Origin of the sequence: Devosia sp. Root635 (genome assembly GCF_001427605.1) — a bacterium.
Classification (GTDB): domain Bacteria; phylum Pseudomonadota; class Alphaproteobacteria; order Rhizobiales; family Devosiaceae; genus Devosia.
The window spans coordinates 1-360,262 of sequence record NZ_LMGZ01000019.1 but is presented as its reverse complement, the minus strand read 5'-3'; the positions used below and the strand labels follow the sequence as shown (position 1 = coordinate 360,262).

Here is a 360,262-nt window from a genome sequence, read left to right as displayed (position 1 = left end):
CTCACAACCTGGGACCCAACGGTCTCCCGCCCGCGTCAATCATGACACAATCAAACAACACAGGGACCCATCCCGAGATCGCGCCACAGCCGCAAGGTGGATCGTTCGACCATCATGCAGGCCCCACCACCTCAGGATGGATCCCGGCTCAAGGCCGGGATGACATGGTGGCTGGGGAGGCGGCAGTAAATCTATCCATCTTATCCCCCACCCCAAACCGCGCGTATCATCCTCCCCATCTTCCGGGATACGGGCGGCGCTGCAGCGACGGGCGTCCGGAGGCCAGCCGGGGGAGTGGGGGTCGCGCTCCGCTCCGGGTCGAGCGGACGAGGCGTTTGGGCGGGGTGCTACGGCTAACCGCCAGGGTCTGCGATCGCGCCGTCCGAGCAAGTCCCGGCATCCCGAGACGGCTTCCGTCTCATTACTAAATTTACCAGAGGCGAAGGCCGTCTCGGGATCCGCTCGTCTATCGATAACCGGAGGCTGCAGAGCCGTCCGGCCCTCCCCGTTGCAAAAACTTCGCGCAAAAATGTCGAAGTCCGGCCACCCCGCTCGTCGCCCTGTCAGATGGCGGCCGGGAGGGTCGCCGGACACATGGGAGAATACCAATGCGTAAAGTGACAGCAGGCCTGTTCTACTCAGTCGATGGTGTGGCCGAAGCTCCGGACCAGTTCCAGTTCGACAGCTTCGACGACGAATTGGGGGCGCTGCTCGGTGGCGTGATGACCGAGGTGGATACCGTCGTCCTCGGCCGCCGGGGCTATCAGGAATGGGCGGACTTCTGGCCCAATGCCGGCCAGGACATGGATTTCGCCGGCTTCATCAATGCCGTGCCCAAATTCGTTGCCTCGAATACGCTCAAGCAGGCCGATCTCACCTGGAACAATTCCACCCTGATCGACGGCGATCTCGAAGGTTTCGTGCTTGACCTCAAGCAGCGGCAGGGCGGCACTATCGCAGCCATGGGCGGCATGTCGGTGGTGCGTCAATTGCTGCTGGCGGGCCTGATGGATGAGCTGACCCTCATCGTGCATCCGGTCATCGCCGGCAAGGGCCGGCGCCTGTTCGAAGACGGCACGCCCACCACGCGGCTGACGCTGGTCAGCAGCCGGATCACCGGCAAGGGTAATGCCGTGTTGACCTATGCGAAGCGGGCGGACTGATCGGTTCAGGCCCTTCCCGCTCGAGCAAGGGCCGGCGCTTCATCCTCTGGCGGGCTCAGGCCCGCGACGCGCCATCCTGGGCTTCCAGCACGGCGATGATGCGCTTGATCAGGGTGAAGAACTGGCTGCGCTCGTCGGGCGTGAGCTGTTCCAGCACCAGCGCATTGATGGTGGTGGCCGCGTCGGCCACGGCGGGAATCTTGCCGAGCGCCAGCGGGGTCAGGGCGACCAGTGTGCTGCGGCCGTCCTCCGGATTGGGACGGCGGATGACCAGCCCGTCGCGTTCCATGCGGGTCAGCGTCGCGGTCATGGTGGCCTGCTCCACTGCGGCGCGCTCGGCCAGCGCCTTCTGCGTCAGGGCGGAGCCATCTTCCAGAGCCAGCAGCACCGGCATATGGGCGGGGCTGAGACCGACAGGCGACAGGTGCCGTTCCAGCTCGCGCACCAGCAGGCGCCCGGCGAGGTTGGTGAGATAGCCAACGGAGCTGCTGCGATTCAAGGTCATTTACGTAGCTTGCTAAGCAAATACATAGTATGCTATCTATATCGCCATAGTTGTTGCGCCGCAAGGAGCCTGTCGTGTCCCTCACCAGCAGTCCAACCCGTTATGGCGCCGTCGCCATCGCCATCCACTGGCTGACCGCCGTTGCCATTCTCGGCATGCTGGCCAGCGGCCTCACCGCTGCCAATACGGCTGACCAGGCGATCAAGCTAACCCTGTTGCGCGGTCACGCCATCATGGGCGTGGTGATCGGTGTGCTGACGCTGCTGCGCATCGTCTGGTTTCTGGCCTTCGACCGGCGCCCGGCCGATGCCGCCGGTCTGTCGCGCGGCCAGTCGCTGGCCTCCCATATCGTGCATTACGGGCTCTATGCTGTCATTCTGGTCATGGTGGCGAGCGGCGTGGCCACGCTCATCCTCAGCGGCGGCGGCGCGCAACTGGCCGGTGCGGCGCCGCTGCCCTTGCCCGATTTCACCCTGACGCCGCCCTTCACCGTGCATGGCCTGCTGGCGCGAGGGCTGCTGGTGCTGCTTGCCGGCCATATCGGGGCGGCGCTGTGGCATCAGTTCGTCAGGCGTGATCGCCTGCTGGCGCGGATGGGGCTGGGCTCATAGCGGCGAGGCGGGCAAAGGCGCGATCGGCGGGCGGATTGGCCAAGGCCGCGGCAATGGCGCCGACGCAGTCTTGCGGGCTCATCGCGCCGGTATCGACTGTCAGGTCATAGAGGCCGGGCAGATGCACCGCCTCCTGCCAGCGCCGCACCGGTTCAGGTATGCCGGGGCCAGCCACGTAGAAGCCCTGCGGATCGGCATTGCGCCGGCGCATGATCTCCTCGATGGGGCAATGGACGCCCACGAAGAGCACGTCGAGACCGGCCATGCGCCGGGCACAGGCGGGCAGGATGCCGAGCGGGCGGGAATAGGAATCGTGATGGCCAAGGTCGGCCACCACGTCAAAATCCTGCCTTGCATGAGCGGCGATGGCGTCGTAGAGCGCCAGGTAGAGCCGCACCACATGGGGCTCCAACTCCGGCATTTCCCCACCGGGCCGCAAACCTATCCCCGGCTTCAGCGCCTCGGGTAAACTCGCATATTGGGCATCGACACCCAGATTGATCCAGGGACCGGGCAGATCTTGCTGCATGGCCCTGGCAATGGAGGATTTACCCGAGCGCGGCGCGCCGTTGAGGATGACGATATGGCCGGTCATGGGATGCGGATAGCCGTCATGTTCTGTCCGTTCTGGTGCAGCGTCAGGGCTGGTGCGGCGCCATCGATCGGATCGGCAAAGGTGATCTGGGCGTCGACGACCCGGAAGAAGAAGCGTTTCTCGCTTTCGGGGAAAATCTCGAAACGCTGCTGCCCGGTCAACTGGGCAAAGAGCTGCCCGGCCTCGGCGGTGATGGCGATGATGACGCCTGGCGCCAGCAGGTATTGGCCGGCATAGTCGGGCAGGATAGCCGGATCGATTTCGGCGACTTCCCGCGGCTTTGGCTGAGGCCGCAACGGCAAGGTGGAATCCAGCAGGTGCAGGCCGATATCCTCGATGCCGGCTTCGGTCACCATGCTGGACAGCACGACGACGCCGTTGCCGGTCTTGCGGTCATAGCCGGCAAAGCTGCGATAGCCGCCGGTTATGCCGTTGTGCCAGGCAATGTCGCGGCCGCCTTCGGTCAGGTTGAACCAGCCCAACCCGATGACCTCGCCGGCGCCGCCGGTGGGTCGTGTGCGGTCCAGCATGATGGAGAAGGCCGGGTCGAGCGGGCTGTCCACCGCGCCGCTGGCGGCGGCGATGAATTTGGCGAGGTCGGCCGTATTGCTGACCAGCGCGCCGACCGGGGCAAAGGCTTCCATGTCCCAGTTGGCCACCGGTTCGCCCGCCGCGTCGTGGCCGGTCGCCATGCCGGCAATAGCGCCAGGCGCCGTAGCAAGGCTTGTCTCGCTCATGCCGAGAGGGTCGAGAATCTGTTCCTGCAGCAGTTCGGCATAGGGCCTGCCGCTGACATGCTCGATGGCCTGGGCCAGAAGAGCGATGCCGACATTGGAATATTCGAATGTTTCGCCGATAGCGCGCGGCAGCTCATATGCGGCAATCCAGGCCATCAGCGCGTCGGCCCCATAGCCCGAATAGGGGTTGGCCGCGCCTTTGGCGATCAACTCTTCGGGCAGGCCGGAAAAGCCGGAAGTGTGGGTGGCGAGGTCGAAGGCGGTGATGGGTTTGCCGTCGCGTTCCGGCAGGATCGTGCCTTCGGGCAGGTAATCGGTCAGCGGTGCGTCGAGATCGATCTGCCCATCGACCACCAGCTGCGCCAGCAGCAGGTTGGTCATGACTTTGGTGATCGAGCCGGCCTCGAACAAGGTATGCTCGTCGACCGGCGTCGGATCGTCCCTGGACAGCGTGCCATGCGACACGAAGCGCGGCACGCCATCCTCGATCACTGCCACCGATATGGCCACATTGGCCTGGTCGCGGTCGATGCGGTCGGCCAGGATTTGCGCGATCTCGGCATCATCGGGCATGGCTGCGGCCTGGACCGGAAGCGGCAGGGCGATCAGGGCTGCGGTAGCCAGCGTAGCAAGGGCGCGTTGCATCGGAGCCTCCGGATTGTGCATGAACCGCATACCGGCATGCACAATCCATGCGGCAGGGATGAGGCCGGCCTACTTGGCCGCCTGGGCCATGGCGATGGAATCGAGGATCACCTTCTTGGCATCCTCATAGCCGCCGACATGGCTGATCTTGGCCCATTTGCCGGGCTCGAGATCCTTGTAGTGGGTGAAGAAGTGCTTCACGCGCTCGACCTGGATAGCCTGCATGTCGGCGATATCCTTGATCTCGTCATACATGCGGGTCAGCTTCGGCACCGGAAGGGCAAGGATCTTCTCGTCCTGGCCGCCATCGTCTTCCATGAACAGCACGCCGATCGGGCGGCAGCGGACCACCGCGCCGGGCACCAGCGGCCGCGAATTCATCATGATGACGTCGAGCGGATCGCCATCGCCGCACAAAGTGTGGGGCACGAAGCCGTAATTGCCCGGATAACGCATCGGTGTATAGAGGAAGCGGTCGACGAACAGCGCGCCACTGGCCTTGTCGATTTCGTACTTGATCGGCTCGCCGCCCATGGGCACTTCGATGATGACATTGAGGTCGTCGGGCGGGTTCTTGCCGGTGGGGATGGCGTCGATATTCATGGTTCAGGTCTCATTCATCGGGGGGAGGCGACAAAGTCGCGGACTTGTGCCCAACCGAGGCCGCAAAGGCAAGCCAGTTTGGCGCAACCCTGCCTGCCCCATCCTGCCCAGCGAGGAATGTGATGAAACAGATCCTGGCCGCCATGCTTGCAATTGCTGCTCTCGCCACGCCGGCGCAGGCTGCGTTCAACAGCGCCTATACCGATCTCGACCTGGACGAATGCCTGGTGCTCGATGCCGATGATTTCGGCGCCAGCTGGGCCTGTCCCGGCTACAAGGGCTATCCGCTGATGGTCAGCGAGGGCGACCTGCGCTTTTCGCTGGCCTATGGCTTCAATATCGATCCGTCCGATCGCTGGCAGACCCTGCCGCCGTTCAACCGGCTGGGCGAAAAGCTCGAATGGCGGCTCAGCAACGATCTGGGCCGCTGGATGCCGATCGCGACGATCGTGCGCTACCACACCGCCGATCCCGAAACCGGGGTGGACAAGGGACAGGTGCTGGTGGTGACGCAACTGGTCGAGGGCAATAGCTGTCACATCGCCTATATCGACGCCGTGGCCAATAAGAATGCCAACGAACTGGCGCGCGAGGCAGCCGATAAATCGGGAGATTTCGACTGCGCCAATGACGAGGTCGAGGTCATCGGTAAGTTCGAGGCCTATTAGGCCTTCTCGGCGCGGCCGACCTGGTTGCGCAATATGGTGCGGTCGCGGCTGGAGACGCCGATCAGCTCGGCAATGCGCCAGACCATGTTGTCTTCCAGCTCGTGGTTCTGCTTGTCGGCAAACACCACCATCCACATCATGCGGACGATCTCGATGCGATCCTCCATCTCGAGCTGGGTCAGGCCCGAGGTGAATTTATAAAAGTCCACCGCCTCGGCATCGCGCATGGCTGCCTCGCGGACCAGTTTATCCACGGCGGCTTCGTCCATGTCATAATGGTCCTGCAAAGCGCCCTTGATGGCGTTGCGCTCCTCGTCCTTCATCTGTCCGTCCACGGCAGCCAGATGCACGAGCAGAACGGCCACGGCCAGTTTGGGGTCGTGGTTGGACAGCATGGTTTCGGGCTTGTTGAACAGGCGGGTAATGGCCTCGAACATGGCGGCAAGCCTCCTTCGGGGAGCGGCAGGAGTGGTGAAAGGTGTGCACGCCGGGAGGCAGGCAGGCGGCAGAATTAGCAGCCCGGCTCTTTCGCGGGAATGGGTGAGGAGCCGGGTCACGCGCTCTTGACCGGGCTTGATGCGCAAGGGCCACACACGTTTACGCGAAAAGGACTCGACTCCGCGCAGATTCGGAGTCTAAATGTTCCTGTTTTGTTCACTTAAGGATTGGTGCGATGCCCGCACCCGACCAGCAACAGCGCCTTGCCGCGCTGCGGGAAACCATTGCCGATATCGAGCGCAAGCCAGCTTTGGCCGAAGCGCAGGTGACGGCGGAACAGCAGGATGGCGCCTTTCCGGCATTGGCCGGCGGGATGCTGCAGGAAATGTTCACCGATGAGCGCCGCAATGCCGGGGCTTTGCTCGGCTTTGCGCTGGCGCAGGCCAAGGGCCTGCTCACCCTGCAGCGGCGGGCCGTCATCTACCTGCAACTGGGTGATGAGGCGCAGAAGCTGGGCCTGCCCTACGGGCCGGGGCTACTGAGCTTCGGCTTTGATCCCGATGCTCTGGTGCTGGTGCGGGCCGCCAATATGGCCGAACTGCTCTGGGCAGCCGAGGAGGCCATTGCCTGTCGGGCGGTAGCCGCCGTGGTGGCCGATATCGGCAGTCATTCCAAGCTGCTCGATTTTACCGCCAGCCGCCGTCTCAGCCTGCGTTCGGCGGCGACAGGCGGTTCGATCTTCCTGTTGCGCTATGGGCAGGGACGCGCGGCGAGCGCGGCGCATCTACGCTGGCGCCTGTCGCCCGCGCAGAGCACCCGCCGGCGGCATGACGCCAGAGCCCCCGGTCCGCTGCGCTGGCGCGTGGAACTCGAAAAGGGGGGCCTCATCAAGAACGCGATCAAGAACCAGACCGAATTTCTGCTGGGGTGGACGGAAGATGGATTCGCAACATTTGCTGCTCAGCGCCGCCATGCAGACCGGCGCAGCGGGAGCACGCCGCTTCCTCGTGCTGTTCCTGCCGCATTGGCCGACGGACTACCTCAAACGGCGTGATGGCGGGCTCAAGGCGCCGCTGGTGCTCTATGAAGTCATCAAGGGTGGGCTGCGGCTGGCCGCCGTCGATGCCGAGGCGGCGGGACGCGGCCTCAGCGTCGGGCAGAATCTCGCCGATGCACGGGCCATGGTGCCCGAACTGACCGTGCGCGAAATGGATCGCCCGCTGCTCGAGGCGGCTTTCGCCGATTTCGCGGACTGGCACTCCAATGCCAGCCCGCTGGTGGCTGCGATGAACGATGTCAGCGGCTTTGGCGACCTGGTGCTCGACATTACCGGGGTGGCGCATCTGTTCGGTGGCGAACGGCCGATGCTGCGCCTGTTGCTGACCCGGCTGCGCGACCTCGGCTATACGGTGGCCGGCGCGATCGCCCCCACGATCGGGGCGGCCTGGGGCGTCAGCCACTTCGCCCGCAGCCAGGTGGTCGAAATGGCCGAGCTCGAAACCGTGCTCGATGCGCTGCCGGTCCATGCGCTGCGGCTGGCGCCGGCCCAGATTGCCGGCCTCTCCCAGATGGGGCTCAAGACCATCGGCCAGCTTCGCCCGCGTGAAAGAAAGCCATTGCAGGCGCGGTTCGGGGCGTCGCTGCTGGCCCGGCTCGACCAGGCCTATGGCATGATCGAGGAGCGGATGACGCCGCGCCTGCCGCCGGCCGAGCTATATGCCGAGCGACGCTTCGCCGATCCGATCGGGCTGATGGATGACGTGCTGATGACCTGCCACGACCTGGCCATCCAGCTGGCGATCCGGCTCGAAGCCGAGGGGCAGGGCGGGCAGGCTTTCCACCTCTTCCTCTATCGCGTCGATCACAAGGTGATGGCCCTGTCGGTCAATTCGGCGCGGCTGACGCGCGACCCCGAGCATATCACCAAGCTCTTCGCCAACCGCTCGGAGCGGCTGGAGGGTGACTATGATGCCGGTTTCGGCATCGACATGATCCGGCTGGCGGCCAGCTCGGTTTCCGAACTCGACGCGGTGCAGCTCGGCGCCTTCTCGCATCAGGGCGTGGCCGAGGATCTCGACCAGCTTAACGACCGGATGAGCAGCCGGCTCGGCACGATGGCGGTGCTGAAAACGCAATTGGTGGCCAGCCATATTCCGGAACGGGCGGCGCGGCTGGTGCCGGCGCTGGTGGCCAACAATGCGGATCGCGCAGGCTGGCCCATTCCGGTCCGGCCGCTGCGCCTGCTGCCGGTGCCGGAACTGGTGGCAATCAATGCCGAAGTGCCCGAGGGGCTGCCGGCTTCGATGATCTGGCGACGCGAGAGCTACAAGATCGAAAAAGCTTCCGGCCCCGAGCGGCTGGGGGCGGAGTGGTGGCGCAGCGGCCAGCGGCTGCAGTTGGTGCCGCCCGAAGAAAAGCCGGAAAAGGGCGAGAAACCGCCCCATATCCCCAATCTGGCGCTATTCGATCCCGCTGCCGGAACTCGGGACTATTACGTGGTCGAGGACGAAAGCGGCCGCCGCTTCTGGATTTTCCGGCAGGGTTTCTACACGGCTGAAAATCCGCCGCCCTGGTATCTGCACGGCTTTTTCCCATGAGCCAGCTCGTTACCCTCGAGCAGAAGCCAAATCCCCGCTCCCGGCCGGACCGGCCAGCCGTCGATTATGCCGAACTGGTCTCGACCACCAATTTCTCCTTCCTGCGCGGTGGCTCCTCACCCGAGGACATGGTGGCCATGGCGATGCAGATAGGGCTCAGCGCCTTTGGCGTCACCGATCGCAACAGCTTTGCCGGCGTGGTGCGCGGCTATGTGGTGGCGCGCGACAACAAGGAGCAGTTTCCCAGTTTCCGCTATCTCGTCGGCGTCCGCCTCTGCTTTGCCGACGGTACGCCCGACATCATCGCCTATCCGACCGACCGGGTAGCCTATGGGCGGCTGTGCAAATTGCTGACGGTGGGGAACCAGCGCGGCGAAAAGGGCAAGCCGTTGCTGCATTTTCCCGACCTTTTCGGTTCGGGAAGCCTGGCCGAGGAGCAGGGGCCGCCGGAAAACTATGCGCAGGGCCAGCTCTTCATCCTCATGCCCAACGAGAGCGACTGGGGCTTGACGGCAAAGACGCTCGATACCCTGTCCCGGCAGGCGCCCGGCCGGGTCTGGCTGGCCGGCACGCCGCGTTTCGACGGCGAGGACCGGGCCCGCCTCAACCGGATAGACGCGCTGGCCAGGGTCCACCGCGCCCGCATGATCGCCAGCAATGACGTGCTCTATCACGCGCCCGACCGGCGCATGGTGCAGGATGTGGTGACCTGCATTCGCGAGCACCTGACGCTGGAAAGCGCCGGCTGGCGCCTCGCCGCCAATGCCGAGCGGCATCTCAAGCCCGCCGCCGAAATGGCCCGGCTGTTCCGCGAACATCCCGATGCCATCGCCCAAACGCAGGCGTTCATCGCCCGCCTCGATTTTTCGCTCGACCAGCTCAAATACAATTATCCCGAGGAAACCATCGGCAATGGCGAAACCGCCCAGCAGACGCTGGAGCGGCTGACCTGGGAAGGGGCGGCGAAACGGTATCCCGGAGGTCTATCCGATAAGCTCAAATGCAGCTTGTGGTCGGAACTCTGCCTCATCGCCTACAAGGGCTATGCCGCCTATTTCCTGACGGTGCATGACATCGTCATGTTTGCGCGCAATGAGCGCAAGATCATGTGTCAGGGACGCGGCTCTGCGGCCAATTCCACGGTCTGCTTCTGCCTCGAGATTACCGAGGTCGATCCCGAAAACGCCAATCTGGTGTTCGGCCGGTTCATCTCCACCGAACGCGACGAACCCCCCGATATCGACGTCGATTTCGAGCATGAGCGGCGCGAGGAGGTGATGCAGTATGTCTACAAGAAATACGGCGGCAAGCGCACCGGGCTGACCGCAAATGTCATTTCCTATCGCTCCAAGAGCGCCATCCGCGAGACTGCCAAAGTGTTTGGTGTCTCCGATGACACCATCAATGCCTTCAACCAGCTCCATTGGGGTTGGGGGTCCAGGATCGACCTGGCGGGCGTGACGGCCATCGGTCTCGATCCGGATGATCCCACATTGGCCCAGATGTTCGAAGTGGTCAAAGTCCTGCACGGCTTTCCACGGCATCTCAGCCAGCATGTGGGTGGCTTCGTCATCACCCGCGATTCTCTGGAAAGCCTGGTACCTATCGGTAGATCGGCGATGGATAGCCGCAATATCATCGAGTGGAACAAGGACGATATCGACGCGCTTGGCATCCTCAAGGTCGATGTGCTGGCGCTGGGCATGTTGAGCTGCCTGCGGCGCGGCTTTGAACTCATGCAGTTGCATTACGGAAAAAAGCCGGAACTGACCGAATTGCTGGCCGAAGAAAAGGGCAAGGGGCAATTTGCCAGGGAGCGGGTCTACGCCATGACGCACCGGGCCGATACGATTGGGGTCTTTCAGATCGAAAGCCGGGCGCAGATGTCGATGCTGCCGCGGCTCAAGCCGAAAGAATTCTACGATCTGGTCATCGAGGTCGCCATCGTCCGTCCGGGTCCGATCCAGGGCGGCATGGTGCATCCCTATCTGAAGCGCCGCGATGGCAGCGAGCCGTGGGCGGCCAGGCCGGGGGATCGGCTCGATGCCGTGCTGGAACGCACCAAGGGCATTCCGCTCTTCCAGGAACAGGCCATGCAGATGGCCATCGAAGGCGCGGGATTCTCGGCTGGCGAGGCCGACCAGCTCCGCCGTGCCATGGCCGCGTGGCGGCGAACCGGCAAGATCGAGATATTCGAAAAGCGCTTCATCGACGGTATGACCGCCGCTGGCAAGTATCCGCTCGAATTCGCCCAGCGCTGCTTTGCCCAGATCAAGGGCTTTGCCGAATATGGCTTCCCTGAAAGTCATGCGGCATCTTTCGCCCTGCTGGTTTATGCCTCCTGCTGGCTCAAATGCCACTACCCCGATGTGTTCGCCTGTGCGCTGCTCAACAGCCAGCCCATGGGCTTCTATGCGCCCAGCCAGATCATCCGCGACGCGGTCGAGCATGGCGTCGAAATGCGGTCGGTGGATGTGAACCTGTCCGATCTTGAATGCGTATTGGAGGGCAATAGCCGGCCGGCCCGCGATCATCTCTGGCCCCAGCATGCCGAGATGGCCGGCGACATTCATTCAGACAAGGCAATCCGGCTGGGGTTTTCCCAGGCCATCGGCATGCCGGAAGCCGACATCAACATCATCGTCGCACGGCGCGGCCGTGGCTATGATTCGGTGCGTGACCTGTGGCTGCGCACCGGCGTCTCCATTGCTTCGCTTGAAAAGCTTGCCCGTGCCGATGCCTTTGCCTCGCTGGGCCTCTCCCGGCGCGATGCGCTGTGGGCGGTCAAGGGGCTGATCGGCACGCATGGAGCCGATACGCTGCCGCTGTTCGAGGTTTCGGGGCGGGTCGAGACCGCGGCCGACAGCGAGGCCCGGCTGCCCAAAATGTTGCCGGGCGAGGAGGTCATCCACGATTATTCGACCTTGTCCTTCTCGCTCAAGGGCCATCCGCTCCAGTTCATTCGACCAGTTCTGGAAGCGCGCCGGGTGACGCGATCGGACCAGCTCGATACCGTCAAGCCAGGCAGTCGTGTCGAGGTGGCCGGGCTGGTGCTGGTGCGCCAGCGTCCCGGCACGGCGAGCGGGGTGATCTTCGCCACGCTGGAAGACGAGACCGGCATCGCCAATGTGGTGATCTGGCCCAAAGTGTTCGAGGCCAATCGCAGGACGCTGCTGGGGAGCCGTATGCTGGCGGTGCGCGGCCAGTTGCAGCGCGAGGGGCGGGTGATCCACATCATCGCCGAGCAGTTGACCGATATGACCAGCCATCTGCTCGATCTGGCGCATGGCGCCGATATCGGTGAGCGGGTGCTGGCACGGGGCGACGAGGGGCGCACGGGCTCGCCGCCGGGCCGTGATCGGCAGACAATACCGGAAGCGGAGCGGGCCCGCCGCCAGGCCTATGCCGCCCTGCCGGGTGGCCGCAATTTTCACTGAGGCTGCTAGATCAGCAGCTTGTCTATGGCCTGGGCCAAGGCGATGTCCTTGCTGCTGAGGCCGCCGGCATCGTGGGTGGAGAGGCGGATGGTGACGCTGTCGTAGCTGTTGGACCAGTCGGGGTGGTGACCGGCCTTTTCGGCCGCCAGCGCCACGCGGGTCATGAAGCCGAAGGCCTCGGAAAAGTCCTTGAACCTGAAGACCCGCTCGATGGCGTTCGCCGCCTCGTCATAGATCCAGCCGCCGAGGCCGCGCAGGCCTTCTTCCCGTTCCTTGTCGCTCAGCTTTTCAACCATGATCCACCTGTCCAATCCTGCCGCATCCTAGAAGGCCAAAACGACGCTTCCGTGGCGGTGTTAACGCGCTGGCAAGCAGTTTGGCCGCAGCCTGATCGTCCAAAGGTCCCGATCGGCGTGACAAGGCCTCCAACGGCCGGCAGCCGGACAGTGCCCTTCAGATCCGCGAGCGGGAGGACGTGCGCTGGTTTGGACCAAACGACTTGGCGCCCTTGCTCTGGGTTCCATGCTGGCTGTTTCCACCGTCGGCGCCGCGGAGCTTGTCGTCTATCATAACTGGGCATCACCGGCTGAGCTGGCCGCACTCAACGTGCTGCGCGATGCGCTGGAGGAGCGGGGCCATAGCTGGGTGCCGCTGGCCATTCCGCATGATGCCAATGGCGATATCGACGTGCTGCAACTGATCAGTGCCGGAGCGACGCCCAATATCTTCCTGCAACTGCAGCCCGATATCTACCGCGCCCTCGACGACGAGGGCAAAGTGCTGCATCTGGACGAACAGTTCGCCGCCAGCGGTGTGCTCGCGCAACTGCCGCCAGTGGTGCGCAACGCCATCACCATCGACGGCGCCATCGTCAAGATTCCGGCAACCATCCATGCCGACGCCATGATTTATTACAACCGCGCCGTGGCCGAGGCCGCGGGTATCGACCCGGAAGCCTGGACCTCGCTTGAGGATATGTGGGCCGATTTCGACGCGGTGCGCGCTGCCGGTTTCGAGCCCATCGCCCTGGGCGCGCAGCCCTGGCAGGTCGGCTATCTGCTGCACGCGCTGGTGGCCAGCCTTGGTGGCCCCGGTGTCTATGAAGGGCTTTACGGCGCGGTTGCCGATCCGGCCGTGCTCTACGATGCCAGCCTGCTCGAAGTCTTTGCCTGGTTGCGGCGCTTTCAGCAGCAGGCTGACGCCGAAGCTGTGCAGCGCGACTGGAACATGGCCACCAATATGGTGATCAAGGGCCAAGCGCTGCTGCAATTGCAGGGCGACTGGATGAAGGGTGAGTGGCGCGCCGCGGGCAAGAGCGAGACGAGCGACTTCGGCTGCCTCTTCGTGCCGGGTGCAGTCCATGTGCCGGTCACGGTCGATAGCTGGGGCCTGCTGGGGGGTGTCCCGCCCGAAATCGAAGCGGCCGAGCGCAGCTTTGCCGATGCGGTGCTCGATGCCGATGTGCAGGCCCGCTTTGCGGCGGCCAAGGGGTCCACCCCCGTCAGGCTGGATGCGCGCATGGCCATCGATTCCTGTTCGAAAAAAGTGCTGGAGGCACTCAATCGGGCCGATTTTGCCCTGCCTACCCCGCATTCGACCGCATTGCCGGCCTGGGTCGCGGCGGTATGGGCGGTCGCCAACGCCTATTGGAATGATCCGGCCATGACCCCCGCCGATGGCGTCGCAGCGCTCAAGGCGGCGCAAACGGCTTTCTAGCGCAGCCAAGCCGTCCAAAGTCGTTAAGCGGAAATTCACCCTGCCATCGGGAAATTCCGGAACCTTGGGGGGTGTCAAGCCCGTTTCAAGGCGTTCTTAAGGGCTTTTGGGGTTTCTATGTCTGCTAACCAGGGGAACCATGTGTTTACCTCAGCGCGAAAGACGATGCCGGCGCTCGACTATGTATCGATCATCCGCTCGGTCTATGGTGACCGGCGTGCGATGCTGGCTGGCTCGTTCGCCAGCGCCCTCACCGCGGCCCTGACGGCCTATCGTTCCCAATCCATACCGCTCTATTGCATCGCCGTGGCCTTCGTGGTCATCGGCCTGGTGCGCGACCTCAACACGCGGGCTTTCTGGCGCGCGGCCATCGACAGCGATGATGCCAGGGCGGCCGAACTCTGGGAAAACCGCGCGGTGATCAGTGGCAGCGGCCTGGCTCTGGTCTATGGCTTCTGGTGCCTGTTCGCCATGCTGCTGGTTACCGATCCGTTTGCCGAATTGGCCAGCGTATCCCTCTCGATCGCGGTGATGGTGGGCATCTGCGCCCGCAATTTCGGGCTCGACCGGCTGGTGGCGCTACAGATGCTGGGCGTCATCGTGCCGATGGCGGTTGGCTTTTTTCTCCATGGCGATGTCTTTCATCCCGTGCTGGCGGCGCTGCTCATCGTCATGCTGGCCAGCTTCCGCAAGCTGGCGGGCGATATCCGTTCCATCCTGCTGAGCGCGGTGCATGGGCGGGTCGAGGCGTCGCGCCTCGCCGCCGAACTCGACATGGCGATGACCACGCTTGAGCATGGCCTGTGCATGCTCGACGAGCGCGGTGTCATTTCGGTCGCCAATGAGCGCGCGATGCGCCTGTTCAGCGTCATGGGCCTGCCTGAGCTGCTTGGCCAGCCGGTAGCTTCGGTGCTCGGTGCGCTGGGCGACAGCGGCGTGCTGCCGCGCACGGCGGTCGATCGCCTGCTCGATGTCATCGGCAAGCATATGTCGGGCAAGGTGCTGCTCTGTCTGCCCGCCGGGCGCTACTACGAGGTCTCGGTGAGTTCGCGCAACGAAACCACGGTGCTGCTGTTCGAAGACATCAGCGAGCGCATCGCTTCGGAGGAACGCATCAATTTCATGGCGCGTCACGATACGCTGACGGCCCTGCCCAACCGCACCTATTTCGGCGAATTGGCCACCGAGGATATGGAGGCCCGTCGTTTTGCGGGGGCGCAGCCGCGCCTCGTGTCGCTGATGATCATCGACATCGACGACTTCAAGCATGTCAACGATACGTTCGGCCATATCGTGGGCGACGAGCTGTTGATGCAGGTGGCGAACCGCCTGCGCCAGGCGCTGCCGGCCGAAGCCGTGCTGGCGCGGCTGGGCGGCGATGAATTCGTCATCTATCGCGGCGCGGTGGGCGATGCGGTCCAGGCTCAGGCAGACGCGGCGGCCATCCTCACCGCTTTTGCCGCGCCGTTCCGGCTCGAAGGTCTGACGCTGTCGGTCGCGGTCAGCATCGGGCTGGCCACCAGCGCCATCACCGCCGAGGCGCTCGACGACCTGATGACCAAGGCCGATCTGGCGCTCTATTCGGCCAAGGGCGACGGCAAGGCGCGCAGCCAGTTGTTCCACGCCCAGATGGATATCGACTACCACTATCGCCAGCGGCTCAAGACCGACCTGCGCGAAGCGGTGCAGGAGGGCGCCCTGTCGCTCGCCTTCCAGCCGCTGCTCGACATCGCCACCCGCAGGGTGGTGACCTGTGAGGCGCTGGCGCGCTGGAACCACCCCGAATTGGGCCCGATCCCGCCGTCAACCTTCATCCCGCTTGCCGAGGAGATGGGCCTCATTTCCGATATCACCGCCTGGGTGATCGGTCGCGCCACGGCCCAGTGCAGCCAATGGCCGGGCGCGGTGGGCGTGGCCGTCAACATCTCGGCGCGCGACTTCCGCGGCATTGACCTGGGCAAGCTGGTGGAGGGCGGCCTGGCCAATTCCGGCCTCGATCCGGCGCGGCTGGAAATCGAGGTGACCGAGACCGCCGTCATCGAGGAGCGCGAAATCGCCCATCGCGTGCTGAGCGACCTGGCCGCCAAGGGCATTGCCATCGCGCTCGACGACTTTGGCACCGGCTATTCATCGCTGAGCTATCTCAATGCGCTGCCCTTCACCAAGCTCAAGATCGACCGGTCCTTCGTGGCCGATATCGCCACCAATCCGCGTTCGCTGCGGCTGCTGGCCAATGTGGCCCGGTTGGGGCGCGATCTCGACCTCACCGTGATTGCCGAGGGTGTCGAGACCGAGGAACAGCTCGACACCATGCTGGCGCATACCGAAATTCAGCAGGTGCAGGGCTACTTCTTCAGCCGACCGCTGCCTGAGCGCGATATCGGCGAGCTGATCGGTCGTCTCAACGCCGCCCAGGGTGCGCCGAAGGCAAAGCTTCGGCATGGTTAATCCCGGTTAACGTTTTGTAAACGAAGATTAATTCGGCTCCATCCGGTCCGCTGGCCGGGTGGGGCGTCATTTTTCCCAATGCCGGTATGCCTAACAAAAGCTTAATATCCCCCGTGACTAGGGGACTTTTGGTAATGAGTGCGGCATCCCAGGCAAGTGCAACCTCCCGTTTTGCGCTGACTCTCATCGATCTGCTCGACCGCGTCCAATATCGGCGCGTGTCGGTCGACGAACAGTTCGATCCGGTCTATCGCTTGCGTTACGAGGCCTACCGGCGGGAAGATTTCATCCCGGTCAATTCCCAGCAGATCACCCGCGACGCCTATGACGACGCCGACAATTGCCACTGCTTCGGCGTCTATATCGACGACAAGCTGGTGAGCTCGATCCGATTGCATATCGCCACCCAGGCCAATCCGACGTCGCCGAGCCGCAAAATCTGGCCTGACGTGCTCGGCGATATCATCGACCAGGGTGGCAGCTATGTCGATCCGAGCCGCTTTACCGCCGATCACGATGCCTCGCTGGCTTTCCCGGCGCTGCCCTACCTCACGCTGCGCATGGCGGTGATGGCCTGCGAGTATTTTTCCACCACCCATTGCATCTCTTCGGTCCGCCCGGAACATGGCCCCTTCTATCGGCGGGTGTTCGGCCTTGAGCAGATGGCGGGCGTCGGCTACTGGGGCGAGCTCACCTTCCCGGTCTGCCTGTTCGGCGCGCGGGTTCCGGTCATCTATGACCGCATCATGGACCGCTTCCCCTTCTTCATGTCGACGCCAGAGGAACGCGACGTGCTGTTCGGCGGCACGGCCGGTCCTGTCCCCGCCATTGCGCCCACGGCACGGCAGGCTCACAGACTACGCCTGGTGGGGGACAAGGCGGACGCCTAGTCCAAGTCTATGTCAGGTCGCCGTGCAAAAGCTGGCGGTAGCGCCGCTGGCTGCCGCGGACATGGACCCGCATCGCTTCGCGTGCCGCCGCCTCGTCGCCGGCCGAGATCGCATAGGCGATGGCCCGGTGTTCCTCGATGATCATGTCCAGGTAGCCCTGGCGCATGATTTCCGGAATGGCGCTGGCGCCCATCAGGTCGAGCAGTTCGACAAAGCGCCGATTGTTGGTGGCGGCGGCAATGGCGCGGTGAAACTCGAAGTCGGTCCGGATGGAGGAGCCGCCATCGGCGATCTGGCTCACCAATGCCTTGTGGGCCGCTACGATAGCCTCTTCCTGGGCCGGTGATCGCCGCAGCGCCGCCAGGCCCGCGGCCTCGACCTCGACAGCCGCGCGCAGTTCCAGCGTTTCCAGGATCGAGGATACCCGCGCCACATCGAGCGCGCCGAAGGGGGAGGCGGGAGCCAGGCGGGAGGTGACAAAGACGCCGGCGCCCTGATGGGGCTCCACCAGCCCATCGGCCTGCAGGCCGGCAATGGCTTCGCGAACCACGGTGCGGCTGACCTGATAGCGTTCCGCCAGTTCGGCCTGCGATGGCAATTTGTCGCCAACTGCATATTGCCCGGCCAGGATCGCACCGCGCAATTCGCCGATGATGCGCTTGACAAGGCCGCCACGGGCGCGCCGCACGGTTAGCGTTGCTGTCGTCAAGAAAATCGCTCCCAGCGCCGGATTTCACACACTTGTACCGTGCAAAGCACCTGTCTGAAAAGGGAAAATCCAAACATATATGATAACTGTTGACGAGTTGGCGCCAAGTCACCTAGCTTCCGGCCGGCGAACGGCTTGCCCTGCAGCCCTGCATTGGAGGATCAGTTGAAGATTTCACTTGTCGAGAATGTTTCCATTCCCACCAACCCACCATTGGCTGGGCTGGCAACCGGTCCGGCGACGCAGGATGGCGTGACCGAGGTCAAGCTGTCGCTGGTGATGCTGCCCTTGGCCGAGCCGATCAGCGACGCCAAGGTGCTGACGGGGCGGCAGAAGCCGCTGACCGAGGTCGCCATGCTGTTTGCCGAGATTTCGAGCCGCGAAGGGCATCAGGGAGTCGGCTTCAGCTATTCCAAGCGTGCTGGCGGGCGAGGCATGTTCGCCCATGCCAGGGAAGTGGCCGACGCGCTGCTCGGCGAGGACCCCAACGATATTGCACGGCTCTGGGACAAGCTGATCTGGGCTGGTGCGTCGGTGGGCCGGAGTGGCCTCGCCACCCAGGCCATTGCCGCCATGGACAATGCGCTGTGGGACATGAAGGCCAAGCGCGCCGGCCTGCCGCTGGCCAAGCTGCTGGGCGCGCGCCGCGATGCCGTGCGCACCTACAATACGTCGGGCGGCTTCCTGTCGACGCCGCTCGAAAAGCTGCTCGAAAACTGCACGGCTTCGGTCCAGAACGGCATCGGCGGCATCAAGATCAAGGTGGGCCAGCCCGACCCGATGATCGATCTGAAGCGGCTCGAAGCCGTGCGCAACCATCTGGGGCCCGACGTGCCGCTGATGGTGGATGCCAACCAGCAATGGGACCGGCCGACGGCGCAGCGTGTCGGCCGCGTGCTGGAGCAGCTCAACCTGGTCTGGATCGAGGAGCCGCTGGACGCCTATGACGTGGAGGGCCACGCCATGCTGGCCGCGCAACTCGATACGCCGATCGCTTCGGGCGAGATGCTGACCAGCGTTGCCGAGCACCGGGCGCTGATCGAGCACAATGCGGTCGATTTCATCCAGCCCGATGCCGGTCGCGTGGGTGGCATTACGCAGTTCCTCAAGATCGCTGCGGCGGCCGAGCAGAAATATCTCAAGATGGCCCCGCATTTCGCCATGGAAATCCATATCCATCTGGCCGCCGCCTATGCCCATGAGGCCTGGGTGGAGCATTTCGACTGGCTGGACCCGCTGTTCAACGAACGGCTCGAAACATCAGGCGGCAACATGGTGGTGCCGAACCGTCCGGGGCTCGGCTTCACCATCAGCGAGCAGGCCCGCGCCTGGACTGTCGAGTCCGCTATCATCAGAAAGTAGCATCCCGATCCGCGGCACCGTCCGCCACGACAGGCGGTGTGCCGACACAGGACCCAGGACGGAAAAGCCCCGTAAAAAGCGGGGTTTTTCTTTGCCTTCACCAGGTCTCGGCATCACGGTTCGGCGTGACCAGGCCCAGGGCTCCGTACCGCCTTGCGTCTAAAATTGTAATATATTAGTGTTGCAGTGGGTCGAGAGCGCGGAAGCGACATTGCACAGACGACGGCCCGTCAATCGGGCGTCGTATGGATGCCTTGTGGAGGAAAATCGATGAAGCTATCCAACCTTGCTTGGGCAATGATGGTGTCTGCCGCGATCGTGGTGCCGGCGGCGGCCCAGGACAATCAATCGGTGAACGTCGTGCTGACCGAAGTGCTCGATGTGATCGAGCCGTGCATGGCCGCCCGTTCCGACGTGGGCCGCGTGGTCCTGCAGAATATCAATGAGACCCTGACCGAATACGCGCCCGCCGAGTCGGCGCTGAAGCCGCGCCTGGCAACCGAATGGAGCCAGATCGACGAGGACACCTGGGAATTCAAGCTGCGTGAAGGCGTCAAGTTCCATGACGGCTCGACGCTCGATCCGGCCGACATCACCTTCTCGATCGCCCGCAACAAGAATGCGGCGCTCGGTTGCGAAACCGGCGGCAAGTATTTCGGCGGCATGGAATTCACCACCGAAGCCATCGACGACACGACCATCCAGATCACCAGCGATCCGGCCTCGCCCATCCTGCCGCTGCTGCTGTCGGTCATGCCGATCCAGCCGGAAAGCGACCCTGCCGACACGTTCACCACCAACCCCATCGGCACCGGGCCCTATAAGCTCGTAAGCTGGGATGTGGGGCAGAGCCTGGTGGTCGAGCGCAACCCCGACTATTGGGGCGAACAGCCTGTCGTTACCGGCGCCACCTATGTCTTCCGCACCGATGCGGCCGTCGCTGCGGCCATGGTGCAGGCCGGCGAAGCCGACATCGCGCCCAATATCGCGGTGCAGGACGCCACCAATCCGGATACCGATTTCAGCTATCCGAATTCGGAAATGTCGGCCCTGCGCATCGATTCGATGCTGCCGCCGTTCAACGATCGCCGCGTTCGCGAGGCGCTGAACCTGGCCATCGATCGCGATGCGATGATCGGCACCATCTTCGCCGCCGGCGTGCAGAAGGCCACCCAGCAGGTGCCCCCCAGCACCATCGGGTTCAACCACGACCTGCAACCCTGGCCCTACGATCCGGACCGCGCCCGTGAACTGCTCGCCGAAGCCAAGGCCGATGGCGTGCCGGTCGACGCCGAAGTCGAGATGATCGGTCGCATCAATATCTATCCCAACGCGACCGAAGTGATGGAAGGCATCCAGTCCATGCTGCTCGATGTCGGCTTCAACGCCACGCTGCAGATGTATGATGTTGGTGAATGGAACCGCTACTTCGTCAAGCCCTTCCCCGAGCCGCGCACACCCAACCTGGTTCAGGTCCAGCACGACAATGCCAAGGGCGACCCGGTGTTCACCGCTTTCGTGAAGCACCATACCGATGGCAGCCACTCGGCCATGTCGGTGCCTGAAGTCGATGACCTCATCACCCGTGCCACCGCTGCCAGCGGCGACGAGCGCAAGGCGCTCTGGGAAGAGATGTTCGCCAAGGTGAACGACGAATACATCGCCGACGTGCCGCTGTTCTACATGGTCGGCTTCTCCCGCGTGGGCCCACGCCTCGACTTCACGCCCACCATCGCCACCAACAGCGAACTGCAGTTGGCCCAGATCGGCTTCAAGTAAATCAGACCTCCCTGCCCGGGGACGGCTATGCCGCCCCCGGGATATTCCTGACCAAACTGGAGCACCTCATGGGTCGCTTTGTCCTCAAGCGGAGCCTGTTCAGCCTGGTCTCCCTGTTCGGGCTGCTGGTGCTCGTTTTCTTCCTCTCGCGGCTGACGGGCGATCCCGCGGCGCTCTACCTGCCGGTCGATGCCCCGCAAAGCGTGCGCGATGCCTTCCGTGAGGCGCGCGGGCTCAATGAGCCGCTGCTCTCCCAGTTCGGCGATTACCTGGTCAACCTGGCACAATTCGATTTCGGCGATTCCCTGCGCCGTCAGCGACCCGCCTTCGACGTGGTGATGGAAGCCTTTCCCTGGACGCTGGGCCTGGCCGGGCTGACCATGGCGCTGGTGCTGTCGGGCGCGGTGGTGCTGGGTGCCCTGGCCGCCATCAAGGTGGGCGGCGTGTTCGATCGCATTTCATCGGTTATTTCGCTGGCTGCGGCCAGTGCGCCCGATTTCTGGCTGGCGCTGATGGCCATCTTCATTTTCGCCGTGGGACTGGGCTGGGTGCCGACTTCGGGCACCGGCACGCCCTGGCATTGGATATTGCCGGTGGCGGTTCTGTTCGTGCGGCCATTCGGGTTGGTGCTGCAGGTAGTGCGCAGTTCGATGATCACCGCGCTGTCCTCGGCCTATGTCAAGACGGCCCGCGCCAAGGGCGTCAAGCAGCGCGCCATCACCTTCGTCCATGCCCTGCGCAACGCCATGCTGCCTGTCATTACCGTGGCCGGCGACCAGGCGGCGGGCCTGCTCAACGGGGCGGTTGTGGTGGAATCGGTCTTCGGCTTTCCCGGCGTGGGCAAACTCATGATCGACTCCATCCTGCAGCGCGACTTTACCGTCGTGCTCGCGGCCATCATGGTCACCTCGCTTGCCATCTTCACCATGAACCTGCTGATCGACCTGGCCTATGCGCTGCTCGATCCGCGCATCCGGTACTGAGCCATGACCATGACCCAAACTGGCATCAATGGCGCTCCGACCAAATCGCCCCCGAAACTGCCGACCTGGCTCGGCCTGCTGCTGGCCGACAAGTTCGCCACCGCTGCAGTCATTTTTCTCAGCCTTGTCGTCGTCGCCGCGCTGATCGGGCCGGCGCTGCTGGATGGCGTGGCCAGCAAGGTCGCCTTCCGCGGCCGCAACCTGGCGCCGTTCCAGCTCGATCATGGCTGGCTGATGATCCTGGGTTCCGACAGCCTGGGCCGGCCGATCTTCGCCCGCATCATCGTCGCGGCGCAGAATACGATGATGATCGCCGCCTTCACCGTGGTCGCCGCTTCCTGCATCGGTGCCGCCCTCGGCCTGGTCGCGGGCTATTCGCGCAAGTTCCTGTCCGACGCCATCCTGCGGCTGGCCGATGTCATCATGAGCTTTCCCTCGCTGCTGCTGGCGGTGATTGTGCTCTATATGCTCGAACCCGCCGTCACCAACCTGGTGATCGTGCTCGCCATCACCCGCATTCCGGTCTATCTGCGCACCACGCGGGCCGAGGTGCTGGAAATCCGCGAGCGCATGTTCGTGCAGGCCGCCAAGGTCATGGGCGCCTCGTCCTGGCGCATCGCCTTCGTCCATATCCTGCCCATGGTGCTGCCGACGCTGCTGACCATCGCCACGCTCGATTTCGCCTTCGTCATGCTGGCCGAAAGCTCGCTGAGCTTCCTCGGCATCGGCATCCAGCCGCCCGAGGTCACCTGGGGCCTGATGGTTGCCCAGGGCCGCCCCTACATGAACCAGGCCTGGTGGCTGAGCTTCTGGCCGGGCCTGTTCATCGTGCTGACAGCGATGTCGCTGAACCTGGTTTCCAACTGGCTCCGCATCGTGCTCGACCCCACCCAGCGCTGGCGCCTCGAAAAGCGCAGGGAGACCAACCATGGCTGAGCATATCCTCGAGGTCAGGGATCTCTCGGTCGAGTTCCACACCGCCGGCAAGGTGGTCGAGGCCGTCCGCAATGTCAGCTTCCACCTCGATCGCGGCGAGACGCTCGCCATCCTGGGCGAGAGCGGTTCGGGCAAGTCTGTTTCGGCCTCCGCCGTCATGGACCTGATCGACTGTCCGCCCGGCCGGATCACCTCCGGCGCTATCACCTATCGCGGCGAAGACCTGCTCCACATGCCTGCCGGCAAAAGGCGCGAAGTCAACGGCCGCAAGATCGCGATGATCTTCCAGGATCCGCTGGCCCATCTCAATCCGGTCTATCCGGTGGGCTGGCAGATTGCCGAAGCCATGCGGGTCCACGGCATGCCGGCGGGCGACGCCCACCGCCGCACCATCGAATTGATGGGACGTGTCGGCATCCGCGACCCAGAGCAGCGGGCCAGGGCCTATCCGCACCAGTTTTCCGGCGGCCAGCGGCAGCGGCTGATGATCGCCATGGCGCTGGGCTATGACCCGGACGTGCTGATCGCCGACGAGCCGACCACGGCGCTCGACGTCACCGTGCAGTTGCAGATCCTGCGCCTGCTGCAGGAGCTGCGCGACGAAACCGGCATGGGCCTGCTGCTCATCACCCACGACCTGGGCGTGGTGGCGGAAATGGCCGACCGGGCCATCGTGATGAATGCCGGCGAGGTGGTGGAGACAGGCGCGGTGCGTGACGTGCTCAAGCATCCCAACCACCCCTATACGCAAAAGCTCATCGCCGCCGTGCCGGGCCAGGGCAGCATTCGTCATAGTGCGGTGGGCGTGGCCGAACCAATCCTGTCGGTCCGCAACCTCAACAAGCATTTCGGCACCTATCACGCGCTGCGCGATGTCAGCTTCGACCTGCGGGCCGGCGAGACGGTTGCCATTGTCGGGGAATCGGGTTCGGGCAAGTCCACCACCGCCCGCGCCATCGTGCGGCTCGATGATGCCGATTCGGGCAGCGTGCAGTATGGCGGGCGCGATCTCTGCGCGCTCAGCGACAAGGAGATGTTCCGGCTGCGCCGCGACATCCAGATGGTGTTCCAGGATCCCACCCAGTCGCTCAACCCGCGCATGAGCGTGTTCCAGATCATCTCGGAAGCCTGGCGCATCCATGCCGATATCCTGCCGCGCAACCAGTGGCGCGCGCGGGTGCTCGAACTGCTCGATCTGGTCGGGCTGGCGGCCGAGCATGCCGACCGCTATCCGCACCAGTTTTCGGGCGGGCAGCGACAGCGCATCGCCATTGCCCGTGCTTTGGCCATGCAGCCCCGTATCATCATCTGCGACGAGGCCGTGTCGGCGCTGGACGTGTCGGTGCAGTCCCAGGTCATAAGGCTGCTCGACAACCTGCGCGACCAGCTCGGTGTCGCCTTCATCTTCATCGCCCATGACCTGCCGGTGGTCCGCGATTTCGCCGACCGGGTGGTGGTGATGAAGGAAGGCGCCATCGTCGAGGAAGGCGATGTCGTGCAAATCTTCGAGGCGCCGGCCCACGCCTATACGCAGGCGCTGCTGGCGGCCAGCCTTGAGCCGGACCCGGACCAGCGCGGCAAGCATCAGAGGGAGTCCGCGTAGTGGACCAGCGTATCGACATACTCGTCGTCCAGCCCATCCTGCCGGCCCAGATGCAAAAGCTGGAGGCGGCCTACCGGCTGCATCACTATCATTCGTCCACCGACAAGGTGGCAATGATCCGGGATATCGGCAGCCAGGTCAGGGGTGTCGTCACCACCGGCGGCAAGGGCTTTCCGGCCGGGCTTTTGGGTCAGTTGCCGGCGCTCGAAATCGTCGCCTCGTCCGGTGTCGGCACCGACAGCATTGCCGTCGAGGCCTGCCAGGCTCGCAATGTCGCAGTGACCAATACGCCCGACGTGCTCAATGACGATGTCGCCGATCTGGGCATCGGGCTGGTCATCGCTGCCCTGCGCCAGATGCCGCAGGGTCACGATTATGTCCGCTCCGGCGACTGGGCGCGGCAGGGCATGATGAATTTCACCGCCACGCTGACCGGCAAGGTGCTGGGCATTGTCGGCCTCGGCCGCATCGGCCGGGAGGTGGCGGATCGCGCCAGGGCGCTCAAGATGCGCGTGGCCTATACCGGAAGGCGGCCGCAGGCGGTGGACTATGACTATTACGACAGCGCCGAGGCCCTGGCCCGCGCCTGCGACGTGCTGGTGCTGACCTGCCCCGGCGGCGAAGAGACGCGCGGATTGATCGGCGCCAAGGAGCTGGCGGCGCTCGGTCCCAACGGTTGGCTGGTCAACATATCGCGCGGCAGCGTGGTCGACGAGAAGGCGCTGATCGCCGCGCTGAGCAGCGGCGGCATCCGCGGCGCCGGGCTCGATGTCTATGCCGACGAACCCAATGTCGACCCGGCCTTGGCCCGGTTGCCCAATGTGGTGTTCTACCCGCATCATTCGAGCGGCAGCATCGAGACCCGAAGTCGGATGAGCCAGCTTGTCGTCGATAACCTGGCGGCCCATTTTTCCGGCCGTCCCCTCCTCACACCCTTGCCGAGCCCGCCATGACCTCACCCCATCCCAAGACCAAGAAGCCGGAAGATCTGCGTTCGGCGCGGTGGTTCGCGCCCGATGACCTGCGCAGCTTCGGCCATCGCTCGCGCATCATGCAGATGGGCTACGCCCCCACCGACTGGGTGGGCAAGCCGATCATCGCGATCATGAACACCTGGTCCGACCTCAATCCCTGCCACGCCCATTTCAAGCAGCGCGTCGAGGACGTGAAGCGCGGCGTGCTGCAGGCGGGTGGTTTCCCGGTCGAGATGCCGGCGGTGACGCTGTCGGAGAGCTTCATGAAGCCGACGACCATGCTCTACCGCAACCTGCTGGCCATGGAGGCGGAAGAGCAGTTGCGTTCCCATCCGGTGGATGGCGTGGTGCTGATGGGTGGTTGCGACAAGACTACGCCAGCGCTGATCATGGGTGGGCTGTCGGCCGGGCTGCCGATGATCTATCTGCCGGCCGGGCCGATGCTGCGCGGCAATTATGCCGGCCAGCAACTGGGCTCGGGCTCGGATGGCTGGAAATACTGGGATGAGCGCCGTGCCGGCAATATCACCGACCAGCAATGGCTGGGCGTCGAGGCCGGCATCGCCCGCTCGCATGGCCATTGCATGACCATGGGCACGGCTTCGACCATGACGGCGATCGCCGACGCCATGGGCCTGACGCTCCCCGGTGCCTCCTCGATCCCGGCGCCCGATGCCAACCATATCCGCATGGCCGCCGAATGCGGCCGGCGCATCGTCGACATGGTCTGGGAGGAGATGACGCCCGACAGGATTGTTACCGCTGCTTCGGTGCGCAATGCCGGCGTGGTGGCGATGGCGACCGGCTGCTCCACCAACGCGGTGGTGCATCTGCTGGCCATGGCGCGCCGCGCCCAAGTCGATTTCACCCTCGATGACCTCGACGCATTGGGCCGCACCACGCCGCTGATCGCCAATGTGCGGCCCTCGGGCAAGGGTTACCTGATGGAGGACTTCTACTATGCAGGAGGCCTGTTGGGCCTGATGCGCAATCTGGGCGACAAGCTGGACCTCAGCGCGCTCACCGTTTCGGGGCTGACGCTGGGCGAAGTGGTGGCCGATGCGCCGGTCTACAATGACGACGTCATCCGCACGCTCGACAACCCGGTCTACAAGGAAGGCTCGCTTGCCGTGCTGCGCGGCAACCTGGCGCCGGATGGAGCGGTGATCAAGCCGGCCGCCTGCGATCCACGCTTCCATGTGCATCAGGGGCCGGCGCTGGTGTTCGACAGCTATCCGGAGATGAAGAAGGCCATCGACGATCCCGATCTCGATGTCACGCCCGATCATGTGCTGGTGCTGCGCAATGCCGGCCCGCTGGGCGGGCCCGGCATGCCCGAATGGGGCATGATGCCGCTGCCGCTCAAGCTGGTGAAACAGGGCCATCGCGACATGCTGCGCATTTCCGATGCCCGCATGAGCGGCACCAGCTATGGCGCCTGCGTGCTGCATGTGTCGCCTGAAAGCCATATCGGGGGCCCGCTGGCTTTGCTGCGCACCGGCGACATCGTCGCCATCGACCTCCCCAACCGGCGCCTCGACATGCTGGTCGATGAGGCCGAGCTGGCGGCGCGCCGCGCCGCCTGGGTCAAGCCGCCCGAACGCTTCGAGCGCGGCTATGGCTGGATGTTCGCCAAGCATGTCAGCCAGGCCGACAAGGGGTGCGATTTCGACTACCTCGCCCCCAGCTTCGGCCGCACGGCCGGCGAACCCGACATTTTCTAACGGCGGAGATCAATGTGAGCCACCAGATGAAGCCCGAAACACGGGACAAGCTGTCTCGCGTCAGCGTTGCCACGCTGTGCACGGCGCTGTTCAAGCGCGGGCTGCGCAACCAGACCATTCAGGATGTCCACCCGGTGGCCCGCAAGGGCCGCAACATGGTGGGGCCGGCCTTCACCCTGCGCTATATCCCGGCGCGGGAAGACCTCAACGGCATCGAGGTGTTCAAAAACCCCGCTCATCCGCAGCGGGCCGGCGTGGAAGCCTGTCCGCCGGGCGCCGTCATGATCATGGACAGCCGCAAGGATCCGCGCGCCGCTTCGGCGGGGGGGATCCTGGTGACCCGCCTCATGGTGCGCGGCGCAGCCGGCGTGGTGACCGATGGCGGCTTTCGCGACAGCCCCGAAATCGCCACGCTCGATATCCCGGCCTATCACAACCGGCCGTCCTCCCCTACCAACCTGACACTGCACCAGGCGCTCGAATTCGACATTCCGATCGGCTGCGGTGACGTGGCGGTATGGCCCGGCGACGTGGTGGTCGGCGATGACGAGGCCGTCATCATCATCCCCAACGGCATTGCCGACGAGATCGCCGACGAGGCGGTCGAGATGACCGTCTTCGAGGACTTCGTCACCGAAGAGGTCCGCAACGGCAAGACCATTATCGGGCTCTATCCGCCCACCAATCCCGAAACGCACACCAACTTCGCCGCCTGGCGCATCAAGACCGGAAGGTAATTCTCATGACTCCGCAAGACATCAAGACCCGCATCGGTTCGGGCCTCCTCTCCTTCCCGGTGACGCCGTTCGACGCCGACAATCGCTTCAATGCCTCGGCCTATGCCGCCCATATCGAATGGCTGTCGACCTATCCGGCGGCGGGCCTCTTCGCCGCCGGCGGTACGGGCGAGCTGTTCTCGCTGCGCCCCGAGGAGGTGGTCGATGCCGTCCGGACGGCCAAGTCGGTATCGGGCGATACACCGATCCTGTCCGGCTGTGGCTACGGCACGGTCATGGCGGTCGATATGGCCAAGGCCGTCGAGGCGGCTGGTGCCGACGGGTTGCTGCTGCTGCCGCATTATCTCACCGAAGCGCCGATGGCCGGCATCTACGAGCATGCCAAACAGGTGTGCCAGGCGGTCAAGATCGGTGTCATCTTCTATAACCGGGGCAATTCGCGGCTCGACGCTGACCATCTCGAAAAGCTGGCCGAGGAATGCCCCAATCTCGTCGGCTTCAAGGATGGTACCGGCGATGTGCTGGCGGTGCGCCAGATCGTGTCGCGCCTGGGCGACCGGCTGGCCTATATCGGCGGCATGCCGACGCATGAGCTGTTCGCCGAGGCGTTCAACGCGGTGGGTGTCAGCACCTATTCCTCGGCAGTGTTCAATTTCATTCCGGAAACCGCGCTGAAATTCTACACCGCCCTGCGCGGCAACGATCGCCCCACCATGGAGAAGATACTCACCGAGTTTTTCTATCCGTTCATGGCCTTGCGCGAACGCCGGGCCGGCTATGCAGTGGCCGCCATCAAGGCCGGCGTGCGCCAGCGCGGCTTCGCCGCCGGCAAGGTGCGCTCGCCGCTGGTCGATCTCACCGACGAGGAAGAGGCTATCCTCGCCAACCTGATCAAGCCCTACAGCTAAGGCAGGAAGTAATGGGGGTAGGCGGTTCGCAGATCGTCCACGGCGCGCAATGTCTCGCTCAGATGGATACGGACCGCCGCCCGGGCGCGGGGGGCGTCGCCCGCCTTGAGGGCGTCGAGCAGTTCGCCATGTTCGGCGAGAATTCTCTCCGCCTTGCCGGGATAGATGTTGATGGAACGCAAGCGGTCGACATTGCCGCTGCGGGCCACTACCTGCTCCCACAGCTCGCCATGGCCGACGGCCTCGCACAAAGCGGCGTGGAAACTCTGGTCCGGCGGGCGGATGGCGCGCGGATCGTTGGTGCCGCGCCAGATGCGCCACATCTCGGCCAGGATGGCCTCGGCCTCGCTCAGGTCGTAGGCCGTCGGCTTCCGCGCGATGGTCTCGGCCACTTCGGCCTCGACCGCGACGCGCAGAAACTGCGCCTGCGCCGCCTGGCGGGCATCGATCAGCGAGATCATCGTGCCCGATTGCGGGAAGACATCGACGAGCCCCTGCTGCTCCAGACGCAACAAAGCTTCGCGGATCGGCGTCTGGCTCACGCCGAACCGGGCGGCCAACGCACTGCGCGAGACGTCGCTTCCGGGCTCCAGATGCAACGCAATGATCTCGTTGCGCAGCGCGTCGAAGATCTGGTTGACCACCGGCAGGCGCCGGTCAAGGCGGGCAGGGGATGCGGGCGGGCTTTGAATCATGCGGCTCCTATCTCGAAAAACTAATATATTTGAAGTGAGGGGATAAGATAGTGGATAGTGCAAAGGCCGAGGAAATTCACAGAAACCTCATCCAGGCGCTGGCGGGCATTTCCGGCATCCTGGTCACGCCCTATGACGAGAGCGATACCATCGCCCCTACGCGACTGGCGCCCATTGTCGATCGCGCGATCGATGCCGGCGTCCATGTGCTGGTCAGCAACGGCAATACCAGCGAATTCTTTGCGCTGACGCTGGAGGAAGCGCTGGCCATGCTCGAGGCTACGGTGGGGCTCGTTGCGGGCCGGGTGCCGCTGCTGGCCGGCGTCGGACGCGGTATACGCGATGCGGCGACCCTGGCGCGCAAGGCATCCGATTGCGGCGCGGCCGGGCTCATGCTGCACCAGCCGGCCGATCCTTTCGTGTCGCCGCGCGGCCTTGTTGACTATGTCCGGCAGATCGAGCAGGCGGCGCGCGGTCTGCCGATCATGCTCTATCTGCGCAACGATCTGATCGGCACGGCCACTATCGCCGATCTGTGCAGCCTGCCCAGCGTCGTCGGAGTCAAATGGGCCACGCCCAATCCCATGCGCCTGGCCGAAGCCATAGCGGCATGTCCGCCCGAGATCATCTGGGTGGGGGGTCTCGCCGAGACCTGGGCGCCGGTGCTCTATGCGGCGGGTGCGCGCGGCTTCACCTCGGGGCTCATCAATGTCTGGCCCAGCCACTCGGTCGAAATCCACCGGGCGCTGGAGGCAGGCGATAGCAGGCGCGCCAGGACGCTCATCGCGCAGATGCGCGCTTTCGAGGACATCAGGGCCGAAGAGATGGGTGGTACCAATGTCACCGGCGTCAAATCTGCTTTGCAGATGCAGGGCCATGATTGCGGCCCGGCGCGTCCGCCATCCGCCTGGCCGCTGACCGCCATGCAGCAGGATCGTCTGCGTAATTTCATGACCCAGAACAAGCTGATCGGAGCCTGACCATGGCGCGCATTGATATCGAAAGCCTGCGCCAGGCACTGGCCGCCCTGCTGACTGCCGGCGGCATGGATGAAGCCAAGGCCCCTGTTGTCGCCGAGGTGTTGGTCGAGGCCGACATGATCGGCCATAGCACCCACGGCACGGGTCTGGTGGCCGGCTATCTCGATGCGCTGCGCAGCGGCGAGCTCAGGGGGCAGGGCGATCTGGAAGTCATCGCCGACCGCGGCGCTTGCATCACCTGGGATGGCAGGAAGCTGCCGGGGCCCTGGCTGGTCCGTCGCGCGCTCGACCTCGCCTGCCAGCGGGTGGCCCAATATGGAGTGGTGACGGTCGCCATCCGCAACAGCCATCACACCGGGGCGCTGGCCGCCTATATGAGGCGGGTCACCGACCAGGGCTATGTCGTGCAGTTGAACTGCTCTACCGTGTCGGCGGCCCGCATGGCGCCGTTTGGTGGCACGCAGCCGGTGTTGACGCCCAACCCGCAGGCCTACGGCTTTCCCACCGATGGCGATCCGATCCTCATCGATATCAGCGCCTCCATTACCACCACCACCATGACCAGGCAGCTGGCGGCCGCCGGCCAGCGCTACCCCGAGGCCTGGGGGCTCACCGCCGACGGCCAGCCCACCGACGATCCCGAAGATGTCGTGTCGCGCGGCGGCACGCTCATGCCGATCGGTGGGGCGCGCAAGGGCTACAAGGGCTTCGGCATGGCGCTTGCCGTCGATGTGCTGAGCCAGGGTCTGGCCGGCAGTGGCCGTACGCAAACGCATGAGCCGATGACGCTGTCGGTTTTCCTGCAGGTGCTCGATCCGGCGGCGTTCAGCGGCACCGATGCCTTCGTGGCCGAGGCGAGCCACACCGCCAGGCTCTGCCGCGACAATCGCCCGTCGCCGGGCATCGGCAAGGTTCGCGTGCCCGGCGACGGCGCTGCCGCGTCGCGCCGCCGGGCGCTGGCCGAGGGCGTCGAGATCGACGATGCCGTGCTCGGCACGCTGGCGAGCCGGGCCAGGGCGCTCAACGTGAACTGGCCGGCCTGATTGCGCCTCAACCCCATCCTTGCCGGCTGCCTGTTGATGGCGGTCGCTGCCGTGGTCGGCGTCATGGACGTGATCGCGGTGCGGCTGATCGACGATCGCGTGCATCCGTTCGAGATCGTGTTCTTCCGCAATCTCTTCAGCATGGCGGCGCTGATGCTGCTGATGCCGCGGCCGCAATGGCATCTGCGTGGTGGTGGCCTATGGCCGCTGCATATCGCCCGGGCGGTGCTCAAGCTCTTCGCACTAGGCGCTTCGTTCATCGCCATCGGCCAGTTGCCCCTGGCCACCGTCACCTCGATCGGCTTCACCACGCCGGTCTTTGCCGTTATCGGCGCCGTGCTCATTCTGGGCGAGCGGGTGCGCTGGCCGCAGATGGTGGCGCTGCTGATCGGCTTCGGCGGCGTGCTGGTGGTGGTGCGGCCCGATGTGGCGGCACCGGACTGGAACCTGCTCTATGCTTTCGCCTCGGCGCTGGCGCTGGCCGCCGTCATGCTGCTGCTCAAGGCATCGGCCGATCGCGAGGACGGGCGCCGGGTCACCTGGCTCAATCTGGTGCTCAGCGTACCGCTGGCCGGGCTGATGTGCGCGCCATTCTGGTCCAATCCCGCCCCGCTCGACCTCGCCATCATGGCCATTCAGGGCGTGGGCGGTTTGCTGGCGCAGCTCTCGGTATCGGCGGCCATGCGCATGGGCCGGGCATCGGCATTGATTATCGTCGATTTCATCCGATTGCCATTGGCCATAGGCGCCGGCGTGCTGCTGTTCGGGGAAACGCTCGACGGGCCGATCATCGCCGGCGCCGCGCTGATCCTGGTATCGCTGCTGCTCAACGGCTTCGTCGCCTCACGCCACCGGGATGTGGTGACGCCGCCTGGTTGATATCGGTATCGGAAGGAATGGTGCCGCTTAGGTGACTCGAACACCTGACCCCATCATTACGAATGATGTGCTCTACCAACTGAGCTAAAGCGGCAACGGCTGGCCTTTTACGTTGGGTTGGCGGCCGGTGCAAGAGGCAAGGGGGCTTCCACCGGCAATTGCGGCGGCGGGGGGTCGGCGAGCGGGCGGCCGGTGATGGTCATCGGCACTTTCCATTCAAAGGCGTCGAGCTTGCCGGTGACGGGGGACATCGGTTCCCATTCGTCGCTGACCAGCCCGTCGGCGGTCCAGGCCGGGTCGCGTGGCGCGCGGACGGCGCGGGCCAGCCATTCGCGCGCTTTGCCCTGGTCGCCGCTCTGGCCTTCCTCGATTTCGGCCATCAGGCTTGCCACGCCCTGGGTGGCGTCGGGGCCGATGAAGGGTGCCAGCGCCGATCGCGCCAGTGGCCAGTCATAGGCATCGATGGCGGATCGCGCCAGCGCCATGCCGGCAGCGCGATGGGGCGGCGGGGTCTCGATGATCTCGCCCAGTCGCCTGAGCCGCTCTACCGCCGAGGCGCCGGGCTGGGCATGGGCATAGAGAGCGGCCACGTCGGGATGGCCGGTGGCGCGCCAGATGCGGCGCAGCAGGCTCATGGCCTTGCGCGTGTCACCCCTGTTGATGTGGATGCGGGCGGCGATGAGGGCCGCGGGGACGAAGTCGGGCAGCAGCTTGAGCGCGGTCAGGGCGTGGTCGAGCCCGGCCAAAGGCGCGCTGGTCTCGGCCTCGCGGGCGCGGGCGGTTTCGATCACCGCCTGGCGGCGGCGCTTGCGGGCGCGGTCCTCGCGGCTGCTTGCCTGCTCGACATTGACCATGGCCACGGCATCGGCCCATTGGCCGCGCCGCGTCAGGTCATCGAACACGGCATCGGCGGCCCAGCCGCTTTGCGGCGCCAGCGCCAGAGCCTTGCGGGCAAAGGTCAGCGCCGCCTCGGGCCTATGCTGGGCGCGGGCCTGGTCGTAGAGCCCGGTCAGCGCGGCCACTGCCGTCTTTTCGCTGGCGATGAGGGCGCGGTAATGCTCGCGCGCCGCCGGCATGTCGCCCAAAGCCAGGTCGGCGCGAGCTTCGAGCAGGCGCGCGGCGGCATTGGTGGGCAGGCGCGCCTGGGCTTCGCGGGCCAGCATGCGGGCACGGGCGGGATCGCCGGCCTGCAGGGCCACGATCGCGTCGGACAGGGCTTCCACGCCCTGCTCGCGGCGGCGTTCGCGACTGCGGCGCGCCATATTGCGCGGTGCTGAAAGAATGCGGCGCAGGATGGCCCAGAGGCCGATGACCACGATGGCCACGAGGATGAAGATGAAAATGGCGGCGCCCAGCCGGGGCTGCATGCGATAGCCCGCGGCTTCCAGCGTCAGGGTGCCGGGCAGCGAGATCAGCCAGGCGGCGAGGGCCGTGATGGCGAGGCTGCCAACGATCCAGGAGGCGAGGCGGATCATTGGCTGACCTCGCCGGCCAGGGCGCTGACTCGCAGTGTTTCGAGAAAGCGCGTGGCCTCGGCCTGGCTGGCGATCAGCGCCGGCACGTCTTCGCCGGCCGCCAGCATCGGCGCGGGCAGGCCCGCCAGCAGGGTTTCGGCGGTGACGAAGTCGCGGCGGGCGATGGCGCCTTCAAGGCGCGACATCACCGCCTCTGGCGTATCGCCCTCGATCTCGCCGGTCGGCCGCAGGGCAATGGCCGAGCGGAACCAGTCGAGTGCACCATCCTGCCATTGCGCCTCGGGATCGGCCGGGCGACCCGCCAGCATGGCCGGCAACACCGCAGCGAAGCGGCTGGCGATGACGTCGGGGCGGGCGAGGCCGCTTTCGGCATTGTTGGCGATGGCGGTGGGCACCGTGGCGTCTGGCAAGGCGGCGCGCAGGGCGCCCAGTTCGGTGGCATAGGGCCTGCCGCTGGCAAAGGCCGCCTCGAAGCCCGAGAGAATCAGCGGCAATTGCAGCACCGCGCCGATATCGCCGGGTTGCTCGGCCAGCGTGGCCGCGGTCTGGGTCATGGTGGTGTCGAGGGTGCGCAATCCGGCTTCGGCGGTGCCGAGCCGGGCGGCCACTTCATCGAGCCTTGCGCCCAGGGCGGCGAGGTCGGTGCGCAAGGCGTCGACGGCACCACTGTCTGCAGCGGCGGCCGGCGTGGCGGCCAGCGTATCGAGGCGGGCGGTGAGCGCGGCGATATCGCCCTCGATCCCGGTGAGATCGACCGGCTCGGCGCCGGCGATGGCTGGCGCTGCGGGCTCCGCCGATTCGAGGGCGCCGATGCGCTGGTTGAGCGTCGCCAGTTCGCTTTGAGTCGTCTCTGTCACCGTCTCCAGTTCGGGAATGGCGGTGGAGAATTGAGCCAGGCGCGGGTCGGCCGCCGGGGCAGGCGCGGGCGTCGATGGCCAAAGGCCGAACCAGGCGAGGGCATAGGCCGCGGCGAGGCCGAGCACGCCGCCAAGGACCGCGGCACCGAAGGCAAAGCCGCCGGCTTGCCGTGGGCTTGCCGCCGGTTTGCCTGCGGGTTGCTCGCTTTTTGCCTGTGTTTGTCTCGCTTCCGGCTTGTCGGCACCGGTTTCGCGCGCCTTGAGGTCGAGCACCGGCGGTTTGACCGGGCCGGTCTTGCTTTCGGTCGGCTTGCTGTCCGCCATGGCAGTATCCTCTTCTTGGCGGCCGATCATGGCCCAGTTTGCTCGCGGGCAAAAGCCAGCGCGAGCGACATCATGGCGTCTTCGTCCGGCCGGTCGGCCAGGCTGATGCGGCTGAAGCGGGCTTCCAGCAGCGGTTCGGCCACGGCTTCGGACAGGCAGAGCATGGCCAGCCCGCTGCGGCGGCTGCGCGGCATGGCGGCGGCCAACCGCGCGAAGATTTCGGCCGAGCGGCGCGAATAGGCCAGCACCGCGCCGATTTCTCCACCCAGCTCGGCCAGAACCGTATCGGGCAGAGCGCTGGCCGCCACCATTTCGTAGACCTTCGATGTCGCGACCATGACGCCGAGCGGGGCCAGCGCCCTGGCGAGGTCGGCGCTCTGGTGCTTGCCGGCGGGATAGAAGATCGGCCCGCGCATGCGGGCGATGGTCATGGCATTGACCAGGTCCTGGAAGGCCCCGGCGGCACTGCTGACCCGGACAAAGCCGGCCTCGTTGGCCTCGCGCGCCGTATGGTCGCCCACGGCGAAGACCGGCAGATGGCGGTATTGCTCGAGCATATTGCGGTCGGCCAGCGCGCGGATGGCGTTGGCGCTGGTCAGCACCATGGCCGTGAAGCCGTCGGGCGGCGGCAGGCTGCCGTCGAGCGTCTGGCGCACCATCAGCGGCGCGGCGATAGCCTCTATGCCGAGCGCGCCAAGCCGGGCCAGCGTTGCCTGCGCGTCGGGCTCGGGGCGGGTCACCAGCATCTTCATGACGAGGCGGCCCATTGCGCCAGCCATTCGGTGCCGGCTTGCGCGATCAGGTCGTCGCCAACCTGCTTTCCGAGCGCCTCGGGGTCGCTGCCAGTCGCGGCGCTGTTGAATGCCGTTTTGCCGTCGAGGCTGAGGATTTGCCCCCTGAGCACAAGCGTCGCGCCATCGAGCCGGCTCAGCGCCCCTACCGGCGTCCGGCAGGAGCCATCGAGTACCGCCAGCATGGCGCGTTCGGCGACGATGGCCTTGTGCGTCGAGGCATGGTCGAGCGCCGCAACGATCCGGGCCATGCGCGTGTCGCCGCTGCGCACGGCAAGGCCGATGGCGCCCTGCGCGGGGGCGGGCATGAAGATTTCCGGGTCGAGCAAGGCGGTGGCGCGGTGGCCTTCGCCCAGCCGGTTGAGCCCGGCCATGGCCAGCATGGTGCCATCGGCCACGCCATCGAGCAGCTTCTGCAGCCGCGTGCCAACATTGCCGCGGAAGGGCACGATGGTCAGGTCGGGACGGACGCGCAAAACCTGCGCAGCGCGGCGGATGGAGGAGGTGCCGAACCTGCCGCGCTCGGGCAGGTAGTCGATGCCGCGCGCCTTGACCGAGAGGAAAGCGTCGCGCACATCCTCGCGTTCGAGGAAGGCGGCGAGCTCGATGCCATCGGGCAGGCGCGTCGCCACGTCCTTGGACGAATGCACGCCGATATCGACGCGCCCGCTCAGCATGGCCTCGTCGATTTCCTTGGTGAACAGGCCCTTGCCGCCGATTTCGGTCAGGCTGGCATTGCTCGCCTGCGAACGATCACCGCCGGTGGAGATCACCTCGATGGCGATGTCATCCTCGCCGACGCCATGCGCTTCGCTCAGCAGGCGCCGCACCAGGCGCGCCTGCGTCAGCGCCAGCGGGCTGCCGCGTGTTCCGATCCGGGCGAAGGGGGTGGGCGATTGCAATGTCTTTGCGTCCTATAGTAGGCAGGGGGCGACCCCCAGAGGGAGTAACCAGTTCGTCGTGACCGGGCAAGCGCCAGCCATCATCCTCGGCATAGAGACCAGCTGCGACGAAACCGCGGCAGCTTTGGTCGTGCGCGACGAATCCGGCAGCGCCACGATTCGTTCCAATGTGGTGCGCAGCCAGCTCGATGAACATGCGGCATTCGGCGGCGTGGTGCCCGAACTCGCGGCGCGCGCCCATGTCACCTATCTCGACCATATCATCGCCCAGGCCTGCCGCGAGGCCGGTGTCAAACTGGATGAAGTTGATGCCATCGCCGCCACGGCGGGGCCGGGACTGATCGGGGGCGTATTGGTCGGCCTCACCACCGCCAAGGCGCTGGCGGCGGCGCTTGGCAAGCCGCTGATCGCGGTCAATCACCTCGAGGCCCATGCGCTGACGGCGCGGCTGACCGATGGCGTACAATTCCCCTATCTGATGCTGCTGGTGAGTGGCGGGCACAGCCAGTTCGTGCTGGTGCGCGGCGTTGGCGACTATGAGCGCTGGGGCACGACGATCGACGATGCGCTGGGCGAAGCCTTCGACAAGGTGGCCAAGCTGCTGAGCCTCGGCCATCCCGGCGGGCCGGCGGTCGAAGCCATCGCCAAATCCGGCGATCCCAAGCGCTTCAAGTTTCCGCGACCGCTGCTGCGCGAGGCGCGGCTCGATTTTTCCTTTTCCGGCCTCAAGACGGCGGTGCGGCTGCAGGCCGAGGCGCTGGCGCCACTGAGTAACCAGGACGTGGCCGATATCGCCGCCAGTTTTCAGGCTGCGGTGGCCGAAATTGTATCCGTGCGGGCCGGGCAGGCTTTGGCACGGTTCAGGGCCGAATTGCCCGAGGCCAGCACGCAACTGGTCGTGGCGGGCGGCGTCGCTGCCAACCAGGCCATCGGTTCGGCCCTGCGCGCGGTCTGTGCTGAAGCCGGTGCAACACTCATCGTGCCGCCGATCGCGCTCTGCACTGATAATGGCGCCATGGTGGCCTGGGCCGGGGCCGAGCGTTTTGCGCTGGGCGCGCATGACGGGCTGGAATTCGTCGCAAGGCCACGCTGGCCGCTCGATCTCGACGACATGAAGGTTGTGCCCGATGCGGCTTGAAACGGTATCGGTCATCGGCGGCGGGGCCTGGGGCACGGCGCTGGCGCAGGCGGCGGCCATGGCGGGGCGCAAGGTGTCGCTGGTGGCGCGCGACGCGCACCAGGTCGACGAGATCAATGCCAGCCAAACCAATGCCCGTTACCTGGGGGCGCAGAAGCTTCATCCGGCCATCAGCGCCACGACGGCAGCGGGCGCTGCCGATATCGTCATTCTCGCCGTCCCCGCCCAAGCGAGCCGGGCGGCGCTGGGGGCGCTCGATCCGGCTCTGCTCGCCGGCAAGCCGGTGGTGCTGTCGGCCAAGGGGCTCGAAACCGGGACGCTGCAGCGGCAGAGCGAAATCCTCAACGACATGGCGCCCGACGCCATTCCCTTTGTGTTGTCGGGCCCCAGCTTTGCCGCAGACGTTGCGGCCGGAAGGCCGACGGCGGTGACGCTGGCGGGCGACGATGCCAACGCGACCTCGGCGCTGGCCGCGGCTCTCGCCGGTCCCAGCTTTCGCCCTTACGCCGCCGATGACCGCATCGGGGTGGAAATCGCCGGGGCGCTGAAGAATGTCTATGCTTTGGCCTGTGGCGCCGTCGAAGGCGCGGGGCTGGGCGCCTCGGCCCGCTCGGCGCTGATCGCCCGCGCCTATGCGGAAATGGCGCGCATGGTTTCGGCCATGGGCGGCTCGGCCGCCACGCTCACCGGCCTTGCCGGGCTGGGCGACCTGACGCTGACCTGTACCTCGGTGCAGTCGCGCAATTACCAGTTCGGCATGGCGCTGGGTCGCGGCCGGTCGGTCGAAGCGATCTTGGCCGATGGCGCCAGGCTGGCCGAAGGCGTTGCCACCACGCCGGTTGCCGATGCGCTGGCCAGAAGCCTCGGGGTCGAGGCGCCGCTGATCGAGGCCGTGCATGCGGTGCTCAGCGGCAGAGCCGATATTGCCACAGTCGTTGCGGGGCTGATGTCCCGTCCGCTCAAACGGGAGGAATGATGCCATGCCGCTATTCGTGATGATCGCCAAGGACGCGCCGGGGACCGGCGACAAGCGCACCGCGACGCGCCCGGTGCATATGGATCACCTCAGCGCCATGGGCGACAGGCTGGTCTTTGCCGGCGCCCTGATGGGAGCGGATGGCAATCCCGAGGGGTCGCTGCTGGTGCTGGAAGCCGATAGTCTCGATGCCGCCAGGACGACCCTGCTGGCCGATCCCTTCGTCTCCGAAGGCATTTTCGGCGATGTCGACATCAAGCCCTGGCGTGTCTCCTTCAATCATAGCGGACGGGAGTTCTAGCCATGGCCTACTGGCTGATGAAATCGGAGCCCGATGTCTTTTCCTTCGACGACATGATGGCCAAGACCAAGCGCGGCGAACCCGAGCAATGGCATGGCGTGCGCAACTACACGGCGCGCAACAACATGATGGAAATGCAGCTGGGGGACCTGGCCTTCTTCTATCATTCCAATATCGGCAAGGAGATCGTGGGCATCATCAAGGTGATCGCCCTGGCCCATCCGGACTCGACCGCCGAGCCCAATGACAAGGGCAAGGTGGTCTGGCAATGCGTCGATGTCGAAGCGGTAAAGCCCTTGCCGAAGCCGGTGACCCTGGCCACGGTCAAGGCGACGCCGGAGCTGGCCAATCTCGAACTGGTGCGGTTGTCGCGGCTCTCAGTGTCGCGGGTCGGCGAGGATGAGTGGAAGCTGATCTGCAAGATGGGTGGGCTTTAGAGGCTGGCTATTGCATGTCTCGGCTCTTGCGCCTCCCTCCCCCTTGAGGGGAGGGATTGAGGGTGGGGGTCCCGCGGTGGCCACGAAGCTACCCCCTCCCAGCTTTGCTAAGGCCCTATGGGCCTAGCGACGCTACCCTCCCCTCAAGGGGGAGGGAGGGCAGGAGCCGATAGAGGTTATATCACCATAACCCTAGGCTGCCGGCGCTCTCGGCGCTATTCTTCCCCCGCGCAACAGCGCTTCGGGGGAGATCAATCATGTCGCATTTCGCCGTCAATTGGCTGGCCGTCATTCTGGCGACCGTGGTGAGCTGGGGTTTTGGGGCCGGTTGGTACATGGTGCTGGCCCGGCAGTGGACTGCCGCCATCGGCAAGAGGCCCGAGGACATCGACAAGGCCGATTACACGCCCTACCTGTGGTCGGTGGTCTGCCTGCTGGTCATGGCCTATTTCATCGCCCTGTTGACGCCGCTGCTGATGGGTTCGCTCAGCGTCACCAACGGGCTGATCGTCGGCGCCCATATGTGGCTGGGCTTTGTCGTCACCTCCATGGTGCTCAACCACCGCTATCACGGCGCACGCTGGTCGCTCACGCTGATCGACAGCGGCTACCTGCTGGCCGTGCTTCTGATCGACGGCGCGATTGTCGGGGTGTTCGGCTGAGCCTCTTACCTCTCCCCCAGGGGGAGAGGTAAGAATCTCAGCTCTCCACCACGATGGGCGGCACGTGCTTGGGCTCGGCCGGCGGCGCATATTTGTTCAGCAACCCGACCTGGGTGATCGAGAAGATCACGGTCAGCGGCATCACGCCCCAGACCTTGAAGGCGACCCAGATATCGGTCGAGAAATTGCGCCACAGCACTTCGTTGATAATGGCCAGCACCACGAAGAACAGGCCCCAGTTCAGCGTCAGCTTGCTCCAGCCTTCGGGGCGCAGCTTGTAGACGTCGCCGAAAACATATTTCAGCAGCGACTGCCCGAACAGCAGGCCGCCCAGCAACACCACCGCAAACAGCGAATTGGTGATGGTCGGCTTGATCTTGATGAAGGTGTCGTCCTGCAGCCACAGCGTCAGGCCGCCAAAGACCAGCACGACGACGCCAGTCACCAGCGGCATGATGGCGATCTTTTTCAGGATCAGCCAGGTCAGCACCAGCGAGATTACCATGGCGCCCATGAACCAGGCGGTGGCCACGAAAATGTCGGCGCGCGCATTGGCGATGAAGAACACGACGAGCGGGCCCAGTTCGAGCGCCATCTTGGTGAGCTGGGGGCGCAGCTCGTCCCAGTTGATTTCCGGCTCGGCTTTCTCAGTCATGGGCAAGGCTTTCGGTTCGACGCAATGCAATGTGAGGGCAAGCGCCGGGTGATGCAAGGGCGGGATAGTCCTCAAGCGTGGTGAGATTGGGGCTATTCCGTCCCGGCAATGGCCCGCGCGAAGTCGCTGGCCGTAAACGGTTCGAGATCGCCGACGCTTTCGCCGACGCCGATGAAATGCACCGGCAGGCCGAATTTTCTGGCGATGGCGACGAGAATGCCGCCGCGGGCGGTGCCGTCGAGCTTGGTCATCACCAGACCAGTCACGCCTGCGCGTTTCTCGAAGATTTCCACTTGCCTGAGCGCGTTTTGCCCGGTGGTTGCATCCAGCGTCAGCAGCGTCGCATGCGGTGCCGATGGATCGACCTTCCGGATGACGCGGATGATCTTTTCGAGCTCGTTCATCAGCTCGTCGCGGTTTTGCAAACGGCCCGCCGTGTCGATGATGAGCACGTCGCGGCCCTCGGCCCTGGCCTGGGTCACGGCATCGAAGGCGAGGCCCGAAGCGTCGGCGCCGGCGGGGCGGGTGATGACCGGCGCATTGGTGCGCTGGCCCCAGACCTGCAACTGCTCGATCGCGGCGGCGCGGAACGTATCGCCGGCCGCCAGCATGACCGACCTGCCCTCGGCGGCCAGTTTCTGCGCCAGCTTGCCGATGGTGGTGGTCTTGCCCGAGCCGTTGACCCCGATCATCAGGATGACGAAGGGTTTTTGCGCGGTGTCGATCACCAGCGGTTGCGCCACCGGGCCGAGCACTTTTTCGACTTCGGCGGCCAGTACGGCGCGGACGTCTTCGCCCGACACATCGCGGTCGAAGCGGTCGCGGCGCAAGGTCTCGGTGATGGCCATGGCGGTCTCGATGCCGAGATCGGCCTGGATCAACACGTCCTCCAGCTCGTCCAGCGTCGCCGCGTCGAGCTTGCGCTTGGTGAAGACCGAGGTGATCGAGCCGCTGAGCTGGTCCGACGAGCGCTTGAGGCCGGTGGCCAGCCGGGCAAACCAACCCTGGCGCGGCGCTTCGACGGGCAGGTCCGCTACCGCGGGGGTGAGCGGGGTTTCGTCCGCGATGTCCTCGACATAGTCGGGCGTGGTTTCGGGCGGGCCGGGCAGGGGAGCGGGTTCGGGCTCCGGCACCATATCGGGAGGCCGGGCGGGCGTTGGCGCGACCGGCTCGGGCGCCGGCGGTTCCGGCAGCGCCTCGGGCGGCGCAGGAGGCTGCACCGGCGGCTCGCCGCCGAAGAGGCGCTTGAAGAATCCCGGCTTCTTGTCGGTCATTTTTTGCCTTTGGTCCGTATTCAGGCGGCTTCGCGTAGCGCTTCGCCGATCAGCCCATCAGCAGCAGTGCCCGTAACCCGAACGGTCAGCAGCTCGCCCGGTTGCGACCCCGGCACGGCGACGGGCACGAATTGTTCGGTGCGGCCCAGCCCGTTGCGCTCGATCAGCACATTTTCGATAGCGCCGATGCGGCTGGCGCAGAGTTTTTGGAACTGCCTGTCGCCCTCGGCCCGCAGCAGTGTCGCGCGATCCCGCGCCACTTTTCTGCTCACCTGCGGCATGCGGGCAGCGGGCGTGCCTTCGCGCGGCGAATAGGGGAAGACGTGCAGATAGGTCAGGTCCGCCTCGGTGACGATAGCGAGGGTGTTGGCGAACATGGCGTCGGTTTCGGTGGGGAAGCCGGCGATGATATCGGCGCCAAACACCATGTCGGGACGCAGGGCGCGGAGCTTGCTCACGATGGCCAGCGCGTCGTCGCGGCTGTGGCGGCGCTTCATGCGCTTGAGGATCATGTCGTCGCCCGATTGCAGGCTGAGATGCAGATGCGGCATCAGCCGGCGGTCACTTGCCACAGCGTCATAGAGCGCTTCGTCGGCTTCGATGGAATCGATCGAGGAAATGCGCAGGCGCGGCAGGTCTGGCACATAGCGCAAAATGGATTGCGTCAGCTTGCCCAAAGTGGGGTTGCCGGGCAGGTCGGGGCCATAGGAGGTGATGTCCACGCCGGTGAGAACCACTTCGCGGTAGCCATTGGCGACGAGCTTTTTGACCTGCTCGACCACCATGCCCATCGGCACCGAGCGCGAGGGGCCGCGGCCAAAGGGGATGATGCAGAAGGTGCAGCGGTGGTCGCAGCCATTCTGCACCTGCACGAAGGCGCGGGCGCGGCCGTCCATGCCCTCGATCAGGTGGCCGGCGGTTTCCCGCACGCTCATGATGTCGTTGACCTGCACCTTGTCGTTGAGCGGGGTGCCGAACACCATCGGGGTGTAGCTGGCGGCCTTCAGCTTGTCGGCATTGCCGATAACGAGATCGACTTCCGCCATGTCGCCGAAGCTGCGCGCCTCGGTCTGGGCGGCGCAGCCGGTGACGATGATGCGGGCTGCCGGATTATCGCGACGCGCCTTGCGCACCGCCTGCTTGGCCTGCTTCACCGCCTCTGATGTCACGGCGCAGGTATTGATGATGATGGCATTGTCGAGCCCGGCCTTTTCGGCCTCGCTCTTCATCACCTCGGCTTCATAGGCGTTGAGCCGGCAGCCGAATGTCAGGGTTTCGACGGCCATCAGGCCGCAACCTCGTTGCGCGCCCAGATGCCGCTGGCCGGGTCGAGCGTGCCGGTCCATTCCAGCTCGGCCGGGCCAGTCAGCACCACATGGTCGTCATCGCGCCATTCGACGAACAGATCGCCACCGGGCAGGGTGACGGTCGCAGCGCGGGCGGTGCGGCGGGTGCGGGCGCCGTTGACCACGGCGGCGCAGGCGGCAGTGCCGCAGGCCTCAGTAATGCCGGCACCGCGTTCCCAGGTGCGAAGGATGATCCTGTCCGGCGCCATCACCTGTGCGATGGAAATATTGGCCCGTTCGGGGAAGATGGGGTGGTTTTCCAGCAGCGGCCCGAAACGGTCGAGCGCGTAGCTCCACACATCCTGGTTGACCCAGAAAGTGGCCTGCGGATTGCCCATCGAGGCGACCGAGGGCGAATGCAGAACCGGCGCGTCGATCGGCCCGATCTGCAGCTCGATCTTGCGGGTATCGGCAAATTCCTCGCTGAGGGGGATGTCGTACCAGGCGAATTTCGGCGTGCCCATGTCGACGGTGATCATGCCGTCGTCGCGGGTCTCGCCGAAGAGGATGCCCGCGACGGTCTCGAAGGTGAAACGCTGCCGGCCCTGCTCGGCGGTGAGAGTCTGCACCACGCAGCGCATGCCATTGCCGCAGGCCTGGGCGATGGAGCCATCCGAATTGATGATCTCGATATAGTTGGCGGTGCCGGGCGTGCGCGGATCATGGATGGCCATGATCTGGTCGAACTTGGTGCCGGCGGCGGCATTGATGGCGATAGCCGCGGCGGACGTGACGCGATCGGCACGGCCGCGCATGTCGACCACGATGATCTGGTTGCCCAGTCCGTTCATCTTGAGAAACGGCACGCCGCTCAATTGGTTGCCTCGCCCGACTGCATCCATACACTTTTCGCGCTCTATATGGCGGATGTGAGAGAAAATTGCCAGTCCGTGCCCAAACACCCCCACCGGCGCTGCGCGCCGACCTTTCCCCTCAGGGGAGAGGTGAGCCTGCTCCACTCCATAGGCGATCGCCCGCGACAAGGAGAAGGGAACTTCACCCGGCAGGAGACGGCGCAAAATCTAAAAATATTCATATTTTGTAAGGGTTTCGCACTTCATGGCGCCTTAACCAGCACAGCAGTCTGGGCGCGCCAAAGCTGAGCTTGTCGGTTACCTTCCAGACAGATGAACGAGGATCGACCCATTCCGTCCCTGCTTTGGAGCCCGGCCCCATGAACATGACCATGCAGTCCGACCAGATCATCACTGACTGGCAGCCGCATTTTCCGTCCCTGTGGGGCCATCACTCGCTGGCGCTGAGCCATCGGCTGGCTGCCTCGCCGCTGTTCAGCGACGACGCGCTGGCGCGGCTGATCGACAAGTCGCCGCGCGAGGCCTACCACGTCAATTATTCGCAGAAGACGCCGGGCAATCCGCCCAAGCGCCGCGAGGGCGAAATCAAGGGCCTGACCGGCCACGAAGTGCTCGACGTGGTCAGGACCGGCAATATCTGGGTCAATCTCACCGCGCCGGCCAGTGTCGATCCGGCCTATGGCGAACTGCTCGACAGCCTCTATGCCGAATTCGAGGAGCGTGTTCCCGGGTTCAGGAGCTACAAGCGGAACCTGACCATCCTCATTTCCTCGCCGAATGTTTCGGTGAAGTACCATTCGGACGTGCCCGGCCAGAGCCTGTGGCAGGTGCGCGGCACCAAGAAGGTGTTCGTCTATCCGGCCAGCAAGCCGTTCATTTCGCAGACGGCGCTGGAAAAGCTCATTCTCGGCCAGCTCCGCGAAACCGACATGCCTTATGAGAGCTGGTATGACGACTATGCCGAAGTGCATATGCTCGAAGCCGGCAAGATGCTGCACTGGCCGCTCAACGGACCGCATCGCGTGGTCAACGAGAACATGATGAATGTCTCTTTCACCACCGAGCACTGGACCGACGAGCTGCGCAAGCATTACGCGGTCAACTATGCCAACGGCTTCCTGCGCTCCAGGCTGGGCATGGGAAAGCTGAGCCAGCAGGTGACGGGCCTGTCCTACCTCGCCAAGCTGGCGACTGCCGCGGCCGTCAAATTCACCCCGCTCAATCCGCAGAAGAGAAAAGTCTATACGGTCGATTTCCAGGTCGATCCGACCGCCCCCGAAGGGGTGCGCGACATCGAGGGTTATTCCTTCAGCAAATGAGTTCGCTCGGCGTCCTTCCCAGAACCGATGAACGGCGGCGCCTTGTCGCCGCCGATCGCGTTGGCGCCGATGTCTGTGCGTTGCGCGCCGCGGTGGTACGGACGCGCGAGGCCTTCGACGCCATGGCGTATCAATGGGAAGGGCTCGAAGCCCAGGTCGATGGCGCCCTGCTGTTCCAGGGCAGCGGCTGGGCCAGGGCCATCTTCGATTTCGAGGCCGCCCGCGGCAATGCCGCCTTCGACCCGGTTGTGGTGACGCTGAGCGATGGCCAGCGCCTGGTGGCGGTGCTGCCGCTCGAGCGCATCCGTACCAGGGCCCGTACCGTGCTGGCGCCGCTCGGCCATGCCTTCAGCCAATATTCCGATGTGCTGGTTGCCGCCGGGCTCGAGCCGCGCGATGCCGTGGCGCGCCTGTTGCGTGCCGCCATCAAGGCGGCGCCCTGCGATGCGGTCAGCTTCCTCAAGGTGCGCGGCGACAGCCTGCTGGCCCGCGGTATGCCGGCCAATCACCTGGTCACGGGGGCCGAGCAGGGTGCGCCCTATGTGGCGCTCAGCGCCTTCGCGGACTATGCGGCCTATTTCCAGACCATCAAGCCCAAGACGCGCAAGAACATGCGCAATGCCCGCAACCGGCTGGAGCGCGACGGCGCGGTGACCCACCATGTCGCCGAACGGGCCGAGGACACGCTCGGCGTTATCGAGCGGACGCTGTCGGGCCGGGCCGGGCGCCTGCGCGACCAGGGCCTCAGCTCCCGCGCCTTCCGCGATGCCGCCTTTGTTACCTTCTGCACGGCGCTGGCGCAGCGGCCGGACCTGCCCGTTATGGCCATGTCGCTGCGCCACAATGACGAGCCGGTCGCCGAGCAGTGGGGCTTCGTCCACAAGCAGCGCTATTACGCCTTCGTCGCCAGCCGCGACTTCTCCAATTCCGATGAAAGCCCCGGCAAGCTGCACTTAGGCGAAGTCATCCATGCCTGCGCCGAGCGCGGGCTCGATGGTGCCGACCTGATGGTGCCGGTGATGCCCTATAAGCTCACCTGGGCCACCGAGGTCGTCGAGGTGAAGGATTATGCCCTGCCGGTCACGCCGCGCGGCGTGCTGGTGCTCAATCTCTGGGACAGGACGCTGCGGCCCTTCATTAAGAAAACCGTGCTCGGCATGCCGGCCGGCCTGCGGGCGCTGGCCGTCAGGCTGGCGGGCCGCAGCCTCTAGCGGCACGAAAACAGGGTTAATCCTTCCTTACCCATTCCGTACTAGGCTTCCCCGATGCCGCTCTGGAGGGGACGCATGACGGCCAGTACTCAAGGACTTGCGATGCAGCATGCCGATGGCATGCGCCAGACCGATATCGGCGACCGCGCCGGGCGGCTGGGTGTCGAGATCGCCGATGTCGCCGGGCTGATTTCGGATCTGTCGGCGATCAGCCAGCAACAGGGATTGCAGGCCGAGGCGGCTCGCACTGCGGCCGGCGAGATGAATGCCGCGGCGGGCCAGCTCGGCCGCTCGATGACGACGACGCGCACGGCGGCGGCCGAAGTGCGCGCCATTCTCACGCAAAGCACGGCGGCGGTATCGGGTGCGGTGACGCGCACCGCCGATACGATGGCGACCCTGTCGGACGGGGCCATGAGCATCAAGACTACGCTAGACGGCGTATCGGGCACCATCCGCAATGTCGAGGCGGCCAGTGCCGCCATCGCCCAGATCGCGCGGGAAACCAAGCTGCTGGCGCTCAATGCCTCGGTCGAGGCGGCAAGGGCCGGCGAGGCGGGCCGGGGCTTCGCCATCATCGCCAACGCGGTCAAGGGACTGGCCGACCAGATTCACGGCTTTTCGAGCCAGACCAGCAGCAATCTCGAGCAGTTGACCCAGGCCTTGGGCGCGCTGGGCGCGCAGGCCGGCGGCAATGCCGAAGCGGCGCAGCAGGCCATGGCCGATTCCGGCGCCGCGGCCGAGGCGAGCGCAACGCTGGCTGACCTGGTTGGCTCGGTCGACCGGCTGGTCACCGATATCGACGCCATGGCGCAGCCGGTGGAACAGTCCGTGACGGGCTTCGAGACCGTGCAGGGGGAGCTCTCGGCTTTGGCCGATGGCGTGGCTGCGGGTCGCGGTCACCTGGCCCAGGCCGAAAAGCGCACGCAATCGATCCTGTCGATCTCCGAAGAGTTCATGCTGTTCCTGGTGCAGAGCGGCTTTGAAACCGCCGATGCGGCCTTTATCGACCTGGCGCGGTCCAAGGCCGACGAGATTTCCGAGCTGTTCTCTACCGCGGTGGCGCAGGGGCAGATCAGCATGGCGGACCTGTTCGACGAGGCCTATCGCGAGGTCCCCGGCAGCAATCCCAAGCAGGTGCTGACCCGGTTCAACGCCTTTGCCGATCGCGTGCTGCCCCAAGTGCAGGAGCCGGTGCTGGGCTTCGACAAGCGCATCGCCTTTTGCGCCGCGGTGGATCGCAATGGCTATCTGCCGACCCACAACACGATCTATTCCCAGAAGCAGGGCAGCGATCCGGTGTGGAACGCCGCCAATTGCCGCAACCGGCGCATCTTCAACGACCGGACCGGACTGTCGGCCGGGCGTTCGACCCGCCCCTTCCTGCTGCAGACCTATCGGCGCGACATGGGCGGCGGGCAATTTGCGCTGATGAAGGATTGCTCGGCACCGATCACGGTCAATGGCCGACATTGGGGCGGGTTGCGGGTGGCGTTCAAGGTTTGAGCCGCCGCTTCCTTGACTCTGCGGCCCCTTTCCCCTAAACGCTGGCCCATTCATCAGGCTTCGTTCCTGACCAGCCGACCGGGACCCCTAAGGGTATAAACCGATCCCGGAGGCCACCATCCGCCAGCGCGTTGCGCCCGCGGGTGGGTTTGGCGTTTGGACTGATGGATCCTATGTCTCGCGGGACGACCCCGCAGAGAAGGACCAAAATATGTTCGAGAGCCTTTCAGACCGGCTTGGCAAAATCTTCGATGGGCTTCGTGGCCGGGGCGCGCTGAATGCGGCCGATGTCGATGCCGCCATGCGCGAAATCCGCCGGGCGCTGATCGAGGCCGACGTGTCGCTCGAAGTGGTCCGGGCCTTTGTCGAGCAGGTCAAGGAGCGCGCCGTCGGCGCCGAAGTCACCCGCTCGGTGACGCCGGGCCAGCAGGTGGTCAAGATCGTCCATGACGAGCTGGTTGCCGTACTGGGCTCCGATGCCGTTACCATCGATCTCAATGCCAAGGCGCCGGTGACGCTGCTGATGGTGGGCCTGCAAGGTTCGGGCAAGACCACCACCACCGCCAAGATCGCCAAGCGGCTGACCGAGCGGAACAAGAAGAAGGTTCTGCTCGCCTCGCTCGATACCCGCCGTCCGGCCGCCATGGAGCAGCTTCGGGTGCTGGGCGAGCAGGTCGGCGTCGATACATTGCCCATCGTCACATCGGAAACCCCGGTGCAGATCGCCCGCCGTGCCGAGCGCGAGGGACGTCTGGGCGGCTATGACGTGCTCATTCTCGATACGGCCGGACGCACCCATATCGACGAAGAGCTGATGGCCGAAACGGCCGAGATCAAGGCCATCGCCAGCCCGCATGAAATCCTGCTGGTGGTCGATGCGCTGACCGGCCAGGACGCCATCAACGTCGCGCGCAGCTTCGACAGCCGGCTCGATGTCACCGGCATCGTGCTGACGCGTGTCGATGGCGATGGCCGTGGCGGCGCGGCGCTTTCCATGCGCGCGGCCACCGGCAAGCCGATCAAGCTGATCGGCGTCGGCGAAAAGATGGATGCGCTGGAGGATTTTCATCCCTCGCGTATCGCCGACCGCATCCTGGGCATGGGCGACATTGTCTCGCTGGTCGAAAAAGCCGCCGAGCACGTCTCTGCCGAAGACGCGCAGAAGATGGCCAAGAAGCTCAAGAAGGGCTCCTTCGACCTCGAGGATTTGCGTGGCCAGCTTATCCAGATGAAGAAGATGGGCGGCATGGGCGGGCTCATGGGTATGCTGCCCGGCGCCGGCCAGCTCAAGAAGGCCATGGCCAATTCCAAAGTCGACGAGAAGGTGTTCGATCGCCAGATCGCCATCATCAATTCGATGACGAAGAAAGAGCGCGCCAATCCCGACCTGCTCAATGCCAGCCGCCGCAAGCGCGTCGCCGCCGGCGCCGGTGTCGAGGTTTCCGAGATCAACAAGCTGGCCAAGCAGCACCGCCAGATGGCCGACATGATGAAGAAGGTCGGCAAGGGTGGCATGGGTGCGCTGGGCGGCATGTTCGGCGGCAAGATGGGCAATATGCTCGGCGGCATGCCCGACATGTCCAAGATGGACCCGGCCCAGCTTGAGCAGATGGCCCGCCAGGCCGGCATCGATCCCAACCAGCTCAAGGGCCTGCCTTCGGTGCAGACCCCCCAGCTCGCCGAAAAGCTGCCCAACGATGTCGGCGCCCTGTTCAAGTCCTCCGGCACCGGGCTTCCCGGTCTCGGTGGCGCTCCCCGTTTCCCCGGCCTTCCTGGCCTGGGCAAGAAGAAATAGTCGTTTCAATCTAAACTCAAGGATCCCAAAATGGCCCTCAAGCTCCGTCTTTCCCGTGGTGGCACCAAGAAGCGCCCATTCTACCACATCGTTGTCGCCGATGCCCGCTCGCCCCGCGATGGTCGTTTCATCGAAACCCTGGGTTCCTTCAACCCGCTGCTCGCCAAGGATGCTGAAAACCGCGTCGTTCTGAACGCCGAGCGGGCCAAGCACTGGCTTGACGTTGGCGCACAGCCGACCGACCGCGTGCTGCGTTTCCTCGACGCAGCCGGCGTTGCCAAGCGCGATGTCCGCAACAACCCCAACAAGGCCAAGCCGGGCGAAAAGGCCGTGGCCCGCGCCGATGAGCGCGCTGCCAAGGCCGCCGCCGTGGAAGAAGCCAAGAACGCACCCAAGGAAGCTCCGGCCGAGGAAGCTCCGGCCGAGGAAGCTGCTGCGGAAACCACCGCCGAATAAGTCCGGCGCCGAAAATACGAAAGCCCCGGTGCGCGAGCGCCGGGGCTTTTTTGTTTTTGGGTGCGATGTCGTCACAGCCACTGCGCGGTACCGCCCCCTGACGGGGGAGGCTAGGAGGGGTGTCGAGAGCCACGATGGATATTGGGGCCAACCGCCCCCACCCTTGATCCCTCCCCGCAAGGGGGAAGGTGTCGACTGAGGGGTTTTAGGCCTTCAGCTTACCCAGAATCGCCGCGCCCATTTCTTCCGTGCCCACCGTCTTGCGGTTGTCCTGGGCGATGTCGCCGGTGCGCAGGCCATCGCTGAGGACGGCCGAGATGGCGTTTTCGATCCTGGTTGCCAGCTCGATCATGCCGAAGCTGTAGCGCAGGGCCATGGCGACCGAGGCGATCATGGCGATGGGGTTGGCGATGCCCTTGCCGGCGATGTCGGGGGCCGAGCCGTGCACCGGTTCGTAGAAGGCCTTGCGCTTACCGGTGGCCGGATCGGGAGCGCCCAGCGAGGCCGAGGGCAACATGCCCAGCGAGCCGGTCAGCATGGCGGCAACGTCCGAAAGAATGTCGCCGAACAGGTTGTCGGTGACCATGACGTCGAACTGCTTGGGATTGCGCACCAGTTGCATGGCCGCGTTATCGGCCAGGATGTGGTGCAGTTCCACATCGGCATAGTCCTTGCCGACGCCCTTGACCACTTCGTCCCACAACACGCCCGACTTCATGACATTCTTCTTGTCGGCCGAATGCACCTTGTTGTTGCGGGTACGGGCCAGGTCGAAGGCGACACGGGCGATGCGGTCGATTTCATAGGTTTCGTAGACCTGGGTATCGACGGCACGCTTCTGGCCATTTTCCAGATCGGCAATGGTCTTGGGTTCGCCGAAATAGACGCCGCCGGTCAGCTCGCGCACGATCAGGATATCGAGGCCTTCCACCAGTTCGCGCTTGAGCGAGGAGGCGTCGGCCAAAGCCGGGTAGCAGATGGCGGGGCGCAGGTTGGCGAACACGGCCATCTCCTTGCGCAGGCGCAGCAGGGCGGCTTCCGGGCGGTGCTCATAGGGCACATCGTCCCATTTCGGCCCGCCCACGGCGCCGAAGATCACCGCATCGGCAGCCTTGGCCTTTTCGGTGTCCTCGTCGGTGATGGCGACCTGGTATTTGTCATAGGCCGAACCGCCGGCCAGGCCGGAATCGGTCGAGAAATCGGTGAGCTGTTCGGCATTGGTCCAGGCGATCAGCTTTTCCACCTCGAGCATGATCTCGGTGCCGATGCCGTCGCCGGGCAGCAGGAATAGGGAATGGGTGGCCATGGAAGTCCTCGCCGTACTGGTGGTTACGCCTTTGCCGCGCACATAGCGGGATTCCTGCCCGGCGCGCAAGGGCAGGGCTGTCGCAAATGGAAGACTATTGGACCACTCTGTCCCAGTCGACACCCTCCCCCTTGCGGGGAGGGATCAAGGGTGGGGGGTGTTTAGCCCGGATATCGGGGCTCTCAACACCCCCTCCCAACCTCCCCCGTCAAGGGGGAGGTGCCGCCCGGTGGTGTGGGGAGGTAGTACGATTCTAACCCGCAAAGAAGGGCTGGGTGCCATGCGCCTCGATGGCGGTGGCCAGACGCCCCAGCGCGTGGATATAGGCGGCCGAGCGGACCGAGACGCCGCGGTCCTGGGCGATGGCCCAGACGGCGCGGCCTTCGCGTTCCATCATCTTCTTGAGGCGGGCGTGGATTTCCTCGAGGTCCCAGTAGAAGCCCTGCCGGTTCTGCACCCATTCGAAATAGGACACGGTGACGCCGCCGGCATTGGCCAGGATATCGGGCAGCACGATGATGCCCTTGTCGGTGAGGATCTTGTCGGCTTCCGCGGTCACCGGGCCATTGGCCAGTTCCAACACCACCTTGGCCTTGATCGAAGCGGCATTGTCCGCCGTGATCATCTCTTCCAAAGCCGCCGGCACCAGCAATTCGGCATCGACCGCGATGAGGTCGTCGGACGGAATGACCGTAGCGCCCAGTTCGGCAGCCATGTCGGCCACGCGCCGGCCGGCAGTCTTGCCAGCGATCAGTTGGGCCACATCCAGCCCATCGGGCTTGTGGATGGCGCCGGTGGAGTCGGAGACAGCGACAATTTTATTGCCATCCTCATCGGCCAGCTGGGCGAAATACTGGCCGGCATTGCCGAAGCCCTGGATGGCGACGGTGCGCGAACCGGAGAGGCCCAGTTCCTGCGCCAGGTGGCGCACCAGATAGAAGCCGCCGCGCGCGGTGGCGTCGGTGCGGCCCAGCGAGCCGCCCAGGGCGATGGGCTTGCCGGTGATGACGGCGGGGGAAACCGAGCCGGTGATCTGGTTATATTCGTCGGCCATCCAGCCCATGATCATGGCGTTGGTATAGACATCGGGCGCCGGAATATCGCGGTCGGGGCCGACCGTGGTGGCAAAGGCCTGCATATAGGCGCGCGACAGGCGCTCCAGCTCGGTCTTGGACAGAGTATGCGGATCGACCCGCACGGCGCCCTTGCCGCCGCCATAGGGCAGGTTCATCACGGCGCATTTGAAGGTCATCCAGAAGGCGAGCGTCTCGACTTCCTCGATGGAGCTATCGGGATGGAAGCGGATGCCGCCCTTGGTGGGGCCGCGCGTGTCGTCATAGCGGCAGCGCCAGGCCAGGAACGATTTGCGCGAGCCGTCATCCATGCGGATCAGCAGCCGCGTCTTGGTGGTCTCGCGCGGATATTTGAGCTTCTCGATGACATCCTGGTCGATCTGGAGGTGGCTGGCGGCCTCTTCGAGGCGGATCAAGGCGCGGTCAAGCAGGGTGTCGTCGGTCATGGTTGGCCTTTATGTCCAGAAATTGTGCATAGCGCATAATTATGCGGCACAGATTTGCCATGACGGCGGGCTTAGGTCAATAAAGCTGACGCAAATTGCATAGATTTGATGCCAAACGCCTATTGACGGTGCATTTTTCCCTCAGCAATGTCAGAATATGACGAACCGATGAGCCCAGACGTGTTCCCCTCGCAGCCGCTGCCCGAAATCCTGGTCAATTCCGACGATTATAATCGTGTCATGTTGCTCGCCGAGCGGGTCAGCATGACCATGCCCTATGTCTCGGCCTATCTGGAGCGCGAGCTGAACCGGGCGGAGGTCTGCCAGCCCTGGGATCCGGCTGGGGTTTCCATGGGCCAGCGCGTCATGTTCCGGCTGGACGAGGAGCCGCTGACGCGGATCGGGCGTTTGATCTATCCCAACCGTGCCTTCGGCGAGAAAGGCAGTGTGCCGATCCTGGGCCCGGTCGGCGCGGCACTGATCGGCATGCGCCGCAATTCATCCATCGAATGGCTCGATGACGGCCGTACCCGCACGCTGACCGTGCTCGATTACGGCTGGTAGCCGAGGGCCTGCACGAAGCCGTTATGATCGAACAGCACCCAGAAGGTGATGGCGTTGGTCAGCACATGGGCCAAGGCGGCCCAGAATACGGAGCCGGTGCGCCAGGCGATCCAGCTCCAGGTAAGGCCCAGGGCCGCCGCGCCGCCGACGAGATAGAGCCAGCCGCCGTCAAAGACGATGCCGTGACTTAGCGTCAACGGCACGTGCCAGGCGGTGAACAGCACGAGGCTCAGGGCAAAGCCCAATCGGGGCCGCCCGGCAAAGCGGGTCAGGAAACCGCCGCGCCAGGCGATTTCCTCCAGTGGTCCATTGATCAGCGCCACCACCCCAGCCAGCATGGCGGCATGGGTGGTCAGCAGCGCGGTGTTGGGCACGAAAGCCACCAGAGCGACAAGGCCCACCTGCAGCAGGAGCAGGCCCGGCACGAACCAGTCACGCCAGGCCAATTTTTCGGAATAAAGGCGCGGACCGCGCCGCCCGCGCACATGAAAGAAAATCACCGGCAGGCAGAATCCCAGCCAATAGACGACCAGCGCCAGCAGAAATCCCCGCGGCCCGCCCAGCGCCTGGGTCAGCGCCGGCACGATGAAGGCCAGCACCGCGATCAGCGCCAGCGCATGCAGGACGAGGGCGATCTGGGCTCGGGTCATGGGGGCGGGTCGTTCCGGTGAACCCGCATAGAGTCAGAAGATGGGGGATTGGGCAATGCTGCTTGGGTTGGGTGCCCGGGCACCCACGATCTCTCCACATCCACAATCGCCTCCCGCGGACTTGATCCGCGGGAGGCGACTGTGGGTGGGTCAAATAGGGGGCTTCGCTACCAACTCAATTCGCCTGGCTGCGGTCCACCAGTTCAAAGTCGTCCGCCGCCAGATCGACTTTCAGTGCCAGTTGCTGGCGGTCGAGTTCGGCCAGCCAGGCGGTCCATGAGCAGGGGCTCATGCCGTCATCCTGGCTTTCGATCTGCCGTTTCAGGCGCCGCTGAAAGCTCAACTTGAGCTGGGCGCGTTCCTCGCCGAAGCTGTTGCGCACCCGCGCGATCGCCGGAATGCCGTGCCGGTCGGTCACCCAGTTCTGGATGTCGCGATGGCGCGTGAGCGTGTGAATCTGGGTCATGTGGCCTCCCCTCCAAAATATGGTTGCTAACCTCACAAAACGAGCCCGGTCCTCCACCGGTTCCCCGTTTTCGGGATCAATTGTCGTCCAGTTCGGTGACAAGGTTGAGACGCGTCATCTCCTCGGGGCTGAAGTAATAGAGCCGGTCCGGCGGGGTTTGCAGCGCATGCAGCCAGAGCGCTGGGTCGACCCCTGTTTTCGTCAGGTGGCTGATGATCTCGGCCGTGGTCGATTGCGCGTCGCTCATGGCCGTGCCGGCCACGCGCAGGGCGTTCTGCGGATCGCCCGAAAGCGCGGCGGCATAGATCTGGTGGACGCCGATGGCGGATTCAGCGCCGGCGATGCGCCTGGCGCCGGAGGCGAAGATGATGGGGCAGGACGAGGCGCAAAGCGAGCCGGCAGCGACCTTGGTGGCAAGGCCCTTTTCATGGATCAGACTGCCTATGGCGAGTGCATCCACGACCGATCCTCCGGGCGAATCGAGAACCACAGTCTGGGCGTATTCGCCGCGCGCCGCAATCTCGGCGGCAAAGCGGGTGGCCGAACCGAGGTCGATCGAGCCGGTGAGGCGCAGTTCTCCACCGGGCGCCAGGGCGATTTCCAGCGGCTGTTCAAGCACTTCGGGGCTGGTGGTTACATTCGGCGCATTGGCGTCATCGGGCCCCGCCGGATCGTAAGGCGGCAGGATGGGCCGCATGGGCATGGCCAAAGCCGCGCCCTCATTGGCGGTCAGTTCGCGAAAATCGACATAGAGCACCGAGGCCGTGCCGGCCAGCAGGGCGAAAAACGCCACCCGCAGGATGGCGCCATCCTCGACGCTCGCAATGGCGCCGACCGTCCGCTGGTAGAGTGAACCGCTTTCACTGGCCACACGGGCATTGGCCTCGGTCTTCATGCCGGGCGGGTCGTATCGGTGCGCTTGTGCTGCGCCGCATCGATGGGGGTTACCTTGCCATCCTCGACCGGCGCTTCGGCCACTTCCTCCGCCGGTTCGGGCACCATGGGATCGGGCTCGGCGCGGGGCCGACCGGTCGCCACATCGATGCCGGCCGCTTCCATCTGGCGGAACAGCGCCATGGCGCGCAGCATCTCGGCGGCGGTGATGTTCTCGGCTTCTTCCAGCGAGGCCGAGTCGCGCCGCATGGCGTCATGCACGATCATCAGCACCAGCACAAGTACCACCGGCAGCAGGTCGATGGAGATGGCGCCGGCCCAGCTCGGAATGAAGTCTTGCCAGTAGCGCAAGACGGCCTCGGCGCTGGACAGCGGCACGAAGCGGCGCTGCTCGACGGCCGGGGTGACGAGAATTTCGTCGGCCGCCGCGGTCAGGGCCGCCGATTGCGCGGCGACCGAGGCGCGCACGGTCTCCATCACCTGGTCCTGGCGGCTGGCGAGATCGCCGGAGCGGCCATCGGCCACCGGGGCGATGAAACCTGCCGAAAGATCGGCCGAAGCGCGCTTCACCGAAGCGGCGACATCGGTCTGCTGCAGGGCGGCAATAACGGCGGAAAGCTGTACCGCCTCGGCCTGGAAGCTGTCGGCGCGGGGCTCGATGGCGCCGGGGGTCGAAACCAGTTCGCGCATCGTGGCCAGCCGGGCCGAACCCTGTTCGAACAGCAGGGCCACCTCGTCACGACTGCCGGTAATGGTGGCGGCAAGCTGGCTCATCTGCGTGCTCATCTGGGTGAGCAACTGCACCACGCTGCCCGATCCGGTGGTGCCGGTCAGCGCGCCGCTTTCGCGCTCGTCGGCCGCCAGCCCGGCAAAGCGCTCGGCGGCGCGCTCCACGTCGGGCAGCAGGCTCTGGCTGGCCAGCGCATTGGCATGGGCCTGGTCCAGGTCCTCGGCATAGCCCTGCAATGTCACCGCCATATGCTGTTCCAGCGCGGCCGAACCGGCCAAAGCCGCCGCATTCAGCCAGCTCGACATGGCAATGATCATGGCGCAACCGACCGCCATGGTGAGGAAGAGCGCGATGCGCTGCACGCCTGACGTCACCAGCGGCACAAAGCGCAGCATGAAGCTCCAGAAGGCATAGATGGCCACCGATACGGCGGCCGAATAGATCACCGCCGCGAAGAAGACGAAGCTGGCCGAGCCATCGAGCAGGCCGCGCACGCCGAGATAGGTATAGACGCCGGAAGCCAAAGCCAGCACGGCCAAGGCAAAGCGGGTCATCGTCTCGACGCCCCGGACGGTCTCGTTGAGGCGATAGGCGTTGGGTTTGAGCTGCATGTGTTCCGGGCCCCGATGTTACCAGGAGGTTAACACAGCGATGGCGGCAAGATGTAGGCGGATAGAGCGCGGGGTTAATGACGGTAGCGTGAGGTTGCTGCCACGCCCTCGTGGTTCGAGGCTCGTGAAGAAACTCGCACCTCACCATGAGGGCTACTTCTAGCGCGGTATCCCAGTAGCCCTCATGGTGAGGCGGGAGCGCAGCGACCCTCGAACCACGAGGGCGTGCCTTTACCCGTTCAGCTTCCGCAGCAGCTTTTCCACCCGCTTGCGCTTGCTGTCCCGCCCAATCTTGCTCAGCCTGTCCTTCAGCACGGCGAGAAACCCCGGCCTCTGCTCCGGCGTCAGCACTGTCGCCGTCTGCTCGGCATAGGTGGGAAACTGGTTGGGCGCGGCATGTTTCAGTCGCTCCACCAGGATCGGCACGGCCTTGTCGCCATAACCGGCTCGCGCCAGCTTCACCAGGATCGAATTGCAATGGTCCTTGGCGATGACCGAGCCGCGGTCGGCCGCCTCGATAATGGCCGGCAATTCGGCAACCAAAGTCGCGGCGCGCTGCTCGGCCACCGCGTCGAGCGCGGTCATGGCGCCCCAGACCTTGCGGTTGTTCGAGCTTTTCAGCGCCTCGATAAAGACGGGGCATTGTCCGCCCACCAGGGCCGGATTGCGGGCGCCGACCTCGTAGAGCACCTTGAGCGCATCATTGGCCTGCCGCGCCGGCCCCGAATGCACGGCAGCGGCAAGTTCGGCCACCGCCGCCATGTCTTCACGGGCGACGATATCCTCGGCCAGGTCCACATTGGGCTGTTCATCGCGCCGGTCCAGCGCGCCGGAGAGTCGGTCGAGTACGGTCATGGCTTGGCCTCGCTTATGAGACCTCATGGTGAGCGTCCTGAGCGTGTCGAAGGGCGAACCACGAGGTCGGGCTCCTCATATTGCCACGACCTCGTCCTTCGACAAGCTCAGGATGAGGTCTGCTGAAGCGCGGTTTGGCGAGCCTAGGCCTCCACCGCCACATCCAGCGCCAGCGTCACCATCTCCTTGAGCGAGGTCTGCCGCTCATTGGCGTCGATTTCCTCATGGGTGATCAGGCAGTCGGTCATGGTGCAGATGGTCAGCGCCTTGACCCCGAAACGCGCGGCCAGCGTATAGAGCGCCGCCGCCTCCATTTCGACGCCGATCACCCCATGGTCGGGGAGCTTGTCGTAACCGGCAAAGCCGTCGGCATGATAGAAGATGTCGCTGCTCAGCATATTGCCGGCATGGTAGCGCATCCCCGCCGCCTCGGCCTTTTCCGCCGCCGCGCGCAGCAGGCCGAAATCGGCGATGGGGGCGAAATTATACGGCCCGAAGCGGTCGCGCACGATGGCGCTGTCGGTCGAAGCGGCCTGCGCCAGGATCAGGTCGCGTACCTTGACCCTGGCATTGAGCCCACCACAAGTGCCGACGCGGATCAGCGTTTTGAGCCCGTAGCTATTGATCAGCTCATGCACATAGATGGACAGCGAGGGCTGGCCCATGCCCGTGGCCTGCACGGAAACCCGCTTGCCCTTCCACGTCCCGGTATAGCCCAGGCAATTGCGCACCGAATTGACCAGCTTGGCATCATCCAGGAAGGTCTCGGCAATCCACTTGGCGCGCAGGGGGTCGCCCGGCAGCAGCACGGCTTCGGCATAGTCACCTTGCTTGGCGTGGTTATGGGGGGTCATGGCGGCTCCTCGTTTTTGTCCACTTGGTCAAAGCAATGCCATTGCGCGCCACGCACTGCAACCATCCGTGGCCTGCCGTCTTGACCTCGACATGTCGGAGGTCCATTTACGCTGCCGCATCTGGAGAACGCCAATGGTCGCGAAGATTTTCATCGATGGCGAAGCCGGAACCACGGGTCTGCAGATCCGCGAGCGCCTGGCCGGCCGGCGCGACCTCGAAGTGCTCTCCATCGCTGCCGACAAGCGCAAGGATCAGGACGAGCGCAAGCGCCTGCTCAACGCGGCCGATATCGCCATCCTCTGCCTGCCCGACGACGCGGCCAGGGAGAGCGTCGGCCTGATCGAGAACGGCACCACCCGCGTCATCGATGCTTCCACGGCCTTCCGCGTCGATCCGGATTGGGCTTACGGCTTTGCCGAAATGGACAAGGGCCAGAGCGGGAAAATCGCCAATGCGCGCTTCGTCGCCAATCCAGGCTGCTGGCCGCAGGGGCTGATCGCCACGGTGCGGCCGCTGGTCGAGGCCGGCCTGCTGCCGGCCGATTTAGCCATCACCTATAACGGCATTTCCGGCTATAGCGGCGGTGGCAAGCAGATGATCGCCGAGTACGAGGCCGCCGGTGACGGCGCCAGCCACTTCATGCCCTATGGCCTCACCTTCCAGCACAAGCATGTGCCCGAAATGACGCGCTATACTGGCCTCTCCGGCGCCCCGCTTTTCGTGCCGACCGTGGGCGACTTCGCCCAAGGCATGACGACCTTCGTACCGCTGCAACTGGGCCAGCTGGCACGGGTGCCGACGGGCCGTGAGCTGCATGCCGCGATCGCCGAGCATTTCTCTGCCATCGCGGACAGCTTCGTGGTGGTGGCGCCCTACGAGGAGATCGCCAAGACTCCGGCGCTCGATCCGCAGGCGCATAACGGCACCAACACCATGTCGCTGCATGTCTTCGCCAACGACTCCCGCGCTCAGGCGGTGCTGGTGGCGGTCTACGACAATCTGGGCAAGGGCGCCTCTGGCGCGGCCGTGCAGAACCTCAACCTGATGCTGGGCGTCAGTGCAAAAGAGAGCCTGGCGGCCTGATCTTCCTTCGAGCGCAGGATCCCCCTCGCCCCTTGTGGGAGGGGGCGGTTTTCCGCGTTCAGCGGAAAACCGGGTGAGGGGTCTGCGTCCGCCCATGCTTCTCATCATCTAGATGGCTCGGTGCCCCCTCATCCGCCCTTCGGGCACCTTCTCCCACAAGGGGAGAAGGGGACTTAGGGGTTGTGGCACTCTCAAATCCCGCCCTACCGTACCCAAGAGTACGCTTCTGACTTGACCGGAACCTCAGTTTGCGCAAAGACCTTCGTCAAAGCGAGGTTTCCTCATGGACAAGTTCACCAGTCTGACCGGTGTCGCGGCGCCCCTGCCGATCATCAATATCGACACCGACATGATCATCCCCAAGCAGTATCTCAAGACCATCAAGCGGACCGGCCTCGGCACCGCGCTGTTCAGCGAGATGCGCTATAACGAGGATGGCACCGAAAATCCCGATTTCGTGCTGAACAAGCCGGGCTACCGCAAGGCCACCATTATCGTGGCGGGCGACAATTTCGGCTGCGGTTCGTCGCGCGAGCATGCCCCCTGGGCGCTGCTCGATTTCGGCGTGCGCTGCGTCATCTCCACCAGCTTTGCCGACATTTTCTACAATAACTGCTTCAAGAACGGGATTCTGCCGGTCGTTGTGACACCTGAACAGCTGAAACTGCTGCTCGATGATGCCGAACGCGGCTCCAATGCCACGCTGACCGTCGATCTCGAGGCCCAGACCATCAAGGGTCCGGATGGCGGTACGCTGCATTTCGATATCGATCCGAGCCGCAAGCAGATCCTGCTCGAAGGCCTCGACGATATTGCCGGCACGCTCAAGTCCGATCCGTCGATCACCACGTTCGAAAACAAGATGGCGGCCGACCGCCCCTGGCTCTAGAGGCAATAATGGTGCAGCGCGTTTCCACCGGCTCGCCCTTCGAGGCGACCTTCGGCTATTCCCGTGCCGTGCGGCACGAGGACACGGTCTATGTCTCGGGCACGACGGGCTATGACTATGCCAGCATGACCATGCCCGATGATGTCGGGGCACAGGCGGCCAATGCGCTGGCCACGATCGACAAGGCGCTCAGGGAAGCCGGCTCCTCCATCCAGGACACGGTGCGCGTGGTTTATTATATCGGCGATCGCGACGATGTGGATGCCGTGGTCAAGGCCGTGGGTCCGGTCTTTGGGGATATTCGCCCGGCCGCCAGTATGCTGATCGTTCAGATGATCGAAGCCGGCATGAAGATCGAGATCGAGGTGACCGCCCGTATCGGCGCTGCCGCCAGCTAAGCCTGGGGCGAGCGCGAGCCGCGGCGGCGTTCGCTGCGAGGGGGCGCGAGGCGTGGCGGCAATTCTTCCGGTCCGGCGATGCAGACGCGGTCGCGGCCGCTCTTTTTGGCCTCGTAGAGCGCTGCATCGGTGCGGCGCAACAGGTCGGACAGGCTGTCCCCGGCGCGAAGCTGGGCCACGCCGAAGCTGGCGCTGACGCGCCGATCCGGGCCCAGATTGGCGATGGAGAGGCTGGAAAACCCCACGCGCGCACCCTCGGCATAGAGCCGGGCTGTCGCCATGTTGGCACCCGGAATGAAGACCGCGAATTCCTCGCCGCCCAGGCGGCCGACCACGGCGCGTTCGTCGGCCGTGGCCTCCAGCACCTCGGCGAAGGCCCGGATCACCAGGTCGCCGGCTTCGTGGCCATGGCTGTCATTGATCGCCTTGAAGTGGTCGAGGTCGGCCACCACCATGGCGCCGGGTACGCCGGCCCGCAATGTCGTTGCCAGCAGCCGGTCGGCCCGATCTTCGAAGCCGCGCCGGTTGAGCAAACCGCTCAGCGTATCGGTTTCCGAGCGCGCGGTGATTTCCGCCATGGCGTCGCGCACGATGATCAGCAGCATCAGCAGGCCATTGGCGATCAGCAGCATGGCGCCCAGGCTCTGCGAGATGGCGGCATAGGTCGAGCCGATATAGGCCTGCGGCGTGGCGCCCGATCCCAGCATCGCCGCCAGTACCGGCTTGGAGACGAATTGCAGCCCGCCAACGGCGAACAGCACCAGCAGCGCCATGTCGAGCGCCTGGCGATGGCGATAGCGCACGATCACGGCCACGCCGACCAGTTGCACCAGGAAATAGGGCAATTGGTAGAGCAGGCCGCGCAGCAGCGAAGCGCGCGGCATGTCGATGATGGCGACATTGACCGCCAGCGACACGGCGACGATGAGCCCGAGCGTGCGCCAGGGCGGCGCCAGCCGGTAATGCCGCGACAGGCCGACCACGCAGAGGCTGATGGCGAACAGGAAGGTGGCAAAGATGGCCAGCCCCACCGGCCGCGGATCGAGCTGTCCGGGCAGCATGAATTCGAGCACCGGATTGACCATGCCCAGCCCATAGGCCAGCGCCAGCCAGCGGGCGCCGACGGCCGATCTGGCATAGGCCGCCACCACGCCGAAGGCCGTGGCGAAGATGCCGGCGATGAAGAGATTGATTGCCAGAACGAAGGCAGCGGCGCTCATGGCATAACCCGGAAACGTCAGTTGCGCGCATGGTAGCGGCGGGTGCGAAACGAGAGGTTAACGGGGAATGAAATTTGATGGGCGGCGTGGTTCACATCGCTCGCCATATATGCGGTGTCACCCCGGCCTTGAGCCGGGGCGGCCCATCCCGAGATCCCGCGAGGGGATGACATCGGGTATGCGGAACAGAAAAACTATCACCTCGCCGCCACCCCGAGGGCCTCGGCAATCAACTGGTATGATCGCCGGCGCAGTTCATAGCTATGTACCGTCGTCGTGATCATCACCTCGTCGGCGGCGCAGCTTTCGGCCTTTTCGGCGATGGCGTCGCGCACCGTTGCGGGCGAGCCGACGATCCACAGGCTCGATTGATGGTCGATGATCCCCTGTTGCTGGGGCGTCAGCACCCGCGCATGGGCTTCCTCCGGGCTCATCAGCTTGCGCTGCTCGCCGGTGGTGAACAAAGCCCAGCTCACTGCCTGCGAGCGGCTGAGATATTGTGCCTCCTCATCAGTGGGTGCGCAGATCACCGAGACGCAGAGCATGGTTTTCGGTACGGGGAAGGCTTCGGTCGCCTTGAAGCCATGGCGATAGGCCTCGAAGGCCGGGGCAGGGGGCGTGTGGCTGAAATGGGCGGCAAAGGCATAGCCGATGCCCAATTGCCCGGCCGCCTGGGCGCTGGCGCCGGACGAGCCGAGCAGCCACATCGGCGGCAGCCTGATACCACCGGGCGATACCGGCACGCGCGAAAACGGATGGTCGGGCGGAAAGCCATCCTCGTCAAAGGCCATGAGTTCAGCCAGATAGGCGGAAAATTCCTCGCCGCCGCCGCTGCGCAAGGCGCGCATGGCATAGCCGTCGCCACCGGGTGCGCGGCCGATGCCGAGGTCGATGCGGCCGGGATGGAGGCCTTCGAGGGTGCGATAAGCCTCCGCGATGCGCAAAGGCGCATGATTGAGCAGCATGACGCCGCCCGAGCCGACACGGATATTTTCCGTATGCGCCGCGGCGCTGCCGATGAGGATTTCCGGCACCGAGGAGGCGATGGAGGGCATGCCGTGATGCTCGGCATACCAGAGGCGGGTATAGCCCAGCCGGTCGGCTTCCTGCGCCAGCAGGATGGTTTCGGCCATGGCCTGGGCCGTGCTGGTGCCCTCGGCAATGGGGGCGAGATCCTGCAGTGACAGGGCGAAGGGAGCGACCATGGCAATATTCCTTTCCGGCAATCACCGCCTTCTATCGGCAAAATGCGATGAAAGCGAGATGCCAGATCGCCCCTGTTAGGGTCTGGTTCATTACAATTTTAGTCAAATCTTGCCGACCGTCCATCGAGCAAGCTCAATCGAAGATTGACGGCAAGGAGCCTCCCCATGCGCCATCTCATTCATCGCCTGAGCCTTGTCGTCGCGCTGCTGCTGCTGGCGGCCCCGGCCGCCCAGGCGCAGTTCAACCTGCTTCCCGAAATCCGGGGTGGCGTCGGCATGCGTGGCGTCGATGGCGGCGGCAATCTGTTCGACCCCAATCGCATCGGCGATGCCAATGTCGAACTGCTGTTTGCCGTGCCCGATCTCAATGCCTGGTCGGTCATCGGCGAGCTCCGGCCGCATCTGGGCGCAACGATGAGCTTTCGCGGCCAGGATTCCTACGGCTATGCCGGGTTGAGCTGGACCTTCCAGGCGCCGGTGCTGCCGCTTTTCGTGGAAGCCAGCGCCGGCGGGGTGGTGCGCAGCGCCATGTTCAGCGCACCGCAGAACGATCCGGCGCGCAATTTCGGTTGCGGCGTCGGCCTGCGCGTGGCCGGCAGCGTCGGCGTCAACCTGCCGCTGGGCGCCTCCCTGATCGGCACGGTGGAGCACCTGCCTGATTTCGGCACCTGCGGGGTGACGCGGGCGAACACGAATGTCGGGGTAAGACTGGGGTTTCGGTTTTAGCTCTTCACCTCTCCCTTTGGGGGAGAGGTCGACTTGCGAAGCAAGGCGGGTGAGGGGGCCTTTTCTTGATACTGTGCTCGGGAAAGGCCCCCTCACCCGGCCTTCGGCCGACCTCTCCCCCAAGGGAGAGGTAAGGCTAGGCCACCTGCCCGGCCGCCCAGCCTGACGCCCAGGCCCACTGGAAATTGTAGCCGCCCAGCCAGCCGGTCACGTCCACCACTTCGCCCACGAAGTAGAGGCCAGGCGCGTTCCGCGCCGCCATGGTTTTCGCGTCGAGATCACGCGTATCGACCCCGCCAAGGGTCACTTCGGCGGTGCGATAGCCTTCCGAGCCCACGGGCTTCAGCGTCCAGCCCTTCAGCATGGCTTCAACGGCGGCCAGCTTCTTGTCGGAGAAATCGCCGATCATGCCGGGCAGGTCCAGCTCCTCGCCCAGCAGTTGCGCCAGCTTCTTTGGCAACATGTTGCCCAACACGGTCTGTACCTGCAGTTTGGGGCTGGCCCGGCGCGCGGCGCGCAACGCTTCCCCGGCCTGCTGATGCGGCAGCAGGTCCACGGAGATGGCGTCGCCCTCGCGCCAATAGGACGAGATTTGCAGGATGGCCGGGCCGCTGAGGCCGCGATGGGTGAACAGCAGGGCCTCCTCGAATTCGGTCTTGCCATGGCTGACGATGGCGTCGGTGGCGATGCCCGAAAGGTCCTTGAGCTTTTCCAGCGCCCCGGTCTCGAAGGTCAGCGGCACCAGGGCCGGGCGGGTCTCGGTCAGTCGCAGGCCGAACTGGGTGGCGAGCTGATAGCCCAGGCCGGTCGCGCCCATCTTGGGAATGGATTTGCCACCGGTGGCGACGACGAGGCTTTCGCAGGTGATGGACGAGGTGGTGAGCTGCACGGCAAAGTCGCTCTCGTCCCGGCTCACGCTCTCGACGCCGGTTTCCAGCACCAGCGTCACCCCGGCCTTGCGCATTTCGCCCAACAGCATGGTGTTGATCTGCGTCGCCGGCCCGTCGCAGAACAATTGTCCCAGCGTCTTTTCGTGAAAGGCGATGCCATGCTGGCGCACCAGGGCGATGAACATTTCCGGCGTGTAGCGGGAAAGCGCGGAGAGCGCGAAGCGCGGGTTGTCGCTCAGGAACCGGTCACGGCCCTTGTCCGTGGTCGCATTGATATTGGTGAAATTGCAGCGTCCGCCGCCCGAAATGCGGACTTTCTCGCCGGCATACTTGGCATGATCGACCACCAGCACCTGCCGGCCGCGCTTGCCGGCCTCGATGGCGGCCATCATGCCGGCGGCACCGGCGCCAAGGATCACGACATCATAATGGGGCATGGCTCAATCCTTGGAGTGGCGAAATGGTGCCACGCCCTCGTGGTTCGAGGGTCGCAAGTGCTCCCGCCTCACCATGAGGGCTGCTGCACCGAGGTGTAAGTAGCCCTCATGGTGAGGTGCGCGTTCTTCACGCGCCTCGAACCACGAGGGCGTGGTGCCCGCTCTTAGTCGAAGTGCCACACCGTGCCAATGGTGACCTTGGAGGTCGTGGGGCCGGAAATACCGGTCAGGCCCGGCGCACCGTCCATGCGGCCCAGCAGCAGCGCTTCGCCGCGCAAGGCGGTCTTGCCCCAGAGGGCATATTCCACACCCCCACCAAAGGCATAGGCGCCTGCGGCCTCGACCAGGCCCACGCCGCCCGCCGCATAGGCCAATACACCCGGCACCGGCACCACGCCGATGCGGGCCAGCGCCAGCGCGTCGATGCCGGCATCGCCCGACGTGTCGTAATTGGCGCCGAGCTGCACTTCGATACCGGCGCGGATCATGTCGCCCAGCGCATGGTTGTAGCCGGCCAGCCCCCCCATCTCGAAGCGGCTCAGATGCCAGCCATGGCCATAGTCGTCGAAGAAGTTGAACTGCGGATCGGCGAGACTGCCGATATTGATGCCGGCATAGAGCCCGGAAAAGTCGGTCACCGCGCCCGTGTTGAAGCTGGTCGCTGCCGGCCCGCCATCGAGCTGCCAGATGGCGCCTGACGTAATGCGCATGGCCGAAATGGCGGGGACGTCGTTGCCATTGGGCACCGGGCCAAGCTGGCCGATACCGGCCGCTTCGAGCCGCAGGCCCATATTGGGGGTCACCATCACCTCGGCGCCGATTCCGGCTTCGAAGGCCCAGCTTTCACCCATGCGGCCGGCGCCAGCAAGGACATAGATCAGGCTGTTGTCGCCGGCGGCAAAGCCCAGCCGGGCCAGCGCCATCAGCCGCAGATAGGCCGAGTTCGAAAAATCGGTGGCGACCGTGCCCTGCAACTCGGCGCCGACGATGACACCGGGGGCAATCGGCTGGTTCCAGCCGACCACGGCCCCCAGTTCCGGCCGGATTTCGGCGCCCACCGTGTTGAAATTGTTCTTGCGGGCCGAGATCGGGCCGATCAGCGCGCCGGCATAGAGGCCTTCGAAGGCGCTGGGAGCGGTGAATTCGCTGCCGAGATCGGGGCTGAAATAGAGCGCGTTGCTCTGCGCCGCGGCGCTCCCCGCCAGCGCCAACGCCCCCGCCACCGCCCCGGCAAACACTACAGCCCGCATCGTCCGTCCCCCGCTCGCGCCATTGCGGCGCGAAAGACCTTCATATCGCAATAATTCAGTCGCTTAACAGCGTCTTAATACAGGACTTGTTGCAATGGCGCATCACTCGTGCGGCCCCGCGGCAATTTCATTGACTCTTTCCTATTTGGGCGTATGAGAAGTCCTGCTTTCAACCAAAGCAGTCAATCGATGCGCAGCTTTTTCGACATTGCGGAACTCGCAACCGCCCGGCCCACCGCCGGGGGCGTCGCTGCCCTCATGACCAAAACCACCAAAACCGCCTGACGTCTTTCCCCGGGTCACCTCCCGACGGGGAGAGGCTCAAAGCACTGACCGCGATGGCTAGTCATCGCGCGGGGGCGGAAATGGCAAGGGACTGGAGTTCCAAATGGGTTATCGCGTCGCTGTCGTCGGTGCCACAGGCAATGTGGGCCGGGAAGTTCTCAATATTCTGGCCGAGCGCAAGTTCCCGGCCGACGAGGTGATCGCGCTGGCCTCGTCCAAGTCGATCGGGCGCGAGATTTCCTATGGCGACAAGATCCTCAAGGCCAAGAATCTAGAAGACTTCGACTTCAAGGGCGTCGATTTCGCCATCATGTCGGCAGGTGGCTCCATCTCCAGGGACTGGGCGCCGCGCATCGCCGCTTCGGGCTGCATCGTCATCGACAATTCGAGCTACTGGCGCTATCATTCCGATGTGCCGCTGGTGGTGCCGGAAGTGAACGGGCAAGTGCTCGACCGGTGGCTGGCCGATCCCAAGCGCGGCAATATCATCGCCAATCCCAATTGCTCCACCGCCCAGCTCGTGGTGGCGCTCAAGCCGCTGCACGACGCGGCCAGGATCAAGCGCATCGTCGTCTCGACCTACCAGTCGGTATCGGGTGCCGGCAAGGAAGGCGTCGACGAGCTGTGGAACCAGACCAAGGGCATCTTCGTCAACGATACGGCGACGCCCGGCAAGTTCCCCAAGCAGATCGCCTTCAACGTCATCCCGCATATCGATGTGTTCATGGAAGACGGCTACACCAAGGAAGAGTGGAAAGTGCTGGCCGAAACCAAGAAGATTCTCGATCCCAAGATCAAGGTCACCTGCACCGCTGTCCGCGTGCCGGTCTTCGTCGGCCATTCGGAAGCGGTCAACATGGAGTTCGAGAATCCCATCTCGGCCGATGAGGCGCGCGACCTGCTGCGCGACGCGCCGGGGATTTCGGTGCTCGACAAGCGCGAACCCGGCGGCTACGCGACGCCGGTCGAGACGGTGGGCGAATACGATACCTTCGTCTCCCGCATCCGCGAGGACAATACGGTCGAAAACGGCCTCGTCATGTGGGTGGTTTCGGACAACCTGCGCAAGGGGGCCGCGCTCAACACCATCCAGATCGCCGAAGAACTCATCGCCCGCGGGCTGAAGGCGCGCCTGGCGGCCTAACGCCTCTTTACCTCTCCCCTGGGGGAGAGGTCGACCCGAAGGGTCGGGTGAGGGGGCCTTTATTTGGTTCAGTGCGTGAGGAAGGCCCCCTCACCCGTCGGCTGCGCCACCGACCTCTCCCCCAAGGGAGAGGTGTGGGGAAGTCGGTCTCCACCACGGATTAGAAATGCCCTTCCGCCACGTCCTGCTTGCCCTGCTTGTCGTCATCATCTGGGGCTTCAACTTCGTCATCATCAAGCTGAGCGTCGAGGCCTTGCCGCCCATTCTGGCGGCCGGGCTGCGTTTCGTCGCGGCCGCCCTGCCGGCGGTGTTCTTCATCCGGCCGCCGAAAACCCGGTGGTATTACGTGGTCGGGTTCGGGCTGGCCTTTGGCTTCGCGCTCTATGGCTTTCTCAATCTCTCGATTTCCTGGGGCATGTCGGCAGGGCTCAGCTCGCTGGTCCTGCAGGTCCAGGCGTTCTTCACCATGGCGCTGGCCTTCGTGCTGCTGGGCGAACGCCCCAGCCGCTTCCAGGTCATCGGCGCGCTGATCGCCTTTGCAGGTATCGGCGTCATCGCCGTGGAACGCCTGGCTGCCACGGCCATCCTGCCGCTGGGCATGACGCTGCTGGCGGCGCTGAGCTGGGGGCTGGCCAATGTGCTGACCAAGAAAGCCGGCCGTGTCAACGCGCTGGCCTTTACCGTCTGGGGGGCGCTGGCCGCGCCCGTGCCATTGATCGGGCTGTCGCTATTGGTGGAAGGCCCGCAGACGGTGCTCGATGCGCTGGCCGGCTTCGGCTGGGCGGATGCGGGGCTCATCGCCTTCCTCGCCTATCCGGCAACGCTGCTGGGCGGCGCCATCTGGAGTTGGCTCTTGGGGCGCCATCCGGCCACTGTGGTCGCGCCCTTCACGCTGCTGGTGCCGATCACCGGGCTGCTGTCGGGCTATCTCGTGCTGGGCGAAACCATCACGCCGATGGAGATCGGCGGCGCGGTGCTGGTCATTGCCGGCCTGCTGGTCACGGTTTTGCGCGGACGGCCAGCCGAGCCGGCCGTCCGGCTCGACTGAAAAGCGCGGTCTATTCCGCCGGCGCTTCCGGCGCTTCGGGCGTTGCCGGCAGCGTTGACGGCTGCAGGCTGTTGAGCTCATCGGGGGTCAGGCCCCCGCTGGCATCGGCATCGGCGCCATCGAACTCGTCCTGCGTCAGGTCGGTCCAGATCAATTGCAGTTCGGCAAAGCTCAGTTCGCCATTGGCGTCGGTATCGACATCGACAAAGCTGGTCGGGGTCTGCGCGAAGGCAGCGCCCGCCGACAGGCCGAGGACGGCCAGGCTCAGGGCAATCTTGTGCATGAAAATAACTCCGATAGCGGCCGCGGCTGCGGCCTCAAAACAAAGAAGCCACCCCAGGAGGCGTGGGGTGGCTTCATGGACGCCCGGGAGGACGTTAGCGGCTTAGCTGGCCGGGACAGCCGGGGCGGCCGAAGCGGCAACCAGGGCGTCATATTCTTCGGCGGACAGATCGCCATTGGCGTCGGTATCGGCAGCCGTGAAGGCCTCTTCGGTCAGGTCGGGCCAGGCAACCTGGGCCTCGGCCAGGGACACGCCGCCGCTGGCATCCGCATCAACGGTCGCGAAATCGGTGGCAGCCTGGGCGAACGCGGCGGTGGAAAGGCCGAGAACGACGAGGGACGACAGGATGATCTTCTTCATGGGAGTTGAGCTCCAATGTTGGGGAGAAAAACGGTGATCGGTTAGCCGGTCTCCGACGAGCCACTCTCCTGCGGCCCGTGGGACAGACAATGATTTCCCAATGTGTCTGGTCCGGGCCGGAAAATCGGCGGTGGTCGGGATTTACTGCGGCAAAATCCGGGCAGTAACGCAGGTACGAAAGACAGTTGTTGTCAACAAGTCTATCAATGAAAACTGCTGCTTTAACAAAATAGTACTGCGAAACGCATTTGCCTAAGCCTGCGACATTTTGGTATGCGCCAAGCTAAGGCAAAGAAATGGCGCCGTGATTTTCTATCACGGCGCCGTGAAGGCGGCCATCCTGAGGGTCACGGCGGCGTGATACAAAGTCGAACGCCGCCCTGTGTCAGATATTGGGGCGGACGAAATCACCGCTGTCGGCGTCCATCACCCAAAGTTCGCCCGTGGAAATGTCGAACCAGGCGCCATGCAGGGCGAGCTTGCCTTCCGCTTCCAGCGCCTTGACGTAGGGAAAGGTGCGCAGGTTGCGGATGGAGTTGCGAATCGAGATGCGCTCGAGGGCCGTCTGGCGCTCGCTTTGCGTCATCAGGCTGTTCTTGCCGAGCTGGCCGGGCAGTTCGCCCAGCATGGCCATCCACTTGCCGATAAAGTCGCCGGCATCGAGCGGTGCCGCGTCGGGTGCCAGCGCCGCCTTGATGCCACCGCAGCGGCCATGGCCCATGATGACGATATTGGCGATGTTCAGCGCCTTGACCGCAAATTCGATGCCGGCCGAGGTGCCGTGCTGGCCGGCATCGGGCTGGTAGGTCGGCACCAGGTTGGCCACGTTGCGCAGCACGAACATTTCACCGGGTCCGGCGTCGAAGATCATTTCGGGCGCGGCGCGGCTGTCGCAGCAGGCGATGATCATGGTGGACGGGTTCTGGCCCTCGGAGGCCAGGTCGCGAATCCGGTCCTTCTCTCGGGAATAGCGGCCCGCCATGAAACTGGCATGACCCTTGAGCAGGTAGTCGGGAAAGCTGTGCATGGCTTTTCGATTAGCGCTAAGATCGGTCGAGATCAACTGCGGCGATCTATCGAGCCGCGCATCGGGGCCACGTATGCTCATCTACCGCTTCCTCACCGGCGAGGACGACGCCGCTTTCTGCCACAAGGTCACCAAGGCCCTCAGCGAAGGCTGGCAGCTCCACGGCTCACCCAGCTATGCCTATGACGCGTTCAGCAAGAAAATGAAGGCCGGCCAGGCGGTGACCCGCATCGCCAGGGACCAGCCCTATGACCCCGACAAGAAGCTGGTGGATTTCTGAGACTTTCTGCGAACGGCGTTATCCAACCGGGCAGGGGTGGGATCGTCCAGACCTGGTAGGGTTGCAGTCGACTCCCTCCCCCTTGCGGGGAGGGATCAAGGGTGGGGGGATGTCTGGCCCCGATATCCGGGCTCCCAACACCCAATCCAGGCAAGGGCCTAAACCGCTTCCCCCGCCGCCAGCCTGAGGGCCAGCGCCTGCAGCATCAGTATTGTCTTGCCGTCGACGATGCTGCCCGCCTTCACCATGGCCAGCGCGTCATCGAGCCCCAGTTCCAGCACTTCGATATCCTCGCCTTCCTCGGCCAGCCCGCCGCCGCTCGCGGCCTGTTGGCCGGGCGTATAGCGGCCGAGGAAGCAAGCGCATTTCTCGGTCAGCGAACCGGGGCTCATATAGGCGTTGAACAGGAAGGTCATGGTTTCGGGCGCGTAGCCGGTTTCCTCCATGGCCTCGCGGCGGGCGGCAATTTCGGGCTTCTCGCCATCGAGCAGGCCGGCCGGCGCCTCGATCAGCCACGCCGGATCGCCATTGACATGGGCCGGCAGGCGGAACTGGCGCGTCAGGATCAGGGTGCGGGCGGCCGGCGCGAACAGCAATATGGCGGCGGCGCTGCCATGGTCGTAGATTTCTCGCTGCACCGTCTGCCGCGTGCCGTCGCGGCGGACATGGTCGACCTCGTAGCGGTCCAGCCGTCCCCAGCCGCGGGCCAGCGGGGTGACGCTCAGAATGGTGGCGGGTTCGGACATGCGGGCTCCTTGGTCGGCGGTCTTCTGCCCTAAACCGGGCCTTTCGGCCAGCCCGCAATCCTGAACCGCGCGCAGTCCTGCCCCTATTTCAGCGGCAGATACAGTTCCACGACAACTTCATGGGCCTGCACCTCCGGGATGAGGGACAGCCAGCGTTTGCTGTACATCGGGAAGTCGCGGGCCTCCTCGCCGCTGGCTGGAAGCCAGTCGCGATAGAGGTAGAGCGCGGCGGGCTCGAGATTGTTGGTATTGCCGGGATAGCGCAGTACCGCGCAGCGGCCGCCGGGGATCACGCCCGCTTTCATCTGCCCGTCATTCGCCGCGATTGGCTGGTCGGTCCCGGCACATAGGTCCATGCTGTAGTCAGCCGGGATGGCGGGCTCCCGTTCGGAATGGAAGACCATGAAGGTCGGGCGGCCTGTTTCCGGCGTCAGGCCGGCCGCCTTGCCCCAGGCCCGGAAGCGCTGGATGGTGTCTGGGAGCGTCGTCCGGTCGCCGCGATGCTCCATGATGGCCACCGGCGTCGGGGCCACATCGCGGATCGTCACGTCGTCGTGGTCAAAGATTATCTGCATGAGGGTGTTCCTTGCTTTGTCGAGTGGCCCGAAGGCCATAAGCCACGACCCCCAATCGGGGGATTTCCGGAACGATGACGGCGATTGCCCCAGCCGTTGCCGAAAGGCGCGAGCAAAGGCATCGGGTGCGTCGTAACCGGCATCCATCGCAATATCGGTGACGCTTGGCGCGTCCTTGCCGGCCAGCCCGTGCGAAGCCCGCTTCATGCGGGCAAGCTGGATATAGCGGTGGGCGGACAACCCGAAGGTTGCCGTGAACTGCCGGTGGAAATGAAACTTCGAGAAGGCGGCAACCCGGCTCACCGTCTCCAGGTCCAGATCGTCGTCAAGATGGCTGTCGATATGGTCCAGCACCCGCTGCATCCGGGCATGATAGTTTTGTGGTGCAGTTTTCATCGTCGTTCCCTGGTGGCGGCACCATCTAGGCGTACCGGGCCATGACGTGCTCGACCGATCTTGCGGTTCGGCTGGATCGCCGAAACGCCTGCCGGCAAGCGCCCTTCGTCGCTTCCCGCACATCGAGTGCGCTGTACGAACAAAGTGCGACATGCGCCAAAAGTTGCAGTGCACCGCTTTGATTTTGTAACCTTTGGGCGCTAGAAGTCTCGAACCATTCCAAACTGCAAGCGGTAAAAGCCGCATGCTAGCGAGGCTCCATGACGGTTCGCTCCCGCCCCCTTTCCCCGCATCTGCAAATCTACCGCTGGACCATTACGATGACGATGTCGATCGTCCATCGTGCCACCGGCATCGCCAATTATGCCGGCATGGCGCTGCTGGCGATCTGGCTGGCCGCGGCCGCCTGGGGGCAGGAGCCGCTCAACCTGGTCAACGATATCTACGGCTCCTGGTTCGGCCAATTGGTGCTGTTCGCGTTCACCTGGTCGCTGATCCACCACATGCTGGGCGGCATCCGCCACTTCATCTGGGATTTCATCATCGGCATGGAGCCGGGGCAGCGTGAGACGCTGGCCTGGGCCAACCTTGTCCTCTCCATCGTCCTGACCCTCTTGGTCTGGACCGTTTTCGTCTGGATGGCATGATGCGCGAAACCGTCATCACCCGCGACATGGTCGCCGATCCCAAGACCAAATATGGCAATGCGCGGGCTTCGACCCGCCATTTCATCACCCAGCGGCTGACCGGGGCGATCAACATCGCCTTCCTGATCTTCCTGCTGTTCGTCGTGGTGCGGCTGGCCGGCCAGGACCGGCCGGACATGGTCGCCGTGCTCGGCAATGGCTGGATCGGCCTGCCGCTGGCGGCTTTGCTGGTGGTGGTGGCCGTGCATATGCGCAATGGCATGCGCGATGTGCTGGAAGACTATTTTGCCGGCAGCCTCTATCGCCTGCTGATGCTGCTCAACACGCTGTTCTGCATTCTCGTCGCGGTGGCCGGGGTCGCTGCGCTTCTCAAGCTCGTCTTCTGGGGTTAAGCCAATGGCGCAATACGAACTCATCGACCACGAATTCGATGTGGTGGTGGTTGGCGCCGGCGGCGCGGGCCTGCGCGCCACTCTGGGCATGGCCGAGCAGGGCTTCAACACCGCCTGCATCACCAAGGTTTTCCCCACCCGCAGCCATACCGTGGCGGCACAGGGCGGCATCGCCGCCTCGCTGCAGAATATGGGCCCGGACAGCTGGCAATGGCACATGTACGACACCGTCAAGGGGTCGGATTGGCTGGGCGACAACGACGCCATGGAATATCTGGCGCGCGAGGCCCCGGCGGCGATCTATGAGCTCGAGCATTACGGCGTGCCGTTCAGCCGCACCAATGAGGGCAAGATTTACCAGCGCCCCTTTGGCGGGCACATGACCGAATTCGGCGAAGGCCCGCCGGTGCAGCGCACCTGCGCCGCCGCCGACCGCACCGGCCACGCCATTCTCCACACCCTCTACGGCCAGAGCCTGCGCAACGATGCGCAGTTCTTCATCGAATATTTCGCGCTCGACCTGATCATGGGCGAGGACGGCTCCTGTCAGGGCGTCATCGCCTGGAAGCTCGATGACGGCACCCTGCACCGCTTCCGCGCCAAGCTCGTGGTGCTGGGCACCGGCGGCTATGGCCGCACCTATTTCTCCGCCACCTCGGCCCATACCTGCACCGGCGACGGCAATGGCATGGTGGCGCGTGCCGGGCTGCCGCTGCAGGACATGGAGTTCGTGCAGTTCCACCCCACGGGCATCTATGGTGCCGGCGTTCTCATCACCGAGGGCGCACGCGGCGAGGGCGGCTATCTCACCAATTCGGAAGGCGAGCGCTTCATGGAGCGCTATGCCCCCAATGCCAAGGATTTGGCATCGCGCGACGTCGTCAGCCGCTGCATGACGCTGGAAATCCGCGAGGGCAGGGGTGTCGGTCCCAAGAAGGACCACATCTATCTCCACCTCGATCACCTCGATCCCAAGGTGCTGCATGAGCGCCTGCCCGGCATCACCGAGAGCGCCAAGATTTTCGCCGGCGTCGACCTGACCCGCGAGCCCATCCCGGTGCTGCCGACAGTGCACTACAATATGGGCGGCATCCCGGCCAATTATCACGGTGAGGTGCTGAACCCGACCGAGGCCGATCCCGACCGCGTTGTTCCGGGGCTGATGGCCGTGGGCGAAGCGGCCTGCGCCTCGGTGCACGGCGCCAACCGGCTGGGCTCCAATTCCCTCACCGATCTCGTGGTCTTCGGCCGCGCTGCCGCCATCCGCGCCGGCAAGGTGATCGACAAGTCGGCGCCGATCCCCGCCATCAACGCCAGCCAGGACGCCAAAATCCTCGCCCGCTTCGATCGGCTGCGCAATGCCGCCGGCTCCCAGCCCACCGCCAGGCTGCGCGACGAGATGCAGCGCACCATGCAGGCCGATGCCGCCGTGTTCCGCACCGACGCTTCGCTCAAGAGCGGCGTTGCGGGCATGAGTGAAATCTATTCGCGCCTCAAGGACGTATCGGTCACCGACCGCAGCCTGATCTGGAACACCGATCTGGTCGAAACGCTGGAGCTGGAAAACCTCATGGCCAATGCCATGGTCACCGTGGTCTCGGCCGAAGCCCGGCACGAATCGCGCGGCGCCCATGCGCACGAGGACTTCCCCAGCCGCGACGACGAGAACTGGCGCAAGCATACTCTCTCCTGGATCGATACCGATACCGGCGCTGTCCGCCTCGGTTATCGCCCGGTGCATGTCGATCCGCTGACCACGCAAAGCGAAGGTGGCATCGACCTCAAGAAGATCGCGCCGAAGGCGAGGGTCTACTGATGCGCGTCCTTCTCACCCTGGCCGCTCTGCTGCTTGCCACCCCGGCTTTCGCCGCGCCGACCGCAGCGCAGAAGGACGAATTCTATGCGGTCTGCATGGGCATAGCGCAGAACCAGACACTCTGTTCGTGCAAGGCCGATGCGGCGATGACGCTGATCGACGAGCGCTTCATGGGCGTGGTCATCGCCTCGATGAAGGGCACGGCCTCGCCCGCAGCGGGCGATTACGACGCCTACAATACCTACGTCGCCAAGAGTAACCAGGTCTGCAAGCCGGACTATTGATCGGAATTGCGCGCGCCACACACTGGATGTCACCCCGGCCGTGAGCCGGGGCCCATCCTGAGATCTCGAGATGGATCCCGGCTCAAGGCCGGGATGACACCGAGATCGGACTGAAATTCGGTGCCGAGCGGCACTTAGGAAAGGACCAAAAATGGTCGAACTGATGCTCCCCAAGGCCGATCGCCCCACCAAGGGCAAGACCTGGCCCAAGCCCGCCAATGCTACCAGGCTGCGCGAGTATCACATCTATCGCTACGACCCCGACAGTGATGCCAATCCGCGCATCGATACCTATTTCGTCGATCTCGACGATTGCGGCCCGATGATCCTCGATGGCCTGCTGTGGATCAAGAACAAGGTCGACGCCACCCTCACCCTGCGCCGTTCCTGCCGCGAGGGCATCTGCGGTTCGTGCTCGATGAACATCAACGGGCTCAATACGCTGGCCTGCACCAAGGGCATGGATGACTCGACCGGCCCGATCAAGATCTACCCGCTGCCGCATATGCCCGTGGTCAAGGACCTGGTGCCCGACCTCACCACCTTCTATGCCCAGCATCGCGCCATCGAGCCCTGGCTCAAGACCACCTCGCCCACCCCGGACAAGGAATGGACGCAGTCCGTTCCCCAGCGCGCCAAGCTCGACGGGCTCTATGAATGTATCCTCTGCGCCTGCTGCTCCACCTCTTGCCCCAGCTATTGGTGGAATGGCGAGAAATATCTCGGCCCGGCGGCTTTGCTGCAGGCCTATCGCTGGCTGATCGATTCGCGCGACGAGACGACCCAGGAGCGGCTCGACGATCTCGAAGACCCGTTCAAGCTCTATCGCTGCCACACCATCATGAACTGCGCCAAGGTCTGCCCCAAGGGCCTGAACCCGGCCAAGGCCATCGCCGAAATCAAGAAGATGATGGTGGAGCGCAAGGCGGCCTAAACTGGAAATTGCCTCGTTCTGCCGATAGAGTGGGAACTCCATCAGGAGTCTGTCGCTGTGCCGTCACGCTTGCGAAAGGGGGCGTCACAGCTTCCGCCGACCACCAATCCCGTCCAGGCGCTGGAAGCGGGCATCACGCTCAACAAGGCGCAGAAACTGTGGGATGACGGGAAAATCCCCGAGGCTCTCCACGCCTGCAACGACATTCTCAAAACCGACCCAAATCACGCCGGCGCCCTCTACATGATGGGCATGCTGGCGCTGGAGCTCGGGGCGCTCGACATGGCGATCGGCAGCCTGGAGCGGGCGGCGGCCAGCGCGCCGGGCACCACCCGCATCCTGGTTGGCCTGGGACAGGCGCTGGCCAAATCGGGACAGCCGGTCAAGGCGGCTGCCATCTATGCCAAGGCCATGCAGCTCAGCCCCAATTCGGGTGCCGTCTATCGTGGCCTGGGCCTGGTGCAGCTCGATCTCGATCAGCGCCCCAATGCCGTCAAGAGCTTCCGCAAGGCCCTCAGGCTCAATGCCGATGACCAGTTTGCCGCCTATATGCTGGCGGCGCTGGCCGGTGATGCGCCGGTTGCGCCGGAAGGCTATGTGCCGGCCTTGTTCGATTCCTATGCCGAGCAATTCGACCGCCATCTCACCGGCAAGCTGGCCTATCGCGTTCCACAGGAGATTGCCGACATGGTCGGCGCCCACACCGGGGGAGACGGCATTGGCAGCGCCGTCGACCTGGGTTGCGGCACCGGGCTGGTCGGTGTGGCGCTGGGGTCGCGCGTTGCAGCGATCGACGGGATCGACCTGTCGCCCAAAATGCTGGCCAAGGCCGCGGAGCGCGGGATTTACCGAACTCTCAGAGCCGGGGACGCAGCCGATATCCTCAACACCGATGCCGGCTTTTCCGGCCCCTATGATCTGGCAACGGCGGCCGATGTGTTCATCTATATCGGCCGGCTGGAAGCGTCGTTTGCCGCGGTAAAGGCCCGCCTTGCCCCCGGTGGGCTTTTCGCCTTTTCGGTCGAATCCACCGATCACGGCGAGGTGGACATTCGCAGCTCGGGCCGGTTCGTGCATTCGCATGGCTATATTGCCGGGCTCGCCGAGACGTTCGCCTTTACCCTGGTCGAGGAGAAGGCACTGGTTATCCGGCAGGAAATCGATGTGCCAGTACCGGGCGTCCTCTACCTGCTGCGCAGTTCGTGAAGATCACGAAGCCGTAGGCGCCCACGTAACAAAAAGCGGCGGAGCTTTCACCCCGCCGCTCAAAATCCAGTCTCGTTGCCGGACTACATTCCGGCTTCGCTGATCAGGATGATGGTTCCGGCTTCATACTGAGCCTTGCAGTCGGCGCTGTCGTGATATTCGTCGCTTTCGAGCAGCACCGAAGCAGCGCCCGGGCCTTCGAAGCGCGGGTCGTCGCAGCGGTCGTCATCGGCATAGTCCGACGTATTGTCGCCGAAGTCGACATGGCTGCTGTCATAGGGGGCGCCGGCGGCATATTCGGGCGAATAGACCTTGCGGATGGTCACCCGGCCCTCGGCTTCCAGCGTCCGGCAGTCGGTGGCGTCGCCATAGAGGTCGTCGGTCAGCAGCTTCTTGTCAGTGCCTTCGCCCATGAAGCGCAGGTCGTCGCATTCGCCGTCATTGGCCCACTTGCTCCAGTCGCTGCCATAGTCGAATGCGGCAACCGGGGTGGCGGGGTTTTCGCCATTATAGGTGGCGGTGCCGGCATCGACGGCGGCGCGACAGTCGGTGGCGTCATGGCCGAGATCGGCATCGAGCAGTTCCCCGGCAACGCCGGTGCCCGAAAAGCGCGGATCGTCGCATTCCCCGTCCTTGGACCACTGGCTGGTATCGTCGCCATAGTCGATATCGGCTGCGGCGGCCGTATCTCCGACAAAACTCACCGTGCCGGCATCATAGGCGGCCTGGCAATCGGCGGCGTCCTTGAGGATATCGGCGTCGACCAGCTCGGCGGCCGAGCCGGTGCCCTGGAAGCGGGGATCGTCGCATTCGCCATCATTGGCCCATTCACTGGAATTGTCGCCGAAGTCGATGGCGGATGTCGAGGCCATGGCGGTGCCGGCATCCTTGAGCGTCACGGTGCCGGCGGCATAGGCGGCGCGGCAGTCGGTGGCATCCTTGCGCAGGTCGGCATCGACGGTTTCGGCGGCCGAGCCGGTGCCTTCGAAGCGCGGATCGTCGCATTCGCCGTCATTGGACCATTCGCTGCTGTCGTCGCCAAAGTCGATGGCGTCGATCGGGGAGGCGATGGTCACATCGGCCGGCGTGGTGCCGCCCTTGAGGGTTACTGTTCCGGCCGCGAAGGCGGCGCGGCAATCATTGGCATCCTTGAGGATATCGGCATCGACCAGTTCGGCGGCTGAGCCCGTGCCCTCGAAGCGCGGATCGTCGCATTCGCCATCATTGGACCACTGGCTGGAATTGTCGCCGAAGTCGATGTCGCTGGCAGCGGACATAGCGTCCGTGGAGGCCGAGCCGCCGACCAGGGCCACCGTGCCGGCGGCGAAGGCGGCACGGCAGTCGGTGGCATCCTTGAGGATGTCGGCATCGACCAGTTCGGCGGCCGAGCCGGTGCCCTCGAAGCGCGGATCGTCGCATTCCCCGTCATTGGACCACTGGCTCGAGTCATCGCCGAAGTCGATATCGCCGGTGACTGCCGTGGAAACAGGCGGTGGGTTCTTCTTGTTGTCGAGCTTCTGCGCCATGGCCGGAGCGGCCAATCCGGCGGCCAGCACCACGGCCAGCGCCGCCCCTCCCAGAACCTTTTGCAATGCGTTCATCGGTTGTCCCTTCCCAGATGTATGCCGCAAGTCGTGGCTGGACATTACAGCGGCTTTGCGGCGGCCAAAAGCCACCACCGAAAGATTCAGCCGGCAGCATGTCGGGCCCGCCGCTCGGCGCGGGCAAACAGCAGCGATCCTAGCAGAACCAGGGCCGTGCCCACGCCATGAAACAGGGTAAAGGGTTCTGAAAGCACGATCACGGCGATGACAATTGTCACCACCGGACCGAAGGCGGCGGTGGAGGAGGTGGCGCGCGCCCCGATGCGGGCCATGCCGGCATTCATCAGGAAGCTGGGCAGCACGGTGCCGAGCACGCCCAGCGCCAGCCCATAGGCCCAGAGCTCCGGGGTCAGCGCCAGATAGCTGGCCGGCCCGGCGATGACGAGGTTCTGGGCGATGGCGCAGACGGCGGCGGTCGACATGCCGATACAGGTGAACAGCGCCGAGCCCAGCACCAGCATCTGTCTTTTGGCCAGGTGCTGGTAGAGCGCGAAGGTGATGGCCGAGCCCAGCACCAGCAGCGTGCCGATGACGATGCCATCAGGGTCGACGGCGAGGTTCCAGCCGAAGATCACCAGCAGGCCCGAATAGCTCACCAGCATGGGGGGCACCACGCCCCAGACCATGCGGTCGCCGAAGACCCACACCCCGAACAGCACGACGAAGAAGGGATAGGTGAACAGCACCAGCCGCTCATATTGGGCGGTAACGTGATTGAGCCCGAGGAAATCGAGGTAGCTCGACAGGTAGTAGCCCAATATGCCGATGGCCATGCTTGACAGCACCAGCCTGGGGGTCAGCGCGCCGACAAACTTGTCTCCGCGCCGCAGGATAGTGAGCAGGATGACCAGGTAGACCGGCAGGGCCACCAGCATGCGCAGGCTGAGCAGCATTTCGGTCGAAACGCCTTCGCCATAGGCGAGCTTGATGAAGATGCCCTTGGTGGAAAACAGGATTGCCCCGCATACGGCAAGGCCGTAGCCGATGGGGTCGTTATGCGATTGGGCAGCTTGTTGCGTGGTCGAGGTCATGGATGGGTCCTGGGAGGAGCCGCCATGCCAGTCACCGGAGCGCCAGAATGGCGGGCCGGTGAGACGAAGGGCTGGACGTCAGCGCTCGTTCCGGTCCCTGATGGGGCCGGTAAGAAGGATCGCGGAAATGAGGATCGCGGTGGCGTGCATGACGGATGTGATAAAACCGGCCCGCCCCACCGACAAGCCCGGAATCCCCCAAATCCGTTCGGATGCTTGGGTTCTTTCCCTTCTCCTCTTGTGGGAGAAGGTGCCCGAAGGGCGGATGAGGGGTGTCGAGCCATCCGCGAGCACTGAAGCATGGACCCGGTTCCGCCCGCTGAACGCGGACGTAACCACCCTCTCCCTCAGGGGGAGAGGGCCAGACCCCTCACCCCCGCGGATGCGCCTTCCGGTAACTCTCCAGCAGCCGGTCGGTATCCACTGCCGTATAGATCTGCGTGGTCGAGAGGCTGGCATGGCCCAGCAGCTCCTGGATGGCGCGCAGGTCGCCGCCCCGGCCCAAGAGATGGGTGGCAAAGGAATGGCGCAGGGCGTGCGGCGTCGCCGATGGCGGCAGGCCGAGCGCGCTACGCAATTGCACCATGCGCTGCTGGATCAGCCGTGGCGACAGCACCCCGCCCTTGACGCCGCGGAACAGCGGCTCCTCTGGCCACGAATTGAATGGGCAGAGTTCGAGATAGAGCTCGATCGCCTTGCGCACCGCCTCGATCAGCGGCACCAGCCGCACCTTGCCGCCTTTGCCGGTAACCCGCAAAACCTGGCTTTCGAGGTCGCCCGAGGTCAGTGCCAGGGCCTCGGAAATGCGCAGGCCGGCGCCATAACAGAGCGAGAGCACGGCCATGTCGCGCGCCGCCACCCATGGGCGCCCGTCCATGCTCTCCGTCTCGGCAATGGTCTGCCGCGCCTCGATCACGGTCAGTGCCTTGGGCAGGCTTTTGGGCATTTTGGGCGTGCGGATCACGTTGAGCGCCTCAGTGACCACCACGCCTTCGCGTTCGAGGAAGCGGAAGAAGCTCCTGAGCGCCGACAGCACCCGCGCCAGCGAGCGGGAGCCCAGGCTTTCGTTGCGGCGCTGCGCCATGAAGGCGCGGATATCGGCGCCGCGCAATTCCCTGAGCGTTGCCAGTGTCACCGGTCCGCCGGCATGGCCGGCGAGAAAGCTCAGAAACTGGTCGATATCGCGGGTATAGGCTTCGAGCGTATTGGACGCCAGCCGGCGCACCGAGCCGAGCTCGCGTTGCCAGGCGGCAAGCTGGGCGCGGACGAAGTCGTCGGTGGCAAAGGCGGAATCGACCATAGGCGCAGTCTCGGCCGGTGCGGTAAACCCGAGCTTAACCTACAGCAGGTCTCCCGAAAGTAGGCACCGGAGCCAATCTGAGAGGTCGCGACGCGCCTTAGCGGCCATGCGGGCCGAAATCGGGCCGCTGGCTGGGCGGCAGACCCAGGTCGTCGTAAAGTCGGTGCGGCAGGTTCTGGGGTAGGCGCTGTCGGTGCAGGGCCTGCTGCAACAGGGCAAAGAGGCTGGCCCTTTCGGCTATGGCGACGAGGTTTTCGTTGAGGGGCAGGCGATCGATCATCTGCGTCATGACACTCTCCTCTGCTTGGAAAGAGATGATGCGCCCGGCCCCTGACAGAGCTTGTCAGCATCCGCCTGTGGCCCAAATGCACCAGCGGGCGTGGCCAATGCTCCGGCGGCCTACACGCTGGCGTGAGCGGTCTTTCGCGCGCGAAACGGGCGCGTTATGGCCGGGTCATGATCCGCCTGTTTTCCATTGCCACCCTGCTCCTGGCCCTGGTCGCCCTTGGCGCGCCCAACCTGTCCAGGGGCGTGGGAATTGGCGTGGGCACACTCGTCGCGGTGGCCGGCGGGGTCGATATGGTGACGGATGCGCCGGCCATGGCCAGGCCCGGTCACTGCAAGTCCCTGGGCGGCAAGCGGGTATTGCCCTGTCATCCTGACCTGGGCGTGATGGCCGCACAGATTTCCGCCATCGCGCCCGCGAGCCGTTCGTCGTCCTGGTTCGACGCAGTGCCGGCGCTGCCATCCGTGGCGCCCGAGGCCGAGCTGCCGCCGCCCCGGTTGACCTGAGCCGCCGCACGCTTTGCCCATTCCCCTTTCGCGGCCTTCCGGTCGCATAATCGAGTATGCAACATGACCAGTCTTTCCCTTGGCCGCCGCCAGTTCATGGCCGGCGCCGCCAGCCTTTCGGCCCTTGCCCTGGCGGGCTGTGCCACCACGACCCCCCGCGCCACCGTGCCCGCCGCCCCGGTCCGCCACGCGGTTCCTGCCGATGTGCAACTGATGTATGGCCCGGTCCATGACGAGCCCTTCCCGCTGCGCGCAGCCGACATGTCGCTGGTCGATCCGATCTACTGGCGCCAGCAGGTCATCGATCCCACCGGCGAGCAGCCCGGCACCGTCGTCGTCGATACGGCCAGCCGCTTCCTCTACCATGTGGGCAGCGATGGCATGGCGACGCGCTATGGCGTGGGCATCGGCCGTGACGGCTTTGCCTGGTCGGGCCGCGCCCACATCGCCTATAAGCGCGCCTGGCCGACCTGGACGCCGCCCTCCGAGATGATCGACCGCCAGCCCGAACTGGAACCCTATCGCCACGGCATGGCGCCGGGTATCGACAATCCCCTGGGCGCGCGCACGCTCTATATCCACCAGGGCAATGTCGATACGATCTACCGCATTCACGGCAATCCCGATGAGCGCTCCATCGGGCAGGCGGTGTCGAGCGGCTGCGTGCGCCTGTTGCAGCAGGATGTCATCCACCTGCATGATGCGGTGCGGACCGGTTCACCCTTGCTTGTGATCTGACAGCCGGGGCTGGCAGAATCACTTGCGCTCCCTATGTTCGGATGCGAACAGAACGGGCACAAATGCAAGAGCGTCCAGATATCGTCGCCGTCATGGTGGGGGTCGCGGTAGAGACCCCCTATAGCTATCGCGTTCCGCCGGGCATGGTGGTGATGCGCGGCTCGGTCGTGGCCGTGCCGCTGGGTCCACGGCTGACGCTGGGCGTGGTCTGGGGCCAGCCCAGGGACATGGTGGCGCATAATAGGCTGCGCGATATCGCGCAGGTCTACGACATTCCCCCGCTCAGCGAGGAATTGCTCAAGCTGGTGGATTGGGTTTCGCGCTATACGCTCGCCACCCCCGGCATGGTGCTGCGCGCCGTCCTGCGCTCCACCGAGGCGCTCGATACGCCGCGCCCGGTCGTCGCCTATCGCCGTACCGGCCACGAGCCGGAAAAGCTCACGCCGGCGCGGCTGCGCGTGCTCGATACGCTGCTGGACGACATGGCCTGGCCCAAGGCGGCGCTGATCGGCGCCACCGGCGTTTCGCCCTCTGTCATCGACGGGCTGGAGCGGGCCGGGGCGGTGCAACGGCTCGAAATGCCGCCGCCTCCCGTGGTGCTGCCGCCCGATCCCGATGCCGCCATCGCCACCCTGTCGCCGGCCCAGCAACAGGCGCTGGACGAGATTCTCGCGCTCGATCCGCAGCAATTCGGCGTCGCCCTGCTCGATGGTGTTACCGGGGGTGGCAAGACCGAGGTGTTCTTCGAGGCGGTGGCCGATACGCTGCGCGCCGGACGGCAGGCGCTGATCCTCTTGCCCGAAATCGCACTCACCAACACCTTCATCGCCCGGTTCACCCGGCGCTTCGGCACCAGGCCGGCCGAATGGCATTCCGACATGACGCCGGCGCAGCGGGCCAAAGTCTGGCGTGGCGTGCTCGACGGCTCCGTGCGGGCGGTGGTCGGGGCGCGTTCGGCGCTGTTCCTGCCGTTTCGCGAATTGGGCATGCTGGTGCTCGATGAGGAGCATGACGGGGCCTACAAGCAATCCGACGGGGTCAATTACCACGCCCGCGACATGGCGGTGGTGCGCGCCCATCTCAGCAATGCCCGCGTCATCCTCTCCTCGGCCACGCCGTCGGTCGAAACCCGCAACAATGCCAATGCCGGCCGCTATGCCCACGTGCTGCTGACCTCGCGCTTCGCCGAGGCGGCCATGCCCAATATCACCGCCATCGACATGCGGGTGGATGGCCCGGAAAAGGGTCAGTGGATCGCCCCGCAACTGGCGCGCGAAGTGTTCGCGGCGCTCGACCGGGGCGAGCAGGCTTTGCTGTTCCTCAACCGGCGCGGCTATGCCCCGCTGACGCTGTGCAAATCCTGCGGCCATCAATATCAATGCCCGGATTGTTCGGCCTGGATGGTCGAGCACCGCTTTCGCGGCGTGCTGATGTGCCACCATTGCGGCCATGAAGTGCGCACGCCCAAGGTGTGCGGCCAGTGCGGCGATACCGAAAGCCTCATTGCCGTCGGCCCCGGCATCGAGCGGGTGGCAGAAGAGGCCGCGGCGCGCTTCCCCGATGCGCGGCGGGTCATTCTCTCCTCCGACATGGGCAGCAATGCCCAGTTGCGCGAGCGCTTTAGCGAGATCGAGCGGGGCGAGTTCGATCTCATCATCGGCACCCAGCTCGTCTCCAAGGGCCACCATTTCGAAAAGCTCTCGGTGGTGGGCGTGCTCGATGCCGATCTGGGGCTGGCGCATGGCGATCCGCGCGCCGCCGAAAAGACCTTCCAGATCCTGACGCAGGTGGCTGGCCGCGCCGGCCGGGCTTCAAAGACCGGCAAGGCGTTCCTGCAAACCTATCACCCCGACCATCCGGTGATGCGGGCCATGGTCACCGGCGACCGCGAGGCTTTCTACGCGCATGAGCTGATGGCGCGGGAGGCCGGTGGCCTGCCGCCCTTCGGCCGGCTGGCAGCGCTCATCGTTTCCGCCAATGAGCATGAGGTGGCGATGGGCTATGCCAAAAAGCTGCTTTCGGCGGCGCCGATGGCCGATGGCGTGCGCCTCTTCGGTCCCGCCGACGCCCCGGTCGCCATGGTCCGCGGCCGCCATCGCGTACGCCTGCTGGCTCAATCCGGCAAGGATTTCGACCTCAGCGGCTATGTGCGATTCTGGCTCGGATCGGCGGAAAAAGTGAGCGGAAACCTGCGCGTACAGGTCGATATCGATCCGATGAGCTTCATGTAGGGCGCATCGCAAAGGGGCGCCGGCAAGGTATTCTTTACCTTTGGAGCCCAAAGTGAGGCCAGCCACGGAGTGATGACCGAGGCTAGCGGCGGGCGGTGTGCTTACCCAGCCATCCCAACCGCCCGCTGCGCCCCTTATCCGGTCAGAAGACCGGGAGCGATCAGAAGATCACCCAGACATAATGCGAGCACATGTCTTAAGCCTTCGTAACCACGGAGGCCGACGGCACATATCGGCACGCCCACCGGTTCCCCAGGGTGCTGGGGCGGCAGGCGGCTCGAAGCCTGCGACACTTTCGCCGCATTTGAATCGGTCCCCCATGTCTTGCAAGCCGCTCGGGCCTTGTGCTAGAGCGAGCGCGACTTTGAAGGGGTCTCCGGACGGCCCCTTTTCCAGACAAGAACAAGCGTCGGCAACCGCCCGGGTTTCCTTAGAGAAAACAGGGCGGAGAAGCGGGCAGGCAACCTAGAGGGTGTAGCGGCATTGGCAGCGCAGAATTCAGTGCTTACCCAGATCGCCCGGCCATATGCGTCGGCACTGTTCGACCTCGCCGAGAGCGAGAACCAGTTGGCATCGGTCGAGACGGCGCTCTCGGACGTGTCGCGCCTGATCGGGGAAAGCGCCGACTTCGCGCGCTTCCTGCGCTCGCCGGTGATTGCCGGCGACGACAAGGCCAAGGCGCTCGATGCGCTGCTGGCCAAGGGCAAGACCAATGCGCTGGTCGCCAATTTCCTCAAGCTCATCGCCCGTAACGGGCGTCTGTTCGCGCTCGACGCCATCATTGCGGGCTTCCGCGAGCTGGCCGCCAAGGCGCGTGGGGAAGTCACCGCCGACGTGACCTCGGCCGCGCCGCTCAGCGCCGACCAGGTCAAGTCGCTGGCCACCACGCTCAAGGGCAAGATCGGCAAGACCGTGACGCTCAACCAGTTTGTCGACCCGTCGCTGATCGGCGGCCTTCAGGTGAAGGTCGGATCGCAGATGATCGACTCTTCCCTCAAGACGAAATTGACCGCGATGAAGATCGCCATGAAAGAGGTCGGATAAATGGACATCAAAGCCGCGGAAATCTCTGCGATCCTCAAGGACCAGATCAAGAATTTCGGCCAGGAAGCCCAGGTTTCCGAAGTCGGCCAGGTGCTTTCCGTCGGTGACGGTATTGCCCGCGTCTACGGCCTCGACAATGTGCAGGCCGGTGAGCTCGTCGAATTCCCAGGCGGCGTCAAGGGCATGGCCCTCAATCTCGAAACCGACAATGTCGGCGTCGTGATCTTCGGCAATGACCGCGCCATCAAGGAAGGCGATGTCGTCAAGCGCACCGGCTCCATCGTGGACACCCCCGTCGGCAAGGGCCTGCTGGGCCGCGTGGTCGATGGCCTGGGCAACCCGATCGACGGCAAGGGCCCGATCGAGCATACCGAACGCCGCCGCGTCGACGTCAAGGCGCCGGGCATCCTGCCGCGCAAGTCGGTGCATGAGCCGATGTCGACCGGCCTCAAGTCGATCGACGCGCTGATCCCGATCGGCCGTGGCCAGCGCGAGCTGATCATCGGTGACCGCCAGACCGGCAAGTCGGCGATCATTCTCGACACCTTCCTCAACCAGAAGCCGGCCCACGACGCCAATGCGTCGGAAACCGACAAGCTCTACTGCATCTACGTCGCCATCGGCCAGAAGCGCTCGACCGTGGCCCAGTTCGTGCGCCAGCTCGAAGAAGCCGGCGCGCTGCAGTATTCCGTCGTGATCGCCGCCACCGCGTCCGATCCGGCGCCGCTGCAATACATCGCGCCCTTTACCGGCTGCGCCATCGGCGAGTTCTTCCGCGACAATGGCATGCATGCCGTGATCGCCTATGACGATCTGACCAAGCAGGCCGTTGCCTACCGTCAGATGAGCCTGCTGCTGCGTCGCCCGCCGGGGCGCGAAGCCTATCCGGGCGACGTGTTCTACCTGCATTCCCGCCTGCTCGAGCGCGCCGCCAAGCTCAACGAAGACCATGGTCTTGGTTCGCTCACCGCTCTGCCGGTCATCGAGACCCAGGCCAACGACGTGTCGGCCTATATTCCGACCAACGTGATTTCGATCACCGACGGCCAGATCTTCCTCGAAACCAACCTGTTCTTCCAGGGTATCCGCCCGGCCGTGAACGTCGGTCTGTCGGTGTCGCGCGTGGGCTCCTCGGCCCAGGTCAAGGCGATGAAGCAGGTTGCCGGCTCGCTCAAGGGTGAGCTCAGCCAGTACCGTGAAATGGCCGCTTTCGCCCAGTTCGGCTCGGACCTCGACGCCGCCACCCAGCGCCTGCTGAACCGTGGTGCCCGTCTCACCGAGTTGCTGAAGCAGCCCCAGTTCTCCCCGCTCAAGACGGAAGAACAGGTTGCGGTGATCTTTGCCGGCGCCAACGGCTATCTCGACTCGCTGCCGGTCAACAAGGTTGCCGATTTCGAGAAGACGGTGCTGAGCGCCATGCGCGGCAAGCATGCCGACCTGCTCAACACCATCGCCACCGAAAAGGCTTTGTCCGACGACTCGCGGGCCAAGCTCAAGGCTGCCCTCGACGACATCAAGAAGACCTACGCGGCTTAAGGCCATCATGGAGGCGACAGGCCCATGGCTTCGCTAAAGGACCTCAAGAACCGGATCGACTCGGTCAAATCGACCCAGAAGATCACCAAGGCCATGCAGATGGTCGCGGCGGCCAAGCTCCGTCGCGCCCAGGAAGCGGCCGAAGCGGCGCGCCCCTATGCCGAACGCATGGGCAAGGTGCTGACCGCGCTCGGCGCGGTCTATGACGGTCAGGAAAATGCCCCCGTGCTGCTTGGCGGCACGGGCAAGGACCAGGTGCATCTGCTGGTGGTCGCCACCGGCGAGCGCGGCCTGGCCGGCGGCTTCAACTCCTCGATCGCCCGCCTGGCGCGCGAACATGCCGCCAAGCTCCTGAGCCAGGGCAAGACGGTCAAGATTCTCACCGTGGGCCGCAAGGGCCACGACATCCTGCGCCGCCAGTATCCGAGCAATATCGTCGACACCTTCAATTTCCGCGAGATCAAGCAGGTCGGCTTCGTCCAAGCCCAGCAGGTCGCGGACAAGGTGCTGGCCATGTTCCAGGCCGGCGAATTCGACGTGGCGACGCTCTATTTCGCCAAGTTCGGCAGCGTGATCAGCCAGGTGCCGACTGCCCAGCAGCTGATTCCGGCCAAGCTGGACAAGGCAGAGGGCGAAGGCGCGGCGGATGTTGCGGCGGTGCCCTACGAATACGAGCCGAGCGAAGAAGCCATCGTCGAAGACCTGCTGCCGCGCAATATCTCGGTGCAGATCCTCAAGGCGCTGCTGGAAAACTCCGCCTCCTTCTACGGCGCGCAGATGTCCGCCATGGATAATGCGACCCGCAATGCCGGCGAAATGATCGGCCAGCTGCAGCTGAGCTACAACCGCCAGCGCCAGGCCCAGATCACCAAAGAACTCATCGAAATCATTTCGGGCGCGGAAGCGCTCTAAGCGAAGGACAAACAAATGGCAGAGAAAAAGGCCGGTCGCGTATCGCAGGTCATCGGTGCTGTCGTGGACGTCACGTTCGACGGCCACCTGCCCGCGATCCTGAACGCTCTCGAAACCACCAATAATGGCCAGCGCCTGGTGCTGGAAGTGGCGCAGCATCTCGGCGAAAACGCCGTGCGCACCATCGCCATGGACACCACGGAGGGCCTCGTGCGCGGCGCCGAAGTGATCGATCTGGGCGGCGCCATCTCGGTGCCGGTCGGCGAAGCCACTTTGGGCCGCATCATGAACGTCATCGGCGAGCCGATCGACGAGGCCGGCCCGATCTCGGGCGAAGCCAAGCGCGAAATCCACCAGGATGCGCCGGCCTTTGCCGAGCAGAACCCGGAAAGCCAGGTTCTGGTCACCGGCATCAAGGTGGTGGACCTGATCGCCCCCTATGCACGCGGTGGCAAGATCGGCCTGATGGGCGGCGCCGGCGTGGGCAAGACCGTGCTGATCCAGGAACTGATCAACAACGTCGCCAAGGCGCATGGTGGTTATTCGGTGTTTGCCGGCGTGGGTGAACGCACCCGCGAAGGCAACGACCTCTATCACGAAATGATCGAATCGGGCGTGAACAAGGACCCGCACGAGAATGGTGGTTCGGCCGCCGGCTCCAAGTGCGCCCTGGTGTTTGGCCAGATGAACGAGCCCCCCGGTGCCCGTGCCCGCGTTGCTCTCACCGGCCTCACCGTCGCCGAGAACTTCCGCGACCAGGGCCAGGACGTGCTGTTCTTCGTGGATAACATCTTCCGCTTCACCCAGGCTGGCGCCGAAATGTCGGCTCTGCTGGGCCGCATCCCCTCCGCCGTGGGTTACCAGCCGACGCTGGCGACCGACATGGGCGCGATGCAGGAACGCATCACCACGACCAACAAGGGTTCCATTACCTCGGTGCAGGCCGTGTACGTGCCGGCCGACGACTTGACCGACCCGGCGCCGGCGACTTCGTTCGCCCACTTCGACGCCGTGACCGTGCTGAACCGCGCCATCTCGGAAAAGGGCATCTACCCGGCCGTGGACCCGCTGGCCTCCAACTCGCGCATTCTCGATCCGCTGACCGTTGGTCAGGAGCATTACGAGGTCGCCCGCCGCGTGCAGGAAGTGCTGCAGAAGTACAAGGCGCTGCAGGACATCATCGCCATCCTGGGCATGGACGAACTGTCAGAAGAAGACAAGCTGACCGTGGCCCGCGCCCGCAAGGTCGAGCGCTTCATGAGCCAGCCCTTCGACGTGGCTGAAGTGTTCACCGGTTCGCCGGGCGTGTTCGTGCAGCTCGAAGACACGATCAAGGGCTTCAAGGGCCTGGTGGCCGGCGAATACGATCACCTGCCGGAAGCCGCCTTCTACATGGTCGGCACCATCGAAGACGCCGTCAAGAAGGCCCAGAAGCTGGCCGCCCAGGCTGCCTAACGCAATGGCCCGGGCTACGGCCCGGGTGCTATCTCGTAGTGGAGCCTGGATAAAAGTTCCGGGCTCCAGTGCCAAAGGACCAAAAACATGGCTGAAGGCCTCAAGATCGAGATCGTGTCGCCCGAGCGGCTGGTGCTGTCGGAAGTCGTGACCTCGGTCACCGTTCCGGGCAGCGAGGGCTATTTCACCGTGATGGACGACCACGCGCCGTTCATGACGACGCTGCGTCCCGGCTTCATCACGGTCAACCAGAACGGGCAGGACGCGATCTTCTTCGTCCAGGGCGGCTTTGCCGATGTCTCGCCGGATGGCCTGACCATCCTGGCCGAGCGGTCGGTGCCGGTTGCCGAATTCGACCACGCCGACCTCGCTGCGCAGATCAAGGCGGCCGAAGCCGAACTGGCCGCCGCCGCGACGCCGGAAGAAAAATCCTATGCACAGGACGTGGTCAGCGCGCTGCTGAACCTGGCCATCGAAGCCGGCCAACTGCATGGCAGCCACATCCACTAGACGCACTTATCCGCGCCAATTGCATCAGGCCGGTGGCTGTCAAAGCCGCCGGTTTTTTCACGTATTCAGCGCGTCGATGCTAACAGTCTGCTAGCGCTAAGAGGTGGGGTGCGGTCGCTTTTCGCTCAGGTCAGGGCGGCGTTGACCATGGCCCTGGCATGCAGCTCGGTCGTGTCATAGACCGGCAGCGGGCTCACTGAATCGTCGATCAGCATGGTGATTTCCGTGCAGCCCAGAATCACCGCCTCAGCCCCGCGCGCCGCCAGTCTTTCAATGGCATTGACGTAGATGCGCCGCGATTCCTCGCGCACGATGCCGCGGCACAATTCCTCGTAAATGATGCCGTTGAGATTGGTCCGGTCGACTTCGGGGATCAGCGCAATCAGTCCGCGCTGGGCCAGCCGGTCGCGGTAAAAGCCCATTTCCATGGTGAATCGTGTTCCCAGCAATCCCACGGTCTCGAACTTATCCCCGAGCAGCGCATCGCTGGTAGGATCTGCGATATGCACGAAGGGAACCGTGATGGCGCCGGTGATGTGGTCGGCCACGATATGCATGGTATTGGTGGCCAGCCCGATGACCTCGGCGCCAGCCGCTTCGAGGCCGCGGGCAATGTCCGCCAACTGGCGTCCGGCGCCGTCCCAGTCGCCCGCTGCCTGCATGTCGGCAATGGGGGCGAAATCCACCGAATGGACGATCAGCGGCGCCGAATGGAGGCCCCCCAGCCGCGCCGCCATGTCCTGGTTGATGACCCGATAGTAATGCGCCGTCGATTCCCAGCTCATGCCGCCGATAAGGCCGATGGTTTTCATGGGACCTATCCGAGGTGGAAACGCTGCGGGATATCGGCGAAGGCTTCCACCACCTTCTCATAGGCCTGTTTCTTGAACGGCACGATCAGGGCGGGCATGCGGCTCAGCTTTTCCCAGCGCCACGCATCGAATTCGGCCGGATGCTTGCCGCCGCCCGGCGCCAGGACGTCGATATCGTCATCGCGACCGGTAAAGGCGAAGGCGAACCAGCGCTGGCGCTGGCCGCGATATTTGCCGCGCAGGGCGATGCCCAGTTCTGCATCGGGCAGGTCGTAGTAAATCCATTCCGGTGCCTCGGCCAGCAGGCTGACCGCGCTGATGCTGGTTTCCTCGTAAAGTTCGCGTAGCGCAGCCTTCAGCGGGTCCTCGCCCTTGTCGATGCCACCCTGCGGCATCTGCCAGGGCGCGCCGTATTCGGAATTGTTTTCGGGATCGCCCTCTGCCTTGCGCCGGCCGATGAAGACATCGCCTTCCTGGTTGAACACGGCAATGCCCACGCAATCGCGATAGGGCAGGGAATCTCGATCAGGACGGGCGGGCATGGCGGCTCTCTATTTCATCAGGGCGCTGGCCGGAACCAGCACGATGCCCTTGCTCTCGAGCTCCCGCGACCATTCCGCGATCGCCGAGACCGATATGGGCAGAGCGCTGACAATACCGATTGCGTGGCCGTTCTCCAGCGCCTTGGCCTCAAGGCTGGCAAGCGCTGCGAGAATGGATTGGCGTGACGGATTGGCGTCGATCACCAGGTCGGCGCGCGAGAAGGGCACCTTGTTGCCCGCGGCAAGCTGGCTGGCCAGAGAGCGGTTGGACGAACCGTCATCGACATAGCCGAGCCCGCGGGCGCCCAGTTCTTCCATGATGGGGGAGAAATCGGCGGCCGAGGCGGTGAAGCGGGCGCCCATATTGTTGATGACGCCGGCATAGCCGCCGAATCGGGCCATCAGCCAGAACAGCTTTTCGAGGTTCGCCCGCAGTGGTTCACCGGTCAGCAGGGTCTGCGGACCTGGATCGTTCTGCGGGAAATCGAATGGTTCGAGCGGAATTTCGAGCAGCACTTCATGGCCGGCCGAGCGGGCCGCGGCGACGGTGGTGGTCAGCGTCTTGCCATAGGGCGCAAAGGCCAGCGTGGTGGCGTCGGGGAGCTGGTCTATGGCGTCGAGCGAGCCCTGCTCGTTGATCCCCAGGCCGGTGACGATGATGGCGACCATGGCCATGCCGCTGGTCGTGCTGGGGTCCACCGGACGCGCATAGGTGGCGAATGGCGTCTGCCCGGTTGCCGAAATGCGCGGAATGGGGCCGGTGCCGGTTTCCTCGCTGAGATCGGGCAGGGCGCCGAAAATATCGGGCAGACCGGCGATGGAACCGGCGCCGGATGTCCCTGTGGGCACGCTGGTTATGGAGCTGCCGGCCGGGAATTGCTGGGGATCGGCGGTGATGGTGACCGGGCCGGTGCTGACCTGGTTGGCTACTTCATTGCTGTTGCGCGTCGAGGCGATGGCCACTTCCTGGCTTGGCCTGCCTCCGTTGGGGTCGTCGGTCAGCACCAGGCGCAGCACGAAGGCAACGCCGATCAGCGCCAGGATCGCGAACAGGGTTCGCGCCACCGGCAGATGCGGACGTTGGGACCCGGACTTGCGCTTGCGTCCGGTCAATGGCGTCGTCAGGTCATTGGCCATCGTTCATGAGTTCCGCAAGGACAGCGGGGGCGAGGCAGCGAATCAGCGGCCCCGCCCCCACGGTTTCATAGCACAGCAGCCCGGCTGCCGTTATTCGGCCACCGCCGGAAAGGCCGGATCGGTCTCGGCGCCATCGATCAGGCGGATGGCATATTGGAGCTGGGTGTCGTCGGCCTTTTCGGCCGGCACATAGACCGACGAGCCGACGCTGGTTTCTTCCTGGCCCTCGATGGTGATGTGGCCGGCCAGGCCCGCTTCGCCGATGATCTCGTCGCGACCCTGGAATTCGGCGGGCACGACCTGCTTGATCTCGATATCGGGGGTGATGCCAAGTGCCTGGATCGACCGGTTATTGGGCGTGTAGTAGCGGGCGGTGGTCAGCCGCATGGCGCCATCGGGGCCCAGCGAGATGATCGACTGCACGCTGCCCTTGCCGAACGAGCGCGTGCCGACAAGGGTGGCGCGCTTGTGGTCCTGCAGGGCTCCGGCGACGATTTCGGAGGCCGAGGCCGAGCCGCCATTGATCAGCACCACCAGCGGCACGTCGGCGATCATGGCGTCGAGCGGATCGGGCTGGGCGTCGTAACGGGCGCTTTCCTCGGGGATGCGGCCGCGGGTCAGCACCACGGCGCCCTGCTTGAGGAAGGCATCGGCGACATAGACCGACTGGTCGACGAGACCGCCCGGATTGTTGCGCAGGTCGAGGATGATGCCCTTGGGCGCCACGCCGTCACGTTGCTCATAGATATCCTTGAGCGCCTTTTCGATACCCACGAATGCCTGTTCTGAGAAGCGGGACAGGCGCAGCACGGCGACGTCGCCCTGGCCTTCCTCGGTTCCGCCTTCCATGCTCCAGCGCACGGCACGCATGGCGATGATGGCACGAGTCAATTCGAAATCGAGCGGCTTGTCGACGCCTTCGCGGAAGACGGTGACCTTGATCGAAGTGCCGATCTGTCCGCGCATCTTGGCCACGGCTTCATCCAGCGTCAGGCCCTGCACCTGGATGCCGTCGAGCTCGATGATGAGGTCATTGGCCAGGATGCCGGCCTTGGCGGCGGGGGTGTCGTCGATGGGCGACACCACCTTGATGACGCCTTCTTCCATGGTGACTTCGATGCCCAGGCCTCCGAACTCACCCGAAGTGTCCTCGCGCATGTCGTCATAATCGGCCGGCGGCAGGTAGCCGGAATGGGGGTCGAGCGAGGTCAGCATGCCCTGGATGGCGGCGCGGATCAGTTCCTGCTCGTCCGGCGGATCGACATATTCGGCGCGAATGCGGTCGAAGATTTCGCCGAACAGATTGAGGTCGGCATAAATCTCCAGCGGATCGCGCGGCGCCGCGGCATTTTCCTCGGCCGTCGGCTCGGGTTGTTCGCCGCTGGGGGCCGGCGCGGGCTCGGCCGGTGGCGCCTGCGCCTCGGCGGGAGCGGGAGCCGGTGCCGGCTCCTCCTGGGCGATCAAGAGGCCGGCGGGCAGCGACAGCGCCAGGACGATGGCAGCAACGCGAAGGGGTGTCAGGCGCATGAGGGTTCTATCCACTCTGTGTCGGGTTTGCCCACCATCCGGTCGGATCGACGGGCTCGTTGTTTTGTCGGAGTTCAATATAGAGGGTCGGCTGGGCCGCGCCAGCACTGGTGGTTACCGAGCGCCCAATTGTCCGTGATCCCATGGTGCCCAGCGGCATGCCCATTTGCACGAACTGGCCGATGTCGACGGTGATGGTTTCGAGCCCTGCGAGCAGGGCGGTGTAGTTCTGCCCGGTATTGAGAATGACGATCTGGCCATAATTGAGGTAGGGGCCTTTATAAAGCACCCAACCATCGGCAGGAGCCACCACCTGCGCCTCGGCACGGGTCACCACGGAGATGCCGTGGCTGATGCCACCGAAGCCATCGCCGGCGCCATAGTCGACCACGTTGACGCCATTGGCCGGCATGGTCAGGTAACCGCGGGCGGCGGCGAAGGGGATGGCCGGTTCGATACGGGCCGAATTGGCCAGGGCCACGCGGATTTGCTCTGAAGTCAGCACCGGCGCATCCGGATCGGACGCGGTGGATGCCGGGCCGGTGGCCGAGACGGCATTGGCGCGTGCCGACAGGCTCCCGATCAGCTCTTGCAGCGTCGTGGCGCGGGCGGCCAGCGCCACTGCTTCGGCTTCCTCGGCGGCCAGTTCCTCGCCACGCATCTCGATGCCCTGCTTGCGCGCGGCGATCAGCGTGGCGATGCGCAGCCGCTCTTCCTCCAGCACCGAATGGTTGGCCTTGAGCGTCGCTTCTTCGGCCAGCGCCTGCGCCTTGATGTCGGTCAGCGCCTTGAGGTCCGATGTCACGGCGTCGGCGCGTGCGCGCAGCTGCGGCACGATGGCGGCGATGAGAATGGCGCTGCGGGCCGAGCCCAGCGCATCGTCGGGGTCGACGATGAGGGCCGGTGGCGGATTGAGGGTGATGCGCTCCAGTGCCGCCAGCACATTGGCGATTTCGGCATTGGAGCCATCGAGCCGGCCGCGCACTTCGAGCTCGTTGACGATGAGGTTGGACAGCCGGTCCTCGACATCGGCCACCTCGATCTCGGCCAGCTTGACCCGCTGGGCGGCCGCGATCAGCGCCGCATTCTGCCGCGTGCGATCGCCCTCCATCTCGGCAATCTCGGCCTTGAGCGCGTCGATCCGCTCCTGGCTGAGCGTCAGCGAGGCCTCCACTGCATCAAGATCAGCGGGGGTGGGGGCGGGGGCTTCGGCCGCTGGCGAGCTGGCCGCATCGGGCGTCGGCAGGGCGCCGCGAAGCGGAATATCGGCGGGAACCTCGGTCTCCGGCTGGACGGGCGCGGCCTCGGGAGCTGCCGGCTCAGACTGGTCCTGTCCCAGTACAGGCAGGCCGACGGCGCCCGCCAGCAGCAGGCCAGCCAGCACATTTCCCCATCGCTTGCCCAGCCGGAATGCCATCCCGTCTCCAACCGCCGCGCGTCAGCGCCCGAATCATCAACCGCACCATAGCAAACACCCGGAAAACCGGAGGTTAACGTTGCTTAACCATGTGGTGGCAACGCGATTCAATCGGCCCGATGGTAGGGGTGCCCGCTGAGGATCGTGGTTGTTCGATAAAGCTGTTCGGCCAGCATGATGCGCACCAGCTGGTGCGGCCAGACCATGGGCGAGAAGCTCAGCACCAGATCGGCGGACCTGACGAAATCGGGGTCGATACCGTCGGCGCCGCCGATGACGAAGCTGACGGCCGGCCGGCCGTCGTCGCGCCAGCGCAGCATCTGGCTGGCAAAGGCTTCCGAGCCGATGGACTTGCCGCGCTCGTCCAGCGCCACGACGATACCTTCGGGCAAGGCGGCGCGCAAAGCCTTGGCTTCATCGACCTTGCGGCTGGCCGAGGAGGAGGCGCGCGATTCATTGAGCTCGATGACGTCGAAACCGGTCAAGGCCAGCGGCTTGCCGCCGCCGGCTGCACGATCGAGATAGCGGGCGACCAGTTCCCGCTCCGGCCCGGCCTTCATCCGGCCGACAGCCGCGATCGTAATGCGCATCGATGTAGGCTAGTGGGCGTCGGCGGCGAAGTCCGCCTGCCACATCTTCTCGATATTGTAGAATTCGCGCACTTCGGGGCGGAAGATGTGGACGATGACGTCGCCGGCATCGACCAGGACCCAATCGCAATGGGGCAGGCCTTCGATGCGCGGCTTGCCGTAGCCGGCATCGCGCAGGGCGGTGACCATCTGGTCGGCCACGGCGCCGACATGGCGCTGCGAACGGCCGGAGGCGACGACCATGTGGTCGGCCAGCGACGACTTGCCGGTAATGTCCACGGCCACGACTTCCTCGGCCTTGGCATCGTCAAGGCAGTCGAGGATCACATCGATCATGGGACGTTCCGGGGCCGCAACGGGCGCTTCGGGCTTGGTGACGGTGTTCTCGGGCAGCGCAGCCATCAGCAATGGCCTTCCGCCCATGCCAGTGCATGGGTCATGCGTGGGGTCAGCATCCTTGGTTGTTGATCGGAATGTTGCAGGCGTTTGGCAAACGGCAAGCAGTCAGTTCCTGTTCCGGTGACTAAAAATCACGCATCTCAATATGCGCTTTACGTGACAGTTTCGCAAGATTGGGGCTTCACTTTGGCTTAATCTGTTGCCGCCTTGCCCGTATGGCGGACGAGGAGAGCGGCGATTGCCTGCCATGCAGGTAGACCCAGGCCGGTGGCGGCAGCGAGGCGAGGCGAGGGGCGTCATCCTCGTCGATGCGCCAGCGCGCCAGATAGCTGGCAGCCATCGAGACCGGTGCCCGGCGGCTCGAGCCGGGCCGGACATAGACAGCCATGGGCAACATGGCCGCGATATTGCACCAGCGTTCCCAGCGATTGAAGTCCACAAGGTTATCGGCACCCATGATCCAGACGAAGCGCCGGTCGGGCATGGACTGGGTGAGAAACCGGATCGTCTGCCAGGAATAGGTGAAGCCATGCGCCGCCTCGAAGCCGGTGACGCGGACCTTGGGATGATCGAGCAGTTGCCGCGCGGCCAGCACACGCTCGGCCAGTGGCGCCAGGTCATTGTGGTTCTTGAGCGGGTTGCCCGGCGTCACCAGCACCCAGAGCGCGTCCAGCTCCAACCGGCGCAGGGTTTCCTCGATGACGAGGCGGTGCCCCTCGTGGATGGGATTGAAGCTGCCGCCGAACAGGCCGATGCGCATGAAGCTGCCGGATGGGGGCAGTTCGGTAATTCCGGGAATGCGGATGGGATGGCGCAGGGTCAAGAGGGGTCAGGGTCTCGTCTGGCCATTGCCGCGGATGCGGTATTTGAAGCTGGTGAGCTGCTCGACGCCGACCGGCCCGCGCGCATGCATCTTGCCGGTGGCGATGCCGATCTCGCCGCCAAAGCCGAATTCGCCGCCATCGGCGAACTGGGTCGAGGCATTGTGCAGCAGGATCGCCGAGTCGACTTCGTTGAAGAATTTTTCGACCGCGGCGAGGTCTTCGCTGATGATCGCTTCGGTGTGGTGGCTCGAATAGTGCTCGATATGAGCGATGGCGGCCGCAACATCGTCCACCACCTTCACCGAGATGATGGCGTCCTCATATTCGGTGCGCCAGTCTTCCTCGGTGGCTGGCTTGGCCGCAGGAATCAGGGCCATGACCTGGGCATCGCCGCGGATTTCGCAGCCCTTGGCGATGAGCGCTTCGATGATGGGCCCGAGATGGGTCGCGACCACATCCTTGTGGACCAGCAGCGTTTCGGCGGCGCCACAGATGCCGGTGCGGCGCATCTTGGCGTTGAGGGTGACGCTGACCGCCTTTTCGAGATCGGCCGACTTGTCGATATAGACATGCACCAGCCCTTCGAGATGGGCGAAAACCGGCACGCGGGCCTCGTCCTGCACGCGGGCCACCAGCGTCTTGCCGCCGCGCGGCACGATGACGTCGATATTGCCGTCCAGACCCTTGAGCATTTCGCCCACGGCGGCGCGGTCGGTGGTGGGCACAAGCTGCAGGCATTCCACCGGCAGGCCGGCGGCATGCAGGCCATCGAGCATGCAGTCGACGATGGCGTGGCTCGAATGGAAACTGTCGCTGCCGCCGCGCAGGATCACGGCATTGCCCGACTTGATGCAGAGTGCGCCGGCATCGGCCGTCACGTTGGGGCGGCTTTCGAAGATCACGCCGATGACACCGAGTGGCGTGCGGACGCGCTCGATATGCAGGCCATTGGGCCGGTCCCATTCGGCGATGGTGGCGCCGATGGGGTCGGGCAGGTCGGCGATGGTCTTCACCGCCTCGACGATGCCGTCGATACGGGCATCGGTCAGCAGCAGGCGATCGAGAAAGGCCTTCGAAATGCCCTTGGCCTGGGCGGCTTCCATGTCTTTGGCGTTGGCAGCGAGAATGGCCTTGCGATGCGCGTTGATGGCGCCGGCGGCAACGGCCAGCGCCCGTTGCTTCTGCTCGGGCGAGGCGATGGCCAGCGCCCTGGCGCCGATACGGGCGTTGCGGCCGATTTCGGCCATGACTTCGGTGACGGGCCTTTCGGCTTCAGCCAAGCTCATTGCTGTCCTCCTTGGCGCCCACTAGCACCAGGTTATCGCGATGCACCATGGCCCCGCGATTGCCTGAGCCGAGCAGTTCGATCACCGCATCGCTGCGCTTGCCGATGACCAGTCGTGCATCATCGCTGTCGAATCCGGCCAGGCCACGGGCGATTTCCATGCCATCGGGATTGAGTACGGCCACGGTATCGCCGCGTTCGAAGGCGCCGGTGACTTTCGTGACCCCGATCGGCAGCAGCGACTTGCCGGTCAGCAGCGCCCGCGCCGCGCCGGCATCGACCGTCAGCGTGCCTGATACGGCCAGCGTGCCCATGATCCAGCGCTTGCGCGCCTGTGCCCGGCTCTGGGCGGCGTGGAACAGGGTGTGGCGCGCGCCTTCGGTCAGCGCCTTGAGCGGATGGTTCTCGGTGCCCTTTGCAATGATCATGGCGGTGCCGGCCTGCGTCGCGATCTTGCCGGCCTCGACCTTGGTGGTCATGCCGCCGCGCGACAGGTGGCTCGCCGCGCCGCCCGCCATGGCCTCGATAGAAGGCGTGATGACCTTTATTTCAGGCAGGTGTTCGGCATCGGGGTCTTTGGCGGGAGGCGCCGTATAGAGCCCATCCACGTCGGAGAGCAGCACCAGGCAGTCGGCCTCGATCATGGTGGCGACACGGGCCGAGAGGCGGTCATTGTCGCCATAGCGGATTTCGGCGGTGGCGACGCTGTCATTCTCGTTGATGATCGGAATGGCGCCCAGCCCAAGCAAGGTGGCGATGGTGGTGCGCGCATTGAGATAGTAGCGGCGCTCTTCGGTAATGTTGGGCGTGATGAGGATTTGCCCGGTGACGATGCCGTGCCGGCCTAGTGCCTCGGCCCAGGCCTGGCTCAGGGCAATCTGCCCGGCGCTGGCGGCGGCCTGGCTCTGCTCCAGCGTCAGCGCCACGGCCGATAGACCCAGCAGGCCCCGGCCCAGCGCGATGGCGCCGGATGAGACGATGACCACGTCGCGCTTCTCGGCCTTGAGCGCGGCGATATCGGCGGCGAGGTCGGCCAGCCAGGCGGCGCGCAATCCGCCCGCCTTGTCGACGAGCAGCGCAGAGCCGATCTTGATGGTCAGGCGCTTATAGGGCGCGAGGGCGTTCATGGGGCGGAAAACTCGGTCTGGTCACCTCTCCCTTTGGGGGAGGGGTCGACTTGCGAAGCAAGGCGGGTGAGGGGGCCTTTTCTTGATGCGATGCGGGGGGAAGGCCCCCTCACCCGGCGCTGCGCGCCGACCTCTCCCCCAAAGGGAGAGGTGAAGAGCGCGTATCCCATCGTCACGGCGCCCAATTCGGCTCGACCTTCCGCCGCGCGGCTTCCAGCTTGGCGGCCTTTTCCGCGTCCAGTGTCTCGATCACGCCATAGAGCACCTGGTCGACGCCTTTGCCGGTGACGCCGGAAACCAGCAGCACATCGGCCTTGCTGGCTTTCTTCAGCACTTTGAGCTTTTCCTTGAGCGCGTCCGGATCGATGGCGTCGATCTTGTTCAGCACCACGAGTTCGGGCTTTTCCGCCAGTCGCTCGTCATAGGCGGCCAGTTCGGACCGGATGGTCTGGTAGGCCAGCTTCACATCGTCCTGCGTGCCATCGATCAGGTGGATCAGCACGCCGCAGCGCTCGACATGGCCAAGGAACCGGTCGCCGATGCCGGCGCCTTCGCTGGCGCCCTCGATGAGGCCGGGAATATCGGCCAGCACGAAATCGCGCTCACCAATGGAGACCACGCCCAGATTGGGGTGGAGCGTGGTGAAGGGATAGTCGGCGATCTTGGGCTTGGCGGCCGAGACGGCGGCGAGAAAGGTCGACTTGCCGGCATTGGGCAGGCCGACAAGGCCGGCATCGGCAATGAGCTTGAGCCGCAGCCAGACCCATTTTTCCGTACCCACCTGGCCCGGATTGGCGTGGCGCGGCGCCTGGTTGGAGCTGGTCTTGAAATGGGCATTGCCGAAGCCGCCATTGCCGCCCGATAGCAGCACGAGGCGCTGGCCCACTTCGGTCATGTCGGCGATCAGGGTCTCGTTGTCGTCCTCGAAAACCTGGGTGCCGACCGGCACGCGCAAAACCACGTCGGCGCCATCGGCCCCGGTGCGCTGCTTGCCCATGCCGTGGGTGCCGGTCTTGGCCTTGAAATGCTGCTGGTAGCGATAGTCGATCAGCGTATTGAGCCCGTCGACGCATTCGAGCACCACGTCGCCGCCGCGCCCGCCATTGCCGCCATTGGGGCCGCCGAATTCGACGAATTTCTCGCGCAGGAAGGAGACGGCGCCGCCGCCGCCATCGCCCGAACGGATATAGACCTTGGCCTGGTCGAGGAATTTCATTTGCTTCTGGCCTTCCAGACGCTGCGCGTCATGATTGTGTCGATATGCTCTACCTCGGCCTCGCGCGCAAGGCAGAGCAGGGTTGAGCGCCCAGTCTGGGTAAATCCGAGCTTGGTCTGAATGGCCAGCGAAGCCGCATTGAAATGGAATACGCCGGAATGGATCGCCGGCGCCGTCGAGACCGAGAACAGCCAGTCGAGGCTGGCCGTCACCGCCTCGGTCATGATCTGCCGGCCCCAATATGGCCGCCCGAGCCAGTAGCCGATGACGGGGCCGAGCGGCCCGCGATGAAAGCCCACCTGGCCGACAAGACCCTCGCCCGGCAGGTCGATGGCGAAATTGATTTCCTCGGGCGGCAGGCCCGGTCGCCTCGTGCGCAGCCACGCCCGGGCATCGCTCAGGCGATAGGGAAAAGGCACCCGCGCCAGGTTGCCGGCCACTTCGAAATCGTTGAGGTAGCGGGCGATGGCTTCGGCGTCGCCGACCTGCGGCTGGCGCAGGATGAAGCGGGGGGTGCGCAGCGTTACGTTCATGCGGCACCTCGCTCCTGCCAGTCCTGCCGGCTCAAGCGTGTCATCACATGGTCCACATTGTGCTGCAGCGTCTGGCTGAAGCGCATCTCGCGGCCGGTGGGCCGGAAGCCGAGCTTGCGCTGCACGGCCAGCGAGGCGGCATTGTCGTGATGGGCGCTCGAGGTCACGGCTCCCGCATCGCTGCCGGCAAAGTGCCAGTCGAGCAGCGCCGTGGCCGCTTCGGTCACATAACCGCGGTTCCAGTGCGGCCGGGCGATCCAGAAGCCCAGTTCGTCGAGCAGCGATACGCAGCCGATGACGCCCTTTCCCGGCAGGTCGATGACCAGGATCGAGCGCGCCGGGGTCGCCGGTCGCGCCTGGCGCAACCAGTCGACGGCCATGGCGAGCGTATAGGGATAGGGCAGGGGCGTCAGGAACCGGGCCACCTCATATTCGCCGATGCCGAGCGCATAGCGGGGGGCATCGTCGAGCGTCGGCTCCCGCAGGATCAGCCTTTGAGTCTCCAGGGGCGTCATCTGTCGAAGTCCAGCCGCATCTGCATCACCCGCCGCCCGGCCAGCGTGCCGGCCTCGTCCACTGTTTCGCCGATCTCGACGAAACCGGCCTTGGCCAGCACATTGCGCGAGCCGGTATTGCTCAGCAAGGCGCGCGAGCGCAAAGCCGGGCAACCGGCGGCCTGTGCCGCGCCGACCACTGCGCGCGCCGCCTCGGTGGCATAACCCTGACCCCAATGAGGTTCGCCCAGCCAATAGCCGAGTTCGGGCAGTTGACCGGGCAGCAGATGCAGGCCGATCGTGCCGAGATAGCGCCCGTCGCGCAGGATCGACCAGGCAAACTCCGTCTCGCCGCGCGCGATGGTTTCGACAAAGAACACGCCATCGCTTTCCGCATAAGGATGGGGCAAGCGCGCCAGCACCTGGTAGATGACCTTGTTATTGGCCAATACCGCCATTTCCGGCACATGCGCCAGGGCAGGGGTGGTCAGCACCAGGCGGTCGGTGGTGATCGTTGCGGGGAGGCGATCCTTGATGCTGTCCATGTCGAGCTCTGCGTGAGAATGCGAAAAGGGGAACCGGCGGACCGGTTCCCCTTGATCAATCTCGCATTGTCAGAACACGCGAGCCGGGGAACTGGTCACCGGCTGGGTTCGATCGACCTGCCGGGTTATTCGGCGGCCTCTGCCGGGATGACGGAAACGAAAACCTGCGAATTCGCACGGGTTCGGAACGCGACCTTGCCGTCGACGAGTGCATAGATGGTGTGGTCCTTGCCCAGGCCGACGCCGGTGCCGGGGTGCCACTTGGTGCCGCGCTGGCGGATGATGATGTTGCCGCCGATGACCGCTTCGCCACCGAACTTCTTCACGCCGAGACGACGGCCAGCGGTATCACGACCGTTGCGGGATGAACCGCCTGCTTTTTTGTGTGCCATGGTTCCGGCTCCTTACTTCGTCTTGTCTTCGGCCTTGTCGGCCACGGCTTCCTGGTCGACCTTGGCCCGCGGGGGCTTGCCAGCCACCAGATCCTTGGCCTGGGCAACCCATTCGTCACGCTCGGCGCGGCCACGCAGGTCGAGATCTTCGTCGAACTTGGCGATATCGGCCTTCTTCCAGGCAGCGATCTGGGTGAGGCTGGTGACGCCGGCGGCGTTCAGCTTCTTTTCCAGCGCCGGACCAACGCCGCCGATGAGCTTGATGTCATCGGTGAAGTCGGCGGCCGGCTTGGCGGCCTTCTTGGGCGCAGCGGCCTTGGCTTCGGTCGCGGCTTCAGCCTTGGGCTCGGCCTTTGCCTTGGGGGCAGCGGTCTTGGTTTCAGCCTTGGCCTTGGCGGGCTTTGCCTCGGTCACGGCATCGGTCTTGGTCGCGACGCCAGCGGCCTTGATGGTCGGCTTGGCGCCGCCGGTCAGGATTTCGGTGATGCGCACAGTCGACAGCAACTGGCGGTGGCCATTGCGGCGACGATAATTGTGGCGACGGTTCTTCTTGAGAATGATGACCGTCTTCTGCTTGCGGGTCTCGAGCAGTTCGGCAGCGACGAGCGCGCCTTCGACGAGCGGCGCACCGATGGTGTCGCCAACCATCAGCACCTGGTCGAAGGTGACGATGGTGCCGGCTTCGGCATCGAGCTTTTCAATCTTGAGAACGTCGTTGGCGGCAACCTTGTACTGCTTGCCACCGGTCTTGATCACGGCGAAAGTCATAGCTTAACCGGGAGCGTCAAACGCCCGGTCCCATTGTGTCGCGCTCTGTGGCGCCGCAGGTGGAAAGCCCCGATCCCTGCGGTCTTCGAACAGTCGGCCGGCGATCAAACCGGCGGGCAGCCTCGAACAGCGTTTTCAAACAAAGAAAAGCGCGCCAGCAGGGCCAGCGCACATTCCGGGGCGCTTATCGAGGCAAATGCCCCAAGAGTCAAGCGTTCGACGTCGTATCAGCCGCCGTTCGAATACCAATCGCGCAGCCGCACTTCGGTATGGTCGCCCACCGCATCCAGCGGGGCCAGGTCGCTGTCGCCATAGTGATAGGGATAGACCACGGCCGGTTTGAAGGTGTTGATTGCTTCAGCCGCCTGCTCGGGCGTCATCGTATAGGGCAGGTTCATCGGCAGGAAGGCGACGGTGATGTCCGTCAGCGCCAGCATGTCGTCGGTCGGCTCGGTGTCGCCGGCCACATAGACCTGCTTGCCGCCCAGCGTCAGCACATAGCCATTGCCCACGCCCACCGGATGATATTGCATGCGGTCCTCGGTGATATTGTGGGCGGCAATGGCGCGGACGGCGATGCCGTCGAGGCTGGCTTCCTCGCCATTGGCGATGGCAGTGGCATTGGCCTTGAGGGCTTCGGGCAGCTTGTCGAACACTTCCTGGCTGGTGAGGATGGGGGCCGAGCCGGCAATGGCTTCCAGTGTCGGCACGTCGAAATGGTCGCCATGGCCGTGGGTGACGAGAATGGCCGTCGGTGGTGGCAGGCCCTCATAGAGCGCGGCGCCGCCGACCGGATCGGCATAGATCACCGCGCCGCCAAAGCCGAGCACCAGGCTGGCATGGTCGACCGGGTGGACGATGATGTCGCCATCGGCGGTGGCAATGGCGTCGCCATCCAGGGCTGCCTGCTCCTGTGCCCAGACCGGCATGAATGAGGCGGTCCCCAGAGACAGCAGTGGCAGGCTTGCCATGCCGGCAATCACGTCGCGACGCTTTGTCATCGAATTTCTCCTGTGCTCGGCTTTGCGTTCCTCAATATCGCACGAAATCGTGACGATCCGTGGGCAAGCCGGGCCGGCCGGCGTCGGTGCAGCCCCGTCATGTCGATGCTCCGCCCGGCATATCGGCATCCTGCTGCGCGCCGTCGACAAGAAGCGTGGTATGCGACCAAAGCGGAATGAAAGCCCACAAGGGGTGTTGCGGGTCTTTTATTGCTATGTCATAAGCCGCCCGTATCGACCAGCCGGCATCCGCCAGGGTGTCCGTTTCGATCTCGCGGAGAGATGGCAGAGTGGTTGAATGCACCGCACTCGAAATGCGGCATAGGGGCAACTCTATCGGGGGTTCGAATCCCTCTCTCTCCGCCATTCACTCGCTGCTTTTCTCCGAAAATTCAGATGCTTAGAGTAGGGCATCTGCCGCCTGACCTGGTGCAAGACAGGGTGCTGGCTCGTTTGACGGGAGTGCTCAGCCGCCTCGTCGTCGCTGACCTTTCGTCCGTCAATGACAGTGGGAGGAGGACCTCGATCCCGTCCTCGCCAATCGAGATGGACCCTTTGACGCTGAAGATACCCACCTCGCCACTTTAGCCATGCCGGTGCCTGCCCCGGGCGCCATATGTGAAAGCAAGGTATCAGAGGGCAGGAAGGCCTGCGTCGAATACTGGATTCAGAGGCTTTTGCCTATGCCGGTTTGCTATAACTGAAAGAGATTCAAAGGGAATTGTAATAGCTGCCTTGCTGCCGGAATGTTGGAGCACAGAACGGCGGGTGAGCCGCTCACATCGGTCGAGGAGCATTTTATGACCACAAGCAAAACCTGGAATGTGGCACTTGCCGGCGAGTGCATGGTCTGCCGGCCGTTTATGGTGCACCAGGATGACAGCCCGGAATTCGCGGGCGTGATCGAGCTGCTGCGCGATACGGACGTGACCTACGGTCACCTGGAGATGAACTTCGCCGACTACGAAGAATTGCGCTGGCCGGCTCGCGGGCAGGGCATCGGCAGCTTCATGATGGCCGACCCCAAGATTGCCGCGGACCTCAAGGCGGCCGGGATGGACCTCATGTCCACGGCGCATAATCACAGCTTCGATTTTGGTCCCGAGGGGCTGCTGGCCACCAAGAAGCATTGCCGCGACGCCGGTATCGCCACGGCAGGCACCGGCCTCGATCTCGAACTGGCGAGCGAGCCGGCCTATGTCGAAAAGCCCAAGGGCCGGGTGGCGCTGGTGTCGGCGAGTTCCGGTAATCAGCATTTCATGTGGGCAGGCTTGCCCAAAGGCGGATTGCGCGGCCGGCCCGGGGTGAACCCGGTTCGCATCGAGTATGAATTCGTCGTCGATGAGCCCACGGCCAGCCAACTCAAGCAACTGGGCGAAAACCTCCGCGTCTCCAAGCCGACCAAGAGCGACAAGCCAGGCGCTTTCGGTATTCTGCTGCCCGGCACCCAGCAATGGGGGGAGGTCAATACATTTGTGGTTGGCGATGCGTTCGAGATCAACAGCCGCTGCAACAAGCGCGATCTGGACCGCAACAAGCGTTCCATCAACGAAGCGCGCACCATGGCCGACCTCGTCATCGTTGCGCATCACTTCAGCGTCTCCGATGGTCCGCGCGGCGACACGCCGCCCAAATTCGTGCAGGAATTCGCCCGCGCGGCGATCGATGCCGGGGCCGATATCTATGTCGGTCATGGCTGGCACAAGACGCTTGGCATCGAGATCTACAAGGGCAAGCCCATCATCTATGGCATCGGCAACTTCTTCGCCCAGTCGGAATTCATCCAGCGCGTGCCCTATGACAGCTACGATGCCTGGGGTCACGATGTCGACCGCCTGCCGACGCTGACGCCGGCCGACCATCCCCTGCATCCGGGCCTGGATACGCCATCGGACACTTGGTGGAGTTCCGCCCTCATCAAGCTCGAGATGGAAGATCATCAACTCAAGCGGCTGCATCTGCATCCCGTGGAGATGGGTCGTGAGACCACCAAGGAAGCCAGGGTCACCCGCCAGACCGGCACCGGCGACCATGCGTTCACCGAAGGGCGTCCGATGCTGTCGCAAGGGGAGGACGCCGTCCGCATCCTCGGCCGCTTCCAGAAGCTGTCGGCGCTTTACGGCACTACAGTCGAAATCAATGACGGTGTCGGGACGATCGATTTGTCTTCGGCCCCGCAGATCGCAAAGTCGGCCTAACGGCAAAACACCCGGACTGGAATTCGGGCACCGGAAGACCGGCGCGCGACCCACTCGAGGTGAGGAGAAGGCATGATGATCGCCGCCCCCGCGTCAGTTGCGGAAATCCAAGATGCCCATTCCCAGGCGTCGGGAGCGGCGACGCCGTTGCTGCGAGTCCAGGATCTTACCATTGCGTTCCCGGCGGCTGTGGGGCGCGAGGCGGAAGTCGTCAGTTCGATTTCCTATGAGATCGGCGCCGGGGAGGCCCTTGGGGTGGTGGGCGAGAGCGGCTGCGGCAAGACCATGACCTCGCTGGCCCTCATGGGGCTGCTGCCGCCGGCTGCCCAGGTCGACGGCGCCATCTGGTTCGACGGGCGGGACCTGACCAAGCTCTCCGCCAGGGCGTGGCGCAGTCATCGCGGCCGTGACGCGGCCATGGTGTTCCAGGAGCCAATGACGGCGATGAATCCGGTCATGCGCGTTGGCGACCAGATCGCGGAGGTGCTGGTCCGGCACGAGGGCATGAGCAAGAGGGATGGCTTTTCCAGAGCTGTCCAGTTGCTGGCCAGCGTCCACATCCCGTCGCCGGAGCGCCGCGCCCAGGACTATCCGCACCAATTGTCGGGCGGCATGCGCCAGCGCGCCATGATCGCCATGGCGCTGGCCTGCCGGCCAAAGCTGCTGGTCGCAGACGAGCCGACCACCGCGCTGGATGTGACGGTACAGGCGCAAATCCTGGACCTGATGCTCGAATTGCAGGAGCAGCACGGCACCGCCATCCAGTTCATCAGCCACAACCTGGCGGTGGTGTCCGAAATCGCCCACCGCATCATGGTGATGTATTCCGGTCGCATCGTCGAATATGCCAGCGTTGGCGACCTTTTCGCCAATCCGCTCCATCCCTATACGCAGGGTCTCATCAAGACGCTGCCCGAAATGGGCCAGCCGGGCTCCGACCTTTACACCATTCCCGGCACGATAGGCGGCAAACGTCCGCCCGGCTGCCGCTTTTCAAATCGCTGTCCGCTTGCGGACGCGGGATGCCGCCAGGCGGAGCCCGCGCTTCGCGAAGTCGCTCCACGCCACTATGTGGCCTGCCACAAGGTGAATTGATGGCTGCGCTGCTCGACGTTCAGGATCTCAACCTCAGGTTTCCCATCGGCGGCGGCCTGTTCAGGAAGCCGCTGACGCTCCACGCCCTGACCGATGTTTCGTTTACGGTTGAAGAGGGGGAGACCCTGGCCATTGTCGGGGAGAGCGGCAGCGGCAAGACCACGCTCGGCTATGCCATTTCGGGATTGCTGACCCCGAGCTCGGGGCATATCCGCTTCGGCGAGGCCCTGTCGGGGGCGGTTGAAGATCGCCCGGTCCAACTGGTGTTCCAGGACCCGTTTTCGGCGCTCGATCCACGCATGATGGTGGGCGACATCGTGGCCGAACCGCTGCGTCTGGCTGGCGTGCCCAACAAGGAGCGCCAGGAGCGCGCCGAGACTGTACTCGGCCAGGTCGGGCTCAACGCGGAAAGTGCGCAGCGCTATCCACACGAGTTTTCCGGCGGGCAACGGCAGCGCATTGCTATCGCCCGCGCCCTGATTGCCGATCCCAAGCTGATCGTGGCGGACGAGCCGCTGTCGGCGCTCGACGTCTCGATCCAGAGCCAGGTGCTCAATCTTCTCAACAAGATCAAGCGCGAACGGTCGATCAGCTACCTGTTCATCAGCCACGATCTCGGCGTGGTGCATCATCTCGCCGACCGCGTCATCGTGCTCTATCTCGGCCGCATCATGGAGATCGCATCGCGTGAACACCTGTTTGCGACGCCCAGCCATCCCTATACCCAGGCCCTGATGCGGTCGGTGCCGCGGATCGGCCGGGGACGCCGGCAGCCTGGACAGTCGCTCAAGGGCGAAATTCCGACGCCACTGGCGCCGCCGCCCGGCTGCGTATTCCACACACGCTGCCCGAAGGCCCAGGATGTTTGCCGCGAGGCGGTGCCGGTGCTCGAGCCGGCTCCGGGACGTCCGGGCCAGATGTCAGCCTGTCATTTCAAGGATTGAGCCATGCTGCGATACACACTCACGCGGATAGGCCAGGCAGTGCTCGTGCTGCTGGTCATGACCGTGCTGCTGTTCCTGCTGATCAACCTCATGCCGGGCGACCCCGTAGACAATATGCTGGAGGGCAATCCCTCGCTGACGGCTGCGTCCGCAGCGCAGATTCGCGAACTCTACGGTGCCGGCGTGCCGCTTCCCGTCCGCTACTGGAACTGGATCACGGCAGCAGTCCAGGGTGATTTCGGCTATTCCAGCATCTATTTCCGCCCGGTGGCCGAGGTACTCGGGCCGGCGCTGGGGCAGACGCTCAAGCTCATGGTGGCCACGCTCGTCCTGTCGGTGCCCCTGGCCTTGCTGCTGGGCTCGCTGGCTTCGCTCCGGCCGGGCGGCCTTATGGACAACCTCATCAGCTTTTTTGCCTTCGCCAGCATTTCGCTGCCGAACTTCTGGCTGTCGCTGATCCTGATCATCGTGTTCGCCGTGCAGCTGGGCTGGCTGCCCGCCAGCGGCACGCCGCTCGAAACAAATCCGCCGATCTGGCTCGAGGTTCGCCACCTGGTGCTGCCGGTGCTGGTGCTGACGATGTTTTTCGTCGGGCCGCTGGTGCGCTACGTGCGCGCCTCGATGATCGAGACGCTCAGTTCCGACTTCGTCCGCACGGCGCGGTCCAAGGGACTTTCCGAGCCGCAGATCATCATCAGGCATGCTTTGCGCAACGCCCTCATTCCCATGGTGACCGTTCTGGCCCTGGGCTTCGGCGGACTGTTCTCCGGCTCGCTCGTCGTCGAGACGATCTTCGGCGTTCTCGGCATGGGGAAAATGATCTTCGACGCCATCCGCTACGTCGATTTCAACCTGGCGCTGATCGGCCTGCTGCTGGCGACCCTTGTCACCCTCATCTCCAACCTTCTCGCCGACCTCGCCTATGCGTGGCTCGACCCCAGGATTTCGTTGAAATGAGCATGAACCAGGCCGAAATCGCCGGATTGCCATCGGCCCCGCGCCAGACCATCTGGCAGTTGCGCCGCCGCCGCTTCCTCAAGAACAAGCCGGCCGTCATTGCGCTTGGCTTCCTGGTGGTGCTCGCTGTCCTTTGCGGCGTGGCTTATCCGCTGGGCCAGTTTCTGGGCGTCGATCCGGCGACGACCAATTTGCTCTACCGGTTCCAGCCGCCATCGACCGAACACTGGCTGGGAACGGACGAACTGGGCCGCGACGTGCTGCTGCGTCTCATGTATGGCGGCCAGGTCTCGCTGGCGGTGGGCATCCTGGGGACGCTGCTGACGGCCATCATCGGCATCACGGTCGGCCTCTGGGCTGGTTTCGTGGGCGGGCGGATCGATGCTTTCCTGATGCGCGCCACCGACTGTGTCATTGCCCTGCCCATGACGCCCGTCCTGATCGTGCTGGGCGCCGTCGATCTGGGCAAGCTGGGGCTCGCGCCCGCCATGGCCAATTCGCCGCTGGTGATTTTCCTGCGCATCGTCATCATCATCGCGCTGGTCGACTGGACCACCATCGCCCGCCTCACCCGCGCGGAAACCATCGCCGTGCGGCAGAAGGAATATGTCAAGGCCGCACAGGTCAGCGGCGCGCGGCGCTTCTACAACATGATGGTGCATGTGCTGCCCAACATCACGACGCCGATCACCGTCGCCATGACCCTGTCGGTCGGCCGCATCATCCTGTTCGAGTCGACGCTGAGCTTTCTGGGCTTCGGCATCGTCCCACCCACCCCAACCTGGGGCAACATGCTCACCAATGCGCAGCAGCTCATCATCTCCGCCCCGGCGCTGGCGGTGTATCCGGGCCTGCTGATTTTCCTGACCGTCATGAGCGTCAATTTCGTGGGCGACGGCATCCGTATCGCCTTCGATCCGCGCTCGAAATCCTAGCCGAAGCCGACAACGATATCTCAAGGGAGGAAACCGAGATGATGAAGACCAAGACCCTGATGGCAGCCCTGCTGGCATCGTCTTTGCTGACGACCCCGGCCGTCATGGCACAGGCCGACGACGAACAGCTTGTCGTCGGTGCGCTGCAGTTCCTGACCAATTTCCATCCGCTGATCCAGGTCAACAATACCAAGCGCAATCTCATCACCCTGTCGTTGCGGCCGATCACGGCCTTCGACAGCAGCGGCGAAGTCGTTTGTGTTCTCTGCGAGGAGGTGCCGACCATCGAAAACGGCCTGGCCGAAATCGTGGACAATGGCGACGGCACCGAGGGGATGCGTGTTAGCCTGACCATCATGGAGGGTGCCTCCTGGGGCGACGGTACGCCGGTGACCTCGGACGACATCGTGTTCACCCACCAGGTGGCGACCGACGAAAATATCGGCTTCTCCAACTACAATCCGTGGACCCGCGCTTCGGAAATCGAAGTGGTCGATGACCGCACAGTCATCATCCACCTGCCGGAAGTGCTGCAGAACTTCAACGCCTGGGACCAGATACTGCCGGCCCATCTCGAACGGCCGATCTATGAGGCAAACGGCGATCTCGAGAGCTATGTTCGCCAGACCCTCTACAACCGCGAGCCGACCAATCCCGGCCTGTGGAATGGCTCCTACATCCTGACCGACTACCAGATCGGCACACGCATTACGTTCGAGCCCAACCCGTATTGGCCGGGCATGGTGCCCGACATCGAGCGGATCATCATGAGCTATCGCGACAATAATTCCGCGCTCATGCAGAACGTGCTTTCGGGCGAAATCCAGCTGGTCCCGGTCAGCCCGGGCGGTATCAGCTTCTCGCAGATGCTCGACCTGCGGAACCAGGCGCCCGATCGCTACAACTACGTCGTGGAGGACGGCAACAACCTGGAGCGCATCGCGCTCAACCTGGACAACCCGATCCTGGCCGACCTCAATGTTCGCAAGGCCCTGCTGCATGGCATCGACCGCCAGGCCATTACCGGCGCGCTGTTCGGTGGGCTGCAACCCGTCGCCAACGGACTGCACAGCCAGGCTAGCCCGTTCTACACAACCGGTATCGCGACCTATGCCTATGATCCGGAAGCGGCCAAGACGCTGCTGGCGGAAGCGGGATGGACTCCTGGCCCCGACGGCATCTGTGTCAATGACAACGGCGATCGCCTGTCGTTCGAATTCGTGACCACGGCCGGCAATGCGACGCGCGAGCAGATTGCGCTCGTGATCCAGAGCCAGCTACGGGAAATCTGCGTCGAGACCAACAACGTGTTTGCCGGCCTGCAGGAATACAATGGCGACTATGCCCGCCGACGCCAGTTTACCGGCATGATCATGTCGTCGATCGAGTTCTCGCTAGGCTCTTCACCGAACATCGCGCTTGGCACATCCGCCATTCCCTCGGAAGAAAACTCCTGGGTCGGCAACAACTTCTCCGGCTATTCCAGCGAGGCGATGGATGCCGCCATCAATACGCTTGAGGGTTCGCTCGAGCGTGCCGATCGCATCGCCGGCTGGGCCGAGGTCCAGCGCATCTTCGCCGAAGACCTGCCGATGCTGCCGCTCTACTTCTACACGTCGGCCTGGGTGGCGCCGGTCAACCTGCAACTCGAAGCCAGCTCGTTCGACCCGGAAATGACCTGGGCCGAAGAGTGGGTGCTCAACTAACGCCGGCCTGGGTGGCGGTTCGCGCCGCCACCCACTTCCCCTTGAAAGATTTCCATGCGTATCGCTGTGCTCGACGACTATCTGCGTGTTTCGCAGCAGGTCGCGGACTGGTCGTCCATTGCCGCAAGGGCCGAAATCGTCGTCTTCGACGAGCCCCTTGGCACGCAGGAGCGCGCCGCGGCCGCATTGGCCGATTTCGATATCCTCTGCACCTTGCGCGAGCGCATGCCCATTTCAAGGATGCTGATCGGGCAACTGCCCCGGCTCAAGTACATTCTCGTCACCGGCAAGCGCTTCGACCAGATCGACGCCGAAGCGGCGGCCGAGCGTGGCATTGCCGTTTCCAATACCAGGGTCGATGGCCGTGGCGGCGGCGCGGTGGCCGAACTGGTCTGGGGCCTGATGCTGTCCCTGGCCCGCAACATTCCCCGCGAAGACCGCCTGATGCGACATGGCGAGTGGCAGCACGCCATGGGCACCACGCTCAAGGGCAAACGCCTCGGCATCCTTGGCCTGGGCGGCCTCGGCCAGCAGATCGCCAGGGGCGGTGCGTTTTTCGGCATGGACGTGGTCGCGTGGAGCCAGAACCTGACGCCGGAAAAGGCCGAGGCGGGCGGCGCGCGCTACGTGTCCAGAGAAGCGCTGTTCGCCGAGAGCGATTTCATCACCATTCACGTGGCCTGGAGTGAACGAACGACGGGGCTGGTGGGTGCGCCGGAACTGGCATTGATGAAGCCCTCGGCCTTCCTGATCAACACCGCGCGCGGACCGATCATCGACGAACAGGCACTCGTTGCGACTCTGCGGGCCAGGAGCATCGCCGGCGCGGCGCTCGATGTGTATTGGCAGGAGCCCCTGGCCGCCGACCACCCTTTGCGGAGCCTCGACAATGTGGTTCTGACCCCGCATCTGGGCTACTTCACCCGCGACATGCTGCAGGTCTATTACGGCGATGCGGTTCTTGCCATCGAGGCCTTCCTCGACGGCAAGCCGATCGACGTGGTGAACGGCGTGAAACGCCGATGAACACTCCCGGCGCCGGGCCTCGCGGCCCGCTCGGTCGTCTGCTCCAGACCCGGCAGATTCGCGTTCTGACCCAGGCCAATTTCGGACTTTACACCCTGGGCAACGGCATTTCGCTGACCGGCTCGTGGATGCAGCGCGTCGCCCTGCTTTGGCTGGTCTGGCAAATGACCGGCTCCGGCTTCTGGCTGGGCATCTTCGCCACGGCGGATATGCTGCCCATTCTCTTCGTTGGCCCCTTTGCCGGCGTCGCCGCCGACCGCTGGGACCGGCTCAAGCAGACGCGGTTCAGCCAGTATGTGCTGGCCACGATCGCCGCCCTCTACGGCGTCCTGCTGATCGCGGGGCAATTGCATCTGGGCATCCTGCTGGCCCTCACCGTCGCCAATGGCTGTTTCATCGCCATCAACCAGCCGGCGCGCATGGCCCTGGTGCAAAACCTGGTGCAGCGGGCCGATGTCGGGACGGCGGTTGCGCTGAGTTCGGTCAACGTCAACCTCGCCCGCATCACCGGCCCCGCCATTGCCGGCATCATGATGGTGCATATGCCGGTCGCCTGGGTGTTCCTCGTCAATGCCGCCCTGACACTGATCTTTGCGACGCTGTTGCAGATGTTGCGGGTCGCGCTGGAGCCGGCCCGACCGCGGACGGGCTCGGTCTGGAGCCAGATATGGGAGGGTGTGGTCTTTGCCTTCCGAGATGTCGGGATCAGCCGGCTGCTGTGGCTGCTGTTCCTGGGTGGTGCAGGCGTGCGGGCCATCCAGGACATGTTCCCGGCTATCGCCGAGCGCAATTTTGGCGCGGGGAGCAGCGGTCTCGCCTTTCTGACCTCGGGCATGGCTGTCGGTGCGGTCATCGCCGGCATCACTTTCGGTGTGTCGGCGAGCCTTGCGCCCATGGCGCGCCGCGTGGCGCTGTCATGGGGTCTCGGAGCGCTGGCACTCGCCGTGCTGTCGGTGAGTACCAGTCCGTGGCTGGACGTCGCCCTGGTAGCGGTGGTGGGCTATGCGGTGACCAGCGGCGTCATCGGCACGCAAACCTTTGTCCAGCTACGAGCGCCGGACCTGATGCGGGGCCGGGTACTCAGCGTCCATGGCCTTATCTCGCGTGGCAGCCCCGCACTGGGTGCCCTCGCAACTGGCTGGGCTTTCGACCGTGTCGGCCCGATGCCGCCAATCCTGGCCACGGCCGGTCTCGTCATCATGTCGGTCATCGCGGTCATGATCAGTCTGCGCGGTATTCCACATATCGATACGCCGCAGGATTAAGAACCGGCATTGGGCTCGCGCAGCAGCGTCCGGCAGATATCGCGGAATATGTCGAAGGCTTCATCCTGCAGCCGGCTGATAGGGCGGCGCGCGGGCAGGATGATCTGGCTTTTCATCACCACTTCAGGCTCGACGATGCGGCGAAACACCAAGTCGGCCGCAGCCGGTATGCTGCGCTGGAAGCGCATCGTATGGATCGTGGCCCCCATGCCTTCCTGCGCCATGTGGAAGCTGGTTTCATGTGAGTCGCTTTCCAGCACCACCTCCATCTGCTCGCCCACCTGCGCCAGAACCGTATCGACCATGACACGGATCTTGTTGGGGCGGCTCTGGATGATCATGGGTATATGCGCCAGATCCCGCATGGGGATGGGGTCGGTGCTGCCCAGCATTTCCATGGTGCCCATCAAACCCAGGCTGTCCACCGAGATAGGGTGGATTTCCAGCATCGGGGTGGCAGGCGCATCGAGAACCAGGGCCATGTCCAGCGTTCCGCCAAGCAGCCATTCCTGCAATTGGGAGGACCGCCCGTGAGCTAGGGTGATCTTGGCGTCCGGCATGTGTTCGCGCAACTTGCGGACCAGCGGCGTGGCGATAATCACCGACAGTGTTGCCGGCATGCCGATGGTGACGCGCCCGAGCTTGCCGGTGCGGGAATTTTCCATGTCCTCATAGGCGCGGTCCATCAGCCGGAGCATGCCCCGCGCATGTTCGAGCAGCCGGTTTCCGGCGTCGGTGGGCTCGACGCCCCGCCCGTTTCGGATGAGCAATGCTTCCTTATGTTCCAGTTCGAGATTGCGGATTTGCCGGCTGAGCGCCGGTTGGGCGATCTTCAGGAAGGCCGCGGCCTTGCTGAAGCTGCCGAGCTCGGCGACGCGGACGAAGTACTTGAGCTGACGGATATCCATGGCGCTGCGGTTCCTATAGCAAAACGATATGGCTGTTATCGCTTGTGCTACTATTGTTATAGCAGAACGATGGCTGCTAACAAAGTGCAGAACCGGCAAGGGAGGTTGAAAATGGAAAATGCTGCCGACAACCAGCCCTATCGCATCTGGGAATGCGTCTTGTGCGGGTTCCAGTACAATGAGGCGGACGGCGACCCCGACAGCGGCATAGCGCCCGGCACACGCTGGGAAGATATTCCGGACGATTGGTCCTGCCCGGAATGCAATGCCGCCAAGAGCGAATTCGACATGCGGGTCGTCGGATAAGCCATGGCTGACCGGATCGTCATCGCAGGTGCCTCTCATGCCGGTGTGGCCGCCGCCGACGCGTTGCGGCGGCAGGGCTTTGCCGGTGATCTCGTCCTGCTATCGGCCGAGACGCACGCGCCCTATCAGCGTCCATTGATGTCCAAGGCGGCCGACTACCTGCAACTGGCGAGCGAGCGGAAAAACCTCAAGGCCGATGTCTTCTACAGCGACAACACTGTCGATCTTCGGCTGGGCGCCGAAGTCGCCGACATCGCCCGCGGCAACAAGGAAGTGCGCCTGGCTGACGGCGAAACCCTTGCCTATGACCATCTCGTGCTGGCTATCGGTGGCCAGCCTCGGAACCTGCCGCCGGCACTGGTGAGCGGCGTGCCTCCGCTATACCTGCGATCGATGGACGATGCCCATCTGCTGCACCGGCAGTTGGGCATGGCGCGGTCGGTCGCGGTCGTCGGCGGCGGGCTGATCGGTCTTGAAGTCGCCGCCCTCGCCCGCGGAATGGGTCGCGCCGTCGCCGTATTCGAAGCCGCGCCCAACCTGCTTGGCCGGGTCGTTCCGCCGGACCTGTCCCGATTCCTGCTCGATAAGCATCGCGCCGCCGGCATCGAAATCAGCATGTCGGCCCATCTCACCAGGATAGCCGGCGACGAGACCGGCTATACGGTCGAGGTTGAGGGCCGTGACGCAAACCGCTTCGACATGGTTCTCGCTGCCATCGGCACCTTGCCAAGAACCGCCATGGCCCGGGCGGCCGGGCTGGATTGCGGCAATGGGATTGCGGTCACCGGTAGCGGCCGGACCAGCGACCCGGCCGTATGGGCCATCGGCGATTGCGCCGACTGGGGCGCCCTCGCAGGCATCGGGCAACGCTTCGAGGGCGTACAGCCGGCCACGGAACAGGCTCGCCTGGTGGCGAGGGCGATCTTGGGACAGGGGGCGGGTGACCTGCCCATTCCCCGCTACTGGTCCCATCAAGGTCCCGTACGGCTGCAAACCGCCGGCCAGCTCGGCCCCGAGATGATTCTCGTCGGTCAAGCCGCCGAAGACGGCGGGCTATGCGTGCTTGGTCAGGTGGATGGCGTGGCACGAGGCTGTTTTGCCGTTGATGCCCCCAACGCCTATCGGGCGGCGCTCAAGGTGCTTGAAGCGGTCCGTCTGGCCGAAGTCGCAGCACGGCTGCATAGGAATATGTGAGGAGGACAACATGGTGCAGGTCAGTAACTACGCGGAAAAGGCCGGGTCGCGTTTTCGCCGCGGCCAATCCTGGAAGATCAACTTGTTCGGCGCCAATTCCAACGTATCCAGCCCCGAATTGCAGGCATTCCGCCTGGATTTCAATGCCAACCAGACGCTGGATGCTCATTTCCATATCGTCGACCAGTTCCAGGTGTTCGTCGAAGGTGATGGGACCATCGGGCGCGACTCGGTCGGCCCGATCGTCGTACATTACGCCGATCACCACACCGGCTATGGCCCGCTCGTCGCCAGCCCCTACGGGATGACCTATTTCACGCTGCGCTCAAAGACCGATGCCGGGCTCAACTTCCTCCGCGAACCGCATGTCCGCGAAAAGCTGCAGCCCACCAAGCGTCGGCACAGGATGTCCCGGAAGATCATCCTGTCCAACGAGCCGGTTCTGGCCGACCGAACCGAAGTCGTCATCGAGGATGCGCTCGACGCGCAGGACGATGACGAGGGCATCGCCGTCAAGATGGTGCGGATGGGCCCGAACATGCAGGCTCCGGCTCCCGACACCGGCGAGTCAGGCGGGGAGTACCTGCTCGTTCTCAATGGCTCCATTATCCATGACGGCCACGCGCTGGACAAATACAGCCTGCTCTTCGTGCGCGCCGACGAGGCGCCGCCGGTGTTGACCGCCGGCCCCGGTGGCGCCGAAGTGCTGGTGACGCGCTACCCGGCGGAAAGTGAATGGATGAAGTCCATCTAGATCGGAAGGTATGACCGGCTCACCAGCCGGTCACCTCGCGTATCTCGTGGCGCCAAAGATCCCATGCCCGCATGCCGGCGGTGCGATTGGGACCATCGGCGAACGCGGCTTCCCCGACCGAAAGCCCGACAACCGGCGCACCGCCGGCCAGAGTCACGGCCTGCGTCTTGATGCGGGCATTGACCTCGGCATAGACGGCCCGGAACACGGCGATCTGCAGGGTCGGCCCGCAGGCGACGGAGCCATGCCCGCGCATGAGGCACACATCGTGGCTGCCAAGCCTGCCGGCCAGGGCGTCCCCCTTGGCACAATCGCAGATCAGCATGTCGGTTGCCCCGAACCCCTCTGCGATATCGAAGCAAGGTGCGCCGCCGCCCAGGAAGGCGGCGTTGTGGAACATGGCGTCGAACGGCACGTCGACCAGGCCGAACGGGATCATCGACGGCGAATGGCTATGCACCACACCGGCAATATCCGGGCGCGCGGCATAGATGCTGGAATGAATATAGCGCTCGAGGAAACCCTTGGGCGCATCGGTCTCGATCGCCTCCCCGTCCAGGCCATATTCGACGATGTCGTCAGGCGTCACCATGGCGGGCGCCAGGGATCGCGACAACAGGAAGCGATCCGGACGATCGGGATGGCGCATGGACACGTGCCCGAAACCATCGACTACGCCACGGGCCGCAAGAATACGGCTTGCGGCAGCGAGGTCGGCAAGGACGGGCCTCAACTGAACGGCGTTGGTGATCATGCGTCGATCATCGGAAGGGGGCCGCTCCTGGGGAAGCACAGGGCGCCGTCCTCGTCGGCGACGATATAGTCGCCACTGTCGATCCGCACGTCGCCGATGCGAACCGGCAAGCCGACCTGGCCCTCATTGTTCCGCACCGATTTTCGCGGCGTGGTGGCCAAGGCCAGTATGCCGAAATCCATTTTCCTGAGGGCGGCGCTGTCGCGCACCGCGCCCATGACAATGATGCCGGCCCAGCCGTTGCGTTGCGCGGCGCCCGCGACGAGGTCTCCGACCAGGGCGTGGCGTGTCGATGCGCCGGCATCGACGACCATGACGCGGCCCTCGCCGGGGCCTTCCGCCAGCGCCTTTACCTTGGAATTGTCCTCGAAGCATTTGACCGTCTCCACGCGGCCGTGGAAGCGAGGGCGCCCGCCAAAATGGCGAAGCGCCGGCGGCAATGTGCCAACATCTTCGAGATGGTCGTCATAGAGCTCGCATGTCGATTTCAAATGGTCCTCCCATCGTTCGCTTCAGCCTAAAGCCGAGCTCGAGAGGGCGCCAATGCCTATGTGGGCTATCACTTATATCAATATGCGCTAGCAGGCTGGAATACGGCCCGACGCCTGCCGCGCATGTGCCTCAATAGCTAAATCTTATAACATTCCCGCCGCTTCGAATTTCCGTTGCGACACGCCGGCGGGTTACGCAGGACCGTGAGGCGGCAACGCGACAGATGACGACCTGGACGAGGATTTCAACATTGGGCGAACCCTGCCACGACATCCTGCCCATGTCTGCGTGGTGCGCCGCGAGGAAGCCGAGGCGGTGGCCGAAAAGGCCGAAGCCCGCATGGCCGCCGAGGAAGGCAAGCGCCAGCGGCTGGCTGCCGGGGAACTGGGCCTCGACATCTACCAGATGCGCGAGAAACTGGCGGCGAAGGGGCTGAAATATGTGTAGCATCAGCCGGCCTTCAGCTTTCGTCAACGAATCCGGAAAGCCCCGATGCAGTCCCCTCCCCGGAGGGGAGGGCTAGGGAGGGGGTGTCGTGGCTTCCGCGAACTCGGCACTTGTGGAACCTCCGACACCCCCACCCTCAATCCCTCCCCTCAAGGGGGAGGGAGGCAGATCGGGGCTCCCGATCGTCGAGGATGGCCTGAATGTCGACCGACGCCAGCGCGGTGGTCGCGCGGCTGGGGAACGAAGGCGACCTCGTCGGTGCCGGCATCCTGCGCACGGCAAGGAAGCTGATGGACGGCTGGGTCTTCTAGAAACAGATCTACGCCTCAGTCGGCACAATCGAGAGAGCGCTCGGACAAAAGTGAGAGAAGCCATTTCCGCCCGGACCGTTGCCTTCATTGTGGCCGGCGTAATCTTCATGCAACTGCTCGACGGAGCCATCATCACCACCTCCTTGCCCGTTATGGCGCAGGAGCTAGGGGTGCCGACGCTTTCCATGAGCATCGGCGTGACGTCCTATCTCCTGTCCGCCGCAATCTTCATGCCGATGTCGTCCTGGCTTGCCGACAGGTTCGGGCCTGTCCGTGTCTTTCTCGGCGCCATCGCCATCTTCACCGTCGCCTCATTGGCCTGCGGTCTGGCGCAGGACCTGCCTCAGTTCGTTATGGCTCGGATTGTGCAGGGGATTGGTGGCGCCTTCATGGTTCCGGTCGGCCGGGCGATTGTTCTCGACAGGGCATCCAAGGACGAGGTCATCCACGTCCTGGCCGCCATGATCTGGCCCGCCCTGGCTGCACCGGTCCTGGGGCCGGTGCTTGGGGGCGCGATCACCACCTATTTCTCCTGGCGCTACAATTTCCTGCTCAACCTGCCACTGGGACTGGTCGGTTTCTCGTTGGTCTTGCTGCTGGTCCCGGACCACGGAAGGGGCCAGCCTCGGCCCTTCGACTGGCAGGGGTTCCTGCTCTCCGCAGCAGGCCTCGGAACACTGCTCGTTGGCCTCGAACTCTTCGTCCAGGGAAGTGCACATCCATGGCTGCCGCTTGGCATGGCAGTCCTCGGCGTGGTCGGCAGCGTTGCCGCCATACGTCACCTGATGTCGACACCGACGCCGCTCCTCAGCCTCGAACCCTTCCGCATCCCCACCTTTTCCCGCTCGACGATCTCGGGCGGTTCGTACATGCGCATGGCTGTCGATGCCATGCCATTCCTCCTGCCCTTGTTGCTGCAGGTCGGCCTTGGCTACGATCCGCTGCAGGCTGGCTCCCTGATGCTCGCTTACTTTATCGGCAACATGGCGATGAAGTCCGTGACGACGCCGATCCTGCGTCGTTTTGGCTTTCGGGGGGTTCTGATCCTCAACGGTGCCATCTCTGCTCTTCTCATCGCCGCCTGCGCCGCGCTGGTGCCGTTTGTCCCCATCTGGGCGATTGTGGCGCTCCTGGCGTTTTCCGGGCTCAGCCGCTCGATGGAGTTTACCGCGTTGAGCAGCGTCGCCTTTGCCGATATCGACGGCGCTCGCCGTGGCGTGGCCAGTACGCTGATCAGCATAGTGCAGCAGATGACCATGGTGCTGGCCGTGGCTGTCGCCACGCTGGCCCTCAAGCTCTCGCAATGGTTCCGCGGCGGCGACGCCATGACATTGTTCGACCTTCAGGTGGCCGTCGGTCTGATGGCCCTCTTCGCCTGCGCATCGACGATCCTGCTGTTCCGGCTGCCGCGCGATGCCGGCGACGAAATCGCCGGCAGGTCCGTACCCGCCGGTTCCAAGGTGCGTAGTTAGCGCGACGCTTTCAACGCGGCTTCAGGTCGTTCCGGGTTGGCCAATCCCATGGCCGGCGGCGGCCTTGCTGGAGACGCCCGTTTCGCCCCTGGGCAGCCGTGTGCCCCCGGTAGCCCCGGTTCATTCTCGGCCATCTGCCGCCGGCGGCCGTGACCTATAGTCATCCTGCACCGGTGTTTTATCGTTTGACCCGTCACGTCCTTTCTCCCTCCATCCGCGAGAACGGCGGCACAGTTTGGTGCCGTCTCAATAAGCGTAGGGAATGGAGGCGCAGATGGATTTCGAACTGTCCGACGACAACAAGATGATCAGGGATGTCGTTCAGCGCTTTGTGAAGAACGAATTGCTCCCGCTGGAGCCGATGATCCTGCGCCGCGAAGCAGCGATTGCCGGAACGGCGCAGCCGTTGGTGCCACCCGAGGTGGAAGCGGACCTGCAGGAAAAGGCCAAGGCGCTGGGCCTTTGGGGCATCGACCTGCCCGAAGAATTCGGCGGCCAGGATCTGGGCGCACTTACCAAGCTGACAGTGATCGAGCAGTTACGCTATTCGGTGGTGCCCCTGACCCTGGCGCCGGACAGTCCGAACCTGCATTTCCTCAAGTCCTGCTGCAAGGGCGAGCAGATCGAGCGCTATCTGATCCCCTATGGCAAGGGCGAGAAAAAGTCATGCCTGGCCCTCACCGAACCGGGCGCCGGCTCCGATATCGGGGGCATGAGCACAAGGGCCGAGCGGCGCAACGGCAAGTGGATACTCAATGGCGAAAAGATCTTCATCAGCCACCTGATGAGCGCCGATTTCATGATCGTCATTGCCGTGACCGACCCTGACAAGCGCCAGCGCGGCGGCATGACGGCATTTCTGGTCGACAAGAACACGCCCGGCGTAACGATCCCGTCGTCCTATCCGACCATTGCCGGGGAATACCTGACCTTCGGCATTCATTTCGACAATGTTGAACTGGGCGATGAGCAGGTGCTCGGTGAGGTCGGCGACGCCTTCATTCCGCTACAGAACCGGCTCGGTATCCGCCGCATGGAAATCGCCGCAAAGGCGCTGGGCGCCGCGCGGCGGTGCCTCGATATCATGCTCGAGCATGCCAACAACCGCTCGACCTTCGGCCAGAAACTGGCCGAACGGCAGGCCGTGCAATGGTGGATCGCCGACAGTCACCAGGAAATGGAGATGTGCCGCCTGCTGGCCTACAGGTTGGCTTGGCGCATCGATAGCGGCGAAAAGGATGTGCGCCGCGAGGCCTCCATGGTCAAGCTCCAGGCAAGCGAGATGATCGGACGGGTGGCCGATCGCGCCGTGCAGCTGCTGGGTGGCATGGGGCTGAGCAAGGAATCGCCGATCGAATATATCTATCGGGCCTATCGCGTGCAGCGCATTGTCGAGGGCGCCAGCGAAATTCATCGCTGGACCATTGCGCGCGACCTGCTGCGCAACGGGCAGCCGGTGCTCTGACCGGGCAAGGCGGGCAGCGACAGGCATGACTAAATGTCATCCGACTCCCGCCAAATCATCCTTTTCCAGCATTTTTGGGCAGTGCTAGCCTTTTTGCCGATGCGCAAAGGGCGCATCGACGTGAGAAGGTCGGCAACGGAGCGTTCGCGGTCGCGGGCAGCGATTAGCAACTCCGCTGCGACCGGACGTCAGCTTTGACAGAGAGCGCGACAAGCGCCGCGATAGGATTTCGCTCGATTTCTCAAAGGAGGAGCATTTGAGCTGGGTTTCAAAAATAGGCGACAAACGGTCGTTTGTCGGGGGCGCTGTCCTGCTGATCTATAGTGTCAGTCTCGTTATATACACTTTGGGAAATTACCAGCTCGGCACGCTGTCTTACATGGGACCGGGAATGTTCCCGGTATTGATTGGCGGCGTTCTCTCGCTGCTCAGCATCTTCGTCATTTTCAACGCCATCGGCAGCGAAGGCACCGAATTTCACGTCGATTGGCGGCCCCTGTTATCCGTGCTCGGCTCGGTTGCGGCTTTTGCCCTGCTCATCGAGCCCTTCGGCCTCATTCCCTCCATCATCGTGATGACCGCCATATCGAGCTTTGCCGCGGAGCGCCTGGGGTTGCGGGCGACTGTGCTGCTTGCCGTGGCGATTGCCGTCCTGACCGTCGGCATCTTCCATTATGGCCTCAAACTCCGCTTTGAAATTATTGCGTGGCCCTTCTGATGACTGATCTTTTCGGCAATGTGCTCCTTGGTCTCAGCACGGCGCTTACCCTGACCAATCTCACATTCTGCCTTGTTGGCGTGTTCCTGGGCACGCTGCTGGGCATGATCCCCGGCATCGGAACGCTGGTGGCCGTGTCGCTGCTGTTTCCCATGACCTATCATATGGATGCGACTTCGGCCCTCGTGATGCTGGCCGGCATCTACTATGGCACGGCCTATGGCGGCTCCATCGCCTCCATCCTGCTCAACCTTCCGGGCACGCCCGCCAATGCGGTGGCCTGCCTGGATGGCTATCCCATGTCGAACAATGGCAGGGCAGGCGTCGCGCTGTTCATGTCGGCCGCCGGCTCTTTCGTGGGGGGAAGTTTCGGCATTCTGCTCATGATGCTGTTCTCGCCGGTCATTGCCGAAAACGCGCTGCGGTTCGGCGCCGCCGAATTCTTCTCGCTCATGCTCATGGGTTTCGTGGTGGCCTCCACCATGTCGGAGGGGTCGACCGTCAAGGGCCTGGCCTCGGTCATGCTGGGCGTCTCCTTCGGCCTGGTCGGTACCGACCTCAATAGCGGCATCTGGCGCTTCGGCTTTGGCGTGCTCGACCTCATGGATGGCATCAGCCTCGTTGCCCTGGCCATGGGCCTGTTCGGGGTCACCGAAATCGTGTTTGCCGCCTCCGCCAAGGACTCCGGCAAGACCGTGCAGGACGTTTCGCTGCGTTCGATGATTCCGACACGCGACGACATCCGGCGCTCCTGGGGACCGATGGCGCGCGGCTCGGGCATCGGCGCCTTTTTCGGCACGCTGCCCGGCACTGGCGGGCTGATAGCATCCTTCGTGGCCTATGCGGTGGAAAAGCGGGTTGCCAAGGAGCCGGAACGTTTCGGCAAGGGCGCCATCGAAGGCGTCGTGGCTCCCGAAACGGCCAACAATGCCGCCGATCAGGCTGCGTTCATCCCTACCATGACCCTCGGCATTCCCGGCAGCGCCACCATGGCGATCATGCTGGGCGTGCTGATGATCAACGGTATCACGCCCGGACCATTGCTCATCAAGGAACAGCCCGAGCTGTTCTGGGGCCTGGTCATGAGCTTCTGGGTGGGCAATATCATGCTGCTCTTGCTCAACATCCCGCTGATCAGCCTGTGGGTTCGTATCCTCAAGATCCCCAGCAAGCTGCTCTATCCTGCGGTTCTGGTCTTCGTCTGCATCGGCGTGTTCAGCGTCAACTACAGTCCCACCGACATCTGGCTCGTGCTGGTCTTCGCGGTCCTGGGCTATGTGTTGCGCATGCTCGATTTCCCGGTGGCACCGCTGATCCTGGGATTCGTGCTCGGCCCGATGCTGGAAGAGAATTTCCGGCGCGCCCTGCTGCTGTCCAACGGCAATCCGATGACTTTCTTCGACCGGCCGATCAGCGGCACAATCATGGTGATCTCGGCGGCTCTCCTGGTCTGGTCGATCTGGTCGACGGCGCGCCGTCGCCGGTCACGGGAACAGGCCACGGCCTGACGGGAATGGGCGGTCCCTCGGGGGTCGCCCATTTGCCCTCCTCTCTTCTTCAACAGCGGAGCCTGACCATGCCCTATCTCGTCGCCCGGGACCTGCCGGCGGAGCCGGCCGGCATACGCTTTCGTGCCCTGGTGGAGCACGCAGGCATCCTGCCGCTGCCCGGAGCGCATAACGGCATGGCGGCATTGCAGGCCAAGGCGGCGGGTTTTGCGGCGCTCTACCTCTCCGGCGCGGCGATGACCGCGCAGATGGGACTGCCCGATCTGGGGATCATCACGGTCGACGAGGTGAGCTTTTTCATCCGGCAGCTGGAAAGAGCCAGCGGCTTGCCGGTGCTGGTCGACGGCGATACGGGCTATGGCGAGGCGCTTAACGTCATGCATATGGTGCGCGTCTTCGAAGCCGCGGGCGCCGGCGCCGTACATATCGAAGATCAATTGTTGCCCAAGAAATGCGGGCATCTCAACGACAAGAAACTCGCCGATGCCCGGGACATGGCGGCAAAGGTTGCGGCAGCGGCCCGGGCCCGGCGGCATCTCTACCTCATTGCCCGAACTGACGCCGCGGCAAGCGAAGGCATGGACGGGGCCGTCGCCCGTGCGCGGCTCTATCTGGAAGCGGGCGCCGACGCGATCTTCCCGGAGGCCCTGACCAGCGCGGAAATGTTCCGGGAATTTGCCCGCCGGTTGCCCAATGTCCCGTTGCTGGCCAACATGACCGAATTCGGCCGCACGCCGTTCTTCACGGCCGCCGAATTCGAGGCAATGGGCTACCGCATGGTGATCTGGCCGGTCTCGTCGCTGCGTGTCGCCAACAAGGCGCAGCAGGCGCTCTACGATACCATCGCGCAGCTCGGCAGCACCCAGCCGATGCTGCAGGCCATGCAAACCCGCCAGGAGCTCTACGATCTTATCGGGCTCAATGCCTATGAAGCGCTCGATGCTTCGATCGTCGCCTCACTCGTCCCCGGCCCGCAGCACTGAAATGACCCCAGTTGGTGTGATGAGGCGGCGCCGCCGCAGCGTGTTGTTCGTCCCTGGCGCAAACCTCCGCGCCATCGAGAAGGCGAGAGGGCTGCCGGCCGACGTGGTTATCCTGGATATCGAGGATTCCGTGGCCGACGGGCAAAAGGCCCAGGCGCGGCGCAATGCGGTCGAGGCCATAAGCAGCGGCGCCTTTGCGGCCGGCGAGGTGCTGCTGCGCATCAATCCCGTGGGCAGCCTGGATTTCGCTGCCGATATGGAAGCGGCAAGGGGTGCCGCGGGCATCGTTCTGCCCAAGGTGGAAAGCGTCGAGCATCTGGCTGCCGCTGCCCCGGCGGGCCTGCCGCTCTGGGCCATGCTCGAGACGCCGCGTGCGGTGCTCCAGGCCGGTTCGATTGCCGCCGCCGCCGGGCACCTGCCGCTGGCGGCACTCATCGTCGGCCCCAACGACCTGATCCGCACCACTGGCATCTCGCCGGGACAGGATCGTCAATACCTGCTGCCCTGGCTGATGCAGGTTGTTCTGGCCGGCAAGGCATTCGGCCTGACCGTGCTGGACGGCGTCTACAACGCCTTCCGGGACGAGGCCGGCTTCGTCCGCGAATGCGCGCAGGCGGCGCAGATGGGCTTTGACGGCAAGACCTTGATCCATCCGTCACAGGTGCAACCGGCCAATGACGCCTTCCGCCCCGGCGCCAGCGATATTGCCTGGGCCAAGGCGGTGGTCGCCGCCTTTGCGGCGCCCGATGCAGCGCAATCCAATGTCCTGTCGATCGATGGCGCCATGGTGGAACGGCTGCATCTGCCGATGGCCGAGGCGATTTTGCGGGAGGCGGGGCAGGCTATGTCACTCCCCGATGATCTGGCGTGAAAACGGACGCGCTCGAGCCTGGGCACAAAGTCAGTCGCTATGCGTTCCTCGCCGTCATGCTGGGCATTTCCACCGCGGTTTTCGACGGCATCGGCATCACCGTGGCCCTGCCCACCATCGGGCGGGAATTTGCGCTGTCGGACGCGACCACGACCTGGGTGGTCAACGCCTACCAACTCACCGTGATCGCCGCCATGCTGCCTTTGGCAGCACTCGGGGATGTGGTGAGGCAGAAACGGCTCTACCTGACCGGACTGGCCCTGCTGGCCAGCATGGCGCTGCTCAGTGCCCTGGCGCCATCCTTCGGCTGGGTGATCGCGGCGCGTGCCGTGCAGGGGCTGGGAGCGGCCTGCGTCACTTGCGTCAACTTGTCCCTGATCCGGCATATCGTAGCGCCGGACAGACTGGGGCGCGCTTTCGGCTTCAATGCGACCGTGGTGGCGCTGGCGGCCACATTGGGGCCAAGCCTCGCCGGAGCGATCATTTCCATCGCTTCCTGGCAGGCCGTGTTCGGCTTGACCGTCATTGTCGGCCTTTGCGCTTTCCTCGTGGGACTTTTCGCCCTGCCCAATATCGAGCGGGGCGCCGACCGCTTTGATAGCATCAGCGCCGTTTTCAGCGCCGCCGCTTTCGGCGGCGTACTGCTGGGGCTGAGCGGGCTGGGCCATTCGTGGCCCTATACCCTGGTACTGGCCTTGCTGGTGGCCGGGCTCGTTGCGGGCATTTTGCTGGTCAAGCGGCAGCGCGGGCGGACCTCGCCCCTGCTGCCGCTCGACCTGCTGGGCAATCCCGTTTTCGCGCTTTCGGTAGGGGCCGGGGTCTGCGTCTTCTGTGCCCAGATGCTGACCTTCGTTTCGCTGCCCTTCTATCTGCAGCAGGTGCTGGATTTTTCGGTGCTCGAAGCGGGAATGCTCTTTGCCGCCTGGCCTTTGGCCATCGTCTGCATGGCGCCTCTCGCCGGCATGCTTGCCGACCGCTTCCCGCCAGGACGCCTGGGTCTGGCGGGCATGCTGCTGCTGGCCTTCGGCCTGGCCGCGATGGCCGTATTGCCGCCCCATCCCCACATGGCCGACGTCGTCTGGCGCATGATGTTCTGCGGGGCGGGGTTCGGGCTTTTTCAATCTCCGAACAATCGCCTGCTGATCGGCTCGGCGCCCCGCTCCCGCAGCGCCGCGGCCAGCGGCATGCAGGGCACGGCCAGATTGCTGGGGCAATCCATCGGCACGGCGCTGGCCACCATGGTCCTGGCCTCGGGCATCGGCCCGGCCGTGGCTCTGATGATCGGGGTCGGCGTCTCGCTCACTGGCGCCACGCTGAGCATCATGCGGCGCGGCAATATCAACGTCACCTAAAAGCTAGAACTATCAGATGGTTAAGATGAATGATGGAGGGGATATTGGGCACGCAAACCATTTATGAAGCCGATGTGATCGTGGTGGGATTCGGTGCCGCCGGGGGCTGCTCCGCCATCGAGGCGCACGATGCCGGCGCCGAGGTGCTGATCATCGAAAAGCAGCCGCAGGACGCCCACTATTCCAATTCACGCATGAGCGGCGGCGGCTATCACAGCCCGCGCCCCGACGGCGACCGCAAAGCGCTCAAGGCTTACGCCAGGGCCATGTTCAGCGGCGAAAACATCGGCAATCACCTGGACGGAGAGATCCATGATTTTGCCGATGACCATGCCCAGCTCTGGGCGGACCTTGCGCCGGACAATGACGCCTTCATGCGCCGGCTGGACCCGCAATTCAATTCGGTGGAAGTCGGCGCGGCCGCCTTCAGGCATTTTCCCGGTGCCGCCGAATCCGGATATTCGGTGATGCGGAGCACCTATTCGGGAAACAATGACGGTTGGGTCGGCCCTGGCTGGGGCGACAAGAATACGCCGGCTCTGTCCCATACGCGGTCCGAACAGGAGAATGGCGAGGCATTCCATGCCTGCATGGTCACTGGCCTGGCGACCCGCAATATCCCGGTCCATTATGGCATTCGTGCGCGCTCGCTGATCCTCGATGAGGCCGGCGCAGTCGTCGGGGTGAAGGCGGAACGCGACGGAAACACGGTGATTTACCGTGCTCGCCGCGGCGTGGTGCTGACCTGCGGTGGCTATGAATATAATCGCCGCATGCGGCAGGCCTTTCTCGACGGGCCGGGTGCAGAAGCCTGGGCCTTTTACGGCACCTCGGCCAATACCGGCGACGGCATCGAAATGGCGCTGCGCGCCGGGGCGGGCCTCACCAAGGCCAGCAGCGTCGCCGCCCGTGTCATTGCCGCCGTGCCGGAGCGGCGCAATGGGCTCAAGGTCGGCCTCAATACCACGGGCATCGGCAAGCCGAACGAAATCGTCGTCGACAATTACGGCAGCCGCTATGCCGCGGAGCGGCGCATCACCAAGGATCCGAGCCGCTATTTCTTCTACAAGGAAGCCCTGCAGTTCGACACGGTCAACCTGACCTATCCGCGCATTCCCTCATGGATGATCTTCGATGCGACGCTGATGGAGGCAGGGCCGGTCGTCAATCTCGTGGTCGCCTCCTACAATGCCGTCGAATGGGGAAGCGACAATCGGCTGGCACTCGAAAAGGGCTGGATATTGCAGGCCGAAACCATCGAAGACCTGGCCGCCCGCATCCGGGAGCATCCGGACAATCACGGCCGGATGGAGACCGAGCGCCTCGCCACGACGGTCACCGCCTATAACAGCTATTGCGCTGCCGGCGCCGATCCCGATTTCCAGCGCCAGTCCGACACGTTGGGGCCGGTCGCCAAGGCGCCATTCTATGCCATCCCGCTCTATATGGGTGGCCCCAACACCAAGGGCGGCCTGCGGGCCAATGCCAGGCGGCAGGTGCTCGATTGGCAGGACGAGCCAATTGCACGGCTCTATACCGCCGGCGAAATCGCCTCGGTTTTCCAGTTCGTCTATCAGGGGGGTGGCAACCTGGCCGAATGCATCACCTTCGGCCGGGTCGCCGGCCGCAACGCCGCCGCCGAATCCGCGCTTTAGTCAGCCGTGGCGGGCGATCGACCCGATCGCCCGCCACGGCCTAGATCACGTCTTCTTCGGCCAGCTTGCGGATATCGGCCTCGTCGAACCCCAGCAGGTCGCGCAGGACATAGACATTGTCCTCGCCATACATGGGCGCCCCGCGCTCGGTAACGCCGCCGATATGGGCGGTGCTTCGGCTGAATTTCATCGGCAGTTCCGCCACCGGCCAGCGGCCTATCCTGGTGCCGGTGACCTCGGTCAGCCAGTCCAGCGCCGCCAGTTGCGGATCGCGCTCGATCTTGTCCTGCGCCGTCTGGCAGACGCCGGCCGGCACGCCCGCCGCCTGCAGCCGGTGCATGAGGGCAAAGGCGTCCTCGCCGCTGGTCCAGGCCGTGACTTCGGTCTCCAGCGCATCCTGGTTGGCCAGTCGCGCATCGAGCGTGGCAAAACGGGGATCGGCCAGCCATTGCGGCCGCCCGGCTACATTGGCCAACGCCATCCATTCGGTCTCGGTAAAACAGGCGATGGCCAGCCAGCGGTCAGTGCCCGCACAGCGGAAAGCGCCGTGCGGTGCCGCCGGTTTGTGAAGCGAACGATTGCCGGTGCGCCTGGTAACGCGCCCATTGACCGACCAGTCCAGAATGGCCGTGCCATTGAGGAAGATGCCGCTTTCGCATTGCGAGGAATCGATCCATTGGCCCTCCCCGGTGCGCTCTCGATGATAGAGCGCGCCCAATGTTGCCAAGGCGAAGCCATAGGCGCCCATCCAGTCGAGGAAAGAATAGCCCCAGCCGGTGGGCATGGCTGGCTCGGGCATGCCCGACATTTCCGAAACGCCCGCAAAGGCAGCCGCTACCGGGCCCACCGTGCGCATGCGCCCATAGCTGCCGCGCGTGCCCATGCCGGATTGCTGCACATAGATGATATCCGGCTTGATCTGGCGCATCACGTCATAGCCCAGGCCAAGCCGCTCGAGAACGCCGGGGGAAAAGCCCTCCGCCACCACGTCGGACATGGCCACCAGCCGCTTGGCGATATCCAGTCCCCTGGGATGCTTGATATTGAGCGAAAAGCCACGCTTGCCGGAATTCTTGTTGTTGAACTGCCCGCCCATGCTGGGGTCGGTCTCGCCTGGCAACGGACCGGTAGCGACGGCGCGGGCGGCGCGGCCACCCACCGGCGCCATGGCTGCAAAGCGCGTGTCCGGATTGCCCTTCCACTCCACCTTGAGGCATTCCGCGCCCAGCCCGGCCATGAACCGCGTGCCGCCTGCCGAAGCCAGGAACCAGGAGAAATCCAGGATACGGATATTCTGCAGCGCAAAGGGCTTGCCATTTGCAGCCAGGCGCAGCGGCTCCGTCTTGCGCAACGCGGGCTCCACGCGCGCCGGAACGATCGGCGCGCCGAGGACGGCGGTCGTATCCTCGCCCAGCAGCGGCGCCCGGCGGCCGACCTGCCAGGCAGTGGCATTGCTCAGCCATTTGCTGGTGACATAGCGGAAGCTGCGGCCCAGTTCGGGATGGTCCACCTCCGCCAGGGTCTGGCGCTCCAGCCAGTGCGGGTCGTCGGCGGCCTCATGTGGCTTACGCAAGGGAGACCAGAGCAGGCCCACATCCTGCGCCTCCCGCCAGGGCATGTCCTCGGCGGTGAAGCTGCGCGTGAAATCGCGTATGATGGCGTCCAGCGCCACGGCGCGTTCATCGGTCTCGCCGGTGCCGGGAATGTCGCGCCCGCCCACCACTGGCCGCGCATTCGACGGCGGCCGGGGCAGGGCCTCGCGCACGCCTTCGGTGAAGCCATGACGGGCGAAGAAGTCGACGATTTCATCCTGGTTCTGCCGCGCGGCGATCCAGGTCAGGAACCACCGGCCGTCACTGGTCTGGCTGATCGTGGGCACCGGATCGATCTTTTCGCGCGCATGGCGCCCGGTCTGGCGATAGAGCGGCACCCGCCGCATGACCCAATACATCAGATCCAGCTCGGTATTCTTGGCCACCGCGTCGTGGATAGCGCAGGACACATCCTGGCCCTTGCCGTCGCGCCGGCGCGCCAGCAATGCCGCCACGATGGCAATCGCCAGTTGTTCGCCGGCAATGTGATAGGCCTGCCAGGCCTGCGGCGCGATCGGCGCCAGCTCGTAGCGGCCATCGGGGTCGGGGTCGTAGCCGCAATTCATCATCACCCCGCCAAGCGCCAGATGCACCAGGTCAGAGCCGGCATAGTCCTTCCACGGCCCGGCATCGCCAAAGGGCGTCATGCGCGACAGGACGAGGCCCGGAAACCGGGCCAGCAGCTCGGCGCGTGTCATGCCCAGCGCGCCGGCAATGCCGCCTCTGGTGGAATCGAGCAGCACGTCGGCGCCTTCGAGCAGCAGGAGCAGCCGGTTCCGGTCCGCCCCGGCAGCCAGGTCGAGGATGACGGACTTCTTGCCGCGATTGTAGTTCCAGAAATGCAGGGACCGGTCGGGATGGGCCTCATCGTCAAAAAACGGGCCGATGCGCCGTGTGGCGCTGCCACCAGGCGGTTCGATCTTGATCACGTCCGCGCCAAGGCCAGCGAGCAGCAGGCCGCAATATTCGGCACTTTCGTCGGCGATCTCGATGACACGGACGCCGTCCAGCATGCCCTTGCTGGCCGCCGCGGCGCTTTTCGCGCCTGTTGCTTCTGCCGCCGCCACCGCCTTGTTCATCGTCGTCCTCACGCTTGTAGAAATTCTTGGGATAGGAAGGGCCCATAGGGTTGCCACCTGTGCGAGCGCCACTCATGTCCGGGGGCAGGCAGGCTGCTACAGCTTTCGCGTCAGCTCCGGCAGAGCCTCGAAAATATCGGCAACGAGGGCAAAGTCGGCCAGCCGCATGATCGGTGCCTGTGCGTCAGTGTTGATGGCAACGATGACGCGGCTGTCCTTCATCCCCGCCAGATGCTGGATGGCGCCGGAAATGCCACAGGCGATATAGAGGTCCGGCGCCACGATCCTGCCGGTCTGGCCGACCTGAACGTCGTTGCCGACGAAGCTGGCATCCACCGCCGCGCGGGATGCGCCGACCGCGGCCTCCAGTCTGTCGGCCAGGGGCAGGATCAACTCGGCAAAGCTCTCCTTGCTGCGCAAGGCCCGGCCACCGGACACCACGACGCGCGCCGTGGCCAGGTCAGGACGGTCGCTGCGGGATGCTTCGAGCGAAACGAAGCTCGAAAGCGCCGGGCCCTCGATCGGGGCAATGGGTTCGATAGGCGCTGCCGCGCCGCGCCCGGCATCGGCAAAGGCCGATGCCCGCACCGTCAGCACCTTGCATGAATCCTGCGCCTCGACGGTCAGGATGGCATTGCCGGCATAGATGCGCCGGTCGAACCTGTCCGGCCCCCGCACCGCCACGATTTCGGAAACCTGCATCACGTCCAGCATCGCGGCAACGCGCGGCATGATCGCCTTGGCTGCGGAACTGGCCGGAGCCATCAGCACGTCATAGCCGGGCGCCAGGCTGACCAGCAGGTCGGCAATCCGCTCGGCCGGCCCATGCTCGTAGCGTGGATCGTCGGCGCAGAACACGCGGTTCACCCCCGCAATTTCGGCCGCCGCCGCGGCGATTGCCCCGCAATCGTGGCCGGCAACCAGAATGTCGATGGTGCCTCCGATTTCCCGCGCCGCCGTCACCACGCGCGACACCGTGCCCGCAAGCATGCCGTCATGATGATCGGCCAGAACAAGAATGGTCATTGTACGGCCCTCCCGGACGGTATCAGATCGGCTTCCCGCAGCCGGGCGATCAGGTCATCGACCGACTCCACCACCAGCCCCGCCTGCCGCTCGGGCGGTTCACGGATTTCCATGCGCCTGAGACGGGGCGAGGTGTCGATGCCAAAAGCATCGAGCGGGCGCGTTTCGAGCGGCTTCTTCTTGGCCTTCATGATGTTGGGAAGGGATGGGTAGCGCGGCTCGTTGAGGCGCAGATCGGCGGTGATGACGGCGGGCAGGGGGACATCGCGCGTCTCCAGCCCAGCATCGGTTTCGCAGGTCACGCGGGCGGTGTTTTGGGAAAGCGCGATGTTGGAGGCGCAATTGGCCTGTCCCCAGCCCAGCAATCCGGCCAGCATCGGGCCGGTCTGGTTGTTGTCCTCGTCGATGGAGAGCTTGCCCATGAGGACGAGGTGTGCCCCTTCTTCGGCGACGATCGCGGCAAGTATCCTGGCAATCGCCAGCGGTTCGATCGCCGCGCCGGTTTCCACCAGCACGGCCCGGTCTGCGCCCAGCGCCAATGCCGTCCGCAAGGTCTCCTGCGCGGCCTGCGGCCCGATGCTGACCGCCAGCACCTCGTCGGCAAGGCCTTGTTCACGCAGGCGCACGGCCTCTTCGAGAGCGATCTCGTCAAACGGGTTCATTGCCATCTTGGCATTGGCAATGTCAGGGCCGCCGCCATCCGAACGAAGGCGGATACGGACACTGGCTTCGACCACCCTTTTGACGGGCACGATGATCTTGAGACTCATGGTTCAGCTCCGTTTGTGGCTGCCGGCCACCCGAGCGCCCGCGCCAGAAGGGGGCCAACGGCCTCCGTCCGCTGTGCCGACAACAGGGTTTCAGCCAGGCATGCGCCATCGATGCCGGCGCCGGAAAAGGCGCAGCAGTCGATGATCTTGGCGGTGAGCGCAGCATCGGTCAGCGGCATTTGCGCGCTGCCGCGCAGACTGGTCACGCGCTTCTCCAACCGCCTTCCGTCCTTGAGGCGGAGGTCCAGATTGACCCAGCGCGGAAACAGCGTGCCTTCCGCCTCGACCTTGCTGACATGGGGGAAGAAGGCCTGGATTTCCGGCCGCATCACCATGTCGTCCGTGAAGCTGGACAGCGCGATCTGCCCATCCGCCAGCGCGGCAGCCATGCCATATTGCATGCTGAACTTGGCGGTGAGCCCGGTGACCGGACGGTCGTGGATCAACGGGGTGAAGCCGCCATTGCTGCCAGAAACGACAATGTCGGCGACCTGATCGAGGACCAATCCGTGCTCGACGCGCAGGTCCAATATGCCGTCAAGGGCCCGGTGGGCGCCGCCGCACATGGGGTATTGCTTGATATCGACGCCGCCGGCCTCGATTTCGAGCGGAAAATCCCCCAGGCGGGACAATTGCTCCGACAGGTCGGCGCCCTCGGCATAGAGCTTGGCATAGCCGGCGCGCCCGTCGAGCGCCGTGGCAGCCGCAGTGAAGCCGCGTTGAGCCAGAAGGACGGAGCGAACAGCGGCGGCGGCGCAATGGCCGGGCTGGAAGGATTTGGCCATGGTGCCGAAATTCTCGTGCAACCCGCTGGCCTGGGCTACGGCCAGGCCGACGGCGTGGACGGTCTGTTCCTCATCGAGGCCAAGAAGTGTGCTGCAGCCCGCGGTGGCGGCAATCACGCCGATGGATGAGGTGGCATGCCAGCCTCGTTTGTAGTGGTCGATGGCAAAGGCGCGACCGAGCTTGCAGGCAACTTCGAGACCCACGCTGTAAGCGGCCGCCAGCACTTCGAAACTGACATTGCGCGCCTCGGCAAGGGCCAGGATCGGCGGTAGCAGCGCTACGCTGGGATGGCCGCGCATGGTCACGACCACATCGTCATAATCCAGCACATGGCCGGCAATGGCATTGACGAAGGCCGCCAGTTCCACCGGCATTGCCTGGCCGGTTGTCCACAGGGTGCCGTTCAGCGGGCCGCTATGGCCGAAGGCATAGTCCCGCGCGAGGATCGTGGCGGGCTCGTTCATGCCGCCAACGGCCACCCCGATCGTATCGAGACAGACCCGGCGAACGGTATCCAGGGCCTGGTCGCTGAGCGATTGCGGCCGGAAGCCGGTGCTGAAGCACGCGATTTGCTGGCTGGCCGTGGGCGCGGTCATGGTTCGGAGGTGCCGTCGAGCAGAAAGGTGCGGCCCTCGGCCAGCCGCCGTGCGGTGCGCAGGATGAGAGCTTTGTCGACCTTGGGGTTGTCGGCGCTGCCTGAAATGCTGCTTTCCACCGCGATAGTGCCCGATGGGTGGCCGATGCGGAGCTTCGGCCGGTCATGGGCCGACGATGCGAGCACAGTATGCAGCACGCTACCTTTCAGCCTGGCGGCGACGCCCGTGCAGGCGGTCACCGTGGCGGCATAGGCTCGGCTCACCGAGCCGGCAGCAAATTGCCGGCAGACGATATCCATGCTGTCGGCGGGCACCGGCCGGCCGGTGCTGAAGCTGGTATACTCGGCCGGCGGGCTGACAATCACGCAGAATGGCGTAGCGGCGGCGGGGCGGCTGTCGAAATATTCCCCAAAGCCGAGACGATGGGCGACAGCCCGGCGGATGGCATTGATCCGTCCGATCAACGCGGCATTGCCATCCACCTCATCGGGAGCCTCCGCCCCGCGCATACCGAGCGTCTCGGCCGTGACGAAGATCACCAGATTGGCGCAATCCACCACGGAAACGGGTATTTCGCCCAGTTCGGGCACGGAAAGCAGGGATTGCGGGGCGCCCAGCGGCAGCAGTTGCCCGGTTATGGCGCCCGCGGCATCGCCGAAATTGAGCGCGATCGGCGCGCCTGTTCCGGGCACACCATCGATCGCCAGGTCTCCGGCGACCAGCGGCTTGCTATTGGCGACCGGCACGTCCGCGGTGATGATCTTGTCGGTATTGACGTTATGGATGCGAACCCGTGTCGTGCCTTCGCGCGGCGCCACCAGCCCTTCTTCGATGGCATAGACGGCTGCCGCCGCAGTGAGATTGCCGCAATTGACGTTGAATTCCACCTGCGGAACCGTGATGCCGACCTGCCCGAACAGATAGGACACGTCGCTGTCGGCGCGCGTGGGCGGGCCCATGATGGCAGCCTTGCTCGTCAGCTTGTCGGCACCGCCCAGCCCGTCGATCTGCCGCCGGTCGGGGCTGCCCATGACCGCGAGCAGCAGTTTCGCCAAATCCTCGCGATCGTCAGGCACGTCACTGGCGCGCAGGAAGACCCCCTTGCTGGTGCCGCCGCGCATCAGAACGAAATCGAGCTGTCTCATCATCTATCTCTCGGGACTGAGAACCGGGCGATGCTGCACACCGCCCGGCAGGGAGGGCCTAGATCAGCGGTTCCTGGCCGATAACCTCGAGCATCTGCCGATAGAAGGTGGTTTCGCCTTCCAGCTCGGTGATGATCTCTTCGGGGGTCAGCGGCTCGGGGGGAACATAGCCACCGTCCGCCAGGAACGTCTGGAAGCGTTCGCTCGCCACTGCCTGCTGTGAGGCAGCCACCAGCTTGTCGGTAATGTCCTGCGGCAAATCCTTCGGCGCGATGATGTAGTACTTCACGCCAATATCGATGTCGTAGCCATATTCCGAAGCCATCGGCACGCCGGGGAAGAATTCATAGGGCGTATCGCTGAAGGACACGATGGGCCGCACGTCGCCCGACGCCACCTGGCCGCGGATCGACGGGCCGAAGGCGAAATTGGCATCGACGTGCCCCCCCATGAGCTGGGTAATGGCTTCGCCGCCGCCCGAGGTGGGAATGGCCACGATATCGAGGCCTGCCATCTCGTTGAGCGTTTCGACCGTCAGCCCGGATGGGGTCAACTGGCCGGAGGTGGTCGCATGGACGTTGCCGGCATTGGCACGGGCATAGTCGACGAAATCTTCCAGCGTCTGAAAATCGGATTTTCCCTGCACCGCCAGGATGCCCGGCATTTCAGCCAGCTTGACGATGGCCGTGTAGTCGTCGTTGCCGTCCCAGGGCAGGTCCGGAATGGTCAGCGGGCTCATCGCTACGGTACCGTTGGAGATGACACCCAGCGTATAGCCGTCGGCGTCGGCGCGAATGGCCATGCCGGTGCCGATCGATCCCGACCCGCCGGGGCGATAGTCGATGATCAGGTTGGCACCGAGAATTTCGCTCAACTCGCGTATATAGGCCTGGGTCAGCGGTTCCGTGCCGCCGCCGGCGGCATAGGGCATGATGACGGTGATATCGCGTGAGGGCCAGTCATCCTGGGCCATGGCACTCACCGTGCCAAATGAAAGCGCCGTTGTCATAAGGAGCCCGGCAAGGCTCATTTTGCCTGTCTTGCCTATCGTCATCGAAATTCCTCCTCCTGGTCTCGATGCGTCGGTTGGCCTGCCTTGTGGCCTCGGCCAACTGGCGAGCACTATCAAAAGGGGAAAGAAGGGCGACAAGCGATGATGCGGAGGGCCCCGCATGACCTCCAGTCATGGCAAGACTGGTCGACGTGGCAAATGGCTGTCCATCACCGCATGAGTTTTAGTCATGCCACGACCCAGGTAAGTTTTATTGACATTCCGGTCCCTACACGTGCCTTCTTTGTCGCGGTAAAACGGTAAACCTGGATTTATTTATCTAATAAATTCAGATGGTTAACGTGGGCCATTGCTCGCCGTGAGGAGAGGAGTTCGACATCGTTATGCAAGCGGCCAATTCCCTCCAGCTTGCCGAGCGTCTGGATCGCTCCAGTTCCCGACTGCTCAGCAGGCTGGACGCCGGAACCATGACCTGGCGGGCCTGGGGCGGGGGCCCGCCACTCGTCCTGCTGCATGGTGGCCACGGCTCCTGGACTCACTGGCTGCGCAATATCGAAGCGCTCGCCCGCACCCACAGGGTCATCGTGCCCGACATGCCCGGCTATGGCGATTCCGCGGATTTGGCCGAACCGCACACAATCGCCGGCATAGCGGCGGCCCTTAGCTGCGGGCTCGACGAAATCCTGCCTGGACAACGGCTGCAGATGGCCGGCTTTTCCTTCGGTAGCACCGTGGGCAGCCTGGTGGCGGGGCTGCAGGCGCATCGTCTCGACCGCCTTGTGCTGGTCGGTGCCGGCGCCGCACTGGGTGGCGTTCCGACGCCTCGTCCGCTCCTGCGCAAGTGGCGCGGTCTGCCCGAGCCTGCCGACAGGGATGCGGCGCATCGGCACAATCTGATCGCCTTCATGCTGGCCGATGCCGGCCACGTTGGCGATGACACGGTTGCCATCCAGGCGCGCAATGCCGAACGAACACGGCTCCGCAGTCGGCAAATCACCGCCAGGGGCGCCGCTGCCGCTGCGCTGGCCGAAATCAATGTGCCTCTCGGCGCCATCTGGGGGCGCGGCGACGTGAACTGGCCGGGCGTGCTGGAGGAGCGCATGGACATCCTGCGGGCGCGCGACCCCGATTGCCGTTTCGCTGTCATCGAGCATGCGGCCCACTGGGTTCAGTATGAGGCGGCCGAGGAATTCAACGAGACACTGGCGCATATGCTGGCGCCAACCTGGTCCCAACCCGACGGGCGGCAGCATGCCGCGGCGCCGCTCTCGTAACACCGGCTTGGCGCAAGCGTCGGCCGCTCATTTCATGGAAGCGTGATCATGCATGATTTTGACCCCAACCTGATTGTCCCCAAGTCAGGCCATTTCATCGACGGCAAGGTCGTTGGCGCGGGCGCCGACCGCATGCAGGTCATTCGGCCCTCCGACAGCGAGCCCTATGCCGATATCCCCCTGGGCAGCGCCGAGGATGTCGATCGCGCGGTCACCAGCGCCCACCGCGCCTACCGCACGGCCGCATGGGCGCGGATCGCGCCGCGCGATCGCGCCAAGGTCATGTACCGATGGGCCGATCTCATCGAAGCGAACAAGGAGGAACTCGCCCGGCTGGAAGCGGTCGGTTCGACGCGGCCAATTTCCGAAGCCATCGGCTGGGACGTTCCGTTTACGGCCGAAGCTATCCGCTTCTTCGCCGAATTCGCCGACAAGCTGGGCGGTGATGTGGTAGCGACCCGCCCCGACCATCTCGGCCTCATCATCGCCGAGCCCTATGGCGTCATCGCCGCGATTGCGCCGTGGAACGTGCCGCTGGTGACGGTGTCCTGGAAGGTTGGCCCCGCCCTTGCGGCCGGCAATGCCGTCGTGCTCAAGCCCTCGGAAATGACGCCATTTTCGGTCATGCGCATGGCCGAGCTTGCCATCGAAGCCGGCATGCCGCCCGGCATCTTCAATATCGTGCAGGGCAATGGCCCGGTGACCGGCGATGCCCTATGCCGGCACCCGCTGGTCGGCAAGATCACCTTCACCGGCTCTGGCCGCTCGGGCGCCGCCGTGATGACGGCGTCGGCAGAAAGCGGCACCAAGCCGGTGACACTGGAATTGGGCGGCAAGAGCCCGCAACTGGTCTTCGGCGATGCCGCCAATCTCGACAAGGTCGCGCAGTCCATCGCCCGCTCCATGCTGGGCAATGCCGGGCAAATCTGCGTCACCGGCACACGCCTGATCGTCCAGCGCAATATCGAAGCCGAACTGATCGATCGCGTCGGCACGATCGCCAAGGCCATCCGCCCCGGTGCAACCTGGAAGGGCGATACGACCTTCTCGCCCATCATCTCGGCGCGGCAGCTCGACCAGATCGACGCCAAGGTGCGTTCGGCGCTCGATGCCGGCGCCGAGGCGGCCATAGGCGGCCATCGCATCGAGCATATTCAGGACGGCAATTTCTACGAGCCGACCATTCTGGTGAATGTGAAATCGGACATGCCAGCGGTGCGTGAGGAAATCTTCGGACCGGTGGTCACCGTCCAGCACTTCGATGACGAGGAGGAGGGCATCGCCATGGCCGATGACTCCATCTACGGCCTGGCCGCCGGCATCTACACGGCCGATCTCGGCCGCGCCATGCGCGCCATGCGGGCGCTGGAAACGGGCACGGTCTGGATCAACCGCTACGGGCGCACCAAGGACTTCATCCTGCCGACCGGCGGCTACAAGCAGTCCGGCTTCGGCAAGGATCTGGGCCGCCAGGCCGTCGAAGCCAATATGCGCCTGAAAACCGTGCTGATGGAATTCGCAGAATGAGCGGGCCGGCACAACATCCGGTGATCGGTTTCGTCGGCATCGGCAATATGGGCTTTCCCATGGCCCGGCGCCTGCTCGAAGCCGGCTATCCGATCATCGCCTATGATCCCAACACTGAAGCGCTGCAAAAGCTCGCCGGGCACGGCGCGGAGATCGCCTCGTCCCCGCTTGATGTCGCCAACAGGGCCGAGACAGTGCTGCTGTCGCTGCCCACGCCGCAGATCGTGCTCGCCGTAGCCCTGGGCGAATCCGGTCTTGTACAGGGCAACACGCTCCGGCGCGTGGTGGACCTCTCCACTGTGGGGCCGGAATCCGAGGCCAATCTGGCTGAAAAACTCGCCGCAGCGGGCATCGCGACCATCGACTGCCCAGTCAGCGGCGGGGTCGCCGGGGCGAACAAGGGCACCTTGGCGCTGATGGTTGCCGGCAAGAGGCAGGATTTCGACCTTCTGCTGCCGCTGCTGCAGGTCATCGGCCGTCCCGTCTATATCGGTTCCAAGCCGGGCGAGGCGCAGATGATGAAAGTCATCAACAATCTCGTCTCGCTGACCGCCCTGGCAATTTCCTCGGAGGCGCTGGTCCTGGGGCGGCGGGCGGGTCTCGACCCCGATGTGATGATCGAAGTCTTCAACATGGGCAGCGCCCGCAACAGTGCCACCGTGGACAAGCTGCCCAACTTCGTCCTGTCGCGCAGTTTCGATTTCGGCTTTGCCCTGGGGCTTTCGGCCAAGGATACCAAGCTGTGCCTCGATGCGGCCCAATCGCTCGGCGTGCCGATGATGATCGGCAGCGCGGTCAACCAGCTACTGACCCTGGCCAAGGCCAGGAATGGCGCCGAAGCCGATATGACCACGATCATCAAGCCGCTGGAAGAATGGGCCGATGTCGAAGTGGCTGGCGCGAGATCGAAGCAGTGACGGTCAGCGCCGCCCTGACCGACTTCGTCGCCGCCTCGCGCTGGGAGGATATCCCCGCGCCTGTGCGGCACGAGGCGAAGCGCGCTCTGCTCAGCTATTTCGGTACGGCGCTGGGCGGCAGCCGCGACATCGCCATACAGCATCTGCAGCAGGTGCTGTCGCGGTTCTCGGGGCCGGCGGAAGCGGGCGTCATCGGCCATCAGCTTCGCCTCGACATGCTCAATGCCGCCTTCCTCAATGCGGCGGCCAGCAACGTCTTCGATTTCGACGATACGCATGATCCCACGATCATCCATCCCACGGCGCCGATAGCCCCGGTGCTGTTCGCGCTGGCGGAACAGAGGCCGGTTTCCGGCCGCGATCTGCTGCACGCTTTCATCCTCGGCGTCGAAATCGAATGCCGGATCGGCAATGCCATCTCGCCGGAACACTATGCGCGCGGCTGGCATATCACCTCCACCTGCGGCGTTTTCGGCGCCGCCATGGCGGCAGGGAAACTGCTCGACCTCGATGCGCGGCATCTGGTCTGGGCCCTCGGCAGCGCCTCGTCACAGGCTTCGGGCCTCGTGGAAACGCTTGGTACCATGGCCAAGAGCGTGGGGGTGGGGGGTGCGGCCCGTGGCGGGCTTTTCGCGGCCCTGCTGGCGGAACAGGGACTGGCCGGGCCGGACGAACCGATCGCCGGCATGCGCGGCTTTGCCCGTGTGTCCGCCTCTTCTCCCGACTTCAGCCGCATCATGCAGGGACTGGGTGAAAGCTGGGAAATCCTGGCCAATATGGTCAAGCCCTATCCCTGCGGTGTCGTATTGAACGCGGTGATCGATGCCGCCATGGCATTGCGCGATCGCCTGGGGGCCTCGGTGCCGGACCTGGCCTATATCGAAGTCGTGGCCCATCCGCTGCTGCGGCAGCGCACCGATCGACCGGTCCCCCTTTCCGGCCGCGAAGCTCAGGTCAGCGCCCATCACGCCGTGGCTGTCACCTTGCTGCATGGCCTGCCGGGACTCGACCAGTTCAGCGATGCCTGGGTGGACCGCGAAGATGTCATCGCCCTGCGCGGCAGGGTCCATCTTGCGGACGATGCGGCCCTGCCGGTCGGAACGGCGCGCCTCTTCGCCCGGACGAATGACGGTCGCGTATTCCGGGTCGAGATTGCCGAGGCGCGCGGCAGCCGTTCGCGTCCGCTATCCGATGCCGAGATCGAAGAGAAGCTGCGCCAGCTCTGCCAGCATGGTTGCCCCGGTCTCGACCCTTCGCCCCTGATCGACGCCGTCTGGTCGCTCGATGACGCAGCCGATGCGGGAGCGTTGATGCGTCTCGCACGGCCCCGATAATTTTCCTGCCATGCCACGAGAGGACAACAGCATGAGTCTCCGCCCCGAATTCTCCACCGAACAGTTTCAGAAGGGTCTCAAGGTCCGCCGGGAGGTGCTTGGTGGCGCCTACGTTGACCGATCGGTGGCGGCGGCCGATGATATGACGGCTCCCTTGCAGAAGCTGGTGACGGAATGGTGCTGGGGCGAGGTCTGGAGCCGTCCGGGTCTGGACCGCCGGTCGCGCAGCCTGCTCAATCTGGGCATGCTGCTGGCACTCAATCGGCCGCACGAATTGCGGCTGCATATTCGCGGCGCCCTCAACAATGGGCTGACCCGCGAGGAAGTGAAGGAAGTGATCCTGCAGGCCGCCATCTATTGCGGCGCGCCGGCAGCGCTCGACGGCATGCGGATTGCGGTCGAGACTTTCAAGGAAATCGACGCGGCGTGATCCGCCGCGAGGCGTAGAAACGAGATGCCCGCATGACCAATCTGCCCCCGCTTGCCTCTATTCGCGCTTTCGAAGTGGCGGCGCGCCACCTGAGCTTCACCAAGGCGGCCGACGAATTGTGCGTGACCCAGTCGGCGGTCAGCCGCCATATCCGCCATCTCGAGGATCGGTTGGGGCGGCAATTGTTCATCCGGGGCCACCGCACCTTACTGCTGACCCCGGCGGGCGAGAAATATGCCGGAGAGCTGGCGGGCGTGTTCCGCCAGCTCGGCTGGGCGACCGATCGGGCCGCCCGTTCGTCCAACGAACAGCAGTTGCTGATCCACGCCTACACCACCTTCGCCATGTACTGGCTGGTGCCGCGCCTCAAGCGCTTCCGGGAGGCGCACCCCGATATCGAGATACAATTGACCGCCGCTACCAGCGAGGCCAATGCCGAGCAGCAGCAGGCGCATGCCATTTTGCGGGTCGGGCCGGGACAGTTCGAGAATGCCCAGCCGATCTTTCCGGTCTGCATGGTGCCGATCTGCACGCCCGAATTGCGCGATACCTACCTCTCCGATCCGAACGACCTGTCGCAGTTGTCGCGGGTGACGTTGCTGCATTCGCTGGCGGTAAAGGGCAATTGGCCATCCTGGCTGCGCCGAACCGGAGCCTATAGCGTGGAGCCGGATCGCGGCTTCTGGTTCGAGGCTTCGGCCATGGCCTATACGGCGGCCGAGCGAGGGTTGGGTGTAGCCCTTGCGCAATACTATTTCATCGACGACGAACTCAGGCGCAAGGCGTTGGTTGTCCCGTTCCCCTATGGCTGGCAGAGCGAGCGCGTCTATTGCCTCACCTGGCCGCACCGCTATTCACGACTCGAGCCTTTGGTCCGCTTCCGCGAATGGCTTGCCAGCGAGGTCGAGGCGCAGCGCCAGGGCCTTGACGATTCCTTCCTGATCCGCGTCTAGCGCGCAGCCGCGCGGAGACCGGCTTTCTTCGCCACGCCGCAGGCAAATCGGCCCGGCTTCGCACCCCAGTTCAACGCATCTCCCGCCGGCCCTCCAGGGCCGGTATTGCCCTCGCCGCCCAAAATAACCGGCTGAAGATAAAAGCTATTTTTGATCGCATGAGTTTTTGTTGGGGCACGGGCTCCATTTCATTTCTTTACCCCAAAAGACCCGCCTGCAACATTCCCGATGCGTCTTCGGCCTCTGCCATGTGGGCGCGAAATCAAACAAATTGGGGATGAGGACACACTATTTCCATGAGTTCCTGGAACATGCGAGACAAGGTCTGCGTGGTCGGTGTCGGCAATACGCGATATGGCAATTTTCCCGAAACCGACTCCTATGGTCTCGGGGCACAGGCCCTGGTTGCGGCAGTTGAAGATGCGGGGCTGTCCTTCAAGGATATCGACGGCCTGATCGTCAATCGTATTCCCTCGTATGAACGCTTCGCCCAGATGGTGGGCATCAATCCCCAATTCTGCCTGCCCACGGATATGGCGGGCCGCTTTGCCTCGGTCTCCCTGACCATCGCCGCCCAGGCGGTCGCGTCGGGCGCCGCCGAAACCGTGGCCCTGGTCTACGGCAATAACGGCCGTTCCAAGCGCATGCTTTACGGTGGCGCGGAAGGCGGCCAGTGGAACCCCTGGGGCATGACGTCGCCTGGCGCCACCCACGCCATGATGTGGCGCATGCACATGGACCGTTTCGGCACCACAACCGACGATCTTGGTCGCGTGGCCAGCACGTTCCGCCAGCATGCCAGCATGAATGCCGACGCGGTGATGCGCACGCCCTTCACGCTGGAAGACTATCGCCAGGCCCGGCCGATCTGTGAGCCGCTGCGCCTGCTCGACTATTGCCTCATCAACGATGGCGGTGTGGCCTGGATCGTCACCACGCCGGAACGCGCCAAGGACCTGCGCAAGCCCCCGGTCTATGTCTCCGGCTATGCTCAGCGGGACGTTTTCGACCAGGCAACCCCGCGCGACGACTTCTGGTATCCCGCTTTGCAGGAGGTGGCGGGCGAAGTTTACGACCGCGCCGGCATCGGCCGCGACGAGATCGACGGGTTGATGATCTACGACAATTTCACGCCCACCGTGCTGTTCACGCTCGAAGGTCTCGGCTTCTGCCCGCAGGGCGAAAGCGGCAATTTCATCAAGGACGGCATTCTCGAACTGGGCAAGGGCCGGCTGCCGGCCAATACCAATGGCGGGCATCTGTCGGAAAGCTACATGCAGGGCTGGGCCCTCATCGCCGAAGCCGTGCGCCAGGCGCGTGGGGAATGCGGCGATCGCCAGATCGAGGGCGCGCGGGCCATCCAGTATGCCTGCGCCGCCAATATCGCCTCTTCGATTATCTTCAGGAGGGACTGATGGCCGATATGCCGCAGCCAGCCATCGATCCCTGGAACAAGCCGTTCTGGGACGCATGCGAACAGGAAAAGCTGGTCGTCCAGCGCTGTGGGGAAACCGGCAAGGCATGGTTCCCGCCATCGCCGGTCAGCCCCTATGCACCGGCCGCCGAATGGGACTGGATGGAATGCTCGGGCGAGGGCGAAGTGCTCTCCTGGGTGGTCTTCCATCAGAAATATTTCGCCGGCTTCGCCGAGCGCCTTCCCTATAACTGTGCTCTCATCAAGCTTGATGAGGGCCCGCTCCTCGTCAGCAATATCGATGGGTCGAACGACGCCATCAGCATTGGCCAGAAGGTGCGGGTGCTGTTCGAGCGGCGCGGCGACGTCAATGTGCCGATCTTCACGGCGGCAGGCCGGTCATGAGCGAGCAGGTCTTTCAGGCATCCGAGGAAATTCGGCTCGAAGGCCGGGGCGACTACGCCCTCCTCGTCATCGATCGTGAGGCCAAGCGCAACGCCATGAATGCCAGCGCACGCGCCGGCATGCTGGCGGCCATGGGACATGCCCGCGGGAAATATCGCGCCATCGTGCTGACCGGGCGGGGCACGTCCTTCTGCGCCGGCGTCGATATCAAGGAAAACGTGGTGCTGGCCGATAGCGGCACCCGCACGCGCAGCCAGGAATGGGCGGCCGTCAACGTGGCCATTCGCGAGCATCCCGCCATCTTCATTGCCGCCGTCAACGGCACGGCCCTGGGCGGGGGCCTGACGCTGATCAATGTCTGCGATCTCGCCATAGCCGCCGACACTGCCGAACTGGGCATGCCGGAAATCACCTTTGCCACCTATCCGAGCCTGGCCGGGGTTTCCACCCAGCTCTCGCTGGTCCGCAAGCGCGCCGCCTGGATGGTGCTCAGCGGCGAACGGGTCGGTGCGCAGACGGCCATGGAATGGGGGCTGATCAATGAATGCGTTCCCGCCGCGCAATTGCTGGAACGGGCCGAAGCGATCGCCCGGCGCATTGCCGGTTTCGATCCTTATGCGCTGGCGGCCTGCAAGAAGGCGCTCGATACCGTGCCTGCCGTCGTCACGGACTGGACCCAGGCCTTCGCCTTCGGCGACTCCATGAATGCCGTCATTCGCAGCCGTACCGCAGTGCCGGCCGACCCGCTCGGGCAGTCGCGGGCCAGGCGATGACGCAGATAAGGATATAGTCCGTGACGACCCCCTCGGGCGATGGCCCGCTTTCCGGATTGCGGATCATCGAGCAGGTGGGCGCCGGGTCCACCGATATGGGACGGGTGGCGGTGGCCTTTGCCGGCCTGCTGGCGCAGCGCTTTGGCGCCACGGTGCTTCGGCTCGCCAATGGCGCCCCGGATCCTACCGAGCATTGGCCGCCCTTGCTGGCCGATGGCAGCAGCGCTCTTCACCGCTTCCTGACTGCCGGCAAGGGCTTCGGCACTGTGCAGCCGGGCGACTATCTCGTCACCGACGATCCGGCCACCGCCGCGGCCTGGCGCGATGATCGCAAGGTTTTGATCCTGCCCACCCTGGACGATTCCAGGCCGCAGTCGGACCTTACCGTCATGGCCGCCAGCGGCCTGCTGGATATCGTCGGTGAAGTCGGGCGCGCACCACTGGCCCTGCCCGGCTACCAGATGGGTTATGTCGCCGGCATGGTCGCCTTCAACGCCCTGCTGGCCAGCCACCTCTCTTCCATCCTGGGCGGCACACCGCTTGCCGGCGAAGTTGCCGTGCTCGAAGCAGCGCGCTGGCTCAACTGGAAGAATCTGCTTTCCGAAGTCAGCGGCCAACGCGCCGCCGGCGTCGGCCGCGCCGAGGAGTGGCAGATCACCCGCTGCAGGGATGGTTATATCGCCCCGGTCTTCCGGGATCGCGACATGCCCAACCTGGCCAGGCTCATGCGCGTGCCGGCTTTGCTGGAAGAGCGCTTTGCCACTGCCGCCGGGCGGCGGCGCAATCTGGCCGACATGTACCGGCTGATCGAAGCGGCTTTGGCCGAAAGAACGGCCGCGGACATTCTGGTGGAAGCCGCCGAGCTCAAGCTGCCCTTTGCCCAGGTGCAGTCGCCCGCGCAGGTCGCTGCCGATCCGCAGATGCGGCATCGCCGGTTCATCATCGAAGGTCCCCAGGGCCCCATGCCGCGCCTGCCGCTGCTCTGGAACGGGCAGAGTGTCGAGTCCCGGCAATCGGGGAGGGACGCATGACCCTGAAGGCACTGAAAGGTATCCGCGTACTGGATCTCGGCATCGTCACGGCCGGCGCCGCAACCTCGGGCGTGCTGGCCGATCTGGGCGCCGAAGTCATCAAGATCGAGGGCCCGACCTATATCGATCCCTTCCGCGATTGGCAGGGCATGGGAGAGGGGGACTGGTGGGAACAGAGCCCGCCCTATCGCGCCACCAACCGCAACAAGAAAAGCACCTGCCTCGATTTGAAGTCATCCCGCGGGCGGGAACTGTTTCTGCAATTGGTCGCGATGAGCGATGTCGTGGTCGAGAATTTCCGCGTCGGTGTGCTGGACAAGCTCGGCATCGGTTTTGAAACCCTGCGCCAGGCCAATCCGCATATCGTGCTGGCATCGCTCTCCAGTCAGGGCGCAACCGGGCCGAGCGCCGGCAACGTCTCGTTCGGATCTACGCTGGAAGCCTCCAGCGGGTTGGCGCATCTGATGCACTATCCCGGCGGCAAGCCGCAGATCACCGGCCGGGCGCTGAACTATCCCGACCAGATCGTGTCGATGTTCGCCGCCGGCGCCGTGATGGCGGCTTTGGTCGAGCGACAACGCACGGGGCAGGGCGTTCATATCGATCTGGCGCAGCGCGAGTTGTCGTCTTTCTTCGTGGGCGAGGCTTTCATCGCCGCCCTCGAAGGCACGCTGCCAGAGGACTATCCGGATGGCCCGCCTGCGGCGTTGCAAGCCCTGCTGCGTGGCCAGGACGGCCAGTGGGTGGCCGTAACGATTTCCGCCGCCGCAAGCGAGGGCGCGCGCCAGGTTATCGGCGCCGTCACCAGCGAAGCCCTCGGACAGTTCCTGGCAGCCCGCCCGGCAGCGGAGGGCGCTCGCGCCCTGCGCCAGGCTGGGGTCGCCGCCGAGGTCGTGGTCGCTGCCAGGGATTATGCCGACCCTTACAGCCCCGCGCCGGGCAATGCGCTGGCGCTGGACGATGCCGGCCACCAGGTCAAGGGCCAGCCCATCCGCCTCGACGGGTGCGATGCCGGCAAGGCCGCGGCCGTCGCTCCGCTGGGACGCGACAACCGATATGTCGCCTCGACCCTGCTGGGCCTGAGCGACATGCAATACGAAGCGCTGCTGGCCGAGGGCATCTTTGCCACGAGACCGCGGACGGCGGCAGCGCAATAGCGGCAAGGCAACGCCATTGCCGGCAAGCAGGGGAGGCGGACCATGCCGCAAGCCATTCGATGCGTGCTGATGCGCGGCGGCACCAGCAAGGCGGTGTTTCTGCGTGAAAACGACATCCCGGCCGATCCGGGCGGGCGGCTGCGCACCATCCTGTCCATCTTCGGCTCGCCCGACCGGCGGCAGATCGACGGGCTGGGCGGGGCAGATCCGCTAACCAGCAAGCTGGCCATTATCGGGCCGCCACGGGAAGATGACTTGCGTGCCGCCGGTACGCACCTGACCTACACATTCGGCCAGGTGGAGATCGATCATCCGCAGGTCGACTGGCTGAGCCTCTGCGGCAACATCTCCTCCGCCGTGGGCGCCTTCGCCATCGAGGAGGGCATGGTCGCCGCCGACGAGCCGCTGACCATTGTGCGTGTCTTCAACACCAACCTCAACCGCGTCCTCACCATCGAGGTGCCGGTGCTTGAGGGGCGTCCCGCCGAACACGGCGATTATGAAGTTGCCGGCGTTCCCGGTACCGGTGCCCGCATCCTCGTCGATTTTGCCGATACGGCGGGCGGCGCCACCGGCGCCCTGCTGCCCACCGGCAATGTCGTGGACAGGCTGGACGTGCCGGGCGTCGGCGCGGTCGACGTATCGCTGGTGGATATCGGCAATGCCCATGTCTTCATTCGCGCCGCCGATATGGGCCTGACCGGCACGGAAAGTGCTGCCGAGATCGATGCGCAGACCGAGCTGCGCCAGCGGCTTGAGCTGATCCGCGGCGCGGCTGCGGCCCGCATGAGGATGATTGCCGACGCGTCACGCTCGCGCCAGGACAGCCCGGCAACTCCTATCCTCGGCCTGGTCGCCCCGCCGGCCGACTATCTCAACCACCTGACCGGGGAGACCGTCCCTGCCGATGCCATCGATCTGTTGGCCCGGCTGCAATTCATGCAGCAGACCCACAAGACCTATGCCGGCACCAGCACGGTCTGCACCGGCGTCGCGGCACGCATTCCCGGCACCCTGGTTCATGCAGCGGCTCGCCAACGCGGCGGTGCCGAAATCCGCATCGGCCATCCCGGAGGGGTGATCGAGACCGAAACCCTGGTCGAAGCCGGGCCGGACGGCCCGGTCGTGCGGCGCGCCACATTGGGTCGCACCGCAAGGCGTATTCTCGAAGGCCGGGTCTTCATCCCAGATCCGGCAGCGGCGGGAGCGTGACATGACCGACAAGCAACCACCCGTCTACGAAATCTACGCCATCCGCTACGCCACCCGCGAGGCCCGGCGCTCCAGCCACTTCATCGGCGGCGATCCGCATGACGGACCCATGCCCATGGATTACTATATGTGGGTCATCAAGGGCGATGGTCGCGCCATCGTGGTGGATGCCGGCTTCACCGAAGACGTCGCCCGCAAGCGTGAGCGAACCTTCCTGCGCTGTCCCGTCGACACGCTGGCGCTGCTGGATGTCGATCCGGACCAGGTTGCCGACGTCATTCTGACCCATCTCCATTACGACCATGTCGGAAATTTCCACCGCTTCCCCGCCGCCCAGTTCCACCTGCAGGAAGCCGAGATGCATTACGCCACCGGGCGTTACATGCGCTACCCGCGTCTCTCGCATGCCTTCGAGGTCGAGGATGTCTGCGGCATGGTGCGGCTCAACTACGAGAGCCGCGTCCGCTTCTATGGCGGCTCGGCCGAGCTGGCGCCGGGTATTCACCTGCACGCGGCGGGCGGTCATTCGGCGGGCCTGCAATTCGTGACCGTCAACACCCGGCGCGGCGTGGTGGTGCTGGCATCGGATGTGTCCCATTTCTATGAGAACATGGCGAGTTACCGGCCCTTCACGACGGCCTTCCATATCGGGGAGATGCTGGAGGGTTTCGACAAGCTCCAGGCCGCCGCGCCTTCGCCCGATCACATCATTCCCGGCCATGACCCCCTGGTCATGCAGCGCTATCCCGCGCCCAACCCGGCCTGCGAAGGCATCATCGTGCGCCTCGACGCCGATCCGCACTAATCCGACCCGGTCCCGGCGCGGCCGGGCCCGTTCCCGCAACTGGACCTATGCAATGACAAAGACCGCTTCCGAACAGCTTGCCCATCATTTCGTCAATCTCGCCGATGACGCCGTTCCCGCCAAGGTCCGCAAGGATGCGGCTACGCTGGTGCGTGACTATCTGGGCGTTGCCCTGGGCGGCAGCCGTACCGGCAGCGGCCGCATCGCCCGCCAGTTTGCCGTCGAAACCGGCGGCAAGGCCGAAGCCAGCCTGATCGGGGGCGGCTCGGCCAAAGTGCCGGCGGTCCATGCCGCCTTCGCCAATGCCATCGCTTCCCATTCCATCGAGCTGGACGATGTGGATGTGCTGGCGCTGTTCCATTTCAGCCCGCCCGTGGTCTCGGCGGCACTGGCCGTGGCCGAGCGTGTCGGCGCCAGCGGCAGCGAGTTCATCACCGCCGTAGTGGCCGGTTGCGACATGATGGCCCGCGCCAGCAATGCCACCAATTTCTCGCTGCGCAATCGTGGCTATCACACCACGCCAACTTGTGGTGTCTTCGGGGCCACCATAGCCGCTGCGCGCCTTCTGCGCCTTAATGAGGAGCAGGTCGTGTCCGCCCTCGGCATGGCTGGCGCCCAGGCGTCGGGGCTCATGGAAATGTATGGCCCCTCCATGCAGAAGCGCTTCAATCCCGGCCCGGCCGCACGAAACGGCGTAACGTCCGCACTCATGGCCCAACTGGGCTTCACTGGCACGGCCTCCATTTTCGAAGGCGAGCGTGGCTTCTGTCGCGCCTTTTCCGACGAAAGCGATATCGGCGCACTGACCCGCGACCTGGGCTCGGACTTCCCGATCTATATAGAATACAAGCCGTATTCCTGCGCCCGGCCCATTCACAACGCCATCGATTGCGCGCTGAATGTGCGGGCGGAAATGGATGAGCCCGCCGAAGCGATCGCCAGCATGAAGATGTGGCGCCACCCCGCCTGGGCCCACTACCATCTCAACACCGCTCCCAAGACCTACCATGAGGCACAGGTGAGCTTGCCCTACTCGGTCGCCGTGGCACTGATCGACGGCGCAGCCCTGTTCCCGCAATACCAGAATGAGCGATTGGCCGATCCGCAGATCGTTCGTCTTTCCAATATGCTCGAGGTGCTGCCGGACGATGGCCTGCCGCGCGGCGTGTCCTGCCTGCTGGAACTCACCACCGCTTCGGGCAAGGTCTATCGTTCGCAGGTCGATCACCCGCGCGGTTCGATCGAAAATCCTATGTCGGAAGCCGACCTCAATCAGAAGGTGCATCTGCTGGCCGAGCCGTCCATCGGCGCCCAGGGTGTCGCCGGCCTGATCGCCGATCTGGGGCAGATCGATTCTGGCCTGCCGGTGAGCATGATCGCGGCGCGCTTCACGGTTGCTTGATGCCGTTCGCATGAGCAATTGTCATACAAGGCCCTTCGGAACATCGTTTGTTCGATCTGCCAACCTTTCCGATAATGGTCGCATCACAAGGCTGACGGCCATCCAGCAGGAGAATGGCGAGCCGGCTGGCCGTGCGAAAATGCCACGAAATAGGCATTTCGGGCGGCCGGGGATATAAACAGGAGGAGTTGCTTTATGGGTTGGTCCAGAATTCGAGCGGCCGGTCTCGCCGTCACCATGGCCGCATTGGGCGCCACTACCGCTTTGGCCCAGGATTGGCCATCGCGCGACATTACGTTCATCATTCCCTATTCTCCGGGCGGCGGCACCGACATGCTGGCCCAGGAGTTTACCCGTAAGCTGAGTGAAGTCATCGGCGCGACTGTGATCATCGACTATCGCCCCGGTGGTTCGGGCTCGGTGGGCACGGGTATTGCCGTGCGTGCGCCGGCAGATGGCTACACGGTGGCCATGGTGTCCAATGGCAATTTGACCATGAGCCCGCTGACTATTCCCGGCCTCCCCTGGGACGGCATCGATGACTACAAGGTTCTGGGCAAGATCGGCGATCAGCCCGTGGTTCTGGCGGCGCGCAGCGATGCCGAATGGTCGACGCTGGAAGACTATATCGCCTTTGCCAAATCCCGCCCCGGCAATGTGCATGCGGCAACCTCCGGCCAGCTGACCCCGTCGGGTCTGGGGGTCGAAATGCTCAATGCCCAGGCCGGTCTCGATGTCGTCGCCATCCCCATGTCGGGCGGCGCGGAATCCCTGACCCAGCTGCTGGGCGGCCATGTGGATGCGCTGTTCAGCTATGGACCGGCCATCAAGGGGCAGGTCGATGCCGGTGAGCTCAAGCCGGTCGCGGTATTCAGCACCACGCCCTATCCTTTCTTTGCGGATACCGGCCTGGCGCAGGATGCCGGCTACAACATGGACCTGGGCACCAAGTTCTATCTGATCGCGCCCAAGGATCTGCCGGAGGATATTGCCGAAAAGCTGCGTGCCGCCACGCTCGAAGTCACCGCGCAGGACGACTTCCAGGCCTTCCTCACCAATAACGGCTACGTGAAGCCGGCCGAACTCGATGCTGCCGGCATGGTCGAGGAACTGCATACCGAAGAGCAGCTCAACCGCGATGCGCTGACCCTTATCGGCCAGGAACCGGTGCTCTAGCGCCCGCATACGTTACCCGGCCGGGCGTCCCCACGCCCGGCCTCTTTTTTGCCCGGAAACAGGGAGGCAGTGATGGGCGCTGGCACAAAGAAACTCACCGGAAGGGTCGATCCAGGCCGGATCGCCATGCTGGACGTGCCGCGCCCGCCCGAAGGCGTGGTGGAGCGCTTCATGCGCCTGTCCGACCCGTCCTCCACCGTTTCGGACGTGATGGACGAACTGGGCCTGCCGAGTGGCGCCATAGGCGCTTCGGTCCTGCGCCCCACCATTGCCGGCCAGGTCGTGGTCGGCCCGGCCCTGACCGTGCGCAACGCCATCCAGGGCATAGACGCCTTGGCCGGAGCCCAGAAACACGTCAACCGCATGGGCGAATTCGAGGCGCATAACCTGGCCATGCCGGGCGACGTCCTGGTCTGCGAGGGCGTTGCCGATGTCTCCAATATGGGCGGCATCTCCTCGCGGCTGGCGCAGCGCCAGGGCGAGGCCGGCGCCATCATCATGGGCGGCGTGCGCGACGTCGCCTATTCGCGCTCGATCGGCTTTCCCATCTGGGCCAGCGACTATACGCCGGTCACCGGCAAGTGGCGCATCGAGACCATGGAGATCAACGGTCCGGTGACGATGGGCAATGCCCGGGTGATGCCCGGCGATCTCGTGGTGGCCGACGACACCGGCATATGCTTCATCCCGCGCGCCGCGATCATGCAGGTGCTGGAAGCAGCCGAAAAGCAGGCCGCCTTCGAAGAGGAACGCTCCGCGCAGATCGAAGCCGGCCTTCCGCTTCACGAGCTCGGCCCGCGGCCCCACTGAGCTTCGTCAGGTTCTCAGCCACACTTCGACGGCAAGCCGGGTTTTCTCTGGTGGCCTTATCGTCTTGTGCCGTTGATTGCAGGCACCCTGCTGTTCGATGGTGGGTGGACGGCGCCAGGTGTGGGCGGCATGTTCCGATCTGCGCATCAAGGGCGGAGACGACATCAAGTCGCTGGCCCAGTACGTGCGAACCAAGGCACGCCATCATTTAGATGAAGCGCATCGAGGTTGCTGAGCATCTCTCGAAGACTGGCAATGTCCGTTGCGAGCAGCGCTTTCGAATCCTCTCTATCGAGCATGGAAATCAACATTCTCAAATAGGCCGCCTCGCTGGGGTGCATTGCATCCACGAACTCCCGCTCATCGCCGCCAAATGAGGAAAGGTCCGTGAAATCGAAGTATGTCATGTCCAGGCCATCGATCCACTGCCGGAACGCGGGGCTTCGGAAGGCGGCCCATCCTCCATGATTGGGCGACGCTCCGAGTATCGCTGCAACGTCGGGATGGAAGGGCATTGTGACGCCGATGACCTTCGTGCCCTTGTCCGCCATCATGCTCACCAGCTCCTCGAACTGACGCATTCTGCTGGCATCCAACCCTGAGCTGAACAAGAAGGGGGCCCTGCCAAATTGAATTCGCTGTTCGATATCCCCCACGCTCGCCCCGACCGACCGGTTCGCCGGAAGTTCCAGCGCATAGGTGAAAGACCCGTCTGGCCTAAAGCCGATCCCCGACGTCCCCGCGGCCAAACCTATTGCCGGCAGACCGTCTGTTGGGTCAGTTTGAAGGCGCAGCAGCCTCATGGGCGCCGATATCATCGGCCGAACCATGAGCGATGCGCCAAACAGGAAGCTGTCGGCGTCCAGCAACTCCATATCGTTCCTGGCTATGCGGTCATACACCGCCTCCCAATTCGGATCGAACTGGTAGAAGTCGACCGGCACAATAAGTACCTTGGGAGCATACGGCTCCAAGGCCCTCAAAAACGCAATCTCGTCGGCAATACTATAGGTGCCCTGAGATGCATTGTAGAACGAAGCCCCAAACATCTCTGCCCGCCACTGGTTGGAGCGGGATTGACCCACCACCAACACATCTGGCTGCCGAAGGCGGGTTGCTTCCAGCTTGAAGGCAAAGTTGTGATCACTGAGCGAGGGCAGGTACAGTATCGGTGTTTGGCTGGCATGCTGGAGTCGCGCGGCAAGCCAGGCCGGCAAGGTTTCACCACTCAAATAGCCAAGCCCTTGAAGTGAAACGAGCACAATCAGAATTGGAGCAAGGAACAGCGCCAAGCGGCGCACCAATGCCTTGTGGCCGCCGCTGGCGAAGTCTTCGCTAGAATCTGAAGTATATGAACTGCTGTCCATAGTTTCCAATCTCTCCAAGATGCCGGACGTAAACGACGATCATGAGGATAGTGGCCAGGTAGTAGCCGGCCCACCGCACATAGCGAGGGACGGCATCCAGCGGTTTCGTATGTTCGGCCAGAAGGTCGCCGACAACGACAATGCCGACCAACAGTATCGGGATGACAATGGGAAGGGACCGCGTGCCCCATGCGCCAGCTATTCGTCCGTATATGGCGAGCGCCTCCTCGATGGAGGTGGCCCTGAACAGCACCAAGGTAGCGCAGACGAAAACGAAGGTCATTATTGTGCGAAAGCTGACCAAAAGTGGAACCGGCAGCGAGAGCCTTCCAACCAGACGGTTGCGCGCAGGCAGCGTCAGGCTTGACAGCACGGAGGCGAGGCCATGCAATATTCCGAAGGCGAGGAATTGCCAGCCGGTCCCGTGCCATATGCCGACAGCCGCAAAGGTGGCCACCATTGCGATGGAGAATCCAACCATCCCCATTTTGCGCAACCTGAACTGTAGCGGCACAAAGACGTAGTCGCGAAACCAGGATGACATGCTGATATGCCAGCGGCGCCAAAAATCCGGCACGGTCTGGGCGAGATAGGGCTGATTGAAGTTGGCTACGATCCTGATCCCGACCAAGGCAGCGCTGCCCAATGCAATCAGGGAGTAGCCGGCAAAGTCGGCATAGACTTGGAAGGCAAAGTAAAAGGTGCCCAGGGCAAGATCTGCCCCCGACTTTTCCAATGGCGAAGAAAAGACGGCGTTGACGTATGGGGCAAGACTGTCGGCCACTACCAACTTGAGAAATGCGCCCACCAGAATAGCACGCAGGCCGTCTCTTAGCTGCTCCGGCGAAGGTCGGCCCAAGCGTCCGAGCTGGGAAAGGAACCGCTCCTTTCGTTCGATCGGACCTGCGGACACGGTGGGGAAGAACGTAAGGAATGCCGAGACGCGCAGTGCATTGGTTTCTGCGCGAGTCGTGCCGACATACACGTCGATCAGATAGCCGCAGGCCGCAAATGAGAAAAAGGAAATACCGACAGGAAAGGACAGAAGCCCGAGGGCGTGGCTGGCGTTTGGGAGGACGGAAGGGCCGAACTTGTAAAGGACCAGGGGAAGCAGCACCAGCAACAACCCCAGACAGAACAAACCGGTCCGGGCACGGCCATGCTTAACGCGATCCAGTAGAATACCAAAGCCAAAGGCCAGAGCGACGACCCATGCCAGCGGCAATATGGTGCCATTGAAGCCCAGGTAAAAGGCAATCGACCCCGCTACCAGAACAGCAAGTCTCGCCTGGTGAGGAACAAAAACGAGGGCGGCGACCATGGTCGCCAGAAAAAACAGGTAGTTGGGGTCGCTCAACGCCAAGTAAGCTTACTCCAGCTTGGCCAAAAGCATGGCGGCTAGCGGATCGGGCTGTAGACGGCCCACCGGTGGCCGCGACATCAGCTCTACGACAAGGCCGCCGCGCGTCATTACAAAGGCAAGCTGGCGATCAAAGACAGCGCCATAGCAGGGCTGGACGACAATCAAGCCACCCCGATCCTCCAAGGCGGACAGGTCGGCCGCCAAATCGTCGCTGAACAGACACACGTGGTCGAGACCGCCTCCCTTTGCCAGGCGGGTGCGAACCGGACTGTCGTCTTCCAGCGGCGCAATCAACTCGATGTGCACGGCCCCGGATAATGTCAGAAGGGCGCAACTGACTTTCTGGATTGGATCGGGTGCCGGCGGCACCAGTAGCTCCGCACCCATGGCTGTCCAAATCTTGAGGGCTCGATCCATATTCGCGACGACATAGCCGATATGGAACAGTCGCTTGGGATCGAAACCTTCCGGGAGCGGCGCGATCATTGCATGAAGCCCGTCGCCGGCAGAGTCACGGCGAGATGCTCAGGCGAGGGCAGACTTTCGGTGTTGCGAATGAAAAGCCCGTCCTCGTCCGCCGGAACGAAGCCATGCTGAGGATAGAGGTCGGACACCATGGCGTTCTTTTTTGTGGGACGATACTCCCCGACGATAGCGTCGCATCCGCGGGCACGGGCCAGGGCCACCGCCTGGGCAAGCATGGCGGTCTCGACGCCCCTTCCCAGCACGCGACAGGACATCAGCAGGCTGTCGACCCGTGCCACCTTGCCCTCGGCCTTCAAGATGCAAATGCCGACCAGACCATAGTCACCGAACTTGTCGCCGACCGTAACGCTGAAAAGGTCGGTCTGGCGATCCGATCGCATAGCCCGTATGTCGTCTGCCGAATAACGCCTGGTCGTCAGGTTGAACTGGTTGGATTTATTGATGAGTTGGACGAACCGCGCCAAGTCTTCATCGCGGTACGGATTAAAATCCACCCGGAGCTCGACAGTACGCAAAAACTCTTCGGCGGTAAGGGTCTTGCCCTGGTCGCGACGCTGCCGGTCAGACCGCATCATCTCCGTTCGGGTTCTGTCTTCCGACGTGATGGTCAGCTTGTCGAACAGAAAGCCATTGTCCACCAGAAGATCGGGAAGCTGCTCGACGTCATTGGGGACTTGTAGGCACGCAACCTCGGGGAAGCGCACACGTACCTCCTCGATCTCGAAGCTGCTGTCGTCGACGAAGACCAGTGAATCTATGCCGATGTTGAGTTCCGCGGCAATATTTTCGATAGCGCGTGACTTGGCTTCCCAGTTCACTTGAAAAACCGATATGTCATCACGCCGCAGAACCATGGCCGGGTGCGAGTCGAACATTTCCAATACGTCCTGCGGGTTATTCTTGCTGCTGATGGCCAGCAACGTTCCGGCCATACGCAATGCCTTGAGCTGGCTCTGGAACTCCACATAGGCACGACCAGGAAAATCGGGTCCGAGTTCGACGCCACCGATGCCATCTTCACCGATGATCCCGCCCCATAGGGTGTTGTCGCAGTCGATCACGATGCACTTCCGGGCGGGCTTCATACGCGCGTCAATGATGCGGGCAAGTGCTCGAGACATGTGCAGTTGCATTGTTCCCGTAAAAGGCTGGCGGTAGAGATATTCTCCCTGGGGGCTAAGTGCCGAAGCCTCGCCCAACGCACCAATGATCTGCTCGAGATCCAGCAGGTAAACCGACGCATGATTCCCGGCGAAGGCGAGGAGGTCAGAGGAGACCCGGTGCCAAAGGCCCAGCCAGTCGTTGCCCCGCGGGAACTCGGTCACCCTTCCGGCCGGCTGCCGCGGTCTGGGCGGCAGGGAAATGACGATCTCGCTCTCAACAGTTTGGCGAAGCCGGCTCATCGCGGCGCTGATCGTGTCGTAGGCCTCGGATGCCTTGTCAGCCGAATCGGCCAAATCCTCCAGCCGGAACAGCAGGACGAAAATCTGGGGAATATGCCCGTCAAAGCTGCCTTCCGGCGCTAAACATGTTTGGGCAAGCTGGTTATAGCCGGCCAGGCGCAGGTCAGGGCCGGTATACCCGGCAGCCAGCAACAAGCCGCCAAGCAAGGGAATGGCGGTTTCAGCAGTGAAGCTTGCGGCCATGCCGATGCTAATGTCTGGATCGCCCCTGCCCGCGGAGGTTAGGTGCCTACGCCAGAGCTGTTGTAACTGGCGAGTGTCGGGCGGCGCGTTCATATCGAATTAAATATCCGCGCCCTTTGCCTGAAGCACTTCGCGAGCAATTCCGATGGTTCGCATGCGCATGACGTCGCGTGCGGACAGCGAGACGGAAAATACCGTCTCTATGGCCGCAACCAGCCGCATCGCCGCCAAGCTATCCCAGGAGTCGACCGTGTCGGGCGAACTGGCGTCGTTAAGCGTGGCCGGGTCGACGTCGAGTTCGTCGGCGAACAGCAAAACCAGTTTGTCGTGCATGAGCGGCAGGGCCTTTGGGATCGTTTATTGATGGTAACTCGCTGTTGCCGTATACGACGCAGGAACCAATGGAGCAATGCCACAGCCCGCTATGCAGATAGACCCATCTCTATTTCCCCACCTCTCTCGGCTCGTCTCACAGCAATTGGCAGTCTATCCCGAGCACGCAAAGCTGTTCGATCGCCGGTTTGGCGGCGAATCGCCGGAGGCATTGGCTCACCTGGAGTGGCTGGCCCGCAAGGTTGCCAAGCTAACGGCGGGCGCAGAGCAGACCTTCCTGCAGGATTATCGGTGGCTCTGCGACAGGCAGGTAGAGGAAGAACTCTACTTCCGGCGGACTGGCCGATACCGGCTGGACACCTTTTCCCAAGCCTATGAGCAGGTTTACTCCGACGCGGCGTACATGACGCGCTATATGAACGGACTGCTAATGACGCAATTGTGGTGGTCTAACCATACGAGCGTCATGGCCTTCTTTCGCAATGGGTACTTGCCGAGCCTCGGAGCCGATTATTCACATCTTGAAATCGGTCCTGGCCATGGGTTGTTTCTCGCTCTGGCCGCTGAAGACCAACGCTGCAGAACAGCTACGGGTTGGGACATTTCCGCGGCATCCATCGAGAGGACGCGCCACGCGTTGGAGTCCCTGGACCCAGGCCGCATGCCCGACCTTGTGCTACAGGACCTCTTCGCTTCGCCCACAGCGCAGTTTGATAGCCTGGTATTCAGCGAAGTTCTGGAACACATGGAAAATCCCCGCGCGGCACTTGATGCTATCCGCCCACTGCTATCTCCGGGCGGTCGGCTTTTCCTCAACATGCCCATCAACAGTCCCGCTCCCGATCATCTGTTCAATGTGGAAACACCAAGCGAACTGAGGTCTTTTTTGGAAGATGCTGGCTTCAGCGTGCTAGAAGAACACCTTGCTCCCGCCACCAACCAGAAACTTGATCAGTCAGTCCGCAAGAAATTGACAATTTCGTGCGCGTATATCCTTGAGCGCAGTTGACATAGGGAGATCGCACCGAACTCGGATCGCTGCTCGGCGCCAACGGCTGGTCGCTGGCGCTTTGCCGCAGAAATGGCAGCGGCTTTGCGGGTTTGGAAACGCGGCCAAACGTGACTCTAGTCCTGTAGTTCGATCCAGGCCGGTGCATGATCGCTGGCACCCTCCTCGCCGCGTATGTCGCGGTCCACGCCCGCAGCGGTCAGCCGACGCGCCAGCGTCTTGCTCAGCAGCAGGTGGTCCAGCCGCAGGCCCGCATCACGCGGCCAGCGGTTCCGCATATAGTCCCAGAACGTATAGATCGTTTCGTCGGGATGGGTCTTGCGGATAGCGTCGGTCCAGCCCTGCGCCAGCAGTGCGGCGAATAAGGCCCTGCTTTCGGGCTGCACCAGAGCATTGTCGCGATAGGACTTGGTTTCGTAAATATCGCGCGGCTCGGGCACGATATTGTAATCCCCCACCAAAGCCACCGGGAGCCCGGTGTCCCACAGGCCCTGCGCATGGGCCAGAAACCGCTGCATCCACTCCAGCTTGTAGGCAAATTTCGGCCCCGGCTGCGGATTGCCATTGGGCGCATAGAGGCAGGCGACCAGCACGCCGTTCACCGCCGCCTCGATATAGCGCGCCTGGCTGTCATCAGGATTGCCGGGCAGCTCGGCCTGCGTCAGCACCGGCTCGGTTCCGCGCGCCAATATGGCCACGCCGTTCCAGCTCGATTCCCCGCGCCACACCGCGCCATAGCCGGCATCGGCCAAAGCGGTGGCGGGGAACTGCCGGTCGCTGGCCTTGAGCTCCTGCAGGCACACGACGTCAGGCGCCGCGTCGGCCAGCCACGCCATCAGGTTGGGCAGGCGCCTGTTGATGCCATTGATATTGTAGGTGGCAATCTTCACGTCGCGATGCGCTTGGCCCAGGCGTCGATACTCGTCGCTATCGTCTTGAGATGATCGGCAGTCGAAAAGCCGGATAGTGTCTTGCGCGGCTTGAGATCATGGTCGCCGTCTTCGAGAAACTGCACCGTGATATCAGGCGACAACGCATAGCCGGCAATCTCCTCCGGCGAGCCGAATTCGTCCCGCGTACCGTGGAAGATCATGGTCGGCGTCTTGAGCTCGGCCAGATGCGCGGTGCGTAGCGTCTCCGGCTTGCCCGGTGGATGGAATGGATAGCCCAGGCACACCAGCCCGGCGATGCGCCCCGCCTCGAACAGGCTATCGGCCACCATGCTGGCCACCCGACCACCCATGGATTTGCCGCCGATGATGAGCGGCCCATTGGTCGGCCCCAGATCGTCCACCGCGGCGACGAATTCGGGCATCACCTTGTCGGCCCGCGGCGGTGGCTTTTTCCCCGCCTCGGTGCGGCGGCTTGCCATATAGCCGAACTCGAACCGCGCCACGCGAAAGCCCTCGGCCGCCAGCGCCTTGGCCGTCGCATTCATCGAGGCGGAGTCCATCGGCGCCCCGGCGCCATGGGCGAGGAGGATGGTGACGCGGGCATCTTCGGGGCCGTCGAAGAGGAAGCTGGTGGGCATGGCGTGGGGTCCCGTGGTTTGGGCGCACTGTAACTGGTGAAGACGCTCCGTGCCACGCCCTCGTGGTTCGAGGGTCGCTACGCTCCCGCCTCACCATGAGGGCTGCTGATACGCCGGACCAAGAGTAGCCCTCATGGTGAGGTGCGAGCCCTTCGCGAGCCTCGAACCACGAGGGCGTGGCGCTACCCCGCCTTGTTCAGCGTCCGATTGGCCAGCCCAATCCCGGCCCGGGCCCGTCTTGCCCAGTCCGAGTCACTGTCCAGCTCCAGATAGCGCAGCCACCATTGCCGCGCCGCTGCCAGGTCATGCGCGTCATATTCCAGCGCCGCCAGATTATACACCGCGTCGGCATAATCGGGGTCCAGCGCCACCGCCTTGGCCAGGTGCTCGCGCGCCGCCGCCACGCGGCCCATGTCACGCAGCACGCCGCCATGGTTGAACCAGGCCTCGACGAAATCGGGGTCGCGCTTGATGGCGGTGATATAGGCCGTCGCGGCTTCGTCCAGCCGCTCCAGTTTGCGCAGGCAATTGCCGAAGTTGAAGGCGGCCACTGCATCGGTAGAGTCGATCGATGAGCAATGCTGGTAGAGCGTCGCCGCCTCGGCGAAGAGTTCGGCCGCCTCCGCCGTTTCGGCCAGGCCGAAATAGTCTTCGGCATCCTCATCCAATTCGGGCAGGGACAGCAGGCGTTGCCCGTTCAGTTCGGCCAGCGAATGGGCGTCCCTGGCCACGATGCGCGCCGGGCCATCGGCCTGCAGCGTCAGCGCGGTCAGCGAGCCCACCGGGCCGATCTGGTGCACCGAGCGCGCAATGGCGCTCCAGCTCGCGCCCGATGCGACCAGTCCGGCATATTTCTTCGCCAGGATGACGTCGCGGAACGAGAAGGGCTCCACATGGTGCTCGAAGGCGTCGAACAGCGCCAGCAGGTCCAGCACGTCGCCATCGAGCCGCGACTGGTCGAGCATGGCCTGGCGGGTGATATTGGCCGATGGCACTGGGGGCAGACTGCGCAGCAGGCGCAGGAAGCCGTTTTCGCTCAGCAAAGGGACGTTGTTTGCCCGCGCCTTGCCGGCGGCTTGCTCGATATATTCCTGCGATTTTCTTGCCAGCAGCGTGCGGCCCAGCACGGCGGCGGTGGTGCCGCGGGTAATATTGCGGTGCAGGCGTCCGCCGAGGCTCTGGACGCGGCGCGTAGCGAGGCGCAGCGGGAAGGCCTGCAGGGCGCCGATCACCCCATAGCTCTCCCCGCTTGCTCTCATTCAGGTCAGGCCTTCTTTTTTGCGGCCGCCTTTGGTGCTGCGGCCTTGGATGCTTCCAATGCGGCCTTGAGCGATGCCTTGGCGGCGGATTCCTTGGGCGCGGCAGCAGGTGCCTTGGCCTTGCTTTTCGCGGCCGGCTTGGCTTCCCCCAGGCTCGCCTTCAGCGCGTCCATCAGGTTGATAACATTGCCGCGTTCGGGCGCCGCTGCAATGATTGGTTTGTGGCCCTTGAGCTTTTCCTTGATCATCGACATCAGGGCGACCTCATAGCGATCCTCATAGGCCTTGGGGTCGAAATGGGTGACCTTCTGGTCGATCAGCTTCTGCGCCAGGTCGAGCATTTCCGCATCGGGCTTGCCCTGCGGGATAGTATCGAAATATTCGGCCGTGCCGCGCACTTCGTTGGGGTTGCGCAAAGTGGTGACGAACATGCCCTTGTCGCGCGCGCCGATGGTCACCACGCGCTCGCGGCTCGACAGCACCAGCCGGGCAATGGCCACCTTGCCGCTCTTGCGCAGGGCCTCGCGCAAAACGACGAAGGTTTCCTCGGCCATGGCCCCGTCGGGGGCGAGGTAATAGGGGGCGTCCTGGTAGATCTCGTCCACTTCGTTCTCATCGACAAAGGCTTCGATATTGAGCGTGTGGTTGGATTCGATGCGGACGGCTTCGAGGTCTTCGTCCTCGATGATGATATATTGCTTGGCTTCGTATTCGTAGCCGCGCACCAGGTCTGATCGTTCGACCAGACCCAGTTCGGGGTCGACCGGCTTCATGTTGATGCGGTTATGCGTATCCTTGTGGAGCTGGTTGAAGCTGATGCGCTCCGACGTCGATGTCGCCGGGAACATCTTCACCGCGCAGCTCACCAGGCTCAGTCTGATATGGCCCTTCCAACTGGCTCTGGGTGCCATTTTCGTCTCCTACGCGCGAACACTACGCAAACAACACGTAAATCATGACGTTAGATCCCGTGCGGACTCGTTAATGTCGGCCCAGGGGTCGCCAGCCGTGGTTAACAAACCCGGAAGCGTAGAATAATTCAGGTCTTCGGGAGAGTCGATGGATTCCAGGTCCCGCCAGTCTATCGGCGTAGAGGCCGGCAGATGCGGGCGGGCGCGCAGCGAATAGGCCGCTACCGCCGTCGCGCTGCGCGCATTGCGGTGATAGTCGATGAAGATGCGGTTCTTGCGGTTCTGCTCGCCCATTGTGGTGGTAAACGTGTCGGGCCCGGTCTTGGCCAGCACCACCGCAATGGCGGCGCAGGCGGCATGGGCCTGTTTCCAGGTCAGCTTTTTCGTGGTCGGCACCACGATATGCACGCCCTTGCCGCCCGAGGTCTTGACGAAGGGCCTGAGCCCCATGGCCTCCAGCCCCCCGCGCAGATGCACGGCGGCATTGACCACGTCGCGCCATTGCACGCCCTCGCCGGGGTCGAGGTCGAAGATCACCCGGTCGGGCTTGTCGATATGGCTGGCATGGGTGCCCCAGGCGTGGAACTCGATGACGCCGAACTGGGCCAAAGCCAGATAGCCCCTGGCATCCTCCACCGAGATATAGGTCTGTTTCTCGCCTTCCGAATTCTGCGTCTCGAAGCTCTTGAGACCATCAGGCATGCCGGTAAAGGGATGGCGCTGGAAGAAGCAGTCATGCGGCTTGCCGGTCGGGCAGCGGAACAGCGAGACTGGCCGGTTGAACAGGTGCGGCAGCATATAGTCGCCTACACCGGCATAATAGACCGCGATATCGAGCTTGGTCGGCCCGGTCTTGCCGAACAGCCGCCGTGTCGGATTGGTCACCCATATGCCGGCGAGGTCCGCGTCGGAGATGATGCGCTTGACCGGCGCGCTCACCGGCGTCGTCAGCTCGGCCTGACGCAACCCCCTGAACACGGCGTGGCGCAGCATGCCGTCATTGGTCTGGTTGGCATATTGAATGCGGGCGGTCAGAATGGGCCGCACCGGGATGATCTCTTTTGGCGCGCGCTCCAGCTTCTCATCGATCCGCAGCGGCGCCAGCCGCGCCACCAGCGACTTCATCGTGGCGGCGTCGAAGCCGGTGCCCACCTTGCCGCGATAGACCAGTTCTCCCTCGACCCATTCACCCACAGCCAGCGCGCCGATGCCGCCATTGGCGGCGCTGTCGCTGTAGCCCGCAATGACATAGTCGCCGGTTTTGAGCGCCTTGATCTTGAGCCAGCTCGATGATCGCCCGGCCGTATGCTTGCTGTCCGCGCGCTTGGAAACCACGCCTTCCAGCCCCAGTTCGGAAGCATGGTCGAGCAGCACCTGTCCGTCGCCCTCGACATGGTCGGAATATTGGATGGCCGAGCGCGGTGTCACATGGCCGGAGAGCAGTTGCGCCAGCAGGCCCTTGCGCTTGACCAAGGGCACATTGCGCAGATCCCAGCCGTCGAGATGCAGCAGGTCGAAGGCATAAAACACCAGCTTGTTGCCCGCCCCTTCCGACAACGCATCCTGCAACATGGAGAAGCGGCTGATCCCCTGCTTGTCCAGCACCACGATCTCGCCATCGACGATGGCCTCGCGGCAATTGAGCTCGCCGAAGGCCTTGGGCAAGTCGCCATAGCGTTTGGTCCAGTCCAGCCCGCCGCGGGTGATCAGCCGGGCCTTGCCGGCTTGGAGGAAGGCCAGCGTGCGATAGCCGTCGAACTTGATCTCATGCAGATATTTCCCCTTGGGGTCCGGCACTTTCTCGGCCGACGAGGCCAGTTGCAGCGCCATCGTAGCGGGCAGGGGCGCCTTCACGGCGCCGGTCAGCTTGCCCGGCTGCGGCTTGCCGGCCTTTTTGATCGGAGCAGGGGGGGGCGCCACCAGTTCCTCGATCCGCCGTCCGGTCTTGACGCTTTCGGGGCGGGTTTCGAGAATATCCTCCTCGGTACTCATTGATGTGTCCCGTTCCTTGAACAGGATCCAGCCTTCCTTACCCTTGTCCTCCGGCTTGCCTTTGAGCCGCGCCAGCATCCAGCCGCCGCGCAGCTTTTCGCCGACCAGGCGGAACTTGAAGGCGCCCTTCTGCAAATCTTCATGCGGGTCGCCCATCGGCGCCCAGGTGCCGGTATCCCAGACGATCATCGGTCCGCCGCCATATTCGCCCTCGGGGATGACGCCCTCGAAGTCGATATAGTCGATCGGGTGGTCCTCGGTGGCGGCGGCGAAGCGCTTGTCGGCCGGGTTGAGCGAAGGTCCCTTGGGCACGGCCCAGCTTTTCAGCACGCCATCGAGTTCGAGCCGCAGGTCATAATGGTCCGCCGTGGCATGGTGCTTGTGGATGACGAAGCGGTTGCCGGCGCTGCCCACGGAGCCGGCAGGCTCGCTGGTGCGCTGGAAGTCACGCTTGTCACGGTAGGTCTGGAGCTTGTCGGTGGGCATGGCGGGACTTTAGCAGGGCGGGGTGAAGGCTTGCTTAGGGCGGTTCATCCTTTCGATGGCGTCGTAGGCTCTTGCGCCTCCCTCCCCCTTGAGGGGAGGGATCGAGGGAGGGGGTCCATCAGTGAACCCGAAACCACCCCCTCCCAACCCTCCCCTCAAGGGGGAGGGGGCGATAACCACCGGTTCCGTGAAAATGAAACGATGGGGCAGGAGAATGGTGGCTCACACCGGCTTCACGCTCTGCCCGATCGCCCAGGTCACCCCGAACGGGTCTTCCAGCTGGCCATAGATATCGCCCCAGAACTCCGTCTTGAGCGGCGACGTCACCTTGCAGCCGGCAGCCACGGCGCGGTCCCACCATTTCTGGGCGTCGTCGACATGGATATGCATGTTGAAGCCCTGCGGCTTGACCGGCGGGAAGCCGTAGTCGGGGAAGAAGTCGCAGACGAAGAGCACGCTGCCATTGATCTCGATGGTGCTGTGGATCAGCTTGTCGCTGTTCTCGGCCGTCATGGCCTCGTGCTCGATGGCGGCAAAGGCGGTCTTGTAGAAGTCGAGTGCCTTTCGGGCGCCGTCGACATTGAGATAGGGCGTAACGCCGGTGGTGGGGCGGGGTGCGGTCATGTCTGTTCTCCTCGGTTGGGCCTATGCAAGCATGGCGCGCGGTCAGGCGCCAGTTCAGTCATCTATCAATTGATCGCGCTGGCCGGCGGCAAAGCTGGCTGCGCCGCCAACCGGTCGAGATGGAGGCGAATATGCGCCGCCTCGGCCGGCGAGCCGGCCAGCGCTATGGCGCGGTTGAAGGCTTCGCGCGCCCCCGATGTATTGCCCAGTTGCAGCAGCAGCCCGCCGCGCACCCCGTGATAGTGGAAATAGGAGTCGAGCCTGTCGCCCAAAGGCGCGATCAGCGCCAGGGCCGCTTCCGGCCCATATGCCTTGCTGACAGCCACGGCGCGGTTGAGCGTCACCACGGGTGAAGGCTGGATGACTTCGAGCGTCTGGTAGAGCCGGTCGATGGCGCCCCAATCGGTGTCCTCGGCGCGCTTGGCCCGCGCATGCTGGGCGGCAATGGCGGCCTGCACCTGGTAGGTGCCCGGCTCCTGATGGCGCAGGGCCTTTTCCACCAGCGCCCGCCCCTCGGCCAGCATGGGTCCGTCCCACAGGGTCCGGTCCTGGTCCTCCAGCAGCACGATCTGGCCCTCGGCATCGGTGCGGGCGCGGTGCCGCGCATGCTGCAGCAGCATCAGCGCCACCAGCCCCATGACTTCCGGCTCGCTGGGAAACAGGTGCTGCAACAGCCGGCCGAGCCTTATCGCCTCGTCGCAGAGCAGGGCCGCATCGGGGTCGGAATGGCCGCGCGAATAGCCCTCGTTGAAGACGAGGTAGATCATCATGGCCACCACGCCCAGCCGCTCCAACCTTCCTTCTTCATCAGGCGGATCGAAAGGCACATTATTGGCGGCGATGCGCGCCTTGGCGCGGGTAATGCGCTGCTCCATCGCCACTTCGCTGACCAGGAACGCCCTGGCGATCTGCCGTAGCGGCAGGCCGGCCACCACGCGCAGAGCCAGCGCGATCTGCTGGTTGGCGGGCAGGTCGGGGTGGCAGCACACGAAAAGCAGGCGCAGGATGTCGTCGCGGTAATGCGCGCCATCCAGCCGCTCGGCGATATCCACTTCGGCATCGTCGAGGTCCGACAGGTGCTCTTCGGACGGCAGGGCGACGTTCCTGCGCGTCTTGCGCACCGCATCGATGCCGCTATTGCGCCCGACGAAGATCAGCCAGGCCACGGTGTCGCGCGGCGGCCCCTTGACGGGCCAGGTTCTGACGGCGCGGAGGCTCGCTTCCTGGAAAGCCTCCTCGGCGGCATCAAGATTGCGGAAATAGCGCAGCAGGGCGCTCAACGCCTGGGGTCGGGCCGCTATCAGGGCCGCTGCTATCCAGGCGTTGTCGACCATTATCCAAGCTCGCTGGGGTGAAAGATGCCGACAGGACGGATTTCATAGCCGCCGCCGCTGGGATTGGCCTTGATCAGCTCCTTGGCAAAGGCGATGGCCTCGTCCAGCGAGTCGCAATCGGCGAGATAGAAGCCGAGGAACTGTTCCTTGGTTTCGGCGAAGGGCCCGTCGATGATCAGGGGTTCGCCCGAGGTCTTGCGCAGGGTGGTTGCCGAAGTAGTCGGCAGCAGCCGCGCCACCGGGCCCATCTTGCCCTTGGCCTTCATGCCGTCCTCGACCTGGCCGAGGCGCGCCATGCAGGCGTCATCCTCCTCCTTGGACCAGGTGGCGACGGCGTTTTCATCATTGTAGCAGAGGACAGCATACAGCATTTAGACATCCCTCGTCGTGAACATGACGAGCGACTATGCCCAATTCAGACAGCGGGTGAAGCGATTTTTACGCCACGGGTGGCGGCGTATTCCGCGCTATCGTCACCGTGGCGCCCAGCGAGGCCACGATGATGGCGACGATGCCGCCCAACTGCCAGGGGCTCAGCGTTTCGCCGAGAATGAGGAAACCCGACAGCGCGCCGAGGGCCGGCTGGCCACTCATCAGAATCCCGAACAGGCGCGATGGCATATGGGGCAGGGCCACCATGTCCAGCGCATAGGGAATGGCGCTCGACAGCAGGGCCACGCCCAGCCCGATGGGCAGGATGGCCGGATCGAGCAGGGCCGTGCCTGATGTCGCGACGCCGAAGGGCAGCGCGATGACGGCCGCGACGGACACACCGAGCGCCGTGATATGCGGGCCGCCGCCGGTGCCGGCGCGCTGGCCGAAAATGATATAGCCGGCCCAGCAGGCGCCGGCCGCCAGGGCCAGCAGCACGCCCATTATGCCGATCGCGCCGGTCGACTGGCCCAGCGGCAGCAGCATGGCGAGCCCGGCCAGGGCCAGGGCGATCCAGGCGAAATCGAGCGGCTTGCGCGCGCCGGCCAGGGCCACCGCCAGCGGGCCGGTGAATTCGAGCGCCACGGCGACGCCGAGCGGAATGGTTGCCAGCGCCGCATAGAAGAACAGGTTCATTGCGCCCATGACGGCGCCATAGGCCAGAACGGCGCGCCATTGCCTGCTGTCGAGCTTCTGCCGCCACGGCCGGAACACGGCGACCAGCACGACGGCCGCCAGCACCAGCCGCAATGTCGTCGCGCCCGCTGCACCCACCAGCGGAAACAGCCCCTTGGCAAAGCTCGCGCCGGTCTGGGTGAACACCATGCCCAGCGTGACGAGCAGGACGGAAAAGACGACGGATTGCGGCCGCACGGGGAGGGCTTTCGGAAGGATGGCGGCGGTTTAGCAGGGATCGAACCATCGTGCCACGCCCTCGTGGTTCGAGGCTCGTGAAGAACTCGCACCTCACCATGAGGGCTACAAGGACATTGAGCTAAAAGTAGCCCTCATGGTGAGGCGGGAGTGAAGCGACCCTCGAACCACGAGGGCGTGGCACAGAGTGCGATTGACCCGACTCCGTTTGCCCTTTAGCCCTATCGCGGCAGAACAAACGAGGAATGTCGATGGAATACCGTTATCTGGGGCGTTCAGGCCTCAAGGTCTCCACGCTGACCATGGGCACCATGACCTTTGGCGGTTCCGAAAAGGTCGGCCATACCGAACAGGGTGACGCGACACGGCAGATCGACATGTGCCTCGATGCCGGCATCAACCTGATCGACACGGCCAATGTCTACAATGCCGGCGTCTCCGAGGAGATGGTCGGGGTGGCTTTGGCCGAGAATGGCCGCCGGCAGAAAACGCTGGTCGCGACAAAAGTCCGCTTCAAGATGGGCGACGGACCCAACGATATCGGCCTTTCCCGCCACCACATCGTCGCCCAGGCCGAAGCCAGCCTGCGCCGACTGCAGACCGATGTCATTGATCTCTACCAGGTGCATGAATGGGACGGGCAGACGCCCATCGAGGAGACGATGGAGGCGCTCGATACGCTCGTGAAAAGGGGCTTGGTCCGCTATATCGGCTGTTCCAATTATGCCGGCTGGCAAATCAGCAAGGCCCTCGCTGCTGCCGGGGCGCGACAGGGCGAACGCTTCATCTCCCAGCAAATCCACTACACGCTGCATTCGCGCGAAGCCGAATATGAGCTGATCCCGGTCGGTCAGGACCAGGGGCTGGGCGTGCTCATCTGGTCGCCGCTGGCGGGCGGGCTGCTCTCGGGCAAGTATCGGCGCGATGGCGGACCGAAATCGGGCCGGCATGTGGGCGGCTTCCGCGAACCGCCGGTCTATGACTGGGAGAAATTCTACGACATCATCGACGTGCTGGTTGGTGTGGCCGAGGAACGCGGCGTCTCGGGCGCGCAGGTGGCGCTGGCCTGGCTGCTGGGGCGGCCGGGGGTGACCTCGGTCATTATCGGCGGGCGCAGCGATGCGCAGTTCCAGGACAATCTGGGCGCGGCCGACTTCAAGCTGAGTGACGACGAACGCGCCCGGCTCGATGCGGCCAGCAGGCCGCCTTTGCTCTATCCCTATTGGCACCAGTCCTTCACCGCACAGGACCGGCTGGGCAAGATCGACCTCGACCTGATCGGGCCCTATGCCGAGGAGTTCAAGCGTGGCTGATTTTCTGTTCGAACCTTACGCGCCCACGACCATCCCGATCGCCCGTGGCGGGCTGTTCGCCGTGCGCCGGGTCTATTGCGTGGGCCGCAACTATGCCGAGCATGTGGTGGAAATGGGCAATGACACGCGCGATCCGCCATTCTTCTTCGGCAAGCCGGCCGATGCCATCGTCGTCGGTGGCGCCGATATCCCCTATCCGAGCCAGACCAGTGATTTCCACCACGAGATCGAACTGGTCGTCGCCATCGGCAAGGACGGGTCCGATATCGCCTCGGCCGATGCGCTCAACCATGTCTATGGCTATGCCGTTGGCCTCGACATGACGCGGCGGGATGTGCAGACGCAGGCCAAGAAAGCCGGGCGCCCCTGGGACATGGCCAAGGGCTTCGATCATTCTGCCCCCATCGGCACGATCGAACCGGTGAGCGCGATCGGCCACCCCGACAAGGGCACGATCACGCTCTCGGTCAACGGCGTCGAACGCCAGCGCGGCGATCTCGCCGACCAGATCTGGAACGTCGCCGACACCATCGCCTATCTGAGCCGCTTCGTTGCCCTCAAGGCCGGCGATATCATCATGACCGGCACCCCGGCCGGCGTTGGTGCCGTGGTGCGCGGCGATGTGCTGGAAGGCGCCATTGCCGGTGTCGGCATGGTCCGGACGCGGATCGCCTGATGCCGGTCTGGTCGCCCCAGCAGGATGGCGCGCTCAAGGCGGTGTCCGCCTGGCTCAAGGACAAGAACGGGCCCCAGGTGTTCCGCCTGTTCGGCTGGGCCGGCACCGGCAAGTCGACCCTGGCCGTGCATCTGGCGCAGGATGTCCGCAGCGTCAAATATGCCGCCTTTACTGGCAAGGCGGCTCTGGTCATGCGCAAGCGCGGCTGCAAGGGCGCGCAGACCATCCATAGCCTGATCTATACCCTGGTCAGCGAAAAGGAGGGCGAGCCGCGCTTCGTGCTCGACGATGAAAGCCCGGCCGCCGATGCCGATCTCATCGTTATCGATGAAGTGTCGATGGTCGATGAGCAACTGGGCCGCGACCTGCTCAGCTTTGGGGTCAAGGTGCTGGTGCTGGGCGATCCGTTCCAGCTGCCGCCGGTGCAGGGCGCCGGTTTCTTCACCGCCGACGAGCCCGACATCATGCTCACCGAAATCCACCGCCAGGCGGCGGACAATCCGATCATCCACCTCTCCATGCAAGTGCGCGAAGGCGGCTTTCTCGAGCGCGGCTCCTATGGCGAATCCATCGTGGTGGGCCGCGACAATGTCGATCGCAACGCGGTACTCGAAGCCGACCAGGTGCTGGTGGGCCGCAACAAGACCCGCCTGCAATACAATGATCGCCTGCGCGAATTACGCGGCCTGCCCTTCCACGAGCCGGTGGAAGGCGACCGCATGGTCTGCCTGCGCAACAATCCGCGCAAGAAGCTGCTCAACGGCCAGATCTGGATCGTCACCGAAGTCACCAAGCGGACCAATGGCAAATATTCGCTGCTGCTGGGGGCCGACGAGGGCAAGGGCGAGGCGCGGGTGCTGACGCACAAGGCCTTCTTTTCGGGCGAGGAAGATACGATGAGCTGGCCCGAGCGCCGCCAGTTCGACGAATTCACCTTCGGCTACTGCCTCACTGTCCATAAGGCGCAGGGCAGCCAGTGGGACAATGTCTATCTGTTCGACGAGAGCTTCGTGTTCCGCGAGGAACGGGCGCGCTGGCTCTATACCGGCATTACCCGCGCCGCCGAAAAGATCACCGTGGTTTCCTGAAGCGGGCGAGGGCCCTCTCCCCACATTGGCAGACCCGCCCCTCCACCGTGCATTGCCCGGCTGGTCCGGGCAATGCACGGCTCCACACGCGCCGAAGATGGATCATCCGGACAAGCCGGGTGATGCCGGAGGAGCGGATAGACTGGGAGGCGTGTGACGGGTTCGTGTTTTCCCTGCAGGAGATGCGCCGCAAGGGCGGGTTCCGTCATAACAAAGACAAACTCGCGTTTCTGCATCGGGTGCTGTGAAGTTTTCTCGCCAAGTAAGCCAAATTGCTGATGTTTCCAGCATTGGTGGTGCTTGCGCAATGCGCCTCTATACCCCATCTTGGTCGTAGAGATTTCCATCAGCCCGGATCATTCCCCACAACGGAGGCATCATGCACCACGACACCCCCCTGATCTCAACGATCGTCGCGGGTCTGGTGCTGGCCTTCATTTTCGGCATGATCGCCAATCGCTTCAAGATGCCTCCCCTGGTGGGCTATCTGGCTGCCGGCGTGCTGGTGGGGCCCTACACACCGGGCTTCGTGGCCGATCAGGCGCTGGGCGCCGAATTGGCCGAGCTGGGCGTGATCCTTCTCATGTTCGGGGTGGGCCTGCATTTCTCGCTCAAGGATTTGATGAGCGTGCGGGCGCTGGCCATTCCCGGCGCCGTCGGCCAGATCGCGCTGGCGACCTTGCTGGGTTTCGGGCTGGGCATGCTGCTCGGCTGGGATGTCGGAGGGTCCCTGCTTTTCGGCCTGGCGCTGTCCTGCGCCTCGACCGTGGTGCTGCTCAAGGCCATGCAGGATCGCCGCCTGCTCGAAACCGACCGTGGCCGGATTGCCGTGGGCTGGCTGATCGTGGAGGATTTGGTCTGCGTGCTGGCGCTGGTGCTGATCCCGGCCTTCGCGGCTTTGGGCGGCAGCGAAAACGCCCCGCACGATCCCTTCGTTTCGTTTGTCGAGCGCCTGGCGGGCGGGGGTATCGGCATCTGGGGGGTCATCGGGCTCACCGTCATCAAGATTGCCGCCTTTGTCGGCTTCATGATGATCGTGGGCCGCCGCTTCATTCCCTGGGCGCTGCATGGCACCGCTCATACCGGCAGCCGCGAACTGTTCCGCCTGGCGGTGCTGGCCATCGCGCTGGGCGTGGCGCTCGGTTCGGCCGTGCTGTTCGGCGTGTCGCTGGCGCTGGGCGCGTTCTTTGCCGGCATGATCCTCTCCGAAAGCGAACTCAGCCATCGCGCCGCGCAGGAAACCCTGCCGCTGCGCGACGCCTTTGCCGTGCTGTTCTTCGTTTCGGTCGGCATGCTGTTCGACCCCTCGACCATCATCACCAATCCGGTGCCGCTACTGGCAACGGTCTTCATCATCGTCATCGGCAAGTCGCTGGCCGCGTTTGGCATCGTGCTGCTGTTCAAGCGGCCTGTGGGGACGGCGCTGACCATTTCCGCGTCGCTGGCGCAGATCGGCGAATTTTCCTTCATCATCGCCAGCATGGGCGTGTCGCTGGCCATCATGCCCAAGGAAGCGCAGGATTTGGTGCTGGCCGGCGCGGTGATATCCATCATCCTCAATCCGGTTATATTCTGGCTGGTAGACCTGGCCAAGCCGCGCTTCGAGGCGAAGGTCGCCCAGCGCAAGGCGACGCATGATGGCGCGCGTGTCGAGCCCACCGAGCTGTCCGAGGCCGCAACGGGACCCGCGACGACCGACGCGCCGAGCGCGGCGGCGATCGATACCGGGGCGCTCGGCGCTGATGATGACGACGATACGGACGAGCCGTCGCACCAGTCCGGCCATACCGTGCTGGTCGGCTTTGGCCAGGTCGGGCGTATCGTGGCCGACGGCATCAAGGCCGATGGCGGCGGGCTGGTGGTGATCGAGGATTCGGACCATGACGTCGCCGCCGCGCGGGCCGAGGGTTTTGAAGTCATCTTCGGCAATGCCGCCAGCCAGGATACGCTCAAGCTGGCCAACCTGCCGCAGGCCCGCAACCTGCTGATCGCCATTTCCAATGGCTTCGAGGCGGGGTCGGTCTGCGAATCCGGCCGCAAGCTCAATCCGGGCATTTCCATCATCGCCCGCGCCTATTCGGAGGAGGAAGAAGCCTTCCTGCGCAATCTGGGCGCCACTGCGGTCATTCGCGGCGAGCGCGAAATCGGCAAGGGCATCCTGACCTTCCTGCGCGGCGATGGCGGTAACCTGGCATCGGCGGCCATGCCGGTGCCCGACGAGCCCAGGCTGCCGGTGGTGGAGAACCTGTTGGCAAAGGTTGCGGCTGCCGATGTCGCGACGCCGGACGCGGTTATTGAGCTGCCGCCGCCGGCCACCGAAGCAGCAGAATCCGATCCAGTGGTCATCGATGCCGTCGAAGCCGCGTCCATCCCAGCCGAGCCGGCAGCGGCAGGGCCGGAATCGGTCGATGCGACTCCGGCCATTGGTGAAGCACCGGCAGCCATTGACGAGGTGGTGGTTCCCGCCGCCGAGCCGGAAGTGGCAGCGGAGCCGGCTGCCGAAACCACGGCGGAGATCGATGCCGAGACCGCTGCAGAGGCCGCCGCCGAGACCAGCGAAGGCGGTATCGCGCCGCCCGAGCCGGACGCGGAAAGCAAGGATGAGCCCACCGTGCCGCCGGTGGTTCCCGAGCCCAAAAGCTAGCCTCTTGTCAAAGGCTTGAGCGCGGGCGCATAGAGTTCAGCGGGGCTGTGTTCCTGCCCCGATCGCGTTCGGCGCGCCAGATGGGTGCACCGGGAAGTCAGTAGGGCCGATGATTTCGCAAAAAGCCAAATATGCCTTGCGCGCGCTGGTGTCCCTCGCCCGGACCGGGCGCGGGGAAACCATGATGATCGGCGAGATTTCCAAGGAACAGGCGATCCCCAAGAAATTCCTCGAGCAGATCCTGCTCGAGCTCAAGCGGGCCGGGTTCGTCGCCAGCCGCCGCGGTCGCTCGGGCGGCTATGAATTGCTCAAGGATCCCGAGCAGATCATGTTCGGCGAGGTGCTGCGCCTCATCGATGGTCCCATCGCGCCGCTGCCCTGCCTGTCCAAGATCGCCTACAAGAAATGCGCCGATTGCCGCGACGAGGCCTCCTGCGAAATCCGCCACGTCTTCGAGCGGGTAACGCTGGCCACCCGCGAAGTGCTCGACCGCACGACGCTGGCGGATTCGCTCCGGCTGGAAGATTTGCCGGTTTAGCGATTGTGCCACGCCCTCGTGGTTCGAGGGTCGCTGCGCTCCCGCTTCACCATGAGGGCTACTGGACACCGCGTTCAAAGCGGCCCTCATGGTGAGGTGCGAGTTCTTCACGAGCCTCGAACCACGAGGGCGTGCCACAGCCCTACCCGAACACCACCGTCTTCTTCCCGTTCAGCATCACCCGGCTCTCCAGGTGCAGCTTGACCGCCCGAGCCAGCACCCGGCTCTCGATATCCCGTCCGGCGGCCACCAGGTCATCGGGGCTCATGGCATGGGTGACGCGGGCGGTTTCCTGCTCGATGATCGGGCCTTCGTCGAGGTCGGGCGTCACGTAATGGGCGGTGGCGCCGATGATCTTGACGCCGCGCTCGTGGGCCTGGTGATAGGGCTTGGCGCCCTTGAAGCTGGGCAGGAACGAGTGGTGGATATTGATCACCTGCCCGAAGAGGCGGGTCGAGAGGTTGTCGCTCAAAACCTGCATGTAGCGCGCCAGCACCACGAGGTCGGCGCCCGTCTGCTTGACCAAAGCCAGCACCTGTTCCTCCTGGCTCGCCTTGGTGTCCCTGGTCACCGGCAGCAGGTGGAAGGGGATGCCGGCATCCTCGGCGATCTTTTGCGTATCCGGGTGGTTGGAAATGATCGCTGCCACCTCGGCGTCGAGCCAGCCGACGCGGATCTGGTAGAGCAGGTGCAGCAGCGTGTGGTCGAACTTGGAGACCATGATGACCACGCGTTTCTTGCGCGCATCATCGGCCAGGCTTGTCTTCATCGAAAAGCGCTCGATGGGCGATTTCAGCGCCCGCTCGATGGCGTCGCGCCCCACGCCATCCGGCGCGGTAAAGGCCAGCCGCATGAAGAAGCGGTCGGTCTCGCGGTCCCAGAACTGGTTGGATTCGGCGATATTGGCGCCCAAAGCGGCCAGTTCGGTGGTGATGGCGGCGACGATGCCGGGGCGGTCGGCGCAGGAAAGGGTGAGAACGAAACTGGCCGCGGACATCGCAGGACTCCAACAAATCTGGCCAGCGGTATCAATGGCTTGAGGCGCTCCGTCAAGGGCGCAGCAAAAAGGGCCGCCCCGCGGGACGACCCTTCCTGAGTGTATCGGCCTCGAGTGCCGAGGAAGGAGGTGCTAGCCGAGATCACTCCCGATCAGCACTCTATATCCCAGACCTTCTTCGAGTACCAAAATCTCAAAAGACACTGGATCACCTCCTTCACGTTGGTTGAACATGAGGGGAGCATGACCCCGTTTGCCGCGCCTGTCCAGCCCGGTCAGCCTCGCGCCCTTTTCGGGCGGGCGCGCAGTTGCAAAATCGTCGCAGCCAGCACGCCCAGCGCCACAATGGCAATAATGATCGTCGCCAGCGCATTGACGTCGGGCGAAACGCCCAGCTTGACCTTGGAAAAGATCACCATGGGCAGGGTCGACGAGCCCGGTCCCGAGACGAAGCTGGCAATGACCAGGTCATCCAGCGACAGGGTAAAGCCGAGCAGCCAGCCCGAAACCAGCGCCGGGGCGATGATGGGCAGGGTGATGTCGAAGAAGGTGCGGAGGGGGGAGGCGCCCAGGTCCATGGCGGCTTCTTCAAGGCTCCGGTCGAAATCGCTGAGGCGCGACTGCACCACGACGCAGACATAGGCGGTGCAGAAGGTGGCGTGGGCGATGACGATGGTCAGCATGCCGCGGCCCTGCGGCCAGCCCAGGGTGGATTCCATGGCCACGAACAGCAGCAGCAGCGCCAGCCCGGTAATGACATCGGGCATGACCAGCGGCGCCGAGACCATGCCGGAAAACAGCGTCCGGCCCTTGAAGCGGCGGAAGCGCACCAAAGCCACGGCGGCCAGCGTGCCCAGCACCAGCGCAATGGAGGCGCTGATGGCGGCGATCTGCAGGCTTAGCCAGGCGGCGCCCAGCAATTGCGGATCGCTGAACAGCTCGCCATACCATTTGGTGGAGAAGCCCGACCAGACGGTGACCAGCTTGCTTTCGTTGAACGAGAAGATGACCAGCGAGACGATGGGCGCGTAAAGAAACGCGAAGCCCAGGGACGCGGCGATGGGAAGGAACCAGCCCCGGCGCATGCTACTTCTCCACCACGGCGCTCTGGGCGCGTTGCAGCAGCATGATGGGCACGACCACCACGACCAGCATGGCCATGGCGACGGCGGCGGCGCGCGGCCAGTTGGTATTGGTGAAGAACTCGTCCCACAGCACCCGGCCGATCATCAGCGTACCCGGCCCGCCCAGCAGCGAGGGGATGACGAATTCGCCGATGGCCGGAATGAAGACCAGCATGGAGCCGGCGACGATGCCCGGCATGGATAGCGGCAGGGTGACCGAGAGGAAGGTGCGCGCCGGGCGGGCACCAAGATCGGCGGAGGCCTCGAACAGGGCCGTGTCGAGCTTCACCAGCGTCGTATAGAGCGGCAGGATCATGAAGGGCAGGTAGGTGTAGACGATGCCGACATAGACGGCAAAATCGGTCTGCATCATCACCAGCGGCTCGATGCCGAACAGGCCAAGGAACTGGTTGATCACGCCATTGCCGCGCATGAAGCCGGTCAGCGCATAGACGCGCAGCAGGAACGAGGTGAAGAAGGGCAATACCACCAGCATCAGCAGGATATTGCGCCAGCGGTCGGGCGCGCGGGCGATGGCATAGGCCATGGGATAGCCGATCAGGAGCGTGATGACGGTGGCAATGGCGGCGATGCGGATCGAGCTCAGATAGGCCGCGACATAGAGATTGTCGGTGAAGAGGCGGATGTAGTTGGACAGGTGCAGCGTCAGTTGCACCGTGCCCTCCTCGGTCGACAGCAGGGCCGAATAGGGCGGGCGGCCGAACTGCTTGGTGGCCAGCGATATGCCGAACACCACCGCCAGCGGCACGAGGAAGAAGACCAGCAGCCAGAGCACCGGCGCGATCAGCACCAGCATGCGCCCGGTAATGCCGACCCGGGCAAGGCGGCGCTCGACGGCGTTCCAGGGGCGCAGCCGCCGGGGCGGGGGGATTGTGGGTTCGTGGGCGGTGGTCATGGGTACAGGCTCCCGGCCAAGGGGACGCTATTTGCCCGCGAGCACCGCGCGGCACCTCCCCCTTGACGGGGGAGGTTGGGAGGGGGTGTCGGGAGCCCCGATATGCGGGCTCTCACCCCCCACCCTTGATCCCTCCCCGCAAGGGGGAGGGTGTCGACTGATTGGTCGGTGGGCACAAAATGCGTCGTCATACCGTCAGCACCGAACCGGAGGTGTCGCCCCAGGTGACATAGACCTGTTCGTCCCAGGTGATGGCGTCGGGATTGCCGCGCACCGTATTGGTCTGGGTCACGCGCAGGCGCATGCCGCTGTCGAGCAGCACCTGGTAGACGCTCATGTCGCCGAGATAGCCGATATCCTCGACCATGCCGCGGGTCACGTTGGCGCCGTGGATGCCGGCTGGCTTGTCGCGGCTCAGATGCAGCTTTTCGGGGCGGATGGCCCACCACAGGATCTGGTCGGGGGCGCAATCGACGCCGTGGCCCACATGGATGTCGCAACCCAGTTCGTCCGAGCGGATGCGGACATGGTCGGGCTCGTCCTCGGTCACGACACCCTCGACCATATTGGCGGAGCCGATGAAATTGGCCACGAATTTGGAATTGGGGAATTCGTAGATGTCGGTGGGCTCGCCGATCATGGCGATTTCGCCCTGGTTCATCACCCCGATGCGGGTGGCCAGCGACATCGCCTCTTCCTGGTCATGCGTCACCACGATGAAGGTGACGCCCAGCGTTTCCTGGATCTTGACCAGTTCGAACTGGGTTTCCTCGCGCAGCTTCTTGTCGAGCGCGCCGAGCGGCTCGTCGAGCAGCAGCAGCTTGGGGCGCTTGGCGAGGGCACGGGCCAGGGCCACGCGCTGCCGCTGGCCGCCCGAGAGCTGATGCGGCTTGCGCGCGCCATAGTCCTGCAGCTTCACCAGCGCCAGCAATTCGGCGACGCGGGCTGATATCTCGGCCTTGGGCAGGCCATCGCGCTTGAGGCCATAGGCGATATTCTGCTCCACATTCATATGCGGGAATAGCGCATAGGACTGGAACATCATGTTGACCGGCCGATTGTAGGGAGCGACCTGGGTCATGTCCTGGCCGTCGATTTCGATCGTGCCGCTGGTCGGTGTTTCAAAGCCCGCCAGCATGCGCAAAAGCGTCGACTTGCCCGAACCGGAGCCGCCGAGCAGGCAGAACAGTTCGGACTTGTAGATATCGAGTGACACGTCATGCACCGCCGAGACATCACCGAACTTCTTGGTGACGTTCCTGATCCGCACGAACGGCTTTGCCTTGGGGTCGCGCCAGGGCCGCGTGTCGATAGCAAGCTGGGGTTTTTTGGCCATTACACGGTCCTGGGCGCAGTCATACAGGGCTGCTGGTAAGCTGGGGGCGGCCGGTGCCGCCCCCGGATGAACGTCCTACTGGCCGGTCTTGATGCGGGTCCAGGTGCGAGTCAGCACTTCCTCGAAGTCGGGGCTGTGGGCGCCCATGACGAAGGCCTTGGCGATGGTTTCGGCCGGGGCATAGATGCCCGGATTGGACTTGACCTCTTCATCGACGAACTCGGTCGCGGCCAGGTTGGGGTTGGCATAGAACACGTAATTGGTGATCGCGGCCACGACCTCGGGCTCGAGGATATAGTTGATGAAGGTGTGGGCGTTTTCCGGATGCGGCGCATCGGCCGGAATGGCCAGGAAGTCGAACAGGGTCGCCGCGCCTTCCTTGGGAATGACATACTGCACTTCGACGCCATTGCCGGCCGACGCCGCGGCATCGGCGGCTATGAAGATGTCGCCTGAATAGCCCAGGGCCACGCAGATTTCGCCATTGCCCAGGTCGTCGATATACTGCGACGAGTGGAAGTAGCGGATGTAGGGCTTGACCGAATTGAGCAGTTCCTCGGCCTTGGCCAGGTCTTCCTCGTTCTCCGAATTGGCGTCGAGCCCGAGATAGTTGAGCGCGATGCCGGTGACTTCGGAGGGGCTGTCGAGCAGGCTGATGCCGCAGGAGGCGAGCTTTTCGGCATATTCGGGCTTGAAGATCAGGTCCCAGCTATCGGTGGGGGCGTCGGCGCCCAGCGCCTCGGCGACCTTGGCGACATTGTAGCCATAGCCGATGGTGTTGATCATATAGGGCACGGCATGGGCATTGTCGGGGTCCTGGCCGGCGGCCGTGGCCATCACGGCCGGGTCGAGATTGCCTAGATTGGTCAGCTTGGATTTGTCCAGCGGCAGGATCAGGCCGGCCTGGATCTGGCGTTCGAGGAAATTGCCCGAGGGGACCACGATGTCGTAGCCGGAATTGCCGGCCAGGAGCTTGGCATCGACGATCTCGTTATTGTCGTAGACGTCGTAGTTGACCTTGATGCCGGTCTTCGCCTCGAAATTGGCGATGGTGTCTTCGGCGATATAGTCGGACCAGTTGTAGATATTGAGCACGGCTTCTTCCTGGGCCAGTGCCGGGCTGGCGACCATGACGGCGCCGAGGGCAAGTACGAGCGACTTGTTCATCTTGGATTGAGCTCCTGTTCGAAAGTTTTGGTCTTTTTGGCGTTACGGCGCCGGGGCGCGGCATAATCGGGCGCCGGAGGCGCAGACGGGTCAGTCCCGGGCGCTCATCTTCGAGGGCCCGGATCGGTCGGTCCGGTCTGGCATGCTGGTGCGGAAAAAGAGCGCTCGGAAGCGCTGGGCAAATCGGCTGGACTGGGCCCGGAGCCGGGCGCGTATCGATCCACGCCTATGGCGCGATCAACGGTAATCGTCTGCAGCGAAGTGCCCTTTCCACGCTGGAGTTTTACGAGGGCAACCTAGAGCCAAATCGCTGGGGCGACAAGCATGTGGCGCCAAGATTCCGCAGGGGTTGACGCCGTCGCGCAACAAGGCGCAAAACCCGCGGCAACAGGGCCGAAGCGGCCGCAACCGACAAATGTGAGCGAGTGAGACGATGAGCGCCAAGGCCTACCTTTCCATTAGCCCCGAGGTGAAGAAAGCGCTCGCCGCCGGCCGGCCGGTGGTGGCGCTGGAATCGACCATCATCACCCATGGCATGCCCTATCCGCAGAACCTCACCATGGCCAACAATGTCGAGGCGGTGATCCGCAAGCATGGCGCGGTGCCCGCCACCATCGCCATAATGGATGGCCGTTTCTGCGTCGGCGTTTCGGGCGAAGACCTCGAGCGCCTGGCGCTGGAAGGCGGCAAGGCGGCCAAGGCCAGCCGCCGCGATGTGTCGGCCCTGCTGGTCAAGGGCGAGATTGCCGGCACCACGGTCGCCACCACGATGCAGATCGCGGCTTTGGCCGGCATCCATGTCTTTGCCACCGGCGGCATTGGCGGCGTGCATCGCGGCGCCGAGGAAACCTTCGACATTTCCGCCGATCTTGAAGAGCTGGGTCGTACCCCCGTTGCCGTCATCTGCGCGGGCGCCAAGTCGATCCTCGATATCGGCAAGACATTGGAAGTGCTCGAAACCAATGGCGTTCCGGTGCTCGGCTATGGCACCGACGAATTTCCCGCCTTCTGGGCGCGCAAGAGCGGCCATAAGGTCGATCACCGCTTCGATGACGTGGCCGATATCGCCAAGGTCGTCGCCATGCAGGTCGATCTGGGCCTGGGCGGCGTGCTCGTCGCCAATCCCATCCCCGAGGCCGATGCGCTCGATCCCGCGGCCATCGAGGCGCGCATTGCCGAAGCCATTGCCGGCGCCGAGCAGGAAGGGGTTTCCCGCAAGGATCTCACGCCGTTCCTGCTCAAGCGCATCTTCGAATTGACCGACGGCAAGTCACTGGTCTCCAATATCGCCCTGGTCGAAAACAATGCCATGGTCGCCGCGCAGATCGCTGTGGCCATGGCCGCCCGCATCCCGCCCAAGCCGGCCGTGCGTCGCGCATGAGCCGCAAGGTTCTCGTCGTCGGCGACGTGATGACCGATGTCATCGTGGTGCCCGAAGGCCCCCTCGTCAAAGGCAGCGACCGCCGCGCCACGGTGCGCAGCCGCCCCGGCGGCTCGGGCGCCAACCAGGCGGTGTGGCTGGGCGCCATGGGCGCCGACGTGGTGTTCGCCGCCCGCGTCGGGGCCGAGGACAAACCCATGTACGAGAATTATTTCCGCGGGCTGGGCGTGGTGCCGGTGCTGGCAGGCGACCGCGAGCAGCCTTCGGGCGTGCTGGTCACCATTGTCGATCCCGATGGCGAGCGCAGCTTCCTCACCGATCGCGGCGCCAATCTCAATCTGTCGTCCGCCGACCTCAGCGAGAGCCTGCTCGACGATATCGGCATGGTCATGGTCTCGGGCTACAGCTTCTTCGCGCCCGGCCCCCGCGCCGCCGTGCAGGGCCTCTTTGCCGCCGCGAAAGCGCGCGGCATTGCCGTCGCGGTCGATCCGGCCTCGGTCGGTTTCCTGCTCGAAGTCGGCGCCAGCCAGTTCCTCGACTGGACGGCGGGCGCCAATGCCATTTTCGCCAATGAAAGCGAGGCCGAAGCGCTGACCGGCGTCACCGGCTGCGACGCGCAGGTGCGGGCTTTGGGCGCCCATTACGACACGGTCCTCATCAAGCGCGGCAGGCTCGGCGCCGTGCTGGGCGGCCGCAACGGCATCCGTCTCGACCTTCCGGCCCCGGCCGTGACGGTGGTCGATTCCACCGGCGCCGGCGACGCCTTCGCCGCCGGCTTCATCGCCGCAAGGCTGGCGGGAGCGGCCGAACCGGAGGCGCTCACCAAGGCCATCGAAGCGGGCGCCAAGGCGGTGCAGTCCATTGGCGGGCAGCCAGGCTGAGTGCCACGCCCTCCTGGTTCGAGGGTCGCAAGTGCTCCCGCCTCACCATGAGGGCTACTGGGATACCGAGCCAGGAGTAGCCCTCATGGTGAGGTGCGCGTTCTTCACGCGCCTCGAACCACGAGGGCGTGCCCCCGCCCCAATTCCCCCGCATCCGCAAGCAACCTTGCCCGCAGCCACCCCGGCGTGGCATGACCTATCCAGCGGAGACCGGACATGAAGACCTTCATCGCCACCCTGACCGCCACCCTGCTCCTCGCCAGCCCGGCTTTTGCCGATGGCAAGATTTATGTGCAACTGCCCGATCTCAGCAGCATTACCGGCGCCGAGGCCGAAGCCTTCCTCAGCGAGGTGGTGCTGGCCAATGTCGTCTCGTCCAATTGCCCGGACTTTGCCATCACCGACGAGGAATGGTCGCTGCTGACCGACAGCGCCGATATCCTGGCGCGCGAACAATTGGGCCTCAGCGTCGACGACTATGACAGCCAGTTCTATGGGCCGGCCTTCGACGCCATAGATCGTCCCGAAACCTGCGCCGAGGCCGGTCCGGGCGTGCAGCCGACCCTCGACCGGCTGGTCGAACTGGGCGGCTCGCGCGCGGCTTTGCCCGACCAGGATGCGGCCTATGCGGCCGAACAGGCCCGCCACGCATCGTGGGATGCAGCACCCGACCAACCGAGAAAGACCAAGATCAAATGAGCGTCATCGCCCTCATCCTCATTGCCCTGGTGGCCCTGCTCCATATCTACATCCTCATCCTCGAAATGTTCCTGTGGACCGGCCCGCGCGGGCAGAAGGCCTTCGGCCTGACGCCTGAATTTGCGGCCGAGACCAAATCGCTGGCCGCCAATCAGGGGCTCTATAACGGGTTCCTGGCTGCCGGCCTGATCTGGAGCCTTGTGCATCCACAGCCGGAATTCGCCTGGCAGATCGCCATGTTTTTCCTCGCCTGCGTCGCGGTAGCCGGCATCTACGGCGCCGCCACCGCCAGCCGGAAAATATTGTTCATTCAGACCGTCCCGGCGGTGGTGACCATGCTGGCGGTGATGTATTTGTAGGGGCGGAATTCTCAGTCGTCTCCCTCCCCCTTTGCGGGGAGGGATCAAGGGTGGGGGATGGCTGGCCCCGATATCCGGGCTAAACGACACCCCCTCCCAACCTCCCTCGTCAAGGGGGAGGAGCCGCTCCGTGGTTGGGCTGCGATCGAGACCTACCCCGCCAGGCTCGCCAGCACCCGCACCCAGCTCCGGATACCCCGGTGATAGCTGTCGAGATCATATTTCTCATTCGGCGAGTGGATCTGGTCGTCCACATGGGCAAAGCCGATCAGCAGCGTATCGAGCCCCAGGATGCGCTTGAAATCGCCCGCCACCGGAATGGACCCGCCCGAGCCGGTCACCACGGCCGGCTTGCCCCATTCGCCTGATAGCCCCGCCAGCGCCCGGCGCAGATGCACGCCATCCGAAGGCACGGTGATGGCCGGCGAGCCGCCATGCGCGTGGAAGCTCACCGAGCAATCGGCCGGAATGCGGTCCTCGACATGCTTGCGGAACGCGGCGCGGATTTTCTCCGGCTGCATGCCCGAAACCAGGCGGAACGATATCTTGGCGCTGGCCTTGGCCGGGATCACCGTCTTGAAGCCGTCGCCGGTATAGCCGCCGATCATGCCGTTGATTTCGCAGGTCGGCCGCGCCCACAGCATTTCGAGCACGCTTCGGTCCTGTTCGCCTGCCGGCAACGATAGCCCGGCCTCGCCGAGAAAGGCCTTTTCGTCGAAGCCCAGTCCCTGCCACTGCGCCTTGAGCTCGGGGCTGATCTCGGCCACGTCGTCGTAGAAGCCGGGCAGGGTCACCGAGCCGTCGGGCGCGCGTAAGGATGCGATGATCTCGGCCAGCACCTGGTTGGGGTTGCGCGCCGCATTGCCGAACATGCCGGAATGGAGGTCCTTGTCGGCGCAGGTGATTTCCACCTCCTCGGCCACCAGCCCGCGCAGCATGGTGGTGATGGACGGCGTCTGGCGGTCCCACATGTCGGTGTCGCAGACCAGGGCGATATCGGCCGCGCCGAGCTCGGCCCGGTTGGCTTCCATGAAGGGCGGCAGGTTCTTGCCGCCGCTTTCCTCCTCGCCCTCCAGCATCAGCGAGACGCGCAGAGGCAGCGATCCGGTCACCTCCGTCCAGGCACGGCAGGCCTCGATGAAGGTCAGCATCTGCCCCTTGTCGTCCGAAGCCCCGCGCGCCACGATGATCTGGCGGCCCTGCGCGTCGGTCTTGAGCTGGGGTTCGAACGGATCGGTATGCCACAGCTCCAGCGGATCGACCGGCTGCACGTCATAATGGGCATAGAACAGCACATGCGGACCGACCTGTTCGGGCCCATGCGCCACCACCACCGGATGGCCCGGCGTCGGCCGGGCTTCGGCGGCAAAGCCCAGCCCGTTGAGCTCATTGGCGATCCAGTCGGCGGCGCGCCGGCATTCGGCGGCATAGGCGGGGTCGGTGGAGATGGATTTGATGCGCAGCAAGGCGTAGAGCCGTTCGAGGCTCCGGTCGAGCCCGGCATCCACGCTGGCGAGGACGGCGTCGATCTGGTTGGCGGTCATGCGGTTGATTCCCTTTTTGCCGCTACACTCGCCCGCCATGGCGCGCCCTGTCCAGCGCCGGTTGCCGTCGGGCTTCGGGTCGGATAGTTCATATAGTAACACTAATGGCGAGGGGAGAAGGCATGGCGATGCGCGACACGCCGGAAAGGACGACGAGCGAACTGATCGCCTCGATTGCCGGCCGCGTGCCATTGCGGAACCTGCATTCGCAGGTGCTGTGGCAGCTCGGCGTCGCCATTGTCGGGGGCGATTATCCCGAAGGCTCCATCCTGCCGTCCGACAGCGAATTGCTGGCGCGGTTTGCCGTGTCGCGCACCGTCTTGCGCGAGGCGCTCAAGACCCTGGCGGCCAAGGGCATGATCGAGGCCCGCGCCCGCATCGGCACCCGCGTCCTGCCGCGCCAGCGCTGGAACCTGTTCGATTCCGACGTGCTGTCCTGGCATTTCGAAACCGGGCCGGATGTCGAGCTGCTGCGCAGCCTCGCCGAAATCCGCATCGGGGTCGAAGTGGAATCGGCGGCCCTGGCCGCGTCCCGCCGCAGCGACGAACAGGCCGAGGCCCTGCTCGCCATTGCCAACCGCATGGGCGAAGCCAGGACGCCCGAGGAATTCGCCCGCACCGACCTAGCCTTCCACCGTACCGTGGCCGAAGCCTCGGGCAATCCCTTCATGGCCTCGGTCAGCGCCCTGGTCGAACTGGCGCTCACGGCGGCCTTCACCATCAGCTCGCCGGTTGAGGATGCCGCGCTCACTGCCGCCGCGGTCAAGTCGCACACCCGCATTGCCCGCGCCATCCAGGCGGGCGACGCCGACGAAGCGCGCCTCGCCATGAAAGCCGTTATCACCGAAGGCTTCGGCCGCGCCGCCGCGCGAATGGCTGAAAACCAGCCAAAACGCTGAACGGCTTTATGTCGAGGAAAGTATCGGAATGGTGGAGCTGAGCGGGATCGAACCGCTGACCTCGTCATTGCGAACGACGCGCTCTCCCAACTGAGCTACAGCCCCGTTCCGACGGATGCTGATATGAACAATAATCGGGGCGAGGGCAAGGGGGGTAAAGGCGCCTTGTTGGCGCTTTCTTAAACCAGCCCATGCGCCACCAGCGTCTCCGCTGTGGCCATGATGGCGTCCGGCGCTGGCGTGAGTTCACGGCCCAGTAGTGCCGCCGCGTCGCTCGAATCGAGCTGCTTGGGCAGGCCCAGTTCGGCCAGATTGCCCCGCACGTCGCGATCGAACAGGCCATAGAGCCGCACGGCCCAGTTGGGCATCTGGCGGCGTGGTACGCGCCGGTCGGGGTAGCGCGCCGCCAGCAGGTCGGCCACCTCCTTGAACAACAGCGTCCGCTCGCCCATGGGGAAACGTTGGCCGCCAGCCTCGGGCGTCGTCATCGCCGCCACATGGGCGGCGGCCACGTCGCGCACGTCGATAATGGTGATGGGAATGCGCGGCAAGGCCGGCACCGAACCATTGAGCAGGCGCTGGATCAGGATGGCCGACGTGCCCGGATCCTCGTCGAGCAGCGGCCCGAAAATGCCGCTGGGATTGATCACCGCCAGGGCCTCGCGCCGGCTGGCCGCGTCCATGATCTCCCATGCGCGGCGTTCCGCCAGGGTCTTGGATTCCTGGTAGAAGTTGACGCCGCGGCCATCGAGGTCGGTCCAGTCATCGGCGGTGAAGGCCGTCCGGCTCCGGTCATGGCCATAGGCGATGGCCGCCATGGACGAGGTCAGAACGATCCGCTCGGCGCCCGCCGCGTTGGCGGCGCCGAGCGCTCGCGTGGTGCCTTCCACGGCCGGGCCGATCAGGTCCATCTTGTCTTGCGGGATTTCGAGCACGAAGGGCGAGGCGGTGTGCTGCACATAGCGGCACCCTTGGGCGGCTTCGCGCCAGCCGGCATCGTCCATCAGGTCGAGCGCCACGAATTCGAGCCTCGATATATCCGCGCCGGCCCTGGCCAGCGTGTCACGCACCTTGTCGGCGCGCTTGAGGTTGCGCAGGCTGCCCCGGACGGTGTAGCCAGCATTGAGCAATTGGAGGGCGACATGGCCGCCGAGAAAGCCGGATATGCCGGTGAGCAGGACGCGGTCGGACATAAAATTCTCCCTTACGAATTGAACGATAGGTATGATAATCGTTCAATATGTTCAAGAGTGGAGTCGTGAATTTGAGTCCGGCGGCCAATGACAAGGGAGCGGAGAAGCGACGGCGCATCCTCGATGCGGCGCGCCTGCTGATGCTGCGCGAGGGCCTGCGCGGCACGACGATGGAGGCGATTGCCCGCGAGGCGGGCATGGCCAAGCCCACGCTCTATGCCCAGTTTGCCGACAAGGAAGCCGTGTTCACCGGCATCCTCGACGCGCTCAGCGACGCCCTGGTCGCCGGTTTCGACGCCGGCATGGCGGGTCCGGGCAGCGTGGCCCAGCGCATCGGCGCGGCCATGGCCGGCAAATATGGCGCCATCGCCCACGTCATCGAAGGCTCTCCTTTCGCCGAGGAGCTCTACGCCACCCATAGCCGTGTCTCGAGCCGCTTCCGCGCCCTCGATGCCCGCATGAACGAGGAAATCGTCGCCGCCCTCAAGGCGGCCGGCGTGGCCGAGCCCAGTGAGCTCAACCGCCTGATCCAGGCCGCCAGCTACGGCGTCGCCCGCAAGATGATCGACGAGGCGTCGGTGCGCGCGGCGATCCCGGTGCTGTGCGAGCGGTTGATCGGGCCGGAACTGGCATAAGCCGGCAGTCCGCCCAGATCTGCGGTGGCACTATTCCATCGGCTCCTGCCCACCCTCCCCCTTGAGGGGAGGGTAGCGCCGCTCGGCCCGAAGGGCCGTAGCAGAGCTGGGGAGGGGGTGCCTCAGTGGTTCACTGACAGACCCCCACCCTCATTCCCTCCCCTCAAGGAGGAGGGAGGCGATGAACACTGCCATCGCGACCTGCACCCCCGAGGGCAGAGACGGTGGGCGTTGGTGCCTCAGGCTAAACCGCCACCCAGCCTCCAGTCTTCTCGCTCTCGAACACCGCATCGATCACCCGCATCGAGGCAATCGCATCCTCGATTCCCCAGGGCAGTTGCTTCTCGCCCAGCACCGCCAGCGCAAACGCCTCGGCCTGCTCGGTATATTGATCCACCGCCGGCAGGATTTCCCGCCGCGCCAGCGAGCCGTCGAAGGGGGCGCCGGTATCCACCGTGATGGCGGTGCGCTCATTGGCCGGGGCATTGAAGGGGATGATGACTTCGAGCTTGGCCTTGCTGCCCAGCACCAGCACGCGCTGATGCGGCGCGGTCTGGGTCGAGCAGGTGAAATTGAGCTGCCGTCCATTGCCGAAATCGGCGATGACGCTGGCCAGCTTGTCGGTGCCGAAGGTTTCGTCGCGCTCCACCAGCGAGACGACGCGCTTGGGCTCGGCTTCAAACAGGAAGCGGGCGGCGGTGATGGGGTAGCAGCCGATATCCATGATGCCGCCGCCGCCGATATCGGCCTGGTTGCGCACATTATTGGGGTCGGCGTTGAAATAGGTGAAGGCCGCATTGATGGCGCGCACCTCGCCCAGTTCGCCCGAGCGGATGATTTCACGGGCTCTGGCCCATTGCGGGTGGAACCGCACCATGAAGGCTTCGAGCACGATGGCTTCGGGCGGGCACTGGCGCAGGGCTTCGGCGTCCTTGGCATTGAGCGCGATGGGCTTTTCGCACAGCACATGCTTGCCCGCTTTGGCCGCCGCCACCGTCATCGGCACATGCAGGTGGTTGGGCAGGGGATTGTAGATGGCGTCGATATCGGGATCGGCAAACAGCGCCTCATAGGAGCCATAGGCCTTGGCAATGCCCAGCTTGTCAGCGGCCTTGCGGGCCTTGCCCAGGTCGCGCGAGGCAATGGCCACCACTTCGGAATGTTCCGAAGCCATGATACCCGGCGTCACCTTCTGCATGCCGATATTGGCGGTGGACAAAATCCCCCAGCGGACTTTCTTGCTGCTCATGACGCACTCCTGTTTGGTGCGCAGAGCTTTAGCGGCAGGCCGGGGGATTGGCTAGTATGGAAGAGCGGAACTGGCAATGTCGCGCCGCAAGCACCGTGCCCCCTTCTCCCCTCGTGGGAGAAGGTGCCCGAAGGGCGGATGAGGGGGCGCCGGACTACCTACAAGCCCTGAAGCATAGGATGACGCAGTACCCCTCACCCGCAATTTCCTCTGAACGAGGAAATTGCCCCTCTCCCACAAGGGGCGAGGGGTGGCTCCACTCCAAGGCGTCAACAGAGAACCAATAAGCGCTCAATGATCCTCATGCGCATCGGCCACGCCCAGCCGCCAATAGCCGGCGGCCTTGATATACTGGGGGTCGAAGCCGCGCTCGTCTTGCAGATGCGCCCGTACCGCCTGGGACATGCCGACTTCGCCGGCAATATAGGCATAGGCCGCGCCCTCCGGAAAACTCAGCCCCTTGATGGCATCGAGCACCAGGCTCGTCCTGCCGGCGGCGGCGCCATTGCGGTGGACATAGTGCAGGCTCACATCCGCTGCCGATGTAAAGCGCTGTTCCTCGGCGGCATCGGCCACTTCGATCACGGCGATGATCTTGCTGCCGGCAGGCAGTTCCTCGATGCGTCGGCCGAGCGCGGGCAGGGCGGTTTCGTCGCCAGCCAGCAGGTACCAGTCATAGGCTGATGGCACGACGATCGAGCCGCGCGGCCCGCCGATCACCAGCTTGCTGCCGACCTGGGCTTCGGCCGCCCAGCTCGAGGCGGGGCCATCGCCATGCAGCACGAAATCGAGGTCGATCCAGCCGTTGTCCACGTCCCAGGCGCGCGGGGTATAGTCGCGCATGTCCGGGCGCTCGCCCTCGGCGAATTCGGCGCCGCGCGGACCGATGGGCACCAGCTTGGGCTCGACGCCTTTGGGGAAGAAGAATGCCTTGATGTGGTCGGCATGGCCGGGCGAGGCGAAGCCCTCCATGTCGCCGCTGAAGCGGACGCGGCGCATTTTCGGTGTGATGTCGGTTATATCAGTGGCTTCGAGCAGGCGCATGCGCGTGTCGTGGCGGATGCGTTGCGGCGCGCGCGGATCGATGGAATCGGTCATGGGAAAATTCCTGAATTATTTAGTCAGGAATTAATCCGGCGGACCGCGAAAATCAACCGGTCGAATGCGTCGATGCTAACAGTGTGCTAACCAATTCGGCCCTGATGCTAATGGGCGAGGCCCAGCATGCGATCCTGCGCCTGGCGCAGCGCGAAGAGGCGGGTCGAGGTGTCCGGCTGGCTGTTGGCCCGGGTCAGCAGTTCGCCCTTTTTCACCGGCGCTGTCACCTTGCCGCCCTCCAGCAGGCCCACCGGCACCGCCCCGGCGGCACGGCTGTCGGTGATGGTCATGGTGTAGCTGCGATAGCAGGTTTCTCCAATGGCATCAAAGGTTTCGCCGGTCGCAAGATCGCGCTTTGCCACGGCACAAACCTCGGCTACCGGCTGGGGCAGCGGCACCATGTCGGGCTTGCCATGCAGCATGATCCGGGCACAGGTCAGCGGCACTTCGAGGCTGGTCAGGTGATAGGGCCGGAAGAAACTGTAATAGGGGCCATGCCCGATATGAAGATCATCCATCCGCTCGATGATGCGGGGATGCTCAGCCTTGACGATCACGAAGACGCCAGGCGCCACGCCCTTGCCGATGGTGAAATCGACAACGCCAGAGCGGTTGAGAATCCCGCCATCCGCCTTTGGAATCAACACCTTGGCCATGTCGTCGCGGTCGGCTTTCGGCCCGTGCATGCCCGGCACATCGGGCACCAGCCCGGTGGCATTGGCAATGGCGCACATCTCCACCATGGTCTTGGAGCCATCGACGAATTCCACCAGCATCCTGGGGTTCATGTTGCGGCGGGTCGCCTCTTCCCGATAGTCGTCGGGCACCGCATCGTGACGCAGGGGATTGTTCTTGCCTTTGCCGGCGGCGACGATGGGCAGGCCCAAAGCTGTAACGAATTCAATCAGTTCCATGCAGGAGCTGGGCTCATCCCCGGCGCCCACGGAATAGACCACGCCCAGTCTGTCGGCCTGCGCCTTGAGGTAGGGCCCGATGGTGACGTCGGCCTCGACATTCATCATCACCAGATGCTTGCCATGTTCCATGGCGAGCAGGTCATAGTCGGCGGCGACGCCGGGCTTGCCGGTGGCGTCGATGACGACGTCGATATTGTCAGTGGTGACAAGGGTTTCGGCCGAGGTGATGGCGATCTTGCCGGCCTCAATGGCGGCCAATGCTTGGGCCGGGCTGTCGGCGACCTTGCCCATCGAATCCTCGCCATAGGCGATGGTCATGGCGTCGAGCGCGGTATGGGGGCGGCGGGTGGCGATGGCCGCCATCTCGATGCCGGCCATCAGGCTCATCTGGGTCACGAGATCGGTGCCCATCTCGCCCGAGCCGATGACCCCGACGCGGATCGGCTTGCCGGTTTCGGCGCGGGCGGCAAGGTCGCGGGCGAGGCCGGTCAGGGCGATTGAGCTGGTCATGGCAGGTCCAATTCGAATAGGCGTGCTTGGGTTACCCCCCTCCCGTCGCCCGCCGCAAGGGAAAAGCGCGGTTGTGCCAGAACGGGTCGGAGGCGGTGGCGCCAGTGCCATGGATGCAAGGCGGAAACGCGGCAATCCCGATCGGCATCAAGGTTAGCACTTCTTAAACCGTTCCCATGGAAACTGCCGCTTGGAGAAAACTCCGGGGGCATCAATCGCCATGGTCAGCAAGACCAAGAAATCCGTCGCCTTGCCAGCGGTCATCGACCTTGACTCGCTCGACGGCATCCGTGACGGCCTGATCGACGCGATCGAGGAGGGACCGGTCACCGTGACGGCCGGTGCGGTCGAGCGCGTGTCGACCAATGCGCTGTTCATGCTGATCAGCGCGGCCGAAACCGCCCGGAGAAATCATTTTGACTTTGCCATTGAGCAGCCGAGCGCGGCCCTTGTGACCGCCATCGAGCGCCTGGGTCTCAGCACCCAGTTTTCGGGGATGATGAGAGGATGACGACTTTGCGGGTTCTCACGGTGGACGATTCGAGGACGATCCTCGCCATGCTGCACCATACCCTCTCCAATGCCGGGTTCGAGGTGCTGCAGGCCGAAGACGGCAAGCAGGGGCTCGACGTGCTCAAGACCGAGACGGTCGATGTTGTCATCACCGATATCAACATGCCCGTCATGGACGGTATCGAATTCATCAAGAATGTGCGGGCAACGGGCAATCACCAGAGCCTGCCCATCCTGATCCTCACCACCGAAACCAGCCAGGACAAGCGCGACCAGGGCAAGGCGGCCGGCGGTACGGGTTGGATCGTCAAGCCGTTCGATCCGGAAAAACTCATCTCGGTCATCCACCGGGTCGTGCACTAAGCCCCCAGAACCCAGAAGGGTTGGACGTGTTCGCATGAGCGATCTCGACGATTTCAAAGCCACATATTTCGACGAATGTTCGGAGCTTCTGACCGAGCTCGAGGAGCAGTTCGCGGCGATCGAGGCCGGTGAGCGCGATGCGGACCGGCTCAATGCCGTGTTCCGCGCCATCCACTCGATCAAGGGCGGCGCCGGCGCCTTCGGCTTCTCGGCGCTGGTGGGCTTTGCCCATGCCTATGAGACGCTGCTCGACTATGTGCGCGATGGCCGTATCGAGATGAGCGACGACGTGGTGACGCTGTGCATCCGCGCCAACGACATCGTGGCCGACCACGTCAAGGCCGCCCAAACCGGCGAGGCCCTGCCGGCCGATTACGGCATGGACGAAAAAGAGCGCTTCGACGCCCTGGCGCGCGGCGATGCCGCTGCCGGCGACGATGAAGGCGGCGATCCGCTCGACGAATTCGACATCGAATTTACCCCGGTCATGGTCAATCTTGACGCGCCCGAGGCTCCGGCTGCAATGGCTGCAGGCGAGGCACCGGTCGACGATGCCTTCGATTCCGCCCCGATGCAGATCGAGCCGGGTCATTGGGAAGTGCGCTTCACACCGCACCGGGCACTCTATGCCCGCGCCAACGATCCGCTGCTGCTGTTCCGCGAACTGGCGGCTTTGGGCGAGATGCATGTCCGCGCGGTGCTGGAAGAGATTCCGCCGCTGAGCGATTTCGAGCCCTTCGCGGTCTATTGCTCGTGGGAGATCACCATGATCTCCTCCTCGCTCACTGAAGCGATGATCCGCGAGGTCTTTGAATTCGTCGAAGGCGATTGCGATATCGCCGTGGCCCAGCTCGGTAGCGCCGCTGTAGGGTTCGATATCCCGCCAGCGCCCGAACCGGTTGTGGCGCCGCCCAAGGCTGCCGCCAAGCCGACCATGAGCGATGAGCCCGATCCGGCCGACTTGCTGGCCCTGGCCGATGACGAGGTGGCCAGCCTGCTCGATTTTTCCGGCGATAAGGATGTGGCGCCCGAACCGCAGTTCGCGCCCGAGCCGGAACCGGCGCCGGTCAGTGTGCAGGACAGTTTCGAAGAGCCGCCGAGTCTGAGCTTTGCCGAACTGGCCGAGACCATTCAGCCAAGCCCGATTGCCAAGCCGCCCGCGCCGGTCGCCGTTGCAGCGGCTCCAGTGCGCGTTGCGCCGCCGGCCGCCCCGAGCGAGGGCGAAGAGAGTGGTGGCAATCGCAGCGTCGGCGTACAGTCGATCCGCGTCGATCTCGACAAGGTGGACCGCGTGGTCAACATGGTGGGCGAGCTGGTCATCACCCAGTCCATGCTCACCCAGCAGATGGATGAGACGTTGCGGGCGCGCTATACCGAACTGGTGCGCGGCCTCGAAGTGCTGGCGCAGACGACGCGCGGGCTGCAGGATTCGGTGATGGCGATCCGCGCCCAGCCGGTGAAGTCGGTGTTCTCCAGAATGCCGCGCCTGGTACGCGAGCTGGCGACCAAGACCGGCAAGAAGATCAAGCTCGAAACCATTGGCGAGAACACCGAAATCGACAAGACTGTCATCGAGCAGTTGAGCGATCCGCTGACCCACATGATCCGCAACTCGGCCGACCACGGTATCGAGACGCCGGACAAGCGGCTGGGCCGCGGCAAGAACGAGACCGGCACGATCCGCCTTTCGGCCGAACAGGCGGGCGGCAATATCCTCATCATCGTCGAGGATGATGGTGGCGGCATCAATCGCGAGCGCGTGCTGCAGGTGGCGCGCGACAAGGGTGTCGTGGCGCCCGACATCAATCCGACGGACGAGCAGATCGACCAGCTCATCTTCGCGCCCGGCTTTTCGACGGCCAGCGAAGTCAGCGATATTTCCGGCCGCGGCGTCGGCATGGACGTGGTGCTGAGCAACATCAAGAAGATCGGCGGCTCGGTGCATGTCCGCTCCTGGACCGGCAAGGGCACGCGCATGACCCTGCGCCTGCCGTTGACGCTGGCGGTGCTCGATGTGATGCTGGTCAAGGTCGGCGAGAGCCCCTATGTGGTGCCGCTCTCCTCGATCGTCGAAACCATTCAATGTTCGCGCGCCAGCTTCGAGCGGGTGCCGTCAGGCGGCCAGGTGCTGCAGGTGCGGGGTGAATATGTGCAGGTCATCGACCTGGCGCAGCGCTTCGAGATGGTCACCGAGACGGACCCGGAAAACCGGTTCGTGGTGCTGTGCGAGGCCGAAGGCTCGGCCAAGGTGGCGCTCATCGTCGACGACATCATCGGCCAGCAGCAGGTGGTGATCAAATCGCTGGAAGAGAATTTCGAACGCGTGGACGGCATTGCCGGTGGCACGATCCTCGGCGACGGCAATGTCGCGCTGATCGTGGACGTGCAGGGGCTGAAGACCACGATCGTTCACAAGAATGCGGCGTAAAACCCGCCGGACTTAAACGCGGCTTTAAGCGGCCGCTGGTAAAAGCGTAGCCGTCCAGAACAGGCGGCAGAAAGGCAACGAAATGGAAGCGCTCGGTTTGCGTGACGACATCGGCGACAAATCGGCCGTTGCCGCCCAGAATTCCCTGCAGTTGATCGCCTTCTCGATCGGTGAACAGACCTATGGCGTGGAAATCACCACAGTCCGCGAAATCCGCGCCTGGAACGGCGCGACGCCACTGCCCAATACGCGCGAATTCGTACGTGGCGTGATCAACCTGCGCGGCACGATCGTCCCGATCTTCGACCTGCGGGCCCGCTTCGGCGACGGCCAGACCTCGCCCACCAAGAACCATGTCGTGGTGGTGATGAGCGTCGGCGACAAGTGGGTCGGCATCCTGGTCGATGCGGTCAGCGACATTCTCACGGTCAGCCGCGACGACATCCACAATGTGCCGGAAGGCAATTCGATCGATACCGAACTGCTCAACGGCATCGTGACCCATGAGAGCCGCATGGTCGGCTTGATCGACCTGCATGCGGTGGTGAGCGGCGCCAAGATGGACGGTTAGGCCGCTAGTTGTCGTCAATGAATCGAGGGGCGCCGCTGGCGCCCTTTTTCATTTTCGGCCTGCGGCGACCGATGGCAGCGCGATAGCGCCATGCAAAAAGGGCGCCCCATGGCGCCCGTCCATTCCTGCCAATATTGCGGATCTAGAACAGGTCGACGTCGCCGTGGCTCTGGTGGGCGGCGATGCCTGAGAGGGCGGGGACGCGCAGTTCGTCGAGCGTCAGGCTCGACCAAATCTCGTCATAGACGCTGTCGGGCGCGTTGGAGGGCAGCAAGGCGAACTGGCGGACGGCGAGCGCCATGTTGTGGCAGCGCTGCTCGATGCGATCCTGGCCCTGCAGGGCCGTGACGATCATCTGGACGGCCTCGTTGATGGTGGCGTCCTTGCTCAGGTTCTTGTCGGCAAGAAGGTCTAGCGCTTCCGTGATGCCTTCTAGCATCGACGCCGTCTGGCGCGCCGTCTCATCGAGTTCTCTCGCGAGTTTCTGCAGTGACATAAAGATTGAATCCTAGCCCCGTTCAGACCACCCTATCGCAGTATTTCTAAAGCTCTTCTTGCCGAATTTGGCGGTGTGGTATTCCTCCGTCGGCGTGGTTAGCAATTGGCTAACGAGTTTTCCGCTACGATCCGAACCATTGGCGCGTTGGGGTTGCAAGACGACAAATGGTATTGCCGAACTCTCTACCACCCGAATTCGATCGTGGGGTGGTTACGACCGTGCACCAGGGCGATTGCCATGTCTCCGATGCGGCCGACCTCACCTATTCCACCGTGCTGGGCTCCTGTATCTCGGCCTGCGTTCGCGACCGGGTGGCCAATGTGGGCGGCATGAACCACTTCCTGCTCGCCGAGCAATCGGGCTCTGCCAAGGACCGCTACGGCGCCTCCGCCCGCTATGGGGCGTTCGCCATGGAACAGCTCATCAACAAGGTTCTCACCAAGGGCACCGGCAAAAAGGCCAATCTCGAAATCAAGGTGTTCGGCGGCGGCAAGATCAATTCGGCGCTGGACGATGTCGGCCGCAAGAATATCGACTTCGTGCGGCAATTCCTGCTCGATGAAGGCTATGTCGCCATCAGCGAAGATCTGGGTGGTACCTATGCCCGTCGTGTGCTGTTCAAGCCGCATTCCGGGCGTGCCTTCGTCAAGCGTCTCGACAGCGATGTGGGTGACAATGTGGCGCGCGAAGAAGCCGCGATCGCCAAGCGCCGCATCGTGCTGCCGGCGCCGGTCGACGATATCGAACTCTTCTAGATTCGCTTTGAGGCTTGAGCCGGGGCCGCCTGCCGTTGGCGGCTCCCTGCGCTCCGGTTCTCGCTCACCACCATTTTAGGCAGGTCCATGCTCGGGCCTCTTCGCAAATCGCACTGGGCGTGCCGAAACAGGACAAATCTTCAGATTGTCGCAATCAGGCTTATCAAAGTCTTACGCGCCGACAGGTCTTTATAGATTTGATTAACCATTGCCGACGTAGAGTCCGGCCATGTTGGACTCCCTGTTGATTTGCGGATCAGGCGCGCCATGCCCAATCTGCGCCTAGCGCTGATCATCGCTGCATTGTGGCTGGGCACCATGGCGTTGTCCGGGGTCCTCACCGCCACGCTTGGCACCAGCCCGGCCGGGCAAGGGAGCGTGGCCGGGCTGGTGCTCGCGGCGCTGGCCGCAACGCTGTTCATCGCCACCAGTCTCGATCGGCGGGACCGCAACAACCTGGCCTCGATAGCGTTGGCGGCCGGGCTCGGCGACCGGCCGGACGAGGCGCTGACTATCGCCGATATCGTCGCGCGGCTGGGAAGGCGCCTGGAACGGGCTCATCACTGCAAGAGCGCCATCACTGCCATGCAGCAACCCGCTCTGGTCGTTGACGATGACGGCGTGATCCTGGCCGCCAGCGCCGGCGCGACCGCATTGGTCAAGGGCGCCAGGGAGGGGGCGACGCTCGACGCCCTGTTCGGGCCGGGCTATCTCGATACCGGCGGCGGGGCGCCCGAGGAAACCATGATTACCGCCGGTGGGCGGCGGTTCACCGTCAGGCGCCGACCAATCGCCTCGGGCCGCTACCTGCTCGAACTGGTGCCGGCCGGCCTCTATATCGAGGACGACGATCTCGATGCTTTTGCCGGGGCGTTGGCAAGCGGGCAGACCGGGTTCCGCTTCGAAGCCAGGGCCGCAGCGGTCCACCCGGCGCTGGCTGCACTCAATGACGGCCTCGCGGCCCTCGATGCGGGGTTGCTGAGGCTCGAGGATGTGGCGGCCGGCGGCAGCGAATTGCCCGATGCGCTCGAAGGGCCGCTGGGCGCGCTGGCGACGCGGCTGCATGACTTCATCGCGGCCATGGTCGAACAGCTCGACGAGGAACGTGGGCTGCGGGCAGGGCTCGAGGAGCGGCTGGCGGCGGTCGGCCGGCTGCTCGACGGGTTCGAGCAGCGGGTGGCCCGCTATGGCTCCTTGACCCAGGAAAGCCGCGACGATGCCGGCGCCACCAGCCGGGCACTGGCCGATGGCGGCGGTCGGCTGCGGCAGGCGCTCGCCATCGGACGCGAGGCGCAGGCGTTGCTGGGTGAAGCCGACCTGGCGGTGCGGCGCAACCAGGCGCTGGTGGGCGAGATCGACCGGATGACCCAGGAAATCGACCAGATGGTACAGGCCATCGAGGATGTCTCGTTCCGCACCAACCTGCTGGCGCTCAATGCCGCGGTCGAAGCGGCGCGCGCGGGCGAGAAGGGGGCGGGCTTTGCCGTGGTCGCCGACGAAGTGCGCCAACTGGCGCAACTGACCAGCCGCTCGGCCCGCGATATTCGCGGCGTGGTCAAGCGCGGCCGGGCGCAATCGGAGACCGGCGTCAACGAGGCGCAGGGCCTGCAAAAAATGATTGCGGGCCTCGATGCGCATTTACGCAATCTAAGCAATGAAACCGATACGATCGTCACGACACTGGACGAGGGTGACGCGGCGCTGAAGCGCCTCACCGGGCGGATGGCGTCGTTCGGCGAGATGGCGGAGCCCGGTTTGGCACCTCCTGCGCGACGGGCGCGCGCCTAAAACCCCGCATTCGCGGACCGGTAGGCAATTGGGGTATGCCGCATGGAACAGGGAGAAATCTCCCTCAGCGACCGCGAGTTTTCGCGGATCAAGAACCGGGTCTATCAGGTCGCCGGTATTTCGTTGAGCGATGCCAAGAGAACACTGGTGATTTCGCGGCTCAGCAAGATCGTGCGGGCCCTCGGCCTGCCGGGCTTCGACGCCTACGTGGATTATCTCGAGCGCGGCGGTTCGGCCCAGGACGGGCAGGACTTTGTCAATGCGCTGACCACCAACCTCACCCGGTTCTATCGCGAAGACCACCACTTTGAACACCTGCGCTCCCATGTCGGCGCGCTGGTTGCCGAAAAACCACGTGGCAGCCGCCTGCGCATCTGGTCGGCCGGCTGCTCCACGGGGCAGGAGCCCTATACTGTTGGCATGGACCTGCTGGCGGCGTTTCCCGAACTCAGGCGCTGGGACTTCAAGATTCTGGCGACCGACATCGACACCGCGGTCATCGCCAAGGCGGCGCGTGGTGTCTATCCCGAGAATGAACTGAATGGGCTCAGCGCCGAGCGTGCCAGGCAGTTGGAAAAGGTCGGCGACGGCACGATCCGCATTCCGGCGGCGGTGCGCGAGCTCGTTTCGTTCAAGCCGCTCAATCTCATTGGGCCGACCTGGCCGATGAAAGGCCCCTTCGACGCCATCTTCTGCCGCAATGTGGCGATCTATTTCGACAAGCCCACCCAGGGGGAAGTGTTCGGCCGCCTCGGCAAGCTGCTGGCGCCGGAGGCCTTCCTCTATATCGGCCATTCGGAAAATCTGGGCTCGGGCGGCGACGGATTCCGCCTGGTCGGCAAGACCATCTACCAATCCAAGCAGAAACTGAACAAACGAGAAGCGGCATGAGCATCAAGGTCCTGGTCGTCGACGATTCGGCGCTGATCCGCGAAGTGCTGACGCGCATGCTGACGCGCGATGGCGATATCAATGTCGTGGCCACGGCCACCGATCCGATCGACGCGCGCGAGAAGATCAAGCAGCTCAACCCCGATGTGGTGACGCTCGATATCGAAATGCCCAACATGAACGGGCTGCAATTTCTCGACAAGCTGATGCGCTTGCGGCCGACGCCGGTGGTGATGGTGTCGACGTTGACCAAGAAGGGGGCCAGCGAGACGCTGCTGGCGCTGGAACTGGGTGCGGTCGATTTCGTGGCCAAGCCGAGCGCCGAGGCGGAAGGCGGCATCGAGGCCTTCGGCGCCAACCTGCGCGACAAGATCCGCGCCGCGGCCAAATCCGATGTGCATGGCCGCTCGACCGGCCGGGCCGAAGCGCCCAAGGTCGCGGTCAAGACTGCCGCCGCGCCGGCCGGCGCCCTCATTGCCATTGGCGCTTCCACCGGCGGCGTCGAGGCCATTCGCGCGGTGCTGGCCAGCATGCCGGTGGATTGTCCGCCGATCGTGATCGCCCAGCATATGCCGCCGGGCTTTACCAGCCGCTTTGCGGCGCGACTCGACGAGGTCTGCGATCTCAAGGTGGTGGAGGCGGAAGACCGCATGCCGCTGCTGGCGGGCCATGCCTATGTAGCGCGGGGCGACTATCATCTGCGCGTGGAACGCAGCTCGGGCCAGCTCAAGGCGCGGCTCAGCCATGACGAGCTGGAGAGCGGGCATCGCCCCAGCGTCGACGTGCTGTTTGAATCGGTGGCCAAGACGGTCGGTCCCCTGGCGGTCGGGGCGATCCTCACCGGCATGGGTCGGGATGGCGCGCGCGGGCTCAAGATGATGCGCGATGCCGGCGCCTATACGGTGGGCCAAAGCCAGGCTTCGGCGCTGGTCTATGGCATGCCGCGGGTGGCGTTCGAGGAAGGCGCGGTAATGGAGCAGGCGCCGGTCGAAGCGATCGCCGCGCGACTCGCCAATGCCCTGGTGCGGCTGAAATCGGCAGCGTGACGGGCCTCCGTCGCAATGCCACGCGACAGGTTGAGAGATTTGTAACGCTTCTTGCCTAGGGTTTCAGCGAAGAACGGGGTCCGCGGGCCCCACTCGCCAGAAGGTGAAATACGACCATGCCTAAAGCCAGCGCAGTCAGCGTACTCATCGTCGACGACCAGCAGTCCATGCGCGGTATCTGTAAATACATCCTCACCCAGCTCGGCTTCAAGGATATCATCGAGGCCAAAAGCGGACGCGATGCGCTCGGCAAGCTGGAAAAGTCCAATGTCGACCTGATCATTTCCGACTGGAACATGGAAGATATCGACGGGCTGACCCTGCTCAAGGTCATCCGCAAGCACCCGCGCACCCAGGCGATGCCGTTCATCATGGCGACCGGGCGTTCGGACAAGGAGCAGGTCAAGGAAGCCATTTCCTTCGGCGTCAACAACTACATCATCAAGCCGTTCGATGCCTCGACCATGAAGAAGCGCATCGAGGCGGTGATCGGCGCGCTGAGCTGATCGGGCAGACGGCCGATCATTCCGGATTTTTGAACACCTCCCGACCCGGTCGGGAGGTGTTCTGCTTTGTGATGCGCATTTCGTGGCAGATGCGACGGAAAGCGGAGGCACCGTGAATGTCCGTAAGGAGCGGTTAATCCCCCGGATATATCGTTTGCAGAAATTCGATTCACGTCGGGGGCGATTGTCGCTGCCGGAGCCAGCAGGGCTCCCATCAAGGCAGGCGCGACGATCGGTGAGGAGCATCAGGACCAATGAAATTGTTTCCGCAGTTGAAGATTGCCCAGAAATTGCCGCTGGTGCTGGTCGGCTCGGCCCTGCTCGTGGGCGCGGGCGTGGGGCTTTCCAGCTATCTGATCGGTCTGGGGACCGTGCAGAACCAGCGCAACCAGTCGATGCAGGCATCGCTCAACACGGCAGTCTCGCTGGTCAGCGACTATTATTCGAGCGCCGAGGTCGACCTGCGGCTCTTCGTGCAGCGCTCCGATACCGTGACGGCCATGAAGAACCTGACGCGCGCGCTCGACGAGCTGCGCATGGGTCTCAAGGAGCGCGCCGCACCGCAATTGCAGGCGGCCTATGGCACCGAAAGCCCCAATCCCGAGGACCGTGCCGCGGTCGACAGCGTCGGTGCAAAGGGCGCGACCTATGACGCGCCGCACAAGCGCTACCATCCCGGTTTCCGCACACTGATGCAGGAACGCGATTATTCGGACGTGCTGCTGGTCAGCGCTGCCGGCGACGTGGTCTATTCGGTGGCCAAGAACACCGATTTCGCCGCCAATGTGGTCACCGATCCGGCCATGGCCGCCACGGGACTGGGCCAGGCCTTCGCGGCCGCCAAGGACCTGGCCGACGGCCAGGCGGCATTCGTCGACTACACGGCCTATGCGCCGACCGGCACGGCCGAGAGCTTCATGGCCATGCCGGTGTTTGAAAAGGAAGAAAGGACCGGCATCATGGTGCTGGCCATTTCAACCGAGGCGCTCAGCGCCCGCGTGTCGGCATTATCGGGCCTGGGTGAGACCGGCGAAGTGGTGGTGGTGGGCGCCGATGGGCTGCTGCGCACCGAGTCGCCGCGCACCGAGGCGCCCGACGTGCTGCAGACCACCCTGACCTCGGACGTGATAACGCGCGCCTTTGCCGGCGAGAATGGCGAAGGCGCCAGCACCGACTATCGCAACGCGCCCATGGTGGTGCGGGCCGGGCCGGTCAGCGTCGGCGCCGTCACCTGGGCCGTGGCGGCCGTGCAGCCGCAGGACGAGGTCTATGCGCCGGTCAACAATATGCGCAACATGATCCTGCTGGTGGGTGGGGCGCTGCTCGCCCTCGCCGCGCTGGTGGGCTATTTCTTCTCGCGCTCCATCAGCCGCCCGATCAGCCGGCTCACCAGCACCATGGACGCGCTGGCCGATGGCGACCTCGATGTCGAGGTGCGCGGCGCCGATGGCAAGGACGAGTTGGGGGCCATGGCGCGGGCGGTGGAAGTGTTCCGCGAGAACGGGCTCAAGGTGGCGCAGATGACCGAGGCGGAAGCCGCCCAGATCATCCGCAGCCAGGCCGAGCGCGCCGCCATGATGCAGGATTTGCAGCGGGCCTTCGGCGCGGTGGTCGATGCCGCCATTGCCGGCGATTTCACCAAGCGCGTCGATGCCGAATTCCCCGATGACGAACTCAATACACTGGCGCGCTCGGTCAATAACCTGGTGACGACGGTCGATCGCGGCGTGGGTGAAACCGGCTCGGTGCTGGCCTCGCTGGCCGATACCGACCTGACGCGCCGCATGGAAGGCGACTATCAGGGCGCCTTCGCCAAGCTCAAGGCCGATACCAATGCGGTGGCCGAAAAGCTCACCGACATTGTCGGCCAGCTCAAGGACACGTCGCGGACGCTGAAGACCGCGACGGGGGAAATCCTCAGCGGCGCCAACGATCTTTCCGAACGGACCACCAAGCAGGCAGCCACCATCGAGGAAACCTCGGCGGCCATGGAGCAGCTCGCTTCGACCGTGCTGCAGAATGCCGAGCGCGCCAAGGAAGCCAGCGGCGTCGCCTCGACGGTGACCCAGACCGCCGAGGAAGGCGGGCAGGTGATGCACCAGGCGACCGAGGCCATGGAACGCATCACCCAGTCTTCGGGCAAGATTTCCAACATTATCGGGCTGATCGACGATATCGCCTTCCAGACCAACCTGCTGGCGCTCAACGCCTCGGTCGAAGCGGCGCGGGCCGGCGACGCCGGCAAGGGCTTTGCCGTGGTGGCCGTGGAAGTGCGGCGGCTGGCGCAGTCGGCGGCCAATGCGTCGAGCGAGGTCAAGGTGCTGATCGAGCAGTCGGCCGGCGAGGTCAAGGGCGGCTCCAAGCTGGTGCTCGACGCTGCCAGCAAGCTCGAAGCCATGGTGGCCGCGGCGCGCTCCTCGAACGAATTGATGAGCGGCATCGCCAAGGACAGCCGCGAACAGGCCGGGGCCATCGAGGAGGTCAATACCGCCGTTCGCACCATGGATGAGATGACCCAGCACAATGCGGCGCTGGTCGAAGAGATCAATGCCGCCATCGAGCAGACCGAGGCGCAGGCGACCGAGCTCGACAGGATCGTCGATATCTTCGCCACCAACGACACGGCGCCGGCACAGCGCCAGACGGCTCCCGAGCCGGTGCGCGCCGCGCCCGCCAGGACCTTCGTCGATGGCGCGCGCGGCTTGCAGGACAAGCTCAAGACGGTGGCCAAATCCTATCTCAGTCACGGCAATGCCGCGGTCGACAAGGACTGGAACGAGTTCTGACCGGAGCGGGCCGGGAACAGAAAAAGGCGCCCCCGCGGGCGCCTTTTTTATTGGCGCGGCACCGCAACCGCCCATTAACACTCGCGCCGTATGGTCTTCCATACAAGTTCGGGCCGCGATGGGGGATGGCGGAATGGCGGGATTGTGGAGCAACGTCAAGCTGACGACGGCGATTTCCGGGCTGGTCCTGACCAGTATCGCGGTCACCATCGTCGCCTATTCGGTCAGCGGCTATGTCGATCTGCGCCGGCAGTCGGTCAACCAGAGCATTGCTCAGCAGCAGGCCAACCTGCAGGTGGCCGGGACGATCCTTGAAAAACGCCTGTCCGGCTCGGTGCTGACCTGGGCCGAGGACGGTCAGATCGCCGCCTTCCAGGCATTTTCACTGCCTTTCTTCCACGACAGCGCGGCGGTGGATTCGGTGACGCATATCACCCATGGCCATGCTGCGATCTTCGGCCTCGACCCGGCCACTGGCGAGTTCGTGGCGAAATCGACCAGCTTCGTGCTGCCCGACGAGAAAAGAGCCATCGGCTTTTCCATCGATCCGGCTTCGCCCGAGCATGTCGCGCTCAGTGCCGGACAGCCCTATTCGGGGGAAATCACGATGCAGGGCATTCGGTTCAACGGTGCCTTCCAGCCTTTCACCGATCTCAAGAACAACCCGCTTGGCGCCTTCTTTGTGGGCACCGACGCGCAGATCGCTGAGGCTGCGGCCAATGAGTCCCTGCCACGGACGGCGCTCATGGGGCTGGTGCTGCTGGCGGTGATGGGCGGGCTGGGGCTTTTCGTGTCGCGCCGCCTGACGCGGCCGATCCCCCATATTGCCGGCGCGATGCAGGCAATCGCCGAGGGCGACTACAGTATGGAAGTGCCCTATGTGGAGCGGGGCAACGAACTGGGCGCCATGGCCAGGGCGGTGGAAGTGTTCCGCGCCAATGGCCTGCGTGTCAGCGAGATGACCGAGGCGGAAGCGGCCCGCATCATTGCCGATCGCGACAATCGCCAAGTGATGATGAGCGAACTGCAGAATGCCTTCGGGCAGGTGGTCGATGCTGCCGTGGCGGGCGATTTCAGCGGGCAGGTGACGACGGAATTTCCCGATCGCGAACTCAACGGGCTGGCGGGCAGCGTCAATGCGCTGGTATCCAGTTTCAATCGCGGCGTGGTCGAGATCGGCTCGGTGCTGGGCGCGCTGGCCAATACCGACCTGACCCGGCGGATGGAGGGCGACTATGACGGCGCCTTCGCCACGCTCAAGTCGGACGTCAATGCCGTGGCCGACAAGCTGACCGAAGTGGTCGGCCAATTGCGCGAAACCTCGGGCACGCTCAAGACGGCGACGGGCGAAATCCTGTCCGGCGCCAACGATCTCAGTGAGCGCACCACGCGGCAGGCCGCGACCATCGAAGAGACGTCGGCGACGATGGAGCAGCTTGCTTCGACCGTGCTGCAGAATGCCGAGCGGGCGGGACAGGCCAGCACGGTCGCGGGCACCGTCAGCGATGCGGCCGAGGATGGCGGCAAGGTGATGGGGCAGGCCACCGAGGCGATGGAGCGCATTACCCAGTCCTCGGGCAAGATTTCCAACATTATCGGGCTGATCGACGACATCGCTTTCCAGACCAACCTGCTGGCGCTCAATGCCTCGGTCGAAGCGGCGCGGGCCGGTGATGCCGGCAAGGGCTTTGCCGTGGTGGCGGTGGAAGTGCGGCGCCTGGCGCAATCGGCGGCGAATGCCTCGGCCGACATCAAGGCGCTCATCGAACAGAGCGCCAATGAGGTGCGTCATGGTTCGGGCCTGGTCCACGATGCGGCGGTCCGCCTCGAGACCATGCTAGCGGCGGCGCGCTCGTCCAACGAGCTGATGAACGGCATTGCCCGCGACAGCCGCGAGCAGGCCTCGGCCATCGAGGAAGTGGGTGTCGCCGTGCGGCAGATGGACGAGATGACCCAGCACAATGCGGCTTTGGTGGAGGAGATCAACGCCGCCATCGAGCAGACAGAGGCCCAGGCCGTCGAGCTGGACCGCATCGTCGATGTGTTCAACCTGCAGCGGCGCGACATGCCGGCATCGCGACCGGGGCGCCCTGCGGCTCCGGCCGGCTATGGCAATGTGGCCCTCGCCAGCGGCTTCTAGCAGTTCCCCGAGCTGTCCCGGCCTCGCAAACGACAGTCATCGAGGCCGGGATGGCACGCGGAAAGGGACGCCATCCTCACGGTCGCGTTGGCAGTCGCGCCCCGATTGTCCGTTTTTTGGAGAAAATCGGCGTTCGAAACGACTAAATTGTTCCCGGAAACGATACCGGGCCGGTTTGAACAACTTTCGATTAACGGCTATCCCGTAATTTTCCCCATCAGTAAGTCCGCAAAGCACGCGCGATAGTCTCGCCGCGTCCGGACCGTCGGGGGAACAAATCTATGCGCAAGCTCTTTGCCGTCTTCGGCAATATCAAGATGACCACGGCGATCGCGGCGCTGGTCCTGATCGCCATTATCGGATCCATCGCCGCGGTGTCGGGTGCGATCTATATGAACCTGCATGCCCAGTCGATCACCGACAGCAAGCAGCAGCAGCAGACCAACCTGGCGGTTGCCGCGACGATCCTGGAACGGCGCATTTCTGGTTCGGTGCTGAACTGGACCGAAGAAGGCACGATGGATGCGTTCCAGAGCTGGGCCGTGCCGCCGTTCTACGATACTGAAATCATCGATTCGGTGACGCGCGTCACCAAGCAGGATGCCAGCATCTACGTGTACGACGCCGCGACGCAGATCCTGGCGGGCAAGACCACCAGCATCGCCGCTCCGGATGGGACGCGGATCGCGGACCTGGCGCTCGACGCCACCAGTCCCGCCTATGAAGCGGTGATGGCCGGCGAGCCCTTCATCGGCCGGTTGCCGATCAACGGCATCAGCTATTTCGCAGCTTTGCAGCCGATCGAGAAGATGAGCGGCGAAGTGATGGGCGCCATTTTCGTGGGGACGCCCATGGCCAATGTCGAGGCTTCGGCCAATGGCGTGCTGGGGCTGATCCTGATGGTGGGGGGCCTGGTGACCGTGGGGCTGGGCCTTGTCGGGCTGCTGCTGTCGCGCTTGATCACCAAGCCGATTCCCAAGCTGGCCGGCTCGATGGAAGCCATTGCCGAGGGCAATTACGAAACCGAAGTGCCCTATACTCAGCAGGGTAATGAAGTGGGCGCCATGGCCCGTGCCGTGGAAGTATTCCGCCAGAACGGGCTGCGCGTCAGCCAGATGACCGAGGCGGAAGCCGCGCGCATCATCGCCGACCAGGAAAACCGGCAGAAGATGATGAGCGAGCTGCAGTCGGCTTTCGGCGAAGTGGTCGATGCGGCGGTGGTCGGCGACTTCACGCGGCAGGTGGCGGTGGAATTCCCCGATCCCGAACTCAATGGGCTGGCGGCCGGCGTCAACAACCTGGTGTCGACCTTCAATCGCGGCGTGACCGAGATCGGCCATGTGCTGGGGGCGATGGCCAATACCGATCTCACCGAGCGAATGGAGGGCGACTATGAAGGCGCCTTCGCCACGCTCAAATCCGACATCAATGCAGTGGCCGACAAGCTGACCGAAGTGGTCGGCCAGTTGCGCCACACCTCGGGGTCGCTGAAGACCGCGACGGGGGAAATCCTCTCGGGCGCCAACGATCTTTCCGAACGCACCACCAAGCAGGCGGCGACCATCGAGGAAACCTCGGCGGCCATGGAGCAGCTGGCAACGACGGTGCTCAAGAATGCCGAGCGGGCCAAGGACGCCAGCGTCAACGCGGCGCAGGTGACCCGCACTGCCGAAGAGGGCGGGCAGGTGATGGACGCGGCGACGTCGGCCATGGAGCGCATCACGCAATCCTCGGCCAAGATTTCCAACATCATCGGCATGATCGACGACATCGCCTTCCAGACCAACCTGCTGGCCCTCAATGCGTCGGTGGAAGCGGCACGAGCCGGCGATGCCGGCAAGGGTTTTGCCGTGGTGGCGGTGGAAGTGCGGCGCCTGGCACAGTCAGCAGCGCAGGCCTCGAGCGAGGTCAAGGTGCTGATCGAGCAGTCGGCCGGGGAAGTCAATTCCGGCTCCAAGCTGGTGGGCGACGCGGCGGGCAAGCTCAAGGCAATGCTGGATGCGGCGCGCGGCAATAACGGGCTGCTGGAATCCATCGCCAATGACAGCCGCGAGCAGGCTTCGGCCATCGAGGAGGTCACCACCGCCGTCCGTACCATGGACGAGATGACCCAGCACAATGCGGCTTTGGTGGAAGAGACCAATGCGGCCATCGAGCAGACCGAGGCGCAGGCCACCGAACTCGACCGCATCGTCGATGTGTTCCGCATCGCCCAGCAGGAGACGGGCAAGGCGCGGGCCGAACGGGCAGCGCCTGCCGGCGGTGCGCGCGACCTGCAGCAGCGCCTGCATGCTGCCTCCGCCAACCTCACCACCCATGGCAATGCCGCGGTGGCGCCGGACTGGAACGAGTTCTAGTCTCCAGCCAGGCTACCGGAACAAACCAACCCCGCGGCACCCGGTGCCCGCGGGGTTTTTCATGCCGGATCGGGGCATTGCAACATCGGCGGGCGTCGGACCGGCGGATTTGGGATGATAAACACTCGATTAAGCCTGCGCTGATATTTTTCCCGGATCAAGGCGCGGGCAGGTCCCACTGAACTGCGCGGGGGCTACGGGGTAAACCGACATGTTGAAGCGCGCTGGGCACTTCCTGGGCAATATCAAGCTGACGACGATGATCGCCATTCTCGTGATCTCGGCGATCATCGTGTCGATCGCCGCTGTAACGACGGCGACCTATATCAATCTCAGTGCCTCGACACGCGCCACTGCGATGTCGCAACTGGATGGTGACCTGCGCACTGCCGCAACCGTCGTCGGCGGCAAGCTGCCGGGCGCCGAAGTCGCCTGGGCCGAGGATGGCAGCATCGCCTCGGTCAAGACCTGGGCCATGCCGCGGCTCTTCGTCAATCACGACCTGGTGGATTCGGTGGCTCGCCTCACCGGCGAAAGCGTGACGATCTATGGCGCTGAAGACGCCACCAAGCCGCTCACGGCGCTCAGCAGCACGCTGCTTACCCCCGAGGGTGAGCGCAGCGTGGGCCAGGTGCTCGACGCGACCGATCCAGCCTATGCGACCCTTCTCGAAGGCAAGCCCTATTTCGGCGAGGCCACGGTGCAGGGAACGGCCTATTACACCGCCTACCAGCCTATCCAGGATCAGGAGGGTGGCCTCATCGGCGTGCTCTATGCCGGTACGGACAAGGCCAGGCTCGAGGCGGGTATCCTGTCGACCCTGTGGGTGCTGTTGAGCGTGGGCGCAGTCAGCCTCGTCGTATTGGGCGTGTTGGGCTACATCATGTCCCGCCTGATGATGGCAGCGGTGCCCAAGCTGGCGCAGACCATGAAAGCGGTGGCGGAAGGCGACTACGAAACCGAGGTTCCCTTCATTACCCGCGGCAACGAGGTCGGCGAAATGGCTCGGGCGGTGGAAGTTTTCCGCGAGAACGGGCTCAAGGTCAGCCAGATGACCGAAGAGGAGCGCGCCGCGTCGCAGCGTCGCCGGATCGAGCGCACCGATATGATGGTGGCGCTGCAAGCCGCTTTCGGCGAGGTGGTGGATGCCGCTATTGCCGGCGATTTTTCCAAGCGCGTGCATGCGCAGTTCCCCGATGCCGAGCTCAACGCGCTGGCCGGCAGCGTCAACAACCTGGTCGAGACGGTGGATCGCGGCATCGGCGAAACCGGCAATGTGCTGGCGGCGCTGGCCGACACCAATCTCACCAAACGCATGGAAGGGGACTATCAGGGCTCGTTCGCCAAGCTTAAGGCCGACACCAATGCGGTGGGTGACAAGCTGACGGATGTGGTGAGGCAATTGCGGTCGACCTCGCGCGCGCTCAAGACGGCGACCGGGGAAATCCTTTCCGGCGCCAATGACCTTTCCGAACGGACCACCAAGCAGGCGGCGACCATCGAGGAAACCTCGGCGGCCATGGAACAGCTTGCCTCGACCGTCGCGGAAAATGCCCGCATGGCGGTAGATGCAGATGTGATGGCGCAGTCGGTCTCCCAGAGTGCCGCGCAGAGCGGAGTGACGATGACCGAGGCCAATGAGGCGATGGAGCGCATCACTTCGAGCTCGGCCAAGATTTCCAACATCATAGGGCTTATCGACGACATTGCCTTCCAGACCAACCTGCTGGCGCTCAACGCTTCCGTGGAAGCTGCGCGGGCCGGCGATGCCGGCAAGGGCTTTGCGGTGGTGGCGGTGGAAGTGCGGCGCCTGGCGCAGTCGGCCGCCAGCGCGTCCTCCGACGTCAAGGCGCTGATCGAGCAGAGCGCCAACGAGGTCAAGGGCGGCAGCAAGCTCGTCTCCAATGCCTCAGAGCAGTTGACCGAGATGCTGCAGGCGGTCAACGAGAATGCCAGCCTGATGCAGTCGATCGCCAAGGCGAGCCGCGAGCAGGCGGCGGCTATCGACGAAGTGTCGGTGGCGGTGCGCACGCTCGACGAGATGACCCAACACAATGCGGCTTTGGTGGAAGAAACCAATGCAGCCATCGAGCAGACCGAGGCCCAGGCCAGCGAGCTCGACCGGGTGGTGGATATCTTCACGATCGAGGAGACGGTCGAGACCGCGCCGAAACGCGCTGCGGCGCCGGCGCGCGGCATGGTCGACAAGGTACGCTCGGCCGCCCGCTCCTACCTGACGCAGGGCAATGCGGCCATCGCCAAGGACTGGTCGGAATTCTAGGGGCCTGCTCCGCTGGCAAAGGTTGGAAAAGGGCGCCGCGGGGCGCCCTTTTTGTCATGCGATCACACAAGCAAACGTACTTAACCCGGCCTTAAGCCCGATCTGGCAGGGTGATCCCGGACGCAGTTGTACTTTGAATCGGCATGTCGTTGCGGCAAGCAACGACTGGAGCAGCATGGCGTCGCTTTTCCGGCAATCAGAATCCGTCGCTCCCGCCTCCGCGGGCGGCGCCGAGCCATGCCGGAATACCATTTCAAAGACAGATGCGGTGAGTGAAGCGAGCCGTGAAAGGTCCGCGGGGCAGCCTCGTCAGGGGCATTAATTGGTAGGGAATACAGAATGAAATTCTCCAACCTGTCGATCCAGAAGAAGCTGGTGATCGGCGCAGGTGTATTGTTCGCGGCTTCGATGTGCGCCATCGTCTTCGGTGGCACGACGCTGATGTATGGCACCGCTGGCGGTGAAGCCGAGTCGCGGGCGCGCGCGCTGCTGGGGCAGTATAGCCAGCTCGCCTCAGGCCAGATGGGCGGCATCATCTCGCTGGCGCGCGGCGTCACCGCCTCGGTGGAAGGCATCATTTCCGACGGTCCGGTGGATCGCGACCTGCTGGGCCGGTTGATGACCGCAGCGACCGCCTCGCGGCCGGCGCTGGCCGGCATGACGCTGGCCTTCGAGCCCAATGGCCTTGACGGCAACGATGCCGGCTTCATCGGCCATCCCTATTCCGACGCTACCGGGCGCTTCGTGCCCTATTTCACCAACCAGGATGGCAAGGTGGTGGTGGAGCAGTTGGACATGTCGTCGGGCAGCGAGAACTGGTACGGCCTGCCGATGGCCGAGGATCGCTCGGTGCTGACCCCGCCCTTTGCCTATGCCATCAATGGCGCGGATGTGCTGATGACCACGATCAGCATTCCGGTCCGCAAGGCGGGCAAGCCGGTCGGTATCGTCACCGCCGATCTCAGCCTCAACACTATTGCAGGCGTGATCGGCCAGCTTCGGCCTTTCGAGGTGGGCAATGTGTCGCTGGTCAGTGCTGACGGCCAGTGGATCGCCAGCCCCGATCCCAAGCTGGTCGGCACCAAGGTTGCACCGGAAGTCGCCGGCGCCCTGCTGGATCCGGGCTTGCTGCAAAAGGGGCTCTACTATGTCGACGCCAACGGTGTGCAGCAGTTCGTCATCGCGACCCAGCTGACGTTCGACGGCGTGCCCGACCAGTGGACCATGCTGATGGATGTACCGGCGGCAACGATCTTTGCCGGTGTCGACCAGATGCGCAACCTGGCCCTGGGCGCCGCAGCGGCGCTGCTGGTGCTGGTGTTGGCGCTGGTGTGGTTCGGTGCCGGCATACTGGCCAGGCCGATCCGCAAGATGACCGGCATCATGGATGGGCTGGCCGAAGGCGACTACGATGTCTTTGTGCCCTATAGCGACAATCGCGATGAAATCGGCGCCATGGCGCGAGCCGTGGAAGTGTTCCGCCAGAACGGGCTCAAGGTCAGCCAGATGACCGAGGCGGAAGCGGCGCGCATCATCGCCGAGGAGCAGAGCCGCCGCGCCATGATGACGGACCTGCAGGGCGCCTTCGGCCAGGTGGTCGATGCCGCGATTGCCGGCGATTTCAGCAAGCGGGTCGAGACCGAATTCCCCGATCCGGAACTCAATGGCCTCGCCAGCAGCGTCAACAGCCTCGTCGCCACGGTGGATCGTGGACTCGACGAAACCGGCCGCGTGCTGACGGCGCTAGCCAATACCGACCTGACCATGCGCATGGACGGCAACTACCAGGGCGCCTTTGCCCGCCTCAAGGCCGATACCAATGCGGTCGGCGACAAGCTGACCGAGGTGGTGACGCAGTTGCGCTCGACCTCGCGGACGCTCAAGACCGCGACGGGGGAAATCCTCTCCGGTGCCAATGATCTCTCCGAGCGCACCACCAAGCAGGCGGCGACCATCGAGGAAACCTCGGCGGCCATGGAGCAGCTTGCCTCGACCGTGCTGCAGAATGCGCAGCGCGCCAAGGATGCCAGCATCAACGCGGCGGAAGTGACCCGCACCGCCGAAGAGGGCGGGCAGGTCATGCAGAAGGCCAATGAGGCGATGACGGCGATCGAGGCCAGTTCGGGCAAGATTTCCAACATCATCGGGCTGATCGACGACATCGCCTTCCAGACCAACCTGCTGGCGCTCAATGCGTCGGTGGAAGCGGCGCGGGCCGGCGATGCCGGCAAGGGCTTTGCCGTGGTGGCCGTCGAAGTGCGGCGGCTGGCCCAGTCGGCGGCCAGCGCCTCGGCCGACGTCAAGGTGCTGATCGAGCAGTCGGCCGGCGAAGTAGGGCTCGGTTCGCGCCTCGTTTCGGATGCCGCGGCGCGACTTTCGGCCATGCTGGATGCGGCGCGCGCCAGCAACCAGCTTATGGACGGGATTGCACGAGAAAGCCGCGAGCAAGCCTCCGCGATCGAGGAGGTCAATATCGCCGTCCGCACCATGGACGAGATGACCCAGCACAATGCGGCTTTGGTGGAAGAGACCAATGCCGCCATCGAGCAGACCGAGGCCCAGGCCAGCGCCCTCGACGAGATCGTGGCGGTGTTCAATACCGGCAGCGAGCGGGCCGCGCCGACACGGGCTACGGCCGCCCCGGCGCCGACTGCCCGCCCGACCAATGTCAGGAAAGCGGCGCAGGCCTATCTCAGCCAGGGCAATGCCGCCATCTCGGCCGACTGGAACGAGTTCTAGGCCGATCGCAAATGCGGGCTCCCGGTTTGGCCGGGAGCCCGCATGACGGCGTCATGACAGTGGCGGAAGGGCTTCCTTAACCATAGCGTTCCTATGGTTTAGCTGCGTCATGACCGCGGAAGAGGAGCTGCGGACATGCCTTGTCAAAGGCAGCAGTGCCACAACTCCGGAAGTTTCCTCAATGACGACCCAGCTCAAACTCGCCTTCAAGCTACCGGCCATGGTGGTGGCGATCGCGCTTGTCACTGGAGCCAGCCTGGCGCTGGCCGGCTATGTCGCCAGCAGTGCCATCGTCGAAAACCAGGCCGAGCAGCGGCTCACCGCGGCGGCAGCCAATGCCCGCTCGGCGCTTGATGCCTATCTCAGCGAAGTGGCCGAGGATTTGACGCTGTTTGCCGGCCGGTCGGAAATCGCGGCTGGTATCGACCTGTTCTCCGGCGCGATGCGCTCGCTGAAGGGGCAGGGCGACCCGACCGAGTTGTTGCAGGGCGCCTATATCACGCAGAATCCCAACCCCGCCGGCGAACGGCTCAAGCTCGATACGTCCGACAAGTTGCCGGTCTACGACCTGCATCACCGGAACCTGCATGCCGATTTCCGCGATCTGCTGGAAAAGCGCGGCTATTACGACATCTTCCTGTTCGATACCGATTTCAACAACGTCTACACCGTGTTCAAGGAAGCCGATTTCGCCACCAATTTCGCCGAAGGCGGCGGGCCGTGGGCCGATAGCGACCTGGGCAAGGTGGTGCGATCCGCCATGGCCGGGGAAGAGGGGCAGGTGTTCCTCTCCGATTTCGCCCCCTATGGCCCGAGCGCCGGGGCGCCGGCCAGCTTCATTGCCGCGCCGGTCTATGACCAGGGCTTCCTGATCGGCGTCATCGCCTTCCAGATGCCGACCGGCCGCATCGGCGACGTGCTGGAGCGTACGCAGGGGCTGGGCCAGAGCGGGGAGACCTATCTCGTCGGCCAGGACGGGCTGGTGCGCAACGATTCCCCCAAGACCGAGGGCAATGATGTGCTGGCGCTGTCGCTGCAGGGCGATGCCGTCAGCGCCGCATTGGCGGGCAGCGCCGCGATGGGCACGCTGGCCCATCACGACGGGGCGGCCTATGTGGCGGCCAGCGAGCCGCTGACCTTTGGCGGGGTCGACTGGGCCGTGGTGGCGCTGGAAAGCGAGGCAGACATTTCCGCGCCCTCGACCGGGCTGCGCAACGCCATGCTCATCATCGGGCTGGTGCTGCTGGCGCTGGCGGCGGTGGTGAGCATCCTCATCGCCCGCACCATCACGCGGCCGATTTCGCGCCTCACCGACGCCATGGCCGAGATTGCCGGCGACAAGCTGGATATGGCGGTGCCCGGCCTCGAGCGCGCCGACGAGCTGGGTTATATGGCAGAGGCGGTGGATGTGTTCCGCAGCAACGGCATCAAGATGCGCGACCTGCGGGCCGCCGAGCTCGACATGAGCGAAGAGCGGGCCAGTCGGGTCAGTGTCATCCAGGCTTTGCAGCAGGATATCGGCGCCGTGGTCGGCGCAGCCATCGATGGCGATTTCTCCCGCCGCGTCGGCACCGAGCTCAGCGATCCCGAGCTCCGGCAACTGGCGCTTGATGTCAACGATCTGGTGACGACGGTCGATCGCGGGCTGACCGAGACAGGCAGCGTGCTGGCATCGCTGGCCCGGGCCGACCTGACGCACCGCATGACCGGCGACTACAAGGGCGCCTTCGCCCAGCTCAAGCAGGATACCAATGGCGTGGCCGAGCGGCTCGGCGAAATCGTCAGCCAGCTGCGTGGCACATCGGGGGCACTCAAGACGGCCACCGGGGAAATCCTCTCCGGCGCCAACGATCTATCCGAGCGCACCACGCGGCAGGCGGCGACCATCGAGGAAACCAGTGCCGCCATCGAGCAGGTCAGCCGCACCGTGGTCGACAATGCGGCCCAGGCCGAAGCGGCGAGCCGCGAGGCCCGCGCGGTCTCCTCCGAGGCCGAAGCCAGCGGGGCGGTGATGGGCGAAGCGACCGGCGCCATGGACCGGATTACCCAGTCCTCGGCCAAGATTTCCAACATTATCGGGCTGATCGACGATATCGCCTTCCAGACCAATCTGCTGGCGCTCAATGCTTCTGTGGAAGCGGCGCGAGCCGGGGAAGCGGGCGCCGGCTTTGCCGTGGTGGCGGTGGAAGTGCGGCGGCTGGCGCAATCGGCGGCCAGCGCCTCGGCCGACGTCAAGGCGCTGATCGAGCAAAGCGCCGACGAGGTCAAGGGGGGCACGCGCCTGGTGGCCAGTGCGGCCGAGCACCTGGTGTCCGTGCAGGAGGCCATCCGCGCCAATGCCGCGATGCTGGACGGCATTGCAAAGGCGAGCCGCGAACAGGCCGCGTCGATCGACGAGGTCAACGTGGCGGTGCGCCAGCTCGACGAAATGACCCAGCACAATGCGGCGCTGGTGGAAGAAACCAATGCGGCCATCGAGCAGACCGAGGCGCAGGCCAATGAACTCGATCGCGTCATCGGTGTCTTTACGGTTGACGACACCTCCAGGGCGACGCCGAAGCACGAAAGCGGGCGGCGCAGCGTACTGCAGGGTGTCAAGGCCGCTGCGGGCGCCCATCTGGGGCGCGGGTAACGGACTGGAACGAATTCTGGTCGAAACCATGGAAGGGCGCCTCGCGAGGCGCCCTTTTTGTTTGCGGCGGGCAGCGTTGGCGTTCCCTTAACCTTTCGCGATCAGGGTCGATGGCGGACGCAGATCAATGTCGTTGCCACTGGTGAGGACCAGTGGCCACAGGTGAGTGGTCGGCCATGTACCAAACAGCAGGAAAACTGCGAACGTCAGCACTCCGGCCCCTCGGGGCTGACGGAATCCGGGCATGGTTTCGGGGCTTTTGCGTAGCCGGCTACGCAGAACCCGCAAGCAGCGTCAGAACCCCCAATTATCCACTTTTTCATAGCATTGCACGAGCGCCGCATTGCGGCAGGGGCAGGGGCTGGAGGGCCTTTCTCGATGGGCATATTCGCACGAAACAGCAGTGATGACGCGGCCAAGGTCGAAGCAATCATGCGCAGCCAGGCGGTGATCGAGTTCAACCTCGATGGCACCATTATCACCGCCAATGAAAACTTCCTTGCGGCGCTCGGCTACGAGCTTGGCGAAATCGTGGGCAAGCACCACCGGATCTTCGTCGATCCGGAGGAGGCGCAGGCGCCCGCCTACAAGCAGTTCTGGGCAGATCTTGTCGCCGGCAAGTTCCAGGCGGCAGCCTATCGGCGCATCGCCAAGGGCGGCCGCGAAATCTGGATCCAGGCGAGCTACAACCCGGTCTTCGACAAGGCGGGCAAGCCGATCAGGGTGATCAAGTTCGCCACCGATATCACGGCGCAGAAGAACCAGGCGGCCGACCACGAGGCGCAGATCGCCGCCATCGGCCGAGCACAGGCGGTGATCGAGTTCAACCTCGATGGCACGGTACGCGACGCCAATGAGAACTTTCTCGCCACGCTGGGCTATAGGCTCGATGAAATCGTGGGCAAGCATCACCGCATGTTCTGCGACCCGGCCCATGCCGCGGGGCCGGATTATGCCCGGTTCTGGGAGCGGCTGCGGGCGGGCGAATATATCGCTGCCGAGTTCCAACGCTTCGGCAAAGGCGGCAAGGAGGTCTGGATCCAGGCCTCGTACAATCCGATCCTCGATGCACAGGGCAGGCCGGTCAAGGTGGTCAAGTTCGCCACTGACATCACCGAGCGCAAGCGGGCCGAGGGCATCATCGCCGACCTGACGTCGAGCCTCGCCAAGATGGCCGAGGGCGACCTGACCGGGCGGATCGATAGCCAGTTCACCGGCCAGTATGAGCAATTGCGCCTGGCCTTCAACCAGTCGCTCGGCCGGCTGTTCGACATCGTCACCGGCCTGCAAAAGACGTCGCGCTCGCTCAAGACCGCGACCAGCGAGATTCTGTCGGGCGCCAACGATCTTTCCGAGCGTACCACCAAGCAGGCGGCAACCATCGAGGAGACCTCGGCCTCGGTCGAGCAGCTTTCGACCGCCGTGCAGGAGAATGCGACCCGCGCGGCCACGGCCAGCCAGAAAGCGCAGGCCGTGTCGACCAGCGCCACCGAAGGCGGCGTCGTGATGAACGAGGCCAATGCGGCCATGGCGGCGATCGAGACCAGCTCGGGCAAGATTTCCAACATTATCGGGCTGATCGACGATATCGCCTTCCAGACCAACCTGCTGGCGCTCAATGCCTCAGTGGAAGCGGCGCGGGCGGGCGATGCCGGCAAGGGCTTTGCCGTGGTGGCGGTGGAAGTGCGGCGGCTGGCGCAATCGGCAGCGCAGGCTTCGAGCGAGGTGAAAGTGCTGATCGAAGCCAGCGCCAGCGAGGTCAAGAACGGCTCGCGGCTGGTGGGACAGGCCGCCGAAAAGCTGCTGGCGATTCTCAGCGGGGCGCAGGAAAGCTCGACGCTGATCGATTCCATCGCCCAGGCCAATAGCGAGCAGGCGGGGGCGCTGGACGAGGTTTCGGTGGCGGTGCGGCAAATGGACGAGATGACCCAGCACAATGCGGCGCTGGTGGAAGAGACCAATGCCGCCATCGAGCAGACCGAGGCCCAGGCCAGTGAGCTCGATCGCATTGTCGATGTGTTCAAGATGGATGGGGCCGGGCGGTCAGCCACGCCTCCTGCCCAGCCAAAGCCGGCGCTGCGAACGGTGGGCAATGCTGCGCTCGCACCGGACTGGAACGAATTCTAGGGCATTTCCTGCTGACAGGGCCTGTCAGCACCTGACGGCAGGGTAGCCGGGCGTCAAACCCGGAGCCCTGCCATGCTTACTTCCGCCGTCGATCCTGTCTATTCTCTCACATTCGGCGACCTGATCGCACCGCTGCCGGCTCCCATCCAGGTCATGACAAGTGACTTGGTCGACCTTTTCACGCGGTATCCGGGCGTGACCGGACAGGTCCGCCTGGGCTGGCGATCGGTCAATTTCCGGCACGAACTGGCCGGCTATTTCGGCGCCGTGTTTCCAAATGAGGAGCGGGTGATCGTCTATTTCGAGTATGGCCGCCTGCTGTCCGACCCGGACGGTCTGCTCGATGGTGGGCTCGATCTAAAACGTGGCAGGTTCATGCGGCTTTCCCCCGAGGCGCCCATGCCCGAAGGAGCGATCATGCAGATGCTGGCCGAGGCCATTGCCCTGCGGGCCTGAAGCGGGCATGAAGGCCGGGCTGGCTTCGGGAGACTTGCATGGCGCGGATTGGCCTGGTGGCACATGACGATAAGAAGGACGATCTCTGCGTCTGGGCCGAGCATCATAAGCACAAGCTGAGCCAGCATGAATTGTGGGGCACGGGCACGACCGGTAGCCGCGTCATGGCGGCGACCGGCCTTGCGGTAACGCTGCTCAAGAGCGGTCCGCTGGGCGGGGACCAGCAGCTCGGCGCCATGATCGCCGAGGGCAAGCTGGATGTGTTGATTTTCTTCATCGATCCGATGACGGCACAGCCGCACGATGTCGACGTCAAGGCGCTGACCCGGCTGGCGACGCTGTACGATGTGCCCTGCGCCAACAACAAATCCACAGCGGACGCGGTGCTCGCCTACATTTGACCGCCCGGTCAAGGTTGACCCTTGCGTCACCTTATGAGCAGATGCCCCAAAATCGCCCGGATTGAACCGGGCTTCGTGGCATCGGGAAAACGGGACGGGCTTTAGTGTCCTCTGACTTGGTTATCGACGTTCGCAACGTCAGCAAACGCTTTGGTGGATTGACCGCCGTCAACAACTGCTCGCTGTCGGTGCGACGCGGCTCGGTCACCGGGCTGATCGGGCCGAACGGGGCGGGCAAGTCGACGCTTTTCAACATCGTCGCCGGCAATATCGTGCCCGATGAAGGGCAGGTGATTTTCGACGGCACCGACGTCACCGGCTTCAAGCCGCATCAACTGTTCCGCACCGGCATGCTGCGCACCTTCCAGATCGCGCATGAATTCTCCAACATGACGGCGCTGGAAAACCTGATGATGGTGCCGGGCGACCAGCCGGGCGAATATCTCGGCAATGCCTGGTTCCGCCCCGGCCTCAGCAAGTCGCGCGAGACCGAGGTGCGCAAGAAGGCGCTGGACGTCATCGACTTTCTCAAGCTCGGCCATGTGCGCAATGAGCTGGCGGGCAATCTCAGCGGCGGGCAGAAAAAGCTGCTCGAACTGGGCCGCACCATGATGGTGGATGCCAAGGTGGTGCTGCTCGACGAAGTGGCAGCCGGCGTCAACAAGACGCTGCTCAACGACCTGGCGGCCAATATCGAGCGGATGAACCGCGAGCTGGGCTACACTTTCTTCGTCATCGAACACGACATGGACCTGATCGGGCGGCTATGCGACCCGGTCATCGTCATGGCGCAGGGCGAGAAGATCGCCGAAGGCCCGATGGCCGAAATCCGCGCCAATCCACAAATCGTCGAAGCCTATTTCGGCACTCCGGTCGAGGTGGCGTGATGACGGATAATTCGACCACTCACCGGGCGTCACCCTCGGGCTTGATCCGAGGGCGTTACACTTGCCGCACTACCCCAAAGTGCAGAGCCCTCGGGTCAAGCCCGAGGGTGACGATCTGTGATGGGGGAGAAATCTGATGCCCCTCATCGAACTCAGGAACGTCGTCGGTGGCTACGGCGGCGCGCCCATTCTCAACGGCGTCAACATGGCCATCGAGCAGAGCGATATCGGCGTCATCGTCGGCCCGAACGGCGCTGGCAAATCGACGACGCTCAAGGCCATTTTCGGCCTGCTCAAGGTGACTGGTGGGACGATCGAATTCGCCGGCAAGGATGTCGCCAATTCGCTGCCCGATGCGCTGGTGCCGATGGGGCTCAGCTTCGTGCCGCAGGAAAAGAACGTCTTCACGTCGATGACGGTGGAGGAAAACCTCGAAATGGGTGCCTTTACCCGGCGCGACGATTTCAAGGGCACCATGGACTGGGTCTACCAGATGTTCCCGGTGCTGGCGGAAAAGCGCCGGCAGCCGGCGGGCGAACTCTCGGGTGGGCAGCGGCAGATGGTGGCCATGGGCCGGGCGCTGATGAGCAAGCCCAAGCTGCTGATGCTGGACGAGCCTTCGGCGGGCTTGTCGCCCCGCTATGTGATCGAGATTTTCGAGACCATCGTTCGCGTCAACAAGGAGGGTGTGGGCATTCTCATGGTCGAGCAGAATGCCCGCCAGGCGCTGGCCTTTGCCTCGCGCGGGTTCGTGCTCGCCAGCGGGCAGAACCGCTTCACCGGCACGGGGCCCGAGCTCATCGCCGATCCCGAAGTCGCCAAAAGTTTCCTCGGGGGCTGAGCCGTGACCGAACTCGTTTTCTTCATCAACCAGGTGGTCATAGCCGGCGCGGTGCTGGGCTGCATCTATGCGCTGGGCGCGGTCGGCATCACATTGATCTTCGGCATATTGCGCTTTGCCCATTTTGCCCATTCCGAGCTCATGACCTCCGGCGCTTTCTTCGCGTTCCTGCTGGCGGCCCTGTTTGCCAGTTGGGGCGTCGTGACGCCGATCCCGCTGGGTTTCGTGGTGCTGCCGATCGCCATGGTCATGTCAGCCATTTTCGCGCTGGGCATCGACAAGGGCTTTTATGCACCCCTGCGCAGGCGCGGCGCCAAGCCGGTCATCCTGCTCATCGCCTCGATCGGGGTGACGCTGATGGCGCAGGGGCTGATCCGGCTGTTCTTCGGCGCCGGCTCCTGGTCGTTCTTCGAGACCGAGAGCAAGGAAATCTTCCGCATCGACACCAGCTTCATCGGCTCGACGCGGCCCCTGGTCATTACCGAGCCGCAACTGCTGATGATCGTCGTAACCATCATTTCGGTGCTGGCGCTGCATTTCTTCCTGACGCGGTCGCGGCTGGGCAAGGCGATGCGCGCCATGGCCGACAATGCCGACCTGGCGCAGGTCTCGGGCATCAATACGGCGCTGGTGGTACGGGTGACGTGGATCGTTGCCGGGGCGCTGGCCTGCATGGCCGGCACCATGCTGGCGCTGGACGTGACGCTGAAGCCTGACCTGGCCTTCAACATCATCATCCCGATCTTTGCCGCGGCCATTGTCGGCGGCCTGGGCCAGGCCTATGGCGCCATTGCCGGGGGCCTGCTGATCGGCTTTGCGGAGTCGCTGGCGGTGTTCAACTGGACCATGGTGCTGCGACCGCTCAACGCCATCCTGCCGGACTGGATGCAGTTGCCGGCGACGCTGGCGCTGGTGCCGACCGAATACAAGCTCACCGTGGCCTTCGTCATTCTCGTGGTGGTGCTGCTGGTGCGACCGACGGGCATCTTCAAGGGAGCTTCGTCATGATGCGGCGTTCGCTCACGCTCTTTGCCGGGCTGTTCGTGCTGATCCTGGTGATCGGCTGGCTCATGGGGCTGCCCTTCACCTCGTCGCGGCTCGTCGAAGCCGCCGCCTATAGCCTGATCGCGCTGGGCCTCAATATCCAGTGGGGCTATGGCGGGCTGTTCAATTTCGGCATTATGGGCTTCCTGATGCTGGGTGGCTTTGCCGTCACCTTTATCTCCTATCCGGTCAATCCGACGTTCTGGGGCTCGGACGGGCCGTGGATGCTGGGGCGGGCGCTGATCGCCTTCGTGGCCGGGGCGCTGCTGGTCATCGGTGCGCGCAAGAGCGACCGGCTGGGTATTCGCGGCGGCTGGAAGAGCTTCGTCACGGTGCTGGCCTGGTTCGTGGCCTATTGCATCTATCGCAGCCAGCTCGATCCGGCGGCGGCCTATATCGAGGCCAATGCCGGCTTTGTCGGCGGGCTGGGCGCCCATCCGGTCTTGGGGTGGCTGTTCGGCGGCGTGCTGGCGGCGGTGATCGCCTTCATCGTCGGCAAGATCGCCCTTGGCCTGCGCACCGACTATCTCGCCATCGCCACGATCGGCATTTCAGAGATCATCCGGGCGCTCATCAAGAACATGGACTGGCTGACGCGCGGCACGCTGACCGTGTCGCCGATCCCGTGGCCGACGCCGCTGCCGCAGGACTATCAGGCCTCCGGATCGGACATGGTGTCCTCGCTGCTGCTGGCGCGGGGCGGTTTCCTGCTGCTGGCCGTTGCCGTGCTGGCCCTTGCCATCTGGCTGATCTCGCGCGCCTATGCCGGGCCGTGGGGCCGCATGATGCGGGCCATTCGCGACAACCACATCGCCTCGGCCTCGATGGGCAAGAACGTTACCGCACGGCAGCTCGAAATCTTCGTCTTCGGCTCGGTGCTGATGGGCATTGGCGGGGCGATGCTGGTGAGCTTCACGCAGATCTTCGATCCCAGCAGCTACCAGCCGATCAATCACACCTTCCTCATCTGGGTGATGATCATCGTGGGAGGCGCCGGCAATAATTGGGGCGCGGTGTTCGGCGCGGTGCTGATCTGGCTGGTCTGGGTGGTCAGCGAGCCGCTGGCCAAGTTCATTTTCGAGTTCGTCAGCACCTGGTCGACCAATATCGGCTGGGGCGCCATTCCCGAAATCGAGTCGCGCTCGGCGCAGATGCGTGTCTTCGTGCTGGGGCTGGTCATCACCATTGCCCTGCGGTTTGCGCCCAAGGGGCTGATTCCGGAAGTGGTGCGGCGGGACGCCTAACGTTCTTCACCTCTCCCTTGGGGGAGAGGTCGACGCGCAGCGTCGGGTGAGGGGGCCTTCCCCTCGCGCCGAGTCTAGAAAAGGCCCCCTCACTCGGCTCGCAAGGGCGATCCGACCTCTCCCCCAGGGGAGAGGTGAAGAACGTTAGCCCTTTCTGGCATCCAGCCAGAGCCAGCGGGTCGGCTGGTCGTCATAGCCCGAGCCATGGTTTTCGGTGATTGTCGTCTCGACCCAATCGGCCGCGGCGGCCATATGCGCCCGCAATGCGTCGGCATCGGGATAGTTGTAGTAGCGACCCAACGCGTCGCGGCCCTCGCCGCCGCCGGCCTTGAAGCTGGCGGTCAGATGCCCGCCGGGACGCAGCGCCCGGAAGATGCGGGCGAAGTCGTCGGTCAACTCGTGGCGCGGTGCGTGCAGCAGCGCGGCGCATGCCCAGACGCCATCGTAAGCCGCGATATCTTCCAGCTCGTTGAACGCCATGATCCGCACCGGAACGCCGAGCCGCCTTTCGGCCTCGGCGGCCAGTTCGGGCGAGGCATCGGATGGGCTGACGGCAAAGCCGACGGCGAGCATGGCGGCTGCGTCGCGGCCGTTGCCCGTTCCCAGTTCGAGCACGGTGCCGCGAGGCGGCAGGCGCGCCAGGAAGGCAGAGAGCTGCGGGGTCGGGCCTTTGGCATGCTGCACATAGGTCGCGGCATTGTCGGCGTAGAACTTGAGGGTTTCGCGATCGGGCATTGGCGCCTCCAACGAAAAGGCCCGGGATCGCTCCCGGGCCTTCAATCCGTCAGGTGGTCCGGTATTACTGGATCACGCCCTTTTCGACGAAGGCGCCGCCTTCGACGGCGAGTTCGACGATGATGCCGTCAACGTCGCCAGCTGCGTCGAAGTCGAGCGGGCCGCCGGCGCCTTCATAGTCGATGTCGGTGCCGGCCTTGATCAGCTCGACGGCCTTGGTCCATTCGCCGGGCAGGATCTTTTCGCCCGGAGCGGAAGCCACTTCGCGCAGGGCAGCCGAGAGGCCGTCACGCGAGGTCGAGCCGTTCTTCTCGATGGCCAGAGCCAGCAGGAAGGCAGCGTCGTAAGCCTGCGGCGCATAGGTGGCGTTGGCCACGAAGCCTTCGCCGCCGGTGAAGGCATTATAGATATCGACGGCTTCGCCGGTCGGAGCGCCGGCGCGGGTGGCGATCAGGCCTTCCACGGCAGCGGCGTCGATGCCCGAGAGCAGGTCGTCGCCGACCATGCCATCGCCGCCGACATAGAGGGTGAAGTTGCCTGATTCGACGGCCTGGCGCAGGATCGTGTTGCCCGAGGCATTGGCGTAGGCGAGGATCACGAGGTTCTGCGAAGCGACCAGGTTGCCCAGCTCGGCGCGGTAGTCGGCCTTGCCTTCTTCATGGGCGACGTTGGCAGCAACGGTGCCGCCGCCGGCGGTGTAGGCAGCGCTGAGAGCATCGGCGAAGCCTTTGCCGTAGTCGTTGTTGACATAGGTGATGGCAATGTCATTGACGCCCTTGGACAGCAGCAGCTCGGCCAGCTTGACGCCCTGGAGCGCGTCCGACGGCGTGGTGCGGTAAACGAGGTCGTTGTCCTTGAGGGTGGTCAAAGCCGGGGCCGAAGAGGCCGGCGAGACGAAGACTACATTGCCGCTGAGGCCGGAGCCGTTGAAGGCACCGATGGTTTCGCCGGTGCACAGGCCGCCAACGACGGCCACGGCATTGTCGGTGTTGATGATCTTGTCGGCAGCGGTGGCGCCGCCGGTGGCGTCGCAGGCGCTATCGGCCGAGATCATGGTCAGTTCGCCGCCCAGGATGCCGCCCTGCTCGTTGACCTGCTGCACGACCAGCTCGGCGCCGGCGAAGATCGGCGGGGTCAGGGATTCGATCGGGCCGGTGAAGCCGCCGATGAAGCCGATGGTGGCGCCGGTATCCTGGGCAATGGCGGGCGCGGCGACGGCGAGCGTCGAAGCGGCAACGGCCAGTGCCAGGGTGTTCTTGAGATTGCGCATGTACGTCCCTCTGCTTGGGCCGCTCCGCCGAGAGGCCCTGTGCCGGGCCAGTCTTCCGTACGGAACGACGCGATAAAGGGGGCGCAACCCGCGCCCCGCTGAAAGCAACTGTTGCACATTTGATAAGCGGGAGTCACCGGGTATTGATTGGCAAATCAGCTTGGTGCTGCTGTTGCTTAACGGGCGGGTTTTTGCATGAAGTGGGCGCCTGACAAGGGAGTGCAGCCATGAGGGCGAAGCTATTGCGCGGGGTGCTCCTGCTGTTGGCGCTGCTGGCGTCCGGACCAGCGCTTGCCCAGATCACCGTGCTCGACCAGGCCCAGGATGCGCCGCCGCCGCAGGAGGCTGCCGCGCCGCCACCACCCTGCGGCACCCAGCCCCTCAGTATCGCCCGGATGAGCTGGCCTTCCGCCGAACTGCTGGCGGAAATCCATGCCCGCATCCTCAGGCGCGAATTCGGCTGCGAAACGCGGGTCACGCCGGGGGATCTCGCGGCTACCGGCTCTTCGATGGGGTCGACCGGCCAGCCGGCGGTGGCGCCCGAAATGTGGGTCACCCGCATTGCCGATGTGTGGAATGCCGGCATCGAGGCGCAGATGCTGCGCCCGGCGGCGCCGACCTATGTCGAGGCGCAGCTCGAAGGCTGGTTCATGCCCGACTATGTGGCGCTGGGCCATCCCGAACTGGTCGGCGCGGCAGGCATAGCGGCCGCGGCGCCGAGCCTCAATGGCGGGACCAGGGTGCGGTTCATCTCGTGTCCGGCCGACTGGGCCTGCGCGCTGATCAACCGCAATCTGGTGCGGGCGCTGGGCCTGTCGGGCATGCTGGAGGTGGTGGAGCCGGCCAACCGGTTCGAAATGGATACGCTGATCGCCGAGGCGGTGAGCCGCAAGGAGCCGATCCTGTTCTACTACTGGCAGCCCAATGCGGTACTGGCGCAGTTCAACTTCGTGGCGCTGGACATGGGCCCCTATGACGAGGAGGCGGCCAAGTGCCTGGCGCGGCTGGCCTGCGCCACGCCCGTTGCCAGCGCCTTTCCTAGCGAAACGGTGGTGGTCGCGCTGGCGGAATGGGTATTCACCGACATTCCCGCCATCGCCGCCTACTTCCAGCGCAGCAGCCTGCCGCTCAGGGAAATGAATGCGCTGCTGGCCCAGCTCAACGAACCGGGGGCGACCGTCGAGGACGTTGCCGAGCGCTTCGTCGTCGAGCGCAAGGATATCTGGGGCACCTGGTTGTCCTCGATCGCGCCCTAGACGGTTGAAAACCCGGCGAATCCGCGGCTAAATCAAGGCGAAGAATATTTTTTTGCTTGCCGCTCGATTTCGCGACGTTATGTCACCTCTTGGGTGAGCAAGTTTTTATCGGAAAGCAGTTGTTTCCAAGTTCATACTAGTTCGTCCGGCAAATTTAGATTGTCAGAAAGAACAGTTTTGCAGCAAGTAATCGTCGATTTGACACATCTGTATTGCTGCATTTATGGTCCGTCATCACATAAAACCAGGAGACGACCTGATGATATTGAAGTCCGGTGGCATTGCCGCCGCGATGGCTGTTGCGCTTTTGTCCGCGATGAGCCTTCCCGCCCTTGCCCAGGAAACCGACGCCGCCGCCTGCGGCACCGATCGAACCATCGATATTGCCGAGATGACCTGGCCGTCGGCGGCCGCCTTGGCCCATATTCACGCCACCATTCTCGAGGCCGGCTTCGGCTGCGACGTCGAGATTGTCACTGGCGATACCGTTCCCACCTCCTCCTCCATGCTGACGCGCGGTACACCCGCAGTGGCGCCGGAGCTATGGACCAGCGCCATCGAGGAGCCCTGGGCCGAGGGCATCGCGGCAGGCGATGTGGTGCAGCTTTCCGATGCCATTACCGATGGTACCGTCGAGGGCTGGTTCATTCCCCGCTATACGCAGGAAGCAAACCCCGAGCTGACGACCGCCGAAGCGGCGATCGCGCGGCCCGACCTGTTCCCCGATCCGGAGGAGCCCGACCAGGGCCGGCTCTATTCCTGCCCGCCGGGCTGGGCCTGCGAGCTGTCCACGTCGGCGCTGTTCGAGGCCTTCGACATGGACGATACCTGGAACCTGTTCTCGCCCGGTTCGGGCGGTGCGCTGGACGCATCGATCGCCCGCGCCTTCACGCGGGAAGAGCCGATCCTGTTCTATTATTGGGGGCCGACGGCGATCCTGGGCAAGTATGATGCGGTGCAGCTCGACCTGGGCGAGGCCAAGCCGGCCGTCTATGCCTGCAATACCGATCCAGATTGCGACGAGCCGGCTGGTGTGACCGCCTATCCGTCCTCGCCGGCCATCGTGGGCGCTGCCGCCTGGATCCAGGAAGAAGCTCCCGCCGTGGCCGAGTATTTCTCCAAGGTTGGGCTGACCAATGCCGAGATCAGCGAATTGCTGGTCTATGGCGACGAGAACCAGGCCGACGCTGCCGATACGGCGGTGAACTTCCTCAAGACCAAAGAAGACCTGTGGACGAGCTGGGTTTCGCCCGAGGTGGCCGAAAAGGTCAAAGCAAGCCTTAGCTGATCGTTGCCTCACAGCGAAAAGCCGATACGGCCGGGTTTCGACCCGGCCGTTTTCCGCGTGATGCCCGAATGCGATTTGCCATCGCCTTGGGAACGCCTTCCGGCATCGCGCGCCAAACGTCCCGGAGAAGTATGACGTGTTTCCCGAACTGATCGACACCCGCCCGCTGCGCCGGGCCATCGACGACGGCCTCAACTGGGTCGTGCGCAACTGGAGCGATGAATTCGAAGCGGCGGCCTATCCGCTGCTGATGCTGCTCAAGGCCATCGAGGACCTGCTGATCGCCACCCCCTGGTGGCTGATCATGGCTGTGCTGGTGGGTATTGCCTGGCTCGCCACGCGCAACTGGAAGCTGCCTGTCATCGTGCTGGTGTCGCTGCTGTTCCTGGGGGTGATGGACCTGTGGGAAGACGCGATGACCACAATGGCCCTGATGATCGCCGCGACCATCACCGCCATCGTGGTGTCCATTCCGGTCGGCGTGTGGATGAGCCGTTCGCTCAATGTGCGCAATGTCGTCACGCCCGTCCTCGATCTGATGCAGACGCTGCCCAGCTTCGTCTATCTCATTCCCACGGTGATGATTTTCGGGCCAGGCAAGATTCCGGCGCTGATCGCCACCATCGTCTACGCAGCCCCGCCATTGGTGCGCCTCACCGATCTCGGCCTGCGCTCGGTCGATCCGGCGGTGATGGAGGCCAGCCGTGCCTTCGGCACCAATCCGCGGCAGCGGCTGTTCGGCGTGCAGATACCCCTGGCCTTGCCGACGATCCTGGCCGGCATCAACCAGACCACGATGATGGCGCTGGCCATGGTGGTCATCGCCTCGATGATCGGCGCGGGCGGGCTGGGCTACCAGGTGCTGCAGGGCATCGGCCGGCTCGAAGTCAGCCGCGGATTGTTCGCCGGTCTGGGCATCGTCGTGCTCGCCATCATTTTCGACCGCATCACGCAATCCTTCGGCAGGCAGTTGCAGGGGCGGATCGGCCTGGCGGAGGTGCGCTGACATGAACGCGATCGATATCGATACCGACTTCGCCATCGCCATGCGCGGCGTGACCAAGATTTTCGGCGATGACCCGAATACGGCGCTGGCGCTGCTGCAGGCGGGCCGGTCCAAATCCGACGTGCAGGCGGAGACCGGCCATGTCGTCGGGCTCGACAATGTTTCGCTGGATGTCGCCAAGGGACAGATATTCGTGGTCATGGGCCTGTCGGGCTCGGGCAAGTCGACGCTGATCCGCCATGTCAACCGGCTGATCGAGCCGACGGCGGGCGAAATCGTCGTCAACGGCGCCGACGTGCTCAAGATGAGTCTCGACCAGTTGCGGACCTATCGGCGGACGCAGGTGGCCATGGTGTTCCAGAAATTCGGCCTGCTGCCGCATCGCTCGGTCATCGACAATGTCGCCTATGGCCTTGAAGTGCGCGGCGTGGGCAAGGCCGAGCGCCTCAGGGAGGCGGCGAAGTGGATCGAGATCGTCGGCCTTTCCGGCTACGAGCAGTCGCGGCCGCGCCAGCTTTCGGGTGGGCAGCAGCAGCGCGTCGGGCTGGCCCGGGCGCTGGCGCTCGATACCGAGATCATCCTGATGGACGAGGCTTTCTCTGCGCTCGATCCGCTGATCCGTTCGGGCATGCAGGACCAGTTGATCGAGCTGCAGAAGTCGCTGGGCAAGACCATCCTGTTCATCACCCATGATTTCGATGAAGCGCTCAAGATCGGTCACCGCATCGCCGTGCTCAAGGATGGCGCGGTGCAGCAGGTCGGCAAGCCCGAGGACATCGTGCTGCGGCCGGCCAATGAGCATATTGAGGAGTTTGTGCGCGACGTGAACAAGGCGCGGGCGATCCATGTTCGCTCGATCATGGACAAGGGCGAGTTCGAAGCCTGCGCACAATCGGTCTCCCGCGACGCCCGCTGCGAGGATGTGCTGCCCCTGTTTGCCGAACACCAATGGGTGGGGGTGGTGGACGAGAGCGGGCGGCAGATCGGCCGGGTGACCGCCAAGCAGGTGATCAAGGCCCTGGCGCGGTATACGCCGGGGATGTGATGAAGCGGCGCGGCAGGGTTGCATTAACCACACCGCGCGCCTGCCGGTGCCGTGTCGCAAGAGTGTCATGCGGCGCCGGTAGTCTATAGCGCTATTTTCTATAAGTATATGTAATATAACGACTATTTTCGATCGTTTACGGGTTGTTCAGAGCTTCTCGCCGATAAATCGGGACCCTCACCGGACCAGCCCATCCCATGCGCCCCGATCCCAGCCTTGTTTCCATTCTCGCCGGTTATCGCAGGATCGCACTGGCGATCGGCCTGCTGGCGGTGGTCGTCGTTGTTGTCCGTGCGCTGGTATTCTTCGGCTTTGCCGATGCTGCCGTTGCCAGGATGCTGCCTGCCGGCGCGCTGGCGGCGGGTGCGGTTATCCTGGCCTATGGCCATCGCCGGCTGTCGCGGCAGTTGATCGATATCGGCCGCCAGGCGCGGGAAGCCCGGGCCATGGCCCAGCGAGACGCGTTGACCGGCGTGTTCACGCGCGCCTATTTCCTCGAGGCCATGGGTGACGTGGTGTTTCACGGCTCGGACCGCCCGGTCGGCTACCTGCAGCTCGACATGGACAATCTCAAGGTGCTCAACGACAGCGCCGGCCATGCGGCGGGCGATGCGGCATTGGTCCATCTCAGCCGCATCATCGAACAGGTCGCGCCGGGTGCCACGGTTGGCCGGCTGGGTGGCGACGAATTCGGCATCATGATTGGCGGGCATGACAACAAGGCGGCGTTGCGCCGGCTGGGCGAGGAACTGCTGCGCCAGTTGGAGCAACCGATCACCATTGCCGGCCGGCCGGCGCGGCTATCGGCCTCGATCGGCGCGGCGCTGTTCCCGCAGGATGCGGTCGATCCGGCGGATTTGATCTCCAAGGCCGATCTGGCGCTCTACAAGGGCAAGAAATCGGGCCGCCACGCCGTGGTGTGCTTCGATCACGACATGCTCGGCGACGAGCGGCACCGCCGTTTCGTCGAGCGCGAACTGCGCGCCGCGCTGCTGATGGATGAGCTGGAGCTGCACTACCAGCCGGTATTTGCAGCCGATATGTCCATTCGCTCGCATGAGGCGCTGGTGCGCTGGCGCCATCAGGTTCGCGGCATGATTTCGCCGGCGCAGTTCGTGCCGATTGCCGAGGAGAGCGACCTTATCGACAAGCTGGGCGACTGGGTGCTGCGCCGCGCCTGCGCCGACCTGCCGGCGCGCCAGGGCGTGCCCGTTGCCGTCAATGTTTCGCCGGCACAGTTGCGCCATGCCGATTTCGCCGAGCGCTTCGCGGCGGTGCTGCAAGCCACGGGGACCGATCCGCGCCTGCTGATCGTCGAGATAACCGAAACCGTGCCGCTCAATGCGCGCCAGGTCGAGCTGGCCAATCTGGCGGCTTTGCGCGCACTGGGCGTAAGGATCGCCATCGACGATTTCGGCGCCGGGCATGCGAGCCTGCAATATCTGCGCGGCTTTGCCTTCGACATCATCAAGATCGACCGCTCCTATGTGTCCAATCTGGGCGCCAGCCGCATCGACGGCATGATCGTTTCCGCCATTTGCGATATCGCCCGCTCGCTGCCGGTCGAGGTGGTGGCCGAGGGTATCGAGACCCAGGAGCAGCTCACCCGGCTGCGCCAGGCCGGATGTGGCGGCTTCCAGGGCTACCTGCTCGGCCGGCCCCAGGCGCTGCCCAGGCCCGCCGATGCCGCGGCCTGAGCGGCAGATGACAGGTTCATGACAGGTAGCCTTCCGTCGCAGTTGCGTCCGGCGCAACCGCGCGGATATAAGGGGCCGGGGAAGCCTCGATGTGGCAGCGGGAGTAGTGACTTGGATTTGAAGCGGATCAACGATCACGTCAGCGTTTCGGGACAGATTCAGCCCGAGGACGTCGCAGCGCTCAAAGCCGCCGGTTTCGTCGCCATCGTCAATAATCGCCCCGACGGCGAATCGCCCGACCAGCCGACCAGCGCCGAAATCGAAGCTGCCGCCAAGGCTGCGGGCCTCCACTACTATGCCATCCCACTCGGCCGTGAGGGGGTTTCCCCCGACATGGTCGAACAGACCAAATCCGTGCTCGAGGGGAGCGCGGGTCCGGTCTTCTGCTTCTGCCGTTCGGGGACGCGCTCCACCACGCTCTGGGCGCTGAGCCAGGCCGGCGAGATGGAGGCGGGCGAGATCATTCGGGAGGCGGCCGAGGCTGGCTACGACATGAGCCATCTCGCGGGCCACCTGAGCCGCAGCTAGACTTTCTATTCGACGGTTGGACGGGCAACCGTCACCAGCCGTCCACAATACCTGAGCCGGACCCGCCAGGGTCCCAAACCCCTCCTGCTCGGACGGACATTGATGCCCATCAAGAAAATCCTCGTCGCCAACCGCAGCGAAATCGCCATCCGCGTCTTCCGCGCCGCCAATGAGCTGGGGCTCAAGACAGTGGCCGCCTATGCCGAAGAAGACAAGCTGGCGCTGCACCGGTTCAAGGCCGATGAGGCCTATCTGATCGGCAAGGGTAAAGGCCCTGTGGAAGCCTATCTGCAGATCGACGAATATATCCGCATCGCCCGCATTTCGGGCGCCGACGCGATCCATCCGGGCTATGGCCTGCTCTCTGAGAGCCCGGAATTCGTTGACGCCTGCGAGGATGCCGGCATCATTTTCATTGGTCCGCGGGCCCAGACCATGCGCGACCTCGGCAACAAGGTCGCGGCGCGCAACATGGCGATCGCCTCCAAGGTGCCGGTGGTACCGGCCACCGAGGCGCTGCCCGACGATGCCGAGGCGATCAAGAAGCTGGCCGCCGAGATCGGTTATCCGCTGATGCTCAAGGCGAGCTGGGGCGGCGGCGGCCGGGGCATGCGCCGCATCATGGATGAGACGACGCTGCTGAGCGAAGTCAGCGAGGGCAAGCGCGAGGCCAAGGCGGCCTTCGGCAAGGACGAGATGTATCTCGAAAAGCTGATCGAGCGCGCCCGCCATGTCGAGGTGCAGCTGATTGGCGATGACCATGGCAACCTGGTGCATCTGTTCGAACGCGACTGCTCGGTGCAGCGGCGCAACCAGAAGGTGGTGGAGCGCGCGCCGGCGCCTTACCTCTCCGATGCCGTGCGCAAGGAATTGACCGACGCGGCGGTCCGCCTGGGCAAGGCCGCCAGCTATCGTGGCGCCGGCACGGTCGAATTCCTGATGGATGCCGATACCGACAAATTCTATTTCATCGAGGTCAATCCGCGCATTCAGGTGGAGCATACCGTCACCGAGGAGGTGACCGGCATCGACATCGTCAAGGCGCAGATTCACCTGCTGGACGGCGCGGTGATCGGGACGCCGGAATCGGGCGTGCCGCTGCAAAAGGATATCCATCTCAACGGCAATGCCATCCAGTGCCGGGTGACGACGGAAGACCCCGAGCAGAACTTCATTCCGGACTATGGCCGCATCACCGCCTATCGCGGCGCCACGGGCTTTGGCGTGCGGCTCGATGGCGGCACGGCCTATTCGGGCGCGGTCATCACGCGGTTCTACGATCCGCTGCTGGAAAAGGTCACCTGCTGGGCGCCGAGCGCCGAGGAGGCCATCGCCCGCATGCATCGCGCCTTGCGCGAGTTCCGCATCCGCGGCGTGTCGACCAACCTGGCCTTCCTCGAAAACATCATCACCCATCCCGATTTCGTCGAGAACCGCTATACGACGCGCTTCATCGACACGACGCCGGAGCTGTTCAACTTCAAGCCGCGCAAGGACCGCGCGACCAAGCTCTTGAGCTATATCGCCGACGTGACGGTCAACGGGCATCCCGAGGTGCGCGATCGGCCGAAGCCGCCGGCGGAAGCGGCGGCGCCGGTGGTGCCGGAATTCCCGCCGCTGGCCACTATCGAGGGCAGCCGGCAGGTGCTGGACCGCGACGGGCCGGCGGCCCTGGCGCAGTGGATGAAGGCGCAGAAGCGGGTGCTGTTCACCGATACGACGATGCGCGATGCGCATCAGAGCCTGCTGGCCACCCGCATGCGATCCTACGATATTACCAGGATTGCCCAGGCGTATTCTCGTGGTTTGCCTGCACTTTTCTCGCTGGAGTGCTGGGGCGGGGCGACGTTCGACGTTTCCATGCGCTTCCTCAACGAGGATCCGTGGGAGCGGCTAGCCAGGGTGCGCGAGGGTGCGCCCAATATCCTGACCCAGATGCTGCTGCGCGGCAGCAATGGCGTCGGCTACACCAATTATGCCGACAATGTCGTCAAGTTCTTCGTGCGGCAGGCGGCGGCGGGTGGGGTCGACATCTTCCGCGTGTTCGACTGCCTCAACTGGGTCGAGAACATGCGGGTCTCGCTCGATGCGGTCATCGAGGAAGGCAAGGTCGCCGAGGGGGTCATCTGCTATACCGGTGACCTGTTCGACCCCGAGCGGTCCAAATACGACCTCAAATATTATGTCGGGCTGGCCAAGGAGCTGGAAAAGGCCGGTGCGCATGTGCTGGGCCTCAAGGACATGGCCGGGCTGCTGAAGCCCGCTGCCGCCAGCAAGCTGATCGCGACACTCAAGGACGAGATCGGCCTGCCGATTCATCTCCATACGCACGACACGTCGGGCGCGGCTTCGGCCACGGTGCTGGCGGCGGTGGCGGCGGGGGTCGACGCGGTGGATGCGGCCATGGATGCGCTGAGCGGCACCACCAGCCAGCCCACGCTGGGTTCCATCGTTGCGGCCCTGGCCGGCGGCGAGCGCGATCCGGGATTGGATGCCAAGGCGATCCGGCAGATCTCGTTCTATTGGGAAGCAGTGCGCACGCAGTATCGGGCCTTCGAGAGCGATCTCAAGGGTGGCGCCTCGGAAGTCTACCTGCATGAAATGCCGGGCGGCCAGTTCACCAATCTCAAGGAACAGGCGCGCTCGCTGGGGCTCGAAACCCGCTGGCACGAAGTGGCCCAGACCTATGCCGACGTCAACCAGATGTTCGGCGATATCGTCAAGGTGACGCCCAGCTCCAAGGTGGTCGGCGATATGGCGCTGGCCATGGTCTCGGCCGGGCTCAAGCGGGCCGATGTGGAAAATCCGGACAAGGATATCGCCTTCCCGGACTCGGTGGTGGGCTTCTTTGCCGGGGACCTGGGCCAGCCGCCGGGTGGCTTCCCCAAGGCGTTGCAGAAGAAGGTGCTCAAGGGCAAGACGCCGCTGACCGAACGTCCGGGCTCCTATCTCAAGCCGGTCGATCTGGAGGCCGAGCGCAAGAAGATCGCCGACGAAGTGGGCCACGAGATCGATGATTTCCGGCTCGCCTCATATCTCATGTACCCCAAGGTCTATTCGGATTTCGAAAAGACCCAGGACCGCTATGGCCCGACCGAGGCGCTGCCGACGCCGGTCTATTTCTACGGGCTGGACGAGGGCGACGAGCTGCTGGTCGATATCGAGAAGGGCAAGACGCTGGTCGTCAACTATCTCGGCCGCGCCCCGACCAATGAAAAGGGCGAGGTGCGGGTGTTTTTCGACCTCAATGGCCAGCCACGCACTATCCTGGTGCCGGATCGGCTCAAGGTCGGCGAGGTCAAGGTGCGGGCCAAGGCCGTGCCCGGTGACGCCAAGCAGGTCGGCGCGCCCATGCCGGGCGTCATCTCGACCCTGGCGGTCAAGGAAGGCCAGCAGGTTACCGCTGGCGACGTGCTGTGTTCCATTGAAGCGATGAAGATGGAAACCGCGCTCCATGCCGAGGTGGACGGGGTGGTCGCCGAACTCCTGATCAAGCCCGGCGACCAGATCGACGCCAAGGACCTGCTGGTCCGGTTCGAATAACAAAAGGCCCGGAGTGATCCGGGCCTTTCTCTTGGCAGGCTACGCTGCGCTTGGTCCCGGATCGCCTCCGGGCAGGGGGTTGGTCACCTGCAGCACCTTGAGGCGCTGTGTTTTGCCGTCGGGGTCGAGCCAGGTCATGATATGGCCAGGCCGTAGTCCGAGCAGCGCCGCCCCATAGACAGATGTGACCGTGAGCCGATAGGCGCCAGTGGCTTCATCGTCCTGTGATATGATGAGCTTGACGGTGCGCTCGGCCCCCGGCATCGGTCGGTAACGCACGATGCTGCCGATACGCACGACATCGGGAGGCAGTAGCGCATCCTGCACGATCTGGGCGCGATCCAGCTCATAGAGCAGGAAATCCGTGCGTTCGGCATCGGCGCCGATGCTGGTCAATGCCGTGGCCGTCAGCCGGCGGTGCTCGCTCTCACCCACCAGTATCTGAGGCGACTGGCCCCAATCGGACAAGGAAATCGTGGTCATGGACTATCTTGCCTCCTGGCTGGTGCGGCGGGTACCGGCACCTGATCCACCGTCAAGGTGCGTGAAAGGACGTTCAAGCCCGGATGATTGGCCGTCATATTGCCGGTGGCACCAGGGACAACGGCGGGCTGCCCGTGGACGGGGGCCGGAGCAGGATTTGCAGTAGCGCAGGCTGCGCATGAGGTCTTCCTTTCCGGTTCACGAGAATGGGGTCGCGGCGAGCGTCTGCAATATGCGTGCCCGGTCTTCGAGGCAGAGCAGGCGTATCGTCATGGTCTCGGTCTTGATCGGGGTCTGCTGGGGCAGGCTGTAGCTCAGTTCCGGCAGGTGCGTATCGGCCCATTCGCGGAAACGGCGCAGCTTGTCGCCGCCGCTGATGGGCAGGGTCACGGAGTATTTGAAAGTCATTTCGAGTTGCCTTCAAGACGCATGCGTCATCGCCATGCGCGGTGGCACGGGGGAGCATGCTCAGGTTTTGGGGAGCGGTGTGATGCAGTCCTGGTGCTGCTCTTGCCCATCAGGCAGGTAGCAACACCAGGCGATCAGCCTGCCTTGCGAAGGCGACTTTCAAACAGGCGTGTGGCAGTAAAAATCCGGCTCATGGCTGATATCATGGCCATATGGCCCGCTTTGTCAAATTATCGAAGTGCGGCTAAAGGCGCCGGGCCTTGCCATCGACGGTCTTGCCATCGACGGTCTTGCCGTATTTGCCGGCATAGACGGGGACCGGCAGGCGGCTGACGATCCAGCTCACCATCAGGGGCACCAGGATCATGTCATCGACCCAGCCGAGCAGGGGGATGACATCGGGGATGATATCGAGCGGATTGACCAGGTAGAAAGCGACGAACAGCGTCGCGGCCTTGAGATGGAGCGGAGTCTCGGGCGCGAAGAAAGCCTTCCAGAGCTGGACGACTTCCTTGCGGAAGAGGACGAGGCGGGAGAGGAGCATGTTCATCATACCCATTAAATGGGCCGGCCGGCCAAAGGTTCAAGATCGGCGCGATCACGCAAGCGTAACATTGCTCTTGTAGGCTTCTGGGCCTATTTCTCCCCTCAGAAGGTTTCGAGGTGTTTTGATGGCTGGCCCGGCAATACGCAGGCAATCGGTTGGTGTTGATGTCGGCGGTGTGCTGGTCGGCGGCGGCGCGCCCGTCGTCGTGCAGTCGATGACCAATACCGATACGGCCGATATCGACGCGACCGTGAAGCAGGTCATGCAGCTGGCACGGGCCGGTTCGGAGATCGTGCGCATCACGGTGGATCGCGACGAATCCGCGGCTGCCGTGCCTGTCATCCGCGACCGGCTGGCCTTCATGGGCTATGACGTGCCGCTGGTGGGCGATTTCCACTATATCGGCCACAAGCTGCTGACCGATCACCCGGCCTGTGCCGAGGCTTTGGCCAAATACCGCATCAATCCAGGCAATGTCGGCTTCAAGGCCAAGCGCGACACGCAATTCTCGACGCTGATCGATATTGCCAACAAATATGACAAGCCGGTGCGCATCGGGGTGAACTGGGGTTCGCTCGACGAGGAATTGCTGACAAGGCTGATGGACGAGAATGCGGCTTCGGCCGCGCCGATTTCGGCCGCTGCCGTGCAGCGCGAGGCGATCATCCAGTCGGCGCTCCTGTCGGCCAGGCGCGCCGAAGAGCTGGGCATGGGGCGCAACAGGATCATCCTCTCGACCAAGGTTTCGGACGTCCAGCACCTCATCGCAGTCTACCAGGATTTGGCAGCGCGGTGTGACTATGCGCTCCATCTGGGGCTGACCGAGGCGGGCATGGGGAGCAAGGGCATTGTCGCCTCATCGGCCGCTTTGGGCATCCTGTTGCAGCAGGGCATTGGCGACACGATCCGCATTTCGCTGACGCCCGAGCCGGGCGGCGACCGCACCACCGAGGTCAAGGTGGCGCAGGAACTGCTGCAGACCATGGGCTTCCGCCAGTTCCTGCCGGTCGTGGCGGCCTGCCCCGGCTGCGGGCGCACGACCTCGACCACGTTCCAGACGCTGGCCAAGGATATCCAGGACCACCTCAATGTCTCGATGCCGGAATGGCGCGAGCGCTATCCGGGCGTGGAAACGCTATCGGTGGCGGTCATGGGCTGCATCGTCAACGGGCCGGGCGAGAGCAAGCATGCCAATATCGGCATCTCGCTGCCGGGCACCGGCGAAACGCCGGCCGCCCCGGTCTTTGTCGATGGCGAAAAGGTCGCGACCTTGCGCGGCGCCGATGTGGCCGATCAGTTCAAGGTGATGGTTGCCAACTATATTGAGCGCAAGTTCGGCACCGGCCAGAAGACGGCGGCAGAGTGAGCGACTTCTTCCGCCGTCTGTTCACGCCCTTCCAATCCTCGCCGCGCCGCTGGTTGTGGGTCGGCATCATGCTGCTGGTCCTGGCGGTGCTGGCGCTGACTGGCAATCTGTCCTGATCGGAGCGGTGTGAACCACCACCACGCGTCACCCTCGGGCTTGACCGAGGGCTCTTCACTTGCTGCGTGTTCGGTAAGTGCAGCGCCCTCGGGTCAAGCCCGAGGGTGACGGTTTGTGGTTGGGGGTCAGTCTGCGGTCACCGCCCCGGCGGTACGCAGGCATCGGCCCATTTGTTGCCGCAGAGCTCGGCCAGCCTTTCCACCGTCAACTTCACCGAGGCATGGGTGGAGCCGCCGGCGGGGATCACCAGGTCATATACTTTCAGCGAGACATCGAGATAGATCGGCAGTGGCGCCGGCAGGCCGAAGGGGCAGACGCCGCCCACCTGATGGCTGGTGAGGCGCAACACATCCTCGGCGCCCAGCATGCGCGGGCGGCCGCCAAAGGCGGATTTGGACTTCTGGTTGTCCAGCCGTGCGTCACCCCGCGTCACCAGCAGGAACTCTTCATCCTTGACGCGGATGCACAGCGTCTTGGCGATCTGGCCCGGTTCGACGCCATGGACCTGGGCGGCCAGCTGTACGGTGGCGGTCGAGGCATCGGTGACGATCACGGCAAGGTCGGGGGCGCGGGCGGCGAGGTCGGCTTGGACGGAGGCAAGGCTCATCGGGGAACTTTCAGAACAGTCGGGCCAGCTTGTCTTCGAAATCGGCACGCATCTTGTAGTGGACGGGCGCCAACAGCGCCCGGCGGAGGATAGCGGGATCGGGGTCGCGCACGCCGTCGAGCGCCATCAGTTCGCTCACGGTCGTCCGCTCGCCGGCAAAGGGCGTGTAGAGCACCGGCTGGCCGACATGCAGTTCGCCCTCGGCAATGACCCGGCAATAGGCGCCGGGGCGGCCCGCCTGGTGGAAGCGACGAATGAATTTCGGATCGCCCATGCGCAGGGCAAAGACATTGCAGGGGGTGCGGTGGGAGGTGACTTCGAGCACGACTTTGTCGATGCTGAAGCGGTCGCCGACCGCGACCTTGCGACCTTCGACGCCGCCGATGGTCAGGTTTTCGCCGAAGGTGCCGGGCGCGATATCGCGGTCCAACTCCTTCGACCACCAGGCATAATCGTCGCCGAAATAGAGATAGACCGCCTGGTCGCGACCGCCATGATGCCGGGTGTCCAGCACCGCGTCGCCCGCCACGCCTTCGCGCTTGATGGCCACATCGCCCTCGACCGGGGTCTTGTAGATGCCGGTCTTGCCGCTCTTGCCCGGAATGGGCCGGGGCGTGCCGATATTGACGCTGGCGAGAATGGCCAAGCTCAGTTCTCCCGGCTGGCGAAATAACGCACCGTGGCGCGCAGGCCATCCGCCTTGGGGCCGAAGGTACGCAGGGTAGACAATGCTTCATGAACAGTCTGGTTCAACCGGGCTCGGGCGCCATCGAGTCCGAGCGTCGCCACCAGCGTCTGCTTGCCGGCGCCAGCGTCCTTGCCGGTGGCCTTGCCCATGGCTTCTGACGTGGCGGTGACGTCGAGGATATCGTCGGCGAGCTGGAAGGCGCGGCCGGCCAGTTCGGCATAGAGGGTGAGCACCGAGAGTGCCCGCGCATCGGCGCCGCCGAGAATGGCGCCCATGCGGACGCTGGCGCGGATCAGCGCGCCGGTCTTCATCGCCTGCATGGTCGAAATTTCGTCGGGGGAGAGACCGCCGGCCTCGCCCTCGATATCGCGCATCTGCCCGCCCACCATGCCGCCGGCGCCGGAGCCGGCGGCGAGTTCGGCCACCAGCGCGATCCGCACCGCGGGGTCGGTGTGGCTGGCGGGGTCGGCGAGCAGGCCGAAGGCATGGGTGAGCAAGCCATCGCCGGCGAGAATGGCGGTGGCGTCGTCATAGGCCTTGTGAACGGTGGGGCGGCCACGGCGCATGTCGTCATCGTCCATGGCCGGCAGGTCGTCGTGAATCAGCGAGTAGCAGTGGATCATCTCCGCCGCGAGGCCGGCCGGCAACGCCTGGGGAGCGGGGATATTGAAGATTGCCGCAGCCTGCCGCACCAGCAGCGGGCGCAGGCGCTTGCCGCCGGCCAGGCTGCCATGGCGCATGGCCTGGATCAGCCTCGCCGGGGCCGGACCGGGTCCGGAAAGCGGCGCCGCGTCGAGCTGCCGCGCCAGCGCCGCTTCCACGGCCTTGGCGCAATCGGCGATGTCGGCGGAGAAGTCGTACATGGGCATGTTGCTAGCCGTTTGCCGGTGCGGCGGCAAGGGGACGCGGCGTCGCGCCGGGGCTGGATGAACGGCCGCATGACGGCTATGGAGGGACATGGCAAGACGACGCAAATCCAAGGGCCTTTGGCGCATCCTGCGCTGGCCCGCGCTTGCCGTGGTGGTGCTTGTCGCCATCCCGGTCTTGCTGACGCCGATCTATCTGTTCGTCGATCCGGTCTCGGTGCCCATGCTGGCACGCTCACTCTCTAACCGCCCGGTGGATCGGGAATGGCGCGATATCGCCGATATTTCAGATCGGCTCAAGGCCTCGGTGATCCTGTCGGAGGATGGCCAGTTCTGCCGGCATTGGGGCGTGGATTTCGGGGCCTTGCGCGATGAGGTGCAGAACTTCATGGCCGGGGAGGATGCGCGCGGGGCTTCGACCATCACCATGCAGGTGGCGCGGAACCTGTTCCTGTGGAATGGGCAGAGCGTGGTGCGCAAGGCGCTGGAAGTGCCGCTGGCGCTCTATATCGACCTGGTGCTGCCCAAAAAGCGGATCATGGAAATCTACCTCAACATCGCCGAGTGGGGCCCCGAAGGGCAATTCGGCGTGGCGGCCGGGGCGCGGCGGGCCTTCGGCATCGCACCGCAAGATCTCGACTGGCGCACCGCCACGCTGCTGGTGACGGCCCTGCCCAATCCATTGCTGCGGCGGCCGGGGCAGCCATCGCCAGGCATGCTGCGCATCGCTGGTATCATCGAGGGGCGAGTCATGGAATTTGGCAGCCGCGCCAATTGCGTCGGGGAGGGCGGGCAGCTGTCGCTCTAGGCGATGGCAGGCTCATCACGCGCCAGCAGATCGGCCAGGGCCATCAACTGGCGGTCGCGAATGCCCAGTTCGCGCAGGTGGCGCGCGGTGTTGAGCACATAGTCGACATTGCGGCCGGAAAGACCGACGCCCGCCCGCACCATGGCCAGTTGCCGGTCGAGGCCCAGCCGACCGGCAAACTGCTCGTGGTGCTCATCGACCAGGAAGGCCAAGGCGCTGATGGTGCGGCCATCGGCGAGGCGCACCGGGCGCTGGACGTCGCGATAGACGGCGGTCACCTGTTCGCGCTCCTGGAGATAGGCATAGACCGCTTTCCAGTCGGCATCGGCCACTTCGAACACCATGCCGCGGCAGGAGCCGCCGCGGGTCAGCCCGAAGACCAGCCCCGGCTGCTCGACGGTGCCGCGATGATGGTGCGAGACGATGGAGAGGCTGCGATGGGCGCCCCTGAGCAGGCCCTGCTGGGCCGAGACATGGACAAATCCCGGATTCCAGATGAGGGATCCGTAGCCGAAGACCCAATGGGTCGCTGTATCGTCCGTGTCGTGCATCGCCATAACCTGAACAGAAACCTAGGCAAGCTTGCCGGGTATGGCAATTGCGCTGTCTTGATAGAAGCCATGCGATGCCAGGGCGACCCGGATTTGCCGCCGATGCGGGCCGGCGGCGGTGAAGGTGCTTTGGTCCGCGCGCCCGTGCAGGTAAGAGTGCCGCCCATGAAGAAGCGAATCATCATCCTCGGTTGTGTCGTGGTGGCGGTCGTCGTGCTGTGGAGCGCGGCGTGGCTGGTGCTGGCGGGCGTGGTCAAGCAGAACGTCCTGGCCCTGGCGGAGGCCGATGGGATCACGACGCCGAGCCTCTCCTGCGAGGCGCTGAGCGTGGGCGGCTTCCCGTTCCGCTTCGATGTCGATTGCGTCACGGCCCGCATCGTCAGTGGCGACATCGTGGTGGATGTTCCCGGCATCCGCGCCAGCATCCGCGTCTATGCGCCATTCCATATGCTGGCTTCGGCCAAGGGACCGCTGCAACTGACCGACAGCTTTACCGGCACGCGCAACGGCGTGGCCTGGTCGACGCTGGAAGCCAGCATACGGCTGGATAACTGGCGGATCGCCCGCGCCTCGGTTTCGGGCGCCGACCTGGTGTGGACCGATGCGCTGTTCGGCGATGCGGTGATCGCGCAGAGCCCGCTGGTGGAGGTGCATCTGTTCGATATTCCCGAGCAGCATGACGCCGAGCGTCACCTGGCGGCGCTGGCGCTCTATGCGCGGGCGGACACCGTCGCCTGGCCGGGCCTGACGCTGAGCGACACCAATGCCGAGGTGCAGCTCGAACTTTCCGGCCTGCCCGACGATGTCAGGACCTGGGGCGACCCGATGCTGCTGGCGGCCATGCAGCAGGCGGGCGGCAAGCTCAATATCGTGTCCGTGCACGGCACCGACGCCACCTCCACGCTCGATGCTTCCGGCGAGATGCGGCTCGATCCGCAGGGCCAGCTCGATGGCGAAATCACGGTGGCCTCGACCGGCGTCGCCGAGCGCATCGGCCCGCTGCTGCAGGAGCCGTGGCGCACGCTGGTCCTGGGCTCGCCGCGACCGGATGGATCGCATGCCAACCAGATCAACTTCCGTGCCGGCGCCATGTTCTCCGGCCTGGTGCCGATCGCCGCCGTGCCGCCGCTGTTCTGATTTCGGCCCTAGGCGTCGTCGCCGCCGCCATGCTCGCGCACGAAGGGGATTTCGGGGATGGGCGGGGCGTCGTGGGTGCGGCCGAAATCGGGGGCGGCGGTTTCCTGACCCGCCGAGATGATCGAGCGGCGGATAGCGCGGGTGCGGGTGAAGAGGGCCTCCAGAGCGGGGCCGTCGCCCATGCGCACAGAGCGCTGCAGGGCCGACAGGTCTTCGAGGAAACGGCCGAGCATTTCGAGCACGGCATCGCGATTGGTCAGGAACACGTCGCGCCACATAACCGGGTCCGAGGCGGCGATACGGGTGAAGTCGCGGAAACCCGAGGCCGAGAACTTGATGACTTCGGACTGGGTCGCTGCTTCGAGATCGGCCACGGTGCCCACGATATTGTAGGCGACCAGGTGCGGAATATGGCTGGTAATGGCCAGCACCATGTCGTGATGGGCCGCATCCATGCTCTCGACCTGGCTGCCCATGGCGCGCCAGAAGGCGGCGAGTTTTTCGGTCTGGGCCGGGTCGACTTCAGGTCCGGGCGTCAGCACGCACCACCGCCCGGTGAAGAGTTCGGCAAAGCCGGCCGCAGGGCCGGAATGCTCGGTGCCGGCCAGCGGATGGCCGGGAATGAAGCTCACGCCATCAGGGATCAACGGCGCCAGCGTCTTGACCACATGGCCCTTGACCGAGCCGACATCGGAGAGGATGGCGCCCGGCTCCAGCGCCGGGGCGATGGCGCGCATCACGCTTTCATAGGCGCCCACGGGCGTACAGATGATGACGAGATCGGCACCGCGCGCAGCTTCAGCGGCGTCGAGCGTATAGATGTCACCCAGCCTGAGTTCACGGGCCTCGTCCAGCGTGTCCTGCCTGCGGGTGGCGATGGAAATGACTTCGGCCAGGCCCTGCCGTCGCGCCGCCAGGGCGATGGACGAGCCGATAAGGCCGATGCCGATCAAGGCGAGTTTGCGGAAGTGAACGCTCATGAAATCTTGACCAATGCCTTGAGAATGCCGGCGACGCCGCGCATGGCCTGCTCGGAGCCGATGGAAATGCGCAGGCCTTCGGGAATGCCGTAGGACGGGCCGATTTCCCGCACGATCAACCCGCGTTCGCGCAGCGTTTCGAAGGCCCGGGCGGCGAAATCGGCGTCAGGGAATAGTACCATGATGAAATTGGCCTGGCTGGGCACGACGCGCGTGGAATTGGAGTGCAGCTCGGCCGTCAGCCAGTCGCGCCATTTGGCGTTGTGTTCTTTCAGCCGGGCATTGAATTCCACGTCACGCGTCGCGGCGGCCCCGGCCAGTTGTGCCGGCAGGTTGACGTTGAAGGGACCGCGAATGCGGTTGATGGCGTCGACGACGGCGGGGGGACCGACCATCCAGCCGATGCGCGCCGCCGCCAGCCCCATCTTGGAGAAGGTGCGGACCATGACGACGTTGTCCGCCTCGCCCACCAGGTCCAGCCCCACCGAATAGTCGGCGGCGGTGACATATTCGGCATAGGCGCTGTCGATGACCAGCAGGATATCGGGGCGCAGACCGGCATGCAGGCGCCGCACTTCGGCATCGCTGAGATAGGTGCCGGTGGGATTGTTCGGGTTGGCCAGCCAGATGACCTTGGTGCGCGGCGTAACCGCCGCCAGCAATGCGTCGACATCTGCGGTATAGTCGGTCTCCTCGACCATGACGATATCAGCGCCAGTGGCTTTGGTGATGATCGGATAGACCGAGAAGCCATAGCGGTTCATCACCGCCTCGTCGCCTGCGCCGAGATAGGTCTGGCCGAGCAGGTGGAGCAGGTCGTCCGAGCCGTTGCCGCAGACGATGCGGTCGGGGTCTATGCCATGTATCTCCGCCAGGGCGGTGCGCAGAATCTTCGAGGAGCCCTCGGGATAGATTTCGAGGTGGTCGGCGGCCGAGCGGAAGGCCTCCGTCGCCTTGGGGCTGGCGCCGAGCGGGCTTTCATTGGCCGAGAGCTTGATCGCATTGCTGCCCGGCGCGCCGGACTTGCCGGGCAGATAGGGCGCAATATCGAGAATGCCGGGCTGCGGAACGGGTCGGATGGGGTCGTCGGACATGATGCCAATCTGGGCGGAAAAACCGCGCGGACCATAGTCAAAGCGCGCCCGGAAGGCAAAGGAAGTTGCGCAGGACTTGGTCTTTCACGCCTTCCTTTGAGGATAGGGAACACTCTGGCGACCGTCCGTCTTTCGTCATCACCCGGCTTGTCCGGGTGATCCAGCTTTCAGCGCATGCGGAACGATGGATTGCCCGGACAAGCCGGGCAATGACGATAGGGGATAGGTTTGAAGGCCAGGCTATTCCCAACCTCGATCTTGGTAATCACCCCTGCCGCGCCGTGGCGGCGCTCAGCCCTGGTACGCGCACGAAGCGTTCGGCGCGTTTGCGGCGCGGTACGGCGGGGAAGGCTTCCTTGCGGGCGCGGACGCAGATGACGCCGCTCATGGCTGGGCCGAACAGGCGCCCGACACGCTCGAACAGCCGGGTGGATTTCAGCACCAGCGACGACTGGAACGGCGGCAGGAACAGCCCGTCGCGCCAGGCTTCGGGCACGAAACTGTGGTCGCGCAAGAGCTTGTCGATCTGCCCGCCGGAATAGGGATTGCCCGAACCGAAGGGGGTATTGTCGCGCTGCGCCCAGATGCCCCTGCGGCGCGGCACGACGAGGACCAGGTGGCCATTCGGCGCGGTGATGCGCCAGAGTTCGCGCATCAGTTCCTCGGCATCGGCCACATGCTCCAATGCGTGGATGGCGATGGTGAGGTCGACGGCGGCGTCGGTCAGCGGCATTTCCAGCGGATCGCAGAGCACGGTGCGGGATGGGCCCTCACGCGGCCAGGCCGAAGCGCCCTGCCGCGCCGGCATGAAGGCCAGCACGCGCTCGGCCTTGTCGAGCGTGAAGCGCATATAGGGGGTGGCAAAGCCCAGGCCCAGGATGCGCTTGCCGGCCACGTCACCGGCCAGCCCGAGCACCTGCTCGCGCACCAGAGCGCGCGAAATGCGCCCCAGCGGGGATTTGTAATAGGCGATGAGGCGGGTGACATCGGCGGCCATGGCCGCAACTCTGCCGCTTTCCCAAAGACTTGTCCAATGGAGCGGTTGTCATGTGGTGCCGGCATGCCTAGCTTGCAGGTTTCCCTGCCTCGGAGTGCCGCCATGAGTCTGATCGTCGATGTGTTTCCCGCCCGGAGCGACAATTTCGGCTATCTGGTGCATGACACCGCCAGCGGCCGCACCGCAGCCATCGATGCGCCGGAAGCCGGCGCCATCCGCAATGCGCTGGTGCATCGCGGCTGGACGCTGAGCGACATCTTTATCACCCATCACCATATCGACCATGTCGAGGCTATTCCCGAGCTCAAGGCCGAATTCGGCGCAAGGGTGGTCGGGCCGCGGGGCGAGGTCGACAAGATTGCCGATCTCGATGAGCTGGTATCCGGCGGCGATAGTGTGAGCCTGGGCGAGACCAGGTTCGCGGTCTATGACGCGCCGGGCCATACGCTGGGACACATCGTGTTCCACGACAAGGCGGGCAAGCATCTGTTCACCGCCGATGCGCTGTTTTCGCTTGGGGTCGGCCGCATGTTCGAGGGCACGCCGGGGCCCATGTGGGAAGGGGTCAAGGCGTTGCGCGCGCTGCCTGACGATACGCTGGTCTATTGCGGGCATGAATATACCGCCAGCAATGCCAAATTCGCGCTGTCCATCGACCCTGACAATGCGGCCCTACAGAAGCGGGCGGCGGAGGTGAAGGCCTTGCAGGCGTCCGGGCGGGCGACCATTCCCTTCCTGCTCGGCGAAGACAAGGCGGCCAATCCGTTCCTGCGCGCCGATGATCCGGGATTGGCCCGGCATTATGGCCTTGAAGGCGCCGATCCGGCCGAAGTGTTTGCGGCCATCCGCAAGGGCAAGGACAATTTCTGACTTAACCATTCTTCGCTTTGGGAGCGGAAAGCGTTAACAAAACGTTAGCATCTGGCACGCCGATTGCCCCTAATAGGGCATAGGGCCAGATGGGTTGTTTCATTTCGAGACAGGCTGGCCCGCTTTGAGACAAGCGAGGCGAAATTGGCCAGTTCTGACACAAAGCCAGCCGGACTTCCGATGCTGATCGATGCGCCGCGCCCGCGCCCGTCGCTGCGCCGCAGCGAAACCACTGCCGCCTTTGTCAGCCAGCTGCTGGCCGCGCGCGCCAATCTGGCGCCGCAGCGCGCCCGCCGGCGCGGCAATGCCGATGGCGCCGTCGGGGCTTATGCCGATGGCGCCAATGTCGTCGTGAAGCGGATGCCGCTGGGCTACCGGACGAGTATCGTCGCCTGAGCGGTCGGCAATAGCCGCTACGAGCGGGCCTAGTGGCCCGCCATGCTCATATCGCGCGTGGCTGACGTGATGGACATGGTGAAACCGGCCACGACATCGATCAGCGACATGACGAGCAGGATGAAGAAGACCGAGCTCGATGCTGCGCCGAGCAGCAGGAACTCGACCAGGATCACCACGAAAACGATCATCGAGAGCATGTGCTCGAGGATGGACACCGTGCCGATCCGGGTGGATTTCAGCAGTTCGAAAAACAGCAGGATCAGCGAACCGACGACCAGCAGGTCGCCGATGGAGACGGCCCATGGCACGCCCGAGACCATGGGGATGGAAAACGCCGTATTGCCCCAGCCGGCCGGATTGCCGCCCAGGAAGATGAAGGCGACCAGGTTGTAGACCAGGAAGGGCACGATCAGCAGAGGCGGAATGAACGGCCCGGTGCGGCGTGGCGCGGCACCGGTCGGCGGCACGTAGACATGTTCGACCAAGTTGGCTCTCCTTGTTCCCTGGGCGGACCATGCCAGATTGGCGGTCCGCCGCAAAGAGTGCCTAATGGGTCGCAGATGAATGGCGTCCGAACGGCTACTTCTTCAGCTTGAGCGGGCCGACCATCTGTTCGGGCTTTACTTCGGCGTCGAATTCCTCGCCGGTCAGCAGACCCAGGCCAATGGCTTCCTCGCGCAGGGTAGTGCCGTTTTTGTGGGCGGTCTTGGCGATCTTGGCGGCGTTGTCGTAGCCGATCCGGCGGTTGAGGGCGGTGACCAGCATCAGCGACTGGTCGACGAGCTGCTTGATGCGCTTGCGGTCGGGCTCGATGCCCACGGCGCAATTGTCGTTGAAGCTCTTGGCGCTGTCGGCCAGCAGCCGCACGGCCTGCAGGAAATTGTAGGCGATGACGGGCTTGAAGACGTTGAGCTCGAAATTGCCCTGGCTGGCGGCGAAGCCGATGGCGGCGTCGTTGCCCATGACATGGGCGACCACCATGGTCATGGCCTCGGACTGGGTCGGGTTGACCTTGCCCGGCATGATGGATGAGCCGGGCTCGTTTTCCGGAATGGTCAGCTCGCCCAGACCCGAGCGGGGCCCGGAGGCCAGCCAGCGCACGTCATTGGCGATCTTCATGAAGGCGACGGCAAGCTGCTTGAGCGCGCCCGAGGTGCCGACAAAGGCATCGTGGCCGGCCAGCAGGGCGAATTTGTTGGGGCCGGTGACGAAGCCGTGGCCGGTGAGGGTGGCGATTTCTTTCGCGACCGCCACGGCATACTCGGGATGGGCATTGAGGCCGGTGCCGACGGCGGTGCCGCCCAAAGCCAGTTCCTTGAGCTGGGGCAGGGTGGCCTTGATGGCGGCGACGGCATAGTCGATCTGGGCGACCCAGCCGGAGATTTCCTGGCCCAGGGTCAGGGGCGTTGCGTCCTGCAGGTGGGTGCGGCCGATCTTGACGACATCCATGAATTGTTCGGACTTGGCGTGCAGCGTGTCGCGCAGCAGCTGCACACGGGGGAAGAGGTAGTTTTCCAGTGCCTCGACGGCGGCGATATGCATGGCGGTCGGGTAAGTGTCGTTGGACGACTGGCTCATATTGACGTGGTCATTGGGATGCACAGGCTTCTTGGAGCCCATGGTGCCACCAGCCATTTCGATGGCGCGGTTGGAGATGACCTCGTTCACATTCATGTTGGACTGGGTGCCCGAACCGGTCTGCCAGACGACGAGCGGGAAGTGAGCGGCGAGCTTGCCCGCGATGACTTCATCGGCAGCGGCCACGATCAGGTCGCGGGTGGTTTCGTCGAGCAGGCCGAGCTTGTGGTTGGCCAGGGCAGCGGCCTTCTTGAGCACGCCAAAGGCAGTGACGATCTCGGTCGGCATCTTTTCGCCGCCGATGTCGAAGTTCATCAGGCTGCGGGCCGTCTGCGCGCCGTAATACTTGTCGGAGGGGACTTCGATCGTGCCCATCGTGTCCGATTCAACGCGCGTGCTCATGGCTTAGCTCCGAAATTGGCCGCTCTTGATGGCGGCAAGAAAAAGCAAAACGGCCGACCCCGCCAGGGATCGGCCGTTGCAATAGCAGAAACGAGCGCAATTCGCGCCTCGTCTTTCGTTTTACTTCTTGACGTCGAGGATCTGACGACCGCGATACATGCCGGTCTTGAGGTCGACGTGATGCGGGCGGCGCAGCTCACCGCTATCCTTGTCTTCGACGTAGGATGCGGTGGCAAGAGCGTCGGCCGAGCGGCGGAAGCCGCGCTTCATCGGCGAGGTCTTTCGTTTTGGCACTGCCATGGTCGGTACTCCGAATTCAATATCGTTGCGCCGCCAGAGCGGCCCAGAGAGGAAAATCTCTGAAAGGGATTGGTCGGCTCTATAGAGGAAGAGAACGGGCTTGGCTAGGGGGGTTGTGTGGGAGGCGCACGCGCAATTCCGACGCCACTCACAGTCGCCTCCCGCGGACTTGATCCGCGGGTCTCAACCACATACCCGATCGTCACCCTCGGGCTTGACCCGAGGGCACTTCATTTACCTTGTGCTCCGCAAGTACAGAGCCCTCGGGTCAAGCCCGAGGGTGACGCGCGGTGGTGGGGGAGAGGTTGAGCGTCGATGCGCCCGCAGGCTAAGCCGCCTGCATGCCCTGTGCCGGTTCGGCGCCTTCGAGGTCCCAGATGGTGCTGAGGCGCTCGGCGATGGCGCTGGGGGTGAGTAGGCGGAAGGCGCGGTCGGCGCAATCGAGCGCCAGGCGGAAGCGCGTGCGGCTCATCGGATCGGCGACCAGTTCGCCGGTCGAGCCGACCCAGAGCACATGGTTGCCCTTGGCGATGAGATAGAGGTCGGCATCGGTCATGGCGAAACGGTCGAGATTTTCGCTGACCAGATCATAGGCTCGCCCGGATCGGCCGAGCCAGTTGCTCTGCCGACCGAAGCCGTGGATCACTACCCTGTTCTCGCCATAGCCGGCCATCACGCTATCCCCGCAGCGGGTATCAAACAAGAACAAAAATAGAACAAAATGCAGGGCATGTCAAGCGCCCTTGCATCTGACGACTATATGTATGTGGGTGTTCGGCGATTTCGTCAATATATAGTGGTCAGGCCTGGACGCCGCTCTTGTGTCTGATGGCATCGAGGCGCTCACGCAATTCGGGTCCGACAGGGCGGGAAAGGCCCTGGTCGTCGGCCTTGAGGATAAGGGCGTTGGACTCCGATTCGATGGCTTTTTTGAGTCGGTCGAGGAAGACGTCGGCCGAGAGCCCCGCTTCGATGGGGGGCAGGAATTTCGCCTCGGCGGTGCCGGGCCAGATGACGAGGCTGTTGCGGCCCCAGAACAGGCCGGAATTGAGCGCCACCGGCACGACGGGCACGTTGAGCTCCAGATAGAGTCGCACAATGCCCTGGCGGTAATCGGGCTGCGCCAGGGGCGCCTTGCGCGTGCCTTCGGGGAAGATGACGATGCGGCAGCCGCGATCGATGGCGGCATGGGCCTGGCGCATCATGGCCGGAATGGCCTCGGCGCCCCGCTTGCGATCGACCTCGATACAGTCCAGCGAGCGCGCCGCCCAGCCGAAGAAGGGAATGCGCATCAGCTCCTTCTTGATGACATAGGCAGGCCGGCCGGTATGGGGGAAGATCGAAAAGACGTCCCAGTCGCTCTGATGCTTGGAGGCGATGATGCAGCCGCCTTCGGGGATGTTCTCCTGACCGGTCACCAGGGTTTTCACGCCGGTCAAGGCGCGCAGGTAGGTCAGGTTTGACCGGCACCAGAAAACGGCCATGGCCCAGCTGAGCGGCGTGCGGCCGCTGACCAGCGCTATGCAGCCGACGATGAAGGCGATGATTGCCGTCTGGCCGATAAAGACGAAATAGAACAGCGCGCTGCGCACCGCCTGCACGATAGCCATGAATATCTCCCAGGCTTGGGCCGTTCGAGCGTCTTAACGGGCAAATGCCGGCTTGGCGAGGGTGTCGGCCCTGCCAACCGCATATGGGTGGCGGCGTCGGCTTGCTAAGGCAGAAGCCCCCTTGTCGTCATTGCCCGGCTTGTTCGGCAATCCATGGTTCCGCATGGCTGCAAGATGGATCACCCGGACAAGCCGGGTGATGACGATGGAAGGGCAGGCTCAGGGGAGCGGGGAGACCGCGCTCCGTGGCCGCGATATCGACGCGGTCAGGACGTTTCGGCCAGGAAGCGCCGCACGGTGACGCGCGAGGTGATGGCGGTCAGCGCGGCGATGACCGGCACCACGGCCACGATGCCGATAATGCCGTCAAGACCCAGCGCGAAACGCCCGAACAATACGCCGACCTGGGCGCCGGCCTCGCTCGACAGCATGTTGCCGGCCGCGGTGCCGATCAGCGTGAAAAACAGCATGGCTGCCACGGTACCCAGCAGGCCGCCCTGCAGGCCGATAGACAGGAAGCGCCCCTGGAATTCGCCGGCAATGAACTTGTTGGAGGCGCCGATATAGTGGAGCACGTCGACGATTTCGCGGTTGGTCGCCATGGCGCCGCGCGTGGCGAAGACGATGGCCAGCACGGTGGCGGCGCCGATCAGGATGAGCACCAGCAGGCCAGAGAGAACGATGGTGCCGGCCATGGTGTTGAGCTGCCGCCGCCAGGCGGCATGGGTATCGAGGCTGGCCCCCTTGACGGCGGCAAGGTTGCGGCCGAGCCCTTCGATATCGGCGTCCACCGGGTCGGCAAGCTGCACCACGACGAGGCGCGGAATTTCGATGGCGGTGAGGTCGAGCCCGGTGCCGAGCCAGGGTTCGAGCAGTTGCTGGCTTTCCGCGATGGTCAGCGCCCTGGCCGAGGCGACGCCGGGGGTCGCCTCGGCCAGGGAGACGGCGGTGCGCAGGTTGGAATCCATCACCTCGCCCTCGACCGGGCGGATCTGAATGGTCACTTCGCGACCGACATCGGCCGACCAGGCGATGGCCGATTTCTGCACCAGCACCACCCCGCCCAGGGTCACGGCGGAGAGGAAGCTCATGATGGTGATCAGCAGCAGCAGCGTGCGGCCGGCGACGCTCCTTTCGGGAACGATGGGTGCGGCGCCCTTGCGGGACGGCCAGAGGCGGAGGACACGCTCAATCATGAATCACCAGCTCGCCCTTGCTGAGCAGCATGCGCGGATAGTTGAACTGGTCCAGCAGCGGCAATTCGTGGGTGGCCAGGATTATGGTCATGCCCAAAGTACGGTTGAGTTCGGCGAAGAGATGGACCAGCCGGCTCGACAGGTCCGGGTCGACATTGCCGGTGGGTTCGTCCGCCAGCAGCACCTTGGGCCGGGCGATGACGGCGCGGGCAATGGCGGCGCGCTGCTTTTCACCACCGGACAACAGCGACGGCAGAGCATTCATGCGCTCGCCCAGGCCGACCCATTCGAGCAATTCGGTGACATTGGGGCGGTATTCGCTTTCCGGCTGCCCCAGCACGCGCAAAGGCAGGGCCACGTTCTCGAAGGTGGTCAGGTGGTCGAGCAGGCGGAATTCCTGGAAGACGATGCCGATATGACGGCGCATCTGCAGGAGGCGATCCTGGGTGAGGTTGCTCACATCCTCGTCGAACATGGTGACGCGGCCGCGCGAAGGCTTGAGCGACAACAGCAGCAGGCGGAGCAGGCTCGTTTTGCCGGAGCCGGAGGGGCCGGTAAGGAAATGGAACGAGCCCGGTTCGACCGAGAAGGTCAGGTCCCGCAGGATCTCGGGCCCGTTGCCGTAACGCAGCCCGACATTGGAAAACTCGATCAAGAACAGAGGCTCCGCAATTGGTGCGCAGATCAACGCGAATCAGGTGTTGGGCGCATCATAACAGCCAAGGCCGCTGCATGCGCATGGCAGCCTGCTTGCCGGCACGAAAGCGGCGCAAATGTGGTGGATGGCGGAAGTACGGGAATGGTTTGAGGAGTTTTAACCCCCGCCCTTTAGGGTCGGCAGTGACCTATTCCGTCCTCCGTTCCGTCTGGCCCGATGATCATCACCTGTCCACATTGCCAGACCAAGTACCAGGTGACCTACGAGGCCATCGGCTCGGTGGGTCGCAAGGTGCAGTGCGCCCATTGCCGGCGGGACTGGCAGCAGCCGCCGCTGGACGTGGAAGAGGCTACGCCCGAGCAGAAAGATGCCTTCGAGGCCATGGCCGAAGACGGGCTCGACGAGGCCCTGACGGCCGAGGAGCGCGCGGTGGCGAGCGAGGTGGCGCACCGGCTGGAACTGGAACAGCAGATGCAGGCGGCCAGCATATCCAGCGCGGCCGCCAAGGCCGAAGCCGCCATCTTGCGCAAACGCCAGATGGCGTTCACGCGCCGGCAGACCGCCATGGCGGCCGATCTGCCGCTGGCGCGGCTGCGCCGGACGTCGCGGATCGCCGGCTTCGTCATGCTCGGCCTGATCCTGGCTACCGGCTATCTTGGCCGCATCCAGGTGGTGGAACGCTTTCCGGCCATGGCCGGCGTCTACGAGGCGGTGGGCATGGGCGTCAATGTCGTGGGGCTCGATTTTTCCAATGTATCGAGCCTGCGCACGCTGCGCGACGGCAAGGAAGTGTTGATCGTATCGGCCCAGATCGTCGGCATGATGCCCGAGCCGGTGCCTGTCCCGCCGGTGGTGGTGACGTTGATCGATGCGCAAGGCCGGGGCATTTATGAATGGAGCGTCGACCCCTCGGTGCGCGATCTGATGGGCGGCGAGCGCTCGACCTTCGACACCCAGCTTCCCTTGCCGCCGGGCGAGGCGACGCGGGTTCGCCTCAGCTTTGCGGGTGGGCAGAGCACCCCGATCGTCGCGGCGAGCGCGGCATTCAAACCCGATCCTATTCCGGAGCAGCATTGATGGCCCGCATTCTGGTTGCCGAAGACGATCCCTCGGTGCGCGCCTTCGTGGTCAGCGCCCTGACGATGAAGGGCCACGAGGTGGTCGCCGAGGAGGATGGCGGCCTTGCCGCCGAGACTGTCGACGCCGAAAACGGGCGTTTCGACCTGCTGCTGAGCGACATCAAGATGCCGATCATGGATGGCATCGGGCTGGCTCTGCATGTGGCGGCGAAATATCCCGATATCATTATTGTGCTGATGACCGGCTTTGCCGACCAGCGCGAGCGGGCGCATGGGCTCGAAGCGCTGATCTACGACGTCATCACCAAGCCATTCACCCTGGCCGATTTGATCGCCAAGGTCGACGACGCGCTTGCGGGCAAGCCGGTGGAAGTGCTGTCGCTGGCCCGGCAGGCGCGGGAGCAGTAGCGCGGGGAGCCTTTCGCGCGAGCCAATCGTGGGTTACAGACGGCGCCACCAGCCAGACGAAAGACCGTGCTCGTGACCATCAGACCAGACGCATTGCAGCCCGAGCTGCTCCAGGCCGCCCTCCAGGCTGCGCAGAATGTGGGCACGCCCTGCTGGCTCTATGAGGCCGAACCGATCCGCCAGCGCGTTGCGCAATTGCGGGCATTCGATTGCGTGCGCTATGCGCAGAAAGCCAACAGCAATACCCATATCCTGCGCCTGCTGCGCAGCCAGGGCGTGATGGTCGATGCGGTTTCGCTTGGCGAGATAGAGCGTGCCCTTCATGCGGGCTACCAGCCGGGCACGCCGGATCACGAGATCGTCTTTACCGCCGACATCATCGACGAGGCGACCCTACACCGCGTGGTGGAGCTGGGCATTCCGGTCAATTGCGGCTCGCCCGACATGCTCAGGCAGGTGGGCGAGGCCCAGCGGGGCCATCCGGTCTGGCTCAGGATCAATCCCGGCTTCGGGCATGGCCATAGCCGCAAGACCAATACCGGCGGCCCGTCCAGCAAGCATGGCATCTGGTATGACGAGCTGGAGGATTGCCTGCGCCTGATCGACGAACTCGGCCTGTCGCTGGTCGGGCTGCATATGCATATCGGCTCGGGCGTCGACTACCAGCATCTGCACCAGGTCTGCGACAGCATGCTCGACTGCGTGCGGCGGGCGAACCGGCCGCTGGCGGCCATTTCGGCCGGTGGCGGCCTCTCCGTGCCTTACCGGGCGGGGGAACCCGAGATCGACATCGACCAGTATCACGCCGCCTGGGACCGGGCGCGGGTGGAAGCCGAGCGAATCACCGGCAGCAAAATCCGGCTGGAGCTGGAGCCGGGCCGGTTCCTCGTGGCCAATGCCGGGGTGCTGGTGGCCGAGGTTCGCGCGGTCAAGAAGGTGGCAAACAACCACTTCGTCATCGTGGATGCCGGGTTCAACGACCTGGCCCGGCCGGCCATGTATGGCAGTCATCACGACATCTGCTTCGTCACCAGGGACGGTAGCCCGGTCTCGGGATATGTCGGGCCGACGGCCGTGGCGGGTCCGCTCTGCGAATCGGGGGACGTGTTCACCCAGGCCGATGGCGGCTACGTGGAATTCCGCGACCTGGCTTTGCCCAAGGTCGGCGATCTGGCCATCCTGCGCGATACCGGCGCCTATGGGGCGGCCATGTCGTCCAACTACAATTCTCGTCCACTGGCGCCCGAAGTCCTGCTCGATGGCGGAGAGCTGAAGGTGATCCGCAAGCGGCAGACGATCGCCGACCTCCTCGGTCTCGAAGCCTAGCGCCCGTCGGGCTCATAAGCGGCTTCGATGCGCTGGGCGACCAGCGATTGCAATTGCCAGAGATGGGGATCGTGAATGCCCATGTCTTCCAGGTGCTGCACGGTGGCGAAGAGATATTCGGCCATCGAGCCGCGCGAGCCGACCGCGGTGGCCAGCACTTCGGCAATGGCATCGATGCTGAGGCCGGAAACGTAGCGGCCGGAATTGCGGTCGATGCAGAAGGTGATGGCGCGGATCACCCGGTCGCCGCTGCGCACATTGACCCAGCGGGGCGGGAAGGGCGAGGGAAGCCAGCCCATTTCGCGTTCCAGCAGTTTGGTCATGGCCTCGTCGATCTGGCCCGGCGGCAGGCGATAAAGCACGCCATTGCAGGCACCGCCGCGATCGAGGGCCAGCATCAGGCCGGGATTGGCATCGCTGCCGCGAAAGCGGTTGTTCCAACCGAGGCAGAAGGAACGGTGCCAGCCATGCACGCGGCCGGTACGCATCTCGACAAAGTCGCAGGCCGGCTTCCAGATCAGCGAGCCATAGGCGAAGATCCAGACCTCGTCATGGTCGTGGTCGGGCCCGAGCAGGGCGTCGATGGTGCGCCGATAGTCTTCCGGCGCCGTCGCACGCAAGCCCGATGGCGGTGGCGGCATGTCCTCGGAGGGATTTTCGGGCCTGAGATAGCCGACATGACGCTCGGTGAGGCGCATCTGTCGGGATTGTTTACGCACTGCTCTCTCCGATCCTGCCCTTCTCCTCTTGAGGGGAGAGGGGCAGGATCGGGGCTCCCCACAAATTATTCAACCCCGCCATCACCATGACCGGCATGCTTCTTCTTGCCGAGCGGGCGGGGCTCATGCTCCTGGCCGGTCAGTTGCGTCTTCCAGCGGGCGGCCTGAACAAGCACATTGGCCGGGGCCGTGCCGCCATAGCTCTGCCGTGCGGCAACCGAGGCCTCCACCGTGAGAACCTTGTGGATGCGGCTGTCGATGCGCTGATCGATGAACTTGAAGTCCTCGATGGTCAGCCCTTCCAGCCCGCAATTCTTCTGCTCGGCCAAAGCCACGATCTGGCCGGTAATGTGATGGGCGTCGCGGAAGGGAATGTTGATCTCGCGCACCAGCCAGTCGGCAATATCGGTGGCGGTGGAGAAGCCGGCCGAAGCCGAGGCGCGCATGCGCTCGCGATTGGGCATGAGGTCGCCCACCATGCCGGTCATGGCGGCCAGCGACAGGGAGAGGGCGTCGAGCGCGTCGAAGGCGACTTCCTTGTCTTCCTGCATGTCCTTGGAATAGGCGAGCGGCAGTCCCTTCATCACTACCAGCAGGCTGGTGAGCGCACCGAGGATGCGGCCGATCTTGGCGCGCACCAGTTCGGCCGCGTCGGGATTGCGCTTCTGCGGCATGATGGAGGAGCCGGTGGTGAACTTGTCGCTCAGCCGCACGAAGCCGAACTGGGCCGAACTCCAGATCACCATTTCCTCGGCGAAACGGGAGAGGTGCATGGCGCAGATCGATGCGGCGGCCAGGGTTTCGAGGATGAAGTCGCGGTCGGACACGGCGTCGAGGCTGTTGGCCGTCGGCCGGTCGAAGCCGAGCGTTTCGGCCGTCATGTGCCGGTCGATGGGGTAGGGCGTGCCGGCCAGGGCGGCCGAGCCCAGCGGGCTTTCATTGAGGCGCTTGCGGGCGTCCAGCAACCGTCCGGCATCGCGGCCCAGCATTTCGACATAGGCGAGCAGGTGATGGCCGAAGGTCACCGGCTGGGCGCTTTGCAGGTGGGTAAAGCCGGGCATGATGGTTTCGGCTTCTTCTTCGGCACGGGTGACAAGTGCCAGTTGCAGCGTCGTGACCTGGGTCACCAGCGTATCGATGGTGTCGCGGACATAGAGCTTGAAATCGGTCGCTACCTGGTCGTTGCGCGAACGGGCCGTGTGCAGCCGGCCGGCGGCATCGCCGATCTTCTCGCGCAGGCGGCTTTCGACATTCATGTGAATGTCCTCCAGAGCCCGCGAGAACGTGAAGCTACCGCCCTCGATTTCGGCTAGCACCTCGGCTAGACCGGCAATGATGCTGTCGCGGTCTTCATGCGTCAGAATGCCCGTCTCGGCGAGCATTGTGGCATGGGCGATCGATCCGGCAATATCCTGGCGGAACAGGCGCTGGTCGAAGCCGATCGAGGCGTTGATTTCTTCCATGATGGCGTCGGGCCCGGTGGCAAACCGTCCGCCCCACATCTTGTTGCTCATTGCTGGAGACCTCTATGACCGACACGCAAGCACCCCGCCCCGGAGCGACGAGCCGCGTCCGGCTGTGGGTCATCCTGGGCCTCATGGGATTGGCGGTAGCTATAGCCGCGTGGGTCTGGCTCGGCAATGCCGGGCAGGCAAAGGAATGCCCGGTGCAGGCCGAAGAGGCTGCGGCCATCGGCGATGCGGCCATGGGGGAACTGGCGGCGCTCAACGGCACCGGCGAAGGGCGCGGCTATGCGACCATGGCCTTCAAGGATGCCGGCGGCCAGGACATGACCATCGCCGATTTCAAGGGCAAGGCGCTGCTGGTCAATTTCTGGGCGAGTTGGTGCGTGCCCTGCCGCGAGGAAATGCCGGCGCTCGACGCATTGGCGACGAAATACAATTCGGACGTGTTCATGGTGCTGCCCATCAATCTCGACATTGGCGAGGGTGGGCTTGAAAAGGCGCAGGCCTTCCTCGACGAAAACAGCTTCGCCGACCTGCCGCTCTATGCCGACAATACCTTTGCCGCTTTCGAGCGGCTCAAGCAGCAAGCGGTGGCGATAGGCCTGCCGGCGACGCTGGTGCTGGATGAGAATGGGTGCGAACTGGCCGTGCTGCAGGGCCCGGCACATTGGGACACGCCCGATGGTGAAGCGGTGATCGAAAAGATACTAGAGCTAGGGGTCTAAACCAGCCGATCCACCACGGCGCCGGAATCGATCAGTGTCGGTTCGACTTCGTCTGCCGGCTTGAACAGGGCCTGCTGAGCCTCTTCCTTGTCGGCCGCGACCATCAGGTCCATGCGCAGCTTGGCGACCTTGGCCAGGTGAGGCGTTGTGCTATCGCCTTCCCTATGGACAAGGCGGTTGACCATGACGGCTGGGCCAATCCCAAGGGCGCTCATTGGCGGTCTCCTTGCTGCTAGGCCGTTTTGTCGACCTTGATGCCCTGGCCGGGCGGGGGCGCCGACTGTGATACCTCGATCAGGGTGTTGATCAGGTCGGTCTGCATCTCGTTGGCTTTTTTGAACACGGCAATCTGCATGCTGTTCTGCAGCTTGATCGAGTTCATCTGCATCATCTGCATCGAGAGGTCGGTATTCATGCCGGACCTCCTTTTCGCTGACAGTCCACCATCAAGCCTAGGCGGCGGATGTAAACAAAACCTTTGGCAATCATGGCAATTTAGTGAAACTTGCAGTGGTCCGTCGCCGAAGCGACCTAATCCTTGCCGCCCTTCTTGACGTCGCCATTGTTGCCCGGAATCCAGAGCACATCCTTGACGCCGTTGTTGTTGGCGACGCGCGCCAGCACGAAGAGCAGGTCGGAGAGGCGGTTGAGGTAGCGCACGGTTTCGGGGCTGGTATCGGGCTCGGCCTCCGCCAGTTCGACGGTGATGCGCTCGGCCCGCCGGGTTACGGTGCGCGCCACGTGCAAGGCCGCCGCCAAAGGCGAGCCGCCGGGCAGGATGAAGCTCTTCAGCGGCTCGATATCGGCATTGTAGTGGTCGATCTGCCTTTCGAGGAACTCGGTCTGTACCGGTCGGATGCGCAAGGTGGGATAGGCGTCATCAGCCGCGTCGGCGCCGGGGGTTGCCAGGTCCGAGCCGACATCGAACAAATCGTTCTGGATGCGGCCCAGCAGCATATCGATCTTGGGCATCGAGGCGGTGTGGAGGCGTGCCATGCCGACAGAGGCATTGGCTTCGTCCACCGTGCCGTAGGCCTCGACCCGCAAATCGTATTTGGGGCGGCGCGGGCCGCGCACCAGGCCGGTGGTGCCGTCGTCGCCGGTCTTGGTGTAGATGCGGTTGAGCTTGACCATGAGATCAGCCGCGGCCGCCGAAGAGGAACAGCGCGGCCAGCAGCAGGATCAAGGCCACCGCCTGGCCGGCGACGCGCAGGCGCATCAGGCGCTGGCTGGTATTGCCCGGCCCGCCCTTGAGCATGTTCCACAGGCCCATGCCGAGCACGATGACGACGAACAGCAAGGCGAGGGCGATGGCGATATTGAGAGCGGTCTGCATGAGGTCCTGCCGATAAGGTTGCTAGGCGTTGATATAGGTGAGGAGACCCTCGGCCAGCGCGTCATAGATGGCACGAATCCGGTGCGACGTGAACAAATCCCTGTGCGTGGTCAGCCAGATTTCGAGTGGTGGAATAGCCAGGTCGATCGGCAGGGCGACGATGCCGGGGGTGCGGCGCGCCATGTTTTCCTGGGCAAAGCCAATGCCGAGGCCGGCCTTGATCAGCTCCCACAGATGCGGTTGGTCGTCGGAGCGCAGGGCGAAATTGTCGCGGGTCAGGGTGATGCCGAGGCTGCGCGCATGCAGCAGGATGGCGTCGGACCGATCGAAGCCGATCAACTCGTGGCTCCACAGCGCATCGATCGATGCCGGCGTGCCACGGCGCGCCAGATAGCGCTCGTGGGCTGCCGGCACCAAAGCAATGTCACCCAGCCGACGGGTGACCAGTTCGAGTTGGGTGGGGCGAAACATGCGAATGGCGATATCGGCCTCGCGCAGCAACAGGTTTTCGGCCGAATCGGAGGGCACCACCTCGATGGCGATGCGCGGGTGCCGTTCCCGGATGCCAAGCAGCAGGTCGGGCAGGACATAGTTGGAAATCATGGCGCTGGCGGTGATCCGCACCGTGCCGCCGGGTTCGGCCTGCGCCCCTTCGGCCAGCATGGTGGCGGTTGCGAGCTGGGCTTCGGCTTCGGACACCGGCCCGTAGAGCTGCAGCGCCGCGGCAGTCGGCTTGAGGCCGGTCAGCGTGCGCTCGAACAGCGGCAGGCCCAGGCTGGCCTCCAGCGCCTCGATATGCCGCCCCAGCGTCGGCTGGCTGAGCTTGAGCGCCCGCGCCGCCGCCGACAGCGACCCATTGGCGACAACGGCGGCAAAGCTGCGCCACAAAGACCAGTCCGGTTGCCTATTCATGCTTGAATATCAAACCCACGAATTACGAGAATGGTCCAACATTATTGCATTGGGCATGCTGGTGTCATCAACAAAGGAGCACGTCATGTCCAAGGGTAAGGTTACGGTTCTCGGCAGCAATGGTCACCTCGGCAATGCCGCCATGGTGGCATTTCGCGATGCCGGCTGGCAGGTCACCGGACTGGGGCGCAGCAATCGCCGCCCGGTTGAGGGTACACGCTTCATCGCAGGGGATGCCGACGATGTCGCCGTGGTCAAGGCCGCCATCGCCGATGCGGATGTCGTCGTCCATGGCCTGCATCTGCGCTATGACCTGTGGGGCGATGGCCGGGCCGAGGCCCAGTTGCAGGTGGTGATCGACGCCATGGCGGGCAGCGGCAAGACGCTGCTGTTTCCCGGCACCATCTACAATTACAGCGCCGGCGACCGGATCATCGGGCCAGACCTGCGCCAGCGCGCCGAAGCGCCGCGTGGCGATATCCGCATCCGGCTTGAGCAGATGCTTAAAGCGGCGGCGGAGGCGGGCCAGTTCCAGGTCATTATCCTGCGGGCCGGCGATTTCTACGGGCCGGGCAATCGCGGCGAGTGGTTCGAGCAGGCCATGCTGATGGATCATGCCAAGGGCCGGCTCTACCACCTGGGCGATCTCGACAAGCGCCATTGCTGGGCCTATCTGCCCGATCTGGGCCGCGCCTTCGTGGCGCTGGGCGAGCAGCGCGGGCAACTCGCCGCCTTCGAGAACCGGCATTTTGCCGGCCACTGGGTAACGCATCGCCAGATGATGGCGGCGATCCAGCAGGCGGCGCCGGCGCCGCTGGCGGTCAAGCCGATGCCGTGGTGGCTGTTGCGGGCCCTGGGGCTGGTCAATCCGGTGATGCGCGACATTTATCGCATGCGCTATCTCTGGCTCAACGAAATGGAGCTGACCGATCCGCGCCTGCATGCCCTGCTGGGTCCCGGCTTCGTCACCCCGCTCGACGCAGCGGTGCGGGCGACGGTGGAAGAACTGCTCGGCGCGCCGCGGCGCGCGGCGGCCTAGAAGCCCACCGCGCGCTGGACATCGTCCGGCGTCCACCCCCTGGCCCTGAGGTCGGCAAGGCTTTCCGAGCCTTTCGATTTGCTGAGCTTGCGGCCGGCATCGTCGAGAATCAGGCGGTGGAAATTGTAGACGGGCGACGGCAGGCCCAGCAGCATCTGCAAGAGGACATGGATATCGGTGGCCGCCTCCATGTCGCGGCCGCGGGTCACATGCGTCACGCCCTGGGCCGCATCGTCCATCACCACGCTCAGATGATAGCTCGTGGGCGTGCCCTTGCGCTGCAACACCACATCGCCCCAGCGCTCGGGCCGTGCATGGCGGATTTGCGGGCGGTCGGTGACCAAAGGGCCGGCCACGGAGAAGGTCAGCATGCCGGTGCTCTCGATGGCCTTGGCGGTATCGAGCCGGAACTGCACTGGGTCGCCGCGCTCCAGCCGCTCGATCTGCTCGCCGCGATCCAGATGCCGGCAGGTGCCGGGATAGAGCGGCGCGCCATCGGGATCGGTGCCATCAGCGGCGGCGGCAATGTCGCTGCGCGAGCAGAAGCAGGGATAGAGCAGACCCTGGTCGCGCAGGTGGTTGCCCGCATCGGCATAGGCGTCCATATGCTGGGACTGAAGCCGCACCGGTTCGGGCCAGTCGAGGCCGAGCCAATGCAAGTCCTCGAAGATCGCGGCGGTGAATTCGGGTTTACTGCGTTCGGCGTCGATGTCTTCGATCCGCAGCAAGGCGGTGCCGCCGAGCAGGCCGGCGGCCTGCCAGGTATAGAGCGCCGAAAAGGCATGGCCGAGATGCAGCAGCCCGTTGGGGCTGGGCGCGAAACGAAGGACCGGACTGGATGACGGATTTGGCACGGGGCGTTTTTACATGAACCGGCTTGCGCCGTCACCGCGCCTCGACAGCGTCGCCGCCATTGCCGGCCATATCGATGCCCTGGTGGAGATCGATCCGCGGCTCGCCGCGGTGCGCGACTTTGCCGGCGATGTACAGCCGCGCATCGCCCAGCGCGGCTTTGCCGGCATGGTCAAGGTGATTACCGGCCAGCAGGTGTCGGTGGCCAGCGCCAGCGCCATCTGGGCCCGGTTCGAGCAACTGCCCGGAGCGCTCGATCCGGTGACCTATCTGTCGCTGAGCGAGGAGCAGGTGCGGGCGGCCGGGTTCTCCGGGAGCAAATTCCGCACCGTGCGGGCCATCGCCGAAGCCATGGTGGCCGGCGAGCTGGATTTCGACCATCTCGAAACCCTGCCAGCGGAGGACGCAGTGCGCTATCTCGTCGCCCACAAGGGTATCGGGCCGTGGACGGCCGAGGTCTATCTCATGTTCTGCGCCGGCCATCCGGATGTGTTTCCTGCTGGCGACCTGGCTCTGCTCAAGGCGGTGCAGCACGGGCTCGGGCTTGACGCTCGTCCCACCATCAAGGACATGATCGGTATTGCCGCCGGCTGGACACCGCATCGTTCCGCCGCGGCCCTGCTGTTCTGGCGCTATTTTGCGGTCATGCGCGACCGGGAAGGAATCCTTTTGTGACCAAGCTCTCCGGCCCCATGCTGCCGCCCGCCTCGGGCGGCCTGCCCAAACAGGCCGTTGTGCTGCTGCATGGCTATGGCAGCGACGGCAATGACCTGATCGGGCTGGCGCCGCACTGGCAAGGCATCTTGCCCGACGCAGTGTTCATCTCGCCCAATGCGCCCGAGCCCTGCCGGCGCCTGGCCTTCGGCTTCCAGTGGTTCGACGTCAGCATGGAGGGCGATCGGCTGGCGCGGCGCCAGGAGGGCGTGGCCGGTGCCCGTCCGGTGCTGGTCGAATTCCTTGATGACCTGTGGAGCCAGAGCGGCATCGGGCCGGAAAACACCGTGCTTGTCGGTTTCAGCCAGGGCGCGATGATGGCGCTGCATACCGGGCTGTCGCTGGAAAAGCCGCTGATGGGCATCGTCGCCTTTTCCGGTGCCTTCGTACCGCCCGAGGGTTTCGGCAGCCGGCCGCTGGCCAAAAGCCCGGTCTGCCTGGTGCATGGCGACAGGGACGAGGTGGTCGATCCCGAACTCAGCGCCGATGCCGAGGTGGCCCTGCGGCTGGCGGGCTATGACGTCGCCTATCACGTCAGCGAAGGGGTAGGCCACGGCATTGCCCCGGATGGGTTGGCTTTCGCTACCGCCTTCATCCAGAGAATTGCCGCGAAATAAGCCATCGCTTCCCGCTTCACAGCCCTGACACAAAGGGCTTAGTATAAGGGAGCTATGGACTTACTCGATTCCCGCTCCGGGAGACTCAAGTGACGATCCACGTGTCGCCTGAGGCCTGTCCCGCCCTCGTGCTGAATGCCGATTTCCGGCCTCTCAGCTATTATCCCTTGTCGTTATGGTCGTGGCAGGACGCCATCAAGGCGGTGTGCCTGGATCGCGTGAACATCGTGTCGCATTACGACACGGTCATCCATTCCCCCAGCTTCGAGATGCAACTGCCCAGCGTCGTCTCGCTGCGCGATTACGTGAAGCCGGCGCGTCACCCGGCCTTTACCCGCTTCAACGTGTTCCTGCGCGATCGCTTCCAGTGCCAGTATTGCGGCTCCAAGGATGACCTGACCTTCGATCACGTCATTCCGCGCTCCAAGGGCGGCCAGACCACCTGGGAAAATGTCGTGGCCGCCTGCGCGCCGTGCAATTTGCGCAAGGCCAATCGCCTGCCCAGCGAAATCCGCATGTTCCCGCACCAGAAGCCGTACCATCCGACGGTGCATGACTTGCACAATAATGGTCGCGCCTTCCCGCCCAATCACCTGCACCAGAGCTGGCTCGACTATCTCTACTGGGATATCGAGCTGGAGCCGTAGGCTTGCAGGCTGGCGGTCCAATAACTATTATTGGCGGATCTCAGGCGGAGAAAAGCCATGGCCATCAGCGCAGAACTGGGCGACACCCTCGAACAGGTCGTGACCGACCTCGTCGAAAACGGCCGCTACAATTCCAAGAGCGAAGTTTTGCGCGAAGGCGTCCGGCTGGTGCAGGAGCGCGAAGCGCGGTTCCGCGAACTGGACGCGAAAATTCAGGCGGGGCTGGACGATATCGAGGCGGGTCGAGTGACACCTGCGGAAGAGGTTTTCGCCGAACTACGAGAGCTTATTGAGCAGATTGCTCGCAAGGCGTCGTGATGCACGTCGTCTTCGCCGACGCGGCGCGAGCTGACCTGCGAAACATCACCATCTTCATTACTGGTGATAGCCCATCGCGGGCGCGGAGCTTTGTTGCCGAACTCGCGAGTGCTTGTACATCGTTGGCTGACAAGCCGCTCCGCTATCCGCTCATACCGGAATACGAGGCCAAGGGCCTGCGCCGTCGTCCTTACGGCAACTACGCTATCATCTACACAGTCGGTGCCAATACCATCACCATCGCGCGCGTGCTGCATGCGGCGATGGACCTGGATATTGCGCTGGGCGGCAGTTAGCCCCGCCTATGCCGCATCTGCGCCGCGATCGAAATGCCCAGCAGCGCCACGACGGCTACCGAGACCAGCGCATTATAGCCGGCCAGCGAAATGCCCAGGAAGCGGAATTGCACCACGTCGCAGCCTATGACCGGGGTCAGGTTGCTCAGCGCGTCGAAATCCATGCTCTCGCCGATCCCGGTGCAGGCGGTGGGGCCGGGCCAGAAGCCCCATTCGACGCCGGCATGGAAGATGCCCATATAGGCGCCCCAGACGAAGATGGCGGCGACGATGGCCATGGCGATATACCATACGGTCAGCGGCAGGCGGTTCCAGGTGAGCAGAACGACCAGCAGGATGGGCAGGCCCCAGTAATAGGCCAGGCGCTGTTCGAGGCAGAGTTCGCACGGCGTGAGACCACCGATGAATTGCGAACCGAGCGCCCCCAGGATCGCCATCAGTCCCAGTATGAAGGCGAGGCCGGCCGATGTCTTGTCGAGCGGGTGAAGGATGGAGGCAGCCATGCTGGAGACTTTCGGATGACGCTGAAACAGGGGCTGGCATAGACCGCCATTGCGGCCGATTCCAGAGAGCAAACAGGCTTGTGATCAATCGTCCGGCAGGCTGATGCCGGCGGCCTGGCGCAGGGCGATGGCATTGGCAGGGGCGTGCAGCTTGTCCTCGTGGACGAAATAGGCAAACACGTCCTTGCCGGCCTCGGCCCAGGTTTTGACCGTGCCGGCCCAGTCGGCGATATCGACATTCTGGTAGCCGTCACCGCGTATCGGGCCCTGCAGCCGGCAATAGGCGAAATCAGCGGTCAGTTCGCGTGACGGATTTTCGGCGGTATCGGCGATGACCCGCGCCACATTGTACTCGGCCAGCAGCGCATTGACCTCGGGCAGATCGAAACTGGCATTGCGCATTTCGATGGCATGGCGGATCGGGCCGACCCCGTCGGTGGTGAGGAATGGCACGGATTTGAGCCGTTCATCCGCCTTGCCGGCCAGGGCGACATAATCCGCTATGCTCCTGGGCAGCAGCTTGAGAAAGTTGGCCAGCACGTCTCTATCGTAGCTGACATTGGGCGGCAGTTGCCACACGAAAGGTCCGAGCTTGGCCCGCAAAGCCAGCGGCCCCGAGGCGAAGAAATTGGCCAGCTCCTGCTCGCAATTCTTGAGCCGCTTGATATGGGTGACCAGTTGCGGGCCCTTGATCGAGAACACGAAGCCCTCGCGCGCCTCACCGGCCCATTTGGTGAAACTGTCCGGCTTCTGGTTGGCGCGGAAGGTGGCGTTGATCTCGATGCTGCCGAGGCGGGAGCTGGCATAGGCCAGCTCCTTTTTCTGCACCAGCCCCTGGGGAAAGAAGGTGCCGCGCCAGGGTTCGAACACCCAGCCTGCCGTTCCAGTGCGTATTGCGCCAGTCGTCATGCCGAGAAGTCCTTCGCTGTCTTTACCTCGGGCAAGCTACCGCAAACCGTCAGGTTCCGCATCGAAATATGCGCATGATAGGCGCGCCCGCTTGCCAACCGGAATTTTCGGACCGACCCTATTGGCCGAACGGACGGCTTCTGGAGCGACAAATGGAACAATACACCCTGAGCATTGTGGGCTTGCTGGCGCTTTGCCTCATCTCTCTTGTCCTGGCCGTCTATTCAGGCCGCTCGAAGGGGGCGGCGCGCGCTTTGGCGGGCCCGGTGCTCGATGCGCGCGACGACAACAGGCTTTACCGCATCGATCGGGTTCACATGAACTCGGTCGAGGCGTTGACGCCGTTCGCCATACCGGTGGTGCTGGCGATGTTGCTCGGGATGGAGCCCGTGCTGCTCGCCGTGCTGGTGTGGCTGCACCTGGTGCTTCGGCTCATCCACCTGGCGGTCTATCTGCGTGGCGGCGAAGCGGCCAAGGGCGGCAAGTTGCGGACAGTGCTCTACGTGTCGTCCGCCCTGGTGACCCTGGTGCTCATCCTGGTAACGGCATGGACCGCCGTTACCTAGAACTTGTAGTTCAGGCCGGCGCGCACCACGCTGAAGCGCTGGGAGGCATCGATATTGCCGATCGGGGCGGGCAGGCCGCTATAGGTCTGGGTGCCCAGGTCGACATAGAGATATTCGGCCTTGATCGAGATGTTCTGGGTGGCCTGGGCTTCGAGGCCCACGCCGGCGGTCCAGCCCATATGCGTGGCCGATTGCGAGGTCACCACGCCGTTATCATAGCTGGCCGAGCCGCGTCCCGCAGCGATACCGCCGGTGACATAGGGCATGACCTGGCCAAAGCTCATGCCGGCGCGGCCGCGCAAGGTGCCGTAGAAGTCTATGCCGGTCTTGAAGGTGCCGCCCGGAACGGCTTCGGAAAAGCCGACATTGGTCCATTGCAGGTCGCCTTCGGCGCCCAGGATGAAGCCGCCCATATCCATATTGTAGCCGGCCTGGCCGCCCAGGCTCCAGCCGCCGGTGCTGTTGGTCGCCTGCGGGCCGGGGGCGGGTGTCACGGTCTGGGTGCCCCAGCCATAGCCGCCGCTGACGCCGGCATAAAAGCCCGACCAGCCCGAAGCGGGGGTGGGAGAATACATGGGGCTGGCGCCGCTGTTCCAGCCGAGATCGGCGGCCTGTGTGGTGGCGGTCAGCGAAAGGATCGCGGAAAGCATGATGCCGATACGCTTCATGGATGTCCTCGTCTGCAACAGGATGAAGGTTTTCGGCAAAATGCGACCGAAGAAATTAACACCCCGGTAAGGAACAAGGTTAACGCCATGCGGTATCGGCATGGCGCATCGTCACCTCAGCGTGAGGTGCGTGCTCTAGAAGCTGGGGCGCGGGCGTGGAAACGGTATGGCACCGTCGCTGGCCGCCGGCACGCCGGGGCGCAGATCACCACTGAGCGCCGCTTCGGTCGTCGGCGCGGTGAAGACCGGCAGGTGGATCGGGCGCGGCCGCGGCAGATTCACCCCCACGGCGATACGGCCCAGGTCGGTCGCCACATAGGATGCCGCCAGCACCGTGTCGGTGAGAAAACTCGGCTGGCCCTTGAGCCCCATGGGAAAGGCCGCTTCCTGGGCCGCCACATAGGCCTTGGCTTCCTTGCCGCAGATCTGTGGCCGCATGTCGACCGGCAACGCGCCGGGATTGTTGCCCAGCGTCAGCACGGTCTGGCCGGTGGGGGTGGCTGCGCCGCTCAGCCCCCGCAGGATCAGTTCGGCGGTGCGCTCGTTGCGATCGCGGGCCGAGGCGCCGCCCAGGAGCACGGCGAGCAGGCGGCGGCCGTTGCGCTCCACTGTCGCCACCATGTTGAGGCCCGAGGCGCAGATGAAGCCGGTCTTCATGCCGGTGGTGCCGGCAAAGGCCTCCAGCAGCCTGTTCTCCGATTCTAGCTTCTTGCCGTTGAGCATCACGGTGCCGGTGCCGAAGATGGGCAGGTATTGCGGGAAGCTCTGGCGGATATAGAGCGAGAGCACGGCGAGGTCGCGCGCCGAGGTGACCTGCGCCGGATCGTGCAGGCCATTGGGGTTTTCGTAGTGGGTCGCGGTCAGCCCCATGCGGGCGGCCGCATCGTTCATCAGCGCCACATACCCGGCTTCGTCGCCACCGATGGTCTCGGCAATGGCCATGGCCATGTCGTTGGCCGATTTGACCAGCATGATATAGAGCGCATCCTGCATGGTAACGGCGCTGCCGATGGCGAGGCCCGATTTGGACGGCGCCTCGTTAAAGGCGTGGCGGGAGATGACCACCGGCGTATCGAGCGTCACCTTGCCGGCGGCGATCTGCTCGAAGGCGACATAGGCGGTCATCAGCTTGGTGAGCGAGGCCGGATGCCAGGGCTGGCCGGCCTCCTGGGCGTAGAGCACGTCGAAACTGTCCATATCCACCAGCAGCATCGGATTGGCGCGGGCCGGCGCAAGGCTCAGCAGCGCCAGCATGAGGACGAGGACGAAACGGCGGGCGAACAGCAAGGGGAAACGGCTCCGATAGCGCGGGGAAGGCGGCATCCTCTTAGCAGCGCGGGCGTTCCACCTCAATGCGGCCCGGCCCCGCTGACAGGCTTTTGAACCTGCTGACACAGGCTGTCGCGCGGCTGCACCAGTTTGTGCCCAACCAACAGGAGCAACCAGATGACCATGATTGTCACCATTCTCACCCAAGGCTATGCCGATTGGGAAACTGCCTTGCTCAACGCGGCGGCACGCTCCTATTTCAATATCGACACCAGGTTCGCGACGCCCGGTGGCAAGCCGGTCGCCTCGTCAGGCGGCCTCAAGGTAACGCCGGACATGGCGGTGGAAGACATTGATGTGGGCGCCATCGATGCGCTGGTGGTCAATGGCGGCGCGGCCTGGAGCCAGGCCGATGCGCCCGATATCGGCAGGGTTCTCGTCGCCGCGCGCGACGCCGGCAAGACGGTGGCCGGCATCTGCGACGGCACGCTGGCGCTGGCGCGGGCCGGGTTGCTCGACGATGTCGCCCACACGTCCAACTCGACCGACAACCTCACACCGACCGGCTACAAGGGCGCGCCACATTATCGCGACCAGCCCGATGCCGTGGTAGCCAAGAGGATCGTCACGGCGCCCGGTACGGCGCCGGTCAGCTTCATGGGCGGCGTGCTGGAGACACTCGGCCTCCGCGACGACAACCTGAACTACTATCTCGGCCTGTATGCGGCAGAGCACAAGGCGGCTTGAGGGCTTCCCTTCTCCCTTGAGGGAGAAGGTGCCCGAAGGGCGGATGAGGGGTGTCGCGCTATCCAAGGGCATTGAAAGCATGGGATGGCGCAGAACCCCTCACCCTGGCCTTCCGCTGAACGCGTCAGGCCGACCCTCTCCCTCAAGGGGAGAGAGGGAGAAGGATAGAGGCTCCGCCTAAACCGGCAACATCAGCGTCGTGTTGCGCGTCACGGTCCCGCTTAGCGGTAGGTCGGCCGAGGACAAGCCGACGCGTAGGGTGAAGCTGCCGTCTTCGACCAGCCAGTGTTTCGCTTTCACCCGGTAGAAGGCAAAGGCCCGGGCATCCAGCGCCAGTATGATCTGCCGGGTTTCCCCGGCCGCCAGTTTCACCTTGCGGAAGGCCTTGAGTTCCTTGGCCGGGCGGGGATCGGATGAAACATCGTCCGACACATAGAGCTGCACCACGGCGCTACCTTCGCGGTCGGATGTGTTGGTCACGGTGGCGTTCACCGTCACATTGCCTTCGGCCTCGAATTCGGCGTCATCGATGACGAGGTCGCTCACCGTAAAACTGGCATAGCCCAGCCCGAAACCGAAGGGGAAGAGCGGCGTCAGGCCCAGCCGGTCATAGTGGCGGTAGCCGACGAAGATGCCTTCCTCGTAGCGCACCTTGCCCTCGAAACCCGGATAGACTTCGCGGTCCTGGCTATGGGCCGGGTTGTCAGCCCAACGCAAAGGAAAAGTCTGTGGCAGGCGGCCCGAGGGTTCGGCGGCGCCAGTCAGGACGTCGGCAATGGCATTGCCGGCTTCCTGGCCCGGATACCAGGCCTGGAGCAAAGCCGCGACCGAGCCGATCCAGTCCATTTCGACCGGACCACCGGTCTGCAGCACCACAATCGTATTGGGGTTGGCATTGGCGATGGCGGCCACCAGTTCGTTCTGTCGGCCGGGCAGCTCGATCGAAGGCAGGTCGCTGCCCTCGGTGTCCCATTCGCCATTGCGGCCGATGAAGACGATGGCGGTATCGGCATTGCGGGCCACGCGCACCGCCTCGGCAATGGCATCGTCGCCCAGCGGCAGGCCGATGCCGGCGGCAAAAGCGGCGAGTCCCAGCGTGGCGAAATCCTTGGTGGCGAATTCGATCGTGACCTCGTGGGCCCGGCCGGCTTCCAGCGCCACCGTGCCGACAACCTCATCGCAGCCTTCCTCGAAAAAGGTGCGGCCCTTGCTCCAGTTGGTCCAGGCATCGGCAATCAGCTTGCCATCGACGAAGACCCTGGCGAAGCCGGCCGAATAGATGCCGACACGGTGAGTGCCGCTCACCTCGGGCGTATAGCTGCCGGTGAGGCGGGCCGAGAAATGCAGGGGATCGACCTTGCCCTCGGCGACATGGCCGATCCAGAAGGCCTGCGCGTCGTCCTGCATGCCGATATGCACCGGCGCGCCATCCAGCTTTTCATTGGCGAAATATTCTACCCTGAAGCTGCCACGCAAAACCGGCTCGAAGCGGTGATTGGTGCAGCCCGGCGCATAGCGCAAACGCTCCTCGCCCACGGCAGAAACCAGCCCCTGCCAGGGCGAGACGCGATAATGCGCGTTGAGCTGGGCGCTACCGCCGCCCATGATCTGGGCAATCCTGGCATTGGGCCCGATAACGGCAATGGTGCCGTCGCCCTTGAGCGGCAGCGCGCCATTGTTCTTGAGCAGCACCGCGGCCTCGGCCCCGGCGCGGCGGATCAGGGCTCGGTGTTCGGGCCGGTCATCGGCCATTTCCTTGAAGTCCCTGTGGTCGTCGAGCGAGCCCACCCGCTCCATCAGCCGCAGCATGGCGATGACGCGCTGGTTGAGCGTCGCTTCGCTCACCACGCCGGATTGCACCGCCTCGATCAGCTTCTGTCCGCGATCGCGCGGCGGGCCGGGCATTTCGAGATCGAGCCCGGCATTGACGGATTCGGCTGTGGAATGGCTGCCGAACCAGTCGGACATGACTATGCCGTCATAGTTCCAGTCGTTGCGCAGCACGTCGGTCAGCAGCCAGTCATGCTCTGACGTATAGGTGCCGTTGAGCCGGTTATAGGAGCTCATCACGCCCCAGGTCTGGGCCTTTTTCACTGCCCATTCGAAGGGGATGAGATAAATCTCGCGCAAAGCCCGCTCGTCGATCTCGCTCGACATGGTGGTGCGCTCGATCTCGCTTTCATTACCGACGAAATGCTTGATCGTGGCGCCGATGCCCTGGCCCTGCAGGCCCACGATATAGGCCACGGCCAGTTCGCCCGACAGGATCGGGTCTTCCGAATAGCATTCGAAATTGCGCCCATTGGTCACCGAGCGGTGGATATTGACCGTGGGCGCCAGCAGCATATGAGCCTGCTTGGACTTGACCTCGTCGGCCAAAGCCGCGCCGATTTCCTTCACAAGATCGATATTCCACGTCGCGCCCAGCGCGATGCCGACCGGAAAGCTGGCCGATTTGACGCCGCCGATCAGCGAGCCACCGCCACGCGCGCCATTGGGGCCGTCGGAGACGCGCAGCTTGCCGATGCCCAGCCGTGCTACCGCCGGAACAGACCAGAAATCCTCGCCCGAGAGGATCGACACCTTTTCACCCAGGGTCATCTGATCGGCAAGGGCTTCGATGCGGTCGCTCATGGAGCCTCCTTCACGTCACGGCAGGCCGACAAGACAGCGCCACACTGGCGCTGTCAACGCAGATTATCGATAATGTTATCTGCAAATCAGCGTGGGCTGATCGGCGCTTTGCGCTCGCGGCCCCACAGCACGAAGAGCGACAAAGCCAGCAGCACCAGGTTCATCGGCAACACCATGAATTCGCCGCGCGAGATATGCACGCCCATGGCCAGGACCTGGATAACCGAGAAGCCCAGGGCCGCCAGCGGCGTCAGCCGCGGCATGATGCGGGTCAGCGCCGGCAGGATGATGCCGATGGCGCCCAGGATCTCCATGGTGCCGATGAAGCGGGTCAGCAATTCGGGAAAGTCCACGGCATAGGCCATGCCCATGGCGGCCAGGCCCTCCATGGTCTGGCTCACCTTGTTGAAGCCGGCAAAGCCATACATTACCGCCAGCACGACCTGCGCCGCCCAGAGCCCGATATTCCACCCGCTGCGGCCGGTGGCGCCGTTGGTCACGTCGGTCATGCACGTTCCTCCCGTTGATTCGACTTTTGTACCCTAGGCACAATAGAGAACCGTGTTTATATTTGTGCCTGAGTTACGCACAAGAAGGAACAGCAATGTCACTGCATGACACATCCAAATCCGCCAATTGCACGGCGATGTCCGATGTCCTCAATCGCATCGGCGACAAGTGGAGTGTGATGGTGGTGGGTATGCTCGGCCGCAACGGCACTCTGCGCTTCAACGAGCTCAAGCGCATGATCAACGGCGTTTCCCAGCGCATGCTGACGCTGACCCTGCGCAATCTCGAGCGCGATGGGCTGGTCACCCGCACCATCTATCCCGAAGTGCCGCCGCGCGTCGAATATGGCCTCACCGAAATGGGCAAGACGCTGGATGGTCCAATCAGCAAGCTGTGGGATTGGTCGGCCGAGCACCATGCCGCCATCATCGACGCCCGCGCTGTCTACGATGCCCGCGAAAGCGCCATGGCCGCTGCCGAGCCGCGCAAGGTCGCCTACGCGCGCGGCGATTGATGCCTGCCATGTGGACCCGCGCGGCACTGGCTGAACACCTGACGGCGCTTGGCCTCGGGTCCGGTGACGCGGTGCTGGTGCATGCCGGCCTGCGCTCGGTCGGCCCCATGCTGGGCGGACCGGATGCGTTGATCAATGCGCTATGCGATGCGGTCGGGCCCGAGGGAACGATCCTGGGCTATTGCGACTGGAATTATGACGATCGCGACCTGGCCGATCCGGCCTTGCGCGCGCAGGTGCCGCCCTTCGATCCGGCGCGCTCGCGGGCCACGCGCGACAATGGCGCCTTTCCCGAATTGCTGCGCACCACGCCCGGCGCTTTCCGCAGCGCCAATCCTGGCGCGTCCATGGCCGCGCTGGGCCGGCGCGCCGAGTGGTTCACCGCCGATCACGCGCTGGATTATGGCTATGGTCCGCAGTCCCCGCTGGGCAAGCTGGTGGCAGCTGGTGGCAAGACGCTGCTGGTGGGCGCGCCGCTCGATACGATGACGCTGCTGCACCACGCCGAGCACCTGGCCGATATCCCCGGCAAGCGGCTGCGCCGCTACCAGTCTCCACTTTTGGTCGCCGGGCAGACCGTGTGGCGGGATTTTGAGGAGTTCGACACGTCCGACCCGGTGGTGGACGGGCTTGCCGATGACTATTTCGAGGAGGTGGTGGAAGACTTTCTCGCCACCGGGCAGGGTCGGCGCGGCCTCATCGGCCACGCCCCCTCGGTGCTGGTCGCCGCCCCGGCCATCGTTGCTTTCGCGGTGGACTGGCTGGAGCGGCGGTTTGGACCCTAGACCAGCGCCACGATCTGCTTCTTCTTCCAGACGAACTGGTACCAGCTCGCCTGCAGCACCAGCATCATGGTGAAGCTGGTGGCATAAGCGATCCAGATGCCGGTCAGCCCCAGGCTGGTCTGGCTCAGCAGGATGGCGCCCGGCAGCTCGATGCAGAGGATGCAGGCCAGCGACAGGATCATCGGCGCATAGACCGTGCCGCTGGCGCGCATCATGCCCGAGAACACCACGCTCCAGCCGAAGCAGAGAATGCTCCACAGCACCACATGCAGCAGCGTCTCGGTCAGCTCGATCACTTCGGGATCGGTGATGAACAAAGCCACCAGATGCTGGCTGAACAGATAGGCCAGCACGATCAGGCCGCCGGTAATCACCAGATTCAGCAGCAGGGCTGTGCGGGTGATGGGCCCGAGCTGGTGCAACTGGCGGGCGCCGATGGCCTGCGCCGCGAAGATCGAGGCGGCGATGCCGATCGACATGGCGGGGAACTGCACATAGCTCATCACCTGCCCCAGCGCGCCATAGGCTGCCGTGGCATCGGAACCGAAACGGTTGACCAGCCCGATCACCACGATGCCGGCGATGGAAGAAATCACCATCTGCAGGCCCGCCGGCACACCGAGCTTGAGGATCAGGCCGAGCAGCTTGAAATCGGGTTTCAGCATGGCGCCGAGCAATACCGCGTCGGGCGCCAGCGGCATGTTGCGGGCGCGCATATAGACGAACAGAAAGATCAGCACGGTGATGAAGCCGGCGATGAAGGCCCAGGCGGCGGCATTGACGCCGAGCTGCGGCAGGCCGAACCAGCCCTGTATCAGGGCCGGCGTCACCAGCATGGAGACGACCATCGACAGGATCAGCGAGAAGAGCGGCGTGATCGTATCGCCGACGCCGCGCAAGACCGAGGTGACCACCAGGAACACGAAGAAGCCGGGCATGCCGATCAGCACGATGCGGGCATAGCCCACCGAGAGGGCGCGGATATTTTCGGGTGCGCCGAGCACGGTCATGATCTGCTCGGTCAGCGAGCCCCCGATGATGGCGACGATCAGGCCCAGCACCAGGGTCGCGGCCAGCGTCGTGCCCGCCACCTGCTTGACCTTGTCGACATTGCGGGCGCCCCAGGCCTGGCCGATCAGGATGGTCGAGCCGGCGGAGAGGCCGATGATGAAGCTCATCAGGAAGAACATGATGGGGAAGAAGGTGGCGGTGGCCGCCAGCGCTTCGACGCCGATCATCTGCCCGATATAGATGGAATTGATCGTGCCAGAGAGCGCCTGCAGGATATTGGACGCCATGAGCGGCACGAGAAACACGGCGAACCGCTGCCAGAGCGGTCGGGATTGGGGGTTCATTTGAACACTCCGAAGAACCTCGACAAAATTTTGCGCGTCACGTCACGGGCCCCGAAGGCAGCGGTAATCTGAGCAAAGTTCAGGCCGCTGCAGGGACCGATTCACACCCCGAAGGCGGGGCGCAGGCTGGACGGGCGCGGGGAGGCATGGAAATGACACGGGCGGTTCTACTACGCCCGGGGCGAAGGTGCGTCAATGTGGCTTCTCTTGGGCTTGGGCTCTTTCCCTCTCCCCTTGTGGCAGAAGGTGCCCGAAGGGCGGATGAGGGGGCCCAGAGCTATCCGCTGGCAATGAAGCATGGGATGGCGCAGACCCCCCTTCACCCATTGGAGGCTTCAATTTTCCCGGCGTCATTCCCGCGCAGGCGGGAATCCATTCTTACGGCGCTCTCCACAGTGGATTCCCGCCTGCGCGGGAAGAGGTAGGGCATCACCCCCGCAAATACCCGCCATCACCACTTGTCATCGCAGTGTTGCCGATTCCCCGATGCACAGCGCCCCGCCACGCGCTAAGCATCAGTCATGTCCACGCTTGCCGCCCCCTATCGCTTTTCCGACCAGTTCTTTGCCGGTGCCCGCGCCTGCATCCCGGTGGTCATCTCCGTTGCGGCCTATGGCGTGGTCTGGGGCGTCCTGGCGCGCGGGGCGGGGCTGAGCCTCATCGAAGTCGTCCTGATGAGCGGGCTGGTCTTTGCCGGCTCGGCACAGTTCGTGGCGCTCGACCTGTGGACGGCCACGCCGTCGAGCCTGCCCATCGGGCCGCTGATCCTTGCCGCGCTGATCGTCAACCTGCGCTACCTGCTGCTGACGGCGACCTTGCGGCCGCTGTTCCGTCCGGACCAGCAATGGAAGGGCGCATTGATGATGGGCATCGTCTCGGACGAAACCTGGGCCATGACCGTGGGCGAAATGGCCAAGGGCCGCGGCACTATCGGCTTCCTCCTGGGCGGGGGCGTACTCGCCTATTGCTGCTGGATGGCCACGACGGTCATCGGCCATACCCTGGGTTCAGCCATCGACGATCCCAGCAAATATGGCCTCGACTTTGCTTTCACCGCTACGTTCCTCGCCCTGCTGCTGGGCATGTGGAAGGGTAAGGGCGACCTCGTTCCCTGGCTGGTGGCAGCGCTCGCCGCCATGGTTTCGGCGAGGCTGATCGAGGGAAGCTGGTATATTCTCATCGGCGGCATTGTCGGCAGCCTCGCCGGCGCCGTGGCGGAAAGGCTGCGCAAGAATGCTGACTAGCCCGGAAGCCCTCATGGCCATTGCCGGCATGGCGCTGGTGACCTTCATGGTCAAGGCCGGCGGATTGCTGCTGGCCAATCGCCTGCCGCGCGACGGCTTCGCCGCCGCCTGGCTCAGGCATATTCCCGGCGCGGTGCTCGCCTCGCTGGTGGCGCCGGCTTTGGTCACCGGCAGCCCGGCCGAGGCAATCGCCGCCGCCGTCACCGCCCTGGTCTATGTCATCACCCGCAGCCTGCTGCCCGCCATGGCCGCGGGCGTATTGGTGGTCTATCTCGCCCGGTTGTGGCTTGTCGGCTGACCCGTTCTCGGGTTAGAGACCTTCCCCGTGCCCCTCTGGCGGAATGGTAGACGCAGAGGACTCAAAATCCTCCGCCGCGAGGCGTGCCGGTTCGAGTCCGGCGGGGGGCACCAATCACCAATTCGATATGCGCTAAAGTACTGCAAAGGCGGTCTTTTCCGTTTCGCCGCACCACTTGGGGCACAATTTGGGGCACGTTTTGGGGCAAGGTATTGCCGACCGAGAGCGACTGGTGAAGAAGCTGCAGGCCGACTTGGCCCGGTTTCGGCGTATCCCGGCGCATCGCCGAGAAGCAGAATGCGCCGGCGAGGGCGAGCAAACGTGCCTAGCCCTGCTGAACGAACTCAGCGCCGACGACGGCGATAACCGCCGCTGACGGCGGGTCCGGCCGGCTGCTCAGGCTGGGGCTCCGTCAGGCGTCGGCGATGCAACTCCTCGGACAGCCTTGCCATCAGATCCGTGGCAGGACGCGGCGCTTCATCAGGCTTCGACGCCGTCTTGTAGACCTCGTTGAGCCACCACTGGACCTTGCGCAGAAACTCGGTGTCTTCGCCAAGCAGACTGTTTGGCAGGGGCCGCACCGGAGTACGGGCGACGATCATCGCCACTTCGAGTTCGAGGTTGCGGGGCAGTTCGGTTTGTACCCAGGTCCACCACTTCTCAGTCGCCTTATCGGCCGCTGCCTGCTTGCCTTCGGCGACGCCGTGCTCCGAAAACCACCCCTCCCAGGACACCAGCCAGTTCCAGTTTTCGTAGTAATCGTGCGGCGGATGGCCTCTGAGGCCGCTGACCTGCAGCCATATTTCAACGTATCGCTTCTCGATCGAGCCGGAGTGGTTGCCCATGGGATAGGCCCGGAAGCCTCGCCCGCCCTTGTGCCATCTCAAGCGAGGAAACTCTTCCACCGCTCACCTCGAGCGTCGACCGGTCTTTTGGACGCCCCGATACTGCAGGGCAGCCTTGATCTGTCCTGACGTAACCCCCAGTCGATGCTTGAGATCGGCCTCGGTCAGGTCAGGTTCAGCGGCAATGGCGCGGCGGATGCGCTCGGCGTCGTTCAGCTTAATGGCAAGGTTCACGGGTCACCTCCTGTCGGAAGTGTCGACTCTTACCACCGTGAACAGAAAGAGAACAAGTGCTTGACTCGTCCATGCCGTTGGGTGTTCAAAAAGGGAAAGGAGAACGCAATGGCAGCCACATTCAACCCGCTCGACAACGGCCGATGGGACCCCAACATGCTAGCGCACCAGCTTGACGCCTTCGCGGTCACCATCGTGCTTGGCGAAGGCCCGCGGGCCGTTTTGTCAATCAAGGACGCCGCCGGCAAACGGTTCGATTTCACCATGGCAGCTGGCGACGCGGCAGAGGTCGGCGACATGCTTTCTGGCATCGCCAAGGTGCTGGCGGACAATCCTCGTCTCGAGGCCGAGATACGCCGGCTCGAAGACGATGCGATTATCCCGTATGGGCCGCACTAGCTAAGCGATTACGGGATGCGGAGCAAAGACCTGATGGTGGCGACAACCTGCTCGCCCCACCAGATGAGTGACGCCCCGAAGGCAGTGCCGCCAAGCGCAACGACCCCGACAACCGACATGCCGATCATCTTCATGCGCTTGAACTCTTCGACGGTTGGCGTGACATCGACGGTCAGCGTTTTGTCAAAGCCATCCAGTCGCTCGGTTACGTCAGCGCTGACGTCGTCGATCCGGTCGCGGGTCTGGGCTGTCACCTGTCCGGCGATCTCGATCTTGCCTTCGACCTTGCCCACCCTGTCTGTGAGCTCATCGATCTTGCGATGCATGTCCCTTCGGGCATCCCGGTCATGGCCCTTCTCTTCGTCGAAATCCTCGCGCAGCTCGGTAATGTCGCGGCGAAGACCGGCCACGCCCTCGATGAGTTGGCCAAGCAGATAGGCGGTGCTTTGTGGTGGGGGCGACATCTGCGCTCTGATCAAACAGGGTAAAGGTCAGGCGGTGACGCTCCCGCCGCTGCTGTCACCGGCCGCTAAGGCCGTTGATCTGGTTTTCGTTGAACTCAAAGCAGCGGGTGATGCGATCGTTGATCGGACCCTCCACATAAACTTCGTAGCGCTTCCACACCGTCGTCAGCTCCTGACCTACGGGCACATCGAGCATTGGAAATCTCTTGCCACACTCATCCGGTTGACGCTCCAGGTCAGGCTTGGCAACAGCCTGACCGATCCGCTCTCCCGCCGCGATCTGGGCGTTACGGGACGTTGCCCCGCACCCACTCAAGATCACGGCGAGTGACAGTGCGAGAGAGGCCTGCAGCAGCAAGTTCGGCTTCATAGGCGGCAATCTCCTGGTCAAGACGGGTTTGAGCTTCCACGGTGGCCCGCTCGCTGGTGGCAAGGGCTTCCTTGTAGATGCGAAGGGCTTCGGCACTGGCGCGCTGCATGCGTGCACGCTCAGCAGCCTCGGCTCGGTTGGCAGCGTCCATGACGCGGATCGTGGCCGCGTCATTTGCTTTGTCGGTGGCGGCTTCGATTATGGCCGGCCGCTCGAAATTATCGAAGATGAGGCCGCGTCCGAACCAGCCGGCCGAGCCGGCGACGAGACTGGCGGACAGCGCCGCGGCGATGAGGCCCAGGCCGGTGGGGTTCAGCATGATAGCCACACCCCTTCGGTCAGCCAGCCGTGCCAATGGCCGACATGGTGGACCGATGGTGTCAGCGTCGGCTTTTCAGTCGAGCCATTCCACAGCCAGGACGGCGACTGGGCAGGCTTCTCGCCAGCAGCCACCCGCAACGCGCCGGCCGTGCCGCAGCCGCATGGGCAGCCATAGAGCCACCGGCCGTCTTCGTCGCTGACGCTGATGGAGCCCGGCACCTTCGCGCCCATGTCTTCATCGAAAAATTCGGCATACGGCACGAAGATGGCGGGCAGAGGATCTGTGCGCTTCTCCATCACCTCACCCCTTCGAGGCACAGGCGCCGCTCATCAGCCCGGCGATTAATCAAGCCGGGCAAAACCTTGCCACCCGCCCGGTTCCACATCGGAATGGCGTTGCACGCGCCGCGAATGTCGCCGGCATTGGCCTTGCGGGCGACGGTCGAGCGGCAGAATGCACCCGTGCCAATGTTATAGGACAGCGACAGGAAGGCGACGTAGGGCTGATCGGGGATGCTGTCCGGAGCCACCAGGCACCGGCGCATGCCGGCCTCGAAGTCGACCAGCCCCTGCCCCAGCATCACCTGGCATTGCTCGACCGTGTAGCTATCGCCCAGCTTCACCCCGCGCGTTTCGCCAAAGCAGACCGTGGGAATGCCATTGGCCAGTCGGTCGGGATAGGCAACGGTGCGCAGGCCCTCCCACGACCCAACGAGGGCGATCGCGGCGGCCATGAGGGCGCCGGCAGTCTTGAGGCGGCTACGAGCCATTGGTCAGTCCTTTCTGAACGATGAAGCGGGCAACCACGGCGCCGGCCGTCGCGGCAAACGACAGCAGGGCGAAAACACCGGGATCGAGGGGGAAGAACCCGTGCATGAGGGGCAGCGCCACCTCGAGGCCGGATAGCAGGGCGGCAAGCAGCATCAGCCGCACGCTCCACGCGCGCAGCAGCACTGCCCGCCAATTGGCGGTCAGTTTCATTAGGAAGGCTCCGTTGTTGGTGGTTAGTTGCAGTTGCCGTCGTGCCGCCCCACAATCCGCGTGGCGGGCCGGCCTTATCGGGTGGAACTAGATTTGCCGAAGACAGGACGCCGGAAGAGGATTGGCCTGCCGCGCTCTGAGCAAGAGAAACTCATCGCCTCTTTCGTAAAGAGCTCAGTGGGCATGAGCGAGTTGTTTCATCCCAACCAGTGGAGCGACGGCAAAGAGCCGGCTGACATGCTCCTGCGTGTCGGCAGGGTGCTGATCTGGTTTCAAATGTATCGCGGTCGCGAGAGCTTCGAGGGTGCTGTCGAACACAACCTAGCTCAAGCTCGCGACCGAATTAGCGAATGGCACCGCAGGTCTATCAAGGGCGCCAATGACCACCGGCTTTTCGATATTGCCTACGGCGACATCGAGGATCTGCTGGTGGTAAGTGTCGTTGATGGACCTCATGCCGCCTGCGCCACGCATCCACGCGACATCATTGCGGAACCAAAGGTCGCCGGGGTCATCACGATAACCGGGGAGGTCCTTGGTCACTTGGCTGCACTTGGTGGTGGCCCGCGGGAACTCGCTTTTATGGCGAATTTCTTGATCGACTGCCCTGGAACGCTGCCTGGTGCTGCGCTTGTGTCCGCATTGGACGGCCGGCGCTCGCTGGCTGACTTGAACTACAACTTGATCATTGACGGACTGGACGAGCCAAAACCTTGGACCCTCTCGACGGGGCGAAAGGTTTCCACCTATGAGTTCGTGCGCCGTTCGATGATTGGCATGCGCCTAGATCCGGAGGGGCCCACCGACACCTTCTCCGAACTGGACTGGTTTGACATGGGCTATCTGGCCCACTGGGCGACGGTCTTCACCTTTAAGATCCGATCGGTGAAGCTTGGCGCGGAGGGGGTTCGGTACGCGAAGGTAAACCGGATGGGGCCGGGGTTGATGTTCTCCGTCGCTATTGCAGCCCACACGGGCATTCTCCTCGAGAACCAGCCTGCAATTCTCGAAGAGCTGCAAAAGAACGCGGTGAACTTTAGCTACATGATCGCCCTCGATGGCGGCACTCTCATCAGCATGGCCGCCCTCGGCAGCCTTCCGGCTATAAGACCCTTGCAGGCCGACCTTCAAAAACTAAGAGCTCTGTCCTAGACAAACCGCCCGGTGTTGAGCGACCACTCCTGGGCCACGGCCTGCGCGGCTGTCCGGTCTGCGAGGGCGTACCGTTCCGACCAGAACCGGTAAATGCTGCCCTTGCCCGCCAATGCGAGCAGAATGTGGGTCGCAGCCTCAGCTCGCAGCTCGGCAGGCCCGGTTATCGGACCAATTGGGCTGACCTCAGCGCCGTTGTGCCACAGCCGGACGCCGTTTGCTCCTGGCTGATATGAGAAGGCCACGTGGTGAACCACGTCTCGTGCCAACAGATTTTGGACTGCCGATGGGCTGGGACCGGTGGATGACGTGCCCTCCAAATTGCCCACGTTGCCGCGATGATTGTTGCCACTAGCGCCGCTATCGATGATCCACTGAGAAGCATTTGCGTTGGTTAGGGTGCGCCTGGCCACGGGCTGGTAGGCCGCGGTGTTTCCATCTGCTGCCTGCTTGAGCCATACGCCAATGACGAACGGCGTCGAGGGCGCGAAGGAGTAGCCAGACCCCAAATCGACCTGATCTATGTTTGTAAATGCACTGCTCGCGTTCCAGCGCAGCCCGGCGAGCGCGGCGAGGTTCTCGATAGCCGTTGTGCCTGCTGGCCGCACCACGACGGCATCTGCGGCCCCCTCGACCAAGTTTCTGAAGGTGCTTCCCGCGGCAAGGTTTCCAGCGGGGTTGGTATTGCAATACGGGTTGGTGAAGTCGAACAGCCAGGACGTCCCCGCATTCACAACAGGGTCCAACGTCGTGGACGGGATAGTCACATCCGTAACCGCCTGCGAAAGTTTTGCGATGAAGCTCATTACCAGCCCTTTGCTATGATGAAGTCGGCAAGCTGCTCGGCAACAAGCTGCAGGGCATCGCCGGTGAGGTGAATGCCGTCCACCCGGAGTGAGACCGGAACGATGTCCCGCTCGACGTCGAGCAGGTCCTGTGCGGTCGGGGTAATGCCAAGGGTGGCGAGCCCGTGGTCGATTAGGTACCGGCGAATGTCCAGGTAGTTCGCGGGGTATTTCGACTGGACGGCGGTGTTGATGGCGATGATCTGGTTATAGCGGGCGCCGCCCACATCCTCGGTCGCGTACTCGCCATTGAGCACACTCATGATGACGAAGCGCTTCTCTCCTGTTGCCAGGCGGGAAACCATCCAGTCCACCGACAGCTGGATATTGGTGTCGGCCCAGGTGTCGTTGCGCCCAGGCCAGAAAATGTTCACCCGCCGATCGTCGCCCTCGGGATCGACGATAAAGGCGGCTTGGGGAGGGCAACGGACTGGCAAGACCTGACCCGCGTCGGGAGCAAAGACGTAGGTCTCGACGGTGGAAGGAGGGCCGCCAGAGGCGCCACGGCTAAGGACGCCTGGGACACCGGCCAGGGTGCCTCGCAAGGTGTAGACGGTGTTGTTCGACGCCGTGGAAAGTGGGTCGCTGCTGCGAGTGCCGGCGCTGATGGCCACGCCCTCAAACGCCGTCACAGGGTTGCTGCCCTCGATGATCTCATCATTCTCCACGGTCAGTAGCCGCACCCACCCTCCCTGACGAGAGGCAATTTGCTTTGCGGTCTGCCCACCAATGCCGCGGTTGTAAACACTTCGATCAAGGACGGTGGCAAGCCGACTGGGGTAGCTGCCAGCGGTGAGACTGTCCCCGTAGCAGGCAATTTCCGCCGTTGGCACGATTGCCTCGAAGCGCTCGGTCAGCACCGCAAGCTCCGCTTCGATGGCGTCGGTATTCGCCTGCACATTGGACTTAGCGAGGTAAACTTGGCCGTCGATAGTCACGACGATCGGGCATCTACCGTTCGAGGCTTCCAGGGCCCACAGCACCTCTTTGCTGTCAAAATACCGCGGAGACCGAGTGTCGAAAGTGTCGCCATTGCCGCCCACGGGCAGCATGTTGGCCTCTGTCCCCAGCGAAATCTCGTAAAGGCCGGTCACAGGGTCTCGGTTGAACGACAAGCCGTTGGCCACTCCGATCGCTACCCCCAGCTTTCCGAGGATCAGGCCCTCTTCCGTAATCGCGAGGGGCATGCGGCCATTGTTATCCAAAAAGCCGCCGATCACCTTGTGGCCGCTGAGATAACGAACCTCTGAGGCGCCAATCTGGGTGCCGGTCGGACCGAACCTGGCTTCGAGGGCGACCTTGGTATTTACCGGGGTGGCCACCTTGTCATTGATCGCGCCGGCGATCATTTCTGCGCCGGTCGCCGCACCCACAACCGATCCAGGACTGGTCGATGTAATGAGCGCAGCCCGCGCCGCCACATCATCGCGCAGGGTCTCTACCTCATCCAGAACGGTGACGGCCTCTCCCGCCTTCGTGGTAGCGATGCCGGCCTGGCTGGTGGCGGTGCCGGCCGAGCCCGACGCCTGCAGGGCCAAATCCTCGGTTTCTTCACGAGCCTGCGCAATGGCATCGAGATCGTCCTGGGCGATCGGAATGCCATCTGAAAGCAGGCGAACGTTGTCCGCGACCTGGCTGGCGAGTAGCTCTTGGGAACCCCATCCGGCGGGATTGCGGTAGATCGTGTAAGCTAGTGCCGCACCTGTGGCCCCGTCGAAGTTGTGCAGCAGCTCAAACTGGTTTGTGTCGGGAAGAAGTTGGGCGATCGCAATACGCGAGCCCAGACCCAGCACCTGAAGATCGTCGCCATCGCGCATATTGAACTCTGCCACGGTGGCGCCGGCCAGTGTGACGATCTTGCTGCCATTGGTCACCGATACGGTGCCGGTCGAGAAAAGGCGTCCGCTCATGGGAGGGTCCAATAGTGTTCGGCCGAGTAATCGGCGGGGATGGGGTGAAGGGTCTCGATCTCGTCCGACCTGGTTCGAATGGCGTCGATGAACTCGCCCATACCGGCGACGGCCGGACCACCCTCGCGCAGTATGTTGGCCTGGCGCCAAAGCGGAAACGCCTCCTCGATGCGGCGACGAGCTTCAGCCTTGACCATGGCGGGCGTCACTAGGACCTCAAGGCGCATGGGCGTTGATCCGGATGTTCTGATGCTGGAAGGGGAATGGCGGCTCAAGCACCAGGTCGTATGGACCAGGCACAGCGATTGTGATGATCAGCAGGCCATCGTCGATGACGTGCCACTCGCCCCGAAAGGACACACGGGTACCGGGCGGGACTGGCTCAATGGCAAAGCTATCAACGCCGTCCGCTACCAACTCCACGGCCTCGGCCGAGGCGTGGAGAACAGGGCGTGGCGTCGCAGTCTGGCCCACGATGTACAACTCCCGCCCTTCCAGGAACTGGTCGAAGCAAGCCTCGTCCTCGCTGATCGGCTGGGCCACCACGTCACGATACTCGGAGCACCAGCCGCTCCTGCCCGGCACAATCTCACCCGTCGAAATCCGATAAATGGAATAGCCGTGCATCAGCCGATCCTCTTGTGATTGGTGAGACCGATCACGCAATCCTGCATGGACCAGGAGCCGCCATAGGCATCGACCGAATAAGTGTGTGTCTGTCCGGATGGCGGGTAGTCGGCAAAGGTGAAGGCGATCGGGTAGGCAAAGTTGTCGTCGAAAAAGATGCTGCGATAATCGACCTGACTGCCGTTCCTTAGGATGCGGATGGTCAGATACCCGTAGTTCCAGGGGTTCTCGCTGGGGCGGTTGAGCACGCAATTCACGTCGACGCGCACCACGCCTTCGGCCACGTAGATCGACGCCGCCTGCAGCTGGCCGCCAGACGAAACCACCGGACCCTTACCCGTGGTCACCATCGCCAGCACTGCGCCCATCTGCAGGTGATCCGTCCGAATGGTGCCAGTGACCACGAGGTCGCCATTTACCACCGTGTCGGTCAGATGCAGGGTGGTGCCGTCGAAATAGACCGGCATGCGCAGCGTAGTGCCATCGGGGCTGAGGAAGGCGAACTTGTTGGCTTTGGCGGCCCACATGCTCTGGCCGTCCGAATTGATCAGGGTGTAAGTCCCGGCCTCAACATCGACGGCCAGGCCGGTGGCCCTGACCACATCGGCGATCTTCACTTCCCATCCGTCAGGGCCAGCCATTGCAACGGCCGTACGCAGCCCAGAAACCGTCACGCCGCCATATTCGACGGCGACTTCCTGGGAGAACACCGCCTGGGTGTAAAGCTCGCTGGCGGTCACCCCGATCTGCTGGGCCGCAACCGCGACATTGTCGCCGAACTGGGCCAGCAGCAGCGTCGTCAGGTCGACGGCCGCTTCGGTCTCATTGGCGATGATCGTGAGCTGCTCGGTGAACTCTGCCTTTGCTACGCCGAGGGCCTTGTGGTGCGTCGTGGTGATGGCGGTACCAGTGTTGGCCAACCGGGCCAGGCGGTCGCGCAGTTCATCGAGGCGCTCAACCAAGCTGCCCGGGCCTGCGAGAATGCCGACAAACTTCTTGAACTCATCGTTGATGGCGACCACGTCGATATAGCCGCCGCCGGGCGGCAAGTCGGCAGTGTCGAACTCTCGATAAACCCAAGGCCCCTGTAGCCCTCCTACGGCCGCTACCCGCAGCACCAGCGGCTGGGGCAGCACCGATGCGGAGAACCGATTTCCCATGCCTGCATAGATCGGTGTCCACGTGTTCTCTTCGTCGTAGGAAACTTCGGCCACATAACCGAGCGTCGCGCCCGGTGCCGGCTGCCACATCGCATCCAGCTCCAGCCCTGCGACGCCGGAGCGCAGCGCTGCATAGAGACCCACGATCATTGGGCGCAGGGGAATGACAGGCGGTGTCACTGGCGGCAGGTAAGGCGACGGCATGGTCTCCGTCTGGTCGGCGAGATAGATCTCCGGCGCGTCGACGACCGCGAGCACCTCGACCTTGCCGCTGTCCTGCGGCACTGCCGAAACCACCAGTCCGTTGAACGGCCGCATCTCGCCGTCGCAGATCAGCACATGCGCCCGCTCGGAGCGCGCGCCCGGCAGGATGCTGGCCAGGCTGCCCATGCCGCTGACCACGGCGGCTCGGTCGGTAGCATTGAGCGTGACGACCCGGCCGACAATGCTGTCGGCGAGGCACGGTCCCCACTCCTTGCCGTCCTTGCCCCGAAGGATCACGTAGATATCGCCCGTCACCGCATCGATATCGCGATCCAGGGTAAGGGCATCCCCTGAGCGCGCTTCCAGCGACGCCGTCTGAACACCCTGCACGAAGGGGTGCTGCACAAGGATCGGATCGCCACGCACCAGCAGCTTGCCTTCCCAGTCGGCGGTGAAGCTGACGAACTCGCGCTGATAGGCATTGACCGCCGCTTCGGTAACGCTCTCGCGCCAGACCTGTGCCCGGTCGGTAATGCCGAACCAGTCGATCGTCTGCGGCGCGTCGCCGCCCACTGATGCCAGCTGTGCCTTGACCTCGCGCGGCTGCCAGGTCGCGGCGTCGATAAAGCGCCCGATGACGCTGTCAGGCTTCTCCTCGTCGAACAGCACCAGCTTGTGCTGGAAGCTGCCGCGGATGACGTTACGCTGCGTGAAGGTCGCCCGCTTGATCGAGCGCGGCTGCAGGCGCACGAAGCCGAGCGTCCCGGCGATGCGCACCGGCTGGGCCCGACCGGCCCGCAGCACGGCCCGCAGGGCGTCGGCGGCGGTCCATGCGCGGTCGAAGATGGCATTGAACGTGTCGCCCCTGCCGGACCATGTTGCTGCCAGCGTCGCGAGGCCGGCCAGGTCATACTGGCCGTCACTCAGGCCCAGTGAATAATCGGCATTGCGCAGGATGTCGGCTGCCGCCCACGCGATCGAACGCGTTGCCTGCAGCACCCAAGTCGAGCCGTTCCACACAGGTAGGTGCCGTTCGGCCAGCACGCGGATCTGGCTCGACGACAGCTGGCTGAGTTGCTCGTTGGCGCGCACGCGCATTGCCAGCAGTGTCGTGTTGGCGGGCGTCTCGAAGCCGGTGAGATAGCCGCGTAGGCCAACCCAAGCCACGCTATTGACGGCGCTGCCATCGTCGGGGTCGAAGGCCTCGTCGCTGAGGAACCGCACCTGATAGCGCGCGGCCGCGACATCGGCGGCGCGGGTCATCCGTTGCGGCGTCCGGGTCGCGGCCGAGATCGTTTCGGCAAACAGGGTGTTCCAACCGCCGATAGGCGCACCGACATTGTCGATCTGCTGATACTGCGCCCGCAGAGCGATCGAGTTCGCGGCGACGCCCTTCTTGTCAGCTGTCCACAACCCTCCCGGAAAGGCGAAGTCCACGGCCAGCCGGTCCACGGTCGTGCCCGAAGCATTGACCACGAATGGCCCGAGCACCGCGGCCGGGTCGGGCACGTTCTGACCCGACACTTCCGCCGAGGTGACCACGTTGGCCGGGAACAGCGTTATCGACTGCCCGGGCTGGATGATTTCGAAGGTGAGGTCGGAAAAGCTCGAGGAGTAGCCGGTGGTCGAGTTCCAGGCTTCCGTCTCGCCGATCTTGATCCGCTTCACCGCAGCCTTGCCGGCCGTCACGGTGAACAGCTGGTAGAGATACTGGTCGTTGCCCGCGAACTCGCTATAGGGCCGCGCGGCATAGCGCGGGGCGAATTCCAGTTCGCCATAGAGCACCGGAACGACGTCGAGCGGCGTGGCCTGATTGCTGGCGGCCGTTACCGAATAAATCGGGTCGGCTGCCGCAGCACTTTCGGCAGTGCTTTCCGGCGGCGCAAAGAGGGCATTGAGCAGCATCGTACCGCCGGCCAGGATGGCGGCCGAGGCAATGCTGGCGCCGATCGTGCCAATGCCGAACAGCGCCCCACCGATCATCGGCGCCGCAATCGACAGAGCGAGGGCCGCGACAAGGCCGAGGATCTGCTTGCCACTGATGTCGCCTTCCCCGCCGCCCCCGCCCGGTACCGCCACGAAGGCCAGCGTTTCGCCGGGTCGAACCATGCGCAGCGCCCATTGCCCGCGCATCACCGGCTCGCCACCCATGACGGCGATTGTCGGCAGGTGGAAGGCCAGGTCGTTGACGGCAATGGCTTCGGCGATCGTCATCGGCCGCTCGAGCGCGATCTGGCGCTCCGGCGCGCCGAATGGGCCGGTGACCAGCACGATTTGGCCGCCCGCCATCAGATGAGGGTCGTGAAAGGTCATCAATGTCCCAAGGATTAGATCGGCAGGTGAAACCGGAATCGGCGCCAGCCAATGGCTTCCAGCGTCGGCAACGTGTCGGCGACGACGCCGCAGTCTTCGATGGCGTGGACGATCACCCCGCCATCTTCTTCGAGCCAAGTGCCGATATGGTAGCCGCACACATTGCGGGCCATCGTTACCAGGGCGCCATCGGTCGGCGCATCGACTTCGCGCCACTGCAGGCGCTCCGGGTGCACGCTGATCGCCGCGGCGATCGCCGAACGGCCAGCCGTTCCCGGCATGGCAAAATCCGGCATCGCGCGCCCGAACAGTTCCCGCTGCAGGAATCGGGCCGAGCCGTAGCAATCCACGGTGCCGGCCTTTTTTCCGCCCAGCGAATAGGGCGTCCCGATATGGGCGTTGACGATCTCGGTGCGGGTCATTCGCTAACCCCGAACAGGGCCGGGTAGCTTTCCATGTCGAATGTCATCCGCGGGAACGACCGGTTGAGCAGGTCGACGAATGATGCCGTGCCGGAAAGGCGCAGCTGCGTCGCCGTCACGACGCGCATCGTCAGCTGGTCGATGATCATGTCGGGTGGGCCGTCCGTCTCGTATTCGCTGCCCGATTTGACAGCCACCCACTCGCGATAGATCACCTGGGCGGAGGCCCGCACCCTTGCGGCGGCCTGCAGCTTCGGCCAGATGGTGCGGGGCACGTTGTCGAGGCTGAGATTGAGCGAGCCGAAACTGGTCTCGGATTGCTCGGGCAGGCTGACCTTGAGTGACAGGGGCTCGAAGCGTTTCACCTCGCCCCCGAACAGCGGCGCTCCGGCTTCCAGCTCCAGGTCCCATGCGCGGCCATCGAGGGCCACGCGGATGCTGTCGGCTTCGTCATCACCATCGACGAATGCGGGGTGCAGTAGCTCAAGCGTGTGGATCACGAAGTCATCGGCCGGCGCCACGGCATAGGCCTCGGCAAGCGCCGCGCTCCAGGGATCGACCATCAATAGTCCTCGATATCGAGATTGAAGCTCACTTCGAAGCCGCTGCTGCCGCGCGACGCGGACTGGTAGAGACCGCCGACCAGGCTGCAGGTCCGGTCGGCATAGCTGCCGCCCTTCCAGACCGGCATGGTGAAGTCGAGCGTGCCGTCTGCCAGCGTATCCCGCACCCACGCTTCGAATGTCGCATGCTCGGCCGCGGTCATCGGAATGCGCATGGCCATGGTCGCGACATTCTTGGTAGTCGAGCGACGGCGCCGCTGCATGCCGTCTTCCATGTCCGTGGCGAGTGGCGCACGGAACGGCGTGATCTGGGGTGAGCCAGCAAGCGGCTTGTGCCGCACAGTGATGGGCCAGGTATCGGGCATCAGAAGGCGGGCTTTCTGCTAAGGCCGAAATTGGCTTTCATGGCGCCGTCGAGCCGTCCCTCGCCCATGGCCTGGGCTACGGTACCGACGATGACCCGCACGATATCGACATTGCCGCTGCTGCTGACGCTGGCCTCGGGAGGGCCTTCGTGGCTTGCGTCCTGGTGCACATGCACCTCGACCGAGCGGGTGCCGCTGCCCGATGAAATTGCGTGGTCGATGACCGTTTCCTGCGGGTGCAGGATTGCTGGAAAGCCGCCCTTGCCATCGACGCCACCGGAGCGGGCACCATCGCCGGTATAGCCGCCACCCTCAAGGCTCGGGCCCGTCAGGCCGGGGAAGAAGCCACCCGTGCTGCCGGTAATGCTGCTTCCGACATTTGGACCGCCCCCGAACAGCATGGAGAGCCAGTTTCCGCCGCCGCCACCCGCAAGGCCGCTGAAGTCTAGCTGGCTCAGCTGCTTGCCAATCTGGAGCACGATGCGCAGCAGTTCCTGCCCGGACAGCTTTCCGTCATCGAAGGCGCCGGCGATAGATTCGATGGCACTGACGCCGATATCGCCCAGCTTTTCCATCGTCTTCTGCAGCTGCTCCTGCTGCTTCTCGAGGTCCTCGACCGCCTTCTGTTGGTCGAACAGCGCCTCGGTTGCGGCGCGGATCGCCATGCCCTGCTGACTTGAGGCCTCCACGCCCGCCGAGCGGATATTGTTGAGGACCTCCTGCTCCCTGGCCGAGAGGTTGACCAGCTTTAATTCGTGCTCGAGGTTCGCGATGACGCCGGCATAGGCATCGGCCTGCTTGCCCGCGGCGGACGCCGACTCCCGGCGCGCTGCGGCTGTAGCCTGCGCCGCGAGAGCTTCATCGGTGGCTGCGATGACCGCGGCACGTCCCGCCTCAGTGCTCGCTGGATTGTTCAACACGGCATCGCGGATTTCCTGGGCAATTTGCGCCTGCGTCCGTAGCTCCGGGGTCAGTTGCTTAAGCTGTTCAAGGGCGCTTTCGACCGAATTGGTCTCGAAGAATGAAGTGAGGTCGCCATCTCGCGCAATGCCTGCCAGGGCATGGGACTGCGCGACCAGGTTGGCTATGCCATTGCCGAACTGGATCGCCTTGATGGCGCCTTCCTGCCACGCGTCGATCATGTTCCGCGTCGAGCCGGGAATTGCCGCGCCGGCCTGCTCCAACAGGTTGAGCTGATCTTTGACGTCTTCCAAACGACGATGAAACTCTTCGGCTGATATCTCTCCATTCGCGAAGGACCCAGCTAGGTCCTGCATCGATCGGTTTGCCTCGGAGCCGAACTTTGTGAACAGCGGATCGTTGGCGAAGTCTGCCATCTGCGCGCGGAAATCATCAACCTCCGCACCGATGGACTCGAATGCAGTGTTAAGCTCGCTGGTGGCGATCGAGCGAGGAAGCCGAGACACCGCCTCGAAATAGGCGCCAACTGCCGTTTCGGCTGTTCCATAGCCCGCGACAATGCCCTCGATTTCCTTGCGATGCCGCTCAAAGGCTTCGGTGGCGCTTTCCGCGCTGCCCTGCGCACTCATCAGCCATTGCACGAGCGCTGCGCCCGCCGCGATTGAGCCGATGGTGATCAGGGTCACCGGACTGATCAGGCTCATCAGCGCCGTCTTGAGAGCGGCGACGGCGGCCCCTGCTTTCATGGGCCCGAGCACCTGGCTGATCTGCGTTCCCTGCTGGATCGCCAACAAGAGTGGCGACTGGCCCGATGCGAGCATGACGCCAATATCGTTGAACTGGGCCGCCAGGTTGGATGTCGCAAAGCCGGCGTCATTCATCGCCGTGGATACGCGGCCGCCGGTGCTCACGATCGCGCCCGAGGCACGGTTCGCATCGGCGACCGCCTGGTCGAAGACGGGCTTTGCGGCATACTTGCCGGTGATCTGGATGGCCATCTGCGGCGTCATGCTCATCCCCTCGCTTCGTCGGCTGTCATCTGGCAATGGGCCAGGAAGTGGTCGAAATCATCGAGAGTGAAGCTCTCGCGGATCTCTTGCGGTGTCTTGTGCAGCCGATCCGCCAGCCGGTAGATCACCCGGCGCAGCGGATCGGCTCTCAGTTTTTTTCCGCGTCCTCGATCGAGGTGCGGCCCAGCATCTGCAGCGCGATACGCGAGATCACGCCGGGGTCGGCCGTCTGGCGCAGGGCCACGGCGTCGCCAACGGCAAACAGCCGCTGGCCATTCTCGTCACAGGCCTTGAGCGCGATGATCCGCGCCGCGCGCTTGTGCCAGGCATCGCCGTCCATTTCCTGCACCAGCGACAGGTCGTCGAGCGTGACCATGCGATAGGTGAGGATAAGGGCCGTCCCGCCTTCTGGCGCCCATTCGGGCACGGGGAGGCGGCGTACCCTGTCGGGCTCGGCGTGGGCCTTGATGCGGTCCAGCAGGTCGCTCATGCCGAATGGGTCGTTTCGGTCAGCGGGCCAGTACCCTGGAAGTTCGCCTCGAAGTTGACGATGGCGCCATTGTCCGAGGTGATGGTGCGACCGGTGACGATGATGTTGCCTGCCAGTTTGGCGAGGCCATTCGTCGTTCCAGTGGGGGAGGCTTCCAAGGCGAGTTCCGCGCCTTCCTTCACCACGGCCTGGCCGTTCGTGTCTGCCGGGAAATACCAGCCGCGCATGCTGCCGGACCACGTCGGCAGCGCGTCGGATTTGAACGTGCGCGCAGCGTCGCCCTGCGCCGTGTCGTCATTGGTGCCGATGCTGGTCTGGATGGTGAAGCCGGTCAGCTCGGCAACGGCGGTCGGCGTGCCGCCAACCTTGAGCACGCCGGAATTACCGCGGTGAGTGGTCATGGGGAAGTCTCCTAGACTGGGGTTGTGGGGTCGGTGTAGGCCGTCCGGTAGGTCACCGGGAACAGGATGCGGATCACGCCCGTTGGCCGGGCATTGCCTTCGCTCGGCTCTGGCAGATCGATCTGTGTCGTCGGCGTGCCGATGTTCTGCAGCAGGCCGTTGAAAGTCGTTGATTGGTCATAGGCGCGGGCTTCGACTTCGGCGGCGATCTGGTCGAGCTTGTCGAGCAGCTCGTCCGGCTTTGCCTGCAACCGGCCTTCGACGATCAGGCGCCCGTTGCGCGCCATATTGGGGGCGCTGTCCCAGGCGCTGTCTTCGTCCAGCAGCAGTATGTTGAGGCAGGGCATATCATCCTTGCCGATGGCGGCGATGCGGCCGGTGAATACCTTGCCGCCGGTCGTGGTCAGGCCGGTAAAATCGACAACGGCGGCCTTGCGCACCTGTGTGCGGATATGCGCGGCCATCAGATGTCCTCCTCTTCGAGGCGGACATTGGCCATGCCGGTGCCATCAGGCTCGATCGATTTGACCAGGTAGTGCTTAGCGCGAAAGAGCACTTCGTCACCCTGGTTGGCATTGAGTGGCAGGTCCGCTTCCTGCATCGTCACGGTGGCCTCCTGCCCTTGGATCGAGGGGCCATCCTGCGTGTCGATCATCAGAGAGCCGGCCTGTCCGAGCACGCTGATGGCGACAGGGTCGGCAGCACCCACCGTCCACAGGATGGTCTCGCCGAAATCCGCGCCGTTGACGAAAACGGCGCGGTCGGCCGCGCTCTCGACTGGCATCAGGTCGAGGCCTTCTCGGTGGCAGCCTCGGCCCAGCCGTTGCGGCCCCAGACCTCGGCCGTAGCGCGGTCAATCTGCGGCGGCTTCGCCTTTGGGTCTGGCGTGTCGACGACATGGAAACCGGTTCCCTTGGGGAACCGGTTCTCGTGGGCCAGCACATCGGTGGTGGCGATGATCTTGCGCATCGCCTAGCCCTGCAGCTTGGCGAGTTCGGCTTCGGCCTTGGACAGCGCGCCCTTCGCCTTGTCGAGCTTGCCCTGCGCCTTGCTGCGGCCGGCATCGTCGGTTGCGGCGGCAACGGCGGCCGTTTCGGCTTCGATCTGGGCCTTGATGCCCGAGACCTTCTTCTCGACCGCTGCGAGCTTGTCGGCAGCCTTGTCGTCGGCCGAAGCAGGCGCGATGCCAAACATGACTTCGAGGCCGCGATCGAGATCGCTTTCGATAGCCAGCTCTTCTCCTCCCTTGAAGCCGAGCTGGTCGTTTGCGGTGAACAGCTTGCGGTCCTTCACGGACTTGTTGCTGTCGGTCGGTGAGATGGAGTGGGCGCGGTCGCGCGCCTGTTCCTTGGTAAGCCAGACCTGTGTGCCGGCCGGAACGTGCCCGAAAAGGGCAACCTTGGTGACTTTCATCGGAATGATCCTCATTGCGGGAAACGAAAAGGCCCGCTCACTGGCGGGCCTTTTCGAGGGTCTTGGTTCGGATCAGCGATTAGGTGAAGGTCACCTGCACGGAGCCCTGCCAGTAGCCGTAGCCGACATTGCCGGCCCAATCGACGCCGTAGATCTGTTCCTTGTTCATCTGCTCGTATTCCGAGCCGTCGCCGATCGCCACCACGTCGGCGCCGCCATCCTCTTCCTGCAGGATGAACGGCTTGATCTCGCCATCCGTACGGAAGATTGCAAACGTGTCGGTCCAGGTGAGGCGGGCATTGACCTGCACGTTGATCGTGAAGTCGCCCTTGAGTGCCGCGATAGTGGCAGTGGCGCCGTTGGCACCAACCAGGATGGCCACTGCCTTGAGGGCCACGCCCATCATCGCCACAGGCACCATGACCGTGAAGGCCTTGGCCGCCTGGTTCATCGGCTCGCCAGTCGAGTCCTTGAAGCCATACATTTGCTGGATACCAGCAAGGATGGCATCGGCGAACTCGTCGACCGTCGGAGTGGTGCCGGTCGCGGCCGCGAAGGTGATCTTGTTGCTCTGCGAACCGCTGTCACCCTCGACGTGGTCGGTGTCGAAGAAATACTGGCCGTCATAGCAGAGCGCCGAGGCGCCGTTGAGGATCAGGCGGGACAGCAGAGTACCGGGATAGTCGAGCACACGGCTGGCGAGCTGATTGATGCGGATCTGGATTTGGCCGGTCTTGTCCCGGCGCATATCCTTGGACTTCACCCGGATATTGGCCTCGTGATCCTTGTTGGAGATCACGAAGCTGCTTTCCAGCAGTTCGTTCATCTGGCGCTTGCCGATGAACTCATGCATGGCCGGCGGCGCACCCAGCCAGGCGTAGGTCTCGCTGGCCTGGTCGGAGTTGGTCTTCATCGCCAGGTCGGTGACCCAGCTGGCAGTCCCGGTCTCGAGGGCGAGCAGAAGCATGGACTTCACGCCGCGCGTCGAGAGCTTATCGTTCTGAGCAGGATAGCTCATGGATGTGGCCCCTTATGCCTGGAGCGCAGCGCGAACGAGCGCGGCGTCGAATTCAACGACGGCGATGCCCGTCGACACCCAGCGGCTGACATAGCCGATGAGAGAGTTGCTGGTCGCGGTGAGGGTGAACGTGTCGTCATCCGACGCGTAGACCGCCGCACGGTCGTTGGAGGTGACCGGGAGGCCCGAGATAGGGAGGGTGATGAAGCCCTTCTGTTCAACGGTCACGCGGATGTCGCCGGCGGCGCCTGCGGCGTTGTCGGCCTTGGCCACGGCAAAGCCCTGGAACACGTCGGCGGCAACGAGCGGGCGAGAATAACCCGCCGCATTTTCGCCGACGGCCGCGCCCTGGTAGATGATGTCGGCGGCGATCACGGGGTATTCTTCGCGGATCGGGTCGCCCGAGTAATGATAGACCCGGGCCTTGTTGGTCGCGAGAGTGGTCACTTCACACCTCCTTTCTTGGCTTCATCTCGTTTGAAGGCGACGTACGCCTCCGCCGTGGGGAACTCGCCCTTGAGAGCCGGGCTGGCTTCGTATTCGGCCTTCCAGCCCTCAGGCGTCGCCGCCTTGGCACCACCTGCGGGTGCGGCCGGCGTTGCCGCCGTCGCAAGCGCTTCGTCAGCCTGAAGGGCGCTGACTGCGGCCCCCTCGAGGTGTGCGCCAGCATTGATGATCGCCAAGGCCGCCGCTTCGGGCGACGTGCCTTCAGCCTTGGCCTTGGTGATGATCGTCGCGGCACCTGCACCTGCCTTGGCGCCCAGCTCGTCGAGTGCAGCAATGCGCCCCCGCTCGGCCTTGAGATTGGCGTCAAAGGTTGCGTTCGCCGTCGCCGTGGCATTCGCTACGGCAGCATCGAGCTGGGCCTGGGTGATGCCCGCATTGCTTTCGGCTGCGGGCGCGCCGTTGTTCTCGCTCATGGATTTTCCTTTCTGCGAGGAGGAGCGCCCGGGGGCGCGGGTCAGGTCCGCAAGGACCGTCTCGAAGGTGCCCACCCTGTCGGCGAGACCAACCTTCACGGCAGCCTCCCCGATGAAGCAGCGGGCTTCCGTCTTTCGTGCGGCGGCGGCATCAAGGCGGGAGCCTCGGCCAGCCGCCACGGTGTTGAGGAACAGGTCGTAGAAGTGGTCGACCTCGGCCTGAATGTCCGACTTCACGTCGTCGGTCAGCGGCTCGAAGGAATTGCCATCGACCTTGTGAGCGCCGGCAAAGATCAGCGTCGGCTTGATGCCTTCGGTGTCGAGCCATTTGCTGTAGTCGACATGCATCATCAGCACGCCGATCGATCCGGACAGGCCCGATTCAGTGGTGACGATATCGGTGGCGCCCGAGGCGATAGCGTAGCCGGCAGACGCCGCCATCCCGTTGACCACGGCGATGACCTTCTTCGTCTTCGCGATTTCGCGGACAATCGCGGCTGTTTCGAAGGCTCCGATGGCTTCGCCGCCAGGCGAGTGGATATCGAGCAGGATGGAATGAACGCCGGCATCGGCAGCGGCGGTCTTCAACTGGTGTTGGATGCCCTCGTATGAGGTTACCCCCGAGTAGGCGCCGATCCAGGCGCCGCGGTTCACCAGCGAACCGACGACGCTGATAATCGCGACGCCGCCCGAGACGTTGTAAGGGGTCAGCTTCACGCTGCCATAGCGACCCGGCTTAACGTTGCCATTCTCGTCGCGCTCGGGCAGCTGATCACCCTCAAACCGACTGGCATCGGGCGTCTCGATGCCAATGCGACCCGACAACACGCCCAGAACCACGGCGGCCTTGTCCGGATGCAGCAGAAGCGGGCGATTGAGCACCCGGTCGGCGACGTGGAGAAGTCTGCTCACTTGTCATCGTCCTTTTTGGTTTCGCCATCGTCGTCCGGCTCATCGGCCGGCTTTGGATTTGGCTTGGCCGAGGTCGCCGCCGGCGCCGGCGCCGACTGGCCGATACCGTCCTTGCGCCGCGCCATTTCCTCGTGGGTGAGCTGGGCATGCTTCCGCTGGAAGTCGCCGCCGGTGCGTTCGGTAATGATCTGATCGCGGGTCTTGGTACCCATCTCCAGATCCTTTTGGTCGGCATTGGCCTCAACCTGCGGATTGATCTGGATGCGGGTCGGCCCGATCCACTGTTTGCCGAGCCAGGCCATCCGCTTACCGGCTTCGGTGAGGAAGCCCTTGGCTTTGAGCCGGCCGGTCGCCACGGCCTCGGTGAAGAACCATTCGAAGACCACGTCGGCCACTTCGCGCTCGAACCATGCCTTCTCTGAGAGGAACCCCTTCCATGCGATTTCGAGCGCGCCACGGCTCGCCGAAAACGACGCCGAGAAATGCATGATCATCAACTCGAACGGGATTTCGAGCACCACGCCCATCTGCTTGATGATCGCGAGCATGAACGGCTCGAAGGCAGTGTTCGGCCGCGAGGGCGTATGCATCTCGACGGTCGACCCGTTCGCCGTCGTGATGATGGCGAGGTCCTCGATCTTGAGTTCACCGTCGGCAGTTTGCTGCTCGCCCTCAGCGCCAGGCGCCGAGATGACGTGGTCGGCATCATCGTCGGCGCCGAGCTGCTCGAAGGCGAACAGCATCGCGTCGTTGACCGCAGCATTGATCTCGGCGTCGGTCAGGTCCTTGAGCTGCTTGACCAGTTGCACGATGGGCGCGAGCAGCGGCACGCCGCGCGGCTGACCCGGGCGCTGCATCTGGAACGGCAATAGCATCAGTTTGCTGCCATTGGTCCCGACGCGCGGCACGAAGTTCCACTTGAGCGCGCCGCCCATCATGTCACCGGGGTGGCGGTCGCTGAAGTGATACCCCTCGACGACACCCGAGGCACTCACCTGGACGCCGCCCTTGATACGGTCGCTGTCGGCCATGCGGTTCGGATTACAGACCCGATCGCCCTCGATCAGCACCAGCTTGAGACCATAGGTCTGGCCGGCATCCTTCCGGTACCGCCGCACCACGCCGATATCGCCCGAGACGCGCGCCGAGCGATAGATCAGGCGCTGCATGTCCATCCAGTGCAGCACCCCGGACCAGTCGGCATCGCGCTGCCACAGCTCGAACTCGCGTTCGATATCGTCCTGGGCGGCAATCGCCTGCTCTTCGCTCAGGCCAAGCACTCTGAAGTCGAGCTGCGACTTGAGCCGCAGGCCGGTGCCGATGACGCCGTTGACCTTGGTCTGGATGGCACCAAGCGCCAGCGGCGAGTTGCGCTCGAGGTCTCGCGACCGCGCCACCAGGTCGGGCAGGTCAGGCAACAAGTCTGCCGCAGCACTGCCGCCGGTCGGCCGCCAGCTGCGAGTGCGGCGGCTGTCGCGGCGCCCGCCCTCGTAGCCGCCGCTGCTGCCGGCTCCGGCAATTGCCTGGGCGCTGCGATTGACGCTGTGGGCAAGCGCATTCACGCCCCGGGCCAATCGACCGCGGAAGCTGTTCTTCGTCACTGGCTTGCCCATCAGCGCACCACGTATCGCATGCTGCCCCGGCCCGAGGCACGACGCTCGGCGGCAGTGAGCTTGCCCTGCCAGTAGGTCACGCGTTCGCCGACATGCTTGAGGTCCGCACGCGTGAGGGTACGCGACGACCCGTCGGTCTGGATCGTGTAGCTCTGGCTGGTGGCCAGAGCCTCTTCGGCCGCAAGCCACAGGTCGAGCATGGCCTGCGCTCTTTCAACCGTGATCCCAGGCATCAGTCTCGCCTCATCTTCCGCACGCCCCGTTGCGGGCGCGACCGTGTTGCCGCCGGCGCCGGGGGCGCTGCAGCGGGCGCCGGGGTTGCCGGAGCCGTATGGTTGAACAAATCCTCGATATCGCCCTGCACGGGCTCCGGGGCGCAATCGCGGGCTCGCTCGTAGCGGTCCCAGATGGCGTCCGGCAGGGCCCGCGTGGGCCCCGCTATGCGAATGAAGGCCGCTTCGGCCTGCAGATGCGTGTCGAGGCCCTCATTGGCCTGCAGCGGGTCCTTGACCCACTTATACTCGTCGAAGCCTCGCTTGCCGGTGATCCGCTTGCGGCTTTCGGCGGTCAGCTGGCGGTAAAACTCGTCTTCTAGACCCTTCGGCAGGTCGATGAAGCCGCGTTCCAGCGGGTCAATCTTCACCAAGTTGCGGTAGAGCGCCATTTTCAGCACTGAGGTGGCGAAGTTGAAGAACCGCTTCGAGTAGGGCAGCTTCTTGCCCGCCCGGTTGGTTTCCTTCTTCACCGCGGTCAGCAGCGGCGCGGCCTCCGAGCCGATGCCGCGCACCATGATCACCTTCGACGACGGGTGGCGCTTCGCCCACGCCCAAACGTCCTCGGTCCAGGCATTGCCGTCGATTGCAGTCAGGTCGATCCCGATCCGGCGGCCATAGGCGTTAGGATAGGTCTGCTGCAGCAACCCGTTGAGCACTGCCTGGCACTCGACCGTCGAGATATGGCCGGGAATGATCCCGTAAGTGACGATCGCCCGCTTGTGCTCGCGGCCCCAGGCCACAACCTGATACTCGACACGGTCCTTCTGGCAGTCGACGCCGCAGGTGAGGATCACGTGGCCTGCTGGCACGTGGCCCTGCAAGCGATCCGATAGTCCACCACGGTCGCGCAACGCCTCCCACGGCGGCGCGTCGCCGAGTGTCCGGTAAGCGCGACCGACTGTGTCGTTGAAGAACGTCTGCTCCGAGGCCGGATTGCCTTTGGCGCTGATCCATTCCCGCGCAATGCGCTCGAAGCTCTGCAGCAGCGAGTAGGCAGACCACAGGTGAAAAGACCGATGCACACGCATCGCCGCTTCGTTGGAGGCCTTCCAGACCTTTTCGCCCAGCGTCTCGCGGCGCTTGGCTTCCCGCAGCATCTGCGGGCGGTGATATTCCTCGATCGCCGCGCCGCAGTCTGGCCCGGTGCAGATGAAATGCGCCTTTTCAGGGTGCTCCTCATCGAGATTGTCGAGAAAGTTTTCCCATTCGAGCGTCTGCATATGCCCGCAATGCGGACAGGGCAGGTAGAGCTTCTCCTGGCTGCCTTCCTCAAAGGCCTTGGTGATCCGGCAGCCGGGCTCAATGAGCGGCGTCGAAATCTTAAATACCTTGGCGAACTCATGAGCGCGCGACCGGCTGTCGGCCTGCGTCTCCGGGTCGCCGCCGGAATTCATCTCCCATTTTGCCAGATCGTCCTGCACCTGGCGCTTCATCGTCACCTGGGAGAGCGACGCGGGCGAGTTCGCACCCGAGATCTGGATGGCGCCCTTGCCATCGACGCGCTCTTTGTAGAGCACGCTATCGCCGCCATCCCGCGACTTGAGCGGAAACAGCTTCGCCAGTGCTGCCGTGCCCTTGAGCATCGGCACCAGCTTCATCTTGCTCCACCGCTGGGCATTGCTGTCGGTGGGATGTACGTAGAGGAAGTCGCCGGGGTCCATGTCCATGGACCCGCCGCAGAAGATGTTGGCCAGCACCGTGCCGCCGAGCTGCGCCGACTTGGCCAGCGTCACCGTTCGGCACGGGTCATCCGGCGATAGCGCGCGCAGGATTTCGTCGAAGTAGTAGAACAGGTCCCGGTTGTAGGGTCCTGGCAGCGGGCTCTCGCGCTCGGAGAACACGATGTTGCCTTCCGCCCAACCGAGATAGTCCACCCGCGGCGGCGGCGTCAGCGTGTCGGCCAGCACGTCCGCGGCAATGCGCTCGGCATTGGCCACGTTGACGATCATCTGGCTCATGCCTCGACCGCCTCTGTCACCACGATCTCGACCGTCGCCGGCAGCTCGGCCGCGCGAGCCCTTGCCCGTTCGGCCGCTGCGCCCTTCTTCTCGTTGCGCACCTGGCGGAGCAGGTGGAGCACGTCGCGTTGCACCAGGCCGAACTTGCTGGCGATCTCAGAGGCGAAGTCGGCGAGCATGGCGCCGTTTTCTTCGTCGACCTGCCGCGCCAGCTTCGTCATTGAGGCGCGCACCTGGTCGGCCGGCACCAGCTGACCCTGCCGGACCAGTTCTTCCGAGGCCGCGATGCGGTTCTTGCGTCTCTCGCTCTCAAGCCGCTCCTGCTGCAGCTGCTGCGCCAGGTCGTCGGTCTTGCTCGGCTTCGGCGCCATCGGCTCATCCGGCATTGTCAGCTGGGTGCCAATGCCATTGCCCAGGCTTTGCCCGATGTCGCGGCGCAGGCTGATCTGCCGCACCGCCTTCTCGACATCGATCTTGGCTGATCGCCCTTGGCCAACCAGGCAATCCTGCCCGATGATCCCGGCAGTCAGCATCTGGCTCACCCGACCCGCCGACACGTTGATGTGCGCCGCGAAGTCCGACTTGCTCAGTTCCATTTTAGTGCTTTTGAGGCTCCAGTTTAGAGCGCTCTTTAGGCTCTAAAAATGCTGTCTGACTGGCCAATGCTCGGGGCCCGAATTACCCGCAGGCGGGCGGGACGCTGGAAGGACCCACGACCCATCATCGGCTCGTGTGCTTCTTCAGTTCAGCATAGAAGTGCCGCTGCCAGTAGGGCCAGAACACACGCTCGACCTTCGCCCTGGCTGCCTGACCGAAGTCATAGCGCTTGCGATAGGTCGGCTGCTTCACGAACACGAACACGGCCCGGATGCGGTTGCCTTGCCGCTCATAGATACCGCGAGGCAGGCGACTGATGCCACGATCAGCACGTGGTCCGCTGGTCTGCGGTATGAAGTACCGAGCCTTGCCCGCCCTCACGTTGCGCACCTTGGACTTGGCCGTCTCGTTGGCCATCGAGCCAGCGAACCGCTCCATTGCCCGCAGCTGCGAGAGGATGCGCACGATGGTCGAGCCCGGCACGTTGCCATGCTGGTCACGCTTGAACCCGATAGCCGGGATGGCGAACTCATCGGCCCGCATCACACCGATGGATCGGAGGGCAACCTCGAAGCGCTTGGCCCCGCGTGCACCGCCCATCACCTGGGGCATGAGATACTTGGACGGCGCAGTGCCACCCGATGCCTCATCCCTGATGAACACCCAGGCGGTGAGGCTGTCTGATGTGGCCTTGCGGTAGAGTGGCGCCCGCTCTGTTAGCGGCTTGGGACGATCGAACACGCCCCTGATCTTGTCGGTCTCGGCGTGGGCCGCATCGATCACGCTGTCATTGAGCGCGTTGCGCGTGATCGAGGGTATGCGCCGCTGCGCCCACTCCGGCATCTCGCTCTTGATCGAGGAGATATCGGCCTCGAACGATATCGAGAGCGCCGCGTTGCCCGGCCGGACGATCACCGATCGCGCCATGCTGGACCCCGGAAACGCAAAAGGCGCCCCGGTTTCCCGATGCGCCTGTGTGTAGACCTGATTTCTTGTGGTTGAAGGTATGTCAAGTTTTACGGGTTCGTCAACAGCGAGTTTAGCCAGCCCACGGCTCCGGTCGAGCGCCGGGCCCGATGGCCTCATGATCGACCATCTCGGCATTGAGCAACGGGACCAGGTCGACCAGCGCGGCGCGCCAAACCGCGTAGGCGCGGCGGCTTTCTTCGACATGCACCGGATTTGTGCCCACCAGCTCGGCTGCCTGATAGCCGAGGAACCCGGTTTTCTTCGCCGGATCGGCCCAGAGCTTGCGCGGCTCGCCATGCTTGTCCTTTGGCACTACCCATTCGCCCGGCCCTTCCTCGTGCCAGTCCGGCTGCGTCGCTGACTTGGCATGCTTGATCACGAACATCCAGGCCTCGGGCGGGAGTGCCATCACCGCATCATAAATCACCGCCGCATCCTCATGGCAGTGCACCGCGAAGTGCCTGGCACCCGCCGAGGTCGTGTCCACCTTGGTGCCCAGCATCAGCATTTCGGCGAGAGAGCTATGACTTGCGCCGCTCGGACCCTTTGGCCGCATTGCCGCTGCCACCAGGTCAATCTTCTGATCACGAAAGGCCCAGATCAGCAGGTCTTCGACATCCATGGCCTTCGGCATCAGCTCTATCCTTCTTTTCGCGACCCTTTCGATAGTTGGGATGAACTATCGCAGGGAAAAACGTGAGGGAGGGCGAGGGTTAGCGACGGTTGCGGTAGTTGCGACGGTTTTCCCTTGTGACATGAGAATTTCGCAGACCGACCAAATCAGCTTCAACACCCCGAACCCCTTCCCCATCAGTATACGCGCACGAAAGGGTCGCAACGGTCGCAAAGCCTCTGCAAGTCGTTGATATACTTGTTGATTTAGATTTGCGACCGTAGCATCTAACCCTCGAAAAACTCTCGCAACGGTCGTGCGGCCCACGCTTGCGTGGGGCGACCGTTGCGACTTCCTTTCCCCTTCCCCCAAGGGGGCGCGGGGATCGGAACGCGAGGGTCGCGACTGCTGCCGCTGCCCTCGCGAGGGGTCGGGGGAGTTACCGGTCGGGAGACCAGCCGGGGTCGCGGGGATCGCTGGTGGTTCGGGGGACGTCGCCGAGGCGCACGCCGAGGTAGTAGACCAGCCGGCCTTCTTCCTTCTGGTAGCCGAGCCGGCGCATGGTCTTGCCGAACGACGTCTCGTTCCAGGCCTTGAGCCCGTTGGCCAGGCACCAGTCGTTATAGGCGGCGAGCATGGTGCGGGCCTGCACCTTGCTCTCCGCATCGGGGATCAGCAGCGCCTTGCAGAAGCGGCCAACCGGGTCCTTTTCCTCGCGATAGTCCTGGGTGAACTTCTTCACCTTCTCGGGGATGTAGGGGTCCAGCCCGTCGCGCAGGTAGAGCATCAGGCCTTCGATCAGCCAGTTGAGGATACCGGCACGCTCGGCCGCGAGAATCTCGAGCATCTCGTCGAACTGGATGCGCTCACCCTCGGGGATCGTCACTTCCCATGGGGTGATCAGCACGCGGCGCCAGATGCCGTTGTCGCCGCCGCTGATTTCTGGCAGCTCGTTGCCCGACAGGATCGGCACGAAGATCGGGCGGAACTCGAAGAACTCCTTCTGCAGGAATCGAGCGATCATGGTGCCGCCACCCGACACCGCCTTGATCAGGCTCTCGCGCAGCGGCGTGCCCTTGGGCAACTCCTCGACCACGACATAGCGGGTGTTGAACAGCCGGGCGATATCCGGCGAGGCCTGCTGCCCACCACGCTGCGCATCGCCCGTGATGGTATCTGGCGAAACGACGGTGCGGAACGTCCCGGCCATCCCGCCGATGGTCTCGATGTAGATCGACTTGCCGTTGGCGCCGTGCCCGAAGTGATAGATCACCTTCTGCTCGCCATTGCCGCCGATCAGCAACGCGAAGCCGTCGAAGACCTGCAGGAATTTGCGCATCACCGGCTCGGGCTGCGATCGTTCGAGAAACGCCATGAACCGCGGGCAGGTGGCGTCGGGGTCGTAATCGACGTCTGCCAGCTTGGTGATCATGTTGCCGCGATCGTGCTCGAGCACTTCGACGTGGCCGATCTTGCGGGGCGGGATAGGTGTGCCGTCCGCCTCGGGTGTCAGGTCCTGCTCTGGGTCGTTGATGCGACTGAACCGCAGGGTTTTGTTGCGGCAATTGAACAGCATACGGTCCCTATCGAGCACGTCCTGCTCGATCGACTTCTGGCTGGCCGCTTGTGTCAGCAGCGCCGTGGTCTTGCTGGCATTGCCGGTACCCACGGCAAAGCGGATGCGTGCGGCGCGCTTCTTGGCCAGCGTGGTGCGCGCCTTATCGGCCTTTGTGAGCAGGGAGCGATCGGCGGCCGTGATATCGGCCTCCGGCTTCTTTGACACGGCCTCGGCCGCGGCGATCAATCGGCCGACGCGGGGAGTGGCCAGGATGAACAGGGCTTCGAGCTTGATCTTGTCGACTAGATCCTGCGCCATCAGCCGCACATCGAGGTCGCCATCGTCACGCTTCCAGTGGTTGACCTGGTAGGTCATCCAGCCGAGGCCGCGCACATGGCCGACCCTCTGCCCATCCCAGTCGATCCAGCGCCGGGCATTGTCGCGGTCATTCTCGTCGCGCTCTGCATTGCGCTTGAGCACCACGATATCGTCTTCCGACAAGCCCGCGAGACCGCCGCTTTCCTCCTCCACGTCGTCGAAGTCGGGCAGGCCATCGTCGCCTGGGCCCGGATCGTCCGGATCAGCCGCCGGCGGCGCCTCGCCCTCGGCCGAGGCCTTCGGCTTGCGGCCGCGCTTTGGCTTGGCCGATTCCTCCGGCTTGCCGCCGTCGATGACCTTGAAGTTGCCCTTCACCGGCCGCTGGCGCGCGGCGGCTCTTTTGACCGGGTTGTCGTCGTCGGGCGTATCAGTCACCGGCCTGCACTCTCACAAGTTCGTTCATGTCCTTGCCGTCGCCGATCGGCTCGACATAGCTGGCCGCCAACAGCGGCAGCGCGGGATTGGCATCGCGCGCCTGGTCGCGCAGCGTCACGGCGCGCGCCAGGCCGCGGATGATTTCGGGCAGCGTCTCCGCCTCGTCGCAGAGATAGACCAGCTCCTCGCACCAGTCGGGCGGCAAGAAGCATTCGAGATCGTCGAGGTCAGGCCGATCGCGGTGACGCTTGTTCTCGATGTCGCGAAACGCCTTGCCCGCCATGTTGGGCACGTCGACCCCGGCCCAGTAGGCGGTGCCCGGCTCGAAATTGTGCACCGCCATGGTCCAGGTCGTCTCGATGCCTTCGCCCATGACGATGCGGCGCAGCCCGGCCGAGGGCGTGAACAGGCGGATCGATCCGCCCTTCTTGTGGCCGAACACCTTGCGCGACGGCAGCGGCTCGAAGGCGCCGGTCTTTTCGTCCATCCGAGTCGGGTGGTGCAGCGCTACCTTGCCCTTGGCCTGGCCGAGGTCGATCCAGGTGACATGCACCGCCTGCATCTGCATATCGGGCTGCACCACGCCGGCGATCATCGCCGGGCCCGAATGGATCACAGGCCAGGTCTTGCGGCCGTCGACCATCACTTCGGTGACATAGTCGAGCACCGGGATCTCGCGCAGCCAGCGCGACGGCTTGAGCCCGCGCAACGCCAGATAGTCCAGCACACCCCCTGACCCGGCCGGGCCGGGCTCGACGGAACGGTTCCACAGCGTCACAGCGTCGCCGATCGCCTTGAGGCGATAGCGCTCGGCATCGGACTGGCGCCGCTGCTCATCCCGCCGGCGCTGCTCATCGAGCTGCCGCGCCCTCTCTGGGTCGAGCGGCTCGCTGGCCTTGCGGCCGGTAATGATTTCGCAGGCATCAACGAAGGGCACGTCCTCGGTCTTCATCACCAGGTCGATGACGCCGCTGCCGCTGAGCCCGCATTTGCGGCAGTTGAAGGTGTTCTTCTGGGTATGGATGGCAAAACGATCCTTGCCGCCGCATTTGGGGCACGGCCCGCAGCGATCGACGCCGTTGCTCAGCTTCCATCCCCTGAACGTCGACCAGCTCCAGCAAGTCACCGCCATGGCCTGGTCGCGCAGCGATGCCAGTTCGGGCGACAGGGTCATGCGAGGACAGGCCTCGTGTTCCATTCGTTGATCTTGCTGGTGGCGTAGTCAGCCAGGATGCATTGCGAGCGATGCGGGTGAGCCCAGCCGGCGCGGAAGGCGGTCTCGACCAGGTTGCAGCCGCAGAACGGGCACGGCTTGGGCTTCGGCCCATGCTCGACCAGCCGGCGCCGGCCCTGCGCCGTGATTTCGAGCCAGTTCGCGCCGAGGCCAAGGCTGAACAGCAGCATGCCATCGCCGCTGGCCCGCAGCCGCTCGGCGATTGCAAGCGTGGCCGAATGGGTGATGATCAGCGGCGACGGCACCAGCTTGCCCAGCAGGTGCAGTTCTTCGGCCTCGGGCGGCGCGTCGTAGCTAGACATCGGCGCGCTCCACCCGGTTGAGCGCCTGCCACTTCACCAGCTCGGCGAGCACGATGCCGGCGAGGCCCTCGGGCTTGCCGCTGGCGTCGTGGGTCATGGCATGGGCGAGGCCCTCGACGGTCGCGCCGTGCTGCAGGCTCATCGAGATGAGGATCGCGACGTCGCGCGCTGCCAGGTCGCCATCGCTGCCCACCTTGGTATGGGCGTTGATGAACACCTCGGCCAGCCGGCCATCGGGATGGCAGCCGATCGTGACGGTGTAGAACTTGTCGGTGAAGCGCGGGAAGGCGAGGTCGAAGCCCTCGGCATAGCGGCGCTGCGGCAGGGCCTCACGCATCGGCGGCCTCCCGGATCATGCCATGCCAGCGTTCGAAGCCGGCAGTCTTGTCGAGCATTCGCTGGGTGGAGACGGGGATGCTCAGTTCGGTGGTCGCAACGCCGATGCAGGCATCGACATCGGCGATCTCCCGGCCCAATTCCATGAAGTTGGTTCGACCGGAATCGGGATCGACCTCGTCGAGGCCATGGATGATGCAGCGAGCCGCGCGTGCCGCCAGCTCGTTGCACTCCTCGATCAACTTGCCGAGGATCGCTAGGCGGATGCGATCCTGTTCGGGCAGCCATGGCGAAATCTGTCCCTCGGTCACGCCACCATCTCCTCTTGCTCGATTTCCATCAGGCCGAAGAGGTCAGGCATGGCCAGCTCCTCGGCCATGGCATGCACATGGGCGCAGCCGTCCACGAAATAGGCCGGGTTCAGCTCGACGCCGCGACCCTGCCGCCCGAATTTCAGCGCGCGCATCGGCACCGTCATCAGCCCGCCGAACGGGTCGAACACCACTTCGCCGGGCGCCGTGTATTGGTTGATCGCGCGATCGACGATGTCGAACTGCAGCGGGCACAGATGCAGTTCCTTGCCCTGCTGCGCCTGCAGCGTGTTCATGCTCAGCATGCGGGCGACATCGGTCCACACATCCTCGTGCCGGCTATGCGGCGGCAGCAGCATGAAGGTCGACGGCAGCGCGCCCTTCTCCTCGAGCGCCTCGGCAATCTTGACGTGATGCTCGAAGTCATAGACCTGGTCGAGCTGGTAGGCCTTCCACAGCTTGAAGATGACATTGGCGTCGAGCCCGAGCATTTCCTCGGGCGTCAGCAGCCGGTTGCCGGTCACCCGCTCGTAGCCATGCGCATCGAGCTGCCAGCGGGCGCGGCTATAGCCGTTCGGGTTGATCCAGCCGCTGATCACACCGGCCTTGTCGCCCTCGGCCGCGATCAGCTCGCGGATCGCCGGGCGGTGCGCCTTGAGCTTGGGGTCCTTGAGCGCCTTGCGCGCATCGTCCACCCACAACTTCATGCCCTTGGGCACCCGCTCGTCGGCATAGCCGTCAGAGGCATCCGTGGGCGGCTTGCGGAACACCAGCAGGTATTCCGGCATGCCGTTGCCCATGCGCGAGCCGTCCTTGCACTGCTCGGTCCAGCCCAGCCGATAGGTCTGGTTGTTCTCGCGCACCACGTCTGTCGTGATCGTCTTGCGACTGAGAAAGGCGAAGCCATGCCGAACGAAGGCGCGGATCGTGTCGTCGGAGAACGGGTAAACCGTCTGGAAGCCGAGGCCGGTCATGCCGCCCGGCACGATCCGGTCCTTCACATGGATGGCGGCGATCCGCCCGGGCTTGAGCACGCGCAGCAGCTGCGGGATCAGGAAATCCATCTGCGCGAAGAAGTGGCCATTGTCGTCGGTATGGCCGAAGTCGGCATAGTTGGGCGAATACTCGTACTGCGTCGAGAACGGGATCGAGGTGACGATCAGGTCGACGCTGTCGGCGGCCATGGCCTGGCATTCAGGCACGCAGTCATTGTTGACCAGCACATAGCCCGGCCCGCTCACCTCCACCCGCTCCACGCCCATGGCGCGCGTCAGGCTCTGGGCCATCGCCGCCGAGGCGAGGCCGTATTCTCGGATGATCTCTGTCATGATGGCCATCTGTTCGTCGTGGCGGCGCCACTTGGCTTCGAGCACGTCCCGCACCGGCCGCTCGGCCTCGGTGTAGATCAGGTCGATCCGCACTTCGTGCAGCTGCAGGAATCGGTAGCAGCGATGCACCGCCTGGATGAAGTCGTTGAACTTGAAGCCGATGCCGAGGAAGATTTCCCAGTGGCAGTGCCGCTGGAAATTGCTGCCCGAGCCGAGCATCGACGGCTTCCCTGCCAGCTCGCGGCGCCGGCCTTCGGCGAACTCGGCCACCATGGCCTCGCGGGCTTCGAGGTCCTGGCTGCCATAGACCGCGCCGATACCCGGTACCGCCTTCTCGATCGCCCGCCGCTCATCCTCGAGGTCGTGCCAGATGACGCGATGCGCCGCCGGGTCGAGCGCGCGCAGTTCGACCATCTTGCCGATGCGGATATCGAGGCTGTCGCGCTTCTCGCGGGCGGCGTCCGATAGCGAGGCGGCGGCATTGCGCAGAAGGCGCCCCTGGCCGCTCTTCTCCTCGCCGGCCGTCGTATGGTCGGCCGGCAGCTCGTGCCAGTGCACGGTCAGCGGCGGCAGCGCGTAGCCTTCGTCTGAAAAGCCGAGGTCGCTGGGCTTCTGCACGAATAGGCCCCAACTCGCCACCCACAGCCAGAACTCGCGCTGCTTGTGCGGGTGGATGGTCAGCGTGTCGGCCTTCTCGCTGTTGCGCTTGAAGAACCGGGTCTTGGCCTGGCCGACATCCATCACCTCGAGAAATGCGGAATAGGCCAGCAGCTCGATATACTGGTTGGGCGACGGCGTGGCCGTGGCGACGAACTTGAAGCGGATGCCATCGAACAGCCGCATGAACTCACGGAACGTCTTGGTGCCGCCAAAGCCGCGCAGCACCGAGGCCTCGTCCAACGACGCGGCGAGGAAGTCGCGCGGGTCGAGCTTGCCGTCGCGGATCGTCTCGTAATTGGTGATGTTGAGGCCGGGTACCGCCTCAGTCAGGCCGCGAATGAACTTGAGCGACGGCACCCGATTCGGATGCCCTTCCTGCCACGCCGTCAGCTCGTCGCGCTGCGCGTCGCTGATATCGGGGTGGTTGCCGGTGGCCAGCGTACGCACGTCGGCAAAGAACTCGCGGCGCACACCCAACGGCGCGGCAATGAGGCCCATGCTGGCGCCTTCGCCGAACCGCGCGCAGATGATCCGGAGGATCTCGATCTGCATAAAGCTCTTGCCGAGCCCGAAGGCGGCAAAGATGGCGCGCCGGCCGCCCAGGCATGCCCATTTGACAATGGCCTTCTGGTGCGGCTTGAGCAGCGGATTGATCTCGTGATCTTCGACGACGAAGCCCGAGACCGGCGCCATGGCCACCTTGGCGGCGAGGAATTCCTCGTATCGGATCGGCATGTTCATTCCGGCCAGTCCCATACGATGAGGAAGCCGTTGAACACGTGGGAGCCATCGAGGAAGAAATCGCAGAACGGCAAGATACCTTCGAAGCCATCGGCGATCGCCAAGGCTTGGCGCTCCGGCACGTTGAGATAGCGCCCGTTGATGCACACGCTGTCCTGCCGGATCGTTATCGGCTCGACAGCAGTGCAGACAGGGTCATTGGCAACCAGCTTTCGGCAGGCCTTCGTCCGCATGCCGGTGTAAAGCTGGATGCTGCCACCGACCTTGAAGCGATCGCCCTTCGCCCGGATGCTCCGCCGCTTCTCTCGCCGCTCGACCGGTCCGGAAAATTTGGCCATGAAGTTGAGTGCGGTCATCGCGCCGCCTCACGCCTGGTGCGCGAAGCATGCTCGAGCTTGGCCACCGCCATGATCGTCGGCTTGAGTTCCGCCGGCGCCGTGTCATAGCCACGACCGAAACGACCGTTCAGTCGCGGCAGCACGGCCATCGGGATGGCTTCCCAATTGCTCGGATCGGTGTTGAGCTTGTCGCTGTCCAGGCACTTGAGCACGTAGCCTTCTGGCACCGGCCCGTTGGCCTGTTCCCAAAGGCATCGATGCTTGTGGATGCGGCGGGTGGCCGCTCCGGTCCATGGGTTCGGCGCGTCGATGATGATCCAGACGTAGCCGTCCTCGTCGACCGATTCATGACCGGCGCCGCGGAAGGTGTGCGGCACCTGACCCTTCTTGAACTGGGTTGCCGCCGACTTCGCGTTGAAGGGCATCTTCTTGCCCTTGTTTGCTGGCGCCGCCCCTTTGGCGAAATGACCGGTGCGACCAGTTTTCCAGCCCTGCCGCTTGCGCAGGGCGTTCAGCTGCTCGGCTGAGATATCGACACGGCCGAACTGGACGCAAAAAGCACTATGGAACTCGCCGATCATCAGGCCGCAATTCTCGCGCAGCCAGGCAATCTCGGCCGCCGAATACTTCAACAGTCGACCCTTGGTCCTGCCCGGCTCTCGGCCGACCTTCCAGCCTTTGCGTTTGCGCAGGCTGTGCAGATGGGCGGCGTCAACATCGGAACGGCCGAACGCGGCAACGAATTCGGCGTGATAGTCGCTGATGATCATCGAGCGGTTGGCTTCAAGCCAAGTCATTTCCGCTGCCGAGTAATGGATGGGCCCGCGCCTCGTCATGACGCCTTGCCCTCGATCTGCGGCAGGTAGGGTTCGGGATTGGACCCATATTCGGCGACCAGCTCAGCCGCTTTGATCTGCAACGCGGCATTGCGAATAATCTGGTCCGCAACAGTGACGATCGCCTCGCCACGCTTAGCCTCGGTGTCGATCTGTTCGGGCGTCAGATCTTCGTCAGACAGCCGTTCGAGCTGGGCGAAGAGGTGGTTGTTGAGGTCGGAAAGACGGTTCTTCATCACATGTCATTCCCAAAGAACATGCAGACGCACGCGTAGACCGCGACCGCGCCGAAGCAGCAGAGGACGATGAGGGGGAAGTTGTCGGCTATCACCGCTCCACCTCGATCTTCCAGTCGTCGGCGATGATGGTGGCGAGCAGGTCGCGGCTATCGCCCTCGATCACGTAGAACAGGTCGAACTTCGTGCCGCGCGTCTCGCTGCGGAAGGCAAGCCCCAGCTTCTTGAACTGGTGGCGCAGCTGGTCCATCCACACCGAAGCCGTCTCGCTCTGGGTGTCGACCAGCTGGCGCACCTGCTCCAGGCTGATTTCGCCATGCCGGTGCATGTGGCGCGCGATGCGGCGCATCCAGCGCTGCAGCAGCACTTCCTGACGATCGGCCGCGACGGGGCCGGCACCCTTGGCCTTGCCGGACACGGTCTGGCCTCGGCCTTCACCGCTCCAGGCCTCGACCTTGCCGCACTCGCCGCGCCGCGCCTTGGTGAGCAGGTCCAGCACGCTGTGCCGCGCCAGCCCGTATACATGCGCCATCTGATCCAGAGACGCGCCGCCCTCGGCCGCTAGCAGCATGCCGAAAATGGCAGTGGGGTCGATCGTCACGTTATCGACGGTCATCATCGTCCGATCTCCAGGGCTACGGTCTTGCGATTGTGGAAGTCGCGGCCGCCATCAGCCTGCGTCGTCAGCATGCGGAACTGGGAGCAGGCCGCTTCGAGCTGCGGAATGGTGTTGGCGTCATAGGCGACGATCATGATGCCGCCCGTGGTCTCGACTTCGAGCCGGTGGGCGCCAGATGGCTCCAGCACCACACGGGCGACGATCTGTTCGGGATGATAGCTGGGAGCAGGCCGGTTCATGCGGCGCCTCCGTAGCGCTGCTGGCGGGCATGCATGCGGTCTATGCTGGTCAGTTCGAGGCGGTTGGCCCAGGTCTTGATCGTGCCGAGGGGATGACCGAGGTCTTGGGCGATCAGCGCCACGGGAACCTCGGCGTCATAACCGGCCCGCATGGCGGGCTCCGCCAGCGCCATGGTCAGCTTGCCGCGCTTGTCGCCAAGCAGGGCAACCTCGCCCTCATAGGCCTCGCGCAGCTGCAGTTGTTGAAGGTGGTGAGGGGCGGACTGTGTCCCGTGTTGCAGGTCTCCAATGTCCCCGTCACCGGGGAGAGGTTGACCGCCGGAGGCCTCGCGAGCCGTGCCGGACCCCTCTGGGGTATTCGTCTGGGCCTCAATGAACGGCTTGAGCGCCGTTTCGGCCAGGGCGCCGAGCGCCTCATAGGCCTCTGGCGTGAACTCGACATCGTCCCCGTCGACCGTGACGATGCCGCACATTCTGGCTAGGTCCCATATGCCGACGCTGGTCACCCGATCGCTGGCAAACGACAGCGCCAGCAGCGACACCACAAACTGATGGAAGCGGCGCGGCTTCAGCGGCTTGATCGGCTCGGGCTTCGGCTGCGCGGCAACCTTGATCGTCTTCGGACTTGCGGATACCGGCTCGGTCGCGAGGATCTTCTCACGCTTGTCCGCGACAACCGCTTCGAAGGCAGCGTCCTCCAGCTCGGCGAGCTTCTGCGCGCGGCTGCTCAGCTTCTTGTCGACGCCGATATCGGCGAGCGTGAACGGGGTGTTGTCGAAAACCGGTTCCTGTCCGTCACCGGTTTCCGGCTCGCTCAGGTTGCTGGTCTCAGGCCGGCCGCCCTGGCTCAGTAGTCCGTCGTTCTTGACCGCGCGCAGCATGATGCCGAGCTTGCGCTCCGCCCGGGCGATCACTTCGTTGGCGTCGGCGATCAGCCCCTTGTCGCGGGCGATCTTGCCATAGGCCTCGGCCTGCCGCGCCCGGCTGCGGATTGATTGTACTTCGTCGAACCGTACCGCGGCGGCGAGGGCTTCCTTGGCGTGGGCGAACAGCGCGAGTTCGGTGCTCATTGGCCAGCCTCCACGATCAGCTCGAGCGCGGCGAACAGCGCCATGGCCTGGCGGATTTCCGGCAGGATGCGTGCGCGGTCGGCGGCGCTGATTTCGCCATCCACCAGGGCGGTGCTGACTTCGGCGATCACGTCGCCGGTTTCCTTGAGCGCGGCCCCGGTTGCCACCAGCAGATCCTTGGCGCCGGGCACCGATTCCGGTGGCCGCACCAGCACGCAGCCGCAAAGCCCGGCCAGGTGCTCGGCCGCTGCCGTCGCGCCGAAATGCTCCGTCAGCCGGGCCACGCGGACGAAGCTCAGCTCGCCGTCCTGGTCGGGGTCGAGCAGCTTGTAGAACGTGAACTTGGTCTTGCCCTCGAAGTCCGCGGCGATCTGCACGCCGTCGCCCTTCTCGCTGAGGCCGATCTGGCTCATCAGTTGTGCGAGTGCATCATGCGGCGAGCCGGGGCGGCGCGGCTTCATCGGGCGCATGGCAAAACCCCCGCCACGCTGCCAGCGACAATCGCTCGTCCGCGTGCAACAAAAAGCACCGCCGGCGTCGCGGCGATGAAGGTCTGTCGATGAACCGGTTTCCCCACTACCAGCCCAGCACTGCCTTGCGTCAGGCCATCGAGCGGTATCGCGAGGCGATCGCTGCTCGAAAAAGCCCCGACGGCCGCGCGCAGCGGGAGGAGGATGCTGCGCGCGACACGCCGGGCACAGGCGCGCCTGGAGGGGTGGCGGGCCGAACTGATGATGGGGAGGGCGGGGCTCACGACTGAGCCTCGGCTAGATTGGTTGTCTCCCACGCAAGACGGGCAGCAAACATGTCGTTAAATGTGACCGCGCCATTCGTGAAGGTCTCGACCGCTGCCTGCTGCACCGCCGGCATCACGCGCTCGCCACTCTCGTACCGCTGCAGCGACCGCGCAGGATTAGCGCCGACAATACCGATTGCGGCGGCCGTCTCTGCCAGGGATTTGCCTTGCGATTTTCGCCATGCGGTGAGGTTCATGACGCAAAGTAGCCATATCGGCTATTGTCACGTCAAGCATAAAAGTAGCCATATCAGCTACGACAAGCGTAGCCGTATCGGCTATTTCTGAGGAATGGGCAATCGGATCAAAGAGTTGATGCGCGAAAGAAACCTGTCACGCGACGATGTCGCGGCCGGTATCGACGCACATCCCATCACCGTCAGCAAACTGATCTCCGGGAAAATGAAGCTCACCCAGGATTGGATGGCTCGTTTCTCGACGGTGTTCGGTGTTCCTCCCGAACAGATCATCACTGCTCCCTCAGCGACGCGAATTGTAAAAGTCCGCAGTCACGTGGAGGCGGGAGCGTGGGAGAGCCATTCGGAATGGCCCGAGGAAGAATGGTACTCGGTCGCAATCCCAGACGACCCGCGATACCGAACGCTGGAATTGTTCGGCTCTGAGACAAGGGGCCCATCAATGAACCGTCGCTATCCCGAGCAAACGGTGTTGGTGCATACTAGCTTCATCGCGGCCGGTGAACGGCTGGAAGTCGGCAAGCGCTACATTGTGGAACGCGAACGCCCGGACGGAACCAGAGAAACGACCGTAAAAACGCTCAGTCGAGATGAGGATGGCAGGCTTTGGCTGATGCCCGAGAGCACAGACCCGCGCTTTCAAGCTCCCATTCCGATTGATGATGACGTGGAAGCCGTGGTCCGAGTCGTCGGGCGGGTGATATACTCGGTGCAGCGGGAGGATTAGCCATGAGATGGATAGCGGCAACCTTGTATATCCTCGGGGTGCTGGCGCTGCTTATGGCACTGGTCGGCTACTTCATTATTTCGGGAGCGGGCGTCTATGTCGGACAGACAACGCGGCCGCTTTCCATATTTCTCGGCCTGATCGCTCTGGCGATGATTGTCATGGGCTTGGCTCTGCGCCGTGTTTCTAAATAGCCAGTATGGCTACACCCACTTGACGGAACAGTAGCCGATATGGCTACATGCTCGCCAGTTCACCACTGGAGGGCATCATGCTCGCACAATATGGCGCTGCACAGCGTCTTACCCACGACGAAGCCTATTGGGCCCACTTCGCTGAAGCTGCCGGCTGGCAGCGCCACGACAGTGGCATGTGGCGCCGCCCGGCAAATCGCAACGAGGTTCCTGACTTCGCCTGGGACGGGGGCGCGGAAATCACCGCCCCGACCGCCTTTGCCGCCTGCCAGCTCGATGGCCTCGGCTCGCAGCGCGACAAGACGGACGATGATAAAGCCGCCCAGCTGACCGTCGAGGGCCTCGCCGAGGCGATGCGCGCCAATCACGGCAACTGTACCGAAGATGTGCTCGCCGCCCTCGGCTTCCCGCTCAGCTTCCAGAAGCAGAACCGCGATGCTGCGGTGACGCTGGCCAACAAGAGCTTCGTCCAGCAGCTGGACACCTCGGGCGACAATGAGGAGGCCACCGTCGCCGGCATGCGCGAGGCGGTCGGGCAGATCATGCCCAGCCTGAAGGACGTCATCACCGGCCTGCGCTATCGCGGCTTCTCCGAGCGGCAGATCAACCTCTACACCCGCCGCGTCGTCAACCTCGCGGCCAAGGACTTCGTCGCCATCACGCAGCCGCGCGTCGCTGCTGGCCCGGGCCAGGGTGCACAGGCATGAGCAGCCGCACCAAAAAGCGCAGCCGCTCCGGCGCCAGCACCCCATGCCCGCATTGCGGCAAGAAGCTGAGCGGCGACAAGGGCCTCAAGATGCATCTCGCGGAGGCGCACAAATGAGCGCCTTCGCACTCGACCTCTTCCCTTATGCCTGCGGTTTCCTCGGCATTTGGCTGGTCTGCATTCATGCGGGGGTGTTCGAATGAGCAACCCCGATATCGCCATCGGCCTGGTCGTTGGCCTGATCATGATCGCCGCCGGCGTCGCCCTCCATTTCGGGCAGCGCCAGCCATGACCATGTCTCGCTTCTGGCTGACCACATCGAGCGGCCGCGCCTTCGACTTCGCCAACCCGAAGCCCGAAATGGTGAGCCTCGACGACATCGTGCACCACCTGTCGCGCGAGAACCGCTGGTACGGCAACATCGAGACGGCGAGCTTCACGGTGGCCCAGCACACCCTGATCGCCGCCTCGGCCTGCCGGCTCGTGTCGTCCAGGCCCTACGCGCTGCTGCACGACGCACCCGAATATGTAACGCGCGATCTGGCAACGCCGTGGAAGCTCTGGCTGATGGATCAGGGCGCCGACGTTGTCGGGCTGGAGTGCCGCATCCTGCACGAGGCGATCTATCCCGCTTTCAACCTGCCGCTGCCGAGCCAGGCCATCCTCGACGATGTCGACCAGGCCGACCAGGTCGCGCTCGCCACCGAATACCGCGACATCGTCAAGGGCAAGCACCCCGACTGGCGCCCCGAGGCCGTGCCGCTGCCGGCCCGCATCAAGTTCATGGCGCAGCCCAAGGTCGAAGAGGCCTTCCGCAAGGCCCTCGAAGGCGCGCTGCGCCCCTTCGGCGCACTGGCGGCCTGACATGCCCCGCTTCGTGCCAGGTCAGCCCATCACCGTCGAGACGCTCGAATGGGCGCTCGACCGCATGGCAGTGATCATGGCCGAGGCGCCCGACCAGGGCGTCACCTATCTCCCGATCTGGCAGCGCCTCGAGCGCGAGCGCGACGCACTACTGACGCAGAATGACGCCATGGCGGCGGTACGTGCTCGGCAGAAGCGGCTGACCGTTTTGCAGGGTCAAACATTAACCACCATGGGCGAGTATCGCTGACAGCGGAAAGGGCGACGCAATGGCCGAAACATCGATCGAATGGACTGACGCCACCTGGAACCCCGTTGCCGGCTGTACCATCGTCACCGCCGGCTGCACCAACTGCTATGCTATGCGTATGGCCGCCCGACTCGAAGCCATGGATGTCGAAAAATATGAAGGCCTCACCCGCAAGAGCGGCGGACGTGCCGTCTGGACCGGCAAGGTCCGGCTTGATCACGCATCGCTCGATGCGCCGATCGCCTGGAAGAAGCCGCGCAAAATCTTCGTCAATTCCATGTCCGACCTCTTCCATGAGGACGTGCCGGCCGATTTCATCGAACTGGTCTGGCAGACCATGGCGGCGACGCCGCGCCACACGTATCAGATCCTGACCAAGCGGCCGGAGCGCATGGCCGAGGTTCTCCGCGAAAGCCGATTCCGCATCCTGCCTAATGTCTGGCTGGGCACCAGCGTCGAGGATGACCGCGTGCTCGAACGTCTCGACCATCTGCGCCTGGTACCCGCCGCGGTGCGCTTCGTCTCCTTCGAGCCGTTGCTCGGCTCAGTGGCCGGCGCTGATTTGGCTGGCATCCATTGGTCAATCGTCGGCGGCGAAAGCGGGCCCAAGGCGCGGCCGATGCAGGAGGAATGGGTCGAGGAAATCCGTGAGGCCTGCGACCGGCACGGCGCCGCCTTCTTCTTCAAGCAGTGGGGCGGACGCAACAAGAAGGCCGCGGGCCGAACCTATCTCGGCCGCACTTGGGATCACTTGCCCGCCTTGAGTATGTGATCGCCGATCCGACGCGCCAGCCCTAGCGCCTTGCCGTCCTTGTTAGAGATCATGCAGTACAGCGAGAAGCGCTGAGGCTTCCGCCCGACCGGCAATGCATAAGGGTCGAGAACCATCGGAAATATCTCTCGCAGTCGCCGGGTCACGTAGGCCTCGAGGCCTGCCACATCGGCGTTCCGCCGTCGCTCTTCCGGCGGCGTATAGTCGAACAGATCGGTCGGCGGCTGGTGCACGGAATACAGCTCGCGTTCCCATTCATCGGTGCCCAGCAGCTTGGTCAGGGCCGCTCGCTTCACTTGGTCGACATCGTTGATGTCGTGAGCTGCGTTGCGATAGAGCCCCTCCAACGAAAACAGATACCAGACGTCGATGGCTTCGGTAGATGCAATGGCCTTGAGCGTGGCCCATTCGACCTCCATGCCATATGGGTCGAGGAACAGAGCTGCCCTCTTGCTTGCCCAGTTCGTCTTGGCCAACTGGTCTTGGATGAAGCGGTTGCAGTCACCCGGGACCACATGGATGTCTCGATGCGGGTGCTCAACTTTTAGGGCCTCAAGTGCAGCGATATGGCGCGGCTTGCTGTCCATAAGGATGACACGATCGAAGGCCGGACTAATCTCTAGGCCGATGCGCGCCGACCCAGGCCGCTTCTCCACTCTTTCGGGCACGTCCTCGACGTTCATAAAATCGCCGGGCCGTGCTGGATGCTTTACCGACCGGCTGCCGGTACCCGCGAAGGCGTCGATGTACCAGAGATGGTTGAACTTTGGGCGGAGCGCTGTCGCGTAGGCGCTAAGATAATCTCGGACTAGTCGCAGCTTGGTGTCGGTGTCATCGGACCCAAACTCATGTTCATCTGCATCTCTTGCCAAGTGCGTGCCCCGAATCCCCACTCTGGGGAGCATAGGCCGCACTCGGCTGAAAGCAAAATGCCGGTCATTCCATTGGGACGTCCGCGTTCAACTCTTCCAGTTCTTCAAAATGCTGTGCTGTTGCAAATCGGTTGACCACGTACTGCCCCCAATCAATCCAGATGCCCGACCAGGGCGGCATGAGATTGGTATTGATTACAGAGCATAGAGCGGTGAGGGAAATCGGGAAACTCGCTGGCGCCTTGCCCTTCACTGCGTTTATCTGATCAATCCGCTCACGGTGGGCGATCGACGCGGCTTTCGACATCAGATACTCGCCACCCTGCATCAAACCAACGGCCGCGAACACGTTGCCCTTCACGTGTTGGTACATCGGGATATCGTCTTCGTCCGTGGTGCGCCCAACCACAAGCCCGCCAGTCTTGGCGCTGACAATGCGACCGTGCTCCATCTCTCCAAAGAACTGATCAAACGTCAGCCGATGCAGGGCAACGTGGCTGCAATGAGGGCAGTGCGATACGAGAAGTGGTACCGCTTCCGCGCATTTGGTGCAGGGTGTAGCATCGTCGATCTGCAAGGTGAAAATTGACACTCGCGTGCTACTCCCCGATCAAACTATCGTCTTATCGAACGGCAGCGTGATCCGCGCCAGTGCCTCGCGGCGCAGTTCCAGGCTGCCGCCGCTGCCATAGCGTGGGCGATCGATAGCATGGCCCATCAATAGCTTCCGCACCTCCTCGTCCACCAGCGCATCTTTCATCCGATCCTCAAAGGCATGGCGGATCGAGTAGATGGTGTGCGCCGGCGTCGGCAGCAGCTTGTGCTTGCGGAAATGCTTCATCAGCGTGTTGGACAGCGTCGTCTCGTTGTCGTGGTATTCAGGGAAGCCCTTGGGACTGGCCTGCATCGCCGCCAGTGACACGCCCAGCAGCGGCACCTTGCGCACCGATGTGCCGGTCTTGATCTGGCGAGGATCTTCGCGTTCGCGGCGCGGGCTGATGACGATGTGCGGAATGTCGTGGTCGAGCACGATGTGCCGCGGCAGCAGGTTGGCGATCTCGCTCGGACGGGCGCCGGTCTCCACCAATGTCAGGAAGATGCGCCGCGCCGGCGGATTGAGCGCCGACAGCGCACCACGCGCCAGGATGGTTCCTGTGATCCACTCGACAGGGAAGGGTGGCCGCGTCCGCTCATCGTCCTCCTCGAAGCCGAGCCCGGAGAACGGATTGAACTTGTCCATCTGGCCGATGTGACGATGGTAGGCGGTGAACAGCACGCGCATATTGCCGATGTCGCGGTTGCCGCTGGCCGGTGAGTGGGTGATGAGGGCGCCCTCGGCAATCTCGCGATCGTTCGGCGCAATCCGCTTCCGCCAGAAGTCATAGAACTGCAGCGCCTGGTCACGGGTCGTGTCGGTGAGGGTGATATCGCCGACGACCTGGATGAAGTTGTTCCGTGCCCGGGTCTTTACCTTACGCCAGTCGGCCCGCTGCTTTGCGCTCTTGCCGCGCAGCTCGTCGGTGGCGATCACGTCGAAATAGATATCGAATGCCTCGGTCACCGTGACCTTGGGCGCGTCGAGCAGACCAAGGGTCGCATCGGCGATCGGCCGGCTGGTTCCCGATTCCGGCACGGCCGCGATCCGTCCGAGCAAGTCTGGCAGCGGCTCGGCCGCGACTTCGATCGCAGGCCGGTATGCGAAGCGCAGGGCGAGCGCTGTGGCCACTGCGGCCTCATAGGCGGCCTTCGCCCCTTCGCTCGGCTTACCAAGCGCCAGCGCCTCCCACAGGCGATCGTCGGCCTCCTCCAGCTCGTCCCGCTTCACCCGGGCAATGGCGAGGTCGTCGGTCTTGAGGCTCTTGCGCACGTGCGTATCGCCGCCGAACATGGCGTGAAGGCTCGACGGCACCCGCCGCTTGTAGTGGTATCGCTGCCCCTTGAGGGTCAGGTATCGATCGGGATCGGCGCCACGGCGCAACGGTCGGCTCCATGTGCTTGGGGCACGTTTTGGGGCACGATCTGGGGCACGTTTTTCGCGACGGGGTCAAGGGTGGTTTTGACCGGTCGCAAACAACACAATCAAATCAATTGGTTAGAGCATATCTCGCTGGTCTAACCGGAGTCCGGCGGGGGGCACCAACAGCCTGGGGAGCCGACTTGACCGAAATTGTCCCAGAAGCTGCAATCCCCGCCGCCTGGCTCAGGCCGCTTCCGGCAAATTACAAGATACCGCTTTGGCGCTGGATCGTCCTTCCCGCCACCACGATCATGCTCAAGCGCAATGGCGGGGTGTGGGTGAGCGGCACGCTGACCCTGGCGGAGGGCAATCTCCAGTTCGCCCAGACGCGGCTGACCAAGTCGCGCAATCCGCCCGATAGCTGGACAATCCCGCTTGCCGAGATCGCCGATATCGGCGTGGAAAAGCGCATGGCGTCGGAGCGGATCGACATCAGCCATGCCCGCGGCGCCATCAAGCTGATGTCGGTGCGCTCGGAGGATTTCGTGGCCCGGCTACGGCAGGGCCGATCCGCCTCATAAAGCGTTACGGGCAGGTGGTTATCTGGCTTTCGCAGGTATCGGCGGACCAGCCGCGCACCCGCTGCCCGTCATAGGTCCCACCGACTTCGACCCAGTGGTCACGACAGGCGTAGAGCCGGTCGACCCGATAGCTGTCGGCTGCGTCACTGAAATCCATCGCAATCGCGGCATTGGCTGCCGGGTGGGTGTGGAGAGAGCTTTCCACATCGAGCCCCAGCGCCTTGCCGGACACCCAGCCTTGTCCGGCGAAGACCACAATGACATCGCCGTCCGGCGCATAGAGATTGGTGACGGCCTTCTCGATGCGGAACCAGCCATTGCTGCTGCCGGTGACGCTGACGGTGGGATAGTTGACCGCATCGTAGCCTTCATATGGCCCCGGTAAATCGGCAACGGCGGCGGCGTCGCCGGACGGGCCATCGCGGATGACCGTGGCGGCTGGACCGCTGCCCTCCACCCAGGCGTCGAATTCACAGCTCCGGATGGCGGCGGTTTCGGCGCGCTGGCCACAGGTCTCGATCAGCGCGGCGGCGGCTTGCCGCGCGCCGTCCAGAGGGTATTCCGCAGCGCCGTCCTCGACGAAAACGCTCAGCATGCCGTCCGAGCCGAGCAGGTCGATGAGCCTGGTATCGACCGCAACTTCGCCTTCCAGCAGGAAGAGATCGTCCATCTGCATCAGCGCGCCGGTGGTCTGGATGGGCAATGAAACATTGCCGGCCTCCAGGGTGACCTGGACCTGAACCCCATCGACAGCCGCGATGGGGGCGAAGGCGAAGACGAATGTGGCGGTGTCGCTGCCGGCCTGGCAGGCCAGGGAAATCTCGGCATGATCCGATTGCGGAATGCCGTAGAACAGGGTCGCCATGCCGTCATAGACGCTGCCATGCCAGCCCGGATCCTCCTGCGCCATCGTGGCGGCGGGGAACATCAGTGTAGCGGCCAAAGCTGCGCGGAATGCCACCGCCCTGCATGTGGAAAGTGTCATTGTGAACCTCCTCTGCTCGCCGCGGGTCCACTTCACCTCATGCAGCCTGTCCTGTCACCCCTTGAGAATGACAAAGCGCATGGCGTCTTCCTCGACCGTGACCGCGCAGTCATGCCCGTTCTGCTTGCAGAACAGGGGAATATCCACCTTTGCCATGGGGTCCGTTGCCAGCACGGCAAGGCGCGCACCCGGCGGCAAGGCCGCCAGGTGCTTTTCCATCTTGAGGACCGGCAGCGGACATTTGAGCCCGCGGGCGTCGATGGTTTCGATATCAGTCGTCAAGGACGAGCACCCAGTGAACGCCGTAACTCGAGGTGGGGCTATAGGCCATGGCGATGCCGGCCTTGCCGGCCGTGGCCCTGAGACCGACGGCATCGGCCGGGCTGTTGCGCCAGCCCGAGAAGGTTTCGGCGAAGGTGGCGTAACCGGCGCTGAGCTTCATCACCGTCAGATCCTGCGGCGCGCGCGGCGGCGTGCCGGTCTGGGCATACTGGTTGGCCAAAGCCTGGGCCGTGCCATCGAGCGCGGCATCGGGCGTCAGGGCCGGCAGACCGTTGGTGGCGCGATAGGCATTGATCATGCCGATGGCCTGGGCCCGATCGAGGCTGGCGCCGGGCTGGTCCATGCGGGCGGAGAGGCCCGGCGAGAGGGCGATGGCGGTGGTGCCGCTGCCGCCCATGCTGCAGGCGGCGAGGGTGGCGCCGGCCAGAATGACGGCAAGGGGGAGGATGGCCGGCTTGAGATGGCGCAAAACGGTCATGAAAAAAGATCCTGGAGCAAGAGTGGTCGTGGCCCGGTTAGGCGGCCAGCAAGGCCAAAAGATGGTTGCCCCTTGATAGCGCGCGCGCCCCTGCCATGAGCTTAACGCCCAAAGCGATTTGCCTTGCCTTCTTGTATGGCAGGCGACTAGAAGGGACGCAGTTATTTTGCATCCCGATTTAAATCGGGACCCGCCAGCGAGCCGACGCCCTTCCATGAAGACTGCCGATCCCGAACTGATGCGGGCCATCAATCGCTTCCACGTCCTCGACACCATCCGTCGGCACGGCGCGATTGCCCGCGTCGAGATCGGCGAGCGCACTGACCTGTCGGCGACCACGGTTTCGGCCATCACCGCCTCGCTGCTCGATGACGGATTGATCACAGTGCGGCATGAGGGCGATATCCGCAGCCAGACTTTGCGCGGCCGGCCCCGCGTCATGCTGGCGCTCAATCCCGACGCCGCCTGGGTGGTCGGCGCCAAGCTCGCCGCCAACCGCATCGTCTTCGTCGCCACCAATTTCCAGGGCGACGTGCTGGCCAGCCTGACCCTGCCGGTGCGCGTCGACCGCATCCCCACCCCCGTTGTCGCCGACCTGGTTGAAGACGGGGTGCGGCGCTGCGTGCGCGATGCCGGGCTGGGCCTCGACCAGATCAAGACCATCGCCCTCAGCCTGCCCGGCGTTATCGAGCATGGCACCGGCAAGGTGCTGGCATCGAGCGTGCTTGCCGATCTCAATGTGTCGCTGCATCAGGCCATCGCTACGCGGCTGGGTATCGATACGATCATCGAGAGCGACGCCAATGCCATCACCATGGCGCAGCACTGGTTCGGGCAGGCGCGCAGCCATGACGATTTCGTACTGGTCGCCATCGAGGAAACGCTGGGGCTGGGCGTGATGCATGGTGGGCAATTGTTCCGTGGTGCGCGCGGGCTGAGCCTCACTCTGGGCGACATGATCATGGGCGCGGGCGGCGACAATGCCGTGCGGCTGGCCGACCTGGCCGGTGAAGGCGCGATTCTGTCGTCGCTGCAAGCCGATCCGCGATTGAGCGAAGCGATGCGGCTGGGGCAGGGCATGGGCCAGGTCAAGGGCCTGCTCGAAGCCGGCGAGGAGGGCCTGCGCGATGCGGCAGCCCGGGCCGGGGCGGCCCTGGGCATCGCCATCGCCAATCTGGTGGCCCTGTTCGCGCCACCGCGCGTCATTCTCGTCGGTTCGACCCTGGCGCTGGGCGAGCATCTGCTGGCGCCGCTGCGCCAGGCCTTCGCCAATGCCATCCCGGCGCCACTGACCACCTTGGCCGAGATCGTCATCGACGATTGCGGCGACGAATTGTGGGCGCGTGGCGCGGCGGCCGTCGCCCTGGGCGAACTTTATGGCTCGCCCTGGGGCACCACCGGCCCGGCGCGGCACGCCCAGTAGTTTCATCGCCGGATGCCTGGCGGCGCTGGCCACTTTATCGCGTGAGGAGAATAGGATGCGCGAAGCACTGATCGTCTGGGGCGGCTGGAGCGGCCACGAGCCCGAGCAATGCGCCATGATCTACAAGAGCTGGCTCGAGGAAGACGGCTTCAAGGTCTATGTCGAGAACACGACCGAGGCCTTCGCCGATCCGTCCATCCGCGATCTCAGCCTCATCATCCCGATCTTCACCATGAGCAAGATCGAGAAGGAAGAGGTCAACAACCTCACGGCCGCCGTGGAGTCCGGGGTCGGCCTGGCCGGCCATCACGGCGGCATGGGGGACGCCTTCCGCGATGCAGTGGACTACCAGTTCATGGTCGGCGGCCAATGGGTGGCCCATCCGGGCAATATCATCGACTACCGCGTCGATATCACCCGGCAGGACGATCCGGTGATGGCGGGCGTCAACGGCTTCGCCTACCGCTCCGAGCAGTATTACATGCATGTCGATCCCTCCAACGAAGTGCTGGCCACCACCACCTTCAACGGCGATCACGCCAGTTGGATCGACGGCGTCACCATGCCGGTGGTGTGGAAGCGCAAGCACGGCGCCGGCCGGGTGTTCTACTCGGCGCTCGGGCATGTCTCGTCGGAATTCCAGGTCCCGGAAATGGCAACGATCCTGCGCCGCGGCATCAACTGGGCGGCACGGTAGGACCGTCCGGCCTGCTCGCGGCCCAGGCCGCATTGCAGGCCGGCGCTTGTTGAGCCCGGCCGGGGCTAGGACGTGCCCGATCTCGGTTCGGTGCCCGGCACGAGGCCGAGCTGCTCGTGCAGCAGCCCGCTATCGCCGAAAATCGCCAGTTCGAGCGGCTTGGGCAGGCTCATCAGGTTCAGCTTGATCATCGCCATGAGCGATTCGTCGGTCCGGCAGTCCTGGCGGACGCGCCGGGCGATGCCGGCCAGATGGGCGAGGCCGCTCAGGCTGGCCGCGGCATGGAGGTGGTCGGCAATCTTGCTGTAGTCGCGCGGCCGATTTTCAAAATGTGCCAGCAGGTCGATGGCATTGATCTTCTTGTACCCCATCTTGACGCTCCGATCGGGTTTGTTTCTCGCAGGTGGTGCGAGCGCCGAAGACGATGATTGCCGGAGTGCGGCATCCCGAACAGTGGAAGAACTCCCAAGCATATTTCCGGCCGGCGCCATTTCCCGGCCGGCGCTATGGCCGATCGGTGGCAGGGTGATGCGCTGCATCGTGGGGGATGATGGGGAAACAGTGGTGATCTCGACGGGATTCGAACCCATGACCCCCGGATTAGGAATCCGGTGCTCTATCCGGCTGAGCTACGAGACCACGCGCGAGGAAATACCAGCTAGGGCCGGAGGTTACAAGATTGGGCGACGTGCCGGCCCTCATATAGGGAGGCAACGGAAATCTGTTGCTGATTGGCATTCCCGGCGGCATGCTGCGTTTCCTGGCCGCCCGGCCGGTGAGTCCACCGCCAAGAAAGACCGGCGCGCTGTCCGCATGGCGGATGTGCCTCCCTGGAGAATGTCATGAGTGACGAGGCCGTGGCCGATGTGGGCGCGGAAATGGATGCCGCTGCGCGGCCGGCGCCCAGCCTGGTGGAAAACCGGCCGCTGCTCGGCATATCGCTGATCGTCGTCGCCACGCTGATGTTTGCCTCCAATGACGCCACCAACAAATATCTCATTGCCAGCTATGACGTGCCGCTGGTCGCCGCCATCCGCTATATCGTGCATGCGTTGCTGATGCTGGCCATCCTGGGGCCGAGCCGGGGGCGCGAGCTGGTGGTGGTCAGGCGGCGCGGCCTGGTCGCCGTGCGCTCGATCTGCCTGGTGGTCGGCTCGCTGTTTGCCAGCCTTGCCCTGCAGCTCATGCCGATCGCCGAGACCACCTCCATCATCTATCTGTCGCCGATCCTGGTGGTGCTGCTGGCGCGGCCGGTATTGGGTGAACGGATCGGCCTGCTCGGCTGGCTGGCGGCCCTGGGCGGCTTTGCCGGTGTGGTGCTGATCGCGCGGCCGGGAGCCGGGCTCGACCCGGCGGGGGTGGTCTTCGCACTGTGCAATGTGGTGGCCACGGTGACCTATTACATGCTGTCGCGCGTGCTGGCGCGCAGCGAGCGGACGCTGGCCTTGCTGTTCTATTCGGCGCTGGCCGGGGCGATCTGCTTCGGGCTGGCCATGCCGTGGTACTGGTTCGGTGCCGTGCCGAGCCTGTTCGAAATGGGGCTGTTCCTCAGCCTGGGACTGACGGCGGCCATTGGCCATTTCTGCTTTACTGCCGCCAACCGCTATGCCGAGGCGTCGCTGCTGGCGCCGATGAGCTACCTGCATCTGCTGTGGGCGGGGGTCCTGGGCTGGCTGGTCTTCGGCCAGTTGCCCGACGGGATCGGCATGGCCGGCATGGTGGTGATCGGGCTGGCTGGCGTCGTGGCGGCTCTGCGGTCGCGCCTTGCCCGGCGATAGCCCGCCCGATCACGCCTGCGCGAGCCTTCATGATTTTTTGCCGCAATTGCGTGCAAGGTGAATCGTCTGTTTCCGGGGCCTCCATTGTTCAAAGCCAGTCTCGTCCGTCTTGCTGCGCTTGCGGCCCTTTCTTCCGTGTCGGTCGCGGCCCTGGCCTGCGAGCAGTTGCGCATGGAACAGGGCGGCATCGTCACCGCGGTTACCGATGGCGATACGGTGGTGCTCGACGATGGCCGCGTGGTGCGGATGATCGGCACCCAGGCGCCCAAGCTGCCGCTCGACCGCCCCGATTTCGTCACCTGGCCGCTGGCCCCCCAGGCCAAGGCAGCATTGGAAGCCATCGCCCTCAACAAGCCGGTGCGGCTGGGCTTTGGCGGGGAAGAGGTCGACCGCTATGGGCGCGTGCTGGCGCATGTCTTTGTCGACGGGCCCGATGGCGAAGTCTGGGCGCAGCAGGCCATGGTCGGGCTGGGGCTGGCGCGGGTCTATTCCTTCCCCGACAACCGGGCCTGTCTCGATCTGCTGTTCGCGGCTGAGGGTCGCGCAAGGCTGGGCAGGCTTGGCATCTGGGCCGATCCCTATTACAGCACTCGTGCGGCGGACCGGCCCGGCGATATTCTCGCACGGGCAGGCCATTACGAACTTGTCGAAGGCAGAATTCTGCTCGCCGAGAAAAGCGGCGGGCGGGTCTATCTCAATTTTGGCCGGTTCTGGAAAGAAGACTTTACCGCCGTGATCGAGGCGCCGGCCTTGCGGCTGTTTGCCGAAACCGGCATCGATCCGCTGGCGCTCGAAAATGCGCTGGTGCGCATCCGCGGATGGGTGGACGACCGGGATGGTCCGCGCATCGAGATAACCCATCCCGAGCAGATCGAGGTTCTGGCGACACGATGATGGGCCCGGGGCAAATGTCGAGGGGATTGCGACCCGCCTTGCGCGCGGGCCTTGTGGCCCTGTCGCTGCTGGCGCTGAGCGCCTGCACCAGCCTGGGCCCCAATATCGCCGTCAGCAAGACGGGCGACAATCCGGCACCGACCGTGGTGCCCGAGGGTACCGACCCCGAAGACGTGGTCATCGGCCGCCGCGAGCATCCGCGCATCATCGCCGCCTATGGCGGGGTCTATTCCGACCGTCCGGCCGAGATCATGGTGGCGCGTATCGTCGGTCGCCTGCTCGCTGCCGCCAACCAGCCCAATGCGCAGTTCCAGGTGACCATCCTCGACAGTTCCGAGGTCAATGCCTTCGCGCTGCCGGGCGGCTATATCTACGTGACGCGCGGCATCCTGGCGCTGGCCAGCGACACCAGCGAACTGGCCGCCGTGCTGGCGCATGAAATCGCCCACGTGACCCTGCGCCATGCCCGCGCCCGCACCGACCGTACCCGCACCACCGAAATCGTCGATCGCGTCATCACCAGCGTTTTCGGCGGCGATACCTCGACCGATGCAACCGCCAACCGCACCCGCGAATCCATGGCCGCCTTCAGCCAGAACCAGGAGCTGGAAGCGGACCGCGAGGGCATCAAGTTCGCCGGCAAGGCGGGCTACGATCCGCGGGCCGCGGCACGGTTCCTGGGCGTCATGAGCCGTTTCGCCAGCTTCTCGGCCGGCGAGGGGGGCGATGACGGGTTCCTGTCCTCTCACCCCTCGACCCCGGCTCGCATCCAGAAAGCGCTCGATACCGCCACGACCATGTTCGGCCAGTCCGGCCTGGGCGAGACCGATCGCGACGGCTATCTGGCCTCGATTGCCGGGCTGACCTTCGGCGACAGCCCGGCCCAGGGCTCCATTGTCGGGCGCCGCTTCATCCATACCGCCTCCAAATTCACCTTCACCGTGCCCGAGGGCTATACGCTGCAGAATTCGCAGAGCGCGGTGGTGGGCGTGGCCGGCGATGGCGAGGCGGTGCGCTTCGACAGCGCCGACGTGCAGGCCAATGTGCCGCTGGCCGATTACCTGCGCTCGGGCTGGATTGCCGGGCTCAAGGCCGACAGCGTCACCACGCAGAGCTATAACGGCATCGAAATGGCTTCGGGCCTGGCCCAGACCGACCAGTGGTTCTTCCGCGTCTCGGTCATGCGGCTCGATGGCCAGGTCTATCGCTTCATCTTCGCCGCCAAGGCCGACAGCAGCCGCTTCGCCCAGGGCGCCGAGGCGACGCTCAAGAGCTTCCGCCGCACCGAGGCGGCCGATCTCAACCAGGTGCGCAAGGTGGCGGTGCGGGTGGTGACGGCCAAATCCGGCGATAGCGCCGATTCGCTGGCCCGCCAGATGGCCGGGCTCAATCGCGGCAGCGAGCTGTTCTACATCATCAACGACCTCTATCCCGGCGATCCGGTGGTCGCGGGCGAGAAATACAAGGTCGTGGTGCTGCAGTAGCAGCGGTGACACGCTACTGGATTTTGGCGCTCTGGGTAGCCATGACCTCGGCGGCGCTGCCGGTGCCGATCCCCATCAGGTTCACCAGGGAATTGCCGAAGGCGACGAAGCTGCCGATGGCGGCAACGGCGATCAAGGCGGCGATCAGGCCATATTCGATGGCGGTCGCGGCACTCTCGTCATCGACGAATCTTCTGATCGTCTCGGCCAGCATGCTCACCCCCGCTAGAGCAGGTCGCACAATGCGGCGACCAGAGGTTCATCCGCCGGTGGCATGGGGTAGTCGCGCAGCTTCTGCGGGCGGACCCATTTCAGCGCCGAATGTTCCCGCGCCTGGGGTTCACCCTGCCACTTCCGGCAGGCGTAAAGTGGCATCAACAGGTGAAAATTATCGTAAGAGTGACTTGCGAAGGATACCGGAGCCAGGCACGCCGTCTTGGTGGAAATACCGAGCTCTTCCTCCAGTTCGCGGATCAGTGCATCCTCCGGGCTTTCCCCCGCCTCCACCTTGCCACCGGGAAATTCCCACAGCCCCGCCAGTGACTTGCCTTGGGGGCGCTGAGCGATCAGCACGCGCCGGTCGGCATCGATCAGGGCGCAGGCCACGACGAGCAGCAGCTTGAACTCGCTCATGCCTGCCCCCGGACGCGATAGGTGTAGTCGTAGAGGTGCCGGTAGCCGAGGCTGGCATAGAGCGCCTGGCCGGCCGGATTGTTCGCCTCCACGTTGAGCGCGGCTATGGTCGCACCCTCGGCTTTCGCCCAGGCCAGCCCGGTTCGCATCATGGCGGCGCCCAGCCCCTGGCGGCGGCGTGTCCGGTCGGCGATGACATTGCCTGTGATGACGATGCCATCGGCAATCGCCATCAGTCCCGAGGCCACGGCCACGCCATCGCGATAGATCACGATGCCGCAAGCGGGAACCGCCATGACCGCGAGCAGGGCCCGCATGCGGGTCATCAGCGCGTCCGTATGCCCCTTCAGCGCCTGCTGGGCGGCAAGGAATTGCGGGTCGAGCAGGGCGGTAACCCGGCCTTCCGCATCAGGCTCATGCGCGGCCAGGGGCATGGCATAGAGATAGCTGCGGTCGATTGTGGCCCAACCCTGGGCATCCAGCACCGCATTGAGGCTGGCGCTGGCGAGCGGGGTGGTGCGCACCACGGGGGCAATGCCGCGCGCCTCGAACCAGGCGACTCCAGCCGCCAGCCGGTCTTCGGCATCGTCGCCGTCAGCCGGGTCGAAGCATTGCAGCGAATTGGCGCGCTTGGTGTAGCCGCCAGCGGCACGGCGTACCCATTGGCCGTCCCAATCGGTCTCGATGCCCGGCCAGGCCTTCAGCCCGGCGCGTTCGAAGGCCAGTGTGTCGGGGAGGCCCATCTCAGCTCCGGTAGTCGCCATTGATGGTGATGTAGCCGTGCGTCAGGTCGCAGGTATAGACCGTGGCGCGGCCGTCCCCGAGCCCGAGGCTCACGGTCAGTTCCAGGTCTTCGCCCTTCATATAGGCCGAGGTGGCGGCCTCGTCGTAGATCGGTGCGCGTTCACCGTCCTTGGCCACCAGCAGGTCGCCGAAGCGGATGGCCAGCCTGTCGCGGTCGGCGGGTTCGCCGGCCTTGCCCACTGCCATCACCACGCGGCCCCAATTGGCGTCCTCGCCGGCAATGGCGGTCTTGACCAGCGGCGAGTCGGCGATCGACTTGGCGATGCGGAAGGCCGAAGCGTCGGACGTGGCGCCCTCGACATGAATGGACACCTGCTTGGTGGCGCCTTCGCCATCGCGCACCACCTGGATGGCAAGGTCGAACAGCACATCGCGCAGGGCCTCGCCAAACACTTCGGCGCGCGGATCGTCGAGGCTGGCAATGGGTTCTACCCCGGCCTTGCCGGTGGCGAAGGCCAGCAGCGTGTCCGAAGTGGAGGTGTCGCTATCGACGGTAATGGCGTTGAAACTGGTCTGCACATGTTTGGCCAATAACGCCTGCAACACCGGCGCGGCCACGGGCATGTCGGTCACGACGAAGCTCAGCATGGTGGCCATGTCGGGGGCGATCATGCCGCTGCCCTTGGCGATGCCGTTGATCCTGACCTCCACCCCGTCGATATCGAGCACGGCGCCCGCCAGCTTGGGGAAAGTGTCCGTGGTCATGATGGCCCTGGCCGGGTCCATCCATGGCGCATCGCCCATCTGGCCGGCCATGGTGTCAAGCACGCCGGCAAATTTGGACGCATCGAGCGGTTCGCCGATGACGCCGGTCGAGGCGAGGAACACTTCGCCGGGCTGGCAGCCCAGCGCCTTGGCCGCATAGTCGGCGGTCAGTTCCACGCTCTGCTTGCCCTTGCTGCCGGTAAAGGCATTGGCATTGCCCGAATTGACCACCAGCCCGCGTGCCACGCCACCGGGCAGGTTGGCCTTGCACCAGTCGACCGCGGCCGAGGAGCATTTGGACCTGGTCAGCACGCCGGCGGCCGTGGTGCCCTCGTCAAAGGCCATCAGCAGCACATCGGTCCGGCCCTTGTACTTGATGCCGGCTTCCGCCGTGGCAAACCGCACTCCCGCAATGGCGGGCAGGTCGGGATAGGATTTGGGAGCGAGCGGGGAAACCGGATGGGCAGCCATGGCAAAGTCCTCTGCGAAGTCGCAAGGGTGTGCCCGAAACGTGCGGCATTCGCAAGACGTCGAACCAGCCAGGTCCGCGGAGTCCCCTTCTCCCCTCGTGGGATAAGCTGCCCGAAGGGCGGATGAGGGGGCGCAGGGCCATCCACTGGCATCGGTGCATGGGCGGGCGCGGGAACCCCACACCCGCAATTTCCTCTGGACGAGGAAATTGCCCCCCTCTCCCACAAGGAGCGAGGGGGAGGCTCCACTCTTGGCACTACGCCGCCGCCTTCCTGCCGGCGATAAACCCGCCGAAATGCTTGCCGATAAACGGCACGATCAGCAGGACGATGGTGCTGGCCATGACGGGCACGAGCACCAGGCTGCGCTGCCACATTTCCCAGCCGGGGGTCAGCGGCATCAGCACATAGAGATAGAGCGTCACCACTGGATAGACCGCCAGGGTCATCACCAGCGCCATGCGCAGCTTGGAAGCAAAAGAGGGTTGCATTTGCAGCTCCTATTGAAACGGTACGTTTCGTTATGTAACGGAACGGCACGTTTCGTTCAAGTGCTTTGCTTCGGATTCTTTTTGCCCCATATTGGGCGCCATGAGCGAGCTGACAGACGATATCGACGATCGCCGCCGGTCCATCGGCGCGCGCCGCAATCCGGAGACTGAAGAGGCTATCCTCGAGGCCGCCGAAGCCATCATGGCCGAGCAGGGCATTGCCGGTTTTTCCATCGAGGCGGTGGCCAAGCGTGCCCGCGCCGGCAAGCCGACCATCTACAAGTGGTGGCCCGGCAAGACGGCGCTGTTGCTCGATGTGTATCACCGGCAGAAGCCGGCCAATGTGCATATGGATACCGGGAGCGTCGAAGGCGATGTGTTCGCTTTCCTGACCGGCGTCTTCGCCCATTGGGGCGATACCGGGGCGGGCCAGGTGTTCCGCTTCGTCATTGCCGAAGCGCAGCGCGACCAGGCCGCCGCCGCGTCGCTGGCCGATTATGCGGCCGAGCGGCGCATCCAGAGCGGACAAATCTTCCGGCGTGGCATCGACAGGGGCGAACTGGCCAAGGATGTCGATGTGGGTCTCTGCGCCGATATTCTGGCCGGCTTCATCTGGCAGCGCCTGCTGACCGGGCGGATCGAACGCGACCCGGCCCAGTTGCGGCAAGTGGCCCGGCAGATGGTGCGGGGGCTGCTTACCCCTCCCTTGGGGGAGAGGTAAGCGCGCAGCGCCGGGTGAGGGGGCCTTTTCTTGGTGCGGTGGGGGAGGCCCCCTCACCCGACCCCAAGAGGGTCGACCTCTCCCCTCGAAGGGAGAGGTGAAGTTCTCTACTGCGCCCCAGCTTCGGTCTCGGTCTGGGCATCCACGGCGGCCTTGAGCGCCGCGTCGGGGATGTCGATCTCCACGCCATCCATCAGCCTGGCCACGGTGTCGTCGAAGGTGGTCATCAGCAATTGCTGCTGGAGCTGGCCGGCGACCTGCTCAAAGGCGGGCGGGGTGGACTGGCGCTTTTCTTCCAGCTTGATGATGTGCCAACCGAACTGGGACTGCACCGGCGCCGAAATCTGGCCGATATCGGTCAGCGCGAAAGCGGCCGCCTCGAACGGGGCGACCATCATGCCCTTGCCGAAAAAGCCCAGGTCGCCGCCATTGGCCGCGCCGGGATCGATCGACTTTTCCTTGGCGATGGTGGCGAAGTCGGCACCGCCATCGAGTTCGGCCTTGATGGCATTGGCTTCGGCTTCGTCGGCCACCAGGATGTGGCTGGCGCGGATTTCATCTGCCGGCACGAAATCGGCGACGAACTTGTCATAGTCGGCGCGCACCGCTTGCTCGGTCACCGCATTGGCGATGGTCTCGGCGAAGAAGGCGCGGCGCAGCGAGCGTTCTTCCAGATATTTCAGGCGCTGCTGGAACAAGGGCGTCTCGGCCATGCCGGCATCGCGACCGGCCTGGGCCATCACCTTCATGTCGATCAGCACGCGCAGCAGGAACGGCTTGCGCTGTTCGGGAGGCATCTGCTGCAATTCCTGGGTCAGGTCCTCGGCGGCAAAGCTCAGATCGGCCTCGGTGATCGCCTCGCCGCCGACCGTGGCGACAACCGTATCGGGCGAGACGGGCGCTGCCGCGGCGGGTGCCGCAGCCGCAGGCGCCGCATCCTGCGCGAAGGCCGGGGCCAGGGCGCCGGCGGCCAGCATGAGCGCCACGACGCTTGCAGTACGGGCAAGGCGCGAAAGGGAAAAATTCATCGGATAGATCTCCTTGGCCGGCGCTTCCTGTGCTCGCGTCTGGCTCGTTGTGGTCGGCAATGGCTCGCCCCGGTTGGCCCGGTACGATGTTTCCGGCCTGCCGTCACACGTCAACCGGGCCAAAATGTGCCGCGTCGCGCCGTGTGAGCAACCAATCGCCGAAAATCCCGTTTCTGCCGGGGTTTCCGGCATGGGTCAGGAGGTGTCGCCCATTTCGGCGGCGTTGACAATAGAGGGGCCCGCTCTTACATCTGCCCCGCTTTTTCCGCCGTATGGCGGGATAACGGAAATCCAAAGCCGGAAAGGCTTTCTCATCGCGTCGACGGGACCGCCCGGTCCAATTCCGCCCCTCCCCCGCCGCACGACGATGAGTCATAAAAGGACCTGACATATGGCACTTGCCTCGCTCGCCCGGCGGATATTCGGGTCTCCGTCCGACCGCCACGTCAAGCGGTTCCAGGGCAAGGTCAGCGCCATCAATGCGCTTGAGCCGCAGATGGAAAAGCTCAGCGACGACGAACTGCGCGCCCGGACGGCCGAGTTCAAGGCGCAGCTCGAAAAAGGGGCCGATCTCGACGATTTGATCGTGCCGGCCTTCGCCACGGTGCGCGAAGCATCCAGGCGCGTGCTCGGCATGCGCCATTTCGACGTGCAGCTCATCGGCGGCATGGTGCTCAACGACCGCTCCATCGCCGAGATGCGCACCGGCGAGGGCAAGACGCTGGTGGCGACGCTCGCGGTCTATCTCAATGCGCTGACCGGCAAGGGCGTGCATGTCGTTACGGTCAACGATTACCTGGCTCGCCGCGACGCCGCCTGGATGGGCCAGATCTACAATTTCCTCGGTCTTTCCTATGGCATCATCGTGCATGGCCTGACCGATGCCGAGCGCAAGGCGGCCTATGCTGCGGACATCACCTACGGCACCAATAACGAATTCGGCTTCGACTACCTGCGCGACAACATGAAATATACGCGTGCCCAGATGGTGCAGCGCGGCCATGCCTTCGCGATCGTCGATGAGGTGGACTCGATCCTGATCGACGAGGCGCGCACGCCGCTGATCATTTCGGGCCCGTCCGATGACCGGAGCGATCTCTATACCCGCATCGACAGCCTGATGCCGATCATCGGCGAAGGCGATTTCGAGCTCGATGAAAAGCAGCGCGCCGCCACGTTTACCGACGAGGGCATCGAAAAGCTCGAAGCTAGGCTGACCGAGGAAGGGCTGCTCAAGACCGGTTCGCTCTACGACGTGGAAAATGTCGCGCTGGTGCATCACGCCAATTCGGCCTTGCGGGCGCACAAGCTGTTCCGCAAGGACAAGGACTATATCGTCCGCAATGATGAAGTGGTCATCATCGACGAGTTCTCCGGCCGCATGATGCCGGGCCGCCGCTATTCGGAAGGCCTGCATCAGGCGCTGGAAGCCAAGGAACACGTCAAGATCCAGCCGGAAAACCAGACGCTGGCCTCGATCACCTTCCAGAACTATTTCCGCCTCTACAAGAAGCTGGCCGGCATGACCGGCACGGCGGCGACCGAGGCCGAGGAATTTGCCGATATCTACAAGCTCGACGTGGTCACCGTGCCGACCAATGTGCCGGTGGCGCGCGTCGATGACGAAGATGCGATCTATCGCACCGCCGCCGAGAAGTTCGACGCCATTGCCGACCTGATCAAGGATTGCCAGGAGCGCGGCCAGCCCGTGCTGGTCGGCACGACCTCGATCGAGAAGTCGGAAATGCTGGCCGAATTGCTGCGCAAGAAGAATGTCGGCACCATGAATGTGCTGAATGCCCGCCACCACGAGCAGGAAGCCTTCATCGTCGCCGATGCCGGCTTGCCGGGCGCCATCACCATTGCCACCAACATGGCGGGCCGTGGTACCGACATCCAGCTCGGCGGCAATCTCGAAATGCGCATCCAGCGCGAAACCGAAGGTCTCGAAGGGGAAGCGCGCGAGGCCAAGATTGCCGAGATCAAGCAGACTATCGCCGCCGACAAGGCCAAAGCCTTGGCTGCGGGCGGGCTCATGGTCATCGGCACCGAGCGCCACGAGAGCCGTCGCATCGACAACCAGTTGCGTGGTCGTTCCGGCCGCCAGGGCGATCCGGGCCATTCGGCCTTCTTCCTCAGCCTTCAGGACGATCTGATGCGCATCTTCCCGGTCGACAGCATGGATTCCATGCTGGGCAAGCTGGGGCTGGAGCAGGGCGAGAGCATTACCCATCCCTGGGTCACCAAGGCCATCGAGCGGGCCCAGGGCAAGGTCGAGGCGCGCAACTTCGACATCCGCAAGAACATCCTCAAATACGACGACGTGATGAACGATCAGCGCAAGGTGATCTTCGAGCAGCGCATCGAAATGATGGATGCCGAGGATGTCAGCGAGACGGTCATCGATATGCGTCACGACGTGGTCGACAATATCGTGGGCAAGGCCATTCCGCCGCGCTCCTATCCCGAGCAGTGGAATACCGAGCAACTCGCCGCCGCCGCCCGGACCTATCTCAATATCGACGTGCCGGTGGCCGAATGGGCTGCCGAGGAAGGCATCGATGCCGAGATCGTCACCGAGCGGCTGATCGCCGCCGCCGATGCTCAGGTTGCCGCCAAGGAAGAGCGCACCATCGCCAATATGGCGGCCGCCGGCTCGGCCAACCCGACCATCATGCGCCAGGTGGAAAAGTCCATCCTGCTGCAGTCGATCGATGGCCTCTGGCGCGAGCATCTGGTGACGCTCGACCACCTCTCCAAGGTGGTGGGCTGGCGCGGTATCGCCCAGCGCGATCCGCTCACCGAATACAAGCAGGAAGCCTATGAGCTGTTCCAGGGCCTGCTGGCGAACCTGCGCGAACTGGTGACCACCCAGCTCAGCCATGTCGAACTGCAGCCGCGTCCCGTGGCCCCGCCGGTGCCCGACCTCACCCGTATCCGCGAAACTCATATCGATCCGCTGACCGGCGAGAACGACGCCGATGCCGGCGATACCATCGCCGACTCGCTGGGCGCCACCGGCAACGATCCCTCGCTCAAGCCGATCGATCCCAAGCTGCTGGTCGGCGTCCCCCGCAACGCCCCATGCCCTTGCGGCTCAGGCAAGAAGTTCAAGCACTGCCACGGTGCGTTCTAGCCAGGATCGCAGATGAATAGAAAAGGCCCGGAGCGATCCGGGCCTTTTTTTGTTTTTGCCTCCGGCTCTCCCCTTCCACCGGCGCTTCCCGCGGACTTGATCCGCGGGTCACTCTCCACACGGCACAAGCGGCGAGAGACCCCGGATCAAGTCCGGGGGAAGCGATTGTGGGTGGGAGGCATTTGGCGGAGGCACACGAGGGCGTGCCACAGGCTCAGCAGGTCACCCTGATCTCCGCGAAGCCGCTGATGCTGCCGCCCTCGCTGGGCACCACGCCGATCATGCAGGCGCTGTTGGGCAGGGCGATATTGCCGCCCTGGGCGATCACCGTGCCGTCCGCCAGCGTGATGAAGCCGTCGTCCACCCCGCCGATCTCGACCACCGCGCCGGTGCCGCAGACCGGGTAGCGGTCGCCCGCCGCCACCATGAAGCGCGTTCCTGTCGGCAGGCAGTCGCCGCCCGCCGCATCGGCGGGTGCGGCTGCGGCGGGAACCGCCGGCAGGCTTGCCGCAGGCGCCGGCGCGCCGCGCCAGCTTTCCTCCAGGATGGACAGGCGATTGCTGAGGTCGGAAAGACTGGCGCTGTCGGTGCCCGAAGGCGTACCCTGCTGGCGGCCGAACAGGTCCATGCTGACGCGCAATTGCGCGATATCGGTAGAGAGCCGCACGATGTCGCGCTGCGTCTCGTTATAGACCCAGGCGCTGGCGCCCAGCGCGGCAATGCCCACCAGCCCGACCGCGAAGCTCAGCATGGTGGAGAGTGGTAGGCGGCGGCGGGCAGGGGGCAGGTCGTCCCGCTTCTCGCCCTGAACATCGACCGATGCTGGCTCTTCCAAAACGAAGTCTCCATTGCTGGCTTTGTCGCGTCCAGATCGGCGCAGATTGCGGCCCAGATATGGTGCGGGGCAATGGCAATTGCATCATCCTGCCAATGACCGGATGTGGATCGGTCTAAAGCGCGCACCACTTTGGGAGACATGCTTTAGCGCTGCAACCTCGGCATCGGCCTGGGCGCCGGCTTGCCCGACATTACCGGCACGACATCGGCATCCTTGCCGCCGAATATGTTGCCGATGCCGCTGAAGAAGCCGCCAATGGCCGCCCCGCGTTCCTTGGCCGCGATTTCGGCGGCTGCCTGGCGTTCGGCCTCGGCTGCCTGGCGCGCCGCCTTCTGCGCTTCGCTTTCGACCGCGGCGGCGAAGGCGATGTCGTCGGCCTGCTGGCGCTGGGTCAGTGCCGCATTCTGGATCACGGCCGGGCAGGGGCCCATCGGGTTGAGCGCGCCGCCGCCGACGGCATTGAAGATATATTGCCGTTCGCACACGTCCCAGGCCGGCGGCGTCCGGGTCAGTTCGAACAGGTCGTAGCCTTCCTTGATATCCTTCCAGAAGCCGATATGCGGGCTCGAAGCCCGCTTTGCCAGCTTGGCGGCGGTCATCTTGAACGGGAAGATCTGCAGCTGGAAGCTCTGGTTGCCGCCCTTGAAGCTCTCGCGGGCCAGCGCATAAATCTCGGCAATGCCCTCGTCGGTCATGGCGTAGCAGCCGCGCGACGAGCAGTCGCCATGCACCATCAAATCGCTGCCGGTGCGGCCCCAGACGCGGTCGAACTTGTTGGGAAAACCGGTATTGAAGGCCAGGTAGTAGTTGGACCGCGGATTCATCAGGCCGGGTGTGATGGTGTAGAAGCCCTCCGGGCTCTGGCGGTCGCCTTCCTTGATCTTGGGGCCGAGATCGCCGGAAAAGGCGCAGATCTCGTAGGTCTTGAACAGCTTGAACGTGCCGGCCGTCGTGCGCTTCCACACTTCGAGGGTCTTTTCCTCCTTGAAGATGCGGACGACCATGGCCTCGCCGGGCGACGAGCCCATATTGCGCAACCCGGCCTGGGTCATGCCCGAGAGCGGCTGGTTATGCCGGTTGTCGCTGCTCTTGGGCAGGAAGCCGCCACAGGCGACGAGCCCGAAGGCGACCCAGAGCAGGATCAGCGCCGCGGAAATTTTGCGAAACATAATGGCGGTCAAGGTCGGCAGCCCGAATGGACGAAAGGAAGCGGTGACCCATAGGGGCCGGTGGTTACCGCAGCATGAGTTTTGCTGGTGAACGAAGCGTTAGCACGCCGCGAAATCGGCTGGAAGCGGAGGAATATCACGCAAGCGTGTGGCCTCTTCACCTCTCCCTTTGGGGGAGAGGTCGGCCGTAGGCCGGGTGAGGGGGCCTTGTCTCGGTGCGGCGTGTGGGGAAGGCCCCCTCACCCGCCTTGCTTCGCAAGTCGACCTCTCCCCCAAGGGAGAGGTACGGAGCCTAAAGCGCCGAGCCTATGGCGAGGAACTTCTCGCGGCGGTGTTCGCGGGTTTCAAGCCGCCCCTTGCCCTCGAAGTCGGTGAGGAATTTGGCGATGGCCCCTCGCGTCGAATCCATGATCGCCTCGTGATGGCGATGGGCGCCGCCGGCGGGTTCGGGGATGATGCCGTCGATGACGCCGAAGCCCAGCAGGTCCTGCGCGGTGATCTTCTGGGCGGTGGCCATGTCCTGCGCCTTGGCGGCGTCGCGGAACAGGATCGAGGCGCCCGCTTCCGGCGAAATCACCGAATAGATGGCGTTTTCCAGCATCAGCACGCGGTTGGCCACGGCGATGGCGATGGCGCCGCCCGAGCCGCCTTCGCCGATGACGATGGCGATGTTGGGCACGCCCAGCTCCAAACACTTCTCTGTCGAGCGGGCGATGGCCTCGGCCTGGCCGCGCTCCTCGGCGCCGATGCCGGGATAGGCCCCCGCCGTGTCGACGAACGAGATCAGCGGAATATTGAAGCGATCGGCCATGTCCATGATGCGGACGGCCTTGCGATAGCCTTCGGGGCTGGCCATGCCGAAATTATGCTTGAGGCGGGTCTCGGTGGAACTGCCCTTTTCCTGGCCCAGGATAGCCACCGATTGCCCGTTGAAGCGCCCGAAGCCGGCCTGCAAAGCCGCGTCCTCGCGATATTTCCGGTCGCCGGCCAGCGGCGTCCATTCGGTGATGAGCTTGCCGACATAATCGGAAAAATGCGGGCGCTGTGGGTGGCGCGCCACCTGCGTCTTCTGCCAGGGGGTGAGTTTCTTGTAGATCTCGACCAGCGCCTCGTCGGCGCGGCTGGAGAGCCGGTTGACCTCCTCGTCGATGCTCACGGCCTGGTCGGTCGCCGCCATGGCCTTGAGCTCGGCGATCTTGCCCTCAAGATCGGCAACCGGCTTTTCGAAATCGAGATAAGACTGCATCAACCTGCCCGTTCGGGGTCTCTGTTCGGACCCTGGATCAAGGGCCGCTGCTCTTGCGCCCTAAAGTGGCCGGAAAGTGGCGATGGCGCAATGGCAAGTCAAGCCTCTTACCTCTCCCTTTGGGGGAGAGGTCGGCCGCAGGCCTGGTGAGGGGGCCTTTCCCGAGCACAGTATCAAGAAAAGGCCCCCTCACCCGCCTTGCTTCGCAAGTCGACCTCTCCCCCGAAGGAAGAGGTAAGAAAGTCATCCCTCCGCCAGCGGGTGATGGGTCTCCACCAGGGTCCGCAGTTTCTCGTCCAGCACATGGGTATAAATCTGCGTGGTCGAGATATCGGCATGGCCGAGCAGCATCTGCACCACCCGCAGGTCGGCACCGCCGGCCAGCAGGTGACTGGCAAAAGCATGCCGCAGCACGTGCGGCGCCACGCGTGCCGAACTGATCCCGGCGCGTCCGGCCAGGAGCTTGAGATCACGCGCAAAAACCTGCCGGCTCAGATAGCCTTCCGCCCCCGAAGCCGGAAACAGGAAAACCTCCCCCTTTTCCAGCGTCTTGACATAGGCCTTGATGGCGTCGCGCGCCCGGTCGTTGACCGGTACGATGCGCTCCTTGCTGCCCTTGCCGACGACGGTGAGAAAACTGGCGTCGCGCATCACCGCCGAGCGGCGCAGGCTCACCAGTTCGCTGACGCGCAGCCCGGTGGCATAGAGCAATTCGAGCAGCACATAGAGGCGCTGGGCGGATGCCTGCTTCTGCGGCGAAGCCGGTTTGTTGACCTCGCTTTCGGCCAATGTCAGCAGCGTGTCCACCTCGGCCAGTGACAGCACCTTGGGGAGCGGCCGCCGGCTTTTGGGGCTGGGGACGATCCGCGTCGGGTCATCCCCGCGCATGCCGTCGGCGCACAGGAATTTGTGGAACTGGCGGATGGCCGAGAGCCGCCTTGCCGAGGACGCGGACGAAAGCCCGTCCTGCTTGAGCCGGTCGAGAAAGGCATTGACCGTGTCACGGTCCACGTTCAGCAGGGTCTGCTGGCTGCCCAGCACGTAGCCGGCATAGTCGGAAAGGTCGCGGCGATAGGCTTCGATGGTATTTTTTGCCGCGCCGCGCTCGGCGCTCATCATTTCGAGAAAAGCGCCGATCAGGTGGCTCACGGGACCGGCTCCGCTGGCTCGTCGACCGCCGGGGTCGCCTGTCCCGGCAGTGCCGGCTGGCCACCCGAAAGCAGGTCGCGCTGGGGAATGCGGATGGTCTGTTCCTTGGGCGTCGGCTCGACGAAGGCGACCAGCGCGAACATGCCGGCATAGACGAGGCCAGCCAGGAACAGCAGGACGATGATGAGGCGGATCAGAGTGGGCATTGGCAGTCCGGCTATCGGCTTTTGCGCAATTTGCCAGCAAAAGGTTTCGTTTCCGTAGGCATAGTGCGGTCTGGCGCCGCCCACTGCAAGTTCTTGACAGGCGCAACGGCGGCAGGTTCATAGCGGCAAGATCAGGGAGCGCCTTTTTTGAACCGACCCGACGCGGTATCGCGGCAGGCCCGCGCCGAACATCTTGCCGAGCGCCTGGCCGGCAGGCCGCTGGTGCTGGTCGGCATGATGGGCGCGGGCAAGACCACCGTCGGCCGGCGTCTCGCGGCCCGGCTCAGCCGCCAGTTTCTCGATAGCGACGAAGAGATCGAGAAGGCGGCACAGATGACGATCCCGGAGATTTTCGAGCAGCGCGGCGAGCCCGAATTCCGCGCCGGGGAGACCCGCGTCATCGCCCGCGTGCTCAAGGACCAGGGCGTGGTGCTGGCCACCGGCGGCGGCGCTTTCGTCAATGCCGAGACGCGGGCCCTGGTCAAGAGCGAGGCCATATCCATCTGGCTCAAGGCCGAGGTGGATATCCTGTTCGAACGGGTGTCGCGCCGCTCCAACCGCCCGCTGCTCAAGACCGCCAATCCCCGCGCCACCCTCGAAAAGCTGATCGAGGACCGCTATCCCATCTATGCCGAAGCCGACGTCACCGTGGTCTCGCGCGACGTGCCGCAGGATGTGGTGGCCGGCGACGTGATCGACGCCGTGCTCGGCTTTCTCAAGCGCCAGGACTGATTGATATGGCCGATATCGCCCACAAAGTTCACGTCGCCCTCGGCGAGCGCGCCTACGACATTCTGATCGGTGACAGCCTGCTCGACGATGCGGGGACAATCCTGGCCGAGCGCTTTCCCGGTCGCCGCTATGGCATCATCACCGATGACAACGTGGCCCGCGCGCAATTGCCGCGCCTCACCGCTTCGCTCGATGCGGCGGGGCTCGGCCATACCGAAATCGTGCTGCCAGCGGGGGAGGCCACCAAGTCCTGGACCCTGCTCGGCCAGGCGGTGGAAGGCATTCTCGCTGCTCGGCTCGAACGCGGCGACCTCGTCATCGCGCTCGGCGGTGGCGTGATCGGCGACCTGGCCGGGTTCGCCGCGTCCATCGCCCGGCGCGGCATGGATTTCGTGCAGATGCCGACCTCGCTTTTGGCGCAGGTCGATAGCTCGGTCGGCGGCAAGACGGGCATCAACTCGCCCCATGGCAAAAACCTGATCGGCGCCTTCCACCAGCCCAGGCTGGTGCTGGCGGACCTGTCGACTCTCGATACGCTGAGCCCGCGCCAGTTCGCCTCCGGCTATGCCGAGGTCGTCAAATATGGCCTCATCGACGATGAGGATTTCTTTTTCTGGCTCGAAGAGCATCAGCCCGAAATCTTCGCCGGCGGCCCGGCGCGCGGCGAGGCCATTGCCCGTTGCTGTGCCCACAAGGCGCGCGTCGTCATCGAGGACGAAAAGGAACTCGGCGTCCGCGCCCTGCTCAATCTCGGCCATACATTCGGGCATGCGCTGGAAAAGGATACCGGCTATTCCGACCGCCTGCTGCATGGCGAAGGCGTCGCCATCGGCATGGTGCTGGCGCATGGCTTCTCGGCGCGGCTGGGGCTGGCGCCGAGCCAGGACAGCGGCCGCATTGCCGCGCACTTGAAGAAATCGGGCCTGCCCACCACTTTGGCTGATATCCCCGGAACACTCGGCTCCACCGAAACATTGATGGAAGCCATCGCGCAGGACAAGAAAGTCCAGCGCGGCGCGCTGACGTTTATTTTGACCCGGGGGATCGGACAGGCGTTCATCGAGAAGAATGTGGGCGGCGCGGCGGTGGCAGAATTTTTGAACGAAATGCGGGGCTGATCCCCTTCTCCCCTTGTGGGAGAAGGTGCCCGAAGGGCGGATGAGGGGGGCTTTGAGCTCCCCGCCAGCATTAAAGCATGGGCAACCGCAGACCCCTCACCCGGAACTCCGTTGAACGCGGATTTCCACCCTTTCCCACAAGGGGCGAGGGGAGGCCGGCGCAAGAGGACTACTCCCAGGGCCCATCCACCGGCAGCACGTCGATGGCCAGGGCATGCACCCGGTCCTTGAGTTCGGCGTCGAGAACGTCCATGACGGCGCGGTGTTGCGCCACGCGGCTCATCCCGTCAAAATGGCGGGTCGCGATTCTGACACGAAAATGGGTTTCACCACCTTCCCGCCAGCCGGCATGACCGAAATGCTTGTTCGATTCATCGATCACATCGAGGAAAGCGGGGGCAAATTTGCTGGTGAGCTTGGCGGTTAAGGTGTCTTTTACGGACATCGCGTCGAGTTCTCCGTTGTTTTCAGGCTTTAACTAGGCGCAATGAAACTGACTTCCAAGCTCTTCGACACCATTCGCATCAAGCCGCGCCGGGAAGAAAAACCGGCGCCGGTCGAGCATGTCTGCGACTGGGAAGGGTGCGAGCTGGCCGGCGAATATCGCGCGCCCAAGGGCGCCCGCAGCGAAGGCCAGTACCACCATTTCTGCCTCGAGCATGTCCGCCACTACAATACGGCGTTCAATTTTTTCGCCGGCATGGACAAGGACGAGCTCGAGGAGGCGTTGCACGCTCCGCCCAAGGCGGAATCGCGCTCCAGCTTTGCCACCGGCAATCCCAATATGCGGGGCGCCCGCGCCGCCCGCGAGGCGTTGCGGCCCGGCGACAGATACGGCGATCCGTTTGGCGTTTTCGCCAAATATCGCCACCGCCAGTCGCAGAAGCCGGCGACCGAACGCGTCAAGCCGCTGCATGAGCAGGACCGGCGGGCGCTGGAAACGCTGGGCCTGATCGGGCAGGCCAAGTCCGACGACATCAAGCGGGCCTATAAGACGCTGGTCAAAATCCATCACCCCGACGCCAATGGCGGCGACAAGGCCAGCGAGGAGCGCCTGCGGACGATCATTGCGGCCTATTCACATCTGAAGAAGACGGGGTTCGTGGCGAAGTGATCTTTCTTACCTCTCCCTTTTGGGGGAGAGGTCGACCCGAAGGGTCGGGTGAGGGGGCCTTCCCCGCGCACCGCACCCAGTAAAGGCCCCCTCACCCGTCGGCTGCGCCGCCGACCTCTCCCCCGAGGGAGAGGTGAAGAGGTGCCTACCGCCCCCGTCACAATGCTGCTATAGAGCCCGCGACTTCCCGCCTCGAATCCTTCCGCCAAGAGCCATGCCATGACTGAGTACACCAATCTGCCCGACACCGAATTTTCGGCACGGGAGCTGTTCGGTATCGACACGGACATGAAGGTGATGGGCTACAAGGAAGCCAATAGCCACGTGCCGCCGGTCGATCCCGATTACCTGTTCGACCGCAACACCACGCTGGCCATCCTTGCCGGCTTTGCCTTCAATCGCCGCGTCATGGTGCAGGGCTATCACGGCACCGGCAAATCCACCCATATCGAGCAGGTCGCGGCGCGCCTCAACTGGCCGCTGGTCCGCGTCAATCTCGACAGCCATGTCTCCCGTATCGATCTCGTCGGCAAGGACGCGATCGTGCTCAAGGACGGCAAGCAGATCACCGAATTCCGCGATGGCATCCTGCCCTGGGCGGTGCAGAACAATGTCGCGCTGGTGTTTGACGAATACGATGCCGGTCGCCCGGATGTGATGTTCGTGATCCAGCGCGTGCTGGAAGTCGCGGGCCGGCTGACCCTGCTCGACCAGAATCGCGTGATCGTGCCTCATCCGGCGTTCCGGCTGTTCTCGACCACCAATACGATCGGGCTGGGCGATACGTCGGGCCTCTATCACGGCACCCAGCAGATCAACCAGGGTCAGATGGACCGCTGGAGCCTGGTGACCACGCTCAACTACCTGCCGCATGACAAGGAAGTCGGCATCGTGCTCGCCAAGAACAAGGCCTATGGCGAGAATGACAAGGGCAAGAAGCTCATCGCCAATATGGTACGCCTGGCCGACCTGACGCGCTCGGCCTTCATCAATGGCGATCTCAGTACCGTCATGTCGCCGCGTACCGTGATCACCTGGGCCGAAAACACCCAGATTTTCGGTGGCGATGTCGGCTTCGCCTTCCGCCTGACCTTCCTCAACAAATGCGATGAGTTGGAGCGCCCTGTCGTGGCCGAGTTCTACCAGCGCGTGTTCGGCGAAGATTTGCCGGAAAGCTCGGCCAATCTGGCCGTCACGGCTTAGGATGAAAGTGTGGGCTCCGTGCTCCCCTCCCCCTTGAGGGGAGGGGTTGGGGGTGGGGGTCCATCGGTGATCTACTGACCCACCCCCTCCCCGGCCCTCCCCTCAAGGGGAGGGGGCGCCGTTGGCCATGTTGGTGGCCAGGCAGACGACGAGCATTCAGAATGGCACAACCACCGCGCAGCAAAGCCAACAAGCCCGACCAGACCCAGGTCTTCAAATCGGCCATGGGGGCGACGGTGCGCGCCATCGGCGCCAAGCCCGAGCTGGAAGTGACCTTCACCTCCGACCGGCCTTTGCTCACTTCCGACAAGGCGCGCCTGGCCAATCTGCCGCGCCTGCCGACCCGCCGCGATATCGCCATTGCCCGCGGGCAGGGCGATGCCATGGCCATGCGGCTGGCCAGCCACGATCCCGATACCCATCGCAAGCGCTCGCCGATGGACCCCACGGCCCGTGCCGCTTTCGACGCGCTGGAACAGGCCCGCGTCGAAGCTCTGGGCTGCGTGCGCATGCCCGGCATGGTCGGCAATATTTCCGAAATGCTGGAAGATCGGCTGTTCCGCGCCAATTTCGCCGAGGTCGACAACAAGGGCGATGCGCCGATTGCCGAGGCTCTGGGCCTGCTGCTGCGCGAAAAGCTCGCCGGCGTGCCGGTGCCGCCTTCGGGCCATGCTTTGGTCGATCTGTGGCGCAAGGAGATCGAGGACAAGGGCGGCAAGTCGCTCGATGACCTGCTGACGCGCTACGAAAACCAGGACGAGTTCTCGCGCGCCGCCAAGGCGCTGCTGCGTGACCTCAATCTGGTGCCCGAAAGCGAGCTGGACGATCCCGATGCCTCGGACGAGGAAGAGGGCGAGAGCCAGGATCCTGAGCAGGGCGACAGCTCCGACCAGTCGCCCGAACAGGGCGAAGGCGAGAACGACAGCCAGGATAGCCAGCAGGACGAGCAGGCCGGCGAGTCGGAAGAAACCGGCGACGTCGAGGGCATGGAATCGGACATGGCCGATACCGATGAGGACGCGGCCGCCGAAGCCGGCGAAGACGCGCCCATGCCACCGCCCGCCAAGGATGGCGGCACCCAGCTCTCCAACCAGTTCAACTACAAGGTCTTCACCACCAAATTCGACGAGATCGTCAAGGCGGCCGAGCTGTGCCCGCCCGACGAGCTCGACCAGTTGCGTGGCCTGCTCGATAAGCAGCTGGAAAACCTGGCCGGTGCCGTGGCGCGGCTGGCCAACAAGCTGCAGCGGCGCCTGATGGCCAAGCAGAATCGGAGCTGGCAGTTCGACCTCGAAGAGGGTCTGCTCGATACGGCGCGCCTCACCCGTGTCGTCACCGATCCGATGCAGGCTTTGTCCTTCAAGGTCGAGAACGACACCGATTTCCGCGATACGGTGGTGACGCTGCTGATCGACAATTCCGGCTCGATGCGCGGCCGCCCGATCACCATCGCGGCCATCTGCGGCGATATTCTCGCGCGCACGCTGGAGCGCTGCGGCGTCAAGGTCGAGATCCTGGGTTTCACCACCCGCGCCTGGAAGGGCGGCAAGAGCCGCGAAGCCTGGCTCGAAGCCAATCGCCCGGCCAATCCGGGCCGCGTCAACGATGTTCGCCACATCATCTACAAGGCCGCCGACGAGCCGTGGCGCCATGCAAGGCGTAATCTCGGCCTGATGATGCGCGAGGGCCTGCTCAAGGAAAATATCGATGGCGAGGCGCTCGAATGGGCGCGCAAACGCCTGCTGGCCCGGCCGGAAGCCCGCCGCATCCTGATGGTGATTTCCGATGGCGCCCCGGTCGATGACAGCACGCAGTCGGTCAATGCCGGCAATTACCTGGAAGCCCATCTGCGGCAGGTGATCGAGGATATCGAGACGCGCTCGCCGATCCAGCTGGTCGCCGTGGGCATTGGCCATGACGTGACGCGCTACTACCGCCGCGCCGTGACGCTGCTCGATGCCGAGGAACTGGCCGGGGCGCTGACGGACGAACTGGCCGCCCTGTTCGACGAGGAAATGCCGGTGCAGACGCGGCGGCGGGGACGGGGATGACCCTGCGGCGCGTCGCCATCGTCGCGGCGATGCTGGCGGGGAGTTTTCCCGCCATGGCCGTCGAGGTGAGCGTCAGCGCCAGCCCGATCACCCAGTTCAAGGACAGCACGGTCGATCAGCCGGTCGATGGTCTGATCTTTCGCGGCGGCATCGCGCTGGTCAGCCAGAATGACACTTTCGGGGGTCTCTCCAGCCTCGCCATGACCGGGCCGGACCAGCAGGCGACCTTTGCCAGCGACCGCGGCAATTTCGTCACCGGGCAACTGGCTTATGACGATGCGGGGCGCCTCTTCGGCTTCATCGGCGCCTGGGTCGAGCCGATGCGCAATTCCAAGGGCGACCTGCTGCCGCGCCAATATGCCAAGGATGCCGAAAGCCTCGACACCGTCCATCGCGACGGCGTGCCGGTGGCGGTGCGCGTTGGCTTCGAGAACCTGACCCGCGTTGCCGATTTCGCCCTTGTCGACGGCCGGCCGGGCGGGCCGGCGCGCGAGGTGCGCATTCCCGACTGGCTCACCGACCTCCGGACCAATGAGAGCCTGGAATCGCTCTGCATCGCGCCGCCGGCCTCGCCCATAGCGGGGTCCACCCTGCTGCTGACCGAAGAGGCGCTGGACGAGGAGGGCAATCATCGCGGCTGGCTGCTCGGCCAGAACGACAAGGGCCCCATCGGCTACCAGAACAGCCCGGTGGTGAACCCCACCGATTGCGCCTTTTTGCCCAATGGCGACCTGCTGGTGCTCGAGCGCGGCGTCTCCATGCTGAGCTTTGTGATGAACCTGCGCCGCGTCCCCGCTGCCGACGTGCGGCCAAACAATCTGATGGCCGGCGAATTGCTGCTCTCGGCCACTGGCGGCAGTATCGACAACATGGAATCGGTCGCCGTCCACACCGCCCCCGATGGCGAGTTGCGCATCCTCATCGGCTCGGACAACAATTTCAACGACTGGCAACGCACCCTGCTGCTGGAATTTGCCCTGGCGGAGTAGCCTCCTTTTCCCTCTCCCTCAAGGGGAGAGGGGAAGTCCGCGCCCTAAGCCCGCGCCCCCAGGGCCGGTAGCGGCATGATCCGGCCCATCAGGGCCCGATAGGGCGCCAGCAGCAGCAGCGCCGCGAGGAATTTCACCATGAAGTCGCCCGTGGCCAGCGAGGTCCAGAGCGGCACGTCCGGTCCGATGCCGAGCCATGGTGCCGGGAAACCCAGCGAGCCATCGGCCATGCCGAACAGCATGTCGACGGCCACCAGAGCCGGGGCAAAGGCGACGGTGAAGAAGATCGTGGTATCGATCATCGAGCCGAACAGCGAACCCGCCAGCGGCGGCAGGAACCAGGCCCGGCTGGCCCGCAGCCGCGAGAACACGGCGATATCGAGCAATTGCCCGACAAGGAAGGCGGTGGCCGAGGCGACGGCGATGCGTGGCGTGGTGGCCGGATCGCCACCAGCATTCCAGGGCAAGGGATTGTAGCTCAGATAGAAGGACAGGCCGAGCCCGACGAGAAAGCCCACCAGCACGACGCGGCGCGCATTGCGCGGGCCGTCATAGCGGTTGGTCAGGTCGGTGATGAGGAAGGCGAAGGGGAAGGTGAAGGCGCCCCAGGTCAGCAGGTCGGCCAGGTTGACCGAGCCGAGCTGGGCCTGCAGCGGGTAGAGCACGAGAATATTGGACGCGGCAACGACCACGACCATGGCGGCCACGGCCGCCAGGAAACGAGCAAGCATCAGAATGCACCTCTATATGAGCGCGATCCGGCATAAGACCGGGGCGCAGGATTATGGATAGGTATCACCCCACCCACCGAACGTCACCCTCGGGCTCGACCCGAGGGCTCTTGGTTTGCCACGTCCTCGTGGTTCGAGGCGCCAAGAGGCGCACCTCACCATGAGGACTACTGATTGCACCCGAGCCTAAGAGTAGCCCTCATGGTGAGGTGCGAGTTCTTCACGAGCCTCGAACCACGAGGGCGTGGCAAACCAAGAGCCCCCCAAAAACAAAACCGCGCGGAGCATGAACTCCACGCGGTCAAATCTGAAACCGGTCTACTGCTTACGCAGCGAGGGCGGCGCGAATTTCCTTCTTGATGCCCTGGGCGAGCGGGGACAGCGTGTCGTCGCTCTGCTTGAGCAGGAAGGCGTCCAGACCGCCGCGATGCTCGACCGTGCGCAGCGCCGCAGCCGAGACGCGCAGCTTGATGCCGCGGTTGAGCGCGTCGGACAGCAGCGTCACGTTGACCAGGTTGGGGAGAAACCGGCGGCGGGTGCGGTTGAGGGCGTGCGAAACGTTGTTGCCAACCATTACGCCCTTGCCAGTCAGATCACAGCGACGTGCCATTTGATGGATATCCTATTTGTGTAAAGGTCCTGCGTGGCGGGCAATTCCCGCGACGGGCCTCGATTGTTATGAAATCTGGCGCGTCTTTAGAGAAAACGGCTGCCGCCGTCAAGGTGAAGCGGCCTCAAACGCCCGCGAGTGCCTTGCATGGGCCATATCGCGCAGGCAATTTTGAGCAGGGCGCTGATTCGCGTCCGCCCCATGCAGAGAGCCGACCGCCTTGATCCAGCTCCGTCTTGTTCCCCTGGCCGCCCTGGCGGTGTTCCTGAGCCACCCCGCCGGCGCGGCCGAAGTCGATGCGAGAGCAAGCTATATATTGACGCTGGGCGGCATCAATATCGCGGCCATGAAAGTCGATCTCGAGGATAACGGCAGCCGCTATACGCTCGATCTTTCGGCCAATGTGGCGGGGCTGGGCACGCTGGTCGCCAGCGGTACGGCCAAGGCCACCTCCACCGGGCGCTCCTCCGGCTCCTCGCTGCTGGCCGAGGAATTCGATCTCGAAACCCGCGCCAATGGCGAGACCTTCACGGTCGACGTGTCCTTTGCCGGCCACGATGTCTCCGCCTTCAAGGTCACCCCGCCGATCGTCGACAATTACGACCGCGTACCGCTGGAGCGCCGGCACCTGACCGGGGTGGGCGATTTTCTCTCGGCCTTCGTGCTCAAGGGCAATGGCCTCGACAGGAGCCTCTGCCAGCGCCAGGCTAAGATTTTTACCGGCGTCGAGCGCTTCAACATCGCCATGAGCTATGCCGGCGACGACGAGGCGACCTCGCCGCGCACCGGCTATCAGGGGCCGGTGGTGCTGTGCACGGTGGACTACGACCCGGTCTCGGGCCATTTCACCAGTTCGGACATCACCAACTATCTGGCCGACAGCGACCGCATCGTCATCTGGTATGCCCCGCTCGGGGAAACCGGCTATTTCATCCCCTATCGCGTGCTGCTGGGCACCGATATGGGAGATCTGTCGATGGTGCTGACCGAGATGCGGTTCTAGACGCTGTCCCGCCACGGGACGGTCAACGGCTTTTTCCTCAATATTGCTCCGCCAAAGCGGCGCAGCGCGGGCCGGCTGGCGTTAACGTTGGCCAGTGCCGGGAAAATGTTCGTGCAAGGTTCCGGTGAGATTCGGCCGGGACGACCCGAAATTTACCCTTTGGTCACCAAGATAAAGCCGTTCGGGGCTATTTGGCCCCAATTGTCGCGGCACTAGTGGCGTGGCGCGCCTGGCCCCCAACATGTCGTGGCGAACAAAGCGGCATTGGCGCGATTCACCCGATTCTGTCCCCGTTCGTTCCCGGTTTGGTTCGGGTGTGAACGGAGCCGTGGACGGACCGGCCATTGTGTGCCGGTTTGGGAATGCCGCCAGCGTCACCCGCAACCACCGGCCGTCACCCTCGGGCCTGACCCGAGGGCACTATACTTGCCGGGCACATCATTAAGTGCAGAGCCCTCGGTCAAGCCCGAGGGTGACGATCGAGTTGGGATTGCCTGTCCCATCCCGATACGGTCAAGCATCGCGATCCTCAATTTTCGCGCGCCACAGTCCGCTTTTGCGGCACCTGCGTCATAAATCCGACAAAAATCTTTGCCATTCAATCATTTACCGGGCCTTCACACATGCCCGATTCGCGCTGCGAATTTACGACTTCGCAACGAAGTTGAACGCTTTGCCGCGTTTTCAGCAGTTTTTCTGCATCTTTGTATTTCGGCTAGTGGTATTTCCCGGCGACCACCCCCAGACGTTGTGGAGAACGAAGCCGGATTCATTGATTTGCGCCGATTCGGTGCCGTTTCGTTCCTACCCTGTTCTTTATATTAAGCGGGGGAACAAAAAGGTCGCCAAGCCTGTCCTTTCTTGGGACAATGCGCGGCGGCCCTCGCAACCCACGAGCTGACCTCCTACATTGCCGGCAATGACTTTCGCGCCCCCCCAATCGGTCAAGGCGATCCTTGGCCCCACCAATACCGGCAAGACCTATTTTGCCATCGAGCGCATGCTGGCCCATCCCACCGGGATGATCGGCCTGCCGCTGAGGCTATTGGCGCGCGAGGTCTATCAGCGCTGCGTCGAGCGCGTCGGCGAGGGGGCGGTGGCGCTGGTGACGGGCGAGGAGCGCATCGTTCCCGCCAAACCGCGCTACTGGGTCTGCACCGTCGAGGCCATGCCCACGGACATCCGCGTCGATTGCGTGGCGATCGATGAAATCCAGGTGGCCACCGATTTCGATCGCGGCCATGTCTTCACCGACCGCATTCTCAATGCCCGCGGCACGAGCGAAACCCTGCTGCTGGGCGCGGCCACCATGGCGCCGGTGATCCGGCGCCTGCTGCCCCATACCGAGATCGTCGACCGGCCGCGCTTTTCCCAGCTCACCTATTCGGGCAGCAAGAAAATCTCGCGCCAGCCTTCCCGTTCGGCCATCGTCGCCTTCTCGGCGCGGCAGGTCTATGCCATTGCCGAGCTGATCCGCCGCGAGCGTGGCGGGGCCGCCGTGGTCATGGGCGCGCTCAGTCCCCGCACCCGCAATGCGCAGGTAGAACTCTACCAGAATGGCGATGTGGATTTTCTCGTCGCCACCGATGCGATCGGCATGGGGCTGAACCTCGATATCCACCATGTCGCCTTTGCCGATGACAGCAAGTTCGATGGCCATACCAGCCGGCCGCTGACCGCTGCCGAGCTTGGCCAGATCGCCGGGCGGGCCGGTCGCCATGCCCGCAATGGCAGCTTTGGCGTCACCGGCGGCACTGAGGGATTTGACGAGGATATGGTGGTGGCGCTCGAAACGCACGACTTCGAGCCGGTCAAAGTGCTGCAATGGCGCAACAATCGGCTGGATTTCGCTTCCATCGATGCGTTGCGCGACAGCCTCGAAATGGCCCCCGAACACCGCAGCCTGACCCGCGTTCCCATCGCCACCGACCAGCATGCGCTCGAATTCGTTTCGCGCAACGAGGCGGGGCAGCTGGCGCGCGGGCTCGATGGCGCGCGGCTGCTCTGGGAATGTTGCCAGATCCCTGATTATCAGGGCATTTCACCGGCCAATCACGGCGAAATCGTTACGCGGATTTACGCGGATTTAGTCAAGCGCCACCATGTCAACGAGGACTGGATTGCCGAGCAGGTGCGCTTTTGCGACAATGCCAGCGGTGACATCGATACGCTGAGCAACCGGATCAAGCAAATCCGGACCTGGACCTTCGTTGCGAACCGCAAAAACTGGCTTGCAGACCCTTCACATTGGCGCGAAAAGACCCGAGACATTGAAGACCGGCTGAGCGACGCTTTGCATGAGCGTCTCACTCAGCGCTTCGTCGACCGGCGCACCAGCGTTTTGCTGCGTCATCTGAAAGACAAACGTATGGCATCTCCCGAGATCAATGAGCGTGGCGAAGTGCGGCTGGAAGGCCATCTCATCGGCACGCTTGAAGGCTTCCGCTTCACCCTGGCGCGCAATGACGGCGACGCCGACATCAAGGGCCTGCGCGCGGCAGCCGATTCCGTGGTGGCGCCCGAAATCCACAATCGCGCCGATCGCCTGGCGGGCGCGCCCAATGAAGAATTCGTGCTGGCCACCGATGGTCGCTTGCGTTGGAAGGGCGATATCGTCGCCGAGCTGATCGAAGGCGATGCGCTTTACCGCCCTCGCATCCTGATCCTGGCCGACGAGACGCTCACCGGGCCCGATCTCGAGCGCGTGCAGGATCGGCTCAGCCTCTGGCTGCGCCACCACATCAACACGGTGCTCGAAAGCGTCATGGCGCTGGAAGCGCCGGCCGATCTGGAGGGCGCCGCCCGCGGCATCGGCTTCCAGCTCTTCGAGCATCTCGGGCTCATTCCGCGCAGCCAGGTGGCCGATGAGGTCAAGGGGCTGGACCAGGATGTGCGCGGCAAGATGCGCAAGCTGGGCATCAAGTTTGGCGCCTATCACATCTATCTGCCGCTGTCGCTCAAGCCCGCCCCGCGCGAGCTGGCGCTGATTCTGTTTGCCCTGAAGAATGGCGGCGTGCGCCAGGCCGGCGTCACCGACATTCCCCATATCGTGCTGAGCGGCCGCACCTCTTTCGTGGTCGATCCCGAGGTCGATACACGGCTTTATGAAATCGCCGGCTTCAAGGTGGCCGGCAAGCGCGCCGTGCGCGTCGATATCCTCGAACGCCTCGCCGACATCATCCGCCCGCTGATCGCGCTCGATGCCGGCCGTCCCTATGCGGGCGAACTGCCTGCCGGCGCCGCCGAAGGCAATGGTTTCCGCGTCACCGTGGAAATGACTTCGCTGCTGGGCTGCTCGGGCGAGGATTTCGCCTCCATCCTCAATTCGCTCGGCTATCGCGTCAAGCGCACGCCCAAGGCGCCGGCTCCCGCCGTGGCGGCCGAAGCGACTGCCGACGCGCCGGCTCTGGAAGAGGTGCTGGCCGAAAATCCGGCTTCCGTCGATGCCGTGGACGCGGCCCCGGTGGAAGCCGTGGCGATGGAGACCCCGGTAGCGGTCGAGGCCGAAATTCCGGCAACCACCATTGTCGAAGCCACCCCGGAAACCGCCGAGACCACCCCTGCCGAACCGGCGGCCCCGGCCGAGCCTGAATTCGACGAAGTCTGGTCGCCTGCCGGCAAACGTCCGGACAACAAGCGGCACGAGCATCGCCGTCGTCCCGAGGGTGAGGTGCAGGCCAAGCGCCCCGAGCGCCATCATCGTCCGCCGGCTCCGCGGCGGCCGGAAGGCGAAGTGCAGGATCTCTCCAAGGCCCGCCATCTCAATCCCGGGCCCAAGGGCCGCAACGACAATCGCCGCCCGGACGACCAGAAGGGCGAGCGCGCCCGCTTCGAGCGTCCGGCACCCGAGCCGCGCAAGGAAAAGGCGTTCGATCCGGATAGCCCCTTTGCCAAGCTCGCCGCCTTGCGCGACCGCAAGGCGGAGTAGGCATTGGCAGGACCGGCCGAACCCATCCGCAAGGAAAGGCTCGACAGGTTCCTGTTCTTTTCGCGCGCCCTCAAGTCGCGCACGCTGGCGCAAAAGCTCATCGAGACCGGCGCCATCAGGGTCAATTCCGACCGCACCACCCGCTCCGACCACAAGGTCGGGGCGGGCGACGTGCTGACCATGAGCCTGCACGGCCGCATCGTGGTCTGGCGCATCGTGGATTGCGGCACCCGCCGCGGTCCGGCGCCCGAAGCGCAGGCGCTCTACGAAGACCTCTCCCCGCCGGCTCTGCCCAAGGCCGAGCAATCCCCCTATGACGCCGCCATCGCCCAGCGCGACGACGGGGCCGGGCGCCCCACCAAGAAGCAGCGGCGGGACACGGACAAGTTGCGGGGCGGGGATGATGAGTGACCCGCGAGGCTCGCTCAAACTGGATCGTCACCCTCGGGCTTGTATCGACGAAATCTGATTAAGATGTCCCGGGAGGCGGTCGCATCCGCGCTCCCGGGCAGACATCGACCGTCCTCGGGCAG

The 360,262-nt window shown here is 64.3% G+C and carries 363 protein-coding genes, 5 tRNA genes and 2 pseudogenes; 178 read left to right on the top strand and 192 right to left on the bottom strand.

Annotation, left to right across the window (positions count from 1 at the left end):
- The first annotated feature begins 608 nt into the window (after window positions 1–608).
- Window positions 609–1,163, top strand: coding sequence for a dihydrofolate reductase family protein (locus tag ASD80_RS12990; RefSeq protein WP_056233453.1), 555 nt, complete (start codon window positions 609–611; stop codon window positions 1,161–1,163).
- A gap of 55 nt (window positions 1,164–1,218) precedes the next feature.
- Here ASD80_RS12990 and ASD80_RS12985 read toward each other — a convergent pair whose 3' ends face one another.
- Window positions 1,219–1,668 (bottom strand): MarR family winged helix-turn-helix transcriptional regulator, encoded by a 450-nt coding sequence (locus ASD80_RS12985; protein ID WP_056233452.1) that lies wholly within the window; start codon window positions 1,666–1,668, stop codon window positions 1,219–1,221.
- 74 nt (window positions 1,669–1,742) lie between these two features.
- Between ASD80_RS12985 and ASD80_RS12980 the strand changes: the two genes are divergently transcribed.
- A complete protein-coding gene (locus ASD80_RS12980) occupies window positions 1,743–2,279 on the top strand; it encodes a cytochrome b (protein WP_056233507.1) in 537 nt (178 codons plus the stop codon).
- Here the strand turns inward: ASD80_RS12980 and ASD80_RS12975 are convergent.
- The 3 genes from ASD80_RS12975 to ppa form a co-directional block, all read right to left on the bottom strand.
- Entirely contained in the window at window positions 2,236–2,874 is a 639-nt protein-coding gene (locus tag ASD80_RS12975; protein ID WP_056233450.1) for a chloramphenicol phosphotransferase CPT family protein, read from the bottom strand. The genes ASD80_RS12980 and ASD80_RS12975 overlap by 44 nt on opposite strands.
- Window positions 2,871–4,256, bottom strand: a complete 1,386-nt coding sequence (locus ASD80_RS12970) for a serine hydrolase (RefSeq protein WP_162247359.1) — start codon at window positions 4,254–4,256, stop codon at window positions 2,871–2,873. The genes ASD80_RS12975 and ASD80_RS12970 overlap by 4 nt, the downstream gene beginning before the upstream one ends.
- A 69-nt stretch (window positions 4,257–4,325) precedes the next feature.
- Window positions 4,326–4,859, bottom strand: a complete 534-nt coding sequence (ppa, locus tag ASD80_RS12965) for an inorganic diphosphatase (RefSeq protein ID WP_056233446.1) — start codon at window positions 4,857–4,859, stop codon at window positions 4,326–4,328.
- A gap of 122 nt (window positions 4,860–4,981) precedes the next feature.
- On the opposite strand from ppa, the gene ASD80_RS12960 reads away from it, so the two are divergent.
- The gene (locus tag ASD80_RS12960; RefSeq protein WP_056233443.1) at window positions 4,982–5,527 is read left to right on the top strand and encodes a hypothetical protein; all 546 of its coding nucleotides are present in this window, start codon (window positions 4,982–4,984) and stop codon (window positions 5,525–5,527) included.
- Here the strand turns inward: ASD80_RS12960 and ASD80_RS12955 are convergent.
- Window positions 5,524–5,964 (bottom strand): TerB family tellurite resistance protein, encoded by a 441-nt coding sequence (locus ASD80_RS12955; protein WP_056233441.1) that lies wholly within the window; start codon window positions 5,962–5,964, stop codon window positions 5,524–5,526. The two genes, ASD80_RS12960 and ASD80_RS12955, sit on opposite strands and share 4 nt — an antisense overlap.
- A gap of 236 nt (window positions 5,965–6,200) precedes the next feature.
- Here ASD80_RS12955 and ASD80_RS12950 point away from each other — a divergent pair, with 236 nt between their 5' ends.
- The 3 genes from ASD80_RS12950 to ASD80_RS12940 are packed head-to-tail and all read left to right on the top strand — an operon-like array spanning window position 6,201 to window position 11,999.
- Window positions 6,201–7,019 (top strand): hypothetical protein, encoded by an 819-nt coding sequence (locus ASD80_RS12950; protein ID WP_056233440.1) that lies wholly within the window; start codon window positions 6,201–6,203, stop codon window positions 7,017–7,019.
- Window positions 6,904–8,562, top strand: a complete 1,659-nt coding sequence (locus tag ASD80_RS12945; RefSeq protein ID WP_156460434.1) for a Y-family DNA polymerase — start codon at window positions 6,904–6,906, stop codon at window positions 8,560–8,562. Before ASD80_RS12950 ends, ASD80_RS12945 begins: the two co-directional genes overlap by 116 nt.
- Window positions 8,559–11,999, top strand: a complete 3,441-nt coding sequence (locus tag ASD80_RS12940) for an error-prone DNA polymerase (RefSeq protein ID WP_082555257.1) — start codon at window positions 8,559–8,561, stop codon at window positions 11,997–11,999. Before ASD80_RS12945 ends, ASD80_RS12940 begins: the two co-directional genes overlap by 4 nt.
- A gap of 5 nt (window positions 12,000–12,004) precedes the next feature.
- On the opposite strand, the gene ASD80_RS12935 is transcribed toward ASD80_RS12940, so the two are convergent.
- Window positions 12,005–12,295 (bottom strand): 4a-hydroxytetrahydrobiopterin dehydratase, encoded by a 291-nt coding sequence (locus ASD80_RS12935; RefSeq protein WP_056233436.1) that lies wholly within the window; start codon window positions 12,293–12,295, stop codon window positions 12,005–12,007.
- A gap of 226 nt (window positions 12,296–12,521) precedes the next feature.
- On the opposite strand from ASD80_RS12935, the gene ASD80_RS12930 reads away from it, so the two are divergent.
- The 3 genes from ASD80_RS12930 to ASD80_RS12920 all read left to right on the top strand — a co-directional run bounded on the left by ASD80_RS12930 (window position 12,522) and on the right by ASD80_RS12920 (window position 17,053).
- On the top strand, window positions 12,522–13,715 hold the full coding sequence (locus ASD80_RS12930; protein ID WP_056233434.1) for an ABC transporter substrate-binding protein: 1,194 nt from the start codon (window positions 12,522–12,524) through the stop codon (window positions 13,713–13,715).
- A 141-nt stretch (window positions 13,716–13,856) separates the two neighbouring features.
- Entirely contained in the window at window positions 13,857–16,163 is a 2,307-nt protein-coding gene (locus tag ASD80_RS12925; protein ID WP_162247358.1) for a putative bifunctional diguanylate cyclase/phosphodiesterase, read from the top strand.
- A gap of 134 nt (window positions 16,164–16,297) precedes the next feature.
- The gene (locus ASD80_RS12920; RefSeq protein WP_056233430.1) at window positions 16,298–17,053 is read left to right on the top strand and encodes an N-acyl amino acid synthase FeeM domain-containing protein; all 756 of its coding nucleotides are present in this window, start codon (window positions 16,298–16,300) and stop codon (window positions 17,051–17,053) included.
- A 7-nt stretch (window positions 17,054–17,060) separates the two neighbouring features.
- On the opposite strand, the gene ASD80_RS12915 is transcribed toward ASD80_RS12920, so the two are convergent.
- Entirely contained in the window at window positions 17,061–17,762 is a 702-nt protein-coding gene (locus ASD80_RS12915) for a FadR/GntR family transcriptional regulator (protein ID WP_056233428.1), read from the bottom strand.
- A gap of 171 nt (window positions 17,763–17,933) precedes the next feature.
- Between ASD80_RS12915 and ASD80_RS12910 the strand changes: the two genes are divergently transcribed.
- The 9 genes from ASD80_RS12910 (at window position 17,934) to kdgD (ending at window position 28,768) form a co-directional block, all read left to right on the top strand.
- Window positions 17,934–19,124, top strand: coding sequence for an L-talarate/galactarate dehydratase (locus ASD80_RS12910; protein WP_413813377.1), 1,191 nt, complete (start codon window positions 17,934–17,936; stop codon window positions 19,122–19,124).
- 270 nt (window positions 19,125–19,394) lie between these two features.
- Window positions 19,395–20,903 (top strand): ABC transporter substrate-binding protein, encoded by a 1,509-nt coding sequence (locus ASD80_RS12905; protein ID WP_056233426.1) that lies wholly within the window; start codon window positions 19,395–19,397, stop codon window positions 20,901–20,903.
- 68 nt (window positions 20,904–20,971) lie between these two features.
- Entirely contained in the window at window positions 20,972–21,886 is a 915-nt protein-coding gene (locus ASD80_RS12900; protein WP_056233424.1) for an ABC transporter permease, read from the top strand.
- Between the two features lie 3 nt (window positions 21,887–21,889).
- Entirely contained in the window at window positions 21,890–22,822 is a 933-nt protein-coding gene (locus ASD80_RS12895) for an ABC transporter permease (RefSeq protein ID WP_056233422.1), read from the top strand.
- On the top strand, window positions 22,815–24,425 hold the full coding sequence (locus ASD80_RS12890) for an ABC transporter ATP-binding protein (RefSeq protein ID WP_056233420.1): 1,611 nt from the start codon (window positions 22,815–22,817) through the stop codon (window positions 24,423–24,425). Before ASD80_RS12895 ends, ASD80_RS12890 begins: the two co-directional genes overlap by 8 nt.
- Window positions 24,425–25,378 carry a 2-hydroxyacid dehydrogenase gene (locus ASD80_RS12885; protein WP_200950311.1) on the top strand — a complete coding sequence of 318 codons (954 nt, stop codon included), beginning with the start codon at window positions 24,425–24,427 and terminating at the stop codon, window positions 25,376–25,378. The genes ASD80_RS12890 and ASD80_RS12885 overlap by 1 nt, the downstream gene beginning before the upstream one ends.
- Window positions 25,375–27,123, top strand: coding sequence for an L-arabinonate dehydratase (araD, locus tag ASD80_RS12880; RefSeq protein WP_056233418.1), 1,749 nt, complete (start codon window positions 25,375–25,377; stop codon window positions 27,121–27,123). The genes ASD80_RS12885 and araD overlap by 4 nt, the downstream gene beginning before the upstream one ends.
- Before the next feature lie 26 nt (window positions 27,124–27,149).
- The gene (locus ASD80_RS12875; protein ID WP_056233416.1) at window positions 27,150–27,860 is read left to right on the top strand and encodes a ribonuclease activity regulator RraA; all 711 of its coding nucleotides are present in this window, start codon (window positions 27,150–27,152) and stop codon (window positions 27,858–27,860) included.
- A 5-nt stretch (window positions 27,861–27,865) separates the two neighbouring features.
- Window positions 27,866–28,768, top strand: a complete 903-nt coding sequence (gene kdgD / locus ASD80_RS12870) for a 5-dehydro-4-deoxyglucarate dehydratase (protein WP_056233414.1) — start codon at window positions 27,866–27,868, stop codon at window positions 28,766–28,768.
- Here the strand turns inward: kdgD and ASD80_RS12865 are convergent.
- Window positions 28,765–29,463 (bottom strand): GntR family transcriptional regulator, encoded by a 699-nt coding sequence (locus ASD80_RS12865; protein WP_056233412.1) that lies wholly within the window; start codon window positions 29,461–29,463, stop codon window positions 28,765–28,767. The genes kdgD and ASD80_RS12865 overlap by 4 nt on opposite strands.
- Before the next feature lie 50 nt (window positions 29,464–29,513).
- On the opposite strand from ASD80_RS12865, the gene ASD80_RS12860 reads away from it, so the two are divergent.
- Genes ASD80_RS12860 through ASD80_RS12850 form a run of 3 tightly spaced genes read left to right on the top strand, consistent with a single transcriptional unit; the run spans window position 29,514 to window position 32,365 of the window.
- On the top strand, window positions 29,514–30,443 hold the full coding sequence (locus ASD80_RS12860) for a dihydrodipicolinate synthase family protein (RefSeq protein WP_244489002.1): 930 nt from the start codon (window positions 29,514–29,516) through the stop codon (window positions 30,441–30,443).
- Between the two features lie 2 nt (window positions 30,444–30,445).
- On the top strand, window positions 30,446–31,486 hold the full coding sequence (locus ASD80_RS12855) for an Ldh family oxidoreductase (protein ID WP_056233410.1): 1,041 nt from the start codon (window positions 30,446–30,448) through the stop codon (window positions 31,484–31,486).
- Entirely contained in the window at window positions 31,487–32,365 is an 879-nt protein-coding gene (locus tag ASD80_RS12850; RefSeq protein WP_156460433.1) for a DMT family transporter, read from the top strand. It begins immediately after the preceding gene.
- 18 nt (window positions 32,366–32,383) lie between these two features.
- Here ASD80_RS12850 and ASD80_RS12845 read toward each other — a convergent pair.
- From ASD80_RS12845 to hemC, 5 genes are all read right to left on the bottom strand, one after another.
- Window positions 32,384–32,459 (bottom strand) — tRNA-Thr (locus tag ASD80_RS12845).
- A 13-nt stretch (window positions 32,460–32,472) separates the two neighbouring features.
- The gene (locus tag ASD80_RS12840) at window positions 32,473–33,840 is read right to left on the bottom strand and encodes a heme biosynthesis protein HemY (protein WP_056233405.1); all 1,368 of its coding nucleotides are present in this window, start codon (window positions 33,838–33,840) and stop codon (window positions 32,473–32,475) included.
- Window positions 33,837–35,021 carry a COG4223 family protein gene (locus tag ASD80_RS12835; protein WP_156460432.1) on the bottom strand — a complete coding sequence of 395 codons (1,185 nt, stop codon included), beginning with the start codon at window positions 35,019–35,021 and terminating at the stop codon, window positions 33,837–33,839. The genes ASD80_RS12840 and ASD80_RS12835 overlap by 4 nt, the downstream gene beginning before the upstream one ends.
- A gap of 26 nt (window positions 35,022–35,047) precedes the next feature.
- Complete coding sequence (locus ASD80_RS12830; RefSeq protein WP_056233402.1) at window positions 35,048–35,788, bottom strand: uroporphyrinogen-III synthase; 741 nt, start codon at window positions 35,786–35,788, stop codon at window positions 35,048–35,050.
- Entirely contained in the window at window positions 35,770–36,714 is a 945-nt protein-coding gene (hemC, locus tag ASD80_RS12825; RefSeq protein WP_056233400.1) for a hydroxymethylbilane synthase, read from the bottom strand. The genes ASD80_RS12830 and hemC overlap by 19 nt, the downstream gene beginning before the upstream one ends.
- A gap of 79 nt (window positions 36,715–36,793) precedes the next feature.
- Here hemC and tsaD point away from each other — a divergent pair, with 79 nt between their 5' ends.
- The 5 genes from tsaD to ASD80_RS12800 all read left to right on the top strand — a co-directional run bounded on the left by tsaD (window position 36,794) and on the right by ASD80_RS12800 (window position 40,228).
- Window positions 36,794–37,852, top strand: a complete 1,059-nt coding sequence (gene tsaD / locus ASD80_RS12820) for a tRNA (adenosine(37)-N6)-threonylcarbamoyltransferase complex transferase subunit TsaD (RefSeq protein WP_413813376.1) — start codon at window positions 36,794–36,796, stop codon at window positions 37,850–37,852.
- Window positions 37,842–38,828, top strand: a complete 987-nt coding sequence (locus ASD80_RS12815) for an NAD(P)H-dependent glycerol-3-phosphate dehydrogenase (RefSeq protein WP_056233396.1) — start codon at window positions 37,842–37,844, stop codon at window positions 38,826–38,828. The genes tsaD and ASD80_RS12815 overlap by 11 nt, the downstream gene beginning before the upstream one ends.
- Before the next feature lie 4 nt (window positions 38,829–38,832).
- Window positions 38,833–39,129, top strand: a complete 297-nt coding sequence (locus tag ASD80_RS12810) for a YciI family protein (RefSeq protein ID WP_056233394.1) — start codon at window positions 38,833–38,835, stop codon at window positions 39,127–39,129.
- Window positions 39,130–39,131: 2 nt separating this feature from the next.
- On the top strand, window positions 39,132–39,566 hold the full coding sequence (locus ASD80_RS12805) for an EVE domain-containing protein (protein ID WP_056233392.1): 435 nt from the start codon (window positions 39,132–39,134) through the stop codon (window positions 39,564–39,566).
- A 257-nt stretch (window positions 39,567–39,823) separates the two neighbouring features.
- Window positions 39,824–40,228 (top strand): DUF1761 domain-containing protein, encoded by a 405-nt coding sequence (locus tag ASD80_RS12800; protein WP_056233390.1) that lies wholly within the window; start codon window positions 39,824–39,826, stop codon window positions 40,226–40,228.
- Between the two features lie 37 nt (window positions 40,229–40,265).
- Here ASD80_RS12800 and ASD80_RS12795 read toward each other — a convergent pair whose 3' ends face one another.
- The 4 genes from ASD80_RS12795 to dapF form a co-directional block, all read right to left on the bottom strand.
- Window positions 40,266–40,883, bottom strand: coding sequence for a septation protein A (locus ASD80_RS12795; protein ID WP_056233389.1), 618 nt, complete (start codon window positions 40,881–40,883; stop codon window positions 40,266–40,268).
- 92 nt (window positions 40,884–40,975) lie between these two features.
- Window positions 40,976–42,157: a signal recognition particle-docking protein FtsY gene (gene ftsY, locus ASD80_RS12790; protein WP_056233386.1), complete on the bottom strand. Its 1,182-nt coding sequence runs from the start codon at window positions 42,155–42,157 to the stop codon at window positions 40,976–40,978.
- A 20-nt stretch (window positions 42,158–42,177) separates the two neighbouring features.
- Complete coding sequence (gene mtaB, locus ASD80_RS12785) at window positions 42,178–43,443, bottom strand: tRNA (N(6)-L-threonylcarbamoyladenosine(37)-C(2))-methylthiotransferase MtaB (RefSeq protein WP_056233384.1); 1,266 nt, start codon at window positions 43,441–43,443, stop codon at window positions 42,178–42,180.
- Complete coding sequence (gene dapF, locus ASD80_RS12780; protein ID WP_244489001.1) at window positions 43,443–44,345, bottom strand: diaminopimelate epimerase; 903 nt, start codon at window positions 44,343–44,345, stop codon at window positions 43,443–43,445. Before dapF ends, mtaB begins: the two co-directional genes overlap by 1 nt.
- A gap of 332 nt (window positions 44,346–44,677) precedes the next feature.
- On the opposite strand from dapF, the gene ASD80_RS12775 reads away from it, so the two are divergent.
- The 5 genes from ASD80_RS12775 (at window position 44,678) to rpsP (ending at window position 50,605) form a co-directional block, all read left to right on the top strand.
- Window positions 44,678–45,637, top strand: coding sequence for a hypothetical protein (locus ASD80_RS12775; protein WP_056233383.1), 960 nt, complete (start codon window positions 44,678–44,680; stop codon window positions 45,635–45,637).
- Window positions 45,634–46,848, top strand: a complete 1,215-nt coding sequence (locus ASD80_RS12770; protein WP_056233381.1) for a GNAT family N-acetyltransferase — start codon at window positions 45,634–45,636, stop codon at window positions 46,846–46,848. Before ASD80_RS12775 ends, ASD80_RS12770 begins: the two co-directional genes overlap by 4 nt.
- A gap of 75 nt (window positions 46,849–46,923) precedes the next feature.
- Entirely contained in the window at window positions 46,924–48,354 is a 1,431-nt protein-coding gene (locus ASD80_RS12765; RefSeq protein ID WP_162247357.1) for a methyl-accepting chemotaxis protein, read from the top strand.
- 211 nt (window positions 48,355–48,565) lie between these two features.
- Entirely contained in the window at window positions 48,566–50,149 is a 1,584-nt protein-coding gene (gene ffh / locus ASD80_RS12760; protein WP_056233376.1) for a signal recognition particle protein, read from the top strand.
- A 30-nt stretch (window positions 50,150–50,179) separates the two neighbouring features.
- Window positions 50,180–50,605 (top strand): 30S ribosomal protein S16, encoded by a 426-nt coding sequence (gene rpsP, locus ASD80_RS12755; RefSeq protein ID WP_056233373.1) that lies wholly within the window; start codon window positions 50,180–50,182, stop codon window positions 50,603–50,605.
- Window positions 50,606–50,810: 205 nt separating this feature from the next.
- Here rpsP and leuB read toward each other — a convergent pair whose 3' ends face one another.
- Together leuB and ASD80_RS12745 are read right to left on the bottom strand one after the other, a co-directional pair.
- Complete coding sequence (gene leuB, locus ASD80_RS12750) at window positions 50,811–51,911, bottom strand: 3-isopropylmalate dehydrogenase (RefSeq protein ID WP_056233369.1); 1,101 nt, start codon at window positions 51,909–51,911, stop codon at window positions 50,811–50,813.
- A 253-nt stretch (window positions 51,912–52,164) separates the two neighbouring features.
- The gene (locus tag ASD80_RS12745) at window positions 52,165–53,430 is read right to left on the bottom strand and encodes a Glu/Leu/Phe/Val family dehydrogenase (protein ID WP_056233368.1); all 1,266 of its coding nucleotides are present in this window, start codon (window positions 53,428–53,430) and stop codon (window positions 52,165–52,167) included.
- A gap of 168 nt (window positions 53,431–53,598) precedes the next feature.
- Between ASD80_RS12745 and ASD80_RS12740 the strand changes: the two genes are divergently transcribed.
- Window positions 53,599–53,994: a hypothetical protein gene (locus tag ASD80_RS12740; RefSeq protein ID WP_056233496.1), complete on the top strand. Its 396-nt coding sequence runs from the start codon at window positions 53,599–53,601 to the stop codon at window positions 53,992–53,994.
- On the opposite strand, the gene ASD80_RS12735 is transcribed toward ASD80_RS12740, so the two are convergent.
- The 6 genes from ASD80_RS12735 to deoD form a co-directional block, all read right to left on the bottom strand.
- Window positions 53,982–54,644 (bottom strand): CPBP family intramembrane glutamic endopeptidase, encoded by a 663-nt coding sequence (locus ASD80_RS12735; protein WP_056233365.1) that lies wholly within the window; start codon window positions 54,642–54,644, stop codon window positions 53,982–53,984. The two genes, ASD80_RS12740 and ASD80_RS12735, sit on opposite strands and share 13 nt — an antisense overlap.
- A 175-nt stretch (window positions 54,645–54,819) precedes the next feature.
- Window positions 54,820–55,110: a hypothetical protein gene (locus tag ASD80_RS12730; protein WP_056233363.1), complete on the bottom strand. Its 291-nt coding sequence runs from the start codon at window positions 55,108–55,110 to the stop codon at window positions 54,820–54,822.
- A gap of 76 nt (window positions 55,111–55,186) precedes the next feature.
- Window positions 55,187–56,005 (bottom strand): hypothetical protein, encoded by an 819-nt coding sequence (locus ASD80_RS12725; protein WP_244489000.1) that lies wholly within the window; start codon window positions 56,003–56,005, stop codon window positions 55,187–55,189.
- A complete protein-coding gene (locus ASD80_RS12720) occupies window positions 56,002–57,345 on the bottom strand; it encodes a hypothetical protein (RefSeq protein WP_056233362.1) in 1,344 nt (447 codons plus the stop codon). Before ASD80_RS12720 ends, ASD80_RS12725 begins: the two co-directional genes overlap by 4 nt.
- Window positions 57,346–57,576: 231 nt before the next feature.
- The gene (locus tag ASD80_RS12715) at window positions 57,577–58,200 is read right to left on the bottom strand and encodes a hypothetical protein (RefSeq protein WP_056233360.1); all 624 of its coding nucleotides are present in this window, start codon (window positions 58,198–58,200) and stop codon (window positions 57,577–57,579) included.
- A gap of 143 nt (window positions 58,201–58,343) precedes the next feature.
- Entirely contained in the window at window positions 58,344–59,054 is a 711-nt protein-coding gene (gene deoD, locus ASD80_RS12710) for a purine-nucleoside phosphorylase (protein WP_056233358.1), read from the bottom strand.
- Between the two features lie 133 nt (window positions 59,055–59,187).
- Between deoD and argC the strand changes: the two genes are divergently transcribed.
- The 3 genes from argC to ASD80_RS12695 all read left to right on the top strand — a co-directional run bounded on the left by argC (window position 59,188) and on the right by ASD80_RS12695 (window position 61,425).
- A complete protein-coding gene (gene argC, locus ASD80_RS12705) occupies window positions 59,188–60,138 on the top strand; it encodes an N-acetyl-gamma-glutamyl-phosphate reductase (RefSeq protein WP_056233355.1) in 951 nt (316 codons plus the stop codon).
- Between the two features lie 283 nt (window positions 60,139–60,421).
- The gene (gene leuD, locus ASD80_RS12700; RefSeq protein ID WP_056233353.1) at window positions 60,422–61,027 is read left to right on the top strand and encodes a 3-isopropylmalate dehydratase small subunit; all 606 of its coding nucleotides are present in this window, start codon (window positions 60,422–60,424) and stop codon (window positions 61,025–61,027) included.
- A gap of 8 nt (window positions 61,028–61,035) precedes the next feature.
- Complete coding sequence (locus ASD80_RS12695; RefSeq protein WP_056233351.1) at window positions 61,036–61,425, top strand: RidA family protein; 390 nt, start codon at window positions 61,036–61,038, stop codon at window positions 61,423–61,425.
- Here the strand turns inward: ASD80_RS12695 and ASD80_RS12690 are convergent.
- On the bottom strand, window positions 61,422–62,645 hold the full coding sequence (locus tag ASD80_RS12690; RefSeq protein ID WP_056233349.1) for a GGDEF domain-containing protein: 1,224 nt from the start codon (window positions 62,643–62,645) through the stop codon (window positions 61,422–61,424). The two genes, ASD80_RS12695 and ASD80_RS12690, sit on opposite strands and share 4 nt — an antisense overlap.
- A 197-nt stretch (window positions 62,646–62,842) precedes the next feature.
- Entirely contained in the window at window positions 62,843–63,850 is a 1,008-nt protein-coding gene (locus tag ASD80_RS12685) for an LLM class flavin-dependent oxidoreductase (RefSeq protein ID WP_056233347.1), read from the bottom strand.
- A 165-nt stretch (window positions 63,851–64,015) separates the two neighbouring features.
- Between ASD80_RS12685 and ASD80_RS12680 the strand changes: the two genes are divergently transcribed.
- Entirely contained in the window at window positions 64,016–64,576 is a 561-nt protein-coding gene (locus ASD80_RS12680) for a hypothetical protein (RefSeq protein WP_056233345.1), read from the top strand.
- Window positions 64,577–64,712: 136 nt separating this feature from the next.
- Here the strand turns inward: ASD80_RS12680 and ASD80_RS12675 are convergent, their stop codons facing one another.
- Both ASD80_RS12675 and ASD80_RS12670 read right to left on the bottom strand, forming a co-directional pair.
- Entirely contained in the window at window positions 64,713–65,903 is a 1,191-nt protein-coding gene (locus tag ASD80_RS12675) for an NAD(P)/FAD-dependent oxidoreductase (protein WP_056233343.1), read from the bottom strand.
- Between the two features lie 164 nt (window positions 65,904–66,067).
- The gene (locus tag ASD80_RS12670; RefSeq protein WP_156460431.1) at window positions 66,068–67,153 is read right to left on the bottom strand and encodes an outer membrane protein; all 1,086 of its coding nucleotides are present in this window, start codon (window positions 67,151–67,153) and stop codon (window positions 66,068–66,070) included.
- A 388-nt stretch (window positions 67,154–67,541) separates the two neighbouring features.
- On the opposite strand from ASD80_RS12670, the gene ASD80_RS12665 reads away from it, so the two are divergent.
- Window positions 67,542–68,582, top strand: coding sequence for an aspartate-semialdehyde dehydrogenase (locus tag ASD80_RS12665; protein ID WP_056233339.1), 1,041 nt, complete (start codon window positions 67,542–67,544; stop codon window positions 68,580–68,582).
- Between the two features lie 166 nt (window positions 68,583–68,748).
- On the top strand, window positions 68,749–69,630 hold the full coding sequence (locus ASD80_RS12660) for an EamA family transporter (RefSeq protein WP_056233337.1): 882 nt from the start codon (window positions 68,749–68,751) through the stop codon (window positions 69,628–69,630).
- 10 nt (window positions 69,631–69,640) lie between these two features.
- On the opposite strand, the gene ASD80_RS12655 is transcribed toward ASD80_RS12660, so the two are convergent.
- The 3 genes from ASD80_RS12655 to ASD80_RS12645 form a co-directional block, all read right to left on the bottom strand.
- On the bottom strand, window positions 69,641–69,913 hold the full coding sequence (locus ASD80_RS12655; RefSeq protein ID WP_056233335.1) for a hypothetical protein: 273 nt from the start codon (window positions 69,911–69,913) through the stop codon (window positions 69,641–69,643).
- Between the two features lie 102 nt (window positions 69,914–70,015).
- Entirely contained in the window at window positions 70,016–70,273 is a 258-nt protein-coding gene (locus ASD80_RS12650) for a hypothetical protein (protein WP_056233333.1), read from the bottom strand.
- 385 nt (window positions 70,274–70,658) lie between these two features.
- Window positions 70,659–71,300 carry a carbonic anhydrase gene (locus ASD80_RS12645; RefSeq protein ID WP_056233331.1) on the bottom strand — a complete coding sequence of 214 codons (642 nt, stop codon included), beginning with the start codon at window positions 71,298–71,300 and terminating at the stop codon, window positions 70,659–70,661.
- A gap of 73 nt (window positions 71,301–71,373) precedes the next feature.
- Here ASD80_RS12645 and ASD80_RS12640 point away from each other — a divergent pair, with 73 nt between their 5' ends.
- The gene (locus ASD80_RS12640; RefSeq protein ID WP_056233328.1) at window positions 71,374–71,580 is read left to right on the top strand and encodes a DUF1737 domain-containing protein; all 207 of its coding nucleotides are present in this window, start codon (window positions 71,374–71,376) and stop codon (window positions 71,578–71,580) included.
- 158 nt (window positions 71,581–71,738) lie between these two features.
- Here ASD80_RS12640 and ASD80_RS12635 read toward each other — a convergent pair whose 3' ends face one another.
- Entirely contained in the window at window positions 71,739–72,326 is a 588-nt protein-coding gene (locus ASD80_RS12635; RefSeq protein ID WP_056233326.1) for an NUDIX domain-containing protein, read from the bottom strand.
- 83 nt (window positions 72,327–72,409) lie between these two features.
- Window positions 72,410–73,297: an AraC family transcriptional regulator gene (locus tag ASD80_RS12630; RefSeq protein ID WP_056233325.1), complete on the bottom strand. Its 888-nt coding sequence runs from the start codon at window positions 73,295–73,297 to the stop codon at window positions 72,410–72,412.
- 260 nt (window positions 73,298–73,557) lie between these two features.
- On the opposite strand from ASD80_RS12630, the gene sdhC reads away from it, so the two are divergent.
- The 6 genes from sdhC to ASD80_RS12600 all read left to right on the top strand — a co-directional run bounded on the left by sdhC (window position 73,558) and on the right by ASD80_RS12600 (window position 78,576).
- Entirely contained in the window at window positions 73,558–73,944 is a 387-nt protein-coding gene (gene sdhC, locus ASD80_RS12625) for a succinate dehydrogenase, cytochrome b556 subunit (protein ID WP_056233322.1), read from the top strand.
- Window positions 73,944–74,336, top strand: coding sequence for a succinate dehydrogenase, hydrophobic membrane anchor protein (sdhD, locus tag ASD80_RS12620; protein ID WP_162247356.1), 393 nt, complete (start codon window positions 73,944–73,946; stop codon window positions 74,334–74,336). The genes sdhC and sdhD overlap by 1 nt, the downstream gene beginning before the upstream one ends.
- A gap of 4 nt (window positions 74,337–74,340) precedes the next feature.
- On the top strand, window positions 74,341–76,152 hold the full coding sequence (sdhA, locus tag ASD80_RS12615; RefSeq protein ID WP_056233318.1) for a succinate dehydrogenase flavoprotein subunit: 1,812 nt from the start codon (window positions 74,341–74,343) through the stop codon (window positions 76,150–76,152).
- Window positions 76,152–76,436 (top strand): hypothetical protein, encoded by a 285-nt coding sequence (locus ASD80_RS12610; RefSeq protein ID WP_056233315.1) that lies wholly within the window; start codon window positions 76,152–76,154, stop codon window positions 76,434–76,436. Before sdhA ends, ASD80_RS12610 begins: the two co-directional genes overlap by 1 nt.
- Before the next feature lie 151 nt (window positions 76,437–76,587).
- A complete protein-coding gene (locus tag ASD80_RS12605) occupies window positions 76,588–77,370 on the top strand; it encodes a succinate dehydrogenase iron-sulfur subunit (protein WP_056233313.1) in 783 nt (260 codons plus the stop codon).
- 57 nt (window positions 77,371–77,427) lie between these two features.
- Window positions 77,428–78,576, top strand: a complete 1,149-nt coding sequence (locus ASD80_RS12600) for a methyltransferase (RefSeq protein WP_082555251.1) — start codon at window positions 77,428–77,430, stop codon at window positions 78,574–78,576.
- Window positions 78,577–78,659: 83 nt separating this feature from the next.
- On the opposite strand, the gene ASD80_RS12595 is transcribed toward ASD80_RS12600, so the two are convergent.
- From ASD80_RS12595 to ASD80_RS12580, 4 genes are all read right to left on the bottom strand, one after another.
- On the bottom strand, window positions 78,660–80,177 hold the full coding sequence (locus ASD80_RS12595; protein ID WP_056233308.1) for a hypothetical protein: 1,518 nt from the start codon (window positions 80,175–80,177) through the stop codon (window positions 78,660–78,662).
- Window positions 80,178–80,263: 86 nt separating this feature from the next.
- Window positions 80,264–81,211 carry a DMT family transporter gene (locus tag ASD80_RS12590; protein ID WP_056233307.1) on the bottom strand — a complete coding sequence of 316 codons (948 nt, stop codon included), beginning with the start codon at window positions 81,209–81,211 and terminating at the stop codon, window positions 80,264–80,266.
- 370 nt (window positions 81,212–81,581) lie between these two features.
- Window positions 81,582–82,511 carry a tyrosine recombinase XerC gene (locus tag ASD80_RS12585; RefSeq protein ID WP_056233305.1) on the bottom strand — a complete coding sequence of 310 codons (930 nt, stop codon included), beginning with the start codon at window positions 82,509–82,511 and terminating at the stop codon, window positions 81,582–81,584.
- A 97-nt stretch (window positions 82,512–82,608) separates the two neighbouring features.
- Window positions 82,609–82,800: a hypothetical protein gene (locus ASD80_RS12580; protein WP_056233304.1), complete on the bottom strand. Its 192-nt coding sequence runs from the start codon at window positions 82,798–82,800 to the stop codon at window positions 82,609–82,611.
- 167 nt (window positions 82,801–82,967) lie between these two features.
- Between ASD80_RS12580 and ASD80_RS12575 the strand changes: the two genes are divergently transcribed.
- The 8 genes from ASD80_RS12575 (at window position 82,968) to ASD80_RS12540 (ending at window position 91,729) form a co-directional block, all read left to right on the top strand.
- Window positions 82,968–83,303 carry a hypothetical protein gene (locus ASD80_RS12575; RefSeq protein WP_056233302.1) on the top strand — a complete coding sequence of 112 codons (336 nt, stop codon included), beginning with the start codon at window positions 82,968–82,970 and terminating at the stop codon, window positions 83,301–83,303.
- A 63-nt stretch (window positions 83,304–83,366) separates the two neighbouring features.
- Window positions 83,367–84,041, top strand: a complete 675-nt coding sequence (locus ASD80_RS12570) for a L,D-transpeptidase (protein ID WP_056233300.1) — start codon at window positions 83,367–83,369, stop codon at window positions 84,039–84,041.
- Window positions 84,042–84,103: 62 nt separating this feature from the next.
- On the top strand, window positions 84,104–86,272 hold the full coding sequence (locus ASD80_RS12565) for a primosomal protein N' (protein ID WP_082555250.1): 2,169 nt from the start codon (window positions 84,104–84,106) through the stop codon (window positions 86,270–86,272).
- Between the two features lie 483 nt (window positions 86,273–86,755).
- The gene (locus tag ASD80_RS12560; RefSeq protein WP_056233296.1) at window positions 86,756–87,316 is read left to right on the top strand and encodes a F0F1 ATP synthase subunit delta; all 561 of its coding nucleotides are present in this window, start codon (window positions 86,756–86,758) and stop codon (window positions 87,314–87,316) included.
- Complete coding sequence (gene atpA, locus ASD80_RS12555) at window positions 87,317–88,852, top strand: F0F1 ATP synthase subunit alpha (protein ID WP_056233294.1); 1,536 nt, start codon at window positions 87,317–87,319, stop codon at window positions 88,850–88,852.
- A gap of 24 nt (window positions 88,853–88,876) precedes the next feature.
- Entirely contained in the window at window positions 88,877–89,764 is an 888-nt protein-coding gene (locus tag ASD80_RS12550; protein WP_056233292.1) for a F0F1 ATP synthase subunit gamma, read from the top strand.
- Window positions 89,765–89,779: 15 nt separating this feature from the next.
- Entirely contained in the window at window positions 89,780–91,219 is a 1,440-nt protein-coding gene (gene atpD, locus ASD80_RS12545; RefSeq protein WP_056233290.1) for a F0F1 ATP synthase subunit beta, read from the top strand.
- 87 nt (window positions 91,220–91,306) lie between these two features.
- Window positions 91,307–91,729, top strand: a complete 423-nt coding sequence (locus ASD80_RS12540; RefSeq protein ID WP_056233288.1) for a F0F1 ATP synthase subunit epsilon — start codon at window positions 91,307–91,309, stop codon at window positions 91,727–91,729.
- Between the two features lie 125 nt (window positions 91,730–91,854).
- Here ASD80_RS12540 and ASD80_RS12535 read toward each other — a convergent pair whose 3' ends face one another.
- The 17 genes from ASD80_RS12535 to ASD80_RS12455 form a co-directional block, all read right to left on the bottom strand.
- Window positions 91,855–92,541 carry an aspartate/glutamate racemase family protein gene (locus ASD80_RS12535; protein WP_056233286.1) on the bottom strand — a complete coding sequence of 229 codons (687 nt, stop codon included), beginning with the start codon at window positions 92,539–92,541 and terminating at the stop codon, window positions 91,855–91,857.
- Between the two features lie 5 nt (window positions 92,542–92,546).
- Window positions 92,547–93,083 carry an RNA pyrophosphohydrolase gene (locus ASD80_RS12530; protein ID WP_056233283.1) on the bottom strand — a complete coding sequence of 179 codons (537 nt, stop codon included), beginning with the start codon at window positions 93,081–93,083 and terminating at the stop codon, window positions 92,547–92,549.
- 9 nt (window positions 93,084–93,092) lie between these two features.
- The gene (locus ASD80_RS12525) at window positions 93,093–94,220 is read right to left on the bottom strand and encodes a divergent polysaccharide deacetylase family protein (protein WP_056233281.1); all 1,128 of its coding nucleotides are present in this window, start codon (window positions 94,218–94,220) and stop codon (window positions 93,093–93,095) included.
- A gap of 90 nt (window positions 94,221–94,310) precedes the next feature.
- Entirely contained in the window at window positions 94,311–95,747 is a 1,437-nt protein-coding gene (locus ASD80_RS12520) for a S41 family peptidase (protein WP_056233278.1), read from the bottom strand.
- A 7-nt stretch (window positions 95,748–95,754) separates the two neighbouring features.
- Window positions 95,755–97,164, bottom strand: a complete 1,410-nt coding sequence (locus ASD80_RS12515; RefSeq protein WP_056233277.1) for a murein hydrolase activator EnvC family protein — start codon at window positions 97,162–97,164, stop codon at window positions 95,755–95,757.
- Between the two features lie 107 nt (window positions 97,165–97,271).
- Complete coding sequence (gene rlmH / locus ASD80_RS12510) at window positions 97,272–97,754, bottom strand: 23S rRNA (pseudouridine(1915)-N(3))-methyltransferase RlmH (RefSeq protein WP_056233275.1); 483 nt, start codon at window positions 97,752–97,754, stop codon at window positions 97,272–97,274.
- Between the two features lie 9 nt (window positions 97,755–97,763).
- A complete protein-coding gene (gene rsfS, locus ASD80_RS12505) occupies window positions 97,764–98,156 on the bottom strand; it encodes a ribosome silencing factor (protein WP_056233273.1) in 393 nt (130 codons plus the stop codon).
- Between the two features lie 178 nt (window positions 98,157–98,334).
- Window positions 98,335–98,976 (bottom strand): nicotinate-nucleotide adenylyltransferase, encoded by a 642-nt coding sequence (locus ASD80_RS12500; RefSeq protein ID WP_056233270.1) that lies wholly within the window; start codon window positions 98,974–98,976, stop codon window positions 98,335–98,337.
- A gap of 6 nt (window positions 98,977–98,982) precedes the next feature.
- Window positions 98,983–100,263 carry a glutamate-5-semialdehyde dehydrogenase gene (locus tag ASD80_RS12495; protein WP_056233268.1) on the bottom strand — a complete coding sequence of 427 codons (1,281 nt, stop codon included), beginning with the start codon at window positions 100,261–100,263 and terminating at the stop codon, window positions 98,983–98,985.
- A complete protein-coding gene (gene proB, locus ASD80_RS12490) occupies window positions 100,250–101,389 on the bottom strand; it encodes a glutamate 5-kinase (RefSeq protein ID WP_056233266.1) in 1,140 nt (379 codons plus the stop codon). The genes ASD80_RS12495 and proB overlap by 14 nt, the downstream gene beginning before the upstream one ends.
- A 172-nt stretch (window positions 101,390–101,561) precedes the next feature.
- Window positions 101,562–102,605, bottom strand: coding sequence for a GTPase ObgE (gene obgE, locus ASD80_RS12485; RefSeq protein WP_056233264.1), 1,044 nt, complete (start codon window positions 102,603–102,605; stop codon window positions 101,562–101,564).
- On the bottom strand, window positions 102,602–103,138 hold the full coding sequence (locus ASD80_RS12480) for a GNAT family N-acetyltransferase (RefSeq protein WP_056233262.1): 537 nt from the start codon (window positions 103,136–103,138) through the stop codon (window positions 102,602–102,604). Before ASD80_RS12480 ends, obgE begins: the two co-directional genes overlap by 4 nt.
- Window positions 103,135–103,653 carry a GNAT family N-acetyltransferase gene (locus tag ASD80_RS12475; protein WP_056233260.1) on the bottom strand — a complete coding sequence of 173 codons (519 nt, stop codon included), beginning with the start codon at window positions 103,651–103,653 and terminating at the stop codon, window positions 103,135–103,137. Before ASD80_RS12475 ends, ASD80_RS12480 begins: the two co-directional genes overlap by 4 nt.
- The gene (locus ASD80_RS12470) at window positions 103,650–104,177 is read right to left on the bottom strand and encodes a GNAT family N-acetyltransferase (RefSeq protein ID WP_056233258.1); all 528 of its coding nucleotides are present in this window, start codon (window positions 104,175–104,177) and stop codon (window positions 103,650–103,652) included. Before ASD80_RS12470 ends, ASD80_RS12475 begins: the two co-directional genes overlap by 4 nt.
- 125 nt (window positions 104,178–104,302) lie before the next feature.
- Window positions 104,303–104,569 carry a 50S ribosomal protein L27 gene (gene rpmA, locus ASD80_RS12465; RefSeq protein ID WP_056233257.1) on the bottom strand — a complete coding sequence of 89 codons (267 nt, stop codon included), beginning with the start codon at window positions 104,567–104,569 and terminating at the stop codon, window positions 104,303–104,305.
- Between the two features lie 12 nt (window positions 104,570–104,581).
- Window positions 104,582–105,337: a 50S ribosomal protein L21 gene (locus tag ASD80_RS12460; protein ID WP_056233255.1), complete on the bottom strand. Its 756-nt coding sequence runs from the start codon at window positions 105,335–105,337 to the stop codon at window positions 104,582–104,584.
- Between the two features lie 227 nt (window positions 105,338–105,564).
- Window positions 105,565–106,338, bottom strand: a complete 774-nt coding sequence (locus ASD80_RS12455) for an MBL fold metallo-hydrolase (RefSeq protein WP_056233253.1) — start codon at window positions 106,336–106,338, stop codon at window positions 105,565–105,567.
- 276 nt (window positions 106,339–106,614) lie between these two features.
- On the opposite strand from ASD80_RS12455, the gene ASD80_RS12450 reads away from it, so the two are divergent.
- The 9 genes from ASD80_RS12450 to ASD80_RS12405 all read left to right on the top strand — a co-directional run bounded on the left by ASD80_RS12450 (window position 106,615) and on the right by ASD80_RS12405 (window position 116,464).
- Window positions 106,615–106,704: transfer RNA gene (locus tag ASD80_RS12450), tRNA-Ser, on the top strand.
- Window positions 106,705–107,138: 434 nt separating this feature from the next.
- Window positions 107,139–108,536, top strand: a complete 1,398-nt coding sequence (locus ASD80_RS12440; protein WP_056233250.1) for a CapA family protein — start codon at window positions 107,139–107,141, stop codon at window positions 108,534–108,536.
- 75 nt (window positions 108,537–108,611) lie between these two features.
- The gene (locus ASD80_RS12435; RefSeq protein ID WP_082555249.1) at window positions 108,612–109,631 is read left to right on the top strand and encodes an ABC transporter ATP-binding protein; all 1,020 of its coding nucleotides are present in this window, start codon (window positions 108,612–108,614) and stop codon (window positions 109,629–109,631) included.
- Window positions 109,628–110,575 (top strand): ABC transporter ATP-binding protein, encoded by a 948-nt coding sequence (locus ASD80_RS12430; RefSeq protein WP_413813375.1) that lies wholly within the window; start codon window positions 109,628–109,630, stop codon window positions 110,573–110,575. Before ASD80_RS12435 ends, ASD80_RS12430 begins: the two co-directional genes overlap by 4 nt.
- A gap of 3 nt (window positions 110,576–110,578) precedes the next feature.
- Complete coding sequence (locus ASD80_RS12425; protein ID WP_056233243.1) at window positions 110,579–111,532, top strand: ABC transporter permease; 954 nt, start codon at window positions 110,579–110,581, stop codon at window positions 111,530–111,532.
- Window positions 111,529–112,467: an ABC transporter permease gene (locus tag ASD80_RS12420; RefSeq protein WP_056233241.1), complete on the top strand. Its 939-nt coding sequence runs from the start codon at window positions 111,529–111,531 to the stop codon at window positions 112,465–112,467. The genes ASD80_RS12425 and ASD80_RS12420 overlap by 4 nt, the downstream gene beginning before the upstream one ends.
- 41 nt (window positions 112,468–112,508) lie before the next feature.
- The gene (locus ASD80_RS12415) at window positions 112,509–114,173 is read left to right on the top strand and encodes a peptide ABC transporter substrate-binding protein (RefSeq protein ID WP_244488997.1); all 1,665 of its coding nucleotides are present in this window, start codon (window positions 112,509–112,511) and stop codon (window positions 114,171–114,173) included.
- Window positions 114,174–114,227: 54 nt separating this feature from the next.
- On the top strand, window positions 114,228–115,199 hold the full coding sequence (locus ASD80_RS12410; RefSeq protein WP_056233237.1) for a D-2-hydroxyacid dehydrogenase family protein: 972 nt from the start codon (window positions 114,228–114,230) through the stop codon (window positions 115,197–115,199).
- Window positions 115,196–116,464 (top strand): MFS transporter, encoded by a 1,269-nt coding sequence (locus ASD80_RS12405; protein WP_056233234.1) that lies wholly within the window; start codon window positions 115,196–115,198, stop codon window positions 116,462–116,464. Before ASD80_RS12410 ends, ASD80_RS12405 begins: the two co-directional genes overlap by 4 nt.
- On the opposite strand, the gene ASD80_RS12400 is transcribed toward ASD80_RS12405, so the two are convergent.
- Window positions 116,461–117,372, bottom strand: a complete 912-nt coding sequence (locus tag ASD80_RS12400; protein WP_056233232.1) for a LysR family transcriptional regulator — start codon at window positions 117,370–117,372, stop codon at window positions 116,461–116,463. The two genes, ASD80_RS12405 and ASD80_RS12400, sit on opposite strands and share 4 nt — an antisense overlap.
- Window positions 117,373–117,483: 111 nt before the next feature.
- Between ASD80_RS12400 and ASD80_RS12395 the strand changes: the two genes are divergently transcribed.
- The 3 genes from ASD80_RS12395 to ASD80_RS12385 are packed head-to-tail and all read left to right on the top strand — an operon-like array spanning window position 117,484 to window position 119,626.
- Entirely contained in the window at window positions 117,484–117,678 is a 195-nt protein-coding gene (locus ASD80_RS12395) for a rubredoxin (RefSeq protein WP_056233230.1), read from the top strand.
- Between the two features lie 3 nt (window positions 117,679–117,681).
- Window positions 117,682–118,872, top strand: coding sequence for an NAD(P)/FAD-dependent oxidoreductase (locus ASD80_RS12390; RefSeq protein WP_056233228.1), 1,191 nt, complete (start codon window positions 117,682–117,684; stop codon window positions 118,870–118,872).
- Between the two features lie 10 nt (window positions 118,873–118,882).
- Entirely contained in the window at window positions 118,883–119,626 is a 744-nt protein-coding gene (locus ASD80_RS12385) for a hypothetical protein (RefSeq protein ID WP_244488996.1), read from the top strand.
- 19 nt (window positions 119,627–119,645) lie between these two features.
- Here ASD80_RS12385 and ASD80_RS12380 read toward each other — a convergent pair whose 3' ends face one another.
- Window positions 119,646–120,380 carry a class II aldolase/adducin family protein gene (locus ASD80_RS12380; RefSeq protein ID WP_082555248.1) on the bottom strand — a complete coding sequence of 245 codons (735 nt, stop codon included), beginning with the start codon at window positions 120,378–120,380 and terminating at the stop codon, window positions 119,646–119,648.
- A complete protein-coding gene (gene rraA / locus ASD80_RS12375) occupies window positions 120,377–120,871 on the bottom strand; it encodes a ribonuclease E activity regulator RraA (RefSeq protein ID WP_056233225.1) in 495 nt (164 codons plus the stop codon). The genes ASD80_RS12380 and rraA overlap by 4 nt, the downstream gene beginning before the upstream one ends.
- 283 nt (window positions 120,872–121,154) lie before the next feature.
- Here rraA and ASD80_RS18525 point away from each other — a divergent pair.
- From ASD80_RS18525 to ASD80_RS12335, 9 genes and pseudogenes are all read left to right on the top strand, one after another.
- Window positions 121,155–121,319 (top strand): annotated as a pseudogene (locus ASD80_RS18525) (4-carboxy-4-hydroxy-2-oxoadipate aldolase/oxaloacetate decarboxylase); the annotation flags it as partial.
- A gap of 418 nt (window positions 121,320–121,737) precedes the next feature.
- Window positions 121,738–123,102 (top strand): MFS transporter, encoded by a 1,365-nt coding sequence (locus ASD80_RS12370; RefSeq protein ID WP_082555265.1) that lies wholly within the window; start codon window positions 121,738–121,740, stop codon window positions 123,100–123,102.
- 274 nt (window positions 123,103–123,376) lie between these two features.
- Window positions 123,377–124,567 (top strand): acyl-CoA dehydrogenase family protein, encoded by a 1,191-nt coding sequence (locus ASD80_RS12365; protein ID WP_056233489.1) that lies wholly within the window; start codon window positions 123,377–123,379, stop codon window positions 124,565–124,567.
- A gap of 256 nt (window positions 124,568–124,823) precedes the next feature.
- A complete protein-coding gene (locus ASD80_RS18520) occupies window positions 124,824–125,285 on the top strand; it encodes a tripartite tricarboxylate transporter TctB family protein (protein WP_162247355.1) in 462 nt (153 codons plus the stop codon).
- A complete protein-coding gene (locus ASD80_RS12355) occupies window positions 125,285–126,793 on the top strand; it encodes a tripartite tricarboxylate transporter permease (protein ID WP_056233219.1) in 1,509 nt (502 codons plus the stop codon). Before ASD80_RS18520 ends, ASD80_RS12355 begins: the two co-directional genes overlap by 1 nt.
- Before the next feature lie 68 nt (window positions 126,794–126,861).
- On the top strand, window positions 126,862–127,776 hold the full coding sequence (gene prpB / locus ASD80_RS12350; RefSeq protein WP_056233217.1) for a methylisocitrate lyase: 915 nt from the start codon (window positions 126,862–126,864) through the stop codon (window positions 127,774–127,776).
- Window position 127,777: 1 nt separating this feature from the next.
- On the top strand, window positions 127,778–128,647 hold the full coding sequence (locus ASD80_RS12345; protein ID WP_056233215.1) for an HpcH/HpaI aldolase/citrate lyase family protein: 870 nt from the start codon (window positions 127,778–127,780) through the stop codon (window positions 128,645–128,647).
- The gene (locus ASD80_RS12340; RefSeq protein WP_056233213.1) at window positions 128,644–129,999 is read left to right on the top strand and encodes an MFS transporter; all 1,356 of its coding nucleotides are present in this window, start codon (window positions 128,644–128,646) and stop codon (window positions 129,997–129,999) included. Before ASD80_RS12345 ends, ASD80_RS12340 begins: the two co-directional genes overlap by 4 nt.
- Before the next feature lie 44 nt (window positions 130,000–130,043).
- Window positions 130,044–131,654 carry an FAD-dependent oxidoreductase gene (locus tag ASD80_RS12335; RefSeq protein WP_200950309.1) on the top strand — a complete coding sequence of 537 codons (1,611 nt, stop codon included), beginning with the start codon at window positions 130,044–130,046 and terminating at the stop codon, window positions 131,652–131,654.
- A gap of 40 nt (window positions 131,655–131,694) precedes the next feature.
- Here ASD80_RS12335 and ASD80_RS12330 read toward each other — a convergent pair whose 3' ends face one another.
- The 6 genes from ASD80_RS12330 to ASD80_RS12305 all read right to left on the bottom strand — a co-directional run bounded on the left by ASD80_RS12330 (window position 131,695) and on the right by ASD80_RS12305 (window position 139,621).
- Window positions 131,695–134,325, bottom strand: coding sequence for a CaiB/BaiF CoA-transferase family protein (locus ASD80_RS12330; RefSeq protein ID WP_200950307.1), 2,631 nt, complete (start codon window positions 134,323–134,325; stop codon window positions 131,695–131,697).
- Between the two features lie 96 nt (window positions 134,326–134,421).
- Window positions 134,422–135,351, bottom strand: coding sequence for an electron transfer flavoprotein subunit alpha/FixB family protein (locus ASD80_RS12325; protein ID WP_056233209.1), 930 nt, complete (start codon window positions 135,349–135,351; stop codon window positions 134,422–134,424).
- Window positions 135,348–136,121, bottom strand: coding sequence for an electron transfer flavoprotein subunit beta/FixA family protein (locus tag ASD80_RS12320; protein ID WP_056233207.1), 774 nt, complete (start codon window positions 136,119–136,121; stop codon window positions 135,348–135,350). The genes ASD80_RS12325 and ASD80_RS12320 overlap by 4 nt, the downstream gene beginning before the upstream one ends.
- Complete coding sequence (locus ASD80_RS12315) at window positions 136,118–137,503, bottom strand: MmgE/PrpD family protein (RefSeq protein WP_056233205.1); 1,386 nt, start codon at window positions 137,501–137,503, stop codon at window positions 136,118–136,120. The genes ASD80_RS12320 and ASD80_RS12315 overlap by 4 nt, the downstream gene beginning before the upstream one ends.
- Window positions 137,500–138,648 carry a 2-methylaconitate cis-trans isomerase PrpF family protein gene (locus tag ASD80_RS12310; RefSeq protein ID WP_162247354.1) on the bottom strand — a complete coding sequence of 383 codons (1,149 nt, stop codon included), beginning with the start codon at window positions 138,646–138,648 and terminating at the stop codon, window positions 137,500–137,502. The genes ASD80_RS12315 and ASD80_RS12310 overlap by 4 nt, the downstream gene beginning before the upstream one ends.
- Before the next feature lie 58 nt (window positions 138,649–138,706).
- Entirely contained in the window at window positions 138,707–139,621 is a 915-nt protein-coding gene (locus ASD80_RS12305) for a Bug family tripartite tricarboxylate transporter substrate binding protein (RefSeq protein ID WP_162247353.1), read from the bottom strand.
- A gap of 506 nt (window positions 139,622–140,127) precedes the next feature.
- Here ASD80_RS12305 and ASD80_RS12300 point away from each other — a divergent pair.
- From ASD80_RS12300 to ASD80_RS12225, 16 genes are all read left to right on the top strand, one after another.
- Window positions 140,128–140,934, top strand: coding sequence for an alpha/beta fold hydrolase (locus tag ASD80_RS12300; RefSeq protein ID WP_162247352.1), 807 nt, complete (start codon window positions 140,128–140,130; stop codon window positions 140,932–140,934).
- A 45-nt stretch (window positions 140,935–140,979) separates the two neighbouring features.
- Window positions 140,980–142,461, top strand: a complete 1,482-nt coding sequence (locus ASD80_RS12295; protein ID WP_200950313.1) for an aldehyde dehydrogenase family protein — start codon at window positions 140,980–140,982, stop codon at window positions 142,459–142,461.
- Window positions 142,458–143,378 carry an NAD(P)-dependent oxidoreductase gene (locus tag ASD80_RS12290; RefSeq protein WP_056233196.1) on the top strand — a complete coding sequence of 307 codons (921 nt, stop codon included), beginning with the start codon at window positions 142,458–142,460 and terminating at the stop codon, window positions 143,376–143,378. The genes ASD80_RS12295 and ASD80_RS12290 overlap by 4 nt, the downstream gene beginning before the upstream one ends.
- Complete coding sequence (locus ASD80_RS12285; protein WP_200950305.1) at window positions 143,375–144,712, top strand: MmgE/PrpD family protein; 1,338 nt, start codon at window positions 143,375–143,377, stop codon at window positions 144,710–144,712. Before ASD80_RS12290 ends, ASD80_RS12285 begins: the two co-directional genes overlap by 4 nt.
- Window positions 144,713–144,743: 31 nt before the next feature.
- The gene (locus ASD80_RS12280) at window positions 144,744–145,142 is read left to right on the top strand and encodes a carboxymuconolactone decarboxylase family protein (RefSeq protein WP_056233192.1); all 399 of its coding nucleotides are present in this window, start codon (window positions 144,744–144,746) and stop codon (window positions 145,140–145,142) included.
- Window positions 145,143–145,174: 32 nt separating this feature from the next.
- Complete coding sequence (locus ASD80_RS12275) at window positions 145,175–146,095, top strand: LysR substrate-binding domain-containing protein (RefSeq protein ID WP_056233190.1); 921 nt, start codon at window positions 145,175–145,177, stop codon at window positions 146,093–146,095.
- Window positions 146,096–146,391: 296 nt separating this feature from the next.
- Window positions 146,392–147,510 carry a thiolase family protein gene (locus tag ASD80_RS12270; protein ID WP_056233188.1) on the top strand — a complete coding sequence of 373 codons (1,119 nt, stop codon included), beginning with the start codon at window positions 146,392–146,394 and terminating at the stop codon, window positions 147,508–147,510.
- On the top strand, window positions 147,510–147,914 hold the full coding sequence (locus ASD80_RS12265; RefSeq protein WP_056233187.1) for a Zn-ribbon domain-containing OB-fold protein: 405 nt from the start codon (window positions 147,510–147,512) through the stop codon (window positions 147,912–147,914). Before ASD80_RS12270 ends, ASD80_RS12265 begins: the two co-directional genes overlap by 1 nt.
- A complete protein-coding gene (locus ASD80_RS12260) occupies window positions 147,911–148,687 on the top strand; it encodes an enoyl-CoA hydratase/isomerase family protein (protein ID WP_056233185.1) in 777 nt (258 codons plus the stop codon). The genes ASD80_RS12265 and ASD80_RS12260 overlap by 4 nt, the downstream gene beginning before the upstream one ends.
- A gap of 20 nt (window positions 148,688–148,707) precedes the next feature.
- Entirely contained in the window at window positions 148,708–149,718 is a 1,011-nt protein-coding gene (locus tag ASD80_RS12255) for a CoA transferase (RefSeq protein WP_156460430.1), read from the top strand.
- The gene (locus ASD80_RS12250; protein WP_056233180.1) at window positions 149,715–150,875 is read left to right on the top strand and encodes a CaiB/BaiF CoA transferase family protein; all 1,161 of its coding nucleotides are present in this window, start codon (window positions 149,715–149,717) and stop codon (window positions 150,873–150,875) included. Before ASD80_RS12255 ends, ASD80_RS12250 begins: the two co-directional genes overlap by 4 nt.
- Window positions 150,876–150,917: 42 nt before the next feature.
- The gene (locus ASD80_RS12245) at window positions 150,918–152,087 is read left to right on the top strand and encodes a 2-methylaconitate cis-trans isomerase PrpF family protein (protein ID WP_056233178.1); all 1,170 of its coding nucleotides are present in this window, start codon (window positions 150,918–150,920) and stop codon (window positions 152,085–152,087) included.
- Window position 152,088: 1 nt separating this feature from the next.
- A complete protein-coding gene (locus ASD80_RS12240; RefSeq protein WP_056233176.1) occupies window positions 152,089–152,892 on the top strand; it encodes an N-acyl homoserine lactonase family protein in 804 nt (267 codons plus the stop codon).
- A gap of 52 nt (window positions 152,893–152,944) precedes the next feature.
- Window positions 152,945–154,294, top strand: a complete 1,350-nt coding sequence (locus tag ASD80_RS12235; protein WP_056233175.1) for an MmgE/PrpD family protein — start codon at window positions 152,945–152,947, stop codon at window positions 154,292–154,294.
- A 195-nt stretch (window positions 154,295–154,489) separates the two neighbouring features.
- Window positions 154,490–155,470 (top strand): Bug family tripartite tricarboxylate transporter substrate binding protein, encoded by a 981-nt coding sequence (locus ASD80_RS12230; RefSeq protein ID WP_082555243.1) that lies wholly within the window; start codon window positions 154,490–154,492, stop codon window positions 155,468–155,470.
- A gap of 72 nt (window positions 155,471–155,542) precedes the next feature.
- Entirely contained in the window at window positions 155,543–156,280 is a 738-nt protein-coding gene (locus ASD80_RS12225) for an RraA family protein (protein WP_056233171.1), read from the top strand.
- A 164-nt stretch (window positions 156,281–156,444) separates the two neighbouring features.
- Here ASD80_RS12225 and ASD80_RS12220 read toward each other — a convergent pair whose 3' ends face one another.
- The 5 genes from ASD80_RS12220 to ASD80_RS12200 form a co-directional block, all read right to left on the bottom strand.
- Window positions 156,445–157,647, bottom strand: coding sequence for a hypothetical protein (locus ASD80_RS12220; RefSeq protein ID WP_156460429.1), 1,203 nt, complete (start codon window positions 157,645–157,647; stop codon window positions 156,445–156,447).
- A complete protein-coding gene (locus tag ASD80_RS12215; protein WP_156460428.1) occupies window positions 157,616–159,010 on the bottom strand; it encodes an MBOAT family O-acyltransferase in 1,395 nt (464 codons plus the stop codon). Before ASD80_RS12215 ends, ASD80_RS12220 begins: the two co-directional genes overlap by 32 nt.
- 6 nt (window positions 159,011–159,016) lie before the next feature.
- Window positions 159,017–159,496 carry a VOC family protein gene (locus ASD80_RS12210; RefSeq protein WP_156460427.1) on the bottom strand — a complete coding sequence of 160 codons (480 nt, stop codon included), beginning with the start codon at window positions 159,494–159,496 and terminating at the stop codon, window positions 159,017–159,019.
- Window positions 159,493–161,142 carry an HAD-IIIC family phosphatase gene (locus tag ASD80_RS12205; RefSeq protein WP_162247351.1) on the bottom strand — a complete coding sequence of 550 codons (1,650 nt, stop codon included), beginning with the start codon at window positions 161,140–161,142 and terminating at the stop codon, window positions 159,493–159,495. Before ASD80_RS12205 ends, ASD80_RS12210 begins: the two co-directional genes overlap by 4 nt.
- Window positions 161,143–161,241: 99 nt before the next feature.
- Window positions 161,242–161,475 (bottom strand): acyl carrier protein, encoded by a 234-nt coding sequence (locus ASD80_RS12200; protein ID WP_056233163.1) that lies wholly within the window; start codon window positions 161,473–161,475, stop codon window positions 161,242–161,244.
- A gap of 76 nt (window positions 161,476–161,551) precedes the next feature.
- Between ASD80_RS12200 and ASD80_RS12195 the strand changes: the two genes are divergently transcribed.
- Window positions 161,552–162,484, top strand: a complete 933-nt coding sequence (locus ASD80_RS12195; protein ID WP_082555242.1) for a class I SAM-dependent methyltransferase — start codon at window positions 161,552–161,554, stop codon at window positions 162,482–162,484.
- A 116-nt stretch (window positions 162,485–162,600) separates the two neighbouring features.
- Here ASD80_RS12195 and ASD80_RS12190 read toward each other — a convergent pair whose 3' ends face one another.
- The 9 genes from ASD80_RS12190 to ASD80_RS12150 all read right to left on the bottom strand — a co-directional run bounded on the left by ASD80_RS12190 (window position 162,601) and on the right by ASD80_RS12150 (window position 171,926).
- Entirely contained in the window at window positions 162,601–163,374 is a 774-nt protein-coding gene (locus ASD80_RS12190) for an exodeoxyribonuclease III (protein ID WP_056233159.1), read from the bottom strand.
- On the bottom strand, window positions 163,371–164,015 hold the full coding sequence (locus ASD80_RS12185) for an alpha/beta family hydrolase (protein ID WP_056233157.1): 645 nt from the start codon (window positions 164,013–164,015) through the stop codon (window positions 163,371–163,373). Before ASD80_RS12185 ends, ASD80_RS12190 begins: the two co-directional genes overlap by 4 nt.
- Before the next feature lie 182 nt (window positions 164,016–164,197).
- On the bottom strand, window positions 164,198–165,274 hold the full coding sequence (locus tag ASD80_RS12180) for a tetratricopeptide repeat protein (RefSeq protein ID WP_056233155.1): 1,077 nt from the start codon (window positions 165,272–165,274) through the stop codon (window positions 164,198–164,200).
- A gap of 5 nt (window positions 165,275–165,279) precedes the next feature.
- On the bottom strand, window positions 165,280–166,185 hold the full coding sequence (locus tag ASD80_RS12175) for a Ku protein (RefSeq protein ID WP_056233153.1): 906 nt from the start codon (window positions 166,183–166,185) through the stop codon (window positions 165,280–165,282).
- Between the two features lie 42 nt (window positions 166,186–166,227).
- Complete coding sequence (ligD, locus tag ASD80_RS12170; RefSeq protein WP_056233151.1) at window positions 166,228–168,663, bottom strand: DNA ligase D; 2,436 nt, start codon at window positions 168,661–168,663, stop codon at window positions 166,228–166,230.
- Window positions 168,664–168,885: 222 nt separating this feature from the next.
- Window positions 168,886–169,287 (bottom strand): VOC family protein, encoded by a 402-nt coding sequence (locus ASD80_RS12165; RefSeq protein ID WP_056233149.1) that lies wholly within the window; start codon window positions 169,285–169,287, stop codon window positions 168,886–168,888.
- A gap of 65 nt (window positions 169,288–169,352) precedes the next feature.
- Entirely contained in the window at window positions 169,353–170,621 is a 1,269-nt protein-coding gene (locus tag ASD80_RS12160) for an RNA polymerase sigma factor (protein ID WP_056233146.1), read from the bottom strand.
- Window positions 170,621–170,992 carry a YciI family protein gene (locus tag ASD80_RS12155; RefSeq protein WP_056233144.1) on the bottom strand — a complete coding sequence of 124 codons (372 nt, stop codon included), beginning with the start codon at window positions 170,990–170,992 and terminating at the stop codon, window positions 170,621–170,623. The genes ASD80_RS12160 and ASD80_RS12155 overlap by 1 nt, the downstream gene beginning before the upstream one ends.
- 67 nt (window positions 170,993–171,059) lie before the next feature.
- Entirely contained in the window at window positions 171,060–171,926 is an 867-nt protein-coding gene (locus ASD80_RS12150) for an EamA family transporter (protein ID WP_244488995.1), read from the bottom strand.
- A gap of 251 nt (window positions 171,927–172,177) precedes the next feature.
- On the opposite strand from ASD80_RS12150, the gene ASD80_RS12145 reads away from it, so the two are divergent.
- The 5 genes and pseudogenes from ASD80_RS12145 to ASD80_RS12125 all read left to right on the top strand — a co-directional run bounded on the left by ASD80_RS12145 (window position 172,178) and on the right by ASD80_RS12125 (window position 178,185).
- Window positions 172,178–173,239: an aldo/keto reductase gene (locus ASD80_RS12145; RefSeq protein ID WP_056233142.1), complete on the top strand. Its 1,062-nt coding sequence runs from the start codon at window positions 172,178–172,180 to the stop codon at window positions 173,237–173,239.
- Entirely contained in the window at window positions 173,232–173,915 is a 684-nt protein-coding gene (locus tag ASD80_RS12140; RefSeq protein ID WP_056233140.1) for a fumarylacetoacetate hydrolase family protein, read from the top strand. Before ASD80_RS12145 ends, ASD80_RS12140 begins: the two co-directional genes overlap by 8 nt.
- A complete protein-coding gene (locus ASD80_RS12135) occupies window positions 173,915–175,003 on the top strand; it encodes an ATP-dependent DNA helicase (protein ID WP_056233139.1) in 1,089 nt (362 codons plus the stop codon). The genes ASD80_RS12140 and ASD80_RS12135 overlap by 1 nt, the downstream gene beginning before the upstream one ends.
- Before the next feature lie 379 nt (window positions 175,004–175,382).
- Window positions 175,383–177,227: pseudogene (locus tag ASD80_RS12130) on the top strand (cation:proton antiporter); the annotation flags it as partial.
- Window positions 177,228–177,756: 529 nt separating this feature from the next.
- Complete coding sequence (locus ASD80_RS12125; protein ID WP_056233134.1) at window positions 177,757–178,185, top strand: RrF2 family transcriptional regulator; 429 nt, start codon at window positions 177,757–177,759, stop codon at window positions 178,183–178,185.
- A 142-nt stretch (window positions 178,186–178,327) separates the two neighbouring features.
- Here the strand turns inward: ASD80_RS12125 and purU are convergent, their stop codons facing one another.
- From purU to ASD80_RS12100, 5 genes are all read right to left on the bottom strand, one after another.
- Entirely contained in the window at window positions 178,328–179,182 is an 855-nt protein-coding gene (purU, locus tag ASD80_RS12120; RefSeq protein WP_056233132.1) for a formyltetrahydrofolate deformylase, read from the bottom strand.
- A 275-nt stretch (window positions 179,183–179,457) separates the two neighbouring features.
- Window positions 179,458–180,267 (bottom strand): ABC transporter permease subunit, encoded by an 810-nt coding sequence (locus ASD80_RS12115; RefSeq protein WP_056233130.1) that lies wholly within the window; start codon window positions 180,265–180,267, stop codon window positions 179,458–179,460.
- 1 nt (window position 180,268) lies between these two features.
- Complete coding sequence (locus tag ASD80_RS12110; RefSeq protein ID WP_056233128.1) at window positions 180,269–181,222, bottom strand: ABC transporter permease subunit; 954 nt, start codon at window positions 181,220–181,222, stop codon at window positions 180,269–180,271.
- 187 nt (window positions 181,223–181,409) lie between these two features.
- Window positions 181,410–182,558 (bottom strand): ABC transporter ATP-binding protein, encoded by a 1,149-nt coding sequence (locus tag ASD80_RS12105; RefSeq protein WP_056233126.1) that lies wholly within the window; start codon window positions 182,556–182,558, stop codon window positions 181,410–181,412.
- A gap of 75 nt (window positions 182,559–182,633) precedes the next feature.
- Window positions 182,634–183,725 carry a polyamine ABC transporter substrate-binding protein gene (locus tag ASD80_RS12100; protein WP_056233124.1) on the bottom strand — a complete coding sequence of 364 codons (1,092 nt, stop codon included), beginning with the start codon at window positions 183,723–183,725 and terminating at the stop codon, window positions 182,634–182,636.
- A gap of 433 nt (window positions 183,726–184,158) precedes the next feature.
- Between ASD80_RS12100 and ASD80_RS12095 the strand changes: the two genes are divergently transcribed.
- The 4 genes from ASD80_RS12095 (at window position 184,159) to ASD80_RS12080 (ending at window position 187,045) form a co-directional block, all read left to right on the top strand.
- Window positions 184,159–185,106 (top strand): pseudouridine-5'-phosphate glycosidase, encoded by a 948-nt coding sequence (locus ASD80_RS12095; RefSeq protein WP_056233122.1) that lies wholly within the window; start codon window positions 184,159–184,161, stop codon window positions 185,104–185,106.
- Window positions 185,103–185,987 carry a carbohydrate kinase family protein gene (locus tag ASD80_RS12090; protein ID WP_056233121.1) on the top strand — a complete coding sequence of 295 codons (885 nt, stop codon included), beginning with the start codon at window positions 185,103–185,105 and terminating at the stop codon, window positions 185,985–185,987. Before ASD80_RS12095 ends, ASD80_RS12090 begins: the two co-directional genes overlap by 4 nt.
- A gap of 216 nt (window positions 185,988–186,203) precedes the next feature.
- Window positions 186,204–186,686, top strand: coding sequence for a hypothetical protein (locus ASD80_RS12085; RefSeq protein WP_056233119.1), 483 nt, complete (start codon window positions 186,204–186,206; stop codon window positions 186,684–186,686).
- Window positions 186,683–187,045 (top strand): DUF1304 domain-containing protein, encoded by a 363-nt coding sequence (locus ASD80_RS12080; RefSeq protein WP_056233117.1) that lies wholly within the window; start codon window positions 186,683–186,685, stop codon window positions 187,043–187,045. The genes ASD80_RS12085 and ASD80_RS12080 overlap by 4 nt, the downstream gene beginning before the upstream one ends.
- A gap of 152 nt (window positions 187,046–187,197) precedes the next feature.
- Here ASD80_RS12080 and ASD80_RS12075 read toward each other — a convergent pair whose 3' ends face one another.
- The gene (locus ASD80_RS12075) at window positions 187,198–188,589 is read right to left on the bottom strand and encodes a M20/M25/M40 family metallo-hydrolase (protein WP_056233114.1); all 1,392 of its coding nucleotides are present in this window, start codon (window positions 188,587–188,589) and stop codon (window positions 187,198–187,200) included.
- A gap of 128 nt (window positions 188,590–188,717) precedes the next feature.
- Here ASD80_RS12075 and ASD80_RS12070 point away from each other — a divergent pair, with 128 nt between their 5' ends.
- Window positions 188,718–189,488, top strand: a complete 771-nt coding sequence (locus tag ASD80_RS12070; protein WP_056233481.1) for a FadR/GntR family transcriptional regulator — start codon at window positions 188,718–188,720, stop codon at window positions 189,486–189,488.
- 29 nt (window positions 189,489–189,517) lie between these two features.
- Here the strand turns inward: ASD80_RS12070 and ASD80_RS12065 are convergent.
- Both ASD80_RS12065 and ASD80_RS12060 read right to left on the bottom strand, forming a co-directional pair.
- Window positions 189,518–189,593, bottom strand: a tRNA-Ala gene (locus ASD80_RS12065).
- A 74-nt stretch (window positions 189,594–189,667) separates the two neighbouring features.
- On the bottom strand, window positions 189,668–190,681 hold the full coding sequence (locus ASD80_RS12060) for an NAD-dependent epimerase/dehydratase family protein (protein WP_056233113.1): 1,014 nt from the start codon (window positions 190,679–190,681) through the stop codon (window positions 189,668–189,670).
- Between the two features lie 65 nt (window positions 190,682–190,746).
- On the opposite strand from ASD80_RS12060, the gene ASD80_RS12055 reads away from it, so the two are divergent.
- Window positions 190,747–191,316 (top strand): TetR/AcrR family transcriptional regulator, encoded by a 570-nt coding sequence (locus tag ASD80_RS12055; RefSeq protein WP_200950303.1) that lies wholly within the window; start codon window positions 190,747–190,749, stop codon window positions 191,314–191,316.
- 244 nt (window positions 191,317–191,560) lie between these two features.
- Here ASD80_RS12055 and ASD80_RS12050 read toward each other — a convergent pair whose 3' ends face one another.
- The 3 genes from ASD80_RS12050 to ASD80_RS12040 form a co-directional block, all read right to left on the bottom strand.
- Window positions 191,561–192,565: a Gfo/Idh/MocA family protein gene (locus tag ASD80_RS12050; protein WP_056233108.1), complete on the bottom strand. Its 1,005-nt coding sequence runs from the start codon at window positions 192,563–192,565 to the stop codon at window positions 191,561–191,563.
- Between the two features lie 291 nt (window positions 192,566–192,856).
- Complete coding sequence (locus ASD80_RS12045; RefSeq protein ID WP_056233107.1) at window positions 192,857–193,663, bottom strand: siderophore-interacting protein; 807 nt, start codon at window positions 193,661–193,663, stop codon at window positions 192,857–192,859.
- Between the two features lie 107 nt (window positions 193,664–193,770).
- Entirely contained in the window at window positions 193,771–195,090 is a 1,320-nt protein-coding gene (locus ASD80_RS12040; protein WP_056233105.1) for an NAD(P)H-dependent oxidoreductase, read from the bottom strand.
- A 220-nt stretch (window positions 195,091–195,310) separates the two neighbouring features.
- Between ASD80_RS12040 and ASD80_RS12035 the strand changes: the two genes are divergently transcribed.
- The 4 genes from ASD80_RS12035 (at window position 195,311) to ASD80_RS12020 (ending at window position 198,965) form a co-directional block, all read left to right on the top strand.
- A complete protein-coding gene (locus ASD80_RS12035; protein WP_056233103.1) occupies window positions 195,311–195,601 on the top strand; it encodes an STAS domain-containing protein in 291 nt (96 codons plus the stop codon).
- On the top strand, window positions 195,598–195,966 hold the full coding sequence (locus ASD80_RS12030; protein ID WP_056233101.1) for a response regulator: 369 nt from the start codon (window positions 195,598–195,600) through the stop codon (window positions 195,964–195,966). The genes ASD80_RS12035 and ASD80_RS12030 overlap by 4 nt, the downstream gene beginning before the upstream one ends.
- 34 nt (window positions 195,967–196,000) lie before the next feature.
- The gene (locus ASD80_RS12025; protein ID WP_056233099.1) at window positions 196,001–198,394 is read left to right on the top strand and encodes a chemotaxis protein CheA; all 2,394 of its coding nucleotides are present in this window, start codon (window positions 196,001–196,003) and stop codon (window positions 198,392–198,394) included.
- 82 nt (window positions 198,395–198,476) lie between these two features.
- The gene (locus tag ASD80_RS12020; protein ID WP_056233097.1) at window positions 198,477–198,965 is read left to right on the top strand and encodes a chemotaxis protein CheW; all 489 of its coding nucleotides are present in this window, start codon (window positions 198,477–198,479) and stop codon (window positions 198,963–198,965) included.
- Between the two features lie 142 nt (window positions 198,966–199,107).
- On the opposite strand, the gene ASD80_RS12015 is transcribed toward ASD80_RS12020, so the two are convergent.
- Window positions 199,108–199,461, bottom strand: coding sequence for a hypothetical protein (locus tag ASD80_RS12015; protein WP_056233095.1), 354 nt, complete (start codon window positions 199,459–199,461; stop codon window positions 199,108–199,110).
- 209 nt (window positions 199,462–199,670) lie between these two features.
- Between ASD80_RS12015 and ASD80_RS12010 the strand changes: the two genes are divergently transcribed.
- From ASD80_RS12010 to ASD80_RS11925, 18 genes are all read left to right on the top strand, one after another.
- Window positions 199,671–200,219, top strand: coding sequence for a chemotaxis protein CheD (locus ASD80_RS12010; RefSeq protein ID WP_056258388.1), 549 nt, complete (start codon window positions 199,671–199,673; stop codon window positions 200,217–200,219).
- Between the two features lie 267 nt (window positions 200,220–200,486).
- Entirely contained in the window at window positions 200,487–202,007 is a 1,521-nt protein-coding gene (locus ASD80_RS12005) for a methyl-accepting chemotaxis protein (RefSeq protein ID WP_056233091.1), read from the top strand.
- A 42-nt stretch (window positions 202,008–202,049) separates the two neighbouring features.
- Complete coding sequence (locus ASD80_RS12000) at window positions 202,050–202,898, top strand: CheR family methyltransferase (protein WP_056233089.1); 849 nt, start codon at window positions 202,050–202,052, stop codon at window positions 202,896–202,898.
- On the top strand, window positions 202,895–203,944 hold the full coding sequence (locus tag ASD80_RS11995) for a protein-glutamate methylesterase/protein-glutamine glutaminase (RefSeq protein ID WP_056233088.1): 1,050 nt from the start codon (window positions 202,895–202,897) through the stop codon (window positions 203,942–203,944). Before ASD80_RS12000 ends, ASD80_RS11995 begins: the two co-directional genes overlap by 4 nt.
- Window positions 203,945–204,060: 116 nt before the next feature.
- Window positions 204,061–204,450 (top strand): response regulator, encoded by a 390-nt coding sequence (locus ASD80_RS11990; RefSeq protein WP_056233086.1) that lies wholly within the window; start codon window positions 204,061–204,063, stop codon window positions 204,448–204,450.
- Between the two features lie 254 nt (window positions 204,451–204,704).
- Entirely contained in the window at window positions 204,705–207,236 is a 2,532-nt protein-coding gene (locus tag ASD80_RS19075) for a methyl-accepting chemotaxis protein (RefSeq protein WP_056233082.1), read from the top strand.
- Between the two features lie 133 nt (window positions 207,237–207,369).
- Entirely contained in the window at window positions 207,370–209,376 is a 2,007-nt protein-coding gene (locus tag ASD80_RS11980; RefSeq protein WP_082555240.1) for a methyl-accepting chemotaxis protein, read from the top strand.
- A gap of 281 nt (window positions 209,377–209,657) precedes the next feature.
- Entirely contained in the window at window positions 209,658–211,733 is a 2,076-nt protein-coding gene (locus ASD80_RS11975) for a methyl-accepting chemotaxis protein (protein WP_056233078.1), read from the top strand.
- A 211-nt stretch (window positions 211,734–211,944) separates the two neighbouring features.
- Window positions 211,945–214,014, top strand: coding sequence for a methyl-accepting chemotaxis protein (locus ASD80_RS11970; RefSeq protein ID WP_244488993.1), 2,070 nt, complete (start codon window positions 211,945–211,947; stop codon window positions 214,012–214,014).
- Window positions 214,015–214,353: 339 nt separating this feature from the next.
- On the top strand, window positions 214,354–216,753 hold the full coding sequence (locus tag ASD80_RS11965) for a methyl-accepting chemotaxis protein (protein WP_056233074.1): 2,400 nt from the start codon (window positions 214,354–214,356) through the stop codon (window positions 216,751–216,753).
- A 181-nt stretch (window positions 216,754–216,934) separates the two neighbouring features.
- The gene (locus ASD80_RS19070) at window positions 216,935–219,385 is read left to right on the top strand and encodes a methyl-accepting chemotaxis protein (protein WP_056233072.1); all 2,451 of its coding nucleotides are present in this window, start codon (window positions 216,935–216,937) and stop codon (window positions 219,383–219,385) included.
- A 378-nt stretch (window positions 219,386–219,763) separates the two neighbouring features.
- Window positions 219,764–221,512 carry a methyl-accepting chemotaxis protein gene (locus ASD80_RS11955; RefSeq protein ID WP_056233070.1) on the top strand — a complete coding sequence of 583 codons (1,749 nt, stop codon included), beginning with the start codon at window positions 219,764–219,766 and terminating at the stop codon, window positions 221,510–221,512.
- Window positions 221,513–221,584: 72 nt separating this feature from the next.
- A complete protein-coding gene (locus ASD80_RS11950) occupies window positions 221,585–221,968 on the top strand; it encodes a hypothetical protein (RefSeq protein ID WP_056233068.1) in 384 nt (127 codons plus the stop codon).
- Window positions 221,969–222,006: 38 nt separating this feature from the next.
- A complete protein-coding gene (locus ASD80_RS11945) occupies window positions 222,007–222,369 on the top strand; it encodes a methylglyoxal synthase (protein WP_056233066.1) in 363 nt (120 codons plus the stop codon).
- 104 nt (window positions 222,370–222,473) lie between these two features.
- Window positions 222,474–223,256: an ABC transporter ATP-binding protein gene (locus ASD80_RS11940; protein ID WP_056233064.1), complete on the top strand. Its 783-nt coding sequence runs from the start codon at window positions 222,474–222,476 to the stop codon at window positions 223,254–223,256.
- A gap of 136 nt (window positions 223,257–223,392) precedes the next feature.
- Window positions 223,393–224,097 carry an ABC transporter ATP-binding protein gene (locus ASD80_RS11935; RefSeq protein WP_056233062.1) on the top strand — a complete coding sequence of 235 codons (705 nt, stop codon included), beginning with the start codon at window positions 223,393–223,395 and terminating at the stop codon, window positions 224,095–224,097.
- 3 nt (window positions 224,098–224,100) lie between these two features.
- A complete protein-coding gene (locus ASD80_RS11930) occupies window positions 224,101–225,105 on the top strand; it encodes a branched-chain amino acid ABC transporter permease (RefSeq protein ID WP_056233061.1) in 1,005 nt (334 codons plus the stop codon).
- Window positions 225,102–226,385: a branched-chain amino acid ABC transporter permease gene (locus ASD80_RS11925; protein WP_056233059.1), complete on the top strand. Its 1,284-nt coding sequence runs from the start codon at window positions 225,102–225,104 to the stop codon at window positions 226,383–226,385. Before ASD80_RS11930 ends, ASD80_RS11925 begins: the two co-directional genes overlap by 4 nt.
- Before the next feature lie 144 nt (window positions 226,386–226,529).
- Here ASD80_RS11925 and ASD80_RS11920 read toward each other — a convergent pair whose 3' ends face one another.
- Both ASD80_RS11920 and ASD80_RS11915 read right to left on the bottom strand, forming a co-directional pair.
- A complete protein-coding gene (locus tag ASD80_RS11920) occupies window positions 226,530–227,120 on the bottom strand; it encodes a class I SAM-dependent DNA methyltransferase (protein WP_056233057.1) in 591 nt (196 codons plus the stop codon).
- A gap of 64 nt (window positions 227,121–227,184) precedes the next feature.
- Entirely contained in the window at window positions 227,185–228,390 is a 1,206-nt protein-coding gene (locus ASD80_RS11915) for an ABC transporter substrate-binding protein (RefSeq protein ID WP_056233055.1), read from the bottom strand.
- Between the two features lie 227 nt (window positions 228,391–228,617).
- Here ASD80_RS11915 and ASD80_RS11910 point away from each other — a divergent pair, with 227 nt between their 5' ends.
- The 7 genes from ASD80_RS11910 to pyc all read left to right on the top strand — a co-directional run bounded on the left by ASD80_RS11910 (window position 228,618) and on the right by pyc (window position 238,753).
- On the top strand, window positions 228,618–229,646 hold the full coding sequence (locus ASD80_RS11910; RefSeq protein WP_082555238.1) for a glycine betaine ABC transporter substrate-binding protein: 1,029 nt from the start codon (window positions 228,618–228,620) through the stop codon (window positions 229,644–229,646).
- Window positions 229,647–229,905: 259 nt separating this feature from the next.
- Complete coding sequence (locus tag ASD80_RS11905) at window positions 229,906–230,934, top strand: ABC transporter substrate-binding protein (RefSeq protein WP_056233052.1); 1,029 nt, start codon at window positions 229,906–229,908, stop codon at window positions 230,932–230,934.
- Window positions 230,935–231,070: 136 nt separating this feature from the next.
- Window positions 231,071–231,940, top strand: a complete 870-nt coding sequence (locus tag ASD80_RS11900) for an ABC transporter permease (RefSeq protein WP_056233050.1) — start codon at window positions 231,071–231,073, stop codon at window positions 231,938–231,940.
- 1 nt (window position 231,941) lies between these two features.
- Window positions 231,942–232,985, top strand: a complete 1,044-nt coding sequence (locus ASD80_RS11895) for a quaternary amine ABC transporter ATP-binding protein (protein WP_056233047.1) — start codon at window positions 231,942–231,944, stop codon at window positions 232,983–232,985.
- Window positions 232,986–233,182: 197 nt separating this feature from the next.
- Window positions 233,183–234,682: a putative bifunctional diguanylate cyclase/phosphodiesterase gene (locus tag ASD80_RS11890; RefSeq protein ID WP_056233045.1), complete on the top strand. Its 1,500-nt coding sequence runs from the start codon at window positions 233,183–233,185 to the stop codon at window positions 234,680–234,682.
- Window positions 234,683–234,793: 111 nt separating this feature from the next.
- Window positions 234,794–235,210: a TIGR01244 family sulfur transferase gene (locus ASD80_RS11885; protein WP_056233043.1), complete on the top strand. Its 417-nt coding sequence runs from the start codon at window positions 234,794–234,796 to the stop codon at window positions 235,208–235,210.
- A gap of 102 nt (window positions 235,211–235,312) precedes the next feature.
- A complete protein-coding gene (gene pyc / locus ASD80_RS11880; protein ID WP_056233041.1) occupies window positions 235,313–238,753 on the top strand; it encodes a pyruvate carboxylase in 3,441 nt (1,146 codons plus the stop codon).
- A 39-nt stretch (window positions 238,754–238,792) separates the two neighbouring features.
- Here pyc and ASD80_RS11875 read toward each other — a convergent pair whose 3' ends face one another.
- From ASD80_RS11875 to ASD80_RS11865, 3 genes are all read right to left on the bottom strand, one after another.
- Window positions 238,793–239,236, bottom strand: a complete 444-nt coding sequence (locus tag ASD80_RS11875; RefSeq protein ID WP_082555237.1) for a GreA/GreB family elongation factor — start codon at window positions 239,234–239,236, stop codon at window positions 238,793–238,795.
- A gap of 198 nt (window positions 239,237–239,434) precedes the next feature.
- Window positions 239,435–239,644 carry a hypothetical protein gene (locus ASD80_RS11870; RefSeq protein ID WP_056233036.1) on the bottom strand — a complete coding sequence of 70 codons (210 nt, stop codon included), beginning with the start codon at window positions 239,642–239,644 and terminating at the stop codon, window positions 239,435–239,437.
- A 244-nt stretch (window positions 239,645–239,888) separates the two neighbouring features.
- A complete protein-coding gene (locus ASD80_RS11865; RefSeq protein WP_162247350.1) occupies window positions 239,889–240,188 on the bottom strand; it encodes a YkvA family protein in 300 nt (99 codons plus the stop codon).
- Window positions 240,189–240,315: 127 nt separating this feature from the next.
- Between ASD80_RS11865 and ispG the strand changes: the two genes are divergently transcribed.
- Window positions 240,316–241,557 carry a flavodoxin-dependent (E)-4-hydroxy-3-methylbut-2-enyl-diphosphate synthase gene (gene ispG / locus ASD80_RS11860; protein ID WP_056233031.1) on the top strand — a complete coding sequence of 414 codons (1,242 nt, stop codon included), beginning with the start codon at window positions 240,316–240,318 and terminating at the stop codon, window positions 241,555–241,557.
- A gap of 253 nt (window positions 241,558–241,810) precedes the next feature.
- Here the strand turns inward: ispG and ASD80_RS11855 are convergent, their stop codons facing one another.
- The 3 genes from ASD80_RS11855 to ASD80_RS11845 are packed head-to-tail and all read right to left on the bottom strand — an operon-like array spanning window position 241,811 to window position 243,838.
- A complete protein-coding gene (locus ASD80_RS11855) occupies window positions 241,811–242,281 on the bottom strand; it encodes a YbaK/EbsC family protein (RefSeq protein ID WP_056233029.1) in 471 nt (156 codons plus the stop codon).
- A 10-nt stretch (window positions 242,282–242,291) separates the two neighbouring features.
- On the bottom strand, window positions 242,292–242,927 hold the full coding sequence (locus ASD80_RS11850) for an MOSC domain-containing protein (protein WP_056233027.1): 636 nt from the start codon (window positions 242,925–242,927) through the stop codon (window positions 242,292–242,294).
- Window positions 242,928–242,929: 2 nt separating this feature from the next.
- The gene (locus tag ASD80_RS11845) at window positions 242,930–243,838 is read right to left on the bottom strand and encodes a polyprenyl synthetase family protein (protein WP_056233025.1); all 909 of its coding nucleotides are present in this window, start codon (window positions 243,836–243,838) and stop codon (window positions 242,930–242,932) included.
- Window positions 243,839–243,926: 88 nt separating this feature from the next.
- Here ASD80_RS11845 and ASD80_RS11840 point away from each other — a divergent pair, with 88 nt between their 5' ends.
- A complete protein-coding gene (locus tag ASD80_RS11840; RefSeq protein WP_056233023.1) occupies window positions 243,927–244,643 on the top strand; it encodes a transglycosylase domain-containing protein in 717 nt (238 codons plus the stop codon).
- On the opposite strand, the gene ASD80_RS11835 is transcribed toward ASD80_RS11840, so the two are convergent.
- Window positions 244,640–245,194 carry a gamma-glutamylcyclotransferase gene (locus tag ASD80_RS11835; protein ID WP_056233479.1) on the bottom strand — a complete coding sequence of 185 codons (555 nt, stop codon included), beginning with the start codon at window positions 245,192–245,194 and terminating at the stop codon, window positions 244,640–244,642. The two genes, ASD80_RS11840 and ASD80_RS11835, sit on opposite strands and share 4 nt — an antisense overlap.
- 165 nt (window positions 245,195–245,359) lie before the next feature.
- Between ASD80_RS11835 and ASD80_RS11830 the strand changes: the two genes are divergently transcribed.
- Window positions 245,360–246,331: a DUF2125 domain-containing protein gene (locus ASD80_RS11830; protein WP_056233021.1), complete on the top strand. Its 972-nt coding sequence runs from the start codon at window positions 245,360–245,362 to the stop codon at window positions 246,329–246,331.
- A gap of 8 nt (window positions 246,332–246,339) precedes the next feature.
- Here the strand turns inward: ASD80_RS11830 and ASD80_RS11825 are convergent, their stop codons facing one another.
- The 3 genes from ASD80_RS11825 to ASD80_RS11815 all read right to left on the bottom strand — a co-directional run bounded on the left by ASD80_RS11825 (window position 246,340) and on the right by ASD80_RS11815 (window position 249,402).
- Window positions 246,340–247,311, bottom strand: coding sequence for a prephenate/arogenate dehydrogenase family protein (locus ASD80_RS11825; RefSeq protein ID WP_056233019.1), 972 nt, complete (start codon window positions 247,309–247,311; stop codon window positions 246,340–246,342).
- Window positions 247,308–248,405 (bottom strand): histidinol-phosphate transaminase, encoded by a 1,098-nt coding sequence (gene hisC, locus ASD80_RS11820; RefSeq protein WP_056233017.1) that lies wholly within the window; start codon window positions 248,403–248,405, stop codon window positions 247,308–247,310. The genes ASD80_RS11825 and hisC overlap by 4 nt, the downstream gene beginning before the upstream one ends.
- A gap of 265 nt (window positions 248,406–248,670) precedes the next feature.
- Complete coding sequence (locus tag ASD80_RS11815) at window positions 248,671–249,402, bottom strand: class I SAM-dependent methyltransferase (RefSeq protein WP_056233015.1); 732 nt, start codon at window positions 249,400–249,402, stop codon at window positions 248,671–248,673.
- Between the two features lie 102 nt (window positions 249,403–249,504).
- On the opposite strand from ASD80_RS11815, the gene gloB reads away from it, so the two are divergent.
- On the top strand, window positions 249,505–250,272 hold the full coding sequence (gloB, locus tag ASD80_RS11810) for a hydroxyacylglutathione hydrolase (protein ID WP_056233013.1): 768 nt from the start codon (window positions 249,505–249,507) through the stop codon (window positions 250,270–250,272).
- Window positions 250,273–250,452: 180 nt separating this feature from the next.
- A complete protein-coding gene (locus ASD80_RS11805; protein WP_056233011.1) occupies window positions 250,453–250,668 on the top strand; it encodes a hypothetical protein in 216 nt (71 codons plus the stop codon).
- 29 nt (window positions 250,669–250,697) lie between these two features.
- Here ASD80_RS11805 and ASD80_RS11800 read toward each other — a convergent pair whose 3' ends face one another.
- The 7 genes from ASD80_RS11800 to ASD80_RS11770 all read right to left on the bottom strand — a co-directional run bounded on the left by ASD80_RS11800 (window position 250,698) and on the right by ASD80_RS11770 (window position 256,412).
- Window positions 250,698–251,156, bottom strand: coding sequence for a hypothetical protein (locus ASD80_RS11800; RefSeq protein WP_244488992.1), 459 nt, complete (start codon window positions 251,154–251,156; stop codon window positions 250,698–250,700).
- 94 nt (window positions 251,157–251,250) lie between these two features.
- The gene (fumC, locus tag ASD80_RS11795; protein ID WP_056233009.1) at window positions 251,251–252,651 is read right to left on the bottom strand and encodes a class II fumarate hydratase; all 1,401 of its coding nucleotides are present in this window, start codon (window positions 252,649–252,651) and stop codon (window positions 251,251–251,253) included.
- Between the two features lie 120 nt (window positions 252,652–252,771).
- A complete protein-coding gene (gene rpmF / locus ASD80_RS11790) occupies window positions 252,772–252,951 on the bottom strand; it encodes a 50S ribosomal protein L32 (RefSeq protein WP_056233007.1) in 180 nt (59 codons plus the stop codon).
- Window positions 252,952–253,279: 328 nt separating this feature from the next.
- Window positions 253,280–253,624 (bottom strand): hypothetical protein, encoded by a 345-nt coding sequence (locus ASD80_RS11785; RefSeq protein ID WP_056233005.1) that lies wholly within the window; start codon window positions 253,622–253,624, stop codon window positions 253,280–253,282.
- A 127-nt stretch (window positions 253,625–253,751) separates the two neighbouring features.
- Window positions 253,752–254,561, bottom strand: a complete 810-nt coding sequence (locus ASD80_RS11780) for a lysophospholipid acyltransferase family protein (protein WP_056233003.1) — start codon at window positions 254,559–254,561, stop codon at window positions 253,752–253,754.
- A 266-nt stretch (window positions 254,562–254,827) separates the two neighbouring features.
- Window positions 254,828–255,757, bottom strand: coding sequence for a cell division protein FtsX (locus tag ASD80_RS11775; RefSeq protein WP_056233002.1), 930 nt, complete (start codon window positions 255,755–255,757; stop codon window positions 254,828–254,830).
- Window positions 255,750–256,412 (bottom strand): cell division ATP-binding protein FtsE, encoded by a 663-nt coding sequence (locus ASD80_RS11770; RefSeq protein ID WP_056233000.1) that lies wholly within the window; start codon window positions 256,410–256,412, stop codon window positions 255,750–255,752. The genes ASD80_RS11775 and ASD80_RS11770 overlap by 8 nt, the downstream gene beginning before the upstream one ends.
- 219 nt (window positions 256,413–256,631) lie before the next feature.
- Between ASD80_RS11770 and ASD80_RS11765 the strand changes: the two genes are divergently transcribed.
- The 3 genes from ASD80_RS11765 to lysA all read left to right on the top strand — a co-directional run bounded on the left by ASD80_RS11765 (window position 256,632) and on the right by lysA (window position 259,228).
- Window positions 256,632–257,492 (top strand): zinc-ribbon domain-containing protein, encoded by an 861-nt coding sequence (locus ASD80_RS11765; RefSeq protein WP_056232998.1) that lies wholly within the window; start codon window positions 256,632–256,634, stop codon window positions 257,490–257,492.
- Window positions 257,492–257,902, top strand: a complete 411-nt coding sequence (locus tag ASD80_RS11760; RefSeq protein ID WP_056232995.1) for a response regulator — start codon at window positions 257,492–257,494, stop codon at window positions 257,900–257,902. The genes ASD80_RS11765 and ASD80_RS11760 overlap by 1 nt, the downstream gene beginning before the upstream one ends.
- 72 nt (window positions 257,903–257,974) lie before the next feature.
- Entirely contained in the window at window positions 257,975–259,228 is a 1,254-nt protein-coding gene (lysA, locus tag ASD80_RS11755) for a diaminopimelate decarboxylase (protein WP_056233475.1), read from the top strand.
- Here the strand turns inward: lysA and ASD80_RS11750 are convergent.
- On the bottom strand, window positions 259,225–259,947 hold the full coding sequence (locus ASD80_RS11750) for a gamma-glutamylcyclotransferase (protein ID WP_156460425.1): 723 nt from the start codon (window positions 259,945–259,947) through the stop codon (window positions 259,225–259,227). The genes lysA and ASD80_RS11750 overlap by 4 nt on opposite strands.
- A gap of 65 nt (window positions 259,948–260,012) precedes the next feature.
- Complete coding sequence (argH, locus tag ASD80_RS11745; protein ID WP_082555234.1) at window positions 260,013–261,461, bottom strand: argininosuccinate lyase; 1,449 nt, start codon at window positions 261,459–261,461, stop codon at window positions 260,013–260,015.
- A 14-nt stretch (window positions 261,462–261,475) separates the two neighbouring features.
- Between argH and ASD80_RS11740 the strand changes: the two genes are divergently transcribed.
- Window positions 261,476–262,138 (top strand): redoxin family protein, encoded by a 663-nt coding sequence (locus ASD80_RS11740; RefSeq protein ID WP_082555233.1) that lies wholly within the window; start codon window positions 261,476–261,478, stop codon window positions 262,136–262,138.
- On the opposite strand, the gene ASD80_RS11735 is transcribed toward ASD80_RS11740, so the two are convergent.
- The 5 genes from ASD80_RS11735 to ASD80_RS11715 all read right to left on the bottom strand — a co-directional run bounded on the left by ASD80_RS11735 (window position 262,135) and on the right by ASD80_RS11715 (window position 264,386).
- Window positions 262,135–262,353: a hypothetical protein gene (locus ASD80_RS11735; protein WP_156460424.1), complete on the bottom strand. Its 219-nt coding sequence runs from the start codon at window positions 262,351–262,353 to the stop codon at window positions 262,135–262,137. The genes ASD80_RS11740 and ASD80_RS11735 overlap by 4 nt on opposite strands.
- Window positions 262,354–262,370: 17 nt before the next feature.
- Window positions 262,371–262,553, bottom strand: a complete 183-nt coding sequence (locus ASD80_RS11730; protein ID WP_056232989.1) for a putative motility protein — start codon at window positions 262,551–262,553, stop codon at window positions 262,371–262,373.
- A gap of 116 nt (window positions 262,554–262,669) precedes the next feature.
- A complete protein-coding gene (locus ASD80_RS11725) occupies window positions 262,670–263,272 on the bottom strand; it encodes a cob(I)yrinic acid a,c-diamide adenosyltransferase (protein ID WP_056232988.1) in 603 nt (200 codons plus the stop codon).
- Between the two features lie 4 nt (window positions 263,273–263,276).
- Window positions 263,277–263,474, bottom strand: coding sequence for a twin transmembrane helix small protein (locus tag ASD80_RS11720; RefSeq protein WP_056232985.1), 198 nt, complete (start codon window positions 263,472–263,474; stop codon window positions 263,277–263,279).
- Window positions 263,475–263,495: 21 nt separating this feature from the next.
- Window positions 263,496–264,386, bottom strand: coding sequence for a LysR family transcriptional regulator (locus tag ASD80_RS11715; protein WP_056232984.1), 891 nt, complete (start codon window positions 264,384–264,386; stop codon window positions 263,496–263,498).
- 85 nt (window positions 264,387–264,471) lie between these two features.
- Between ASD80_RS11715 and ASD80_RS11710 the strand changes: the two genes are divergently transcribed.
- Window positions 264,472–265,425: an NAD-dependent epimerase/dehydratase family protein gene (locus tag ASD80_RS11710; RefSeq protein WP_056232982.1), complete on the top strand. Its 954-nt coding sequence runs from the start codon at window positions 264,472–264,474 to the stop codon at window positions 265,423–265,425.
- Here ASD80_RS11710 and gluQRS read toward each other — a convergent pair.
- Window positions 265,422–266,279 (bottom strand): tRNA glutamyl-Q(34) synthetase GluQRS, encoded by an 858-nt coding sequence (gene gluQRS, locus ASD80_RS11705; RefSeq protein WP_056232980.1) that lies wholly within the window; start codon window positions 266,277–266,279, stop codon window positions 265,422–265,424. The two genes, ASD80_RS11710 and gluQRS, sit on opposite strands and share 4 nt — an antisense overlap.
- Before the next feature lie 13 nt (window positions 266,280–266,292).
- Here gluQRS and ASD80_RS11700 point away from each other — a divergent pair, with 13 nt between their 5' ends.
- From ASD80_RS11700 to ASD80_RS18515, 5 genes are all read left to right on the top strand, one after another.
- Window positions 266,293–266,952 (top strand): DNA-3-methyladenine glycosylase family protein, encoded by a 660-nt coding sequence (locus tag ASD80_RS11700; RefSeq protein ID WP_056232978.1) that lies wholly within the window; start codon window positions 266,293–266,295, stop codon window positions 266,950–266,952.
- Window positions 266,949–267,608 carry an alpha/beta hydrolase gene (locus ASD80_RS11695; protein WP_082555231.1) on the top strand — a complete coding sequence of 220 codons (660 nt, stop codon included), beginning with the start codon at window positions 266,949–266,951 and terminating at the stop codon, window positions 267,606–267,608. Before ASD80_RS11700 ends, ASD80_RS11695 begins: the two co-directional genes overlap by 4 nt.
- An 89-nt stretch (window positions 267,609–267,697) precedes the next feature.
- Complete coding sequence (locus ASD80_RS11690) at window positions 267,698–268,255, top strand: HNH endonuclease (protein WP_056232976.1); 558 nt, start codon at window positions 267,698–267,700, stop codon at window positions 268,253–268,255.
- Window positions 268,256–268,312: 57 nt separating this feature from the next.
- Window positions 268,313–268,573 carry a type II toxin-antitoxin system ParD family antitoxin gene (locus tag ASD80_RS11685; RefSeq protein WP_056232973.1) on the top strand — a complete coding sequence of 87 codons (261 nt, stop codon included), beginning with the start codon at window positions 268,313–268,315 and terminating at the stop codon, window positions 268,571–268,573.
- Entirely contained in the window at window positions 268,573–268,869 is a 297-nt protein-coding gene (locus ASD80_RS18515; protein ID WP_082555230.1) for a type II toxin-antitoxin system RelE/ParE family toxin, read from the top strand. Before ASD80_RS11685 ends, ASD80_RS18515 begins: the two co-directional genes overlap by 1 nt.
- Here ASD80_RS18515 and ASD80_RS11680 read toward each other — a convergent pair.
- Both ASD80_RS11680 and ASD80_RS11675 read right to left on the bottom strand, forming a co-directional pair.
- Complete coding sequence (locus ASD80_RS11680; RefSeq protein ID WP_056232971.1) at window positions 268,866–269,372, bottom strand: disulfide bond formation protein B; 507 nt, start codon at window positions 269,370–269,372, stop codon at window positions 268,866–268,868. The two genes, ASD80_RS18515 and ASD80_RS11680, sit on opposite strands and share 4 nt — an antisense overlap.
- Window positions 269,373–269,456: 84 nt before the next feature.
- Entirely contained in the window at window positions 269,457–270,281 is an 825-nt protein-coding gene (locus ASD80_RS11675; RefSeq protein ID WP_056232969.1) for a DUF72 domain-containing protein, read from the bottom strand.
- A 152-nt stretch (window positions 270,282–270,433) separates the two neighbouring features.
- On the opposite strand from ASD80_RS11675, the gene ASD80_RS11670 reads away from it, so the two are divergent.
- Entirely contained in the window at window positions 270,434–270,847 is a 414-nt protein-coding gene (locus ASD80_RS11670) for an MAPEG family protein (protein WP_056232967.1), read from the top strand.
- Here ASD80_RS11670 and ASD80_RS11665 read toward each other — a convergent pair.
- Entirely contained in the window at window positions 270,844–271,515 is a 672-nt protein-coding gene (locus ASD80_RS11665) for an outer membrane protein (RefSeq protein ID WP_056232965.1), read from the bottom strand. The genes ASD80_RS11670 and ASD80_RS11665 overlap by 4 nt on opposite strands.
- A 135-nt stretch (window positions 271,516–271,650) precedes the next feature.
- Window positions 271,651–272,802, bottom strand: a complete 1,152-nt coding sequence (locus ASD80_RS11660) for a D-alanyl-D-alanine carboxypeptidase family protein (RefSeq protein ID WP_056232964.1) — start codon at window positions 272,800–272,802, stop codon at window positions 271,651–271,653.
- Window positions 272,803–272,961: 159 nt separating this feature from the next.
- Between ASD80_RS11660 and ASD80_RS11655 the strand changes: the two genes are divergently transcribed.
- Window positions 272,962–273,531: a DJ-1/PfpI family protein gene (locus ASD80_RS11655; protein WP_056232962.1), complete on the top strand. Its 570-nt coding sequence runs from the start codon at window positions 272,962–272,964 to the stop codon at window positions 273,529–273,531.
- Window positions 273,532–273,708: 177 nt separating this feature from the next.
- On the opposite strand, the gene ASD80_RS11650 is transcribed toward ASD80_RS11655, so the two are convergent.
- Both ASD80_RS11650 and ASD80_RS11645 read right to left on the bottom strand, forming a co-directional pair.
- Complete coding sequence (locus ASD80_RS11650) at window positions 273,709–276,165, bottom strand: beta-glucosidase (RefSeq protein WP_056232960.1); 2,457 nt, start codon at window positions 276,163–276,165, stop codon at window positions 273,709–273,711.
- Window positions 276,166–276,251: 86 nt separating this feature from the next.
- Window positions 276,252–276,674: a DoxX family protein gene (locus ASD80_RS11645; RefSeq protein ID WP_056232958.1), complete on the bottom strand. Its 423-nt coding sequence runs from the start codon at window positions 276,672–276,674 to the stop codon at window positions 276,252–276,254.
- Between the two features lie 95 nt (window positions 276,675–276,769).
- Here ASD80_RS11645 and ASD80_RS11640 point away from each other — a divergent pair, with 95 nt between their 5' ends.
- Complete coding sequence (locus ASD80_RS11640) at window positions 276,770–277,189, top strand: winged helix-turn-helix transcriptional regulator (protein ID WP_056232957.1); 420 nt, start codon at window positions 276,770–276,772, stop codon at window positions 277,187–277,189.
- Window positions 277,189–277,974, top strand: a complete 786-nt coding sequence (aac(3), locus tag ASD80_RS11635) for an aminoglycoside 3-N-acetyltransferase (RefSeq protein WP_082555227.1) — start codon at window positions 277,189–277,191, stop codon at window positions 277,972–277,974. Before ASD80_RS11640 ends, aac(3) begins: the two co-directional genes overlap by 1 nt.
- On the opposite strand, the gene ASD80_RS11630 is transcribed toward aac(3), so the two are convergent.
- The gene (locus ASD80_RS11630) at window positions 277,971–279,329 is read right to left on the bottom strand and encodes an MATE family efflux transporter (RefSeq protein WP_056232954.1); all 1,359 of its coding nucleotides are present in this window, start codon (window positions 279,327–279,329) and stop codon (window positions 277,971–277,973) included. The two genes, aac(3) and ASD80_RS11630, sit on opposite strands and share 4 nt — an antisense overlap.
- Before the next feature lie 521 nt (window positions 279,330–279,850).
- On the opposite strand from ASD80_RS11630, the gene ASD80_RS11625 reads away from it, so the two are divergent.
- The 3 genes from ASD80_RS11625 (at window position 279,851) to ASD80_RS11615 (ending at window position 280,984) form a co-directional block, all read left to right on the top strand.
- A complete protein-coding gene (locus ASD80_RS11625) occupies window positions 279,851–280,573 on the top strand; it encodes an AzlC family ABC transporter permease (protein ID WP_056232952.1) in 723 nt (240 codons plus the stop codon).
- On the top strand, window positions 280,563–280,871 hold the full coding sequence (locus ASD80_RS11620; RefSeq protein WP_082555226.1) for an AzlD family protein: 309 nt from the start codon (window positions 280,563–280,565) through the stop codon (window positions 280,869–280,871). Before ASD80_RS11625 ends, ASD80_RS11620 begins: the two co-directional genes overlap by 11 nt.
- Before the next feature lie 29 nt (window positions 280,872–280,900).
- Window positions 280,901–280,984 (top strand) — tRNA-Leu (locus ASD80_RS11615).
- Window positions 280,985–281,215: 231 nt separating this feature from the next.
- Here the strand turns inward: ASD80_RS11615 and ASD80_RS11610 are convergent.
- Window positions 281,216–281,716 carry a hypothetical protein gene (locus ASD80_RS11610; protein WP_056232948.1) on the bottom strand — a complete coding sequence of 167 codons (501 nt, stop codon included), beginning with the start codon at window positions 281,714–281,716 and terminating at the stop codon, window positions 281,216–281,218.
- Window positions 281,717–281,779: 63 nt separating this feature from the next.
- The gene (locus ASD80_RS18770) at window positions 281,780–281,950 is read right to left on the bottom strand and encodes a hypothetical protein (protein ID WP_156460423.1); all 171 of its coding nucleotides are present in this window, start codon (window positions 281,948–281,950) and stop codon (window positions 281,780–281,782) included.
- 108 nt (window positions 281,951–282,058) lie between these two features.
- Here ASD80_RS18770 and ASD80_RS18765 point away from each other — a divergent pair, with 108 nt between their 5' ends.
- Window positions 282,059–282,349: a hypothetical protein gene (locus ASD80_RS18765; protein ID WP_156460422.1), complete on the top strand. Its 291-nt coding sequence runs from the start codon at window positions 282,059–282,061 to the stop codon at window positions 282,347–282,349.
- Between the two features lie 8 nt (window positions 282,350–282,357).
- Here the strand turns inward: ASD80_RS18765 and ASD80_RS11600 are convergent, their stop codons facing one another.
- The 6 genes from ASD80_RS11600 to ASD80_RS11580 form a co-directional block, all read right to left on the bottom strand.
- A complete protein-coding gene (locus tag ASD80_RS11600; RefSeq protein WP_056232944.1) occupies window positions 282,358–282,813 on the bottom strand; it encodes a DUF1515 family protein in 456 nt (151 codons plus the stop codon).
- A 55-nt stretch (window positions 282,814–282,868) separates the two neighbouring features.
- A complete protein-coding gene (locus ASD80_RS18760) occupies window positions 282,869–283,009 on the bottom strand; it encodes a hypothetical protein (RefSeq protein ID WP_156460421.1) in 141 nt (46 codons plus the stop codon).
- Between the two features lie 91 nt (window positions 283,010–283,100).
- Window positions 283,101–283,502 (bottom strand): hypothetical protein, encoded by a 402-nt coding sequence (locus tag ASD80_RS11595; RefSeq protein WP_056232942.1) that lies wholly within the window; start codon window positions 283,500–283,502, stop codon window positions 283,101–283,103.
- Complete coding sequence (locus ASD80_RS11590; RefSeq protein WP_244488991.1) at window positions 283,496–283,801, bottom strand: DUF6527 family protein; 306 nt, start codon at window positions 283,799–283,801, stop codon at window positions 283,496–283,498. Before ASD80_RS11590 ends, ASD80_RS11595 begins: the two co-directional genes overlap by 7 nt.
- A complete protein-coding gene (locus ASD80_RS11585; RefSeq protein ID WP_244488990.1) occupies window positions 283,801–284,274 on the bottom strand; it encodes a lysozyme in 474 nt (157 codons plus the stop codon). Before ASD80_RS11585 ends, ASD80_RS11590 begins: the two co-directional genes overlap by 1 nt.
- Complete coding sequence (locus ASD80_RS11580) at window positions 284,264–284,485, bottom strand: hypothetical protein (protein WP_056232937.1); 222 nt, start codon at window positions 284,483–284,485, stop codon at window positions 284,264–284,266. The genes ASD80_RS11585 and ASD80_RS11580 overlap by 11 nt, the downstream gene beginning before the upstream one ends.
- Before the next feature lie 183 nt (window positions 284,486–284,668).
- On the opposite strand from ASD80_RS11580, the gene ASD80_RS11575 reads away from it, so the two are divergent.
- Window positions 284,669–285,637 (top strand): hypothetical protein, encoded by a 969-nt coding sequence (locus ASD80_RS11575; protein ID WP_156460420.1) that lies wholly within the window; start codon window positions 284,669–284,671, stop codon window positions 285,635–285,637.
- Here the strand turns inward: ASD80_RS11575 and ASD80_RS11570 are convergent.
- The 38 genes from ASD80_RS11570 to ASD80_RS11385 all read right to left on the bottom strand — a co-directional run bounded on the left by ASD80_RS11570 (window position 285,634) and on the right by ASD80_RS11385 (window position 318,710).
- Complete coding sequence (locus tag ASD80_RS11570) at window positions 285,634–286,443, bottom strand: hypothetical protein (RefSeq protein ID WP_056232934.1); 810 nt, start codon at window positions 286,441–286,443, stop codon at window positions 285,634–285,636. The genes ASD80_RS11575 and ASD80_RS11570 overlap by 4 nt on opposite strands.
- Window positions 286,443–288,392: a hypothetical protein gene (locus ASD80_RS11565; protein ID WP_056232932.1), complete on the bottom strand. Its 1,950-nt coding sequence runs from the start codon at window positions 288,390–288,392 to the stop codon at window positions 286,443–286,445. The genes ASD80_RS11570 and ASD80_RS11565 overlap by 1 nt, the downstream gene beginning before the upstream one ends.
- Window positions 288,389–288,619, bottom strand: a complete 231-nt coding sequence (locus tag ASD80_RS11560; protein WP_056232930.1) for a hypothetical protein — start codon at window positions 288,617–288,619, stop codon at window positions 288,389–288,391. Before ASD80_RS11560 ends, ASD80_RS11565 begins: the two co-directional genes overlap by 4 nt.
- Window positions 288,609–289,019, bottom strand: coding sequence for a hypothetical protein (locus ASD80_RS11555; RefSeq protein ID WP_056232928.1), 411 nt, complete (start codon window positions 289,017–289,019; stop codon window positions 288,609–288,611). The genes ASD80_RS11560 and ASD80_RS11555 overlap by 11 nt, the downstream gene beginning before the upstream one ends.
- Complete coding sequence (locus ASD80_RS11550) at window positions 289,019–292,696, bottom strand: host specificity factor TipJ family phage tail protein (protein ID WP_082555225.1); 3,678 nt, start codon at window positions 292,694–292,696, stop codon at window positions 289,019–289,021. The genes ASD80_RS11555 and ASD80_RS11550 overlap by 1 nt, the downstream gene beginning before the upstream one ends.
- Before the next feature lie 14 nt (window positions 292,697–292,710).
- A complete protein-coding gene (locus ASD80_RS11545; protein ID WP_056232925.1) occupies window positions 292,711–293,118 on the bottom strand; it encodes a C40 family peptidase in 408 nt (135 codons plus the stop codon).
- A complete protein-coding gene (locus ASD80_RS11540) occupies window positions 293,115–293,681 on the bottom strand; it encodes a DUF1833 family protein (protein ID WP_056232922.1) in 567 nt (188 codons plus the stop codon). Before ASD80_RS11540 ends, ASD80_RS11545 begins: the two co-directional genes overlap by 4 nt.
- A complete protein-coding gene (locus ASD80_RS11535; protein ID WP_056232920.1) occupies window positions 293,681–294,046 on the bottom strand; it encodes a hypothetical protein in 366 nt (121 codons plus the stop codon). The genes ASD80_RS11540 and ASD80_RS11535 overlap by 1 nt, the downstream gene beginning before the upstream one ends.
- Window positions 294,046–295,977: a phage tail length tape measure family protein gene (locus ASD80_RS11530; protein WP_056232918.1), complete on the bottom strand. Its 1,932-nt coding sequence runs from the start codon at window positions 295,975–295,977 to the stop codon at window positions 294,046–294,048. Before ASD80_RS11530 ends, ASD80_RS11535 begins: the two co-directional genes overlap by 1 nt.
- A 148-nt stretch (window positions 295,978–296,125) precedes the next feature.
- Entirely contained in the window at window positions 296,126–296,467 is a 342-nt protein-coding gene (locus ASD80_RS11525; protein ID WP_056232916.1) for a hypothetical protein, read from the bottom strand.
- Window positions 296,464–296,868 carry a hypothetical protein gene (locus ASD80_RS11520; protein WP_056232914.1) on the bottom strand — a complete coding sequence of 135 codons (405 nt, stop codon included), beginning with the start codon at window positions 296,866–296,868 and terminating at the stop codon, window positions 296,464–296,466. Before ASD80_RS11520 ends, ASD80_RS11525 begins: the two co-directional genes overlap by 4 nt.
- Window positions 296,869–296,879: 11 nt before the next feature.
- Entirely contained in the window at window positions 296,880–297,332 is a 453-nt protein-coding gene (locus ASD80_RS11515) for a hypothetical protein (protein ID WP_056232912.1), read from the bottom strand.
- Window positions 297,332–297,652 (bottom strand): hypothetical protein, encoded by a 321-nt coding sequence (locus ASD80_RS11510; RefSeq protein ID WP_056232910.1) that lies wholly within the window; start codon window positions 297,650–297,652, stop codon window positions 297,332–297,334. The genes ASD80_RS11515 and ASD80_RS11510 overlap by 1 nt, the downstream gene beginning before the upstream one ends.
- Window positions 297,652–297,837 (bottom strand): hypothetical protein, encoded by a 186-nt coding sequence (locus ASD80_RS11505; protein ID WP_056232908.1) that lies wholly within the window; start codon window positions 297,835–297,837, stop codon window positions 297,652–297,654. The genes ASD80_RS11510 and ASD80_RS11505 overlap by 1 nt, the downstream gene beginning before the upstream one ends.
- A gap of 3 nt (window positions 297,838–297,840) precedes the next feature.
- Window positions 297,841–298,281 carry a hypothetical protein gene (locus ASD80_RS11500; protein ID WP_056232905.1) on the bottom strand — a complete coding sequence of 147 codons (441 nt, stop codon included), beginning with the start codon at window positions 298,279–298,281 and terminating at the stop codon, window positions 297,841–297,843.
- A gap of 79 nt (window positions 298,282–298,360) precedes the next feature.
- Window positions 298,361–299,299: a Mu-like prophage major head subunit gpT family protein gene (locus tag ASD80_RS11495; RefSeq protein ID WP_056232903.1), complete on the bottom strand. Its 939-nt coding sequence runs from the start codon at window positions 299,297–299,299 to the stop codon at window positions 298,361–298,363.
- Window positions 299,300–299,311: 12 nt separating this feature from the next.
- On the bottom strand, window positions 299,312–299,746 hold the full coding sequence (locus ASD80_RS11490; RefSeq protein WP_056232901.1) for a hypothetical protein: 435 nt from the start codon (window positions 299,744–299,746) through the stop codon (window positions 299,312–299,314).
- Entirely contained in the window at window positions 299,743–301,101 is a 1,359-nt protein-coding gene (locus ASD80_RS11485) for a S49 family peptidase (RefSeq protein ID WP_056232899.1), read from the bottom strand. Before ASD80_RS11485 ends, ASD80_RS11490 begins: the two co-directional genes overlap by 4 nt.
- A gap of 26 nt (window positions 301,102–301,127) precedes the next feature.
- Complete coding sequence (locus ASD80_RS11480; RefSeq protein ID WP_162247349.1) at window positions 301,128–302,693, bottom strand: phage portal protein; 1,566 nt, start codon at window positions 302,691–302,693, stop codon at window positions 301,128–301,130.
- A gap of 50 nt (window positions 302,694–302,743) precedes the next feature.
- Window positions 302,744–302,977 carry a DUF6148 family protein gene (locus tag ASD80_RS11475; protein ID WP_056232895.1) on the bottom strand — a complete coding sequence of 78 codons (234 nt, stop codon included), beginning with the start codon at window positions 302,975–302,977 and terminating at the stop codon, window positions 302,744–302,746.
- On the bottom strand, window positions 302,977–304,977 hold the full coding sequence (locus tag ASD80_RS11470) for a phage terminase large subunit family protein (RefSeq protein WP_056232893.1): 2,001 nt from the start codon (window positions 304,975–304,977) through the stop codon (window positions 302,977–302,979). The genes ASD80_RS11475 and ASD80_RS11470 overlap by 1 nt, the downstream gene beginning before the upstream one ends.
- Window positions 304,974–305,573 carry a hypothetical protein gene (locus tag ASD80_RS11465; protein ID WP_056232891.1) on the bottom strand — a complete coding sequence of 200 codons (600 nt, stop codon included), beginning with the start codon at window positions 305,571–305,573 and terminating at the stop codon, window positions 304,974–304,976. The genes ASD80_RS11470 and ASD80_RS11465 overlap by 4 nt, the downstream gene beginning before the upstream one ends.
- 124 nt (window positions 305,574–305,697) lie before the next feature.
- Window positions 305,698–306,501: a hypothetical protein gene (locus tag ASD80_RS11460; RefSeq protein WP_056232889.1), complete on the bottom strand. Its 804-nt coding sequence runs from the start codon at window positions 306,499–306,501 to the stop codon at window positions 305,698–305,700.
- 112 nt (window positions 306,502–306,613) lie between these two features.
- Entirely contained in the window at window positions 306,614–307,165 is a 552-nt protein-coding gene (locus ASD80_RS11455; RefSeq protein ID WP_156460419.1) for a hypothetical protein, read from the bottom strand.
- Window positions 307,166–307,595: 430 nt separating this feature from the next.
- On the bottom strand, window positions 307,596–309,467 hold the full coding sequence (locus tag ASD80_RS11450) for a phage/plasmid primase, P4 family (RefSeq protein ID WP_056232886.1): 1,872 nt from the start codon (window positions 309,465–309,467) through the stop codon (window positions 307,596–307,598).
- Window positions 309,460–310,641 (bottom strand): hypothetical protein, encoded by a 1,182-nt coding sequence (locus ASD80_RS11445; RefSeq protein WP_056232884.1) that lies wholly within the window; start codon window positions 310,639–310,641, stop codon window positions 309,460–309,462. Before ASD80_RS11445 ends, ASD80_RS11450 begins: the two co-directional genes overlap by 8 nt.
- Entirely contained in the window at window positions 310,638–311,003 is a 366-nt protein-coding gene (locus tag ASD80_RS11440) for a hypothetical protein (RefSeq protein WP_056232882.1), read from the bottom strand. The genes ASD80_RS11445 and ASD80_RS11440 overlap by 4 nt, the downstream gene beginning before the upstream one ends.
- A complete protein-coding gene (locus ASD80_RS11435) occupies window positions 310,996–311,340 on the bottom strand; it encodes a hypothetical protein (RefSeq protein WP_056232880.1) in 345 nt (114 codons plus the stop codon). Before ASD80_RS11435 ends, ASD80_RS11440 begins: the two co-directional genes overlap by 8 nt.
- On the bottom strand, window positions 311,333–311,650 hold the full coding sequence (locus ASD80_RS11430) for a hypothetical protein (protein WP_056232877.1): 318 nt from the start codon (window positions 311,648–311,650) through the stop codon (window positions 311,333–311,335). Before ASD80_RS11430 ends, ASD80_RS11435 begins: the two co-directional genes overlap by 8 nt.
- On the bottom strand, window positions 311,647–314,379 hold the full coding sequence (locus ASD80_RS11425) for a DNA methyltransferase (RefSeq protein ID WP_056232874.1): 2,733 nt from the start codon (window positions 314,377–314,379) through the stop codon (window positions 311,647–311,649). Before ASD80_RS11425 ends, ASD80_RS11430 begins: the two co-directional genes overlap by 4 nt.
- Window positions 314,376–314,717, bottom strand: a complete 342-nt coding sequence (locus tag ASD80_RS11420; protein WP_156460418.1) for a hypothetical protein — start codon at window positions 314,715–314,717, stop codon at window positions 314,376–314,378. Before ASD80_RS11420 ends, ASD80_RS11425 begins: the two co-directional genes overlap by 4 nt.
- A 14-nt stretch (window positions 314,718–314,731) precedes the next feature.
- Window positions 314,732–315,487: an HNH endonuclease gene (locus tag ASD80_RS11415; protein ID WP_082555260.1), complete on the bottom strand. Its 756-nt coding sequence runs from the start codon at window positions 315,485–315,487 to the stop codon at window positions 314,732–314,734.
- Between the two features lie 62 nt (window positions 315,488–315,549).
- Entirely contained in the window at window positions 315,550–315,789 is a 240-nt protein-coding gene (locus ASD80_RS11410) for a hypothetical protein (RefSeq protein WP_056232870.1), read from the bottom strand.
- A gap of 91 nt (window positions 315,790–315,880) precedes the next feature.
- Complete coding sequence (locus ASD80_RS11405; RefSeq protein ID WP_056232868.1) at window positions 315,881–316,408, bottom strand: hypothetical protein; 528 nt, start codon at window positions 316,406–316,408, stop codon at window positions 315,881–315,883.
- Window positions 316,405–316,647, bottom strand: a complete 243-nt coding sequence (locus tag ASD80_RS11400) for a hypothetical protein (protein ID WP_056232866.1) — start codon at window positions 316,645–316,647, stop codon at window positions 316,405–316,407. The genes ASD80_RS11405 and ASD80_RS11400 overlap by 4 nt, the downstream gene beginning before the upstream one ends.
- Window positions 316,644–317,717: a hypothetical protein gene (locus tag ASD80_RS11395; protein WP_056232864.1), complete on the bottom strand. Its 1,074-nt coding sequence runs from the start codon at window positions 317,715–317,717 to the stop codon at window positions 316,644–316,646. The genes ASD80_RS11400 and ASD80_RS11395 overlap by 4 nt, the downstream gene beginning before the upstream one ends.
- A complete protein-coding gene (locus ASD80_RS11390; protein ID WP_156460417.1) occupies window positions 317,714–318,187 on the bottom strand; it encodes a phage regulatory CII family protein in 474 nt (157 codons plus the stop codon). Before ASD80_RS11390 ends, ASD80_RS11395 begins: the two co-directional genes overlap by 4 nt.
- A gap of 280 nt (window positions 318,188–318,467) precedes the next feature.
- A complete protein-coding gene (locus ASD80_RS11385) occupies window positions 318,468–318,710 on the bottom strand; it encodes a helix-turn-helix domain-containing protein (RefSeq protein WP_056232860.1) in 243 nt (80 codons plus the stop codon).
- A gap of 94 nt (window positions 318,711–318,804) precedes the next feature.
- Here ASD80_RS11385 and ASD80_RS11380 point away from each other — a divergent pair, with 94 nt between their 5' ends.
- From ASD80_RS11380 to ASD80_RS11355, 6 genes are all read left to right on the top strand, one after another.
- Complete coding sequence (locus ASD80_RS11380) at window positions 318,805–319,437, top strand: LexA family transcriptional regulator (RefSeq protein ID WP_244488989.1); 633 nt, start codon at window positions 318,805–318,807, stop codon at window positions 319,435–319,437.
- 2 nt (window positions 319,438–319,439) lie between these two features.
- Complete coding sequence (locus ASD80_RS11375; protein WP_056232858.1) at window positions 319,440–319,631, top strand: hypothetical protein; 192 nt, start codon at window positions 319,440–319,442, stop codon at window positions 319,629–319,631.
- A gap of 77 nt (window positions 319,632–319,708) precedes the next feature.
- Complete coding sequence (locus ASD80_RS11370; protein ID WP_156460416.1) at window positions 319,709–320,338, top strand: hypothetical protein; 630 nt, start codon at window positions 319,709–319,711, stop codon at window positions 320,336–320,338.
- 287 nt (window positions 320,339–320,625) lie between these two features.
- Window positions 320,626–321,201, top strand: coding sequence for a hypothetical protein (locus ASD80_RS11365; protein WP_056232855.1), 576 nt, complete (start codon window positions 320,626–320,628; stop codon window positions 321,199–321,201).
- A gap of 1 nt (window position 321,202) precedes the next feature.
- Window positions 321,203–321,451 carry a hypothetical protein gene (locus tag ASD80_RS11360; protein WP_056232853.1) on the top strand — a complete coding sequence of 83 codons (249 nt, stop codon included), beginning with the start codon at window positions 321,203–321,205 and terminating at the stop codon, window positions 321,449–321,451.
- Window positions 321,452–321,470: 19 nt separating this feature from the next.
- Window positions 321,471–322,223 (top strand): DUF5131 family protein, encoded by a 753-nt coding sequence (locus tag ASD80_RS11355; protein ID WP_056232850.1) that lies wholly within the window; start codon window positions 321,471–321,473, stop codon window positions 322,221–322,223.
- Here ASD80_RS11355 and tcmP read toward each other — a convergent pair.
- The 3 genes from tcmP to ASD80_RS11340 are packed head-to-tail and all read right to left on the bottom strand — an operon-like array spanning window position 322,199 to window position 325,073.
- Window positions 322,199–323,128, bottom strand: coding sequence for a three-Cys-motif partner protein TcmP (gene tcmP, locus ASD80_RS11350; RefSeq protein ID WP_056232848.1), 930 nt, complete (start codon window positions 323,126–323,128; stop codon window positions 322,199–322,201). The two genes, ASD80_RS11355 and tcmP, sit on opposite strands and share 25 nt — an antisense overlap.
- Before the next feature lie 31 nt (window positions 323,129–323,159).
- Window positions 323,160–323,687, bottom strand: a complete 528-nt coding sequence (locus tag ASD80_RS11345; protein ID WP_156460415.1) for a hypothetical protein — start codon at window positions 323,685–323,687, stop codon at window positions 323,160–323,162.
- 18 nt (window positions 323,688–323,705) lie between these two features.
- The gene (locus ASD80_RS11340; protein ID WP_056232843.1) at window positions 323,706–325,073 is read right to left on the bottom strand and encodes a DUF6538 domain-containing protein; all 1,368 of its coding nucleotides are present in this window, start codon (window positions 325,071–325,073) and stop codon (window positions 323,706–323,708) included.
- A 179-nt stretch (window positions 325,074–325,252) separates the two neighbouring features.
- Between ASD80_RS11340 and ASD80_RS11335 the strand changes: the two genes are divergently transcribed.
- Window positions 325,253–325,633 carry a hypothetical protein gene (locus ASD80_RS11335; protein ID WP_156460414.1) on the top strand — a complete coding sequence of 127 codons (381 nt, stop codon included), beginning with the start codon at window positions 325,253–325,255 and terminating at the stop codon, window positions 325,631–325,633.
- Window positions 325,634–325,637: 4 nt separating this feature from the next.
- Here ASD80_RS11335 and ASD80_RS11330 read toward each other — a convergent pair whose 3' ends face one another.
- The 3 genes from ASD80_RS11330 to ASD80_RS18755 are packed head-to-tail and all read right to left on the bottom strand — an operon-like array spanning window position 325,638 to window position 327,378.
- Window positions 325,638–326,618, bottom strand: a complete 981-nt coding sequence (locus ASD80_RS11330; RefSeq protein ID WP_156460413.1) for a hypothetical protein — start codon at window positions 326,616–326,618, stop codon at window positions 325,638–325,640.
- Window positions 326,619–326,672: 54 nt separating this feature from the next.
- Window positions 326,673–326,900 carry a sulfurtransferase TusA family protein gene (locus ASD80_RS11325; RefSeq protein ID WP_056232836.1) on the bottom strand — a complete coding sequence of 76 codons (228 nt, stop codon included), beginning with the start codon at window positions 326,898–326,900 and terminating at the stop codon, window positions 326,673–326,675.
- Window positions 326,890–327,378, bottom strand: coding sequence for a CAP domain-containing protein (locus ASD80_RS18755; RefSeq protein ID WP_056232834.1), 489 nt, complete (start codon window positions 327,376–327,378; stop codon window positions 326,890–326,892). The genes ASD80_RS11325 and ASD80_RS18755 overlap by 11 nt, the downstream gene beginning before the upstream one ends.
- Before the next feature lie 214 nt (window positions 327,379–327,592).
- Here ASD80_RS18755 and ASD80_RS11315 point away from each other — a divergent pair, with 214 nt between their 5' ends.
- Both ASD80_RS11315 and ASD80_RS11310 read left to right on the top strand, forming a co-directional pair.
- The gene (locus ASD80_RS11315) at window positions 327,593–328,801 is read left to right on the top strand and encodes an ROK family transcriptional regulator (RefSeq protein ID WP_056232832.1); all 1,209 of its coding nucleotides are present in this window, start codon (window positions 327,593–327,595) and stop codon (window positions 328,799–328,801) included.
- Window positions 328,802–328,856: 55 nt separating this feature from the next.
- The gene (locus ASD80_RS11310) at window positions 328,857–329,498 is read left to right on the top strand and encodes a ThuA domain-containing protein (RefSeq protein ID WP_056232830.1); all 642 of its coding nucleotides are present in this window, start codon (window positions 328,857–328,859) and stop codon (window positions 329,496–329,498) included.
- A 65-nt stretch (window positions 329,499–329,563) separates the two neighbouring features.
- Here ASD80_RS11310 and ASD80_RS11305 read toward each other — a convergent pair whose 3' ends face one another.
- A complete protein-coding gene (locus tag ASD80_RS11305) occupies window positions 329,564–329,869 on the bottom strand; it encodes a hypothetical protein (RefSeq protein WP_056232828.1) in 306 nt (101 codons plus the stop codon).
- A gap of 191 nt (window positions 329,870–330,060) precedes the next feature.
- Window positions 330,061–330,137 (bottom strand) — tRNA-Arg (locus ASD80_RS11300).
- 203 nt (window positions 330,138–330,340) lie between these two features.
- On the opposite strand from ASD80_RS11300, the gene ASD80_RS11295 reads away from it, so the two are divergent.
- The 3 genes from ASD80_RS11295 to ASD80_RS11285 all read left to right on the top strand — a co-directional run bounded on the left by ASD80_RS11295 (window position 330,341) and on the right by ASD80_RS11285 (window position 333,654).
- A complete protein-coding gene (locus tag ASD80_RS11295; protein ID WP_200950302.1) occupies window positions 330,341–331,276 on the top strand; it encodes a DMT family transporter in 936 nt (311 codons plus the stop codon).
- An 84-nt stretch (window positions 331,277–331,360) separates the two neighbouring features.
- Window positions 331,361–332,170 carry a thermonuclease family protein gene (locus tag ASD80_RS11290; protein WP_156460412.1) on the top strand — a complete coding sequence of 270 codons (810 nt, stop codon included), beginning with the start codon at window positions 331,361–331,363 and terminating at the stop codon, window positions 332,168–332,170.
- 38 nt (window positions 332,171–332,208) lie between these two features.
- The gene (locus tag ASD80_RS11285) at window positions 332,209–333,654 is read left to right on the top strand and encodes a M48 family metalloprotease (RefSeq protein WP_056232826.1); all 1,446 of its coding nucleotides are present in this window, start codon (window positions 332,209–332,211) and stop codon (window positions 333,652–333,654) included.
- 13 nt (window positions 333,655–333,667) lie between these two features.
- On the opposite strand, the gene ASD80_RS11280 is transcribed toward ASD80_RS11285, so the two are convergent.
- From ASD80_RS11280 to ASD80_RS11260, 5 genes are all read right to left on the bottom strand, one after another.
- Window positions 333,668–333,868 (bottom strand): Flp family type IVb pilin, encoded by a 201-nt coding sequence (locus ASD80_RS11280; RefSeq protein ID WP_056232824.1) that lies wholly within the window; start codon window positions 333,866–333,868, stop codon window positions 333,668–333,670.
- An 11-nt stretch (window positions 333,869–333,879) separates the two neighbouring features.
- Entirely contained in the window at window positions 333,880–334,287 is a 408-nt protein-coding gene (locus ASD80_RS11275) for a (deoxy)nucleoside triphosphate pyrophosphohydrolase (protein ID WP_056232822.1), read from the bottom strand.
- Window positions 334,284–335,030, bottom strand: a complete 747-nt coding sequence (locus ASD80_RS11270; protein WP_056232820.1) for a GNAT family N-acetyltransferase — start codon at window positions 335,028–335,030, stop codon at window positions 334,284–334,286. The genes ASD80_RS11275 and ASD80_RS11270 overlap by 4 nt, the downstream gene beginning before the upstream one ends.
- Window position 335,031: 1 nt before the next feature.
- On the bottom strand, window positions 335,032–336,267 hold the full coding sequence (gene argJ / locus ASD80_RS11265) for a bifunctional glutamate N-acetyltransferase/amino-acid acetyltransferase ArgJ (protein WP_056232819.1): 1,236 nt from the start codon (window positions 336,265–336,267) through the stop codon (window positions 335,032–335,034).
- A gap of 256 nt (window positions 336,268–336,523) precedes the next feature.
- Complete coding sequence (locus tag ASD80_RS11260) at window positions 336,524–336,757, bottom strand: hypothetical protein (protein ID WP_056232816.1); 234 nt, start codon at window positions 336,755–336,757, stop codon at window positions 336,524–336,526.
- A 100-nt stretch (window positions 336,758–336,857) separates the two neighbouring features.
- Between ASD80_RS11260 and ASD80_RS11255 the strand changes: the two genes are divergently transcribed.
- On the top strand, window positions 336,858–337,478 hold the full coding sequence (locus tag ASD80_RS11255) for a TetR/AcrR family transcriptional regulator (protein ID WP_320410356.1): 621 nt from the start codon (window positions 336,858–336,860) through the stop codon (window positions 337,476–337,478).
- 107 nt (window positions 337,479–337,585) lie between these two features.
- Here the strand turns inward: ASD80_RS11255 and ASD80_RS11250 are convergent, their stop codons facing one another.
- Window positions 337,586–338,506, bottom strand: a complete 921-nt coding sequence (locus ASD80_RS11250) for a peptidylprolyl isomerase (RefSeq protein WP_244488987.1) — start codon at window positions 338,504–338,506, stop codon at window positions 337,586–337,588.
- A gap of 391 nt (window positions 338,507–338,897) precedes the next feature.
- Here ASD80_RS11250 and secA point away from each other — a divergent pair, with 391 nt between their 5' ends.
- Window positions 338,898–341,642, top strand: coding sequence for a preprotein translocase subunit SecA (gene secA, locus ASD80_RS11245; protein ID WP_056232814.1), 2,745 nt, complete (start codon window positions 338,898–338,900; stop codon window positions 341,640–341,642).
- A 214-nt stretch (window positions 341,643–341,856) separates the two neighbouring features.
- On the opposite strand, the gene ASD80_RS11240 is transcribed toward secA, so the two are convergent.
- From ASD80_RS11240 to ASD80_RS11220, 5 genes are all read right to left on the bottom strand, one after another.
- Entirely contained in the window at window positions 341,857–342,477 is a 621-nt protein-coding gene (locus tag ASD80_RS11240; RefSeq protein ID WP_056232812.1) for a hypothetical protein, read from the bottom strand.
- A gap of 146 nt (window positions 342,478–342,623) precedes the next feature.
- Window positions 342,624–343,649: a L,D-transpeptidase family protein gene (locus ASD80_RS19245; protein ID WP_200950300.1), complete on the bottom strand. Its 1,026-nt coding sequence runs from the start codon at window positions 343,647–343,649 to the stop codon at window positions 342,624–342,626.
- Between the two features lie 292 nt (window positions 343,650–343,941).
- Window positions 343,942–344,895, bottom strand: a complete 954-nt coding sequence (locus tag ASD80_RS11230) for an acetyl-CoA carboxylase carboxyltransferase subunit alpha (protein ID WP_056232810.1) — start codon at window positions 344,893–344,895, stop codon at window positions 343,942–343,944.
- 243 nt (window positions 344,896–345,138) lie between these two features.
- Window positions 345,139–346,044 carry a site-specific tyrosine recombinase XerD gene (locus ASD80_RS11225; RefSeq protein WP_274532320.1) on the bottom strand — a complete coding sequence of 302 codons (906 nt, stop codon included), beginning with the start codon at window positions 346,042–346,044 and terminating at the stop codon, window positions 345,139–345,141.
- Window positions 346,041–346,250 (bottom strand): hypothetical protein, encoded by a 210-nt coding sequence (locus ASD80_RS11220; RefSeq protein WP_056232807.1) that lies wholly within the window; start codon window positions 346,248–346,250, stop codon window positions 346,041–346,043. The genes ASD80_RS11225 and ASD80_RS11220 overlap by 4 nt, the downstream gene beginning before the upstream one ends.
- Before the next feature lie 147 nt (window positions 346,251–346,397).
- Here ASD80_RS11220 and ASD80_RS11215 point away from each other — a divergent pair, with 147 nt between their 5' ends.
- The gene (locus ASD80_RS11215) at window positions 346,398–346,982 is read left to right on the top strand and encodes a shikimate kinase (RefSeq protein ID WP_056232805.1); all 585 of its coding nucleotides are present in this window, start codon (window positions 346,398–346,400) and stop codon (window positions 346,980–346,982) included.
- Between the two features lie 5 nt (window positions 346,983–346,987).
- A complete protein-coding gene (aroB, locus tag ASD80_RS11210) occupies window positions 346,988–348,100 on the top strand; it encodes a 3-dehydroquinate synthase (protein ID WP_056232804.1) in 1,113 nt (370 codons plus the stop codon).
- A gap of 169 nt (window positions 348,101–348,269) precedes the next feature.
- Here aroB and ASD80_RS11205 read toward each other — a convergent pair whose 3' ends face one another.
- Entirely contained in the window at window positions 348,270–348,545 is a 276-nt protein-coding gene (locus tag ASD80_RS11205; protein WP_056232802.1) for a BolA family protein, read from the bottom strand.
- A 42-nt stretch (window positions 348,546–348,587) separates the two neighbouring features.
- Here ASD80_RS11205 and ASD80_RS11200 point away from each other — a divergent pair, with 42 nt between their 5' ends.
- The 4 genes from ASD80_RS11200 (at window position 348,588) to ASD80_RS11185 (ending at window position 353,457) form a co-directional block, all read left to right on the top strand.
- Window positions 348,588–349,214, top strand: coding sequence for a J domain-containing protein (locus tag ASD80_RS11200; RefSeq protein ID WP_056232800.1), 627 nt, complete (start codon window positions 348,588–348,590; stop codon window positions 349,212–349,214).
- Between the two features lie 219 nt (window positions 349,215–349,433).
- On the top strand, window positions 349,434–350,417 hold the full coding sequence (cobS, locus tag ASD80_RS11195; RefSeq protein WP_056232797.1) for a cobaltochelatase subunit CobS: 984 nt from the start codon (window positions 349,434–349,436) through the stop codon (window positions 350,415–350,417).
- Between the two features lie 161 nt (window positions 350,418–350,578).
- Entirely contained in the window at window positions 350,579–352,468 is a 1,890-nt protein-coding gene (gene cobT / locus ASD80_RS11190) for a cobaltochelatase subunit CobT (protein ID WP_056232795.1), read from the top strand.
- Window positions 352,465–353,457, top strand: coding sequence for an esterase-like activity of phytase family protein (locus tag ASD80_RS11185; RefSeq protein WP_056232793.1), 993 nt, complete (start codon window positions 352,465–352,467; stop codon window positions 353,455–353,457). Before cobT ends, ASD80_RS11185 begins: the two co-directional genes overlap by 4 nt.
- Window positions 353,458–353,501: 44 nt before the next feature.
- Here the strand turns inward: ASD80_RS11185 and ASD80_RS11180 are convergent, their stop codons facing one another.
- The gene (locus ASD80_RS11180) at window positions 353,502–354,188 is read right to left on the bottom strand and encodes a queuosine precursor transporter (RefSeq protein ID WP_056232791.1); all 687 of its coding nucleotides are present in this window, start codon (window positions 354,186–354,188) and stop codon (window positions 353,502–353,504) included.
- 325 nt (window positions 354,189–354,513) lie between these two features.
- Complete coding sequence (gene rpmB, locus ASD80_RS11175) at window positions 354,514–354,798, bottom strand: 50S ribosomal protein L28 (protein WP_056232788.1); 285 nt, start codon at window positions 354,796–354,798, stop codon at window positions 354,514–354,516.
- 220 nt (window positions 354,799–355,018) lie between these two features.
- Here rpmB and ASD80_RS11170 point away from each other — a divergent pair, with 220 nt between their 5' ends.
- From ASD80_RS11170 to ASD80_RS11160, 3 genes are all read left to right on the top strand, one after another.
- Complete coding sequence (locus ASD80_RS11170; RefSeq protein WP_056232786.1) at window positions 355,019–355,801, top strand: DUF3108 domain-containing protein; 783 nt, start codon at window positions 355,019–355,021, stop codon at window positions 355,799–355,801.
- A 919-nt stretch (window positions 355,802–356,720) separates the two neighbouring features.
- Window positions 356,721–359,729 (top strand): helicase-related protein, encoded by a 3,009-nt coding sequence (locus tag ASD80_RS11165; protein ID WP_056232783.1) that lies wholly within the window; start codon window positions 356,721–356,723, stop codon window positions 359,727–359,729.
- 3 nt (window positions 359,730–359,732) lie between these two features.
- Window positions 359,733–360,140, top strand: coding sequence for an RNA-binding S4 domain-containing protein (locus tag ASD80_RS11160; protein ID WP_056232781.1), 408 nt, complete (start codon window positions 359,733–359,735; stop codon window positions 360,138–360,140).
- Window positions 360,141–360,262 lie beyond the last annotated feature (122 nt).

Bases quoted from the DNA above. Each gene is read 5' to 3' on its own strand.
- ASD80_RS12060 (WP_056233113.1), bottom strand. From the start codon at position 190,681: ATGTCCGACCGCGTCCTGCTCACCGGCATATCCGGCTTTCTCGGCGGC.
- ASD80_RS12985 (WP_056233452.1), bottom strand. From the start codon at position 1,668: ATGACCTTGAATCGCAGCAGCTCCGTTGGCTATCTCACCAACCTCGCC.
- ASD80_RS11315 (WP_056232832.1), top strand. From the start codon at position 327,593: ATGAAGACTGCCGATCCCGAACTGATGCGGGCCATCAATCGCTTCCAC.
- ASD80_RS11760 (WP_056232995.1), top strand. From the start codon at position 257,492: ATGGCCCGCATTCTGGTTGCCGAAGACGATCCCTCGGTGCGCGCCTTC.
- ffh (WP_056233376.1), top strand. From the start codon at position 48,566: ATGTTCGAGAGCCTTTCAGACCGGCTTGGCAAAATCTTCGATGGGCTT.
- ASD80_RS12005 (WP_056233091.1), top strand. From the start codon at position 200,487: ATGCCCAATCTGCGCCTAGCGCTGATCATCGCTGCATTGTGGCTGGGC.
- ASD80_RS11380 (WP_244488989.1), top strand. From the start codon at position 318,805: ATGGGCAATCGGATCAAAGAGTTGATGCGCGAAAGAAACCTGTCACGC.
- ligD (WP_056233151.1), bottom strand. From the start codon at position 168,663: ATGCCCACCGACAAGCTCCAGACCTACCGTGACAAGCGTGACTTCCAG.
- ASD80_RS12890 (WP_056233420.1), top strand. From the start codon at position 22,815: ATGGCTGAGCATATCCTCGAGGTCAGGGATCTCTCGGTCGAGTTCCAC.
- ASD80_RS12470 (WP_056233258.1), bottom strand. From the start codon at position 104,177: ATGGACAGCATCAAGGATCGCCTCCCCGCAACGATCACCACCGACCGC.
- ASD80_RS11180 (WP_056232791.1), bottom strand. From the start codon at position 354,188: ATGCTTGCTCGTTTCCTGGCGGCCGTGGCCGCCATGGTCGTGGTCGTT.
- ASD80_RS12040 (WP_056233105.1), bottom strand. From the start codon at position 195,090: ATGACCAGCTCAATCGCCCTGACCGGCCTCGCCCGCGACCTTGCCGCC.
- ASD80_RS11470 (WP_056232893.1), bottom strand. From the start codon at position 304,977: ATGAGCCAGATGATCGTCAACGTGGCCAATGCCGAGCGCATTGCCGCG.
- ASD80_RS12435 (WP_082555249.1), top strand. From the start codon at position 108,612: ATGATCGCCGCCCCCGCGTCAGTTGCGGAAATCCAAGATGCCCATTCC.
- ASD80_RS12220 (WP_156460429.1), bottom strand. From the start codon at position 157,647: ATGGACAGCAGTTCATATACTTCAGATTCTAGCGAAGACTTCGCCAGC.
- ASD80_RS11375 (WP_056232858.1), top strand. From the start codon at position 319,440: ATGAGATGGATAGCGGCAACCTTGTATATCCTCGGGGTGCTGGCGCTG.
- ASD80_RS11910 (WP_082555238.1), top strand. From the start codon at position 228,618: ATGAGGGCGAAGCTATTGCGCGGGGTGCTCCTGCTGTTGGCGCTGCTG.
- ASD80_RS11405 (WP_056232868.1), bottom strand. From the start codon at position 316,408: ATGATGACCGTCGATAACGTGACGATCGACCCCACTGCCATTTTCGGC.
- ASD80_RS11600 (WP_056232944.1), bottom strand. From the start codon at position 282,813: ATGTCGCCCCCACCACAAAGCACCGCCTATCTGCTTGGCCAACTCATC.
- ASD80_RS11250 (WP_244488987.1), bottom strand. From the start codon at position 338,506: ATGAATTTTTCCCTTTCGCGCCTTGCCCGTACTGCAAGCGTCGTGGCG.
- ASD80_RS12670 (WP_156460431.1), bottom strand. From the start codon at position 67,153: ATGCGGGCTGTAGTGTTTGCCGGGGCGGTGGCGGGGGCGTTGGCGCTG.
- rsfS (WP_056233273.1), bottom strand. From the start codon at position 98,156: ATGGCTGCGCTGCCCGAGAACACCGTCACCAAGCCCGAAGCGCCCGTT.
- ASD80_RS11765 (WP_056232998.1), top strand. From the start codon at position 256,632: ATGATCATCACCTGTCCACATTGCCAGACCAAGTACCAGGTGACCTAC.
- ASD80_RS11570 (WP_056232934.1), bottom strand. From the start codon at position 286,443: ATGAGCTTCATCGCAAAACTTTCGCAGGCGGTTACGGATGTGACTATC.
- ASD80_RS12950 (WP_056233440.1), top strand. From the start codon at position 6,201: ATGCCCGCACCCGACCAGCAACAGCGCCTTGCCGCGCTGCGGGAAACC.
- ASD80_RS12385 (WP_244488996.1), top strand. From the start codon at position 118,883: ATGGTGCAGGTCAGTAACTACGCGGAAAAGGCCGGGTCGCGTTTTCGC.
- ASD80_RS11725 (WP_056232988.1), bottom strand. From the start codon at position 263,272: ATGGTCAAGCTCAACCGCATCTACACCAAGACCGGCGACGACGGCACC.
- ASD80_RS12230 (WP_082555243.1), top strand. From the start codon at position 154,490: ATGGGTTGGTCCAGAATTCGAGCGGCCGGTCTCGCCGTCACCATGGCC.
- ASD80_RS18760 (WP_156460421.1), bottom strand. From the start codon at position 283,009: ATGCTCGATGTGCCCGTAGGTCAGGAGCTGACGACGGTGTGGAAGCGC.
- ASD80_RS12090 (WP_056233121.1), top strand. From the start codon at position 185,103: ATGAGCCGCAAGGTTCTCGTCGTCGGCGACGTGATGACCGATGTCATC.
- ASD80_RS12675 (WP_056233343.1), bottom strand. From the start codon at position 65,903: ATGCCCCATTATGATGTCGTGATCCTTGGCGCCGGTGCCGCCGGCATG.
- ASD80_RS12290 (WP_056233196.1), top strand. From the start codon at position 142,458: ATGAGCGGGCCGGCACAACATCCGGTGATCGGTTTCGTCGGCATCGGC.
- ASD80_RS12250 (WP_056233180.1), top strand. From the start codon at position 149,715: ATGACCCTGAAGGCACTGAAAGGTATCCGCGTACTGGATCTCGGCATC.
- ASD80_RS11330 (WP_156460413.1), bottom strand. From the start codon at position 326,618: ATGACACTTTCCACATGCAGGGCGGTGGCATTCCGCGCAGCTTTGGCC.
- ASD80_RS12270 (WP_056233188.1), top strand. From the start codon at position 146,392: ATGAGTTCCTGGAACATGCGAGACAAGGTCTGCGTGGTCGGTGTCGGC.
- ASD80_RS12530 (WP_056233283.1), bottom strand. From the start codon at position 93,083: ATGCCCGCCCGTCCTGATCGAGATTCCCTGCCCTATCGCGATTGCGTG.
- ASD80_RS11715 (WP_056232984.1), bottom strand. From the start codon at position 264,386: ATGAATAGGCAACCGGACTGGTCTTTGTGGCGCAGCTTTGCCGCCGTT.
- ASD80_RS11675 (WP_056232969.1), bottom strand. From the start codon at position 270,281: ATGACGACTGGCGCAATACGCACTGGAACGGCAGGCTGGGTGTTCGAA.
- ASD80_RS12035 (WP_056233103.1), top strand. From the start codon at position 195,311: ATGGTCAGCAAGACCAAGAAATCCGTCGCCTTGCCAGCGGTCATCGAC.
- ASD80_RS12960 (WP_056233443.1), top strand. From the start codon at position 4,982: ATGAAACAGATCCTGGCCGCCATGCTTGCAATTGCTGCTCTCGCCACG.
- ASD80_RS11915 (WP_056233055.1), bottom strand. From the start codon at position 228,390: ATGCGCAATCTCAAGAACACCCTGGCACTGGCCGTTGCCGCTTCGACG.
- ASD80_RS11555 (WP_056232928.1), bottom strand. From the start codon at position 289,019: ATGCACGGCTATTCCATTTATCGGATTTCGACGGGTGAGATTGTGCCG.
- ASD80_RS12970 (WP_162247359.1), bottom strand. From the start codon at position 4,256: ATGCAACGCGCCCTTGCTACGCTGGCTACCGCAGCCCTGATCGCCCTG.
- ASD80_RS11205 (WP_056232802.1), bottom strand. From the start codon at position 348,545: ATGTCCGTAAAAGACACCTTAACCGCCAAGCTCACCAGCAAATTTGCC.
- ASD80_RS12930 (WP_056233434.1), top strand. From the start codon at position 12,522: ATGCTGGCTGTTTCCACCGTCGGCGCCGCGGAGCTTGTCGTCTATCAT.
- ASD80_RS12355 (WP_056233219.1), top strand. From the start codon at position 125,285: ATGACTGATCTTTTCGGCAATGTGCTCCTTGGTCTCAGCACGGCGCTT.
- ASD80_RS12590 (WP_056233307.1), bottom strand. From the start codon at position 81,211: ATGACCTCGACCACGCAACAAGCTGCCCAATCGCATAACGACCCCATC.
- ASD80_RS12645 (WP_056233331.1), bottom strand. From the start codon at position 71,300: ATGCACAGCTTTCCCGACTACCTGCTCAAGGGTCATGCCAGTTTCATG.
- ASD80_RS11950 (WP_056233068.1), top strand. From the start codon at position 221,585: ATGCTTACTTCCGCCGTCGATCCTGTCTATTCTCTCACATTCGGCGAC.
- ASD80_RS12420 (WP_056233241.1), top strand. From the start codon at position 111,529: ATGAGCATGAACCAGGCCGAAATCGCCGGATTGCCATCGGCCCCGCGC.
- ASD80_RS11945 (WP_056233066.1), top strand. From the start codon at position 222,007: ATGGCGCGGATTGGCCTGGTGGCACATGACGATAAGAAGGACGATCTC.
- leuD (WP_056233353.1), top strand. From the start codon at position 60,422: ATGGACAAGTTCACCAGTCTGACCGGTGTCGCGGCGCCCCTGCCGATC.
- ASD80_RS12815 (WP_056233396.1), top strand. From the start codon at position 37,842: ATGCGGCTTGAAACGGTATCGGTCATCGGCGGCGGGGCCTGGGGCACG.
- ASD80_RS11565 (WP_056232932.1), bottom strand. From the start codon at position 288,392: ATGAGCGGACGCCTTTTCTCGACCGGCACCGTATCGGTGACCAATGGC.
- ASD80_RS11445 (WP_056232884.1), bottom strand. From the start codon at position 310,641: ATGACCCTGTCGCCCGAACTGGCATCGCTGCGCGACCAGGCCATGGCG.
- ASD80_RS12740 (WP_056233496.1), top strand. From the start codon at position 53,599: ATGAGCCCAGACGTGTTCCCCTCGCAGCCGCTGCCCGAAATCCTGGTC.
- ASD80_RS11710 (WP_056232982.1), top strand. From the start codon at position 264,472: ATGTCCAAGGGTAAGGTTACGGTTCTCGGCAGCAATGGTCACCTCGGC.
- secA (WP_056232814.1), top strand. From the start codon at position 338,898: ATGGCACTTGCCTCGCTCGCCCGGCGGATATTCGGGTCTCCGTCCGAC.
- ASD80_RS12535 (WP_056233286.1), bottom strand. From the start codon at position 92,541: ATGAAAACCATCGGCCTTATCGGCGGCATGAGCTGGGAATCGACGGCG.
- ASD80_RS11370 (WP_156460416.1), top strand. From the start codon at position 319,709: ATGCTCGCACAATATGGCGCTGCACAGCGTCTTACCCACGACGAAGCC.
- ASD80_RS12895 (WP_056233422.1), top strand. From the start codon at position 21,890: ATGACCATGACCCAAACTGGCATCAATGGCGCTCCGACCAAATCGCCC.
- ASD80_RS11870 (WP_056233036.1), bottom strand. From the start codon at position 239,644: ATGACTTTCAAATACTCCGTGACCCTGCCCATCAGCGGCGGCGACAAG.
- ASD80_RS12695 (WP_056233351.1), top strand. From the start codon at position 61,036: ATGGTGCAGCGCGTTTCCACCGGCTCGCCCTTCGAGGCGACCTTCGGC.
- ASD80_RS11585 (WP_244488990.1), bottom strand. From the start codon at position 284,274: ATGGCTCGTAGCCGCCTCAAGACTGCCGGCGCCCTCATGGCCGCCGCG.
- ASD80_RS11525 (WP_056232916.1), bottom strand. From the start codon at position 296,467: ATGAGCGACCTGCTGGACCGCATCAAGGCCCACGCCGAGCCCGACAGG.
- ASD80_RS11255 (WP_320410356.1), top strand. From the start codon at position 336,858: ATGAGCGAGCTGACAGACGATATCGACGATCGCCGCCGGTCCATCGGC.
- ASD80_RS12380 (WP_082555248.1), bottom strand. From the start codon at position 120,380: ATGATCACCAACGCCGTTCAGTTGAGGCCCGTCCTTGCCGACCTCGCT.
- ASD80_RS11550 (WP_082555225.1), bottom strand. From the start codon at position 292,696: ATGACCTTTCACGACCCTCATCTGATGGCGGGCGGCCAAATCGTGCTG.
- kdgD (WP_056233414.1), top strand. From the start codon at position 27,866: ATGACTCCGCAAGACATCAAGACCCGCATCGGTTCGGGCCTCCTCTCC.
- ASD80_RS12025 (WP_056233099.1), top strand. From the start codon at position 196,001: ATGAGCGATCTCGACGATTTCAAAGCCACATATTTCGACGAATGTTCG.
- ASD80_RS12475 (WP_056233260.1), bottom strand. From the start codon at position 103,653: ATGACGCCCCTGGAGACTCAAAGGCTGATCCTGCGGGAGCCGACGCTC.
- sdhD (WP_162247356.1), top strand. From the start codon at position 73,944: ATGCGCGAAACCGTCATCACCCGCGACATGGTCGCCGATCCCAAGACC.
- ASD80_RS12905 (WP_056233426.1), top strand. From the start codon at position 19,395: ATGAAGCTATCCAACCTTGCTTGGGCAATGATGGTGTCTGCCGCGATC.
- ASD80_RS12830 (WP_056233402.1), bottom strand. From the start codon at position 35,788: ATGGGCCGCCTCGTCATGAAGATGCTGGTGACCCGCCCCGAGCCCGAC.
- cobS (WP_056232797.1), top strand. From the start codon at position 349,434: ATGACTGAGTACACCAATCTGCCCGACACCGAATTTTCGGCACGGGAG.
- ASD80_RS11530 (WP_056232918.1), bottom strand. From the start codon at position 295,977: ATGACGCCGCAGATGGCCATCCAGATCACCGGCAAGTATGCCGCAAAG.
- ASD80_RS12155 (WP_056233144.1), bottom strand. From the start codon at position 170,992: ATGCTGTATGCTGTCCTCTGCTACAATGATGAAAACGCCGTCGCCACC.
- ASD80_RS12440 (WP_056233250.1), top strand. From the start codon at position 107,139: ATGACCACAAGCAAAACCTGGAATGTGGCACTTGCCGGCGAGTGCATG.
- ASD80_RS19245 (WP_200950300.1), bottom strand. From the start codon at position 343,649: ATGTTTCGCAAAATTTCCGCGGCGCTGATCCTGCTCTGGGTCGCCTTC.
- ASD80_RS12265 (WP_056233187.1), top strand. From the start codon at position 147,510: ATGGCCGATATGCCGCAGCCAGCCATCGATCCCTGGAACAAGCCGTTC.
- ASD80_RS11925 (WP_056233059.1), top strand. From the start codon at position 225,102: ATGATGCGGCGTTCGCTCACGCTCTTTGCCGGGCTGTTCGTGCTGATC.
- ASD80_RS12605 (WP_056233313.1), top strand. From the start codon at position 76,588: ATGGTCGAACTGATGCTCCCCAAGGCCGATCGCCCCACCAAGGGCAAG.
- ASD80_RS12565 (WP_082555250.1), top strand. From the start codon at position 84,104: ATGCAAGAGCGTCCAGATATCGTCGCCGTCATGGTGGGGGTCGCGGTA.
- ASD80_RS11995 (WP_056233088.1), top strand. From the start codon at position 202,895: ATGAGCATCAAGGTCCTGGTCGTCGACGATTCGGCGCTGATCCGCGAA.
- ASD80_RS12425 (WP_056233243.1), top strand. From the start codon at position 110,579: ATGCTGCGATACACACTCACGCGGATAGGCCAGGCAGTGCTCGTGCTG.
- ASD80_RS12345 (WP_056233215.1), top strand. From the start codon at position 127,778: ATGACCCCAGTTGGTGTGATGAGGCGGCGCCGCCGCAGCGTGTTGTTC.
- ASD80_RS12410 (WP_056233237.1), top strand. From the start codon at position 114,228: ATGCGTATCGCTGTGCTCGACGACTATCTGCGTGTTTCGCAGCAGGTC.
- ASD80_RS12595 (WP_056233308.1), bottom strand. From the start codon at position 80,177: ATGAACGCATTGCAAAAGGTTCTGGGAGGGGCGGCGCTGGCCGTGGTG.
- ASD80_RS11440 (WP_056232882.1), bottom strand. From the start codon at position 311,003: ATGTCTAGCTACGACGCGCCGCCCGAGGCCGAAGAACTGCACCTGCTG.
- ASD80_RS12655 (WP_056233335.1), bottom strand. From the start codon at position 69,913: ATGCACAAGATTGCCCTGAGCCTGGCCGTCCTCGGCCTGTCGGCGGGC.
- ASD80_RS11475 (WP_056232895.1), bottom strand. From the start codon at position 302,977: ATGCCTGGGATCACGGTTGAAAGAGCGCAGGCCATGCTCGACCTGTGG.
- ASD80_RS11465 (WP_056232891.1), bottom strand. From the start codon at position 305,573: ATGGAACTGAGCAAGTCGGACTTCGCGGCGCACATCAACGTGTCGGCG.
- ASD80_RS11780 (WP_056233003.1), bottom strand. From the start codon at position 254,561: ATGGCTATCGTGCAGGCGGTGCGCAGCGCGCTGTTCTATTTCGTCTTT.
- ASD80_RS11625 (WP_056232952.1), top strand. From the start codon at position 279,851: ATGTCCACGCTTGCCGCCCCCTATCGCTTTTCCGACCAGTTCTTTGCC.
- ASD80_RS12260 (WP_056233185.1), top strand. From the start codon at position 147,911: ATGAGCGAGCAGGTCTTTCAGGCATCCGAGGAAATTCGGCTCGAAGGC.
- ASD80_RS11720 (WP_056232985.1), bottom strand. From the start codon at position 263,474: ATGCAGACCGCTCTCAATATCGCCATCGCCCTCGCCTTGCTGTTCGTC.
- ASD80_RS12030 (WP_056233101.1), top strand. From the start codon at position 195,598: ATGACGACTTTGCGGGTTCTCACGGTGGACGATTCGAGGACGATCCTC.
- ASD80_RS11545 (WP_056232925.1), bottom strand. From the start codon at position 293,118: ATGACCCGCACCGAGATCGTCAACGCCCATATCGGGACGCCCTATTCG.
- ASD80_RS11365 (WP_056232855.1), top strand. From the start codon at position 320,626: ATGACCATGTCTCGCTTCTGGCTGACCACATCGAGCGGCCGCGCCTTC.
- rpsP (WP_056233373.1), top strand. From the start codon at position 50,180: ATGGCCCTCAAGCTCCGTCTTTCCCGTGGTGGCACCAAGAAGCGCCCA.
- ASD80_RS12800 (WP_056233390.1), top strand. From the start codon at position 39,824: ATGTCGCATTTCGCCGTCAATTGGCTGGCCGTCATTCTGGCGACCGTG.
- ASD80_RS11665 (WP_056232965.1), bottom strand. From the start codon at position 271,515: ATGAAGCGTATCGGCATCATGCTTTCCGCGATCCTTTCGCTGACCGCC.
- ASD80_RS12990 (WP_056233453.1), top strand. From the start codon at position 609: ATGCGTAAAGTGACAGCAGGCCTGTTCTACTCAGTCGATGGTGTGGCC.
- proB (WP_056233266.1), bottom strand. From the start codon at position 101,389: ATGAACGCCCTCGCGCCCTATAAGCGCCTGACCATCAAGATCGGCTCT.
- aroB (WP_056232804.1), top strand. From the start codon at position 346,988: ATGGCCGATATCGCCCACAAAGTTCACGTCGCCCTCGGCGAGCGCGCC.
- ASD80_RS12495 (WP_056233268.1), bottom strand. From the start codon at position 100,263: ATGAGCTTGGCTGAAGCCGAAAGGCCCGTCACCGAAGTCATGGCCGAA.
- ASD80_RS11955 (WP_056233070.1), top strand. From the start codon at position 219,764: ATGGGCATATTCGCACGAAACAGCAGTGATGACGCGGCCAAGGTCGAA.
- ASD80_RS11270 (WP_056232820.1), bottom strand. From the start codon at position 335,030: ATGGGCCTCCCCGACACACTGGCCTTCGAACGCGCCGGGCTGAAGGCC.
- ASD80_RS12365 (WP_056233489.1), top strand. From the start codon at position 123,377: ATGGATTTCGAACTGTCCGACGACAACAAGATGATCAGGGATGTCGTT.
- ASD80_RS12085 (WP_056233119.1), top strand. From the start codon at position 186,204: ATGAAGACCTTCATCGCCACCCTGACCGCCACCCTGCTCCTCGCCAGC.
- ASD80_RS11495 (WP_056232903.1), bottom strand. From the start codon at position 299,299: ATGAGCTATCCTGCTCAGAACGATAAGCTCTCGACGCGCGGCGTGAAG.
- ASD80_RS12240 (WP_056233176.1), top strand. From the start codon at position 152,089: ATGACCGACAAGCAACCACCCGTCTACGAAATCTACGCCATCCGCTAC.
- ASD80_RS11670 (WP_056232967.1), top strand. From the start codon at position 270,434: ATGGAACAATACACCCTGAGCATTGTGGGCTTGCTGGCGCTTTGCCTC.
- ASD80_RS11580 (WP_056232937.1), bottom strand. From the start codon at position 284,485: ATGAAACTGACCGCCAATTGGCGGGCAGTGCTGCTGCGCGCGTGGAGC.
- ASD80_RS11620 (WP_082555226.1), top strand. From the start codon at position 280,563: ATGCTGACTAGCCCGGAAGCCCTCATGGCCATTGCCGGCATGGCGCTG.
- ASD80_RS12515 (WP_056233277.1), bottom strand. From the start codon at position 97,164: ATGGCATTCCGGCTGGGCAAGCGATGGGGAAATGTGCTGGCTGGCCTG.
- rlmH (WP_056233275.1), bottom strand. From the start codon at position 97,754: ATGCGCATTACGATCGCGGCTGTCGGCCGGATGAAGGCCGGGCCGGAG.
- ASD80_RS12480 (WP_056233262.1), bottom strand. From the start codon at position 103,138: ATGAACGTAACGCTGCGCACCCCCCGCTTCATCCTGCGCCAGCCGCAG.
- ASD80_RS12460 (WP_056233255.1), bottom strand. From the start codon at position 105,337: ATGACTTTCGCCGTGATCAAGACCGGTGGCAAGCAGTACAAGGTTGCC.
- ASD80_RS12775 (WP_056233383.1), top strand. From the start codon at position 44,678: ATGAACATGACCATGCAGTCCGACCAGATCATCACTGACTGGCAGCCG.
- ASD80_RS11360 (WP_056232853.1), top strand. From the start codon at position 321,203: ATGCCCCGCTTCGTGCCAGGTCAGCCCATCACCGTCGAGACGCTCGAA.
- ASD80_RS11730 (WP_056232989.1), bottom strand. From the start codon at position 262,553: ATGAATACCGACCTCTCGATGCAGATGATGCAGATGAACTCGATCAAG.
- ASD80_RS12225 (WP_056233171.1), top strand. From the start codon at position 155,543: ATGGGCGCTGGCACAAAGAAACTCACCGGAAGGGTCGATCCAGGCCGG.
- ASD80_RS12205 (WP_162247351.1), bottom strand. From the start codon at position 161,142: ATGGCCGCAAGCTTCACTGCTGAAACCGCCATTCCCTTGCTTGGCGGC.
- ASD80_RS12050 (WP_056233108.1), bottom strand. From the start codon at position 192,565: ATGAGCAGCAAGAAAGTCCGCTGGGGGATTTTGTCCACCGCCAATATC.
- ASD80_RS12105 (WP_056233126.1), bottom strand. From the start codon at position 182,558: ATGGCCAAAAAACCCCAGCTTGCTATCGACACGCGGCCCTGGCGCGAC.
- ASD80_RS11805 (WP_056233011.1), top strand. From the start codon at position 250,453: ATGCTGATCGATGCGCCGCGCCCGCGCCCGTCGCTGCGCCGCAGCGAA.
- ASD80_RS12405 (WP_056233234.1), top strand. From the start codon at position 115,196: ATGAACACTCCCGGCGCCGGGCCTCGCGGCCCGCTCGGTCGTCTGCTC.
- purU (WP_056233132.1), bottom strand. From the start codon at position 179,182: ATGTCCGCGGCCAGTTTCGTTCTCACCCTTTCCTGCGCCGACCGCCCC.
- ASD80_RS12095 (WP_056233122.1), top strand. From the start codon at position 184,159: ATGAGCGCCAAGGCCTACCTTTCCATTAGCCCCGAGGTGAAGAAAGCG.
- ASD80_RS11645 (WP_056232958.1), bottom strand. From the start codon at position 276,674: ATGACCGACGTGACCAACGGCGCCACCGGCCGCAGCGGGTGGAATATC.
- ASD80_RS11420 (WP_156460418.1), bottom strand. From the start codon at position 314,717: ATGGCCAAATTTTCCGGACCGGTCGAGCGGCGAGAGAAGCGGCGGAGC.
- ASD80_RS12945 (WP_156460434.1), top strand. From the start codon at position 6,904: ATGGATTCGCAACATTTGCTGCTCAGCGCCGCCATGCAGACCGGCGCA.
- ASD80_RS11305 (WP_056232828.1), bottom strand. From the start codon at position 329,869: ATGGGGTACAAGAAGATCAATGCCATCGACCTGCTGGCACATTTTGAA.
- ASD80_RS12180 (WP_056233155.1), bottom strand. From the start codon at position 165,274: ATGAGAGCAAGCGGGGAGAGCTATGGGGTGATCGGCGCCCTGCAGGCC.
- atpA (WP_056233294.1), top strand. From the start codon at position 87,317: ATGGACATCAAAGCCGCGGAAATCTCTGCGATCCTCAAGGACCAGATC.
- hisC (WP_056233017.1), bottom strand. From the start codon at position 248,405: ATGTCCGACGACCCCATCCGACCCGTTCCGCAGCCCGGCATTCTCGAT.
- ASD80_RS12185 (WP_056233157.1), bottom strand. From the start codon at position 164,015: ATGCCCACCAGCTTCCTCTTCGACGGCCCCGAAGATGCCCGCGTCACC.
- ASD80_RS12315 (WP_056233205.1), bottom strand. From the start codon at position 137,503: ATGACCGCGCCCACGGCCAGCCAGCAAATCGCGTGCTTCAGCACCGGC.
- ASD80_RS12575 (WP_056233302.1), top strand. From the start codon at position 82,968: ATGATCCGCCTGTTTTCCATTGCCACCCTGCTCCTGGCCCTGGTCGCC.
- ASD80_RS12660 (WP_056233337.1), top strand. From the start codon at position 68,749: ATGCCCTTCCGCCACGTCCTGCTTGCCCTGCTTGTCGTCATCATCTGG.
- ASD80_RS11855 (WP_056233029.1), bottom strand. From the start codon at position 242,281: ATGAGCCTTGCCTCCGTCCAAGCCGACCTCGCCGCCCGCGCCCCCGAC.
- rpmA (WP_056233257.1), bottom strand. From the start codon at position 104,569: ATGGCACACAAAAAAGCAGGCGGTTCATCCCGCAACGGTCGTGATACC.
- ASD80_RS11425 (WP_056232874.1), bottom strand. From the start codon at position 314,379: ATGAACATGCCGATCCGATACGAGGAATTCCTCGCCGCCAAGGTGGCC.
- sdhA (WP_056233318.1), top strand. From the start codon at position 74,341: ATGGCGCAATACGAACTCATCGACCACGAATTCGATGTGGTGGTGGTT.
- ASD80_RS11220 (WP_056232807.1), bottom strand. From the start codon at position 346,250: ATGCCCACTCTGATCCGCCTCATCATCGTCCTGCTGTTCCTGGCTGGC.
- ASD80_RS12730 (WP_056233363.1), bottom strand. From the start codon at position 55,110: ATGACCCAGATTCACACGCTCACGCGCCATCGCGACATCCAGAACTGG.
- ASD80_RS12300 (WP_162247352.1), top strand. From the start codon at position 140,128: ATGACCTGGCGGGCCTGGGGCGGGGGCCCGCCACTCGTCCTGCTGCAT.
- ASD80_RS11410 (WP_056232870.1), bottom strand. From the start codon at position 315,789: ATGAAGAACCGTCTTTCCGACCTCAACAACCACCTCTTCGCCCAGCTC.
- araD (WP_056233418.1), top strand. From the start codon at position 25,375: ATGACCTCACCCCATCCCAAGACCAAGAAGCCGGAAGATCTGCGTTCG.
- ASD80_RS11655 (WP_056232962.1), top strand. From the start codon at position 272,962: ATGACCATGATTGTCACCATTCTCACCCAAGGCTATGCCGATTGGGAA.
- ASD80_RS11680 (WP_056232971.1), bottom strand. From the start codon at position 269,372: ATGGCTGCCTCCATCCTTCACCCGCTCGACAAGACATCGGCCGGCCTC.
- ASD80_RS12900 (WP_056233424.1), top strand. From the start codon at position 20,972: ATGGGTCGCTTTGTCCTCAAGCGGAGCCTGTTCAGCCTGGTCTCCCTG.
- deoD (WP_056233358.1), bottom strand. From the start codon at position 59,054: ATGACCCCCCATAACCACGCCAAGCAAGGTGACTATGCCGAAGCCGTG.
- ASD80_RS11275 (WP_056232822.1), bottom strand. From the start codon at position 334,287: ATGAGCGAGTTCAAGCTGCTGCTCGTCGTGGCCTGCGCCCTGATCGAT.
- ASD80_RS11640 (WP_056232957.1), top strand. From the start codon at position 276,770: ATGTCACTGCATGACACATCCAAATCCGCCAATTGCACGGCGATGTCC.
- ASD80_RS11540 (WP_056232922.1), bottom strand. From the start codon at position 293,681: ATGGTCGATCCCTGGAGCGCGGCGCTTGCCGAGGCCTATGCCGTGGCG.
- ASD80_RS12935 (WP_056233436.1), bottom strand. From the start codon at position 12,295: ATGGTTGAAAAGCTGAGCGACAAGGAACGGGAAGAAGGCCTGCGCGGC.
- ASD80_RS11685 (WP_056232973.1), top strand. From the start codon at position 268,313: ATGGCCATCAGCGCAGAACTGGGCGACACCCTCGAACAGGTCGTGACC.
- ASD80_RS12650 (WP_056233333.1), bottom strand. From the start codon at position 70,273: ATGAAGAAGATCATCCTGTCGTCCCTCGTCGTTCTCGGCCTTTCCACC.
- ASD80_RS11310 (WP_056232830.1), top strand. From the start codon at position 328,857: ATGCGCGAAGCACTGATCGTCTGGGGCGGCTGGAGCGGCCACGAGCCC.
- ASD80_RS12640 (WP_056233328.1), top strand. From the start codon at position 71,374: ATGCTCATCTACCGCTTCCTCACCGGCGAGGACGACGCCGCTTTCTGC.
- ASD80_RS11165 (WP_056232783.1), top strand. From the start codon at position 356,721: ATGACTTTCGCGCCCCCCCAATCGGTCAAGGCGATCCTTGGCCCCACC.
- ASD80_RS11515 (WP_056232912.1), bottom strand. From the start codon at position 297,332: ATGGCCGCGCATATCCGCACACAGGTGCGCAAGGCCGCCGTTGTCGAT.
- ASD80_RS12550 (WP_056233292.1), top strand. From the start codon at position 88,877: ATGGCTTCGCTAAAGGACCTCAAGAACCGGATCGACTCGGTCAAATCG.
- ASD80_RS11400 (WP_056232866.1), bottom strand. From the start codon at position 316,647: ATGAACCGGCCTGCTCCCAGCTATCATCCCGAACAGATCGTCGCCCGT.
- ASD80_RS11830 (WP_056233021.1), top strand. From the start codon at position 245,360: ATGAAGAAGCGAATCATCATCCTCGGTTGTGTCGTGGTGGCGGTCGTC.
- ASD80_RS12635 (WP_056233326.1), bottom strand. From the start codon at position 72,326: ATGTCCGAACCCGCCACCATTCTGAGCGTCACCCCGCTGGCCCGCGGC.
- ASD80_RS11775 (WP_056233002.1), bottom strand. From the start codon at position 255,757: ATGATTGAGCGTGTCCTCCGCCTCTGGCCGTCCCGCAAGGGCGCCGCA.
- ASD80_RS12520 (WP_056233278.1), bottom strand. From the start codon at position 95,747: ATGCGCCTGACACCCCTTCGCGTTGCTGCCATCGTCCTGGCGCTGTCG.
- ASD80_RS11970 (WP_244488993.1), top strand. From the start codon at position 211,945: ATGTTGAAGCGCGCTGGGCACTTCCTGGGCAATATCAAGCTGACGACG.
- gloB (WP_056233013.1), top strand. From the start codon at position 249,505: ATGAGTCTGATCGTCGATGTGTTTCCCGCCCGGAGCGACAATTTCGGC.
- ASD80_RS12015 (WP_056233095.1), bottom strand. From the start codon at position 199,461: ATGTCACTGCAGAAACTCGCGAGAGAACTCGATGAGACGGCGCGCCAG.
- ASD80_RS12195 (WP_082555242.1), top strand. From the start codon at position 161,552: ATGCCACAGCCCGCTATGCAGATAGACCCATCTCTATTTCCCCACCTC.
- ASD80_RS12075 (WP_056233114.1), bottom strand. From the start codon at position 188,589: ATGACCGCCAACCAGATCGACGCCGTCCTCGCCAGCGTGGATGCCGGG.
- ASD80_RS12585 (WP_056233305.1), bottom strand. From the start codon at position 82,511: ATGGTCGATTCCGCCTTTGCCACCGACGACTTCGTCCGCGCCCAGCTT.
- ASD80_RS18755 (WP_056232834.1), bottom strand. From the start codon at position 327,378: ATGACCGTTTTGCGCCATCTCAAGCCGGCCATCCTCCCCCTTGCCGTC.
- ASD80_RS12020 (WP_056233097.1), top strand. From the start codon at position 198,477: ATGGAAGCGCTCGGTTTGCGTGACGACATCGGCGACAAATCGGCCGTT.
- ASD80_RS11965 (WP_056233074.1), top strand. From the start codon at position 214,354: ATGAAATTCTCCAACCTGTCGATCCAGAAGAAGCTGGTGATCGGCGCA.
- ASD80_RS11975 (WP_056233078.1), top strand. From the start codon at position 209,658: ATGCGCAAGCTCTTTGCCGTCTTCGGCAATATCAAGATGACCACGGCG.
- ASD80_RS11590 (WP_244488991.1), bottom strand. From the start codon at position 283,801: ATGGAGAAGCGCACAGATCCTCTGCCCGCCATCTTCGTGCCGTATGCC.
- ASD80_RS12415 (WP_244488997.1), top strand. From the start codon at position 112,509: ATGAAGACCAAGACCCTGATGGCAGCCCTGCTGGCATCGTCTTTGCTG.
- ASD80_RS11500 (WP_056232905.1), bottom strand. From the start codon at position 298,281: ATGAAAGTCACCAAGGTTGCCCTTTTCGGGCACGTTCCGGCCGGCACA.
- fumC (WP_056233009.1), bottom strand. From the start codon at position 252,651: ATGAGCACGCGCGTTGAATCGGACACGATGGGCACGATCGAAGTCCCC.
- leuB (WP_056233369.1), bottom strand. From the start codon at position 51,911: ATGGCCACCCATTCCCTATTCCTGCTGCCCGGCGACGGCATCGGCACC.
- ASD80_RS12805 (WP_056233392.1), top strand. From the start codon at position 39,132: ATGGCCTACTGGCTGATGAAATCGGAGCCCGATGTCTTTTCCTTCGAC.
- ASD80_RS12165 (WP_056233149.1), bottom strand. From the start codon at position 169,287: ATGACCGCACCCCGCCCCACCACCGGCGTTACGCCCTATCTCAATGTC.
- obgE (WP_056233264.1), bottom strand. From the start codon at position 102,605: ATGAAATTCCTCGACCAGGCCAAGGTCTATATCCGTTCGGGCGATGGC.
- cobT (WP_056232795.1), top strand. From the start codon at position 350,579: ATGGCACAACCACCGCGCAGCAAAGCCAACAAGCCCGACCAGACCCAG.
- ASD80_RS11510 (WP_056232910.1), bottom strand. From the start codon at position 297,652: ATGCCAGTCGAGAGCGCGGCCGACCGCGCCGTTTTCGTCAACGGCGCG.
- ASD80_RS12630 (WP_056233325.1), bottom strand. From the start codon at position 73,297: ATGAAAACTGCACCACAAAACTATCATGCCCGGATGCAGCGGGTGCTG.
- ASD80_RS19070 (WP_056233072.1), top strand. From the start codon at position 216,935: ATGACGACCCAGCTCAAACTCGCCTTCAAGCTACCGGCCATGGTGGTG.
- ASD80_RS12245 (WP_056233178.1), top strand. From the start codon at position 150,918: ATGCCGCAAGCCATTCGATGCGTGCTGATGCGCGGCGGCACCAGCAAG.
- rpmB (WP_056232788.1), bottom strand. From the start codon at position 354,798: ATGGCACGTCGCTGTGATCTGACTGGCAAGGGCGTAATGGTTGGCAAC.
- ASD80_RS11865 (WP_162247350.1), bottom strand. From the start codon at position 240,188: ATGCTCCTCTCCCGCCTCGTCCTCTTCCGCAAGGAAGTCGTCCAGCTC.
- ASD80_RS12070 (WP_056233481.1), top strand. From the start codon at position 188,718: ATGCGCGACACGCCGGAAAGGACGACGAGCGAACTGATCGCCTCGATT.
- ASD80_RS12125 (WP_056233134.1), top strand. From the start codon at position 177,757: ATGATTTCGCAAAAAGCCAAATATGCCTTGCGCGCGCTGGTGTCCCTC.
- ASD80_RS11535 (WP_056232920.1), bottom strand. From the start codon at position 294,046: ATGCCCGATACCTGGCCCATCACTGTGCGGCACAAGCCGCTTGCTGGC.
- ispG (WP_056233031.1), top strand. From the start codon at position 240,316: ATGGCTGGCCCGGCAATACGCAGGCAATCGGTTGGTGTTGATGTCGGC.
- ASD80_RS18515 (WP_082555230.1), top strand. From the start codon at position 268,573: ATGCACGTCGTCTTCGCCGACGCGGCGCGAGCTGACCTGCGAAACATC.
- ASD80_RS12455 (WP_056233253.1), bottom strand. From the start codon at position 106,338: ATGACAAAGCGTCGCGACGTGATTGCCGGCATGGCAAGCCTGCCACTG.
- ASD80_RS18765 (WP_156460422.1), top strand. From the start codon at position 282,059: ATGGCAGCCACATTCAACCCGCTCGACAACGGCCGATGGGACCCCAAC.
- ASD80_RS11460 (WP_056232889.1), bottom strand. From the start codon at position 306,501: ATGGCGCGATCGGTGATCGTCCGGCCGGGCAACGCGGCGCTCTCGATA.
- ASD80_RS11840 (WP_056233023.1), top strand. From the start codon at position 243,927: ATGGCAAGACGACGCAAATCCAAGGGCCTTTGGCGCATCCTGCGCTGG.
- ASD80_RS12540 (WP_056233288.1), top strand. From the start codon at position 91,307: ATGGCTGAAGGCCTCAAGATCGAGATCGTGTCGCCCGAGCGGCTGGTG.
- ASD80_RS12100 (WP_056233124.1), bottom strand. From the start codon at position 183,725: ATGAACAAGTCGCTCGTACTTGCCCTCGGCGCCGTCATGGTCGCCAGC.
- ASD80_RS12310 (WP_162247354.1), bottom strand. From the start codon at position 138,648: ATGAGACAGCTCGATTTCGTTCTGATGCGCGGCGGCACCAGCAAGGGG.
- ASD80_RS11890 (WP_056233045.1), top strand. From the start codon at position 233,183: ATGCGCCCCGATCCCAGCCTTGTTTCCATTCTCGCCGGTTATCGCAGG.
- ASD80_RS11575 (WP_156460420.1), top strand. From the start codon at position 284,669: ATGAGCGAGTTGTTTCATCCCAACCAGTGGAGCGACGGCAAAGAGCCG.
- ASD80_RS12145 (WP_056233142.1), top strand. From the start codon at position 172,178: ATGGAATACCGTTATCTGGGGCGTTCAGGCCTCAAGGTCTCCACGCTG.
- ASD80_RS12325 (WP_056233209.1), bottom strand. From the start codon at position 135,351: ATGACCATTCTTGTTCTGGCCGATCATCATGACGGCATGCTTGCGGGC.
- sdhC (WP_056233322.1), top strand. From the start codon at position 73,558: ATGACGGTTCGCTCCCGCCCCCTTTCCCCGCATCTGCAAATCTACCGC.
- ASD80_RS11920 (WP_056233057.1), bottom strand. From the start codon at position 227,120: ATGCCCGATCGCGAAACCCTCAAGTTCTACGCCGACAATGCCGCGACC.
- ASD80_RS12680 (WP_056233345.1), top strand. From the start codon at position 64,016: ATGCGCCATCTCATTCATCGCCTGAGCCTTGTCGTCGCGCTGCTGCTG.
- ASD80_RS11650 (WP_056232960.1), bottom strand. From the start codon at position 276,165: ATGAGCGACCGCATCGAAGCCCTTGCCGATCAGATGACCCTGGGTGAA.
- ASD80_RS11785 (WP_056233005.1), bottom strand. From the start codon at position 253,624: ATGGCCGGCTATGGCGAGAACAGGGTAGTGATCCACGGCTTCGGTCGG.
- ASD80_RS12770 (WP_056233381.1), top strand. From the start codon at position 45,634: ATGAGTTCGCTCGGCGTCCTTCCCAGAACCGATGAACGGCGGCGCCTT.
- ASD80_RS11935 (WP_056233062.1), top strand. From the start codon at position 223,393: ATGCCCCTCATCGAACTCAGGAACGTCGTCGGTGGCTACGGCGGCGCG.
- ASD80_RS11230 (WP_056232810.1), bottom strand. From the start codon at position 344,895: ATGCAGTCTTATCTCGATTTCGAAAAGCCGGTTGCCGATCTTGAGGGC.
- ASD80_RS11905 (WP_056233052.1), top strand. From the start codon at position 229,906: ATGATATTGAAGTCCGGTGGCATTGCCGCCGCGATGGCTGTTGCGCTT.
- ASD80_RS12160 (WP_056233146.1), bottom strand. From the start codon at position 170,621: ATGGTCGACAACGCCTGGATAGCAGCGGCCCTGATAGCGGCCCGACCC.
- ASD80_RS12735 (WP_056233365.1), bottom strand. From the start codon at position 54,644: ATGACCCGAGCCCAGATCGCCCTCGTCCTGCATGCGCTGGCGCTGATC.
- ASD80_RS12955 (WP_056233441.1), bottom strand. From the start codon at position 5,964: ATGTTCGAGGCCATTACCCGCCTGTTCAACAAGCCCGAAACCATGCTG.
- argH (WP_082555234.1), bottom strand. From the start codon at position 261,461: ATGAGCAACAAGATGTGGGGCGGACGGTTTGCCACCGGGCCCGACGCC.
- ASD80_RS11505 (WP_056232908.1), bottom strand. From the start codon at position 297,837: ATGCGCAAGATCATCGCCACCACCGATGTGCTGGCCCACGAGAACCGG.
- ASD80_RS12305 (WP_162247353.1), bottom strand. From the start codon at position 139,621: ATGGCCCAGGATGACTGGCCCTCACGCGATATCACCGTCATCATGCCC.
- ASD80_RS12685 (WP_056233347.1), bottom strand. From the start codon at position 63,850: ATGGTCGCTCCCTTCGCCCTGTCACTGCAGGATCTCGCCCCCATTGCC.
- ASD80_RS12570 (WP_056233300.1), top strand. From the start codon at position 83,367: ATGACCAGTCTTTCCCTTGGCCGCCGCCAGTTCATGGCCGGCGCCGCC.
- ASD80_RS11435 (WP_056232880.1), bottom strand. From the start codon at position 311,340: ATGCGTGAGGCCCTGCCGCAGCGCCGCTATGCCGAGGGCTTCGACCTC.
- ASD80_RS12765 (WP_162247357.1), top strand. From the start codon at position 46,924: ATGACGGCCAGTACTCAAGGACTTGCGATGCAGCATGCCGATGGCATG.
- ASD80_RS12320 (WP_056233207.1), bottom strand. From the start codon at position 136,121: ATGAGTCTCAAGATCATCGTGCCCGTCAAAAGGGTGGTCGAAGCCAGT.
- ASD80_RS12000 (WP_056233089.1), top strand. From the start codon at position 202,050: ATGGAACAGGGAGAAATCTCCCTCAGCGACCGCGAGTTTTCGCGGATC.
- ASD80_RS12855 (WP_056233410.1), top strand. From the start codon at position 30,446: ATGGCGCGCATTGATATCGAAAGCCTGCGCCAGGCACTGGCCGCCCTG.
- atpD (WP_056233290.1), top strand. From the start codon at position 89,780: ATGGCAGAGAAAAAGGCCGGTCGCGTATCGCAGGTCATCGGTGCTGTC.
- ASD80_RS12715 (WP_056233360.1), bottom strand. From the start codon at position 58,200: ATGACCGTACTCGACCGACTCTCCGGCGCGCTGGACCGGCGCGATGAA.
- ASD80_RS12745 (WP_056233368.1), bottom strand. From the start codon at position 53,430: ATGACCGACGACACCCTGCTTGACCGCGCCTTGATCCGCCTCGAAGAG.
- ASD80_RS11980 (WP_082555240.1), top strand. From the start codon at position 207,370: ATGGCGGGATTGTGGAGCAACGTCAAGCTGACGACGGCGATTTCCGGG.
- ASD80_RS12045 (WP_056233107.1), bottom strand. From the start codon at position 193,663: ATGACCGATTCCATCGATCCGCGCGCGCCGCAACGCATCCGCCACGAC.
- mtaB (WP_056233384.1), bottom strand. From the start codon at position 43,443: ATGGCCGTCGAAACCCTGACATTCGGCTGCCGGCTCAACGCCTATGAA.
- ASD80_RS11990 (WP_056233086.1), top strand. From the start codon at position 204,061: ATGCCTAAAGCCAGCGCAGTCAGCGTACTCATCGTCGACGACCAGCAG.
- ASD80_RS12665 (WP_056233339.1), top strand. From the start codon at position 67,542: ATGGGTTATCGCGTCGCTGTCGTCGGTGCCACAGGCAATGTGGGCCGG.
- prpB (WP_056233217.1), top strand. From the start codon at position 126,862: ATGCCCTATCTCGTCGCCCGGGACCTGCCGGCGGAGCCGGCCGGCATA.
- ASD80_RS12835 (WP_156460432.1), bottom strand. From the start codon at position 35,021: ATGGCGGACAGCAAGCCGACCGAAAGCAAGACCGGCCCGGTCAAACCG.
- ASD80_RS12690 (WP_056233349.1), bottom strand. From the start codon at position 62,645: ATGAGCGCCGCTGCCTTCGTTCTGGCAATCAATCTCTTCATCGCCGGC.
- ASD80_RS11355 (WP_056232850.1), top strand. From the start codon at position 321,471: ATGGCCGAAACATCGATCGAATGGACTGACGCCACCTGGAACCCCGTT.
- ASD80_RS11735 (WP_156460424.1), bottom strand. From the start codon at position 262,353: ATGAGCGCCCTTGGGATTGGCCCAGCCGTCATGGTCAACCGCCTTGTC.
- ASD80_RS11295 (WP_200950302.1), top strand. From the start codon at position 330,341: ATGAGTGACGAGGCCGTGGCCGATGTGGGCGCGGAAATGGATGCCGCT.
- ASD80_RS12080 (WP_056233117.1), top strand. From the start codon at position 186,683: ATGAGCGTCATCGCCCTCATCCTCATTGCCCTGGTGGCCCTGCTCCAT.
- ppa (WP_056233446.1), bottom strand. From the start codon at position 4,859: ATGAATATCGACGCCATCCCCACCGGCAAGAACCCGCCCGACGACCTC.
- dapF (WP_244489001.1), bottom strand. From the start codon at position 44,345: ATGGATGCAGTCGGGCGAGGCAACCAATTGAGCGGCGTGCCGTTTCTC.
- ASD80_RS12400 (WP_056233232.1), bottom strand. From the start codon at position 117,372: ATGGATATCCGTCAGCTCAAGTACTTCGTCCGCGTCGCCGAGCTCGGC.
- ASD80_RS12235 (WP_056233175.1), top strand. From the start codon at position 152,945: ATGACAAAGACCGCTTCCGAACAGCTTGCCCATCATTTCGTCAATCTC.
- ASD80_RS11740 (WP_082555233.1), top strand. From the start codon at position 261,476: ATGACCGACACGCAAGCACCCCGCCCCGGAGCGACGAGCCGCGTCCGG.
- ASD80_RS11630 (WP_056232954.1), bottom strand. From the start codon at position 279,329: ATGAACCCCCAATCCCGACCGCTCTGGCAGCGGTTCGCCGTGTTTCTC.
- ASD80_RS12370 (WP_082555265.1), top strand. From the start codon at position 121,738: ATGCAACTGCTCGACGGAGCCATCATCACCACCTCCTTGCCCGTTATG.
- argC (WP_056233355.1), top strand. From the start codon at position 59,188: ATGGTCGCGAAGATTTTCATCGATGGCGAAGCCGGAACCACGGGTCTG.
- ASD80_RS12395 (WP_056233230.1), top strand. From the start codon at position 117,484: ATGGAAAATGCTGCCGACAACCAGCCCTATCGCATCTGGGAATGCGTC.
- ASD80_RS12275 (WP_056233190.1), top strand. From the start codon at position 145,175: ATGACCAATCTGCCCCCGCTTGCCTCTATTCGCGCTTTCGAAGTGGCG.
- ASD80_RS11395 (WP_056232864.1), bottom strand. From the start codon at position 317,717: ATGAGCACCGAACTCGCGCTGTTCGCCCACGCCAAGGAAGCCCTCGCC.
- ASD80_RS12725 (WP_244489000.1), bottom strand. From the start codon at position 56,005: ATGAAGACCGAGGCCAATGCCCGTGTGGCCAGTGAAAGCGGTTCACTC.
- ASD80_RS12865 (WP_056233412.1), bottom strand. From the start codon at position 29,463: ATGATTCAAAGCCCGCCCGCATCCCCTGCCCGCCTTGACCGGCGCCTG.
- ASD80_RS11455 (WP_156460419.1), bottom strand. From the start codon at position 307,165: ATGGATGTCGAAGACCTGCTGATCTGGGCCTTTCGTGATCAGAAGATT.
- ASD80_RS12390 (WP_056233228.1), top strand. From the start codon at position 117,682: ATGGCTGACCGGATCGTCATCGCAGGTGCCTCTCATGCCGGTGTGGCC.
- ASD80_RS11390 (WP_156460417.1), bottom strand. From the start codon at position 318,187: ATGCGCCCGATGAAGCCGCGCCGCCCCGGCTCGCCGCATGATGCACTC.
- ASD80_RS12920 (WP_056233430.1), top strand. From the start codon at position 16,298: ATGAGTGCGGCATCCCAGGCAAGTGCAACCTCCCGTTTTGCGCTGACT.
- ASD80_RS12115 (WP_056233130.1), bottom strand. From the start codon at position 180,267: ATGCGCCGGGGCTGGTTCCTTCCCATCGCCGCGTCCCTGGGCTTCGCG.
- rpmF (WP_056233007.1), bottom strand. From the start codon at position 252,951: ATGGCAGTGCCAAAACGAAAGACCTCGCCGATGAAGCGCGGCTTCCGC.
- ASD80_RS12975 (WP_056233450.1), bottom strand. From the start codon at position 2,874: ATGACCGGCCATATCGTCATCCTCAACGGCGCGCCGCGCTCGGGTAAA.
- ASD80_RS12330 (WP_200950307.1), bottom strand. From the start codon at position 134,325: ATGAACAAGGCGGTGGCGGCGGCAGAAGCAACAGGCGCGAAAAGCGCC.
- ASD80_RS11560 (WP_056232930.1), bottom strand. From the start codon at position 288,619: ATGCGCCTTGAGGTCCTAGTGACGCCCGCCATGGTCAAGGCTGAAGCT.
- ASD80_RS12525 (WP_056233281.1), bottom strand. From the start codon at position 94,220: ATGGCCAATGACCTGACGACGCCATTGACCGGACGCAAGCGCAAGTCC.
- ASD80_RS11260 (WP_056232816.1), bottom strand. From the start codon at position 336,757: ATGCAACCCTCTTTTGCTTCCAAGCTGCGCATGGCGCTGGTGATGACC.
- ASD80_RS11895 (WP_056233047.1), top strand. From the start codon at position 231,942: ATGAACGCGATCGATATCGATACCGACTTCGCCATCGCCATGCGCGGC.
- ASD80_RS12840 (WP_056233405.1), bottom strand. From the start codon at position 33,840: ATGATCCGCCTCGCCTCCTGGATCGTTGGCAGCCTCGCCATCACGGCC.
- ASD80_RS11835 (WP_056233479.1), bottom strand. From the start codon at position 245,194: ATGCACGACACGGACGATACAGCGACCCATTGGGTCTTCGGCTACGGA.
- ASD80_RS19075 (WP_056233082.1), top strand. From the start codon at position 204,705: ATGAAATTGTTTCCGCAGTTGAAGATTGCCCAGAAATTGCCGCTGGTG.
- ASD80_RS11815 (WP_056233015.1), bottom strand. From the start codon at position 249,402: ATGGCCGCCGATGTCACCCGCCTCATCGCCTATTACAAATCCCCGCTG.
- ASD80_RS11875 (WP_082555237.1), bottom strand. From the start codon at position 239,236: ATGACCACGATTTCCTTGTCCGATTGGGGCCAGTCGCCTCAGATACTG.
- ASD80_RS11185 (WP_056232793.1), top strand. From the start codon at position 352,465: ATGACCCTGCGGCGCGTCGCCATCGTCGCGGCGATGCTGGCGGGGAGT.
- pyc (WP_056233041.1), top strand. From the start codon at position 235,313: ATGCCCATCAAGAAAATCCTCGTCGCCAACCGCAGCGAAATCGCCATC.
- ASD80_RS12175 (WP_056233153.1), bottom strand. From the start codon at position 166,185: ATGGCACCCAGAGCCAGTTGGAAGGGCCATATCAGACTGAGCCTGGTG.
- ASD80_RS12135 (WP_056233139.1), top strand. From the start codon at position 173,915: ATGCCGGTCTGGTCGCCCCAGCAGGATGGCGCGCTCAAGGCGGTGTCC.
- ASD80_RS11415 (WP_082555260.1), bottom strand. From the start codon at position 315,487: ATGATCATCAGCGACTATCACGCCGAATTCGTTGCCGCGTTCGGCCGT.
- argJ (WP_056232819.1), bottom strand. From the start codon at position 336,267: ATGGCTGCCCATCCGGTTTCCCCGCTCGCTCCCAAATCCTATCCCGAC.
- ASD80_RS12610 (WP_056233315.1), top strand. From the start codon at position 76,152: ATGCGCGTCCTTCTCACCCTGGCCGCTCTGCTGCTTGCCACCCCGGCT.
- ASD80_RS11825 (WP_056233019.1), bottom strand. From the start codon at position 247,311: ATGAGCGTTCACTTCCGCAAACTCGCCTTGATCGGCATCGGCCTTATC.
- ASD80_RS11595 (WP_056232942.1), bottom strand. From the start codon at position 283,502: ATGCTGAACCCCACCGGCCTGGGCCTCATCGCCGCGGCGCTGTCCGCC.
- ASD80_RS11385 (WP_056232860.1), bottom strand. From the start codon at position 318,710: ATGAACCTCACCGCATGGCGAAAATCGCAAGGCAAATCCCTGGCAGAG.
- ASD80_RS12810 (WP_056233394.1), top strand. From the start codon at position 38,833: ATGCCGCTATTCGTGATGATCGCCAAGGACGCGCCGGGGACCGGCGAC.
- ASD80_RS11610 (WP_056232948.1), bottom strand. From the start codon at position 281,716: ATGGGCAACCACTCCGGCTCGATCGAGAAGCGATACGTTGAAATATGG.
- ASD80_RS12580 (WP_056233304.1), bottom strand. From the start codon at position 82,800: ATGACGCAGATGATCGATCGCCTGCCCCTCAACGAAAACCTCGTCGCC.
- ASD80_RS11280 (WP_056232824.1), bottom strand. From the start codon at position 333,868: ATGCTGGCCGAGACGATCAGAAGATTCGTCGATGACGAGAGTGCCGCG.
- ASD80_RS12200 (WP_056233163.1), bottom strand. From the start codon at position 161,475: ATGCACGACAAACTGGTTTTGCTGTTCGCCGACGAACTCGACGTCGAC.
- ASD80_RS11520 (WP_056232914.1), bottom strand. From the start codon at position 296,868: ATGACCACTCACCGCGGTAATTCCGGCGTGCTCAAGGTTGGCGGCACG.
- ASD80_RS12110 (WP_056233128.1), bottom strand. From the start codon at position 181,222: ATGACCACCGCCCACGAACCCACAATCCCCCCGCCCCGGCGGCTGCGC.
- ASD80_RS11700 (WP_056232978.1), top strand. From the start codon at position 266,293: ATGAACCGGCTTGCGCCGTCACCGCGCCTCGACAGCGTCGCCGCCATT.
- ASD80_RS11200 (WP_056232800.1), top strand. From the start codon at position 348,588: ATGAAACTGACTTCCAAGCTCTTCGACACCATTCGCATCAAGCCGCGC.
- ASD80_RS12720 (WP_056233362.1), bottom strand. From the start codon at position 57,345: ATGCAGCTCAAACCCAACGCCTATCGCCTCAACGAGACCGTCCGGGGC.
- ftsY (WP_056233386.1), bottom strand. From the start codon at position 42,157: ATGACCGACAAGAAGCCGGGATTCTTCAAGCGCCTCTTCGGCGGCGAG.
- ASD80_RS12210 (WP_156460427.1), bottom strand. From the start codon at position 159,496: ATGATCGCGCCGCTCCCGGAAGGTTTCGATCCCAAGCGACTGTTCCAT.
- ASD80_RS12280 (WP_056233192.1), top strand. From the start codon at position 144,744: ATGAGTCTCCGCCCCGAATTCTCCACCGAACAGTTTCAGAAGGGTCTC.
- ASD80_RS12795 (WP_056233389.1), bottom strand. From the start codon at position 40,883: ATGACTGAGAAAGCCGAGCCGGAAATCAACTGGGACGAGCTGCGCCCC.
- tcmP (WP_056232848.1), bottom strand. From the start codon at position 323,128: ATGCTCCCCAGAGTGGGGATTCGGGGCACGCACTTGGCAAGAGATGCA.
- ASD80_RS12875 (WP_056233416.1), top strand. From the start codon at position 27,150: ATGAAGCCCGAAACACGGGACAAGCTGTCTCGCGTCAGCGTTGCCACG.
- ASD80_RS12940 (WP_082555257.1), top strand. From the start codon at position 8,559: ATGAGCCAGCTCGTTACCCTCGAGCAGAAGCCAAATCCCCGCTCCCGG.
- ASD80_RS11845 (WP_056233025.1), bottom strand. From the start codon at position 243,838: ATGCCCATGTACGACTTCTCCGCCGACATCGCCGATTGCGCCAAGGCC.